Source organism: Buttiauxella sp. 3AFRM03, assembly GCF_003675305.1.
In the GTDB taxonomy this organism is placed as follows: Bacteria; Pseudomonadota; Gammaproteobacteria; order Enterobacterales; family Enterobacteriaceae; genus Buttiauxella; species Buttiauxella ferragutiae.
Map to the genome: position 1 here is coordinate 3049921 of NZ_CP033076.1, position 461373 is coordinate 3511293.

Annotated in this window: 422 protein-coding genes, 4 tRNA genes, 4 rRNA genes and 3 pseudogenes (2 of these 433 cut by a window edge); 266 read left to right on the top strand and 167 right to left on the bottom strand. The window is 50.7% G+C overall.

What is annotated here, in order from left to right:
• Window positions 1–1328, top strand: partial view of a putative transporter gene (locus D8682_RS15725; RefSeq protein WP_064542090.1) — the 3' portion only. Its footprint begins 328 nt before the window's first position; 1328 of the gene's 1656 nt are visible here — the last part of the coding sequence; its start codon lies beyond the left edge, outside the window; it ends in the stop codon at window positions 1326–1328.
• Window positions 1329–1335: 7 nt separating this feature from the next.
• Here the strand turns inward: D8682_RS15725 and D8682_RS15730 are convergent, their stop codons facing one another.
• Window positions 1336–2049 (bottom strand): GntR family transcriptional regulator, encoded by a 714-nt coding sequence (locus D8682_RS15730; protein WP_121814659.1) that lies wholly within the window; start codon window positions 2047–2049, stop codon window positions 1336–1338.
• A 295-nt stretch (window positions 2050–2344) separates the two neighbouring features.
• On the opposite strand from D8682_RS15730, the gene D8682_RS15735 reads away from it, so the two are divergent.
• Both D8682_RS15735 and D8682_RS15740 read left to right on the top strand, forming a co-directional pair.
• Window positions 2345–3967 carry an alpha-glucoside-specific PTS transporter subunit IIBC gene (locus D8682_RS15735; protein ID WP_121814660.1) on the top strand — a complete coding sequence of 541 codons (1623 nt, stop codon included), beginning with the start codon at window positions 2345–2347 and terminating at the stop codon, window positions 3965–3967.
• Window positions 3964–5286 carry a 6-phospho-alpha-glucosidase gene (locus D8682_RS15740; protein ID WP_121814661.1) on the top strand — a complete coding sequence of 441 codons (1323 nt, stop codon included), beginning with the start codon at window positions 3964–3966 and terminating at the stop codon, window positions 5284–5286. Before D8682_RS15735 ends, D8682_RS15740 begins: the two co-directional genes overlap by 4 nt.
• Before the next feature lie 132 nt (window positions 5287–5418).
• Here D8682_RS15740 and D8682_RS15745 read toward each other — a convergent pair whose 3' ends face one another.
• The 6 genes from D8682_RS15745 to dsdX form a co-directional block, all read right to left on the bottom strand.
• The gene (locus D8682_RS15745; RefSeq protein WP_121815715.1) at window positions 5419–6078 is read right to left on the bottom strand and encodes an alanyl-tRNA editing protein; all 660 of its coding nucleotides are present in this window, start codon (window positions 6076–6078) and stop codon (window positions 5419–5421) included.
• Between the two features lie 13 nt (window positions 6079–6091).
• The gene (locus D8682_RS15750) at window positions 6092–7027 is read right to left on the bottom strand and encodes a lysine exporter LysO family protein (protein WP_121814662.1); all 936 of its coding nucleotides are present in this window, start codon (window positions 7025–7027) and stop codon (window positions 6092–6094) included.
• Between the two features lie 3 nt (window positions 7028–7030).
• On the bottom strand, window positions 7031–8227 hold the full coding sequence (lysA, locus tag D8682_RS15755; protein ID WP_162303020.1) for a diaminopimelate decarboxylase: 1197 nt from the start codon (window positions 8225–8227) through the stop codon (window positions 7031–7033).
• The gene (locus tag D8682_RS15760; protein ID WP_121814664.1) at window positions 8214–9182 is read right to left on the bottom strand and encodes a PLP-dependent cysteine synthase family protein; all 969 of its coding nucleotides are present in this window, start codon (window positions 9180–9182) and stop codon (window positions 8214–8216) included. The genes lysA and D8682_RS15760 overlap by 14 nt, the downstream gene beginning before the upstream one ends.
• 382 nt (window positions 9183–9564) lie before the next feature.
• Window positions 9565–10908: a D-serine ammonia-lyase gene (gene dsdA / locus D8682_RS15765; protein WP_121814665.1), complete on the bottom strand. Its 1344-nt coding sequence runs from the start codon at window positions 10906–10908 to the stop codon at window positions 9565–9567.
• 18 nt (window positions 10909–10926) lie between these two features.
• Window positions 10927–12264, bottom strand: coding sequence for a D-serine transporter DsdX (gene dsdX / locus D8682_RS15770; protein WP_064542110.1), 1338 nt, complete (start codon window positions 12262–12264; stop codon window positions 10927–10929).
• A 226-nt stretch (window positions 12265–12490) separates the two neighbouring features.
• Between dsdX and dsdC the strand changes: the two genes are divergently transcribed.
• From dsdC to D8682_RS15790, 4 genes are all read left to right on the top strand, one after another.
• Window positions 12491–13408, top strand: coding sequence for a DNA-binding transcriptional regulator DsdC (dsdC, locus tag D8682_RS15775; protein ID WP_121814666.1), 918 nt, complete (start codon window positions 12491–12493; stop codon window positions 13406–13408).
• 120 nt (window positions 13409–13528) lie between these two features.
• Entirely contained in the window at window positions 13529–14266 is a 738-nt protein-coding gene (locus D8682_RS15780) for a basic amino acid ABC transporter substrate-binding protein (protein WP_370090875.1), read from the top strand.
• Window positions 14267–14309: 43 nt separating this feature from the next.
• The gene (locus tag D8682_RS15785) at window positions 14310–15074 is read left to right on the top strand and encodes an amino acid ABC transporter permease (RefSeq protein ID WP_064542117.1); all 765 of its coding nucleotides are present in this window, start codon (window positions 14310–14312) and stop codon (window positions 15072–15074) included.
• Entirely contained in the window at window positions 15061–15783 is a 723-nt protein-coding gene (locus tag D8682_RS15790) for an amino acid ABC transporter ATP-binding protein (protein WP_121814668.1), read from the top strand. Before D8682_RS15785 ends, D8682_RS15790 begins: the two co-directional genes overlap by 14 nt.
• A 249-nt stretch (window positions 15784–16032) precedes the next feature.
• Here the strand turns inward: D8682_RS15790 and emrD are convergent, their stop codons facing one another.
• Window positions 16033–17217 carry a multidrug efflux MFS transporter EmrD gene (gene emrD / locus D8682_RS15795; RefSeq protein ID WP_121814669.1) on the bottom strand — a complete coding sequence of 395 codons (1185 nt, stop codon included), beginning with the start codon at window positions 17215–17217 and terminating at the stop codon, window positions 16033–16035.
• Window positions 17218–17527: 310 nt separating this feature from the next.
• On the opposite strand from emrD, the pseudogene D8682_RS15800 reads away from it, so the two are divergent.
• Window positions 17528–17820 (top strand): annotated as a pseudogene (locus tag D8682_RS15800) (DUF6404 family protein).
• 60 nt (window positions 17821–17880) lie between these two features.
• Here the strand turns inward: D8682_RS15800 and D8682_RS26770 are convergent.
• Together D8682_RS26770 and D8682_RS15810 are read right to left on the bottom strand one after the other, a co-directional pair.
• Complete coding sequence (locus D8682_RS26770) at window positions 17881–17970, bottom strand: type I toxin-antitoxin system toxin TisB (protein ID WP_157092911.1); 90 nt, start codon at window positions 17968–17970, stop codon at window positions 17881–17883.
• 429 nt (window positions 17971–18399) lie between these two features.
• The gene (locus tag D8682_RS15810; RefSeq protein WP_238392772.1) at window positions 18400–18807 is read right to left on the bottom strand and encodes a hypothetical protein; all 408 of its coding nucleotides are present in this window, start codon (window positions 18805–18807) and stop codon (window positions 18400–18402) included.
• Window positions 18808–18900: 93 nt separating this feature from the next.
• Between D8682_RS15810 and D8682_RS15815 the strand changes: the two genes are divergently transcribed.
• A complete protein-coding gene (locus D8682_RS15815) occupies window positions 18901–19518 on the top strand; it encodes a DUF5666 domain-containing protein (protein WP_064542129.1) in 618 nt (205 codons plus the stop codon).
• 68 nt (window positions 19519–19586) lie between these two features.
• Here the strand turns inward: D8682_RS15815 and D8682_RS15820 are convergent, their stop codons facing one another.
• Window positions 19587–20249 carry an OmpA family lipoprotein gene (locus tag D8682_RS15820; RefSeq protein WP_064542132.1) on the bottom strand — a complete coding sequence of 221 codons (663 nt, stop codon included), beginning with the start codon at window positions 20247–20249 and terminating at the stop codon, window positions 19587–19589.
• A 166-nt stretch (window positions 20250–20415) separates the two neighbouring features.
• On the opposite strand from D8682_RS15820, the gene D8682_RS15825 reads away from it, so the two are divergent.
• Window positions 20416–22746 (top strand): molybdopterin guanine dinucleotide-containing S/N-oxide reductase, encoded by a 2331-nt coding sequence (locus D8682_RS15825; RefSeq protein ID WP_121814671.1) that lies wholly within the window; start codon window positions 20416–20418, stop codon window positions 22744–22746.
• Here the strand turns inward: D8682_RS15825 and D8682_RS15830 are convergent.
• Window positions 22715–23155: an N-acetyltransferase gene (locus D8682_RS15830; RefSeq protein ID WP_064542137.1), complete on the bottom strand. Its 441-nt coding sequence runs from the start codon at window positions 23153–23155 to the stop codon at window positions 22715–22717. The genes D8682_RS15825 and D8682_RS15830 overlap by 32 nt on opposite strands.
• The gene (tag, locus tag D8682_RS15835; protein WP_121814672.1) at window positions 23152–23715 is read right to left on the bottom strand and encodes a DNA-3-methyladenine glycosylase I; all 564 of its coding nucleotides are present in this window, start codon (window positions 23713–23715) and stop codon (window positions 23152–23154) included. Before tag ends, D8682_RS15830 begins: the two co-directional genes overlap by 4 nt.
• Before the next feature lie 264 nt (window positions 23716–23979).
• Between tag and D8682_RS15840 the strand changes: the two genes are divergently transcribed.
• From D8682_RS15840 to D8682_RS15855, 4 genes are all read left to right on the top strand, one after another.
• Window positions 23980–24693 carry an autotransporter domain-containing protein gene (locus D8682_RS15840; protein WP_121814673.1) on the top strand — a complete coding sequence of 238 codons (714 nt, stop codon included), beginning with the start codon at window positions 23980–23982 and terminating at the stop codon, window positions 24691–24693.
• A gap of 238 nt (window positions 24694–24931) precedes the next feature.
• Entirely contained in the window at window positions 24932–26134 is a 1203-nt protein-coding gene (locus D8682_RS15845; protein WP_064542146.1) for an MFS transporter, read from the top strand.
• A 336-nt stretch (window positions 26135–26470) separates the two neighbouring features.
• A complete protein-coding gene (gene eptB / locus D8682_RS15850) occupies window positions 26471–28153 on the top strand; it encodes a kdo(2)-lipid A phosphoethanolamine 7''-transferase (protein ID WP_121814674.1) in 1683 nt (560 codons plus the stop codon).
• Between the two features lie 100 nt (window positions 28154–28253).
• Window positions 28254–28330 (top strand) — tRNA-Pro (locus D8682_RS15855).
• A gap of 161 nt (window positions 28331–28491) precedes the next feature.
• Here the strand turns inward: D8682_RS15855 and D8682_RS15860 are convergent.
• Window positions 28492–29160: a DUF3829 domain-containing protein gene (locus D8682_RS15860; RefSeq protein ID WP_064542154.1), complete on the bottom strand. Its 669-nt coding sequence runs from the start codon at window positions 29158–29160 to the stop codon at window positions 28492–28494.
• A gap of 774 nt (window positions 29161–29934) precedes the next feature.
• Here D8682_RS15860 and dppA point away from each other — a divergent pair.
• The 5 genes from dppA (at window position 29935) to dppF (ending at window position 35818) form a co-directional block, all read left to right on the top strand.
• Window positions 29935–31542, top strand: a complete 1608-nt coding sequence (dppA, locus tag D8682_RS15865; protein ID WP_064542157.1) for a dipeptide ABC transporter periplasmic-binding protein DppA — start codon at window positions 29935–29937, stop codon at window positions 31540–31542.
• A gap of 333 nt (window positions 31543–31875) precedes the next feature.
• Complete coding sequence (gene dppB, locus D8682_RS15870; RefSeq protein ID WP_064542160.1) at window positions 31876–32895, top strand: dipeptide ABC transporter permease DppB; 1020 nt, start codon at window positions 31876–31878, stop codon at window positions 32893–32895.
• 9 nt (window positions 32896–32904) lie between these two features.
• Window positions 32905–33822, top strand: coding sequence for a dipeptide ABC transporter permease DppC (dppC, locus tag D8682_RS15875; protein ID WP_064542163.1), 918 nt, complete (start codon window positions 32905–32907; stop codon window positions 33820–33822).
• An 11-nt stretch (window positions 33823–33833) separates the two neighbouring features.
• Entirely contained in the window at window positions 33834–34817 is a 984-nt protein-coding gene (dppD, locus tag D8682_RS15880; protein WP_064514762.1) for a dipeptide ABC transporter ATP-binding protein, read from the top strand.
• A complete protein-coding gene (gene dppF, locus D8682_RS15885) occupies window positions 34814–35818 on the top strand; it encodes a dipeptide ABC transporter ATP-binding subunit DppF (RefSeq protein ID WP_121814675.1) in 1005 nt (334 codons plus the stop codon). Before dppD ends, dppF begins: the two co-directional genes overlap by 4 nt.
• A gap of 338 nt (window positions 35819–36156) precedes the next feature.
• Here the strand turns inward: dppF and D8682_RS15890 are convergent, their stop codons facing one another.
• Window positions 36157–36882 carry a DUF3142 domain-containing protein gene (locus D8682_RS15890; RefSeq protein WP_121814676.1) on the bottom strand — a complete coding sequence of 242 codons (726 nt, stop codon included), beginning with the start codon at window positions 36880–36882 and terminating at the stop codon, window positions 36157–36159.
• Window positions 36852–39008: a hypothetical protein gene (locus tag D8682_RS15895; RefSeq protein ID WP_121815717.1), complete on the bottom strand. Its 2157-nt coding sequence runs from the start codon at window positions 39006–39008 to the stop codon at window positions 36852–36854. The genes D8682_RS15890 and D8682_RS15895 overlap by 31 nt, the downstream gene beginning before the upstream one ends.
• Before the next feature lie 502 nt (window positions 39009–39510).
• Between D8682_RS15895 and bcsO the strand changes: the two genes are divergently transcribed.
• The 10 genes from bcsO (at window position 39511) to D8682_RS15945 (ending at window position 56744) form a co-directional block, all read left to right on the top strand.
• Window positions 39511–40113 (top strand): cellulose biosynthesis protein BcsO, encoded by a 603-nt coding sequence (bcsO, locus tag D8682_RS15900; RefSeq protein ID WP_162303021.1) that lies wholly within the window; start codon window positions 39511–39513, stop codon window positions 40111–40113.
• Window positions 40104–40907, top strand: a complete 804-nt coding sequence (gene bcsQ / locus D8682_RS15905) for a cellulose biosynthesis protein BcsQ (RefSeq protein WP_064542176.1) — start codon at window positions 40104–40106, stop codon at window positions 40905–40907. The genes bcsO and bcsQ overlap by 10 nt, the downstream gene beginning before the upstream one ends.
• 19 nt (window positions 40908–40926) lie before the next feature.
• The gene (gene bcsA / locus D8682_RS15910) at window positions 40927–43047 is read left to right on the top strand and encodes a UDP-forming cellulose synthase catalytic subunit (RefSeq protein ID WP_064542179.1); all 2121 of its coding nucleotides are present in this window, start codon (window positions 40927–40929) and stop codon (window positions 43045–43047) included.
• Complete coding sequence (gene bcsB / locus D8682_RS15915) at window positions 43044–45401, top strand: cellulose biosynthesis cyclic di-GMP-binding regulatory protein BcsB (RefSeq protein WP_121814678.1); 2358 nt, start codon at window positions 43044–43046, stop codon at window positions 45399–45401. Before bcsA ends, bcsB begins: the two co-directional genes overlap by 4 nt.
• Window positions 45402–45413: 12 nt before the next feature.
• Window positions 45414–49262, top strand: a complete 3849-nt coding sequence (locus D8682_RS15920) for a cellulose biosynthesis protein BcsC (protein WP_121814679.1) — start codon at window positions 45414–45416, stop codon at window positions 49260–49262.
• A 2-nt stretch (window positions 49263–49264) separates the two neighbouring features.
• Complete coding sequence (gene bcsD / locus D8682_RS15925; protein WP_064542188.1) at window positions 49265–49732, top strand: cellulose biosynthesis protein BcsD; 468 nt, start codon at window positions 49265–49267, stop codon at window positions 49730–49732.
• 9 nt (window positions 49733–49741) lie between these two features.
• Window positions 49742–50737, top strand: coding sequence for a glycosyl hydrolase family 8 (locus tag D8682_RS15930; RefSeq protein ID WP_064542192.1), 996 nt, complete (start codon window positions 49742–49744; stop codon window positions 50735–50737).
• Between the two features lie 839 nt (window positions 50738–51576).
• The gene (hmsP, locus tag D8682_RS15935) at window positions 51577–53571 is read left to right on the top strand and encodes a biofilm formation regulator HmsP (protein ID WP_064542208.1); all 1995 of its coding nucleotides are present in this window, start codon (window positions 51577–51579) and stop codon (window positions 53569–53571) included.
• A 181-nt stretch (window positions 53572–53752) separates the two neighbouring features.
• Window positions 53753–55039 carry a dicarboxylate/amino acid:cation symporter gene (locus tag D8682_RS15940; RefSeq protein ID WP_064542210.1) on the top strand — a complete coding sequence of 429 codons (1287 nt, stop codon included), beginning with the start codon at window positions 53753–53755 and terminating at the stop codon, window positions 55037–55039.
• A 217-nt stretch (window positions 55040–55256) separates the two neighbouring features.
• The gene (locus tag D8682_RS15945) at window positions 55257–56744 is read left to right on the top strand and encodes a pitrilysin family protein (protein ID WP_064542213.1); all 1488 of its coding nucleotides are present in this window, start codon (window positions 55257–55259) and stop codon (window positions 56742–56744) included.
• Window positions 56745–57444: 700 nt separating this feature from the next.
• Here D8682_RS15945 and D8682_RS15950 read toward each other — a convergent pair.
• A complete protein-coding gene (locus D8682_RS15950) occupies window positions 57445–58377 on the bottom strand; it encodes a sugar kinase (protein ID WP_064542216.1) in 933 nt (310 codons plus the stop codon).
• Window positions 58378–58609: 232 nt separating this feature from the next.
• Between D8682_RS15950 and pdeH the strand changes: the two genes are divergently transcribed.
• Complete coding sequence (gene pdeH / locus D8682_RS15955) at window positions 58610–59383, top strand: cyclic-guanylate-specific phosphodiesterase (protein ID WP_064542219.1); 774 nt, start codon at window positions 58610–58612, stop codon at window positions 59381–59383.
• Window positions 59384–59448: 65 nt separating this feature from the next.
• Window positions 59449–61515, top strand: a complete 2067-nt coding sequence (locus tag D8682_RS15960; RefSeq protein WP_064542221.1) for an AsmA family protein — start codon at window positions 59449–59451, stop codon at window positions 61513–61515.
• 740 nt (window positions 61516–62255) lie between these two features.
• Here the strand turns inward: D8682_RS15960 and D8682_RS15965 are convergent.
• The 4 genes from D8682_RS15965 to D8682_RS15980 all read right to left on the bottom strand — a co-directional run bounded on the left by D8682_RS15965 (window position 62256) and on the right by D8682_RS15980 (window position 66567).
• Window positions 62256–63581: an MFS transporter gene (locus tag D8682_RS15965; RefSeq protein WP_064542225.1), complete on the bottom strand. Its 1326-nt coding sequence runs from the start codon at window positions 63579–63581 to the stop codon at window positions 62256–62258.
• A gap of 283 nt (window positions 63582–63864) precedes the next feature.
• The gene (locus D8682_RS15970) at window positions 63865–64494 is read right to left on the bottom strand and encodes a DapH/DapD/GlmU-related protein (RefSeq protein ID WP_064542229.1); all 630 of its coding nucleotides are present in this window, start codon (window positions 64492–64494) and stop codon (window positions 63865–63867) included.
• 83 nt (window positions 64495–64577) lie between these two features.
• Window positions 64578–65588: an inner membrane protein YhjD gene (gene yhjD / locus D8682_RS15975; protein ID WP_064542232.1), complete on the bottom strand. Its 1011-nt coding sequence runs from the start codon at window positions 65586–65588 to the stop codon at window positions 64578–64580.
• A gap of 55 nt (window positions 65589–65643) precedes the next feature.
• The gene (locus tag D8682_RS15980; protein WP_121814680.1) at window positions 65644–66567 is read right to left on the bottom strand and encodes a LysR family transcriptional regulator; all 924 of its coding nucleotides are present in this window, start codon (window positions 66565–66567) and stop codon (window positions 65644–65646) included.
• A gap of 119 nt (window positions 66568–66686) precedes the next feature.
• Here D8682_RS15980 and D8682_RS15985 point away from each other — a divergent pair, with 119 nt between their 5' ends.
• Window positions 66687–67445: an SDR family NAD(P)-dependent oxidoreductase gene (locus tag D8682_RS15985; protein WP_121814681.1), complete on the top strand. Its 759-nt coding sequence runs from the start codon at window positions 66687–66689 to the stop codon at window positions 67443–67445.
• Between the two features lie 96 nt (window positions 67446–67541).
• On the opposite strand, the gene D8682_RS15990 is transcribed toward D8682_RS15985, so the two are convergent.
• Complete coding sequence (locus D8682_RS15990) at window positions 67542–68069, bottom strand: GNAT family N-acetyltransferase (protein ID WP_121815718.1); 528 nt, start codon at window positions 68067–68069, stop codon at window positions 67542–67544.
• A 207-nt stretch (window positions 68070–68276) separates the two neighbouring features.
• A complete protein-coding gene (locus tag D8682_RS15995) occupies window positions 68277–68450 on the bottom strand; it encodes a DUF1127 domain-containing protein (RefSeq protein WP_074388507.1) in 174 nt (57 codons plus the stop codon).
• Between the two features lie 176 nt (window positions 68451–68626).
• Between D8682_RS15995 and D8682_RS16000 the strand changes: the two genes are divergently transcribed.
• Entirely contained in the window at window positions 68627–70045 is a 1419-nt protein-coding gene (locus D8682_RS16000) for a PLP-dependent aminotransferase family protein (protein WP_064542240.1), read from the top strand.
• A gap of 102 nt (window positions 70046–70147) precedes the next feature.
• Window positions 70148–71764 carry an STY4199 family HEPN domain-containing protein gene (locus D8682_RS16005; protein ID WP_121814682.1) on the top strand — a complete coding sequence of 539 codons (1617 nt, stop codon included), beginning with the start codon at window positions 70148–70150 and terminating at the stop codon, window positions 71762–71764.
• Window positions 71765–71896: 132 nt separating this feature from the next.
• Here D8682_RS16005 and D8682_RS16010 read toward each other — a convergent pair whose 3' ends face one another.
• From D8682_RS16010 to D8682_RS16025, 4 genes are all read right to left on the bottom strand, one after another.
• Window positions 71897–72229 carry a hypothetical protein gene (locus D8682_RS16010; RefSeq protein ID WP_064542246.1) on the bottom strand — a complete coding sequence of 111 codons (333 nt, stop codon included), beginning with the start codon at window positions 72227–72229 and terminating at the stop codon, window positions 71897–71899.
• Window positions 72230–72309: 80 nt separating this feature from the next.
• Window positions 72310–72570 (bottom strand): hypothetical protein, encoded by a 261-nt coding sequence (locus tag D8682_RS16015; RefSeq protein WP_064542248.1) that lies wholly within the window; start codon window positions 72568–72570, stop codon window positions 72310–72312.
• 299 nt (window positions 72571–72869) lie between these two features.
• Window positions 72870–74222, bottom strand: coding sequence for a glutathione-disulfide reductase (gene gorA / locus D8682_RS16020; RefSeq protein ID WP_064542251.1), 1353 nt, complete (start codon window positions 74220–74222; stop codon window positions 72870–72872).
• A 92-nt stretch (window positions 74223–74314) separates the two neighbouring features.
• The gene (locus D8682_RS16025) at window positions 74315–75157 is read right to left on the bottom strand and encodes a 23S rRNA (adenine(2030)-N(6))-methyltransferase RlmJ (RefSeq protein ID WP_064542254.1); all 843 of its coding nucleotides are present in this window, start codon (window positions 75155–75157) and stop codon (window positions 74315–74317) included.
• A gap of 168 nt (window positions 75158–75325) precedes the next feature.
• Between D8682_RS16025 and prlC the strand changes: the two genes are divergently transcribed.
• Both prlC and rsmJ read left to right on the top strand, forming a co-directional pair.
• Complete coding sequence (gene prlC / locus D8682_RS16030) at window positions 75326–77368, top strand: oligopeptidase A (protein ID WP_064542256.1); 2043 nt, start codon at window positions 75326–75328, stop codon at window positions 77366–77368.
• 8 nt (window positions 77369–77376) lie between these two features.
• On the top strand, window positions 77377–78129 hold the full coding sequence (rsmJ, locus tag D8682_RS16035; protein ID WP_121814683.1) for a 16S rRNA (guanine(1516)-N(2))-methyltransferase RsmJ: 753 nt from the start codon (window positions 77377–77379) through the stop codon (window positions 78127–78129).
• A gap of 199 nt (window positions 78130–78328) precedes the next feature.
• Here rsmJ and uspA read toward each other — a convergent pair whose 3' ends face one another.
• Entirely contained in the window at window positions 78329–78766 is a 438-nt protein-coding gene (gene uspA / locus D8682_RS16040) for a universal stress protein UspA (protein ID WP_034460563.1), read from the bottom strand.
• A 365-nt stretch (window positions 78767–79131) separates the two neighbouring features.
• On the opposite strand from uspA, the gene uspB reads away from it, so the two are divergent.
• Entirely contained in the window at window positions 79132–79467 is a 336-nt protein-coding gene (gene uspB / locus D8682_RS16045; RefSeq protein WP_064542541.1) for a universal stress protein UspB, read from the top strand.
• Window positions 79468–79583: 116 nt separating this feature from the next.
• A pseudogene (locus D8682_RS16050) lies at window positions 79584–80820 on the top strand (IS3 family transposase).
• Window positions 80821–80851: 31 nt separating this feature from the next.
• Here D8682_RS16050 and pitA read toward each other — a convergent pair.
• Window positions 80852–82354 carry an inorganic phosphate transporter PitA gene (pitA, locus tag D8682_RS16055; RefSeq protein WP_064542262.1) on the bottom strand — a complete coding sequence of 501 codons (1503 nt, stop codon included), beginning with the start codon at window positions 82352–82354 and terminating at the stop codon, window positions 80852–80854.
• Window positions 82355–82583: 229 nt separating this feature from the next.
• Between pitA and D8682_RS16060 the strand changes: the two genes are divergently transcribed.
• From D8682_RS16060 to D8682_RS16070, 3 genes are all read left to right on the top strand, one after another.
• A complete protein-coding gene (locus D8682_RS16060) occupies window positions 82584–83777 on the top strand; it encodes an NAD(P)/FAD-dependent oxidoreductase (protein ID WP_121814684.1) in 1194 nt (397 codons plus the stop codon).
• A 134-nt stretch (window positions 83778–83911) separates the two neighbouring features.
• On the top strand, window positions 83912–84466 hold the full coding sequence (locus D8682_RS16065) for a hypothetical protein (RefSeq protein ID WP_064542544.1): 555 nt from the start codon (window positions 83912–83914) through the stop codon (window positions 84464–84466).
• 241 nt (window positions 84467–84707) lie between these two features.
• On the top strand, window positions 84708–85940 hold the full coding sequence (locus tag D8682_RS16070) for an MFS transporter (RefSeq protein ID WP_232886991.1): 1233 nt from the start codon (window positions 84708–84710) through the stop codon (window positions 85938–85940).
• A 6-nt stretch (window positions 85941–85946) separates the two neighbouring features.
• Here the strand turns inward: D8682_RS16070 and D8682_RS16075 are convergent, their stop codons facing one another.
• From D8682_RS16075 to D8682_RS16085, 3 genes are all read right to left on the bottom strand, one after another.
• On the bottom strand, window positions 85947–86651 hold the full coding sequence (locus D8682_RS16075; protein WP_064542271.1) for a LuxR C-terminal-related transcriptional regulator: 705 nt from the start codon (window positions 86649–86651) through the stop codon (window positions 85947–85949).
• A gap of 264 nt (window positions 86652–86915) precedes the next feature.
• Window positions 86916–87383 (bottom strand): hypothetical protein, encoded by a 468-nt coding sequence (locus tag D8682_RS16080; protein ID WP_064542274.1) that lies wholly within the window; start codon window positions 87381–87383, stop codon window positions 86916–86918.
• Window positions 87380–88240: a winged helix-turn-helix domain-containing protein gene (locus D8682_RS16085; protein ID WP_064542277.1), complete on the bottom strand. Its 861-nt coding sequence runs from the start codon at window positions 88238–88240 to the stop codon at window positions 87380–87382. The genes D8682_RS16080 and D8682_RS16085 overlap by 4 nt, the downstream gene beginning before the upstream one ends.
• A 667-nt stretch (window positions 88241–88907) precedes the next feature.
• Between D8682_RS16085 and D8682_RS16090 the strand changes: the two genes are divergently transcribed.
• A complete protein-coding gene (locus tag D8682_RS16090; protein ID WP_064542280.1) occupies window positions 88908–89603 on the top strand; it encodes a winged helix-turn-helix domain-containing protein in 696 nt (231 codons plus the stop codon).
• A 91-nt stretch (window positions 89604–89694) separates the two neighbouring features.
• Here the strand turns inward: D8682_RS16090 and D8682_RS16095 are convergent, their stop codons facing one another.
• A complete protein-coding gene (locus tag D8682_RS16095; protein WP_121814685.1) occupies window positions 89695–90243 on the bottom strand; it encodes an OmpH family outer membrane protein in 549 nt (182 codons plus the stop codon).
• A 678-nt stretch (window positions 90244–90921) separates the two neighbouring features.
• Here D8682_RS16095 and D8682_RS16100 point away from each other — a divergent pair.
• Window positions 90922–104418, top strand: a complete 13497-nt coding sequence (locus D8682_RS16100; protein WP_121814686.1) for an autotransporter outer membrane beta-barrel domain-containing protein — start codon at window positions 90922–90924, stop codon at window positions 104416–104418.
• Between the two features lie 57 nt (window positions 104419–104475).
• Here the strand turns inward: D8682_RS16100 and D8682_RS16105 are convergent, their stop codons facing one another.
• The 3 genes from D8682_RS16105 to D8682_RS16115 form a co-directional block, all read right to left on the bottom strand.
• Window positions 104476–105402, bottom strand: coding sequence for a LysR family transcriptional regulator (locus D8682_RS16105; protein WP_064542287.1), 927 nt, complete (start codon window positions 105400–105402; stop codon window positions 104476–104478).
• A 279-nt stretch (window positions 105403–105681) separates the two neighbouring features.
• Complete coding sequence (locus tag D8682_RS16110) at window positions 105682–107064, bottom strand: M24 family metallopeptidase (RefSeq protein WP_121814687.1); 1383 nt, start codon at window positions 107062–107064, stop codon at window positions 105682–105684.
• A gap of 65 nt (window positions 107065–107129) precedes the next feature.
• A complete protein-coding gene (locus D8682_RS16115) occupies window positions 107130–108179 on the bottom strand; it encodes an AI-2E family transporter (protein ID WP_064542292.1) in 1050 nt (349 codons plus the stop codon).
• A gap of 141 nt (window positions 108180–108320) precedes the next feature.
• On the opposite strand from D8682_RS16115, the gene D8682_RS16120 reads away from it, so the two are divergent.
• Window positions 108321–109544: an MFS transporter gene (locus D8682_RS16120; protein WP_064542547.1), complete on the top strand. Its 1224-nt coding sequence runs from the start codon at window positions 108321–108323 to the stop codon at window positions 109542–109544.
• A 10-nt stretch (window positions 109545–109554) separates the two neighbouring features.
• On the opposite strand, the gene D8682_RS16125 is transcribed toward D8682_RS16120, so the two are convergent.
• Window positions 109555–110112 (bottom strand): DcrB family lipoprotein, encoded by a 558-nt coding sequence (locus tag D8682_RS16125; RefSeq protein WP_064542296.1) that lies wholly within the window; start codon window positions 110110–110112, stop codon window positions 109555–109557.
• Window positions 110113–110184: 72 nt separating this feature from the next.
• Window positions 110185–110850, bottom strand: a complete 666-nt coding sequence (locus D8682_RS16130; RefSeq protein ID WP_064542299.1) for a 7-cyano-7-deazaguanine/7-aminomethyl-7-deazaguanine transporter — start codon at window positions 110848–110850, stop codon at window positions 110185–110187.
• A gap of 175 nt (window positions 110851–111025) precedes the next feature.
• Between D8682_RS16130 and tusA the strand changes: the two genes are divergently transcribed.
• From tusA to D8682_RS16150, 4 genes are all read left to right on the top strand, one after another.
• Entirely contained in the window at window positions 111026–111271 is a 246-nt protein-coding gene (gene tusA / locus D8682_RS16135; protein WP_064542301.1) for a sulfurtransferase TusA, read from the top strand.
• A gap of 198 nt (window positions 111272–111469) precedes the next feature.
• Window positions 111470–112453: a TRAP transporter substrate-binding protein gene (locus tag D8682_RS16140; RefSeq protein ID WP_064542303.1), complete on the top strand. Its 984-nt coding sequence runs from the start codon at window positions 111470–111472 to the stop codon at window positions 112451–112453.
• Window positions 112454–112487: 34 nt separating this feature from the next.
• The gene (locus tag D8682_RS16145; protein ID WP_064542306.1) at window positions 112488–112997 is read left to right on the top strand and encodes a TRAP transporter small permease; all 510 of its coding nucleotides are present in this window, start codon (window positions 112488–112490) and stop codon (window positions 112995–112997) included.
• A gap of 14 nt (window positions 112998–113011) precedes the next feature.
• The gene (locus D8682_RS16150; RefSeq protein ID WP_064542309.1) at window positions 113012–114298 is read left to right on the top strand and encodes a TRAP transporter large permease; all 1287 of its coding nucleotides are present in this window, start codon (window positions 113012–113014) and stop codon (window positions 114296–114298) included.
• Window positions 114299–114387: 89 nt separating this feature from the next.
• Here the strand turns inward: D8682_RS16150 and zntA are convergent, their stop codons facing one another.
• Window positions 114388–116595 (bottom strand): Zn(II)/Cd(II)/Pb(II) translocating P-type ATPase ZntA, encoded by a 2208-nt coding sequence (gene zntA, locus D8682_RS16155; protein WP_121814688.1) that lies wholly within the window; start codon window positions 116593–116595, stop codon window positions 114388–114390.
• A gap of 142 nt (window positions 116596–116737) precedes the next feature.
• Window positions 116738–117364 (bottom strand): lysoplasmalogenase, encoded by a 627-nt coding sequence (locus D8682_RS16160; protein ID WP_064542315.1) that lies wholly within the window; start codon window positions 117362–117364, stop codon window positions 116738–116740.
• 143 nt (window positions 117365–117507) lie between these two features.
• Here D8682_RS16160 and D8682_RS16165 point away from each other — a divergent pair, with 143 nt between their 5' ends.
• On the top strand, window positions 117508–117870 hold the full coding sequence (locus D8682_RS16165) for a DUF2500 domain-containing protein (protein ID WP_064542318.1): 363 nt from the start codon (window positions 117508–117510) through the stop codon (window positions 117868–117870).
• A 7-nt stretch (window positions 117871–117877) separates the two neighbouring features.
• On the opposite strand, the gene D8682_RS16170 is transcribed toward D8682_RS16165, so the two are convergent.
• The gene (locus D8682_RS16170; RefSeq protein WP_064542321.1) at window positions 117878–118147 is read right to left on the bottom strand and encodes a DUF1145 family protein; all 270 of its coding nucleotides are present in this window, start codon (window positions 118145–118147) and stop codon (window positions 117878–117880) included.
• An 11-nt stretch (window positions 118148–118158) separates the two neighbouring features.
• Window positions 118159–118734 (bottom strand): 16S rRNA (guanine(966)-N(2))-methyltransferase, encoded by a 576-nt coding sequence (gene rsmD, locus D8682_RS16175; protein WP_064542324.1) that lies wholly within the window; start codon window positions 118732–118734, stop codon window positions 118159–118161.
• A 160-nt stretch (window positions 118735–118894) separates the two neighbouring features.
• On the opposite strand from rsmD, the gene ftsY reads away from it, so the two are divergent.
• The 5 genes from ftsY (at window position 118895) to D8682_RS16200 (ending at window position 124701) form a co-directional block, all read left to right on the top strand.
• Entirely contained in the window at window positions 118895–120544 is a 1650-nt protein-coding gene (gene ftsY, locus D8682_RS16180) for a signal recognition particle-docking protein FtsY (protein ID WP_121814689.1), read from the top strand.
• 2 nt (window positions 120545–120546) lie between these two features.
• On the top strand, window positions 120547–121215 hold the full coding sequence (ftsE, locus tag D8682_RS16185) for a cell division ATP-binding protein FtsE (protein ID WP_064542330.1): 669 nt from the start codon (window positions 120547–120549) through the stop codon (window positions 121213–121215).
• Complete coding sequence (gene ftsX, locus D8682_RS16190) at window positions 121193–122263, top strand: permease-like cell division protein FtsX (protein WP_269811582.1); 1071 nt, start codon at window positions 121193–121195, stop codon at window positions 122261–122263. The genes ftsE and ftsX overlap by 23 nt, the downstream gene beginning before the upstream one ends.
• Window positions 122264–122521: 258 nt before the next feature.
• A complete protein-coding gene (gene rpoH / locus D8682_RS16195; RefSeq protein WP_034499532.1) occupies window positions 122522–123376 on the top strand; it encodes an RNA polymerase sigma factor RpoH in 855 nt (284 codons plus the stop codon).
• A 221-nt stretch (window positions 123377–123597) separates the two neighbouring features.
• Window positions 123598–124701, top strand: a complete 1104-nt coding sequence (locus D8682_RS16200) for a branched-chain amino acid ABC transporter substrate-binding protein (RefSeq protein ID WP_064542333.1) — start codon at window positions 123598–123600, stop codon at window positions 124699–124701.
• A 106-nt stretch (window positions 124702–124807) separates the two neighbouring features.
• Here the strand turns inward: D8682_RS16200 and D8682_RS16205 are convergent, their stop codons facing one another.
• Together D8682_RS16205 and panM are read right to left on the bottom strand one after the other, a co-directional pair.
• A complete protein-coding gene (locus tag D8682_RS16205; RefSeq protein ID WP_121813607.1) occupies window positions 124808–125794 on the bottom strand; it encodes an IS110 family transposase in 987 nt (328 codons plus the stop codon).
• A 245-nt stretch (window positions 125795–126039) separates the two neighbouring features.
• On the bottom strand, window positions 126040–126420 hold the full coding sequence (gene panM / locus D8682_RS16210) for an aspartate 1-decarboxylase autocleavage activator PanM (protein ID WP_121814690.1): 381 nt from the start codon (window positions 126418–126420) through the stop codon (window positions 126040–126042).
• A 419-nt stretch (window positions 126421–126839) separates the two neighbouring features.
• Between panM and livK the strand changes: the two genes are divergently transcribed.
• The 10 genes from livK (at window position 126840) to ugpQ (ending at window position 136892) form a co-directional block, all read left to right on the top strand.
• Entirely contained in the window at window positions 126840–127949 is a 1110-nt protein-coding gene (gene livK / locus D8682_RS16215) for a high-affinity branched-chain amino acid ABC transporter substrate-binding protein LivK (RefSeq protein WP_121814691.1), read from the top strand.
• A 72-nt stretch (window positions 127950–128021) separates the two neighbouring features.
• Window positions 128022–128948 (top strand): high-affinity branched-chain amino acid ABC transporter permease LivH, encoded by a 927-nt coding sequence (gene livH / locus D8682_RS16220; protein ID WP_121814692.1) that lies wholly within the window; start codon window positions 128022–128024, stop codon window positions 128946–128948.
• The gene (locus D8682_RS16225; RefSeq protein ID WP_064542345.1) at window positions 128945–130231 is read left to right on the top strand and encodes a high-affinity branched-chain amino acid ABC transporter permease LivM; all 1287 of its coding nucleotides are present in this window, start codon (window positions 128945–128947) and stop codon (window positions 130229–130231) included. The genes livH and D8682_RS16225 overlap by 4 nt, the downstream gene beginning before the upstream one ends.
• Window positions 130228–130995, top strand: coding sequence for a high-affinity branched-chain amino acid ABC transporter ATP-binding protein LivG (gene livG, locus D8682_RS16230; protein WP_121814693.1), 768 nt, complete (start codon window positions 130228–130230; stop codon window positions 130993–130995). Before D8682_RS16225 ends, livG begins: the two co-directional genes overlap by 4 nt.
• 17 nt (window positions 130996–131012) lie before the next feature.
• A complete protein-coding gene (livF, locus tag D8682_RS16235; protein WP_064542553.1) occupies window positions 131013–131726 on the top strand; it encodes a high-affinity branched-chain amino acid ABC transporter ATP-binding protein LivF in 714 nt (237 codons plus the stop codon).
• Between the two features lie 198 nt (window positions 131727–131924).
• Window positions 131925–133244 (top strand): sn-glycerol-3-phosphate ABC transporter substrate-binding protein UgpB, encoded by a 1320-nt coding sequence (ugpB, locus tag D8682_RS16240; protein WP_064542351.1) that lies wholly within the window; start codon window positions 131925–131927, stop codon window positions 133242–133244.
• Between the two features lie 107 nt (window positions 133245–133351).
• A complete protein-coding gene (ugpA, locus tag D8682_RS16245) occupies window positions 133352–134239 on the top strand; it encodes a sn-glycerol-3-phosphate ABC transporter permease UgpA (RefSeq protein ID WP_121814694.1) in 888 nt (295 codons plus the stop codon).
• Entirely contained in the window at window positions 134236–135081 is an 846-nt protein-coding gene (ugpE, locus tag D8682_RS16250) for a sn-glycerol-3-phosphate ABC transporter permease UgpE (RefSeq protein ID WP_064542356.1), read from the top strand. The genes ugpA and ugpE overlap by 4 nt, the downstream gene beginning before the upstream one ends.
• A 3-nt stretch (window positions 135082–135084) precedes the next feature.
• On the top strand, window positions 135085–136155 hold the full coding sequence (locus D8682_RS16255; protein WP_121814695.1) for a sn-glycerol-3-phosphate import ATP-binding protein UgpC: 1071 nt from the start codon (window positions 135085–135087) through the stop codon (window positions 136153–136155).
• On the top strand, window positions 136152–136892 hold the full coding sequence (gene ugpQ / locus D8682_RS16260; protein ID WP_064542362.1) for a glycerophosphodiester phosphodiesterase: 741 nt from the start codon (window positions 136152–136154) through the stop codon (window positions 136890–136892). Before D8682_RS16255 ends, ugpQ begins: the two co-directional genes overlap by 4 nt.
• A 94-nt stretch (window positions 136893–136986) precedes the next feature.
• On the opposite strand, the gene D8682_RS16265 is transcribed toward ugpQ, so the two are convergent.
• Window positions 136987–137391: a DUF2756 family protein gene (locus D8682_RS16265; RefSeq protein WP_064542365.1), complete on the bottom strand. Its 405-nt coding sequence runs from the start codon at window positions 137389–137391 to the stop codon at window positions 136987–136989.
• A gap of 141 nt (window positions 137392–137532) precedes the next feature.
• Here D8682_RS16265 and ggt point away from each other — a divergent pair, with 141 nt between their 5' ends.
• Window positions 137533–139299 carry a gamma-glutamyltransferase gene (ggt, locus tag D8682_RS16270; RefSeq protein WP_121814696.1) on the top strand — a complete coding sequence of 589 codons (1767 nt, stop codon included), beginning with the start codon at window positions 137533–137535 and terminating at the stop codon, window positions 139297–139299.
• Window positions 139300–139389: 90 nt separating this feature from the next.
• Here the strand turns inward: ggt and yhhY are convergent, their stop codons facing one another.
• Window positions 139390–139887, bottom strand: coding sequence for an N-acetyltransferase (gene yhhY / locus D8682_RS16275; RefSeq protein WP_064542371.1), 498 nt, complete (start codon window positions 139885–139887; stop codon window positions 139390–139392).
• Window positions 139888–140389: 502 nt separating this feature from the next.
• Between yhhY and D8682_RS16280 the strand changes: the two genes are divergently transcribed.
• From D8682_RS16280 to gntU, 5 genes are all read left to right on the top strand, one after another.
• Window positions 140390–141427: an oxidoreductase gene (locus D8682_RS16280; RefSeq protein ID WP_121814697.1), complete on the top strand. Its 1038-nt coding sequence runs from the start codon at window positions 140390–140392 to the stop codon at window positions 141425–141427.
• Window positions 141428–141550: 123 nt separating this feature from the next.
• Window positions 141551–142246 (top strand): pirin family protein, encoded by a 696-nt coding sequence (locus D8682_RS16285; protein WP_064542376.1) that lies wholly within the window; start codon window positions 141551–141553, stop codon window positions 142244–142246.
• A 105-nt stretch (window positions 142247–142351) separates the two neighbouring features.
• Window positions 142352–143347, top strand: coding sequence for a gluconate operon transcriptional repressor GntR (gene gntR / locus D8682_RS16290; RefSeq protein WP_064542379.1), 996 nt, complete (start codon window positions 142352–142354; stop codon window positions 143345–143347).
• 148 nt (window positions 143348–143495) lie between these two features.
• Window positions 143496–144029: a gluconokinase gene (gene gntK, locus D8682_RS16295; protein ID WP_064542383.1), complete on the top strand. Its 534-nt coding sequence runs from the start codon at window positions 143496–143498 to the stop codon at window positions 144027–144029.
• Window positions 144026–145366, top strand: coding sequence for a gluconate transporter (gntU, locus tag D8682_RS16300; protein ID WP_121814698.1), 1341 nt, complete (start codon window positions 144026–144028; stop codon window positions 145364–145366). Before gntK ends, gntU begins: the two co-directional genes overlap by 4 nt.
• 46 nt (window positions 145367–145412) lie before the next feature.
• Here the strand turns inward: gntU and xylB are convergent, their stop codons facing one another.
• Entirely contained in the window at window positions 145413–146867 is a 1455-nt protein-coding gene (xylB, locus tag D8682_RS16305) for a xylulokinase (RefSeq protein WP_121814699.1), read from the bottom strand.
• Between the two features lie 96 nt (window positions 146868–146963).
• Window positions 146964–148286 carry a xylose isomerase gene (xylA, locus tag D8682_RS16310; RefSeq protein WP_064542392.1) on the bottom strand — a complete coding sequence of 441 codons (1323 nt, stop codon included), beginning with the start codon at window positions 148284–148286 and terminating at the stop codon, window positions 146964–146966.
• A 503-nt stretch (window positions 148287–148789) separates the two neighbouring features.
• Between xylA and xylF the strand changes: the two genes are divergently transcribed.
• The 4 genes from xylF (at window position 148790) to xylR (ending at window position 153816) form a co-directional block, all read left to right on the top strand.
• Entirely contained in the window at window positions 148790–149782 is a 993-nt protein-coding gene (gene xylF / locus D8682_RS16315) for a D-xylose ABC transporter substrate-binding protein (RefSeq protein WP_121815719.1), read from the top strand.
• Window positions 149783–149840: 58 nt separating this feature from the next.
• Window positions 149841–151382: a xylose ABC transporter ATP-binding protein gene (locus D8682_RS16320; protein WP_064542395.1), complete on the top strand. Its 1542-nt coding sequence runs from the start codon at window positions 149841–149843 to the stop codon at window positions 151380–151382.
• The gene (gene xylH, locus D8682_RS16325) at window positions 151360–152541 is read left to right on the top strand and encodes a xylose ABC transporter permease XylH (RefSeq protein WP_064542398.1); all 1182 of its coding nucleotides are present in this window, start codon (window positions 151360–151362) and stop codon (window positions 152539–152541) included. The genes D8682_RS16320 and xylH overlap by 23 nt, the downstream gene beginning before the upstream one ends.
• A gap of 96 nt (window positions 152542–152637) precedes the next feature.
• The gene (gene xylR, locus D8682_RS16330; protein WP_064542401.1) at window positions 152638–153816 is read left to right on the top strand and encodes a D-xylose utilization transcriptional activator XylR; all 1179 of its coding nucleotides are present in this window, start codon (window positions 152638–152640) and stop codon (window positions 153814–153816) included.
• Between the two features lie 81 nt (window positions 153817–153897).
• Here the strand turns inward: xylR and D8682_RS16335 are convergent, their stop codons facing one another.
• Complete coding sequence (locus tag D8682_RS16335) at window positions 153898–154731, bottom strand: protein bax (protein WP_064542404.1); 834 nt, start codon at window positions 154729–154731, stop codon at window positions 153898–153900.
• Between the two features lie 314 nt (window positions 154732–155045).
• Between D8682_RS16335 and D8682_RS16340 the strand changes: the two genes are divergently transcribed.
• Complete coding sequence (locus tag D8682_RS16340; RefSeq protein ID WP_121814700.1) at window positions 155046–157064, top strand: alpha-amylase; 2019 nt, start codon at window positions 155046–155048, stop codon at window positions 157062–157064.
• Window positions 157065–157279: 215 nt separating this feature from the next.
• On the top strand, window positions 157280–158533 hold the full coding sequence (avtA, locus tag D8682_RS16345; RefSeq protein ID WP_064542409.1) for a valine--pyruvate transaminase: 1254 nt from the start codon (window positions 157280–157282) through the stop codon (window positions 158531–158533).
• A 92-nt stretch (window positions 158534–158625) separates the two neighbouring features.
• Here avtA and D8682_RS16350 read toward each other — a convergent pair whose 3' ends face one another.
• From D8682_RS16350 to hydN, 4 genes are all read right to left on the bottom strand, one after another.
• Window positions 158626–159648 (bottom strand): HoxN/HupN/NixA family nickel/cobalt transporter, encoded by a 1023-nt coding sequence (locus D8682_RS16350; RefSeq protein WP_064542559.1) that lies wholly within the window; start codon window positions 159646–159648, stop codon window positions 158626–158628.
• A gap of 4 nt (window positions 159649–159652) precedes the next feature.
• Window positions 159653–161872, bottom strand: a complete 2220-nt coding sequence (gene hypF, locus D8682_RS16355; protein ID WP_121815720.1) for a carbamoyltransferase HypF — start codon at window positions 161870–161872, stop codon at window positions 159653–159655.
• Between the two features lie 124 nt (window positions 161873–161996).
• Entirely contained in the window at window positions 161997–164147 is a 2151-nt protein-coding gene (gene fdhF, locus D8682_RS16360) for a formate dehydrogenase subunit alpha (protein ID WP_121814701.1), read from the bottom strand.
• A gap of 36 nt (window positions 164148–164183) precedes the next feature.
• Window positions 164184–164729, bottom strand: a complete 546-nt coding sequence (hydN, locus tag D8682_RS16365; protein WP_064542415.1) for an electron transport protein HydN — start codon at window positions 164727–164729, stop codon at window positions 164184–164186.
• Between the two features lie 614 nt (window positions 164730–165343).
• Between hydN and D8682_RS26775 the strand changes: the two genes are divergently transcribed.
• Window positions 165344–165892: a hypothetical protein gene (locus tag D8682_RS26775; RefSeq protein ID WP_162303022.1), complete on the top strand. Its 549-nt coding sequence runs from the start codon at window positions 165344–165346 to the stop codon at window positions 165890–165892.
• Between the two features lie 144 nt (window positions 165893–166036).
• On the opposite strand, the gene hycI is transcribed toward D8682_RS26775, so the two are convergent.
• The 9 genes from hycI to hycA all read right to left on the bottom strand — a co-directional run bounded on the left by hycI (window position 166037) and on the right by hycA (window position 173969).
• Window positions 166037–166513 carry a hydrogenase maturation peptidase HycI gene (gene hycI / locus D8682_RS16380; RefSeq protein WP_121814704.1) on the bottom strand — a complete coding sequence of 159 codons (477 nt, stop codon included), beginning with the start codon at window positions 166511–166513 and terminating at the stop codon, window positions 166037–166039.
• Window positions 166506–166916 (bottom strand): formate hydrogenlyase maturation HycH family protein, encoded by a 411-nt coding sequence (locus D8682_RS16385; protein ID WP_064542425.1) that lies wholly within the window; start codon window positions 166914–166916, stop codon window positions 166506–166508. The genes hycI and D8682_RS16385 overlap by 8 nt, the downstream gene beginning before the upstream one ends.
• Window positions 166916–167680 carry an NADH-quinone oxidoreductase subunit B family protein gene (locus D8682_RS16390; protein WP_121814705.1) on the bottom strand — a complete coding sequence of 255 codons (765 nt, stop codon included), beginning with the start codon at window positions 167678–167680 and terminating at the stop codon, window positions 166916–166918. Before D8682_RS16390 ends, D8682_RS16385 begins: the two co-directional genes overlap by 1 nt.
• Window positions 167680–168222 (bottom strand): formate hydrogenlyase complex iron-sulfur subunit, encoded by a 543-nt coding sequence (locus D8682_RS16395; protein ID WP_064542431.1) that lies wholly within the window; start codon window positions 168220–168222, stop codon window positions 167680–167682. The genes D8682_RS16390 and D8682_RS16395 overlap by 1 nt, the downstream gene beginning before the upstream one ends.
• Window positions 168223–168357: 135 nt before the next feature.
• The gene (locus D8682_RS16400; RefSeq protein WP_064542433.1) at window positions 168358–170067 is read right to left on the bottom strand and encodes an NADH-quinone oxidoreductase subunit C; all 1710 of its coding nucleotides are present in this window, start codon (window positions 170065–170067) and stop codon (window positions 168358–168360) included.
• A 17-nt stretch (window positions 170068–170084) separates the two neighbouring features.
• Complete coding sequence (locus D8682_RS16405) at window positions 170085–171011, bottom strand: respiratory chain complex I subunit 1 family protein (RefSeq protein ID WP_064542436.1); 927 nt, start codon at window positions 171009–171011, stop codon at window positions 170085–170087.
• 10 nt (window positions 171012–171021) lie between these two features.
• Window positions 171022–172830, bottom strand: a complete 1809-nt coding sequence (hycC, locus tag D8682_RS16410) for a formate hydrogenlyase subunit 3 (protein WP_064542439.1) — start codon at window positions 172828–172830, stop codon at window positions 171022–171024.
• On the bottom strand, window positions 172827–173432 hold the full coding sequence (locus D8682_RS16415; protein ID WP_064542565.1) for a 4Fe-4S dicluster domain-containing protein: 606 nt from the start codon (window positions 173430–173432) through the stop codon (window positions 172827–172829). Before D8682_RS16415 ends, hycC begins: the two co-directional genes overlap by 4 nt.
• Before the next feature lie 81 nt (window positions 173433–173513).
• The gene (gene hycA, locus D8682_RS16420) at window positions 173514–173969 is read right to left on the bottom strand and encodes a formate hydrogenlyase regulator HycA (RefSeq protein WP_064542442.1); all 456 of its coding nucleotides are present in this window, start codon (window positions 173967–173969) and stop codon (window positions 173514–173516) included.
• A gap of 669 nt (window positions 173970–174638) precedes the next feature.
• On the opposite strand from hycA, the gene hypA reads away from it, so the two are divergent.
• From hypA to yajD, 7 genes are all read left to right on the top strand, one after another.
• Window positions 174639–174998 carry a hydrogenase maturation nickel metallochaperone HypA gene (hypA, locus tag D8682_RS16425; protein WP_064542445.1) on the top strand — a complete coding sequence of 120 codons (360 nt, stop codon included), beginning with the start codon at window positions 174639–174641 and terminating at the stop codon, window positions 174996–174998.
• On the top strand, window positions 174991–175854 hold the full coding sequence (gene hypB / locus D8682_RS16430; protein ID WP_121814706.1) for a hydrogenase nickel incorporation protein HypB: 864 nt from the start codon (window positions 174991–174993) through the stop codon (window positions 175852–175854). The genes hypA and hypB overlap by 8 nt, the downstream gene beginning before the upstream one ends.
• Window positions 175845–176105 (top strand): HypC/HybG/HupF family hydrogenase formation chaperone, encoded by a 261-nt coding sequence (locus tag D8682_RS16435; RefSeq protein ID WP_034499454.1) that lies wholly within the window; start codon window positions 175845–175847, stop codon window positions 176103–176105. The genes hypB and D8682_RS16435 overlap by 10 nt, the downstream gene beginning before the upstream one ends.
• Window positions 176105–177226 carry a hydrogenase formation protein HypD gene (hypD, locus tag D8682_RS16440; protein WP_064542568.1) on the top strand — a complete coding sequence of 374 codons (1122 nt, stop codon included), beginning with the start codon at window positions 176105–176107 and terminating at the stop codon, window positions 177224–177226. Before D8682_RS16435 ends, hypD begins: the two co-directional genes overlap by 1 nt.
• 113 nt (window positions 177227–177339) lie before the next feature.
• Window positions 177340–178350, top strand: a complete 1011-nt coding sequence (hypE, locus tag D8682_RS16445) for a hydrogenase expression/formation protein HypE (protein ID WP_121814707.1) — start codon at window positions 177340–177342, stop codon at window positions 178348–178350.
• A gap of 137 nt (window positions 178351–178487) precedes the next feature.
• The gene (gene flhA / locus D8682_RS16450; protein WP_121814708.1) at window positions 178488–180572 is read left to right on the top strand and encodes a formate hydrogenlyase transcriptional activator FlhA; all 2085 of its coding nucleotides are present in this window, start codon (window positions 178488–178490) and stop codon (window positions 180570–180572) included.
• A gap of 41 nt (window positions 180573–180613) precedes the next feature.
• Window positions 180614–180961, top strand: a complete 348-nt coding sequence (gene yajD / locus D8682_RS16455) for an HNH nuclease YajD (RefSeq protein WP_064542459.1) — start codon at window positions 180614–180616, stop codon at window positions 180959–180961.
• Between the two features lie 177 nt (window positions 180962–181138).
• On the opposite strand, the gene D8682_RS16460 is transcribed toward yajD, so the two are convergent.
• Entirely contained in the window at window positions 181139–182755 is a 1617-nt protein-coding gene (locus tag D8682_RS16460; protein ID WP_238392774.1) for a methyl-accepting chemotaxis protein, read from the bottom strand.
• A 565-nt stretch (window positions 182756–183320) separates the two neighbouring features.
• On the bottom strand, window positions 183321–183755 hold the full coding sequence (locus tag D8682_RS16465) for a winged helix-turn-helix domain-containing protein (protein ID WP_332879862.1): 435 nt from the start codon (window positions 183753–183755) through the stop codon (window positions 183321–183323).
• Between the two features lie 617 nt (window positions 183756–184372).
• Between D8682_RS16465 and D8682_RS16470 the strand changes: the two genes are divergently transcribed.
• Together D8682_RS16470 and D8682_RS16475 are read left to right on the top strand one after the other, a co-directional pair.
• A complete protein-coding gene (locus D8682_RS16470; protein WP_121814709.1) occupies window positions 184373–185158 on the top strand; it encodes a winged helix-turn-helix domain-containing protein in 786 nt (261 codons plus the stop codon).
• Complete coding sequence (locus D8682_RS16475; RefSeq protein WP_121814710.1) at window positions 185148–185621, top strand: hypothetical protein; 474 nt, start codon at window positions 185148–185150, stop codon at window positions 185619–185621. The genes D8682_RS16470 and D8682_RS16475 overlap by 11 nt, the downstream gene beginning before the upstream one ends.
• Window positions 185622–185624: 3 nt before the next feature.
• Here D8682_RS16475 and D8682_RS16480 read toward each other — a convergent pair whose 3' ends face one another.
• On the bottom strand, window positions 185625–186449 hold the full coding sequence (locus D8682_RS16480; protein WP_121814711.1) for an AraC family transcriptional regulator: 825 nt from the start codon (window positions 186447–186449) through the stop codon (window positions 185625–185627).
• 238 nt (window positions 186450–186687) lie between these two features.
• Between D8682_RS16480 and D8682_RS16485 the strand changes: the two genes are divergently transcribed.
• Together D8682_RS16485 and D8682_RS16490 are read left to right on the top strand one after the other, a co-directional pair.
• Entirely contained in the window at window positions 186688–188073 is a 1386-nt protein-coding gene (locus D8682_RS16485; RefSeq protein ID WP_121814712.1) for an MFS transporter, read from the top strand.
• 9 nt (window positions 188074–188082) lie between these two features.
• Window positions 188083–190050 carry a glycoside hydrolase family 127 protein gene (locus D8682_RS16490; protein ID WP_121814713.1) on the top strand — a complete coding sequence of 656 codons (1968 nt, stop codon included), beginning with the start codon at window positions 188083–188085 and terminating at the stop codon, window positions 190048–190050.
• Between the two features lie 54 nt (window positions 190051–190104).
• Here D8682_RS16490 and D8682_RS16495 read toward each other — a convergent pair whose 3' ends face one another.
• A complete protein-coding gene (locus D8682_RS16495) occupies window positions 190105–190974 on the bottom strand; it encodes an ROK family protein (protein WP_121814714.1) in 870 nt (289 codons plus the stop codon).
• 179 nt (window positions 190975–191153) lie between these two features.
• Between D8682_RS16495 and D8682_RS16500 the strand changes: the two genes are divergently transcribed.
• Window positions 191154–192692, top strand: coding sequence for an aldehyde dehydrogenase family protein (locus D8682_RS16500; protein WP_121814715.1), 1539 nt, complete (start codon window positions 191154–191156; stop codon window positions 192690–192692).
• Between the two features lie 82 nt (window positions 192693–192774).
• Here D8682_RS16500 and D8682_RS16505 read toward each other — a convergent pair whose 3' ends face one another.
• From D8682_RS16505 to D8682_RS16520, 4 genes are all read right to left on the bottom strand, one after another.
• A complete protein-coding gene (locus D8682_RS16505) occupies window positions 192775–193854 on the bottom strand; it encodes a type I restriction endonuclease (RefSeq protein WP_121814716.1) in 1080 nt (359 codons plus the stop codon).
• A 248-nt stretch (window positions 193855–194102) separates the two neighbouring features.
• Entirely contained in the window at window positions 194103–195950 is a 1848-nt protein-coding gene (selB, locus tag D8682_RS16510; protein ID WP_121814717.1) for a selenocysteine-specific translation elongation factor, read from the bottom strand.
• The gene (gene selA, locus D8682_RS16515; RefSeq protein WP_064542574.1) at window positions 195947–197335 is read right to left on the bottom strand and encodes an L-seryl-tRNA(Sec) selenium transferase; all 1389 of its coding nucleotides are present in this window, start codon (window positions 197333–197335) and stop codon (window positions 195947–195949) included. Before selA ends, selB begins: the two co-directional genes overlap by 4 nt.
• A 70-nt stretch (window positions 197336–197405) precedes the next feature.
• Window positions 197406–198014, bottom strand: coding sequence for a glutathione S-transferase (locus D8682_RS16520; RefSeq protein ID WP_064542492.1), 609 nt, complete (start codon window positions 198012–198014; stop codon window positions 197406–197408).
• 484 nt (window positions 198015–198498) lie between these two features.
• Here D8682_RS16520 and D8682_RS16525 point away from each other — a divergent pair, with 484 nt between their 5' ends.
• The 4 genes and pseudogenes from D8682_RS16525 (at window position 198499) to D8682_RS16540 (ending at window position 202775) form a co-directional block, all read left to right on the top strand.
• Window positions 198499–200418: a PTS mannitol transporter subunit IICBA gene (locus D8682_RS16525; protein WP_121814718.1), complete on the top strand. Its 1920-nt coding sequence runs from the start codon at window positions 198499–198501 to the stop codon at window positions 200416–200418.
• A 176-nt stretch (window positions 200419–200594) separates the two neighbouring features.
• Window positions 200595–201740, top strand: a complete 1146-nt coding sequence (mtlD, locus tag D8682_RS16530) for a mannitol-1-phosphate 5-dehydrogenase (RefSeq protein ID WP_064542498.1) — start codon at window positions 200595–200597, stop codon at window positions 201738–201740.
• 55 nt (window positions 201741–201795) lie between these two features.
• Window positions 201796–202329: pseudogene (locus tag D8682_RS16535) on the top strand (MltR family transcriptional regulator); the annotation flags it as partial.
• 83 nt (window positions 202330–202412) lie between these two features.
• Window positions 202413–202775 carry a YibL family ribosome-associated protein gene (locus D8682_RS16540; protein ID WP_034499383.1) on the top strand — a complete coding sequence of 121 codons (363 nt, stop codon included), beginning with the start codon at window positions 202413–202415 and terminating at the stop codon, window positions 202773–202775.
• 99 nt (window positions 202776–202874) lie between these two features.
• On the opposite strand, the gene ghrB is transcribed toward D8682_RS16540, so the two are convergent.
• The 5 genes from ghrB to D8682_RS16565 all read right to left on the bottom strand — a co-directional run bounded on the left by ghrB (window position 202875) and on the right by D8682_RS16565 (window position 208167).
• Window positions 202875–203849 (bottom strand): glyoxylate/hydroxypyruvate reductase GhrB, encoded by a 975-nt coding sequence (gene ghrB, locus D8682_RS16545; RefSeq protein WP_064542504.1) that lies wholly within the window; start codon window positions 203847–203849, stop codon window positions 202875–202877.
• Between the two features lie 61 nt (window positions 203850–203910).
• Window positions 203911–205209: an MFS transporter gene (locus tag D8682_RS16550; protein ID WP_121814719.1), complete on the bottom strand. Its 1299-nt coding sequence runs from the start codon at window positions 205207–205209 to the stop codon at window positions 203911–203913.
• Window positions 205210–205353: 144 nt separating this feature from the next.
• On the bottom strand, window positions 205354–206292 hold the full coding sequence (locus tag D8682_RS16555) for a sugar kinase (RefSeq protein WP_121814720.1): 939 nt from the start codon (window positions 206290–206292) through the stop codon (window positions 205354–205356).
• 3 nt (window positions 206293–206295) lie between these two features.
• Window positions 206296–207045, bottom strand: coding sequence for a sugar phosphate isomerase/epimerase (locus tag D8682_RS16560; protein WP_064542513.1), 750 nt, complete (start codon window positions 207043–207045; stop codon window positions 206296–206298).
• Between the two features lie 102 nt (window positions 207046–207147).
• Window positions 207148–208167, bottom strand: coding sequence for a LacI family DNA-binding transcriptional regulator (locus tag D8682_RS16565; RefSeq protein WP_121814721.1), 1020 nt, complete (start codon window positions 208165–208167; stop codon window positions 207148–207150).
• 245 nt (window positions 208168–208412) lie between these two features.
• Between D8682_RS16565 and D8682_RS16575 the strand changes: the two genes are divergently transcribed.
• Both D8682_RS16575 and D8682_RS16580 read left to right on the top strand, forming a co-directional pair.
• Window positions 208413–208955, top strand: a complete 543-nt coding sequence (locus tag D8682_RS16575; RefSeq protein WP_121814722.1) for an isochorismatase family protein — start codon at window positions 208413–208415, stop codon at window positions 208953–208955.
• Entirely contained in the window at window positions 208952–209869 is a 918-nt protein-coding gene (locus D8682_RS16580; RefSeq protein WP_121814723.1) for a GlxA family transcriptional regulator, read from the top strand. The genes D8682_RS16575 and D8682_RS16580 overlap by 4 nt, the downstream gene beginning before the upstream one ends.
• Here the strand turns inward: D8682_RS16580 and D8682_RS16585 are convergent.
• Entirely contained in the window at window positions 209866–210861 is a 996-nt protein-coding gene (locus D8682_RS16585; RefSeq protein WP_064542528.1) for an acyltransferase, read from the bottom strand. The genes D8682_RS16580 and D8682_RS16585 overlap by 4 nt on opposite strands.
• A 142-nt stretch (window positions 210862–211003) precedes the next feature.
• On the opposite strand from D8682_RS16585, the gene D8682_RS16590 reads away from it, so the two are divergent.
• From D8682_RS16590 to D8682_RS26785, 10 genes are all read left to right on the top strand, one after another.
• The gene (locus tag D8682_RS16590) at window positions 211004–211315 is read left to right on the top strand and encodes a YsaB family lipoprotein (protein WP_074388509.1); all 312 of its coding nucleotides are present in this window, start codon (window positions 211004–211006) and stop codon (window positions 211313–211315) included.
• A 109-nt stretch (window positions 211316–211424) separates the two neighbouring features.
• Entirely contained in the window at window positions 211425–212336 is a 912-nt protein-coding gene (glyQ, locus tag D8682_RS16595; RefSeq protein ID WP_064542532.1) for a glycine--tRNA ligase subunit alpha, read from the top strand.
• A 9-nt stretch (window positions 212337–212345) separates the two neighbouring features.
• Window positions 212346–214415, top strand: a complete 2070-nt coding sequence (glyS, locus tag D8682_RS16600; RefSeq protein WP_121814724.1) for a glycine--tRNA ligase subunit beta — start codon at window positions 212346–212348, stop codon at window positions 214413–214415.
• A gap of 331 nt (window positions 214416–214746) precedes the next feature.
• Window positions 214747–216972: a type VI secretion system Vgr family protein gene (locus D8682_RS16605; protein ID WP_121814725.1), complete on the top strand. Its 2226-nt coding sequence runs from the start codon at window positions 214747–214749 to the stop codon at window positions 216970–216972.
• A 24-nt stretch (window positions 216973–216996) separates the two neighbouring features.
• Window positions 216997–218592 carry a hypothetical protein gene (locus D8682_RS16610; RefSeq protein ID WP_121814726.1) on the top strand — a complete coding sequence of 532 codons (1596 nt, stop codon included), beginning with the start codon at window positions 216997–216999 and terminating at the stop codon, window positions 218590–218592.
• A 27-nt stretch (window positions 218593–218619) separates the two neighbouring features.
• A protein-coding gene (locus D8682_RS16615) for an IS3 family transposase (RefSeq protein WP_121813401.1) occupies window positions 218620–219782 on the top strand; the annotation gives its coding sequence in 2 pieces (ribosomal slippage) (window positions 218620–218881 and window positions 218881–219782; 1164 coding nt in all).
• A 17-nt stretch (window positions 219783–219799) separates the two neighbouring features.
• The gene (locus D8682_RS27225) at window positions 219800–220444 is read left to right on the top strand and encodes a hypothetical protein (RefSeq protein WP_370090752.1); all 645 of its coding nucleotides are present in this window, start codon (window positions 219800–219802) and stop codon (window positions 220442–220444) included.
• On the top strand, window positions 220428–221225 hold the full coding sequence (locus D8682_RS16625) for a type IV pilus biogenesis/stability protein PilW (RefSeq protein WP_121814727.1): 798 nt from the start codon (window positions 220428–220430) through the stop codon (window positions 221223–221225). The genes D8682_RS27225 and D8682_RS16625 overlap by 17 nt, the downstream gene beginning before the upstream one ends.
• Window positions 221226–221349: 124 nt before the next feature.
• Window positions 221350–221613, top strand: coding sequence for an N-acetylmuramidase family protein (locus D8682_RS16630; protein WP_162303023.1), 264 nt, complete (start codon window positions 221350–221352; stop codon window positions 221611–221613).
• Between the two features lie 550 nt (window positions 221614–222163).
• Window positions 222164–222508, top strand: a complete 345-nt coding sequence (locus tag D8682_RS26785) for a hypothetical protein (protein ID WP_162303024.1) — start codon at window positions 222164–222166, stop codon at window positions 222506–222508.
• 277 nt (window positions 222509–222785) lie between these two features.
• On the opposite strand, the gene D8682_RS16640 is transcribed toward D8682_RS26785, so the two are convergent.
• From D8682_RS16640 to D8682_RS16655, 4 genes are all read right to left on the bottom strand, one after another.
• Window positions 222786–225908, bottom strand: coding sequence for an efflux RND transporter permease subunit (locus D8682_RS16640; RefSeq protein ID WP_121814730.1), 3123 nt, complete (start codon window positions 225906–225908; stop codon window positions 222786–222788).
• 10 nt (window positions 225909–225918) lie between these two features.
• Entirely contained in the window at window positions 225919–227040 is a 1122-nt protein-coding gene (locus tag D8682_RS16645) for an efflux RND transporter periplasmic adaptor subunit (RefSeq protein WP_064542604.1), read from the bottom strand.
• On the bottom strand, window positions 227037–228305 hold the full coding sequence (locus tag D8682_RS16650) for a TolC family protein (protein WP_064542606.1): 1269 nt from the start codon (window positions 228303–228305) through the stop codon (window positions 227037–227039). The genes D8682_RS16645 and D8682_RS16650 overlap by 4 nt, the downstream gene beginning before the upstream one ends.
• 63 nt (window positions 228306–228368) lie before the next feature.
• A complete protein-coding gene (locus D8682_RS16655) occupies window positions 228369–228641 on the bottom strand; it encodes a DUF1471 domain-containing protein (protein WP_064542609.1) in 273 nt (90 codons plus the stop codon).
• A gap of 411 nt (window positions 228642–229052) precedes the next feature.
• Between D8682_RS16655 and D8682_RS16660 the strand changes: the two genes are divergently transcribed.
• Both D8682_RS16660 and zntR (D8682_RS16665) read left to right on the top strand, forming a co-directional pair.
• Complete coding sequence (locus D8682_RS16660; RefSeq protein ID WP_064542612.1) at window positions 229053–229325, top strand: YdgH/BhsA/McbA-like domain containing protein; 273 nt, start codon at window positions 229053–229055, stop codon at window positions 229323–229325.
• Window positions 229326–229462: 137 nt separating this feature from the next.
• Window positions 229463–229882 carry a Zn(2+)-responsive transcriptional regulator gene (gene zntR, locus D8682_RS16665; RefSeq protein WP_064542615.1) on the top strand — a complete coding sequence of 140 codons (420 nt, stop codon included), beginning with the start codon at window positions 229463–229465 and terminating at the stop codon, window positions 229880–229882.
• A gap of 95 nt (window positions 229883–229977) precedes the next feature.
• Here the strand turns inward: zntR (D8682_RS16665) and uspF are convergent, their stop codons facing one another.
• The 3 genes from uspF to D8682_RS16680 form a co-directional block, all read right to left on the bottom strand.
• On the bottom strand, window positions 229978–230412 hold the full coding sequence (gene uspF, locus D8682_RS16670; protein WP_064542618.1) for a universal stress protein UspF: 435 nt from the start codon (window positions 230410–230412) through the stop codon (window positions 229978–229980).
• Window positions 230413–230601: 189 nt separating this feature from the next.
• Window positions 230602–230892: an HTH-type transcriptional regulator gene (locus D8682_RS16675; RefSeq protein ID WP_064542621.1), complete on the bottom strand. Its 291-nt coding sequence runs from the start codon at window positions 230890–230892 to the stop codon at window positions 230602–230604.
• 258 nt (window positions 230893–231150) lie between these two features.
• Window positions 231151–232533 carry an MFS transporter gene (locus tag D8682_RS16680; RefSeq protein WP_064542625.1) on the bottom strand — a complete coding sequence of 461 codons (1383 nt, stop codon included), beginning with the start codon at window positions 232531–232533 and terminating at the stop codon, window positions 231151–231153.
• 444 nt (window positions 232534–232977) lie between these two features.
• Here D8682_RS16680 and D8682_RS16685 point away from each other — a divergent pair, with 444 nt between their 5' ends.
• The 3 genes from D8682_RS16685 to cspA all read left to right on the top strand — a co-directional run bounded on the left by D8682_RS16685 (window position 232978) and on the right by cspA (window position 235321).
• Window positions 232978–233688, top strand: coding sequence for a DUF3053 domain-containing protein (locus D8682_RS16685; RefSeq protein WP_064542628.1), 711 nt, complete (start codon window positions 232978–232980; stop codon window positions 233686–233688).
• A gap of 818 nt (window positions 233689–234506) precedes the next feature.
• The gene (locus tag D8682_RS26790; RefSeq protein WP_162302963.1) at window positions 234507–234668 is read left to right on the top strand and encodes a hypothetical protein; all 162 of its coding nucleotides are present in this window, start codon (window positions 234507–234509) and stop codon (window positions 234666–234668) included.
• Window positions 234669–235108: 440 nt separating this feature from the next.
• On the top strand, window positions 235109–235321 hold the full coding sequence (cspA, locus tag D8682_RS16695; protein WP_034499351.1) for an RNA chaperone/antiterminator CspA: 213 nt from the start codon (window positions 235109–235111) through the stop codon (window positions 235319–235321).
• A gap of 65 nt (window positions 235322–235386) precedes the next feature.
• On the opposite strand, the gene yiiM is transcribed toward cspA, so the two are convergent.
• Window positions 235387–236061, bottom strand: coding sequence for a 6-hydroxyaminopurine reductase (gene yiiM / locus D8682_RS16700; protein WP_121814732.1), 675 nt, complete (start codon window positions 236059–236061; stop codon window positions 235387–235389).
• Between the two features lie 78 nt (window positions 236062–236139).
• Window positions 236140–236760, bottom strand: coding sequence for a superoxide dismutase [Mn] (gene sodA, locus D8682_RS16705; protein ID WP_034460735.1), 621 nt, complete (start codon window positions 236758–236760; stop codon window positions 236140–236142).
• Between the two features lie 273 nt (window positions 236761–237033).
• Between sodA and D8682_RS16710 the strand changes: the two genes are divergently transcribed.
• Both D8682_RS16710 and rhaT read left to right on the top strand, forming a co-directional pair.
• Entirely contained in the window at window positions 237034–238455 is a 1422-nt protein-coding gene (locus tag D8682_RS16710) for an L-fucose/L-arabinose isomerase family protein (RefSeq protein WP_121814733.1), read from the top strand.
• Between the two features lie 255 nt (window positions 238456–238710).
• Window positions 238711–239745 (top strand): L-rhamnose/proton symporter RhaT, encoded by a 1035-nt coding sequence (gene rhaT / locus D8682_RS16715; RefSeq protein WP_064542637.1) that lies wholly within the window; start codon window positions 238711–238713, stop codon window positions 239743–239745.
• On the opposite strand, the gene rhaR is transcribed toward rhaT, so the two are convergent.
• Together rhaR and rhaS (D8682_RS16725) are read right to left on the bottom strand one after the other, a co-directional pair.
• Window positions 239746–240594: an HTH-type transcriptional activator RhaR gene (rhaR, locus tag D8682_RS16720; protein ID WP_064542641.1), complete on the bottom strand. Its 849-nt coding sequence runs from the start codon at window positions 240592–240594 to the stop codon at window positions 239746–239748.
• A 158-nt stretch (window positions 240595–240752) separates the two neighbouring features.
• Window positions 240753–241589, bottom strand: a complete 837-nt coding sequence (rhaS, locus tag D8682_RS16725; RefSeq protein WP_064542800.1) for an HTH-type transcriptional activator RhaS — start codon at window positions 241587–241589, stop codon at window positions 240753–240755.
• Between the two features lie 300 nt (window positions 241590–241889).
• On the opposite strand from rhaS (D8682_RS16725), the gene rhaB reads away from it, so the two are divergent.
• The 9 genes from rhaB to rhaM all read left to right on the top strand — a co-directional run bounded on the left by rhaB (window position 241890) and on the right by rhaM (window position 251878).
• Window positions 241890–243362 (top strand): rhamnulokinase, encoded by a 1473-nt coding sequence (gene rhaB, locus D8682_RS16730; protein WP_121814734.1) that lies wholly within the window; start codon window positions 241890–241892, stop codon window positions 243360–243362.
• Entirely contained in the window at window positions 243359–244618 is a 1260-nt protein-coding gene (gene rhaA / locus D8682_RS16735) for an L-rhamnose isomerase (protein ID WP_064542646.1), read from the top strand. The genes rhaB and rhaA overlap by 4 nt, the downstream gene beginning before the upstream one ends.
• Before the next feature lie 123 nt (window positions 244619–244741).
• A complete protein-coding gene (gene rhaD, locus D8682_RS16740) occupies window positions 244742–245566 on the top strand; it encodes a rhamnulose-1-phosphate aldolase (RefSeq protein WP_064542649.1) in 825 nt (274 codons plus the stop codon).
• An 88-nt stretch (window positions 245567–245654) separates the two neighbouring features.
• Window positions 245655–246647, top strand: coding sequence for a rhamnose ABC transporter substrate-binding protein (rhaS, locus tag D8682_RS16745; protein WP_064542652.1), 993 nt, complete (start codon window positions 245655–245657; stop codon window positions 246645–246647).
• 165 nt (window positions 246648–246812) lie between these two features.
• The gene (locus D8682_RS16750; protein ID WP_064542655.1) at window positions 246813–248324 is read left to right on the top strand and encodes a sugar ABC transporter ATP-binding protein; all 1512 of its coding nucleotides are present in this window, start codon (window positions 246813–246815) and stop codon (window positions 248322–248324) included.
• Window positions 248324–249331 (top strand): ABC transporter permease, encoded by a 1008-nt coding sequence (locus D8682_RS16755; RefSeq protein WP_064542658.1) that lies wholly within the window; start codon window positions 248324–248326, stop codon window positions 249329–249331. Before D8682_RS16750 ends, D8682_RS16755 begins: the two co-directional genes overlap by 1 nt.
• A complete protein-coding gene (locus D8682_RS16760) occupies window positions 249324–250328 on the top strand; it encodes an ABC transporter permease (protein ID WP_064542661.1) in 1005 nt (334 codons plus the stop codon). Before D8682_RS16755 ends, D8682_RS16760 begins: the two co-directional genes overlap by 8 nt.
• 90 nt (window positions 250329–250418) lie before the next feature.
• The gene (fucO, locus tag D8682_RS16765) at window positions 250419–251567 is read left to right on the top strand and encodes a lactaldehyde reductase (RefSeq protein WP_121814735.1); all 1149 of its coding nucleotides are present in this window, start codon (window positions 250419–250421) and stop codon (window positions 251565–251567) included.
• Window positions 251564–251878, top strand: a complete 315-nt coding sequence (gene rhaM / locus D8682_RS16770) for an L-rhamnose mutarotase (RefSeq protein WP_064542667.1) — start codon at window positions 251564–251566, stop codon at window positions 251876–251878. The genes fucO and rhaM overlap by 4 nt, the downstream gene beginning before the upstream one ends.
• A 28-nt stretch (window positions 251879–251906) precedes the next feature.
• On the opposite strand, the gene D8682_RS16775 is transcribed toward rhaM, so the two are convergent.
• From D8682_RS16775 to D8682_RS27230, 3 genes are all read right to left on the bottom strand, one after another.
• Window positions 251907–252917, bottom strand: coding sequence for a virulence RhuM family protein (locus D8682_RS16775; protein ID WP_121814736.1), 1011 nt, complete (start codon window positions 252915–252917; stop codon window positions 251907–251909).
• A gap of 109 nt (window positions 252918–253026) precedes the next feature.
• Window positions 253027–253476, bottom strand: coding sequence for a hypothetical protein (locus tag D8682_RS16780; protein ID WP_238392776.1), 450 nt, complete (start codon window positions 253474–253476; stop codon window positions 253027–253029).
• A gap of 22 nt (window positions 253477–253498) precedes the next feature.
• On the bottom strand, window positions 253499–253663 hold the full coding sequence (locus D8682_RS27230; protein ID WP_232904837.1) for an ash family protein: 165 nt from the start codon (window positions 253661–253663) through the stop codon (window positions 253499–253501).
• Between the two features lie 440 nt (window positions 253664–254103).
• Between D8682_RS27230 and D8682_RS16785 the strand changes: the two genes are divergently transcribed.
• On the top strand, window positions 254104–254427 hold the full coding sequence (locus D8682_RS16785; RefSeq protein WP_121814737.1) for a DUF1493 family protein: 324 nt from the start codon (window positions 254104–254106) through the stop codon (window positions 254425–254427).
• 60 nt (window positions 254428–254487) lie between these two features.
• Here D8682_RS16785 and D8682_RS16790 read toward each other — a convergent pair whose 3' ends face one another.
• The 3 genes from D8682_RS16790 to fdhD form a co-directional block, all read right to left on the bottom strand.
• Window positions 254488–255453, bottom strand: a complete 966-nt coding sequence (locus tag D8682_RS16790) for a chemotaxis protein (protein WP_064542676.1) — start codon at window positions 255451–255453, stop codon at window positions 254488–254490.
• Between the two features lie 184 nt (window positions 255454–255637).
• The gene (gene asr, locus D8682_RS16795) at window positions 255638–255937 is read right to left on the bottom strand and encodes an acid resistance repetitive basic protein Asr (protein WP_064542679.1); all 300 of its coding nucleotides are present in this window, start codon (window positions 255935–255937) and stop codon (window positions 255638–255640) included.
• Between the two features lie 119 nt (window positions 255938–256056).
• Window positions 256057–256881 carry a formate dehydrogenase accessory sulfurtransferase FdhD gene (gene fdhD, locus D8682_RS16800; RefSeq protein ID WP_121814738.1) on the bottom strand — a complete coding sequence of 275 codons (825 nt, stop codon included), beginning with the start codon at window positions 256879–256881 and terminating at the stop codon, window positions 256057–256059.
• A 192-nt stretch (window positions 256882–257073) separates the two neighbouring features.
• Between fdhD and D8682_RS27460 the strand changes: the two genes are divergently transcribed.
• From D8682_RS27460 to fdhE, 5 genes are read left to right on the top strand one after another with little or no spacing between them, the layout of a single operon-like run.
• Complete coding sequence (locus D8682_RS27460) at window positions 257074–257157, top strand: zinc finger domain-containing protein (RefSeq protein WP_370090876.1); 84 nt, start codon at window positions 257074–257076, stop codon at window positions 257155–257157.
• A gap of 4 nt (window positions 257158–257161) precedes the next feature.
• Entirely contained in the window at window positions 257162–260092 is a 2931-nt protein-coding gene (fdnG, locus tag D8682_RS16810) for a formate dehydrogenase-N subunit alpha (protein ID WP_370090877.1), read from the top strand.
• A 12-nt stretch (window positions 260093–260104) separates the two neighbouring features.
• Window positions 260105–261010 carry a formate dehydrogenase subunit beta gene (fdxH, locus tag D8682_RS16815; RefSeq protein ID WP_064542691.1) on the top strand — a complete coding sequence of 302 codons (906 nt, stop codon included), beginning with the start codon at window positions 260105–260107 and terminating at the stop codon, window positions 261008–261010.
• A complete protein-coding gene (gene fdoI, locus D8682_RS16820; protein WP_064542693.1) occupies window positions 261007–261642 on the top strand; it encodes a formate dehydrogenase cytochrome b556 subunit in 636 nt (211 codons plus the stop codon). Before fdxH ends, fdoI begins: the two co-directional genes overlap by 4 nt.
• On the top strand, window positions 261639–262568 hold the full coding sequence (fdhE, locus tag D8682_RS16825) for a formate dehydrogenase accessory protein FdhE (protein ID WP_064542696.1): 930 nt from the start codon (window positions 261639–261641) through the stop codon (window positions 262566–262568). The genes fdoI and fdhE overlap by 4 nt, the downstream gene beginning before the upstream one ends.
• Before the next feature lie 33 nt (window positions 262569–262601).
• Here fdhE and D8682_RS16830 read toward each other — a convergent pair whose 3' ends face one another.
• Window positions 262602–262934 (bottom strand): type II toxin-antitoxin system PemK/MazF family toxin, encoded by a 333-nt coding sequence (locus D8682_RS16830; RefSeq protein ID WP_232887123.1) that lies wholly within the window; start codon window positions 262932–262934, stop codon window positions 262602–262604.
• The gene (locus D8682_RS16835; protein ID WP_083963253.1) at window positions 262935–263189 is read right to left on the bottom strand and encodes an AbrB/MazE/SpoVT family DNA-binding domain-containing protein; all 255 of its coding nucleotides are present in this window, start codon (window positions 263187–263189) and stop codon (window positions 262935–262937) included.
• Between the two features lie 282 nt (window positions 263190–263471).
• Between D8682_RS16835 and D8682_RS16845 the strand changes: the two genes are divergently transcribed.
• The gene (locus D8682_RS16845; protein WP_121814741.1) at window positions 263472–264386 is read left to right on the top strand and encodes an alpha/beta hydrolase; all 915 of its coding nucleotides are present in this window, start codon (window positions 263472–263474) and stop codon (window positions 264384–264386) included.
• Between the two features lie 46 nt (window positions 264387–264432).
• On the opposite strand, the gene D8682_RS16850 is transcribed toward D8682_RS16845, so the two are convergent.
• On the bottom strand, window positions 264433–264654 hold the full coding sequence (locus D8682_RS16850) for a YgdI/YgdR family lipoprotein (RefSeq protein ID WP_121814742.1): 222 nt from the start codon (window positions 264652–264654) through the stop codon (window positions 264433–264435).
• A gap of 541 nt (window positions 264655–265195) precedes the next feature.
• Between D8682_RS16850 and D8682_RS27465 the strand changes: the two genes are divergently transcribed.
• On the top strand, window positions 265196–265330 hold the full coding sequence (locus tag D8682_RS27465; RefSeq protein ID WP_370090878.1) for a Fic family protein: 135 nt from the start codon (window positions 265196–265198) through the stop codon (window positions 265328–265330).
• 44 nt (window positions 265331–265374) lie between these two features.
• The gene (locus D8682_RS16860) at window positions 265375–265653 is read left to right on the top strand and encodes a hypothetical protein (protein ID WP_121814743.1); all 279 of its coding nucleotides are present in this window, start codon (window positions 265375–265377) and stop codon (window positions 265651–265653) included.
• 69 nt (window positions 265654–265722) lie between these two features.
• On the opposite strand, the gene D8682_RS16865 is transcribed toward D8682_RS16860, so the two are convergent.
• Window positions 265723–266253, bottom strand: a complete 531-nt coding sequence (locus tag D8682_RS16865; protein ID WP_121814744.1) for a hypothetical protein — start codon at window positions 266251–266253, stop codon at window positions 265723–265725.
• Window positions 266254–266383: 130 nt separating this feature from the next.
• Here D8682_RS16865 and D8682_RS16870 point away from each other — a divergent pair, with 130 nt between their 5' ends.
• The 4 genes from D8682_RS16870 (at window position 266384) to D8682_RS16885 (ending at window position 270581) form a co-directional block, all read left to right on the top strand.
• A complete protein-coding gene (locus D8682_RS16870; protein ID WP_121814745.1) occupies window positions 266384–266575 on the top strand; it encodes a hypothetical protein in 192 nt (63 codons plus the stop codon).
• 62 nt (window positions 266576–266637) lie between these two features.
• Entirely contained in the window at window positions 266638–267870 is a 1233-nt protein-coding gene (locus D8682_RS16875; RefSeq protein ID WP_121814746.1) for a metallophosphoesterase, read from the top strand.
• Window position 267871: 1 nt separating this feature from the next.
• On the top strand, window positions 267872–269644 hold the full coding sequence (locus D8682_RS16880) for a hypothetical protein (RefSeq protein WP_121814747.1): 1773 nt from the start codon (window positions 267872–267874) through the stop codon (window positions 269642–269644).
• Entirely contained in the window at window positions 269631–270581 is a 951-nt protein-coding gene (locus D8682_RS16885) for a hypothetical protein (RefSeq protein WP_121814748.1), read from the top strand. Before D8682_RS16880 ends, D8682_RS16885 begins: the two co-directional genes overlap by 14 nt.
• A gap of 15 nt (window positions 270582–270596) precedes the next feature.
• Here the strand turns inward: D8682_RS16885 and D8682_RS16890 are convergent.
• Window positions 270597–270691, bottom strand: a tRNA-Sec gene (locus D8682_RS16890).
• 341 nt (window positions 270692–271032) lie between these two features.
• Here D8682_RS16890 and yicI point away from each other — a divergent pair.
• The gene (gene yicI, locus D8682_RS16895) at window positions 271033–273357 is read left to right on the top strand and encodes an alpha-xylosidase (RefSeq protein ID WP_121814749.1); all 2325 of its coding nucleotides are present in this window, start codon (window positions 271033–271035) and stop codon (window positions 273355–273357) included.
• 503 nt (window positions 273358–273860) lie between these two features.
• On the opposite strand, the gene D8682_RS16900 is transcribed toward yicI, so the two are convergent.
• Window positions 273861–274454, bottom strand: coding sequence for a YhgN family NAAT transporter (locus D8682_RS16900; protein WP_064542726.1), 594 nt, complete (start codon window positions 274452–274454; stop codon window positions 273861–273863).
• Between the two features lie 147 nt (window positions 274455–274601).
• Here D8682_RS16900 and asd point away from each other — a divergent pair, with 147 nt between their 5' ends.
• From asd to glgP, 6 genes are all read left to right on the top strand, one after another.
• A complete protein-coding gene (gene asd / locus D8682_RS16905) occupies window positions 274602–275708 on the top strand; it encodes an aspartate-semialdehyde dehydrogenase (protein WP_121814750.1) in 1107 nt (368 codons plus the stop codon).
• A gap of 261 nt (window positions 275709–275969) precedes the next feature.
• Complete coding sequence (gene glgB, locus D8682_RS16910; protein WP_064542731.1) at window positions 275970–278156, top strand: 1,4-alpha-glucan branching enzyme; 2187 nt, start codon at window positions 275970–275972, stop codon at window positions 278154–278156.
• Complete coding sequence (gene glgX, locus D8682_RS16915; protein WP_064542734.1) at window positions 278153–280135, top strand: glycogen debranching protein GlgX; 1983 nt, start codon at window positions 278153–278155, stop codon at window positions 280133–280135. The genes glgB and glgX overlap by 4 nt, the downstream gene beginning before the upstream one ends.
• Before the next feature lie 15 nt (window positions 280136–280150).
• Window positions 280151–281434 carry a glucose-1-phosphate adenylyltransferase gene (glgC, locus tag D8682_RS16920; protein ID WP_064542737.1) on the top strand — a complete coding sequence of 428 codons (1284 nt, stop codon included), beginning with the start codon at window positions 280151–280153 and terminating at the stop codon, window positions 281432–281434.
• A gap of 79 nt (window positions 281435–281513) precedes the next feature.
• Window positions 281514–282947: a glycogen synthase GlgA gene (gene glgA, locus D8682_RS16925; RefSeq protein WP_064542740.1), complete on the top strand. Its 1434-nt coding sequence runs from the start codon at window positions 281514–281516 to the stop codon at window positions 282945–282947.
• A 22-nt stretch (window positions 282948–282969) separates the two neighbouring features.
• The gene (glgP, locus tag D8682_RS16930; protein WP_064542743.1) at window positions 282970–285417 is read left to right on the top strand and encodes a glycogen phosphorylase; all 2448 of its coding nucleotides are present in this window, start codon (window positions 282970–282972) and stop codon (window positions 285415–285417) included.
• A gap of 188 nt (window positions 285418–285605) precedes the next feature.
• On the opposite strand, the gene D8682_RS16935 is transcribed toward glgP, so the two are convergent.
• Genes D8682_RS16935 through glpE form a run of 3 tightly spaced genes read right to left on the bottom strand, consistent with a single transcriptional unit; the run spans window position 285606 to window position 287601 of the window.
• Complete coding sequence (locus tag D8682_RS16935) at window positions 285606–286364, bottom strand: DeoR/GlpR family transcriptional regulator (protein ID WP_064542747.1); 759 nt, start codon at window positions 286362–286364, stop codon at window positions 285606–285608.
• Between the two features lie 22 nt (window positions 286365–286386).
• A complete protein-coding gene (gene glpG, locus D8682_RS16940) occupies window positions 286387–287217 on the bottom strand; it encodes a rhomboid family intramembrane serine protease GlpG (RefSeq protein ID WP_064542750.1) in 831 nt (276 codons plus the stop codon).
• 54 nt (window positions 287218–287271) lie between these two features.
• The gene (glpE, locus tag D8682_RS16945; protein WP_064542753.1) at window positions 287272–287601 is read right to left on the bottom strand and encodes a thiosulfate sulfurtransferase GlpE; all 330 of its coding nucleotides are present in this window, start codon (window positions 287599–287601) and stop codon (window positions 287272–287274) included.
• A 194-nt stretch (window positions 287602–287795) separates the two neighbouring features.
• Here glpE and glpD point away from each other — a divergent pair, with 194 nt between their 5' ends.
• A complete protein-coding gene (glpD, locus tag D8682_RS16950; RefSeq protein ID WP_064542756.1) occupies window positions 287796–289304 on the top strand; it encodes a glycerol-3-phosphate dehydrogenase in 1509 nt (502 codons plus the stop codon).
• A gap of 97 nt (window positions 289305–289401) precedes the next feature.
• On the opposite strand, the gene malT is transcribed toward glpD, so the two are convergent.
• On the bottom strand, window positions 289402–292110 hold the full coding sequence (malT, locus tag D8682_RS16955; protein ID WP_121814751.1) for an HTH-type transcriptional regulator MalT: 2709 nt from the start codon (window positions 292108–292110) through the stop codon (window positions 289402–289404).
• Window positions 292111–292487: 377 nt separating this feature from the next.
• Between malT and malP the strand changes: the two genes are divergently transcribed.
• Both malP and malQ read left to right on the top strand, forming a co-directional pair.
• The gene (malP, locus tag D8682_RS16960; RefSeq protein WP_121814752.1) at window positions 292488–294890 is read left to right on the top strand and encodes a maltodextrin phosphorylase; all 2403 of its coding nucleotides are present in this window, start codon (window positions 292488–292490) and stop codon (window positions 294888–294890) included.
• Between the two features lie 8 nt (window positions 294891–294898).
• Window positions 294899–296980: a 4-alpha-glucanotransferase gene (gene malQ / locus D8682_RS16965; protein WP_064542765.1), complete on the top strand. Its 2082-nt coding sequence runs from the start codon at window positions 294899–294901 to the stop codon at window positions 296978–296980.
• A gap of 830 nt (window positions 296981–297810) precedes the next feature.
• Here malQ and nfuA read toward each other — a convergent pair.
• On the bottom strand, window positions 297811–298386 hold the full coding sequence (gene nfuA, locus D8682_RS16970; protein ID WP_064542768.1) for a Fe-S biogenesis protein NfuA: 576 nt from the start codon (window positions 298384–298386) through the stop codon (window positions 297811–297813).
• Between the two features lie 58 nt (window positions 298387–298444).
• Window positions 298445–299128: a DNA utilization protein GntX gene (gene gntX, locus D8682_RS16975; protein ID WP_121814753.1), complete on the bottom strand. Its 684-nt coding sequence runs from the start codon at window positions 299126–299128 to the stop codon at window positions 298445–298447.
• Window positions 299129–299166: 38 nt separating this feature from the next.
• Between gntX and bioH the strand changes: the two genes are divergently transcribed.
• Complete coding sequence (bioH, locus tag D8682_RS16980; protein ID WP_064542774.1) at window positions 299167–299943, top strand: pimeloyl-ACP methyl ester esterase BioH; 777 nt, start codon at window positions 299167–299169, stop codon at window positions 299941–299943.
• A gap of 25 nt (window positions 299944–299968) precedes the next feature.
• On the opposite strand, the gene feoC is transcribed toward bioH, so the two are convergent.
• The 5 genes from feoC to greB all read right to left on the bottom strand — a co-directional run bounded on the left by feoC (window position 299969) and on the right by greB (window position 306600).
• On the bottom strand, window positions 299969–300208 hold the full coding sequence (feoC, locus tag D8682_RS16985; protein WP_064542777.1) for a [Fe-S]-dependent transcriptional repressor FeoC: 240 nt from the start codon (window positions 300206–300208) through the stop codon (window positions 299969–299971).
• A 9-nt stretch (window positions 300209–300217) separates the two neighbouring features.
• A complete protein-coding gene (gene feoB / locus D8682_RS16990; protein WP_121814754.1) occupies window positions 300218–302539 on the bottom strand; it encodes a Fe(2+) transporter permease subunit FeoB in 2322 nt (773 codons plus the stop codon).
• A 54-nt stretch (window positions 302540–302593) separates the two neighbouring features.
• Window positions 302594–302818 carry a ferrous iron transporter A gene (gene feoA / locus D8682_RS16995; RefSeq protein ID WP_064542784.1) on the bottom strand — a complete coding sequence of 75 codons (225 nt, stop codon included), beginning with the start codon at window positions 302816–302818 and terminating at the stop codon, window positions 302594–302596.
• An 858-nt stretch (window positions 302819–303676) separates the two neighbouring features.
• A complete protein-coding gene (locus D8682_RS17000) occupies window positions 303677–306007 on the bottom strand; it encodes a Tex family protein (RefSeq protein WP_064542787.1) in 2331 nt (776 codons plus the stop codon).
• Between the two features lie 119 nt (window positions 306008–306126).
• On the bottom strand, window positions 306127–306600 hold the full coding sequence (gene greB, locus D8682_RS17005) for a transcription elongation factor GreB (RefSeq protein ID WP_064542790.1): 474 nt from the start codon (window positions 306598–306600) through the stop codon (window positions 306127–306129).
• Between the two features lie 236 nt (window positions 306601–306836).
• Between greB and ompR the strand changes: the two genes are divergently transcribed.
• Window positions 306837–307556, top strand: a complete 720-nt coding sequence (ompR, locus tag D8682_RS17010; protein WP_100036865.1) for a two-component system response regulator OmpR — start codon at window positions 306837–306839, stop codon at window positions 307554–307556.
• Entirely contained in the window at window positions 307553–308911 is a 1359-nt protein-coding gene (envZ, locus tag D8682_RS17015) for a two-component system sensor histidine kinase EnvZ (RefSeq protein WP_064542794.1), read from the top strand. Before ompR ends, envZ begins: the two co-directional genes overlap by 4 nt.
• A 55-nt stretch (window positions 308912–308966) precedes the next feature.
• Here envZ and pckA read toward each other — a convergent pair whose 3' ends face one another.
• The 5 genes from pckA to D8682_RS17040 form a co-directional block, all read right to left on the bottom strand.
• Window positions 308967–310586: a phosphoenolpyruvate carboxykinase (ATP) gene (pckA, locus tag D8682_RS17020; RefSeq protein ID WP_064542797.1), complete on the bottom strand. Its 1620-nt coding sequence runs from the start codon at window positions 310584–310586 to the stop codon at window positions 308967–308969.
• A 987-nt stretch (window positions 310587–311573) separates the two neighbouring features.
• Window positions 311574–312452, bottom strand: a complete 879-nt coding sequence (gene hslO, locus D8682_RS17025; RefSeq protein ID WP_064542806.1) for an Hsp33 family molecular chaperone HslO — start codon at window positions 312450–312452, stop codon at window positions 311574–311576.
• A 28-nt stretch (window positions 312453–312480) separates the two neighbouring features.
• Complete coding sequence (gene hslR, locus D8682_RS17030) at window positions 312481–312882, bottom strand: ribosome-associated heat shock protein Hsp15 (protein WP_064542809.1); 402 nt, start codon at window positions 312880–312882, stop codon at window positions 312481–312483.
• On the bottom strand, window positions 312882–313562 hold the full coding sequence (yrfG, locus tag D8682_RS17035) for a GMP/IMP nucleotidase (protein ID WP_121814755.1): 681 nt from the start codon (window positions 313560–313562) through the stop codon (window positions 312882–312884). Before yrfG ends, hslR begins: the two co-directional genes overlap by 1 nt.
• 60 nt (window positions 313563–313622) lie before the next feature.
• Window positions 313623–315764 carry an intracellular growth attenuator family protein gene (locus D8682_RS17040; protein ID WP_121814756.1) on the bottom strand — a complete coding sequence of 714 codons (2142 nt, stop codon included), beginning with the start codon at window positions 315762–315764 and terminating at the stop codon, window positions 313623–313625.
• Between the two features lie 348 nt (window positions 315765–316112).
• Here D8682_RS17040 and nudE point away from each other — a divergent pair, with 348 nt between their 5' ends.
• Complete coding sequence (gene nudE, locus D8682_RS17045; protein ID WP_064542818.1) at window positions 316113–316673, top strand: ADP compounds hydrolase NudE; 561 nt, start codon at window positions 316113–316115, stop codon at window positions 316671–316673.
• A gap of 49 nt (window positions 316674–316722) precedes the next feature.
• On the opposite strand, the gene mrcA is transcribed toward nudE, so the two are convergent.
• Window positions 316723–319275, bottom strand: coding sequence for a peptidoglycan glycosyltransferase/peptidoglycan DD-transpeptidase MrcA (gene mrcA / locus D8682_RS17050; protein ID WP_064542821.1), 2553 nt, complete (start codon window positions 319273–319275; stop codon window positions 316723–316725).
• 119 nt (window positions 319276–319394) lie between these two features.
• On the opposite strand from mrcA, the gene D8682_RS17055 reads away from it, so the two are divergent.
• The 12 genes from D8682_RS17055 (at window position 319395) to trpS (ending at window position 329503) form a co-directional block, all read left to right on the top strand.
• Window positions 319395–320219: a hypothetical protein gene (locus tag D8682_RS17055; protein ID WP_064542824.1), complete on the top strand. Its 825-nt coding sequence runs from the start codon at window positions 319395–319397 to the stop codon at window positions 320217–320219.
• The gene (locus D8682_RS17060) at window positions 320216–320770 is read left to right on the top strand and encodes a PilN domain-containing protein (protein ID WP_064542827.1); all 555 of its coding nucleotides are present in this window, start codon (window positions 320216–320218) and stop codon (window positions 320768–320770) included. Before D8682_RS17055 ends, D8682_RS17060 begins: the two co-directional genes overlap by 4 nt.
• Window positions 320754–321221, top strand: a complete 468-nt coding sequence (locus D8682_RS17065) for a hypothetical protein (protein ID WP_121814757.1) — start codon at window positions 320754–320756, stop codon at window positions 321219–321221. Before D8682_RS17060 ends, D8682_RS17065 begins: the two co-directional genes overlap by 17 nt.
• Window positions 321211–321597 carry a HofP DNA utilization family protein gene (locus D8682_RS17070; protein WP_121814758.1) on the top strand — a complete coding sequence of 129 codons (387 nt, stop codon included), beginning with the start codon at window positions 321211–321213 and terminating at the stop codon, window positions 321595–321597. Before D8682_RS17065 ends, D8682_RS17070 begins: the two co-directional genes overlap by 11 nt.
• Window positions 321536–322783, top strand: coding sequence for a type IV pilus secretin PilQ (pilQ, locus tag D8682_RS17075; protein WP_074388510.1), 1248 nt, complete (start codon window positions 321536–321538; stop codon window positions 322781–322783). The genes D8682_RS17070 and pilQ overlap by 62 nt, the downstream gene beginning before the upstream one ends.
• A gap of 319 nt (window positions 322784–323102) precedes the next feature.
• The gene (gene aroK, locus D8682_RS17080; RefSeq protein WP_064542836.1) at window positions 323103–323624 is read left to right on the top strand and encodes a shikimate kinase AroK; all 522 of its coding nucleotides are present in this window, start codon (window positions 323103–323105) and stop codon (window positions 323622–323624) included.
• A gap of 60 nt (window positions 323625–323684) precedes the next feature.
• Entirely contained in the window at window positions 323685–324773 is a 1089-nt protein-coding gene (gene aroB / locus D8682_RS17085) for a 3-dehydroquinate synthase (RefSeq protein ID WP_064542839.1), read from the top strand.
• Between the two features lie 98 nt (window positions 324774–324871).
• On the top strand, window positions 324872–326194 hold the full coding sequence (damX, locus tag D8682_RS17090) for a cell division protein DamX (RefSeq protein ID WP_064542842.1): 1323 nt from the start codon (window positions 324872–324874) through the stop codon (window positions 326192–326194).
• A 64-nt stretch (window positions 326195–326258) separates the two neighbouring features.
• Complete coding sequence (gene dam / locus D8682_RS17095) at window positions 326259–327077, top strand: adenine-specific DNA-methyltransferase (RefSeq protein ID WP_064542845.1); 819 nt, start codon at window positions 326259–326261, stop codon at window positions 327075–327077.
• Between the two features lie 45 nt (window positions 327078–327122).
• Window positions 327123–327800 carry a ribulose-phosphate 3-epimerase gene (gene rpe, locus D8682_RS17100; RefSeq protein WP_064542848.1) on the top strand — a complete coding sequence of 226 codons (678 nt, stop codon included), beginning with the start codon at window positions 327123–327125 and terminating at the stop codon, window positions 327798–327800.
• On the top strand, window positions 327793–328506 hold the full coding sequence (locus tag D8682_RS17105) for a phosphoglycolate phosphatase (protein ID WP_064542851.1): 714 nt from the start codon (window positions 327793–327795) through the stop codon (window positions 328504–328506). The genes rpe and D8682_RS17105 overlap by 8 nt, the downstream gene beginning before the upstream one ends.
• Window positions 328499–329503 (top strand): tryptophan--tRNA ligase, encoded by a 1005-nt coding sequence (gene trpS, locus D8682_RS17110; RefSeq protein ID WP_064542856.1) that lies wholly within the window; start codon window positions 328499–328501, stop codon window positions 329501–329503. The genes D8682_RS17105 and trpS overlap by 8 nt, the downstream gene beginning before the upstream one ends.
• Here trpS and D8682_RS17115 read toward each other — a convergent pair.
• Complete coding sequence (locus D8682_RS17115) at window positions 329478–329777, bottom strand: hypothetical protein (protein ID WP_121814759.1); 300 nt, start codon at window positions 329775–329777, stop codon at window positions 329478–329480. The genes trpS and D8682_RS17115 overlap by 26 nt on opposite strands.
• Before the next feature lie 51 nt (window positions 329778–329828).
• Here D8682_RS17115 and yhfZ point away from each other — a divergent pair, with 51 nt between their 5' ends.
• The 8 genes from yhfZ to D8682_RS17155 all read left to right on the top strand — a co-directional run bounded on the left by yhfZ (window position 329829) and on the right by D8682_RS17155 (window position 337309).
• A complete protein-coding gene (gene yhfZ, locus D8682_RS17120) occupies window positions 329829–330731 on the top strand; it encodes a GntR family transcriptional regulator YhfZ (RefSeq protein ID WP_064542859.1) in 903 nt (300 codons plus the stop codon).
• A 24-nt stretch (window positions 330732–330755) separates the two neighbouring features.
• A complete protein-coding gene (locus tag D8682_RS17125) occupies window positions 330756–331112 on the top strand; it encodes a PRD domain-containing protein (protein WP_121814760.1) in 357 nt (118 codons plus the stop codon).
• 91 nt (window positions 331113–331203) lie between these two features.
• Window positions 331204–332379, top strand: a complete 1176-nt coding sequence (locus tag D8682_RS17130; RefSeq protein ID WP_121814761.1) for a YhfX family PLP-dependent enzyme — start codon at window positions 331204–331206, stop codon at window positions 332377–332379.
• Window positions 332372–333607, top strand: a complete 1236-nt coding sequence (locus D8682_RS17135; RefSeq protein ID WP_121814762.1) for a phosphopentomutase — start codon at window positions 332372–332374, stop codon at window positions 333605–333607. Before D8682_RS17130 ends, D8682_RS17135 begins: the two co-directional genes overlap by 8 nt.
• A complete protein-coding gene (locus tag D8682_RS17140) occupies window positions 333600–334490 on the top strand; it encodes a phosphotriesterase-related protein (RefSeq protein ID WP_121814763.1) in 891 nt (296 codons plus the stop codon). The genes D8682_RS17135 and D8682_RS17140 overlap by 8 nt, the downstream gene beginning before the upstream one ends.
• A gap of 9 nt (window positions 334491–334499) precedes the next feature.
• Window positions 334500–334853: a DUF2620 domain-containing protein gene (locus D8682_RS17145; RefSeq protein ID WP_034499110.1), complete on the top strand. Its 354-nt coding sequence runs from the start codon at window positions 334500–334502 to the stop codon at window positions 334851–334853.
• Window positions 334854–334863: 10 nt separating this feature from the next.
• Entirely contained in the window at window positions 334864–336168 is a 1305-nt protein-coding gene (locus D8682_RS17150) for a YhfT family protein (RefSeq protein WP_121814764.1), read from the top strand.
• 55 nt (window positions 336169–336223) lie between these two features.
• Entirely contained in the window at window positions 336224–337309 is a 1086-nt protein-coding gene (locus D8682_RS17155; protein WP_121815723.1) for an aminotransferase class V-fold PLP-dependent enzyme, read from the top strand.
• A gap of 48 nt (window positions 337310–337357) precedes the next feature.
• Here D8682_RS17155 and D8682_RS17160 read toward each other — a convergent pair whose 3' ends face one another.
• The 5 genes from D8682_RS17160 to nirB all read right to left on the bottom strand — a co-directional run bounded on the left by D8682_RS17160 (window position 337358) and on the right by nirB (window position 342999).
• Window positions 337358–337531, bottom strand: a complete 174-nt coding sequence (locus D8682_RS17160) for a DUF4223 family protein (protein WP_064542878.1) — start codon at window positions 337529–337531, stop codon at window positions 337358–337360.
• Window positions 337532–337744: 213 nt separating this feature from the next.
• Complete coding sequence (gene cysG / locus D8682_RS17165) at window positions 337745–339118, bottom strand: siroheme synthase CysG (protein WP_121814765.1); 1374 nt, start codon at window positions 339116–339118, stop codon at window positions 337745–337747.
• A gap of 18 nt (window positions 339119–339136) precedes the next feature.
• On the bottom strand, window positions 339137–339943 hold the full coding sequence (gene nirC / locus D8682_RS17170; RefSeq protein WP_121814766.1) for a nitrite transporter NirC: 807 nt from the start codon (window positions 339941–339943) through the stop codon (window positions 339137–339139).
• Between the two features lie 180 nt (window positions 339944–340123).
• On the bottom strand, window positions 340124–340450 hold the full coding sequence (nirD, locus tag D8682_RS17175; protein ID WP_064542888.1) for a nitrite reductase small subunit NirD: 327 nt from the start codon (window positions 340448–340450) through the stop codon (window positions 340124–340126).
• On the bottom strand, window positions 340447–342999 hold the full coding sequence (nirB, locus tag D8682_RS17180; protein ID WP_121814767.1) for a nitrite reductase large subunit NirB: 2553 nt from the start codon (window positions 342997–342999) through the stop codon (window positions 340447–340449). The genes nirD and nirB overlap by 4 nt, the downstream gene beginning before the upstream one ends.
• Before the next feature lie 227 nt (window positions 343000–343226).
• Between nirB and D8682_RS17190 the strand changes: the two genes are divergently transcribed.
• On the top strand, window positions 343227–344510 hold the full coding sequence (locus tag D8682_RS17190) for a cytosine deaminase (protein WP_064542894.1): 1284 nt from the start codon (window positions 343227–343229) through the stop codon (window positions 344508–344510).
• Between the two features lie 43 nt (window positions 344511–344553).
• Here the strand turns inward: D8682_RS17190 and tsgA are convergent, their stop codons facing one another.
• Complete coding sequence (gene tsgA / locus D8682_RS17195; RefSeq protein WP_064542897.1) at window positions 344554–345732, bottom strand: MFS transporter TsgA; 1179 nt, start codon at window positions 345730–345732, stop codon at window positions 344554–344556.
• A 280-nt stretch (window positions 345733–346012) separates the two neighbouring features.
• Here tsgA and ppiA point away from each other — a divergent pair, with 280 nt between their 5' ends.
• The 4 genes from ppiA to D8682_RS17215 all read left to right on the top strand — a co-directional run bounded on the left by ppiA (window position 346013) and on the right by D8682_RS17215 (window position 349212).
• Window positions 346013–346585: a peptidylprolyl isomerase A gene (gene ppiA, locus D8682_RS17200; protein WP_121814768.1), complete on the top strand. Its 573-nt coding sequence runs from the start codon at window positions 346013–346015 to the stop codon at window positions 346583–346585.
• 107 nt (window positions 346586–346692) lie between these two features.
• Window positions 346693–347295: a putative adenosine monophosphate-protein transferase Fic gene (locus tag D8682_RS17205; RefSeq protein WP_064542903.1), complete on the top strand. Its 603-nt coding sequence runs from the start codon at window positions 346693–346695 to the stop codon at window positions 347293–347295.
• Window positions 347296–347327: 32 nt separating this feature from the next.
• Window positions 347328–347891, top strand: coding sequence for an aminodeoxychorismate synthase component 2 (gene pabA, locus D8682_RS17210; protein WP_121814769.1), 564 nt, complete (start codon window positions 347328–347330; stop codon window positions 347889–347891).
• A gap of 100 nt (window positions 347892–347991) precedes the next feature.
• Window positions 347992–349212, top strand: coding sequence for an aspartate aminotransferase family protein (locus tag D8682_RS17215; protein ID WP_121814770.1), 1221 nt, complete (start codon window positions 347992–347994; stop codon window positions 349210–349212).
• Window positions 349213–349215: 3 nt separating this feature from the next.
• On the opposite strand, the gene D8682_RS17220 is transcribed toward D8682_RS17215, so the two are convergent.
• Together D8682_RS17220 and crp are read right to left on the bottom strand one after the other, a co-directional pair.
• Window positions 349216–351300 (bottom strand): YccS/YhfK family putative transporter, encoded by a 2085-nt coding sequence (locus D8682_RS17220; RefSeq protein ID WP_064542912.1) that lies wholly within the window; start codon window positions 351298–351300, stop codon window positions 349216–349218.
• Between the two features lie 91 nt (window positions 351301–351391).
• Entirely contained in the window at window positions 351392–352024 is a 633-nt protein-coding gene (gene crp, locus D8682_RS17225) for a cAMP-activated global transcriptional regulator CRP (RefSeq protein WP_003852956.1), read from the bottom strand.
• A 313-nt stretch (window positions 352025–352337) separates the two neighbouring features.
• On the opposite strand from crp, the gene D8682_RS17230 reads away from it, so the two are divergent.
• On the top strand, window positions 352338–352742 hold the full coding sequence (locus tag D8682_RS17230) for an OsmC family protein (protein WP_064542915.1): 405 nt from the start codon (window positions 352338–352340) through the stop codon (window positions 352740–352742).
• Between the two features lie 17 nt (window positions 352743–352759).
• Here the strand turns inward: D8682_RS17230 and D8682_RS17235 are convergent, their stop codons facing one another.
• From D8682_RS17235 to D8682_RS17245, 3 genes are all read right to left on the bottom strand, one after another.
• Window positions 352760–353644, bottom strand: coding sequence for a phosphoribulokinase (locus D8682_RS17235; RefSeq protein ID WP_064542918.1), 885 nt, complete (start codon window positions 353642–353644; stop codon window positions 352760–352762).
• A gap of 173 nt (window positions 353645–353817) precedes the next feature.
• Complete coding sequence (locus D8682_RS17240) at window positions 353818–354036, bottom strand: YheU family protein (RefSeq protein ID WP_064542920.1); 219 nt, start codon at window positions 354034–354036, stop codon at window positions 353818–353820.
• Window positions 354033–355055: a hydrolase gene (locus D8682_RS17245; protein WP_121814771.1), complete on the bottom strand. Its 1023-nt coding sequence runs from the start codon at window positions 355053–355055 to the stop codon at window positions 354033–354035. The genes D8682_RS17240 and D8682_RS17245 overlap by 4 nt, the downstream gene beginning before the upstream one ends.
• Window positions 355056–355116: 61 nt before the next feature.
• Here D8682_RS17245 and D8682_RS17250 point away from each other — a divergent pair, with 61 nt between their 5' ends.
• Entirely contained in the window at window positions 355117–355716 is a 600-nt protein-coding gene (locus tag D8682_RS17250) for a LysE family translocator (protein WP_064542926.1), read from the top strand.
• Window positions 355717–355721: 5 nt separating this feature from the next.
• On the opposite strand, the gene D8682_RS17255 is transcribed toward D8682_RS17250, so the two are convergent.
• Entirely contained in the window at window positions 355722–356450 is a 729-nt protein-coding gene (locus D8682_RS17255) for an NUDIX domain-containing protein (RefSeq protein ID WP_121815725.1), read from the bottom strand.
• Window positions 356451–356625: 175 nt separating this feature from the next.
• Between D8682_RS17255 and prs the strand changes: the two genes are divergently transcribed.
• Both prs and D8682_RS17265 read left to right on the top strand, forming a co-directional pair.
• Window positions 356626–357504 carry a ribose-phosphate diphosphokinase gene (gene prs / locus D8682_RS17260; protein WP_121814772.1) on the top strand — a complete coding sequence of 293 codons (879 nt, stop codon included), beginning with the start codon at window positions 356626–356628 and terminating at the stop codon, window positions 357502–357504.
• Window positions 357498–358982: a nicotinate phosphoribosyltransferase gene (locus D8682_RS17265; RefSeq protein ID WP_121814773.1), complete on the top strand. Its 1485-nt coding sequence runs from the start codon at window positions 357498–357500 to the stop codon at window positions 358980–358982. The genes prs and D8682_RS17265 overlap by 7 nt, the downstream gene beginning before the upstream one ends.
• 42 nt (window positions 358983–359024) lie before the next feature.
• Here the strand turns inward: D8682_RS17265 and D8682_RS17270 are convergent, their stop codons facing one another.
• Window positions 359025–360929, bottom strand: a complete 1905-nt coding sequence (locus tag D8682_RS17270; protein ID WP_121814774.1) for an ABC transporter ATP-binding protein — start codon at window positions 360927–360929, stop codon at window positions 359025–359027.
• Window positions 360930–361051: 122 nt separating this feature from the next.
• Here D8682_RS17270 and kefG point away from each other — a divergent pair, with 122 nt between their 5' ends.
• The 4 genes from kefG to slyD all read left to right on the top strand — a co-directional run bounded on the left by kefG (window position 361052) and on the right by slyD (window position 364312).
• Entirely contained in the window at window positions 361052–361606 is a 555-nt protein-coding gene (gene kefG / locus D8682_RS17275) for a glutathione-regulated potassium-efflux system ancillary protein KefG (protein ID WP_121814775.1), read from the top strand.
• Window positions 361606–363414, top strand: coding sequence for a glutathione-regulated potassium-efflux system protein KefB (gene kefB / locus D8682_RS17280; protein ID WP_064542942.1), 1809 nt, complete (start codon window positions 361606–361608; stop codon window positions 363412–363414). Before kefG ends, kefB begins: the two co-directional genes overlap by 1 nt.
• 13 nt (window positions 363415–363427) lie before the next feature.
• Window positions 363428–363628 (top strand): YheV family putative zinc ribbon protein, encoded by a 201-nt coding sequence (locus D8682_RS17285; RefSeq protein ID WP_064542946.1) that lies wholly within the window; start codon window positions 363428–363430, stop codon window positions 363626–363628.
• Between the two features lie 99 nt (window positions 363629–363727).
• Window positions 363728–364312, top strand: a complete 585-nt coding sequence (gene slyD, locus D8682_RS17290) for a peptidylprolyl isomerase (RefSeq protein ID WP_064542948.1) — start codon at window positions 363728–363730, stop codon at window positions 364310–364312.
• Between the two features lie 57 nt (window positions 364313–364369).
• Here the strand turns inward: slyD and D8682_RS17295 are convergent, their stop codons facing one another.
• Window positions 364370–364588, bottom strand: coding sequence for a protein SlyX (locus D8682_RS17295; RefSeq protein ID WP_034460204.1), 219 nt, complete (start codon window positions 364586–364588; stop codon window positions 364370–364372).
• A 227-nt stretch (window positions 364589–364815) separates the two neighbouring features.
• Here D8682_RS17295 and fkpA point away from each other — a divergent pair, with 227 nt between their 5' ends.
• The 11 genes from fkpA to bfr all read left to right on the top strand — a co-directional run bounded on the left by fkpA (window position 364816) and on the right by bfr (window position 373017).
• The gene (gene fkpA / locus D8682_RS17300) at window positions 364816–365655 is read left to right on the top strand and encodes an FKBP-type peptidyl-prolyl cis-trans isomerase (RefSeq protein ID WP_121814776.1); all 840 of its coding nucleotides are present in this window, start codon (window positions 364816–364818) and stop codon (window positions 365653–365655) included.
• A 178-nt stretch (window positions 365656–365833) separates the two neighbouring features.
• Window positions 365834–366556, top strand: coding sequence for a transcriptional regulator (locus D8682_RS17305; protein ID WP_034460202.1), 723 nt, complete (start codon window positions 365834–365836; stop codon window positions 366554–366556).
• Entirely contained in the window at window positions 366556–366942 is a 387-nt protein-coding gene (gene tusD / locus D8682_RS17310; protein WP_064542954.1) for a sulfurtransferase complex subunit TusD, read from the top strand. Before D8682_RS17305 ends, tusD begins: the two co-directional genes overlap by 1 nt.
• A complete protein-coding gene (tusC, locus tag D8682_RS17315) occupies window positions 366942–367301 on the top strand; it encodes a sulfurtransferase complex subunit TusC (RefSeq protein ID WP_064542957.1) in 360 nt (119 codons plus the stop codon). The genes tusD and tusC overlap by 1 nt, the downstream gene beginning before the upstream one ends.
• Window positions 367302–367307: 6 nt before the next feature.
• Entirely contained in the window at window positions 367308–367595 is a 288-nt protein-coding gene (gene tusB / locus D8682_RS17320) for a sulfurtransferase complex subunit TusB (RefSeq protein ID WP_064542960.1), read from the top strand.
• Window positions 367596–367721: 126 nt separating this feature from the next.
• The gene (rpsL, locus tag D8682_RS17325; RefSeq protein WP_003023654.1) at window positions 367722–368096 is read left to right on the top strand and encodes a 30S ribosomal protein S12; all 375 of its coding nucleotides are present in this window, start codon (window positions 367722–367724) and stop codon (window positions 368094–368096) included.
• Window positions 368097–368186: 90 nt separating this feature from the next.
• Window positions 368187–368657, top strand: coding sequence for a 30S ribosomal protein S7 (gene rpsG, locus D8682_RS17330; protein WP_034499040.1), 471 nt, complete (start codon window positions 368187–368189; stop codon window positions 368655–368657).
• Between the two features lie 93 nt (window positions 368658–368750).
• On the top strand, window positions 368751–370865 hold the full coding sequence (gene fusA, locus D8682_RS17335; protein ID WP_034499038.1) for an elongation factor G: 2115 nt from the start codon (window positions 368751–368753) through the stop codon (window positions 370863–370865).
• Between the two features lie 73 nt (window positions 370866–370938).
• Window positions 370939–372123, top strand: a complete 1185-nt coding sequence (gene tuf, locus D8682_RS17340) for an elongation factor Tu (protein ID WP_121814555.1) — start codon at window positions 370939–370941, stop codon at window positions 372121–372123.
• Window positions 372124–372273: 150 nt separating this feature from the next.
• Window positions 372274–372468, top strand: coding sequence for a bacterioferritin-associated ferredoxin (gene bfd / locus D8682_RS17350; RefSeq protein ID WP_034461786.1), 195 nt, complete (start codon window positions 372274–372276; stop codon window positions 372466–372468).
• A gap of 72 nt (window positions 372469–372540) precedes the next feature.
• A complete protein-coding gene (gene bfr / locus D8682_RS17355; RefSeq protein ID WP_064542973.1) occupies window positions 372541–373017 on the top strand; it encodes a bacterioferritin in 477 nt (158 codons plus the stop codon).
• On the opposite strand, the gene D8682_RS27470 is transcribed toward bfr, so the two are convergent.
• Complete coding sequence (locus tag D8682_RS27470; RefSeq protein WP_074388513.1) at window positions 373001–373513, bottom strand: A24 family peptidase; 513 nt, start codon at window positions 373511–373513, stop codon at window positions 373001–373003. The genes bfr and D8682_RS27470 overlap by 17 nt on opposite strands.
• Window positions 373514–373899: 386 nt before the next feature.
• Between D8682_RS27470 and rpsJ the strand changes: the two genes are divergently transcribed.
• The 31 genes from rpsJ to D8682_RS17515 all read left to right on the top strand — a co-directional run bounded on the left by rpsJ (window position 373900) and on the right by D8682_RS17515 (window position 388785).
• Window positions 373900–374211: a 30S ribosomal protein S10 gene (gene rpsJ, locus D8682_RS17365; protein ID WP_034461784.1), complete on the top strand. Its 312-nt coding sequence runs from the start codon at window positions 373900–373902 to the stop codon at window positions 374209–374211.
• 31 nt (window positions 374212–374242) lie between these two features.
• Window positions 374243–374872: a 50S ribosomal protein L3 gene (gene rplC / locus D8682_RS17370; RefSeq protein ID WP_034461783.1), complete on the top strand. Its 630-nt coding sequence runs from the start codon at window positions 374243–374245 to the stop codon at window positions 374870–374872.
• Between the two features lie 10 nt (window positions 374873–374882).
• Complete coding sequence (rplD, locus tag D8682_RS17375) at window positions 374883–375488, top strand: 50S ribosomal protein L4 (RefSeq protein ID WP_034461782.1); 606 nt, start codon at window positions 374883–374885, stop codon at window positions 375486–375488.
• Window positions 375485–375787, top strand: coding sequence for a 50S ribosomal protein L23 (gene rplW, locus D8682_RS17380; RefSeq protein ID WP_034499029.1), 303 nt, complete (start codon window positions 375485–375487; stop codon window positions 375785–375787). Before rplD ends, rplW begins: the two co-directional genes overlap by 4 nt.
• A 17-nt stretch (window positions 375788–375804) precedes the next feature.
• Complete coding sequence (gene rplB / locus D8682_RS17385; protein WP_034499027.1) at window positions 375805–376626, top strand: 50S ribosomal protein L2; 822 nt, start codon at window positions 375805–375807, stop codon at window positions 376624–376626.
• A gap of 16 nt (window positions 376627–376642) precedes the next feature.
• Window positions 376643–376921 (top strand): 30S ribosomal protein S19, encoded by a 279-nt coding sequence (gene rpsS, locus D8682_RS17390; protein WP_001138115.1) that lies wholly within the window; start codon window positions 376643–376645, stop codon window positions 376919–376921.
• 13 nt (window positions 376922–376934) lie between these two features.
• Window positions 376935–377267, top strand: coding sequence for a 50S ribosomal protein L22 (rplV, locus tag D8682_RS17395; RefSeq protein ID WP_034461779.1), 333 nt, complete (start codon window positions 376935–376937; stop codon window positions 377265–377267).
• A 17-nt stretch (window positions 377268–377284) separates the two neighbouring features.
• Window positions 377285–377986: a 30S ribosomal protein S3 gene (rpsC, locus tag D8682_RS17400; RefSeq protein ID WP_000529945.1), complete on the top strand. Its 702-nt coding sequence runs from the start codon at window positions 377285–377287 to the stop codon at window positions 377984–377986.
• Window positions 377987–377997: 11 nt separating this feature from the next.
• Complete coding sequence (gene rplP, locus D8682_RS17405) at window positions 377998–378408, top strand: 50S ribosomal protein L16 (RefSeq protein WP_008927134.1); 411 nt, start codon at window positions 377998–378000, stop codon at window positions 378406–378408.
• A complete protein-coding gene (rpmC, locus tag D8682_RS17410; RefSeq protein ID WP_008457158.1) occupies window positions 378408–378599 on the top strand; it encodes a 50S ribosomal protein L29 in 192 nt (63 codons plus the stop codon). The genes rplP and rpmC overlap by 1 nt, the downstream gene beginning before the upstream one ends.
• Window positions 378599–378853, top strand: coding sequence for a 30S ribosomal protein S17 (gene rpsQ / locus D8682_RS17415; RefSeq protein WP_121814777.1), 255 nt, complete (start codon window positions 378599–378601; stop codon window positions 378851–378853). Before rpmC ends, rpsQ begins: the two co-directional genes overlap by 1 nt.
• A gap of 166 nt (window positions 378854–379019) precedes the next feature.
• Window positions 379020–379391: a 50S ribosomal protein L14 gene (gene rplN / locus D8682_RS17420; protein WP_002438705.1), complete on the top strand. Its 372-nt coding sequence runs from the start codon at window positions 379020–379022 to the stop codon at window positions 379389–379391.
• Between the two features lie 10 nt (window positions 379392–379401).
• Window positions 379402–379716, top strand: a complete 315-nt coding sequence (rplX, locus tag D8682_RS17425; RefSeq protein ID WP_034461774.1) for a 50S ribosomal protein L24 — start codon at window positions 379402–379404, stop codon at window positions 379714–379716.
• Window positions 379717–379730: 14 nt separating this feature from the next.
• The gene (gene rplE / locus D8682_RS17430) at window positions 379731–380270 is read left to right on the top strand and encodes a 50S ribosomal protein L5 (RefSeq protein ID WP_034461772.1); all 540 of its coding nucleotides are present in this window, start codon (window positions 379731–379733) and stop codon (window positions 380268–380270) included.
• A 13-nt stretch (window positions 380271–380283) separates the two neighbouring features.
• A complete protein-coding gene (gene rpsN / locus D8682_RS17435; protein WP_034499021.1) occupies window positions 380284–380589 on the top strand; it encodes a 30S ribosomal protein S14 in 306 nt (101 codons plus the stop codon).
• Window positions 380590–380619: 30 nt separating this feature from the next.
• Window positions 380620–381012, top strand: coding sequence for a 30S ribosomal protein S8 (rpsH, locus tag D8682_RS17440; RefSeq protein WP_034461770.1), 393 nt, complete (start codon window positions 380620–380622; stop codon window positions 381010–381012).
• Window positions 381013–381025: 13 nt separating this feature from the next.
• Window positions 381026–381559 (top strand): 50S ribosomal protein L6, encoded by a 534-nt coding sequence (gene rplF / locus D8682_RS17445; protein ID WP_034461769.1) that lies wholly within the window; start codon window positions 381026–381028, stop codon window positions 381557–381559.
• A 9-nt stretch (window positions 381560–381568) separates the two neighbouring features.
• The gene (gene rplR / locus D8682_RS17450; RefSeq protein ID WP_034461768.1) at window positions 381569–381922 is read left to right on the top strand and encodes a 50S ribosomal protein L18; all 354 of its coding nucleotides are present in this window, start codon (window positions 381569–381571) and stop codon (window positions 381920–381922) included.
• Window positions 381923–381936: 14 nt separating this feature from the next.
• On the top strand, window positions 381937–382437 hold the full coding sequence (gene rpsE, locus D8682_RS17455) for a 30S ribosomal protein S5 (RefSeq protein ID WP_034461766.1): 501 nt from the start codon (window positions 381937–381939) through the stop codon (window positions 382435–382437).
• 6 nt (window positions 382438–382443) lie between these two features.
• Complete coding sequence (gene rpmD, locus D8682_RS17460; protein ID WP_004846568.1) at window positions 382444–382623, top strand: 50S ribosomal protein L30; 180 nt, start codon at window positions 382444–382446, stop codon at window positions 382621–382623.
• A gap of 3 nt (window positions 382624–382626) precedes the next feature.
• Window positions 382627–383061, top strand: a complete 435-nt coding sequence (rplO, locus tag D8682_RS17465; RefSeq protein ID WP_034461765.1) for a 50S ribosomal protein L15 — start codon at window positions 382627–382629, stop codon at window positions 383059–383061.
• A gap of 7 nt (window positions 383062–383068) precedes the next feature.
• The gene (secY, locus tag D8682_RS17470; RefSeq protein ID WP_034499015.1) at window positions 383069–384400 is read left to right on the top strand and encodes a preprotein translocase subunit SecY; all 1332 of its coding nucleotides are present in this window, start codon (window positions 383069–383071) and stop codon (window positions 384398–384400) included.
• 30 nt (window positions 384401–384430) lie between these two features.
• On the top strand, window positions 384431–384547 hold the full coding sequence (gene rpmJ, locus D8682_RS17475; protein ID WP_000868187.1) for a 50S ribosomal protein L36: 117 nt from the start codon (window positions 384431–384433) through the stop codon (window positions 384545–384547).
• A 146-nt stretch (window positions 384548–384693) separates the two neighbouring features.
• Window positions 384694–385050, top strand: coding sequence for a 30S ribosomal protein S13 (rpsM, locus tag D8682_RS17480; protein ID WP_034461763.1), 357 nt, complete (start codon window positions 384694–384696; stop codon window positions 385048–385050).
• Between the two features lie 16 nt (window positions 385051–385066).
• Window positions 385067–385456 (top strand): 30S ribosomal protein S11, encoded by a 390-nt coding sequence (rpsK, locus tag D8682_RS17485; protein ID WP_002438687.1) that lies wholly within the window; start codon window positions 385067–385069, stop codon window positions 385454–385456.
• Between the two features lie 31 nt (window positions 385457–385487).
• Entirely contained in the window at window positions 385488–386108 is a 621-nt protein-coding gene (gene rpsD, locus D8682_RS17490) for a 30S ribosomal protein S4 (protein ID WP_034461762.1), read from the top strand.
• 25 nt (window positions 386109–386133) lie between these two features.
• Window positions 386134–387123, top strand: a complete 990-nt coding sequence (gene rpoA / locus D8682_RS17495; protein ID WP_034461761.1) for a DNA-directed RNA polymerase subunit alpha — start codon at window positions 386134–386136, stop codon at window positions 387121–387123.
• A 40-nt stretch (window positions 387124–387163) separates the two neighbouring features.
• Window positions 387164–387550: a 50S ribosomal protein L17 gene (gene rplQ / locus D8682_RS17500; RefSeq protein ID WP_034461760.1), complete on the top strand. Its 387-nt coding sequence runs from the start codon at window positions 387164–387166 to the stop codon at window positions 387548–387550.
• Window positions 387551–387664: 114 nt separating this feature from the next.
• The gene (locus tag D8682_RS17505; protein ID WP_121814778.1) at window positions 387665–388033 is read left to right on the top strand and encodes a DUF1992 domain-containing protein; all 369 of its coding nucleotides are present in this window, start codon (window positions 387665–387667) and stop codon (window positions 388031–388033) included.
• Window positions 388034–388039: 6 nt separating this feature from the next.
• A complete protein-coding gene (gene zntR / locus D8682_RS17510) occupies window positions 388040–388459 on the top strand; it encodes a Zn(2+)-responsive transcriptional regulator (protein WP_064543007.1) in 420 nt (139 codons plus the stop codon).
• A 62-nt stretch (window positions 388460–388521) separates the two neighbouring features.
• Window positions 388522–388785 carry an alternative ribosome-rescue factor A gene (locus tag D8682_RS17515; protein WP_121814779.1) on the top strand — a complete coding sequence of 88 codons (264 nt, stop codon included), beginning with the start codon at window positions 388522–388524 and terminating at the stop codon, window positions 388783–388785.
• On the opposite strand, the gene mscL is transcribed toward D8682_RS17515, so the two are convergent.
• The 5 genes from mscL to def form a co-directional block, all read right to left on the bottom strand.
• Window positions 388739–389152 carry a large-conductance mechanosensitive channel protein MscL gene (gene mscL, locus D8682_RS17520; RefSeq protein WP_064542981.1) on the bottom strand — a complete coding sequence of 138 codons (414 nt, stop codon included), beginning with the start codon at window positions 389150–389152 and terminating at the stop codon, window positions 388739–388741. The genes D8682_RS17515 and mscL overlap by 47 nt on opposite strands.
• Before the next feature lie 160 nt (window positions 389153–389312).
• Window positions 389313–390689, bottom strand: a complete 1377-nt coding sequence (gene trkA / locus D8682_RS17525; RefSeq protein WP_064542983.1) for a Trk system potassium transporter TrkA — start codon at window positions 390687–390689, stop codon at window positions 389313–389315.
• Between the two features lie 48 nt (window positions 390690–390737).
• The gene (gene rsmB / locus D8682_RS17530; RefSeq protein ID WP_121814780.1) at window positions 390738–392027 is read right to left on the bottom strand and encodes a 16S rRNA (cytosine(967)-C(5))-methyltransferase RsmB; all 1290 of its coding nucleotides are present in this window, start codon (window positions 392025–392027) and stop codon (window positions 390738–390740) included.
• Window positions 392028–392103: 76 nt separating this feature from the next.
• Complete coding sequence (gene fmt / locus D8682_RS17535) at window positions 392104–393051, bottom strand: methionyl-tRNA formyltransferase (protein WP_121814781.1); 948 nt, start codon at window positions 393049–393051, stop codon at window positions 392104–392106.
• 21 nt (window positions 393052–393072) lie between these two features.
• Complete coding sequence (gene def, locus D8682_RS17540) at window positions 393073–393582, bottom strand: peptide deformylase (RefSeq protein WP_121814782.1); 510 nt, start codon at window positions 393580–393582, stop codon at window positions 393073–393075.
• Window positions 393583–393710: 128 nt separating this feature from the next.
• Between def and dprA the strand changes: the two genes are divergently transcribed.
• From dprA to D8682_RS17570, 6 genes are read left to right on the top strand one after another with little or no spacing between them, the layout of a single operon-like run.
• Window positions 393711–394835 (top strand): DNA-protecting protein DprA, encoded by a 1125-nt coding sequence (dprA, locus tag D8682_RS17545; protein ID WP_121814783.1) that lies wholly within the window; start codon window positions 393711–393713, stop codon window positions 394833–394835.
• Window positions 394807–395280 (top strand): DUF494 family protein Smg, encoded by a 474-nt coding sequence (gene smg, locus D8682_RS17550; protein ID WP_064542994.1) that lies wholly within the window; start codon window positions 394807–394809, stop codon window positions 395278–395280. The genes dprA and smg overlap by 29 nt, the downstream gene beginning before the upstream one ends.
• A gap of 24 nt (window positions 395281–395304) precedes the next feature.
• Window positions 395305–395847 carry a type I DNA topoisomerase gene (locus D8682_RS17555; protein WP_064542996.1) on the top strand — a complete coding sequence of 181 codons (543 nt, stop codon included), beginning with the start codon at window positions 395305–395307 and terminating at the stop codon, window positions 395845–395847.
• Window positions 395848–395853: 6 nt separating this feature from the next.
• Window positions 395854–396426, top strand: coding sequence for an L-threonylcarbamoyladenylate synthase type 1 TsaC (tsaC, locus tag D8682_RS17560; protein WP_064542999.1), 573 nt, complete (start codon window positions 395854–395856; stop codon window positions 396424–396426).
• Window positions 396427–396429: 3 nt separating this feature from the next.
• Window positions 396430–397248 carry a shikimate dehydrogenase gene (gene aroE, locus D8682_RS17565; protein WP_064543001.1) on the top strand — a complete coding sequence of 273 codons (819 nt, stop codon included), beginning with the start codon at window positions 396430–396432 and terminating at the stop codon, window positions 397246–397248.
• A complete protein-coding gene (locus D8682_RS17570; protein ID WP_121814784.1) occupies window positions 397245–397502 on the top strand; it encodes a DUF1488 domain-containing protein in 258 nt (85 codons plus the stop codon). Before aroE ends, D8682_RS17570 begins: the two co-directional genes overlap by 4 nt.
• On the opposite strand, the gene D8682_RS17575 is transcribed toward D8682_RS17570, so the two are convergent.
• Window positions 397478–398032, bottom strand: coding sequence for a gamma carbonic anhydrase family protein (locus tag D8682_RS17575; RefSeq protein WP_064543005.1), 555 nt, complete (start codon window positions 398030–398032; stop codon window positions 397478–397480). The genes D8682_RS17570 and D8682_RS17575 overlap by 25 nt on opposite strands.
• Before the next feature lie 526 nt (window positions 398033–398558).
• Here D8682_RS17575 and D8682_RS17580 point away from each other — a divergent pair.
• The 6 genes from D8682_RS17580 to rrf (D8682_RS17605) all read left to right on the top strand — a co-directional run bounded on the left by D8682_RS17580 (window position 398559) and on the right by rrf (D8682_RS17605) (window position 403865).
• Window positions 398559–400098, top strand: a 16S ribosomal RNA gene (locus D8682_RS17580).
• A gap of 90 nt (window positions 400099–400188) precedes the next feature.
• Window positions 400189–400264: transfer RNA gene (locus D8682_RS17585), tRNA-Glu, on the top strand.
• A gap of 219 nt (window positions 400265–400483) precedes the next feature.
• Window positions 400484–403392, top strand: a 23S ribosomal RNA gene (locus D8682_RS17590).
• Window positions 403393–403503: 111 nt separating this feature from the next.
• Window positions 403504–403619 (top strand): 5S ribosomal RNA (gene rrf, locus D8682_RS17595).
• Between the two features lie 15 nt (window positions 403620–403634).
• A tRNA-Thr gene (locus tag D8682_RS17600) sits at window positions 403635–403710 on the top strand.
• Window positions 403711–403749: 39 nt separating this feature from the next.
• Window positions 403750–403865 (top strand): 5S ribosomal RNA (gene rrf / locus D8682_RS17605).
• Together the 16S, 23S and 5S rRNA genes with 2 tRNA genes alongside form the textbook arrangement of a ribosomal RNA operon.
• 98 nt (window positions 403866–403963) lie before the next feature.
• Here the strand turns inward: rrf (D8682_RS17605) and D8682_RS17610 are convergent.
• The 6 genes from D8682_RS17610 to D8682_RS17635 all read right to left on the bottom strand — a co-directional run bounded on the left by D8682_RS17610 (window position 403964) and on the right by D8682_RS17635 (window position 410050).
• Complete coding sequence (locus D8682_RS17610) at window positions 403964–404722, bottom strand: amino acid ABC transporter ATP-binding protein (protein ID WP_064514184.1); 759 nt, start codon at window positions 404720–404722, stop codon at window positions 403964–403966.
• Window positions 404723–404732: 10 nt separating this feature from the next.
• A complete protein-coding gene (locus D8682_RS17615; protein ID WP_064543009.1) occupies window positions 404733–405833 on the bottom strand; it encodes an amino acid ABC transporter permease in 1101 nt (366 codons plus the stop codon).
• Between the two features lie 9 nt (window positions 405834–405842).
• Window positions 405843–407024 (bottom strand): amino acid ABC transporter permease, encoded by a 1182-nt coding sequence (locus D8682_RS17620; RefSeq protein ID WP_121814785.1) that lies wholly within the window; start codon window positions 407022–407024, stop codon window positions 405843–405845.
• A 70-nt stretch (window positions 407025–407094) separates the two neighbouring features.
• The gene (locus D8682_RS17625; protein ID WP_064543014.1) at window positions 407095–408120 is read right to left on the bottom strand and encodes an amino acid ABC transporter substrate-binding protein; all 1026 of its coding nucleotides are present in this window, start codon (window positions 408118–408120) and stop codon (window positions 407095–407097) included.
• Between the two features lie 504 nt (window positions 408121–408624).
• Window positions 408625–408846 carry a hypothetical protein gene (locus D8682_RS17630; protein ID WP_121814786.1) on the bottom strand — a complete coding sequence of 74 codons (222 nt, stop codon included), beginning with the start codon at window positions 408844–408846 and terminating at the stop codon, window positions 408625–408627.
• Window positions 408847–409165: 319 nt separating this feature from the next.
• Window positions 409166–410050, bottom strand: a complete 885-nt coding sequence (locus tag D8682_RS17635) for a LysR family transcriptional regulator (RefSeq protein WP_121814787.1) — start codon at window positions 410048–410050, stop codon at window positions 409166–409168.
• A gap of 140 nt (window positions 410051–410190) precedes the next feature.
• On the opposite strand from D8682_RS17635, the gene D8682_RS17640 reads away from it, so the two are divergent.
• From D8682_RS17640 to D8682_RS17655, 4 genes are all read left to right on the top strand, one after another.
• Window positions 410191–410457, top strand: a complete 267-nt coding sequence (locus tag D8682_RS17640) for a hypothetical protein (RefSeq protein ID WP_064543018.1) — start codon at window positions 410191–410193, stop codon at window positions 410455–410457.
• A 560-nt stretch (window positions 410458–411017) separates the two neighbouring features.
• Window positions 411018–412241, top strand: a complete 1224-nt coding sequence (locus D8682_RS17645; RefSeq protein WP_121814788.1) for a site-specific integrase — start codon at window positions 411018–411020, stop codon at window positions 412239–412241.
• Complete coding sequence (locus D8682_RS17650) at window positions 412238–413134, top strand: DUF6387 family protein (protein WP_121814789.1); 897 nt, start codon at window positions 412238–412240, stop codon at window positions 413132–413134. Before D8682_RS17645 ends, D8682_RS17650 begins: the two co-directional genes overlap by 4 nt.
• An 88-nt stretch (window positions 413135–413222) precedes the next feature.
• Window positions 413223–413441 (top strand): AlpA family transcriptional regulator, encoded by a 219-nt coding sequence (locus D8682_RS17655; protein ID WP_121814790.1) that lies wholly within the window; start codon window positions 413223–413225, stop codon window positions 413439–413441.
• A 64-nt stretch (window positions 413442–413505) separates the two neighbouring features.
• Here D8682_RS17655 and D8682_RS17660 read toward each other — a convergent pair whose 3' ends face one another.
• On the bottom strand, window positions 413506–413895 hold the full coding sequence (locus tag D8682_RS17660; RefSeq protein ID WP_202914344.1) for a YlcI/YnfO family protein: 390 nt from the start codon (window positions 413893–413895) through the stop codon (window positions 413506–413508).
• Window positions 413896–414195: 300 nt separating this feature from the next.
• Here D8682_RS17660 and D8682_RS17665 point away from each other — a divergent pair, with 300 nt between their 5' ends.
• The 5 genes from D8682_RS17665 to D8682_RS17685 all read left to right on the top strand — a co-directional run bounded on the left by D8682_RS17665 (window position 414196) and on the right by D8682_RS17685 (window position 417055).
• Window positions 414196–414417 carry a host cell division inhibitor Icd-like protein gene (locus D8682_RS17665; RefSeq protein ID WP_238392777.1) on the top strand — a complete coding sequence of 74 codons (222 nt, stop codon included), beginning with the start codon at window positions 414196–414198 and terminating at the stop codon, window positions 414415–414417.
• Window positions 414410–414592 (top strand): hypothetical protein, encoded by a 183-nt coding sequence (locus D8682_RS17670; protein ID WP_121814791.1) that lies wholly within the window; start codon window positions 414410–414412, stop codon window positions 414590–414592. Before D8682_RS17665 ends, D8682_RS17670 begins: the two co-directional genes overlap by 8 nt.
• A gap of 4 nt (window positions 414593–414596) precedes the next feature.
• Window positions 414597–414896, top strand: coding sequence for a DUF4222 domain-containing protein (locus tag D8682_RS17675; RefSeq protein ID WP_121814792.1), 300 nt, complete (start codon window positions 414597–414599; stop codon window positions 414894–414896).
• Entirely contained in the window at window positions 414893–416254 is a 1362-nt protein-coding gene (locus D8682_RS17680) for a helicase RepA family protein (RefSeq protein WP_121814793.1), read from the top strand. Before D8682_RS17675 ends, D8682_RS17680 begins: the two co-directional genes overlap by 4 nt.
• A 531-nt stretch (window positions 416255–416785) precedes the next feature.
• A complete protein-coding gene (locus tag D8682_RS17685) occupies window positions 416786–417055 on the top strand; it encodes a hypothetical protein (protein WP_121814794.1) in 270 nt (89 codons plus the stop codon).
• Window positions 417056–417313: 258 nt separating this feature from the next.
• Here D8682_RS17685 and D8682_RS17690 read toward each other — a convergent pair whose 3' ends face one another.
• From D8682_RS17690 to D8682_RS17710, 4 genes are all read right to left on the bottom strand, one after another.
• Window positions 417314–417742 carry a hypothetical protein gene (locus tag D8682_RS17690; RefSeq protein ID WP_121814795.1) on the bottom strand — a complete coding sequence of 143 codons (429 nt, stop codon included), beginning with the start codon at window positions 417740–417742 and terminating at the stop codon, window positions 417314–417316.
• Between the two features lie 290 nt (window positions 417743–418032).
• Window positions 418033–418419, bottom strand: a complete 387-nt coding sequence (locus D8682_RS17700) for a hypothetical protein (protein ID WP_202914345.1) — start codon at window positions 418417–418419, stop codon at window positions 418033–418035.
• A gap of 1 nt (window position 418420) precedes the next feature.
• Window positions 418421–419800 (bottom strand): PAAR domain-containing protein, encoded by a 1380-nt coding sequence (locus tag D8682_RS17705; RefSeq protein WP_121814796.1) that lies wholly within the window; start codon window positions 419798–419800, stop codon window positions 418421–418423.
• Complete coding sequence (locus tag D8682_RS17710; RefSeq protein ID WP_121814797.1) at window positions 419800–420273, bottom strand: PAAR domain-containing protein; 474 nt, start codon at window positions 420271–420273, stop codon at window positions 419800–419802. The genes D8682_RS17705 and D8682_RS17710 overlap by 1 nt, the downstream gene beginning before the upstream one ends.
• Before the next feature lie 552 nt (window positions 420274–420825).
• On the opposite strand from D8682_RS17710, the gene D8682_RS17715 reads away from it, so the two are divergent.
• On the top strand, window positions 420826–421257 hold the full coding sequence (locus D8682_RS17715; RefSeq protein ID WP_121814798.1) for a hypothetical protein: 432 nt from the start codon (window positions 420826–420828) through the stop codon (window positions 421255–421257).
• A gap of 696 nt (window positions 421258–421953) precedes the next feature.
• Here D8682_RS17715 and fis read toward each other — a convergent pair.
• The 11 genes from fis to msrP all read right to left on the bottom strand — a co-directional run bounded on the left by fis (window position 421954) and on the right by msrP (window position 431371).
• Window positions 421954–422250, bottom strand: coding sequence for a DNA-binding transcriptional regulator Fis (fis, locus tag D8682_RS17725; RefSeq protein WP_003855228.1), 297 nt, complete (start codon window positions 422248–422250; stop codon window positions 421954–421956).
• A 25-nt stretch (window positions 422251–422275) separates the two neighbouring features.
• On the bottom strand, window positions 422276–423241 hold the full coding sequence (dusB, locus tag D8682_RS17730) for a tRNA dihydrouridine synthase DusB (protein ID WP_034459869.1): 966 nt from the start codon (window positions 423239–423241) through the stop codon (window positions 422276–422278).
• A gap of 375 nt (window positions 423242–423616) precedes the next feature.
• Window positions 423617–424357 (bottom strand): carbonic anhydrase, encoded by a 741-nt coding sequence (locus tag D8682_RS17735; protein WP_121814800.1) that lies wholly within the window; start codon window positions 424355–424357, stop codon window positions 423617–423619.
• A 175-nt stretch (window positions 424358–424532) separates the two neighbouring features.
• The gene (gene prmA / locus D8682_RS17740) at window positions 424533–425414 is read right to left on the bottom strand and encodes a 50S ribosomal protein L11 methyltransferase (protein WP_121814801.1); all 882 of its coding nucleotides are present in this window, start codon (window positions 425412–425414) and stop codon (window positions 424533–424535) included.
• Window positions 425415–425425: 11 nt separating this feature from the next.
• A complete protein-coding gene (gene panF, locus D8682_RS17745; RefSeq protein ID WP_064543024.1) occupies window positions 425426–426880 on the bottom strand; it encodes a sodium/pantothenate symporter in 1455 nt (484 codons plus the stop codon).
• Complete coding sequence (locus D8682_RS17750) at window positions 426870–427112, bottom strand: YhdT family protein (RefSeq protein WP_064543027.1); 243 nt, start codon at window positions 427110–427112, stop codon at window positions 426870–426872. Before D8682_RS17750 ends, panF begins: the two co-directional genes overlap by 11 nt.
• A 116-nt stretch (window positions 427113–427228) precedes the next feature.
• A complete protein-coding gene (gene accC / locus D8682_RS17755; RefSeq protein ID WP_064543029.1) occupies window positions 427229–428575 on the bottom strand; it encodes an acetyl-CoA carboxylase biotin carboxylase subunit in 1347 nt (448 codons plus the stop codon).
• A 10-nt stretch (window positions 428576–428585) separates the two neighbouring features.
• Complete coding sequence (gene accB / locus D8682_RS17760) at window positions 428586–429059, bottom strand: acetyl-CoA carboxylase biotin carboxyl carrier protein (protein WP_064543031.1); 474 nt, start codon at window positions 429057–429059, stop codon at window positions 428586–428588.
• A 21-nt stretch (window positions 429060–429080) separates the two neighbouring features.
• The gene (gene aroQ / locus D8682_RS17765; protein ID WP_034459855.1) at window positions 429081–429533 is read right to left on the bottom strand and encodes a type II 3-dehydroquinate dehydratase; all 453 of its coding nucleotides are present in this window, start codon (window positions 429531–429533) and stop codon (window positions 429081–429083) included.
• 232 nt (window positions 429534–429765) lie between these two features.
• Entirely contained in the window at window positions 429766–430365 is a 600-nt protein-coding gene (gene msrQ, locus D8682_RS17770; protein WP_121814802.1) for a protein-methionine-sulfoxide reductase heme-binding subunit MsrQ, read from the bottom strand.
• A gap of 1 nt (window position 430366) precedes the next feature.
• Window positions 430367–431371 (bottom strand): protein-methionine-sulfoxide reductase catalytic subunit MsrP, encoded by a 1005-nt coding sequence (msrP, locus tag D8682_RS17775; RefSeq protein ID WP_064543035.1) that lies wholly within the window; start codon window positions 431369–431371, stop codon window positions 430367–430369.
• A 284-nt stretch (window positions 431372–431655) separates the two neighbouring features.
• Between msrP and csrD the strand changes: the two genes are divergently transcribed.
• The 8 genes from csrD to tldD all read left to right on the top strand — a co-directional run bounded on the left by csrD (window position 431656) and on the right by tldD (window position 443959).
• Window positions 431656–433596 carry an RNase E specificity factor CsrD gene (gene csrD, locus D8682_RS17780; RefSeq protein WP_121814803.1) on the top strand — a complete coding sequence of 647 codons (1941 nt, stop codon included), beginning with the start codon at window positions 431656–431658 and terminating at the stop codon, window positions 433594–433596.
• Window positions 433597–433904: 308 nt separating this feature from the next.
• A complete protein-coding gene (gene mreB / locus D8682_RS17785; RefSeq protein ID WP_034498906.1) occupies window positions 433905–434948 on the top strand; it encodes a rod shape-determining protein MreB in 1044 nt (347 codons plus the stop codon).
• Window positions 434949–435015: 67 nt separating this feature from the next.
• Complete coding sequence (gene mreC / locus D8682_RS17790; RefSeq protein WP_064543039.1) at window positions 435016–436020, top strand: rod shape-determining protein MreC; 1005 nt, start codon at window positions 435016–435018, stop codon at window positions 436018–436020.
• Window positions 436020–436508 carry a rod shape-determining protein MreD gene (mreD, locus tag D8682_RS17795; RefSeq protein ID WP_034459838.1) on the top strand — a complete coding sequence of 163 codons (489 nt, stop codon included), beginning with the start codon at window positions 436020–436022 and terminating at the stop codon, window positions 436506–436508. Before mreC ends, mreD begins: the two co-directional genes overlap by 1 nt.
• An 8-nt stretch (window positions 436509–436516) precedes the next feature.
• Window positions 436517–437110 carry a nucleoside triphosphate pyrophosphatase gene (locus D8682_RS17800; RefSeq protein WP_064543040.1) on the top strand — a complete coding sequence of 198 codons (594 nt, stop codon included), beginning with the start codon at window positions 436517–436519 and terminating at the stop codon, window positions 437108–437110.
• Window positions 437100–438569 (top strand): ribonuclease G, encoded by a 1470-nt coding sequence (gene rng / locus D8682_RS17805; RefSeq protein WP_064543042.1) that lies wholly within the window; start codon window positions 437100–437102, stop codon window positions 438567–438569. Before D8682_RS17800 ends, rng begins: the two co-directional genes overlap by 11 nt.
• Window positions 438570–438628: 59 nt before the next feature.
• Window positions 438629–442429 (top strand): AsmA2 domain-containing protein YhdP, encoded by a 3801-nt coding sequence (yhdP, locus tag D8682_RS17810; protein WP_121814804.1) that lies wholly within the window; start codon window positions 438629–438631, stop codon window positions 442427–442429.
• An 84-nt stretch (window positions 442430–442513) separates the two neighbouring features.
• Window positions 442514–443959 carry a metalloprotease TldD gene (gene tldD, locus D8682_RS17815; RefSeq protein WP_064543046.1) on the top strand — a complete coding sequence of 482 codons (1446 nt, stop codon included), beginning with the start codon at window positions 442514–442516 and terminating at the stop codon, window positions 443957–443959.
• A 17-nt stretch (window positions 443960–443976) separates the two neighbouring features.
• Here the strand turns inward: tldD and aaeR are convergent, their stop codons facing one another.
• On the bottom strand, window positions 443977–444924 hold the full coding sequence (aaeR, locus tag D8682_RS17820) for an HTH-type transcriptional activator AaeR (protein ID WP_064543048.1): 948 nt from the start codon (window positions 444922–444924) through the stop codon (window positions 443977–443979).
• A gap of 159 nt (window positions 444925–445083) precedes the next feature.
• Between aaeR and aaeX the strand changes: the two genes are divergently transcribed.
• From aaeX to D8682_RS17845, 5 genes are all read left to right on the top strand, one after another.
• Window positions 445084–445287, top strand: coding sequence for a p-hydroxybenzoic acid efflux pump operon protein AaeX (gene aaeX / locus D8682_RS17825; RefSeq protein WP_034498893.1), 204 nt, complete (start codon window positions 445084–445086; stop codon window positions 445285–445287).
• A gap of 7 nt (window positions 445288–445294) precedes the next feature.
• A complete protein-coding gene (gene aaeA, locus D8682_RS17830; protein WP_064543049.1) occupies window positions 445295–446227 on the top strand; it encodes a p-hydroxybenzoic acid efflux pump subunit AaeA in 933 nt (310 codons plus the stop codon).
• A gap of 12 nt (window positions 446228–446239) precedes the next feature.
• A complete protein-coding gene (aaeB, locus tag D8682_RS17835) occupies window positions 446240–448201 on the top strand; it encodes a p-hydroxybenzoic acid efflux pump subunit AaeB (RefSeq protein WP_121814805.1) in 1962 nt (653 codons plus the stop codon).
• A gap of 73 nt (window positions 448202–448274) precedes the next feature.
• Window positions 448275–449729, top strand: coding sequence for an NAD-dependent succinate-semialdehyde dehydrogenase (locus D8682_RS17840; RefSeq protein WP_064543053.1), 1455 nt, complete (start codon window positions 448275–448277; stop codon window positions 449727–449729).
• 41 nt (window positions 449730–449770) lie between these two features.
• The gene (locus D8682_RS17845; RefSeq protein WP_064543055.1) at window positions 449771–450043 is read left to right on the top strand and encodes a hypothetical protein; all 273 of its coding nucleotides are present in this window, start codon (window positions 449771–449773) and stop codon (window positions 450041–450043) included.
• A 68-nt stretch (window positions 450044–450111) separates the two neighbouring features.
• On the opposite strand, the gene yhcN (D8682_RS17850) is transcribed toward D8682_RS17845, so the two are convergent.
• From yhcN (D8682_RS17850) to argR, 3 genes are all read right to left on the bottom strand, one after another.
• Window positions 450112–450378 carry a peroxide/acid stress response protein YhcN gene (yhcN, locus tag D8682_RS17850; RefSeq protein ID WP_064543057.1) on the bottom strand — a complete coding sequence of 89 codons (267 nt, stop codon included), beginning with the start codon at window positions 450376–450378 and terminating at the stop codon, window positions 450112–450114.
• A 115-nt stretch (window positions 450379–450493) separates the two neighbouring features.
• Window positions 450494–450757: a peroxide/acid stress response protein YhcN gene (yhcN, locus tag D8682_RS17855; protein ID WP_064543059.1), complete on the bottom strand. Its 264-nt coding sequence runs from the start codon at window positions 450755–450757 to the stop codon at window positions 450494–450496.
• 383 nt (window positions 450758–451140) lie between these two features.
• Complete coding sequence (gene argR, locus D8682_RS17860) at window positions 451141–451611, bottom strand: transcriptional regulator ArgR (RefSeq protein ID WP_064543060.1); 471 nt, start codon at window positions 451609–451611, stop codon at window positions 451141–451143.
• A 433-nt stretch (window positions 451612–452044) separates the two neighbouring features.
• On the opposite strand from argR, the gene mdh reads away from it, so the two are divergent.
• Window positions 452045–452983: a malate dehydrogenase gene (gene mdh, locus D8682_RS17865; protein ID WP_064543062.1), complete on the top strand. Its 939-nt coding sequence runs from the start codon at window positions 452045–452047 to the stop codon at window positions 452981–452983.
• Between the two features lie 64 nt (window positions 452984–453047).
• On the opposite strand, the gene degS is transcribed toward mdh, so the two are convergent.
• The 3 genes from degS to zapG all read right to left on the bottom strand — a co-directional run bounded on the left by degS (window position 453048) and on the right by zapG (window position 456157).
• Window positions 453048–454115: an outer membrane-stress sensor serine endopeptidase DegS gene (gene degS / locus D8682_RS17870; protein WP_064543064.1), complete on the bottom strand. Its 1068-nt coding sequence runs from the start codon at window positions 454113–454115 to the stop codon at window positions 453048–453050.
• 86 nt (window positions 454116–454201) lie between these two features.
• Window positions 454202–455572 (bottom strand): serine endoprotease DegQ, encoded by a 1371-nt coding sequence (degQ, locus tag D8682_RS17875; RefSeq protein ID WP_064543066.1) that lies wholly within the window; start codon window positions 455570–455572, stop codon window positions 454202–454204.
• Between the two features lie 183 nt (window positions 455573–455755).
• Entirely contained in the window at window positions 455756–456157 is a 402-nt protein-coding gene (gene zapG, locus D8682_RS17880; RefSeq protein ID WP_064543068.1) for a Z-ring associated protein ZapG, read from the bottom strand.
• A 180-nt stretch (window positions 456158–456337) separates the two neighbouring features.
• Here zapG and zapE point away from each other — a divergent pair, with 180 nt between their 5' ends.
• The 7 genes from zapE to nanA all read left to right on the top strand — a co-directional run.
• Complete coding sequence (gene zapE / locus D8682_RS17885) at window positions 456338–457456, top strand: cell division protein ZapE (RefSeq protein WP_121814806.1); 1119 nt, start codon at window positions 456338–456340, stop codon at window positions 457454–457456.
• A 248-nt stretch (window positions 457457–457704) separates the two neighbouring features.
• Entirely contained in the window at window positions 457705–458133 is a 429-nt protein-coding gene (gene rplM / locus D8682_RS17890; RefSeq protein WP_034459800.1) for a 50S ribosomal protein L13, read from the top strand.
• A 14-nt stretch (window positions 458134–458147) separates the two neighbouring features.
• Window positions 458148–458540: a 30S ribosomal protein S9 gene (gene rpsI / locus D8682_RS17895; RefSeq protein ID WP_064543072.1), complete on the top strand. Its 393-nt coding sequence runs from the start codon at window positions 458148–458150 to the stop codon at window positions 458538–458540.
• Window positions 458541–458861: 321 nt separating this feature from the next.
• Complete coding sequence (gene sspA / locus D8682_RS17900) at window positions 458862–459503, top strand: stringent starvation protein SspA (protein ID WP_034498882.1); 642 nt, start codon at window positions 458862–458864, stop codon at window positions 459501–459503.
• Window positions 459504–459506: 3 nt separating this feature from the next.
• Entirely contained in the window at window positions 459507–460004 is a 498-nt protein-coding gene (sspB, locus tag D8682_RS17905) for a ClpXP protease specificity-enhancing factor (RefSeq protein WP_064543074.1), read from the top strand.
• Window positions 460005–460168: 164 nt separating this feature from the next.
• Window positions 460169–460951, top strand: a complete 783-nt coding sequence (locus D8682_RS17910) for a transcriptional regulator NanR (protein ID WP_064543077.1) — start codon at window positions 460169–460171, stop codon at window positions 460949–460951.
• 181 nt (window positions 460952–461132) lie between these two features.
• Window positions 461133–461373: the start of an N-acetylneuraminate lyase gene (gene nanA, locus D8682_RS17915; RefSeq protein ID WP_064543080.1), read on the top strand. 659 nt of this gene lie beyond the right edge of the window; 241 of the gene's 900 nt are visible here — the first part of the coding sequence; the start codon lies at window positions 461133–461135; its stop codon lies beyond the right edge, outside the window.

Consider the following 461373-nt stretch of genomic DNA (forward strand, 5'->3'; position numbering starts at 1 on the left):
TCATCTACAAAATCTTCGATGTTCCGCTGCCCGTGGTGTTAGGTATTTTCTCGGGTGCCGTGACCAATACCCCTGCACTGGGCGCGGGGCAGCAAATCCTGACCGACCTTGGTACCCCTGCGGAATTGGTTGATAAAATGGGGATGAGTTACGCGATGGCGTATCCGTTCGGCATTTGCGGCATCCTGATGACCATGTGGCTGATTCGAATGATATTTCGCGTCAATGTCGATCAAGAAGCGCAGCACTTTGAAACCAGTACCGGGCAAAGTCATGCTCAACTCCAGACCATGAATATCTGTGTCGCCAACCCCAATCTTAACGGCTTGCCTATTCAGGATGTGCCGGTCCTCAACAGCGACACCATTATTTGTTCGCGCCTGAAACGCGGTGAATTACTGATGGTGCCAGCGCCTGGTACAGTGATTCAAAGCGGAGATTTATTGCACCTGGTTGGGCAGGAAAAGGATCTGCACTCCGCACTGCTGGTTATCGGTACGCAAGTGGACACCTCGCTTTCTACGCACGGGACCGACCTGCGAGTGGAGCGCGTGGTGGTGACCAACGAGAAAGTCCTCGGCAAAAAAATCCGCGATCTGCACCTAAAGCAGAAGTACGACGTGGTGATTTCGCGCCTGAATCGCGCGGGTATCGAGCTGGTTGCTGGCAGCAATGTCAGCCTGCAATTTGGCGATATCCTCAATTTGGTTGGTCGTCCTGAATCAATAGAAGCGGTGGCTGCACAAGTGGGCAACGCGCAGCAAAAACTCCAGCAAGTACAAATGCTGCCGGTGTTTATTGGCATTGGGCTTGGCGTGCTGCTGGGTTCTATCCCGCTATTCATTCCTGGCTTCCCTGTCGCACTGCGCCTGGGTCTCGCGGGCGGGCCACTCATCATGGCGATTATTCTTGGGCGTATTGGCAGTATCGGCACGTTGTATTGGTTTATGCCACCGAGTGCCAACCTCGCGCTGCGCGAGCTGGGAATTGTGTTGTTCCTTGCGGTAGTCGGCTTGAAATCAGGGGGGGATTTCGTCACGACGTTGCTGCATGGCGACGGTGTCAGCTGGATTGGCTATGGCATTCTGATTACCGGCATTCCGTTGCTGGTGACGGCGCTCATCGCCAGATTGCTCGCCAAAATGAATTATCTTACGCTGTGCGGCATGTTGGCCGGTTCGATGACCGACCCGCCTGCGCTGGCTTTCGCTAACGGTTTACATGCCACCAGTGGCGCTGCAGCACTCTCTTACGCCACCGTTTATCCGTTGGTGATGTTCTTGCGCATTATCACACCGCAGCTTCTGGCGGTGCTGTTCTGGATGTGATGCACGATCAGGCGGGTAAATGCACCCGCCGTAAATGGTAATCCACCTGGTATTCGCTGGCGTTACGGAACATCACCGAGTAATTCACATACTCGCCGCTGTCGCTATATGACAGCGATGTGATGCGCAGAATTGGTGTTAGCTCGTCGATATTGAGCAATTTTGCCATCTTCCTGTCTGCCAGAACGGGCGTCAGGCTTTCGTAGTTACCGCATACAATGATGTGGCATTCATCCTCGATATAACTGAATTTTGAACCTTCCAGATGGGCGACGGACAAATTGCGGAACAGTTTCACCGGCATGTAGCTGTCTTCCACCATGAGCGACTTTCCGTCTACGTAGCGCACCCGGCGTGAGTAATAAATCTGTTCATCAATTTTAATACGCAGTTGGCTGGCAATCGCGGGTGGCGCGGGCATCACGTTAAACTCCAGCACTTCGCTGACCACCTCTCTGCCTTGCTCGCGCATGACCTCCACCAGCCCCGTCAGATTCATCGTTTCCTGATGCACATCTTTCTTAACGACATAGGTGCCGCTACCGTGCCGGCGCACTACCAGCCCCCAGTTCACCAACAAATCGATAGCTTTACGAATCGTCATGCGTGATACGCCAAATTCCTCCGCCAGACGAATTTCAGCAGGTAGCGGGCTACCAATGTTGTAATCAGCTGAATTTAGCTGGATGCGTAGCCGATCGGCGATAGATTTGTAGATCACCCATATACCTCTTTTTATTCAGTTGCACATCATAATGTTCAGTTATTTATTCATTCAATCTGCGCTATTTCAAAAGACTACGCAGGGTGTGATTTATTAATACATGAATGAATAATAACGACGTCTAACTTTAAGCCTGAAAGTAGATGACTTTAACCAAAATAAAACAATGAATGCGGTCACAGTTCACCCCGTAATATTATGTTTTTACCGTGATATGTCATTATTGTCTTCGCAGGCTGTAATTAAAGATAAATAAAAACTTACCCTACTGCTTGTTCTGCGAGGATGGAAAATGCTCAGTCAAATACAACGCTTTGGTGGTGCCATGTTTACGCCGGTTTTACTCTTTCCCTTTGCCGGTATTATTGTCGGGATTGCCATTATGCTGCGCAATCCGATGTTTGTGGGCGAAGCATTAACCGACCCCAATCATTTATTTGCACAAATTGTTCATGTTGTTGAGGAGGGGGGCTGGACCGTTTTCCGCAATATGCCGCTGATTTTTGCCGTAGGTTTACCTATTGGTCTGGCAAAGCAGGCTCCGGGGCGCGCCTGCCTTGCGGTGATGGTGAGCTTTCTGACATGGAACTATTTTATTAATGCGATGGGCATGACCTGGGGCAATTATTTTGGCGTCGATTTTTCAGTCGATCCTGTGGCAGGAAGTGGTTTGACATTGATGGCGGGAATAAAAACACTAGATACCAGTATTATTGGTGCTATTGCTATTTCTGGTATCGTGACTGCATTGCATAATCGATATTTTAATAAAACATTACCGGTATTTTTAGGCGTCTTTCAAGGAACGTCATTTGTGGTCATTATCGCTTTCCTGGTCATGATTCCCTGTGCGTGGCTAACATTACTTGGCTGGCCAAAAGTGCAGATGGGTATTGAATCATTACAGGCATTTTTGCGTAGTGCAGGTGCGCTGGGTGTCTGGGTCTATATTTTCCTTGAACGTATTCTTATCCCAACGGGTTTGCACCATTTTGTCTATGGCCCATTTATGTTTGGCCCGGCAGCTGTTGAAGGGGGCATTCAGATTTATTGGGCAAACCATCTGCTGGAATATAGCCAGACAACTGTCCCGCTAAAAACGCTGTTCCCTGAAGGGGGATTTGGGCTGTTTGGTAATTCAAAAATATTCGCCGCACCCGGAATTGCCCTTGCATTGTATTACACCGCCGCACCTGAAAACCGTAAAAAAGTCGCGGGGTTACTGGTCCCTGCGGTGCTCACAGCCATGCTGGTGGGGATAACCGAACCACTGGAATTCACCTTCTTATTCATCTCGCCAGTATTGTTCGTCATTCATGCGCTGCTCGCCGCAACAATGGCTACGGTGATGTACGCCTGCGGAGTGGTGGGGAACATGGGCGGCGGGTTAATTGACACGATGATCCCGCAGGTCTGGATCCCACTGTTCCATAACCACTATTGGATGATTCTGACGCAAATCGGCATTGGCCTTATTTTTACTGCTATCTACTTCTTCGTTTTCCGCACTCTGATTCTGCGCTTCAACTTTAAAACCCCAGGCCGCGAAGAGAGTGAAATCAAACTGTATTCCAAAGACGATTTTAAGGCAGCACGCAACGGCAAAGCGCCTGCACTAACGCCACAAACTGAAACAAGCCAGGCGGCGGGCTATTTGCAGGCACTCGGTGGGACGCAAAATATTGAGAGCGTGAATAACTGTGCCACGCGTCTACGAATTGCTCTTCACGATATGTCGCTCACCCAAAGCGACGACATTTTCAAAGCGTTGGGTGCCCACGGTGTGGTGCGGCGCGGCAACGGTATTCAGGTGATTGTGGGTCTGAATGTCCCGCAAGTCCGTGACCAGATTGAAAGCCTGATGAAAGACACTTCTTCGACCGACCTTAAATCCATGACGGAGGCAGTATCATGAAAAAATTCTCTGTAGTTGTAGCCGGTGGCGGCAGCACATTTACCCCTGGTATCGTCTTGATGCTACTGGCAAACCAGCACCGCTTCCCGCTGCGCGCCCTGAAATTCTATGACAATGACGGCGCACGCCAGGAGACTATCGCTGAAGCCTGCAAAGTCATCCTTAAAGAGCAAGCACCAGAGATTGAGTTCAGTTACACCACTGACCCGAAAGAAGCGTTCTCCGATGTAGACTTTGTGATGGCACACATCCGCGTCGGCAAATACCCGATGCGTGAAAAAGACGAAAAAATCCCACTACGCCACGGCGTGCTGGGCCAGGAAACCTGTGGACCCGGCGGGATTGCCTACGGTATGCGCTCCATCGGCGGTGTGCTGGGGCTGGTTGATTACATGGAAAAATATTCGCCAAACGCATGGATGCTGAACTATTCCAACCCGGCAGCGATTGTGGCCGAAGCCACGCGCCGTCTGCGTCCAAACGCGAAGATTCTCAACATTTGCGATATGCCAATCGGTATTGAAAGCCGCATGGCGCACATCGCTGGCCTGAAAGATCGCAAAGAGATGTGCACACGTTACTACGGGCTGAACCACTTCGGCTGGTGGACGTCGATTGAAGATAAACATGGCAACGATTTAATGCCTAAAATCCGTGAGCATGTCGCGAAATTTGGTTATGTCCCGCCAACAGATGAGCCTGGAACAGAAGCCAGCTGGAACGACACCTTTGTGAAAGCGAGAGATGTCTGCGCGCTGGACCCGGATACCTTGCCGAATACCTATTTGAAATATTATTTGTACCCGGATTACGTGGTTAAGCACTCCAATCCAGCACACACCCGCGCCAATGAAGTGATGGAACACCGTGAAAAACATGTGTTTGGTTCCTGTAATGCCATCATTCAGTCTGGGAAATCATCAGCAGGGGAACTGGAGATTGACGAACATGCCTCGTACATCGTCGATCTGGCGGCGGCCATAGCTTTTAACACCCAGGAACGCATGCTGCTGATTGTGCCAAACAATGGGGCAATCAATAACTTTGACTCGGAAGCGATGGTTGAAATCCCTTGCCTGGTCGGAAAAAGTGGGCCGGAACCGTTGGTAGTCGGCAATATTCCACAGTTCCAGAAAGGGTTGATGAGCCAGCAGGTTGCGGTTGAAAAACTGGTAGTAGAGGCGTGGGAAGAAGGCTCTTACGTGAAGTTGTGGCAGGCGATTACGCTGTCTAAAACGGTGCCAAGTGCTTCGGTGGCCAAAGCGATTTTGGATGATTTGATTGAGGCAAACAAAGAGTACTGGCCTGAGCTGAAATAGGTTTTCATGCACCATAAGCATTTGAGAGAAAGTTAATTTTTGCGCACATCACAATCGGCCTGTATTCCAGGCCGATTGCTTTCCATTTGCCACGAATCAGCATGTGCATTCTGGATAAGCGTATTCAGGATCTCATAGCAGATGTATCTCTATTCTGTTAATCCCCTTCCCCTTATTCTTACGAGAAAGCTTAATGGCGCCTATCTCACGAGTATTTGAGACATGTGTCCCACAGCAGAACATAGTTATGTCTTTGCATGCCCAAATCCTCATCCCCTTGGATACACCAAACGTGATGGTATGTTCTTCAGCCACAAAGTCATTAACCCTTTTTTCAAGCTCCTGTAATGCTTCCTGATCGAGCTTTTCAGAAAGCTGGTAATCCGTACGGTCCTTTTCATGACTCACGAAAGACCCTTCTACAGAAATAAATGTATTGAGTTGAGAGATGAAATATTCGACTAAGTGGCTTGCAGCATGAAGACGCATTGTTTTTAGCCTTCTGTCGAAATCTACCACGCATTCAACTTGTTGCCCCACTTGAAAACCTTCTACATCGATAAAATGTTTGATCAGGGTTTCAAGAGAAAACGGACTCTCATGGTCGCAGTCCATCGCCACATCATTTACAGGTTTATTGTTAATACTCCCCGAATCACACTCCTGATTTCCGGACGTGGGGTAAAATAAAGTTTGATCTAAAATGATGTAATCATCTCCAATCTTGGATACTTTTGCCGTAAACATACTCTCATAAGGATGTTCGTCAAATAGTCGAATTGTCGTATTCATTCTAACTCCTTAATTAAAGCGAGAAGAAAAATGGGATAAGAAAAGGAACAATAATGGTAATTATCCCTCCGGATAGCAGAGCAACAGGGACATAAGAAACGCCGCAATGCTTTTCAATAATCGGAAGCGTTACATCCATTGCTGTAGCACCAGCAACACCTATTGCTATATTTCCATTGCCCACTCTTGATAATGTAGGAATTAGTAGAAGGGCTATAACTTCGCGGGAAAGATCACAAATAAAAGCAACTGATCCCAGTAATGGATCACCCATTTTTGTGAAGAGTATTCCAGATAAAGTATACCAACCAAAGCCAGAACTCACTGCAAGACTTTGAGTGAGTGAAAGAGGTATAAAGAGTGAAATAACAGCTGCGCCAAAATAGGAAGCCAAAACAGTGCAGAGTGTCATGGCAATATTTCTCCTATTAAAGAAAATAGTTTTTAGCTCTAAACCAGAATGTGATAGCTTAATAGCAATTATAAATATTAAGAGATAAAGTAGAGTGGAAATAATAATGTCATAATTGAGGTAAGGCGTAACATTATAAACACTGACTGCAAACCCAATCAATACTAATGCGCCTAATTGCAAAGGGTCCTTTACATAATCTATCATATCAAAAGATGTCTTTTGAGCAGTGCTCCGATCTATTTCGTCTTCATAATTGCTTCGGGTTTTTATATGAAATACAGCTAAGACAATCGCGATGGACAATGATGAACCCACCGCAATGCTGATAGCATTCAAACCGACCAGACTCAGTTTTTGAAAAATTCCAGGTATCAGCCCTATAGTAACACCCATCAGTATCAATAAGCAGTAGAGGCAGACATTTGATGTCCGCTCTACGACATTCATATTCAAACCACGATAAAATCTTCTTAAATTGAAACCAAGAACAAATGCAATAAAAATAGGTAAAAGGTTAGCTAATGCAATATTCATTTATTAATCCAATTCGCATGTAGATAAAATGTCGTCAAAATTTTCAGCTCTGCGTATTATCTTTATGGCGCCATCTTCCTTGAGTAGGTATTCAGCAGGCTTGGTTCGAAGGTTAAAATTAGAGCTCATTGAGTATCCATAAGCCCCAACATCCTTAATACAAATAAAATCGCCCACTGTAGTTTTTGCTAAAGGTCGCTGCCGCGCGAATACGTCTCCTGATTGGCAAAGATAGCCAGTTATATCATATATCTCTGTTTCTTGATTCTGGCTAGAAAGGTTATAAATATCATGCCAGGCATTATAATAAAAACACCTGGGAAAGTGATTGTAGCCAGTATCTAAACCAACATATTTTTTGGAATAGATATTCTTTACTGAGCAAACCTGGGTAACTAGCGAACCTGCATTGGCAATAACATATCGGCCAGGTTCAATAATAAAATTAACATTCTCATTTATAGCATATTCATTACGCATTATATTTAATAATGAATGTATAGTTGCAAGGTCATATTCATTATCATTTATATAATCGTATCCGAAACCACCACCAAAGTTAATAAACCTTAAGTCATTAAATGAACTAGATAATTCTATTAGAACCATGGCGTTCTCAATATATTTATCTGTTAATAACTCCCCAGATCCGGTATGTGAATGAATTCCTTCTATAGTAATGTTTGCCGCGGAACATAATGAAATCACCATCTGAATATCGGATGCAGAAATTCCGAACTTAGATGATTCGCCATTAGTAATCACCTTGTCTGAATGGCCTGCACCAATACCTGAGTTAATACGCAAACTAATAGTGACACCAGGATGATGTATTACGAGGCAGTTGATAACATCTATTGAACCTACTGTAATATGCACATTATTTTCTATGGCGTAATTTAATTCTTTTTTTGTTAAGCAGTCTGAATTGTAAAATATTTTATTGCGATCCACTCCACAGGCCAATGCTAACCTGATTTCTTCAGTAGAGCATGCATCCACACCAAGCCCAAATTCTACGATAGTTTTTATCAAGGTGGGGTTAGCATTAGCTTTCATAGCGTACAAAATCTGATAGCTGTTTTCTTTAAAGCAATTAATTAGCTTTTCTACTCTTTCTTTTATTGTTTTTTCCGAATATATGTAGAAAGGAGTGTCACTATTCTCAACAAGATCTCTGATGTCTTCATATTCTAACATCGCTATCTCCATGGGATTGTAGTTTTGACATATATCTCTCTCCTGCATCGGGGGAAATGCACATTATTTTTTTAGCAGTTCCTGTCTCAGCTAATTTCATAGCTGCGGAAATAATTGCCCCGCTTGATAAGCCAAGATCAAGAGCTTCTGTTTCCCTAATCATCGTACATGCATTGAAAGCTTCATCATCACTGATAGAGAAAACACCATCTACGACACCTTGATTTATTATCCCTGGGATGAAGTTGGAACCAATACCTTCAATCTTCCAGGAAGAGGAAACGTGTTTCTGTTGGCAAAAATAGGATTTATAAATAGAACCAATGGGATCGGCAACAATGAATTTTGCTTTACTTCCTTTCTCCCGGAAGTATTTGCTTAATCCCATTAATGTTCCGCCAGAACCCACACCACAAATAATCGCATCAGCATCTCGACCTCCTTGTAACCAAAGCTCAGGAGCTGTGGCTTTGTAATGGGAAAGAGTATTTGACAAATTATTAAATTGGTCACAAAAATATCTATAACCTGAACTGCAGTAATCCTTGGCTAAATTTAGATAGTTACTTTCTGAATCGGCTGGTAAATCAGCTTGCGCAACAAATACAGTTGCACCATAAAATTTTAATAATGCAAGTTTCTCTTTACTGACTTTGTCATGTGTAAATATAGTAACTTTATATCCCTTTAGTCGTCCGACCCAAGCGATGCCGATCCCTGTGTTCCCTGAAGTTGCTTCCACCAACTCATATCCAGGCTCTATTAGCCCACTTTCTTCGGCATCTGTAATCATCTTCAATGCAACACGGTCTTTAATCGAACCACCTGGGTTGTAAGACTCAAGTTTTATCTTTATATCAGTATAGGGGAACAGCGAAGTCATTATATTGACAACGGGTGTATTTCCAATAAGGTTTAATAAGTTACATGTTTGGTTCCGCTCTGATGTGTGCATACCCAATCCCTTTGGTTTAAAAGTCTAAGTATATAAATACCTAGTTTGAGTAAGGTCAATTAACAATCTTTAAAATAAAAGTTTGTTTGTTATATTATTCTTTTAAAATAAATACTATTTATGTTTAGTTCTGAATGGTTACTAAAATTAAGATGAAGTGGCTGATTTTTGGTGTTTTATCGGGGTAATAAACTTTTTTATATTGAGGTTGGTGTTATTAGAGCATCTTATAATTGATTTAAATGATAAAGTTATTTATATGAATTATAAGTAATGTATATGCATAAAAAATATTTAATTCTCATTATTCGCTTTTATATTAAATATAAAGGGCTAGTTAGCCCTTTATATTTAATTCCTGAATAACCTTTGTGGATTATCTTTAATCTTTCCTGCAATGCTCCGCTTTCGCCAAATACTGCGCCATCTCAGCTTCTGGCACCATACCGCCGCCAGTCGCCCAAACGATATGCGTGGCGTTTTGCAGTTGTTCAGCGCTGAAGCCATGCATTTTATGGTAAGCCGCATTGGCGCTCACGTGCAGTGGGCCTGGCATACCTGCCAGCGCGGAAGGCTCGAGGCGAATGCTCTCTTCCTCTGCCAGCCAGCCGAGCAGCGTATACATGGTCTGGTCTTCAAGAGTATAGAAACCATCGAGCAGCCTTTGCATCGCGCGCCCAACAAACCCGGATGCCCGTCCAACCGCCAGGCCGTCGGCTGCGGTAACATTATCAATGCCCAAATCTTGCACTGAAATCTCATCATGCAGCCCGGTGTAAACACCCAGCAGCATGCAAGGTGAATGAGTTGGCTCAGCAAACAGACAGTGAACGTTGTCGCCAAACGCCATTTTCAGGCCAAATGCCACTCCACCAGGACCACCACCGACGCCACACGGTAGGTATACAAACAACGGATGTTGTTCATCAACAACACGCCCCTGCTGGGCAAACTGGTTTTTCAGACGCTGACCTGCAACCGAATAGCCAAGGAACAAGGTGCGGGAGTTTTCGTCGTCGATAAAGAAACAATTCGGGTCGGATTCGGCGGCTTTACGGCCCTGTTCAACGGCGACACCGTAATCTTGCTCATACTCAACGACTGTAACGCCATGGCTGCGCAGTTTGGCTTTTTTCCAGGCGCGGGCATCGGCAGACATATGCACCGTGACATTAAAACCAATGCGTGCGCTCATGATGCCGATGGATAAACCCAGGTTGCCGGTGGAACCTACAGCAATGCTGTACTGGCTAAAGAAGTCTTTAAATTCAGGTGTCAGCAGCTTGCGATAGTCATCTTCAGTGGTCAGTAAACCGGCTTCGATCGCCAGCTTTTCGGCATGGGTTAGTACTTCATAAATCCCGCCACGCGCTTTAATTGAGCCAGAAATCGGTAAGTGGCTGTCTTTCTTCAGCAGCAATTGGCCGCAGATTTCTTGCTTAAACTCTTTTTCCAGACGCTTTTGCATTGCTGGAATGGCCACCAGCTCTGACTCGATAATACCGTTAGTGGCGGCTGTTTCAGGAAACGCCTGTGCCAGATAAGGTGCGAAACGTGTCAGGCGAGCATGAGCATCTTGCACATCTTCGCTGGTCAAACCGACGTAAGGTAAGCCCTCAGCGAGCGTTGTGGTTTCCGGGTTAAACCAACAGGTTTCTTGCAAATCAATCAGATCGCGAACCAGCGGAAACTCTTGAATCAATGTGTTTATTTCAGCGTTTTTCATAAGACAATCTCTTTGCGCTTAGATGATAAAGGAAAGCAGGAACGTCGCGCCCAGTGCCAGCAGGGAGGCGATAAATGTCGCCGTTGTATAGTATTTAAATGTTTCGTTAAGCGTTGCGCCGCAATATTGCTTCACCAGCCAGAATAATGAGTCGGTGACGATGGTGCAGCCAATTGCGCCGGAACCAATAGCAATGGTAATAATTTCCGGGCTGACGTTGGGATAGAGCGGTAGCATCGGTGCCACAATCGCAGTAGCTCCCATCATCGCCACTGTTGCAGAGCCAACCGCGGCATGCAGAATCAGGGCGACCAGCCATGCCAGCAGAATCGGGTGCATATGCAGGTTGGAGAGCAACACCGCCAGCGAATCCGCCAGACCACTGGTTTTCAGAATGGCGTTAAACGCACCGCCTGCACCGATAATCAGCAAAATGTTGGCGATAGAACCAAAGCCATTTTCTGTATGAGTTAACAACTGGCTCATGCCGATATGCTGGCGTAATCCGAGAACGTAATAGGCCACAAACACCGCAATAAACATGGCTGTGATTGGGTTGCCGATAAACTCCAGCACGGTATACAGCGTCCCGCCTTTCGCCATGTTCAGCTCGGCGAGCGTTTTCACCAACATCAGGCCAATCGGCAGTAAAATTGTAAACAGTGTCGCGCCTAACGAAGGTAACGTTTCTTCTTTACGGACTTTCAGGTCGGAAAATTCGGCTGGCACGGTTTTAAACGGCAGGCGATTTCCCACTATTTTCAGGAACAGCGGCCCACCGACTAACGATGCGGTTAACCCCACCAGCAAACCATACACAATCACCGTACCGACATCAGCGCCTAATTTGTTGGTGACAAACATGGCTGCCGGATGTGGCGGAACCACGCAATGCACCGCCATTAACGCAGTACATAATGGGATGGCGAGTTTCAACAGCGAGGTGTTGGTTTTTTTGGCGATAGAAAACGCCAGTGGGATCAGCAGTACCACACCGACTTCTACGAACAGCGTGATGCCACAGATCAACCCAACCAAAACCATGATCACATCAGCAGACAACCAGCGACAACGCTGCAAAGCCAGGCCAATTCGTTCAGCTCCGCCGGACACTTCCATCATTTTGCCCAGAATCGTGCCAAGGCCGATGACGGCGGCAAGGAAGCCCAGGGTGCTGCCGATACCATTTTCAATGGCATTCACCATGTCCAGTGGGCTCATGCCCATCATGGTGCCGACAAAAAAACTAGCCAACAGCAAAGCAAGGAAAGGGTGAAACTTCAGTTTTACGATGGTAAAGACGATTAAAATTATGCTGCTAAGCAGCGTACCCACAACCCAAATCTGAGATTCCATACCTACCTCACTCTGCGATTTATCTGCGGCTATTGGATAAAAAATGCTCCTTGCTGACAAACGATATTAATGGCACTTCACATGAGCCAGATTGATGCAAAAGAGTGATTCAGGTTGAAAAGTGACGGGTAAATTTGATTTTGGTTCGGTTTTTTGCATCTTAGGACGACGTTTTCGGGGGCATATTTTACAATGCCGCCATGATCTTTTCTCTCTGGAGAGCACCATGGACCCGATTCGCGAAGTCAGAAACCGCTTACTGAATGGCTGGCAGCTATCAAAACTCTACACTTTTGAAGTTGCCGCCAGGCATCAATCCTTCGCGTTGGCGGCAGAAGAGCTTTCGCTAAGCTCAAGTGCTGTCAGTCACCGCATTAATCAGCTTGAGCAGGAGTTGGGGATTCAGCTGTTTGTGCGTTCACACCGTAAAGTAGAGTTAACACATGAAGGAAAAAGAGTTTTCTGGGCGCTGAAATCTTCGCTGGATACGCTCAACCAGGAGATCCTTGATATCAAAAACCAGGAGCTTTCTGGCCTGCTGACGATTTATTCGCGCCCTTCCGTTGCCCAGTGCTGGCTGGTTCCGCGGCTCGGGGATTTTACCCGCCGTTATCCGTCTATTTCCCTGACCATTCTCACCGGCAACGTGAATCTGCAACGCGCAGGAATTGATTTGGCACTCTATTTTGACGACACGCCTTCCTCGCAGTTGACCCATCATTTTCTGATGGATGAAGCTATCGTACCGGTATGTAGCCCGGAGTACGCGCAACGTTTTGAATTAAAAAATAAACCGGCTCACCTGCGCAATTGTACCTTGCTGCATGACCGGCAAGCATGGAGCAACGATTCGGGTACCGACGAATGGCACAGTTGGGCACAGCATTTTTCGGTCACGTTACCTTCTTCTTCTGGCATCGGTTTTGATCGTTCAGATTTAGCGGTAATTGCCGCCGTGAACCAGGTGGGAGTGGCGATGGGGCGCAAAAGACTGGTGCAAAAACGCCTCGATCGCGGTGAGCTCGTTGCCCCATTTGGCGATATGACGTTGAAGTGCCATCAGCATTACTACGCCACCACGCTGCCTGGGCGACAATGGCCGAAAATTGAAGCGTTTATTCAATGGCTTCAATCACAGGTGTAATTTTGTAGTTGCCGCCCTCCGTCAAATTATGTATTTTTATGCAAATTAAATGCATAAATAACTTATCGGGAGCGTCATATGTTAAGGAAGTTCGCAAAGTCAGTTCTTTTCGCCGGGTGCATGGTTTCTACCGTACTTTCTTCTGCTTATGCCGCACAGCAGACTTATGTCATCGGTTCTGGTGGTACTTACCGTCCGTTTGAATTTGAGAACAGCCAGAAGCAACTGGAAGGCTTCGACATCGACATCATTAAAGCCATCGCCAAAGCCGAAGGTTTTGATATCAAACTGGTTAACACGCCGTGGGAAGGCATCTTCGCCACCCTGAATTCTGGCGACCGCGACATCATCATTTCCGGTATCACCATTACCGATAAGCGCAAAGCGATGGTGAGTTTCTCAGCACCTTATTTCCCGGCAGAGCAGTCCATTGTGGTTCCGGGTGATTCCAAAGTGGATTCCGTTAACGCACTGAAAGGTTTGAAAGTGGGCGTGGTGAACTCCAGCGCAGGCGACACCGTGGTTTCTGACACCCTGGGCAAAAACAGCACTGACATCAAACGTTTTGATAACACGCCACTGTTGCTGCAAGAACTGGCTGAAAACGGTATCGACGCCGCTGTTGGCGATGTCGGCGTGGTGAAGTACTACATCAAATCCCATCCGGATAAAGCGCTGAAAGCGGTTAAAGACAACAAATTTGAACGCCAGTATTTCGGCATCGCGGTAGCGAAAGACAATCAGGAACTGCTGGGCAAAATCAACTCAGGCCTGAAGAAAATTGTTGCTGATGGGACTTACGCCAAGATTTACACCACGTGGTTTGATAGCAACGTTCCGACTCTCCCCGCTGAATAATTTCGCATGACTCGGGGCCGTTTCGGCCCCAACAAGGACAGGTATGACCGGATTTCGCTGGGAGATAATCTCAGAATACGCGCCCCTTTTTATGCAAGGCGCGATAATGACCATCAAGTGCACCATCATTTGCGTGATTTTAGGCACCACCTGGGGCTTGCTGCTCGGGCTGGGCCGTATGGCGCATGCCGAAGACGGCCCATGGAAACATGTGCTGCGCTATGCAGTGCAGTGGCCAGTGCGCGTTTATGTTAGTGCGTTTCGTGGCACGCCACTGTTCGTGCAAATCATGGTGGTTCACTTCGCGCTGGTGCCGCTGTTTATCAACCCACGTGACGGGATGCTGGTCACCAGCGGGCTGATGTCGGTAGATTTTGCCCGCGAACTGCGTTCTGAATACGGCGCGTTTCTGTCGTGTGTGGTGGCGATTACGCTAAACGCCGGGGCTTATGTCTCTGAAATTTTCCGTGCGGGTATTCAGTCAATCGACAAAGGCCAGATGGAAGCATCGCGTGCCTTGGGGATGGGCTGGGGCAAAACGATGCGCAAAGTGATTTTGCCGCAGGCGTTCCGCCGTATTCTGCCTCCGCTGGGTAATAATGCCATCGCGATTGTGAAAGATTCTTCGTTGGCTTCGGCGATTGGCCTGGCTGATTTGGCTTACGCCGCACGTACCGTTTCTGGCGCTTATGCGACTTATTGGGAGCCGTACCTGACGATCTCTCTGGTGTATTGGGTGCTGACGTTCATGCTCTCGCTGATGGTGCAACACATGGAAAAGAGGTTTGGCAAAAGTGATTCACGTTAAGGATTTACAGAAACAGTTTGGCAAAACTCATGTGCTGCGCGGCATCTCGTGTGACATTGCTCCGCAGGAAGTGGTGTGCGTGATTGGCCCGTCCGGTTCCGGTAAAAGTACCTTCTTACGCTGCCTGAATGCGCTGGAAAAGCCAGATGGCGGCGAGGTTGTGGTCAATGGTTTAGCGGTTCACGACCCGAAAACTAATCTCAACACCCTGCGTGCAGGCGTGGGCATGGTGTTCCAGCGTTTTAACCTGTTCCCGCATATGACAGTGCTGGAAAACCTGACGATGGCACCGATGTCGCTTAAAGGTTTGTCGAAAGCCGAAGCCGTGTCGCGTGCGGAAAAACTACTGCAAAAGGTTGGCCTGATCGACAAAATAGACGCCTGGCCATCGAGCCTTTCCGGTGGGCAACAGCAGCGTGTGGCGATTGCCCGTGCGCTGGCAATGGAACCGTCGATCATTCTGTTTGATGAGCCGACTTCCGCACTCGACCCGGAGTTAGTCGGTGAAGTGCTGGCGGTAATGAAACAGTTGGCGCTGGAAGGCATGACGATGGTGATTGTCACACACGAAATGGGCTTTGCCCGTGAAGTGGCCGACCGCGTGGTGTTTATCGATCAGGGTGTGATTCAGGAACAAGGGCCGCCGTCGCAGCTGTTTACTGCACCGCAAAACCCACGGACGAAAGAGTTTTTGAGTAAGATGCTTTAAGTTTTTCCCCTCTCCCCGACCCTCTCCCCGTAGGGGCGAGGGAGAAAACCGATCTGTTCCCTCTCACCCTTGGGAGAGAGTTAGGGCGAGGGAGAAAACCGGTCTGTTCCCTCTCACCCTTGGGACAGAGTTAGGGCGAGGGAGAAAACCGATTTGTTCCCTCTCACCCTTGGGAGAGAGTTAGGGCGAGGGAGAAAACCGATTTGTCCCCTCTCCCTCAGGGAGAGGGCCAGGGTGAGGGGGAAATCCCTACGCCGCTTCCTCATGCTGCTGGAATTTATGCGCCAGCGGCAGCCAGCAGAACAAAATCATCACGCCCATCGCCGTCATTAACATTCCGAGGCTAAACTGCCCGGTCTGTGGCAGCAAGGCGGAAAACCACGCCATTGCCCCAGAACCCATATTTTGCAGCCCACCAACCAATGCGCCAGCAGTCCCGGCGAGGTATGGGAATGGCTCCATTGCACCACTGGTAGCCAGCGGGAATAGCATTCCGGCGCCGAAGAAGAACAGCGCAGCAGGTACCAGTAGAGTCCAGATATTCATGAAACCGAGCCAGCCTGGGATCCACATTAAAATACCCGCAACCAGGCAGCTCAAAACCGCTTGCCACATCAACGATGAAAAACGTGCATTTTGACGGCCCGCGTACCACGAACCAAAAAATGCCGCCGGAATCGGCAGGATAAACAGAATACTCACCACCACGCCGTTAAGCCCCAGCACACCGCCCATCAATACGCCGGAACAGGCTTCAAAGACCGCTACACCCGCAAGACCACCTACCAGCATCAGCAAGTAGCAATTGAACGAGCCGCTACCCAGCAGCGTTTTGTAACTCGCCATCAGGCGTTGAGGAGTTGCCTGGACAGGGCGTGTTTCTGGCAGCCAGCGCAGCATGCAGAAACCGACAATGATGCACAGCACCAGCAGGAAGCCGTAACAAGCACGCCAGCCCCAAACGGAATCAAGCAAGCTGCCAATGATCGGTGCGATCAGCGGGCTGACCAGGATCCCCATGTTCAGCAAGCTATTGGCTGAACGAAGCGAGGCACCTTCGTAGAGATCTCGCGGCATGGTGCGCGCCATGACGCCAGCGACACCGGTTCCCATCCCTTGCAATGCACTGGCAATCACCAGGGCGGTTAAATTGGTGGTAAACAGTGCCCACACTGTTGCGAGGATGAAAATACTCATGCCCGCCAGAATGACCGGGCGGCGACCAATGCGGTCGGAAATTGGCCCGTAAACCAGTTGTGAAACGCCATAGGTCAGCAAATATGCCGCCATCACTTGCTGGATTGCACCGTTGCGCACACCGAAGTCGTGAGCCATATCGGGAATCGACGGGATATAAATGGTTTGCGTCATCTGCCCGACGGCAACCAAAAGAATTAACATCATCAGTAGGTGAATGTTGGCTAGCTTTTTCATTTTCTCAAGTGTGTTGTAGGGATTTAAATGCCAAAAGCCAGTTTATAAAACTGACTGCGTCAAAAAATCGAGAGGAATCTACCACACAAAGATAATGAAGCCCTATGGTGTCATGCTTTTTGATAGGGGATTTAATGGCAGCTTTTAAAGCCTGAACGGCAATTTTTGTTGCCAGAAATGAGTGATGTGCCGCAGTGCGATCTAAAGACGAGATATATCTTTGAAGTTAAAAATGATTATCAGGAGATACGCAGGGATGGATTTCGAAGCGAAGAAACAACGTGCGCTCAATTTACTTGCCAAAACAGGGATGTGGAAAAGCACTTATGCTCCACTCTATGTCAATTTGCTCTGGCGTTTTAATTTCAGGTGCCGGCCTCCTCATTTTGTTCCTTTTTACATGACTTTCCTGAACTTCAGCCTCTACTTTGGCGTGCTGTGGGGGGAATTATGTGGTTTCTGCAATGGCGTCATGATGGAGATAGTGCTGAAGGTATATTGTTGAAAATACTGTCAGCGGGAGTGACGTTCGGTTTAATAATGACCATGTATTACGCCTTAAGTCGGTGGTATTACAGATTACCCGCCTGGGAAGATGTATAGCTTTTTTATTAAAAGGAGGCGGTTTCCCGCCTCCTTTTGGTGCGGCTTGAAGGCCATGAATTACTTGAAGTATTTCATGGCAAGTTCAAGCAGTTGCAGCAAGGCAACCATGAGTTTCAGAAACGCAATTGCCAGTTCCATCAAGCCCATACGCTTTCTCCTGTGGCCAGGAGCACTTTCAGCCGACGAGCCTTTCCGCTGCCTGTTGCCTGCTGAATTTGTTGAGGTGATCCGATGTGCTCCTCTGAGGTTAAGGCACTGACGGCACCACCCGTTTCAGCCAGGACTTAAATTGCGCGGCGGTTTGCGGCCTCAGAGCACATCACATTCAACACACTCAGTATATCCATTGTACTGTATAAATAAACAGGTGAAAGATGAAAATGCGAACAGCTTCGCAAGCCACAGATTTATGCGTTGTTCACATTAGCAGCAAGTATTTGCACCTGGGTGGGTTTCGTCGTATATTTTGGAGGTTGATGTGATCTGGTGTGCGAAGCAGTAAAAGCACTAGCAGCAAAAACAAAAAACCTCGCCTCACCAGCGGGGTTTTTTGTTTTTGTAGGTTCTGAAATTGACTTAGTTGTAAAACCCCTGGGGAACGGATTGCCCGAAACCATCGCCGCTGTCGGTGCTGTTATCCTGCCGTCCTCGTGCTTCCAGCCTGTCTGCACGCATTTTCTCACTTATTTCTCTGCGCTGCTCAGTGGTTAAATTTTCACGGCCATAATACTGATCCGGATATTGCGAGCGCATCATTAATGCCTCGTTAGTCTCTGTCGGACTAATAGTTTTATGCCCGTCATAGCCTGAAGTATCAGTCGATGAGCAGCCAATAATGGTGAGCGGGATAAGCAATATCAAAGCGTATTTATAAGCCATATTGTTTCCTGAACCAGCACGGTGGTTATCGAATTCACGCAGCGTATCACGATAGTTTAGTCGCGACTGCCAGCCGTAACACGATTCGACGAAATCTTTAAACACACTCTTTCACGCCACTTTCCTCCCCGATTTTCATTCACGAATTACCCTTAATGAGCTTGCTAATTATTCATTCGCTGAAAACAGGAGAGAGACATGCTAAAGCATCGTTTGTCCGCTTTATTGCTCAGTGTTCTGATGCTGAGTACGGGAGTTGTGGCGGCTCAAGTTGATAATGTCATTAGGCCAATTCGCGGAACAATTGATTCGGTGAATGACCATTCAGTCATCATCACCACCCGACAGGGGGAAAAGCTCGATGTGGTTTTGACAGACAAAACCAAAGTGAACAGCATCAGCGAGGCCAAAATCAGTGATATCAAGCCTGATAGTTTTATTGGCACGGCTGCTGTCCAGCAGGCTGATGGTACGCTGAAGGCGCTGGAAGTCCATGTGTTTGCCCCAAGCTTGCGTGGCTCAGGCGAAGGCTTTAATCCCTTTGAATCTGCAGATGGTAACGTGAATACCATGACGAACGGGACGGTGGGTAAACTGGTGAATAGCCAGGGCCGCACCATGACAGTGAAGGTTAAAGACATGGAGAAAACGGTGATTGTGCCGGACGATGTACCCGTCGTCTTGATTACCCCAGGCTCACGAAACTTGCTGCAACCCGGTACCAAAGTGATGGTACATGCTGCGAAAGACGATAAAGGCCAGTTGGTGGCGCGTGGTATTTCTGCTGGCAAAAACGGGCTTACGCCACCGATGTGAATTTTTGGGTTTATACCAGGATGGAAAATCATCGCCCCGACATATGGCCGGGGCGAGAAAGCCAAAGATTAAGCTAATGGGCTCAATGTAATTTCTACGCGGCGATTCTGCGCTTTGCCTTCAGCAGTGCTGTTGCTGGCAATTGGGTTCGCCGGGCCTGCACCGGTGGTGCGTACACGGTTAGCTGCCACGCCCTGGGTGATAAGTGCGCTACCTACACCGTCGGCACGTTGCTGGGAGAGCTTCATATTCAGCTCGTTGCTGCCAGTGCTGTCGGTGTAACCCACGACGTTAACCGCAGTTTTCGGATATTCTTTCAGTACCATCGCCACGCCGGTCAGGGTGTTCGCCCCAGCAGGTTTAAGCGTTGCGCTGCTGCTGTCAAAAGTGACGTTGTTTGGCATATTAAGTACGATGTTGTCGCCATTACGCGTCACGCTTACGCCAGTTCCCTGCATTTTTTCACGCAGTTTAGCTTCTTGCACATCCATGTAATAACCAACGCCACCACCTAATGCAGCACCCGCTGCGGCACCAATCAGTGCGCCTTTGCCGCGATCTTTTTTCGATGAGGAAAGAGCGCCGATGCCAGCACCTACCAGTGAGCCAAGACCTGCTCCGACACCCGCTTTTCCAGCTTCACGCTCGCCGGTGTAAGGGTTGGTAGTACAGCCAGAAACTGCTAACGTGCCGCAAACTATGGCGGCAATCATCATGACGCGTTTTTTCATCTTATTTCCTTGGTGAATTAAATAAAGCAACCGCATGCTAAGCGGCGGTTGATTATGCCGTGTGAATATGTCGATGTTTCTATAGAGTCGTCTGAATTTGTAAACAAAATATCGAGTGGTCATTAGATCGCCACATGCCCATTACCTGCAAACACGGGAGCCCAAATTGGCTAGCGCATTCTCACCAAACAAGAAAATTCTCACGGCCGCACACTGGGGCCCGATGCTGGTTGAAACGGACGGCGAGCGTGTCCTCAGTTCCACTGGCGCACTGGAAACCGGGCATGAGAATTCATTGCAAAGTGCGGTTCCGGACCAGGTCCACAGTAAGGCTCGTGTGCAATTTCCGATGGCCCGAAAAGGTTTCCTGGCATCACCCGATGCACCACAGGGTGTGCGTGGTGAGGATGAATATGTGCGGATTAGCTGGGATGAAGCGCTGCAACTCATTCACCAGCAGCATCAACGCATTCGCCAGACTTATGGTGCAGCCGCTATTTTTGCCGGTTCCTACGGCTGGCGCTCCAATGGTGTGCTGCATAAAGCGGCGACGTTACTGCAACGCTATATGAGCCTGGCGGGCGGATATACCGGGCATCTGGGTGATTATTCGACCGGTGCGGCACAGGTCATCATGCCGTATGTGGTTGGCTCCAATGAAGTTTATCAACAGCAAACCAGCTGGCCGCTGGTGCTTGAGCATAGCGAAGTGGTGGTGTTGTGGAGTGCTAACCCACTAAATACGCTGAAGATCGCCTGGAACGCCAGCGATGAGCAGGGGGTGAAGTATTTCGAACAGCTGAAGGCTAGCGGTAAAACTGTAATCGCCATTGATCCGATGCGATCGGAGACGGTGGATTTCCTCGGTGAAAAAGTGCAGTGGATTGCGCCGAATATGGGAACCGATGTGGCGTTGATGCTGGGTATCGCCCACACGCTGGCAAAAAATGGCTGGCACGATGTGCCATTCCTGGCACGCTGCACTCACGGTTACGACAAATTTGCGGCTTATCTGTTGGGCGAATCTGACGGCCAGCCAAAAACGGCGCATTGGGCGGCAGAGATTTGCGGCGTACCGGCGCAAACCATCGAAGATCTGGCGCGTTTATTTAGTGAAAAACGCACCATGCTAATGTCGGGCTGGGGAATGCAGCGCCAGCAGTACGGCGAGCAAAAACACTGGATGCTGGTGACGCTGGCGGCGATGCTTGGGCAGATTGGAACGCCCGGCGGCGGTTTTGGGCTGTCTTATCACTTTGCGAATGGCGGTAATCCGACGCGTCGCGCGGCTGTGTTGGGGTCTCTGCAGGGGGCGCTGGCGAATGGAACTGATGCCGTGGAAAAAATCCCAGTGGCGCGCATTGTGGAAGCGCTGGAAAACCCTGGTGGCGAGTATCAGCATAATGGGCAGCAAAAAACCTTCCCGGACATCCGCATGTTGTGGTGGGCGGGCGGTGCCAATTTTACCCATCATCAGGACACTAACCGCCTGATTAAAGCCTGGCAGAAACCTGAGTTGGTGGTGATTTCCGAATGCTTCTGGACGGCTGCCGCAAAACACGCGGATATTGTGTTGCCGATCACCACATCTTTTGAGCGCAACGATTTGACGATGACTGGCGATTACAGCAACCAGCATCTGGTGCCAATGAAGCAGGTGGTTTCACCACAGGCGGAGGCACGTAATGATTTCGACGTTTTTGCACAGCTTAGTGCTCTCTGGGAAGAGGGGGGTGAAACGCGCTTCACGGAAGGCAAAACCGAGCTGCAATGGCTGGAAGAGTTTTACGAAATTGCGCGTAAGCGCGGAGCGGCTCAACAAGTAGAACTACCCGATTTCCAGCAGTTCTGGGAATCTAACCAGTTGATAGAAATGCCAGAAAGTGAGAAGAACGCCGCTTTCATCCGTTTTGCTGATTTCCGCACCGATCCACAGGCTAATCCGTTAAAAACTCCGAGCGGCAAAATCGAAATCTATTCAGAGCGCATCGCCAGTTTTGCTTATGCTGATTGCCCGGGGCACCCGACCTGGCTTGCGCCGAATGAATGGCAGGGCAATGCCGCAGCAGGCCAGCTTCAACTGCTTTCATCGCATCCGGCGCACCGCTTGCACAGCCAACTTAACTATGCGGCACTACGCGAGAAATACGCCATTGCCGGACGCGAGCCGTTAACGCTACATCCTAAAGATGCCGCTGAACGTGGTATTGCGGATGGCGATTTGGTGCGGGTGTGGAATGCCCGTGGGCAGGTGTTGGTCGGGGCTTTAGTGACGGATGGCATCAAGCCGGGCGTAGTCTGTATTCATCAGGGCGCATGGCCCGATCTGAATGACGATAAGCTGTGTAAAAACGGTGCGGTTAACGTGCTGACGCTGGATATACCGACTTCGCGGCTCGCCAATGGTTGCGCGGCGAACTCTTCACTGGTGTGGGCCGAAAAATATCTCGGCCCTGCTCCGGAGGTTACAGCGTTTCTCCCTCCGGCCAGCTCATAATCCACGTCGGGTGGTGCGTTTCATTTTGCCAGGCGCTTTCTTCAATGCGAAAGCCCTGGTGGTGGTAAAAATCCACTGCCCGATAATTCTTCTGGTAAACCTCAAGGCTCAGCGCGGGATACTGCTTTTTGACGTGTGCCATCAAAGCAGTGCCAATTCCCTTGCCGATAAACGGTTCACTCACAAACAGCGCACCAATAAACAGTGAATCCATCACGCTGATAAAGCCGGCTATTTTATCGTTTTGGAGATAAACCCAGGTCACCGATTGTGGAATATAAACGTTCCGCACGATGGATTCGCTTTCATGCCAATAGCTTTCGCTAATAAACGGATGAGCATCAATGGTGCTGGCAAGCCAAAGTGCTATCAGCTCATCCATTTCATGGGGTTGTAGACGGCGGATCATTTGAGATTATCAGGGTGGCAGAAGCAACTCGTCACGTGGTCGTTGACCAGACCACAGGCCTGCATGAATGAGTAGCAGATCGTGGAGCCGACAAATTTGAAGCCACGTTTTTTTAGTGCCTTGGATAGCGCATCTGAAGCGGGGGTGGTAGTCGGGATTTCAGCAAGCGTAGCGGCTTGTGTCACTTGCGCCTGGTTGTCGACAAACGACCAGACAAATTCAGGGAATTTTTCGCCGTTGGCTTCCATCGCGAGGTACGCTTTTGCGTTATTGATAATGGCTTCTAGTTTTCCACGATGGCGGATAATGCTGGCGTCCTGAACCAGCAAGTCGACATCTTCTGGTTGCAGTAACGCCACGGCTTGCGGGTCAAAATTTTTAAAGCAGCGACGATAGTTTTCACGTTTTTTCAGCACCGTAATCCAGGACAAACCGGCTTGTTGTCCTTCAAGGCAGATCATCTCGAAAAGGTGTTGCCCATCGGTCACCGGTACGCCCCATTCTTTATCGTGATATTCCATGTAAAGCGGATCCTGAGACACCCATCCACAACGAATCATACGTTTCTCCTTCGATGAAATTTCTCGTGCCAACTTGACGTGCCAGATAAAGAGACAATAGTTAAATCAGGGCTATCCCCGTCATACTTCAAGTTGCCTCATCGTTGGCTGCGTTTACTCACCCGAATCACTTACTCATGTAAGTTCATCGGGACTCGCTCTCTGGCCGCCTCGATGCACCTTGAATTATTTTGGGGCTATCCGCAAGCCCGCCAAAAAGACTAAAAATATCGCCGGATTTGGCTCTTTCCTGGAGTCGCTTGAATGATCATAAATATATGCAGTGGTCGCCGTGTCACTTTCACCACGGTGCTGGCTTTGTGTTGTCTGTCTTATGCTACGAATGTATTTGCCTGGCAACAAGAATATGTTGTTGAGGATGCTCCAGGCGAAATGCAGGATCATTACACTTGGGACAGTAGTCACCAACCAAGTTATAACGATATTCTTGCAGAACGGATTAATTCTTCGTTTACCTCCCAAAACCAGGAGGGGCTGCTGCTCGTTTCTGGCAACGATAGTGTGACAGCTGATAGCTCACTTTTGGGTATTGGCTGGAATATCGATTTGCCTGGAAATTTCACCACCGGGCCGACCGCAAAGTACAGTTGGGATAGCTCATCGACTGGGATATATAACGAGTACGGTGATTCGGCGGTTGGCTCACGATTTACCGATCAACTGTGGCATGCCAGCGTGTCCACTGTGGGCTGGCGGGTAGATTCATCACTCGGTTATCTGCGCCCGTGGGCACAGGTAAGCTATAACCATCAGTACGGCGAGAACTTGTGGAAAGCCCCGTCCGGGATGAGGGCGAATACTGCGTCGGGGCAGGATAGCAACTGGATGGATATTACCGTCGGTGCCGATATGCCAATTAGTAAAAATATGGCGGCATTTGCTTCGATGTCACAAGCAGAAGGTTTAACCACTGGCGAGGCCTATATTTATAACGTCGGCGTTAGTGCGAAATTCTGATCATTGATTTAACCTTGAACACTGATAATTAACATCTAATTATCAGTGTTTACGCAGCCTCCATTGATAGTAATTACTAACCGTTCAAAAAATTAAGACAACGTCCAGGTCATTCATTCCCTCTCAGAGGCATTTCATTCCGGCCTGAGTGCATCTCATGCCTTTTTCTCCTGGAATAAAATGCACTTCGTTACTCTTGGCAGCAGAAGATTTCTCTTAAATTTTGCGGACATCTGCCATGAATAATGCCAACTACAACCGTACACGCTGGTTAACTCTGATCGGCACCATCATTACTCAGTTTGCCCTCGGTTCCGTTTATACCTGGAGCCTGTTCAATAGCGCGCTGTCGCAAAAACTGGGTGAGCCAATCAGCCAGGTGGCGTTCTCCTTTGGTTTGTTAAGCCTTGGCCTTGCGATTTCTTCCTCCGTCGCAGGGAAATTGCAGGAACGTTTTGGTGTTCGTAACGTGACGATGGCTGCTGGTGTGCTGCTGGGTGTCGGCTTCTTCCTGACCGCTCACTCCGACAACTTGCTGATGTTATGGCTGAGCGCTGGTGTGCTGGTAGGCCTCGCTGATGGCGCAGGTTACCTGATAACACTCTCTAACTGCGTGAAGTGGTTCCCGGAGCGTAAAGGTCTGATTTCCGCCCTTGCCATTGGTTCATACGGCCTCGGCAGCTTAGGTTTTAAATATATCGACAGCCATTTGCTGGCAACCGTTGGCCTTGAAAGCACCTTTATGATTTGGGGTGGGCTGGCAATGGTGATGATTCTGTTCGGTTCAATGCTGATGAAAGATGCGCCATTGCAGGAAGTGAAAACAGTGAATGGTGTGACTGAAAAAGATTACACCCTTGCAGAATCTATGCGTCAACCACAGTACTGGATGCTGGCAATTATGTTCCTGACTGCCTGCATGAGTGGTTTGTATGTCATTGGTGTAGCGAAAGATATTGCCCAGGGCATGGTGCATTTGACTGCTGAATCTGCGGCTAACGCAGTCACTGTTATCGCCATTGCTAACCTGAGCGGCCGTTTAGTGCTTGGCATTCTGTCTGATAAAATCGCCCGCATCCGCGTTATCACTATCGGCCAGGTGATTTCTTTAGTCGGTATGGCGGCACTGCTGTTCGCCCCGCTCAACGAAGCGACTTTCTTCGCAGCGATAGCTTGTGTGGCCTTTAACTTCGGCGGCACCATCACCGTTTATCCATCACTGGTCAGTGAGTTCTTTGGGCTGAATAACCTGACTAAAAACTACGGTGTGATTTACTTAGGGTTTGGTATTGGCAGCATCTGCGGTTCGATTATCGCGTCGGTCTTTGGCGGCTTCTATGTCACCTTCTGCGTTATCTTCGCGCTGCTGATTTTGTCCCTGGCGATTTCCACGACTATCCGTACGCCGGCACGAGAAGTTCTGCAACAAGCTCACGCTTGATAACCCTATATTAATGCCGCAAACCATGCCGCCGTGATGTTATACGGCGGCATAATTCATTGTGAAATCCCCGAAGTCATCCTTCCTTGTGTCTGTTCATTGTTATGTCGTCTAAAACGGTAAATCAGAGCGGAGAAATGTAAACAGCATCCCGGTTTAGGATTTTTGCCGATACTTTTTGCCAGCCCTATGCTCTACTAATCCGTTCCAAAAACTGGTTAATAATCGTCCTGAACGGGACTTTATTTTTTCATCGCTCAGAATTTTCCAGTCTAAAGGGAGTCTGAGTGGTGTTTATGACATTTCTTTTTTTGCTTTATTTTTTCGGACAACTGCATGAATTACGTTAAATCGATGACCCAACAGAAGCTGTGCTTACTGTTAGCGGTGTACATCGGACTATTTTTAAACCTTTCGGTTTTTTACCATCGTTTCGAAGGATTCATTCGGGAATTTAGCGGATTAAAAGCTGTCGCTATGCTGGCTGAAATCGCGGCATGCGTGCTGGTCACCTTCTTTTTGCTTCGTTTGTTATCGTTGTTTGGCCGCGCAATTTGGCGAATTTTCGCCACCCTGGTTGTAGTGTTCTCTGTTGCCGCCAGCTACTACATGACGTTACTTAATGTCGTCATTGGCTACGGGATTATTGCCTCGGTCATGACCACCGATATCGACCTTTCGAAAGAAATTGTCGGTTATCAGTTCGTGATGTGGATGATTTTGGTCAGCGTTATCCCGCTGGCGCTCATTTGGGGTAGCAACACGCGTGACACGCTGCTTCATCAGTTAAAAACACCGGGCCAACGGATCAAAAATGTGGCCATTGTGCTGCTGGCCGGGCTGATGGTTTGGGCGCCGTTGCGTTGGTTGGATAAACAACAAAACCGCACTGAGAAACGCTCGACCGTTGATATGCCGAGCTATGGTGGCGTGGTCGCTAACTCATATCTGCCATCAAATTGGGTTTCCGCATTAGGTCTTTTTGCCTGGGCTCAGGCTGATGAATCAACAGATAACAACTCGCTGATGAATCCAGCAAAGAAGTTCACTTATGTCGCGCCCAAAGAGCTGGATGATACCTATGTGGTGTTTGTGATTGGCGAAACGACACGCTGGGATCACATGGGGATTTTGGGTTATGACCGTGATACCACACCAAAACTCGCCAAAGAGAAAAACCTCGTCGCTTTCCGTGGCGAATCCTGCGATACCGCCACCAAGCTTTCATTGCGCTGTATGTTTGTGCGTGAAGGTGGCGCGGAAGACAACCCGCAGCGGACGTTAAAAGAACAGAACGTGTTTGCTGTCCTTAAGCAACTTGGCTTTAGTTCTGAGCTGTTTGCGATGCAAAGTGAAGTGTGGTTCTACGGTAATACCATGGCAGACAACTTCTCTTACCGTGAGCAAATCGCTGCTGAACCGCGTAACAGCGGCAAACAAGTCGACGATATGTTGCTGGTTGAGGAGATGAAGCGTTCGGTTGATATGCATCCTGACGGCAAACATCTTATTATTCTGCACACTAAAGGTTCGCACTTCTCCTATGTGCAACGCTATCCGCGCAGCTTCGCTAAATGGGCTCCTGAGTGCGTCAGTATTGATTCAGAGTGCAGTAAAGAGCAGTTGATTAACGCATTCGATAACTCGGTGCTGTACACCGACACGGTGCTGGATAGCGTGATATCTGAGTTACGAGATAAACGGGCGATTATTTTCTACGCCTCGGATCATGGCGAATCGATTGATGAGAAGAAACATCTGCATGGTACGCCACGTAACATGGCGCCACCTGAGCAATTCCGTGTACCGTTGTTAGTCTGGGCTTCCGATAAATATCTGGAAAACCCGGAGCGGGCACGTGAGTTTGAGCACATGCAGGCACAAGCGAAAATGAAAGTGCCGCACCGCCATGTGGAGTTGTATGACACCATTTTGGGTTGCCTGGGATACACATCGCCGGACGGCGGTATTAACCAGAATAACAACTGGTGCCATGTGCCGAACAAGGCGAAACAGTAACTTTTTTGCCACATATGCTGGAATTTGAATCAAACGGACATAATTTTAAGTATCAGGGATTGACGGCTAAAACGGTGCGCAGTAAGATGCGCTCCGCATTCGGCGAGTAGCGCAGCTTGGTAGCGCAACTGGTTTGGGACCAGTGGGTCGGAGGTTCGAATCCTCTCTCGCCGACCAAATTCAAGAAAACCCAATCGAAAGATTGGGTTTTTTTACGTCTGTAGTTTATGGGTTTCGCGCAAATGGTGGATGACGCTAACGCTTATCCACCCTACCAAATCAAAATCGAACCGTAGGTCGGATAAGCGTTAGCGTCATCCGACAAAACACCCGCATTGCTAATGCAGCTCATTAAAACTGCTCACCACATTGTTATAGCTGCGGGTCACTCTTCCCACCGAGCCTTTCACCATCCATTCAGTGACACCGCCAATCTGGCCTTTCTCGCCTTCGGTATAAGGAACGCTATTCTGATGTCGCTGAATGCGTTCTGCTAATAACTTGTCGTATTGGTCAGCCGCATCGAGCAGGAAGCTATAACGAATCAGGCTGGAATTATTTGATGACGGCGCTGCTTTATAACATTCTTGCGCCGCGCTAATCAGCGAATTGAGCTGCACCAACTGTAATTGTGCTTCTTCCGGGATAAACGTATCTTTGCTCACTATTTGTGTTGCTTTACTGGCATGAATAATAAGGGCGAGTGAATAATAGATTAATGTTTTCCCCTGGTTTTTTTCTATATCGGAAAGTGTGTTCAGGTAATTTTTAATATCACTTTCAGCTAAATTATCGCTCCAGTATGGGAAATCGCCATTTTGAATAGTCCCCGGGATTTTCGGAAGGTCACTACACAGGGCATGCCGGGTGTCTGCCTGTTCGGCACTGGCGCTTTCAGAAGCTTTAGGCTGCTTATCATCACACCCAGAAATTAATAAGCCTGCAAAAATGGTACTAATTAGAATTTTAGATGTTTTCTTGTGAAAGCATTCCTTGCGTAAATACATATTAATTCCAGGCGGAAAGACTCAAACATATTAATAATGCTGTAGCACGGTCAAGAATTATTCCGTACTAAAATAGACTTGTTATTTATATTCCTTTAGTTTTTTTAATTTTTGGCATCAGTTATCCGCACCGGCATGACGACCTGTTTAACGACCAAAAGTGGGTTTCTGCCGCGGTTTGCGTTGTATCAACCTCGTGTGGACGATTTTGTGACATTTTCCATTGTATTTTGTTATGGAAAATCGTGGTTTATTACCTCGATGCTTATGTTTCATACCAGCATGATTCGCTGTAAGAGAAGTGGATCACAAAACATATCGTTCAGATAATCAGCATTCGGCAATAATTTTTACAGAAATGACACATCTGAATACGACTGTAGGTCGACTTTTAATCAGTGGAATATTCTATAAACATGGCAGTAGCATAAATTTCCCTGCTGGAAATAGAGCGACAGGCTTTTTTTTAACTTTGTTCGCCGATTCTCACCTCGGTTGTAAATCCCCCTTACCTATATTGACGTTTTACTCATCTATTGACAGATTGTAGGGCGTGAGGGGCAAATTATGGACAGTCCGCACTACCACACAGCTAGCCTGACGAAAGGAACCCCTGGTCTCACCATCGCCTCCGGGCACACCGAACGGACCGCACTCCAATAACAAAGGTCTAACGGATAAAAACAACACGACACATGTCCCGATAGATTTCTTATGTCAGCCAACAAAGCGGTAATAAGAATGAATAAGGGAACATCACAACGGAGCAGAAGAATGAGTCTTTCCTTGAAGAAGTCAGGGATGCTGAAATTTGGTCTGAGCCTGGTGGCCCTGACCGTAGCAGCTAGCGTTCAGGCAAAAACCCTGGTTTATTGCTCAGAAGGTTCCCCAGAAGGTTTTAACCCTCAGCTGTTCACCTCTGGTACCACTTACGATGCCAGCTCAGTGCCAATTTATAACCGTCTGGTTGAATTCAAAACCGGCACCACCGAAATCATCCCTGGTCTGGCTGAGAAATGGGAAGTTAGCGAAGACGGCAAAACCTATACCTTCCACCTTCGTTCAGGTGTGAAGTGGCAGGACAACAAAGATTTCAAACCAACACGCGATCTGAATGCTGATGACGTGGTGTTCTCGTTCGATCGTCAGAAGAATGCTAACAACCCGTACCACAAAGTTTCTGGCGGCAGCTACGAATACTTCGAAGGCATGGGCTTATCTGACCTGATCAGCGAAATTAAGAAAGTGGACGACAATACCGTTCAGTTCGTGCTGACGCGCCCAGAGTCGCCATTCCTGGCTGACCTTGCGATGGACTTCGCCTCTATTCTTTCCAAAGAATACGCTGACAACATGATGAAAGCCGGCACGCCGGAAAAAACTGACCTGAACCCAATCGGTACCGGTCCGTTCCAGCTGCTGCAATACCAGAAAGATTCTCGCATTCTGTACAAAGCGTTCCCGGGCTACTGGGGCACCAAGCCGCAGATCGACCGTCTGGTGTTCTCCATCACGCCTGATGCTTCTGTGCGTTACGCAAAACTGCAGAAAAACGAGTGCCAGGTTATGCCGTATCCAAACCCGGCTGACATCGCGCGCATGAAAGAAGACAAGAGCATCAACCTGATGGAACAGGCTGGCCTGAACGTGGGTTACCTGTCTTTCAACACCGAGAAGAAACCGTTTGATGACGTAAAAGTGCGTCAGGCGCTGACTTACGCGGTGAACAAAGAATCGATCATCAAAGCGGTTTACCAGGGCGCAGGCACTGCGGCTAAAAACCTGATCCCACCAACCATGTGGGGTTACAACGATGACGTGAAGGATTACACCTACGATCCTGAAAAAGCGAAAGCGCTGCTGAAAGAATCCGGCCACGCTGAAGGCTTCACCGTTGACCTGTGGGCCATGCCAGTACAACGTCCGTACAACCCGAACGCTCGCCGTATGGCTGAGATGATTCAGGCTGACTGGGCGAAAGTCGGTGTGACCGCCAAAATTGTAACCTACGAGTGGGGCGAGTATCTGAAACGCGCCAAAGCAGGTGAGCACCAGGCTGTCATGATGGGCTGGACTGGCGACAATGGGGATCCGGATAACTTCTTCGCCACCCTGTTCAGCTGTGCAGCGGCGAAAGACGGTTCTAACTACTCTCGCTGGTGCTACAAGCCGTTTGAAGAGCTGATTCAACCTGCGCGTGCTACTGACGATCACAACAAGCGTATCGAGCTGTACAAGCAAGCTCAGGTCGTGATGCATGATCAGGCTCCGGCGCTGATCGTTGCTCACTCCACGGTATACGAGCCAGTGCGCAAAGAAGTGAAAGGTTACGTGGTTGACCCATTGGGCAAACACCACTTTGAGAACGTGTCAGTAGAATAATACTGGTAGATATCCCCCTCACCCCGCCCCTCTCCCTTAGGGAGAGGGAGGAGATCGAGAGGGATTTTTTCCCTCTCCTGGGGGAGAGGGCTAGGGTGAGGGCGACAAGTCCAACAACCCGACGCCATCCTCCAGGTTTGTGGAAATTTTTGTGAGCAATACAATCCTGCCTCAATTTATGCTAACCGTCAGATTTCTGGTTGCAGGAAGGCGGCAAGCTCGGGAATCCTCAGGAGCTTACTTGAGTAAGTAACTGGGGTGACTGAGTGAAGCCAACGCACCTGTGGCCTGAAAGATGAGGGTTAGGGCGGGAGATTACAGAGAATCCGGGTTATGTTGCAGTTCATCCTCCGACGTCTGGGATTAGTTATCCCCACGTTTATCGGTATTACCCTTCTTACCTTCGCCTTCGTGCACATGATTCCCGGTGACCCGGTGATGATTATGGCCGGTGAGCGCGGTATCTCTCCTGAACGTCATGCTCAGTTGTTGGCCGAACTTGGCCTCGACAAGCCGATGTGGCAGCAATACATCCACTATATTTGGGGTGTGATGCACGGCGACCTGGGCATTTCGTTAAAAAGCCGTCTTCCAGTCTGGGACGAATTCGTTCCACGCTTTAAAGCGACCATGGAACTCGGTGTCTGCGCGATGATGTTTGCCGTTGCCGTGGGTATTCCGGTTGGCGTGCTGGCGGCGGTTAAACGTGGTTCCGTGTTTGACCACACTTCGGTGGGCCTTGCGCTGACAGGCTATTCAATGCCTATTTTCTGGTGGGGTATGATGTTAATCATGCTGGTTTCCGTCTACTGGAACCTCACCCCGGTATCAGGGCGCGTTAGCGATACGGTATTCCTCGACGACACCTTGCCGCTCACCGGTTTCATGCTGATAGACACCGCCATATGGGGCGAGCCAGGCGACTTCATCGACGCCGTGGCGCATATGATTTTACCCGCCATCGTGCTTGGTACGATTCCGTTAGCGGTTATCGTGCGTATGACTCGCTCGTCAATGCTGGAAGTGCTCGGCGAAGACTACATCCGTACCGCTCGCGCCAAGGGTTTGACCCGCATGCGCGTTATCGTGGTTCATGCGCTGCGCAACGCCATGTTGCCCGTCGTGACGGTTATCGGCTTGCAGGTTGGTACGTTGCTGGCGGGTGCCATCCTGACGGAAACCATCTTCTCCTGGCCGGGCCTTGGCCGCTGGCTGATTGATGCATTGCAACGTCGTGACTACCCGGTAGTACAGGGCGGCGTATTGTTGGTTGCGACGATGATTATCCTCGTGAACCTGATCGTCGACTTACTGTACGGCGTGGTGAACCCGCGTATACGCCATAAGAAATAAGGGGCCATCATGACGCAATCAACTGAAAAAACAGTCACTGAGAGTAAAGTAGCCGCAGCGCCAGTCCCAATGACGCCGTTCCAGGAATTCTGGCACTACTTTAAACGTAATAAAGGGGCGGTCATCGGCCTGGTGTATGTCACCGTGATGATCCTTATAGCAATCTTCGCCAACGTTCTCGCGCCGCACGGTCCTGCTGAACAGTTCCGTGACTCGTTGCTGCACCCGCCGGTCTGGCAAGAAGGTGGTAGCTGGCAGTTCCTGCTCGGGACTGACGACGTTGGCCGCGACATCATGGCGCGCCTGATGTACGGTGCGCGCCTGTCGCTGCTGGTCGGCTGCCTGGTGGTGGTGCTGTCGTTGGTTATGGGCGTGGTACTTGGCCTGATTGCGGGCTACTTCGGTGGCCTTATCGACAACATCATCATGCGCATTGTCGACATCATGCTGGCACTGCCAAGCCTGCTGTTGGCGCTGGTATTGGTGGCAATCTTCGGCCCGTCTATCGTCAACGCTTCGCTGGCACTGACCTTCGTTGCGCTCCCACACTATGTGCGACTGACGCGCGGTGCGGTGCTGGTGGAAGTCCACCGCGACTATGTCACCGCTTCTCGCGTGGCGGGTGCAAGCCCGATGCGCCAGATGTTCATCAACATTTTACCGAACTGCCTGGCACCGCTTATCGTGCAGGCCTCGCTTGGTTTCTCTAACGCCATTCTCGATATGGCCGCTCTCGGCTTCCTCGGCATGGGTGCGCAACCGCCAACACCGGAGTGGGGCACCATGCTCTCCGACGTGTTGCAGTTCGCACAAAGTGCCTGGTGGGTGGTCACCTTCCCTGGTGTCGCAATCCTGCTGACGGTGCTGGCATTTAACCTGATGGGTGACGGGCTGCGTGATGCGCTCGATCCTAAACTCAAGCAGTAAAGGGCTACGTAATGGCGTTATTGAATGTAAATAAATTATCGGTGCATTTCGGCGACGAAAAGACACCGTTCCGTGCCGTAGACCGCGTGAGTTACAGTGTAAATCAGGGCGAAGTTGTCGGTATTGTTGGGGAATCTGGTTCCGGTAAATCGGTCAGCTCGCTGGCGATTATGGGGCTGATTGATTACCCAGGCCGCGTAATGGCGGAAAAACTGGAATTTAACGGCCAGGATCTGCAAAAGATTTCTGAGAAAGAGCGTCGTAACCTGGTCGGTGCCGAAGTGGCGATGATCTTCCAGGACCCGATGACCAGCCTCAACCCTTGCTACACCGTCGGTTTCCAGATTATGGAAGCCATCAAGGTGCACCAGGGCGGCAACAAGAAAACCCGCGTTCAGCGAGCTATCGACCTGCTGAACCTGGTGGGCATTCCCGATGCGGCTTCGCGTCTGGACGTTTACCCGCACCAGCTTTCCGGCGGTATGAGCCAGCGCGTGATGATCGCGATGGCGATTGCCTGTCGTCCTAAGTTGTTGATTGCCGACGAACCAACCACCGCGCTGGACGTAACTATCCAGGCGCAAATTATCGAGCTGTTACTGGAACTGCAGCAGAAAGAGAACATGGCGCTGATTCTGATCACCCATGACCTCGCGCTGGTAGCGGAAGCGGCACACAAAATCATCGTGATGTACGCCGGGCAAGTGGTGGAAACGGGTGCATCGCAAGATATCTTCCGTGCGCCGCGCCATCCGTACACTCAGGCGCTGCTGCGTGCACTGCCTGAATTTGCGCAGGACAAAGCACGGCTGGCCTCGCTGCCGGGTGTGGTTCCGGGCAAATACGACCGCCCGAACGGCTGCCTGCTCAACCCGCGCTGCCCGTATGCGACCGACAAATGTCGCAGCATAGAACCAGAACTGAACATGGTGGATAACGGGCGTCAGTCCAAATGCCACTTCCCACTCGATGATGCCGGGAGGCCAACGCTATGAGTACCGATAAGGCCACTGCGCAACCTCTGTTGCAGGCCATCGACCTGAAAAAACACTACCCGGTGAAGAAAGGCATTTTCGGCCAGGAACGCCTGGTGAAAGCGCTCGACGGCGTATCATTTGAGCTGGAACGCGGCAAAACGCTGGCGGTGGTGGGTGAATCTGGCTGTGGTAAATCCACGCTGGGCCGCCTGCTGACGATGATTGAAAACCCGACCGGTGGCGAGCTTTACTACCAGGGACAAGATTTGCTCAAGCCTGACGAAACAGCCGAAAAGCTGCGTCGCCAGAAAATCCAGATCGTCTTCCAGAACCCGTACGGCTCGCTGAACCCGCGTAAAAAAGTGGGGCAAATTCTTGAAGAGCCGTTGCAAATCAACACCAGCCTGAGCAAAGCCGAACGCCGTGAAAAAGCGTTGGCGATGATGGCGAAAGTCGGCCTGAAAACCGAGCATTACGACCGCTACCCGCATATGTTTTCCGGCGGCCAGCGCCAGCGTATTGCTATCGCCCGCGGCCTGATGCTCGATCCAGACGTGGTGATTGCCGATGAACCAGTTTCGGCCCTCGACGTTTCCGTGCGAGCGCAGGTTCTGAACCTGATGATGGATTTGCAGCAGGAAATGGGGCTGTCGTATGTGTTCATCTCCCACGATTTGTCGGTGGTGGAACACATCGCTGACGAAGTGATGGTGATGTACTTAGGGCGCTGTGTGGAGAAGGGCACCAAAGACCAGATCTTCTCTAATCCGCGCCACCCGTACACCCAGGCGCTGTTATCAGCCACGCCGCGCCTGAACCCGGACGACCGCCGCGAACGCATCAAACTCACCGGTGAGCTGCCAAGCCCACTGAACCCACCGCCAGGCTGCGCGTTCAATGCCCGCTGCCGCCGTCGCTTCGGGCCGTGCACGCAGTTGCAACCGCAGCTCAAAGAGTACGGTGGCCAGCTGGTGGCTTGCTTTGCTGTTGATCAGGATGAGAACGGGGAAATTCGGTAGGACGAGTGGGAGTCTGTAGACTCCGTTGTTTTTCCGTTCACCTGTACATCTGGTTATCTCTGTAACCGTTGTTAACGGTGAACGTGCCAGGGGAGTTACGCCACTCCCCTGGCGACCCCGGCGCCCGGCAAATAAATCGCCGCTGCGCGGTAAACCCCGATTATTTCCCCAACATGCAGGGTCGTTCGCGACTCGCTCCAGGCGATCGCTCTCTTGCGCCGTTCCCGACGGCGCAACCCTGCCTGAAGGGTAAAAACCGGTGCGATTTAAGCCGGGAACAAGGGCGTCGCTGTAAGATTAGGGAAAACACGGGTTTTCGTAGGGCGGATAAGCTTGCGTCATCCGCCTGAATTAAGCAAAAACACCACTTCCCCCCGATAAAAAGAAGATGTTGCCAGCCGGGTCTGCCAGTTTTTATCCCATTCACCGTTTTGCACCAGGCCAATCTTAAATGGCACGCGCAACTTTAGCAGTGCGGGCAAATAGCGTTGATACTCCTTCACCGTGGTTTTACCCTGATAAGTCTGGATAACCAACTCATCAATAGGCAGAGCATTGAGCTGTTGAATACTGCCCGTTTTTGCCCAATCCAGTAAACCGGTGACGCCCAGCGCAAAACGTTTATCCAGTTTATGGCGAACCCGTAACAGAAATTTTTGGTAGTCCTGCAAGCGGTAGGTTCCAGCATCAAAATCGATTTGCAAACCCACAACATGGTTCCCGGCTGCCGCCCACTTACCGGGTAAATCCAGCACACTGTTCAGAATATCATCAGGTACATCAAGGGTGGTGGTGCGAACGGTTACCCACACGGATGGAAACGCGAGGGGAGAACGAGGTACCCCAAGCTTGATAAATTTGGCGCGGTTTTGACGAGAGACAATCTCACCCTGATGCAGGTACACCACTTGTGCATTCTGCAACGCGGGCTGTGAGCTGACCCCCGACCACAGCCAGTACGCCGTATATTCCTGATGTTTCGCTTCGCTGGGCATTGCTGGCGGCACAATAGTCGCCAGCAATAACAATAACGTTACCAGTAATAGCTGAGCAGTTTTTCCCACTGGTTACCTTTGTATTTGGTTTTCAATTCGGTAAACCAATGTTTACGTGTTTCTGGTTTCACCTCTTCACCGCCACAGTCGTTGTAACCAGACGGGGAATAGCACATCACCGCCCGGTAAAGCGCATAGGTCTTATCTTCGGGTTCCGCTTTCGGATCGTTAATTATCTGCTGATAATAGGCCTGGCGATCCGGAGAGTTGCTTAACGCAGGTTTTGCTATCGCATCGCCCAGTAAGTCATTGCCACCGCCTTCAGCTTCCGTATCAATGTGTGCCGCGGTGTTGCGGAAAAACTCACCCAGGCAATTAAGTGCATGCGCGTCGGTTTTTCTTGCGATGAGTGTTTTCACCGTGTCATCCAGCGAGGCACAGAAATAACCCTTCTCGGCCCGTTCCCCATTCCAGTTAAAGATATCGAGATTGACATCATTGAACGCTTCAAGGGTGACTGGCTTAGTGATATGGCGACGTAGCGACTTATCCGTGTCGTAGCCTTCATAGTCACCCACCATCAGGTCGCGCATCAGCAGCGTATGCAGCGCGATGGTTTTCTCTTCATCATTTACCCCGTGGGTCGCCTGTTGTTGCAGCAGCGCTTTTGGCGCGGCAGTTTTCAGCACCAGCGAGCGATAACGCAGGTTTGTCACTGGACTGTCAGCGGCAAAAATAGCTTCTGGCTGCTGGTTGTTCACCATCACCGCCGCCAGATTCAGTTGTATATATTGCTGTTGTTCTACTGATTGAGTCAGACCAAGCAGATGTTTCCAGTGCGCCAGTGCCTCAGGCCACTGTTTCTGTGCAGCTAACGCGTCACCGTGCAGAACTTGCTGACTAAAGGCGAGTAGATCGCTGGAGGCTAACAAGTTGATAGAGGGGGTGGCTTCAATCACGGCGGCATAATTACCTTCATGATAGTAAAGCCAGGCGTTTTCCAAAAAGCTCCAGTACGGTTGCAACTCTGCGCTGGCAAATATCGGTTTCAGGCTATCAAGATTTTCGCGTGTCACCTCATACGACTTGTTCTGGCCTTGGTTATTCCGGAGCCAGCGTAACGTTTGGGTGAAAGTCAGCATCGGTGCCTGGGCGTCACTGATAAACGGCTCATAGTTACCGAAACTATCCCTGCTTTGGAATTTGTCATCCAGCTCAGAAATGACTTTATGCAATGAGTCTACGTCTGGTGCCTGGGCCAGGGCTTTTTCATACAGCGGGGCCAGCTGTTGCCAGTCTTGTAAGTACCAGTTAATTCTGCGCAAAAGCCCGCGAGCGGAATCTGCATAACGCCCTTCAGGCCAGGTCGCTAAATAGGCATTGGCATAATCACGAGCTTCGCTTGCTGCGCCAGTATCGATTTTAGTGGCATCAAACATGCCGTATTCATCAGTCGCCTTGACGGTGCTTTTGTTGAGTGCAACGCGCATCAGCATATAGCTTGATGTTTCAGCGACCCACGGCTGGCTGCTTTTCTGCAAAGCGGTGAACAGGCTATTTGCTTCCACAAAATCGCCAAGGTAAAAGACATTCGCCCCACGGAGATAATCAGAGAAAGCTGCCGTATGGGAGCCAGGTTCGATATCGAAAGCTTCAACCGGGAGGCGGCTATCCGCTTTGTCATAAGAGTTCAGAAAAATATTACCTCGCCATACAGCCAGATGATGACGGTCTTCTGGTTTTATCGTTGGGTCATCAAGCAGTGCCGCGTAGAATTGCTCTACAGATTGCAGGTTATTGGAAATATGGCGGTTTTCTGCGTCTTGATCGTGTTCCCAGGAGGAGGTATCGACGCCTAATGTTTGCGACATTTTGCTGAATGAGGTTTCAGCGACAGGGGCGGGTGTGGTGTTCTCAGTAGAAGGGGTTGCTGTTGGATGAGGTAGATCGTTGTAGCCGATAAATCCAAAGTGATAGCTTCTGCTGCGGGTAAAATCAGGAGGCACGGGCAGGCGAGGTAACGCCAGATTTTTGCGTGCCCCTTCAAGTTGGATCAAATTCACACGCGTATCGTTATCAATATTCAGCCAGGGTACACCGTTAAGCGGGCAATCATCTTGCCATCCACAGCCAAAATCATCATAGGAAGCCTGCGCGTTAAACGTTGTAGCCGCCGTTAACCCGACCAGGGCCATCGCCATCTTATGATTAATTTTCATTGCCTCTGAACATCCTTTTACATGATGAAGGTGCTGACAACAGCATTCTGAAAAACCATACAGAGTATACAGGCTATTATTTAAATGCTTCACCCTCAAAAATAGGTGTAGTCGTGCGGCATTTTCCCCTGAAGATGGTTATATGTTTTGGAAAAAACATCCCAATCATTAAATACTCTTCATCTATGTGAAATCACAGAAGAAAGCTGCTACCTTTTAAGGGGTAGCATTAAATATTACGCAATCACAAATCAAGACTGTTTCATGCTTAGCCGGGTATTAATAAGAAAAAAAGATGGAGCTAAGACCGCAGGTGCCTATATATTGGCTCGAAATATCGTTGTTTTTCCAAAATTGAATAATAAAAAATGGGATTATAACGTTATGTAATTATTCATGGTTTATGAAGTCAATAAACCTTATTCATTGAGTTATTCACACATCAAATACAAATGTCTTATAAATCATGAGTATCGTAATGAAAAATTATGATGATTTGCAGCGTTTCAAAGATAAGACGCGTACAGGCTCTATCGACTTCAAAGATATGTCGGCGCAAAATCAGCAGTTATCGGACAGTAACTGGACGATAATCAAACAGTTAATGCAGACCGAAGGCGATGACTCCGTGCTTTCCCATGCCGAAAGTATTTCCGTGCCAGCACCGCAAGCGGTAAAGGCTGATGAGTTCGATGCCAGCCATTTCAAGCCGCTGGTGGCGCAACCCATCAGCCAGTCAGCTTCTCAGGGCTCAATTCTCGACAGCCTGAACAGCGCGCTGCCAGAAAACAAAACCGAGTTATTTCAACCTGAGCAAAGCAAACACACTACCGCGACGCTGTTTGAACAACTGGCACCCGTCACCGCGCAGCCAGAACCGGTCATTGAACCGTTAAAAGAACCAATAAAAGAAACCGTAAAACCTGCCGCTGTCGCTGCGCCGCAGGGCTACGCACCGGTAAAAACAGAACCCGTGCGTTTTGACAAATTGTTCGCAGCAAAAGGGAGTACGGCGCGGAACCATCCCGCTAAAGACTTACCGCTGCAACCGTTGCTGGAGATGATCGCTTCATGCCGCTAGTGTGTGTGTGCTCGCCAAAAGGCGGGGTAGGAAAAACCACAGTTACCGCCAATCTGGCGTATGCGTTGGCTCGCGCAGGTAGCAAGGTGTTAGCCATTGATTTTGATGTGCAAAACGCGCTGCGTTTGCATTTTGGCGTGCCTTTATCTGATGGCCGTGGCTATGTGGCTAAAGCTATCGAATCGGCAGACTGGAGCCAGTCGGTTTTGACTGCCGGCAGCAATATGTTCGTGCTGCCGTATGGTGATGTCAGCGAAGAACAGCGCCTTGAATTTGAGCAGCGCCTGAGCACCGACAGCCATTTCCTGATGCGTGGATTAAGCACTTTGCTTAACTACCCGGGCCTGGTCATTATTGCCGATTTCCCACCAGGCCCAAATCCGGCGTTAAAAGCGGTTTCGCGACTGGCTGACCTGCATCTGGTGACCATGCTGGCAGATACCGCTTCGCTATCATTGTTGCCGCATATTGAAAATCATCGTCTGATTGGCGAACCGCTAAACAATAAAGCCGGATACTATTTTATCCTCAACCAGAGTGACAACCGCCGCCATATAAGCCGCGATGTCACGGCATTTATGCAGCAGCGTCTGGGTGATCGTCTACTTGGCGTTATTAACCGCGATGAAAGTGTGGCGGAAGCCAATGCTTCTCAGCAATCAATATTCGATTTTAGTCCGGCTTCCGCTGCGGCTTTTGATATTGAACTTATCAGTAAGCGAGTCGCAGGTATTCTCGACATAAAAATTGGTGATGGCGCGGTACATACCGGCCTGAGAACGTCAAATTTCTGACAATCATCCAGGATGTCCTATGAAAAAGGTCCTGTTTTATTTACTGCTATTGGTGTTAGCGCCAATAGCAGTCCTGATCATCATTACGCCTATGGACAGCCAGAAGCAGTATATCTTTGGCTTTATCAGCCTGGCGATTCTGTTTTTATTAGGCTTCAGCAAAAAGCACAGCGTGTCGATAATCATGATGCTGGTTTCAGTCTTGATGTCGACGCGTTATATTTATTTTCGTGCTACCCAAACGCTGCACTTTAATTCCGAAATAGAGGCCATCCTCGGTATAGGGTTATTTTTAGCCGAGCTGTATATCTGGGTCATCTTATTGCTGAGCTATTTGCAAACCTCGTTCCCATTAAAACGGGGGATTGTGCCGCTACCGGACGACACCTCTAAATGGCCGACGGTCGATATTTATATTCCCAGCTATAACGAAAGCCTCGATGTGGTTCGCGATACGGTTCTGGCCGCGCAATGTATCGACTACCCGCGCGATAAAATCAAAATCTACCTGCTTGATGACGGTAAGCGGCGCGAGTTTGCGGTGTTTGCCGCCGATGTGGGCGTGGGCTATATCACGCGTAACGATAACTCACACGCCAAAGCCGGTAACCTCAACCACGCCATGAAACTCACTCACGGCGAGTTGATCACGGTCTTTGACTGTGACCACGTTGCGACGCGTATCTTCCTGCAAGCCACCGTCGGTGCATTCCTGAAAGACCCGAAACTGGCGCTGTTGCAGACACCACACTATTTCTATTCACCCGATCCGTTTGAACGTAACTTATCGGGCGGGCAAAACATCCCCAACGAAGGTTCACTGTTCTACGGCCCCATCCAGCAGGGGAACGATAACTGGAACGCCACTTTCTTCTGCGGTTCATGTGCCGTAATTCGCCGTAGTGCGCTGGAAGAAATCGGCGGATTTGCCGTGGAAACCGTGACCGAAGATGCGCATACCGCGCTGAAAATGCAGCGCCTGGGCTGGAAATCTGCCTTCCTGGATATTCCTCTAGCGGCGGGACTGGCGACTGAACGCCTGGTGCTGCACGTGATTCAGCGTACCCGCTGGGCGCGCGGCATGACGCAAATCTTCCGTATGGATAACCCGTTATTTGGCCGTGGCCTGACGTGGCAACAGCGTTGTTGTTACCTCAGTGCGATGCTCTATTTCCAGTTCGCTTTGCCGCGTGTGGCGTTCGTCACCGCACCGCTGGCGTACTTACTGTTTAACCTGAACATCATTCATTCCTCGGCAAGCCTGATCTTTGCTTACGCGTTGCCGCACCTGATCTTGAGCATTTATCTCAACTCGCGCATGAACGGGCGCTACCGCTACAGTTTCTGGGGCGAGATTTATGACATGGTGCTGGCGTTCCACCTGGTTCTGCCCACGGTTATCACCATGCTGTTCCCAAAACGCGGCAAGTTTAACGTCACGGATAAAGGTGCGCTGCTGAACGTGGGCTACTTCGATTTCAGCGTGGTGCGGCCTCATGTGATTATCGCGGTGTTGCTGGCGGTGGCGGTTGTCGCCGGGATTGTGCGTGCTTGTGCGCATGACTACTTTGGTGTTGACCCGAATGTTATCGCGCTGAACGTCGGCTGGGGGTTGTACAGCCTGGTGTTCCTGCTGGCGGCGATTGCCGTCGCCCGCGAAACGCGCCAGACGCGAAAAACCATCCGTATTGATGTTGAAGTCCCGGTGGTTATTCACTACGCCAGTGGAATATCTTCCCGTAGCAACACTATCGATTTGTCGATGGGCGGCTGCCAAATCGCAGTGCCGGATGACCGCCATCTCAATGATGAAATCGAAGAAATCGAGCTGCAACTGAAGTCCGGCTCTATCAGCATTCCGGTGAAAGTGATCGCTTGCGACGAGCAGGCCATTCGCCTGATGTTTGAAGAGATTCCACTGGACAGGCGTCGTGAACTGGTGCGCGTGGTTCTGGCGCGTGCCGATGCGTGGATTCGTCCGCCAAAACCGCAGGACAACCCGTTCCGTTCCCTGCTGATCATTATTCGTTGTGTGTTTGACCTGTTCTGGCTGACGTTCAAATCGCGCCGCGAAAACCGTCGCCTGCGCCAGGAAGAAGCCAAACGTATGGAAGAAGCCCGCGAGGACAACGTTGCATGAAAGGGATGAGTATAAAGCTTTGCCAGTTGTTGCTCGCGTTGACGGTTTTGGCCTCACCGGTTATGGCGGAAGACGCCACGACGGTGGAGTCACAAATTCCCCTGGATTTACCTGCACCCGACGCGGCCTTTGCGCCAGATGCTGCACCGGTATCGGAAACTGCACCAGCTCCGGCAGTGGATGCACCCACGCCATCGGTGTTTACGCCTGGCAACGTGAGCAGTATTACCGTGGCGCAAATGGGCCAACCACGTGGCGTTATGCTCAGCGGCGGGCAGTTGCAGGCGGGTATCGATTTCACGCTGCCGACCGATCAGGTCATCACCAACGCACAACTTTACCTGAACCTGAAAGTCTCTCCGGCGATGGCGGCGCGCAATACTACGCTGCAACTGATGATGAACGGTCAGCCTCTGGGAACGGTGCCGTTGGGTTCTGCCGATAGCGATGTGTCCAACTATCAGCTGGAAATCCCGGCGGCGATGGTGGTGTCGAGCAATAACATCAGCTTTAAAATCAACGATGGCGATGCCCTGCTGTGCCTGCGCGACCTGTCTGATAAATACCAGGTCACCATCATGCCGAACACGCGGTTGGATCTGGAAGGTCAGCAGCTCAATATCGGTGCCGATCTCAGCCATTTCCCGCGCCCGTTCTTTGACTCAATGCAGATGACTCCCGCTTCGGTGGAGTTTGCTTTCCCGGCAAAAACGCTGCCTGAACAAGTGAGCGCTGCGGCGTTGGTCGCCTCCTGGTTGGGCATTGAGGCGGATTATCGCGGTATTTCCTTTAACGCGTTATCCGACAAACTGCCTGAGAAAAACGGCATTCTGTTTGGCAAGCCCGGCGAGCAGATTGGCGGCCTGACCTTGCCTGAAACCCAAAAACCGATGCTGCAAATCATCGATAACCCAGGCAACCCGGTCTATAAACTGCTGTTGGTGGTGGGCAATTCCGACCAGCAATTGCGCGCTGCGGCGTGGCGTTTAACTCAGGGGAAATTCCCTGGGCAAACCGCAAGCACTGCGGTAGAAAACCAGACAATCCCAGTGAGCAAAGCCTATGACGCTCCGCGCTGGATCTCCACTGAACACCCGGTGCGTCTGTCCGAGTTGATGCGTAAAGACCAAAGCCTGACGGCGACCGGCATCTGGCACGAGCCATTAAGCGTGGCATTCCGCGCGGCTCCGGATCTGTTCTTGTGGGATGGCGACACCATCCCGGTGAAAATCGGCTATCGCTTCCCGACGGAAAACTGGATTGATGAAGAACGTTCTTACCTTTCCCTGACGCTCAACGGCACTTTCCTGCATAACTTGCCGGTGAATAAGCAAGGCGCGCTGGAAACGCTGTGGCGCAAAGTGGGCGGCGATGCGCGCCAGGAAGAGTACAACCTGGCGCTGGAGCCGTACCTGATTTACGGCGACAACCAGTTGTCGCTGTACTTCAACATCCAGACCAAAGAATCGGCACCGTGTAGCGTGCTGCTCAATAACAACATTAAGAGCCGTATTTCTGACGATTCATGGATTGATTTGAGCAAAACGCGTCACTTCTCGTTGCTGCCAAACCTTTCTTACTTTGTCGGCGCGTCGTTCCCGTTCTCCCGCTTTGCTGACTTTGCCCATACCGTGTTGATGCTGCCAGAAAACCCAGGCGAGGCTGAAATCAGCACGCTACTGAATATGGCTGCCCGTTCGGGTAATGCAACCGGCACCTCGTTAAACAACAACACGGTGATGTTTGGCGTGCCAACGGCGGGCGCAAACTTGCAACGCCTTGAACAGAGCCACGTGCTTTCCGTTTCGACCATCAATCAAAGCGCGTTTAACAAAACGCTGCTGGCACAGTCGCCGTTTAACAGCAACGAGCATTCGTTCGGCGTCCGTGAACGCTCAATCTGGCAAAAAATACAGCACTGGATTGAAGGTGACTGGGGTTCGAAAGGCATTGCGGCTGACCGCTATTTCTCATCTAACGAAGCGTGGCGTGGGTTTGTCAGCTTCCGCTCGCAGTGGAACCCTGACCGTGTGGTAGTGATGGCGATTGGCAGTACCGACGAACAGCTTTCGCGGCTGCAAACCGACTTAAGTTCTTCGCGCATCAACGCCGGTATTCGTGGCGACGCCTCCATCATCACCGATGAAAACGGGGTGCGTAGCTTCCGTGTTGGACAACAGTTCCCGAGCGGCCAAATGCCGTGGTACATGATGGTGGTCTGGTATGCCAACCAGCATTCAGCCCTGCTGGCCATTTTAGGTTTGTTGTTCGCCTCGGTTATCGGTTTGAGCTTGTACGCCCTGTTGAAAAAACGCGCGCATAAACGTCTTAATCCTCAGGATGATGGTAAGTAAAGGTGGTGCTCAATGAATCATAAAAACAAAAACGCCCGCCGCTTGTTAACTCTGTGCTTCTTTGGCGGCCTGGCGTTTAGCGCGACCGCTGCGGAAAACAACCCGGCGTTAAAAGCGTTGTTTGACCAGGCCAATTACTGGCATGAAAAGTCACATGACGAGCTGGCAAAAGACGCGTTGCAGAAAGTGTTGATGGTTGATGCCAATAACACCCAGGCGATGTACCTGATGGCGCTGTGGGCACAGCAAGCCGGGGATATTAAAGGTGCCGCCCAATGGCGCGAACGCCTGGCTTCTGTTTCGCCACAAGACGGTAATTTGCAGGCGCTGGATAACGCTAAACAGATTCAGCAAATCCCGCGTGGGCAGCTGGATTTAGCGCGTCAGCAGGCGCGCAGCGGCAATATTCCCGCCGCCCTCGCCACCTGGCGCAGTTTGTTTAATGGCGACCAGCCGCCGCCGAGCCTCGCGCCAGAATATTACCTGACGATGGCGGGCGACAAATCGCTGTATCCGCAAGCGGTGGCTGGTTTACGCCAGTTTGCCGCGCAAAATCCGCAGGACAACGGCGGGCGTATTGCGCTTGGTAAAGTGCTGACCTACCAGGATGCCACGCGTCGTGAAGGCATGGACATCCTGCAAAATATGGCGAGCGGTAGCCAGGATGCCGATAAAGCTTTGCGCCAGGCGCTGTTGTGGCTTGGCCCAACTGCCAGCGACGAGCAGTATTATCAAACCTTCCTGCAACGCCATCCGAAAGATACGGTGGTGCAAGAGCACTACCGTAAAAGTGTTAGCGGTGCCGCAAAAGGCGAAGGGTTTAACGCGCTCAATAGCGGCAACACCGAAGTGGCAAAAAACCAGTTTGAACAAGTGCTGCAAAACAACCCGCAAGACGCCGATGCACTGGCCGGGATGGGCTACATCGCGCAGCGTAAAGGCGATTACACCGCCGCCGCAGAATACCTGAATCGCGCCGCCAACCAGGGTGGCGATCAATCTGGCGAGCGCAAACAACAAGCCGATGACGCCGAGTTTTACGGGCAACTGGCGAGCGCTCAGGCTGCATTCAAACAGGGCAATATTAGCCAGGCCCTGGCGCTCAGCGCGCCTCTGGCACAGCAAAGCGGTGAACGTGGAAATGCTGCGAAGTTATTCCGTGCGGATGTCCAGCGCCATAACAAAGATTACGCCGAGGCAGAGCAGACTTTACGCAGTATTTTGAGCGAACAACCGAATAATGGTGCCGCGCGCGAAAACCTCTATTACGTGTTGCGTGAGCAGAATAAAACCGCCGAAGCGCAAGCGATGCTGCAAACCCTGCCTGCCAGTTTGCAGGCCAAATTGCAGCCGCGCGTTTCTGGCGGTAATCCGGCCGATCCGCTGCGCCGCCAGGCACAGCAGGCCGCGGCAAATGGCAACCCGCAACAAGCCATCGCTATTTTGCAGCAGGGCGTGGCGCGTTATCCGTCCGACCCGTGGCTGCGTCTTGATTTAGCGCGCCAGCTCCAGAAACAGGGGCGTCGTGACGAAGCCAGCAATGTGATGGCGGCTTCTTTCCGGCCAAACGCCTCCAATACAGAACTGTACGCGGGGGCATTGTTTGCCAGCGAAAACAATGCCTGGCAGCAGTCACAAACTTTATTGTCGCGTATTCCCGCGTCCAGCCAGACCAACGACATGCGCAGCCTTGCGGCACGTGTGAACTACAATCTGCAAATGTCGGTAGCGGAACGCTACCTCGCGCAGGGCGATACGGTGGCGGCGGCGAATACCTTAAAAGCGCTGGCGATGCGCCCGCCACAAAGCCCGGCAGATGCGGGAAAACTGGCAAAAATGCTGGCGCAAACCGGCGATGTCAGCACGGCGGTAACGATTGTGCGCGACAACATGCGCCGTGGCGTGCAGGGTAACGCCGGTGATTATGGCGACCAGATTGCAGTGCTAAACCAGGCCGGGCTGGGGCGTGAAGCGCAGGCGTTTCTGGCGAATCCAGAATTGCAGTCGCGCAGCACACCAACGCAGCTTGCCAGCGTTCGCAATGGCTACGTGATCAACGAAGCTGACCAACTACGTACCCAGGGCAATTATGCGGCGGCGTACGATAAACTGATCCGTGCGATGCAGAACGACCCGCAAAATACCGACCTGATGTTTGCGATGGCGCGTCTGTATCAGTCCGGCAAAATGAACAAAGAAGCGGGCGTGGTTTACGACTACCTGATGACGCGTGACACGCCGCAACAAGATGCGCGCGCGGGTGCCATCGACGTGGCGCTCGCCAGTAAAGACGTCGATAAAGCGAAACAGCTGGCCACTGGGTTGCGCAACGATGAAACGCCGGATCGCCTGCTGTTACTGGCGCGCGTGGCCGAAGCCGATGGCAACCACCAGCAGGCGATGGGCTACCTGCGCACCGCGCGTGGCAAACTGCTTGGCCTGCAAGGAGCCGAAAGCGGAACCGCGCCAACGCTCGGAGGCCTGGCATTAGCCGATAACCCGTTCACCCCGAAAACCTCCGTCGCCCCACAAGCCACCGCCGCTAACTCGCTGTATGGCGAAGCGATGCCGTGGCAAGTCGCACAGCTGGCGCGTAATCCACAAACCGCACCGCCGGGTACCACGCGTACCGATCTGCCGGTCGAGACGGCACAGGCAGGCACCTTGCGCCAGGTGGATAACATGATGGAACAGCTGACCGACAAAACCGCCACCTGGGCGCGTGGTGCGGTGGCTGTGCGTGGGCGTGATGGCGAAAGCGGCCTGAGTAAACTCACCGAAATCAAAGCGCCATTGCAGTGGTCGACGGTGCCGTTTGGCGATTCACGTTTAGATCTTAACGTCACGCCAATCAGCCTGAATGCGGGCAGCTCGTCTGACGAATCCAGCCGCCGCTTTGGTACCGGCGCGTTGATTCAGGGGCAGGTGGGCGAGGAGCTGTATAACGCCTCAACCACCACGCCGCCAGAACTGCCAAATATCGACAAGATAAAAGTGCCTTCACAAGGCTCGCAAAGTGCTGCGGGTGTGGAAGTTGGGATGGCGTTAACCGGCGAACAGTACAAACTCGACGTGGGCTCCACGCCATTAGGCCAGGATTTAAATACCGTGGTCGGTGGTGTGCAGTGGTCGCCACAATTAACCGATTACCTGAAATTGATTCTGACCGGCGAACGACGTGCCGTGGTCGACAGCCTGCTTTCTTATGTCGGTGTGGAAGACAAATACAGCGGCAAGAAATGGGGCCAGGTCACCAAGAACGGCGGTAGCGCGCAACTAAGCTACGACGATGGCGATGCGGGTTTCTACGCGGGTGTGGGTTTGTATAACTACATTGGCGAAAACGTGCCGAGCAACGGCAATGTTACCGGGAATGCTGGCGTTTATATTCGCCCGTTCCATGCTGATGACCGCGAACTGAAAACCGGTATCAGCATGACGTATATGGATTTCTCGAAAAACCTCAGCTATTTCAGCTACGGGCAAGGTGGTTACTTTAGCCCGCAAGACTATATCAGCGTCTCCTTCCCGGTGGATTACACCCAGAAGTTTAATAACTGGGATATGTCGGTGGGCGCATCGTTGGGTTATCAGTCCTATAGCCAGAATCAAAGCCCGTACTTCCCGACCGATTCGGCGATGCAGGCGCAACTGGAAAATTACGTCGCCAACGGCTTCGCGAAAGAAGCGTGGTACAGCGGCAGTAGCGAAAGCGGCATTGGCTATAACCTGCGTGCCGCAGCCGATTACAAAGTTAACAAAGACATGACGATTGGTGGTCAGGTGGGTTATGACACCTTTGGTGATTACAACGAAAGTACCGCACAGCTCTACTTCCGTTACCTGCTGGGGAATAATTAATCATGAATGACGCGCAGTTGTTGCAGTACTTTCAGAATCAGCAGACCCAACCGGGCTGGTTCTCTTTGCTCCACATCATGATTGATAGCATGGTGGCGAATGCGGGTGAAGAAGAAAGCCGCCCGTTTCTGATGCAAATGGGTGACACGCTGGCGGCACGCCACCCATTAGCATTAGCGCGAACTGTGGGCGAACTCGAATCACAGATAAATGTTCAGCTCGCCCGTTTCAACTGGGGCTATATTGATATCGAAGCCAGCGAAACGGCGATGCTCATTCGCCACATGGCTTTACCTGTTCCCGCAGACGAAGCGCAGCAAGTTTCCTGGAGTCACGCATTTAGCGCTGTTCTGGAAGGTGTCTACGCTCGTTGGTTACGCGATCAGGGCGGTAAACCGCATGTGTCGCTGTGGCGCGAGTCTTCACCGTCAGCAACAGTGGTACACTTTCGATATCAAAATAGTCGATGAGGTGCTTTGATGTTGCAGCGATGCAAAACGCTGATAGTGGCAGTTGTTGCCTTGTTCTTCTGCCAGCAAGCGCTGGCTGACACTGCCTGGGATAGCTATAAATCCCGCTTTCTAATGCCCGATGGCCGCATTGTCGACACCGGGAATAAAAACGTCAGCCACACCGAAGGCCAGGGTTTTGCCATGATGATGGCCGTGGCTAACGACGACCGTGCCAGTTTCGATAAAATGTGGAACTGGACGCGAAAAACCCTGAAAAACCCCGATAATGGTCTGTTCTACTGGCGATATAACCCCGTTGAAGCACAACCGATCACCGATAAAAACAACGCCGTCGATGGCGATACTTTTATCGCGTGGGCGCTGTTAAAAGCGGGCAACAAGTGGCAGAACCCCGATTATCTGAAAGAATCAGATGCCATCACTAAGGCGTTGGTTGCCCACAACGTTATCCGTTTTGCCGGTTACCAGGTGATGTTACCTGGCGCTAACGGTTTTAACCTCAACAGTTATGTGAATCTCAACCCCTCTTACTTTATCTTCCCGGCGTGGCAGGATTTCGCTAACCGCAGCCATTTAACGGTGTGGACGGATTTGATTAACGATGGGCAGAAACTGTTGGGGAAAATGCACTTTGGCGAGCCTCAGCTCCCGTCTGACTGGGTTTCGCTCTATTCCGATGGGCGTACTGTTCCGGCAAAACAATGGCCAGCGCGCTTTAGCTACGATGCGATTCGCGTTCCGCTGTATGTGTATTGGTTTAACCACAGCAGCCCAGAGTTACAGGCTTATAAAACCTGGTGGGGGCGTTATCCACGTGAGAAAACACCAGCCTGGGTGAACGTCACTACTGGCGATACCGCGCCGTATATGATGGATGGCGGGTTACTGGCGGTGCGTGATTTAGTGTTCCAGCCGGGGAGCGTTGCACAGCCGCAAATTACGGCGCAGGAGGATTATTATTCTGCGAGTTTGAAGATGCTGGTGGCGTTGTCGGTACGGTGATTTTTTTGCCATCACCCTGGCAATTTTGTCAGGGTGAGATCTGTAAGCCTCTCTGATTCTCCGTTCACCTGTGCGTTCAGTTATCTCTTTAATTACAGAAAACGGTGAACGTATTAAGGAGTTAACGCCAACTCCTTAATAATCCAGGCGCCCGGCAAATCAATCGCCGCTAAAGCGGTAAACACCGTTTTTCACCCAACATTCGGGGTCGTTCGCGACCCGTTCCCGACGATCGCTCTCTCACGTGGTTCCCGACCACGTGACCCCGACTGAAGGGTAAAAAACGGCGCGATTGAAGCCGGGGACAAGGTCAAAACCGTTCTGGCCTTTGACTTTGAATTTCGGGTCCGGCTTAAATCGCCTCCATTTTGACTCCAGGTGGCAGGGTCCAGCCGTCGGGAACGGCTGGAGGGCGCGATCGTCTGGAACGAATCGCAACCGACCCTGACACGGAGGCAAAATGGAGGTTTACCGCTTGCGGCGATTTATTTGCCGGGAGTCCGGGTTCTTAGGGTGGCGACGGTGGCCACCCTAAGACGTTCACCGGTTCCGTGGTGACATAAATACACTTTCGCCTGGTGAACGGAACCTTCTTCGAACCGGCAGGAAACACCTTTCAAAGATGTGACTAAGAGATAGTCCTCAGGGAGAAGACCTGGACGAGGGTTGTTTTCTCGAGGCGCTTTCCAAAATTCCCCCCGCAATCTGGCAGCACCGAAAAAAACCGCCAGCATCCATACCACGCTGCATGCAGATTCGGTTTCTCAAGCCTAAAACCCACCACAATGCAGTATACTCAGCCATGTCTATTTAGGGCTTAGTTTTTGCGGAGTGTCAGTTTGCGAGTCAGTCGTTCATTAACGATTAAACAGATGGCAATGGTGTCAGCCGTTGCTTTACTGTTTATTTTTATTTTTATCGTGGTGCAGCTTTTTCACTTTGTGCAGCAAAGCCGCTACGACACAGCAAGCCAGATGGAGAAAATCGCCCATTCGGTGCGTATTCCGCTGTCTGAAGCTATCCTGAAAGCGGATATTCCCCAGGCTGAGTACATCCTGAGTCAAATTCAACCTTCTGGCATTATCAGCCGGGCGGATGTAGTACTGCCGAATCAATTCCAGGCGTTGCGCCAAAGATTTACTCCGGAACGCCCGATTCCCGTCTGGATTGCGCGCCTGTTCGAACTCCCGGTTCAAATATCTCTACCGCTTTATTCACTGGAACGCCCGGCAAATCCGCAGCCGCTGGCTTATCTTGTGCTGCAAGCTGACTCCTGGCGGATGTACAAATTCATCATTAGTACGATTTCGACGTTGCTGACGACATATCTGCTGCTGGCGCTCATTTTGTCGGTTGCGATCAGTTGGTCGATAAACCGTTTGATTGTTCATCCACTGCGTAAAATTGCCCGTGAGCTCGATAGTTTAACCCCGCACGATGCGGCGAACCATCAACTCAATCTACCTCCTCTTCACCACGATGATGAGATAGGCATGCTGGTGCGCAGCTATAACCGTAATCAACAAATGTCGCAGCGCTTACATGAAGAAATGAGCGCGATGAGCACCCGAAACACAGTTACCGAGTTGCCAAATAAGGCGTTGTTACTGGCGTTGCTTGAACAACTAACGGCAAGCGATAACAAGAATGCGTTGATCGTGATTGCCAGCGAAACTTTGCAGGATACTGCCGGGGTGCTGAACGAGGAGCAGCGTGAAATGCTGCTGCTGACGCTGGTCGAGAAAATTAAAGGTGTTCTGCCACCGAATATGGTGCTGGCGCAGCTCAGCGGCAACGATTTTGGCATTATTGCCCATGGCGTTCAGGATGCCTGGCAGGCAATGGCACTGGCGAAGCAAATTCTCGCGGTGCTGAACGAAAAGTTACCGATTCACTCGATTTCCCTCAAACCGACGGCCAGCATCGGCATTGCGATGTATCACGGTGGTTTGACCGCAGAACAGCTGTATCGCCGCGCCGTTTCCGCCGCGTTTTCTGCCCGTCGCCATGGCAAAAATCAGATTCAATTCTTTGACCCTGAACAGATGGCCATTGCGCAACGCTATTTGACGCAAGAGCAGGATTTACTGACGGCATTAGAAAACCAGCAGTTTGCTATTTGGCTACAACCGCAGGTCAATTTGCGCACCCGTGAAGTCGTCAGCGCGGAAGTTTTACTGCGCATGCAGCAGCCTGATGGTAGCTGGGGTTTGCCGGAAGGCTTGATTGAGCGTATCGAAGATAGCGGTTTGATGTTCACAATTGGTAACTGGATCCTTGAAGAGTCTTGCCGTGTGCTGGCGGGCTGGCAAAGCCAGGGTGTCACCATGCCGCTGTGTGTGAATATCTCTGCGCATCAGTTACTGCACGAGGAAATGGGTTCGTCACTGCTGGAATTAATGGCGCGCTATCGTATCCAGCCAGGGATGTTAATTCTGGAAGTCACGGAAAGTCATAATATTGATGATCCGAAAAAAGCGGTCAGTATTTTGCGTCCGTTGCGCAAAGCAGGGGTGCGCATCGCACTGGATGATTTTGGCATGGGTTATGCCAGCCTGCGTCATTTACATCACCTGAAATCGTTGCCAGTGGATGTGCTGAAGCTCGACAAGAGTTTTGTGGATGGCTTGCCGGAAGATAACACCATGGCGGGGGTGATTATCGGTATGGCGAACACGCTGGGTCTGAAACTGGTGGCGGAAGGAATTGAAAACCAGGCGCAGTGCGACTGGTTGTTGAACGCCGGTGTGAGCATTGCTCAGGGTTATCTTTTCTCCAGGGCACTGACTCTTAAAGAGTTTGATGCCAGGTATTTATCCAGCGCTAATCAGTAAATTAGTTGTTGCAAATGTTATTGGGCTGGCGCGAGCCAGCTCAATTATTTAACAATTTTATTTACAAATAAGCGCTGTGTCACTTCTGAGCGTTTTTGAGAGTGGTATTTTTGCTTCCGCAGGCCGAGGTCATCTACCTAAATCCTGGTACTGCGGAATATCTACCTCTCAAGGACACGCTATGAAACTCTCTCTTTTTAAAAGCCTCTACTTCCAGGTCCTTACGGCGATAGCCATCGGTATCCTGCTGGGTCATTTTTACCCGGAATTAGGCGCGCAGATGAAACCGCTCGGCGATGCGTTCGTTAAACTGATTAAAATGATTATCGCGCCGGTTATCTTCTGTACGGTCGTCACCGGCATCGCAGGCATGGAAAGCATGAAAGCCGTGGGGCGCACGGGCGCTGTGGCACTGCTTTACTTCGAAGTGGTCAGCACCATCGCGCTGATCATCGGCCTAATCGTGGTTAACGTCGTCCAGCCAGGGGCTGGGATGAACATCGACCCGGCAACGCTTGATGCCAAAGCTGTCGCCATGTATGCCGAACAGGCACAACAACAAGGTGTGGTGGCCTTCTTGCTGGATGTGATTCCTGGTAGCGTGATTGGCGCATTTGCCAGTGGCAATATCCTGCAAGTGCTGCTGTTTGCGGTACTGTTTGGTTTTGCACTGCACCGTCTTGGTCAAAAAGGCCAGTTGATTTTCAACGTGATTGAAAGCTTCTCGCAGGTCATTTTCGGCATCATCAACATGATCATGCGCCTCGCGCCAATCGGTGCTTTCGGTGCTATGGCGTTCACGATTGGTAAATATGGCGTCGGCTCGTTGGTGCAGCTCGGCCAGTTGATTATCTGCTTCTACATCACCTGTATCCTGTTTGTGGTGCTGGTGTTGGGCAGCATCGCGCGGGTGACAGGTTTCAGCATCTTTAAATTTATCCGTTACATTAAAGAAGAGCTGCTTATCGTACTGGGTACTTCTTCGTCTGAATCCGCTTTGCCAAGAATGCTCGATAAAATGGAGAAACTCGGTTGCCGTAAGTCGGTAGTCGGGCTGGTGATTCCAACCGGATACTCGTTTAACCTCGATGGCACCTCAATTTATCTCACCATGGCAGCGGTGTTTATCGCGCAGGCCACCAACACCCATATGGATATTGTCCATCAAATCACACTATTGGTGGTGTTGCTGCTCTCCTCTAAAGGCGCTGCAGGTGTGACAGGGAGTGGTTTCATCGTGCTGGCGGCAACCATTTCAGCGGTGGGCCATTTGCCACTTGCGGGTCTGGCGTTGATTCTCGGTATCGACCGCTTTATGTCTGAAGCGCGTGCGCTGACAAACCTGGTCGGTAATGGCGTGGCAACGGTTGTCGTGGCGAAGTGGGTGAAACAGTTGGATGAGAAGCAACTGGTAGAAACGCTCAATAATCCAAACTCTGCGAAAAAAGTGAACGAAATCTCTTCTTAATCCCCTCAATTGCCCACGGCGACTTGCCCTCGCTGTGGGCTACTGCGCATAATTGACCCTTGAGCCAAAATTTTTGGCGTTTTTTTTCATTTTAAAAGTGACGTTTGCGCGAAGATGCGGTCAAACGGAGTGGTGAATTATCACCGTGGCGGCTTTTTTGCGTAATCTTTTGTCGCCATTACACTTTTTAATCAGGATTGTTTTTCCAGGGGTTAACATGCAGGGCACCAAAATTCGACTCTTAGCTGGCGGATTGCTGTTGGTCGCCGCCGCCAGTAATGTGCAGGCAGAAGCACTACAGCCCGATCCAGCCTGGCAGCAAGGTACGCTGGCCAATGGTTTTCAATGGCAAGTCCTGGCCACACCTCAACGCCCAAGCGATCGTATTGAAATTCGTCTGTTGGTGAATACCGGCTCATTGAATGAGACCACCCAGCAGAGCGGCTTTAGCCATTTCTTACCGCGCATGGCACTGACACAAAACGGTAGCTTGCAGCCATTGCAGGTACGCTCACTATGGCAGCAAAGTGTGGACCCGCAGCGTCCGCTGCCTCCAGCCGTTGTTTCGTATGACTTCACGTTGTTTAATCTTAGCCTGCCTAATAACCGCAATGATTTACTCAAAGAAGCGATAGCTTATCTGGCGGAAACCACCGGTAAAACGTCGATCACCCCGGAAACGGTGAACGTTGCGCTGCAAACTCAGGATATGGTGACAACCTGGCCGATGGACACCAAAGACAACTGGTGGCGCTATCGCTTGCAAGGTTCCTCGCTGTTGGGCCATGACCCAGCAGAAGATCTCAAGCAGCCGGTTGATAACGAACAACTCAACGAATTCTACAAGAAGTGGTACACCCCGGATGCGATGACCTTGATTGTGGTGGGTAACGTCGATAGCCGTAGCGTTGCCGATCAAATCAACAAAACGTTTGGCACCCTGACGGGCAAACGTGAAACGCCCGCTCCGGTTGCGACTCTTTCTCCGCTCAAGCGTGTTCCTGTGAGTTTAATGACTGACAGTGTGAGCCAGGACAGGCTCTCACTGATGTGGGACAACGCCTGGCAGCCTATTCGTGAATCGTCTGCGATGCTGCGTTACTGGCGTGCCGATCTCGCCCGTGAGGCGCTGTTCTGGCATGTGCAGCAGAACCTTAGCAAGCAGAACATCAAGGATCTTAACCTGAGCTTCGAGTGTCGCGTGTTGTATCAGCGTGCGCAGTGCGGCATCAACCTTGCGTCACCTAACGATAGACTGAATGCGAATTTGGCGAGCGTCAGCAAAGAGTTGGTTAACGTGCGTGATAAAGGGCTGTCGCAGCAAGAGTTTGATGGGTTAATTGCGCAGAAAAAAGCGGAACTTGCCAAGCTGTTTGCTACTTACGCGCGTACCGACACCGATGTGTTGATCAGCCAGCGTATGCGTTCGCTGCAAAACCAGGTGGTCGATATCGCTCCGGAACAGTATCAGAAACTGCGTGGGGATTTCCTGAACAGCCTGACATTAAGCTCGCTGAACCAGGATTTACGCCAGCAACTGTCGCAAGAAATGGCTTTAGTGCTGTTGCAGCCAAAAGGCGAACCTGAGTTCAACATGAAGGATCTGCAAGCGACGTGGGATAAGGTGATGGTGCCGGCTAAAGCACTGCCGCTGACTGATGAACCTAAGCAGGAAGTTTCTTCGGATACGCCGCAGGCGCAGTAAGGCCTCACCCCGGCCCCTCTCCCTGAGGACTGTCTCTTATACACAACTCACCCTGGCAATCTTGTCAGGGTGAGATCTGTAAGCCTCGCTGATTTTCCGTTCACCTGTGCGTTCAGTTATCTCTTTAATTCCAGAAAACGGTGAACGTATCAAGGGGTTATCGCCAACCCCTTGATAATCCAGGCGCCCGGCAAATCAATCGCCGCTAAAGCGGTAAACACCGCTTTTCACCCAACATTCGGGGTCGTTCGCGATTCGTTCCCGACGATCGCTCTCTCACGTGGCTCCCGGCCACGTGACCCCGACTGAAGGGTAAAAAACGGCGCGATTGAAGCCGGGGACAAGGTCAAAATCGCTCTGGCTTATGACTTTGACTTTGACTTTCGGGTCCGGCTTAAATCGCCTCCATTTTGACTCCAGGTGGCAGGGTCCAGCCGTCGGGAACGGCTGGAGGGCGCGATCGTCTGGAACGAATCGCAACCGACCCTGACACGGAGGCAAAATGGAGGTTTACCGCTTGCGGCGATTTATTTGCCGGGAGTCCGGGTTCTTAGGGTGGCGACGGTGGCCACCCTAAGACGTTCACCGGTTCCGTGGCGACATAAATACACTTTCGCCTGGTGAACGGAACCTTCTCCGAATTGGCAGGAACTGTCCTTCAAAGATGTGTACAAAAGACAGCCTTAGGGTGAGGGTTACCTTAAGAAGGCATCGCCTCTTTCGGGATAATCGCCCCGCGATACTGAATCACGGTACTTGCCGTCAAATGCCCGCGTTTTGCCGCTTCTTCAGCACTACCACCAGTCAAACGTACCGCCAGATAACCCGCGCTGAAAGAGTCGCCAGCCGCTGTGGTGTCGATAACTTTTTCTTTCGGTAATTTTACCGCTGGCACTTCTAACATCGGCTCGCCCTGAATCGCCACCAGGCAAGACTCTGCGCCGCGCTTGATGACCACTTCACGCACGCCAGCTGCCTGAGTACGGTGAATCACTTCTTCAACCGGCTTCGCGCCCCACAGCAAATCTTCGTCATCCAAAGTCAGGAACGCGATGTCAGTGCAGGTCAGCATTTGCTGGTAAACCTGTTGCGTCTCTTCACGGCTGGCCCACAGGCGCGGACGGTAGTTGTTATCGAAGATAACCTTGCAACCGTTAGCGCGGCACTGAGTCAGCAACGCCATCAGCTTTTCACGGCTCGCCGCGTTGAGGATTGCCAGGCTAATCCCGCTCAAATACAGGTAATCGAACTGAGCCAGTTCTGCGCAAATTGCCTGAGCTTGCTCGCTCTCCAGCCAGAAACGGGCTGCGGCTTCGTTACGCCAGTAATAGAAAGTACGCTCGCCGGTTGAATCAGTTTCGATGTAATACAAGCCTGGTAAACGGTGCTCCAGGCGCTGTGTCAGCTCGGTGTGAACGTTTTCTTGCTGCCATGCGTCGAGCATTTGTTGGCTGAAGTTATCTTCACCCAAAGCCGTGACGTAATGGACTTCTAGCTCGTTTGCATCGACCTGGCGGGCGATATAAACGGAAGTATTTAGGGTGTCGCCACCAAAGCCGCGGCTAACTTCCGCACCTTTTTGCGACAGTTCAATCATACATTCACCGATAACGGCGATTTTGCGCGTTGGCATAGCAGTAAACCTGAATTGATGAAATTACCGCTAGTTTGCTGGTCGGCTAAAAACGAGTCAAACAATTTAAAACGATGTTTCGGAAAACTTTGAGCTAAGGCAGTTTATTGCCAATGTGAACCAACTCTCTTTCATTAAGGTTGTACTCAAAGCGAACATAAAGTTCTCATGCGCTACGCCGATAACTTGACGATGGGCCATCCGAGTTATCAAGGTAAACAGGACGTACATGATGAAGTTTAATCAGATCACTCACCGGCTGAATACGCTTGAGGCGAGTGTCGAAAGTTTGCAGGAGCGGCGGTTCTGGTTGCAGTGCCAGCGGCAGTACACCTTCCAGCCGATCTACAAAATCGATGGTCGATTAATGGCGATAGAACTGCTGACGGTGGTCACGCACGCGGATGAGCCGGAGGTGCGTATTGCGCCGGATCGCTACTTTTCATCTGTCTCCAGTCGCACGCGCTTGATGGTCATCGAAGAGCAACTCAATTTGCTGCGCAGTTGGGAATCCATCTTCCTTGGCTATGGCATTTTAGCGTCGGTGAATGTCGATGGCCCGACTCTTGTGGCAATGAAGCATCATCAGTCGATTCTAAGGCTTATCAACAAAATGCCGTGGGTGCGCTTTGAACTGGTGGAGCACATCACCCAACCGCAAGCCGTGACACTGGCAGGAATGCACGAATTCGGCCCGCTGTGGCTGGACGATTTCGGCACCGGTGTTGCCAACTTTTCTGCTTTAAGCGAGATGCACTACGACTACATCAAAGTCGCGCGTGACTTGTTCATCATGCTGCGCACCAGCGACGAAGGCCGGAATTTATTCAACATGTTGCTGCAATTGATGAATCGCTATTGTAAAGGCGTCATCGTCGAAGGTGTCGAAACTGAAGCGGAATGGCGCGCTGTGCAAAACTCCCCCGCGTTTGCGGCACAAGGCTATTTCCTCTCCCGTCCCGTTCCATTTGAACAGTTAGAGAGCGTACTAACTCGCCTGTCCTGATGCCGTTTTGGTCACGCTCAACTATCTTTAGTTAAAGCGAGCCACATCAGGAGAAGGTAAAAGGCATGACTAAAACTGGAAAGGTCGCCAGCGGTGTCGTCGGGGGTTTATTGTTGTTGGTTGTGGTGGCAATCATTGTGATTGCGACGTTTGACTGGAATCGGCTCAAACCGACTATCAACCAAAAAGTCTCGACAGAGCTGAATCGGCCCTTCGCCATTCGTGGCGATTTAGGCGTGGTATGGGAGCGTAACAAAGAAGAAACCGGCTGGCGCAGTTGGGTGCCGTGGCCGCATGTTCACGCCGAAGATATTATTCTGGGCAACCCGCCGGATATTCCTGAAATCACTATGGTGCATCTGCCGCGCGTAGATGCCACGCTTGCACCTCTCACGCTGCTCACTAAAACCGTTTATATCCCGTGGATCAAGCTGGTTCAGCCGGATGTGCGAATCATTCGGCTGTCGGAAAAAAACAATAACTGGACGTTCAACCTCGCCAGTAGCGCAGCGCAAGATCCCAATCAACCGCCGTCAGCGTGGTCGTTCAAAATGGACAATATTCTGTTCGATAAAGGCCGCATCGCTATTAACGACAAACTCACTAAAGCAGAGATGGAAATCCTCGTTGATCCACTTGGCAAACCGTTACCGTTTAGTGAAATACAGGGGCATAAACCCAAAGGCAAAGATGCCGCAAAAGCCGGAGATTATGTCTTTGGCCTGAAAGTTCGCGGGCGCTACAACGGCGAGCCGATAGAAGGCTCCGGTAAAATTGGCGGTATGTTAGCGCTGCGCAGCGAAGGCGAAACCGCCTTTCCGGTGCAGGCCGACGTGCATTCCGGTAACTCACGCGTGGCGTTTATCGGCACCATCAACGACCCGATGAAAATGGGTGGTGTCGACCTGCAACTGAAGTTCTCCGGTGATTCGCTGGGCAACCTCTACGATCTGACCGGTGTGTTATTGCCGGATACGCCACCGTTTGAAACTGACGGGCATTTACTGGCAAAAATCGATGCAGAAAAAGGCTCGGTGTTCCGCTATCAGAACTTTAACGGGCGCATTGGCGACAGCGACATTCATGGCTCGCTGACCTATTCCCAGGGCAAACCGCGCCCGAAACTGGAAGGCGACCTTGAATCTAAACAGCTTCGGCTGGCCGATTTAGGCCCGTTGATTGGCGTGGATTCCGGCAAGGGCGCGCAACAAAGCAAAAAGGCGGAACAAGCCAAAGGCGAGAAAACCGTGCAGCCGGGCGACAAAGTTCTGCCGTATGACCGTTTCGAAACCGCCAAGTGGGACGTAATGGATGCTGACGTGCGCTTTAAAGGCGGGCGCATCGAACACAGCGGCACGCTGCCGCTCAGCAATCTCACCACGCATGTGATCCTTAAAAATGCCGACTTACGCCTGCAACCGCTAAAATTCGGCATGGCGAACGGCACCATCAGCGCCAACATTCACCTTGATGGCAACAAGAAGCCGATGCGCGGAGAAGCGGATATTCAGGCGCGTCGCTTGCAGCTCAAACAGCTGATGCCAAAAGTGGAATCGATGCAGAAAACCCTCGGGGAACTGAATGGTGATGCGGATTTGCGGGGCCGTGGTAACTCTATTGCGGAGCTGTTGGGCAGCAGCGATGGCAACCTGAAATTGCTGATGAACGACGGGTTAATCAGCCGCAACCTGATGGAAATTGTCGGCCTGAACGTCGGGAATTACGTCGTCGGGCAAATCTTTGGTGATGATGAAGTGCGGATTAACTGTGCGGCGGCGAACCTTGATTTACGCGGCGGCGTGGCGACGCCACGTATTTTTGCCTTTGATACCGAAAACGCGCTGATCAACGTCACTGGCACCACCAACTTTGCCAGCGAGCGGCTCGATTTAACCATTGATCCTGAAAGCAAAGGGGTGCGCATTCTGACATTGCGCTCGCCACTTTATGTGCGCGGCACGTTTAAGAACCCGGATGCCGGGGTGAAACCCGGCCCATTGATTGCCCGTGGCGCGGTGGCTGCGGCACTGGCAACGCTGGTGACGCCAGCCGCCGCACTGCTGGCGATGATCTCGCCTTCCGAAGATGGCGGCAATCAGTGCAGCCGTATTTTGGGGCAGATGAGGAAGTGACATTTCCCCTCACCCAGGCTGTCTCTTATACACATCTTTGAGGGACGGTTCCTGCGGAGCCGGAGAAGGTTCCGTTCACCAGGCGACAGCGTGTTTATGTCGCGACTGAACTGGTGAACGTCTTAGGGTGACCACCGTCGTCACCCTAAGAACCCGGACTCCCGGCAAATAAATCGCCGCAAGCGGTAAACCTCCATTTTGCCTCCGTGTCAGGGTCGGTTGCGATTCGTTCCCGACGATCGCGCCCTCCAGCCGTTCCCGACGGCTGGCCCCTGCCACCAGGAGTCAAAATGGAGGCGATTTAAGCCGGACCCGAAATTCAAGGTCAAAGTCAAAAGCCAGAGCGGTTTTGACCTTGTCCCCGGTTTCAATCGCGCCGTTTTTTTACCCTTCAGTCGGGGTCACGTGGTCGGGAACCACGTGAGAGAGCGATCGCCGGACTAAAAATGTCAGGAACATTTTTGAACAACGCTTGCGTTGGCCACGAAGTGGTTCGGCACAGGGATGTGCCGAATAAACGAATCGCGAACGACCCCGAATGTTGGGTGAAAAACGGTGTTTACCGCTTTAGCGGCGATTGATTTGCCGGGCGCCTGGATTATCAAGGGGTTGGCGTTAACCCCTTGATACGTTCACCGTTTTCTGGAATTAAAGAGATAACTGAACGCACGGGTGAACGGAAAATAAGCGAGGCTTACAGATCTCACCCTGACAAGATTGCCAGGGTGAGGGTGAAAAAACTAAAGCGACAAATGACGGGTCTCTTTCGACACCAGCAACGCAACCAGCGTAATCGCTGACATCGCCGCCAGATACAAACCGACGTAGAACAAACCGTAATTCGCCTGCAGCCAGGTGGCAATATACGGCGCTACCGATGCCCCCAGAATCGACGCCACGTTATACGAGAACGATGCTCCGGTATAACGTACTTCGGTTGGGAATAACTCTGGCAGCAGCGCACCCATTGGGCCGAATGTCAGCCCCATCAGGCTCAGGCCAATCAGCAAGAACGCCATCACCAGCGTCGGGTTACCGGAACCCAACAGCGGCTGGAACACGGCTAACGCAAACACAATCATCAGGCTGGTGATGACAATCATGCATTTACGGCGACCAAACTTATCCGCCAGATAACCGGCAATCGGCACCATTACGCCAAAACCAATTACCGCCATCATCAGCATCCACAACACATCGTTGCGTGAGAAGCCGAGGCCCTTCGGCACCGCAGCGGTGCTGAAGGTCATCGAATAAACCGTCATGATGTAGAACAGCGTGTAAGTCGCCAGCATGATAAACGTGCCAATAATCGTCGCTTTCAGGTGCTTGCTCAGCAGTGTACCGAGCGGGATTTTCACCTGTTTGCCTGCTTTGGCAATTTTGGCGAACACCGGCGTTTCATGCAGCGAAACACGTACATACAGGCCGATAATCACCAGCACCGCAGACAGGATAAACGGCACGCGCCAGCCCCATGACATGAACTGTTCGTCAGTCAGCAACCAGGAGAGCAGCAAGAAGGTGCCGTTGGCAAAGAAGAAGCCGATTGGCGCACCTAACTGTGGGAATGAACCGTATAGCGCACGTTTGCGCGGCGGAGCGTTCTCAGTAGCCAGCAATGCAGCACCACCCCACTCACCACCCAGACCTAAACCTTGCCCGAAGCGTGCAAGTGCCAACAGCATTGGCGCTAATACACCGATGGTTTCGTAGCCCGGCAACAGGCCAATCAAGACGGTTGAAACACCCATCGTTAAAAGTGATGCCACCAGGGTCACTTTGCGACCAACTCGGTCACCAAAATGGCCGAACAGCGCGGAGCCAATCGGACGTGCCACAAAGGCGATGGCGAACGTAGCTAGCGACTGGAGTGTCGCCGCGGTTGGATCACCTTGCGGGAAGAAGATATGCGGGAAAACAATCACCGCCGCAGTGGCGTAAATATAGAAATCGAAAAACTCGATGGCGGTGCCGACAAGCGAGGCAACGACAACTTTTCCGCGTGAGTTGACCGGCGTGGAGTCAGTTTCGGTATTGATTGAATTAGCGATGGTGGCCTGCATATTATTTTCTTATTTATATCGAACGAAAGGCCATATTACGCACAGCAAAAGGCGTATTTCAACGCGCGCTTGCGCAACGTTCTGTGCGATTAATAAGCAATAAGAGGATAATTTTTAGTCCAGAAAATAAATGTCCATGTCATGCTTCTCATATTTAAAAAATCAGTTAATAAAACTGCTTTTAGGTTAAATAAAAGTTACAGGTTGGATTTATGTGCTGATGTGGGCTTTCGTAGGGCGGATAAGCGCTAGCGTCATCCGCCACATTCACGGAGATAGCGGATTACGCTTCATGCTCCCAGCGTGCGCAAAAGCGCTCAATATCGCCCGCCTGGAAGTCGCTAAGATGCGCCATCAGTTTTTCCAGTGGCCAATCCCACCAGGCAATACGCTGCAGGCTGGTGGCTATCTCTACCGGGAAGCGCGAACGGATCATTTTGGCAGGCACGCCGCCAACAATGGTGTAGGGCGCGACATCTTTGCTCACTACCGCACCGGCGGCTAACACTGCGCCATCACCGATTGTCACGCCAGGCAGCACAATCACACCGTGGCCAATCCAGACATCATTGCCAATTAGCACCTTCGCATCGTGACGATCGGCAAAAAACTGCCGATCGCGGCGGGCATTAGCGTCGTAATACTCCGGGCAATAGGTAAAACGGTGTTGTGAGGCTCTGTCCATTGGGTGATTAGGTGCACCAATGCGTACCTGATTGGCGATGGCGGTGAATTTGCCGATCACGCTATCTGCAACACAACAATGCTCGCCTATGTAGGAAAAGTCCCCGAGCGTGCTGTATTCCATCACGCTGTGCGCGAGGACTTCACATTGTTCACCAATCTGGGTTTCACGCAGGCGGACGCTGGGGGCGATATACGTTTGCTGAAGTTTGGCTGTGGCGGCGGTCATGCTTTTCTTTCCTGGTCAGGTATCGGGATTAGGGATTGCCCACGTTGGGCAAACCCTAATCATGACAGGAAAGAATGACAGAATTATTTATGCGTTTTGCCCGGCATACGCGGGTCATCTTTGTATTCGGCGGTGGCAATCCACGCGGCGCAGAACAGCGTCAATCTGGCGAAGAAATAGAAAAATGCCATTAAACCTAAGACCGAACCAAACGCCGCGCCAGAAGGGGATTTAATCAGCGCAGGCAGGCTGTAAGTCATGATGATTTTGATCACTTCAAAGCCAATGGCTGCAATCAATGTGCCGCGCATCAGCGCTTTTTTACGCGGGCGGTGGCGTGGCAGTCGCCAGAAAATCCAGAAGAACAGCAGGTAGTTAGCAGAAATAGAAATAACCAGCCCGACCAGATGCCAGACCGGTTTTAACCACTCGATGCCGTCGAGATGCAGCAGGCCAATCAGCATGGTTTGCGCGGAACCGGCAACGGAAGTGATGGATAACGTCACGACCAGCGCAACCAGCAAACCTATTAATGACACCAAATCACGCAGATATTTGGTCCAGAATTTTTCCTGGTCTTGCGCTGTCCGCTCCCACTTATCCCGCGATTGCGCGCGCACTGCTTCACGCAAATTGCCCATCCAGTTAATACCGGAATAGAGCGCAATCAGCAGGCCGACCAGGCCGACGGTGGTGCGCTGTTGCACCGCCGTATTGATGGTGTTTTGCAACGTCGCGGCAAGTGTTGGCTCGCTAACGTTGGCGAGGATTTTTTCGAAAATCTCCTCCAGCAGCGTGGGGTGCGAGGCGAGGATATAACCGGCGGCAGCAAACGCCACCATCAGAATTGGGATGAGCGACAGGAACGAAAAATAGGTAATTGCCGCGCCAAACTGGTTCCCCATGCGGTCATTAAACCGTTCGGCTGCCCTTATCAGGTGCGCAACAACAGGGTTACGCTCGACACGCCCGACAGTGTTATTCACGCTGTCGATGGTTTTGTTGACCTTCTCATTACTGGTTTTGATTTTGACTATCGGCTCATAGTCGAGTGTTTCCGTTGGGCGTTTTTCGGTGTTATCCGGCACTGTCATCAGGTGATTTTTCCTTTTGTTTTAGCGGGATCTTAAAGAAAGTATAGCGGGGATGCTAATCAACATACCCTTTCACCAGCCCGGTCAGCCACTCCATAAACAAATGAACACGGCGAGAGAGGTTGCGGCGATGGGGATAAAGCAGCGAAACAGGCATCGGTTCGGCGCGGTATTGCGGCAGGATTTCCACCAGTTTTTTACTCTTGAGCTGGTCTTTAACGCCGATGCGCGGTGCCTGAATAATCCCAAGCCCGGCAAGGCACGCCGCTTGATAGGTTTCGGTGCTATTCACGGTGATGACGCCACCGGTTTTTATCCAGCGGGTAGTTTTATCGAGAAAAACTTCAAAGCCTTGCGGACGGCTACCGAGGTTTGGCGCGTAATGCACCACCGCGTGAGACGCGAGATCGTCAAGGTTTTCCGGATAACCAAAACGCTCCAGATAATCGGGGCTGGCGCAGTTAATTAAAGAGAGTTTCCCCAATGGCCGTGCAACCAGGCCTGAATCTTTAAGCTGCCCCACGCGCACCACGCAATCGAACCCTTCGCGCACCACGCAATCGAACCCTTCGCGCACCACATCCACTATGCGATCGCTGCTGCTCAACTCAAGTTCAATACCAGGATACTGCTGTAAGAAGGCGGGAAGTTTGGGGATCACTAAATTTTTTGCCACCCCAACGGGCATATCCACACGCAAGCGCCCGCTAACACTGCTGGGGTCATGCAGGAATAGCCCGTCGAGTTCGTCAAGATTGGCTAATAGATCACGGCAACGCTCGTAATAAACCATGCCGTCTTGCGTCAATTGCACACGCCGCGTGGTGCGATGCAATAACCTTGTTCCCAGCATGCCTTCTAGCGCCTGAATTTGCCGCGATACGCTACCTTTAGGAAGGCCCAGAGTGTCTGCTGCGCGAGAAAAACTCTCCAGTTCAGCCACTCTAATGAATAACTGCATTGCTTGTATTTTATCCACTTTTTTCTCGCATTGTTGTTGTCAGTGAAACAGTGATGCGCAATTTGCACTCTTTATTGATTTTGTAGCAGCTAATAAGCTGTATCTCAATCACCGAACAGTCATCGAAGGGGTAAATCATGAGTCAAACAATCGCATTAGTGACCGGCGGCAGCCGTGGATTAGGTAAAAACGCAGCTTTGAAGCTGGCGGCGCGCGGCGTGAATATTATTCTGACTTACAACAGCCAGCAGCAAGAAGCGCTCAATGTGGTGCGTGAAATTGAGCTAACTGGCGTGAAAGCGGTGGCAATTCAATTGAATGTCGCCGAAATTGCTGGCTTTGGCGCTTTTGCAACTGAAGTGAAGCAACAGTTGCATGATGTCTGGCAGCGCGACTCGTTTGATTATTTATTAAACAATGCTGGAACGGGTATCGATACGCTGTTCGAAAAAACAACAGAGCAACAATTTGATGATTTAATGAACATCCATTTGAAGGGGCCATTCTTCCTGACTCAGCAGTTGCTGCCACTGATTAAAAACGGCGGGCGTATCCTGAATGTGTCGACGGGTTTAACGCGTTTTACACTGCCGGGAAAAGCGGCTTACGCCGCAATGAAAGGGGCGATGGAAGTGCTGACGAAGTACCAGGCTAAAGAGCTGGGTGCGCGCGGAATTGCGGTCAATATCATTGCTCCTGGCGCGATTGCCACCGACTTTGGCGGCGGTGTGGTGCGTGACAATGAACAAGTGGCCAATGCTATCGCTTCACAAACCGCGCTGGGCCGCGTTGGGCAACCGGATGATATTGGTGATGCGATTGCGGTGCTGCTGAGTGATGAAAGCCGCTGGATGAATGCGCAGCGCATTGAGGTTTCTGGCGGGATGTTCTTGTAAGCCTGGGCCGCGGTTATGTCGGATGACGCTAACGCTTATCCGACCTACAAAACCGCTTTCGTAGGGTGGATTAGCGCAAGCGATATCCACCGTGTTTTATTGGAACTCGCTGCGTAACAAGCCAAATATCCAGTCATCCTGCCAGATCCCGCCAAGAAAGTAATTTTCGCGCAGTATCCCTTCTGGCTGAAAACCTGCTTTTTCCAGCACCTTCTTTGAACCTATATTGCCTACCGTTACTGTCGCGGTCAGTTTGCGCATCGCGCATTTTTCAAAGGCAAACCGGCACACGGTATGCAGCGATTCATAACCGTAACCTTGCCCGTGAAAGAGCGGGTCGAGGATAAAGCCCACCTCCGCCATGTCGTCGTCACCGCGGACAAAACCGGTGAAGCCAATCAGCGTCCCGTCATGTTTATCGCGCATCGCAAGACACAACCAATGGCGGCTGTGTAATTCCCAGCGCACCAGGCGTGAATTAAATATCTGGCGGATTTCCGCCTCTTTGCGGTTATCAGAGACATAACGCATCACGACGGGGTCTTGTTGTAGCCGTAAAAAGCTCGACCAGTCCTGCTCGCTGATTTGCGTTAAGTTCAGTCGTGGTGTGGAGAGTGAAAGCATGTTGATCGCTCTGCTATGTGGGTACACATAAACATTACATATACCCATCATACTTCAAGTTGCATTTTTGTTGGCTACGCTTACTCACCGCATCACTTACTTGTGTAAGCTCATCGGGACTCGCTCGTTTGCCGTCGCGATGCATCTTGAATTATTTTGGGCATAGCAAAAAATAACGGCGCCAATATTTAGCACCGTTATTAAGTGTTATTGCCAGCGTGATAAATCATCCGTTGTCAGTCCAATATCGCGTAATTGTTCCTTATTCAGCCCTTTTAGTACGCGCGCCGTCTGGCGTTGTAACCAGCGTTGCCGGAAATAATGATAAATCATCACAAAACCATAAAACGGTTTGCGCGGACGGTTTTCTTCAAAGCCCATGATGTTGCTCCTCTTGTCAGTTCGAGGTTCATCATGCGCCGCCATACAGATAGCCGACAGATTCAAATATTACTTTTATTTAACATACAGAAGCGCTAAAACATGAACTGAATGGCAATTTTATCGTCATTCTGTACTGGTTTTACTGTCTGTATGGTTGATTAAGAGGATACAGCATGACGCGCTACCAACATCTGGCCACTTTACTGGCCGAACGTATTGAACAAGGGCTGTATCGCAGTGGCGAGCGCTTACCGTCGGTGCGCAGCCTGAGCAGTGAACATGGCGTCAGTATTAGCACCGTACAGCAGGCTTATCATCTTCTTGAAGACAAACAGCTGATTTCACCGCAGCCACGTTCCGGTTATTTCGTCACACAACGCAAAGCACAACCGCCCGTTCCACAACTGACTCGTCCGGTACAGAGGCCGGTTGAGATCACGCAGTGGGACGCTGTGCTTGAGCAACTTGTTGCCCGTGAGGCAGGCGATATTGTCGCTTTTGGTAGCGGTGCGCCGGATGTGACACAACCGACCATCAAACCGTTATGGCGTGAACTCAGCCGCATTGCGCAATATCAGCAACCCGAATTGCTCGGCTATGACAGCATTCATGGTATGCGCACGCTGCGCGAGCAAATTTCCCGCCTGATGCTGGATAGCGGTTGTGTGGCATCGGCTGACGATATTCTGATTACCACCGGTTGTCATGAAGCCTTGTCGATTGCCATCCGCGCGGTCTGCGAGGCGGGCGACATCGTGGCGGTGGAGTCTCCATCATTTCATGGCACCATGCAGATGCTGCGGGCATTTGGTATTAAAGTTGTTGAAATACCAACGGATTCTGTGACAGGGATCAGCGTGGAAGCACTAGAGTTAGCGCTGGAACAGTGGCCGATTAAAGCGGTAATACTGGTGCCAAACTGCAATAACCCACTCGGGTTTATCATGCCGGATGCTCGTAAAAAAGCGGTGCTGAATCTCGCGCAACGTTTTGATATTGCCATCATTGAGGATGATGTTTACGGCGAGCTGGCCTATGAATATCCCCGCCCGATGACCATCAAGTCGATGGATGTCGATGGCCGAGTGCTGTTGTGTAGCTCTTTTTCTAAAACGCTGGCGCCAGGTTTGCGCGTCGGCTGGATTGTACCGGGCCGCTATCTTGACCGTGCTTTGCACATGAAATACATCGTCACTGGCAGCACTTCGACCTTTGCACAACTCGCGGTGGCGGAGTTTATTCGTAACGGCAACTACCATCGCCACCTGCGGCGGATGCGCCAACTTTATCAACGTAATCTCGAGGATTTTACCTGCCATGTGCGGCACTATTTCCCGTGCGGTATCTGCGTCAGTCGCCCACAGGGCGGCTTTATGATGTGGGTTGAGCTACCGGAAAATATCGATATTGTGCCGATTTGCTGTGCACTGCGCGAAGAGCATATTCATATTGCGGTGGGGTCTTTGCTTTCAGCATCCGGGAAGTATCGTAATTGTTTGCGCCTCAATTACGCCATGCCGTGTGATGCAGCCACCGAAGCGGCGCTGCGTAAAACCGGTGAAGCGTTAAATCAGGTAGTCGAAAACGCGTAGTTTTCCCTCTCTTTTATGGCCATTGTGCAGGTAACTGTTGCGTTAGTCTGTTGCGTAATAGCGCCTTTCTAGTCAGGCGCTCGTACCCAATAAAGGATAACCATGACCAGCACTGCACAGTTGCTGATGCGGGATAAATTTGAGACTTGCCTGAGCGTTTGCCGCCAGGCGTCATTGCAAATCCTGCCACTGCTTTCTATCAAAGCCTCTGAAGGCAAAGATCCGCAATGGTTTTTTCAACAGCTTGAGCAGGCTCGCCTGGCGCTGGGTAGTTGGATGGAGGTAGCAAAGCGGTTAAACCTTAACGATGCGGAGCTTTCGCAGTTCACTCTACTGTTGCGCCATTTCCAGCAGTTGGTGCCGCAATATGAAAGCGGCCAGGAAATCAGCCATAACCAACTTATTTCCGCACTGCGTTTCGTCAGTTATCTCGAGCTGGTACGCCTGAGGCAGCCACTACTGGGTTATTCAACCGATCTCGACACCCATAGTGAAGCGCAGCAACAAAAAGCGTTACGCCAGATGCGCGCGCTGGAATTAATGCTGCGAGGGATGATTAATAAATGTTATCCCAGCCAATCGCAGCTGGTGAATAAACTGAAGAAGCAGTTTGGTGCTGACTGTGTGCGCCGTTGGTTAAAACATGGCGAGCAGGGTGATGTGTTAAGTGGGATGCGATTTAGCGAACTGGCGTTATTGGTGGTAGATAAAAAGGAGTTTGCCAACCACTATGCCGAAATACTTCACAGCTCACCGCAGCTGAATCTATTTATTGATCAACGTAAAACACTACAAACCTTCCTCGATGACGTGCGTGAAATTCGCAATAACCTCATTCAACAACCGCCACTCACTTCTGTGCAACTCGTTTTACTGGATAGCTATTACCACGAATGTAGTGCGGCGGTTCAGCGTGCCTTTGATGAAGGGCGGACAACAGTAAACCCATCCGCACTGATGGCTGCTGATGACGCTCAGGTACAAGCATTTATTGAGCTGGCGCAGAAAAAATATCGCGAAGCGGGGCGTGATACGGAAGAAGTGCGTGACACCATTGATCACCCCGACTTGCGGCATAGCAAAAAAAAGCAGGATACCGGTGAAACGCTACGCATGATGATGTGGTGCGTGCCAGGTATCGCGGTGATTAGCATCGCTATTTTCGGCATGTACTTTCTGAGTGATCTTACAAATGAACCCGCGCTGGCACAACGTGAGGCGGCGAAAGTGACCGCAATTGATTCACTGCCGCTAAGCGAGAGTGCGCGTGAAAAGCTGGCGAATATTGGCATCACATGGGAAGAGGGTAATTTGCGATCGGCCATTGAGCGTGGTGATTCTACTGTGGTGCGTTTGTTCATGCAAAGCGGCATGAACTGGAAAGTCTATTACACCGAATCCGCGCTGGCCGCAGATTACCGCGATGCACTCTACGCTTTGCTGCAATACCGTTCGCAAATGGATGAAGAACGCCCGTGCCGGCGCATGGTAAGGACTATCAGCCAGGCGATGAACGACGGGCAAAGTCTCACTTCGCTACGTAAACAATTTCTGCAAACGTTTTGCCGTAACCCTGAGGTTATCGAGTGGCAGAAAGAAGATTTAGAACGAGCAAAACAACGGTTAAGTGCGCAACAACAACGCAATTCTGAGCCAGCCACAAGCGACGCAAAACGTGCTGTGGAGATTCAGAAAGCGATTTACGATGCGATACGTTGAAAACAACGGACCGATTTTGTAGGTCGGATAAGCGATAGCGTCATCCGACACTTTTATCTGTAACAACGGGCACAAAGGGTGGATGACGCTATCAATTATCCACCCTTTAACACCCGATCTCAGGCTTCAGGATCAGTGAGACGCTTCGCCGATCAGCGCACCGCCGCCTGCACCTACTGCCGCACCTTTCAACACGCTATTGCCGGTTGCGGCCGCCGCAACGCCACCCACAGCAGCACCAATTGCGCCGCCTTTGCGAGCTGCTTTACCGGTGTCTCCGCTCTTGAACATAGCACCTGTACCACCGCCGACAACCGCGCCACCCACGGTGCTTTTCACGCTTTTACCAGTCGCGGCACCAATTGCAGCACCGGCGAGTGCGCCACCCGATGTTTTATCAAGAGCCAATACGTTGCCTGAAAAAGCGAAAGATAAAATCAATAAACCTGGAATATATTTTTTCACTAACTTGTCCTCCTGGACATAAATATGCGCATTCACTCGCGCTTCGATTTTATTCTGCTCAGCCTTGGAAATTGCCAGTTTTAATATTTAATATCGCGTGCTTCCTGGCGGCCATCTTGTTTGCTTTGGCGTTTATCCTGGCGACAATCATGATTGCTTTTATCATTACTGACCACACAAGAACGTTTATCCTGCCGTGCATCTTGACGCGTGTCCTGACGAGTATCCCGAGCTTCGCGGCGTTGCTGGCCTTGGGTTGTTGCATTTGCAGCACTAATAGATAGTGTTGACACAAGCACTATGCCGGTCAGTATACCAACGAGGGTATATGTCTTGTTCATTAGATAATTCCTGGAATATAAGTGATACGATCCGAATAAATCAAAATTGAAGCAAAAAAAACCTAAGCAGTATAAGTTCGCCAGTTATGTCTAAATGTAACCAAATAGTTTGAAATATATATTATTTTGCACTTATACGGGTTTTATTGCATTTCCAAATAAGAATTAATGAGTTAGCGTTTTGATTATTTGAGCTGGTTTTTTGCGAGGTGGGCTGATGCAGGCATTAAAAAGGCCGTGGATATTAAGATCCACAGCCTGTTGATTTATTTCTCGTCTTAGCAAGACGAAAGCGTAATTTAGCGCATAGTCACGAATTCTTCCGAACCAGTCGGGTGAATTGCCACTGTGTTATCAAAATCTTTCTTAGTCGCACCCATTTTCAGTGCCACCGCGAAGCCTTGCAGCATTTCATCCATACCGTAACCGATGCCGTGAATACCGACGATTTTCTCGTCCGGGCCTGCACATACCAGCTTCATGCGGCATGGCTGGCGGTGCGAAGTCACAGCGGTATACATCGCGGTGAACGATGATTTATAGACTTTCACGTTGTCGTCGCCGTATTGCTCACGTGCCTGTGGTTCGGTTAAGCCGACCGTGCCGATTGGCGGGTGGCTGAACACTACTGTTGGCACGTTGCTGTAATCCAGATGCTCATCCGGCTTGTTGTTAAACAAACGCTCAGACAGACGACGGCCTGCCGCTACGGCAACTGGCGTCAGTTCCACCGCACCGGTGTTATCGCCCACGGCATAAATGCCCGGCACGCTGGTGTTCTGGAATTTATCGACTTCGATATAACCTTTGGCGTTGGTTTTCACACCGGTCGCCGCCAGGTTGAAGTTGTCCGTTTCTGGTTCGCGGCCAATCGCCCAAATCAGGCAATCTACCGTTTCGGAACGGCCATCTTCCAGATGCAGAGTCAGGCTGCCATCGGCATTCTTCTCAATGGCTTTTGGCACCGCCTGGGTGTGCAGCGTCGGGCCTTCGGTGTTAATCACTTCCAGCAGCGTTTCGACAATCAGCGGATCAAAAGTACGCAGCGGCGCGTGTTGGCGCACAAACAGGTGAGTTTCGGAACCCAGCGCGTTCACCACACCAGCGATTTCAACCGCGATGTAGCCTGCGCCCACTACAGCAATGCGTTTTGGCAGCGCGGGTAGTGCGAAGAAACCATCGGAATCAATACCGAATTCTGCACCTGGAATGGACGGGCGGCTTGGACGGCCACCGGTGGCAATCAGGATGTGGTCTGCGGTAATGGTTTCGCCGTTGACCTCCACGGTGTGCGCGTCGACAAATTTGGCAAAGCCACGAATCACGTCAACGTTGTTTTTACCCAGCACGTTGTCGTAAGAGGTGTGGATGCGGTCGATATACGCGGTACGGCTGGCGATCAGTTTGTCCCAGTCGAACTTATTCACCGTGGTGTCAAAACCATAATCCGGACCGTAGTTGTGGATAGCTTCGGCGATTTGCGCCGCATGCCACATGACTTTTTTCGGCACGCAACCCACGTTGACGCAGGTGCCGCCCAGCTCTTTCGCCTCAATCAGTGCGCATTTCTTTCCATACATTGCCGCACGGTTAATGGAGGCAATACCGCCGCTGCCGCCGCCAATGGCGAGGTAGTCATAATGTTTGGTCATGATGTTTCCCTTTTGAGTCGAAAAATATGCGCGATTGTAGCGCGCCGAGAAATTTTAGAGCGAAGGTTCCACCGATAGCTGTAATAGCCGGTTTACTCAGGCACAACCCAGCTCAGAGTGGTAGACCCGGTGCCAGCCGGAACCAGGGTTTTATGCAGCCACGGCAGTACATTAGCCATTTGCTGCTCGAGTTTCCACGGTGGGTTGATAACAATCATGCCTGAAGCTGTCATGCCGCGGCGGTCGCTGTCAGGCAGAACGGCCAGCTCGATTTGCAGAATACGGCGAATACCGGTTTCTTGCAGTTCGCGCAGCATACGTTTGATTTGCTGGCGCATAACCACCGGATACCACAGCGCATAAGTTCCTGTAGCAAAACGCTTATAGCCTTCGTTAATGCCTGTCACAACGGCCTGGTAGTCGGTTTTAATCTCGTACGGCGGGTCGATAAGAATCAGACCACGGCGTGAAACTGGCGGCAGTTTTGACTTCAACTGAGTGTAACCGTCCGCACGTTCAACGCGAGCGCGGTTGTCTTTCTGGAATTCAGAACGCAGCAGCGGGAAATCTGATGGGTGCAGTTCGGTCAGTTGCAGGCTGTCTTGCTCGCGCAAAAGCTGGCGCGCAATCAGCGGGGAGCCTGGGTAGTAACGCAGTTGGCCGCTGTGGTTATAAGCTTTAACCGCACCGATGTATGCTTCAAGTTCAGCTGGCAAATCATCGTGTTGCCAGATGCGGCCGATACCTTCCAGGTACTCACCGGTACGCTCGGCGTGCTCGCTGCTCAGTTTGTATCGGCCAGCGCCTGCGTGAGTATCCAGATACAGAAAAGGCTTATCCTTCTCTTTTAAGGATTCAATAATCAGACTTTGAACGGTGTGTTTCAGTACGTCGGCGTGGTTGCCGGCGTGAAAGCTGTGGCGATAACTGAGCATGGCTTGAAGGGTTTCCAAAGACAAAAGAAGAACAACTATTCTGCACAGTATACAGCCTTATGCTCACCGCCTGGCATTGAAATTAACTACACTAAGCCTCATGTTAAAAGGTATTGCTTTTTAGCGCGCCTGGCGCGCTTCACTTATCAGACATCAGGAACCGCGCTTATGACCAATCCATTGTTGACGCCTTTCGACCTGCCGCCATTTTCCGCTTTGAAACCTGAACATATTGTCCCTGCCGTGCAGCAAGCGCTGGATGATTGCCGTGCGAAAGTCGAAAGTGTGGTGGCGCAGGGCGCACCTTATAACTGGGATAATCTTTGCCAGCCGCTGGCTGAAGTGGACGACCGTCTGGGGCGTATTTTCTCGCCGGTCAGCCATTTGAATTCAGTACAAAACAGTCCAGAACTGCGTGAAGCCTACGAGCAGACGCTGCCGTTGCTGTCCGAATACAGCACCTGGGTGGGTCAACACGAAGGACTTTATCAGGCATACCGCAACCTGCGTGATGGCGCGTATTACGCGGATCTTAGCGTTGCAGAGAAGAAGGCCGTGGATAACGCACTGCGTGACTTCGAGCTGTCTGGCATTGGTTTGCCAGAAGAAAAACAGAAGCGTTATGGCGAAATCGCGGCGCGCTTGTCTGAACTGGGTTCGACCTACAGCAACAACGTGCTGGATGCGACTCAGGGCTGGACCAGGCTGATTACCGATGATGCCGAGCTTTCTGGTATGCCGGAGAGCGCCATGGCGGCTGCTCGTGCGCAGGCCGAAGCCAAAGAACAAGACGGCTGGTTGCTGACGCTGGATATCCCAAGCTATTTGCCGGTGCTGACTTACTGCGACAACCGCGAACTGCGTGAAGAAATGTACCGCGCCTATGCGACTCGCGCCTCCGATCAAGGCCCGAATGCCGGTAAGTGGGACAACACGCCGGTAATGGAAGAGATTCTGGCGCTGCGCCACGAACTGGCGGAACTGCTGGGTTTTGGTAACTACGCTGAAAAATCCCTCGCCACCAAAATGGCTGAAAACCCGCAGCAGGTGCTGGAGTTCTTAACCGATCTCGCGAAACGTGCGCGTCCACAGGGCGAAGCGGAACTGGCGCAACTGCGTGCGTTCACCCAAAAAGAATTTAACGTCACCGAGCTGGAACCGTGGGACATCACCTATTACAGCGAAAAACAGAAACAGCATTTGTATAGCATCAGCGACGAGCAACTGCGCCCGTACTTCCCGGAAGACCGCGCGGTAAACGGTTTGTTCGAAGTGGTGAAACGCATTTACGGCATCACCGCCAAAGAGCGTAAAGATATCGACGTCTGGCATTCTGATGTGCGTTTCTTCGAGCTGTACGACGAGAAAAATGAGTTGCGCGGTAGCTTCTACCTCGACTTGTATGCCCGTGAAAACAAGCGCGGCGGGGCGTGGATGGATGATTGCGTCGGCCAGATGCGCAAAGCTGATGGCTCGCTGCAAAAACCTGTCGCTTACCTGACCTGTAACTTTAATCGCCCGGTCAATGGCAAACCGGCGCTGTTCACTCACGATGAAGTGATCACCCTGTTCCATGAGTTCGGCCACGGTCTGCACCATATGCTGACTAAAGTCGAAACCGCGGGCGTTTCTGGCATTAACGGTGTGCCGTGGGATGCGGTCGAGTTGCCGAGCCAGTTTATGGAAAACTGGTGCTGGGAGCCGGAAGCGCTGGCGTTTATCTCCGGCCATTACGAAACCGGCGAGCCACTGCCAAAAGAGCTGCTGGATAAAATGCTGGCAGCGAAGAACTACCAGGCCGCGCTGTTTATTCTGCGTCAGCTTGAGTTCGGCTTGTTCGACTTCCGGCTGCATGCGGAATTTAACCCAGAGCAGGGCGCGAAAGTGCTGGAAACGCTGTACGAAATCAAGAAGCTGGTTGCGGTTGTGCCGTCACCGAAGTGGGGCCGTTTCCCACATGCGTTCAGCCATATCTTTGCTGGCGGTTATGCAGCGGGTTACTACAGCTATCTGTGGGCCGATGTGCTGGCGGCGGATGCGTTCTCACGTTTTGAAGACGAAGGTATTTTCAACCGCGAAACTGGGCAGTCTTTCCTCGATAACATCCTGACCCGTGGCGGTTCTGAGGAACCAATGGAGCTGTTCAAACGCTTCCGTGGCCGCGAACCGCAGCTGGATGCGATGCTGGCTCATTACGGCATCAAGGGCTGATTTATTCTGTGAAAATCTGCCTGATAACTGAAACAGGCGCCGACTCCGGCGCCTTATCTATTTTGAGTGAACGCTGGGGGCTCGAGCATGATGAAGAGTCCCTGATGGCGTTGGTCTTAACGGCTGAACACCTTGAGCTGCGTAAACGCGATGAGCCAAAACTCGGCGGTATTTTTGTCGATTTTGTCTCGGGAGCGATGGCACATCGTCGTAAGTTTGGCGGTGGGCGCGGCGAAGCGGTAGCGAAAGCGGTGGGAATTAAGAGCGGTTATCTGCCCAATGTGGTGGATGCTACGGCGGGGTTGGGGCGCGATGCGTTTGTGCTGGCGTCCGTTGGCTGCCGCGTGCGGATGCTGGAGCGCAATCCGGTGGTTGCCGCGTTGCTGGATGATGGTTTGCGCCGTGGTTACCAGGATGCCGAAATCGGCGGCTGGTTGCAGGAACGTTTGCAGCTTATCCATGCTTCGAGCCTGACGGCATTAAGTGATATTACTCCGCGTCCGGAAGTGGTCTATCTCGACCCGATGTTCCCGCATAAGCAGAAAAGTGCGCTGGTGAAGAAAGAGATGCGCGTGTTCCAGTCGCTGGTGGGGCCGGACGAAGATGCTGATGGTTTGCTGGAACCTGCAAGGAGGCTTGCAACAAAACGCGTGGTCGTGAAACGCCCGGATTACGCGCCGCCGCTGGCGGGTGTGGAAACGCATAACGCGGTGGTCACCAAAGGCCATCGCTTTGATATTTATTCGGGTACGGCTGTTTAAACAACCCTCACCCCGACCCTCTCCCTGAGGGCGAGGGGGAAACCATACTATTCCCTCTCTCCCCAGAAGGGGAAACCATACTATTCCCTCTCCCCCAGGAAGGGGAAACCATACTATTCCCTCTCCCCCAGAAGGGGGAAACCATACTATTCCCTCTCCTGCGGGAGAGGGTTAGGGTGAGGGCTAAAAAGTTTTAAGCTTAATCTTCGTCTTCGTCACGCAATGGAACAATCAACATATCAACGTGAACGGTGTTGATCAGCTGACGAGCGGAAGACATCAGTTTGCTCCAGAAATCCTGGTGGTGTCCGCAGACCACTAAATCCATATCGTATTTCTTAATCGCATCCACCAGAACCTGGCCAAGATCGCCGCTGCCGCTCAGGGTTTCAGTGATTGGGTAACCCGCACCGGTAGACAGCTCGCTCAGTGCGTGGTGAGTTTCTTCAGAAATGCGTTTCTGCATATCACCCAGATTTACATCGATCAATCCGGTATAGAGATCGGAGTAATTTACATCGACATGAATCAGGGAAACCTTAGCGTTGTATGGACGAGCCATAGAAACTGCTTTTTCCACCAGTACTTTGCTCTCCGGGGAGAGGTCTACCGCGATCAGAATGTGTTTGTAAGCCATAATTTTACTCCTTCCATAAGTTGTCGATGACCAGCCTGGCCGGGTAACACGATGCCGCTAAATAACGTTACCCGCGTGTAAAGACCTAAATTGTAGATGATATTTCTACCCTATAGCGAACGATAGATATCGTAAATGTGTCATCGCCGTATACATTTAAGCTTTATATGGCCTTTATCGCTTTGATAAAGGTTAACGATGTGGCAAAAAAATTAACGGATCTCCTACACTATTAAATAAGCCGTTCCGAAATAGTAATGTGAACTGGATCGGTTTTTTGGGCTCGCTGAACGGTCTTTCTGGTTTTCGGGGTGAGAGGTTGCCCTGGAGTGATGTACTGGGGCTTCACCGGGAGGGGAATTATGATGATCAGCACCGTCGCGCTTTTTTGGGCGCTTTGTGTAGTTTGTGTGGTGAATATGGCGCGTTATTACTCATCTTTGCGCGCATTGCTGGTGGTACTGCGCGGATGCGATCCGCTGTTGTATCAATATGTCGATGGAGGCGGTTTTTTTACCTCTCACGGGCAGCCTAGCAAACAGATTCGCTTAGTGAGTTATATCTACGCCCAGCGTTATCTCGATCATCACGACGACGAGTTTATCCGCCGCTGTGAACGCCTGCGCCGCCAGTTTATTTTGACCAGCGCGTTGTGTGGGCTTGTGATGATTAGCCTGATCGGTTTGATGATTTGGCATTAGGGGTTTGAAAATAGCGCATAAAAAAGCGGGCCAGTATTCTGACCCGCTTTTTGTTGTTTCTATGACCCGTCCTAAATAGCGTTGACACATTTAACTCGCAGGCAGAGGAAAATGTGATGAACCAATATGTTAAACGCACACAACGCGATTACCCTCTATCCTTTAAACTGGCCGTTGTCGAACAGGTCGAAAAAGGGGAAATGACTTACCGTCAGGCGCAAGACCGCTACGGTATTCAGGGTAGCCACACTGTCATGACGTGGTTGCGCAGATACGGTCAACTCGACTGGCACTCCCCCTCTCTCGCAAGAAAGTGCGGAGCTACTATGCCCAAAATACCTCTTACTCCCGAACAACGGATCAAAGAACTCGAGCAGCAACTGGCTGAATCAGAAATAAAAGCCCAGTTTTTTGAAGCTGTCGTGAAGGTAATGAATACCGAGTTCGGAGCCACACTGACAAAAAAGCAGTTGGCCACCTTATCACGCAAGCACAAACGCCGGGACTCACAGTAATGCGTGCTTGCCGGTTCATGGGGATCAGCCGACAGGCGTGGTATCAATCCCTGCAACGTGAGCGCGGAAGAGAAAGACAGGCGCAGCATATCGTTGAACAGGTGACGACCATCCGGCTACACCAGCCCCGGCTGGGGACACGTAAACTGCATTATTTATTGCGACAGCAACCAGAGCCGGCACTCCATGTCGGTCGGGATCGTTTGTTCCAGATACTGCGTGGCGCACGATTACTGGTAATACCGAAACGGGCGTATCACAAAACGACTCAAAGCCATCATCGCTTTTATCGTCATCCTAACTTATTGAAGGCGGGAGAAAATCAGGTTGTTGCCAGCCGCCCGGAGCAGGTGTGGGTCGCGGATATCACGTACATTCCCCTGCGTAAGGGAACGGCGTACCTCAGTCTGATAACAGACGTCTGGTCGAGAAAAATCGTGGGATATCATGTGCATGAAAGTCTGCATACCCATCATGTGGCTAAGGCGTTCAGAATGGCGCTGGTCAGCAGGCGTACAGCACATCCACTGGTGCATCACTCAGATCGGGGTGTGCAGTACTGTTCAACAGAATATCAGGCACTACACCAACGCCATGGGGTCATCTGCTCGATGACAGACGGGTATGACTGTTATCAGAATGCGCTGGCGGAACGGGTAAACGGGATATTAAAAATGGAATATCTGCTCGGGAAGCCAGAAGATATCGGACAGGCAAGAAAGATGGTCAGGGAGTCGGTGGAAATCTACAACACGCGGCGGCCACATCTGTCGCTAAAATACAAAACGCCCGATGAAGTTCATCGGGCGTTGTAAGGCCGAAAAGTGTCAACCTATAGCAGGACTAGTCACTATCTCACTGCTTCACGGTTAAATGAAGTGCAGTGAAATCCAGTAAAGAGTACCGGAAAGCACAATCGACACCGGCAAAGTGAACACCCAGGCCATCAGGATGTTGGTTACCGTTTTACGCTGCAAACCACCACCATCAACCACCATCGTCCCCGCTACGGAAGAAGAAAGTACGTGAGTGGTAGAAACCGGCATACCGGTGTAGCTCGCAATACCAATGGAGACGGCGGCGGTCACCTGCGCGGACATACCCTGCGCATAGGTCATGCCTTTCTTACCAATCTTCTCACCGATAGTTGTTGCCACACGACGCCAGCCGATCATGGTACCGATGCCGAGCGCCAGAGCGACCGCCATGATAATCCAGATTGGTGCGTACTCGATGGTATACAGCAAGTCAGTTTTCAGCTTTTTCAGGAAGCGCTTATCGTCCGGTTTGGTTTCCGGCAGCTTAGCGACTTTTTCTGAAGTGTCAGAGATACAAAGCAACAGACGGCGCATCTGGCTGCGCTGTTCAATATTCAGCTTATCGTAGCTGTCGATATTGCCCAGCAACTCTTTGGCACGCTGTACTGCAATCATGGCGCGGCTGGCATCGCAATGGAACTCAGCCGGTTTACCCTGGTCCTGCGTTTCTTCAGGAGTAGGAATGGCCGGGTTGAGATCAATCACGTGCTTAATCGCATCGCTGTGCAGCGCGTAGTATTGCTCCAGGTGGGTGATGGCATCACGAGTACGAGCGATGTCGTAACCGGAAGCATTCATATTCACCACAAAGCCCGCAGGCGCCACACCAATCAGCACTAGCATTATCAAACCAATGCCTTTCTGACCATCGTTAGCGCCATGAGAGAAGCTCACGCCAATAGCGGAGATAATCAGGGCGATACGGGTCCAGAATGGTGGTTTTTTCTTGCCGTCTTGTTTTTCACGTTCAGCAGGTGTCAGGTGAATACGGCGGCGCTTCTTGGTGCCGCTCCAGTAGCGACGTAGCAAAAAGATTAACCCGCCCGCAACCACCAGACCCACAATTGGCGACAGGATCAACGACATGAAAATTCCAATTACTTTCGGAATATTCAGCGCATCAACCACCGAAGTACCGGTCATCAACGCGTTCGTCAAACCAATACCAATGATGGCACCGATAAGCGTATGGGAGCTGGATGCCGGCAGACCAAAATACCAGGTGCCGAGGTTCCAGATGATAGCGGCCAACAACATAGAGAACACCATGGCGAGGCCATGAGCGGACCCTACGTTCAACAGCAGATCGGTTGGCAACATATGCACAATCGCATACGCCACGCTCAATCCGCCGAGCAGAACGCCGAGGAAGTTAAATAACGCAGCCATTGCCACCGCCAGTTGCGATCGCATTGCACGCGTATAGATAACAGTTGCCACTGCATTCGCAGTGTCATGGAAGCCATTGATCGCTTCGTAGAAGAGAACAAATGCCAGGGCAAGTAATAACAAGAGCCCGGTATGTAGATCCAGGCCGGTAAACAGAAATTCCATAGACGTTACGCCATTGTGAGGACATGAACGCGGCGCATTATGTAAGACAACTCCGTAATGCGCCAACAGAAATATGGCCTTTTCTTGATGTTTGTTAGTTGAACGTCAAACATTGAAAAGATTTACATATTTATTTTCAATCACCTGCAATTGTTAAGACGCATTTAGCTGGTGCGACCTGCCCGCTATCTTTACAATTCCTTTCATTAAGCATAGTCGGGAGTAGGTCGTGGGAAAGTTTGATGCCGTTATTATTGGTGCAGGTGCCGCAGGAATGTTCTGTGCAGCGATGGCAGGACAGGCAGGAAGCCGTGTTTTGCTTATCGATAACGGTAAAAAGCCGGGCCGTAAAATCCTGATGTCCGGAGGCGGGCGTTGCAACTTTACTAATCTTTATATCGAGCCTGCGGCATATCTCAGCCAAAACCCTCATTTTTGCAAATCTGCCCTTGCGCGTTATACCCAATGGGATTTTATCGACATGGTCGGTAAGCACGGTATCGCCTGGCATGAGAAAACGCTCGGCCAACTTTTTTGCGATGATTCCGCGCAGCAAATTGTCGATATGCTGGTGGCCGAATGTGAGAAAGGGCAAGTCATCACGCGCCTGCGCAGCGAGGTGTTAGGCATCGAACGTGACGAAAACGGCTATGCCATCCAATTAAATGGCGATACCGTTCAAGCGGCAAAATTAGTTATTGCGACCGGTGGGCTGTCAATGCCTGGCCTTGGAGCCACACCGTTCGGCTATAAAATTGCCGAGCAGTTTGGGCTGAAAGTGTTACCGACTCGCGCCGGTCTGGTACCATTTACCCTTCACAAACCTCTGCTCGAACAATTACAGGTACTGTCTGGCGTTTCTGTACCGTCAGTGATCACGGCAGAAAACGGGGTCAGCTTCCGTGAAAGCTTGCTGTTTACCCATCGCGGCCTCTCTGGTCCTGCGGTATTGCAGCTTTCCAGTTACTGGCAACCTGGCGAGTTTGTGAGCGTTAACTTACTTCCTGATACCGATCTCGACGAGCTTCTCAACGAGCAGCGCAACGCGCACCCGAATCAAAGCCTGAAAAACACCTTAGGTATGGTGCTACCAAAACGTCTGGTGGAATGTTTGCAACAGCTCGGGCAAATTCCGGACGTTACGCTAAAACAACTCAACACCCGTCAACAAAGCGAACTGACCGACACCCTGCAAAACTGGCGTGTACAACCGAACGGCACCGAAGGTTATCGCACTGCGGAAGTGACGCTGGGCGGAGTGGACACTAAAGAACTCAGTTCGCGCACCATGGAAGCGCGTAATGTGCCTGGTCTCTATTTCATTGGTGAAGTGATGGACGTTAGCGGCTGGTTAGGTGGCTATAACTTCCAGTGGGCGTGGAGTTCCGCCTGGGCTTGTGCTCAGGATTTGGCTGGTGAGTGAACCATTCAATGTGGCGTAGTGAGGATTTTTAGTATGAAGATACAAGAAGAAGACCTGGTAAAATGGGAAACACAGAACATAAATGATAAATTCCTCACCTTATGTCCTCCCTGTATTTATTGAGAGTGTTCGTAATGAAAGAAAATCCGAACGAGTTTATCCGGCGCTGTGCATTCCATCAGAACATTAGTAGCCAACAAACCGGGTTCATATTTCTGCTGATACTTCCTCTTATGGGATTCAGTGGAATTATGCAGATCCCGCCTTCACCAAGTAACTCTTTGGAAGAAAATATCATCAGCATACTGCTAATATTATTAGTTCTGCTAACTTTGGCCGGAATAATATATGCATATATACAAGCAGGCAAAGCGGCCAAACTTGAGCGCATGAAAATAGCTGAAGCTGGTCAGGATGGTTTTTACATTGACATCTATAAAGAAGGGCTCACTTTCAATCTCTACGATGCTCAATACCGACTCTTTGACCTTAAACAAACATTTGTTGCATGGGAAGATTTTTCCCGTATAGGTCATCATAAAGGGAAGGGTATTGGAAATCGCTTCTTAGCGATCAATTTTTCAAACACCACGGTCATAATTTTAGAACAAAATATGCATGTAGATGATTTTAATATGATCAAAAACCTCAGTCTTATTCATGTGCCAGATGAAAGCTTAGCAATATAGGGCGCTGATTCTTAACAGGTAATATGCTGTTTTTTTATGATGTAGGATATTTTCCTTCTGCAAGCGGGCCCAGATATGGAATGGTCGGCAGGATTTGGGACAAACAGTTATGCACGTTGTAAAATCCAGGTTGACCTTTACCTGTATCCCAAGATTAAGTATGCAACTTTAATGTTATTTTCAATTTTAAGTATACAACTTTATTGTCACTCTACATTGGCGGGCAATTAAGGTGGATAAAGTGTCGGCAGCGATACATTCCAGGCGGGCATTTCACTACGCTGCGTTTCGCCATTTGTTTTTTGCTCGTCTATTGACCGTTCTGGGCAATGGAATTGCACCGATTGCTCTGGCTTTCGCGGTGCTGGATATGGGCGGAACGGCGGCCGATTTGGGGATTGTTATTGCCGCACGTTCAATCTTTAACGTCGCTTTCTTGCTGATTGGCGGGGTGCTTGCCGATCGCTATTCCAGAAGCAAAGTTCTGCTCTATTCATCGGTTATCGCCGCAATATCTCAGGCGATCGCTGCCTGTTTGGTGCTGGATGGCTCAGCAACAATCATGTTGCTGGCGGTGCTGGGCGCAATAAATGGTGCGGCGGCAGGGACCTCATTGCCCGCTTCACAATCCATGGTTCCACAAACTGTGCCGGTGCACAGTCTGCGTGAAGCCAATGCTTTTATTCAGTTGGGTATCTACGGAGGGACGGTGATTGGGGCGTCGTTAGGTGGCGTTCTCACCAGTCTGACAGGTCCTGGATGGGGCCTGATGGTGGATGCCGTAGGATTTGCCGCATCGGCACCTCTTTACCTGATGATTCGCACCAGCTTCGCCCAGCCACAAGGTTCGCAATCTAATATTCTTCAGGATTTAAAAGATGGCTGGACCGAGTTCATTTCACGCACCTGGGTCTGGGCCATCGTGGTGCAATTTACCATTGTTAATGCGGCATTTAGCGGTGTGATGATGGTGCTTGGCCCGGTCGTGGCGGATTCCACATTTGGCCGGGCAGGCTGGGGAATGGCGATTGCTGCGCAGAGCGTTGGCTTGATCGTCGGTTCCTTTATTGCTCTGCGCTGGCGGCCACGGCGCGATTTATTGATCGGCACCATGCTGGTGATATTTTGCGCCGGGCCGATTGTTATTCTGGCGCTACTCCCATCGACGGCACTACTGATGGCGGCGTTCTTTGTTGCCGGAGTCGGTTTTGGGTTGTTCGGCGTGGTCTGGGCGCAATCTTTGCAAACCCATATCCCACCGGAGAAACTGGCACGTGTGTATGCTTATGACGCGCTAGGTTCCTTCGTGGCGATTCCGATTGGCGAGCTTGCAGCGGGCCCGCTGGCGATGCACTACGGAAACTCCAGAGTCTTACTGGTTTCAGCCCTGGCAGTGGTGATTGCAACCGTTGCCGCAAGTTTCACGCCTGCTATCAGGCGGCTCGACAATTCGGTGCAAATCAGGGAGCACTAGCTAAAGTTATCCCTTTGCTGAGCAACAGGCTTTTTGCCCTGGTTGAAGAGCGGAGTTGAGTGGTATCACTTTCTTATCACTTACCACCGGTACTATCCGCCGGCAATAATAGGTTTCATCATTACGTGACGGCTCAATTTTGGTCTGAAGCTCCATAATGCTGGCGATAGTCCTGACTTCTGATAACGCAAAGAACAGTCTTCCAATACTGTGGGCGTTGGCTTTGAGCATAAATGACCGGCGATGAGCATAGACTGATTTGCAGTCAATCTTCAGTATGTCCTTAATCTCTTTGGTGCTTAATCCCGTTTCAACATACTCAATGATTTGCAATTCACGAGAAGTGGCTTTGTTGCGGTGACTCATTGATACACCCGTCATAAAACACTCTTTTCTCATGATTGCCGTCAGCGTCCTGAGCAGGCGTTCTTTTATATGTCTGTACGGCGCTTTACGATTAATGATCGTGTAATCATGAGAGGGCGACTGAAGGGATGGAATAATGCCATGAACCTTGTCATTTTTTACCACATAGATGAAATGACAATAGTTATTTTTTGCTAAGTGATCCAGAGCGCCTGGGTGCGACACATCGACGATACACATCCTGCCGTTGCACGGCATGTTCTGCATAATTCTCGCAGGAATATCGTCCAGCAATGCTCTGAAACCATTAATGAAATAATGGTCTGTTGATATAAGTTGAATCATAAATTAAAAGCCTAATACAGCAGTCAATATTTAGTTATAGGCTCGGCAGTATGTAAATTCAACAGCGTTAAATCGATATCACCTTACGTGATGGAATATAAGATGGTTAACTTAAGGTTATTAATTGACGTAATTTCGTGATTTTAATGTTTGCAGTTAAATATTTAAAAATGATTCAAAAGATGCTTTTAAAATATATCTAAGGCCATGATCCGCGAGGAAAGTAGTGATGTTACTCGCGGAGCATGGCCTAAAATTTAGCAGTTAAAACTTACAATAAGCATAAGGCAGGTTTTCTTTTGTCAGCAGGTAAGCTGATTTGTTCAGTCTCTTGATTTCGACGTTGCCTATCCTCGATGGCTCAAGAAAAACCAGAGGAACGAGCCCACGCAGTTGCTCTATCGGGGCCGTATCTGCGACGGCCAGCGAGATCTCTTTCGACATCCAGACTGGGGCATTACCTTGCAGACTGGCCTGGAAGATAATACTACGATTGACCATGTATTCTTTCTTATCTGGCGCAGTAAAATAACCATTAATATTTACCAGACCGCTAGTCGGAGAGACGTTAAAATCAATAAGACCAGAAAAAACACGATCCTTGTTTGTCAATACAATATCAGTCGCACAGGTGAAGTTGGATGTCTTTTGGTTTTTGTTGTAAATCATAACAAGTAACGTTGAAGCAATTATGATGTAAGCAAATGACATTGCGGCGATGATTTTTTTCATTTTCGCACCTGTGGGTAAATTGGATAATAGTACGACACACAACTGGCTTCAGAGAAATAACTGAATTTTTTGTTGCAAACTAAAGCAGATACCCGGCTTATGTTTGTTGGCGCAGTGAGATAAATAATACTCTTACTCTTACATATCGCATTTTCAGATTTGAGGATGCTATCAATTCTGTCTTTATCGAAGGTATCTGGGTCGATGTAGATGCTGCATTTGTTATCTATCAACGTATATTCGGTATAATCGCTGAAATAATCATCATTCAATAAAGAGTACAGGTAGGCTAATGAGCTTACAAAGAATATGGCTAAGACAGCACAGATAATTTTATTTTTTTTGTCGGTGTTGTGGACTGCCGCGATTGTTTTCTTATTCTTTCCTTCTACCAGGATTTCACACAACTCGTCGTCATGCTCCTCATCAGACTCATTGCTTTGCTCCTCGTCATGAAGAGCCGTAGCGACGACGGGTGTTGAATCGTAGAGGCTGCGTTCTGTCTTTTGCACATCAGTTTCTGATGCAATGCACAGCCCTTTTTTAGGTACTGTGATAATAAATTTATTGCTATAGCCAATGTGTACAAAGGCTTTTCTTAAGTTAAGGATACACTGGTAAAAAGTATTGTATGAGATGTTTTTATGGTTTTCAGGCCAGATAACAGACAGCAAATCATCATAGCTAACGATGTTTCCACGTTGCTCCAGTAAATGGACAAGGCAGCGAGTACATGTTGCATGCAGGGTATTGCTGGTATTTGTCTGCTGGTTGAATAAGCTCCGGGCATGAGGATCAAATATCACTATATTGTCTATGGTGAATATTTTATCTTTTGGCGGGTTCAAATCTGACATAAAACATTCCTGTTAATAAATCTAAAAACAATTCATATTAAATATTAATCCCGTACAAGCTTTACTCTACGCTAAATGGTCTGTTTTTAACATAAAGTGCAGAAAGGTTAATAGGATTTAGTTTTTCTGCCGTCAGAGTAAGGTGTGAAATAAATGTCTTTTAGATCATTGTCTTACGCTGTATTTTGGTAAGTGTTTCTGTTTGTGTAGTTCTTATGTATCTTATTTTATTGTGAATTGTGATGAATACTCCATTTTTCCAGCACTGCTTTCCCCGGGATTTGTCCCTTATTGAAATCACTTATTTATATCAGATCGCGCAAGACTACTTTCTATCGCTGTTGGCTGGAGTTCCTTCGTGGTTTAGAAAATTTATAATGCTTTGATGATATTAATTATCATCTTATGGAGCATTTTTTTTGGAATCCTCTTATCACAATAACTCATAAGTAGTATATCAACGAATAGCATAATAAGTGTTTGTATAAATTGTGATTCATTTGTTATGATGGCTAGTGCATTGATATAAAAAGTAAAAATCCTTACATGATAAATTTAATCCTCGTTGGTTAAATGAAATTTAATGGCTTTATAAGCAAAAGTTAATTTGCTTTGGTTAATCTTTATACGAGTTGGCAGGTGCCAATTGACAGTACGAGGTTAAAGGATGTCCAATCCTGGCGATAAGTATATTATAGATGGTATGGTGGTTTTTGACCCGGAAGATAAAAGTATCTATAACCTTCTTACACATAAGAAGAAAAAGATGCATGCTACCTGTACGCGCTGTTTGATTCTTATGTTGGAAAATCCATCCAGAGTCATTAGCCAGAGTGAATTCCTTTTATTTGCATGGCCAGATACGCATAACGATGTTTCTTATAACACTTTTTATCAGTGCATTCTGAACCTGCGCCGTTCCTTTTCTGAAATTAAGTACGAGCCAAAACTCATAATAACCGTACCTCGTAAAGGGTTATGTTTGTCGTCGAGTATTGATATTGTGAAAACAGATACTCAGACGCAAGCGACAGACAGTAGCACGCAGCCGAAAAATCAAATTCAGGTCGAGCAGAATAAAGAACTGTTAAACACGATTTCAACAATGGATATTGATGCGGAGGATATCCAGACCATAAAGAAGAAGTATAAAGTGCTCATGACTTATGTACTGCCTGCGGCCATGACACTGATATTGGTATTGTGCATTCTGCTAAGAAGAGAGCTGGTGCATGAGAGCGAACTCTATATTTCTTCATTCAATAGCGATAAGACCAATGTCAATTCGAAACCCCAATCGGATTGTACTATGGAGCCAGTGACATCTAATAAAGATGCGGTGACTTTTAATAAAAGTGACTGAAAACTAATGTTGTGATTTTCTATCTATTAATTATGAATAATTAAACAGCCGCCAGTGTTATTCGATTCACTGGCGGCTGTATGTTATGGGCTTATTTTGGCTCCATACTTTTTGGTTCAATCTCAGTTTTGCCCATCTGTTTATTGACGACAACTTCCGGCAATTTGCCGTAATCTACCCTGGTGTTGGCAAGTTGGGTAATGATCTGCTGACTGATGTCGTTAGCCGGATTAGAGGCCACAACCTGGCTACTGTCGAGAACCAGGTCGATTTTGTTACCAGTACGGTAGGTTTCAACTACTGCGACAATGGCTTTCACGCTTTTAACCCGCGCACTGCTGCGCTCGATATCCCACTGGCGGTTTAAGGTCATAGCATCAGCTTCGCGGGCTTTCTGTTGTTGATCCGCAGGAATGTTCGCGTAGGTTGCCTGGGCATCTGTACTGGCTTTAACCAGTACATCTTTAACTTTCTCGCCCCATTCTTGTTCTTGCTTACCTATTGGAGACGTTTCCAGAATTTTAGCCATATTCACATAGGCAATTTTTTGTTGGCTCAAACCCATTTGATCGCAGCCAGCAATACTCAACAACGCAATACAAAGAGGTAACTTAACCAGCAAACTTTTATTCCATTTCATCTCTATCTTCTCTTTCAGATACTTGTCTGCCACTCTGTAATACTCCCGGAGGCGTGAGTGTTCAATGAGTTAATTCACAAGATTGGATTTTTTAGAGTCTAAGGCAACAGTAACGTTATCGCAATACATCACGGCGTTGAAATAAAATTGCCGACAAATGATTCTATCATATCTTCTTACGTAGGCATTTTAGTAGGATTTATCTGACTTGGATAATAAGATAAGAAAAAAGTTAAACTCATAGCATGGTTTGTTGCAGATTCTATGTTTGTGAATTATATCAACGGGTTGTGTGTTTTGTTCATACAATAAAATCTTACCTTCGCGTGGTGTTAATTTATTATCTTATTATGTATTTAGTGCCATTTTGTATGGCGAAATAATAGTTTGCGTTAAGTTCAGTACTTTTGGCGATGTAGCTAGTTTGGCAAAAAATATTACTCACCTCGTTTGCATTTGCGTAATGCGAAAGCTATTTTTTTTGTTATTACCGTTTGGTAAAATAAAAACATCAAATTGGTATATAAAATAGAAGTTATAAGCGGTGTCAGCATTGTGTGCACGCGCGATCAAAAAACCAAGCTAACACTCCCATCCCTCGGCTTCTTCTGACGAATATCTTTAATTTCAGTACGCGACCTGCGGACAAATATAAATACTCGAAAAGTGAATTAAATCATGAACACTGTTTATCGCATTATATGGAGCGTGGCAAAGCAATGCTGGATGGCCGTCTCTGAGTTGACCAAAGGCCGCAGCAAAAGCTCTCGCAGTAAAACGGGCCCAGGTGTTGTAGTGCTGGCGATATTTGCATTGTCCGGAACGGTGCATGCTTCAACGGTGACATGGTCCCCAACCGGGCAAGGCTCCGGGGGAAGCGGAACCTGGAATGTGATCGATAGCGAATGGTTCAACGGCACGGTGATGCTGCCATGGAACAACCTGGCCGGGGACAGCGCCTTGTTTGGCGGCACGGCGGGCACCATCACTGTGACTAACCCGATAACCGTTCAGGATCTGTTATTCAACGTCAATGGTTACATTATTAATGGTGGGACGCTGAATACGGCTTCAGGCACCATGGGGATTAATGTCGGCAGCGGCAACACCGCCACGGTGAATTCTATTATCGCGGGTACTGGCCGTGTGGATATTAATGGCGGCGGTATTCTGGTGCTCGGCGGCACTAACACTTATAGCGGCGGCACCACCATTACCAATAACAGTACTCTGCGAGTCTCCTCGGATAGTAGTTTGGGGGCGGCGGCGGGTTTACTGACTCTGGGTAATTTGTCATCTCTTGGCACGCTGGCTATCACCGGCGGGCCTTTCATTAGTACCCGTAATGTCGCGCTTGCTCAGGGCGGCGGTATTATCAATGTGGCATCGGGTGCAACGGCGACCGTTGGCGGCGTGATGAGCGGTACTGGTGCACTCACCTTAAATGGCGCTGGCACGTTGATCCTCACCGGCGCGAACACTAACACCGGCACAACAACCGTTTCGTCTGGCACCCTGCAAATTGGCAACGGTGGCACGACGGGCGTGCTGGGCAGCAGTGTGGTCACCAATAATGGCACTCTGACTTTCAACCGCAGCAATAGCTACACCTATGCGGGGGCGATTAGCGGTACCGGGCAACTGGTGCAGAGCGGCAGCGGCACCACCATACTCACGGGCGCAAATACCTATAGTGGTGGCACCACCATTAATGCAGGTACGCTGCAAATTGGTGGCGGCGGTGCAACGGGTTCAATTACCGGCAATATCACCAACAACGGTTTACTTAGCTTTAGCCATAACAATACTTACACCCAGGCGGGGGTGATCTCCGGCAGCGGTGCGGTGCAGCAAAATGGTGGTACCACCATACTTTCGGGCATCAATACTTATACCGGTGAAACACAGATAAAAAGTGGCACGCTGCAAGTTGATAGCGATAACAATCTTGGCGCATCGTCAAGCCAGATCCATTTCACCGGAGGTGGCAACTTTCTTGCTAACTCTTCGTTCACTACCGCGCGTAATGTCGTTATCGACAGCGGGTTTAACAGTTATCTCGGTAGTGCGAATGCCAATGCACCGTTGACTCTGAACGGTGTCGTGTCGGGTGCTGGCGCGCTTGGCGTTTATGCCGGTAACGTGATTCTGACCGGGGCTAACACTTATACCGGCGGCACTAATATCTGGGGTGGTTACCTGTCGGTGTCAAATGATGCCAACCTCGGTGCGGCTACCGGTAGTGTGAATTTCATCAATGGCGGCACGTTGCGTTTGCTCAGCGACTTCACCACATCGCGCAATGTGGTGTTAAGCAATAATGGTACCTTCGAAACCTTCAACGGAACGTCGCTGACGCTAAACGGGACAATTTCTGGCGGTGGCTGGCTTCTGCTCACCAGTGCGGGTAGCCCTGGCGGCACGGTCTACCTCAATGGTACCAACACTTACACCAACACCACTTATCTGCAAGGCGGCGTTAAAGCGATAGTATCCAATGCTGCAGCTTTGGGTAGCGGAAAAGATGTCAATATCGGCAACGGTACGCTGGTGGTGACAGGCAGTTATGCGATTAACAGGATTGGGCTCAACACTGGTGGTGTGACTGTCGATGTCGCACCTAATATGACATTGACCGTTAATAACGACATTTATGGCAGCAACTCCGCTTTACGCAAAACTAATACCGGGACATTGGTGCTGGCGGGGACCAGCTCCTCGACTTCTGGTTTTAACATTGCCGAGGGGACATTGCAGGTCGGCAATGGTGGGGCATCAGGCTCGTTGGGGACGGGGAACGTCGTCAACAGCAGTTCGCTGGTGTTTAACCGGTCAGATGCTTACAGCTACGCGGGGGCGATTTCGGGGACCGGTACGCTCACTCAAAATGGCAGCGGCAGCACTACGCTTTCCGGTAACAGCACCTACACCGGCACGACACGCGTTGCGGCGGGTTCGTTATATATCAACGGTAACCAGACCAATGCTACCGGGGCGACCACCGTCGAATCCGGAGCGACCCTGGGCGGCGCAGGCACCATTGGCGGCGATGTGACGATTGCCAACGGCGGCATTCTGGCACCGGGAGCCTCAGATAGCGCGGCGGGTACGCTGACGATTCGCCGTAACTTGCTGCTTTCTGGCGGTTCGATTCTGAACTATAACCTCGGGCAGTCTGATGTCGTCGGCGGGCAATATAACGACCAGACCGTGGTCGGTGGCAACTTGACGCTGGACGGCACGCTGAACGTCAACACTACCGCCGGTGGGACTTTTGGGGCCGGTGTTTACCGCATCATCAGTTATACCGGGACACTGACCGACAACGGCCTGGCAATTGGGTCAATGCCTGCGGGCTCGAATTCTGAGTTGCAGACCTCGGTTAACGGCCAGGTTAACCTGGTCAACTCGTTGGGTAATATGCGTTACTGGGATGTCGCCCAGAACAATGGTGCCGTGAATGGCGGCACCGGGATCTGGAACAGCGGAGCGGGGGCCAACAGTAACTGGTCTAATGCTGCGGGGACGACGAATGGGGTTTACAGCCAGGGTTACGCCGCATTCATGGGCACACCTAGTACCGTCACGGTGGATGACAGTCTTGGCGCGGTGACCTCCGAAGGGATGCAGTTTGCCACCAACGGTTATACCGTCGCTGGCGATGCCATCAACCTGTCCGAAACTACGCCAGGTTCAGGGCAAACCACCATCCGTGTGGGTGATGGGACCACCGCAGGAAGTAACTATGTTGCTACCGTCGGTTCAGTGCTACAGGGCAGTACGGCAGTAACCAAAACCGACCGCGGTACGCTGATCCTCACCGGTGCCAATACCTACACTGGCGGCACAACCGTTAGCGCAGGCACCTTGCAGCTCGGTAATGGCGGCACTTCTGGATCGATTATTGGCGATGTGCTCAACAACAGCGCGCTGGTGTTTAATCGCAGCGATACCGCCACATTCGGCGGCGTGATTTCCAGTACCGGTATCGTCAATCAAATTGGTTCAGGCACCACAATTCTGACCGGTGCCAATAGTTACAGTGGCACCACCACAATTTCATCCGGCACCTTGCAGGTTGGTAATGGCGGCACCACCGGTACGCTGGGTACCGGTGCGGTGACAGTCACCACCCCTGGCGGATTGGTATTCAAACGTAGTGACGCCGTGACCTATGGTGGGGTTATCTCTGGCACCGGTTCTGTGGCACAAAGCGGCACCGGCACCACCATCCTGACGAATAACAATACCTACAGCGGCGGCACGACGATCAACGCCGGCACATTGCAGTTAGGTAATAACGGCGCTGCGGGCTCGGCCACTGGCAATATCGTCAACAATAGCAAACTGCTTTTTAGTCGTAATGCGACATATACCTATGCCGGCGTGATTTCTGGCAGCGGTTCGGTGGAACAGCGCATCGGCTCACTCACCTTGAGCGGAACGAATACTTATGCCGGTGACACGCTGATGTCCGGTAATAACCGTTTATATGTGAGCAGTGACGCCAACCTCGGTGCTACATCAAGCCGTCTACGTTTTACCGGAAATACCGCCACTGCATGGCTTATCGCCAATGGGGCGACCACGCTAGCACGCGACGTGATTATCGACGCTGGTTCTCAGGGGAGTTTTGGGAGTGCCAGCTCGGCAAATCCATTAACGCTGGCTGGAAACATTTCCGGTGGCGGTTTGTTGGGGGTCAGGCAAGGTCGCGTTCTTATGACGGGGAACAGTACTTATACCGGTGGTACCTACATCAATGGCGCGATACTCGGTGTGACGAGTGATGCCAGCATGGGGGCTGTGTCTGGTGGTCTGCAAATGGATAACGGCGCTGTCCTGCAAGCGCTGAACAGCCTAAGTATCGCGCGAAGCATCAGCACAACCAACACCGGGGGAACCATCCAGACCATCAATGGTGCGACGCTGACGTTGAGCGGGTCAATCTCGGGTGGCGGTGCTCTCACATATAACAATTCAGGTTCGGGAAGCGGCACCATTATCATTGCTGGTAATGCCAACCCTAACGGTACTTATGTGAATGGGGTGACGCTGCAAATCGGTAACGGTGGCACCACCGGCGCAGTGGGCGGAAATATCAGCAACAGTGGTACCGTAGTCTTTAATCGCAGCGATATCGCTAACTATGGCGGGGCTATTTTCGGTAGCGGTGGAGTGATACAAAACGGCACGGGTACCACATCCCTGACCGGCGCCAATACTTACACTGGCGGCACCACTATCACGGCGGGTACCTTGCAGCTCGGTAATGGCGGGGCGAGCGGGTCGATTACCGGCAATATCCTCAATAACAGCAACTTAACGTTCAAGCGTAGCGACGTATACACCTACGCGGGCGCGATAACCGGCAGTGGCACGATTCACCAGAGCGGCACCGGTACCACGATACTGACCGGCACGAATACCAATGCGGGTGATACCACGATTGATTCCGGTACCTTGCAGCTCGGCAATGGCGGCACAACGGGTTCCATTACCGACAATGTCATCAACAACGGCACGCTGGCCTTTAACCGCAGCGACAACGTGACCTTTGCTAATACCATTTCTGGTACTGGCGGCCTGCAGCAAAACGGCTCGGGTTACACCATCCTGACCGGCAACAACAGCTACAAAGGGGCCACCACGGTATCGACGGGTGGGCTGATTGTGAATGGCGATCAAACGGCTGCCACCGGCGCGACCACCGTCGCCGCCAATGCGGTATTGGGCGGCACCGGCACTATTGGCGGTAATGTCACCATCGCTAATGACGGTATTCTGACACCGGGCAGCACCAGTGGCACTGGCGGCACTTTAACCGTGAAGGGCAATCTTGCCCTCAATGGCACGTCAATCTTGCGCTATACCTTCGGTTCGGTGAACGGTGTGGCGCAAAACAGCCTGACCAACGTGGGCGGCAATCTGACGCTCGACGGTCGTCTGGACGTGACTATCCCAACCGGCGGTACCTTCGATCCGGGTATCTACCGTATCTTCAACTATGACGGCACGCTGACCAACAACGGTCTGGCGCTGGGCAACATGCCACCGTCAACGACTGTTGCACTGCAAACCGGAGTGCAGGGGCAAATCAACCTGATCAATACCACCGGGAACCTCACCGCAGTGTGGGACGGCAGCAACCCGACCAACTACAACAATGGCGCGGCGGATGGCGGTGGTGGGGTATGGAACCGCAATCTGGCGAACCAGTCCTGGGGTAACGCCAGCAGTTCAATCAACTCAACTTATACTCCAACGTCGTTCGTTATTTTCCAGGGCACGCCAGCGACCGTGACGGTGGACAACACTTACGGCTCGATTTCCACCACCGGCTTACAGTTCGCGGTTAGTGGGTACTCACTGGTGGGCGGGGCGATAGACCTGCTTCAGACGGCATCCGGGACCAACAGCACCACGATAAGCGTCGGTGACCATAGCGATCTCGGTGCCAACTACACCGCGACGATTGGCTCGGTTCTGCAAGGCAGCACCCGACTCACTAAAACCGATAAAGGTAAGCTGATACTCACCGGCAGCAACACCTACAGCGGTGGCACGACGATGAACAACGGCACGCTGAATGTCTCCAGTGACAGCAACCTGGGGGCAGCTGCGGGCGCACTGGCGTTCAATGGCGGTACGCTGGAAAGCAGCGACACCTTCACCACCGCACGCACCATCACGCTGGATACTAAGGGCGGCACACTCGATGTCGATACCGGGGAGACGCTGACTCTGAGCGGTGTGATTAGCGGTGTGGGCAAACTGACCAAAACCGATGCCGGTAAACTGGTGCTCAGTGGCGCAAATACTTATAGCGGTGGGACCGAGATCAGCGCAGGTACGGTGAGTGTGGCCAGTGATAGTGCGCTTGGTGCGGCTGATGGGGTGCTCACCATCGATAATGCTACCCTGGAAACTAGCGCATCGATGACCTCGACACGTACCACTATGCTCAATGCTGCGGGTGCAACGCTGAATGTTGATGACGGCACTACATTGACGCTGAACGGTATTATTGAAGGCACTGGCGCACTTAACAAAGCCGGTACCGGGACATTAGCTCTGGCCGGAACAAGTACCTACAGCGGCGGCACCGTGTTCAACGCCGGCAAAATCCAGGTATCCAGCGATGCCAGCCTTGGCGCGGCCTCTGGCGCATTAACCTTCAATGGCGGCTCGCTGGAAACCACCACCACAATGACATCTGACCGTACTGCGACGATCGACGCCGGTTCGGCGACGTTCGATGTTGACACTGGCACCACGCTGACCATGAATGGCGTGATTTCGGGTGCCGGTGCGCTGCACAAAGCGGATGCCGGTACCTTGCTGCTGACCACGGCCAATACTCACAGCGGTGGCACCACTATTGCGGGCGGTCTGCTGAAGCTGACTGACGCTGATGCGGCAGGCACCGGCACTGTCAACATCAATGCGGCTTCGGGCCTTGAGCTGGCGTTTGCCTCAGCCAGTACCTTTGATAACCAACTGGCGGGAGCCGGAACCACTACGGTCAACGGGGCGCAAACCACGGTCACTGCGGATAATTCTGCGTACACCGGCAACTGGAATGTCACCAGCAGCAGCACCCTGGCGGTTGCTAATACGGCGACCAGCAGCACCACTAATCTGGGAACGGGCGCGGTAGACATTGCCACAGACGGTATTGTTAATACGCAAACCACGGGCGCGTTTAGCTTTAACAACGCGCTGACCGGCAGCGGCACGCTGGATGCCTCGAACAACGGGCAGGCGCTCAGCTTTGGCAGCGGAGTGGGTGCTAACTTTGCCGGTACGGTCAATCTGGCGGACAACAGCTTTGCGCTGTCCGGTGACAACACCACCGCACTGACCCGCGCCACGCTGAACATGAATGCGGGCAACGTTACCACCGTCGGCGCAGGTAGCCAGGCTATCGGCAACCTGACGTTCAATGGCGGCACAATGTTATTCTCGAATCTGCCATCTGGCACCGTGGCAACCAACGCCCTGGCACTGACCACCGGCAATGTTCAGCTGGATACGCAAGATGCAGGTACTTCCGGCAACCTGCTGGTGCAGGACGAAGGCACCACCCGGCAGCTGATTTCTGCCACTTCGGTGACAGGCTCTGAAGGCAATCTGGTGCTGAAAGATTTGGCCGGCAATGTACTGACCACCGGCACATCTAACATCGTTCAGGGCGGTAACACCGTGGCGGTGGGCAGCTATTCTTACGGGCTGGCAACCCGCGCCGCAGGCAGCAGCACCGTGGACGGATTATACGCCGCCTATCGTCTGAGCCAGCTGGCATTGCAGGCAGGCCAGACGCTGACGCTGGCGCAAAGTAACGGCGCAAATGGCACGTCTGCTGATATGTCCGCCAAACTCACCGGCAGCGGTAGCCTTCAGATCGATGCCGGTAACGGTGTGGTGTCGCTGTCGAATGCCACCAACGACTACAGCGGCGAAACCAGCGTCACTACCGGCACGTTGCAGGCAGGCAGTGATAACGCGCTCGGTCACACCAGCAAACTAAACCTCGCAGATACCACGACATTCGATCTGAATGCTAAAACGCAGACCCTTGGTGCGTTGAATGGCCTTGCGGGTTCAACGCTGAATATCAACAACGGTACACTGAACCTCAGTAATGGCGGCACGTCAGCCGGTTCGTTGACCGGTGCAGGTCAACTGAATGTTAACGGCGGCACGCTTGATGTGCAGGGTGCGAACACCGGCCTGACGGCGGCCACGGCGATTGCCAGTGGTGCTACCGTTAAGATCAATCATGTCGACAGCCTGGGCAGCAGTGTGATCACCGCCGCCGGTACGCTGGTGGTGGATGCGGCTATCGGTTCGCTGGATAACGCCATCAACGGCGCGGGCGCGGTGCAGCTGAGTAATGCCGCCGATGTGACACTGGCGGGCATTAACGCGCTGTCGGGGAGCTGGAATACCGACGCAGGTACGCGTCTGACCGCCACGCAAGCGGCGAATCTGGGGACGGCGGCGATTAACAATGCCGGCACCTTTAACGTCGACACCACCACTGACTGGACGCTCAATAACGCGATCAATGGTACTGGTGCCGTGACCAAAAAAGGTAGCGGTACGCTGACCATCGCCCACGCCAATACGTACAGCGGCAACACCACGATTTCAGGTGGAGTGCTGAAACTGACCCACACCGACGGTGCAGGAACGGGCGTGGTGAATATCGATACCGCAGCGGGGCTTGAGCTGGCGCTTGCCACGGCCAGTGTCTTCGATAACCAGCTTGCCGGTGCCGGAACCACCACGGTCAGCGGCGCGCAGGCGACCATCACGGCGAATAACTCCGCCTACACTGGTAACTGGAATGTCACAAGCAGCGGCACACTGGCCGTGCCTGATTCCGCGACCAGCAGCACGCCTAATCTGGGCAGCGGTGCGGTGGACATTGCGGCGGGCGGCATTGTGAATGCACAGACTACGGGCGCGTTCAGCTTCGACAACGCACTGACCGGAGCCGGTACACTGAATGCCTCAAACAACGGAAATACGTTCAGCTTCGGCAGCGGCGTGGGCGCGAACTTTGCCGGTACCGCGAATCTGACCCATAACACCTTTGATTTGACAGGTGACAACACCAGCGCGCTGACCCGCGCCACGCTGGAAGTTGGTACTGGCAACGTGACCACGGTCGGCGATGGCAACCAGCAGATCGGCGGGCTGACCATTAATGGCGGCAGAATGCAGTTCAACGCCACGGCCCCTGAGCAGATTTTGGCAACCAGCCATATCACGGCGGGCACGCTGGAAATCAACCATACCGGCACGGTGCGCCTGAACCTGCCAACACCGTTCACCCCGGCACCGCCGGATACACCGAACACCACCAACCTGCTGAAGCAGGATGAAGAGAACGTCAGTGTACAACTGGTCATCGCCAGTTCCGTCACGGGCAGCGGTGGCGCTATCGAACTGACCGACCAGAATGGCGATGCCATTACGGCGGCACGCCAGATCGACATCAGCCAGAACGGCAATACTGTGGCGCAGGCGACCTATGACTACCGTCTGACCTCCAGTTCGCAGAACGATGGCCTGTATGTGAACTACGGTCTCAAACAACTGGATCTCCAGGCAAACCAGACGCTGACACTGGCGCAGGATACCGGAGCCAGCGGCGTGGCGGCGGATATGTCGGCCAAAATCACCGGCAGCGGTAACCTGGCGATTAATGCCCGTAGTGATGTGCTGTCGCTGTCCAACGCCCTCAACGACTATAGCGGTGAAACCAGTGTGAGCAGCGGGACGTTGCAGTCGGGCAGCGATAACGCACTGGGTAATACCAGCAAGTTAAACCTCGCGGATACCACCACCTTTGACCTCAACGCTAAAACGCAGACGATCGGTGCACTGAATGGCCTTGCGGGTTCAACGCTGAATATCAACAACGGTTCGCTGAACCTCAGTAATGGCGGCACGTCAGCCGGGTCGCTGACCGGTACCGGGCAACTGAACGTTAACGGCGGCACGCTTGATGTGCAGGGTGAAAACACCGGTTTGACGGCGACCACGGCGATTGCCAGTGGTGCTACCGTTAAGATCAATCATGTCGACAGTCTGGGCAGCAGCGAGATTACCACCGCTGGTACGCTGGCGGTGGATGCAGTCACCGGCGTGCTGGACAACGTCATCAACGGCGCGGGTGCGGTGCAACTGAGCAACGCCGCCGATGTAACACTGGCGGGTATTAACACCCTGTCAGGAAGCTGGAACACCGATGCCGCTACCCGTCTGACCGCCACGCAAGCGGCGAATCTGGGTACGGCGGCTATCAACAATGCCGGTACTTTTAATGTCGACACTGCGACGGACTGGACGCTGGATAACGCGATTAGCGGTAGCGGTGACGTCACTAAAAACGGCAGTGGCATGCTGACCATCGCTCACGCCAACACTTACAGTGGCGGTACGACGATTTCTGCTGGAATGCTGAAACTGACCGACGCCGATGGTGCAGGAACGGGCGTGGTGAATGTTGACGCGGCAGCTGGGCTTGAGCTGGCACTCGCTACAGCCAGTGTCTTTGATAATCAGCTGGCGGGTGCCGGAGCCACCACCGTGAGCGGTGCGCAGGCGACCGTCACGGCGGATAACTCCGCGTACACCGGCAACTGGAATGTGACCGACAGCGGCACGCTGGCGGTGGACAGTGCCACAACCAGCAGCACCACCAATCTGGGCAGTGGCAGCGTGGACATTGCCGTCAGCGGCATCGTTAATGCACAGACCACCGGCGCGTTCAGCTTCGACAACGTGCTGACCGGAACGGGCACCCTGAATGCCTCAAACAACGGGAATGCGTTCAGCTTCGGCAGCGGCGTGGGGGCGAATTTTGCCGGTACTGCCAATCTGACGGACAACACCTTTGATCTGACAGGCGACAACACCACAGCATTAACTCGTGCGACATTACAGGTCGGTACTGGCAACGTGACCACGGTGGGTGACGGCGATCAGCAGATTGGCGGGTTAACGCTGAATGGCGGCACCCTGAGGTTCAACGCCACGGCACCGGATCAGCGTGTGGCAACCAGCCTGATCACCGCGGGTGTGCTGGATATCAACCGCACCGGCACCGTGATGGTGAAACTGCCGGAGCCGCTGACCGCCAGCGCGCCGGACACGCCGAATGCCACTAATCTGTTGATGCAGGATGAGGGCGAAACGGGCGTGCAACTGGTCAGATCCGGCGCGGTCACCGGTAGCGGCGGCGCCCTGGATCTGGTGGATCAGAACGGTGTGAAAATCACGGCGGCACGTGAGATTGACGTCAGCCAGAACGGCAATACCGTCGCGAAAGGGACCTATGACTACCGTCTGACGTCCGGCGCGCAGAGCGATGGTCTGTATGTGAACTACGGCCTGACGAAGCTGGATTTGCAGGCTGACCAGACGCTGACGCTGGCGCAGGATACGGCGGCGAACGGCGCTTCAGCGGATATGTCGGCGAAAATCACCGGCAGCGGTAATCTGGCTATCGACGCCCGTGGCGGCCTGCTGTCGCTGACTAACATCACCAACGATTACCGCGGTGAAACCAGCGTTAATTCGGGAACGTTGCAGGCGGGCAGTGATAACGCGCTGGGCCAGACCAGCAAGTTAAACCTGGCGAGCGTAAGTGCGTTCGATCTGAACGGCAAAACCCAGACACTCGGCGCGCTGAACGGTGAAACGGGTTCAACACTGAATCTCAATGGCGGCATGCTGGACCTCAGCAATGGTGGCACCTCAGCAGGCGCACTGGCGGGTGGCGGCAAACTCAACGTCAATGGCGGCACGCTTGATGTGCAGGGCGCGAATAGCGGGCTGACGGCGGCAACGACTATCGCCACAGGCGCGACAGTCAGCCTTAATCATGTTGACGGTCTGGGCAGCAGCGAGATTACCAGCGCCGGTAAACTGGTGCTGGATGGCGCAACCGGCACGATGGATAACACCATCAAAGGCACGGGCGAAGTCGTTAAACGCGGTGCCGGTGAAGTGGTGATGACCGGTAAAACCGACTGGACGGGCAACACCCTGATTGATGAGGGCGAGCTGACGCTCGACGGCTCACAGGGCGGTGCGCAACTGGTCAGTAACATCATTGCCAAAGACAACACCGCGTTGTCGCTGCGCAACGGTGCCAGCCTGACCGGCTGGATTGATCCGACGGATGTGAACATCGATAGCGCCAGTACCTGGAACATGACGGCGGATTCGCTGGTTGATGACGTTAACCTTGCGGGGACGCTGAATTATGTGGCACCGGGCAGCACGCCAATGGCCGCAGGCCGCACGCTGACGGCGAACAACTGGAACGGCCAGGGCGGCACTCTGGTGCTGAACACCGTGCTGGGGGGTGACAACTCCGTCACCGATAAACTGCTGGTGAATGGCAATACCAGCGGCAACACCTTTATGAAGGTCAACAATGCGGGTGGCAGCGGCGCGCAGACGGTGGAAGGGATCCGCGTGGTGGAAGTGAAAGGTCAGTCTGACGGGACGTTCACCAAATCCGGGCGTATTGTCGCCGGGGCGTATGATTATAGCCTGGTGAAAAAAGGCGCTGACTGGTTCCTCACCAGCCTGGATACCACGGCGAAACCGCCAGAGCCTGCGAAGCCAGGCGAACCATCACCAGAGCCTGAGAAAAAAGGCCAGCCGACGGTGCGTCCGGAAGCGGCGGCTTACACCGCTAATCTGGCGGCAGCCAACACCATGTTTATCACCAGCCTGCATGACCGCCTGGGTGAAACGCAGTACACCGATGCGCTGACGGGCGAGCAGAAAGTAACGAGCATGTGGTTGCGCCAGCTTGGCGGGCAAAACCGCTGGAAAGACAGCAGCGGGCAAATCGAAACCCAGAGCAACCGTTACGTCACGCAACTGGGTGGTGATATCGCCCAGTGGAGCCCGGATGGCCTGCAACGCCTGCACCTCGGGGTGATGGCGGGTTACGGAACCAGCAGCAGTAAAAGCCGCTCGAATGTGACCGGATACCGTGCCGAAGGGTCGGTGGATGGTTACAGTGCCGGGCTGTATGCCACCTGGTATCAGAATGATGAAACCCGTCAGGGCGCGTATGTGGACAGCTGGGCGCAGTACGGCTGGTTCAACAACGATGTGAATGGCCAGGACATTAAGGGTGAGTCCTACAAATCCAGCGGTATCACGGCGTCGCTGGAGATGGGTTATACGCATAAACTGGGTGAATTTGCTGGCAGCCAGGGTTCGCTGAATGAATGGTTTATCCAGCCGCAGGCGCAGGCCATCTGGATGGGTGTTGAAGCTGATGACCACCGTGAAAGCAACGGCACACGCGTCAGTGGTGAAGGCGACGGCAACGTTCAGACCCGTCTGGGTGTGCGCACTTACCTGAAAGGGCACAATAAAATCGATGACGGCAAGGGCCGTACCTTCCAGCCGTTTGTCGAAGTGAACTGGATACATAACACCCAGAGCTTCGGTACGCGTATGGATGGCGTGAGCCTGACGCAAAGCGGTGCCAGAAATATCGGGGAAATTAAAACCGGTGTGGAAGGGCAGCTTAACTCACGGCTCAATCTGTGGGGCAATGTGGGCGTCCAGGTGGGGGATAAAGGTTACAGCGATGCCTCGGCCATGGTGGGGGTGAAATACAGCTTCTGATAGAACGTGGATGTCGCAGCGTTAATCCGCCTGCGACATCCACCCTTTTATTTCCCGTTATAATAAGCCTTTGATCGATTTGATAATCGATGAGAAGGCTTTATTTTTCAGCGACTTTTTCTTGTATGTCATATACAGCGTGATATCGGGAATAATAAACTCATCTTTAAACGCCACCGCTGAAAGATTATAAGTCGATTTGAATTTTTCATAAGCTTTAAAGGGTACTAAAGCCAGTAAAGAGGAATTTTCTGCCACGGAAAATAATGTCGTTAATGACGGTGTGGAAAATTGATAGGAAAATTTCCCGTGCTGCATTTCGATGGTGTTTTTAATTTTTCTGGCTGCCAGTGAATTGCTTGATATTGATATGTATTTTTCTTTTTGTAGTGAGTCAGAGTCCACTGGTCCGTTGGCAAGATGATGATTTTTACTGCAAATAAAAATCAATGAGTCGTGATAAACCACCTCGCTGGCATAGGCTGGATTATGGTTTTCATTGATATCCAGCACAATGTCAGCATATTGTTTGGATAAAATATCGTCATCTGTGACTTCTACTCCATATTGGTTGACGTGTTGAATACTGTAGTTTTCATTATTTTCATAGATGTTATTGACCAATAATGGGAAGACGTTCCATGAGTAATAATTAGAGCAATAAATAACATAATGGGTTTTGGTATCAGAAGTGACAACATGCCCCACGTAATCAATAAAAGGTTCGAGTTTTTTCTCTATCTGATGATGGAGTTCGTTGGCAAGCAATGTGGCTCTGAGAAGATTATTTTCTCTGATAAACAATGAATCATCAAAGTAAGTTCTCAGCTTCTGTAAGGATTGGCTGATAGCCGATGGCGTAACCTGCATTTTGGTTGCAGCCTTGGTCATGCTTTTGTGTAAATACACCATCTCGAACACGATTAATAAGTTCAAATCGAAATTCTTTATTGCATCAAACTTTCTTGATGAGTCGCTACGCATAACGTCACCTTGCAGAAAATAGCGTTTAAATTTATATGTTTTTTATGGTTAAATGTATATAACTAACTGATTTTAAAATATTTTAATGCATGATGTTTGATCTAAAATGCTGATGGTTACTTCTAAAGCATAGAACGTTTTATCTGCTTTATTCTAAAAATAAGCATATTTAAATGTCTTCAATTGTCAGGGCTATAATATTATTTTTTAATTCATCTTATTCTGATGGATAAAGAGTGAACTCGTCATCCATCAGGTTTTTATTGTCAGGCGAAAGTGTTATTGGCAAATTAACGCCATTTCTTTATTTAACAAGTAAGGTCGTAAATAACCCACTGTGTTGGATAACGGCAACACATCGTCGTGAAGTTTGATATTTAATACATCGCGAATGTAGGTGCGACGCTGTTGAATACGCTGCCAAACTTCTGGATACAGTGCGGCTAATTGCAAGCGCAAAGGTTCATCGGCAAGAGCAATAGTGTCTTCAATACTGGCTCCGGCGTAACCCTGGCGCGATGGGATAATGTCGATTTGCAGCAACATTCCGCTGGATAAAGCAATATCCGATGCCGGGTAAATCGGTGAACAGAGCCATTCTTCATCGGCAACTAAATGGCCAGGGTTCAGGTGCCAGTGGTATTCATTTTTCGGCAAAACACCTTCAATCAGTTCATAGACTTCGTGGCCTTTCACACCGACGCGCATATGTTCCAGCCAGGTGACCACCGCGTGGTAATAAGGGATGGCGACCACATCGAGATAATCACGGACTTCTTCAGCAAGTTCGCTGGCGTTGTTCACTACATATGCCGCGCGGCTGGTTAAACCGCCTTTGTAGCTGACGGTGAGCGAGAATTTGTCGCCAGCCTGAATCTGTTTATCGGCAGGATATAAATTGGCGTTGGCAAAACGCTCGCCAGTTGCGGCAATAGTCACAACGTTATTAGCTTGTCCGTCGGCGGCCAACAATGCCGCAATCGACTTTTCAGTTTTACCCAATTCAACCGCATTCAGTGCCGTTAGCGCGGCACTCGACGCCAGGTTTGCGCCGTATTCGTAGTGGGCGATTTCGTTGGCGTTATTGATGATACGAGCGCCATCACGCGGTGAAATAAACAGCCCGGTGGCATTGAGCAGCTCACATTCGGAAGTGAGTGCGGCCTGAAGTGCCTGGAAAATAAATGTCGGAATATCAAACAGTGACGGGTTGTTATCGTGGGTTCCGGTGAACAGTTTCCATCCAGCGATGCCAACGCGATGTTGCTCGCGAAGCCCGGCCTGTTGCAGTACTTCGCTCAGTGAAAGCGTGGTGTCCATCGGTTGGTTGGGCAATGAAAACCACGGAGCGTGAACCACACGGGCTGGAACTCTGGAGTGCCTGGCGAGCTTAAGGTTTTCATTACCGAGTACCAGCACCGCTTCACCGCTTTTATGCAGCACCAACAAACCTTCTTCAAAGCGCGGGATGAAACCGGTCAGATACTCAAAGTTCCCGCCATGTTCTTTGTCGGCATAGATGACCAGCGCATCCAGGTTCTGTCGCGCCATTGCCTGCAAAATTTTGCTGCGGCGTTGTTGAAGGGTCTGGTCATTTAACACAACGCTCGGCACGTTGAGGTAAATCTCGGGTTGTTTGATGGTGGCAAGCGTAATTGGCATGGGTCTGTCACTCCTTTTTCTTTACCCTGAATAAACGTTAACTTACCACCTGGCTAATTTTGAGCCTATCCCGGTAACCGAGTTTTGGGACGGCCAGGACCCAGTAACAAGGCCAGCTTGTTGCCGCCCTGAGTGGTTTCCATCAAAATTTTACATACGCTGGTGAGCGGCACTGAAAGCAGCATGCCCACCGGGCCGAGCAGCCATCCCCAGAACAGTAACGAAAGGAAGACCACGAAGGTCGACATCCCGAGGCCACGGCCCATCATGCGCGGCTCGACAATATTCCCCAACACCATATGCACCGCAAGGAACAGTGAGCCGACCATAACCATTTCGTAGGTGCCGTTAAACAAAAACGCCTGAATCATTGGCGGGATAGCGGAAATAACCGAACCAATATTAGGGATGTAATTCAGCAAAAAGCCCAATACGCCCCACATCAGCGCAAATTGCACACCCATCAACTCCAGCCCGAGCCAGATAATCAACCCAGTCCATAGGCTAATCAGCGTTTTGAGTGCCAGATAATGCGTCACACCTTTGAGTGCGCGATGCAGGCTGGCGATATGAATTTTCGGGTTGGCCAGAGAGAAGCGCAGTTTATACGGAACGTGGCGCACCTCGAACAGCATAAAGACCACGGTCATCACCAGCAGTAAAATGCTGGCCATCGCGCCGGAAAGCCCGGTCATCAGCGTTGTGGCGTACGACATCACTTTCTCGGAATCCATGCGCTGCAACATGCGCTCGGGCGATAATCGCAGGTGCATAAACGGCAACATCTTTTCGAGCTCAAACACCTTTTGCGTCAGCATCTTGTTGTATTTCGGCAGCATATCGATGAATTCACTCATTGACGCGGCCAGCACCCCGACCAGCATGGTGAGTACAATCAACATCACGAAGACCACTATCGAAATAGCCAGGGGTCGGTTTACGCCACGGCGAATAAACCAGGTGACCAGCGGGTTTAGGACGATGGCGAAGAACAGTGCCAGCAAGAGCTGGACAATGATGTCTGCCGCTGCATGAATCCCGGCGAGAATAACCACCAGTGCGGCAAGTTTTAGCAGAATATGTAGCCCGGTTTTATCGGGTTCAGGAGCGACCATCGGGAGATCCTATGCGCGGAGAATCTTCTTAGTGTAGCGCTTCGTTTTTTTCTCACGGCAGGGCAACTCTGAAATACTGGTGCTGAAATGTGAAACCTGAAGTGTATATACTGAGGAACGCTGTTTTAAAAGTGAATGACCATGCCTGATCTCACACCCACCCCCGCATTAAGCAGTTACCGTCTTAACCTACAGATTGTCTCTGTAGTGATGTTCAACTTTGCCAGCTATATGACGATTGGCCTGCCGCTCGCGGTATTGCCGGGTTACGTTCATGACGTGATGGGCTACAGCGCGTTTTGGGCGGGGCTGGTGATTAGCCTCCAGTATTTCGCCACCCTGCTGAGCCGCCCGCACGCCGGGCGTTATGCCGATATTCTGGGCCCAAAAAAAATCGTTATCTTCGGTTTGTGCGGCTGTTTCCTCAGTGGCGCGAGCTACATGCTGGCGGCGTTTGGTAGCGCATGGCCGTTGGTTAGCCTGCTGTTACTCTGCCTTGGGCGCGTCATTTTAGGGATTGGGCAGAGTTTTGCGGGTACCGGTTCAACGCTTTGGGGCGTGGGTGTCGTCGGGTCGTTGCATATTGGACGGGTGATTTCCTGGAACGGTATTGTGACTTATGGCGCGATGGCGATGGGCGCACCGCTTGGCGTGCTGTTCTATCACCTTGGTGGCCTCAAACTGTTAGCGGGAATCATTATGGCAGTGGCGCTGATAGCCGTGCTGCTGGCGCTTCCGCGCCCGGCGGTGAAAGCCAGTAAAGGCAAACCACTGCCATTTCGTGCAGTGCTTGGGCGTGTGTGGCCATACGGAATGGCGCTCGCGCTGGCATCGGCAGGTTTTGGGGTGATCGCCACGTTTATCACCCTGTTTTACGATGCCAAAGGCTGGGACGGCGCAGCCTTCGCGCTCACGCTGTTTAGCTGTGCTTTCGTCGGCACGCGTTTACTTTTCCCGAATGGGATTAACCGCATGGGCGGTTTGAACGTGGCGATGATTTGTTTCTCGGTCGAGATTATTGGCTTGCTGCTGGTAGGGTTGGCGGTTGAACCGTGGATGGCAAAAGCCGGTACATTCCTGACAGGGGCGGGTTTCTCGCTGGTGTTCCCGGCGCTTGGCGTGGTGGCGGTGAAGATGGTACCGCAACAAAATCAGGGCAGCGCGCTGGCAACTTACACCGTGTTTATGGATTTATCGCTGGGGATTACCGGGCCGTTGGCGGGGTTCGTGATGGCGTATGCGGGTGTTTCGGTGATTTACCTGGCCGCGGCGGCTTTGGTTTGTATCGCATTACTGATGGCGTGGCAGTTAAAAAAACGGCCCCCGATTGAGCAACCGGAGGCCGTGTCATCATCACAGCAGTAACAGAAAATAATTACTTAATGGTGATGGTGTTAATGATGTTTTCAGCAGCCGTTTGCGCCAGTTGCTGGTTATCAGCAGGCAGTGTGATTTGCATAGTTAACAGCTGGTTATCAATTTTACCCAGGATAACCGACGAGTAAGCTGTCTGGCCTTTTGCTGAGATAATAGTGTCTAACTGCTGCAGCGTGTGGCCTTTGATCTCGATAGATTTATTGGTCACAACTTGCAACTGTGGGTCACGGGCACGCTGTTGATCTTCAAGACGTTTCGCCAGAGCTGACAGCTCTTCAGAAGTATCATCGCCAACAATCACAATCACCGCTTTCTGACCAGATGCATCAGAGTAGACGTGCATGTTGTTTGACTGAGTGCCCAGCTTACCGCTCTGGTCAGTCATCTCCGCAGGCAGTGCAAAGCTGATTTTCCCATCCAGCAAACTGACGGGCTGACCGGTTGCGCTGCTTTGTGCCGCTTCATTCGCAGTGGCTGTTTTGCTGTCATTGTTATCGCAAGCGGCCAGGCCTAATACCAGCAGGCCAATACCGACATATTTTACCAGATTACCCATGACTTCTTCCTTTACGTTAGCAAGCCTTCGCGGCTGATTTCAGCATCTTATCACAAGATAATTCAACCACCGTCAACCCGGCTGCAACGCCGAACTTTCAGACTTATCTGCCAAACGTTTCAACAACATATTCAGTAGCACGCCGTACATCGGCAGGAAGAATACAATGCTGATTAGCACTTTAAAGCAGTAATCGACGATGGCGATTTCTACCCAATGTTGCGCCATAAAGGCATCCGGGCTGCGCCAGAAAGCAATAAAGAAGAATGACAGTGTGTCGCTGATATTTCCGAAGAGCGTGGATGCCGTTGGCGCAAGCCACCAGTAGCGGCTCTGGCGCAGGCGGTTAAACACGTGCACATCCAGAATCTGCCCCAATGCGTAAGCCATAAAGCTGGCAACAGCGATACGGGCGACGAACAAATTGAAATGCAAAAGTGCGTCGAACCCTTGCCAGGTGCCCATATAAAACAGCGCGGAAATACCGTAGGAAATCACCAGCGCGGGCAGCATCACGGCAAAAATAATGCGTCGAGCCAGCGGTGCACCAAAAATGCGTACCGTCAGGTCGGTTGCGAGGAAGATAAACGGAAAGCTAAACGCGCCCCAGGTGGTATGGAAACCAAAAACCGCGACCGGTAATTGCACCAAATAGTTACTGGAAGTAATCACCAGCAAATGGAATAGCGATAGCCAGAACAGCGCTTTAGTGCGCTGAGTAGAATTGAACTGCGTCATTTTGTAGCCTTTTTAGTGAAAGGGGTGAGGGAACCCTGGTCTTTTTTAAAGCGGGGGCGATGATACTGCTTTAACCCCGCATTGCAATGGTTAATTTTAGCGCAATCGTTCACGTGACTTGCGCGATAATCTGCCGGGGGTAAACTAGCGCGGTTTGTTAAATACGAGACCGCTGATGACCGATCTTTTTGCCAATCCTGACCACACTCTTGATGCTTTGGGCCTGCGCTGCCCCGAACCTGTAATGATGGTGCGTAAAACCGTGCGCAATATGCAGGCCGGTGAAACGTTACTTATCATTGCTGATGACCCCGCGACCACGCGTGACATCCCCGGGTTTTGTGTTTTTATGGAACACGAGCTTATTGCTAAACAAGTGGAATCATTGCCTTATCGCTACTTGCTGCGTAAAGGGCAATAAAACCGCTTCAGCCCCTGGCGTCTTGCTTCGGGCTTCTGAACCCGCTTTACATCTGCTTTGAACCCCAATTTCATTTTTTGTCACTTTTTGTGAAGTGCTTCACCCTCGCTTTTCTCCACGTAGTCTAGTTTTTAATCTACAAATTAAAACATTGTTTTACTTCTTATCTCAAATTTCTACCTCTGCTGGAGCGACCCAATGAAGAAGACCTTTCTGCCTGCTTTTGCTGGTTTATGTCTGTCTACCGCGTCCGTTCTGTTTGCTCAAACGGCTTGCGCCCAGGTGATTAAAGCTGCCGACGTTCATCCGGAAGGTTATCCGAATGTGGTCGCGGTGCAGCATATGGGTGAAAAACTCAAACAAGAAACCAACGGTGATTTAGAGATCAAAGTGTTCCCGAGCGGTGTGCTGGGCGATGAAAAACAGATGATTGAACAGGCGCAGATGGGGGCGATCGACATGATCCGTGTGTCGATGGCACCGGTTGCGGCGATCCTGCCGGATGTTGAAGTCTTTACTTTGCCGTATGTGTTCCGCGATGAAGATCATATGCACAAAGTGATTGACGGCGATTTAGGTAAAGAGATTGGCGCTAAGCTGACGAATAACCCGAAATCCCGCCTGGTGTTCCTCGGCTGGATGGACTCCGGCACGCGTAACCTGATTACCAAAAATCCGGTGGTGAAACCTGAAGATCTTAAAGGGATGAAAATCCGCGTTCAGGGTAGCCCGGTGGCACTGGCAACGCTAAAAGACATGGGCGCAAACTCGGTCGCGATGGGCGTGAGCGAAGTGTATAGCGGGATGCAAACCGGCGTTATCGACGGCGCGGAAAACAACCCACCGACGTTTATTGCCCACAACTACATGCCGGTCGCCAAAAACTACACGTTGAGCGGCCACTTCATTACCCCAGAAATGCTGCTTTATTCCAAAGTGAAGTGGGACAAACTGACGCCTGACCAGCAGCAAAAAATCCTTACCCTGGCGCGTGCTACGCAAATGGAACAGCGTGAACTGTGGAATGCTTACAACAAACAAGCGCTGGAAAAAATGAAAGCCGGTGGCGTTCAGTTCCACGAAATCGACAAAGCCTGGTTTGTGAAAGCCACTGAGCCGGTGCGCAAAGAGTATGGCGATAAGCATCAGGACCTGATGAAAGCTATTGCTGAAGTTCAGTAGTTATTATCGCTAACCCTTGCGTGGAGGGGATCTTATGTCCCAACGCTACTCAGATTTGATGGATAAGGTTTATTTGCTGGCGATGATTATTGCGGGGTTTTCACTGTTAGTGATGACGGTGATTATTCCGATTGGCATTTTCTCGCGCTATGCCCTGAACCGTGGGGAGTCCTGGCCGGAACCGGTAGCGATTATCTGCATGGTGACCTTCACGTTCATCGGCGCGGCGGTGAGTTACCGCGCCGGTTCGCACATCGCAGTGAATATGCTGACAGACCGTCTGCCACTGGCGTTGCAGACGTTTTGCGCACGCATTGTTGATCTGCTGATGCTGCTTATCTCGCTGGTGATGTTCTATTACAGCTTCTACCTGTGCGCCGATTTATGGGAACAGCCAGTTGCTGAATTCCCGCTCCTCACTTCCGGCCAAACCTACCTCCCGCTGCCTGTGGGCGCGATCTTACTCATTCTGTTTGTTGTCGAGCGCTTGCTGTTTGGCTCTCAAGAGAACCGCCCAATCGTGTTGCTGGGTAATCACGGTTAAGACCAGGGGATAACATGGACGCATTTATTTTATTAGCGACACTTGCGGTGCTGCTTGCAGTGGGAATGCCCGTGGCCTTTGCCGTTGGGCTAAGCGCCATTGTCGGGGCGTTATGGATAGATTTGCCGCTGGAAGCGATCATGATTCAAATCACCAGTGGGGTGAATAAATTTACCCTGCTGGCGATACCGTTCTTCATTCTGGCCGGGGCGATTATGGCGGAAGGCGGTATTGCCCGCCGCCTGGTGAACTTTGCTTATATCTTCGTTGGGTTTATTCGTGGTGGTTTGTCACTGGTGAATATCGTCGCTTCTACGTTCTTCGGAGCAATTTCCGGATCGTCCGTGGCGGATACCGCATCCATCGGTAGCGTGATGATCCCGGAAATGGAGAAAAAGGGTTATCCGCGCGAATATGCAGCAGCGGTCACGGCGAGCGGATCGGTGCAGGCGATTTTGATCCCGCCGAGCCATAACTCGGTGATTTACTCCCTGGCGGCAGGCGGTACGGTCTCTATAGCCACACTGTTTATCGCGGGTATTTTACCAGGATTGTTGCTGGGTTTCTGCCTGATGGTGATGTGCCTCGGCTTTGCCCATAAACGCGGTTACCCAAAAGGTGAACGCATTCCCTTCAAACAAGCGGTGAAAATTTTCTTCGATGCGCTGTGGGGTTTGATGACGGTGGTCATTATTCTCGGCGGGATTCTGACGGGGGTATTTACGGCGACAGAATCGGCGGCGGTGGCTTGCGTCTGGGCATTCTTCGTCACCATGTTTATCTACCGCGATTACAAATGGAATGAGTTACCAAAGCTGATGTTCCGCACGGTAAAAACGGTCTCTATCGTAATGATTTTGATTGGTTTTGCGTCGGCGTTTGGCGCGGTGATGACTTTCATGCAGTTGCCGTCACGTATCACGGAATTTTTCACTTCGCTGTCTGACAACAAATACGTGATCCTGATGTATCTCAACGTCATGCTGTTGCTGATTGGCACCTTGATGGACATGGCGCCGATCATCCTGATCCTCACGCCAGTTTTGCTGCCGGTGACCAATTCGCTGGGCATCGATCCGGTGCATTTCGGTATGATCATGATGGTGAACCTCGGCATTGGTTTGATTACTCCGCCAGTCGGTTCGGTGCTGTTTGTTGCCAGTGCGGTGAGTAAACAGAAAATCGAAGTGGTGGTGCGCGCCATGTTGCCGTTTTACGCCGTGTTGCTGGTGGTGCTGGCGATGGTGACTTACATTCCGGCGGTTTCGTTATGGTTACCGCATATGCTGGGCATGAATTAAGGCAAAACGGTGGATGACGCTTGCGCTTATCCACCCTACAAAACCAGATGTTCCGTAGGTCGGGTAAGCGCAAGCGTCACCCGACTTTTTTATTTTTTGCGCAGCAACCGCAACGCATTCGCTGTAACCAGTGCCGTCGCGCCGGAATCGGCTAACACCGCAAGCCACAGGCCGGTGAGTCCCAGCAGCGTGGTCACCAGGAAAATCCCCTTCAGTCCCAATGCTATAGTAATGTTCTGGCGAATATTGTTATGCGTTGCGCGGGCGAGGCCAATCATGCTGGCAAGCTCGGTCAGGCGGTTGTGCGTAAGTGCCGCATCTGCGGTTTCGAGCGCTACATCCGTGCCGCTACCCATCGCGATGCCGATGGTTGCCGCTTTCATGGCTGGCGCATCGTTGATGCCATCACCCACCATCGCCAGAGATGAACGGGAGTTGAGTTCATTCACCACGCTGACTTTATCGGCAGGTAGCAGGCTGGCGCGGTAATCCATGCCTAATTCCCCAGCGATGGCTGCTGCCGCTCGCGGGTTATCGCCAGTTAACATCACGCTCTGCACCCCGATTTTTCTCAGGTCAGCAACAGCCTGTTTAGCATCGCTACGCAAGGTATCTCGTAGTGCAATCGCGCCGAGTAAGCGATTTTGCTGCACCACCGCAATCACCGTTTGGCCTTCAGCTTCAAGCTGGGTAATTCGCTGCTGCCAGCTGGTGTCGAGAATGTTTTCTGCGAGTTTACCCGGTGCGCTCAGGAGCACGGTTTCGCCGTTAATAGTGGCTTCCACCCCAATACCTGCCAGCGCGCGGTTGGCGCTGGGCACCGGTAATGCCAGCCCACGGTTTTGTGCCTCACGAACAATGGCTTGTGCTAACGGGTGTGACGAACCAAGTTCTACCGCCGCCGCCAGTGCCAGCAGCTCGTTTTCATTAATCTCACCATTCATTTCAATGGCGGTGACCTGCGGTTTACCCGCGGTCAAGGTACCGGTTTTATCGAAAGCGATATGCTGAATTTTACCGAGGCGTTCAAGTGCGGCTCCGCCTTTGATTAATGCACCGCGTCGAGCGGCGGCGGCAAGCCCGGAGGTAATTGCCGCAGGGGTAGAAATCACCAGCGCGCATGGGCAACCAATCAGTAACAGCGCCAGCCCTTTGTAAATCCACTCATCCCAGCTTTGCCCGAAAAACAGTGGCGGGACGACGGCTGCCAGTAACGCAATCGCCATGATAATCGGCGTGTAAATCCGGCTGAAACGGTCGATAAAGCGCTCTATCGGTGCACGGCGTTCGTCTGCTTCTTCAATTAAACGCAAGATGCGGTCGATGGCGCTGTCGCCGGGTTCTGAAATCACTTCGAGCTGCACTAACCTGTCGACACTGGTACTGCCCGCAGGCACTTTCTCGTCTTGCTGGCGTTCGACCGGAATAGATTCGCCTGTTAGCGCGCTTTCATCAAAACTGGCGAATGGCGTTAGCAGTCGGCCATCAGCAGGTAAACGCCCGCCAGCAGCCACTTCAATGACATCGCCCGGGCGTAACTCAGCCAGTGCGATAGCTTCGCGCTCGCCGTTTCGAATGCGGGTAGCGACTTCCGGTTTCAGCGCCATTAGCGCACTGACACCACGGCGTGCGCGGCTGGCAGCGTAAGATTCCAGACGTTCGCCAATTAAGAACAGCAGCAATACCATCGCGGCTTCGGCGGTCGCGCCGATAAACAGCGCGCCAATGGCTGCGACGCTCATCAAGGTTTCAATGGCGAACCAATTACCGCTGCGTATTAGGCGCACCGCCTGGCGGGCTATCGGCCACAGGCCAACCAGCGTGGTGGCGATAAACGCGAACTTGCCGAATGGATGGTTAAATTGTTCAAGAGTCCAGCTCAGCGCCATCATCACGATCAGCAACATGAGTGGTAAGTTTTCGCGCCAGCTGGATGTTTTCTCCGCCGGGGCGGCGCTATTTCGCAGGTTGTATCCGGCGGCTTTTACCGCTTTCTCAACTTGCGGGCGAATATCGCTACTCGCAGTCACCAGCAGTTTTTGGGTGGCGAATAGCACCTGCACGCGCTGGACATCCGCCAGTTGCTTCACCGCATTTTCAACTTTGCGAGCACAGGCGGCGCAGTCCATGCCATCAACCAGCCAGCTATAACGCTCACCGGTGTCAGGAATGGTTTCAGTTTCTACAGGGGGCACGGCTTCGCTACAGCAGTCGTTACCGTGACAGGCGTCGGTTTTTATCGGCAATGGACTGAGCTTTGCTTTAGCAAATTGCGGTGGTTTTTGGGAGTTGAGCATGTGCCCTCCTGGGTAATGATAATGTTCTCATTACCCATGTTACTCTCTGGAGTTGACTCCAGAGTCAAGAGGGAAATTTTCCAGATTAAGTTCGCGGCATTTGTAGGTCGGATAAGCTTGCGCCATCCGACACTGTTTAGCCTCAAATGTACAACGCGCGGACAATCATAAAGTGCCCGGCAAAATAGCATGCCGCGGCGATAGCGCTGTCGCCCGTAAAGCGGCGGCGATAGTGGCTACCCAACCAAACAATATTGCCTAAAAGCAGTAGCGCTGCACCCACAAAGGCCGAGAAACTTGGGCGCGTTGGCAGGTAGAAATACAGCTCACCGGCCAGCCAAACCATCACCAGCGTCATGCCAATAAACGTCAGAATCGGCCAGCGGAACGTTTCGAGTCGCGTCCAAATCACTGCCACTAATAACGCCCCCACCACTAACAAAATCAGCGGTAAAGGCCAGAACAAACTAAAGGTCATCTGGCTGGCAAAATAGAGGGTATACAGCAGGTGAGAGAGGAAAAATGCCCCGATGGCGTACAGCATGCGCTGAGTGGGCAGCAGGGTGAGAGCGTCACCGAGCAGCGTTGCCGCAAGCCCCGCGAGGATCAAATAGCCTGTTGCGTTGAACATTGGCGCTTGCCAGGCCAGCAGTAATAAAAGTAAAAGGGTGACAGGTTTGAAGACCCAGCGTTGCCAGGTTGGCCCGCGATAGGAGGCATCAACGTAGAGCCAGCCGGAGAGGAATACAGCGATAAATGACCAAAGCATGGCTTGTCCTTAGGGTATTAAATTAAAATGTACCGTACTAAAAGCAAGATTCTACCTGTCAGTCTAGTGACCAATAGCGCCAGATGACAATATTCTGAGCGGCAGGGTATTCTTAAAAGTGCCTGACAATACGAGATAAATCTATGAGTAAAATGCCACTTTTCTTCATTGCTGTTGTGGCGGTAATCATCGTGGCGGCATCGTTTCGCTTTGTGCAGCAGCGTCGTCAGAATGCGGAAAATGATGCAGCACCAGTGCTGCAAAGTCATGTGCAGGTGGCGACGAAACGCGAAACGCCAGGTAATGAACGTCGCTCACGGCAACGTGAAGTCACGCCGGTTGAAGACTCGATGCGTTATGAGGTTTGGTTTCGCCCACTCAGCGGCGGGTTGGATCTGAAAATGCGTGTGGCGGCGGTGCAGTATCATGCGATGAGTGTCGGAGATACGGGGACGTTGCAGTATAAGGGGACGCGGTTTGTTGGCTTCATCCCCGACCCCCAATAGGATGACTTTACTTGCCCTGGCGGAGTTTCTTCTGCCAGACCAGCAACTCAAACACCCCAAAGATGAAAATCTTAATTTGCTGAGCACGGCTCAACGGCGGGCTATCTTTCGGTTGGGTTGATTTCAGCAGCGCCAGCTGCATACCGTGCATCAACACGGTGAAGATCAGCGCGACGTTAACAAAGATATTCAGCGGCCGTGGGAACGGCTGGAAAATATTTAATAACAAAAATCCCCAAACGCCCAGCATCAACAAGCGGCCTATATTAATCAGCATGATGTCGTTCCTTAAATTTCACGACTAAATAAACGGTAAGCGACCTGGCCTGCGACTTTTTCACGATGCAGCGACCAGCTTGCTGGCACTGCGGGCATGCCATTTTCAACTTCGCTTTCAACGTAAATCAGTGCTTCGTCTGCCAGCCAGCCATTGCTTTCTAACAGCGCTAATGTCTCGTCCAACAACCCTTTGCGGAAAGGCGGATCAACAAACACGATAGTGTGCGGCTCGCCAGGCTGTGCCAGGAAATTGAGCGTATTGGTGTTCACTACTTTTCCATTAGCCGCTTTTAAGGTGGCGAGATTCTTTTGCAGCTGTTGCGAAACATGGCGGTCCATCTCCAGCAAGGTGGCGCTGGTGGCGTAACGCGATAAGGCTTCCAGCCCCAGCGCACCGCTTCCGGCAAAGCAGTCCAGCACAGTAGCCTCGACCATTGACGGTGCCAGCCAGTTAAACAGGGTTTCACGTACTCTATCCGTTGTTGGACGCAGGCCAGGGCTGTCTGGGACGGGCAGTTTACGGCCGCGCCATTGGCCGCCAATAATACGGATCTGGCCGGTGCCAGTAGATTGCGGTTTTTTCATGAGACTCACTGCGATGCAATTTCTTGCCGTCTAGTGTAACGGTGTGTGTAAAGCGGGGAAAGTGATAGACTAACGTATTCATTCGATAATTATTTTCAGTGCCCGTGGCAAGCTCAATCGGGCCTGTGCCATGAATTAACAGCGAGGGGTGTGTTCGCAAATGGCGAAAGAGAAAAAACGTGGCTTTTTTTCATGGCTAGGCTTTGGCCAGAAAGAGCAGGCTTCTGAAGCAGAATCAGAACAAAAAGTAACAGAAGAACAAGCGGTTGCCGAAGAAGTTGTTGAGCAGGTTATTGAGCCTGAACAGCCACAAGCGGCGGAAGAAACTGTACAGCCTGACGACGCTAAGCCAGAAATCCAGACAGAGGTTCAATCTGAAATTCAGCCAGTAACTCTGCCTGAAGCCGAACCTGTGGTGCTTGATAAGCACGAAGAGCCCGAAGCCTTCGCAGAAGAGATCGTCGAAGTCACCGAAAAGCTCGCAGAGAGCGAAGTGGTGGTGGTTGAGCCTGAAATCACTCCAGAACCTGAAGTAACGGCACTAGTTGCTGTTGAACACGAAGAGTTGCCGGTTCCAGAAGAGATCGCTCCAGAAATTGAGCCAGTACCGGAGCCAGAAGAGTGGCAGCCGGAGCAAGAGCCAGTTGTTGTTGAAGATATTGTTGAAGATGTTGTTGAGCCTGAGGCGCTTGCTGAACCTGAAGAAGTGACCATTCTTCCGGTAGAAAATGTGGTTGTTGAGGAAGCGCTGATTGAAGCTATTCCTGTTGCTGCCATCGTTGTTGAAGAAGTGCAGGCCGAGCTGGAACCTGAAGAAGCCGAAGAATCTCCGGCTGAAGAAGAACCTCAGCAAGAACAAGAGCCTCAGCAAGAACAAGAAAAACCAACCAAAGAAGGTTTCTTTGCGCGTCTCAAACGCAGCTTAATTAAGACTAAACAGAACCTCGGTTCCGGATTTATCAGTCTATTCCGCGGCAAGAAAATCGACGATGATCTGTTTGAAGAACTCGAAGAGCAGCTGCTGATCGCCGATGTTGGCGTCGAAACCACACGCAAAATCATCACCAATCTGACAGAAGGTGCGAGCCGCAAAGAGTTGCGTGACGCCGAAGCGTTATACGGCCTGCTGAAAGAAGAGATGGGCGAAATCCTCGCGAAAGTCGATGAGCCACTGAAAGTTGAAGGCAAAACACCATTTGTTATCCTGATGGTCGGTGTTAACGGAGTGGGTAAAACCACCACCATCGGCAAACTGGCGCGTCAGTTCCAGCAAGAAGGTAAATCTGTAATGCTGGCAGCGGGTGATACATTCCGTGCCGCAGCGGTAGAACAATTGCAGGTATGGGGCGATCGCAACAATATTCCGGTTATTGCCCAGCATACTGGTGCTGATTCTGCGTCAGTGATTTTCGATGCCATTCAGGCTGCGAAAGCGCGTAACGTCGATGTACTTCTGGCGGATACTGCAGGGCGTTTGCAGAACAAAGCGCACCTGATGGAAGAGCTGAAGAAAATCGTCCGCGTAATGAAAAAACTGGACGAAGATGCACCGCATGAGGTTATGCTCACCCTCGATGCCAGCACGGGTCAGAACGCGATTAGCCAGGCTAAATTGTTCCATGAAGCCGTTGGATTGACAGGCATTACGCTAACCAAACTGGATGGTACAGCCAAAGGCGGCGTGATTTTCTCCGTTGCCGATCAGTTTGGTATTCCGATTCGCTATATTGGCGTCGGCGAGCGTATTGAGGACTTGCGTCCGTTTAATGCGGGCGATTTTATTGAGGCACTTTTTGCCCGAGAGGATTAACCATGATTCGCTTTGAACACGTTAGTAAGGCCTATCTCGGCGGGAGACAAGCGTTGCAGGGAGTGACCTTCCATATGCAACCTGGTGAGATGGCTTTTCTGACCGGTCACTCTGGAGCAGGGAAAAGTACTCTGCTCAAGCTTATCTGCGGTATTGAGCGGCCAAGTGCGGGGAAAATTGCTTTTGGCGGCCATGATATTAGCCGCCTCAAGAGCCGCGAAGTGCCGTTCCTGCGTCGTCAGATTGGCATGATCTTCCAGGATCACCATTTGTTGATGGACAGAACCGTGTACGACAACGTGGCTATCCCGCTGATTATCGCGGGTGCCAGCGGTGAAGACATTCGCCGCCGTGTTTCGGCGGCACTCGATAAAGTCGGCCTGCTCGATAAAGCGAAAAGTTTCCCGATCCAACTCTCTGGTGGTGAACAACAGCGTGTGGGGATTGCCCGCGCGGTTGTGAATAAGCCCGCTGTGTTGCTGGCAGATGAACCAACCGGTAACCTTGATGATGCACTCTCGGAAGGGATTTTACGTCTGTTCGAGGAATTTAACCGCGTCGGCGTAACGGTTCTGATGGCGACGCACGATATGGGGCTGATTTCCCGCCGTAACTATCGCATGTTGACGTTAAGTGACGGCCATTTGCATGGAGGCCTGGCAGGTGAATAAACGCAGCGCGCTCAATCATATAAAGCGCTTCAGCAACAGGCTGGATAAAATCAACTCGCTGAGTAAGTTAGGGGATTTAGGCCGCTCGGTGAAAAAACGCGGCAAAGGGCCTCAGTCGAAAAGTAAATCGCTCAAAGGCGGCGTAAACGAACAATTCCGTTACGCCTGGCAGGGTGCTTTACAAGACCTGCGCAGCAAGCCTTTAGCCACCTTCCTGACGGTGATGGTGATTGCCATTTCCCTGACGTTGCCAAGCGTGTGCTACATGGTTTACAAGAACGTCAATCAGGCCGCTACGCAATATTATCCTTCCCCGCAAATCACCGTTTATCTCGACAAAGCGCTCGATGATAACGCCGCGCAGCAAGTCGTCGGCGCGATTCAGGCGGAAGAGGGCGTCGATAAAGTTAACTATCTTTCGCGTGACGAAGCGCTGGGTGAGTTCCGCAACTGGTCGGGCTTTGGTGGCGCGCTGGATATGCTGGAAGAAAACCCGCTGCCTGCGGTTGCGGTGGTGAATCCCAAACTCGACTTCCAGACTACCGACCATCTGAATACCTTGCGTGACCGCGTGGCACGGATTAACGGTGTCGATGAAGTCCGTATGGATGACAGTTGGTTTGCTCGTCTTGCCTCGCTGACCGGTCTTGTGGGGCGTGTCGCAGCAATGATTGGCGTGTTGATGGTTGCAGCGGTGTTCCTGGTGATTGGTAACAGCGTACGTCTGAGCATCTTTGCCCGTCGCGACACCATCAACGTGCAAAAACTGATTGGTGCTACCGATGGATTTATCCTGCGCCCGTTCCTGTACGGTGGTGCACTGTTAGGTTTCAGCGGCGCATTTTTGTCGCTGATTCTGACTGAAATTCTGGTGTGGCGCTTGTCCTCTGCGGTCACGCAAGTCGCACAAGTATTTGGCACTAAGTTTGACCTCACGGGCTTAGGTTTCGACGAATGCTTGCTGTTGCTGCTGGTGGCGTCGATGAGCGGTTGGCTGGCGGCGTGGATCGCGACCGTGCAACATTTACGTCGTTTTACCCCAGAGTAAAAATTTTTTGATATACTTGTCCCCTGCTACGAAGTACCCGTCAGCAGGGGACACGCTCCCACCTCGGTTAGTGTTTCTCCTGCCCAGTTTCATAGCTCTGTCACATTTTGTGTGTAATACAAGCACAGCTTTACAGTGAACTTGTGGATAACCTCACTGTCTGAGGTTACTGTGAATGGTACGGTTTGGCGCCTGGCGAATAGCCTGGTGCAGCAAGATTGTAGCAACCTGTACTTTAGTTTCTAAGAGAGGGTTTGAATGACCAAAGAAATGCAAAATTTAGCTTTAGCCCCTGTTGGTAACCTGGAATCTTATATCCGGGCCGCTAATTCCTGGCCGATGTTAACGGCTGAGGAAGAGAAGGAGCTGGCTGAAAAGCTGCATTACCAGGGCGATCTGGAAGCAGCGAAAAGGCTGATCCTGTCTCACCTGCGCTTTGTTGTTCATATCGCTCGTAATTACTCGGGCTATGGCTTGCCGCAGGCTGACTTGATTCAGGAAGGCAACATCGGCCTGATGAAGGCTGTGCGCCGCTTTAACCCGGAAGTGGGTGTCCGTCTGGTGTCGTTTGCTGTGCACTGGATCAAAGCTGAAATTCACGAATACGTGCTGCGTAACTGGCGTATTGTGAAAGTGGCAACCACTAAAGCACAACGTAAGTTGTTCTTTAACCTGCGTAAAACCAAGCAACGTCTGGGTTGGTTCAACCAGGACGAAGTGGAAATGGTCGCCAACGAGCTGGGGGTTTCCAGCAAAGATGTCCGTGAAATGGAATCGCGCATGGCGGCGCAGGACATGACGTTCGACATGGGCAACGACGACGATTCAGACAGCGCGCCAATGGCTCCTGTGCTGTTCTTGCAGGATAAGTCTTCTAACTTTGCCGATGGCATTGAAGACGACAACTGGGAATCGCACGCGGCTGATAAACTCAGCGATGCCATGCTAGGTCTGGATGAACGCAGCCAGGATATTATCCGTGCCCGTTGGCTTGATGAAGACAACAAAAGCACGCTGCAAGAACTAGCCGACCGTTACGGCGTTTCCGCTGAGCGTGTACGCCAGCTTGAAAAGAACGCGATGAAAAAACTGCGCATGGCCATCGAAGCGTAAGTTATTTCGTCAGATAAAAAACCGCCTTCCGGGGCGGTTTTTTTATGCCTGTCACTTTCCCATTCAGCTTGTGAAAAAATTGTTATTCCAAAAGCCGTAAATTCGGGTATGTTTTTAACTCTGAGTGCGGCGAAGGCACACGCGGTATTCGTCAATCAAAAATAAAACCGTGCCAAAACAACACAACAAATACCAATCACAACAAAAATGGGGATCTCAGGATGAAAATGAAGGGCAAAGCGTTATTGGCTGGTTGTATTGCACTTGCGATGAGCAACGCGGCATTTGCGAAGGATATCAAAGTAGCGGTAGTTGGGGCGATGTCTGGCCCGGTTGCACAATATGGCGACCAGGAATTTACCGGTGCAGAACAAGCGGTTGCAGATATTAATGCCAAAGGCGGCATCAAAGGCGACAAACTGGTTATCACCAAATACGACGACGCTTGTGACCCGAAACAAGCGGTAGCGGTCGCCAACAAAGTGGTTAACGATGGCATCAAATACGTTATCGGCCACCTGTGTTCTTCTTCCACTCAGCCTGCGTCTGACATCTACGAGGACGAAGGCATTCTGATGATTACCCCGGCGGCAACAGCACCTGAGCTGACTGCGCGTGGTTACAAACTGACAATGCGTACTACCGGCCTGGATTCTGATCAGGGCCCAACGGCGGCAAAATACATTCTTGATCACGTAAAACCGAAAAACATCGCGATCATTCATGACAAACAACAGTACGGCGAAGGCCTGGCTCGCTCTGTTCAGGACAACCTGAAAAAAGGCGGCGCAAACGTAGTGTTCTTTGACGGTATCACTGCCGGCGAGAAAGACTTCTCCACGCTGGTAGCGCGTCTGAAGAAAGAAAGCATCGACTTCGTGTATTACGGTGGTTACCACCCAGAAATGGGCCAGATCCTGCGTCAGTCTCGCGCAGCAGGCCTGAAAACTCAGTTCATGGGTCCAGAAGGTGTGGCAAACGTTTCTCTGTCTAACATCGCCGGCGAATCTGCTGAAGGCTTGTTAGTCACCAAACCTAAGAACTACGACCAGGTTCCTGCGAACAAACCAGTTGTGGATGCCATCAAAGCGAAGAAACAAGACCCAAGTGGCGCATTCGTCTGGACAACCTACGCAGCGCTGCAATCTCTGGCTGCGGGCCTGAACAAGTCAGAAGATCCGGCTGAAATCGCTACTTATCTGAAAGGTGCGTCTGTGGAAACCGTAATGGGTCCATTGAGCTGGGATGCGAAAGGGGATTTGAAAGGTTTTGAGTTTGGCGTGTTTACCTGGCATGCCAACGGGACTGCGACTGACGCTAAGTAAGTTTTACAATACCCGCTCTTGTAGAGCGGGTATTTTGGTGGATGACGCTGGCGCTGGCGCTTATCCACCCTACAGGGCACGGTTTTCGTAGCTACCGTCTTGGACGTCAAGCGGTAGCTGCATAATTTTCATCCCATGGTAATCGGGTTTTCAGTACGCCGAAGCACATATGTACCAGCTTACGCATCACTGCACCCAGCGCCGCTTTTTTCGCCTTACCTTTCGCTACCAGCCTTTCATATATCGCCTTCGCGGGTTTATTCCACCGGATTGCACTCAGGGCTGCTACATACAGTTTGGCTCTGACTATTGAGGGGCCTGTTTTTGACATATGTGCCCGCCCGCGTACCGAACTGCCGGACACTCTCTCCACCGGTGTTATTCCCAGATACGCTGCCACCTGCGAGGCACTTTTGAACGTCCCGTCTTTCAGTAGTGCCAGCATCTCCCGTCCCACCTGCTCCTTCACACATTTTATCGATTTCAGCAGCTCCAGATCGGCCTTCAGTCCCGGGTCGTTATCTGTGTGGTCAGTAATGAGCTTTTCTATCCGTTCCAGTTCATCACTCAGCCAGCCGTGTGTCCGCTCCAGTGAGCCTATGACCTCCCGTGGTGTCGAGGTTGAATGCGCTTTTTCAAGCCGGTTGGCCGTCCTCTGCACATCCTCTTTCAGCGCGTCGCGCTGACGCAACAACGCCCTGAGTTTACGGACTTCAACTGACGGTGGGACCCAGGCATCGGGATGCTTCAGCTCGCCATAACAGGCCAGCACAAATGCGTCCACTGTGTCATTTTTCGTGAGGATATCCATTCCGCAGGCAAACTCACGGACACGGTATGGATTGGCCATGCAGACAGAAATCCCCGCATCATGAAGCCCATACGCCAGATTCTCATGGTAGATACCCGTGGCTTCCATCACGACTGTCATATTATCAGAGGCGCATTTTTGGGCCTCCAGCCAGTCGATGATTTTGCGGGCCACACAGGGTTCATTGGTGAAGACTTTCTGCTTTTTCTTACCCTTAATACCGGCAACAAGCAGACAGACATCTATTTTATTTTTGCTGATATCAGCACCGAGAAAAGCCATATTTCATCTCCTTCCACGTGAACCAACACGCCATTCCAGCCTTGTACATGCGAAGTCAGAGCTTCTGGTTACCGTTCGGATTTTGAGTGGCGTGAAAGGTGAAACGGAGGGCTTAAGCTACGTCGGAAGATCGAGGTCTTCAGGTCGGATACAAGCTTCCTCCGTTTCATGTAACCGGTAGCTAACCAGCTACCGGTTCAAGATACAAGGTCGGATAAGCGCCAGCGTCATCCGACGCATTCATCTCATTTCCCCCAACCACCACTTTGCTCCGCAAACCCTACCGCCCGCATAAACGCCGTCATAACATCACGCTCTTCCACACCAACGTCACTCATCCACCATCTGGTGATGTCTGGGTTATCGCGAATCACCTCTTCGACTAAATACTGCCCAACGCCACGACGACGGGTAATTTCACGTACCCGCAGCGAATCTAAAGCGCCTTCGGCACCCGCAAGTGTGACGCGTACCGCGCCTAATAGCCGATCGTTAAATTTTGCCGCGTAAATACGGTGGGCGTCACTAAGAGCCAGTGAGGCGCTGGAATATTCCGGCCAGATCTTTGCAAGATCAATCTTATCCTGAGCACTACACTCAAACAGACGAATGATGGTGAGTTTCATAAGCGAGCTAACCAAAAAGCGGGAAAACCCCGAGTGTAACCAATTTATTTGCGTCAGACGCTTTATCTTTTATCTGCCATATACCAGACGATTAATTTTTGCCTCAAACGTATGCCAGTTTGATAAGTGGTGGATTGAAAAATGGCCAGTATAAAACCCTAAAACCTAGTGTTTTATTCCGCTCTTTGTATCGCTATTTTATGCTGAAAAAGGTGCTTTTTTTTGTTTAACTATCATCAAATACAGAATAATATCTTTGCTTAATAGCCTGAAAAATAGAGAGTTTAGCCTTAAATATTGTAAATATTAACGCTAAGCCCTTAACGACACTCATAAAAATGGCTAAAGGTTGAAAAGTGAACAGCATGCTTTTTGACCATAATAAAACCACAAAATCACGATAAATGGGGATTCAAAGAATGAAAGTAAACGCGAAGACATTACTCGCCGGGTTTGTTGCTTTGGCGGTGTCTCACGCGGCAGCGGCAGCAGACATTAAGGTTGCGGTTGTTGGTGCTATGTCAGGGCCGGTTGCGCAGTGGGGCGACATGGAATTCAACGGTGCTCGCCAGGCAATCAAAGACATCAACGCTAAAGGCGGCATCAAAGGCGACAAACTTGTTGCGGTTGAATACGATGATGCTTGTGACCCGAAACAAGCCGTTGCGGTTGCCAACAAAATCGTCAACGACGGTGTGCGTTACGTTATCGGCCACCTCTGCTCCTCTTCTACTCAGCCAGCGTCTGATATCTACGAAGACGAAGGCATTCTGATGATTACCCCTGGTGCGACTAACCCAGAGCTGACAAGCCGCGGCTACAAAATGATTATGCGTACCGCTGGCCTGGATTCTTCTCAGGGCCCAACCGCCTCTAAATACATTCTTGAAACCGTGAAGCCAAAGCGCATCGCCATCATTCATGACAAACAGCAGTACGGCGAAGGCCTGGCGCGCTCTGTACAAGATGGCCTGAAAAAAGGCGGCGCGGACATCGTCTTCTTCGACGGGATCACCGCGGGCGACAAAGATTTCTCCACGCTGGTTGCGCGTCTGCAAAAAGAAAACATCGACTTCGTTTACTACGGCGGTTACTACCCGGAAATGGGGCAGATCCTGCGTCAGGCGCGTGCTGTTGGCCTGAAAACCCAGTTTATGGGACCAGAAGGTGTGGGTAACGCATCGCTGTCCAACATCGCGGGTGCGGCGGGTGAAGGGATGTTAGTCACCATGCCAAAACGCTATGACCAGGACCCGGCGAACAAAGTTATCGTTGATGAACTGAAAGCTGAGAAGAAAGATCCAAGCGGCCCGTATGTGTGGATCACCTACGCTGCGGTGCAATCTCTGGCGACCTCGCTTGAGCGTACTGGTAGTGAAGAACCTGCTGATTTAATTAAAGACTTAAAAGAAAACGGTGCGAAAACCGTGATTGGGCCGCTGAACTGGGATGAGAAAGGCGATCTGAAGGGATTTGAATTTGGTGTCTTCCAGTGGCATGCCGACGGTTCGTCCTCTGTGGCGAAGTAACGGCTGATAATTCTGGGTCATCCCTCCTCTCCGGCGGCTATGCGCTGGAGGGGAAATAAATAAGGTTATTGTATGTCCGAGCAGTTCCTCTACTTCCTGCAGCAGATGTTTAACGGCGTCACGCTGGGCAGCACTTATGCGTTGATTGCCATCGGTTACACCATGGTTTACGGCATTATCGGCATGATCAACTTCGCCCACGGCGAGGTGTATATGATTGGCAGCTATGTCTCGTTCATGATCATCGCAGCGCTGATGATGCTGGGCATTGATGTGGGCTGGATGCTGGTCGGCGCCGGTTTCATTGGCGCGATTGTTATTGCCAGTGCTTACGGCTGGAGCATCGAACGTGTCGCGTATAAACCGGTGCGTAACTCTAAGCGACTGATTGCACTGATCTCTGCTATCGGGATGTCGATCTTCCTGCAAAACTACGTCAGCCTCACTGAAGGTTCACGCGATATCGCACTGCCAAGCCTGTTTAACGGCCAGTGGGTGGTGGGTGCCAGCGAAAACTTCACTGCAACCATTACCACCATGCAGCTGGTTATTTGGGTCGTGACGTTCATCGCGATGCTGGCACTGACGCTGTTTATTCGCTATTCCCGCATGGGCCGTGCCTGCCGTGCGTGTGCAGAAGATTTGAAAATGGCGAGCCTGCTCGGTATCAACACCGACCGCGTTATCTCCCTGACCTTCGTGATTGGCGCTGCTATGGCGGCGGTAGCGGGCGTTCTGCTCGGCCAATTCTACGGCGTTATCAACCCATACATCGGCTTTATGGCCGGGATGAAAGCCTTCACCGCAGCGGTTCTTGGTGGTATCGGCAGTATTCCTGGCGCGATGATTGGTGGCCTGATTTTAGGTGTTGCAGAAGCGCTGACCTCGGCGTATCTGAGCACCGAATATAAAGATGTTGTCTCCTTTGCACTGCTCATCGTGGTTCTGTTGGTGATGCCAACCGGTATCCTGGGCCGTCCGGAGGTAGAAAAAGTATGAAACCGATGCATGTTGTTCTTGCGCTGCTTTCGGCGGCGATATTTTTCGTGCTGGCGGGCGTCTTTATGGGCGTTCAGCTGAGTCTCGATGGGACTAAACTTGTCGTTCACAGTGCGGAAACGGTGCGCTGGGAGTGGGTTCTGATTGGTACGGCGATTGTCTTCGTCTTCCAGTTGCTGCGCCCTGCATTCCAGAAAGGCATGAAAAAAGTCTCCGGACCGAAGTTTGTGCTGCCTGCGTTAGACGGTTCTACGCCGAAGCAAAAACTGTTCCTGTTGGCGCTGCTGGTGCTCGCGGTTGCGTGGCCGTTTGTGGTTTCACGCGGCACGGTCGACATCGCCACGCTGACCATGATTTATATCATTCTCGGCCTGGGCCTGAACGTGGTGGTGGGGTTGTCCGGCTTGCTGGTTCTGGGCTATGGCGGTTTTTATGCCATCGGCGCTTATACCTTCGCGTTGCTCAACCATTATTACGGCTTAGGGTTCTGGACGTGCTTGCCAATCGCGGGCCTGGTGTCTGCGGCGGCGGGTTTCCTGCTCGGCTTCCCGGTGCTGCGTTTACGCGGTGACTACCTGGCGATTGTGACGCTCGGCTTTGGTGAAATCGTCCGTATTTTACTGCTTAACAACACCGAAATTACTGGTGGGCCGAACGGTATCAGCCAGATCCCAAAACCAACGTTGTTTGGTCTGGAATTCAGCCGTAGCGCGCGTGAAGGGGGTTGGGATACCTTTAGCAACTTCTTCAACGTTGCGTATAACCCCGGTGACCGCATTATCTTCCTGTACCTCGTTGCGTTGCTATTAGTGGTGTTGTCGCTGTTTGTGATTAACCGCTTGCTGCGTATGCCGCTCGGCCGCGCATGGGAAGCGTTGCGTGAAGATGAAATCGCTTGCCGTTCGCTGGGTCTGAACCCGACGCGCATCAAGCTGACCGCCTTTACCATCAGCGCCGCGTTCGCAGGCTTTGCCGGTACGCTGTTTGCGGCCCGTCAGGGCTTTGTGAGCCCGGAATCCTTCACCTTTGCCGAATCTGCATTCGTGCTGGCGATCGTCGTGCTAGGCGGTATGGGCTCGCAATTTGCCGTTATCCTCGCCGCAGTCCTGTTGGTGGTGTCACGCGAACTGATGCGTGATCTCAACGAATACAGCATGCTGGTGCTCGGTGGCCTGATGGTGCTGATGATGATCTGGCGTCCACAAGGCTTGCTGCCAATGTCACGCCCTCAGTTGAAGCTTAAAAAAGAGCAAGTGGAACAAGTGAAAGGAGAGCAGGCATGAGTCAGCCATTGTTATCCGTAAACGGCTTGATGATGCGTTTTGGCGGCCTGCTCGCCGTAAACAATGTTTCTCTGGAACTGCATCCACAAGAAATTGTTTCGTTAATCGGCCCGAACGGTGCCGGTAAAACCACGGTATTTAACTGCCTGACCGGTTTTTACAAGCCATCAGGCGGTACGATTCTGTTGCGCGACCAGCACCTTGAAGGTCTGCCTGGCCAACAAATCGCGCGGATGGGTGTGGTGCGTACTTTCCAACACGTGCGTCTGTTCCGTGAAATGACCGTGATTGAAAACTTGCTGGTGGCTCAACATCAGCAACTGAAAACCGGCGTGTTTGCTGGTTTACTGAAAACACCTGCTTTCCGCCGCTCACAAAGCGAAGCGCTGGATCGTGCAGCCATCTGGCTTGACCGTATCGGTCTGCTTGAGCAGGCCAACCGCCAGGCAAGCAACCTTGCGTATGGCGATCAGCGTCGCCTGGAGATTGCGCGTTGTATGGTGACGCAACCAGAAATCCTGATGCTCGATGAACCCGCCGCAGGCCTTAACCCGAAAGAAACCCACGAACTCGACGAGTTAATCATGGAGTTACGTAACCACCACAACACCACCGTGCTGTTAATCGAGCACGACATGAAACTGGTGATGGGCATTTCTGACAGGATTTACGTGGTAAACCAGGGGACGCCGCTTGCGAACGGCACACCGGAACAAATCCGGAATAACCCTGACGTAATCCGCGCGTATCTGGGTGAAGCATAAGAATGGGTGAGGCAAAGATGGAAAATATCATGTTGTCATTTAACCAGGTGAGCGCCCATTACGGAAAAATCCAGGCGCTTCACGGGGTCAGTCTGCATATTAAACAGGGCGAAATCGTCACTCTGATTGGTGCGAACGGTGCGGGCAAAACCACGCTGTTGGGTACACTGTGCGGTGACCCGCGCGCATCCAGCGGCAAGATTACCTTTGATGGCAAAGACATCACCGACTGGCACACCGCTCGCATCATGCGTGAAGCGGTGGCGATTGTGCCGGAAGGCCGCCGTGTGTTTTCACGTATGACGGTGGAAGAAAACCTGGCGATGGGCGGCTTCTTCGCGGAACGCGACCAGTATCATGAACGCATCCAACGCGTATACGAACTGTTCCCGCGCCTGCTGGAACGCCGTATTCAACGTGCGGGAACCATGTCCGGCGGTGAACAGCAAATGCTGGCGATTGGCCGTGCGCTGATGAGCCAACCGCGCTTACTGCTGCTGGACGAGCCGTCGCTTGGCCTCGCGCCAATCATCATTCAGCAGATTTTCGATACCATCGAGCAGCTGCGCAGCGAAGGCATGACCATCTTCCTCGTCGAGCAGAACGCCAACCAGGCGCTGAAACTCGCTGACCGTGGCTACGTGCTGGAAAACGGCCACGTGGTACTGGAAGACACCGGCGACGCGCTGCTGGCTAACGAAGCGGTGCGTAGCGCCTACCTCGGCGGCTAAATTATCGCTTAATCAACAAGGAGCCGTTTGGCTCCTTTTTTATGACAATACTCCGATCACCACTTTCCTTTCACCTCACTGTAACAATTCTGTCACCCCACGGTTATTTTTCTGTCATTCGCGCATGTCATGTTTTGATGCGAACAAAAACGCGTATTTTCGCGCAGTGACCTAATGACAACCTCCAGGGATATACACATGACTGCATCGTTACGACTCACAACACTTTGCCTTGCGCTTGGATGCGTACTTAGCAGCAGCGCTATCGCCGCCACCTCCATTCCGTTCTGGCATTCAATGGAAGGTGAACTGGGCAAAGAAGTCGATTCACTGGCTCAACGCTTCAACCAGACGCACCCTGATTACAAAATTGTCCCGGTGTATAAAGGTAATTACGAACAAAACCTGGCGGCAGGGATTGCGGCTTTCCGTTCGGGCAATGCGCCAGCCATTTTGCAGGTTTATGAAGTGGGTACGGCGACCATGATGGCCTCGAAAGCCATCAAGCCGGTATATGAAGTTTTTAGCGATGCAGGCATTAAGTTCGACGAATCTCAGTTTGTGCCAACGGTTTCCGGTTACTACACCGATTCAAAAACCGGGCGTCTGCTCTCCCAACCATTTAACAGCTCCACGCCAGTTCTGTATTACAACAAAGACGCCTTTAAGAAAGCTGGCCTGAACCCGGATCAGCCGCCAAAAACCTGGCAAGACCTGGCCGAGTACACCGCCAAACTTAAAGCGGCAGGCATGAAATGCGGTTATGCCAGTGGCTGGCAAGGCTGGATTCAAATCGAAAACTTCAGCGCCTGGAACGGCCTGCCGGTTGCCACCAAAAACAACGGTTTTGATGGCACCGATGCGGTTCTGGAATTCAACAAACCCGAGCAAGTGAAACACATTGCGATGCTGGAAGAGCTGAACAAGAAGGGCGATTTCAGCTACTTTGGCCGCAAAGATGAATCTACCGAAAAGTTCTACAGCGGGGATTGCGCCATCACCACCGCGTCTTCTGGCTCGCTGGCTGATATCCGTCAATACGCCAAATTCAACTACGGCGTGGGCATGATGCCTTATGACTCTACTATTCCGAACGCGCCGCAAAACGCCATTATCGGCGGGGCAAGTTTGTGGGTGATGCAGGGTAAAGACCCCGCGACTTACAAAGGTGTTGCCGAGTTTATGCAGTTCCTCACTCAACCAGAAATTGCGGCTGAATGGCACCAGAAAACCGGTTACTTACCTATCACTAAAGCTGCTTACGACCTGACGCGTGAACAAGGCTTTTACGAGAAAAACCCAGGTGCTGATATCGCCACGCGCCAGATGCTGAACAAGCCGCCATTGCCGTTCACTAAAGGCTTGCGTCTGGGCAACATGCCGCAGATTCGTGCCGTTGTGGATGAAGAGCTGGAATCGGTATGGACCGGCAAGAAAACCCCTCAGCAAGCATTAGATAGCGCGGTTGAGCGTGGTAATCAGTTGCTGCGCCGTTTCGAGCAATCGACTAAGTCTTAAGTTTTTCAGTGTCGGATGACGCTTCGCTTATCCGACCTACGAATGGCTGTTTGTAGGTCGGGTAAGGCAAAGCCGTCACCCGACATTGTTCAGGAAAAGAATTACTTATGTCATCTTCTCGTCCGGTGTTCCGTTCCGGCTGGTTGCCGTATGCGCTAGTGCTGCCGCAACTGCTTATCACCATTATCTTTTTTATTTGGCCTGCGGGCGAAGCGTTGTGGTATTCACTGCAAAATGTCGATCCGTTTGGACTTTCAAGCACGTTTGTTGGCCTGGAAAATTTCAAACAACTCTTCCATGACAGCTACTATCTCGACTCTTTCTATACCACCTTAATTTTCAGTGGATTAGTCGCTGGTAGCGGTTTGCTGGTGTCGCTGTTTTTCGCCGCGCTCACGGATTACGTCATTCGTGGCAGCCGAATTTACCAAACGTTAATGCTGCTGCCGTATGCGGTGGCTCCGGCGATTGCTGCCGTACTGTGGATTTTCCTGTTTAACCCCGGGCGCGGCCTGCTAACTCACGTGCTTGAGCAGTTTGGTTACCACTGGAACCACGCACAAAACAGCGGCCAGGCGATGTTCCTTGTGGTGTTTGCCTCGGTGTGGAAGCAAATCAGCTACAACTTCCTGTTCTTCTTTGCGGCGTTACAGTCGATTCCGCGTTCGTTGATTGAAGCTGCTTCTATTGACGGGGCAGGCCCGGTACGGCGCTTCTTCAAGCTGTCGTTACCGCTGATTGCGCCGGTGAGTTTCTTCCTGCTGGTGGTTAATCTGGTGTACGCCTTTTTCGATACCTTTCCGGTTATCGACGCCGCGACCGGCGGTGGACCAGTACAAGCGACGACCACGCTTATCTACAAAATTTATCGCGAAGGTTTTGCCGGACTCGATCTTTCCGCGTCGGCGGCGCAATCCGTGGTGTTGATGTTCTTAGTCATCATCCTGACCGTGATTCAGTTCCGCTTCGTGGAACGTAAGGTGCGCTACCAATGATTGAGAACCGCCGCGGGCTGACGATTTTCAGCCACACGATGCTGATTCTGGGCATTATCGTGATTTTGTTCCCACTGTATGTCGCGTTTGTCGCGGCGACACTGGATAACGAAGCCGTCTTCCAGACGCCGATGACGCTGATTCCAGGCACGCATCTGCTGGAAAACATGTCTTATATCTGGACGCACGGCGTCGGTGCCAACAGTGCGCCGTTCGGCCTGATGCTGCTAAACAGTTTTGTCATGGCGATGGTCATCACCATTGGCAAAATCACTGTCTCAATGCTTTCAGCCTTTGCGATTGTCTGGTTCCGCTTCCCGTTCCGTAACCTGTTCTTCTGGATGATTTTTATCACCCTGATGCTGCCGGTTGAAGTGCGTATTTTCCCGACGGTAGAAGTTATCGCAAACCTCAAAATGCTCGACAGCTACACCGGCCTGACGCTGCCGTTAATGGCTTCGGCAACCGCTACTTTTTTGTTCCGCCAGTTCTTTATGACGCTTCCCGACGAGTTAATGGAAGCGGCACGTATCGACGGCGCATCGCCGATGCGCTTCTTCCGTGACATCGTTTTGCCGCTCTCAAAAACTAATCTCGCAGCACTCTTTGTCATCACCTTTATCTACGGCTGGAACCAGTATCTCTGGCCGCTGCTGATTATTAGCGACGTCAACCTTGGCACCGCCGTGGCGGGTATTAAAGGCATGATGTCTTCCGGTGAAGGCTCCACCCAGTGGAACCAGGTGATGGCGGCGATGCTGCTGACGCTGATTCCGCCGGTAATTATCGTTTTAGCCATGCAACGAGCGTTCGTGCGTGGCCTTGTTGATAGTGAGAAGTAACCCATGGCAGGACTAAAACTACAGGCAGTGAGCAAAAGTTGGGACAACAAAACTCAGGTCATTGAGCCGCTGACGCTGGATGTCGCAGACGGTGAATTTATCGTGATGGTGGGGCCGTCGGGCTGCGGTAAATCGACGCTGCTGCGCATGGTTGCCGGGCTTGAGCGCGTCACCAGCGGCGATATTTGGATTGACCGCCAGCGCGTCACCGAAATGGAACCGAAAGAGCGTGGCATCGCGATGGTGTTCCAGAACTACGCGCTTTATCCGCATATGAGTGTGGAAGAAAACATGGCGTGGGGGCTGAAAATCCGCGGTATGGGCAAAGCGCATATTCAGCAGAAAGTGGTGGAAGCGGCGCGTATTCTTGAACTCGATGGCTTGTTGAAACGCCGCCCACGCGAACTTTCCGGCGGCCAACGCCAGCGTGTGGCAATGGGGCGCGCCATTGTGCGCGACCCGGCGGTTTTCCTCTTCGATGAACCGTTATCCAACCTGGATGCCAAACTGCGCGTACAAATGCGCCTCGAACTACAACAGCTGCACCGCCGCCTGAAAACTACCAGTTTGTACGTGACGCACGACCAGGTCGAAGCGATGACGCTGGCGCAGCGCGTGATGGTGATGAACAAAGGCGTCGCCGAACAAATCGGCACGCCTGTTGAAGTCTACGAACGCCCGGCCAGCCGCTTTGTGGCGAGTTTTATCGGCTCGCCCGCCATGAACCTGCTGGAAGGTAAAATCAGTGCTGACGGCACGCGTTTTGAGCTGGCAAGCGGCATGGCGTTGCCATTAGGCAATGCGCCGAATGGGCTTCAGGGGCTTGCGGTGACGCTGGGTATCCGCCCGGAACATATTGCGCTAAGCTCACAATCCGCAGGCGGCGTGCCCTTTTTGGTGGATACGCTGGAGATGCTCGGCGCTGATAATTTGGTGCACGGGCGCTGGGGCGAGCAAAAAATGGTGGTGCGCCTGACGCATCAGGAACGCCCACAACCCGGTAGTACGCTGTGGCTACATCTGCCTGAAAATCATCTACATTTCTTTGCTAAAGATAATGGACAACGTTTATGAGCAACTGGCCATACCCGAAAGTCGCGGCCCATCGTGGCGGTGGCAAACTGGCACCGGAAAATACGCTGGCAGCGATTGATGTCGGTGCGCGTTACGGGCACACCATGATTGAGTTCGACGCCAAGCTTTCACAGGATGGGCACATTTTCCTGCTGCATGACGACACTCTGGAACGCACCAGTAACGGCTGGGGCATCGCGGGCGATTTACCCTGGGATAAACTGCTGAATGTCGATGCCGGAAGTTGGTATAGCGGTGAGTTTAAAGGCGAACCATTGCCGCTGCTTTCTCAAGTTGCCGCGCGGTGTAAGCAACATGGCATGATGGCGAATATTGAAATCAAACCGACCACCGGTACTGATGCGCTAACCGGAAAAACGATCGCGCTGGCAGCACTTGAATTATGGCAAGGGCAAACCGCGCCATTGCTGTCTTCGTTTTCTATCGAAGCGCTGGAAGCCGCACAATTTGCCGTGCCTGAATTACCGCGTGGGTTGTTACTCGACGAATGGCGCGATGACTGGCGTGAACTGACCGCCCGTCTGGGTTGTGTTGCCATTCACTTGAATCATAAATTGCTCGATGAAGCGCGTGTGCAGGAGCTGAAAGCGGCGGGATTACATATTCTGGTTTATACGGTGAATAATCCCCAACGAGCAGCTACGCTGCTGCGCTGGGGTGTGGATATCATCTGTACCGACTGTATCGACCAAATTGGTGCAGATTTTACGTACTAAATGCCAGGTCCATGTCGGATGACGCAAGCTTATCCGACCTACGGTAAGGGGGGGTAAGCGTGAGCGTCATCCACCATTTTCCTTACGTCGGGGCTTAATGAGTCCCAGGATTCAACATGCTGCCATTGGTCGTCGGTTGCAGCATATGCTGTTGCCCGCTGCTGGTCGCGCTACTGTTTAACATGCCACCATTGGTATTTGGCAACACTTGTTGTGTCCCGACATCCAGCTCATTCGCAGGCGTTGTTGTCGATTTAAAGACGCCCTGCGAATTGTTATTTATCTGCGATTCCAGATGCTGTTGCTGCACGCGGGTTTGCGTTTGTAACTGCTGATTTAACATCCCTTTTTGTTGTATCTGCTGGGTTTGCATTTGTTGCTGCATCCGTTGCTGACTCGGGATCTGATAACCCTGTTGATTGGGATTATTCAGGGTATTAATCGGCTGTGCCAAACAGGTCAATGGCAGCAAAGCTGCCAGCATAAGTATTTTTTTCATCGTCACTTCCTCCATTTGGGGGATCTACTAAGTTTAATCGTTTTCTGACACTACGATGATTATTTAGGATTTTTAGCCAGGCGGGTTTCCAATTTTGGGCCAGGCTTATCGTGGGATTCCCCAAACATGGAGAACATAACGATGAAGCAGTGGAAAAATATTCGTCTGGAAATTCTGCGTTGGATGACCATTCCTGCGCTAATGATAGGACTGTGCCTTTCTGTTAGTGCCGCACCGCCTCCGGTTGCGGCTCCTGTATCTTACGGCGTCGAAGCCGATGTCTTCCATCCAGTACGTGCTGAAAATGGCATGGTTGCCTCGCAGGATTCGCTGGCCACACAAGTCGGTGTCGAGATTCTCAAGCAGGGCGGGAATGCGGTCGATGCCGCTGTTGCAGTCGGTTTTGCGCTGGCGGTAACCCACCCGCAGGCGGGGAACATCGGCGGCGGTGGCTTTATGATGCTGCGCACCAAAGATGGTAAAACCACCGCCATTGATTTCCGTGAAATGGCACCAGAAAAAGCATCGCGTGACATGTTCCTCGATGCGCAAGGCAATGCAGACAGCAAAAAATCTCTTACCTCACATCTTGCATCAGGCACGCCTGGCACCGTGGCGGGCTTCGCTCTGGCGCTGGAAAAATACGGCACACTGCCGCTGAACAAAGTTATCCAGCCTGCAATCAAACTGGCACAGGACGGTTTCACGGTGAACGATGCACTGGCTGAAGACCTGAAAGTTTATGGTGCAGAAGTTCTCCCGAATCATCCAAACAGCAAAGCTATTTTCTGGAAGGCTGACGGCGAACCGCTGCAAAAGGGCGATAAACTGGTGCAAACCAACCTCGCCAAAAGCCTGGAAATGATTGCTGAAAATGGCCCGGAGGCGTTCTATAAAGGCGCAATTGCTGACCAGATTGCCGAAGAAATGGCAAAGAATGGTGGGTTGATTAGCAAGGTTGATCTGGCGAATTACAAAGCCGTAGAACGTGCGCCGATTAGCGGTGATTACCGTGGCTACCAGATTTTCTCCATGCCACCACCGTCTTCAGGCGGCATCCACATTGTGGAAATCCTCAATATTCTGGAAAACTTCGATCTCGCCAAATACGGTTTTGGTAGCGCTGATGCGATGCAATTAACGGCTGAAGCGGAAAAATATGCCTATGCCGATCGTTCGGAATATCTCGGCGACCCTGACTTTGTGAAAGTACCGTGGCAGGCGCTGACCAACAAAGCCTACGCCAAATCGCTGGCTGAGCAGATAGACATCAACAAAGCACGTCCATCGAGCGAAATTAAACCCGGCAAACTCGCGCCATATGAAAGCAACCAGACCACGCATTTCTCGGTGGTGGATAAAGACGGCAACGCTGTAGCGGTGACTTATACGCTCAATACCGTGTTCGGTACGGGCATTGTGGCAGGTAACACCGGCATCCTGATGAACAACCAAATGGATGATTTCTCTGCAAAACCTGGTGTGCCGAATGTCTACGGGCTGGTGGGTGGCGATGCCAACGCCGTTGGGCCACATAAACGCCCGCTGTCGTCGATGTCGCCGACAATCGTGGTGAAAGATGGCAAAACCTGGCTGGTAACCGGCAGCCCTGGCGGTAGCCGTATCATCACCACTGTGCTGCAAATGGTGATGAACACCATCGATTACGGAATGAACGTTGCCGAAGCCACCAACGCGCCGCGCTTCCATCACCAGTGGCTGCCTGATGAGCTACGAGTCGAAAAAGGTTTTAGCCCGGATACAGTCAAATTGCTGAAAGATAAAGGGCAGAACGTGAAGGTGAAAGAAGCGATGGGCAGTACGCAGAGCATTATGGTAGGGCCAGATGGTGCGTTATACGGTGCTTCTGACCCGCGTTCGGTGGATGATTTGACTGCCGGATATTAAGTTTGCCCCTCACCCCGGCCCTCTCCCAAAGGAGAGGGAGAAAGCCGTCGAGTCCCCTCTCCTGAGGGAGAGGGTTAGGGTGAGGGCGATTTATTCAGGCTTACATCGCGCCATAAAATACGCATCCACATACTGCCCGTCACGCAGCGCGAAATTTTTGCCTGTGCCTTCTATCTCAAAGCCGAATTTACGATAGACCGCCAGGGCAGGTGCGTTATCAACAAACACCGTCAACTCGATACGCTCGACGCGCAGCCAGTTATCACACAGGTCTGTCATTGCTGCCATCAACGCGCTGGCGACGCCTCTGCCATGAAAATTGCTGTCCACGCCTATGCCAAAGTTTGCGACGTGGCTGCGGCGCGGTGAGGGTTCTATCGCAAGCGTCAGTTGACCAACCACTTTTCTATCAATACATGCGACCAGATTACGGCTGCCAGGTTTTGGTTCCTTCAACCGTTCCAGCCACTGCGCTTGCGGAGAATGAGGAATATGTAGCGTGTCGCGTTGCGGCGCCGGTTGAGAGTAAAGTTGATGCAGAGCTTCCGCATCACCGATTTCAGCGTGGCGTATCACGATCTCACTCATTCCTTTTCTCCTCAAATAGTTAAGTAACCTCTTAAACATCAGTGACTTTTTAGTTTTCGTCAACTGCTAAGTTTTTCTAAAAATTAGTAGACAAGTGCGAATGATAATGATTATTATTGCCATGCGTTCAGGGGAGACCCCTACGGAGATAACCTGAAAGCACGACATTGCTCACATTGCTTCCAGTATTACTTTAGCCAGCCTTGAGCTGGCTTTTTTTTATTCTTTTTTCAGCCTGGCTTACTTGCCATTTTGTCCCCGAGCTGTGCTCGAAATCCTCACGTACTTTAAGTACGCTCCGGTTTCTGCGCGCAGGTCGTGAACAAACTGGCTGCGCCGCCGACGGCTGATCCATGAACAGTTCCAACTAATTTGGGCAAAGCTGTCACTTTGTCTTTTCGTAGGGCGGATAAGCGCAGCGTCATCCGCCAAAAAACACGGTGCCAAAAAACCAAAGAATGAAGTAGGGTAATTGCAATTTAAAGTCAAAAAGGACGAAGCAATGACCCTACACTGCGCTTTTATAGGTTTTGGCAAAAGCACTACCCGCTACCACCTGCCTTACGTTCTGGTTCGCAAAGATAAACTTCACGTCGCGCATATTTTCCGTCGCCATGAAAAACCAGAAATTGAGCAGCAACCGCAATACAGCCACATCCATTTCACCAGCCAGCTTGATGACATTCTCAACGACCCGCAGGTCAAACTGGTGGTGGTATGTACTCATCAGGACAGCCATTTCGAATACGCAAAACGCGCGCTGGAAGCGGGCAAAAATGTGCTGGTGGAAAAGCCTTTCACCCCGACACTGGCTGAAGCTAAACAACTGTTTGAACTGGCTAAAGCGAAAGGACTGACCGTCACGCCTTATCAGAATCGCCGTTTTGATTCCTGTTTCCTGACGATGAAAAAAGCCATCGAAAGTGGCAAGTTGGGCAAAATTGTTGAAATAGAAAGCCACTTTGATATGTATCGCCCGGAAGCGGCAACCGCACCAGGCACCTTTGCAGATGGTGCTTTCTACGGCCTTGGCGTGCACACCATGGACCAGATCATCTCAATTTTTGGCCGCCCGGAACGCGTCGCTTACGATATTCGTAGCGTGCGCAATAAGGCTAATCCAGACGATACCTTTGAAGCACAGCTGTTTTACGGTGACCTGAAAGCTATTGTTAAAACCAGCCACCTGGTGAAAATCGACTATCCGAAATTCCAGGTTCACGGCACCAAAGGCTCGTACCTTAAATACGGTATCGACCAGCAAGAAACCAGCCTCAAGGCTTACATCATGCCCGGTGAGCCGGGCTTTGCAGCAGACAGCAGCGTCGGCGTGCTTGAATACGTCAACGACGCGGGTGAAACCGTGCGCGAAGAGATTAAACCGGAGCAGGGCGACTATGGCCGCGTGTACGACGCGCTGTATGAAACCATCGTTAACGGCAAACCTAATTACGTCAGAGAAATTGAAGCACTGACCAACCTCGAGATCCTTGAGCGCGGTTTCGAACAGCCTTCTCCTTCTGTCGTGCCCCTCGCTTAGCTCCGCTCTGACGCCTCTGACTCGTTCACTTTTTTTGAACAGAGGCGTCAATTTTCACCCTCTATGATCATTTCCGATTCGGGTCCACACTTAGCCCATCAAACGAATTGAGGAGAAACAAAGATGATCTTTTTAAGAAAAGCTGAAGAACGTGGTCACGCCAATCATGGTTGGTTGGATAGCTGGCACACCTTCTCATTCGCTAACTATTACGATGCCAATTTCATGGGTTTCTCGGCATTACGTGTGATTAACGAAGACGTCGTGGAAGCCGGTGAAGGCTTTGGGACTCACCCACACAAAGACATGGAAATCCTGACCTATGTACTGGAAGGTGCGGTTGCGCATCGCGACAGCATGGGTAACGAAGAACAGGTTCCAGCGGGGGAATTCCAGATTATGAGTGCCGGTACCGGGATTACTCACTCGGAGTACAACCCAAGCAAAACCGAGCGCCTGCGTCTGTACCAAATCTGGATCATCCCGGATAAAACAGGCATCACGCCGCGTTACGATCAGCGTCGTTTTGATGCACCACAGGGCCGCCAACTGGTGCTGTCTCCAGATGCTCGTGACGGTTCCCTGAAGGTGAATCAAGATATGGAATTGTCGCGTTGGGCATTGGCTAAAGACGAACAATCTGTCTACCAGATTCCGGCAGATCGCCGCATTTGGCTGCAGGTTGTCAAAGGTGATGTGTCTATCAACGGGACTCAGGCAAAAACCAGTGATGCTATTGCTGTGTGGGATGAACAAGCGATTTCGATTCATGCCAATGAAGCAAGTGAAGTCCTGCTGTTTGATTTACCACCAGTCTAATAAATACTGATAGTTACCGGTCACAACCTTCCTCAAAACAGGGGGAAGGTTGTGCTTTGTCCGTGCTAAACTTCGTTGTCGATAGTCAACCAGTACAGCAGGATAATGAAAAAGAAAAGACCGGTATTACAGGACGTTGCAGACCGCGTAGGGGTGACCAAAATGACGGTCAGCCGATTTTTACGTAACCCTGACCAGGTTTCCGCGACGTTACAGGTAAAAATTGCTGCCGTACTTGATGAACTTGGCTACATTCCCAACCGCGCACCAGACATCCTTTCTAATTCCACAAGCCGCGCTATCGGCGTGTTATTACCCTCGCTGACCAACCAGGTTTTTGCAGAAGTGCTGCGTGGCATTGAAAACGTGGTTGATGCTTACGGCTACCAGACTATGCTCGCTCACTACGGCTATAAGCCTGAGCTGGAAGAAGAGCGTCTGGAATCAATGCTTTCCTGGAATATCGACGGCTTGATCCTCACCGAACGCACCCATACCCCGCGCACCCTAAAAATGATTGAAGTGGCAGGTATTCCGGTAGTGGAACTGATGGACAGCATTTCACCGTGTCTCGACATCGCCGTGGGGTTTGATAACTTCGAAGCCGCACGCCAAATGACTGCCGCGATAATTGCCCGTGGTCACCGTCACGTTGCGTATCTTGGCGCACGCCTTGATGAACGTACCGTGATCAAGAAAAAAGGCTACGAGCAAGCGATGCTGGACGCCGGTCTGGTGCCGTACAGCGTGATGGTTGAACAATCCTCTTCTTACTCCACTGGTATCGAATTGTTCCGCCAGGCGCGTCGTGAATATCCGCAGCTCGACAGTATCTTCTGTACTAACGATGACTTAGCTATTGGCGCGGCATTTGAATGCCAACGCCAGGGGCTGAGCATTCCAAAAGATATGGCGATTGCCGGTTTCCACGGCCACGATATTGGTCAGGTTATGGAACCCCGTCTTGCCAGTGTGTTAACGCCGCGCGAACGTATGGGGCGCATTGGTGCTGAGCGTTTACTGGCGAGAATTCGCGGTGAAGCGGTGACGCCACAAATGCTCGATTTGGGCTTTACGCTTTCCCCTGGTGGTTCAATTTAGCGCCATAATTTTTGATATAGTTCACACTTATTCACTTTTTAAGCGAATGGTTATTGCTTATTGCGAACGCTCTACTGACAATGTTACCGATAACAGTTACCCGTAACAATTTCTTATGACAAATTGTTGCGCCAGTCGGAGCTACGCGATGAGCACTACCAACCACGACCACCATATCTACGTCCTGATGGGCGTTTCTGGCAGCGGTAAATCTGCTGTTGCAAGCGAAGTTGCACACCAACTCAAAGCGGCGTTCCTGGACGGCGACTTCCTGCATCCACGCTGCAATATCACGAAAATGGCTTCCGGTGAGCCGCTTAACGATGAAGATCGCAAGCCGTGGCTACAAGCATTAAACGATGCAGCTTTCGCTATGCAGCGCACCAACAAAGTCTCCTTGATCGTTTGCTCTGCGTTGAAAAAAGTCTATCGCGACCAATTACGTGAAGGTAACCCGAATCTCTCTTTCATCTACATGAAAGGTGATTTTGAAGTGATTGAAAACCGCCTGAAAGCACGCAAAGGCCACTTCTTCAAAACGCAGATGCTGGTGACTCAGTTTGAAACGCTGCAAGAGCCGAAGGCGGATGAGCCGGATGTTCTGGTGGTAAATATCGACCAGTCACTGGAAAACGTGGTGGCGAGCACCATTGAGGTCATTAATAAAGGCAGTGCGCAGTGAGTACATTAACGCTTGTTTTAACAGCAGTTGGCTCGGTTTTGCTGCTGCTGTTTTTAGTGATGAAGGCGCGAATGCACGCCTTCGTTGCTTTGATGGTGGTTTCAATTGGGGCAGGGATATTTTCCGGGATGCCGCTCGATAAAATCGCGGCAACCATGGAAAAAGGGATGGGCGGAACGCTTGGCTTTCTGGCTATCGTCGTCGCGCTCGGCGCGATGTTTGGCAAGATTCTTCATGAAACCGGCGCGGTAGACCAGATTGCGGTCAAAATGCTGAAGTCTTTTGGTCACAGTCGCGCGCACTATGCGATTGGCCTGGCTGGCCTGATTTGTGCGCTGCCGCTATTCTTCGAAGTCGCTATTGTATTGCTGATAAGCGTAGCCTTTTCCATGGCGCGCCACACCGGCACTAACCTTGTTAAACTGGTTATTCCTTTGTTTGCGGGCGTTGCAGCCGCTGCGGCATTTCTGCTGCCTGGGCCTGCGCCAATGCTGCTCGCCTCCCAAATGCACGCCGATTTTGGCTGGATGATTCTGCTGGGTCTGTGCGCGGCGATTCCAAGTATGATTATTGCCGGGCCGCTGTTTGGTAACTTCATCAGCAAATACGTCGAACTGCATATTCCTGACGACATCACTGAACCGCACCTGGGCGAAGGCAAACTGCCATCGTTCGGTTTCAGTCTTTCGCTGATCCTGCTGCCGCTGGTGTTAGTTGGCATGAAAACTATCGCTGCGCGTTTCGTCGAGCAGGGTTCCAGCTTGTACCAGTGGCTGGAATTTATCGGCCATCCGTTCACGGCGATTCTGGTTGCTTGCCTGGTGGCGATTTACGGTCTGGCGTACCGCCAGGGTATGGCGAAAGAGAAGGTCATGGAAATCTGTGGTCACGCGCTGCAACCTGCGGGAATCATCCTGCTGGTTATCGGTGCGGGCGGCGTGTTCAAACAAGTGCTGGTGGATTCAGGTGTTGGCCCGGCATTGGGCGAAGCGTTGACTGGCCTGGGCTTGCCAATTGCATTGACCTGCTTCGTGCTGGCGGCAGCGGTGCGTATCATCCAGGGTTCGGCAACCGTAGCTTGTCTGACTGCAGTTGGCCTGGTGATGCCGGTTATCGAACAGCTCAACTACAGCGGCGCACAAATGGCAGCATTGTCGATTTGTATTGCTGGGGGTTCTATCGTCGTCAGCCACGTTAACGATGCCGGTTTCTGGCTTTTCGGTAAATTTACCGGCGCGACAGAAGGGCAAACCCTGAAAACCTGGACCATGATGGAAACCATTCTTGGTACCACTGGTGCAGTTGTCGGGATGATTGCGTTTACGCTGTTGTCTTAAGTATGTGATTTAACGCTCTGGTAAATCCAGAGCGTTATGTTTTGTGTCACGACATCAGCGGTAACAACTGCTGATAAATCTGGTTAAACACTTTTCTACGTGCCTGATATTGCTCATGTCGGGCCATGTCTGGTTTGTGCTGTTGCTCAAGCGGTAACTGCGGAAGCAGCGCTTGCAGCGGTTTATCTGGCGACATGGCGATTTGCGCCAGCCGTGCTGCACCCAGCGCTGGGCCGACATCTCCACCGGTGCGATAATCCAGCGTTTGCCCACTGATATCTGCCAGCATTTGCCGCCAGTACGGGCTGCGCGCCCCACCGCCAATCAGTGTGACACTTTGCGGTGTGACTCCGCAGGAATGCACCACGTCCATACCATCCGCCAGCGCATAACCCACGCCTTCTAACACGGCGCGGGCCAGTTCGGCTGGCCCATGCTGATGGGTCAGGCCAAAGAAAACGCCTTTTGCCTGTGGATTATTGTGCGGCGTACGCTCGCCAGACAGATACGGTAAAAACCAGATCTCACCAGCGTCTTCATCGGCTTTTTCGGCGGCTTCCAGCAGTGCCGGAACGCTCTCGATACCGGTTAATTTTGCCGCCCAATCGAGACACGATGCGGCGCTGAGCATCACTGACATGAGGTGCCAGCGATGGGGTAGAGCATGGCAGAAGCTGTGGACGGCACTTTCCGGTTTACTGAGGAATCCTTCACTTACCGCAAAGTAAACGCCAGACGTTCCCAACGATAACATAGCCTGGCCCGCATCCATCATGCCGACACCGACTGCGCCCGCGGCGTTATCGCCACCGCCTGCAACCACCGGTACGGCAGGCATATTCCACGCACGTGCGACGTCTGCTTTCAATGTGCCAGTAATCTCGCTGCCTTCGAATAAATCTGGCATTTGCTGGCGACTCAACTGGCACGCGTCGAGCATTTTATCGCTCCAGTCGCGCTTCGTGACATCCAGCCACATGGTACCTGCGGCGTCAGACATATCGCTGGCAAACACGCCGCTCATACGCAGACGCAGGTAATCTTTCGGCAGCAGGACTTTATCTATTTTCGCGAAGACTTCAGGTTCATGGCGTTTCACCCACAGCAGTTTTGGTGCGGTAAAACCTGGCATCATCAGGTTGCCGGTAATTTGGCGGGAATCGGGTACGCTTGCTTCAAGCAAGGCGCACTCTTCTGCGCTGCGACCGTCATTCCATAAAATTGCCGGGCGCAACACGTTCTGCTGGCTATCGAGCAGTGTTGCACCGTGCATCTGCCCAGCAATCCCCAACGCTTTCACATCTTTAAGAGAGTGCTGCTCGCCGAGCGCTTTCATTGCGCGGTCTGTTGCTTGCCACCAGTGCTCTGGATCTTGCTCCGACCATAACGGATGTGGACGTGACACGGTCAGCGTTTCAGTCCTTGAAGCCAGCACTTCGCCTTGCTCATCCAGCAAAATCGCTTTCACACCCGAGGTGCCGAGATCGATTCCGATGTACATATCGACTCCTTACAAACGCGCCACGTAAAACGTGGCGCGGGAATTCGTAGGGTGGATAAGCAAAGCGTCACCCACCATTTCAACTACGGTTTAAACTTATCTGTCGAACAGGTAATGATTGACCAGGTTTTCCAGTAATTCCTGATGCCCACTTTGATGCTGTGGATTCAGGTCATGCTGTTCAGCGTACTGTGCAATTTGTGAAAGCGACATTTGCCCTTTCAGAATTTGCTGACCAAGTTCACCATTCCAACCGGCATAACGTTTCGCAACGCGTTTATCCAGTTCGCCATCTTCAATCATGCGTGCGGCAATTTTCAGTGACAGCGCCATCACATCCATCGCACCAATGTGACCATAGAACAAGTCGTACTTATCGGTACTCTGACGGCGCACTTTGGCGTCAAAGTTCAGGCCGCCAGTGGTGAAACCACCTGCTTTGAGAATTTCGTACATCACCAGTGAGTTTTCTTCCACGCTGTTCGGGAACTGGTCGGTATCCCAGCCCAGTTGCGGGTCGCCACGGTTGGCATCGACGGAACCGAAGATACCCAACGCAATGGCGCTGGCAATTTCGTGATGGAATGAGTGACCGGCAAGTGTCGCGTGGTTCGCTTCAATGTTTACTTTGATCTCTTTTTCCAGACCGAACTGCTTCAGGAAACCGTAGACCGTCGCGACATCGTAATCGTATTGGTGCTTGGTTGGCTCCTGCGGTTTCGGTTCGATAAGCAACGTGCCGCGGAAACCAATTTTATGTTTGTGCTCAACCACCATCTGCAAGAAGCGGCCAATTTGCTCACGTTCCTGGCGCAAATCGGTATTGAGCAGGGATTCGTAACCTTCACGGCCACCCCAAAGCACATAGTTTTCGCCGCCCAACTGGTGAGTGGCATTCATTGCGGTGACGACTTGCGTTGCCGCCCAGGAGAATACTTCTGGATCTGGGCTGGTCGCAGCACCTGCGCCATAACGAGGATTGGTAAAGCAGTTGGCCGTACCCCACAGCAATTTCACGCCGCTTTCTTGCTGCTTTTTCGCCAGCACTTCGGTCATTTTCGCGAAGTTATTCAGGTACTCTTTCAGCGATGCGCCTTCTGGCGAAACGTCCACATCATGGAAGCAGTAATACGGGACATTCAGCTTGTGGAAGAACTCGAACGCCACATCAGCTTTTAATTTTGCCAGGCCTAATGCGTCGCCAGCTTGCTGCCACGGACGTTCAAAAGAACCGGCACCAAACATGTCGGCACCATTCCAGCAGAAGTTATGCCAGTAACAAGCGGCAAAGCGCAGGTGTTCTTCCATACGTTTACCCAGCACGATTTCATCTGGATTGTAGTGACGAAATGCCAGTGGGTTAGCGGTTTTAGGGCCTTCAAAACGTACACGTTCAAGTTGGTCGAAATAGGCTTGCATAATTGACTCCGTAATCAGGGGGAATATACCCGTCGTCCTTCAAGATGCAGGGGTGTTGGCTGCTCTCACTCACCCGAATCACTTACCTGAGTAAGCTCATCGGGATTCATTCGATTGCCGCCTTCCTGCAACTCGAATTATTTTGGGTATAGCAAGTAAGCGATTCTGTAACCATCCTGTATTTTCCCTGGAGTTTGCTCAATTACGTTATTTCACACTGTGATTAAGAGAATGCTCAAATGTGCGCTGCCTCGCAAAAAATGTTGAAAATAATGAATGAAGTATCTCTATGGTTATTCCAATAAATAAAGCAACGAATGCATTTGTTAAATTAAAAGCAGATCGCCATCATAAATTAGAAATTAAACCAAAAAACGTAATGGGAAGATGAAAATCTGTAATTGCTGGATTTGTATTCACAGTCAACAATTCGAACCGGTCAACAGATGTTAATAATTTTTAATCCGATTTATCCCACCCTACACAGGTATAAAAAAATGCGAATGAAGATTAAGAACCTCTTACTAACGTTGTGTGCCTCGCTTGTTCTAACCAGTGCCTGCAGTATCGCCAAAGAAGTTAAAATCGGCATGGCAATTGATGATTTACGCCTGGAACGCTGGCAAAAAGACCGCGATATTTTTGTTAAGAAAGCCGAATCTTTGGGAGCGAAAGTCTTTGTACAGTCCGCTAATGGCAACGAAGAAACGCAAATGTCGCAAATAGAAAACATGATCAACCGTGGCGTGGATGTGCTGGTCATTATTCCTTATAACGGCCAGGTATTGAGCAACGTGATTGCCGAAGCCAAAAGAGAGGGCATAAAAGTATTAGCTTATGATCGCATGATTAATAATGCCGACATTGATTATTATATTTCATTTGATAATGAAAAAGTCGGTGAGCTTCAGGCACAAAGCATTGTTAATAAAGTACCTTCTGGTAATTATTTCCTGATGGGCGGTTCGCCAGTTGATAATAATGCGAAGTTATTCCGTCAAGGGCAGATGAAAGTATTAAAACCATATATTGATAGCGGGAAAATAAAAGTCGTCGGCGATCAATGGGCTGATGGTTGGTTGCCTGAAAACGCATTGAAAATCATGGAAAATGCGCTAACGGCTAATAACAATAAAATTGATGCGGTTGTGGCATCAAATGATGCGACAGCTGGTGGGGCAATCCAGGCGTTAAGTGCGCAAGGGTTGGCGGGCAAAGTGGCCATTTCTGGGCAAGACGCCGATTTAGCCGGTGTAAAACGTATTATCGCCGGTACGCAGACCATGACGGTTTATAAGCCAATCACCCAACTCGCAAATACAGCAGCGGAAATTGCCGTTGAACTGGGCGAGGGCAAACAACCGGCATCGGATGCCAAGCTGAATAATGGCGTTAAAGATGTCCCTTCACGCCTTCTTACTCCAATCGAAGTCGACAAAGCTAATATCGACAGCACCGTTGTGGCTGACGGTTTCCACAAAAAGAGCGAGCTATAACCTGCTGCGCCCGTGTTTTCCCACGGGCGCTATCCTGTAACCAGGTAAAGGAGGGGCTATGCCTTGTTTACTGGAAATGAAAAATATCACCAAGACCTTCGGCGTCGTGAAGGCGGTTGATAGTGTCAGCCTGTCAGTAGATTCCGGTGAGGTGATGTCACTTTGTGGTGAAAATGGCTCCGGCAAATCCACGCTGATGAAAGTACTTTGCGGTATTTACCCTTACGGCAGTTACGAGGGTGAAATCTGGTTTGCCGGGGAAAAACTGCAGGCGAGCCATATCCGCGACACCGAACGCAAAGGGATTGCGATCATTCACCAGGAGTTGGCGCTGGTTAAGCATTTGACGGTGCTGGAAAATATTTTCCTTGGGGCAGAAATTTCACGGCATGGTGTGCTGGACTACGACAGCATGACCCTTCGTTGCCAAAAGTTGCTCGCGCAGGTGAGCTTAAATATCTCTCCGGATACCCGCGTAGGGTCGCTTGGGCTGGGGCAGCAGCAACTGGTCGAAATTGCCAAAGCGCTGAATAAACAAGTGCGATTGCTGATTCTCGACGAGCCAACGGCCTCGTTAACAGAGCAAGAAACGGCGGTGCTGCTGGGAATTATTCGTGACCTGCAAGCGCACGGCATCGCCTGTGTGTATATCTCCCACAAGCTCAATGAAGTTAAAGCGATTTCCGATACCATTTGCGTTATCCGCGACGGAAAACCGATTGGTACACGCGATGCAGCACTCATGCAGGAAGAAGACATCATTACCATGATGGTTGGGCGTGAGTTAACCGCGCTCTACCCAAATGAACCGCATCAGACCGGTGATGAAATTCTTCGCGTTGAGCATCTCACTGCCTGGCATCCCGTCAACCGGCATATCAAACGCGTCAACGATATTTCATTTTCACTGCACAAAGGCGAAATCCTTGGAATAGCGGGGCTGGTTGGCGCAGGGCGAACCGAAGCGGTTCAGTGCCTGTTCGGCGTTTGGCCCGGGAAATCTGAAGGTCGTATTTTCATTGATAACGAACCTGTCGCTATCAGCAATTGCCAGCAAGCTATTGCCCACGGTATTGCCATGGTGCCTGAAGATCGAAAAAGAGACGGCATCGTGCCGATTATGGCGGTAGGGCAAAACATCACCCTTGCCGCCTTGAATCAGTTTTCTGGGGCTCTCACTCACCTTGATGACGCCGCAGAACTTAACTGCATCCTGCAATCAATTGAGCGGTTAAAAGTGAAAACTTCGTCGCCTGATTTGGCTATTGGCCGCCTGAGTGGTGGTAATCAGCAAAAAGCAATTCTGGCGCGCTGTCTGCTGCTCAATCCTCGCATCCTGATTCTGGATGAACCCACGCGCGGCATTGATATCGGTGCGAAATATGAAATCTACAAACTGATCAACCAACTGGTGCAGCAAGGCATTGCGGTGATTGTTATCTCATCTGAATTGCCGGAAGTGCTCGGTCTGAGTGACAGAGTGCTGGTGATGCACGAGGGGCGAATCAAAGCCGACCTGATTAATAACAATTTGACCCAGGAACAGGTTATGGAAGCTGCACTGAGGAGCGAAAAGCATGTCGAAAAGCAATCCGTCTGAACTGAAACTCACGGCACCAGCAGCTTCACCTTTTGCGGGGTTGCGGGCGCTAAATCTACAGGTTTTTGTCATGATTGCCGCGATTGTGGTGATCATGTTGTTCTTTACCTGGACCACTGAAGGCGCCTATCTCAGCGCCAGAAACGTTTCCAACTTACTGCGCCAGACAGCCATTACCGGAATCCTGGCGGTCGGCATGGTATTCGTCATTATCTCTGCGGAAATTGACCTTTCTGTCGGCTCGATGATGGGCTTGCTGGGTGGTGTGGCGGCGATTTTTGATGTCTGGTTAGGCTGGCCGTTACCACTGACTATCGTCGTGACACTGGCGCTTGGTCTGGTGTTGGGGGCGTGGAACGGTTGGTGGGTGGCTTATCGCAAAGTCCCTTCGTTCATCGTCACGCTCGCCGGCATGTTGGCATTTCGTGGCGTTTTGATTGGCATTACCAACGGCACCACTGTTTCTCCAACCAGTGTCGATATGTCGCAAATCGGGCAAAGTTATCTGCCGGACGGCATTGGCTTTGGTATCGGCACCTTAGGGCTGGTCGCTTTTGTTGCCTGGCAATGGCGGATGCGTATTCGCCGTCAGGCTTTGGGGCTGGCAACACCAGCATCGACAGGTGTTGTCGGGCGGCAGGCTATCACCGCGGTCATCGTACTTGGCGCAATCTGGCTGCTCAATGATTACCGCGGTGTGCCAACACCGGTGTTGATCCTCACGCTCTTACTGCTGGCTGGCATGTTTATGGCGACCCGCACTGCATTTGGGCGGCGCATTTATGCGATTGGCGGCAATATCGAAGCGGCACGACTTTCTGGTATTAATGTTGAGCGCACCAAGTTGGCCGTTTTCGCTATCAACGGGTTAATGGTAGCAATTGCCGGGTTGATTCTAAGTTCACGTCTGGGGGCCGGTTCACCGTCTGCCGGGAACATTGCTGAGCTTGATGCCATCGCCGCATGTGTGATTGGTGGCACCAGCCTCGCGGGAGGCGTGGGCAGCGTTGCCGGAGCGGTGATGGGCGCCTTTATCATGGCTTCTCTGGATAACGGAATGAGCATGATGGATGTGCCCACGTTCTGGCAATACATCGTCAAAGGGGCGATTTTGCTGCTGGCGGTATGGATGGATTCGGCGACCAAGCGCCGCGCATAAGAGTGTGCAAAGGATCACAATGCCGGGGCCAGGTTCCCCGGCATTGTTACAGTTATGGTATTGCACATACGGTTTTGTCATCAGGAATGAAAAAGTATGTTTGAGAAACGTCATCGCATTACGTTGTTATTCAATGCCAATAAAGCCTACGACCGCCAGGTGGTGGAAGGGGTTGGCGAATATTTGCAGGCGTCTCAATCTGAGTGGGACATTTTTATTGAAGAGGATTTCCGCGCTCGTATCGATAACATCAAAGAGTGGTTGGGCGATGGGGTGATTGCCGATTTCGATGATGCGCAAATCCAGCGTTTGCTCGACGGTGCTGACGTTCCAATTGTGGGTGTCGGTGGGTCATATCATTTACCCGAACATTATCCACCAGTGCATTACATCGCCACTGATAACCACGCATTAGTAGAAAGTGCATTTCTGCATCTTAAGGAGAAGGGCGTTCAGCGTTTTGCATTCTATGGTCTGCCGAACTCCAGCGGTAAACGCTGGGCAATGGAGCGCGAATATGCCTTTAACCAACTGGTGGCGAAAGAAAAATACCGCGGTGTGGTTTATCAGGGAATAGAAACGGCGCCGGAAAACTGGCAACACGCGCAAAATCGTTTGGCTGATTGGGTGCAAACGCTGCCTCCACAGACTGGGATTATCGCGGTGACAGATGCTCGTGCGCGGCATCTGCTGCAAGTCTGTGAACATCTGCATATTCCAGTGCCAGAAAAGCTGTGTGTGATTGGCATTGATAACGAAGAGCTGACGCGTTACTTATCACGCGTAGCACTTTCATCGGTCGCACAAGGGACAAGGCAAATGGGGTATCAGGCGGCCAAATTACTGCATCGCTTGATGGACAACGAACCGCTCGCCTTACAAAGAGTTCTGGTGCCACCGGTACGCGTGGTCGAACGGCGCTCAACGGATTACCGTTCTTTGCACGACCCTGCCGTGATTCAGGCCATGCACTACATCCGTAATCACGCCTGCAAAGGGATAAAAGTGGAACAGGTGTTGGATGCGGTGGGGATCTCGCGTTCAAACCTGGAGAAGCGTTTCAAAGAGGAAGTTGGCGAGACGATTCATGCAATGATTCACGCCGAAAAACTGGAAAAAGCGCGCAGCTTGTTGGTCTCTACATCCTTGTCGATCAACGAAATATCGCAGATGTGTGGTTATCCCTCACTGCAGTATTTCTATTCAGTGTTTAAGAAAGAATATGACGCGACGCCGAAGGAACACCGCGAAAGGTATAGCGAAATATTAGTCTGATGAATGCTTTAGGGCAAAAAAAACGCCTTCAATATGAAGGCGTGAATTTATTACTTATTATTAACAATCTATTTTAATTATTTAGTTCGGTGCCATAAAACGCTGATTGGTTTGGTACATCGCAAATAGATAGTTGTTATAGCTACTACCCTTCGTGGAATACCCTTTCAGCTTATGAATCATATTGCTGGCTGTAACTTCTTGATCCGCTTTGCGCAATTGTGCGCGTGATTTACGGAAAGACTTATAGGCCGGATGCGTATTCAGATTTGTTACGTAAGAGTTAACGCCTTCTTTAACTGAATCGTAATGCAAATAGCCTTTTACTTTGCCTGGTTCGCTGTTGCAATGGCGCTTGCTGCACTTCATGCCAAACAAGTTGTTATTGCTACGCGCGAGTTTAGACGTACCCCAGCCACTCTCGGCTGCGGCCATCGTTGCTACCATATTGGTAGGAATGATGTCGACTTTTTCCATCAGTGTGTTCCACGGCACGCGCTTAGTATTACCGTTCCACGCAATTTTATAGCGCTTAGTAATATCTTTCAGACGCGTACGCTCTGATGGTGACCAACGCTGCTCATACTGTTTAGAAACCAACCAGTTACGGTCAGCAGTGATGGCGGCATTTTGGCTCTTAATATATGGCATGACCGTCCGGAGAAACGCTTTTTTTCTAGGTGTTCCGGAAGGGTATTTTCGCAAATCAGGGAGCGATGCAATTTCACTATTGCGAGAATACTCTTTCTTACTACTTGCCAATTTCTTACTTTGTGTATTCGTGCTTTTTGTCTGAACTAAAGGGGCTTTATGCGATTTTGGCTCATGTTTACTTGCTAATACCCCAGCTGAAAAACTGAAGGTCAGTAACATAAGTATCGCAGCCCCAAATCGTCGGATTGGGGTTGATATCATTAGATCTCCTGGTCGGATCGTTACGTTGCCAGTGCCTTAATTGTCGAAGGTTTCGAAAAAAGGAAAGGCAGATACTAACAAAAATAGACCTCTTGAGCACCAAAAGAAATAATCCGATTCTTAAATGATGTCACGTACGAACTTCTTATGACGGCAAAAAGTGTCATATTTTGCGATGGTTATCCCATATTTTATTGAATTGATACCGCCATCACTCACCCTATTATCTCCTCCCCAGCTATCCATTTTGGGGATGAACTCTGCGACTAAAAATAGTGCCACACTGGATAAAAGATAATCGCGGGCTTAACCCTATGAAAAAATTACCTCTGTTGTTTCTTTTGTTTCCAGGCCTTGCGCAATCCGCGTGGACAGCCCCTGGAATCCCTGCGTTCAAAGAGCAAACTGCAGGCGTCTTTGTCAGTGAGGCAAAGCTGTCAAAAGGCACACTCCCGCTGAGCCTGAAACTCAACCAGACCTGCTGGCAGCCCGCAGAATCCATTAAACTGAATCAGGCACTTTCGTTAAAACCTTGCGAGGGCGAGGCACCCGTCTGGCGGCTATTCCGGGACGGCGAATACCAGATTCAAATTGACACCCGCAGCGGTACTCCCACGCTTAGCCTGGGTATTAATAGCGAAGCGCAAGCTGTGCCAGTTGATGTGACTCGCCAGTGCCCTAAATGGGACGGCCAACCGCTCACTGTTGATGTCAGCAAAACTTTTGCTGAGGGCAGCGAAGTGCGTGATTTCTACAGCGGTGCGACGGCAACGGTCAAACAAGGCCAGATTACCCTGATGCCTGCCGCAAACAGCAATGGCCTGTTGCTGCTGGAATCCGCGAGCACCAAACAGGCGGCACCGTTTAGCTGGCACAATGCCACCGTTTACTTTGTGCTGACCGACCGTTTTGAAAATGGTAATCCAAAAAACGACAACAGCTATGGCCGCCACAAAGATGGAATGCAAGAAATCGGCACGTTCCACGGCGGTGACCTCGCGGGATTAACTCAAAAGCTCGATTACCTGGAGAAACTGGGCGTGAACGCGTTGTGGATTAGCTCGCCGCTGGAACAAATCCACGGCTGGGTGGGCGGCGGTACCAAAGGGGATTTCCCGCACTACGCCTACCACGGCTACTACACAATGGACTGGACCAAACTCGATGGCAATATGGGCACCGAGGATGAATTACGCACGTTAGTGGATGAAGCCCATAAGCGCGGGATGCGTATCCTGTTCGACATTGTGATGAACCACACCGGCTACGCAACGCTTGCCGATATGCAGGAGTATCAGTTTGGCGCGCTCTACCTTCAGGGGGATGAGCTGACGAAAACCCTCGGTCAACACTGGACGAACTGGAAGCCAGGTCCGGGACAAAGCTGGCACTCATTTAATGATTACATCAATTTTGGCGATAAAGCAGCCTGGCAAAACTGGTGGGGTAAAAACTGGATCCGTACCGATATTGGCGATTACGACAGCCCAGGTTTTGATGACTTAACTATGTCGCTGGCGTTCCTGCCGGATTTGAAAACGGAATCCACGCAAGCGGCGGGTTTGCCGATTTTTTACCGTCATAAACCTGATACTCACGCTAAAGAAATCGCTGGCGATACGGTGCGAGATTATCTGACTCATTGGCTGAGCCAGTGGGTGCGTGATTACGGCATTGATGGTTTCCGGGTCGATACCGCGAAACATGTCGAAAAAGCAGCCTGGCAGCAACTTAAGGAGCAGTCGGTTAGCGCACTGGCTGAATGGAAAAAAGCCAACCCAGAGAAGACGCTGGATGACGCACCATTCTGGATGACCGGTGAATCCTGGGGGCATGGTGTGATGAAAAGCGATTACTACAACAGCGGCTTTGACGCGATGATCAACTTTGATTACCAGGAACAAGCGGCAAAAGCAGTGGATTGTTTATCGAATATCGATCTCACCTGGCAGCAAATGGCGACTAAGTTGCAGGATTTTAATGTTCTTAGCTACCTTTCGTCGCACGATACCCGCCTGTTCCGCGAGGGTGGCCAGCGTGCTGCAGAGTTACTGCTTTTAGCTCCGGGGGCAGTACAGATTTTCTATGGTGATGAAACAGAACGCCCGTTTGGCCCAACAGGTTCTGACCCGCTGCAAGGTACGCGTTCAGATATGAACTGGGGGGAAAATCTGGCAACGCTCGCGCACTGGCAGAAAATCAGCCAGTTCCGCGAACGTCATCCGGCAGTGGGGGCGGGCAAGCAGAATACGGTGAGTATGAAGCAAGGCTATGGCTTCAGCCGTCAGGCGGGCGATGACAAAGTGATGGTGGTTTGGGCGGGGAACCAGTAAATGATGGCGGATGACGCTGCGCTTATCCGCCCTACAAATTCCCCGTAGGCCGGATAAGCGCAGCGTCATCCGGCGGAAAAATATCAGCACTTAATGCTTTTAATATGAATTAAAGCAGCATATTGACCACGAGACGCTAATCTTAATGCGTTTGCACCGCGTCTTTTACGGCGTTATGGTTAGCCTCTTTTGATGGTCAAAGACAGATCTACGTTATGACGTTTTCACTTTTCGGCGACAAATTTACCCGCCATGCAGGCATTACCCGCCTGATGGAGGATCTGAACGATGGTCTGCGCACGCCTGGAGCGATCATGCTCGGCGGTGGTAATCCTGCGCAAATTCCTGCAATGAATGACTACTTCCAGGATCTGCTGGCAGACATGCTGGCAAACGGGAAAATGACCGACGCTCTCTGTAATTACGATGGTCCGCAGGGGAAAAGTGAGTTACTTGACGCGCTTGCGGATATGCTGCGCAAAGAATTAGGTTGGGATATTACTCCGCAGAATATTGCACTGACAAATGGTAGTCAGAGCGCGTTTTTCTACTTGTTTAACTTGTTTGCTGGCCGTTATGCCGATGGCAGTACCAAAAAGGTGTTGTTCCCATTGGCACCGGAATACATCGGTTATGCTGATTCCGGCCTTGAAGAAGACCTGTTTGTTTCGACGCGTCCTAATATTGAACTGTTGCCCGAAGGCCAGTTTAAATATCACGTAGATTTTGAACATCTGCATATCGGCCCTGATACCGGGATGATTTGCGTCTCACGCCCGACCAACCCAACGGGCAACGTGATTACCGATGAAGAGCTGATCAAACTCGATGCGCTGGCCAATCAACACGGTATTCCGCTGGTTATTGATAACGCGTATGGCGTTCCATTCCCGGGGATTATTTTTAGTGAAGCCCGCCCGCTGTGGAACCCAAACATCATCTTGTGCATGAGCCTGTCCAAACTGGGCTTGCCGGGTAGCCGTTGTGGCATCATCATCGCCAATGACAAAATCATCTCAGCTATCAGTAACATGAATGGGATTATCAGTCTGGCGCCGGGTGGTGTTGGCCCGGCAATGGCGTGTGAGATGATCAAGCGTAACGATTTGCTGCGCTTGTCCGAAACCGTTATCAAACCGTTCTATTATCAGCGCGTTCAGGACACGATCGCGATTATTCGTCGCTATTTGTCACCAGAACGCTGCTTAATTCACAAACCAGAAGGGGCGATCTTCCTGTGGTTGTGGTTTAAAGACCTGCCGATCTCCACGGAATTGCTTTATCAGCGCCTGAAAAAACGCGGTGTGTTGATGGTGCCGGGGGATTATTTCTTCCCAGGGCTCGATAAACCGTGGCCGCACACGCATCAGTGCATGCGCATGAACTACGTGCCGGAGCCTGAGAAAATCGAAGCCGGTGTGAAGATTCTTGCCGAAGAGATTGAGCGGGCGTGGGCTGAAGCGAAGTAATTTGTGAAATGGCGGATGGCGCTAGCGCTTATCCGCCCTACAACGATTACCGTAGGTCATACAGCAGCGTCATCCGACAATCCATAACCGAATTAACGCACCACCAAAGAATCGTACCCCTTCCAGCGGTAGTTCAGCATCGACACAATCCAGCAGCCAATAAACAGCCCAACCACGATAAAGCCCGCATTGCCGAGGTTTTCATTCAACGCATCAACCCATTTCCATACACCACTGTGCAGGTCGAATTTATCCGCCAACAACCCTAATGCTTCCATGCCGCCGATAAACAGCGCCACCACAACCGAGGTGCCGGTAATCGTCATATTGTAATAAAGTTTGCGCTGCGGTTTGTTAAACGCCCAGCCGTAAGCGCCAACCATAATCATATTGTCGAGCGTATCAATCAGCGCCATCGCGCTGGCAAACAGCGCCGGAAACACCAGAATCGACCATATCGACATCCCGCTAGACGCGCTGGCGGCAGAAATGCCCAGCACGCCAATTTCTGTTGCCGTATCAAACCCTAAACCAAACAAAAAACCGACCAAATACATATGCCAGCTTTTATTGATCAGCTTGAATGTGGAGCGGAACAGCCAGCTCATCATGCCGCCACCAGTGAAATCAGTCGCCTCGGCAGACAACGGTTCACCACGCTTGAGCTGGTGAAAATTGCGCCATACGCCACGTAAGATCACCAGATTAACCAGTGCCATTGCCAGTAAAAAACACGCCGATACGGCCGTGCCAATCACGCCACCAACCTCATGGAACCAGTCCATATCATTCTTAAATGCCGCAGCGGTTGCGGCAATCGCGATTGAAGCCAGCACCACAATGCTGGAATGACCGAGCGAGAACCAGGCACCAATACCAAACGGGCGTTTCCCTTGCTGCATCATCTTGCGCGTCACGTTATCAATTGCTGCGATGTGGTCGGCGTCGACCGCATGGCGCAGGCCGTAGCACCAGGCCAGTAAACTTGCGGCCATCAATGCCGTGCTGTGGTGAAACGAAACCAGCGCCCAGGCCCAGGCGGCAAGGTTTGCGGCAACTAAAACAGCCAGCAAAACAGCGGCGCGCGGGTTGTCACGAAGAATACGCAAGAACATCATTTTATCCTTGTGAAGGAAGGTGGAAGCGGGCGGCGGCAACCAGCGCCTGGCCCAATGCAAGGGCACCGTCACCGGCTGGCAACTGTGTCGGGAAGAGCAGATTGAAATCCGCGAGGTGATACGAAAATCTTTCACGCATCAGCTGGTTATGCAGCACGCCACCGCTGAATACGATAGTTTTAATCGCCAGCTTGTCTGCGTGGCTGCGGGCTAAATCAGCCAACCCTTTTGCCAGCGCATCATGAAAAGCCCAGGCGCGAGCGGGTGCACAGTCGTGCCAGTTCAGCCATTGCTGCCAGAACACCGCCATATCGAGTTGGCCTTTGATAAGCGGCAGGGTAACAGGATGCAGACACGCACCACTTTGTGACGCCAGCGCTTCAAAGCGACAGGCGGCTTCCCCTTCGTAGCTTTGCTGTAGCGGAGCGCAGTTCAGCGCCGCCGCAGCTGCATCAAACAGGCGGCCCGTGGAGGAGGCTCGTGGGCTGTTAATCCCACGCGCAATCGCCGTTGCCAGCAGCGGCCAGTTTTGTTCGCGTACCACGGCGGTTTCAGGGCATTGTTGCCAGTCCGGCACAAAAGCCAGGCATTGGGCGAACAGGTTGCGCCACGGCTGGCGAGCGGCGAGATCGCCACCCGGCAGCGCTACAGCGGGCAAGCCACCGAGATGTTCACAATCGCGATAGTTCACCCGCAGGCACTCGCCGCCCCACAACTGGTCGTTCTCGCCGTAGCCAATGCCATCAAGGGTTAGCGCGATCGCATCACCGCCGTCCAGCGGCCAACTGTGTTCAGCCATACATGCCACTGCATGAGCATGGTGATGCAAAACTTTGCTCACAGGCATGCCCATTTCCTGGCCGATGCGGACGCTGTGGTAGCCTGGGTGGGCGTCTATCACGATCTGTTCTGGCGTAAAATCATAGGCTTCGCAGATCAGTGTGCGTGCTTTTTGCCACTGCTCTTCAACGCCTTCTTCTGCGAGATCGCCAAGATGCTGGCTGAGCACTGCCTGGTTGCCACGCAGCAAGCAGAAGGTATTTTTCAGGTCGGAACCTAACGCCAGAATCGGCGGCAGGCCTGAAAAACCTGGCGGCAACGGCAGAGCATCTGGCACAAACCCTCTGGCGCGGCGCAGCATCTCACCATTTGCCCGCACCACGGAATCATCCATTCGCTGCACGATGTCGCGGTTGTGCAACAACCAGCCGTCGGCAATATCGGCCAGTTCTTCAAGCGCTTGCTGATTGGTGATGGCTGGCGGTTTGCCATTTAAATTGCCGGATGTCATTACCAGCGGGCCGCCAAAACCCTGAAGCAAAAGGTGTTGTAGCGGGTTGGCGGGTAGCATCACGCCGACTTCGCGAAGGCCAGGGGCGATAAACGCACTTAGCCCAGGCAGCGCAGACTTTGCCATTAACACAATCGGTGCCGCAGGCGTCGTCAGTTGGGCGAGTACATTTTCTGGTAAGCCGTCTGAATCTGGCAGCATCACCGCCAGCGGTTTGGACGGGCGCTGTTTACGCTCGCGCAGCCGTGAAACCGCTGCATCGTTACGCGCATCCACCGCCAGATGAAAGCCGCCCAGCCCTTTTATCGCCACGATTTTCCCGGCTTTTAACGCTGTAATGGCTGCCTGCAAAGCGCCTTCGCGCTCAAGGTGTTGCTCATCACATTGCCAGCTGATTTGCGGCCCACATTCCGGGCAAGCGACAGGCTGCGCATGAAAGCGCCTGTCCATCGGTTCGCGGTACTCTTTTTCACACGCTGGGCAAAGTGGAAAAGCCGCCATCACCGTGTTTGGCCGGTCATACGGCATGGTATTAATAATGGTGAAGCGCGGGCCGCAGTGGGTGCAATTGATAAACGGATAGCGATAACGGCGATTGTTTGGATCATTGAGTTCGCGCAGGCAATCCGGGCAGGTGGCGGCGTCGGGGACGATTTGTGTCTCCATCGAGCTGCTGTGACTGTGGCGAATGGTGAAATCCTGGGGTAGCGTTTCCCACTGCATTGGCGATTGTTCAAGGCTATCGATACGCGCCAGTGGCGGGCAATGGGCGTGAAGCCTGGTGATAAACGCATCGGCGGTGGATGTCAGGCGCACTAACACACCCGCGCCGTCATTGCAGACATCGCCGGTGAGGCTGAGTTGTTGCGCCAGTTGCCAGACGAATGGCCGGAAGCCAACGCCCTGCACTTTGCCGCGAATGCGTAGCATCACGCCGTTAAAATTCACAATTGTTCCTTAAAACTTTCGTCCTCACCCCAACCCTCTCCCACAGGAGAGGGGGAATACTCCTTCTCCCTCAGGGAGAAGGTTGGGATGAGGGTTGTTTTTACACTTAAACTTCTACAGCCTGACGCAAACGCGCTTTCATATCGCTATAGGTCGTCTGAGCGTAGTTTTCTGCCCATTGCTGGTCGGCAATCTGGCTAACGTTGACCGCGCAATACTTGGTTTCCGGTGTTTTGGAAATCGGGTCCAGGTTGTCCTGCGTTAGCTCATTACACGCACCAATCCACCATTGGTAGGTCATGTAAACGGAGCCTACGTTAATGCGCTCGTTCACTTCTGCACGGCTGATAACTTTGCCGCGACGTGAACTGACCCACACCAGTTGCTTGTCTTTAATGCCGAGCAGGTTGGCGTCTGTCGGGTTCATTTGCACAAATCCAGGTTCATCGGCCAGGGTTTGCAGCGCCGCACAGTTGCCGGTCATCGAGCGGCAAGAGTAGTGGCCAACTTCACGCACGGTACACAGCACCAGCGGATATTCGGCATCTGGCACTTCGGCAGGCGCACGCCACTGCGCGGCAAAAAGCTGGCCTTTACCGTTTGGAGTATCGAACTTGCTGTCTTTGTAGAGATACGGCGTGCCAGGGTGGTCAAGCGTCGGGCACGGCCACTGAACATGGCCCATTTCACCCATTTTTTCCCAGGTCACACCAAAGAACAGCGGGCAGAGTTCGCGCAGTTCGTCCCAGATTTGCTGGTTGTTGTCGTAGTGCATCGGGTAGCCCATCTCGGTTGCGAGCAGGCTGATAATTTCCCAGTCACGTTTGACGTTGTATTTCGCATCAATGGCTTTTTCAAAACGCTGGAAGCCGCGGTCCGCACAGGTGAATACGCCACCGTGTTCGCCCCAGGAAGTCGCTGGCAAAATCACATCCGCCACTTCGGCGGTTTTGGTCATAAAGATGTCCTGCACTACCACAAAATCGAGCGCTTCAAACCCTTTGCGCACCAGGCCAAGATCGGCTTCGGTCTGCAACGGGTCTTCGCCCATGATGTAATAGGCTTTCATTTCGCCTTCGATGGCCATATGCGGCACTTCGGTGATACGCACGCCGACTTTGTCGTCCATATCATCAACGTTGATGCCCCATGCTTTGGCAAATTTGGCACGAACGTCCGGGTCAACCACATCCTGATAGCCAGGGAACTGGTTCGGCAGCACGCCCATATCACACGCACCCTGCACGTTGTTTTGCCCACGTACCGGGCCAACGCCAACGTTTTCACGCCCCAGGTTACCGGTCAGCAGTGCCAGGCTTGATAAGCCTTTTACCACGTCGACTGCCTGACCAAACTGCGTCACGCCCATGCCCCACATGATGGTGGCTGAAGGAGCTGCGGCGAACGTCCGCATCGCCTGACGAACCTGATGCGCCGGTACGCCAGTCAAATGCTCAACGTCTTCTGGCGCGTAGCCTTTTACCACTTCACGGTAAGCATCCAGACCGTCAGTAAATTTCGCCACGTACTCTTTATCGTAGAGGTTCTCTTCGAGCAGCACGTAGCCAAAGGCATTCACCAGCGCCATATTACAGCCGTTTTTCAGCTGCAAATGTTGGTCTGCAATACGCGCGGTTTCGATGCGGCGCGGGTCACAAACAATAATTTTCGCGCCATTTTCTTTCGCTTTAATCACCCGACGCGCCACGATCGGGTGCGAATCGGCGCAGTTATAACCAAATACCAACAGGCATTTTGAATGTTCGATGTCGCCGATGGAGTTACTCATCGCGCCATTTCCCAGCGTCACCTGCAAACCCGCCACCGACGGCCCGTGGCAAACACGCGCACAGCAATCGACGTTGTTGGTATGCAGCACACCGCGGGCAAACTTCTGCATCACATAGTTAGTTTCGTTACCCGTTCCGCGTGACGAACCGGTCGTCATAATGGAACGCGGGCCATATTGCTCTTTAATCGCTTTCAGGCGTTTCGCGGTATAGCTAATGGCTTCATCCCAGCTAACAGGCTGGAGCTTGCCGCCTTTTTCATAACGAATCATCGGCTGCGTCAGACGCGGTGTGAGCAGTTTTGTGTCGTTGAGAAAATCCCAGCCGTAATAGCCTTTCAGGCAGAGTTCATTTTGGTTCGTCACGCCATCAGCCGCTTCGGCACGGATAATTTTATTCTTCTCAACAACCAGTTTGAGTTTGCAGCCTGCGCCACAGTAAGGGCAGACGCTGGTAATTTTTTTCATCAGTAACAGACCTGTTAAAAGTGAAGTTAAAGGGGTTTAGAAATAAATAGATGAAGTCGCATCAAACGCAGCACGGCGGCGTTTTTCGATATTCATTTGTTCAAGTTTGTTGCGATCAACGCAGATAATGGCGTTGGTTGGGCAGGCTTCCATACAGGCCGGGCCTTCTGCACGGGTGTGGCAAAGGTCGCACTTATTCGCTTCGGCTTTTTCAGCCATCACGTTAAGACCCGCGCCGCTGTTACGCACAACCGGGCGAACAACCACTTCCATCGCGCCATATGGGCAGGCAACCACGCAGGTTTTGCAGCCGATGCAGCGTTCCTGCATCACATTCACAAAGCCATGTTCGCGGCTGATAGCCCCGTTAGGGCAGACGTTGGCGCAAGGTGCGTCTTCGCACTGGCGGCACATCGTTGCGGTAGAAACATTCACGCCTTTAACCACGTGAATACGAGGCAGGAAAGTTTGCGGTGTTAATGCCGCGCAATCCTGTGCTTCCTGGTGGGACACGACACAGGCCACTTCGCAAGTGCGACAGCCAATACATTTGCTCGAATCAGCAATGATGAAGCGGTTCATCAGAGACTCCTGGATAGAGTGTTTTTTATAAGACTGCTTTAGGCATACATAAAGTGTGCCAACTTTGAAACTAGCGTGATTCAAGGCTTTGCGCATTGATCCGGGGTGGGATGACAGTGACATCGACACATTTGACGATGTCATTTGGGCAGATGACAGAGAGTGGATTGAGTTGCCCTCACCAGGAGATAAACGGCTTTTCCTGGCCGTTCAAACTCAGGTAATCGATAACAATGAAGTAGTGTCAATATCAAATATATTAATAATATATTTTCTTTTTTAATTAAATGGTTTTATTTGTGAGGTTTATCATTGGTTTTAATAATGACTATATAATACTTAATAACTATTTAAGTATAAAGGTAATAATATTTGTGATAGCGTGCCACCCCAAATTATTACATAAATCTCAGCCATTGAGATAACGCTGTGATCTGTTATGTATTGTTTAATTTATGCGTATGAGTCTATATAAGGGATTGGATGCCAAACATAGTAAATGCATTAATGACTTATGTCAGAAATACTAAGGGTAAATACAATTATTTTAGCCAGAGTGCTTACATGAGGAAGTACGGTTGGTCAGGTACCGATCGAACAAAGTTGGGTGGTGTGTGGACTGGAGCAACAGGGAAAAAGGATATTCAGGGCAAGGAAATATATGGATTGGGGGGGCTTGTTATGGATTTAGCGCAGCTTACCTTATTTCACCTCCGCATTCGTGCAATGTTGAGAATTATTTTCATTTGCCAAAAACTCAGAGCATTATTCGTGGGGTTATGAATCTCCAATATCAACATTATCATGTTGCTTTGGCGTATACCTCACTTCCCAGAGAAGAAATATTTAATGAGATTGTAAGAATAGAAGGTCATATTCGTTATAGAGGTATGGTCAGACTAAGTAGAGTATCGGCATCAGCTTTGATGAATGAATTGGTAATGAATGGTAAGCATGAAATAAATATGGTTAACGCAAGCGTTGGGCATTCCGTTGCTCTGAAGATAGCCGCTCGCGATATTTGTTTCTTTGATTCTAATTTGGGTGAAATTATTTATCCAAATGATTTTGTCGGTCGTAAAAAAATGGAAGGTGCGCTACATATGGTGTTTCATTCTCAATATAGAACATACACAACCATGTCAGTCAGTAATTTTATATAAATTAATTTGATCAATGATATTTGACGTTGCATTTCTATTGGTTGGAGGACGGTTCGTCGATGTAACGTCTATTATTTAGCTCGCATCCTTCCCTGGTAAAGAGATAAAAACAGGATGTGAATGGGCATCCATGCCCAGCCGTCATTACATCTCAAAATCAGGTGTTTCTAAATCCGTGAAGCCGCCTTTACCTTCCCAGCCTGCCAGGCTCTGATACACCGTTTCCACCGCCGCTTTTATCGCGTCGGTCATTGGGTAGTAAAAACCAACAATATCAGGCTGAATGCCGAGGAAAATCACCTCGGCAACATCTTCTTTAATCTGATCGATCAAATAATTAAGTGGCATGTTGTGGGTGGTCATCATAAACATTTCGGCGATGTCATCCGGGTCGATGATACGGATTTCACCTGGGTTCAGGCCCATATCCGTGGCATCAACCAGCAGCAATCTTTGCGGGCGTAATTCACGAATCGCCACCACATCGTTTTCCGGTGCGGTGCCGCCGTCGATAACAATCCAGTCGCCTTGTGGGGCGGCCTGGCACTTTTCTGCCAGCAACGGGCCAGCACCGTCGTCACCCATCATGCTGTTGCCGACACAAAGTAAAACGTTAGTCATAGCGTCTCCGTACCATCAAATAAATGGCGGGTTCTTGTTGAATGGCTTGCAGCATATCGAGCAACGCCTGGCTCCATTCTTGCTGCTGTTCAGTTTGATTCGGTTTTGCGGCATCAAATGCTTTTGCCAACAAAACCACATGGCTCTGATCGATAACGATTTCACCGTAACGCGGCACACCTTCCATTTTGCGCCGCGCTTCGCTGCCCTCTTCAAGCGTGGCAATCCACGCTTTGTAAGGCTCGAACGAGCAAACCAGGTTCTCTTTCAGGCAGTCGATAACGCCGAGATGGTGGCCGATTGCCAGGCTGTAATAAACCACCTGTTGCGCATCACTCGGGGTGTTGTCGTTTTCATCGACAAACTTACGGCTAAGCTGGCAAAACACCACCGACTCGCTCATTACACGCGCTCCTGCTTAACCAGTTCTTCCAGATGCGTGACGATCTCAGTCAGACGCGGATCGTTCTCATGTGCCAGCCACTGCTGAACACTGCCGCCACCGGCGGTGAGATTTTCCATATAGCTGTCAGCAATCTGGCGGCCATAGCGATAACCCGCAAGGCTGCGCGCTGCGCGGTCGATTCGCACACGCAATGGCTGAACCATATCCGGGTGCAGGATTTGCGCCGGTTGTGCATCCATTTCACTGGCTTCGCGCGCGTGGATTTTTTGCTCCAGCAAGCCTAGCGCCATAGCAAAACCATACAGCGTTGCCGCAGGTGTTGGCGGGCAACCTGGAATATACACGTCGACCGGGACGATTTTGTCGGTGCCGCCCCAGACGCAATACAGGTCATGGAAGATGCCGCCGCTATTACCGCACGCGCCGTAAGAGATGCAAATTTTAGGGTCCGGCGCTGATTCCCACGCGCGCAGCGCGGGGGAACGCATGGCGCGAGTCACAGCGCCGGTAAACAGTAAAATATCCGCATGACGTGGTGACGGAACAACTTTAATCCCGAAGCGTTCTGCATCGAAAAGGGGCGAAAGGGTAGCGAAAATTTCGATTTCGCAACCGTTACAGCCACCGCAGTCAACACGATAAACATAGGCGGAACGTTTAATCTTTTTCAGCAACGATGTTTTCATCGCGGCGATGGATTCATCCACCGTCATTGGCACTGGCATGCCGTTGTCGTCGCGTGGGCCGAGTAACATACTCATTAGCTGGCCTCTCTAATTTGGCGGCTAAGGTCGATTTGGTCGGAAGAGACCAGGCTTTGCTGGCGTTTACATTCCGGGCAGGTTTCAAACGCAGCGCGATGCGCTTCGGCAAGTTTGTCGCCGTTGTGCTCAAGCAGGGCAATGGCGTAATCAATCTCTTTTTGCACCGCGAAAGGCTTGCTGCACTGGCGGCAGTTGCACAGGTCAAAACGCGCCTGTTGCAAGAAATCTGCTTTGTTCCAGACTGCCAGTTCATATTCCTGAGAAAGCTTGATGGCAGCAGTTGGGCAGACTTCTTCACAGCGTGCGCAGAAAATGCAGCGCCCAAGGTTGAAAGTCCACGCCAGTTGCCCCGCCACCAGATCGGTTTCCACCGTTAATGCGTTGGATGGGCAGGCGTTAACGCATGCCGCACAGCCAATGCATTGCTGCGGATTATGTTCCGGCTTGCCCCGGAAGTTTGGGTCCACGGCGATCGGCTGTAGCGGGTACGACTCAGTGGCCACGCCGCCTTTAATGGCTTTTTTGATGAAGTTAAACATGGTGACTCCGGTGTTTTGCTTTGGCTGTATTTGCCCTCACCCCGGCCCTCTCCCCCTGGAGAGGGGGAAAAGAAGGTTCCCTCTCCCTCAGGGAGAGGGTTAGGGTGAGGGTGGTATTAGCCAAAGGCATCTCAATCATTTCAGCGGCGAATTGGTGCGTTCAATGCTGTAGCGCTCAAGCTCTTTGTACGGCACCACTTTGGTCTTGCGCTTACGCACATCAACCACCGTCATGCGGTCGGTACAGGAGTAGCAAGGGTCAAGGCTACCGATGATAAGCGGCGCATCAGAAACAGTGTTGCCGCGCAGCATGTAGCGCAGCGTCGGCCAGTTGGCGTAAGTCGCCGCACGACAGCGCCAGCGGTACAACTTCTGGTTATCGCCGGTCATCGACCAGTGAATGTCATCGCCACGCGGCGCTTCAGAGAAGCCCAGTGCAAAACGGTTTGGAATATAGGTGAAACCGTCTACCGCCAGCGGGCCGCCAGGCAAGTTATCCAGGCCGAAATCAATCATGTTCAACGCGGTATACACTTCGTTGATGCGCACTTTCAGGCGCGACAGCACGTCGCAGCCGGTTTCGCTGTGGACTTCCATCGGCAGCAAACCGTAACCGACAAACGGGTGATCGGCGCGAGTGTCACGGGCATGACCGCTGGCGCGAACCATCGGGCCGACGTTACTGAAATCACGAGCGATTTGCGGGTCAAGACGGCCAATACCAACGGTACGCTGTTCGATGTTTGGCGTGCTCATCAGAATATCGACCAGGTCTTTCACTTCGCGGCGCATTTGCTGTGCGAGCTGGCGTGTCTGGATCATGTCGTCTTTGAGCAGATCGCGACGAATCCCGCCGATCAGGTTCAGGCCGTAAGTCTTACGTGCGCCGGTGAGGATTTCTGCCATTTTCATCGACATCTCACGCACGCGGAAGAACTGCATAAAGCCGGAGTCGAAGCCGACAAAGTGGCAAGCCAGGCCGAGGTTCAGCAGGTGGCTGTGCAGGCGTTCAACTTCCAGCAAAATCGCGCGGATCATCTGGGCGCGTTCTGGCACCACGATACCCATCGCATTCTCGACAGACGTGGTGTACGCGGTGCTGTGGGCGAAGCCACAGATGCCACAAACGCGGTCAGACAAGAAGGTGACTTCGTTGTAGCCCATGCGGGTTTCAGCCAGTTTTTCCATGCCACGGTGAACATAGAACAGGCGGTAATCGGCATCAATGATGTTTTCGCCATCAACGAACAGGCGGAAGTGGCCCGGTTCATCGCTGGTAACGTGCAGAGGGCCAATTGGCACCACGTTGTTTTTCTTGCTGCCCAGCTCATTGATGAACTGATAGGTTTCCTGATCGCTGGTTGGGGCAGGGCGCTGACGGTAATCCATGCTGTCTTTGCGCAGCGGATACAAATCGTCTGGCCAATCATCGGGCAGCACTAAACGGCGCTCATCTGGCAGGCCAACAGGTTGCAGGCCGTACATATCACGCACTTCACGCTCGCCCCACACCGCCGCTGGCACACGCGGCGTGACGGACGGGAATTCAGGCTTGTCGGCATCGACTTCTACACGCACGGTAATCCAGCATTTCACGCCAGTTTCCATCGAAAGCACGTAATAAACCGCATAGTTGCCACACAACTGGCGCTCATCGTTACCGAACAATACGGATAACCAGCCGCCCTGTTGGTAGTAAAGCCATTCCACCACTTCTGGCAGCATGTTGAGCTTCACGTTGACGGTGATTTGGTCTTTGGTCTGCCACGCTTCGTCGATCACCGCATGAGGAAATTGCTTATGCAAAGCGGCGAGATAGTGTTGGCCAATCTTTTCTTCAGACATAGATAAATTCTCTTAAATCACGCCGCCAGCAAGGAGACGAAGGCTAAAAAGGCAAAGCCAAAACCGGCCCAGGTAATGCGCGAAGTTTCCAGCATGCGTAAACGCGCCATGCTGTTTTCGAACAGCGCGATAATCAGCACGCCAAGCACCAGCTTAACTGCCGCCAGAACCAGCGCGATGACGAGACCGCCCCAGCTAAATTCGCTCATCTGGCCCCACGGCAGGAACACGCCAACGAACATTTGCAGCACCACCAATTGCTTGAGGGAGATACCCCATTTCAGCACCGCAAAACCCGCACCGCTGTATTCGGTCAATGGGCCTTCCTGCAACTCTTGCTCGGCTTCTGCGAGGTCAAATGGCAGTTTGCCCATTTCGATAAACGTGGCGAAGGCACAAGCGGCGAATGCCAGAATCAGCGTTAAACTCTGCGCAGTTGGCCAGTGGTAAATGGTGGAAGCGATATTGCTGATGTGGGTGCTGCCAGCGACTTGTGCGGCAACCCACAATCCCAGAATCAGGATTGGCTCAACCAAGACGCCGAGCATCGCTTCACGGCTGGCACCGATACCGGTAAACGGGCTACCGGTATCCAGACCTGCAATCGCGAAGAAGAAACGGGCGATGGCGAACAGGTAGATAAGGGTGATCAAATCGCCCAACGACGGCAGCGGTGAATAGAGGGTGACGACCGGCAGCGCGGTGGCAATCGTCAGCATGACGCCAACCATCACAAACGGCATCAGGCGGAACACCCAACCGGACGCGGCCGGGGCCACGCTCTGGCGGCTGAATAACTTGAACAGGTCACGATATTCCTGCATCACGCCAGGCCCGCGGCGGTTGTGCATGCGGGCGCGGGTTACGCGGGTAATACCAGACAACAGCGGCGCGATAGCAAACAACACCAGCGCCTGAATCATGGGTAATAAAATGAACTTCATCTCAGGCTCCTTAAGCGCAAACCGCAACCAGCAACACCGCCAGCTCAATCATCGCCAGGCGACGGAACGTACCGGCTAAGCAATCGCACTGCCAGCCAGGCACCCATTTCACCGGGTTCAGGGTTTTGCGAAGTTTCAGCAGTGGCGCGAATGCCGCTTTCACTGGCTGAGCAAAACCTCCCGCGGTAATCACCATCGCTTGTTCGTGGTCGTAACCGCAGACCCAGGCCGTGCCGCGTGAGCGGTTTGGCAGGCGGTCGCCACGGAAAATCACCATCAAAATCAATGGCAGTAGTGGGCTGGCAATCAGCAACAGGGTGATCATCGGTTGTGAAACGGTGGTGTTAGCCGTTTGCAGCGGCAGTGGAATGGCGTTCTGCAACAGCGGAATCAGCCATGGCGCAGCAACACCGGCAATCACACAACAGGCGGCCAGTGCAGCCACACTCAGGTTCATCAAGAACGGTGCAGATGTGGCGTTTTCAGCTTCCGGTGTGCGCGGTGCGCCCAGGAAGGTAACGCCATACACTTTCGCCATACACATCACCGCCAGCGCGCCAGTAATCGCCAGGCCTACAGCCAGCAACGGGCCTAAGAAGCGAGCGATAAACAGCGGCAAGGTGCCGAGGTGGAAGAACGACTGATAAATCACCCATTCGCCAGCAAAACCGTTCAGCGGAGGCAGAGCAGCCATCGCCATCAGGCCAATCAGCATGGCGATGGAAATCAGCGGCATACGCTTGCCAATCCCGCCCAGTTTTTCGATGTCGCGATGGCCGGTGCGGAACCAGACAGCGCCTGCGCCGAGGAACAAGGTAGTTTTGAATACGCTATGGTTGAACAGGTGATACAAGCCACCAATCATGCCCAGCGCAACCAGCGTGGATTCGTTCAGCGCCAGACCCATCAGGCCAACGCCGAGGCCGAGCAGAATAATGCCGATGTTTTCCAGCGAGTGGTAAGCCAGCAGGCGGTTGATATTGTGTTCCATCAGCGCGTACAGGCCGCCGATAAACGCTGTAATCATCCCCAGAATCACCACCAGAATGCCCCACCACAGCGGAATCACGTTGCTGATCAGTGAGAAACTCATAATGCCGAACAAACCAATTTTCAGCACCACTGCAGAAAACAGCGCCGCAGCAGGAGCAGACGCATTGGCGTGTGCCTGAGGCACCCAGCCGTGCAGCGGGATAATGCCTGCCAGTAGGCCAAAACCAACCAGACCCAGCAACCAGACGACGGAGCTGATTGGCGCGCCATTGGTCAACAAATGCAGTTCGGCGTAGCTCAGCGTGCCGTACTGTTTCCACAGCATCCAACAAGCGATGGCCAGTAGCACGGTGCCGAGGCGGCCCAGCGCAAACCACAGCTGCCCGGATTTCTGGCAGCCCGTCAGGAAGTAGCCGCTGAGTGCGACGATTTCTGCCAGCACCACTAACATGCCGAGGTTATCAGCCACCAGTGCCGCAACCGCCGCCGCCATCACCAGGTTCACCAGCAAGCCATTGGCTTTGACTGCCTGATGGCGATGCCAGTCGATATTAAACAGCGAGATAAACAGACCTGGCAGACCCAACGTCACCAGCCAGATGCCGTTAAAGGCGTTGAGCTGTAAATGCAGTTGCCAGACTTGTGCCATACCGCTAAAGCCGGTTAAGGCATCGAAACCGGCAATCAGCACCAGCACCGAACTGATAGCTCCGCCAATCCCGGCGATAAAACCGCTCAGCGGTTTATTAAATGCCGTGATTCCTGCCAGCACTGCGCTTAGCACAAATCCCATTAGTGCCCAATGAATCAGGATAAATGCACTCATTTTTTTACCTCAGGCTGGGTAAACAGGGTGAGATCGCCAAGCGTGGTGCTCAGGGTCAATTCACGTTTGCGTTTGCTTGATTTGGCAATGTCGTTGTTATCAACCACGCGCAGCGCTTTAGTTGGGCAGGTCCGTACGCACGCCGGGCCGTCTTCGTCGAAACTGCACAAGTCGCATTTCACGGCGATAGCGCGGATGCCCGGCACCCAGTCGATAAGCGTGCTGACACGCGCAGGGGCTGGCGGTGCAGGAGGCGCTTTCGGGCTGTTGGCATTAGCCGGGATATGAATGGGGCGGCTGCCGGAGAATTCGATAGAACCGAATGGGCAGGCGATAGCGCACAGTTTGCAACTGACGCACAGGCTTTCATTAAGCTGTACTGCGCCATCAACGCGTTTAATGGCATTTACCGGACAGACGCCAGCACAAGGCGCATCTTCACAGTGATGGCACATTTGCGGCGCGGAATCATTCGCGTCACGCATCACTTTCAGGCGTGGCATGGATTGCAGGCCGTGCAGGCGGTGCGTTTCAGAGCAAGCCGCCTCGCAGGTATGGCAACCCATGCAGAGTTTGGAGTCGGCGATTATAAAGCGATTCATCATTTTCATCATTTTCATCATTTTTGACGAAATAGTGCCGACGGCTGCCGTTTCGACAGTTTTCGACACCCCGCATGACTATCAAGCCTGAGAGCTTTGTTGCAGTTGGCCCATCGACACAGGCGTGTCGCTGTGAACTGCGCTGTACAGGCTTTCGTATACCGGATGGATTTTTTCGAGGTAATGCTCGAGCACATCGTCGCGACTACGGTTGCTGATGGTGCTATCGATACGGCCTTCGTCATCAAGAATTGCTTTAGCAATCAACACTCTGTCTTCGCCGTTACGCTTCTCGACGTAGTACTCGATGGTGTGGCTGTTGAAGCCTTCTGCCAGGCGGACGTGAATGACGAAATGGTCAAATAAGAAGAAGCGCAGTGAATCATCAGGGTTGCATCCCACGGCGTGATGCAGTTTGGCCTTAGAAAGGGTGATGCCCTGAATCAAGCTATTGCAGTAATGTTGCCACTGCGTGAGCAAGCGTTGGTGCTTGTCGGCAATGTATTCGGCTTTTTCGCTCAGTTCCCAAATGTTCATTATTAAATCACTCTGTTTTTGCTGTTGCGTCTACAGAGCACGTTTCGTGCCAACATTGTATCTTTTTGAAATTATTGATTTTTGTATTAATTGCGAGTGAGTAACCACACGATTGACATGTCATTTCGACATGTTTGACGGGGGAATGTCAGCATTGTTTATGCTGAGTAAGGTGGTGTTCCGTTCACCCGGGAGATCTCAGGTCCTTCATATATCTGTGAACGGTGAACGTGCCAGGTGGCTCACGCCAGCCCCCTGGCGACCCCGGCGCCCGGTGATTAAATTGCCGCTGCGCGGTAAACCCCAGCTTATCCCCAACGTTCAGGGTCGTTCGCGACTCGCTCCCGGCGATCGCTCTCTTTCGCTGCTCCCGGCAGCTCAGCCCTGACTTATGGGTAACGCTGGGGCAATTTATACCGGGACTCAAGGTCAAAACCGGTTCGGCTTTTGACCTTAGCTTTTGACGTTGACCTTTGAGTCCGGCATAAATCGCCGGGAGCCGGGATTATCAAGGGTGCTGCGGTAGCACCCTTGATACGTTCACCGTTTCGGTAAGTTCAGGGATCGGTAAACTTTCAGTGAACGGAATAAATTCGGTCTGTCAGAGAAATGGATATAAACCCTGGCACCATCCTTGCATTACCTCCCCCCAGATACCCCGGAGGCAACATGCACGAAATCACTCTCTGCCAACGCGCACTGGAACTCATCGAAGCTCAAGCCCGACAACACGGCGCGACACGTGTCACCGCCGTCTGGCTGGAAGTGGGTGCCTTCTCCTGCGTTGAACAAAGCGCGCTGGAGTTCTGTTTCGAACTGGTGTGCCGCGACACCCTCGCTGAAGGTTGCCAGCTTCATATCCATCAGCAAGAAGCGGAATGCTGGTGCTATGACTGCCAGCAGCACATCACCTTGTTAACCCAGCTAGTCCGGCGTTGTCCGTTGTGCGAGGGCAGCAATTTACGCATCGTTGCCGATGATGGCGTGCAGATTAAGCGTCTGGAAGTAGAGGAGACGAATCATGTGTAGTACTTGTGGTTGCGCTGAAGGCAACCTGTATATAGAAGGCGACGAGCGCAACCCGCATTCTGGATTCCGTAGCGCACCTTTCGCGCCAGCCGCACGGGCTTTAACGCCAATCACTGGAGTTAAATTTGCCCCCACCGCCGATGAACAAGGCGACCTGCATTATGGCCATGGTGCCGCAGGCACTCACGCGCCAGGTATGACTCAACGCCGGATGCTGGAAATCGAACTCAACGTGCTGGATAAAAATAACCAGCTCGCCATCTATAACCGCGAACAGTTCGCGAAACAGCAGCAACTGGTGCTGAACCTGGTTTCCAGCCCCGGCTCCGGTAAAACAACACTGTTGACGGAAAGTCTGAAACGCCTGATTGGCCGTGTACCTTGCGCGGTGATTGAAGGCGACCAGCAAACCGTAAACGATGCCGAACGCATTCGCGCCACCGGCACGCCAGCGATTCAGGTGAACACCGGTAAAGGCTGCCACCTTGATGCGCAGATGATCCGCGACGCCATGCAACGCCTGCCGCTTGAGCGCAACGGCATTCTGTTTATCGAAAATGTCGGCAACCTGGTGTGTCCGGCGAGTTTTGATTTGGGCGAACGCCATAAAGTGGCGGTGCTTTCGGTGACCGAAGGCGAAGACAAACCGCTGAAATACCCGCATATGTTTGCCGCCTCTTCATTAATGCTACTCAACAAAATCGACCTGTTGCCATATTTGCAGTTCGATGTTGAGAAGTGCCTCGACTACGCTCGCCAGGTGAACCCGAATATTGAAATCCTGCTGGTTTCTGCAACGAGCGGTGAAGGTATGGACGAATGGCTGAACTGGCTGGAGACGCAGCGATGTGCATAGGCATTCCGGGTCAAATCGTCGAACGCTTGCCGGATGGCAGCGCCAAAGTCGACGTCTGCGGCATCAAGCGTGATGTCAACCTGATGCTGGTGGGCGACGCCCAAATCGGCCAGTGGGTGCTGGTGCATGTCGGTTTTGCGATGGCGATTATTGATGAAGCCGAAGCTCGTGACACGCTCGATGCGCTGCAAAACATGTTTGAAGTGGAACCCGATGTCGGCGGCCTGTTGTTTGGGGAAGAACGCGGATGATGCATTTTGTTGATGAATACCGCGCGCCAGAAAAAGTCATGCAGTTGATAGACGTACTGCGTGAGCGTGCGCCTAAGCTGGCCTACACAGCACAACGCCCGCTGCGCATTATGGAAGTGTGCGGCGGGCATACTCACGCCATCTTTAAGTTTGGCCTCGATCAACTGCTGCCGGAAAACATTGAGTTTATCCACGGGCCGGGTTGCCCGGTTTGCGTGTTACCGATGGGCCGTATTGACGCATGTATCGAAATCGCCAGCCATCCCGAAGTGATTTTTTGTACCTTTGGCGACGCTATGCGCGTGCCGGGCAAAAATGGCTCACTGATGCAGGCCAAAGCTCGTGGTGCAGATGTGCGCGTGGTGTATTCGCCAATGGACGCCCTGGCGATGGCGAGCCAGAACCCGGAGCGCAAAGTGGTGTTCTTCGGCCTCGGTTTTGAAACCACCATGCCGACCACGGCTATCACCCTGCAACAAGCCAAAACGCAGGGCATCAACAATTTTTACTTTTTCTGCCAGCATATAACGCTGATTCCTACACTGCGCAGTCTGCTGGAGCAGCCCGACAACGGCATTGATGCTTTCCTGGCACCAGGCCATGTCAGCATGGTCATAGGCACAGAAGCCTATGACTTTATTGCCACTCAACATCATCGCCCGCTGGTGGTTGCCGGTTTTGAACCGCTCGACTTGCTGCAAGGCGTGGTGATGCTGGTGGAGCAGAAAATCCATCAGCACAGCAAAGTGGAAAACCAATACAAACGTGTGGTGCCGGATGCGGGTAATAACCTTGCGCAGCAGGCGATTGCCGAAGTATTTACTGTGCGCGGTGATGCCGAATGGCGCGGGCTTGGCACTATCAGTGATTCTGGTGTTCAACTGACAGAAGGTTATCGCCAGTTTGATGCCGAAGACCATTTCAAACCCGCACCGCAGCAGGTTTACGACGACCCGCTCGCCCGTTGTGGTGATGTGCTCACCGGGCGTTGCAAACCGCACCAGTGCCCAATGTTTGGCAAAACCTGCAACCCGCAAAATGCCTTTGGCGCGTTGATGGTGTCATCCGAAGGCGCATGTGCCGCGTGGTATCAGTATCGCGGTCAGGAGTGCGAAGCATAAAATCTTTTCGTTGGATGACGCTAACGCTTATCCAACCTACAAAAACGAGTCCAATGTAGGTCGGATAAGCGTTAGCGTCATCCGACATAGCCGTCCGACACAGGTAAAAAATGATGAAAACAATCGAATTAGCCCACGGCAGTGGCGGACAGGCAATGCAAAAGTTGATCGCCGACTTGTTTATGCAGGCGTTTGATAACCCATGGCTGGCAGAACAAGAAGACCAGGCGCGATTACCGCTCGCTGAGTTAACCGCCAGCGGCGACCGCTTAGCCTTTTCGACCGACAGCTACGTTATCGACCCATTGTTTTTCCCCGGCGGTGATATCGGCAAGTTAGCCATTTGCGGAACCGCGAATGACGTTGCCGTCAGCGGCGCGACCCCGCGCTGGTTATCGTGCGGGTTTATCCTTGAAGAAGGTTTGCCGATTGAAACCCTGGAACGCGTGGTCACCAGTATGGCGGCAACCGCCAAAGCGGCGGGTATCGCAGTGGTAACTGGTGACACCAAAGTCGTGCAGCGCGGCGCGGCAGACAAGCTGTTTATTAACACTGCGGGCATCGGTGCCATTCCTGCCGGGCTGAGCTGGGGTGCACAACACATTAGCGCAGGCGATGTGTTAATCGTTAGCGGAACATTGGGCGACCACGGAGCGACTATCCTTAACTTGCGGGAATCGTTGGGTTTAGAAGGTGCGTTGATGAGTGACTGCGCGGTGTTGACTCCGTTAATCGCGCCCTTGTTGAATATTGCGGGTGTGAAAGCGCTGCGTGATGCGACGCGCGGTGGCGTAAACGCTGTGCTGCATGAGTTTGCTGCCTCAAGCGGGTGCGGCATGGAAATCACCGAAAGCCAGTTACCTCTGAACCCTGCGGTACGTGGTGTGTGTGAATTACTTGGCCTTGATGCGTTGAATTTTGCTAATGAAGGCAAACTGGTGATTGCGGTTGCGAGGGACGCCGCAGAAAGTGTTCTCGCGGCTTTACAAGCACATCCATTGGGGCAAGATGCCGTTATTATTGGTGAGGTGGTCGAGCGCAAAGGCGTGCGAGTCGCCGGTCTTTATGGCGTAAAACGGACACTCGATTTGCCACATTCAGAGCCGCTACCACGGATTTGTTGACCTAAGCCAGGAACGCCGAGTGCCGTCCTGGCTACACTTGAGCGGTTTCATAATACAAATCGCCGGCGTTTGATTTCGTAGGGTGGATAAGCGCCAGCGTCATCCACCGCCTCCGCACTACCAATTGGATAAGCAAAATGCCATACACACCGATGAGCGATCTCGGGCAACAGGGTTTATTTGATATAACGCGCACCCTGTTGCAGCAACCTGATCTCCCGGCGCTTGCCCACTGCCTGACACAAATGGCAAAGCAGGGCGCACTGGCGGACAGAGTGAATATTCTGCTTTACCATCCGTTGCATCAGCGTGTGGCCTTTTATGGCCTGGATATACACGGCAAAGAACTGCATTACGAAGATGAAATGGTGCTGGCTAATGGGCCCGTGCGGCGTGTACTGTCGCGCCCGGAAGCGCTGATTTGTACCGAAGAAGAATTTAACGACACCTGGCCGCAGGTGATGAACCTTGAGCTGTATGCGCCATTTAGTCGCTATTGCCTGCTGCCTCTGGCGGCTGAAGGTAAAATCTTTGGCGGCTGCGAGTTTATTCGTAATAACGACGCTCCTTGGACCGACAAAGAACTTAATCGCCTGCATACGCTGGCGCAAGTGGTTGGGCTGGTGGCAGAACAAATCCAGTCGCGGCTCGATTCCAGCCACGATTATGAGCAACTGTGCCGCGAACGTGACGATTTCCGTATCCTGGTGGCCGTGACTAATTCCGTGCTCTCCAGGCTCGATCTCGATGAACTGATCAGCGAAATCGCCAACGAAATTCATCACTATTTCTCGATAGATTCCATCAGCATCGTTTTGCGCGGCAACCGCAAAGACCGCCTGACCGTCTACTCCACGCATTTCGTGAAAGAGCAGTCGTCTATCCACGACCAGAGCGATGTGGCACTGGCGGGTACGCTTTCCGAACGCGTATTCAAAAGCGGTGAAATGCTGCTTTTGAATCTGCATCACGGTGACCAACTCGCGCCGTATGAGCGCATGCTGTTTGAAATGTGGGGCAACCAAATCCAGACTTTGTGCCTGCTGCCGCTGACCTTTGGCAACAACATGCTGGGTGTGCTGAAGCTGGCGCAATGCGAGGCAGGGGTCTTTACCCCGCAAAACCTTAAACTGCTGCGCCAGATTGCTGAGCGAATTGCCATTGCGGTGGACAACGCGCTGGCGTACCAGGAAATCAATCGCTTAAAAGAAAATCTCGTCGACGAAAACCTCTACCTCACCGAGCAAATCAATAATGTCGCCAGTGATTTTGGCGAGATTATTGGCCGCAGCGACGTGATGTCCAACGTGCTCAAACAAGTTGAAATGGTGGCGAAAAGCGACAGTACGGTGCTAATCCTCGGTGAAACTGGCACCGGTAAAGAGCTGATTGCCCGGGCGATTCACAACCTCAGCGAGCGTAACAGCCGCCGCATGGTGAAAATTAACTGTGCGGCGATGCCTGCTGGATTACTGGAAAGCGACCTGTTCGGCCATGAACGTGGTGCGTTTACTGGTGCGAACACTCAGCGTATCGGGCGTTTTGAACTGGCCGACAAAAGCTCGATGTTCCTTGATGAAGTCGGTGATATGCCGCTAGAACTGCAGCCTAAACTGTTGCGTGTGCTGCAAGAGCAGGAATTTGAGCGGCTGGGTAGCAACAAAGTTCAGCAGGTGGACGTACGCTTAATTGCCGCGACCAACCGCAACCTCAAAGAGATGGTGGTCGAGCGCGAATTTCGTAGTGACCTTTATTATCGCCTGAACGTGTTCCCCATTACGCTGCCGCCGCTGCGTGAGCGCCCGGAAGACATTCCGCTATTGGTGAAATCTTTCACCTTTAAAATCGCTCATCGTATGAACCGTAATATCGACAGTATTCCGGCTGAAACTTTACGTACGTTAAGCCGTATGGACTGGCCGGGCAACGTTCGTGAACTGGAAAATGTCATTGAACGTGCGGTGCTGCTGACTCGCGGCAATGTGCTGCACCTTTCTTTGCCGGAAATGGATTACATCCAGCCGGAAGAAAAACCGGCGCGTCTGGTGGCGAGCGAAGAAATTCGTGAAGGGGAAGATGAGGCGCAGAGAATTTTGCGTGTGCTAAAAGAGACCAACGGTGTAGTTGCTGGCCCGCGTGGTGCGGCACAACGGCTGGGGCTAAAACGCACCACCTTGCTTTCGCGCATGAAACGCTTGGGGATTGATAAAGAGGGAATATAAACTAGTTATAACCCTACATTATTTACCAGGTAACCTTAACCATGGCACTGATCCCAAAAAACTACACGCGGCTGGAAAGTGGCTACCGTGAGAAAGCGTTAAAAATTTACCCGTGGGTATGCGGGCGTTGCTCGCGTGAGTTTGTCTATTCAAACCTGCGCGAACTGACGGTTCACCATATCGACCATGACCACACTAATAACCCGGAAGATGGCAGTAACTGGGAGCTATTGTGCCTGTATTGTCACGACCACGAGCACTCGAAATACACCGAAGCCGACCAATACGGCACCACGGTAGTTGCCGGTGAAGACGCGCAAAAAGACGTTGGCGAAGCGACGTACAACCCGTTCGCTGATTTGAAGTCGCTGTTGAATAAGAAGAAATAATTGGCGGATGAACCGGTTTTTTCGGATGACGCTGCTGTATGAGCTACGGTTCGATTATGACTTTGTAGGGTGGACAAGCGTTAGCGTCATCCACCATATACGCCAGTTGTGTCATTAGTCAGAAAGGGCGGTTTCCCGCCCTTTATTTCTCTGGTGTTGGCACAATAAAAACAAACTTTAAAATTCTATCCAGCTATCTCTATTGTTGAGCGCAGCTGTTCTGGTTGGCATTGCAGTGACTAAGTTGTGAGTAGATGGACGAGCGGTTGTTGTCTCACCCTGGTTTTTTGAAACCCTAAATATCGACACCACTTTTTCAAGTTGTACTGCTTGTTCTTCAAGTGAGCTGGCGGCAGCCGAAGATTCTTCAACCAGCGCCGCATTTTGCTGCGTGGTGGTATCCATTTCCGCCATTGCCTGCGCAATCTGCGAAATCCCCCGGCTCTGCTCATCAGTGGCTGCGGCAATTTCGCTCATGATGTCTCTCACCTGGATAACTGACGTTTCGATGTTGTCCATCGCCACCCCAGCACCTTCCACCAGGCGGAAACCTGAATCGACATAAGAAACGGATTCGTGAATTAACGATTCAATCTCTTTTGCCGACTGCGCACTTCGTTGTGCCAGGTTGCGTACTTCACCAGCGACCACGGCAAAACCTTTCCCCTGATCCCCAGCTCGCGCCGCTTCAACCGCCGCATTCAGCGCCAGAATATTAGTCTGGAAGGCGATGCTATTAATCACGGTCGTGATTTCAGAAATACGGTGCGAGCTGCTTTGCACGTTTTTCATGGTGTCGATAACCATCTTTGAAATCTGGCTTCCCTCATTGGCTTTTTGCGAGGCGGATTCCGCTAACTGGCGGGCATGCTTAGCATTTTCAGCGTTCAGGGCGACGGTAGAAGTCAGTTCTTCCATACTGGCGGCGGTTTCCACCACCGCTGCGGATTGCTGCTCAGTGCGCGAAGATAAATCCATATTTCCTGCGGCAATTTCCGAAGACGAACGAGCGACGCTATCGACGCCATCGCGTACGTTATGCAGGATATCCTTCAGATTATTATTCATCGTCGACACCGCCTGCATCAGCAAACCAAGTTCATCACCGCGCTGGCTTTCCAGTGTGCCGGTGAGGTCACCTTTGGCGATTTGCTCGGCGACTAACAGAGTTTGGTTAAGCGGGCGGGTGATCGAACGGGTGATCGCCAGCGCTATCAATACACCTGCCAATACCCCAATCAGAGCAACGAGTGACATTTCCCACTCAGATGTCGCAACCACTTTTTCAGCTTTCAACTGCTGGAGATCGAACAGCACATTAATCGCGCGGGTAAGCTCCACCGCCCGGTCAGTGAGCTGTGCGGAAAGTGTATTTTGTTGTGTCCACGCTGCAAGATACGCAGGCAGCTCAGTGACATAGCCCTGTGCTTCAGCGATACCCGCCTGTACCCATGTTTGCTCAGATGCGGGTAGCAAAGGAAGCAATTGCTCGGCATGGGCAATGCCTGCGGTTAAGCGTGTTTGTAAAATCTCTCGCGATTTCTCAGTGGGTAGGGTTTTGTAATCATTTAACATCGAGTCGATGTCATTAAATATAAAGCCCAGTTGAGCTACTTGAGTGCGTTGTTCTGCTGGCAGCGTTTGGCTGCGGCTGAGTTTGTCTGCCATAACAGACTTTTTATACAGATCTTTTGAATCCAGACGTTCTTCATCACGCTTCGTTTGGTTCAGCGCATTAATAAATGGAGGGGTGCTGACCAGGTAACTTTTCACCGCACTTTCTGTTTTCAGCACGGCATCCATACTGTCTGGTGCCCAACTCAATTTTTTCAGTTGGGTAACCGTTTCTGCCAGTTGATTTAATGCTTTGCTGTTTTGATCAAGGTAATGAACACCATGGGTATATTGGTAATTGGTTCGGCTTAACCGTGCCGCAGTCAGGTTCTTATTTAACTCAACAGTTAAGGCACTTTTGCTTATTTTATCCTAGACGTTTCGCAGACCCAGCATCCCAGTCATCACGATAATAATTGTGATCACAAAAACAACAGCAAACCCTAAGCTGAGTTTTCTGCTGACTTTTAAATTTGAAAATGTATTCGTTATACTCATGTTTTATCCAGTAATGGCCCCAGAGCCTTTGGTGAGCGTTGTTATATAAAGATTGCTATCATTCTAAAAATACAAGTGGTAATACCTTTTATAAATACCCTCACCGGCAACTGAATTTCGAACGGAGAGGTTGCAAAACCAGTTACCAGTGAAGATATTTATAAAAAAAAGGGCCCTGAGTATTTCCATAGTCAGGGCAAAAGCATCCTACGTTGGTCGCACTTACTCAAGGTACGACCTTATGGTATTAATCCTTTTCTTTCCCAGAGGTAAGGGTGAGATCACTTAATTTGTAATAAATGGGTATGACATCAATGTGATTTATTATATAGCCACTCCCTTTCATATTTTGAATGAAATCACCGGGTAACCCCAGCAGATGTAGCTTTTTATTAAGATTGTTTAATACCTGCCATAAACGTTGCGTTGATGGAATAAGGTTATTTTCTTCCCAGACATTCTTGAGTAATTCATCTTTGGTCACTTTCTTATGGCGCGCATGAAGCAACAGATAAATAAATAGCTGTAGCATGGTTTCATTAAAGAAAATCGAGCCAAAAATAAAATTACGTTCTGTACTGCTAGAAGGAAGGCGATACAACCTTCCATTATCAATATCGAAATGGATTTCTTTGCCGATCATAAATCCATGCAATTGATAGTCCATATTTTTCATGCTCATATAAAATAAATCCGACTGTGGCACCCTTGCTCGTGTTCATTTCCTATAAGCCCTACTGTTTATAAGGATGGATTATATGACTCCGGTGAATACTTACAACTCATGGGTAAGCAGAGTAGTCCATCGTCACATTCTGGCTTTTTATGGAATTTAGCTTCGTTGTAATTTGAATTACAGGAATAAAATATCGCAAATGGAATGAATGTCGTTTTTTAAATCTAAAATATCATCATTATCTTATGGCTCAAGTTATAATATCGAATTCATTGATATATATAGAATATTGTTCTGCTTAAAAAGTTAATGGATTGTTTTAGAAATCTATTTCAGCGCATCACTCGCTATGTGGCGTGGTGAAATTATTCCTTAACCCTGAAGGGGTAATTTCTGAACCGCTCGTTTTTGAGATGGCATCAGCATAGCGATTTCCTCCGCAAGGAGGAGTGATGTTATATGATTTATACTTAGTCAGAAGTCTGCTCGCACAGAGAGTGGCTACGGATGCTGCTCTTGTAATGGATTGATTTTAAGAGGAAAAAATCTGAATAAGATTTTTTCTCAGGGAAACTCATGCAAAAGGCTTTATTGACCGAATAGGTTGTGGCGAGGATGACAACATGAACACCGTCTTTTTAATCAATGAAACCGTGCTGTTTGACCCGGACGAACACAGCCTGCGGCCGATGGATGGGCAGCCTGGCAGCAAAGTGGTTATCCACACGCCAGCAAGTGAATGCTTATTGCTTTTGCTTCGCCACAACCAACAGGTATTAACGCAGAGATTTCTCTTTGAGCAAGTGTGGGAAAAGCACGGTGCGGTGGTCACCACTAATGCGCTCTATCAAAGTATCGCATCGCTAAGAAAAGGGCTTCAGTCAGCGGGGCTTGCGGAAAACATCATTAAAACCGTACCAAAAATGGGGTTTAAATCAATTGCCACGCTACGTGAGGGAACAATAACTGACTTTATTACGCCTGTGGAGGCTACCGTTTTATCGCCCGCGCCTAAAGTTGAACAGCCAGGCGTTCAGCCTCACAACCTTGCTGCGTGCCACTATTCACGCTGGGCGTATCTGGCTGCTGGAGTGGCATTTATTATTTCCTGCGGTGTGCTTTATCACCAACAGTCTGGCGGTGAATCCCACTATTCCGATTACAGCTATATAGGGCAGGTCAACGGTTGTGCTCTTTATTCTTCCTGGTCTGGCGAGGAGAAAAGTCTGCATACTTTTAAGTTGTTGGATAAACGTTATCCCCTTGCCTGTGAGTCTGGCGGTGTCGCTTATTTGACCCTTAACCGTTCTCTGCAGGGTTTGTCGGTACTGCTGTGTAACCGAAAAATTGAATACAGTAATGCAGAATGCCAATCCTACATATTCAGGAAAGATCGCTATGAAGCTTAAAAAAAGGGGGATGTGTTGGGTGTTGATTATTGTATTGATTGCGTTGCCATTACTTTTTGCCTGGTACCAGTCTTACAAACGCGATCACTTTTCCTGTGATGCGACTGCGACCATTATTGGCGAAAATATCGTCTATGAAATGCTGACCCATTTTACCTTTGAAAACGGAAAGGGAGTTTACACGTCGCTTGGGCAACTTCATGAAAAAGGTAAGCCTGAGTTGAATACCAATAACCACTTCACTTTTAAATACTGGCATCAGGATGACAATATCATCATGATTTCGACAGAAAGCAGCGGCGTTGAGAATTTATTTGGCCAGTATTTCCCGCAAACACCGGACTTCTTCCTGTACCGTGAACGCGGTATTAGCCTGCAAGTTGAGCGTGAAAATGCTTCGAGTTATTTGTTCAGCTACGATGGCACACCGCTGTTTTATTGTATGCAGGCAAAGCAGAAATAAGCCTCAGTCCGAATTTATATGCACCTTACAATAACGCCGCTTCCAGGCGGCGGGTGTTAATCCCATTTTTTTACGAAACACCTTCCTGAAATAACTCACATCCTGAAATCCGCAACGTTCGGCGACTTCGCTCAATGAGCAGGAGTCGGTAATCAGCATTTTTTCAGCGCACAACACGCGCTGGCGGTGAATGGCATCGGTAATGGTTAGCTGAAAAGTCTGGCGATAAACGCGGCCAAGATAATCCGCATTACAATGTAGCTGGCTGGCTAGTGTTGAGGTGGAAACTGGCAAATGAAATTGGGTGCGAATTAACTGCTGTGCTTTGTAGGCAAGGGCCGCGCCACTGTTATCGGCCTGTATACTGTCGTGCGCCGCCACGGAAAGTTGCTGCATGATCAGCAATAAAATTAATTCCAGTGCGCTGCTGCGCGTCATGGATTCTTGTTCGCTTAAAAACTGACGGAATAACGAAATAACGTATTGGGGATTAAGAACTTGCCCGTGTTGGGGTAACGAGATTAACGATGCCGGAAAATCTGTTTTTTTGTCACACTGCGGAGTGAGTTCAAAATGAAGCCAGTAGAATTTTAAGTCTGCCGGGAAGGTTCCTGTGCCGACGTGTTTTCGATGTGGCCAAAGTAATAAACTCTCACCTTCTCTGACGCTAAATAGTGTGTCGTCCTCACGGATCGTAAGTGTCCCTTTTTCAACGAAAATTAATTCCCATGAGTCCAGTTCACGTTGCGGATGGCTGCCGATGCCACGCGAAATAAACAAGCCGCCATTTTGCACTGAAATGGGTAAAGATATTTTTAAATCAAACAATTATATTCTCCTTTAATCCATTCACACTGCGGCAGTGTAGATAAAATAAACTGCCCGATGGGATTGTTAACGGCGTTTGGCGATCTCCTTCACAGTTTTATCTTCAGGTCGGAATTGTCATCTTTTTATACTTTGTTATCGCCTTGTTGGTATTGAGATTGAATGCAAAATTATTCGGGTACTTTGCAAATACAAAAAATAATAACTCCAGACTTCTTACCCGATGCGAGGCTTTATCATGACCTCTACCGCTATAGATAATATTGCTACTTCGGCGTTAAACGGCAGGCTCTCCATACGCGAGAAAATAGGTTACGGATTAGGTGATGCGGGTGGCACCGTTATTACCTGTCTTATCATGAATTTCCTGACCTTTTTCTACACCGATGTTCCCGCTATTGTCGGCACGCTGTTTATCGCACTGCGTGTTTTTGACGCTATTTCCGATCCGTTAATGGGCATTCTGGCTGACCGAACACAAAGTCGCTTTGGCCGCTTCCGTCCGTGGCAGTTATGGGTTGCGGTGCCAATTGGCGTGATCGGTGTGTTGACGTTCACCGTGCCGGATCTCAGTTACAACATGAAAATCCTCTGGGCTTTCGGAACATATCTTTTACTTTCCGTCAGTTACACCGCCATCAACGTACCGTATTGCGCACTGATCAACACCATGACGACGCGCCACGACGAGGTGATTTCCTGCCAGTCCTGGCGTTTTGTATTGTGCGGCGTGGCGGGTTTTTTGGTGTCGGTTGGCTTGCCGTGGCTGGTGGAAATCATCGGCCAGGGTAATGCCGCCAAAGGTTACCAGATGGGTGTCGGCATTTTGTGCGCAGTGGCGGTGGTGATGTTCCTGTGCTGCTTCTTCTGGGTGCGCGAACGGGTGCCGTTGGCGTTAATGGGCAAGTTCACGCTGCGCGAACACCTGGCGGGCTTGCGCAAAAACGACCAGTTATTGTTGAGTCTGGTGATGTCATTCTTGCTGATCAACGTCTTTAACCTGCGCGGCGGCGGCTACATGTATTTCATCACTTACGTGCTGCAAGGCAGCGCCGGTTTTGCCTCGTTGTTCTTCACCATGGTGACCTTCGCCTCGATTCTCGGTGCGGTGATCGTCAACCCGCTGGCGAAGCGGTTCGATACCGTCAAACTCTATTACTACACCAACCTGGTGCTGGCGCTACTTGCCGTTGGCATGTGGCTGTTGCCCACTGGCGCGGCGTTCCAGACGTTATGGCTGGTGGTAATACTGGCCAACGGCGTGATCCTCGGCTTTACGCTGCCACTGCACTTTTCCATCATGGCGTTTGCCGATGACTACGGCGAATGGAAAACCGGCGTGCGCTCATCGGGTATGAACTTCGCCTTCAATCTGTTCTTCATCAAATTAGCCTGGGCCGCCAGTGCTGGAATCATCAGCCTGGTGTTTATTTTCGTGGCGTATCAGCCTGGCCCTGAGCACCAAACGGCGGCGTCGCTCTCCGGCATTACGGCGCTGGAAACCCTGCTGCCAGCCGTATTCCATTTGTTACTGGCTCTGGCGATTCGCCGTTGCCGCCTGAATAACCCGATGATGGCGCAGATTTCCACTGACTTACGTCAGCGCCATGTCCAGACAGCCTGAGGAGTTGTTATGAATCAGCCCGATGTATTACAGGAAGTTGACCTGCACAAACTGAAAGTGACCGATGCGTTTTTGGGCCAGTACCAACGGCTGGTGCGCGATGTGGTGATTCCCTATCAGTGGGATGCATTGAACGACCGCATTACCGAAGCTGACCCAAGCCACGCCATCGAAAACTTTGAGATAGCCGCAGGGCGCAAAGACGGCGAGTTTTACGGCATGGTTTTCCAGGACAGCGACGTGGCGAAATGGCTGGAAGCGGTGGCGTGGTCGCTGTGCCAGAAGCCAAATGCTGAGCTTGAAAAAACCGCCGATGAAGTGATCGAACTGATCGAGGCAGCGCAGTGCGAAGACGGTTATCTGAATACTTATTTCACGGTGAAAGAACCGACGCTGCGCTGGACGAATCTCGCCGAATGCCATGAGCTTTACTGCGCCGGGCACATGATTGAAGCGGGTGTCGCGTTCTTCCAGGCAACCGGTAAGCGCCGTTTACTGGAGGTGGTTTGCCGCCTGGCTGACCATATCGACTGCGTGTTTGGCCCCGGCGTTAACCAGCTACACGGTTACCCCGGTCACCCGGAAATCGAACTGGCGCTGATGCGTTTGTATGAAGTGACCGACAATCCGCGCTATTTAAATCTGGTGAATTACTTTGTTGAAGAACGTGGCGCACAGCCGCATTTCTACGACATCGAATATGAAAAACGTGGGCGTACTTCGCACTGGAATATTCACGGCCCGGCGTGGATGGTGAAAGACAAAGCCTACAGCCAGGCACATGAACCGCTGGCCTTGCAGCAAACGGCGATTGGCCACGCGGTGCGGTTTGTCTACCTGATGGCGGGAGTAGCGCACCTGGCGCGGCTGCATAAAGACGAAGAAAAACGCCAGACCTGCCTGCGCTTGTGGGACAACATGGTGCAGCGCCAGATGTACATTACCGGCGGCATTGGCTCACAAAGCAGCGGCGAAGCGTTCAGCTCGGATTACGATTTACCAAACGACACGGTGTACGCCGAAAGCTGCGCGTCCATCGGCCTGATGATGTACGCCCGCCGCATGTTGCAGATGGAAGCTGACAGCCGCTTTGCCGACGTGATGGAACGCGCGCTGTATAACACGGTGCTGGGTGGAATGGCGCTGGATGGCAAACACTTCTTCTATGTGAATCCGCTGGAAGTGCACCCGAAAACCCTGGCGTTCAACCATATTTACGACCACGTAAAACCGGTTCGCCAGCGCTGGTTTGGTTGCGCCTGTTGCCCGCCGAACATCGCCCGCGTGCTGACTTCGCTCGGCCATTACATTTACACCCCGCAACCGGAGGCGCTCTACGTTCATTTATACGTCGGCAATGAGATGGACGTTCCAGTGGGTAACAAATCTCTGGGGCTGAAAATCAGTGGGGATTATCCATGGCATGAGCAGGTGGAAATAGCGGTGACTTCACCTCAACCCGTGCAACACACCATTGCACTGCGTATGCCGGACTGGTGCTCACAGCCGTCTGTGATGCTTAACGGTGAAACGTGTCAGGGTGAAATGCGTAAGGGTTACTTGCACATCACGCGTACCTGGCAAGAGGGCGATCGCATCGCCATGACGTTACCGATGCCAGTGCGCCGGGTGTATGGCAACCCGCTGTTGCGCCATGTCGCCGGGAAAGTCGCGGTGCAACGTGGTCCACTGGTCTACTGCCTTGAAGAGGCCGATAACGGTGCAGAGCTGCATAACTTATGGTTGCCGAAAGACAGCACATTTAACCTGATTGAGGGCAAAGGCATTTTCGCCCACAAAGTGCTGATTCAGGCCGATGGCCTGTGCATGGCAAGCAAACAGGCTGAACAGCAGGCGCTGTATCACTACGACAAATCTCCAGTGACCGCGGAGCCAAAAAAACTGACCTTTATTCCGTGGTTTAGTTGGGCAAACCGCGGGGAAGGGGAAATGCGTATTTGGGTTAATGGCGAGTGATGAGACTTTTGTAAGGTGGATTAGCGTAAGCGACATCCACCAAAATCTTGTTATCTACTTCTGCTTTGCCAACCATACCGCTCCGAGCATTCCTGCTTTATTACCGAGTTTGCAGGGGCGAATCGGGACTTTCAGTACATCCCAAAATTTAAAGCCTTCGAGGTGGCGCTCCAGCATCGGATACAGCATTGGCTGGGTGCTGACGCCGCCACCAAGCAAAATGGCTTGTGGATCAAACAGCGATACCACGCTGTAAATGCCGCGCGCCAGGTATTTCACCCAGTTGTCGATAACGCCCTGAATATGCAGATCTGTTTCGGCACGGGCAAAAATATCTCGGCCGTTGATTTTCTCTTCGGCGGGGATGTTCATCTCACGCCGACACGCTTCCATCAGCCCTTTCGCCGAGGCAAGCTGGTGCATATCTTCACCGTATTTGCCCACTGGCAGTACGCCAAATTCGCCCGCCCTGAAATGGGAGCCACGCATTAATTCGCGGTTGACGATAATGCCGCCGCCGATACCAGTACCAATCGTGATGCAGACCAGCGAGTCATATTCATTGCCCGCGCCCAGCCACATCTCACCGAGAGCTGCACAGTTGGCGTCATTTTCAACGGTGATCGGAAGGTCGGTCAGCGCACCGAAAATCTCCAGTAGGTTGCTGCCATCAAGAAACTCTAGCGCGCCCGCCTTAGGGACATTCCCGGTGTGTGGGTTGATGTATCCGGGGAAGCTGATAGCAATCCCGGCAATTTCATTATGCTGCCGATAACCTGCCACCACACTTTGCCAGGCATCCAGAAACAGCTGCTTGTCGTAGTGGGTGTCATATTCTTCGGCAATCAGCACCTCGCCATCTTCAGTGAACAAACCGTGCTTAACATGAGTACCGCCTACGTCGAAGCCTATAAAGAGGCGCATGAGCAATCCTTGTTGGAAAGGCAAAATTTAAGTATGTATCAAAACCAATAGCCTGCAGGTTGAATACTCCTAATCATTCGATGACTAATCCGTGACCTGTGTCGTAAAGCCTCTAAACACTGGCGAAGAAATCACCACTGCCGACTACGCTTGAGAGTGCAAACGACAAGGAGATACCGATGACAAATAATCCTCCCGATAGCCGAATTATCCCCGGCGAGTATGGTTTCCCACTCAAACTTAAACCGCGTTATGACAACTTTATTGGTGGCCAATGGGTGCCGCCAGTCGACGGCAAATACTACGAAAACCTGACCCCAGTGACCGGCCAGCCGCTGTGCGAGATAGCCAGTTCCAGTAAAGGCGATATCGATTTAGCGCTGGATGCCGCACATGACGCAAAAGCCGGTTGGGGCAGTATGTCTGTTCAGGACCGCGCCAATATCCTGTTCAAAATTGCTGACCGTATGGAACAGAACATTGAACTGCTCGCGGCGGCAGAAACCTGGGATAACGGCAAACCGATCCGTGAAACCAGTGGCGCTGACGTGCCTTTGGCGATCGACCATTTCCGCTATTTTGCTTCCTGCATCCGCGCACAAGAAGGCGGGATCAGTGAAGTTGACGGCGATACTGTGGCGTATCATTTCCACGAACCGCTTGGTGTGGTCGCGCAGATTATTCCGTGGAACTTCCCGTTGCTGATGGCGAGCTGGAAAATGGCTCCGGCACTGGCGGCAGGTAACTGCGTCGTGTTGAAGCCAGCGCGTCTGACGCCGCTGTCAGTTTTGTTGCTGATGGAGCTGGTGGGCGATTTACTGCCGCCGGGTGTTATCAACGTGGTGAATGGCGCCGGTGGTGAAATCGGTGAATATTTGGCGACCTCAAAACGTATCGCCAAAGTGGCATTTACCGGCTCGACGGAAGTCGGACAGCAGATCATGCAGTATGCGACGCAGAATATTATTCCGGTAACGCTGGAGCTGGGCGGCAAATCCCCAAACATCTTCTTTGCTGATGTGATGGACGAAGAGGATGCGTTTTTCGACAAGGCGCTGGAAGGCTTCGCGCTGTTTGCCTTTAACCAGGGCGAAGTGTGTACCTGCCCGAGCCGCGCGCTGGTGCAGGAATCCATCTACGAACGCTTTATGGAACGCGCCATTCGCCGCGTTGAGTCTATCCGTAGCGGCAACCCGCTGGACTCGCGGACACAAATGGGGGCGCAGGTTTCACAAGGGCAGATGGAAACCATCCTCAACTACATTGATATCGGTAAGAAAGAGGGCGCGGATGTGCTCACTGGCGGGCGTCGTAAAGCACTGGAAGGCGACCTGAAAGCCGGTTATTACCTCGAGCCGACGATTTTGTTTGGTAAAAACAACATGCGTGTTTTCCAGGAAGAGATCTTCGGCCCGGTACTCGCTGTGACAACCTTCAAAACCATGGAAGAGGCGCTGGAACTGGCGAACGACACTGAATACGGCCTCGGCGCAGGTGTCTGGATCCGTAACGGCAATCTGGCTTACAAAATGGGCCGTGGCATTCAGGCTGGGCGCGTGTGGACGAACTGTTATCATGCTTATCCGGCACATGCCGCGTTTGGGGGTTATAAGCAATCTGGCATCGGGCGCGAAACCCATAAAATGATGCTGGAGCATTATCAGCAGACTAAATGTTTGCTGGTGAGTTATTCCGATAAGCCGTTAGGGTTGTTCTGATAGGCGGGAAATAGGGTAGGGCGAAGGGGATTGGTTTTGCTCCTTCACCCTACAAACTGCTCTTACGATAATCTGTGCAAAATTAATCGTATAAACAGGCTGTATTTTTTAAAACATCGGCATGGTTATAGATTTCATCCAGCGAAGAAATTGGATGGCGTGTTTCAATTTTATCCGCGTCAAATATACCAAGATATTTTTGGCTACGATTAAAGTGCAAGCGACATATTGGCTTGCGATTATTATCATCAAGCAATATTCCAAAATAGCTTTTTGTGTCTCGCTGGCTTATTCGACCTGCATCTACCACCGTACGCACAATGGCTTTTACAATGTGGTAGCCCTCGAGTTCATCCAGGGTGGTCTGGATTTCATTTTCGTCGGTCGCTTCTGTCTCTCCCGTTTCTGAGCCTTGCGTGCTTTCTGAAGCAATAACAGGGATCTGTACACCGCTCATAGCCGATTTTAATCTTTCGTTTATTTGATCATTCAGAAATTGGCTGGCTGCTTTTCTGGTTAATTCTGTAAATGACTCTCGAACCTTTTGAGTAATGATTCCGTCATAGACTCTCGATGCAAAGAATTTTACAAAATCTTCATCGGGGGATGAAAACTGCAAACTAATCAGTTTCTTAATTTGGCTAACGTACTTCAGTTCACCTGCGGCATTAATAATCGACTCAACGTCAAATGCTGATTTTGTCAGTTTCCGTAATTCCGGAAGCACGTACTCATCAATATCGAGCAAATCAAATTCCAGGAAGGGTTTTTCATCCATCTTATTAGGAGAGTCAAGGTCGGTGAAGAATTTATAAACCTGTCCATTTGTCAGAATTGAAATGCGTGCATTTGTAACATGAAAATATCGGAATAGCTGAGAGGCATGGTTTAGATTTAGTGCATCACCAATTTTCTTACATTCAATCAGGATTTGTACTTCACCATTTTTAAAAATGGCATAATCGATTTTTTCGCCCTTTTTGGTTCCAACATCACAGATGAATTCTGGAACAACCTCTGTTGGATCAAAGACATCGTAACCTAATACGTTATGGATAAATGGCATGACAAACGCGGTTTTCGTTGCTTCTTCAGTTTGAATTGCAGTTGCTTGCTGTTTTATTTTTGCCGAAAGTGTGTTTAATTTTTCCATAAAATCCATGGCATAAACCTCGTCGGTGGGAATATCCCAATACTCCTTTAAGTTGAGAGAAAAAAACTTGAAGTGCGTCAGAAAGAACAATGTGGTTAGGTAGTTAGGTGGGATTTTGCTGGATTTATCTCAGGTTTTACAACATGGCAGCATGCTTATGATTTCTTTTTCCGTCTCAAGATTTTCCAGGAGATTATTTAACGCATCACTAATCGCTGCTTTATTCACATTAGTGATGCGTTAACCGGGTTATGTCGTTATTTCTCAACCATAAACAACGCTTTATCGCGCAGTAAATGGTCGTTTCCACGGCGGCGGGTAAAACCAATGCGGTCGAAATATTCGAGAATTTGCACCGCAAGTTTACGCCCCACGCCCAGGCTGTCGCGGAAATCTGCCGCGCTGGTGGCACCTTGCGTTTGATCCAGTTCACGGATCAAATTGGCGAAAACCTGAATCCGATCGTTACGATAATAACGATCTTTTATGATCGCCGTGACCAGCCCAAGTTGGGCGGCAAAGCGCAATAGCTGGCGCATTGCTTGTTCGTCTTGCTGAGTTTCCCGCGCTAAATCGCGTACCCACCATGGCTCATCACCAAATAACGCATCAACTTTTTGCCACACTGCCAGTTGTTCTGCAGAAAAACCCGGTTTGTGATCGGGCAGGTGCAGCCAGCCCTGGCGGCTAGCCAACAATCCTTCCTGACGCATTTTTTCTATCAGCGCCAGAACCAATGGTTCATCTTCACTCGGTAGTGCCATGCGGCGCAGGCGCTCGCGCCCAGGGCCGGGTTGGTCATCATGCTGTTGATGATAACGTTCGAGAGTGTCGAGCAGTTTTTGTTTCCAGCGGGCGGCCATTTCATCGCTGAGCAGGCTGTTACCCGCGCGCAAAAAATCGGGATGGGTCAGTAATTCCTGCAATCCCTGGGTCGTCAGTTGCCGTGCCCAGGCGAAGTCAGTTAGCGTGACGGCGCTGCGCTGCAAATGAATGTCGAGCGTCTGGCGGTCAGTTTCCGCATGTTTAAGTTGCTGTAACCACGCCAAAAATGCGGGCTGACGTTTACCACGGCGTGGTGCATGCAGCAGTATTGCGCGCGCACCTGCAAGCGTAACCCGAGCACTAATATCACGCAGTACCAGACGGTCGTTTTCGGCAAGCCACAGCGGGACATCTAAAACCAGTTCGGCAAGGTCATCTTCCAGTAGCGATATACGCCCGGTGACGTGGCTGGCAGCGTGGTGAATATGCAGCGGTTGCCATTGTTGTAGTGGGGCGTGGCTTTGCAACTGAACAATCACCCGCTCTACCGGTTGCAGGGGTTTTTCAGCCAGTAACCAGTCGCCGCGTTTGATATCGAGCTTTTCCGCATCGCCGCTGATATTGAGCGCGATACGCTGCCCGGCACAGGCGGTGTCAGTTTTGCTGTTTTGCGCATGCAGCCCGCGCACGCGCATCGGTTTATCGGCACCAGTTAGCCACAATGAATCGCCCACCTTCACTTCGCCACTTAACGCCGTGCCGGTCGCCACCAGGCCAGAACCTTTTACGGTAAAAGCGCGGTCAATGGCGAGGCGGAAGCGGTGCTGACGCGGATGTGCACGTTCGGGCAATGAAAGGAGGTGCGCACGTAGTTCGTCAATTCCGCTACCACTGGTGGCTGCGGTGACAAATAAAGTGGCATCTTGCCAGCCAAATTCACTGAGTGTTGCTAGTACGGCTTCGCGCACTTCATCAATACGCGATTCACTCACGCGGTCGGCTTTGGTTAAGGCGACAGTGAGCGACGGTTTCCCGGTTAATTGCAGGATGGCCAGATGTTCGCGTGTTTGCGCCATCACTCCATCATCGCATGCCACCACTAACAGCGCGTGATCGATTCCACCCACGCCCGCCAGCATATTGGCGAGGAATTTTTCATGTCCTGGCACATCAATAAAACCAGGAATGCGGCCATCGGGTTGCGGCCAGTAGGCGTAACCGAGGTCGATGGTCATGCCGCGTTTTTTTTCCTCTGGCAGACGGTCAGCATTCACGCCAGTTATGGCTTGCAGCAGGGTGGTTTTGCCGTGGTCAACGTGACCGGCGGTGGCAATAATCATCGGTTCAGGCTCTCCATGAAACCAGCTTCATCTTCCAGACAGCGTAAATCCAGCCATAAACGCCCATCGTTGATGCGGCCAATAATCGGTGTGGATGAATCGCGCAGGTTCTCTACCAGCGTGTTTAGCGTGGTGCCGCGGCCATCTTTTGGTGTGAAAGTCAGCGCTGAGCTGGGTAAGCGGTCAACCGGTAGCGATCCGCTGCCAATTTGCGATAAGCAAGGCTCGACGCAAACAGTAAACTGCTCGCCATATTTACCCTCAAAAGCAGGCAACAGACGCTGTGCAAGGTCTGTGATTTCACTGGCATCACGCGTTAACAGGCGTAATGTCGGCAATCTTTCAACCAGCGTTTCTGGATGTTGATACAGACGTAATGTGGCTTCCAGTGCCGCAAGTGTCATTTTATCGGCGCGCAACGCGCGTTTGAGAGGATGTTGCTGAATGCGGGCAATCAGCTCTTTTTTGCCAACGATAATGCCCGCTTGAGGACCACCAAGCAGTTTGTCGCCGGAGAAACTCACCAGGCTTACGCCTGCGGCAATTAGCTGTTGCGGCATCGGTTCTTCCGGCAAGCCCCACTGGCTGAGATCAACCAGTGAACCGCTACCGAGGTCAGTCACAACAGGAATGTTCAGCTCGTTGCCTAGCTCGACAAGCTCGGCTTCGTCGACTGCTTTAGTAAAGCCCGCAATTTGGTAGTTACTGGTGTGGACTTTCATCAGTAACGCGGTGTTTTCACCGGCGGCCTGACGGTAGTCTTTCAAATGTGTGCGGTTGGTGGTGCCGACTTCGACCAGCTGGCAGCCTGCCTGGCGCATCACATCCGGGATACGGAATGCTCCACCGATTTCCACCAGTTCACCACGAGATACCACGACTTCTTCGCCACTGGCGCAGGCCGCCAGCATCAACAGCACCGCCGCCGCGTTGTTATTGACGATGCAGGCATCTTCCGCACCGGTCAGCTCGCAAAGCAGGGATGCCAGCGCTTTATCGCGATGCCCACGTTCCGCGCCGTCTAAGTCATATTCCAGCGTGACGGGAGTGCGCATCACTTGTGTCACAGCTTCAATTGCCGCTTCAGACTGCAATGCACGGCCAAGATTGGTATGCAGTACCGTGCCCGTCAGGTTAAACACCGGCTGCAACGCGCTGCGCAGGCCCGATTCAAGACGTGCCTGCACTTGTGCTGCCCAATCGTCATTCCAGTCAGGCAGTTGTTCCTGAGTGCGGATATGCTCGCGCGCGGTTTCCAGCATCGTGCGTAAGGTATTAACCACCTGAGAGTGGCCAAAATTGCGCAGCACCTCGCAAAATGAGGTATCACGTAACAGTTTGTCGATGGCAGGAAGTTGGCTGTACAAGGTGCGATGGGTAGTCATAACAAGCCGCAGAGTGGTGAAATTTCGCATTAGTTTACAGGGGGAGTTGGCCCCCTGTCATGGCGGGAGATCATGCTGTTGGCGGTTCTGTCCTGGCAAAACTTTCCCGTTCGAAAAGTTTCTCGACCAGTTTCACCAGATGTGGCCGCTCTACACACCAGCCTGGGGAAACGCGGCGGAAATTGAGATATCCCACTGCACATGCCACCGCAATGGTTGCCACACACAGGTTTTCGGCATTCAGTTTTTTATCCGCGGCGTATTGTTCGAGCAGCGTCAGGCCACGGCTAATTTTTTCCCGTTGGCGAAGCAGTTCGACTTCAGATTGCTGTTCGATTGGGCGCTGGCGTTCGCGTACTGAAACCAGAGCGGCATCCATGATGCCATCGGCAAGGGCCTCCATTTGGCGCATTTGTAATGCGGCTTGAGGCTCACGCGGGATAAGAGTTGGGGCAATATTCAACAGCTCGAGGTATTCCGCAATCACCGGGGAGTCGAACCAGTATTCGCCCTCGTCGGTGACCAGCGCAGGTACTTTGCCCAGCGGATTGTAATGGGGCGTGGTGCTTTCGGATGTCCACGGGTTGTCGTTTACGAATTCAAAAGTGATGCCTTTTTCCAGCAGTATCACCGATATTTTGCGCACATACGGGCTGGTGTAATTACCGATAAGTTTCATTACATCGTCCATTTTTAATCGACAAACGGTAAGTATGGATCAGGATGCATGAAAAAGTAGTGAAGAGTCGCCTGCCGCTGCGCTGTAATTTTATAACAAAATGAAATGAACGCTTTCGCGATGACTGCCCTGGAGAGCAGTAGGAAAATTTCGATGAAGATATTTTGTGATTAATGTCACATATAAATAACAAAGTGATAATCGAGAAATGTGATTTTAATCACACGTGTGAGTCAATTCAGCGCAAAAAATAGCTGCTGTGTTTTTTTTACACATCAATTATGTGATCAAGATCTCCTGAACATGCTTCGTTACACCCAGTGATGAGTGATCTATATCACATAAAATCCCGTGTACTGGACAGCTTAACGATTCAGTGCCAGATTCGCCTCACTTAGAGCATCTGGCAGCACTGCTTGCCACCACATTAACAATAAACCTCGGGCTGCTTTTTCAGCACGTGAACACAATAAGGGGTGTGCGTATGTCATCCGATATCAAGATCAGAGTGCAAAGCTTTGGTCGTTTCCTGAGTAACATGGTAATGCCAAACATCGGCGCATTTATCGCCTGGGGTATTATCACGGCGTTATTTATTCCAACTGGTTGGTTGCCAAGCGAGACACTGGCGAAACTGGTTGGCCCGATGATTACTTACCTGCTGCCGTTGCTCATCGGTTTTACCGGTGGTCGCTTAATCGGTGGCGACCGTGGTGGTGTGGTCGGTGCGATCACCACTATGGGTGTTATCGTCGGTGCGGATATGCCGATGTTCCTCGGTGCGATGATTGCCGGTCCTCTGGGTGGTTGGGCAATTAAACATTTTGACGCATGGGTTGATGGCAAGATCAAATCCGGCTTTGAAATGCTGGTGAACAACTTCTCCGCTGGCATCATCGGTATGATTCTGGCGATTCTGGCGTTCATGGGTATCGGCCCTGCGGTTGAAGTCCTGTCCAAAATTCTGGCGGCGGGCGTTAACTTCATGGTTGTCCATGACATGCTGCCGCTGGCGTCTATCTTCGTAGAACCTGCGAAAATCCTGTTCCTGAACAACGCAATCAACCACGGTATCTTCTCGCCGCTGGGTATTCAGCAGTCCCACGAGCTGGGCAAATCAATCTTCTTCCTGATTGAAGCAAACCCAGGCCCTGGTATGGGCGTGCTGATGGCGTACATGTTCTTCGGTCGCGGTAATGCTAAGCAGTCTGCGGGCGGCGCGGCAATCATCCACTTCCTGGGCGGTATCCACGAAATTTACTTCCCATATGTGCTGATGAACCCACGTCTGATCCTCGCCGTTATTCTCGGCGGTATGACTGGCGTGTTTACGCTGACTATTCTGAACGGCGGCCTGGTTTCTCCGGCATCTCCGGGTTCAATACTCGCGATTCTGGCGATGACGCCAAAAGGTGCTTACTTCGCTAACATCGCGGCAATCGTTGCAGCAACAGCCGTGTCCTTCGTGGTTTCTGCCATCTTGCTGAAAACAAGCAAGGTTAAAGAAGAAGACGATATCGAAGCAGCGGCTCGCCGTATGGAAGAGATGAAAGCTGAATCCAAAGGCGGCGCTACGCCACTGGCGGTCGGTGCTGGTCTGTCTAACGACCTCAGCCACGTACGTAAAATCATCGTAGCGTGCGATGCAGGCATGGGTTCAAGTGCGATGGGTGCGGGTGTGCTGCGTAAGAAAGTCAGCGATGCGGGTCTGAAAAATATCTCCGTTACTAACTGTGCAATCAACAGTTTGCCGGATGACGTTGACCTGGTGATTACGCACCGTGACCTGACCGAACGTGCGATGCGCCAGGTTCCACAGGCACAGCATATTTCCCTGACTAACTTCCTCGACAGCAGCCTGTACTCCAACCTGACCGAGCGTCTGGTGGCCTCTCATAACCTGAGCGAGAAAGAAGTTAAGGTGATGAGCAGCCTGGAAGACAGCTTTGTGCCAAGCGAAGAAGGGTTGTTCCGCCTTGGTGCCGGTAACGTGTTCCTTGGCCTGACTGCGACAACCAAAGAAGAAGCGATTCGCTTTGCCGGTGAGCAACTGGTGAACGGCGGTTACGTACAGCCTGAATATGTTGATGCGATGTTTGAACGTGAAAAACTGACCCCAACTTATCTGGGCGAAGGCATTGCCGTTCCGCACGGTACGGTTGAAGCGAAAGACCGCGTCCTGAAAACTGGCGTTGTGTTCTGCCAGTATCCGCATGGTGTTCACTTCGGTGAAGAACCTGATGATATTGCCCGCCTGGTTATCGGTATTGCCGCTCGCAATAACGAACACATCCAGGTTATCACCAGCCTGACCAACGCGCTGGATGATGAGTCAGTGATTGAGCGCCTGGCTAACACCACCAGTGTTCAGGAAGTGCTCGACCTGCTGGCAGGTAAGAAGTAGCAGTGGTGGTGTGGGTGGCTCCGGTCGCCCTCACCCCGGCCCTCTCCCCCAGGAGAGGGTGAATACCGATCTAGTCCCCTCTCCCTCAGGGAGAGGGTTAGGGTGAGGGTGGTCAGCACCGCATACCTCCTCACCCGAACCCTCTCGGGTGATTCAAATTTAAGAAGGTGAACGACATGAAAGCATTACATTTTGGCGCAGGTAATATCGGACGTGGCTTTATCGGCAAACTGCTGGCAGATGCCGGTATCCAACTGACCTTTGCGGACGTCAACCAAACCGTTCTTGATGCGCTGAACGCGCGCCATAGCTACCAGGTTCACGTGGTGGGCGAGCAAAAGCAAATCGATACCGTTTCTAATGTGAATGCCGTCAGCAGCATCGGTGACGAGGTCGTCACGCTGATTGCAGAAGTTGACCTGGTCACCACGGCTGTTGGACCAGTCGTGCTGGAACGTATCGCGCCAGCAGTGGCAAAAGGGCTGGTTCTGCGTCGCACCAATGGTAATGAAAAACCACTGAACATTATCGCTTGCGAGAATATGGTGCGTGGCACCAGCCAGCTTAAAGCGCATGTGATGAAGGCGCTTTCTGAGGATGATCAAGCCTGGGTTGAGCAGCATGTTGGCTTCGTGGATTCCGCGGTTGACCGCATCGTGCCTCCTTCTGAATCTGCCACTAACGATCCGCTTGAAGTCACAGTTGAAACATTCAGCGAATGGATTGTTGATAAAACTCAGTTCAAAGGTGACCTGCCAAACATTCCTGGCATGGAACTTACTGATAATCTGATGGCGTTTGTTGAGCGTAAACTCTTCACGCTGAATACCGGCCATGCTATAACCGCGTACCTTGGTCAGCTTGCGGGTCTCCAGACCATTCGCGATGCGATTCTCGATGAGAAAATCCGTGCGGTGGTGAAAGGCGCAATGGATGAAAGTGGTGCGGTGCTGATCAAGCGTTATGGCTTTGATGCAGACAAGCATGCGGCCTATATCCAGAAAATCCTCGGTCGTTTCGAAAACCCGTATCTGAAAGATGATGTGGAACGCGTTGGCCGCCAGCCACTGCGTAAATTAAGCGCGGGCGACCGACTGATTAAACCGTTATTGGGCACTATCGAATACGGTTTACCGCACCAATTCCTGGTTAAAGGTATTGCCGCGGCGATGCATTATCGCAGCGAGCAAGATCCACAAGCGCAGGAACTGGAACAGTTACTGGCAGAAAAAGGCCCACAAGCAGCGCTGGCTGAAATCTCTGGCCTTGATGCTAACAGCGATGTTGTTGCTGAAGCGGTGAATGCTTATAACGGCAAATAGTGATGCAAAGCGGGTGCAGTAGACGCTGCACCCAATAATACTTTTAGTGATGTAGGCAAAGATGGAAGAAACCCAGGCCTTTGAAAACCGTGTGCTTGAGCGTCTTAATGCCGGCAAAACCGTACGCAGCCTGCTGATTGCTGCTGTCGAGCTTCTCACCGAAGCGGTTAATATCCTGGTGATTCAGGTCTTCCGTAAAGACGACTATGCGGTGAAATATGCCGTTGAACCGTTGCTGGAAGGGGATGGCCCGTTAGGGGAGCTTTCTGTACGCCTCAAACTCATCTACGGCCTTGGCGTGCTTAATCGCGCGGAGTACGAAGATTGCGAGCTGCTGATGGCGCTGCGTGAAGAACTTAATCACGACGGTAACGACTACAAATTTACCGACGATGAAATGCTTGGCCCGTTTGGTGAATTGCATTGTGTTTCCGCTCTGCCTCCGACGCCAAAGTTTGTGGATGGCAGCGATCCTGAGCTGATTGCCATGCAGAAACAGCGTTATCAGCAAATTGTTCGTTCCACGATGGTGCTCTCTTTAACCGAGCTGATCTCACGGATCAGCTTAAAAAAAGCCTTCCAGAAGTAATTCTGACCGAACTCCCTTTTCGCCCTCTTAAGCCGAATGGTGTATCCTTGCCAGCAATGAAAGTTATTCACGGTTAATTAAAAATGAAAGAAATCGAAAAAGCAGAAATCAAACGTCTTAGCGATCGCCTCGATCTTATCCGTCACGAGATGCCTGAACTGCATCTGATCAATGACGCTGAAAAGTACGCTGAGATGGAAAAAGAGAAAGCGAAGCTGGAAATTGAGATCGTGCGCCTGCAAGCGGTGCGCAACCAGAAGCTGAGCAAAGAAGCGCAAAAGCTGATGGCGCTGCCGTACAAGCGTCCAATTACCAAGAAAGAACAAGCCAACATGGGTGCCCTGAAAAAAGCAGTGCGCGGCCTGGTTATCGTGCATCCAATGACGGCGTTAGGCCGTGAGATGGGCCTCGAAGAAATGACTGGTTTTTCTAAGACTGATTTCTAATCTGGCTTTAGTCAATATGTCGGGGGCGCTGCGCTTGCCCGACCTACTGGTTATCGTTCGTAGGGCGGATAAGCGCAAGCGTCATCCGCCAACAATCAATTACTTCAATACCTGCGGGTTCACGCAGTTCTCTTTCACCTTGCCACTCAACGCTGCAATTAAGTTATCCACCGCGCAGGCGGCCATGTTGTAGCGGGTTTCGTGGGTCGCGGAACCGATATGCGGCAGCGCCACGACGTTCGGCAGGCTCAGCAGCGGGGAATCAACCGGCAGCGGTTCTTGTTCAAAAACATCCAGCCCAGCGGCGTGAATTTTGCCGTCTACCAGCGCTTGAATCAGTGCCTTTTCGTCAACTACCGGGCCACGTCCGGCGTTAATCAAAATCGCTGAGGATTTCATTTTAGCCAATTGCTCAGCACCAATCAGATGATAAGTTTCGTCCGTCAGCGGCAGAGAAATACAGACGAAATCGGATTCGGCTAACAAGGTATCCAGGTCGCAATAACGTGCGTTAAAACGCTCTTCGGCTTCCTGGTGATGGCGGCGAGCGTTATACAAAATCGGCATGCTAAAGCCGAAGTGCGCACGTTGTGCCAGTGCCAGGCCAATGCGGCCCATGCCCAGAATCCCTAACGTTTTATGGTGCACGTCGATGCCAAACCAATCCGCTCCAATGCTGCCTTGCCATTCGCCCTTTTTCACTCGTTCAGCCACTTCCAGCGCGCGACGTGCGGTCGCCAGTACTAACGTCATCATGGTGTCGGCGACGGTTTCTGTCAGAACTGTTGGCGTGTGCATCAGCGCGATACCGCGCGCGCTCAGTGCATCAACATCAAAATTGTCGTAGCCGACGGAAATGGTCGACGCTGCGCGCAGATTCGGAGTGTGCTCCAGAAACGCTTTATCCACTGTTTCGCTGGAACCCAGAATCCCTTGCGCATCGGCAAAGGCTTGCGCGTTTTGCTTGATGGTTTCCTGGCTTAGGTTATTCAGTTGAGTGACGCTAAAGTGACTTTCAAGACGGGCAAGCAGGTCGTCAGGTAACTTTTTGTAGAGGATGACGGGCGGCTTCATGGCGTTCTCCGTTAAATAGTTATAGACAGGCCTGGCGGTTTAACGGCCGCCGGGCCTGAGATTAGGCGTGGTGTGCTGCCACTGGGACGTGTTGGTTTTTCGCCGGTTTCACAATCAGAGTTAGCCACACTGAGGCGAGCAATGCCACCCCCATAAAGACATAGGAAGCCGACGGGCTGCCCGTTGCACCGTTAAGGTAGCCAACAAACCAGGAGCCAACAAACGAACCGAGCGCCCCCATACTGTTGATTAATGCCATCGCGCCACCCGCGACATTGCGCGGCAACATTTCCGGAATAATCGCAAAGAATGGACCGTATGGCGCATACATTGCTGCACCGGCAATCACCAGCAGGGTGTAGGAAACCCAGAAGTGATCGGCACCAACCAGCCACGAACCGAGGAAGGCCAGCGCGCCAATCAGCAGCAGCGGCCAGACAAACAGCTTACGGTTCTGCATCTTGTCCGAAGCCCAGGAAACCACAATCATCGCGATGGTCGCCGCCAGATACGGAACAGACGACAGCCAGCCCACTTCGACCATGCCCATTCCCGCGGTGCCTGCGCCACGGATGATAGAAGGCAGCCACAGCACGAAGCCATACACGCCGATGCTCCAGCAAAAATACTGCATACACAGCAGCACTACATTGCGCGAACGGAACGCTTCGCTGTAGTTACGCACCGCTTTAATCCCTTGCTGCTCCTCTTCGAGTTGCGCCTGCAACGCGGATTTTTCAGCATCAGATAACCAACCCACTTGCACCGGTTTATCTTTGACCAGTACCCACCATGCGAAGGCCCAGATAACCGCTGGAATGCCTTCAAAAATAAACATTTCACGCCAGCCGAACGCCTGAATCAGGTAGCCAGAAACCACCGACATCCACAACACCGTGACTGGATTACCGAGAATTAAGAAAGTGTTAGCCCGTGAGCGTTCGGATTTAGTAAACCAGTTACTGATGTAAATCAGCATCGCTGGCATTACCGCGGCTTCCACGATGCCGAGGATAAAACGAATCGCCGCCAGCGCCGGAATGTTGCTGACCATGCCGGTTAATGACGCACAACCGCCCCACAAAATCAGGCAGACGAAGATAAGCTTGCGCACGCTGCGGCGTTCGGCGTACATCGCACCCGGTATCTGGAAGAAGAAATAACCGAGGAAAAACAGTGCGCCAAGCAAAGACGAAATCCCTTTGGTGATACCGAGATCGTCGTTAATACCGGCGGCAGAAGCAAAACTAAAGTTGGCACGGTCGAGGTACGCCAGGCTGTACGTGATAAACACGATTGGCATGATGTACCACCAACGTTTTGGCGCGATTACCTTTGATGAAAGGGACTGGGTTTTCATGGGCTTGCCTCTATGTTGAGGAGAGTCGCATCATGCCGAGTGTAGGGCACAGCTGATGCAGTCTTCGTTTATTCGCCAAGCGCGCTACGGGTCGGTAACCCTTCGTTTATTCGCCAAGCGCGCTACGGGTCGGTAACCCTTCGTTTATTCGCCAAGCGCGCTACGGGTCGGTAACCCTTCGCTATCGCCGATGACCTGTATCGCCAGTGAGCCGATTTTATTACCGCGGCTGACGGCATGTTCTAAGGTTTTCCCTTCAAGCAGGGCGCTTATCACACCCACGGCAAAACCGTCGCCTGCGCCGACGGTATCGACGACGTTCTCGACTTTTACCGCGCTTACGGCCCCTTTTTCACCGGAGGCCGTTTTGAACCATGCGCCGTCAGCGCCCGTTTTCAGCACTACGGTCTTAACGCCGTGGTCGAGATAGAAATCGGCAATTGCTTCTGGTGTTTTGTGGCCGGTCAGAATCGCGCCTTCGCTTAACCCTGGCAGCACCCAGTCTGCCTGGAAGGCGAGCTGATTCAATTGTTTAACCATTTCGGCTTCACTTTTCCACAGCACCGGGCGCAGATTCGGGTCAAAAGAAATCGTTTTGCCCTTTTGCTTCATCACGCGGGCGGCATGATTGAGCAACTCAAGTGAGGTATCAGAAAGCGCTGCCGCCACGCCGCTCACATGCAGATGGCGTGCGGAACAAAAGTACTCTTTGTTAAAATCAGCCACTGAAAGATGGCTGGCGGCAGAACCTTTACGGAAGTATTCCACAATGGGATCGGTTCCATTTTCGGCTTTGGATTTAAGCTGGAAGCCGGTTGCGAATCGCTCGTCAGTTGTCACGCCACGGCTGTCGATCTGCTCTTTTGCCAGTTGTTGCCGCACATAATGGCCAAAAGAATCATTACCCACGCGGCTGACCCAACCCACTTTCAGGCCAAGGCGCGCAAGGCCGGTAGCAACGTTCAGTTCAGCGCCCGCCACACGTTTGACGAACTGCTCAGCGGCGGCAAGATCGCCGGTTTGGCTGGCGACAAACATCGCCATCGCTTCACCAATAGTGATGACATCAAGTTGTCTCGACATTGCTTACTCCTCGCGTAATAAGTTGACGTAATGGCGGGTGACAGCAGTCAGGTCGCGGCCTTCGAGCGGGAATTCAATTCCGCGTGGTGCGTCTGCTGGCAGGCTTTTCAGGATTTCCAGCCAGCGAGGTTCGGCATCATCCAGCGCGATGGCGCGATAGTGATAATGGTGCGCCACGGCGGCTTTGACATGGATGTAACTGACCGATGGTGCCAGTACACGTGCGGCGGCTTCCGGCGATTCATCAACCCACAGCCAATTCGCCATATCAAAAGTGAGTGTCACCGGAAGATTCAGCACGTTACAGGCGGCCTGGAAGCGCTGCATCGGCGCAAGCTTGCCGCAGGCTGTTTGATCGTTTTCCACCACCAGTGGCACATCGCTTTGAGCAAGCCACTGCTGCAAAAGCGCAAATTGCTGGCTGCTACGGTAGTTGCCGAGTGAAAGTTTTAACCAGCTGGCGTTGAGCTGGTGGGCTTCAAGCAGCAAAGTAGGGATGAGCGGATTCAGTTTACCGTCTTCAACAAACAGTGGCTCCGGTGCGGAATAACAGGCCTGAAGTTTGTGTTCAGCGATTTGCTGCGCCAGTTCTGGCAGGGCATCAAGCTGGGTGCGGCTAAATAGTTCGCGGCGAATTTCTACACCGTCAGCACCGGCATTGGCGATGACGGGCAGTAGCGCGTGTTGGCCACCCAAAGCGGCGATGCGGTCATGCCCGTAAGCGGCAGTGACAATAATAATTTTTCTCGGCATTAACTTCGTCCGGTGTCGTAATGATGTTTATTACGCTAAATGGAACCGGTTCCAAAGAAAAGCCAGCGATGCTTAATTTATGATCGCTATCACGAACATTGATTAGCGTACTGTGGAGCCGCGAACGATTAACTCGCCGGAAAAGACCTGTTCATAAACGCTGTCGCTGCCGCCTTCAATGCGCTTCACAACTTGCTGGAGTGCGGCGTAACCAATCTGCCAGGTCGGTTGCTTAAGCGTGGTGATGCCGACACCGGCAAGCTCTGCCCATTCGAGTTCATCGAAGCCTAACAGGCCGATGTCGCTGCCCCAGTGCAGGCCGATGCGCCGCAGTGAACGTGCAACTTGTAGTGTGAGTGCGCCGTTGGCGGAAATCACCGCTTTGCGCATACCGCGATGGCCGGAATGGAACTGGCGCAGCGTGTTGTCCATCAACTCGCCTTCGTGCAAAGGCACTTCCGCGTTTTCGGCAACAATCCCAGGGTAGCGTTTAAGCGTGGCGTGGAAAGCATTCAGACGCTCGCGGCGGGTGTTCACTGTGCCGAGCGGTTCGCTGAGGAAAAGAATGGCTTCAAACCCTTGTTCGACAAGGTGTTCGGTGGCGGTTGTGGCGGCTTGTGTGTTATCCAAACCGACCACATCACAAGCAAAATCTGGAATTTTTCGGTCAATCAGCACCATCGGTAGCGCGGATTGTTGCAGGCGGTTTAACCCTTCTTCGCGCATGCCGACAGCATTCACCACAATCCCTTCCACCTGATAACTGCGCAGCAAATCCAGGTAATGCAGCTCCTGATCCACTTCGTTATTGGTGTTACAGACCAGCGGCGTAAAGCCTTTTTCCCGACACGCCGCTTCAATACCGCTCAGCACATCGACAGAGTAAGGGTTGGTGATATCGGCGATGATCAGGCCAATTAAACGGGTGCGCCCACGTTTCAGGCCGCGCGCCATTTGGCTTGGGCGGTAATCGAGTTCGGCAATCGCTGTTTCAATGCGCAGACGAAGGTCATCGGACAACACGCTTTGCTCGCCGTTAAGATAGCGGGAAACACTGGTTTTTCCGGTCTTTGCCGCTTTCGCGACATCGCTTATCGTGGGGCGCGCAGCCTTGCTGTTCATGATTTTCTCCGAGGGTAACTTTCTGGAGAGTAACATAAATTATGCAGGCTGGTGGATGACGCTGGTGCTTATCCACCTGACCAAGGCCTGGTGTTTCGAAGGTCGGATTAGCGTGAGCGTCATCCGACACCATCTCAAAGATCTCATCTGGTCCCAAATCATCCTCACTCTGTCCGTTTTTGGTATTAGCAATACGGCCAACCCTTGTCACAATGGATTCATACCCACTGATGAGGAGTCCGAAAATGTCCCGTTCCGTTCTGATTAATATCGACACACAACAATCTTTCTTCCATCGCGATTTCTGGCAAGAAGACGATTTTCCGGCATTCCAGCAGGCCATTTCACAGCTGATTTCCGGCTGCCAGGATTTGAATATACCGGTGGTGGATATTTTCCACGTGAGTGATGAAGGCCCGTTCTCGCTGGCTTCCGGCTATGTTAAAGCCATGCCTTTCTTGCAACATCAGGCTGATGTGGCTTTCCAGAAACACGTTCACAACGCATTTACCGATACCGGCCTCGATCATTGGCTGCGTAGCCGTGATATTAACCATCTGATTATCTGTGGGATTCGTACCGAGCAATGTTGCGAAACGACCACGCGGGTGGCGTCTGATTTGGGTTATCGCGTTTCATTTGTTAGCGAAGCGATGCTCACCTTCCCGATGAGCTGGAAAGGGGTTACGCTGGATGCCGCAACTCTGCGCCACCGTACTGAAACCGTGCTGACGGGGCGTTTTGCGCAAATCCAAACCGTTGCCGAGTGCCTGGAGTCTTTATCGTGAGTATTGGGGTCTGGTTCGTTGTTTTGCCTGGTGTTTTATCCCTCGACTTGACTGGCCCAGCCGAAACGCTGGCGCTGGCAGGCGACGCTTTTCACCTGCATTTCATCGGCCCGGACCCACAAGTCACCACTTCAATTGGGCTGAATTTTTCGGGTATCGAAGCGCTACCGGACAGCTTCACGCCAGGTAGCCTGCTGGTTTTGCCCGGCGTGTGCGATTCAAATCGCTACTTTGAGACGCCACAAGCCGAACAGGTGCGCCGTTGGCTGACGCGCCTGCAACCGCAAATTCATAGCCAGCAACTCAACTTGATGTGTGTCTGTTCCGGTTCGTTGCTGGCGGCGAAAGCGGGGCTGATGAACGGCGTGCAATGCACCACGCATCACGATGTATTGGTCAGATTACGTGCCGCCGCACCCACCGCGCAGGTGAAAGATAACCGTATTTTCGTTGAAGATCGGGGTATCTGGACCAGCGCGGGGATTACTTCCGGGATTGATCTCTCGCTGCATCTGATTAACCGCTATTGCGGCCCCAAAGCGGCGCTGGATGTAGCGCGTGAAATGGTGGTGTGGTTCCGCCGTTCGGGCGACGACCCGCAATTATCGCCGTGGCTGCGTTACCGCAACCACATTCACCCGGCGGTGCATCGTGCTCAGGATTTGCTTTCTGCGACACCCGAATCGGCGTGGGATGTGCAGGAAATTGCCGACAAAGTGCATGTCAGTTCACGCCATTTGTCGCGGCTTTTTCAGCAGCATTTGGGGATATCGGTGCGGGATTATCTGGAGCAATTGCGCCTGGCGGTTGCCGAACAGCGCTTGTTGCAGGGGCAACGCATGGAGCAGGCGGCAGTTGCGGCGGGCTTTTCGTCGCCACGCCAGTTACATCGCGCCCGCGCCCGCAACGCTTAACTCACCATTTTACGGGTATCAATGCGCTGCAATGCCATGGAAAGCAGCAAACTTCCGGCAAGCGTCGCGCCGAAAATCCACAGAATATCCAGCACCGGCGAATTTGTTATTTGATAACCATGAGTGCGTAAGAAGTGGATGATCAGCGCGTGGAAGCCGTAAATGCCCAGCGAATGTCGCGAGATTAACGTCAGCCCAGGCAACGGGCGGCCATTCAGGCAATTCTTCACCAGCACCAACAAGCTAATGGCGGCGATAAACACCAGCGGCCCACAATATACGTAGAAGGTGTCGGCAAAATTACCGTTCACTTCCAGTTGATGACGTGTGCCCGTCGAAATCGAAAAAATGCACAGTGCAAACAAGCCCGCAGCCAGCCCGCTAATCCAGCGTTTATCCGTTTCCAGCATGCCAATCGCACGCCCAAGCAATCCATACAACACGTAATAAAACGTGTCGCCGCGGATGTATAAATTAATCGGTAGCCATTTCACGCCCGCCAGCGTTTGCGGAACGGTATTCGGGTTGGCAATCACGCCAAGTAACACCATCAGGCCCAGAATTGTCACCGCGTTAACTTTCTTCACCTGAATCAACGGTGAAAGCAGGTAAATCACCATGATCGCAAAGAAAAACCACAGGTGATAAAACACCGGTTTTTGCAGGATGTAGCGCAGTGAAAGGCCGGCGTTGATTGGGGTAAACAGCTTGATGTAGATGAGCGCAATCACGCTGTAAAACAACAAGCAGGTGGCGATCCGCAAAAAGTGGCGCTGCTGCGCACTGCGTTCACCAAAAAAAAGATAACCCGAAATCATGAAGAAGAGGGGAACGCTAACGCGAGAAGCTGAGTTCAGCACGTTCGATAAATCCCAACTAAATGGCGTGACAATCTTCGCATTGGTGATGTACCAGGTGGTGGTGTGAATCATCACTACCATCAGGCATGCAATCCCGCGCAAGTTATCAATCCAGTTAATTTTCTGCTGCATTCGTTCCTCTGAGTACTGAACAGGTATAAATCTGAGTTTGCATTTTCCCTCTTGTATGGCGCCATGTGGGTTTGCAGAATATGAAATACCTGTTAATTATTGATTAACAGAAAAGATTTTAACGTACAGTTAACGAATGATGATGCCAAAAATAAAAAATAGCCGATGGGCGCTAGCTTTAGCAGCCTTGTTCTTGAGTGCTTGTAGTTCGCCGGAGCAGCAAACACAGTATGCGCAAGTCGCGCAACACCCCACAATTCAGGGGGTAGTGATGATCGAAACCTGCAAGCAGGAAGCTGCACATCGTTACAACACGCAGGCCCAGCGCATCAGCGTGGTGGATTTTAAGCAGTACCAGGGAAGCTATGAAATTCTTGGCAGTACCACGCGCCGGGAGGGTTTTACCTGCTCTTTTGACGAAAGTGGTCAGTTTTTGCACCTTTCATCTACATAAAGCCGCAACACAACGTCATCAGCCTGAGAATGCAGGCTGATTATCTTCCCATCAACAGGTATACTGGTCGCTTCCCTTTTTAACCCTCTCGAACGCGTGCGAAATCAACATGCAAAAGTTTGATACCAAGACCTTTCAAGGCCTGATCCTGACTTTACAGGACTACTGGGCTCGCCAGGGCTGCACCATTGTTCAACCTTTGGACATGGAAGTCGGCGCCGGCACCTCTCACCCAATGACCTGCCTACGGGCTTTAGGGCCAGAGCCGATGGCGACTGCATATGTGCAGCCATCTCGCCGCCCTACCGATGGCCGCTATGGTGAAAACCCGAACCGCTTACAGCATTACTATCAGTTCCAGGTGGTCATCAAGCCTTCTCCAGAAAACATTCAGGAGTTGTACCTTGGGTCGCTTAAAGAGCTGGGTATGGACCCAACTATTCATGATATTCGCTTCGTAGAAGACAACTGGGAAAACCCAACGCTGGGTGCCTGGGGTCTGGGCTGGGAAGTGTGGCTCAACGGTATGGAAGTGACGCAGTTCACTTACTTCCAGCAAGTGGGCGGCCTGGAATGTAAACCTGTTACTGGTGAAATCACCTACGGTTTAGAGCGCCTGGCGATGTACATCCAGGGCGTAGATAGCGTTTACGATCTGGTGTGGAGCGATGGCCCGCTGGGTAAAACCACCTACGGCGACGTGTTCCACCAGAACGAAGTTGAGCAATCAACTTACAACTTCGAACACGCCGATGTGGACTTCCTGTTCTCCTGCTTCGAGCAGTATGAGAAAGAAGCGCAGCACCTGCTGGCGCTGGAAAACCCACTGCCGCTGCCTGCTTACGAACGCATTCTGAAAGCCGCGCACAGCTTTAACCTGCTTGATGCCCGTAAGGCCATCTCGGTTACCGAACGTCAGCGCTACATTCTGCGTATTCGTACTCTGACCAAAGCTGTGGCCGAAGCCTATTACGCTTCTCGTGAAGCGCTTGGCTTCCCGATGTGCAATAAGAACAAATAAGAGGCTGCCATGTCTGAAAAAACTTTTCTGGTGGAGATCGGCACTGAAGAGCTGCCACCAAAAGCCCTGCGCAGCCTGGCGGAATCCTTTGCGGCGCAAGTAACAGCGGAGCTGGATGCGGCGAACCTCGCCCACGGCGAAGTGAAATGGTTTGCAGCACCGCGCCGTCTGGCGCTGAAGATTGCTAATCTGGCTGAGTCTCAACCAGACCGTGAAGTTGAAAAACGCGGCCCGGCAATTTCTGCTGCTTTTGATGCAGAAGGTAAGCCAAGCAAAGCCGCTGAAGGTTGGGCGCGTGGTTGTGGCATTACGGTTGAACAGGCAGAGCGTCTGGCGACGGATAAAGGCGAGTGGTTGATGTACCGCGCCCATGTTAAAGGCGAAAGTGCGCAAGCCCTGCTGCCTGCGATGATTGCCACCGCGCTGACCAAACTGCCGATTCCAAAACTGATGCGCTGGGGTGCAAACGATACCCACTTTGTGCGTCCGGTGCACACTGTGACCCTGCTGTTGGGCGCGGAAGTCATTCCCGCTACCATCCTTGGGATTGCATCCGATCGCGTGATTCGCGGCCACCGCTTTATGGGCGAGCCGGAATTCACCATCGACAACGCCGATCAGTACCCTGAAATTCTGCTGGAACGCGGCAAAGTCATTGCCGACTACGAGCAGCGTAAAGCGGTAATCAAAGAAGGCGCTGAAGAAGCGGCTCGCAAAATTGGCGGAAATGCCGATCTGAGCGAAAGCCTGCTGGAAGAAGTGACTTCGCTGGTGGAATGGCCGGTTGTTCTGACCGCGAAATTTGAAGAGAAATTCCTCAAAGTGCCTGCGGAAGCGCTGGTTCACACCATGAAAGGTGACCAGAAGTACTTCCCGGTTTACGCAAGCGACGGCAAATTGATGCCAAACTTCATCTTCGTTGCCAACATCGAGTCGAAAGACCCGATTCAGATTATCTCTGGTAACGAGAAAGTTGTGCGTCCACGCCTGGCCGATGCCGAGTTCTTCTTCAATAGCGACCGTAAAAAGCGCCTGGAAGACAACTTGCCGCGTCTGGAAACCGTTCTGTTCCAGCAACAGCTCGGTACACTGCGTGACAAAACCAACCGCATCGAAGCCCTTTCAGGCTGGATTGCTGGCCAGATTGGCGCAGACGTAAACCACGCAACTCGCGCCGGTTTGCTGTCCAAATGCGACCTGATGACCAACATGGTGTTCGAGTTTACCGACACCCAGGGCGTGATGGGCATGCACTATGCGCGTCACGACGGCGAAGCTGAAGACGTTGCTGTTGCGCTCAACGAGCAATATCAGCCACGTTTTGCAGGTGATGCACTGCCGTCTAACCTGGTGGCCTGTGCTGTGGCAATCGCCGATAAAATGGATACCCTTGCGGGCATCTTCGGTATTGGCCAGCACCCGAAAGGTGACAAAGACCCGTTTGCTCTGCGTCGTGCCGCTCTTGGCGTTCTGCGTATCATCGTTGAGAAAAACCTGCCGCTTGATCTGCAAACTCTTACCGAAGAGGCCGTACGTCTTTACGGTGATAAGCTGACCAACCAGAAGGTTACCGACGAAGTCATCGACTTTATGCTGGGCCGTTTCCGTGCCTGGTATCAGGAAGAAGGCCACAGCGTAGATACCATCCAGGCTGTTCTGGCTCGTCGTCCAACTAAACCAGCAGATTTTGATGCGCGCATGAAAGCGGTGTCGCACTTCCGTACTCTGGAAGCGGCAGCAGCACTGGCGGCAGCCAACAAGCGTGTTTCCAACATTCTGGCGAAGTCAGACGAAGAGCTACAAGATCACGTACGTGCTTCGGTTCTGAAAGAGCCAGAAGAGATGGATCTTGCTCGTCAGTTGGTTATCCTGCGCGACAAACTGGAACCGTTCTTCGCCGAAGGCCGTTACCAGGAAGCGTTAGTGGAACTGGCTGCGTTGCGTGAACCCGTGGATATGTTCTTCGACAAAGTGATGGTGAACGCAGAAGATAAAGAACTGCGTATCAACCGTCTGACGCTGCTTGCCAAACTGCGCGAGCTGTTCTTGCAGGTTGCGGATATTTCTCTGCTGCAATAAGCGTTGTTTTGACATTTGAAACGCCTCCGACCTTGATGGCCGGGGGCGTTTTTTTTGGTTTGAGCTGATGTGGCTGAGGGCGTGCAGCGGATTACAGGACTGCATGTAACCTTCAATATCTCGTTTAATTCACAACGCGAATTTCATTATCTGATTCATACAAATAACCAATTAAACTATTGATATTTAATTATTTTATTTAGGGTTTATTTGATTTTCAGCCTGAAGAATTGATGGCTATCACATTATAAAAAACCAGACCTATTATTCTCCTTCACCTGTTAACGATGTTTATCATTTGTCCGGCATTCTGTCGGCCCAGGGAAGGATCATGTCATTAAAAGGACTGCGTTTCACACTGGAGGTGGAAGGGCTGGAGCCGGACACCTTTGCGGTGGTGAGTTTTCGCCTGCTGCAGCACAACTCCGCTGCATTTGTCCTCGATGCTGACGTCGCCAGCCAGTCTTTCCGCCAGACGGCTGACCCGTTGCTGGAGAAAAACGTCACCCTGACGCTCTGGCAGGGGCAGAAAGTCCTGCGCCATGTCAGCGGCATTATTGCCACCTTCGGCATGAGCGAGCACAACGGCTGGCAGATGCAGTACACCCTGCGCATTCATCCTCCCCTGTGGCGCTGCGGTCTGCGCCAGAACTTCCGTATTTTCCAGCAGCAGGATATTCAGACCATCACCGCCACGCTGCTGGCAGAAAACGGCGTCACCAACTGGACGTCGGTGTTTTATGAATCCCATCCGGCCCGCGAGTTCTGCGCCCAGTACGGGGAAAGTGACTTCGCTTTTTTATCCAGACTGTGGGCCGAAGAAGGCATTTTCTTCTTTGACGACGTCTCCCCGGAAGGGGGGCAGCGGCTGATGCTGACTGATGATGTGACCGGCCTGCGCAGGATGCAGGATGCCTTTCCCTTTAATCCGAATGTATCGACTGGAACCACCACGGAGCACATCAGTGTGTTTCGTCACGAAGCGGGTATCGCTCCCTCCACTGTCACCAGCCTGGATTACACCTTTAAGATGCCGGACTGGCCGGGGGGCTATCGCCATAAAGCACAGAGCCTGAATGGCCAGCGCTCGCAGTATGAAGTTCTGGATTATCCGGGGCGTTTTAAGGATGAACAGCACGGCGAAGATTTCACCCGCTATAAACTGGACGCCTGGCGTAACCAGGCCGAAACCGCCACCGGCACCAGCAACTCTCCGGCGCTGTCGCCGGGCGTGCGCTTCCCCCTTTCCGGCCACCCGATAAAAAGCCACAACCGGCAATGGCAGGTCATCAGCAGTGCGATGACCAGTGAGCAGCCACAGGCGCTGCACGGCAGTCGCGGCGAGGGCACCACCCTCACCAACCGGTTTGTGGCCATACCGGGAGACCGCACCTGGCGCCCGAATCGCCCGCAGAAACCAAAGGTCGACGGCCCGCAGAGCGCGGTGGTCACCGGTCCGCCGGGGGAGGAAATTTTCTGCGACGAACACGGGCGGGTGCGGGTGAAATTCCGCTGGGACCGTTATCACGGCGAAACAGAAGACAGCTCGTGCTGGATACGGGTGTCGCAGGCGTGGGCCGGTGCCGGCTTCGGTCACCTGGCGATACCGCGTGTCGGCCAGGAAGTGATAGTCGATTTCCTCAACGGCGACCCGGACCAGCCCATCGTGATGGGGCGTACGTATCATGAAGATAACCGCTCACCAGGTAGCCTGCCGGGGACGAAAACCCAGATGACCCTGCGCTCGAAAACCTACCAGGGCAGCGGGTTTAACGAACTGAAATTCGACGATGCGACAGCTAATGAGCAGGTGTATCTCCATGCGCAGAAAAACATGGATACCGAGGTGCTCAATAACCGCACCACTGATGTGAAAGTCGACCACACCGAGACTATTGGTAATAACCAGAGCATCACCGTCGGTCTGGGGCAGACGGTGAAGGTCGGCAAAGAGAATGCCGGCGGGCATGACCAGAACATCACCGTGGCGCACGACCGCAGTATCACGGTACGCAATGACCAGACCCTGAAAGTCACCCGTGACCACACCGTGAATACCGGCCGTGATGACGCGCTGTATGTGGCAAATGACCGCAAAGTAACAGTCGACGGCAGCCAGGCGCATAAAACCACGAAAGACCACCTCAGCCTGGTGGAAGGTAACCACAGCCTGGAGGTCAAAGGCGACCTGGCCCAGAAAGTGGCGGGTGCGCTGGGCACGGATGCACAGGGCGATATCGTGCTGCAGAGCAATACGAAAATCACGCTGCGGGTGGGAAGTTCGTTTGTGGTGATACACCCCGGCGGCGTGGATATCAGCGGGCTGAAAATCAACCTTAACAGCGGCGGCAGACCGGGGGATCCGGTGCACACGCAACTGCCGGCGGTGTTGAGTGCGCTGGCAGATGAGGGAGATGCACCCGTTGAGCCGCCGCAGGATGGTGAAAGGAGCAGCGGTTACGGAAGTGGTGGAGGCGGCTCGGGAAATGGAGAGGGGCCAGAGGAACCGGACGAGCCGGAAAGTGAAGAGTCCGGCGTTTGGTTTTTCTTTTCATAATCGCATAAGAGCAGGGAGAGTAAGATGAAAATGGTATTACCTGTTGACGGATATCGTTCGGCCAGGGAGTTAATGGAGGCCATGCAAGGTACGCAAGGTGATACGTACTGGCTGCTGAAACCCGGTGAATACTGGCATGGAGGTATTCACTTTTATGATGGTTTTGCGGATAACGCTGTCTACAATCCGGAAAGTCATGGGCTGAAATGCATGACTGATGGACAGGTAGTGGCCTGGCGTCTGAATGATGCTTACCAGACTGCTAAGTACGGTACGGAATCACTGAAATTTAGCTCGACGTTTGTGCTCGTTAAATCCACCTGCATTCCGGACAACAATAAACCCGAGAACGCTCTGGAGTTTTACACCCTGTGGATGCAGATCGCACCGCTTTCTGAATACGGTGCAGAATCCCCCACTGCCACAGTTACTGCCAGTTCGCTTAAAGTTCGCGAGGATAATCCGGCTGAAGGCTGGGTGCGTGCCGGTCTACCGGACGGAAATGTTGCTGATGCTGGTCGCAACTATGAGGCTCCCCTGGACACCGAAACCACTTTGCCACGCGGAAGTGTCGTGGAGATTGAGGAGGAAGCGACGTTCCTGCTTAATAATCAACCGGCCCCCTTCATGTTTGTTCGGGTTAAATCTGTGCCGGACGGGAAAGAATCCGGTCTGGCAGCAGGTGGATCAGGATGGGTCTCCGGTCTGGATAAATACGTCAGGCGCGGTGCCAGCAGCCTGCCTGCGTGGATGCAAAGGGCCCGTGAGCATGGTGTATTTAACCAGGCCGTATCTGGCGAAAGCATCGAAGTAAAAGCCGGTGAAGTGATAGGCCATCTGAGTTATCACGAGCGTCCTGAGGCGGGTTCGCAGTATTTCTGTCATCTGGAGGTCTTCAGCCAGGATTCACGTATGGGGGATTTTCTGGCGAATAAAGCAGGCGTGACGAGTGGTGCAGCAGAATTGCATACGCTGGCGGGTAAGAAGCTGTGGAAGTACAACGAAGAGAGTGCGGCATTTGAGGTGGCGGGTGTTGGCGGGGCGACCCTTTTTTCGAAAGCAGAACGGCTCACAACTGAAAGCGAGTGCCAGAGTAAAGAATCAAACGGAAAAACCTGGTACGAGATTCCCGCAGAGTCGGCATGGATGTCAGCAGATGATGTGGAGAAGGTGAGTCAGTTTGACCTTGAGAAACGAGGTTTTATCCGGCTGGAGCAGAATGAGGAACCTCAGAGTCTCTTCCAGACCCCGGAAGAAGGATGGCTGCGTCAGACGTTTGGTCGGCTGGAAGAGCTGACCCGAAGTGATGCCGATGACACCTATTCGTCGGGAGATGCTGAAAGCTATAAGAAGTTACTTCAGCAGATGGATATGAATCAGGATGGTTTGATAGATACCAACGAGTTATGGCGGTACCTGCATAATAATCAGGCAGATATACAATATCAGGTACAACGTCTGGTGGTGAAGCATCACAGTGAATGGCTGAAGGATGGTATGTCGGCGTTGTGGCAGGCGGCTCTGGATGAACAGGAAAAAAGCTACCCTGAACTGGCATTGTATAATAAGGAGTACGTTAACATGATCCTACCCGCGAATAGTGGACACGAGACTAAGTGAGTAAACTCTCAACCAGAGGTGACTCACATGACAAAAACAGTATCAACCAGCAAAAAGCCCCGTAAACAGCATTCCCCTGAATTTCGCAGTGAAGCCCTGAAACTCGCTGAACGCATCGGTGTTGCTGCCGCTGCCCGTGAACTCAGCCTGTATGAATCGCAACTTTATAACTGGCGCAGTAAACAGCAGCAACAGCTCTCATCCTCTGAGCGTGAAAATGAACTCGCTGCTGAAAATGCTCGTCTCAAACGCCAGCTGGCGGAACGGGACGAGGAGCTGGCCATTCTCCAAAAGGCCGCGACATACTTCGCGAAGCGCCTGAAATGAAGTATGTCTTTATTGAAAAACATCAGGCTGAGTTCAGCATCAAAGCCATGTGTCGCGTCCTCCGGGTGGCCCGCAGCGGCTGGTATGCGTGGGCTCAGCGGCGTGCGAGGCTAAACTCACGCCAGCAGTTCCGTCTGAGTTGTGACAGCGCCGTGCACGAGGCTTTTCACCGGGCAAAACAGCGCTACGGCGCACCGCGCCTGACCGATGAACTGCATGCTCAGGGTTACCGCTTCAGCGTGAAAACCGTGGCAGCCAGCCTGCGTCGTCAGGGGCTTCGGGCGAAAGCGTCACGGAAGTTCAGCCCGGTCAGTTACCGCGAGCATGACCTGCCGGTGTCGGAGAACCTGCTGAAGCAGGATTTTTACGCCAGCGGTCCAAACCAGAAATGGTCGGGTGACATCACCTACTTACGTACTGATGAAGGCTGGCTATATCTGGCTGTCGTCATCGATCTGTGGTCACGTGCTGTTATCGGCTGGTCAATGTCATCGCGGATGACGGCACAGCTGGCCTGCGATGCGCTACAGATGGCGTTGTGGCGACGTAAGCACCCGGAAAATGTCATCGTTCACACCGACCGTGGTGGGCAGTACTGCTCAGCGGATTATCAGGCGCTACTGAAGCGGCATAACCTGCGCGGTAGCATGAGTGCAAAGGGTTGTTGTTACGATAATGCCTGTGCAGAAAGCTTCTTCCACTCACTGAAAGTCGAATGTATCCACGGTGAACGCTTTATCAGCCGGGAAATGATGCGGACGACGGTGTTTAATTATATCGAGTGTGATTACAATCGGTGGCGTCGCCACAGTGCCTGTGGCGGACTCAGCCCGGAACAATTTGAAAATCTGAATCTCGCTTAGGGCCGTGTCTGCATTACGTGGGTAGGATCAGTCGGGGGCCTTTAACTGTATCTGGCGGACATGGGGATGCCGGTGGTGTTTCCTACGGCTCTTACCAAATGACAAGCCAAGTAAAAATTACAGTTCGTGGTATAGAGAGAATAATAATTGGTGGCACGGTTAAAAAATTTGTCAATGATGATTCTTTTATATGGAGGAATGAATTTACCGATTTAACTCCAGGTTCTGCAGATTTTACATCAAAATGGCGAACGGTTGTAACTAGAGAGGGTGATGCATTCAAAGTAATTGAGCATGAATTTATCAGGAAAACTCACTTTGATAAATTAGTAGATTATACTCTTGAAGAAACCGAAGTGGATGTTAGATATCATTCGCACACTCTCAATGATGTCGTGTGGTCTACATCAGTGCAGCATGGGCCAGAAAATAATGTCATTATCAATGTTATTAAGTCACTGGGTGGAACAGCTTCAGAAACAAGAGATTATGATAGAAATCTTATTATTGCCATTTATACCGAAAGAGGGAAGAAAAAAGCGGATGGAAATCTTGTGTACTTTTCTCGAAATTTACCAGAGGTACAGGCCGGTGTAAGTGCTAGGTTTGTAAGTGAAAAATCTGAAGCTTTAGGGAGGTTAGATAATGAAGTGGGTTATTAGTGTTTTTTTATTTTTGATTTTTTCTTATGCAAATTCTAGTGTTGTTATATATAAAAGCACTACAACTCTTCTTGGCTTGGAAAAATCTGGTCAAAGAGATTTAATATCATCGACTTTGCTTGGTGGAAGTATTGAGTCTGGGAGTTCATCTCCTGCAGATTGTGTAGTAAAATTTAAACTAAAGAAAATTCCTGAAGGGTTTTCTGCTTCTTTACTACCATTTTATTCTGATACTATGGGGTATTCTGAAAAAGAACAGGACAGTGTATTATTCGAAATTAATAGAAGTGACAGAAGTCACATTATGCTAATTTCGGAGGGATTAGATGTTTGTCCAATAGGCAGTAATTTTTCCGGAGACTATGAGGTAATATATAAAAATGTTTTTGGTTACAATGATTATTTCGATGAATTAATTAAGGTTAATTATTTCAATGCATTGAGGTTTTTCAAGGTGCATAATGTGTCCTCTGCAGTCAACTCGCTTGAGCCATACATGGTTGAGTCCTTGGTTAATAATTATTATAATGTTGATATTTATAACGACTATGGTTTTTTTTTACAGCAAAATAATATGCCAGACGAAGCTGTGAAGTATTTAACTGTTGTAATTAATAGAAGCCCAGGCAGAATTCCCGCCTATTTGAACCTGGCTGATTCATATTGGGATGCTGGAAATAGAGCAGAAGCGAAAGTGAAATATAAAAAATATGTTGAACTAATGCAGGGGCTTGGGCAAAGCAAAAAGATACCTCAAAGGGCAATTGACAGGACGCTGTGATTTCTTGAAGTGTATTCGAATCTGGCAAAGTATAATATGGTGTATATTAACAAGCTGGTGTGGTTGAAGGATGTGCCGAAGATCCGCAGCAGTGAAGCCTCGGCATATGCATCCGGTGGTATTTTTGGATGCTTTGAGCAATATTTCTCTTCCAGTTACACCCATTAATGGAAAATTGGAGTCTCTGGAATTTATAACTTTCTATGAAGGGGACACGATAGATGACTCTGATTATCAGTCAGCGGTTATGAGCTTATCTTGTGAAGTTGCTGCTATAAAAGCAGTTGCTCAAAGTGAGACTGATAATTCCGGGAATTACTTCAAATTTCAAAATGATGATGATTATGTCTCAGCTATTCTCTTAGAAAGGCATCGCTTCAGTAAATAAGTGGGCATATAATTCCCAATCAGATATTTCTAATCCTGGCACAAATGAGTATTTTTCTTGCAATACTATCAAAGGGGCTGCAACCTTGAGCATGGCAAATAATCGGTTAATTTATAGGATGGCAGGGGATAAAGTCAGGTTTGAATTTAGCTCAAACTCACCTGCATACAATAAATTTCGCTATAATCATTGCTCTTGCTTCCAAACTGATTATTTGGAGATAAGTTTTATTAATGGTGAATATAAATGTTTCATATTTAGTAAATACGAAGATAACAAAAAAGAACAGGGGGTGGCTGTATTCAATGTGAAATTAAATAAGGAGTACAGATACAATTGTATCAAAACAAAGACTGATAACTTGAGTGATTTAGCCAGTAAATTACAGAGTGATAAAGAAAATTCCCTTGGCTGTCAGTGAAATGCATGATTATGAGTTTATTTGCTACAGAAAATATTCAAAATACTGTTAGTATTATAGAGTGTAGGGCATACAACAGATTCAAATTTTGCAAATAAAGTGATTAGTATGATGAGAGGGCGGGTGACGATGAAGACTCTATTGCTTTTATTTCTTTTAGTATGTTCATTTTCTTCGTGGGGAGAGTGTCATGATATTAATTCTCGTGCAGAAATATACCAAAACGTCATCTCTACATCTGAGTCAGGTTATGTTGTGAGTGATAATGCTCGAGTTTATTTCTATAGTGCTCCTGATGAGAGATGTAAGATAAAAGACCTTTTTATAATTCACGGGGATTTAGTTGATGTGTATTCAGAATACAAAGGGTTTTTATCTGTTATATTTTTCAAAAAAAATGGAGAGACTGTAGATGGATGGGTTCATTCGAATTCAATAAAACCTACTGGAACAGGAATTGGCCCAAGGGAATAATTCTGAATCATCAAACATGCTAAGGAAATAACGCCAGTAGTGTATATTCTTCGGGTGATACTGAAAGCTATAAGAAGTTACTCCAACAGATGTCACTCTGTCCTAAAATCAGTTCAGTACAAAACCAGCGATTTTCGTCTTGCTGATTCATAGCTAGCTGAGAATGGCGAGCTGTTCTTGCAGGTTGCGGATATTTCTCTGCTGCAATAAGTGTTTAGCGGTTATAAAAATTAACGGGGAATATCGTAAGATATTCCCCGTTGTTATTTGTTGCTAGTTATTGAGCATCCAGTTCCTTTTGGGCAGCAGCATTGCGCTTCATATGCCAGTTCTCCGTCATTTCATACAGCAGCGGCAGCAAGAATAATGTCAGAGCTGTGGACGTTAATAACCCTCCGACCACCACCGTCGCTAATGGACGCTGTACTTCGGCACCGACGCCGCTGGAAAGCAGCATTGGGATCAGCCCCAGTATCGCGACCGTCGCAGTAATCAATACTGGACGCAGACGCTGAACCGCACCCAGTCGGACAGCATCGCGGATACTGGCTCCTTGTTGTCTCAGTTCGTTAAAGAATGACACCATCACAATCCCGTTGAGCATTGAGACACCAAAGACGGCAATAAATCCGACCGAGGAAGGAACCGACATATATTGTCCACTCAGGAACAGGGAAAGAATTCCTCCCGTCATGGCAAACGGAACGTTCGCGATGATGAGTGTGGCATGTCGCAGAGTTCCGAATGCGGTGTAGAGCAGAATAAAGATCAGCCCAATGGTCAGCGGCAGAATCACAGACAGTTTGCCCATCGCGCGTTGCTGATTTTCAAAGGCTCCACCCCAGGTGCTCCAGTATCCCTCCGGTAGCGGGTTGTTTTTCTCAATGGCCTGGCTGGCTTCCTTCACAAAGCCGTCAATATCACGCCCTTCAACTTCCATCTGTAGCACGACGTAACGTTGTAGCCCTTCCCGGCGCAGGAAGGCGTACCCTTCAGCCAGCTCAATATCCGCAACCTGCGACAGCGAAATCAGTTGGCCTGACGCCCCACGTAGCGGGATAGCGCTGATAGCTGAAACAGACTCCCGGTAAGGCGCGCTAAATCGGGTCACCAGATCAAAACGAGCGGTTCCTTCGATGATGCTTGAGATGCTCGCACCGCCAATACCGGACTCCACCACATCCATGATGTCGCTGGTATTGATGCCATAACCCGCCGCTTTTTCACGATCGACGCGGATAATCACCTGGGGTTTACCCTTGCTGGACTCCGTTGAAAGTTCTTCTACGCCCGGGATTTTATTCAGTGTGGCCTGGATTTGCTGGCTCAGGGAATCTAGTGTGGCGCTGTCCGGTCCATAAATTTTCAGGGCCAGAGTGGCGCGGATCCCCGAAATCAGTTCATCGACACGCATCTGAATCGGCTGTGTTGCACTGAACAATGCCCCTGGATGTTTTTCTTCAAGAACCGCCTGGATGTTACGGGCCAGTTGGTCATAAGAAATGTCTTCAGGCCAGTTTTCCCGCGGGTTCATCGTCAACAAAACCTCCATTGAATTGACGTCTGCGGTTTCGCCTTTTTCGGCACGTCCAATGGTGGCGACCACATCTTTCACTTCAGGGAACTGGCCACGAATATCATCAGAAACTTTGCGCGAGAGTGCCAGCGTACTGTCCAGTGATGTGGATGGAATGGAAGTGATCCTGAACATCAGACTGCCTTCCTGTAATTGGGGCATAAAGCTTTTCCCCAAAAATGGAAACAGTGCCAGGGAAAACAAAAACGCGGTCAGCGCGATGCTTATTGTCGCTTTCCTGCGTGATAACACTTTGTTCAGTAACGGTTGGTAGCCTGCAGTAATCCATCTGACTATGCGGGTTTCATTTTCATGTGCGGGCTTGAGCAACAGCGACGACAGCACAGGCACGATGGTCAGCGAGAGAATTAACGACCCCAGCATCGCGAAAATAATCGTCAGCGCCATCGGGCGGAACAGCTTGCCTTCAAGCCCATCGAGCGTCAGCAGCGGAGTAAAGACCACGACGATAATTAAAATCGCAAAGGCCACCGGTATCGCCACTTCCCTGGCGGCTTCCTGGATTTGCAGCGCGAAGCTGTTTTTCGCGCCACTGGCATGATTGAGCGCCAGCCTTCGATGGATATTCTCCACCATGACCACTGCACCATCCACCATCATGCCGGTACCGATAGCCAGACCTGCCAGCGACATCAGGTTTGCTGACAAGCCGAATTGTTGCATCAGAATAAAGGCTATCAGCATGGAGCCGGGCAGGGTGATAATCACAATCAGCGCTGAACGGAGTTCCCCGAGGAACAAAAACAGGACAATGGCAACCAGCAAAGCCCCTTCCAGCAGCGCGCTTTGTGCCGTTTTCAGCGCCAGATCAACCAGGTTTGTTCGATCATAAACTGTTTTCAGCGTGACACCTTCAGGCAGCAGTGAATTCACCACTGTTGAGATTTTGTCCTTTACACCATTAACGACATCACTGGCATTTTCGTTAATGCGCGACAGAACCATCCCCATGACGACTTCCTGCCCATTTTGGGTGACCGCACCTGCACGAACGGCTGGTGTGAACTCCACTTTGGCGATATCCCGAATATAGACCGGGTGGTTACCGGCACTTGTGATGCGCAGACCAGCAATATCGGAAAGACTTTCCAGCTGGCCATAACCACGAACCAGATACTGTTCCTCACCGATGTTGACGCTTTGTCCACCGGCCTGGCGGTTATTCCCTGCAAGCACCGGGAGCACGTCAGCCAGCGTGATGCTGTACAGCGCCATTTTTTCCGGATCGAGGGTGACCTGATACTGTTTTTCATTTCCGCCCCATGAAACCACATCATCCACACCTGGCACCGTTTTCAGGATCATCCTGATGGTCCATTCCTGGAGTGAACGTAATTCCATGGTGCTGAGGCCGGAATTACCCGCATCCAGGGTATACCAGAAAACTTGCCCCAGTCCGGAGGAGTTGGCTCCCAGCACTGGTGGGCTGTACCCCGCCGGGAGCGAGTCCCCGATCTCCTGAAGTTTTTCACTGACCCACTGGCGAGCAAGATAAATATCCGTGTTGTCTTTAAAATTGATACTGATGTAGGAAAGGCCCGCCAATGACATTGAACGGATTTGTTCCACATTGGGTAACCCGGCCATATTGCTTTCTACCGGAACGGTGAACAGCTTTTCAATATCTTCGGCGGCCAGGCCAGAAGCTTCTGTATAGACATTCACCTGCACCGGCGTTACATCGGGGAAGGCGTCCACGGGGACGCTTCGGAATGCCATGACGCCATAGCCGACAACGGCCATAAACAACACAATGATCAGCAGCTTGTATTTCAGAGATAGGTTTATCAACGAACCGAGCATGTGTGTCTCCTTAGTGCCCGCCAGCCGTTTCTGCGATAAGCAGTCGGGATTTCAGATCGTAAGTCTGGTTAACAACCACACGGTCCCCGGGCTTCAGCCCACTGGTAATTTCTGTCCTGTCCAGACCCTTTTTCCCGGTCGTAACCTGGACGGGTTGATATTTATTTTCACCATTTGCGACAAATACCGACGACTTGCCATCCATCAGTGTTAATGCAGAGTCCGGTACGCTGATGACTGGCTTAGGGGGGTTATAACGGACATAAGCGGTGACCTGCATTTCCGGTTTCAGACGTCCATCCTCGTTATTGACGGCAATATAGGTCGCAAGGGTGCGGGATGAGGAATCAAGGGTGCCGGCAGTACTCACAATCTGACCGGAAAATGTTTCGTCGGGCCAGGCACTGGCCTGAATACGCACCGTGGCTCCAGGCTCGAGGAAACGAACCTGAGATTCCGGCACATTGGCAGTAATCAGTACGGTGCTCAGATCACTGAGGGTAAACAGAACGTCTGCGGGGGTGACGGCTTGCTCCTGGCGGGCCGTTGTGGTCAGAACGGTGCCGCTGAAGGGGGCGGTAATTGTCGACAGCGAAGCTGATTTACCGTTGGAGCCGAATAATGTTTGTCGGGCCTGTGCCGCATCAAATTCGGCTTTTGCTTGCTGGTAAGCAAGCGTCGCAGCAGTCAGATCGTTGCGAGGGATTATCTCTTCTGCCATCATTTTTTGTTTACGCTTGAGCAGTTCAGAGGCGGCATTGAGTGCTGCCCTGGCCTGCTTAACGACATTGTTTTCATCACGAAGCTGTATGCTGTCCAGGGTCGCGAGAGTGTCTCCTTTACTCACTTTTTTACCCGGAAGAGCATTAACAGAAGTGATCCAGCCGTTTATCCGCGAAGAAATGGTGGCTGAACGTTGGGGATCTAACTGGATGGTGGCCAGCGCTCGAAACTCGTTGGTCATCGGGGCAGGGCCGATAGTTTCGAGCAGGACTTCCTTCGGAGTAGACACAGTCTCCGCTTCTTCTGAATCGTCGGGTGATGCACTGACTGCTGGGGAAAAGAAACCTACAAAAACAATAAAATACAGTGCGGATGGCAAACGGCGGTACTGCGCATTATTCTGAGTCATGGGAGCTCCTGTCCACTCCAGTTAGCGATATTTTCTAGTTTCAGACGCGTTGTCTGGTACTCGAGAAGTGTGTCTAGCCTGGTGCGTTGGGCATTCAGGATCTGTTGGCTGGTCAGCAAAACATCTGGCAGGCTGCTTTGCCCATTTTCCTGTGCCAGCAGGGTGAGCTGTTTGTTCATGTCTGTAGCTGGCAGGACCTGTTGATTGAGGATCCGTACCCTGTCTTTCAGGTTGTTCAGCTTGTCCCATTGATTTTTAAGAGTTTGCTGTTGTTCATTCTTAGCGGTGTTGATGGCCAGACGTGAACGCGTCACCGCGGTGGTCGCCTGCCCGATACCCGCCTCGTTTCGCTGAAATAGTGGAAGCGGTACGGAAATCGATAAGGTGGTCAGATCTTCACGGCTGTCATCCGGCCCATCCTGCGAATAGCTGACGCCAAGGGTGACATCCGGGATCCGAGCTGCTTTCTGGAGTTCCAGCTCAGCAATGGCACTTTTCTCCTGCCATTCCAGCGCCGCGAGTTTAGGGCTCTTTTCTAGCCGCGACCCCAGAGAAGCGTAGGTATAGGGGAGGGGTTTGGCGGTTGTGTCGAAATCCCCTTTCATTTCAGGTATCGCGTCTTCAGAGGTCAGCAAAAAACGCGCAAGTTCGTTGCGGGTGTCCTTTAAGTCTTGTTGGGCGGTTAGTAACTGGTTATTGGCAAGCTGGCGCTCAATGGTGGCAACGTTGTTATCCAGGCGGGTGGCACTACCTGACTGCCGTTGCCGGGACACCACAAGTTCTGCTCGAGAAAACAACTCAACGGCCTCTCTTTCCAGACGGACTTTTTCCTGCAAAGTCACAATCTGGTAGAACAGCGTTGATGTGGTCAGCAATACCTGATTTCGCGTATCCAGCGACTCCTCCCGGAAGGCACTCATGGCGAATTGAGCTGATTCCTGTCGGTATCCTTGTTGCCCCGCAATTTCAAATGTCTGGGAAACACCCGCGCCCCATTCAGTTTGTTGAATATTGTCAGGGTTACCCGCCACAGAACGTCTTTTTCCGCTATTCCCATCGATGACCGGATTGTTAAATAACAGCGCGTCAGCGGATTCTGAGCCTCCTATTAGTGAGCTCAATTGCGCTTGCTGATCGGGTGAGCTGATATTATTTTTGAGTGCATATTGTTGAAGTTCAGAAAGGGTAGGAGGAACCGTTGTTGCTGCCAGAGCAATGCTTCCCGGAGCAATAAAAATAAACAGTGTCAGCGTCCAGATTCGCATATCTCTCTCCTGGTAAGAACAGACATCCCATATCGGTGATGCCGGTGATTAAATAAAATAGAGTTACTGGGATTTATAAAGCACCGCATTTGCACTCCATTTACTGCTATCACCAGGGGTGGTTAGTCTTACAATCGAAAAGTAATCTGCTCCAGATTCTTCAGCTCGTGTTTTTATCGCGGCAACCGCTTCTTCTGAAGACGGTTTACCAGAAACTGAAATGTGACCTATTTCCTGATAAGCCTTTGCTTCATTGTTTTTAATTTCTGTCGCCGAAGAAGCGGAGAAGGAAATAGAAAATAACAACATGGTTAACGCAGCAGTTTTACGAATCATAATGCATCCTTTTCAGGTCATGATGGAGGTAAGCATAATGATAGCCATCTGAACCAACTCCAGATTCAATATAAAAGTCGTGTATTTACCTGGCTTTACATTTTCTGAATGTAGAAAGTGTGTTTATTGTTGAGTAAGCAAGTATGAGAATTAAGTAAACCAAAGGTTTTCACAGGGTTTATGAAGGGTGTTGTTGTTTAAAGTGTTTAAAAATAATGTGTTAGAGTTATTTATGATTGTTGTGTAGTCATATTTATAATGAAGATTCTCCATAATTGTCATGATTGTGAAAATTAAGTTAAATATAAATAATATGCTATTGAAACTAAAGTTAACTCCAATGTTATGGTGAAAAAACAGCGAACTGCTGCACATTTAAAAATAAATAATCATATCGTAAGGAAAGAGAATATGTTCAAGAAAATAATGCTAACCACTGCCGTCATCACTTCCGTGATATCACTCCCTTCATTTGCTGCTACAGAAATCTCATGGGATGAAACCAGCAAGTACGTTCATGTTGGTGATATTTCTGTCGGGGGTAAATATTTTTCACCCGATGATGCTAAATCTAATATTAATATGAAGGCGGCTGAAGCCGGGGCTGATTATTATTATGTTAGCCGATTCACGCGTGGTAATACGGGGTTTGGGGCTAATGCAGTGTTATATAAAGAAAAATAACAGTTAAAGTAAACGGGGGCCGTTAATACCTGGTCCCCTTTTACTCTTCATTTTTTACTATCAAATTAAACCCCCACTTTCTTTATAGAAAGTGTGCGGATAACTGCTGGCATCAGATATATAAGGAAAATAATGATATGTACCGCATCGGGGAATTAGCAAAGTTGACGGGTGTAACACCTGATACGATTAGGTATTACGAAAAGCAACATTTAATGAACCATAATATCCGTACCGAAGGTGGTTTTCGTCTGTATGTGGAAAATGACCTACAACGACTACGGTTTATTCGTTATGCCCGCAACCTGGGATTTACCCTGGATTCGATTCGGCATCTACTTGCTATTCGAATCGAACCCAATGATGACGGTTGCCATAATTCCAAAAATATTGTCCAGGCACGGTTGAATGAAGTTGAGGCGCGTCTTGAAGAGCTCCAGGCTATGCAGCGTTCATTGCGAGATTTAAATGATATTTGCTGCGATAGCGATCACTGCATCACTTATTGCACGATTCTTGAAGCCCTTGAACAAGGTGCTGAAGGCGGTAAGTCTTGAGTGTTGTAGGGTGGATGAGCGATAGCGTCATCCACCCTTTGCGCCAGTTTTGTCGCTTATCCGGCCGACGAAGAGGTTTGAGGCTGCTGCTCCGTTCAGCGAACAACCAGTACCGAGCACTCGGCGTGACGCACCACTGCCGCAGAGTTTGAACCAAGAAGATAAGTGGACATACTCGGTCGGTGGGACGCCAGAATAATCACATCCGCGTCAATATCTTCGGCCAACTGCAGGATATGATCTTTCGGTGTGCCGCTCAGCACGTGCTTTTTCACTCTGTCGCCAGGTAAGCTGAACTGCGCGACAATCTCGCTCAGCGTTTTCATGGCGGCCACTTCCCGTTCTCTGGCATCGGGCGCAATCGACGTGTAACCCAGGCCGTAAGAGGCAAAATAGGTATAGTCAGGGATGACTGCCAGGAAGTGGATCGTGGCGTCGTCTTGTCTGGCATAAGCTTCCACATGCGGAATGACTTGTTGCGTCAGCTCCATTTCAGAAATATCGATAGGAACCAGGATTTTCTTAGACATACAACCTCCTTTTGTTTTCTCGTAAATAACCCTCTTTAAGTTATGGATTAGATTTGTTATTTGAGGAGTGATACAGGTCCGGTTTTTTGAGATTGCCGCTTCGTTTCATACTATTTTAGTAGCTTCCAGAAACAACAAACCCCGCGTTAACGGGGTTTTGATTAAGGCATTAGGGTACAAAGTACTTAATCATTCCATCAATTGCTTACTGATAGTGGGATTCGCCTGCATTAAGCGCATCAACTTCAGTTCGGTCGTGGAGGGTCTGAGTCGTTTTGATTCCCACTCCTGCACCATGGCAACACTCACACCCATCGCACGGGCAAAATCATCAATCTTAAGCCCGGTACTTTTTCTTAACTGCTCAAACTCAGAAAATGCATTGGGCTTATCATTAAGAGCCATCGTTTGTTGTTTATCTTTAAAAACAATCTGCTCAAGGTTACTTAGTAGCTCATACATTGGATCTTTATATTCCATCGAGTACTCCTCATAAATCACACAATGGATAGTGAACACGTAAGAAGCTCATTAAGAATAGTTCGAAAAAAAGTGTGACGATGCTTTCGAGGCTAACTATTTTTAAACATAAAGGGGCTTATGCGTTTCAGCAAAAAACCTAAGCGGCATAACGAATTGAAAACGCTGCGTACCTGGGGAATGAGTATAAATTTGTAAATGGTTAGATATTTTATGCAAAAGGGCGGGACTAGCCCGCCGCAGTTGAAAGATTTTCCATCATGCTTTTTGCGTAACTTTATCTAGCTCATGGTTTTCTGCACGGTTTTCACCAGGAGTACGCTGGCCTGCCCAGGATTTCACCAGCAGCGCGGTGGCTGAAAGTATTGCCGGAATCGCCAGCAGCATGAAGATGGTTTTGAACGACAGTTCAGCCTGCATCAGGAATGCGCCACTAAACGCTCCAAGGATCCCGCCGAAACGCCCGAGCCCTAACATCCACGCAACGCCGGTTGCACGCCCCTGGGTTGGATAGAAACCTGCCGCCAGTGCTGGCATTGAAGATTGCGCGCCGTTCATAATCGTCCCGGCGATAAACACCATCACGCCCATCAGCACCAGGCTTGAAGTGGAGAAGCCCACCAGGCAGACGAACAGCCCGGTCAGCAAATAACCGACTGCGACGACTTTGTTCGGGTTCAACTTATCCATCAACGCGCCAATAATTAGCACGCCAATACCGCCCCCGAGTGGGAACAGCGCCGTGATAATCGACGCCTGGCTAAGTGTTGCGCCTGTTTCACGAATCAGCAGCGGCAGCCAGCTGGTCAGGAGATAGAAAATCAGCAAGCCCATGAAATAAGTCAGGCACAGCATTAATGTCCCTACCAGATAACGTGGCGAGAAAATTACGCCCAGCGCGGTTTTATCTTTGATGTGTCCACCGACTTCGTTGAGCACAAAGCGCAGGTTTTCACCTGATGGAAGTGGCGCGATGCGTCGCAAAATAGTGGCGATATCTTTCTGTGGTTTGTTTTTTACCACCAGGTATCGTGCTGATTCCGGCAGCCAAATCATCAGTACCACCGAAAGAATCAGTGGCATTACACCGCCCAGAACCAGCACGCTTTGCCATCCGTAATGTGGGATCATCCAGGCGGAGACAAAGCCGCCCATTGACGAGCCAATCGGGAAGCCAACAAACATCAGGTTCACCAATAAAGCGCGTTTACGTTCCGGAGCGTATTCCGACATTAATGTTGCTGCGTTTGGCATTGCCGCGCCCAGGCCCAGACCTGTGAGGAAGCGCAGTAAGGCGAGGGATGTCAGACTGGTGGCAAAGGCTGTCAGAAGGCTGAAACCGCCAAACACCAGAATCGAAAGTACCAGCACTTTTTTACGCCCAATGCGGTCAGCCATCGGCCCTGCGGTTAATGCACCGACCGCCAACCCAACCAGTGCGGCACTCATTACCGGGCCGAGGTCAGATTTCTGCACGCCCCATTCCTGTACCAGGTCGGAGGCGATAAAACCAATAATCGCGGTATCGAACCCGTCCAGCGCGACTGTGATGAAACACAGCACGAGAATCATCCACTGGAATTTGGAAAACCGATTGTTGTTTATAAATGCCTGAATATCAGTTGTTGTTGTCTTTGTCATAAGGCAAGTCCTGAAGGATGCTGAGGTGTTCGATTATCGAACAAAGATTCGTTAATCGTTCGTTAAATCAAACCACTCAACAGGCAGTTGGGCAATCATCCCACGGGTGTTTGTGTGCGATTATCGTACTGATTCGGCGGGCGGCGTCGGGCGTTGAAAAATAAACGCTTTAGTATTAATAGCTTGAAAGTGGTTCAACGCAGGTGTCATGTCATCGGATTTGTGAGGAGTGTAACAATTAAGCAACATTAGTTCGCGAAGAGGTGGAACAACCATCAAAGATTAAGTGCTAACTCCGCGTCAAAAGCCGCTATTAATCGTACAAATTTGCCTTAAGAGATTAGCTGCAAAGGGTATCTTGCAAAGGCAGGTTGGACTATCCTTAGCAGCATTATTGGGTACGCATTTGCGCTTTGGCACTGAATGATGAAAGGAGTAGAAAAGATGGCGACAGGTAAGTCCTGGTCACGCTGGTTTGCGCCGCTTGCGGCAATTTTAATGGTGGTGAGCCTGAGTGGTTGCTTTGATAAAGAAGGCGATCAGCGCAAGGCGTTTATCGATTTCTTGCAAAATACGGCGATGCGCAGCGGTGAACGTTTACCGACGCTGACTACCGATCAGAAAAAGCAATTTGGCCCGCTGGTTTCTGATTACGCGATTCTGTATGGCTTCTCCCAACAGATGAACCAGGTTATGGACGATGGCATGAAGCCGGTCGCCGATAGCGTAAACAGTATTCGTGTGCCGCAAGATTATATGACTCAGAGCGGTCCACTGCGTCAGGCAAATGGCTCACTTAACGTATTAGGTCAGCAAGTACAGAATGCCAAAATGCAGGCAGACAGCGCTCGCTCCACCCTGAAGCAAGCCGACGAACTGAAACCCGTTTACGATCAGGTATATCAGAAAGTGGTTACGGGTCCGGCAGCGGCTATGGCTCCACTGATTCCTGCGGCACAAACCTTTACCGCTCAACTGGTGCAAGTGGGTGATTTCATCCAGCAGCAGGGAACTCAGGTTGGTTTTACCGCAGGCGGTATTCAGTTCCCAACCTCACAGCAGGCAAGCCAGTACAACTCGCTGATTGCTCCGCTGGCATCACAGCATCAGGCATTTATGCAGGCGTACTCGGCTGCACAAAGCTCTATGCAGTAATGGTGATTTCCCTCGCTTAATGGCTGTCTCTTATACACAACTCGCCCTGGCAATCTTGTCGGGGCGAGATCTGTAAGCCCCGCAGGTTTTCCGTTCACCCGTGCGTTCAGTTATCTCTTTAATTCCCGAAAACGGTGAACGTATTAAGGAGTTAACGCCAACTCCTTAATAATCCAGGCGCCCGGCAAATCAATCGCCGCTAAAGCGGTAAACACCGTTTTTCACCCAACATTCGGGGGCGTTCGCGATTCGTTCCCGACGATCGCTCTCTCACGTGGCTCCCGGCCACGTGACCCCGACTGAAGGGTAAAAAACGGCGCGATTGAAGCCGGGGACAAGGTCAAAACCGGTCTGGTTTTTGACTTTGTCCTTGAATTTTGGGTCCGGCTTAAATCGCCTCCATTTTGACTCCAGGTGGCAGGGTCCAGCCGTCGGGAACGGCTGGAGGGCGCGATCGTCTGGAACGAATCGCAACCGACCCTGACACGGAGGCAAAATGGAGGTTTACCGCTTGCGGCGATTTATTTGCCGGGAGTCCGGGTTCTTAGGGTGGCGACGGTGGCCACCCTAAGACGTTCACCGGTTCTGTGGCGACATAAGTACTCAATCGCCTGGTGAACGGAACCTTCTTCGGCTCGACAGGAACCGGCCCTCAAAGTTGTGACTAAGAGACTGCGCTTAATGACGGGGGATGCTTCCCTCTTTTAGTCGTCCCATTCCTTCTAATTTCACGTCGCGTGTACAAATTTGTCATAAATATGACACCGCCTGACGCTGTTCATAAACTCATCATTAACTGTCAGTAATGAGAAATACTCATGCCAAATACAATGTCCCAAAAGACCGCCCGTGAAGGGTTAAGCAACCTTGAGCTGTTTGAAGGCGGAGTATTCGTTACCAGGAATGGTGTTGCTGAACTCTTCGTCCAGACCGCAGCAGAACGCCAGCTCGAAGAGGCCGACCCAACCGATATCGGATAAACGCTACGCTGGCAGACAAAGGTGTCAGAATTCGTGAATGGCTGGGTGTGGAAAATGAGTATCGTTGTTTTTATGACCATAACAATCATGACGAAATGAGTATTTTACTCTACGCAAGCATGAAGGAAGATTTTGAATCGGCTTTGTATCGCCATTCAGTTATTTACTAAATAGAGCGATGCTTCAGGCGCTCAGCCCAGAGGCGGCCTGAGCTCCAGCCCTGTGGACGGCTAAAATAAACCTTGTCATTCACCGTGGTTATATGAGTTAATGCATTCATCGGTTTGAAGCACAGAACCTTTAAGCAGTTTAGTAGCGCAGTCCTCAAAGAGTTATCATAGATACCCTTCGACGTGATCTACCTTCCTTTATCGCTTTAAAAAATCTGTAAAACATTCCAATTGCGCCGGAAGGCAAATTTAATTTAAAAGGTAATATCTATGTCTAACAAAATGACTGGTCTCGTAAAATGGTTCAACTCTGACAAAGGCTTCGGCTTCATCACTCCTGACGATGGCTCAAAAGACGTGTTCGTACACTTCTCTGCTATCCAGAACGATGGCTACAAGTCTCTGGACGAAGGCCAGAAAGTGTCTTTCACCATCGAAAGTGGTGCTAAAGGCCCAGCTGCTGGTAACGTAACTAGCCTGTAAGGTTAGCGTTAGCAAAGCTAAGAATTAAAAAAAACCGCCTCTGGCGGGTTTTTTGTTTCTGGAATTTACTTCCCAAACAACCGTCGTGAATTATCTTCAACCTTTCCCAAAAGACGTCGTTTCTGCATGGTACGCGTCCAGCTTGTCGATAGTCCGGCGGCGGACAGCAAGCGATGGAATTGTTCGTCATCAAATGGCATATGCCAGGCGATGGCGATAGCTTCAGCCACCGAAACATCACTTACTCGGGAAACCAGTTCCAGTGGATTTTCTGTCGATACATTGCCTGCCAGCACGACTTTATACAGCCAGCCGCAATAACCCGTTTCCTGCATCAGCGAAGACATATTGTTAATGCCAAAATGGTAATTCAGCTTGTAGCACGGTGAGCGCGGTTGTGTGACCTGAATCAGTGCATCGCCCCAACGGAAAATATCGCCAATATAGACATCTTTTTCTGTCAGCCCCTCGGTCGATAAATTTTCGCCATAGGCTGGGGCGGTAAACAGTTCAGCCTGTTCGGGGAATTCACGCGCCCACCAGGTGTAATGCTCGCGCGGATAATGGCACAACGCGCGATCTGGCCCACCATGAACAATTTTTTCAGCCTGTTGATCGCCTTCCAGACCCAACTCAGTGAGTTTCAGCTCACCATCGACCTGATATTTGGCGATCGCACTTGGCCTGCTGCCTGCATACTCACGAACTTTGCCAATATATACGTTTAGCGGATAGTGCATCGGATCCTCCCTGTGGCCAGACGACAGATATAAAAAAAGCGAGCCATCAGGCTCGCTTTTCATCAGTTGCTTTGCAACTTATTTTTTAGCGGCAAAACGTGCTGCTGCTTCGTCCCAGTTCACCACATCCCAGAATGCTTTGATGTAGTCAGGGCGACGGTTTTGGAACTTCAGATAGTAAGCATGCTCCCACACATCCAGACCCACGATTGGGAAGCCGGATACGCCAGAAACCGCTTCGCCCATCAGCGGGCTGTCCTGGTTTGCGGTGGAAACCACAGCCAGTTTGTCACCTTTCAGAACCAGCCACGCCCAGCCGGAGCCGAAACGAGTTGCCGCAGCTTTCTCAAATTCTGCTTTGAAATTATCAACGCTACCGAAGTCACGCTCGATGGCGGCTTTCAGGTCACCTTGCAGGGTGGTGCCAGTTTTCAGGCCTTTCCAGAAGAAGCTGTGGTTAGCGTGGCCACCTGCGTTGTTACGCAGAACGGTTTTCTTGTCAGCTGGCAGTTGATCCAGTTTAGCGATCAGCTCTTCAACTGGCAGGCTTGCGAACTCTGGCAGAGATTCCAGCGCTGCATTAGCGTTATTTACGTACGCCTGGTGGTGTTTGCTGTGATGGATTTCCATCGTTTGCTTGTCGAAATGCGGTTCCAGAGCGTCGTATGCGTAAGGCAGGGATGGCAGTGTATAACTCATGTTCATCATCTCCATTTATTATCGAACGGCGCACAAGCTGTTAACGCCGCGTAATCAGTTGGTTCATTATAGTTAATTAAATGATATTGAAAATGATTATCAATGCCGTACTTTTAGCAAGGTTATAACTTTTCGTCATGATGGAGAAAATGTGAGCACTGTCAGGCAGATAAATCGTTTTTTGCCATCAGCCACAGAAACTGGCATTGCCGCAAAGGTAGCGTTGGGCAAATAGGGTGATAGTCGGCGTTTCTTCCTGTCTGGAGCACTACTATGTCGCTTAACGTCGCCCTTTTCGGTATCGGCCTTGATACCTACTGGCCGCAATTTTCTGGCCTGGAACAGCGCCTTACGGGCTATCTGCAACAAATTGACCATCGTCTCGCCGGGCTTAACGCGACGGTGATTAATGGTGGCCTGATTGATAGCGTCGCCAAAGCTGACCGCTTTGCTACACAACTTCAAAGTCAACCGGTCGATGCCATCGTGCTGTATATCAGCACCTACGCGCTGAGTTCCACGGTGCTGCCGCTGGTGCAAAAGATCAATAAGCCGGTGATTATCCTCGCCCTGCAACCAGAACTGGGTTTGCCGTACGGGAAAATCCGCGAGATGGCCGATCGTGGCGAACGTACCGGCGAATGGCTGGCACACTGCCAGGCGTGCAGCGCACCGGAACTGGCAAACGTGTTTAATCGCGCGGGGATTCGTTACCAGCTGATCGTCGGGGCATTGCAGGGTGATGAATATGCCTGGCAGCAAACGGAACAATGGCTGCAAGCCCTCGAAGTACACAAACAGCTGGCGGCTTGCCAGGTGGGCGTGTTGGGGCATTATTACGACGGCATGGTCGACGTTTACAGCAACATGACCAACCTGAGCGCCAAACTCGGCGTGCGCTTCAAGCCGCTGGAAATGTGCGAGCTGGCCGAATACCGCGAGCTGGTCATGCAAACCGCCAGCAGGCAAAAATGGCAAGAAGTGGAAGCCTCGCTGCAAATCGATCCCGCCTGTGAAAAAAACGAATTAGAACGTGCCGTCCAGACCGCTTGCGCCATGGATCAACTGATAGAAAACAACCACCTTGGTGCGCTGGCGTATTACTACGAAGGGCGCAATGGCAACGCTTACGAGAACATCATTACCTCGATTATTCTCGGTAACACGTTACTGACTCAGCGTGGCATTCCCGTTGCCGGTGAGTATGAAATCAAAAATGTGCTGGCGATGAAAATCCAGCAATTGCTGGGCGCGGGTGGCTCGTTCTCTGAGCCGTATGGCATTGAATTCGCGGATGATGTGGTGCTGTGGGGGCACGATGGCCCGGCACATCCACTGATGGCCGAAGGCAATGTGCGGCTGGTGCCGCTGCCGGTTTATCACGGCAAGCCGGGTAAAGGCGTCTCTATTCAAATGACCGTTAAACCCGGCCCTGTTACGTTCCTGTCGATTGTTGAGGATGCACACAACGGCGTGCGTTTGCAGTATGCCGAAGGGGAGGCGGTGGCTGGCGAAGTGCTGGATATTGGCAATACCAACAGTCGCTATCGCTTCGCGCTTTCGGCGCGCGATTTCACCACGCAATGGTGTCTCGGTGGGCCAGCGCACCATTGTGCGATTGGTCTGGGGCATCAGGGGGCGGTTCTGGAAAAACTTGCCTGGTTGCTCGGCGTGCAAACCACAAAAATCTGTTAGTCCAAAAACGGTGGATGGCGCTTGCGCTTATCCATCGCTCACTTTCATTCGCAGCTAATCGACCCACAACTTGAAATATCATGGTTATAAAGAACTGTGACCCCCGTCAATCGCACCCCCTGAATTTTGCCATTTTTCTCTCCGCCACGGCAGCACATAGAAGGTTAGCAAGTTGCTCAATCCTTAGACTCAGTGGCAATGGGGTAGTCAGCTGTCACCCCTGAGTTTTTTAGTTAAAACAGAGGGATATGGATAATGAGTAATGCAATAACGATGGGGATAATCTGGCATCTTGTGGGCGCCGCGAGTGCTGCCTGTTTTTACGCCCCTTTTAAAAAAGTGCAGCGTTGGTCATGGGAAACTATGTGGGCGGTTGGCGGCTTCGTTTCCTGGATTATTTTGCCATGGACGGTGAGTTACGTTTTACTTCCTGATTTTTGGGCTTACTTCGGCTCGTTTAACGCTTCAACTTTGTTGCCAGTCTTCTTGTTTGGCGCAATGTGGGGCATTGGTAACATTAACTATGGCCTGACCATGCGCTACCTGGGCATGTCGATGGGCATCGGTATTGCGATTGGCATCACGCTGATTGTCGGCACCTTAATGACGCCAATAATTGCCGGAAAATTTGATGTGCTGATTGGCACACCAGGTGGACGCATGACGTTGCTAGGTGTTCTGGTTGCGCTGATCGGCGTGGCCATTGTCACCCGCGCAGGCCAACTCAAAGAACGCAAAATGGGCATCAAGGCTGAAGAGTTCAACCTGAAAAAAGGGCTGGTTCTGGCGGTGATGTGCGGCATTTTCTCAGCAGGTATGTCCTTTGCGATGGACGCCGCAAAACCGATGCACGAAGCGGCAGCAGCACTGGGCGTTGACCCGCTGTATGTGGCCTTGCCAAGTTACGTGGTGATTATGGGCGGCGGCGCACTTGTCAACCTTGGCTTCTGCTTCATTCGTCTGGCAAAAATGCAGAACTTGTCGATAAAAGCAGACTTCTCACTGGCAAAACCATTAATCATCAGCAACGTGTTATTCGCGGCACTTGCCGGTTTGATGTGGTATCTGCAGTTCTTCTTCTACGCCTGGGGCCACGCTAAAATTCCTGCGCAGTACGACTACATGAGCTGGATGTTGCACATGAGCTTCTACGTGCTGTGCGGCGGGTTGGTTGGCTTGATTATGAAAGAGTGGAAATCGGCAGGAACTCGTCCTGTTGGGGTACTGAGCGTCGGTTGTGTGGTGATTATTATTGCTGCCAACATCGTCGGCCTCGGCATGGCAAATTAATTATGTTTCAATAGCATATCGTTGACGCCACAGCCGTGGCGTCAACCCCGTTTCCTTGGTAAAGACCACCGAAAAATAGTTACTGTCCTCAAAGCCGCAGCGTGTGGCGATATCACCAATCAACAACTCACTATGACGCAATAAATCCTGTGCCTGGCAGATGCGTAACTGGCGTAAATATTGGCTGATGCTCATGCCGGTTTGCTGGCGGAAAATCTGCCGTAAATGGCGCTCTGCCACCTGATGTTGCTGGCAAAAATGCGCAAGTTCAAAGGACGAATCGAGGCTTTTCCCCAACGCTGCCAGCAATAAATCGAAAGTTTCGCTACTGTCTGGCCCAGTTGCATCCTGAGATTGATAGCGGTGGCGGCGCAACAAAATGCACAGTTGCAGGAACAGGCTCTCGGTCAGACACACCGACAGTGCGTCCATTTTCACGCTTTCGTGTTCCAGTTGGCCGATTAACTGCCGCGCTTGTGCCATGCCGTGGCTACTCAGCCGCCAGCGTGGATCTTTCCCGGCAGCCCGTGTGCTGTGCAACAAATCATTCCAGTCGACGTTGAGTTTGAGCCTTTCAGGGCAGTAGATGATGTTATGCAGCACTAAACCGTTAACCGATTCGTAGCTGTGGCGGTCTTCCGCGCGGATATAAAACAGGTCGCCGCAGGTGATGCGATACGGCCGGTCATTGAGGGTGTGCAAGCCGTTACCGCGCCAAACCAGCACCAGCTCGCAGAAATCGTGGGTATGTTCGGCAAAGACATTTTGCGGATAGCGATCCGCCACCGCCACGGGCTGCGTGGCAGAAACGAAGAAATCCGCTTTTTTGAGAACTAAATGATTTGCCACCGTAATGCCTCAAAAACCAAAATCTAAATGGTGGATGACGTTTCGCTTATCCACCCGACAAAACAAGCACCGTGGGTCGGATAAGCGCAGCGCCATCCGACAAACTAACAGGCAAGTATTGGCTTTTTTGGCTAAAAAAACGGTGATTGCCCTCGCGATTACTGAAGTTGCGTATCTCGGCCCTGGCGAATCTCACGCGGTGACCAGGAAAACTCACGCTTAAACAGCGTCGAAAAGTGGTTACTGTCGCCAAAACCGCATTGAAAAGCGATGTCTGTGACGCTTTCGTCGCCATGGCGCAACAAGTGACGCGCTTTCATCAAACGTAAACGGTTGAGATAGCGTTGGGGCGTCATACCCGTTCGCTGTTTTAGCTGGCGATGCAGAGTACGCAGGGAAAGCGTGAATTGTGAAGCCAGCGCTTCCCAGCAAATATCCTCAGCGAAGTGATCTTCAAGCCATGCCATCAGCAGATTTAACCGGCCTTCTGAACTTGCAGCACCTTCCACCATGCTGCCTTTGCGCAGCAATACCAGCAACTGCATAAACAGAATTTCACGGTTGGCGACAGAATGGGTATCCGACGCTTCACCAATTTGCTCAAACTGTTCAATCAGCCCGCGTACTTGCTGCAAAACGGGTTGATTCACGCGCCAGTGCGACGGGTAATGGCCGTCCTGCTCTTGCGGCAGCAACTTATCCAGCCCGGACAAAAAGCAAAATGCGTCTGGCGCACGGTACAGAATATTGGTCAGGCACAGATTTTCGGTGTGCTCGTACAAATGGCGATCGTGATCGCGCACGAAACAGACGGAACCGCCGCTTAATGTGTACGGCTGGCCGTTAAAAACGTGGGTTCCAGTGCCGTGCTCAACAATGACGATTTCGCAAAAGTCATGATGGTGTTCCGGAAAGGCGGCCTGGGGTAAACGCGGCTCAATCGCCACAGACGAATGCCCAGATGGGAAAAAGTCAAAACCATGTAATACCGTCATCATTAACCCCAAACCGTTTTGCGATGAGCAGATAGTAGATAACGCTTCTCATCTGCACCTTAAGTTTTCGACGCGAAATCCGTTAAATCCTGCTCGTTTTTTAAGAAAGGTCGGGAATTATCAGGAAATGCGGAGAGTGTCACAGCCCGGTTTTATGGGTGATAAACACGAATCTGTGACATGACTCACGTTCATCTTTGCTTCTTTGCCAGCGGCGGATTAGCGCTGTCAGTAACGAGAAGGTGGTCAACAGCGTTACTTTTTAGAGTGGGGTCAATTAATTTAGCAAGGACCCCCAAAATGACTCTACGCCATAGCGTTGCGGTAGACCTGGGCGCATCAAGCGGCCGTGTCATGCTGGCGCGCTTTGAACGTGATACCCGCAGCATTTGTCTGCGAGAAATTCATCGTTTCACCAACTGTTTAAAACAGGTCGACGGTTCCACTGTGTGGGATGTGGACGCGCTGGAAATGGAAATCCGCACTGGCCTGCAAAAAGCCTGCGATGAAGGTATCGCCATTGACAGTATCGGCATTGACACCTGGGGTGTTGATTACGTGCTGATTGACCGCGACGGTAATCGAGTTGGGCAGCCTGTTTCTTATCGCGACAGCCGCACTGACGGCGTGATGGACGAAGCTTTCAACCAGTTAGGTCGCGAAGAAATCTATCGTCGTACCGGTATTCAGTTCCTGCCTTTCAACACGCTTTACCAGTTCCGAGCTTTAGCGCAGCAACAGCCAGAACTGTTCGATAAAGTCGAACACGCACTGCTGATCCCGGACTATTTCTGCTACCGCCTGACGGGCGCGTTGAACTGGGAATACACCAACGCCACAACCACGCAGCTGGTCAATATCAATAGCGATAACTGGGATGAAACCCTGCTCGAGTGGGCGGGCGTACCAGGCAAATGGTTCGGCACGCCGACCCATCCGGGCAACGTTATCGGCCAGTGGATTTGCCGCGAAGGGAACAAAATCCCGGTAGTTTCAGTCGCGACGCACGACACCGCCAGCGCGGTCATCGGCGCACCGCTGAAAGATAAAAACGCCGCCTACCTTTCTTCTGGCACCTGGTCGTTGATGGGCTTTGAGAGCAAAACGCCGTATGCCAATAGCGCAGCATTAGCCGCCAACATCACCAACGAAGGTGGTGCGGAAGGGCGTTATCGGGTGCTGAAAAACATTATGGGCCTATGGTTGTTACAGCGCGTCACGAGAGAGTTGGAGATCACGGATCTGGGCGATCTTATCGATCGCACCCGTAAAACTCCGGCCTGCCGCTTTGTGATCAACCCGAACGACGATCGTTTTATTAACCCTGAAAGCATGAGCCGTGAAATTCAGGCGGCATGTCGCGAAAGCAACCAGCCGGTTCCATTCACAGACAACGAGCTTGCACGCTGCATTTTCGACAGCCTGGCGCTGTTGTACGCCAAAACTTTGGCAGAACTGGCCAGCGTTCGTGGCCATGAGTTTAGCTGCCTGAATATTGTCGGCGGCGGTAGCCAGAACGAATTACTGAACCAGCTATGCGCTGACGCCTGCGGGATTCCGGTATTCGCCGGCCCGATTGAAGCCTCAACGCTCGGCAATATCGGCTGCCAGTTAATGGCGCTGGATGAAATCACTGACGTTGACGACTTCCGCAAAATCGTCGCCGCCAGCTATGAATTGAAATCTTTTACCCCACAAACAGATAGCGAAATTGCCCGGTATATCGCGCAGTTCCCGCTGAGCAATCAAAAACAAAAGGAGTTTTGCGCATGACCACACCTCTTGATCAAGCCTGGGAACTGGCGAAACAGCGTTTTGCTGCTGTCGGTGTTGATGTTGAATCTGCTCTGCAACAGCTCGACCGCTTGCCGGTTTCTATGCACTGCTGGCAGGGCGATGACGTTGCCGGGTTTGAAAACCCAGAAGGCGCGCTGAGCGGCGGGATTCAAGCCACCGGTAACTATCCGGGTAAAGCGCGCAACGCGACTGAATTACGCTCCGATCTGGATCGTGCATTAAGCCTGATCCCTGGCCCAAAACGCCTGAACCTGCACGCTATTTATCTGGAATCTGAGCAGCCAGTTTCACGCGACAAAATCAAACCAGAACACTTCAAAAACTGGGTTGAGTGGGCGAAAACCAACAAGTTAGGGCTGGATTTCAACCCGTCTTGTTTCTCGCACCCGTTAAGCGCCGATGGTTTTACGTTGTCCCACGCTAACGATGAAATTCGTCAGTTCTGGATTGACCACGTTAAAGCCAGCCGCAAAGTTTCTGCTTACTTCGGCGAGCAGTTAGGTACGCCGTCAGTAATGAACATCTGGATCCCGGATGGCATGAAAGACATCACTGTTGATCGCCTGGCTCCGCGCCAGCGTCTGGTCGCGGCACTGGATGAAGCGATGAGCGAAAAACTCAACCCGCAACATCACATCGATGCGGTAGAAAGCAAGCTGTTCGGTATTGGTGCCGAAAGTTACACCGTGGGTTCCAACGAGTTCTACTTCGGTTATGCCACCAGCCGCCAGACCGCGCTGTGCCTGGATGCCGGTCACTTCCATCCGACTGAAGTTATCTCCGACAAAATCTCCAGCGCCATGCTGTATGTACCGCGCCTGCTGCTACACGTAAGCCGTCCAGTGCGTTGGGACAGCGACCACGTGGTACTGCTGGATGACGAAACTCAAGCTATCGCCAGCGAAATTATCCGCCACGACCTGTTTGACCGCGTACACATCGGGCTGGATTTCTTCGATGCCTCCATTAACCGCATTGCGGCGTGGGTTATCGGTACTCGCAACATGAAAAAAGCACTGCTGCGTGCATTGCTGGAGCCAACTGAAACTCTGCGCCAGCTTGAGCGTGATGGTGATTACACCGCGCGTCTGGCCTTGCTGGAAGAGCAAAAATCACTGCCATGGGCAGCGGTTTGGGAAATGTATTGCCAGCGTAATGACACGCCGGTTGATGCCCAGTGGCTGAAAACTGTGCGTACTTACGAGCAGGACGTGTTGAGCAAACGCGGTTAACCACCCTCATCCCGACCTTCTCCCTGAGGGAGAAGGAGAAAACATGATTAATTCCCTCTCCCTTGGGAGAGGGCCAGGTTGAGGGGAAAAAGCCCTCACCAATACCAAAGGAACCACAAGACTATGCAGAACATCCTCAAAGCCTGGTTTGTAGAAGGCATGATCAAAGCAACAAGTGATGCCTGGCTGAAAGGCTGGGATGAGCGCAATGGCGGCAACATCACCATGCGTCTGGATGAAGCGGACATCACGCCATTCCAGGCTGATTTCCACGCCGCACCTCGTTACATCGCATTAAGCCAGCCGATGCCTGAACTGGCGAATACGCCGTTTATCGTCACTGGCTCTGGCAAATTCTTCCGCAACGTACAACTGGATCCAGCGGCAAATATTGGCGTGGTGAAAGTGGACAACCGCGGAACTGGCTACCACATTTTGTGGGGGCTGGAAAACGAAGCGGTGCCAACGTCTGAACTGGCGGCACACTTCCAGTCACACAGCGTACGCATCAAAACCACCGGCGGTAAAGATCGCGTGATCATGCACTGTCATGCCACCAACCTGATTGCCCTGACCTACGTGCTGGAAAACACCACCGAAGTCATCACTCGCAAATTGTGGGAAGGCAGCACCGAATGTCTGGTGGTGTTCCCGGACGGCGTTGGCATTCTGCCGTGGATGGTGCCAGGCACCGATGAAATTGGAAATGCGACAGCTGACGAGATGGCAAAACACTCGCTGGTTCTGTGGCCGTTCCACGGGGTATTCGGTAGCGGCCCAACGCTTGATGAAGCGTTTGGTCTTATTGATACCGCTGAGAAGTCTGCTGAAGTGTTGGTAAAAGTTATTTCGATGGGTGGCATGAAACAAACCATCTCTCGCGATGAACTTATCGCGCTCGGTAAGCGTTTTGGCGTCACCCCATTAGCAAGTGCTTTAGAGTTGTAAACAGCAATACTGGGGCGGGTGAGCTGATGCCATCCGCCTTAAAAAAATAAAAATACCTGCAAACCCTACAAACATCGGAGTACAAGCAATGAAAACTAAAGCAATATTAGGTTGTACGCTTACCGTTGTCGCATTAGCACTCTCTGGTTCTGCCCTTGCTGAAGTGAAAATCGCGCTGGTGGCGAAATCGCTTGGTAATGGTTTCTTTGAAGCAGCAAACGTCGGGGCGCAGGAAGCCGCCAAAGAGTTGGGGGACGTTAAAGTTATTTATACCGGCCCAACCACCACCACAGCTGAAGCACAAATTGAAGTTCTCAACGGCTTGATCGCTCAAGGTGTTGATGCCATTGCTATTTCTGCTAATGACCCAGACGCGCTGGTTCCGGTGCTGAAAAAGGCCATGCAGCGTGGCATTAAAGTCGTTTCATGGGATTCCGGTGTGGCAAAAGATGGCCGCCAGATTCACCTGAACCCTTCTAATAACGCATTGATTGGCGAAACCAACGTCAAACTGGCCGCAGATGCGTTAAAAGCGATGAACGTCGAAAAAGGTGATGTCGCGATACTGAGCGCCACGCCGACCTCAACTAACCAGAATATCTGGATTGAAGAGATGAAAAAGGTACTGCCGAAGTACCCGTCTATCAATCTGGTCACCGTGGCCTATGGCGACGATCTTTCCGATAAAAGCTACCGTGAAACTGTCGGCCTGCTGAAATCTTATCCTGATTTAAAAGTGATCGTTTCGCCGTCTTCCGTCGGAATTGTTGCCGCAGCACAAGCGGTGAAAGACCAGGGCAAAATCGGCAAAGTCTACGTGACCGGCCTTGGCTTGCCGTCTGAAATGGCGGGAGCCGTGAAATCAGGTGCCTCGAAAAGTTTTGCCATCTGGAACCCAATCGATCTCGGCTACGCCGCCACTTACCTGGCAGACGATTTAGTCAAAGGTACGGCGACGAAAGAGGAAGCTAGCATGGGTAAATTGGGCAAAGTGAAGCTGGATGCGGATGGCAACGGCGCGATGGCTGAGCCGTTTGTTTACGATGCCAGCAACATCGATAAATTCTCCAAAATCTTCTGATTTAGGTTTTAGAAGCCACCTTCACCCTAACCCTCTCCCTGAGGGCGAGGGGACCGACCAAGGTTTTCTCCCTCTTCCTGAGGGAGAGGGGACAGATCGGTGTTCTCCCTCTCCAGGGGGAGAGGGCCGGGGTGAGGGCAACCAGAATCAACGGAGAACTTAACCATGGCACTCACGACACCACTGCTATCCCTCAAGGGGATCACCAAAGTCTTCCCCGGCGTTCGCGCGCTCGAAAATGTCCACCTCGATTTGTGGCCGGGAAAGGTTACGGCGCTCATCGGGGAAAACGGTGCCGGTAAATCCACCCTGGTGAAAGTCATGACCGGGATTTACCAGCCAGAAGAAGGCGAACTGTTATATAAAGCGATCCCGATTACGCTGCCAAACCCAGAAGCGGCGCATAAAGTCGGTATCACAGCAATTCACCAGGAAACGGTGCTGTTTGATGAACTGACCGTCACTGAAAACATTTTTGTCGGCCACTATATTTATCGCGGTTTCTTCAAAAAACTCGACTGGCCCGCGATGCACCAACAGGCTGAAGAAATCCTTACCCGTCTTGAAGTCCAGATTAACCCTCGCGCTACTCTCAAAACTCTCAGTATTGCTCAACGTCATATGGTGGCGATTGCGCGCGCATTGTCGTTTGAGGCACAGGTCGTCATTCTCGACGAACCGACCGCCGCGCTGTCGCAGCATGAAATTGTCGAGTTTTATCAAATCGTTGAGCGCCTGAAACGCGAAGGCAAAGCGATTCTGTTTATCTCGCACAAATTCGACGAGATTTTTGCCATTGCCGATCACTACACCATTCTGCGCGACGGGGTGTATATCAGTTCCGGGCAAATCAATGAGATAACCGAAGAGCGCATGGTCACCATGATGGTTGGGCGTGAAATCACTCACGCCTTCCCGAAAGTGCACTGCGAACTTGGCGATGTGGTGCTGGAGGTCAACGATCTCTGCCATCCAACTGAATTTGCCCATATCAATTTCCAGTTACGCAAAGGGGAAATCCTCGGTTTCTACGGCTTAGTCGGGGCCGGGCGGACCGAACTGATGCAGGCATTATCAGGCGTGTCGCGGCCATCGCATGGTGAAATCTTGCTGAACGGTCAGCCGATGCAATTCCGCCAGCCTGCGGATGCCATCAAAGCCGGGATTGTCTGTGTGCCGGAAGAGCGCCAGAAGCAGGGCGCCATCATTGAACTGCCTATCTACCAAAACATCAGCTTGCCACAACTGAGCCGCCTCAACCCGCGTGGTGTACTCAACGATGCGCGAGAATGGGCGCTGGCCGATGAATACGCCAAACGCTTGCAGGTCAAAGCTTTTAGCTGGAAACAACCGGTTGAAACGCTATCCGGCGGTAATCAGCAAAAAGTGGTAATCGGTAAATGGCTGGCGACTCAGCCAGAGGTGATCATTCTCGATGAGCCGACTAAAGGCATCGATATCGGCTCCAAAGCTGCAGTGCATCAGTTTATGTCTGAGCTGGTGGGTCACGGCCTGGCGGTGATTATGGTGTCGTCCGAATTGCCGGAAGTGATGGGCATGGCCGACCGCATTATCGTGATGCATGAAGGGCTGATGGTTGCCGAATATCGCGCAGGTGAAGCCAGTGCGGAAATGATCGTCAGCGCCGCCAGCGGCTCGCATGAGGAGGCAGCATAATGTGGCAAACCCTGCTCAAACATCGTGAATTTCTCCTCGCGGGCGTCATCCTGTTGATGGTACTGAGTATTGGTAGCCGTGCGCCGTCGTTCCTCGCACCTGGCAACCTGGTGGAGATGTTCAACGACACCTCGATTCTTATCATTCTCGCCCTTGGCCAGATGATGGTGTTGCTCACTAAAGGCATTGATTTGTCGATGGCGGCAAACCTGGCGCTTACCGGCATGATTGTCGCGTTACTCAACTTCCACTATCCGCAAATTCCCGTCTGGGCGCTGCTTTCGCTGGCAACCGTTCTGGGCTTGCTGATGGGCGTAATCAACGGTTTGTTGGTCTGGAAGCTCGGTATTCCGGCGATTGTCGTCACGCTTGGCACCATGAGTATTTATCGCGGCATTATTTTTCTGCTTTCGAATGGTGGCTGGATTAACGCCCATCAGATGAGTAGCGATTTCCTCGGGTTGCCGCGTGCGGTGATTTTGGGAATGCCGTTGCTGAGTTGGTGTGCGGTCGCAGCATTGTTGTTGGTCGGCTATTTCTTGCGTTACAGCCGCACTGGCCGGGCGATGTATACCGCAGGCGGCAACGCTACCGCCGCGTATTACACCGGAATCAACGCCGGAAAAATGCAGTTCATCAGTTTCAGCCTTTCGGGCGCGCTGGCAGGTTTCTGCGGCTATTTGTGGATTTCTCGTTTTGCTGTGGCGTATGTCGACGTGGCGAACGGTTTTGAACTGCAAATCGTAGCGGCCTGTGTGATTGGCGGGATCAGCACCATGGGCGGCATCGGGCGCGTGCTTGGTTGCTTACTGGGCGCTCTGTTCCTTGGTGTTATCAACAACGCGCTGCCGGTGATTGGCGTCTCACCGTTCTGGCAAATGGCGATTTCAGGCGCGGTGATTGTGATTGCGGTGTTGCTCAACGAACGCGGCAATAAACGCAAAGGGCGGCTGATTTTGCGCGACGCAGTGCTTGCGCGGCAAGCTCCGGGAGTGAGTCATGAATAAAACGCTGATCTCTGAATCTGTGCCATCGCAGGCGGTGTCCGCATCACTATTGCGCCGCTTGCTGTGCTGGGAGACATTTTTGCTGACGGTGACGCTGGCTGTATTTATCGCCAACGCGCTGGCTTCGCCATATTTCCTCAACATCTGGAACCTGTCGGACGCCACTTTCAACTTCACGGAAAAGGCGATCATCGTGCTGCCGATGGCGATGCTGATTATTGCCCGTGAAATTGACCTGTCGGTAGCGTCGACTATTGCGCTTAGCTCGACGGCAATGGGCTTCTGTGCGCAGGCGGGAGTCGATACCACAGGGCTGGTGTGTATCGGGCTGGGCGTCGGTTTGCTGTGCGGTTTGTTCAACGGCCTGCTGGTTACGCGGTTCAACCTTTCGTCGATTGTTATCACCATCGGCACCATGAGTTTGTACCGCGGCATCACCTACATATTGCTGGGTGATCAGGCGCTAAATAAGTACCCGGAAAGTTTTGCATGGTTTGGTCAGGGCTACGTCTGGGGTGCACTGTCGTTTGAATTTGCCTTGTTCATAGTGCTGGCGGCGGTGTTCGCTTTCTTGCTGCACAAAACCAACTTTGGCCGCCGGACTTACGCCATCGGCAATAACCCGACGGGTGCGTGGTATTCCGGTATCAACGTGAAACGCCACAACCTGATGCTGTTCGTGCTGGTTGGTGTGATGGCGGGGCTGGCGTCAGTGTTGTTAACCTCACGCCTCGGGAGCACGCGCCCGACCATCGCAATAGGTTGGGAGTTAAGCGTAGTCACCATGGCGGTGCTCGGCGGCGTCAATATTCTGGGCGGTTCGGGGAGCATGGCGGGGGTGATTATCGCCGCATTCCTGATGGGGCTGGTGACGTTCGGCCTGAGCCTGCTCAATGTGCCAGGTATCGTGATGTCGATTATTGTCGGCTCGATGCTGATAGTGGTGATTTCACTGCCCATTATTACCCGGCGTTTTTTAGGGCGTCGGCGAGTTTGATTTTTTCCCGCTCTGGTTTCCCCCCTCGCTTGGGGAGAGGCCGGGGTGAGGATATGGATTTTTAAAACATCAATATTATGGAGAATAGCTATGAGCTTTATGTTGGCCTTACCAAAAATCAGCCTTCACGGCGCGGGCGCTATCGGCGATATGGTGAAATTAATTGCCGCTAAACCCTGGGGCAAAGCGTTAATCATCACCGACGGGCAACTGGTGAAAATGGGCTTGCTCGAAAGCCTGTTTAGCGCGCTCGACGAACATCAACTTTCTTACGAACTGTTCGACGAAGTTTTCCCGAACCCGACCGAAGAACTGGTGCAAAAAGGCTTTGCGGCGTATCAGGCCGCAGGTTGCGATTACCTGATTGCCTTCGGTGGCGGCAGCCCGATTGATACCGCCAAAGCGGTGAAAATCCTGACCGCAAACCCAGGCCCATCAACCGCGTATTCCGGCGTGGGCAAAGTGACTAATCCTGGCGTGCCGCTAGTGGCGATTAACACCACTGCGGGAACTGCGGCAGAGATGACCAGCAATGCGGTAATTATCGATTCCGTGCGCCATGTAAAAGAAGTCATTATCGACACTAACCTGATTCCGGACATCGCCGTCGATGACGCCAGCGTCATGCTCGATATCCCGGCGAGCGTCACTGCCGCAACGGGTATGGATGCGTTGACTCACGCCATCGAAGCTTACGTTTCTGTCGCCGCTCATCCGCTCACCGACGCCAATGCGCTGGAGGCTATCCGCCTGATTAGCCAGTGGTTGCCGAAAGCGGTAGATGACGGCAAAAACCTTGAAGCGCGTGAAATGATGGCTTACGGCCAATATCTGGCGGGTATGGCGTTTAACAGTGCCGGTCTTGGCCTGGTGCATGCGCTAGCACACCAGCCGGGTGCCACTCACAACCTGCCGCACGGCGTGTGTAATGCCATCTTGTTGCCGGTAATCGAAGCCTTTAACCGCCCGAAAGCCGTTGCACGTTTTGCGAAAGTCGCCGCAGCAATGGGCGTGAATACTCAGGATATGGAAGAAGAAGAAGCCAGCTTTGAGGCTATTCTGGCGATTCGTGCGCTTTCCACACGTGTCGGCATCCCATCTGGCTTTAGCCAGCTTGGTATTCAAACCGCAGACATCGAAGGCTGGCTGGACAACGCTCTTGCTGATCCATGCGCGCCATGCAATCCACGCGTTGCCACGCGTGAGGAAGTCCGCGAGCTGTACCTGGAGGCATTATGATCCGCAAAGCTTTTGTTATGCAGGTGAATCCCGATGCCCATGAAGAATATCAGCGTCGCCATACGCCGATTTGGCCTGAGCTGGAAGCGGTACTTAAACAGCACGGTGCTCATCACTACGCTATCTATCTTGATGCTGAACGCCATCTACTTTTTGCCACGGTAGAAATTGAGTCTGAAGCCCGCTGGAACGCGGTTGCCCAAACGGAAGTTTGCCAACGCTGGTGGAAGCATATGAGCGAGATTATGCCGAGCAACCCGGATAACAGCCCGGTCAGTGCGGAGCTGAAAGAGGTGTTTTATCTGGAGTAGGGTTTTTCATCGTAAAACGAGGGCCATGTTAGTGGCCCTTTTTTAGGTTCAGGCGTTTTTCGAGCTGTTCTAACTGTTCCAACTCAATGCGGTCGGCTTCACGCGCATCAGCTATTTTTCTGGATTTATCGAATGATTCATAATGCTCATTTACCACGGATTTCATCTGCTCGCGGCTAACAGAACCACGGTGATTCAAAAGTGGTTGTTCATTAAAAGCCATAAAGTTGTCGATAAATTTACGCCAGTCTGCGAGCTTCAGGTGTTGTTTTTGTTTGGCGCGGAACTCTGCGAATTCTAAAAACATCGAGGCCAGACGATTCAGGCTATCGAGTTCGTCTTCATTAAGGTAATTTTTGGCGATCACCACATCCGCTTTGCGCACACGTGAGCCTTTAAAACTCAGCAAATTCATATTGGATTTTGTTGCATCTGCACGCTGTACCACGAGTTCGGCTGCGGTATAACCTGTGACCGCGAAGAACAATTTGTTTTGTACTTCGGCAAACAGCTGGACTGTGTCTTTTTCGTTGGCGCGATAGTCTTCGGAAAGGGTAAATAGATCGCGAATTTTTTGATAAAAGCGCAGCTCTGAAGAGCGTATTTCGCGGATGCGCTCCAGCAATTCGTCAAAGTAGTCCCACTTAGGATCTTTAAGGCGTTCGTCATCCATAGCGAAGCCTTTAAGCATATATTCGTGGAGGATACGTGTCGCCCACTGCCGGAATTGCGTTGCCCGAGGGGATTTCACGCGATAACCGATGGCAATAATCATCGGTAACGAGTAATGAGCAAGCTGGCGTTGGATATTCCGCTCGCCCTCACTTTGAACTGTCAAGTAATCCTTGACGGTTGCCTCACGGCTCAACTCTCCTTCGGCAAAAATGTTCTTCACATGCAGGCTGATGTTCTGCTTAGTTGTTTGATAAAGCTCAGCAATTTCTAGTTGCGTAAGCCATACCTGGCCCCCCAACTCACGCAAAATAAACTGGGATTCGCCGTCTTCGGAGGTGTAGAGGATCGGATCGTTATCAGACATTATTTCCATCCTTGAGTTATGGCGTGACGTGTCGATGATACAGGACGAACTGAGTCACGCTGAACCAAAAGAAGAAGAACCCAGCCCTTTCTGAACCGGGTTCGCAGATTTACATCGTTATTGCCGTGCGGACAAAGCGTGGCGTTCTTAACTCATCGGCAAAATAACCCGTGAGTTCAAACAGCAGCCCGGTCAGCGCTTTTTCTTCACTGGCGGAAAAATTGTGACTATTGAGGATTTGCGCCAGCGTCAGGCAATAGCGGCAAAGATCTTCTGGTTCAGGTTCAAAAGTGGATACTGCCGCCGGAATATGATCCACGGTGAGGCTTTCAACCAGATGTTCTGGAATGGGTTCATTCAGCGTCGAGTAAAGCAGCTCCAGGCATTCCGCGAGGCGGTAGCAAAGGACGCGTCTTTCCCCCGGTTTTGCGCTTGCAATCAGCGAGTCGGCGAAGCGTTCGCAATAGTCGGCAAGCACAGTGAAATCGGTATTAATATCAAAAGAAAGCGTAAGCGGTGAGTTTTCTGAAGTTTGAGTTTGGGTTGGGGTAGTAGCCATAGTGGCAGCCTCCTGTAACGGGTTATATTCCCACCACCTGAGAGGCTAATCTCTGGGTGGTGAGCTGAACGAGGTTAGCCTTACCGGTGTTACAGGAAACCGGCGCATCTTTCGACGCCCCCATCCAGCCCACCATAATTAGGGTGTAGCCGAACGCACGGTATAAAAAAAGACGCTGGCGCGTCATATACCGCCTGTAACTATAATCGAGAGGCTAATCCCGGCACCTGATTTTGCAGGTACGGCGCAACGATACTGCGATTGATTATTGCCAGCAAGCGGTTTGCGTGCGGAAAGTTATGCTCTGCGGCATGGCTCGCAAAGGTGAATGCAATGACATGAAAATATTTAAGCCTGATTTAATTAATATTTAACTTAATTAAAAATAAGGAATTTTGTTACATCTGTTCAATTGATCGATATTTCCGAGTGAGTAAGCTTCTTCAAGGATTTCATAAAAACTATAAGGAAAAGTGAAAATGGCATACGAGAAAATCACGCAAAAGCATTGTGACGGAAATATCATATATACCTTAAGTAAGTGACAGGGGTAAGTGAGTGCAGTCAACACCCCTGCAGCTTGAAGTATAAAGGGTATAAAGACCGAATACAGTGGACATACTTCTGATGAGAGACTACGAAACAGAAGTTATTAAGTACATTATGGAAAATTACCCCATCAGGAAGCGCTGGTTCAAACCTGAAATCAAGCAGGTAACCAAGGAATGGACGCTAGACGATGATTTTCAGTTTTTACCTGAAGACGCACATGATTTTTTGGCTGATGTATTTGAGCACTTCGATATTGAACATTCAAACTTTGATGGTGAGAACTACTTTGAATATGAGTATCCATTCTGGCAAAAGAAACCGCCAAAAAGAGTATTAAGACCTTTGACGGTAGAAATGATTATTGAATCAGCAAAGGCCGGAAGATGGCTTTATGATTGAAAGGATAAGTGCTTGTAGAGTGGGAATGCGATACGTCTCCCACTCTTTTGCAAAAGGCTACTAAACCACCGCACCTTCCAGCGCTTTATTAATCACCTGTGAAAGCTCTTTCACATCGAACTTCGCCACATAACCGTTGGCACCCACTTTGCGCACGTGATCTTCGTTGGCGCTGCCGGATAAAGACGAGTGAATCACCACCGGAATGTGCTTTAACGTGATATCTGTTTTGATGTTGCGCGTCAGGGTAAAGCCATCCATTTCCGGCATTTCAATATCGGTTAATACCATACCAATGCGGTCGGTGATCGGCTGGCCTGCGGCTTTAGCTTCTGCGGCGATAACCTTGATTTTCTCCCACGCTTCAAGCCCTGTGGAATGCATCATTGCCGGAATGCCCATGCCTTTCAGCCCTTGCTCAAGCATCAGGCGGGCGACTTTGGAATCTTCGGCAACAATCGCCACGGCACCGGGTTTTAACGGATTGGTATTGCCTTCGATTGCCGCCATATCGACTTTGCGCCCGGAAGGGATGATGTCGTAGAGGATCTGTTCAACATCGAGCACCAGCGCCAGTTCGCCTTTGTGCTCGTCACTATCCAGTGAGGCAATGCTGGTGATGTTACGGCTGCTCACGCCTGATTCGGCAGCGTGAACCTGGCTCCAGTCGAGGCGGATAATATTTTCCACCGACTCTACTGCAAACGCCTGCGTGCTGCGGGCATATTCGGTTATCAGTAACAGATTCAGCCCGGTTTTTGGTGTGCAGCCTGTAACGGCTGGCAGGTCGATAACCGGGATAAACTGGTCGCGAATATTTGCCATGCCCAACAGCGGCGACATCATTCCCGCTGCGCGGTTAATTTTTGGCATCGGTACAATTTCACGCAGCTTAAAAACATTAATGCCATACAACTCAGATTTCCCACCGTGCTGGCCATCGCCTAAGCGGAAAAGTAACAGCTCAAATTTATTGGATAACGCCAGGTTAGCCCTTTCATCGATATCTTTTTGAAAACTATCCATTTAAACCTCTGTTCGATAACCTGGCGGAAAATCGCCCTGGCGCCTGTAGAAGTTATCGGCAGATTGCGGAAAAAATGGAGTGCGATTACGAGTGAATGATGGACGGCGTAATCGCTTCCCACAACAAAGAAAAAAACACCCGGCAAGCCGAGTGTTTTTAGAGAAGAGGGATTGTGTGGCTGACTTATGCAGCAGGTTTAACCGCTGGTTTTGCCGCTGGCGCTACTGTGGTAGCCGCTTTTTTGTGGTGCTTTTTGGCAGCCTGAGCTTTCTGTGGAGCGGCTGGTGTTGCTGTGTGAGTGGCTTTTTTGTGGTGTTTTTTAGCTGCTTGCGCTTTCTGCGCTACCGGTGCTGCTTTGTGGTGTTTTTTGTGGTGCACAGTAGTGTGTTTTGCCGGAGCAGGTGCTGCGGTGGTATCAGCCGCGAAAGCAACAGAAGACAGACCCATTACAGCGACAGCAATCAGAGTTAATACTTTTTTCATTTTGATAGTCTCGTATTTGTTTATGTGCGGCCGGTTGGCCCGTTGAAATAACTCTATTCCAATAAACAAATACCTTCCGTGAGTGATTGGTGTCGGTAAGTAACGGAATGTACAACTCCTTAACGCAGCCGCTGCGGATGGGTATAAACCGTGGCGCGGCCTGGTTTACTAAAGCCGACCAGCGTCAAATTGCAATGATGGGCAACTTCCACCGCAAGCGTGGTGGCGGCAGAAACAGCAAACAAAATCTCGACGCCGCACTGGGCCGATTTTTGCACCATTTCATAGCTGGCACGGCTGGAGACTAACACTGCGCCAGTGTTCCAGCTTTCGCGGGCTCGCACCCCAAGCAGTTTATCCAGCGCCACATGGCGGCCAATATCTTCTTTGCCATCCAGAATCGTGCCGTTCTCATTAAGCCAAAGTGCGGCATGCGTACAACCGGTGAGTTGCCCGACGGGTTGGTAGTCGCGCATCTGGTTTAACGCCGCGTCCAGTTTATTCAAATCAAAAGTTTGTGTGAAGGGCAGTGGCGTAATCGGGCGGCCAATATCATTGAGCTGTTCAACGCCGCAGACGCCGCAACCGGTGCGCCCGGCAAGAGAGCGACGGCGTTCTTTTAACCCCATGAAACGGCGGCTGGAAAGCTCTATTTGTACCTCCAGACCATTGCACACCGCGATAACATCCATTCCGTAAATATCGGCAGGGGATTCTATAATTCCTTCTGATAAGGAAAAACCTAATGCAAAGAGTTCCAAATCTTTGGGGGATGCCATCATTACGACATGCGAAATACCGTTGTAGACCAGTGCTACCGGGATTTCTTCAGCCAGCCAGTCGCCTTTGGCTTGCTGTAAATCGTGGCGTTGCCACAAATCTATCGTCCGTGCGCCAGTGATGGCGTTCACAATTTTGCTTTGTTTCGGGTTGGGATTGTTCACTTTGTCTTAACCTGATTGGAACAGCCTTAAAACTAATGTGGTATTCTTGAAACACTATCCCTTCCGGATGAAGGGCTATTGCCAGTTTGAACCTTTGCGGCTTAAACCGCAAAAATTACACTTATAAGTCATGTGAAAAATGTCGAAAAAAGGAGCATCCATGCAGGTCAGCAGACGACAGTTCTTTAAGATCTGTGCTGGCGGTATGGCAGGGACTACGGCAGCGGCACTGGGCTTTGCCCCAGGTGTTGCACTTGCGGAAACACGGCAATATAAACTGCTGCGTACACGTGAAACCCGTAACACCTGCACATATTGTTCCGTCGGTTGTGGGCTATTGATGTACAGCCTCGGTGACGGCGCGAAAAATGCCAAAGCATCCATCTTCCATATTGAAGGCGACCCGGACCATCCGGTAAACCGCGGTGCACTCTGCCCGAAAGGTGCAGGTCTGGTGGATTTCATCCACAGTGAAAGCCGTCTAAAATTCCCTTCTTACCGCGCACCAGGCTCGGATAAGTGGGAACAAATCAGCTGGGAAACGGCATTTGACCGTATCGCCAAACTGATGAAAGCAGACCGCGACGCCAACTTTATTGCGCAGAACGCCCAGGGAACCACGGTCAACCGTTGGCTCTCCACCGGCATGTTGTGCGCATCAGCGTCCAGTAACGAAACCGGTTATTTAACCCAGAAATTTTCCCGCGCCCTCGGCATGTTAGCCGTGGATAACCAGGCGCGTGTCTGACACGGACCAACGGTAGCAAGTCTTGCTCCAACATTTGGTCGCGGTGCGATGACCAACCACTGGGTTGATATTAAGAACGCCGATCTCGTTATTGTGATGGGTGGAAACGCGGCAGAAGCGCATCCAGTTGGGTTCCGCTGGGCGATGGAAGCCAAAATCCACAACGGCGCGAAGCTGATCGTTATCGATCCGCGCTTTACGCGTACCGCTTCGGTGGCGGATTTCTACACCCCGATTCGCTCCGGCTCAGACATCGCTTTCTTGTCTGGCGTACTGCTGTACCTGATCAACAACAATAAATTTAACCGCGAGTACGTCGAGGCTTACACCAACGCCAATCTGATTGTGCGTGAGGATTACAGCTTCGAAGACGGCCTGTTCTCAGGCTACGACGCGGCAAACCGTAAATACGACAAAACCACCTGGAACTATGAGCTGGACGAAAAAGGCTTCGCTAAACGCGACCTGACGCTGACTCATCCGCGCTGCGTGTGGAACCTGCTCAAAGAGCACGTTTCCCGCTACACGCCAGATGTGGTTTCCAATATTTGCGGTACCCCGAAAGATGATTTCCTGAAAGTATGTGAATACATCGCAGAAACCAGCGCCAGGAATAAAACGGCGTCGTTCTTGTATGCACTGGGCTGGACGCAACACTCCGTGGGCGCGCAGAACATTCGTACTATGGCGATGATTCAGTTGCTGCTTGGCAACATGGGGATGGCGGGCGGCGGCGTGAACGCACTGCGCGGGCACTCCAACATTCAGGGTCTGACGGATCTCGGCCTGTTGTCACAAAGCCTGCCAGGCTACATGACGCTGCCGAATGAGAAACAGCCTGACATCCAGACTTATCTTGCCGCCAACACGCCGAAACCGCTGCTGGAAGGCCAGGTCAACTACTGGGGCAACTACCCGAAATTCTTCGTTTCGATGATGAAAGCCTTCTTTGGTGACAAAGCCACAGCAGAAAACAGCTGGGGTTATGACTGGTTGCCGAAATGGGACAAGGGCTACGACGTCCTGCAATATTTCGAGATGATGAACCAGGGCAAGGTGAACGGTTACCTGTGCCAGGGCTTTAACCCTGTTGCTTCGTTCCCGAACAAAAACAAAGTCATTGCGTCACTGTCGAAGCTGAAATTCCTCGTGACCATCGACCCGCTGAACACCGAAACCTCGAACTTCTGGCAGAACCACGGCGAGATGAACGACGTTGATCCGTCGAAAATCCAGACCGAAGTGTTCCGCTTGCCATCCACCTGCTTTGCCGAAGAAAACGGTTCTATCGTTAACTCCGGACGCTGGTTGCAGTGGCACTGGAAAGGTGCGGACGCCCCAGGGGAAGCGCTGAACGACGGCGAAATCCTCGCGGGTATCTTTAGCCGTTTGCGCCATATGTACCAGGCCGAAGGCGGTGCGCTGCCTGAGCAAGTGCTGAACATGAGCTGGAACTACCAGACTCCTGACAACCCGGCTCCAGAAGAAGTGGCGATGGAAAGCAACGGTAAAGCGTTGCAGGACGTGGTCGACCCGGCAACTGGTGCGGTTCTGGTGAAAAAAGGCCAGCAACTCAGCTCGTTTGCACAACTGCGCGATGACGGCACCACTTCCAGTGGCTGTTGGATCTTCGCCGGTAGCTGGACGCCAGACGGCAACCAGATGGCACGCCGCGATAACGCGGACCCATCAGGTTTGGGTAACACGCTAGGCTGGGCCTGGGCGTGGCCGCTTAACCGTCGCATTCTGTATAACCGTGCTTCCGCCGATCCAGCGGGTAAACCGTGGGACGAAAAACGCCGCCTGATTTCCTGGGATGGCGCGAAGTGGAGCGGCGCAGATATTGCCGACTACAGCACTGCCGCACCGGGTACTGACGTTGGGCCGTTCATCATGCAGCCGGAAGGTTTAGGGCGCTTGTTTGCTATCGACAAGATGGCAGAAGGGCCGTTCCCGGAACACTACGAGCCGTTTGAAACGCCACTTGGCACCAACCCGCTGCACCCGAACGTGGTTTCTAACCCGGCGGCGCGCGTGTTCAAAGGTGACCTGGAAGCGATGGGCAAGCATGACAAGTTCCCGTATGTCGGCACCACGTATCGTCTGACTGAGCATTTCCACTACTGGACCAAACACGCGGTACTGAACGCCATCGCGCAGCCAGAGCAGTTTATCGAGATTGGCGAGAAGCTCGCGAATTCACTCGGTATCGCGCACGGCGACACGGTGAAAGTCTCCTCCAACCGTGGCTTTATCAAAGCCAAAGCGGTGGTGACCAAGCGTATTCGCCAGCTAGATGTGAATGGCCAGAAAGTGGACACCATCGGTATTCCGATTCACTGGGGTTATGAAGGTGTGGCGAAGAAAGGCTTTATCGCTAACACCCTGACGCCATTTGTCGGTGATGCCAACACGCAAACGCCTGAATTTAAAGCGTTCCTGGTCAATGTGGAAAAGGTGTAACGGAGACGAATTATGGCTTATCAATCTCAGGACATCATCCGTCGTTCCGCCACCAATGGCCTCACACCCGCGCCACAAGCGCGGGATCACCAGCAAGAGGTTGCGAAACTTATCGACGTGACCACCTGCATCGGCTGCAAAGCCTGCCAGGTGGCCTGTTCGGAGTGGAACGATCTGCGCGATGAGATCGGCAGCAACGTCGGCGTTTACGATAACCCGGCAGATTTGACCGCCAAATCATGGACGGTCATGCGCTTCTCGGAAGTGGAACAAAACGACAAACTGGAATGGTTAATCCGCAAAGATGGCTGTATGCACTGCGCGGATCCAGGCTGCCTGAAAGCGTGTCCGGCTGAAGGCGCAATCATTCAGTATGCCAACGGTATTGTCGATTTCCAGTCTGAGCAGTGCATCGGCTGCGGTTACTGCATCGCCGGTTGCCCGTTCGACGTGCCGCGCCTGAACCCGGAGGACAACCGTGTCTACAAATGCACCCTGTGCGTAGACCGTGTGACCGTCGGCCAGGAGCCTGCCTGCGTGAAAACTTGCCCAACTGGTGCAATTCATTTCGGCTCGAAAGAGGATATGAAAAACCTGGCGGGCGAGCGTGTGAGCGAACTGAAAACGCGCGGTTACGACAACGCCGGATTGTACGACCCGGAAGGCGTTGGCGGCACACATGTTATGTATGTGCTGCACCATGCGGACAAGCCGACGTTGTATCACGGCCTGCCAGAGAACCCGTCCATCAGCCCAACCGTGAAATTCTGGAAAGGTGTCTGGAAGCCGCTCGCCGCTATTGGCTTTGCTGCAACCTTCGCCGCCAGCGTGTTCCACTATGTGGGGGTCGGCCCGAACCGTGCCGAAGAAGAGGACGATAACCTGCACCATGACGACGACGAGGTGCGCAAACCATGAAAAAACAAGTGACTATTCAGCGTTACAGCGCGCCTGAACGTATCAACCACTGGGTAACCGCCTTCTGCTTTATGCTGGCGGCCATCAGCGGGCTGGGGTTTTTCTTCCCCTCCTTTAACTGGTTAATGAACGTTCTGGGCACACCGCAACTGGCGCGCATTCTCCACCCGTTCGTCGGTGTAGTGATGTTTGCCTCGTTTATCATCATGTTTTTCCGTTACTGGCACCATAACCTCATCAATCGTGACGATATTTTCTGGGCGAAGAATATTCGCAAGATCGTCGTTAACGAAGAAGTGGGGGACACCGGGCGGTATAACTTCGGCCAGAAATGCGTGTTCTGGGCGGCGATTATCTTCCTGGTACTGTTGCTGGTGAGCGGCGTGATTATCTGGCGCCCGTACTTCGCGCCTGCATTCTCAATCCCGTTGATTCGCGTTGCCCTGTTGGTGCATTCATTTGCAGCAGTGGCACTGATTGTGGTTATTATGGTCCACATCTATGCCGCCCTTTGGGTGAAAGGCACGATTACCGCGATGGTGGAAGGCTGGGTCACCACGACCTGGGCCAAAAAACACCATCCGAAATGGTATCGTGAAGTTCGCCAAAAACAGGAAAAACGATCGGAATGAGTATTCGCATAATCCCGCAAGACCAGCTGGAGAAGAGCGATAAACGCACGGCGGAGATGATCCCGCCGTTGCTGTTCCCCAGGCTGAAAAATCTCTATAACCGCCGCGCTGAACGCCTGCTTGAGTTGGCGACCGATAATCCGCTGGGTGATTTCCTGCGCTTTGCTGCACTGATCGCCCACGCCCAGGAAGTGGTGCTGTACGACCACCCGCTGGAAATGGATTTAACGGCGCTGATTCAGAAGTCATCGGAAACCGGCAAGCCGCCGCTGGATATTCACGTTTTACCACGTGATCCCCACTGGCAGCGCCTGCTGAATTCGTTGATTGCCGAGCTGAAACCAGAGATGAGCGGCCAGGCACTGGCAGTTATCGAAAATCTGGAAAAGGCGTCGACGCAAGAACTCGAAGAGATGGCGACCGCGCTGTTTAACGCTGATTTTGCGCTGGTAAGCAGTGATAAAGCCCCGTTCATTTGGGCGGCGTTATCGCTCTACTGGGCGCAAATGGCGAGCCTTATCCCAGGCCGTGCGAAAGCAGAATACGGTGAACAACGCCAGTTCTGCCCGGTTTGCGGCTCGATTCCGGTTTCCAGCGTGGTGCAGATTGGTGGCACCAGCGGCCTGCGTTACCTGCATTGCAACTTATGCGAAACCGAATGGCATGTGGTGCGTATTAAATGCAGCAACTGCGAGCAAACCCGCGATTTGAACTACTGGTCGCTGGAAAGCGAGCAGTCAGCGATTAAAGCGGAAAGCTGCGGCGACTGCGGCACTTACCTGAAGATCCTCTATCAGGAAAAAGATGCCAAAGTTGAAGCCGTGGCCGACGATTTAGCCTCGTTAGTGCTGGACGCGCGCATGGAGCAAGAAGGCTTTGCCCGCAGCAGCATCAATCCTTTCCTGTTCCCAGGGGAAGGGGAGTAGGTGATGCAGTGGGATGCTTTGCATCCCACTGTGTTATTCGAAAAATACCTTCACTCTGGACAGCGCCTCTTCTGTGACTTCTTCAGGTGCTTTTTCAATGAAACGCATCTGTCTGGCCCGGAAATCGATTGATTTAACATGATGGCAAATGACAACTCCCCGGGTGTGAGTTTCTGTCAGATGTACTTCAAACGCATTGCCACGAACACGAGATGTTATTGGTGCCACAATCGCCATGCCAGCCTTGCGGCTAAATTCGACTGGTGACAATACTAGCGCAGGCCGAGTTTTGGCTTGTTCGTGACCAGCGGCAGGATCAAAATCGAGCCACACTAAATCGCCTCTATCAGGCATATAAAGACTCACCTAATCGATCTCCTTGCCAACAGGCGGAGAATTCAGCCACTCACGGTCTTCATCATCAAGCTCGAAACTTCCTTCGGGTGATTGGGCCAGTAACTCACTTAGCGTGTATATCGGCTTTGCGACTCGCAACATAATTCCACCCTCAACGGCTTCAATATCCACTTTGTCACCTATTCTCATCCCAGCTTTCTCCAGAACAGCTGCAGGAATAATGGCCCCTGCGGAATTACCCCATTTACGAATCAGCGTTTTCACAATGATTACCAAATTAAACAATGTTTAAACTCATTTTAACACGATGGGTAAATCGCACAATGTTTAACCATTTACATTATTTACGGCATCTAATGTTGTTTTGTGAATGAGCTTGCTGGGTACTATAAACCTCAAAAAGTGTACGGTTATCTGCTTTTTCCTGGAAGTTTTCATTTGTTCGAGGCGCTTTCCAGAATGCTGAAATAGTGAAAAAACTCGGTTCACGCGATCCCATAAATGCGATATAACTGTTCATCTATACAGCATGAAAGGAATTCCGCTATGTCCCTCGAACCCGCAATCGCCGGGCTGGTTGATGAATTCATCGACTCTGGCCGACCGTCTTCACGCCAACAAACTTTTGCTGAACGCCGTGCCGGGTATATCGCCAGCACGGTTTTAGCGGGCGAAACGGAAACCCGGGTCGACGTGAAAGACATCTGTCTTGATGGCTGCACGTTACGCATGTTTTCCCCGCTCAATGCCACCGGATCGCTTCCTGCCGTGATCTACTACCACGGTGGTTGCTTTGTTAGCGGTGGGTTTGAAACCCATGACAATCAGTTACGCCAGCTTTGCTATCACAGTGGTTGCCGGGTGATTGCCGTTCAGTATCGCGTGGCACCAGAGCACACTTATCCGGCAGCACATGATGATGCTGAACGTGCAGCGGACGCTATCTGGCAAGCGGCTGATCAGATGGAAGTGGATCGTGAACGAATCACGCTCGCGGGCGACAGCGCCGGTGGGCATATTGCTCTGGTCACCGCTCTGCGCCTGAAAAGTGCGGGAAACTGGTTGCCTGCGCGCCTCATGCTGATTTACCCGATGCTGGACGCGACGGCGGAATCTGTCAGCTATCAGGAAAATGGCTACGACTACATCATTACCCGCGATACGCTGCTTTCAGGTTACGAAGCCTATATGGCCGATCTTGACCCAATGGATGATGAAGCCAGCCCGTTATTTCGTGAAGATTTTGCAGGCCTGCCACCGGTGCATATCATCACCGCTGAATACGACCCACTTCGCAATGAAGGTGAGGTCTTGCATGAGTGCCTGATGGATCAAGGCGTTGAGTCCACCTGCCAACGCTATCTTGGCGTGATCCACGGCTTCTTCCAGCTTGGTGGTATCAGCCAGGCAGCGCGCGACGCCATGCGTGATGTTGCGTGGCGGGTAGGTCAAACACGCTAAGACGAGATACCAGTCAGCATGGGCTGGCTGGTATCTGCACAGCAAATCAGTCCTTCTTAATCATCTGCACGATTTGCTCGTCATTAATCTGGCGTTCGTTACCTTGCGCATCGGTGTAACTAATCAGGCCGGTATCTTTATCCACCTGCGGTTTCCCTTGCGTCACAATCATGTCACCGGTTTTAGTCGACATCACATAGTCACTTGAACAAGCAGTAGCAGACAACGCAACGCCGCTTAACAACAAAATTTTCATCAACTTATTCATGCAGAAATATCCCTTTAATAGTGAACCAGAATAGTACCTGTTGAGAGTAAGACAGAATGTTAAGGTGTATTACGAAGGGTTTATTTCTGGACTGATTGCGAGGCATTTGTTGGGTGGATAAGCGCAGCGTCATCCACCGTTTTTTGGCGGGCGGCGCTGTGCTTAACCGCCCTGGGAAAACTAGTGAATTCCTGGAACCGCTTCGCCGCTAGTCATTGCCAGTCCACCATCGGTACGAACAAAACGCGGTGTTTTCAAATCCTCGACCAGAACGTTTTCACCAAATCTGGAATGGAGCCTCCTTCTCCGGAGGATGTCTTTGCTAATGCGTTAAGTGCCGCGCACAACTTAACGCATAGCGGCTCTGACTTAACGCATAGTGACTTCGACTTAACGCATAGCGAGCTCAACTTAACGGATAGTCATCAGGGAAGAGATGGGAATGGCCGCTTTATCCAGAGCACATCGACGAATGGATACGGAAGTTATGAAAGATCTTCTTACTGGGTTATGTAATGGGCATTACTTATCAGTGTCAGTAATGGAAATATTACTGGGACGTAAGGCGCAAAGTATTCGTCAGAATTACTTGAAACCAATGGTAGATGCAAAACAGCTGAAGCTAGCCTTCCCTAATAAGCCTAATTCCCCCAAACAGGGCTATACGCTAAGTTAATTTGTATTCAAGAAGAGCCACACAACAGTGGGCATGTGATATTGATGTACCTTAAATGGATGTTTAGAGCGGGTTTGTTTTTATTTGTTGGCTGGTTGCTGGTGATCGGCGGTGTGTTTCGTTCACTTTCTTATGCCCTGGCTTGGCCATATACCAATCTGCTTACGTCCCTGGGAATGGGGCGATTACCGGATTATAGCCAACGGCTGGAAACAAACGGTATAGCCATATATTTCACTCTTTCAGCGGTACTCGCTGTTTTGCTGGTAGCGCTGCTCGAATGGCTGGTCTTGTACGTCATTAAAGACATTCGTTCGGGGTAGCGCCAGCGACAACCATCAGTGATCTTTGAACATGGCGGATGTCGCTAACGCTAATCCGCCCTACAAAACCTAGTGAATTCCGGGTACTGCCTCGCCACTGATCATTGCCAGCCCGCCATCGGTGCGAACAAAACGCGGTGTTTTTAAATCCTCGACCAGAAGGTTAATCAACTCGAACAATAAACCGGTGATCTGTTCTTCCTGCTCAGGCGACTGCTGGCGTTGCAGCAGCAAGATGGTGAGTGCGGAACAGTACTCGCGCAGGCTTTCGGAATCAGTAGAAAACGGGCCGCGATAATTATCGGGTTCTGCCACATCCACCGTCAGGCGCTCGATTAAATGCGCGGGCAGCGGCGTTTTTAGCGCAACTTTCAATACTTCAAGCGCGGCAAGTAAGCGCCCACACAATGCCATACGTTCGATGTTGTCATCGTTTTCAATAAGCGCATCAACATAATGCTGGCAGGCGTCGAGCACCTGGAAGAGATCGTGTGTGGCACCGAGCGGGGTTTTTAATAGCGTTGTGATTGCGGATTCAATTACTGGTTGAGTGCACAGGATTTCAGGGCGAGCGGTTGTGGTAGTATTGGTGTTAGCCATTGCGTTATGTCCTTAACGTTAGTGGTTAAACGCCTCGGTAGTGTTAGCGCACTCCGGGGCGTTGCTCTTTTAGGAGTTCACATGATAGTGTGGCCTCCTATATAGCTAAGATGAACCAATAGGTGGCCTCATGTCAATCGTGTCGCGTGAAAAAAAACCAAAAGGCGGTGGGAAGTCACCTCAGTTTAAAATGCGTATTGATCCGGCTTTGAAGGAACAACTTGATGCAGTAGCAGCTGACGAAAGTGTAAGTCTTGCGAGTTGGATCAAAAATCTTGCAAGAAAAGAACTAATTGATCGAGGGATAACACCAAAAGGTTAGTTATTTAGGAGTATTATGTGACAAGTATTTAATAGTATAAGCTGATAATGAAAGAATAAATTATGAAAGTACTGGTGATTAGTGACTTACATGTTGGTACAACAGCAAGAGCAAAGGATTTCTGTACAGAAATAATTGGCTCATCGGCTATCACAGAGAGTTTTATCGATGATTTTAGAGAATTAATTTCATCTGAAAAAATATCTGCCACGCATCTGTTAATTGCTGGAGATATTACAAATCGAGCTGAATCTTACGAGTTTGAAATAGCTGCAAATAGAATAAATGATATTGTAGGAATTTTAAATATAGATCCAAAAAATATATTTTTTGTGCCCGGGAACCACGATAGTAATTGGAAGCATGAAAAAGAAGCAAAAGAAAGATCTGGCAGTAAAGATAAAATTATTTTTGAAAAATATAATAACATTAGGAATAATGATTTTTTCTCGGGAATATTAAATCAAACTAAATTCTCTTCATATTATGAAGATCCATATTCAGCCATTTGGGAACATGATGATTTAATTGTTGTTGGTATTAACTCTTCTGCTCTAGATTGTTTTGATAAAGATGTCAAATTTGGTGAGGTTGACCTGAAATGCCTTGCATCTTTACAGGTGAAACTAAAAGAATTAGACAACCCCACTAAACGTAAATTTAGAATATTATTAACACATCATCATCCTAAAAATTACACAGATAGAACTTTTTCAGATCCAGATCTCAGTCAGATGAAGAACGCTGAAGATTTTATGCATTTTGCCAGTGAAAACCAATTTGATTTTATTGTTCATGGACATAAACATATTCCAAGATTTAATTTTCAATTGGATGCAGATGGTTTTTCAGTAAACATCCTTAGTGCAGGTAGTTTTGCTGCACAATTGAAGGATTGGCATAATGGCGTAGCCAATTTTTTTCATTTAATTGAACATCATGATTTCTGCCCTGAAAATAATTTTTCACGAGGTAAGGTGATTTCTTGGTCATATTTTACTAGTCATAAATGGACTCGCTCATTGTATGATAGAGATTTTATCAGTCATGAAGAACACTATGGCTATATGGTATCTAGAAATAAGCTAAAGAATAAATTAAGACAAATATTAAGTAAGTCTAGGGAATGTAGTCAGTTTGTTAGATGGGAGGATTTGATTAATTTAGAACCAGATCTGCGCTATTGTAACAGAAATTTATTGTCGCTTGTTGTTGATGATCTCTCAAGTGAACTAAAATATGTAGTGATGCCGAGCAAAAATGATGGCTTTGTTTTGTTATGGGTGGGGGAGTAAAATGAATTTTAGTGAACTTAGCTCGCTATTTGAAAGCTCAAATGCAAGGGGGCTGAATTCTAACCAACTTGCAAATGAATTTATTTGGACGGAGTCGTTTGAATCCCTTTTCTCTAGTCAAAATCAGGTTATTTTGGGTTCTAGAGGATCGGGTAAAACGGCTTTAGTTAAAATGTTAGCCCATGAGAACCTTAGTAAGTTAGCTAGTTTTTATCCTAAGGCAAAGCAGCATATAGAATCCAAGGATTTTATAGCTACTTATGTGCCATTAAAAGTAGAGTGGGTTAATTCATTAAATAATTATGAAGAAAAAAAGGACGAATATTTTGTTTGGAGTTTAAATCTATCTTTATGTGCTAAATTACTTGATACGATTAGGAGTTGTATTGATGTATATATCGAGGATGACATCGAGCAATTGATCGCAGAAAGAGATATTTCCATTGAAATATCTCAGCTTTGGTTCTCAACAGATAACTTAAAACTTAGTAACCTTACTCTTATTCAAAATGAACTTGAAAAAATAGAGTTTAGAAAAAATCTAGTCTTTAATAAAGAAGCAATGGGGGTGGAACTTTCTGAGGATGAAAAAAGGATTGGTGAAGCATTTCATACAACACTCTTTAAACCATTTGAATTTGTCACAAGAATTACTAAGAGAATACTTGGTTTGCCTAGGCACAATAGATGGATTGTATGTATTGATGAAGCTGAGTTTCTAACTAAATCTCACCACCAGACGTTAAATACATTTATGCGTTCTGCTAGTGATTTAGTGTTTAAGATTACTACAATGCCTTATCGTCATCATACATTAGATACAGATGTTGAAGCTAATATAAATGTTGGCCATGACCTTGAATATGTATATATTGATAAGCTTGGGACAGCACATTTTAATCAACAAAATGCTGATAAGGTAATACAAGAATTTGCAGAGAAACTTTTTGTCAATCGTTTGAAATATCATGATATAGAAATTTTTTCCTTGGAGGAATTAGTCGGAAAATCAATTTTGACACAATCAACACCAGATATAGCTGAGATGACTTATGTTATCGATTTAATTAATAGACATTGTAACGATGAGACAATTAATCGAGCTAATGAGCTATATAAAATTGATGTGGATAAATTTGATGATTCTATTATCAGAAAGCTTCGAGGGTTACTTCTATTAAGGGAAGAATACAATAATAAATCGGGAAACTCTTCTTCCACTTTATATTCCGGAGTGGCAATAATTTCTCGCTGCTCTGATGGTAACCCAAGAAGACTCTTCAGATTATTCAACCATTTGTTAAGTAATATTAAGAATCAAGCGAAGAAAATACCTGACTCAACTCAGAGTGAAAGACTTAAAAGCTACTCTTATAGAGAGTTGGAAGTAATTAAATTTGAAAAAGATGGATTAAAGTCATTCAATTTCATTAATAGTATAGGTAATTATTTTAAAGATAAAGGATTGGTAGAGAAAATAGGTACAGATACACCTCAATCATTTGTAATTGATGATTCAATTACAGAGGGGCAGTGGAGCTGTATTAAAACGGCAGTAGACCTAGGGTTATTATACCCTTATGTGAAAAAGGATAGAAATGCGAAATCTTTATTTCCATCAAAAGAGGGGCGGTTTGTATTAGCAAATTGTTTGGCTCCTAATTTTAATCTTTTTCCTAGAATTGGAAGAGCCGTTAGATTGCATAGTATATTTAATTCTAGCGTTCCATTAACTGAAGAAGATCAACTGGAGTTATTTAATGATGAAGATTAAATTAGAAGATATTTCTAGGGCGGAATTATTAAGCTCAAACTATGATATAGCCTTTGTTGGATTAGGCTATGAACCTCGTTGCACTTATGTTTCTAAACTCTTAGATCAAGAAAAAATCTCAGAAGTTGTGATTCTTTCCTTCATTGAGAGCTCGCAGAATAAAAGCAGATTAAATAGCTTGGATTTGTTAGTTAAAAAATGGAATCATAAATATCGTCTTGTTGAGTTAGAACATTCAAATACACAGGATATATATAAAACTTTAAATCAAATGGTCTCTGCAATTGATAAAGAGGAATTACATCTTCTTATTGATTATAGCTCTATGTCAAGAAATTGGTATGCTGCTATCCTTAACTATTTTTTGAAATTTTCTCAAAAGAAAATTAAAATTGATTTAGTGTACTCTTTAGCAGTATATCCTAAGAATGAAGATTTTTTGAATTTTGAATTAGGCGATATAAAAATTCTTCCTGGCTGTGAAGGTTCTTCAATAACAAAGAAAAGAAAATGTGCCATTTTTATGTTGGGTTTCGATAATATTGGGCCTCAAAGTTTCTTTAATTTACTTGAGCCTGAGCTAAGCTTTGGAATTATAGCTTCTCCTGGGGCTTTGCCTGATTATGAAGATTTATCTCTATTAATTAATAATGATTTTATTGAGCATCAGTTAATGGGGGGGAGGAATTTATTAAAACTTCCTATTTCAAGTTTGTCAGTTACTTTTGAGAATTTATGTCAATTAATTCAACCACTGAGACATCAATATAATATATCTATTATTCAATTTGGACCTAAGCCACATATAGTTGCATCAACATTAGCCGGTTTGTTTTTTGAAAATGTTAGTTGTATTTATAGTGAATATAGCCGCTCGAAGCCATTTGATGTACAACCAAGTGGAGAGTTAGTTATGACAAGAATCTTATCAAAGTAGATTTTCTTTGATGAGTGGCGGAAGATCACAGGAGTTGAACCTGCCCGGCACCGCTGGCGGCACCAACTGGATTTGAAGTCCAGCCGCCTCACCGGAGACGACGATCTTCCTTGCCTCGATTGCTACATGGAGGCGGTGCGCAGTATACCCAGTTTTTCCCCCTTACCAAACAATGCTTTCCCCTTTACCCCATGATTCTTCTGAAACTATTAGCCAGATCAATCAAACCGCGCGAAAAACATCCATTCCTTAAATCTTAGTCTGCTAAGAGAGCGACTCCGCTCACACTTATCAAGAAACATAATCTGATAACCAGAAATTAGAATTCATCGTCCGTCCCCGATGCTTTACAACCTTTGATATCGAATTTTTCACATTCATTTTTGAAGGTGCGCACCAGACCCACGGGCACACCGTTTCCAAAAAATTCAGCATTGAAAAGGACGGCATAATGAAAATTAGTGACGGTAACTGGCTTATCCAGCCCGGTTTAGCGCTTATCCACCCGGTGCAAGTGTTTGATGTGGAACAGCAGGGTAATGAGATGGTGGTGTATGCGGGCATGAAGGATGTGCGCGAGCGGGGGAATCAGCTTGATACTCCACTGTTCACGCTACGCTTTTTCTCCCCGCAGGAAGGGATTGTCGGTGTGCGCATCGAGCATTTCCAGGGCGCGGTGGATAACGGCCCGCATTATCCGCTGAACGTGTTGCACGACGTGAAAGTGTCGATGCAAAACACCGCTGAGTTTGCCGAGCTGAAAAGCGGCAATCTGGCGGTGCGTGTCACCAAAGGCGTTGAATGGGCGCTGGATTTCCTGCGCGATGGCGTGCGCATCACCGGCAGTGCGGTGAAAAATAACGGTTATGTGCAGGATGCTAACAGCGGCAACACGCACATGTTCGAGCGCCTGGATTTGAGCGTTGGCGAAACGGTTTATGGTCTGGGCGAACGTTTTACCGCGCTGGTGAAAAACGGCCAGACGGTGGAAACCTGGAACCGCGATGGCGGCACCAGCACCGAGCAATCTTACAAAAACATTCCGTTCTACCTCACCAACCGTGGCTACGGCGTGCTGGTGAATCATCCGGAATGTGTCTCCTTTGAAGTTGGTTCCGAAAAAGTCTCCAAAGTGCAGTTCAGCGTGGCAGGTGAATATCTCGAATATTTCGTGATTGACGGCCCAACACCGAAAGCGGTTCTCGACCGTTATACCCGCTTCACTGGCCGCCCGGCGCTGCCGCCAGCGTGGTCGTTTGGCCTGTGGCTCACCACTTCCTTTACCACCAACTACGACGAAGCGACGGTGAATAGTTTTATCGACGGCATGGCCGAACGTAACCTGCCGCTGCATGTGTTCCACTTCGACTGCTTCTGGATGAAAGCCTTCCAGTGGTGCGATTTCGAGTGGGACCCGGTGACCTTCCCCGATCCTGAAGGCATGTTGAAACGCCTGAAAGCGCGTGGTCTGAAAATCTGCGTGTGGATTAACCCGTACATTGGTCAGAAATCTCCGCTGTTCCGCGAAGGGATGGAAAAAGGCTATCTGCTGAAACGCCCGAACGGCGCGGTGTGGCAGTGGGATAAATGGCAGCCAGGCCAGGCGATTGTTGATTTCACCAATCCGGCGGCTTGCGACTGGTACGCAGGCCATCTGAAACGCCTGGTGCGCATGGGTGTGGATTGCTTCAAAACTGACTTCGGCGAGCGCATCCCAACCGATGTGGTGTGGCACGATGGCTCCGACCCGCAGAAAATGCATAACCATTACGCGTTCATTTATAACGAGCTGGTGTGGAACGTGCTCAAGCAGGAACTGGGCGACGAAGAAGCCGTACTGTTTGCCCGTTCGGCCTCCGTTGGCGCACAACAATTCCCGGTTCACTGGGGCGGCGACTGCTATGCCAACTATGAGTCAATGGCAGAAAGCCTGCGCGGTGGTTTGTCGCTCGGCATGTCTGGTTTTGGTTTCTGGAGCCACGATATTGGCGGCTTCGAAAACACCGCTCCGGCGCATGTTTATAAACGCTGGTGCGCGTTCGGGCTGCTTTCCAGCCACAGCCGCCTGCATGGCAGCAAATCCTACCGTGTGCCATGGGCGTATGACGACGAAGCTTGCGATGTGGTGCGCCACTTCACGCAGCTGAAATCGCGCATGATGCCGTATCTGTACCGCCAGGCGGCGCAGGCTGCGGAATGCGGTACGCCGATGATGCGCGCCATGATGCTGGAGTTCCCGGACGATCCGGGCTGCGATTATCTCGACCGCCAGTACATGCTGGGTGATTCAGTGATGGTTGCGCCGGTGTTCTCTGAGGCGGGCGACGTGCAGTTCTATCTGCCAGAAGGGCGCTGGACGCATCTGCTCAACAACCAGCAAGCGCAAGGTAGCCGCTGGCATAAAGAGCAGCATGATTTCCAGAGCCTGCCGGTTTATGTGCGTGACAACACGCTACTGGCGCTGGGTAATAATGACCAGAAACCAGATTACGCGTGGCACGAAGGCACCGCTTTCCAGCTGTTTAACCTGGACGATGGCCGCGAGGCGATTTGTGAAGTCCCGGCGGCAGACGGTTCGGTTGTCTTCACGCTGAAGGTGCGTCGCGAAGGCAATACGCTGGGGGTACAAAGCGCAGGCCAGGCGAAAGACTGGACGCTGTGTCTGCGTAATATCAGCAGTGTGAAAGGCGTGAAGCAAGGCAAGAGTGCAGCGGGTGAACACGGTGTGGTGATTACACCGGATTCGTACGAGGCGGGAATGGTTATCGAGCTTTAATGTTTGTGGCGGGGGCGCTTGCGCTTGCCCGCCCTACAATTAACTCTCTCCCTGAGGGCTGTCAGCCCCGCAGGTTTTCCGTTCACCCGTGCGTTCAGTTATCTCTGTAATTCCCGCAAACGGTGCGATCGAAGCCGGGAACAAGGTCAAAACCGCTCTGGCTTATGACTTTGACCTTGAATTTCGGGTCCGGCTTAAATCGCCTCCATTTTGACTCCAGGTGGCAGGGTCCAGCCGTCGGGAACGGCTGGAGGGCGCGATCGTCGGGAACGAATCGCAACTGACCCTGACACGGAGGCTAAATGGAGGTTTACCGCTTGCGGCGATTTATTTGCCGGGAGTCCGGGTCCTTAGGGTGGCGACGGTGGCCACCCTAAGACGTTCACCGGTTTCGTGGCGACATAAACATTCAATCGCCTGGTGAACGGAACCTTCTCCGAATTGGCAGGAACTGTTCTTCAAAGATGTGTACAAGAGACAGTTGGGGGAGAGGGGACGCAAGTTTATCCCTTCATCCACACCCGCAGACCATCGAGGAACATCTGCGTTGCCAGCATCACCAGCACCAGGCCCATCAGGCGTTCCAGCGCATTCACACCTTTCTCGCCCAGCAGGCGCAAGAACAGCGAAGATTGCAGCAAAATCGCCACGGTACCGCCCCAGGCCAGCAGTAACGCGATCACTAAATGCCCCATCTGATTCGGATACTGGTGCGATAACAACATTAATGTCGCCAGCAGCGTCGGTCCGGCAACCAGCGGGATTGCCAGCGGCACGATAAACGGTTCTTCACCCGCAGGCAGGCCAGAGGCATTGCCTTCATGGCTTGGGAAAATCATTTTAATCGCAATCAGGAACAGAATAATCCCGCCGGATATAGAAACGCTTTCGGCGCGTAAGTTAAGGAATGCGAGAATTTTTTCTCCGGCGAATAAGAAAATCAGCATGATGATCAGCGCAATCAGCAGCTCGCGGATCATGATGGCGCGGCGGCGTTTTGGCTCGGTATGTTTGAGCACTGACATAAAGATCGGCAGGTTGCCCAGCGGGTCCATAATCAGGATTAACAGCACTGCCGCAGAAATGATTTCGGTCATGAATAATTGTCTCTAATAAGTTGTATTTCTAATCGCTTGCATATCATTGATTAATTTCACTTGCGACTTTGGCAGCATTTTGTAATGTGAAGGCTGTTTCCAATTAATGCACACAACGCACACATCTTCTTCGCAGGATTAGTCTCTATGAAAAATGTTGGTTTTATCGGTTGGCGCGGTATGGTCGGTTCCGTTCTCATGCAGCGCATGGTTGAGGAACGTGACTTTGACGCCATTCGTCCGGTTTTCTTCTCCACTTCTCAGCTCGGCCTCGCGGCTCCGTCTTTTGCAGGCCAGAATAATGGCACCCTGCAAGATGCTTATGACCTGGAAGCGTTGAAAGCGCTGGATATTATCATTACCTGCCAGGGCGGCGATTATACCAACGAAATCTATCCAAAGCTTCGTGAAAGCGGTTGGCAGGGTTACTGGATTGATGCCGCCTCTTCACTGCGCATGAAAGATGACGCCATCATCATTCTTGACCCAATTAACCAGCACGTCATTCAGGAAGGGCTGAACAACGGCGTCAAAACCTTTGTTGGCGGTAACTGTACCGTCAGCCTGATGCTGATGTCCCTCGGCGGCTTGTTTGCGAATGACCTGGTTGACTGGGTGTCTGTGGCGACTTATCAGGCAGCGTCCGGCGGCGGTGCGCGTCATATGCGTGAACTGCTGAGCCAGATGGGCCAACTGCATAATCACGTTGCGGCTGAACTGGCTGATCCTGCGTCTGCCATTCTGGACATCGAGCGCAAAGTGACTGACTTGACCCGTAGCGGCGGCCTGCCAACGGATAACTTTGGCGTGCCACTAGCAGGAAGCCTGATCCCGTGGATCGACAAGCAGCTGGATAACGGCCAGACCCGCGAAGAGTGGAAAGGCCAGGCTGAGACTAACAAAATCCTCAACACCGGCACGATTATTCCAGTTGATGGCTTGTGTGTTCGCGTGGGCGCATTGCGCTGCCACAGCCAGGCATTCACCATCAAACTGAAGAAAGATGTCTCTCTGCCAACCATTGAAGCGATGCTTTCCGGGCATAACGAGTGGGCGAAAGTGGTGCCAAACGATCGCGAGATCACCATGCGCGAACTGACTCCTGCTGCCGTCACCGGCACGCTGATCACGCCAGTTGGACGCCTGCGTAAACTCAATATGGGCCCTGAATTCCTTTCAGCGTTCACCGTGGGTGACCAGCTTCTGTGGGGTGCTGCAGAACCGTTACGTAGAATGTTGCGTCTGCTCGCATAAGTACACTTGTTTACATAAGGGGCATTGCAGCCCCTTTTTTTTCGCGTCATACATGGAGCGTATGATCGTTATTAATTATTTTTCAGGAGTAAAACAGCGCGTTGGCTATGCTTTATTCAGGGCGGAAAAAACCGTCTTGATAGGTTGTTGGGCGGAGCAGCTTACAGGAGTTCATTTACGCTGCCCGTTGGGTCAATGATAACGTTATCCTGAGCGCGTAAGCGTAGCGTCAGGATAAGACAAAAAAACAGGACAAAATCCATGTCTGTTCATCCAGAAAAAGACGTGATAAATGCGCTAATTGCGGGTCACTTTGCTGATCCTTTTTCCTTGCTGGGAATGCATAAAACGGATGCCGGGCTGGAAGTGCGTGCCCTGTTACCTGACGCCACCGAAGTGTGGGTTATCGAACCAAAAACTGGGGGTAAGGTCGGTAAATTAGACTGCCTTGATTCGCGCGGTTTCTTTTGCGGGGTTATTCCCCGGCGTAAAAATCCATTCCGTTATCAACTGGCCGTCATGTGGCATGGCCATGAAAATCTCATTGATGATCCTTATCGTTTTGGGCCGCTAATCCAGGAAGTGGATAGCTGGCTGTTGTCCGAAGGCACGCATTTGCGTCCTTATGAAACTCTCGGTGCGCACGCCGACACGATGGATGGCGTCACCGGCACGCGTTTCTCCGTTTGGGCACCTAACGCCCGCCGTGTTTCCGTCGTTGGCCAGTTTAACTATTGGGACGGCCGTCGCCATCCGATGCGTTTACGCCGCGAAAGCGGGATCTGGGAACTCTTTATCCCTGGCGCTCACCCTGGGCAGTTATACAAATTCGAACTGATTGATACCGACGGGCATCTGCGCCTGAAGGCCGACCCGTATGCGTTTGAGTCGCAAATGCGCCCGGAAACGGCATCGCTGATTTGCGGGTTACCAGAAAAAACTACCCTTAGCCCAGCGCGCCAGCGCGCCAATGGCTTCGATCAGCCAATTTCAATTTACGAAGTGCATCTCGGGTCGTGGCGCCGCCACACTGACAATAATTTCTGGCTCAGTTACCGCGAACTGGCGGACCAACTGGTGCCGTACGTGAAAGAGATGGGCTTTACCCACCTCGAGCTGTTGCCGATTAACGAACACCCGTTCGATGGCAGTTGGGGTTACCAGCCACAAGGGCTGTATGCGCCGACGCGCCGTTTCGGCACGCGAGAAGACTTCCGTTACTTTATCAATGCCGCACATGCTGCGGGCTTAAACGTGTTGCTCGACTGGGTGCCAGGGCATTTCCCGACGGATGACGCCGGGCTTGCGAAATTCGATGGTACGTCGCTGTACGAACATGGCGACCCGCGCGAAGGCTATCACCAGGACTGGAACACCCTGATTTACAACTATGGGCGGCGTGAAGTCAGCAACTATCTGGTCGGCAATGGTCTGTACTGGATTGAGCGTTTCGGCATTGACGGTTTGCGCGTTGATGCGGTGGCGTCGATGATTTACCGCGATTACAGCCGCCAGCCAGGCGAGTGGATCCCCAACGATAAAGGCGGCCGTGAAAACCTCGAGGCGATCGAATTTTTGCGTAGCACCAACCGCATCATTGGCGAGCAAACGCCTGGTGCCGTGACCATGGCGGAAGAGTCGACCGACTTTGCGGGCGTGTCGCGTCCAGCGTCGATGGGCGGACTGGGTTTCTGGTTTAAATGGAACCTCGGCTGGATGCACGACACTCTCGACTACATGAAGCTTGACCCGGTGCATCGCCAGTATCACCACGACAAAATGACCTTCGGCATGTTGTACAACAGCACCGAAAACTTTGTCCTGCCGTTGTCGCACGATGAAGTGGTACACGGTAAAAAATCGATTCTCGACCGCATGCCTGGCGATGCCTGGCAAAAGTTTGCCAACTTGCGTGCTTATTACGGTTGGATGTGGGCCTTCCCCGGCAAGAAGTTGCTGTTTATGGGCAATGAGTTTGCTCAAGGGCGCGAGTGGAACCATGACAGCAGCCTCGACTGGCACTTGCTGGAAGGCGGCGACAACTGGCACCACGGCGTGAAACGTCTGGTGCGTGATTTGAACCGCACTTATCGCCAACATGCCGCGATGCACGAGCTGGATTTTGACAGTTACGGTTTCGAATGGCTGGTGGTGGAAGACAACGTTAACTCGGTATTTATCTTTGTGCGCCGCGACTCACAAGGTAATGAAATCATTGTCGCCAGCAACTTTACGCCGGTGCCGCGTTACCACTATCGCTTCGGCATTAACCAGCCAGGACGCTGGCGTGAAGAACTGAATACTGACTCAATGCATTATCACGGCAGCAATGCCGGGAACAGCGGGGCGGTACACAGCGATGCCATTCCAAGCCACGGGCGCGATCACTCTTTAAGTTTGACGCTGCCACCGCTCTCGACCATTTGGCTGGTACGGGAGGCTGAATGACACAACTCAGCGCCGGGAATTCCGCGCCATACGGTTCATACTTCGATGGGAAAGGGGTGAACTTCACCCTGTTTTCCGCCAATGCCCATAAAGTCGAACTGTGTGTGTTCGACGAGCATGGTCACGAGCAACGTTACGATTTACCGGTGCGAACCGGTGACATCTGGCACGGCTATTTGCCCAACGCTAAACCTGGTCTGAAATACGGCTATCGTGTGCATGGGCCGTGGGAACCGCAAAACGGCCATCGTTTTAATCCGGCAAAATTGCTGCTCGACCCTTGTGCTCGCGTGGTAGTTGGCGGTGCAGCCGACCATCCGCATCTGCATGGCGGTTATGATGAACCCAACCTGGAAGATAGCGCTCCGCACATGGCGAAATGTGTGGTGGTGCAGGATAAATTCGACTGGGAAGACGATGTGCACCCACGAATCCCGTGGGGCGACACGGTAATTTACGAAGCCAATGTGCGTGGCCTGACACTGCTTCATCCTGGCATCCCGGAAGAGTTGCGGGGCACTTATGCCGCACTTGGTCATCCGGTGATGATTAACTATTTCAAACGCCTGGGGATTACGGCGCTTGAATTGTTGCCGGTGGCGCATTTTGTCACCGAGCCACGCATCGCCCATTTAGGGCTCAGTAATTATTGGGGCTATAACCCCCGTGCGCTGTACGCCGCCGAAGGTTATTACGCGGTAAATCAAGATCCACTGGTGGCCGCCAATGAGCTACGGGGGGCTGTAAAAGCACTGCACGAAGCGGGCATTGAGGTCATTCTCGATATTGTTCTGAACCACAGTGCTGAGCTGGACCGCGATGGCCCAACCCTCTCACTGAGCGGAATCGACAACCGTAGCTATTATTGGTTAATGGAAAACGGTGATTACCAGAACTGGACAGGTTGCGGTAACACGTTGAATTTGAGCACGCCGGGCGTGGTCGCTCAGATGGTGGATTGTCTCCGTTATTGGGTCGATAGCTGCCATATCGATGGTTTTCGCTTTGATTTAGCCTCGGTCATGGGGCGTACGCCGGAGTTCCGTCAGGATGCTCCGTTGTTCGAAGCGATAAAAAACGATCCTGTTTTGTCGCAAATAAAACTGATTGCTGAACCGTGGGATATTGGCGCGGGAGGTTATCAGGTGGGGAACTATCCGCCGCTATTTGCGGAATGGAATGACCATTTTCGTGACGGCATGCGGCGTTTCTGGCTGCGACAAGATCTATCGTTGGGGGGATTCGCTTGCCGCTTTGCTGGTTCAAGCGATGTCTACCGTCGTGGAGAGCGCAAGCCTTCAACCAGTGTCAATTTAATCACTGCCCACGACGGCTTCACGCTGCGTGATTGTGTCAGCTTCAATCAAAAACATAACGAAGCGAACGGCGAAGACAACCGTGATGGCACTAATAATAACTACAGCAATAACTATGGTTTCGAAGGACTGGAAGCTTCACTGAATATCAAAGAGCGGCGGCGCGACAGCGTGCACGCCTTGCTCACATTGTTACTGCTTTCTCAGGGAACGCCGATGCTGTTGGCTGGTGATGAACATGGCCACAGCCAGCACGGCAACAATAATGCTTATTGTCAGGACAACCAACTGACCTGGCTTGATTGGGAACACTGTAACGATGGCTTAACCACATTTACCGCGGCATTGATTCATCTACGCAAGACGATTCCGGCACTAACCCGAAATCTCTGGTGGGAGGAAGGTGATGACAATGTTCGCTGGTGGAATAAAGAGGCTCAGCCTCTGAGTGCTGACGAGTGGGAAAACGGGGTTCATCGCCTGCAAATCCAACTTTCTGAACGTTGGCTCATTACGATTAACGCGACCGAAGAGTTGGCTGACATCGTACTACCCGAAGGGGAATGGCGAGCCATTCCTCCGTTTGCCGGTGAAGACAACCCGGTGGTGATGGCTGTATGGCATGGTCCTGCGCACGGAGTCTGCGTATTCCAGAAGTCATAAAAAAAGGAGTCAGTCATGGTTAAGCTTGATAAGAACGATCCTCTGATGTTGGCACGTCAACTGCCAAATAAATCCGTGGCCCTGATTCTGGCTGGTGGGCGCGGTACCCGATTGAAAGATTTGACCTCAACGCGCGCTAAGCCTGCCGTTCACTTTGGTGGCAAGTTCCGAATTATCGATTTTGCGTTGTCGAACTGCATTAACTCGGGTATTCGCCGCATCGGCGTGATTACCCAATATCAGTCACATACCTTGATTCAACATATCCAACGTGGCTGGTCGTTTTTCAGTGAAGAGATGAACGAGTTTGTGGATTTGCTCCCGGCACAGCAGCGTGTACACGGTGAAAACTGGTATCGCGGCACCGCCGATGCGGTGACACAAAACCTCGATATTATCCGCCGTTACAAAGCGGAATACGTGGTGATCCTCGCGGGTGACCATATCTACAAGCAAGATTACTCGCGCATGTTGATTGACCACGTAGAAAAAGGCGCACGCTGCACGGTGGCATGTATGCCAGTGCCGCTACATGAAGCCTCGGCGTTTGGCGTTATGGCGGTAGATAACGAAGAGAAAATCATTGAATTCGTTGAGAAACCGGCTAATCCGCCGTCGATGCCAGGTGATGACAGCAAAGCGCTCGCCAGTATGGGGATCTACGTTTTCGATGCAGATTACCTTTACGAACTGTTAGAGGCTGACGACAAAGACGACTCCTCAAGCCATGACTTCGGGAAAGATATTATCCCGAACGTGATGAAATCCGGGGTTGCTTTTGCCCATCCCTTCCCGCTTTCTTGCGTGCAGTCTGACCCGAATGCCGAGCCGTACTGGCGCGATGTCGGCACGCTGGAAGCTTACTGGAAAGCGAACCTCGATCTCGCCTCGGTGACACCAGAACTGGATATGTACGACCGGGATTGGCCGATCCGTACCCATATGGAGCCGCTGCCGCCCGCGAAATTTGTGCAAGACCGCTCCGGTAGCCATGGCATGACGCTGAACTCGCTGGTTTCCGGCGGCTGCATTATTTCTGGCTCAGTGGTGGTTCAGTCGGTGCTGTTCCCGCGCGTGCGTGTTAATTCGTTTTGTAACATTGACTCGTCAGTATTGTTGCCTGATGTCATCGTCGGGCGCTCCTGCCGTTTACGCCGTTGCATTATTGACCGCGCTTGTGTCATCCCGGAAGGCATGGTGGTTGGCGAAAATGCCGAAGAAGATGCTCGCCGTTTCTACCGCTCAGAAGAAGGTATTGTGCTGGTGACGCGCGAGATGCTTGCCAAATTGCATGGTTAATAAGTGAAGGAATGACCCACGCGCGGCGCGCCTGCTGTGACATTAAGAGCGCGCCACGACTTTCCATACGGGAGCGATAATGCAGGTCTTACATGTATGTTCTGAAATTTTTCCACTGCTGAAAACGGGTGGCCTGGCGGATGTGATTGGTGCGCTACCTGCGGCACAAATCGCAGGCGGCGTTGAGACGCGAGTCTTGCTGCCTGCTTTCCCTGACATTCGTCGTGGCATCGTTGACGCGCAAGTGGTCGCCCATCGCGACACCTTCGCGGGTCATATGACTTTGTTATATGGCCACTTCAACGGCGTGGGGATTTACCTCATTGACGCTCCACATTTATACGACCGACCGGGTAGCCCGTATCACGATACTAACCAGTTCGCGTACACCGACAACGTGCATCGTTTTGCGCTGTTGGGTTGGGTGGGGGCGGAAATGGCCTGTGGCCTGGATCCCTTCTGGCATCCGGATATTGTGCATGCGCATGACTGGCATGCGGGCCTGGTGCCAGCGTATCTGGAAGCGCGAGGGCGTCCGGCAAAGTCAGTCTTTACCGTGCACAACCTGGCTTATCAGGGGCTGTTTTTCGCTCATCATATGAATGAAATTGACCTGCCATGGTCGTTCTACGACATGAACGGCCTGGAGTTTAATGGTCAAATTTCGTACTTGAAAGCGGGCCTTTATTATGCTGATCATATTACGGCGGTCAGCCCGACCTATGCTCGCGAAATAACCGAGCCGCAATTTGCTTACGGTATGGAAGGGCTGCTGCGTCAGCGTCACCGTGAGGGGCGGTTGTCCGGCATCCTCAATGGCGTGGACGAAAAAATTTGGGACCCGGCCCATGACTTGCTTCTGGCTTCACGCTATACCCGCGATACGCTGGAAGAAAAGGCGGAAAACAAACGCCAGTTGCAGGTGGCGATGGGGCTGAAAGTGAACGAGAAAGCGCCGCTGTTTGCGGTGGTGAGCCGTTTAACCAGCCAGAAAGGGTTGGATTTGGTGCTGGAGGCGTTGCCGGGTTTACTTGAGCAAGGCGGGCAACTGGCGTTGCTGGGAGCCGGTGACACCGTGATGCAGGAAGGTTTCCTGGCGGCTGCCGCGGAGCATCCTGGACAAGTGGGCGTTCAGATCGGTTATCACGAAGCTTTCTCGCACCGGATTATGGGCGGAGCTGACGTGATACTGGTGCCAAGCCGTTTTGAACCTTGTGGTTTAACACAATTGTATGGTCTGAAGTATGGCACTTTGCCGCTGGTGCGGCGCACAGGTGGGCTTGCCGATACGGTTTCTGATAGCTCACTGGAAAACCTGGCTGACGGAATCGCCAGTGGATTCGTGTTTGAGGACAGTAATGCCTGGTCGTTGTTAAGAGCAATCAGGCGTGCCTTCGTGTTGTGGTCCCGCCCGTCGTTGTGGAGATTTGTCCAACGTCAGGCGATGGGCATGGATTTTAGCTGGCAGGTGGCGGCGCATTCCTACCGCGATCTGTACCAACGTTTGCTGTAGCCATCCACCAGGAATCACTGATATGAACGCACCATTTTCCTATTCGTCACCGACGCTGAGCATTGAGGCTTTAAAGCACTCAATCGCCTACAAACTGATGTTTACCGTTGGGAAAGACCCGGTTATTGCCAATAAGCATGAGTGGCTGAACGCCACGCTATTTGCGGTTCGTGACCGGTTGGTCGAACGCTGGCTGCGTTCCAACCGCGCTCAGCTTTCCCAGGAAGTTCGCCAGGTTTATTACCTGTCGATGGAATTTTTGATAGGCCGCACCCTCTCTAATGCGCTGCTTTCGTTAGGCATTTATGAAGATGTCAAAAATGCGCTGGAAGAGATGGGGCTGGATCTTGAAGAGTTGATAGACGAGGAGAACGACCCCGGCCTCGGTAATGGCGGGCTCGGTCGTCTTGCCGCCTGTTTTCTCGATTCATTAGCGACACTCGGTTTGCCTGGCCGTGGTTATGGCATTCGCTACGATTACGGCATGTTTAAACAGAACATTGTTGATGGTCGCCAGAAAGAATCACCGGACTACTGGCTCGAATACGGTAACCCGTGGGAATTCAAGCGCCACAACACACGCTACAAAGTTCGCTTTGGCGGGCGCGTGCAAATGGAAGCTAAAAAATTCCGCTGGGTAGAAACCGAGGAGATTCTGGCGGTAGCCTATGACCAGATAATCCCGGGCTACGATACTGATGCCACCAATACGCTGCGCCTGTGGAATGCGCAGGCGAGTAGCGAAATTAACCTCGGTAAGTTTAACCAGGGCGATTATTTCGCGGCGGTGGAAGACAAGAACCATTCAGAAAACGTTTCGCGAGTCCTTTATCCAGATGACTCGACCTATTCAGGCCGTGAGCTGCGTTTGCGTCAGGAATATTTCCTGGTGTCCTCTACCGTGCAGGACATTCTCAGCCGCCATTACCAGCTACATAAAACTTATGACAATCTGGCGGATAAAATCGCCATCCACCTCAATGACACGCACCCGGTATTAGCGATCCCTGAGCTGATGCGCTTGTTAATTGATGAGCATAAATTCAGTTGGGAAGATGCGTTTGAGGTTTGCTGCCAGGCATTCTCATACACCAACCACACGCTGATGAGTGAAGCACTGGAAACCTGGCCGGTGGACATGTTAGGCAAAATTTTGCCGCGCCACTTACAGATAATTTTCGAGATTAACGACTACTTCCTGAAAACCTTGCAGGAGCAACATCCGAACGATACCGAGCTGCTGGGGCGTACTTCGATTATTGATGAGTCGAACGGCCGTAAAGTCCGTATGGCGTGGCTTGCGGTTGTCGTCAGCCACAAAGTCAACGGTGTTTCGGAGCTGCACTCCAACTTAATGGTGCAGTCGCTGTTTGCCGATTTCGCCGCTATCTTCCCGATGCGCTTCTGCAATAAAACCAACGGTGTGACACCTCGTCGCTGGCTGGCTTTGGCGAACCCACCACTTTCAGAAGTGTTAGATAAAAATATTGGCCGCACCTGGCGTACTGATCTGAGCCAGCTAAACGAGATGAAGCAGCATATTGATTACCCAACTGTGCATCAGGATGTGCGTAAGGCGAAGCTGGCTAACAAGAAACGGCTGGCAAGTTACATCGGCCAGCATCTCAATGTGGTGGTGAATCCAAATGCGTTGTTTGATGTGCAAATCAAACGTATTCATGAGTACAAACGCCAGTTGATGAATGTGCTGCATGTGATTACGCGCTACAACCGCATTAAGGCAGACCCAACAGCCGATTGGGTACCGCGTGTGAACATCTTCGCCGGTAAAGCGGCGTCGGCGTACTACATGGCAAAACACATCATTCATCTCATCAACGATGTAGCGGCGGTGATCAACAACGATCCGGTGGTAAAGGATCGCCTGAAAGTGGTGTTTATCCCGAACTACAGCGTCAGTCTTGCGCAGATCATTATCCCAGCGGCGGATCTCTCGGAGCAGATTTCTCTGGCGGGAACGGAAGCTTCCGGCACCAGTAATATGAAGTTTGGTCTGAACGGCGCGCTGACGATTGGCACGCTGGATGGTGCAAACGTCGAAATGCTGGAGCACGTGGGTGCGGATAACATCTTTATCTTTGGTAATACGGCCGAAGAGGTCGAAACGCTACGGCGTGAAGGCTATAAGCCACGCGAGTATTATGAAAAGGATGAAGAACTGCATCAGGTGCTGACGCAAATTGGTACCGGGACTTTCAGCCCTGACGAACCTACACGTTACCGTGACCTGCTGGATTCACTGATTAACTTTGGTGACCACTATCAGGTATTGGCAGATTACCGCAGTTATGTGGATTGCCAGGATAGGGTAGATGAAGTGTATCGCCAGCAAGTAGAGTGGACGTTCCGTGTCATCCATAATATTGCCAACATGGGGTATTTCTCGTCTGACAGGACGATTCAGGAATACGCCGATGAGATTTGGCATATTAAGCCGGTGAGATTGTAATTATTCCCCTCACCCTAACCCTCTCCCCAAAGGGGCGAGGGGACTAGCCCGGTATTCCTCCTCTCCCCAAAGGGGCGAGGGGACTAGCCCGGTATTCCTCCTCTCCCCAAAGGGGCGAGGGGACTAGCTCGGTATTCCCCCTCTCCCTCAGGGAGAGGGACGGGGTGAGGGTTGTTCTCACGCAAATATCAACATAACTCCAGTTGCACATTGTTCTCAGCAATTACCTGCATCACGCCTGACGGTGGCATTACATCGGTATAAACCTGATCAACAAGGCTAATACTGCCGAGATTAACCATCGCATTGCGGCCAAATTTAGAATGGTCGACAACCAGCATCACGCAGCGTGAGTTTTCAATAATTGCGCGTTTGGTGCGTACTTCGTGGTAATCAAACTCCAGTAATGAGCCGTCGCCATCGATGCCGCTAATCCCCAGAATGCCGAAATCCAGCCTGAACTGAGAGATAAAATCGAGTGTTGCTTCGCCGATAATCCCGCCGTCTCGGCTGCGTAATTCACCGCCCGCCAGAATAATACGGAAATCCTCTTTCACCTTAAGCGTGTTTGCCACGTTCAGGTTATTGGTGACGATCCGTAAATTGCTGTGGTTGAGTAGCGCATGTGCCACCGCTTCCGGTGTGGTGCCGATATCAATAAACAGCGTGGCACCGTTGGGGATCTGGCTGGCAACTTTCTGGGCGATACGCTCTTTTTCTGCTGTCTGCGTCGCCTTACGATCATGCCACGGTGTATTCACGGAACTCGACGGTAACGCGGCGCCACCGTGATGGCGCATGATCAGGTTCTGGTCGGCCAGATCGTTCAGATCGCGACGAATGGTTTGTGGGCTAACCGCAAACTCTTCGACTAACTCTTCAGTGCTGACATAGCCCTGTTTTTTAACCAGTTCGACAATGGCATCATGACGTTGTGTTTGCTTCACGCTGTTTTATTCTCCTGAAATGCTATGTTCGTTTTCGCGCGTGTAGGGTATCAACCAGCGCCATCGCAAGCCCGACAACCAGGCCGGTAATATGCGCGGCGTTGGCGATCGACATTCCTAAAACATCGAAAAATCCTATTACAATCCACAGAACAGCAAAGGCTAACAGGCCGCGCTGCATATAGATGCCGCTGTCCGGGTCGCGTTCGCCGCGCAGCCAGACATAGCCCATTAGCGCATAAACCACACCCGACAAACCACCAAACAGTGGGCCGCCAAATTTCGCCTGTACAAAGCCGCTCAACAGCGCAGAAACCAGCGTTAGGGTAATGAGTTTGCCGCTACCGAGACGCTTTTCGAGCGGGCCACCGAGATACCACCACCACAACAAGTTAAACGCAATATGCATGATAGAGAAGTGCATCAACGCATGGCTGAAATAGCGCCACAGTTCATAGTCCAAACTCTCTTTATACGGCCACGCCAGCCACACCATCACCGCTCGGTCGCCCATCACCTGCATCATTAGGTAAACCAGCACACAGGCGGCCATGATAACCATGGTGAACGGGCCAGCTTTTTGCGTAATAGTCGCGAGGAAAGGATAGCGCTGGTACTGCAAACCGCTACCGGTATGACCGGTATTCCAGCTTGCTGCGAGGTAACGCGAATCACCCGGGTTTGCGAGGAATTGTTCAAGCTCAGCACGAACGTGGGATTCCTGGCTGTCGTTTGCCAGCCAGATATCCGTTTGTTCGTGTTGTTGAATAGTGAGGATAATCCCCTGCGTCGCCATATAGTCGACAAATGCCTGCGCGACTCGCGGGTTGGCAAACGAGGTAATCATGATCATAAGGTTTCAGCCAAATCCATACAAAAGGAAGCAGTATACCTCTAACGCAGCGATTTAAGACGCGCCGTGCGCGACTTCAGCCGGGAAATGGCGATGCCAGGCGTCAAAACCCCCGTCGACGCTATACACCTGGTCGTAACCTTGCTGCAGCAGATATTGCGCTGCCCCTTTGCTGCTATTGCCGTGATAGCACATCACCAGCACCGGCGTTTCAAAATCGGTTTGTTGCATAAAAGCCACCAGACGATCGTTAGTCAGATGAAACGCGCCCGGCGTATGGCCCATCGCAAAGCTTTGTGGATCGCGGATATCAACTAACACAGCGTGTTTTTGCTGCAACTTCTGGTGCGCTTCTTCCACACCAATACACTCAAAAGTTTCCATGGTTATGCTCGTCATAATATTGAATCGGCTTGCGCCATATTAAGGGAATCTGCCCTCTGGCCGCTGATATTAACGCCATTATGTTATCCATATCACGCAGTAATGTTTTTTTTTCGTTACAAAGCGCGCACGGACTTGCTAGTATGAGCGATAACGAACATATTTGAACTTTAACGAAAGTGCGTGAGGGTGACATGGAAACTAAAGATCTGATTGTGATTGGCGGAGGAATTAACGGGGCAGGTATCGCCGCTGACGCCGCAGGCCGTGGTTTATCCGTGTTGATGCTTGAAGCGCAAGATCTGGCGAGTGCCACCTCTTCAAACAGCTCGAAATTGATTCACGGTGGCTTGCGTTACCTTGAGCATTACGAGTTTCGTCTGGTGAGTGAAGCCTTAGCCGAGCGCGAAGTGCTGCTGAACATGGCTCCTCATATCGCTTTCCCGATGCGTTTTCGTCTGCCACACCGCCCGCATCTGCGCCCGGCATGGATGATTCGTATTGGTCTGTTTATGTACGACCATCTCGGTAAACGTACTAGTTTGCCTGCGTCCACCGGTTTGCGTTTTGGTGCAGATTCAGTTCTAAAATCGAATATTGTGCGCGGTTTCGAATATTCCGACTGTTGGGTTGATGATGCGCGCCTGGTTTTAGCCAACGCGCAGATGGTGACGCGTGAAGGCGGTGAGGTGAAAACCCGTACCCGCGCAACCCGCGCTCGCCGTGAAAACGGCCACTGGGTTGTTGAAGCACAAGATATTGATACCGGTGAAACGTTCACCTGGCGTGCTCGCGGTCTGGTGAACGCCACTGGCCCATGGGTGAAAAACTTCTTTGACGACGGCCTGCAACTGCCTTCGCCATACGGCATCCGCCTGATCAAAGGCAGCCATATTGTGGTGCCACGTGTGCATAACCAGAAGCAGGCTTACATTCTGCAAAACGAAGATAAGCGCATCGTGTTTGTCATTCCGTGGATGGATGAGTTCTCCATTATTGGCACCACTGATGTGGAATATAAGGGTGACCCGAAAGACGTCCACATTGATGACAATGAAATTAACTACTTGTTAGATGCCTACAACGCGCACTTTAAAAAGACGCTAAGCCGCGACGACATCGTCTGGACTTACTCCGGCGTGCGTCCGCTGTGTGATGATGAGTCAGATTCACCGCAAGCTATCACCCGTGATTACACCCTCGATATTCATGATGAGCAGGGCAAAGCGCCACTGTTGTCAGTGTTTGGCGGCAAACTCACCACTTACCGTAAGCTCGCAGAACACGCACTGGATAAACTGAAAGGCTACTACCCAAAAATGGGGCCAGCATGGACTAAAGGCAGTACCTTGCCGGGTGGCGATATTAACGGTGACCGTGATGATTACGCCGCTCAACTGCGCCGCCGTTACCCGTTCCTGACAGAAAACCTGGCGCGTCGTTTCTCACGTACTTATGGCAGTAACAGCGACTTGATTCTGGGCCGTGCAACCAGCGTCACTGAGTTGGGTGAAGATTTCGGTCATGAGTTTTATGAAGCGGAATTACGTTACCTGGTGGAGCATGAGTGGGTGCGTGGCGTTGATGATGCTATTTGGCGTCGTACCAAATTAGGGATGTGGTTGAGCGAAGAACAGCAGGCGCGGGTGGCGCAGTGGCTGGTAAAGCGGGGCGGTAGGGCGAAGTTGTCTTTGGCATCGTGATGTTAATGGTGGATGACGCTCGCGCTTATCCACCCTACAACACCTTTCCCGTAGGGCGGATAAGCGTAGGCGTCATCCGCCAGTTTTATTTCAGAAGCTAAACCCCATACCCCATCATCTTCAGTAATTTCTGCGCATGTAACACCGCATCCTGGCGATGTGCGACACCGAGCTTCTGATACAAATTTCGAATGTGCGTTTTAATCGTCGTGGCTGCTACATCCAGCTCACCGGCGATTTGCTCATTGCTGTAGCCTGAATAAATCAGCCCCAACACTTGCCATTCGCGTTGTGTCAGTGGACTGGTGCGAATAAGCTCCGGCACTTCAGGGTGCGTCAATAAACGGCTAACAAAGTTCTCATCGAAATGGGCGAACTTATGGCGATGATGCTGGTTAATCTCACGCAAAATTCGCTGCGCACGATGTTGATCAAGTTCAGGTAGCGTATTGAGTTGAATCAACTGGCGTAATTGTTGCGCCATCGCTTCGCCCTCAATCACAAAGTGGCTGATAAAACCGGTGCGGTTAGCCAACGCTAGCGCTTCCAGTAACACGCGCTGAGCATCACTTTTACGCCCGGCCTGCCAGTAAAGCTGGTTTAACAGCAGCAGGTTACGGTTAAGATCGCTCATCAAACGCAGGCCGCGAGCATTTTCGTTTAACTCTTCCAGCACCATTTCGGCGGGCTCGAAATCACTCAGTAAAATCTGCGCTCGTGCAATATTGCGCCACTGGCTTTGCAGGAAATGGTTATTGGCAAACTCGGGTTTCGGCGTCAGGCGTAACCAGTTGGCGGCAGATTGTTTATCACCGGTCATTTGCCAGTAAATCACCCGCACTTTGTCAGCGTTGGATACCCAATCGCTGTGGAATGAGCCATTGCCCAATAAGTTTTCCAGGCGGTTCAGGTGATTACGGGCGTTATCCAGATCCCCTCGCGCCAGCGAGCATTGCACTAACAACGCCATGCATTGTAATTGCTGCTGCGGCTGGTAACCGGAAAGTACTTCCAGTCCCATGCGTGTTGATGCTTCGGCTTCGTCGAGCCGCGACCACGCCCACAGCAATTGTGCGCGAATGCGTAGCAGAAATTCGTGGAGCGGGAGTTGCTCAAGGTGCTGCTCTTCAATCAATGTGAAGGCTTTCTCTTGTGCTTCCCAGGCTGACTGCAGGAAACCTTGCGCCAGTAGAATCTCGCTTTGCTGGCATAAACCCCATAACGCGTAATGCCACATATCGTGGCGACGTGCCATTTGTTCGGTTTGCTGCATCACAGAAAGCGATTTAGTCAGCTCACCTTTGCAATGCAACACTTCGCCGTGGACCGACGTCGCGACAATACGGCTGTAGAAACTGGCCAGCGGTAGTGTGTCCAGGGCGATCATTGCCAGCCGTTCGGCTTCTTCCGGATTGCCGTCGTTAATCGCCACCTGGGCACGTAACGCATTGAATTCACCGTGCATGGTTTCATCCATTACGACATTCATTTCCTGCTCGGCACGCGCCAACAACATGTTCACTTCGCTATAGCGATGCTGGCTTTGCATCAGCCACGCTTGCAGCAAAACAAGTTTTGGGTTTTCCAGCAGGCTTTCCCACGGTAACGCTTTTAAAGATTCTTCCAGCAACGCTAGTTCGCTGTGGTTAAACAGCGCCCAGGCGTGAGTGAGCAAAATATCGCGCAGTAGGCTGGCGTCGCCTGCGGCCAGAGCATGGTGAATGGCTTCGCTTGGGAAACCCTGCGCCATCCAGCTTTCTGCTGCGGCACGATGGATTTCCGGGAGCTCAGTCGCCAGTTCCCACTGGCAACGCTGGCGTAAGAAATTGCCAAACAGCGGATGGAAACGGAACCACTCGCCGCTGTCATCCATGCGTTGAATGAATAACCCCTGACGTTCGGTTTCTTCGAGGCGCATCTGGCCGTTTTCTTCACCCGTGACACGCACAATCAACGCGTCATTCATCGAACGCAGAATCGAGCTGCGCAGCAGGAAGTTACGGGTTTGGGGATCGACATTATCCAGCACTTCATCGGCCAGATAATCAGACAAATGGCTGGCGTTAATCCCCGAAAGCCGACGTGCAGAATGCTGTGCTGAGGAGTTACTGCTTTGCCGTGCGGAAAGCGCAATAAGTTGCAGCGCGGTCGCCCAACCGGCGACGTCATCACACAGGCTATTGCTCTCGGTATGTTCGAGTGGTGAATTGAGCCGATGGTCGAAAAACTGTTTCGCTTCATTATGGGTAAAAGCGAGTTGTTGGCTGCCGATTTCCAGCAGTTGATCGCGCACACGCAAATTGGCGATGCCGAGCTGTGGCAAATTACGCGACAGTACCAGCAGCGTCAGGTTTTCTGGCTGGTGGCGGATGAAAAAGCGCATCGCTTCGTGAATAACCGGGTTGGTAATCAGATGGTAATCATCAATCACCAGGAACAGCGGGCGATGCCACTCCACCATTTCAATGAATAGTTGTGCGAACAGAGCCGTTAAGCTCGAGTACTGGCGTTTTTGCACCATCACTTCGCTGGTCACACAATGACCGGACGTTGCTTGCTGAATGGCCGCTATCAAATAGCTGGCAAAACGTTCTTGCTGGTTATCACTCTCATCCAGAGAGTACCAACCGAGCTCTTTCTTCCCTGCTGCCCATTGAGAAACAAGGGTCGTTTTCCCATAACCCGCCGGGCTGGTTATCAGTGCCACACGATAATTATTGGCTGTTGATAATTTCATCAATAGCCGGTCGCGGACCACTGTATTTTCCAGACGTACTGGACGACTTAATTTGGAGGGGATCAGCATGGGTCTACCACTTCACTGTGTAAGAAATATGTACGAATGTGATTTTTTTTACGCTTCGTAATTAATACTTACTACAAAGTCGACCAGTTTGCGGGTTATTGCAAGATTGTTGAGGGTTTGAGGCGTTGTAAGTTGCTCCTGGTCACAAATCTATTGATTAGATGAATTCAATTGTGAAATGTCGGTGTCTGAAGTGAAAACCCAGAGCTGGTGGGCGTTTCAGCTAACAGCGGCTCACTTTTAGTGGCAGCGATCACATTTTTAGCTACTCCCCGCGACTCCTCCCTCCGTAATGCCCCTCAGGAGGAGGAATTAGCCCAGGCCACCCGTCACACTAGCGGGTAATGAAATTAGAACATCACAGGACCCGAGCCCCTATGTCACAGACGACCTTCAATAAAGCACAATTTCAGGCTGCACTGACACGTCAGTGGCAGCGATATGGGCTGCATTCAGCCGCCGAAATGACCCTGCAACAATGGTGGCATGCTGTCAGCGGTGCGCTGGCAGAATTACTGGCCGCGCACCCGGTGGCGAAACCTGAAAAAAATCAGCGCCACGTTAACTACATCTCGATGGAGTTTTTGATTGGTCGCCTGACAGGTAACAACCTGCTGAACCTGGGCTGGTATCAGGAAGTAGCGGATGAACTGAAAGCGTTTGATATCAACCTGAGCGATTTGCTGGAAGCAGAAACCGATCCGGCATTAGGTAACGGTGGCTTAGGGCGCCTGGCAGCGTGTTTCCTGGATTCCATGGCCACCGTCGGCCAGTCGGCGATTGGTTACGGCCTGAATTACCAGTACGGTCTGTTCCGTCAATCCTTCAAAGATGGGCAGCAGATGGAAGCGCCGGACGACTGGCATCGCGGCAGCTATCCCTGGTTCCAGCACAACTCCGCACTCGACGTGCAAGTGGGTGTTGGCGGTAAAGTGGTTAAAGACGGCAAAACCGTGCGCTGGGAACCGGCGTTTATCTTCCACGGTGAAGCCTGGGATTTGCCGGTGGTTGGCTACCGTAATGGCGTAGCGCAACCGCTGCGTTTGTGGCAGGCGAAACACGCCCATCCATTTGATTTAACTAAATTCAACGACGGCGATTTCCTGAAAGCAGAACAACAGGGTATCGACGCTGAAAAACTGACCAAAGTGCTGTACCCGAACGACAACCACCTGAACGGCAAGAAATTGCGCCTGATGCAGCAGTATTTCCAGTGCGCATGTTCGGTGGGCGATATTTTACGCCGTCACCATTTGGCTGGCCGCAAGCTTGCAGAACTGGCTGATTATGAAGTGATTCAGCTTAACGATACCCACCCGACTATCGCCATTCCAGAACTGCTGCGTGTGCTTATCGACGAGCACCAGATGAGCTGGGACGACGCATGGGCCATCACCAGCAAAACCTTTGCTTACACCAACCACACGTTGATGCCTGAAGCGCTGGAATGTTGGGACGAGAAACTGGTGAAAGCGCTGCTACCGCGCCATATGCAGATCATCAACGAAATCAACACCCGCTTTAAGAAACTGGTGGATAAAACCTGGCCGGGCGATGAAGCGGTGTGGGCGAAACTGGCGGTGGTGCATGGCAAACAAGTTCGCATGGCGAACATGTGCGTGGTCAGTGGCTTTGCAGTGAATGGTGTTGCCGCGTTGCACTCTGATTTGGTGGTTAAAGACCTGTTCCCGGAATATCACCAACTGTGGCCGAACAAATTCCATAACGTCACCAACGGCATTACACCACGCCGCTGGATTAAACAGTGCAACCCGGCACTGGCGGCATTGCTCGATAAAAAGCTCAAGAAAGAGTGGGCTAACAATCTCGACGTGCTGGAAGGGCTGGAAAAATACGCCGACGACGCGAAATTCCGCAAAGAATACCGCGATATCAAATACCAGAACAAAGTGAAGCTGGCGGCGTTTGTGAAAGCGCGTACCGGCATCGTGATAAGCCCGGATGCGTTGTTCGACGTGCAAATCAAACGCCTGCACGAATACAAACGCCAGCACCTGAATTTGCTGCATATTCTGGCGCAGTACAAAGAAATCCGCGAGAACCCAACAGCCGCCCGCGTACCACGTGTGTATCTGTTCGGCGCGAAAGCAGCACCGGGTTACTACCTGGCGAAAAACATTATCTTTGCCATTAACAAAGTGGCACAGGCTATCAATAACGATCCGATCGTTGGCGATCGGTTGAAAGTGGTATTCCTGCCGGATTACTGCGTTTCTGCGGCGGAAGTGATGATCCCGGCGGCGGATATTTCTGAGCAAATCTCAACTGCGGGTAAAGAAGCTTCTGGTACCGGCAACATGAAACTGGCGCTCAATGGCGCGTTGACAGTCGGTACGCTGGACGGTGCAAACGTCGAAATCGCCGAGAAAGTCGGTGAGGAAAACATCTTTATCTTCGGCCATACCGTGGAAGAAGTGAAAGCGCTGAAAGCCAAAGGCTACGACCCGGTGAAATGGCGTAAGAAAGACAAAGTATTGGATGCGGTGCTCAAAGAGCTGGAGAAGGGCATTTACAGCGACGGCGACAAACATGCCTTTGACCAGATGCTGCACAGCATCGGCAAACAAGGCGGCGACCCGTATTTAGTGATGGCTGATTTCACGACGTATGCGGAAGCGCAAAAACTCGCGGATGCACTGTATCTCGACCAGGATGCCTGGACACGCGCCGCCATTCTTAACACGGCACGTTGCGGGATGTTCAGCTCCGACCGCTCGATCCGTGATTATCAGCAACGTATCTGGCAGGCAAAACGCTAAGGGAACGCATGGACAGCAAACGTCTTGATAACGCCGCTCTTGAGGCGGGAATTAGCCCAAACTACATTAACGCCCACGGCAAACCACAGGCTATTCCTGCGGATACCAAGCTGCGTTTGCTGGAAGCCATGAGCCGTCCCACCACCTTGAAAAAGGTGGCGGTGACGCCAGTGCCAAATGTGCTGGTGTTTACCTCCGGCTCGCGTTTGGCAACACTGCTGGAAGGCAACGGCGATTACACCTGGCAACTGACCGCCGAAGATGGCAAGCAGCATAAAGGGCATGCTCTGGCTGGCAAAAAGCTGGTGCTACCTGCTGCACTGCCGGAAGGCTATCACGACCTGACAGTCAGCCAGAATGAGCATCACTGGCAATGCCGGGTGATTGTTGCGCCAAAGCGTTGTTATGAACCTGCCGCACTGATGCAGGATGAAAAGCTGTGGGGCGCGTGTGTGCAACTCTACACCTTACGTTCCGCGCATAACTGGGGCATTGGTGATTTCGGCGATTTGCAGCGCATGCTGGTGGATGTCGCGAAGCGGGGCGGGGCGTTTATCGGCCTGAATCCTATTCACGCGCTGTATCCTGCGAATCCAGAAAGTGCCAGCCCGTATAGCCCGTCATCGCGCCGTTGGTTGAACGTGATTTATATCGACGTGAACGCGGTGGATGATTTCTTGCTGAGTGATGAAGCGCAAGACTGGTGGAAAATGCCGGTCACGCAGCAAATGCTTAGTGAAGCCCGTGACGCGCAGTGGGTAGATTATTCAACCGTCACCGTACTGAAAATGGCCGCGCTGCGGATGGCGTGGAAGCAGTTTTCACGGCGCGGTGCGCGTGACGAACACGTTGTTTCATTCCAGAAGTTTGTGCAGGAAGGCGGCGATAGCCTGTATTACCAGGCAGCATTCGATGCGCTACATGCATATCAGGTCAAAGAAGATGAAATGCGTTGGGGCTGGCCGGTCTGGCCGGAAGGTTTCCGCGACGCGCATAACCCAGAAGTTAAAGCTTTCTGCACCGAACACAGTGACGAAGTGAATTTCTATCTGTGGCTGCAATTCCTGGCTTACACCCAGTTTGAAGCGTGCTGGCAAACCAGCCAGGGTTTCAAGATGCCGATTGGTTTGTATCGTGACCTGGCGGTTGGTGTGGCAGAAGGCGGCTCGGAAACTTGGTGTGACCGTGAACTCTATTGCCTGAAAGCCTCGGTGGGTGCGCCACCAGATATTCTTGGCCCGCTCGGCCAGAACTGGGGTTTACCACCGATGGACCCGCATGTGATTGCGGCGCGTGCCTATCAGCCGTTTATCGAACTGCTGCGTTCGAACATGACTAGCTGCGGTGCACTGCGTATCGACCATGTTATGTCGATGCTGCGTTTGTGGTGGATCCCGTATGGCGAAACCGCGGATAAAGGCGCTTACGTGCATTATCCGGTGGACGATTTGCTGTCGATCCTCGCGCTGGAAAGTAAGCGTCATAACTGCATGGTGATCGGTGAAGATCTGGGAACCGTGCCGGTGGAGATCGTCGGCAAGCTGCGCGACAGCGGAGTTTATTCGTACAAAGTGCTCTATTTCGAGCATGACAACGAAAAGCAGTTCCGCGCGCCAAAAGCGTGGCCGAAGCAGTCAATGGCGGTTGCTACGACTCACGATTTACCGACACTGCGCGGTTACTGGGAAAGCGGTGATTTGACGCTGGGTAAAACGCTTGGCCTGTATCCTGATGAAGAGATGTTGACTGAGCTGTATCAGGATCGCGAACGTGCCAAACAAGGTTTGCTGGAGGGCCTGCATAAGTACGGTTGTCTACCTAAACGCGCAGGGCATAAAGCCTCGTTGATGGCGATGACGGCAACGCTTAATCGCGGGATGCAGCGTTATATTGCCGACAGCAACAGCGCGTTGTTGGGGCTACAACCGGAAGACTGGATTGGCGTGGCCGAACCGGTGAATATTCCGGGCACCAGTTATCAGTACAAAAACTGGCGGCGCAAGTTATCGACCTCGCTTGAGGCGATGTTCGCAGACGAAGAAGTGAATAAGTTGCTGAAGGATTTGGATAAGCGGCGTAAGAAACGGTGAAGGTGTAATACGCCCTCACTCTAGCTCTCTCCCCTGGAGCTTTCTCTTATACACATCTTTGAAGGGCGGTTCCTGCCAATTCGGAGAAGGTTCCGTTCACCAGGCGATTGAATGTTTATGTCGCCACAGAACCGGTGAACGTCTTAGGGTGGCCACCGTCGCCACCCTAAGAACCCGGACTCCCGGCAAATCAATCGCCGCAAGCGGTAAACCTCCATTTAGCCTCCGTGTCAGGGTCGGTTGCGATTCGTTCCCGACGATCGCGCCCTCCAGCCGTTCCCGACGGCTGGACCCTGCCACCTGGAGTCAAAATGGAGGCGATTTAAGCCGGACCCGAAATTCAAGGTCAAAGTCAAAAGCCAGAGCGGTTTTGACCTTGTCCCCGGCTTCAATCGCGCCGTTTTTTACCCTTCAGTTGGGGTCACGTGGCCGGGAGCCACGTGAGAGAGCGATCGTCGGACTAAAAATGTCAGGAACATTTTTGAACAACGCTTGCGTTGGCCACGAAGTGGTTCGGCACAGGGATGTGCCGAATAAACGAATCGCGAACGACCCCGAATGTTGGGTGAAAAACGGTGTTTACCGCTTTAGCGGCGATTGATTTGCCGGGCGCCTGGATTATCAAGGGGTTGGCGTTAACCCCTTGATACGTTCACCGTTTTCTGGAATTAAAGAGATAACTGAACGCACGGGTGAACGGAAAATCAGCGAGGCTTACAGATTTCACCCTGACAAGATTGCCAGGGTGAGATCTGTATAAGAGACAGCCCAGAAGAGGGAACTTTCTTTGCTCCCTCTCCTGGGGGAGAGGGCCGGGGTGAGGGTGAAAATCAGTAGTACGAATGCTCGCCGCGCTGGTGTTCGGTCAAATCACGAACGCCTTTCAGTTCAGGGAACTCGGCCAGCAGTTGTTTTTCGATGCCTTCTTTCAGGGTCACGTCGACCATTGAACAGCCGTTACAGCCGCCGCCGAATTGCAGAATCGCAAAACCTTCATCAGTAATTTCCATCAGCGTGACACGGCCGCCGTGGCCTGCCAGCTGCGGGTTAACCGTGGCTTGCAGCATGTATTCAACGCGTTCCATTAATGGCGCATCATCTGAAACCTTACGCATTTTGGCGTTTGGCGCTTTCAGCGTCAGCTGTGAACCGAGCTGGTCGGTCACGAAATCAATTTCAGCATCTTCAAGATAAGGTTTGCTCAGTTCATCGACATATGCGGTCAACTGCTCGAATTTGAGGGCAGTATCTGATGCTTCTACCGCATCCGGCGGACAGTAAGAAACCCCGCACTCCGCATTTGGAGTACCAGGATTAATGACGAATACGCGGATTTGCGTCCCTTCTTCCTGACCTGCCAGCAGTTTGGCAAAGTGGGATTGTGCTGTATCGGAAATACGGATCATAACGATTGCTCAATAGTTGACTATTTTAGTCGGTTATAATACGCCCATCATCGAGGGTCTACAAGGTTCGACAAAGGCACCACACCTGGATAGTCGCCGCGCCCTGCTTTTTCAGCAGCCGCGCAATTTCCGCCACCGTACTGCCCGTCGTGACGACATCATCCACAATAATTATATGGCGGCCTGCCACCGGAAAATCAACCCTGAAAGCGCCTTTTAGATTGTTGCGCCGCATTCTGGCATTGAGCTGATGTTGTGATTGCCCGGCACGAATCCGCCTGATTCCTTTAGGGAAATAGTCGCACTGCAACCAGCGCGCAAGACAGTTCGCCAGCAGGTCACTTTGGTTAAAACCACGACGCCAGGCACGACGCGAATGCAATGGAACACTGACCATGCAGTCGGGCTTTTGCCACAACGGCTGGCGTTTTGCATCCAGCACGCGCAATAGCATTAACCGCGCCAAAGCCGGAGCCAGTGCTACGGTGGCGTTAAATTTAAATCGCTGGACGAGCCGGTTGAGCGGTAGGCAGTAATCCGTGACGAACAGCATTGAATCCCATGCGGGCGGTTCTTGCAGGCAACGTCCGCAAGGCGAATGTCTGTACGCGCAGGGCAATCCACAACGCGGGCAGCAAGGCGGTGGCGCAGGTAAGGCGTAGCTACAACGTGAGCAAATCCCCCAATGTGCACAAGCGAGGGGCATCTGGCATAGCCAACATAGCCCTGGGATTGTTAGCATATTCGCTTCCTTGCAGATAAAGATGAGAACAGTAACTGATGAGTAAGCTTTGGTGGCAGACAAAAGGTGAAGGAAAAGATGATCTTGTGCTGCTGCACGGATGGGGGCTGAATGCCCAAGTGTGGCATTGCATTTGCGAGGAACTCAGCTCGCATTTTCGCCTTCATCTGGTCGACTTACCCGGTTATGGTCGTAGCCAGGATTTTGGCGCGTTGACGCTTGAGGAAATGGCAGAAGTGGTGCTGGCCCAAGCGCCGGAACAGGCTATTTGGCTGGGCTGGAGTTTGGGCGGGCTGGTGGCAAGCCAGATTGCGTTAAGCCATCCGTCGCGCGTGAAAAGGTTAGTGACTATTGCTTCCTCGCCTTGTTTCACCGCGCAAGGTGACTGGCCGGGTATCAAGCCTGAAGTGCTGGCAGGTTTCCAGCAGCAATTGAGTGATGATTTTCAACGTACCGTGGAGCGTTTTCTGGCGTTGCAAACATTGGGGACAGAAAGCGCACGCCAGGATGCTCGCCGCCTCAAGTCAGTGGTGCTTGAGCAACCGATGCCGAGCGTTGAAGTGTTAAACGGTGGGCTGGAGATCCTGAAAACGGCGGACTTACGCCAGCCGCTGAGCCAGTTGAAAGTGCCGTTCTTGCGATTGTACGGGTATCTGGATGGGCTGGTGCCGCGCAAAATCGCTGGTTTGCTGGATGCGCAGTGGCCACAAAGTGAAGCGGTGATTTTCCCGAAAGCCGCCCATGCGCCGTTTATTTCGCACCCGCAGGATGTTTGCCGGGTGCTTGAGGAATTTTGTAAGGTGGATAAGCCGTAGGCGTCATCCACCCGTTACACAAAGTTTAAGCCCGCAGCGCCCACACTTCGCGAATACACTTCTTACTTTCCGGGCAGCTTTTACAGCCGCTGCTCAGGCAATCGCTCGAATCTTCGGTCACGCGCATGGCTTTGCCCATCGCTTCAAGACGGCTCAGCATCGCATTTACCAACGGCAACGGGGTGGCGAGCTGTTGGCTAATTTGCGTCGCATCCAGTCGCCCTTGCAGCGCTAATGCATCACGAATCTCAATTAAACTCGCCATACCTTCTCCTTAGTGGCAATCGCCAGCGGCGCTTTTGCAACATGCTGCTTCGACTGTTTTACGGGTCGTCATCAGGCTGACATCTACACGGCTGCGAGCTTTACGCAAACCACCAATCAGCAGCACATTGAATAACACCACTGAAAGGATGCAGACCAGGCTGTATTGCGGATGCGCATTAAACGTCACGGTCTGGTAGTAGAGCGTGGAAAGCGAGTAAGCAATGTTCAGCCCCCACAACACCGAGAACATCATCCAGCCACGGCTTGATTCACGCGCCACAGCACCCATCACAGAAATACAAGGAATGTAGAGCAGCACGAAAATAAGATAGCTGTACGCTGCTGCCGCGCTGCCAAACTTGCTGCTCATCACGCCCATCGCACCGCTTGCCATTTCACCATCGCCTTTGCTGGCTTCGATTGGGTTTAGCAGTACGCTCAGGCTGAAGGTGTCTTTCAGGCTTTGCCAGGTTTCGCCAGCGGCTCCGCCTAATTCATCGAACAAGTTGAAGCTTGCAGCATCAAACGGCTCTTCGTGCATATCTTCTGCGGTGTAGAGCGTGTTGAGCGTCCCCACCACCACTTCTTTCGCCATTGCTCCAGTGAACAGGCCGACCGTTGCTTGCCAGTTATCTTCATGCACACCAATCGGTTTTAGCAGCGGAGTGAGCACACGGCTGACGGAGGCCAGCGCGGAGTCATTGATGCTGTCGACTTCTTTGCCGCTGAACGAGAAGCTATTCAGCGCACCAATGAAAATACTGACGATAACGATCACTTTACCGGCGCGCATCACGAAGCCTTTCAGGCGTTGCCAGGTTTGCAGCAACAGGCTTTTCAGGTGTGGAACGTGATAGACCGGCAGCTCCATCACAAACGGCGAGGCTTCACCGCGCATGATGGTGTGTTTGAGCATCAGTCCGGTCAGAATCGCCATCACAATGCCAAGAATGTAGAGCGAGAAGACGACCAATGCACCTTGCTGGCCAAAGAACGCTGCGGCAAATACCGCAAAAATAGCCAGACGCGCACCGCACGACATAAACGGTGCCATCATGATGGTCATCAGGCGTTCACGCGGTGCATCCAGGGTACGCGCACCCATCACCGAAGGCACGTTACAGCCGAAGCCAACAATCAACGGCACGAAGGATTTACCCGGCAAGCCGAGCGACTGCATCAGGCGGTCCATAACGAATGCCGCACGCGCCATGTAACCGGAGTCTTCAAGGAACGACAGGAACAGGTACATCATGCCGATTTGTGGCACTAGTGGCAGCACGGTGTTGATACCGCCGCCAATCCCTTGCGCTAAGAAAATTGTCAGCCAGCTTGGGAAGTGTAATGTGGCACCAATCCATTGAATACCATGGATAAAGATAGCCGCTGAGCCACCGTCGAAAATAGGCTGCAACGCGCCGCCGATGTTAATCGCCAGCAAGAACATCAGGTACATCACCAGCAAGAAAATAGGCAAGCCGAGGAAACGGTTGAGGATGATTTTATCCATCATTGCCGTTAAGCGGTGCGGTTCGGCGGTGAGACTGTTACTGATGGAATCGCAGATGGCGGCAATCGTTTGGTAACGGGCATCGGCAATTAGCAGCGCTGGGTCTTCGTGTTCTTCCGCCAGTTGGGTACGAATTACATCGAGTTTATCGGCGGCGTGACCGGCATATTCGCGGCTGTAAATATCGCCTTCCAGCATTTGCAGTGCCAGCCAACGGCGCTGTTGCGCAGGCATATCATGCGGCATTTCAGCGGCCAGGTTGTCGGCTTCTTCCAGTAGTTTTGGCGGGTACAACACTAAATCGCTATGCGTGTTCGGCTGGCGGCGGTCGATAGCCAGTTTCAGGCCTTCCATACCCCGGCCACGCGTGGATACCAGTGGCACAACCGGGCAGCCCAGACGGGCGGCAAGGGCGTCAATATCGATACGAATATCTTGCTTCTCGGCGATGTCGAGCATGTTAAGCGCGACCACACACGGAATGCCTAATTCAAGCAGTTGCAGCGTCAGATACAGATTACGTTCCAGGTTTGACGCATCAACAACGTTGATAAGCAGATCAGCATCACCGCTCAGGATGTAGTGGCAGGCGATTTGCTCGTCGAGAGAGGTTTGCGATGAAATGGTGGTCAGGGAATAGGTGCCGGGTAAATCGACCAGCGTGACCTGGTGCGCAAGCGTTGAAAACTGACCTTCTTTACGTTCTACGGTGACGCCCGCCCAGTTGCCAACCCGTTGGCGAGAGCCGGTGAGTTGGTTGAATAAGGTGGTTTTCCCGGAGTTGGGGTTACCGATTAAGCCGATAGTTAATTTTTTCATTTTTTTCGCGAACTTAAAGAGAATTGCAACGAGCGCAAGCGCTCACCCCGCCAGTCAGGCAATGGCTTCAACGTGCAGTAATTCGAGATCTTTTTTTCGTAATACCAAACTGACGCGACGCGTTTCGATATGAATCGGATCGCCTAAAGGTGCGACACGCACAACGCTGAATGAAGAACCGGGCAACATACCGAGTGACAGTAATTTTTGGCGATATGACGGGCTAATTTCACTGGCAAAGCCGGTAATTTTCCACGTACTTTTTGGTAAGAATCGCATAGGACGGACCCACTTAGAGTTGTGCTCTGGTATTTACGCTAACGAGAGATTTCGTTGGATAAAGGAGAAATAACGAACAAACCAATGATAATGAGAATGGTTTCTGTCTTCAATGATTATTTTTGTGATGAATAATACGTTTTGGTTTATTTAAATCAGGCCGGTTGATTGTTTTACCAGTGCGGGTTTTATGAGGGTGTTTATTATTATTTTATAAATAACAGTATGTTATGAATTTTTAAAAATGAAGAGTTTATTATTTTATCGTTGTGAATGTTGTCTGAATATTTCATCTGTTACAGCTGTGATAAATATTGGTGTTGTTTTTACCGTTTTTTAGGAAATTGATCTATCGCAAACTCATTCTATTTTTTTGACAAAATTCAGATAATGCTAATGAAATGTTGTTAATAAGCAGTTGGGGATTAAACAGGCAAATTGTGCTGAATTGGGCGAGAGGGGAAATAATAACCCGATGTTTCCGCCGCTCCCCTGACGAGCCGGCTGTCTCTTAGTCACATCTTTGAGGGCCGGTTCCTGCCGAGCCGGAGAAAGTTCCGTTCACCAGGCGATAGCGTGTTTATGTCGCGACTGAACTGGTGAACGTCTTAGGGTGACCACCGTCGTCACCCTAAGAACCCGGACTCCCGGCAAATCAATCACCGGGCGACGGGGTCGCCAGGGGGATGTCGTTATCCCACTGGCACGTTCACCGTTTTCGGGAATTAAAGAGATAACTGAACACACGGGTGAACGGAAAATCAGCAAGACTTACAGATCTCGCCCTGACAAGATTGCCAGGGCGAGTTGTGGATAAGAGACAGGACGAGCCGGAGAGGGCGGAAAAATGGCTAACGATTAACGCTTTTTACCTAATGCGGCGGCCAGCGCATCACTCATCGCACTGTTGCCCGCACTGCTGCTGGCGTTATCACGCCCGCGAGGTTTCTGCTGTTGTGCCGGACGGCGTTCGTTTTGCTCGCGTGGTGCACTGCCACGGCGGTTGGATTCGCCAGGCTGTTCATCAAGACGCATCGTCAGCGCGATACGTTTGCGTGACATATCCACTTCCATCACTTTCACTTTGACGATATCACCGGCTTTCACCACTTTATGCGGGTCGTCGATGAACTTGTCGGAGAGCGAGGAGATGTGAACTAAACCGTCCTGATGGACACCGATATCAACAAACGCACCAAAGTTAGTCACGTTGGTGACGGCACCTTCCAGCACCATGCCAGGCTGAAGGTCGTTCATGGTTTCGACGCCATCGGCAAATTTCGCGGTTTTGAATTCTGGACGCGGGTCACGGCCTGGTTTTTCCAGCTCTTTGATGATGTCGGTCACCGTTGGCACACCGAAACGCTCGTCGGTAAATTCACGGGCGCTAAGGCCGCGTAACGCTTCACCGTTACCCATTAAATCCTGTAGCGCCTGTTCGGTCGCCGCCAGAATACGCTCCACAATCGGGTAGGCTTCCGGGTGAACGGTTGAGGCATCCAGCGGGTTGTCACCGTGGTTAATGCGCAGGAAGCCCGCGCACTGTTCAAACGCTTTCGGCCCTAAACGGCTGACTTTCAGCAACTGCTGACGGTTCTGGAAGCGGCCATTTTCGTCGCGCCAGTTAACGATGTTCTGCGCCATCATGCGCGTTAAGCCGGCCACGCGAGTTAATAGCGGCACCGAGGCAGTGTTCAGATCCACACCGACGGCGTTCACGCAGTCTTCGACTACCGCATCCAGCTTCTTCGCCAGCTGCGACTGGCTGACATCGTGCTGATACTGGCCGACGCCGATAGATTTCGGGTCGATTTTCACTAGCTCCGCAAGCGGGTCTTGCAGGCGACGGGCAATGGATACTGCGCCACGAATCGAAACGTCAAGATCCGGGAATTCCAGTGCTGCCAGCTCAGAAGCTGAGTACACCGAAGCGCCAGCTTCACTGACAATCACTTTCTGCGCGGTGACTTTCGGGAATTGCTCTTGTACGTCGAGGAAGAAACGCTCGGTTTCACGCGATGCGGTACCGTTGCCGATAGCCACCAGTTCAACGTTGTGTTTTTCGCACAAAGCCGCAACGGCAACCGCGGCTTTCGCCGTTTGCCCGGTATGGGGATAGATGGTATCGAAGGCGACTAGCTTGCCGGTGGAATCAACCACCGCGACTTTCACACCGGTACGCAAGCCCGGATCCAGACCCATGGTGGCGCGTAAGCCAGCTGGAGCCGCCATCAACAAGTCGTGGAGGTTACGGGCAAAAACGTTAATCGCTTCATCTTCGGCGCGTTCGCGCACGGTGCCCATCAGCTCGGTTTCAAGGTGCATCAGTACTTTGATACGCCAGGTCCAGCTCACCACGGCACGGCGCCAGGCGTCTGCCGGAGCATTGTTCAGGCGCAGGCCGAGATGGTCGATAATCAGCTGTTCGCAGTAGCTTTCACGCGGTGGCTCGTCGTGCTGTGGATCGGCATTCAGTGCCAGCTGCAAAATGCCTTCATTGCGGCCACGGAACATAGCGAGTGCACGGTGGGATGGGGCGGTGGCAATCGGTTCGTGATGGTCGAAATAATCACGGAATTTTGCACCTTCCTCTTCTTTGCCTGCCACCACGGTGGCAACAAGATGGGCGTTCTTCCACAGGTAGTTACGCACTTTTGCCAGCAGCGCGGCATCTTCGGCAAAACGCTCCATCAAGATATAGCGTGCGCCATCCAGTGCGGCTTTGGTATCAGCGACACCTTTATCGGCATCAATGTAACTTGCTGCGGCTTCTTCAGGTGTGTGTGACGGGTCATTCCAAAGCAGCTCGGCCAGTGGCTCAAGCCCTGCTTCGATAGCAATTTGCCCGCGCGTGCGGCGTTTTTGCTTATACGGCAAATAGAGATCTTCAAGCTCGGTTTTGCTCAGCGTGCCGTTAATGGCCGCGGCGAGTTCGTCACTCAATTTGCCTTGTTCGGTAATGGATTTGAGGATCGCCTGGCGGCGGTCTTCTAATTCGCGCAGATAACTCAGACGGGTTTCTAACTGACGCAGTTGCGTGTCATCCAGACCGCCGGTAACTTCCTTACGATAACGTGCAATAAACGGCACGGTATTCCCTTCGTCCAGCAGGCGAACGGCAGCATCAACCTGTTCATTTCTGGCCTTTAGCTCGCTGGCAATAATGCGGCAGAGTGAATCATTCATCATGGTTTTTCATCTGTGTTAGTCGAAATTTCAGGGGATAGTTATACGGATTGGAGGGTAAAAATGCCAGCCACAGCGCCCGAGAGGTGATGAATCAGACTGTTCTGTTGCTGGCCTGTGGCCTATTTCACATACTCGATATCATTGATGTACCACTGGGCTTCACCTGCCGGAGTTTGTACCACCGCCAGATCGCCCACTTCTTTTTTCAGTAGCGCACGTGCCATCGGGGAATCAATCGAGATGTAATCTCTGCGACCAAAAATTTCGTCGTAGCCCACAATGCGAAAACGCAGCTGGTTGCCGTCATCGTTTTCAACCTCTACCCACGCGCCAAAGAACACTTTGCCTTCTTGTTGCGGCGAATAGTCGACAATTTTCAGCTGTTCGAGGCATTTCGTGAGATATCGCACTCTACGATCTATTTCTCGCAGCCTTTTTTTGTTGTACTGGTAGTCGGCATTTTCACTGCGATCGCCCAGACTTGCCGCCCAGGTAACCTTTTTTGTCACCTCAGGACGCTCCTCACGCCACAAAGTGTCCTTTTCTTGTTTGAGCTTTTCGTAGCCTTCACGGGTAATCAGTGGCGTTTTCATTATCAAGCCTTGAATGGGTAGCACAATAAAGGTGATTTAAACCGAATTATCAGGGTGATGGCAATCCCGGAGATCTGCGAACTACGTCATTATTTTTGCTGAAAAAGTGCCTATAACCATCTGTTTAATATGCTTTGTAACAATTTCGACTAGAATATATACCAGAATTGACTGGTCGTAACGCCGCAGTTTTTTAAGAATACGCACTCACTGTTCGAGCCTTTGGGAGTATAAGAATGCAAGAGAATTATAAGATTCTGGTCGTGGATGACGACATGCGCCTGCGTGCGCTGCTGGAACGTTACCTCACCGAACAAGGCTTCCAGGTCCGTAGCGTTGCTAACGCAGAACAGATGGATCGCCTGCTAACCCGTGAATCCTTCCATTTGATGGTCCTTGATCTGATGTTGCCAGGCGAAGATGGTTTGTCTATCTGCCGCCGTCTGCGCAGCCAAAGCAACCCAATGCCAATCATCATGGTAACCGCGAAAGGCGAAGAAGTTGACCGCATCGTGGGCCTGGAAATTGGCGCTGATGACTACATTCCAAAACCGTTTAACCCGCGTGAACTGTTAGCACGTATCCGTGCTGTTCTGCGCCGTCAGGCTAATGAACTGCCTGGTGCACCTTCTCAGGAAGAAGCGGTTATCGCCTTTGGTAAGTTTAAACTGAACCTCGGCACCCGTGAGATGTTCCGTGAAGACGAACCTATGCCATTAACCAGCGGCGAGTTCGCGGTTCTGAAAGCGTTGGTCAGCCATCCGCGCGAACCGTTATCACGCGATAAACTGATGAACCTGGCCCGTGGCCGTGAATACAGTGCGATGGAACGCTCAATTGATGTGCAGATTTCTCGTCTGCGTCGCATGGTCGAAGAAGATCCTGTGCATCCACGCTATATCCAGACCGTTTGGGGCCTGGGCTACGTATTTGTGCCGGACGGTTCCAAGGCATGAGGCGAGTCCGCTTCTCCCCCAGAAGCTCGTTTGCCCGCACGTTATTACTGATTGTCACCTTGCTGTTCGTCAGCCTGGTGACGACCTACCTTGTGGTGTTGAACTTTGCCATTCTGCCGAGCTTGCAACAGTTTAATAAGGTACTGGCTTACGAAGTTCGTATGCTGATGACCGATAAACTGCAACTCGAAGATGGTACGCAACTGGTGGTTCCGCCTGCTTTTCGGCGTGAAATCTATCGTGAGTTGGGAATCTCTCTCTATTCCAATGAAGCGGCGGAAGACGCGGGTTTGCGCTGGGCGCAGCATTACGAATTCCTCAGTCATCAAATGGCACAGCAATTGGGTGGCCCAACCGAAGTGCGCGTTGAGGTTAACAAGAGCTCGCCGGTTGTCTGGCTGAAGACGTGGCTGTCGCCGAATATCTGGGTCCGTGTACCACTGACTGAAATCCATCAGGGCGACTTCTCACCGTTGTTCCGCTATACGCTGGCGATAATGCTGTTGGCGATTGGTGGTGCATGGTTGTTTATTCGTATCCAGAACCGACCCTTGGTTGACCTGGAACACGCCGCTTTGCAGGTCGGTAAAGGTATTATTCCGCCGCCGTTGCGTGAATATGGCGCGTCAGAGGTGCGCTCAGTTACCCGGGCGTTTAACCATATGGCCGCCGGTGTGAAGCAGCTCGCCGATGACCGCACGCTGTTAATGGCGGGCGTCAGCCACGATTTACGTACGCCGCTCACTCGTATTCGTCTGGCAACAGAAATGATGAGTGAGGAAGATGGCTATCTCTCCGAGTCGATTAACAAAGATATCGAAGAGTGTAATGCGATAATCGAGCAGTTCATCGATTACCTGCGTACCGGGCAAGAGATGCCGCTGGAGACTGCCGATCTCAACAGTGTGTTGGGTGAAGTGGTGGCCGCGGAAAGTGGTTACGAGCGGGAAATCGACACCGATCTGCAAGCAGGCGAATTGCTGGTGAATATCCATCCGTTATCCATTAAACGTGCTGCCGCCAATATGGTGGTTAATGCCGCGCGTTACGGTAATGGCTGGATTAAAGTCAGCAGTGGCGGTGAGTTAAACCGTGCCTGGTTCCAGGTAGAGGACGACGGCCCAGGGATTAAACCTGATCAGCTCAAGCATCTGTTCCAGCCATTTGTGCGCGGCGACAGTGCTCGCAGCACCAGCGGTACCGGTTTAGGGTTGGCGATTGTGCAACGTATTATCGACAACCATAACGGCTTGCTGGACATCGGCGTTAGCGAACGCGGTGGTTTGCGGATAAAGGCTTATTTGCCGTTGCCGATGAATAAATCTCCTCAGCCTCTCAATAACGAGCGGGAATAAAAAAAGCCCTCTCAGAGAGATTGAGAGGGCTTTTTACTATCAATTACAGTGCGAATTACAGCTTCGGCCCTGCACTCACCAGTGCTGCACCTGCTGGAGTGTCAGTGTATTTATCAAAGTTCTCGATAAACAACTTAGCCAGTTGCTCAGATTTTTCCTGCCACAATTCTGGGGATGCGTAGGTTTTACGTGGGTCCAGAATGTGGGTATCAACACCTGGCAGCGCAGTTGGAACCGCAAGGCCAAAGATTGGCAGCGTGAAGGTTTCAGTGTCGTCCAGAGAACCATCCAGAATCGCATCAATAATCGCGCGCGTGTCTTTGATGGAGATACGTTTGCCTGTGCCGTTCCAGCCGGTATTAACCAGATAAGCCTGAGCGCCTGCGGCCTGCATGCGTTTGACCAGCACTTCTGCGTATTGAGTCGGGTGCAAAGACAAGAATGCAGCACCGAAACAAGCGGAGAACGTTGGTGTAGGCTCTGTGACACCGCGCTCTGTACCGGCCAGTTTGGCAGTAAAGCCAGACAGGAAGTGGTACTGAGTTTGATTTGCCGTCAGGCGTGAAACCGGAGGCAGAACGCCAAAGGCATCAGCGGTCAGGAAGATAACTTTGTTGGCGTGGCCCGCTTTAGAAACCGGTTTAACGATGTTATCGATATGGTAAATCGGGTAGGAAACACGGGTGTTTTCGGTTTTAGAACCGTCATCAAAGTCGATAGAACCATCGTCACGCACGGTGACGTTTTCCAGCAGCGCATCACGGCGAATCGCATTAAAGATTTCCGGTTCTGCTTCTTTGGATAAACGAATGGTTTTTGCGTAGCAGCCGCCTTCGAAATTGAACACGCCGTCATCGTCCCAGCCATGTTCATCATCGCCAATCAGGCGACGTTTTGGATCGGTAGAAAGCGTAGTTTTACCGGTGCCAGACAGACCAAAGAACACAGCTACATCGCCTTCTTCGCCGACGTTTGCTGAGCAGTGCATTGAGGCTATGCCTTTCAACGGCAGCAGGTAGTTCATGATCGAGAACATACCTTTCTTCATTTCGCCGCCGTACCAGGTCCCGCCAATCAGTTGCACGCGTTCGGTAAGGTTAAAAGCGATGAAGTTTTCAGAGTTCAGACCCTGTTCTTGCCATTGTGGGTTAGTGCATTTTGCACCGTTCATCACCACAAAATCAGCTTCAAAGGTGGCTAATTCTTCGTCTGTAGGACGGATGAACATGTTTTTAACGAAATGAGCCTGCCAGGCCACTTCGGTAATAAAACGCACTGAAAGACGGGTATCTGCGTTTGCACCGCAGAAAGCATCAATAATAAACAGGCGTTTTCCAGACAGTTGGTTGGTGACCAGGTCTTTCAGATGGTGCCAGGTTTCTTCGCTGAGCGGTTTATTATCGTTTTTACCCTTACCATTATCCGCCCACCACAGGGTATCGCGCGTCGTGTCATCACGGACAATGTATTTATCTTTCGGGGAACGACCGGTAAAAATGCCGGTATCAACAGCAATTGCACCGAGATTTGTTTCTATGCCGCGCTCAAAACCTTCCAGGTTGGGATTTAGTTCTTCGTGGTACAAGGTGTCGTAATCAGGGTTATAAATCACTTCACTTGCGTCATGAATTCCATAAGCCTTGAGATCTTGCGGGGTTATGCCTTTAACTCGCATTTCACTGCTCCTTAGCCAATTTGTACTGCTTGAGATTGTAGGGTTGTTTATTGGTTGTTAACCGCGACACCTATCATAGATTTGAGCATCCACTCGAATCCATATAGCGGAAAACGCTGTGAAGCGAGTCACAACGGGGTGAGAGTATGGCAGGAAATATAAATGCATCGGGGAAAATATTCTGAATATGTTAAAAAATAGTGCGATTAACGGACGAGGTGTGACTGAGAGCGCACTTGTGTGCAAACTTTGAAATTGATTTAGGCCTGGATGCCCTCTCCCTGGCTCTCTCCCTGATGGAGCTGTCTCTTATACACAACTCGCCCTGGCAATTTTGTCAGGGTAAGATCTGTTAGCCTCGCAGGTTTTCCGTTCACCCGTGCGTTCAGTTATCTCTTTAATTCCAGTAAACGGTGAACGTATTAAGGAGTTAACGCCAACTCCTTAATAATCCAGGCGCCCGGCAAATCAATCGCCGCTAAAGCGGTAAACACCGTTTTTCACCCAACATTCGGGGTCGTTCGCGATTCGTTCCCGACGATCGCTCTCTCACGTGGCTCCCGGCCACGTGACCCCAACTGAAGGGTAAAAAACGGCGCGATTGAAGCCGGGGACAAGGTCAAAACCGTTCTGGCCTTTGACTTTGAATTTCGGGTCCGGCTTAAATCGCCTCCATTTTGACTCCAGGTGGCAGGGTCCAGCCGTCGGGAACGGCTGGAGGGCGCGATCGTCGGGAACGAATCGCAACCGACCCTGACACGGAGGCAAAATGGAGGTTTACCGCTTGCGGCGATTTATTTGCCGGGAGTCCGGGTTCTTAGGGGGGCGACGGTGGCCCCCTAAGACGTTCACCGGTTCGGTAGCGACATAAACACGCTGTCGCCTGGTGAACGGAACCGTCTCCGAATCGGCAGGAACCGTCTCTTAAAGATGTGTACAAGAGACAGCCCACAGGAGAGGGAGAACGCCAAAATGGGCAAAAAACAATCAATGAACCTGCGGATCTGCCGGGGAGGCGTTGTTGCGGATCTCAGCAATGTCCATCGAGTTGAACACGTAGTGGTTGCCGCAATAATCGCAGTTCATGTCGATTTCACCTTCGTCTGCGATGATGCTGTTCACTTCTTCATCAGGCAGAGTTCTCAGCGCATCGGCACAGCGCTCACGTGAACAAGTACATTTAAATTCGACGTTTTGTGGGTCGTAAAGTGTTACTTCTTCTTCGTGATACAAACGCCACAGCACATCATTGGCTGGCAATGTCAGTAACTCTTCAGCCTTAATTGTCTCAGTCAGTGCAGCCAGGTGGTTGAAGTCGTCTGCTTGCGCGTCTTGAGCTGGCAGCACTTGCAGCAGCATACCGCCAGCCACAGGTTTGCCTTCAACATCGCCGGTGCGGATAAACAGGCGCGTTGGGAGCTGTTCGGAACGCAAGAAGTAATCTTCCAGGCATGCCGCCAAAGTATCGCCTTCCAGCCCAACCACACCTTGATAGCGCTCGCCTTCAGCCGGAGTGATGGTGATCACCAGGTAGCCATTGCCCACCAGGGTTTTCAAATCTGCATCGGCAGGGATTTCACCTTTATAACGCGCAACACCACGCATTTGCTGGTTATTGTTGCCGTTGATGACGGCAAGGTTCATTGGGCCATCACCCTGCAATTGTACGGTAATGTCGCCATCAAATTTGAGGGTCGCCGTCAGCAGGCTGGTCGCGACCAGCAATTCACCAAGAATAGTTTTCACCGGGGCCGGGTAATCATGGTGTTCCATGATTTGCTGCCAGGTATCGGAAACCGTTACCAGTTCACCGCGCACGGCGAAGTTTTCAAACAAGTAACGATGTAGTTGGTCGTGTTGAGCCATAATTTTCTCTCATGCATCAAGATGGCAGCTATTCGTTGCCACCGTGTTTAAATTTCATCAAATCGCGACGCTCTTTTTTATCGGGGCGTCGGTCGGGGTGTGGCATCGTCAGCGCATTCATCTTGCGTGCCAGCGCCACTTTTTCCCGTTTAGTGATACTTTCTGCTGTCTCTTCATAAAGCTGTGAGGCATCAGTGGCCGGACGACGTTGCTCAGTAATGGCCAGCACTTTGACGGTTTTCTCGTCATTACCCTGGCGGAGTGTCAGCATGGCATTCAGCTCAACGATTTTACTCGGCTTGCTGCGTTGGCCGTTGTAATGCACTTTCCCGCCTTCCACCATTTCCCGGGCAATGGCACGGGTTTTATAAAAACGCGCTGCCCACAGCCATTTGTCGAGACGCACACCTTCAGACGCTTTTTCTTTCATCACGACTCCTTAAACATCAACTTCGGGAGTAGTTGGCGATAATCGTTCAATGCCGGATGGCGTTGCCAGGTTTTGTCGGGCTGGCCTGAATCGGGATTGGTCACACCCAGGCAATAGCGAATGCCAAACTTCGCAGCGGAATCCAGAATCGGTTCGCTATCATCTATAAATAGCGTTTTCTCAGGTTCCAGCCCGGTGTGTTCAGTAACGGCTTGCCACAACCGCTGATCTTCTTTCGGATAACCAAATGTGTGGGTAGAAAGTAATAAATCAAGGTGCTGAGCTAAACCGGTATGTTCAAGTTTGACGGCCAGATTATGCGGATGCGCATTGGTCAGCAAAATGCGGCGCTTTCCGCAGGATTTAAGGGCGTCAAGGAACGGGACGGTATCTTCACGTAACACCGCATTTGGCCCTTGTGCGGTGGTCATCGCACAAATATCCAAACCCAGACGCTCACTCCAGTAATCCAGACAGTACCAGTTTAGCGTATGTTGCACCGCGTGATATTCCTGACGAATCAGCTGATGGGCTTCATCCAAAGGAATCGATCTGTGTTCACTGAGTGTTTCTGGAACCAGTTTCTGCCAGAAGTGATTGTCGAAAGCGAGATCCAACAACGTGCCGTCCATATCCAGCAAGACGGTATCGACCTCTTGCCAGGCAATATCAATATGCATAGGTTCGGACCTGATTAAGAAAAACTGCGTGACAGGTTAGCACAACCTGTCACGCGAAGTTTAGAACAGCGGGCGTACAGCGGAGATTGTGGTAAGAGACGGATTGATGCAGTTGTCATAGTACTGCTGGATTTGCGCCAGACGGTTGCGATTACGGCGATAACGGCGAATAGCCAGTACACCGTTAACCAGCAGACAAATAACCATGCTGATAAGCAACAGCGTGGTACTGATGTAACTCCATAGTCCGCTGCTATCCGGGACTCGGTGCAGAGTAATATGCTTAGTGCCGTTCGCATCCTGGCTAATGCCGGTAATAATGCCTTCGGCTTTAAATGGCGTTTTGAGCAGCATTTCAGCTAGCCGCTGGAACTCAGACCACTGCTCTTGCGCTGGAATATCGTATAGCGGAACGGGCGGCAACGGTTGCTCAACAAGGTCGCTACCTTCGTCACTAATAATCACGTATCCGCCTGGTGCTGGACTATTCAGAGCCTGCGCCGCGCGTGATGTTTCACGGATAAAGAACGGTGCCGTAGAGGTGGTCACCAGGTTATCCAACGACTCGGCACTGACTGGGCGCAGCAGTACATTCACGCCAGCGAGTCTTCCAGAATCCGCTTTTTTGGTCAGCGTATCCCAATCTTTGGTATTGCCGAGGTTTACCAACGCATTTTTCAGTCGTACACATTCGTCGTCACTGGTACAAAGCGCCTGAGTTTTCAGCACAATACCGGCGAAATCGTCCAGCAACACCATGCCTGATTTCTGAATCGCACTGCGTAACTGCGGGTTAACTTTTGAATCATCGCTGGCCTGCGGATGGATTTGCCCACTCACTGCCTGCGTTAACGCCGTGGCTTTATCCATAATATCTGATTCCGGCACCGGCAGAGATTGGGCGGTATTCCAGATAATTTGTGAACAGTCGAACGGCGTAAACGGATAAGTTTGTCGCGTGGTGTAGTTTCCTGGCGTATGGACGTTACACATCCCCGTACCGTTTACTTTCAGCGTGTCGCCAACCCGGAGCGTTGTTTTATCGAGATCAGCCACCGTTTTGGCTTCGATAGTTTTCGCGCCTTCCAGCCAGGAGATACTTAGCTTGAGCGGCATTTCTAAAGGTACCCAGATTGTCAGCATCGTCAGCACTAACAGGCTACCGATGGCAATCACCAGGTTGCGGACCCAGTGTTGGATAGGGAAGTTGCGGACTTCGTCATGCAATGACAGAAAACGCCCCTGGCGAATGACATGGCGGTCGAGATAAATATCAATATCCGTTTTTTGCCCGAGATCCTGAGCAACATACGGTTGCCAGTGAGCTGGATAGATCAGGTCGATTATCCCTAACGAGATATTATTAATCTGTTCCTGATTTGACTCGCCAAATAGCCCCCAGCGTTTAGGCGTGCCGCGTAAGCAGTGAACTTCACGCAGCGCATTTTTTGCCGGCGGAGCAAATAAACCCCACAGGCTCGCGGCCAACAGCATAAAGGCGCCACCCACTAACCACGGTAAAACGACCGACGGGGTCACCAGACACAAAAACAGCATAATGAAAGCCACACAGATGAGTAAGGCCTCGCGTAATCCGTCGGGACGACTCAGCGCGTACTCTTCAGGCGTTTCCTGGCGGATATTCAGCAGTTCTATTTGTTCGCTTTCTTCCCCACGAATCGACGCCTGGCTGTGAGGGTTCTTTTCCAGAGCGAAACCAAAATTTTCGCTGCTGTAATCGATAAGTGTGTGTCCGTTAAGGGAAATCACCAGCGGCATGGTTTCAGTACGAATCAGCTCAACGTAGTTATCGTTGGTAATGTACTGTTCCCAGAATGGCGGAAGATGTACCTCTACAGAATCGAGGTAGTAACGCCACTTATTCGGATCGTCGGTGGATAAGCCATAGCGGGTGATAGCGCGAGTGAGCGAAAGCGCGGTGTTACTCAACGCATTGAGCACCAGTTTGGGCGGCGCGGCGCTGGCACCAGAAGGCCCGACGATATCCTGCGTGCGGGCTAAAGATTCGATGTAATTTTCAACAGCGGCGCGTTCATCAGCAGTTAGCTTGCGCGAGGTCGCGCCACTAAATGATTGTGCTTGTGAGACACGAGCGCGTAAGCGCAGGTTGCGCCAAATCAGCCACCCCGCAATTAAGATGCAGGCCAGCATAGCAGCTAAAAGAAGTAATAAGGTGCTCATGCTTTCCCCATCAAACACTCGTTTTTTTATTAAAACGCAGCAAGTTGCACCCCTTACAGCATTCGGGCGTCTGCCCAACAGACTTTAAGCTACATCTTTATCGGCAGCTATGACGTCTTTCTTGAGACATTTTTGGTGCATAGCGTGCTGTAACATAATGTTAGCAAAGCGACTTTGCGAGAAATATCAGCAAATTCCTATTTCATTTGCAGCCCGTTGACATGTAGCAGAGACTGAGAAAAATCACTGTAAAGTTACAGGAATGTAAATAATTTCGAATGTTCGTTGCGTGAGATATGTGGCATACCGCACAATGAAGTACCTGCATTTACTGTTAGCCCAGCCACAATGAGTAAACCATTACAAAAACCGACCATTTTACATGTTGAAACCGTGGCCCGTTCACGGCTGTTTAATGTCGAAACGGTGGACCTGGAATTTAGCAACGGTGTGCGCCGCGTCTATGAGCGGATGCGCCCGTCTGCGCGCGAAGCTGTAATGATAGTGCCTATCATCGACAATCATTTGATTTTGATCCGTGAATACGCAGTTGGAACTGAATCCTATGAGCTTGGTTTCTCTAAAGGGTTAATCGACCCTGGCGAAACCGTCTTTGAAGCGGCAAATCGCGAACTCAAAGAAGAGGTTGGATTTGGCGCTAATCAGCTGACGTTTTTGAAAAAGCTGACAATGGCACCGTCCTATTTTTCCAGCAAAATGAATATCGTGATTGCTGAGGATCTTTATCCCGAATCGCTGGAAGGTGACGAGCCTGAAGAGTTGCCACAAGTCCGTTGGCCGCTGGCGTCGCTGCTTGATTTGCTTAATGAAGAAGATTTTAGCGAGGCGCGAAATGTCAGTGCGCTTTTCCTGGTGCGTGAATGGTTGAAAGAGCAGGGGCGTTTGTAGTTCTGCTCAATGCAGCCCGCATCAAAGTGAGGCGGGCTGCATCAACGTCTTAGAACAACTCGTGGCTCTCGCCGTTATCAATTATCGTGGTACCCACTTCATGCACAGCCTGCTGCGTCGGTTGAGTGCCTTCGATAAAGAATTCCGGACGGCTACTTCCACCATTCGCCAATTGCCCGGTGTAACGGTCAATATTCACGGTGACGATGCCCGGTGGTGGGGTTAACGGTTCTTCCGGTACGCCTTCCAGTGCGGCTTTCATAAAATCATCCCATGCTGGTTGAGCACTCTTCGCCCCACCTTCATAACCTGAGATTTGATCTTTAATAGCGCCTGATGCGGAGGTTCGTCCAAGGTCACGGCGATGATCGTCAAAACCAATCCATACGGATGTCACCACACCAGGTCCGTAGCCTGAGAACCACGCGTCTTTCGAGCTGTTCGTGGTGCCGGTTTTGCCGCCAATATCGTTACGCTTTAGATCACGACCCGCACGCCAGCCGGTACCTTGCCAACCTGGTTCGCCATAAATATTGGAGTTCAGCGCACTTTTGATCAGGAATGCCAATGGAGTGTTAATCACATGCGGTGCGTACTCCGGCGGGCTGCTCTGTGCAACCAACTCGCTGTTCGCTTGTTCCAGTTTCGGCATTGGCACGCTGGCGTTCTGCTGTTCCTGAGATTGTGCGACATCTTCCACATCCTGATTTTCCAGCACATTAGACTTTTGCGTTTCACCGTAAATCACTGGAATATCACAATCAGCACAAGCCACTTTCGGTTTGGCTTCAAAAAGAGTGCCGCCAACTTCAGTCTCAATTTTTGAGATGTAGTACGGGTCGACCAGGAAGCCACCGTTGGCCATCACAGAATAACCGCGAGCGACCTGCATCGGCGTGAACGAGGCTGAACCTAAGGCCAGAGATTCGGTGTGCACAATATTCTGCGCAGGGAAGCCGAAACGTTGCAGGTATTCAGCTGCATAATCGACACCCATGGCTCGCATCGCACGCACCATCACCACGTTTTTCGATTGGCCAAGCCCCTGACGCAACCTGATTGGTCCTGCATATTCTGGCGGAGAGTTTTTCGGGCGCCAGTCGGAACCGGCACCGGCATCCCAGCGTGAGATCGGCACATCGTTCAGCACGCTCGCCAGGGTCAGACCTTTATCCATTGCTGCTGTATAAAGGAACGGTTTGATGTTGGAGCCAACCTGGCGTAATGCCTGCGTGGCGCGGTTAAACTTGCTCTGATTGAAGTCAAAACCACCCACTAATGCGACAACTGCACCGTCATGTGGATTGATAGAAACCAGTGCGGAATTGACGTCCGGGACTTGCCCAAGCCACCAACTCTCTTCAACCTTACGCACCCAGATTTGTTGCCCAGCTTGCACGACATCCGTCACTTTGCGTGGCGTTGGGCCTTGTGCGGTATCTGAACGATAAGGACGCGCCCAGCGCATGCCCTCCATACTGATGGAAACGGCGCTGCCGTCAGCCATCATCGCTGTCGCTTCTGTCGGGGTTGCCTGGGTAATAACGGCAGGGAACATTGGGCCGTAGACCGGTAGATTCTTTAACGAATCAACAATCCTGGTTTGATCCCACGGTGTTTCGCCCACTTTCCACAGCACATTGGATGGGCCGCGGTAACCATGGCGCATATCGTAAGCAATTACGTTATTGCGTACGGCTTGCTGCGCGGCTTGCTGATTTTTGCGCGCGATGGTGGTGTAAACCTTAAAACCATCTTCGTAGGCTTTTTCACCATAACGCGCCACCATATCCTGGCGCACCAACTCTGAAAGATACGGCGCAGAGAAAGCGATTTCTGGCGCGTGATAATTAGCATCAATAGGCTGATTACGCGCTTCATCATACTGCGCCTGCGTAATATAGTTTTCGCTTAACATACGCGATAACACGACATTACGACGGGAAGTGGCACGATCCATTGAGTAAAGCGGGTTAAAGGTTGACGGTGCTTTTGGCAAGCCGGCAATCACCGCCATTTCACTCAGTGTGAGTTGATCAATCGGCTTACCGAAATAGACTTGTGCTGCCGCACCGACACCATAGGCACGGTAACCGAGATAAATCTTGTTAAGGTATAACTCGAGGATTTCATCTTTAGTCAGCAACTGCTCGATACGAATCGCCAGGAACACTTCTTTTATCTTACGCATCAGCGTGCGTTCAGGGCTCAAGAAGAAGTTACGTGCCAACTGCTGCGTGATGGTACTCGCACCTTGAGAGGCGTGACCCGAAAACAGCGCCACACTGGCAGCACGGAAGATCCCGACAGGGTCAACACCGTGGTGCTCGTAGAAACGGCTGTCCTCAGTTGCAATAAACGCTTTCACCATCACTGGCGGAATTTGCTGGAGCGTAACCGGGATACGGCGTTTTTCCCCGTATTGTGCGATTAGCTCACCATCGGCGCTATAAACCTGCATTGGGATCTGGAGTCGCACGTCTTTAAGCGTGGCGACATCAGGCAACTGCGGCTCAATAAATTTGTAGAGCCCGAAGATCGAGCCTGCTCCCAGCAGAATGCAACACACTGCAAGGATTAATAAATACTTTACGAACTTCACCTTAGATTTCCCATTACGTTTCCATTGGGCAGTTTATAAACAACCGCGCGGTAGTATAAAGGCAAGCCAGTGGCATTGGTATGGCATTTTCCTCGCACGGCGATAAGGAGATCGTAATCATGATGTTCTCGACCTGGCAAATAGGCCTGGATATTCAACATGAAAGCATTCGTGCTGTGGCTGTCCAGCGCCAGCGGCAAGGGTGGCAGCTTCGGCATTGGTGGCAACTTCCATTGCCCGAAGGCACCTTTCGTGATGGTTTATTAACTAATTCTGAAGCTTTCACTAAAGCTTTGCTGGACTGGCGAAAAGAATTGCCGGTTCGCCATCAATTACGCGTTTCTTTCCCAACCCAACGGACATTGCAACGCCCCATTCCTGCGCCTGATAAACGTCTGGCGGAACCTGCAAGTGAAGCGTATATCGCATCAGCTACTGCCCGGCAGTTGCAGATGACACCGGCTCAATTGTGCTGGGATTATTTAGCGTCACAAGATGTTACTGACCCGTATCTGATCATAGCTGCGCGCCAGACAGATGTCGCAGCGTTGATAAAAAGTCTGGCAGCGATAAGGCTCTATCCGGCAACGCTAACTCCCGGTGCGAGTGCATTGCCAGCGCTCATTGCACCGTGTCATTTGGAGAAGTGCCAGTATTTAGTACATCACGAAGGGGATCACTGGTTGTGGGCCTCTGCTGAAGCCATGCCACGTTGGGGATGGGTTGATACCCATGTTGTCCCAACGATTGCCGAGCTATGCCAGCAATTAAAAACTGCGCCAGACAGAGTGGCACTGAGTTTCGCGCAGCCACAGTCACTGCCAACTGGGGTATTACTTTTGGACGCCTGGGAGGCACTTTCACGTTTGCAGCCGCCATTGCCACGTCATGGCGGGATATTTACGGTGGCAATAGCGCTGGCAATCGGTCAGGTTTCCCGATGAAAGGGCTAATAAATTTATTGCCCTGGAGGAAGACACTGCGCCAACAGAGGATATGCCGTTGGAGTGTATTGCTGGCTGCGGTTTTCATTCTCGCTCCTTTATTTGCCGCTGGCGCCCGGCAGTTATCGGCATGGAAATTAAGCCAGCAGCAGATTCAAAATGCATATCTGACAAGTACGCTTCCCGCCTTGCAAGCCCTGTATCAGCAACAATTGGGTTTGCAGGAACAGAACAGAAAATTACTGCAGTTGCAGCAAATTCGCGATGCACAGCAACAGGCCGTGCAGGTATGGGAACGGCGATTACTTCGTCTGGCGAGCGGCTTGCCTGCCGGAGCCTGGCTGTCCTCTCTCACCCTACAAAAGGGGCGATTTGAGATTAAGGGACACGCAATGGAACTGGAAGATATACGGACGCTGGAAAAGGACCTTGCTCAGCTTGGCGATGTGGCGACAGTTCAGACGGATGCGGTTCAGCATGAAACACCCGGTGGGTTTGGCTTCGGTTTCACACTCACGCTGTCTGAGGTAGCCAATGCCCTGGCTGATTGAACGCTGGTTTAGTGGTGCGCACTGGGTACGCGTCGTTACCTTTACCACCTTAAGTAGCATGGTCATTCTTGCCGTATGGCTGTTGCTGGTAGTGCCGCAGCATTCTCAGATTCAACAGTTGCAAGCGAACAGCATGAAAGCGAGTCAACAACTGGCACTGTTAAGACACAAAATCCGGCAGTTGGCTGCACATGAACAACCTGTTATGTCGTCAAATTCGCCAGTGTTTTCCGTGGTGGAGTTTGTCAGACAAGCGGACGGGCAATTAGTGAAGTGGCAGCCGGAAGAGAGAAGCGCTGTTCTGACTATGTTGGTTCCGTGGGAAAAATTGCCAGGATTATTCATATGGCTCGCTGAATACCGTGTTGTGGCAGACCACTCGTTCACCATCACGGCCCAAGGGGAGTTACTCAATCTGGTTCTGGGCATGGAGTTTGCCGATGATCCGTAGCATTAGCGGGTTGGTCTTCCTGGTTATCTCCCCGGCGTGGGCGATACCTCCAAATCCCTTTCAGCCACACATTTCGCTCTGTGAAAGTCTGGCCACTCAACTTGAGAGTTGGTCGTTAAATGGCGTTATCACTTCAACCAACACCAGCACGGCTTTGATGCTCGGCCCACAAGGTGCATGGCGGCGAATCAAGCAAGATAGCGAGCTCTTTGAAGGTGCTCAGATTGAAAGCGTGGGTGAGGGATATGTGGTCGCCAAACTTGGTCCAGGTTGCCCAATCTCTTCTTACCGTTGGGATATAAAAGGAAAAACACATGCAATGGATGCGGGTATTACTTCTGACGCTGGTGCTGCCATTCACCAGCCAGGCCGATAAAGGTATTTCGCTGGTACTTGATGATGCGCCGATAAGCCAGGTGTTGCAGGCGCTGGCTGAAACCCAACGAGTTAACCTGTTGATTGCACCTGGTGTTGAAGGTGTGCTGTCGCTTAATTTAATCAATGTGCCGTGGAAACAAGCGTTTCAACTGGTGCTCAATAGCGCTGAGCTGACTCAGCAACGGGACGGCAATGTCATACAAATTCTTTCTAAGGCTCGCCAGCGCGAACAGCAAGCGTTAGCAATGGAACAGCGTAAACAGCTCACTCTCAACCAACCGATGTTGCAGCAGGTTTTTGCCCCCCATCATGCTGATGTTGAAGAGCTAGCCAGTGCATTGAAATCGGCTGGCGCGAAATTAATGAGCGCCATGGGCTATGTCACGGTAGATAAGCGAACTAATCGGCTGATTGTGCATGACAATAAGGATGTATTGAAACAGATTACCGCCTGGATAGCTGAAATGGATTTACCCATTGGGCAAGTGGAAATCGAAGCCCATATTGTCACTATCAATCAGGACAAGCTGCGCGAGCTGGGTGTGAAATGGTCTGCTGCGGAGCAAACTGGAGAAAGTAAAATTTACCAGCCTACGGGAATCTCGGCCGATCTCTCGGTCGCAAACGCCACGACTAAAGTCGGTTTCAATATTGCTCGCATCGATGGCCGGCTGCTGGAACTGGAGCTATCTGCTCTGGAGCAGCAGCAACAATTAGAGATTATTGCCAGCCCGCGCTTGATGGCAGCTCACCAGCAACCTGCCAGCATTAAACAAGGGACTGAAATTCCCTATCAGGTTTCTAGCGGTGAGAGTGGAGCAACCGCAATTGAATTTAAGGAAGCGGTTCTGGGGATGGAAGTGACTCCAACCATTCAGCCTCATGGCAATATTCGTTTGAAGCTACGTATCAGCCAAAATATGCCGGGCCGAAGTATTCAGCAGGCTGATGGCGAAGTGCTGGCGATAGACAAGCAAGAGATAGAAACTGTGGTGGCGGTGAAAGATGGCGAAACCCTCGCGTTGGGTGGGATTTTCCAGCAGCAAAACAAAGACAGCAATGATAGTGTACCCATTCTCGGCTCGCTCCCACTCGTCGGGAGCCTGTTTCGCCACGATGCTAAAAACCATCAGCGCCGCGAATTAGTGGTATTTATTACTCCGCGACTTATCCCTGTTCTATAGTGTTTTCTTTCGCCATAGTGGAGTTTTTCTTTGAAACGGTGCCCAGGTGTTTGACGGCAGAGAGGAATTAGCTTACAAGGTGTACCGTTTCGAGAGGCTGGATGCTCAAGACTTGTGACAGATAACCCTGATTTATGCATTTTCTTCTTCATAAGAACGCTGGGGAATATAATCGGTTGCCAAACCACCTTGAGTATTGAGATAATTTTCAGTCTGACTCTCGCACTATCGCTTATGAGGTTTCAGTTCATGTCCCGCTGCACCTGGTTTTAACAGGGCGGGTTTATCATCAACGAATTGTCTTAGTAGTACCGAAAAAATGGCAGAGAAACGCAATATCTTTCTGGTTGGGCCTATGGGTGCCGGCAAAAGCACTATTGGGCGTCAGTTAGCTCAGCAACTCAATATGGAATTTTTCGATTCTGATCAAGAGATTGAGAAACGTACTGGAGCTGATGTGGGCTGGGTATTCGACGTTGAAGGCGAAGACGGCTTCCGCGATCGCGAAGAAAAAATCATCAACGAACTCACTGAAAAGCAGGGCATTGTGCTGGCAACTGGCGGCGGCTCTGTGAAGTCTCGTGAGACCCGTAACCGTCTCTCCGCCCGTGGAGTTGTGGTGTATCTTGAAACCACAATCGAAAAACAGCTTGCTCGTACACAGCGCGATAAAAAGCGCCCACTGCTGCAAGTTGAGACTCCACCGCGTGAAGTTCTTGAAGCATTAGCTCAAGAGCGCAATCCTCTTTACGAAGAGATTGCTGATGTGACGATTCGCACTGACGACCAAAGCGCCAAAGTGGTTGCCAACCAGATTATTCATATGTTGGAAAGCAACTGATTCTGGCTTAATCGAAAAAAACGCCTGCGGGCTAAGCAACATCAAGGTGGACTTCGCGTTATGGAGAGGTTAACAGTCACTCTCGGGGAACGTAGTTACCCTATCACCATTGCTGCTGGGTTATTTAGTGACTCGGCATCTTTTGGGCCGCTGAAAGCTGGCGACCAAACGATGCTGGTGACCAATGAAACCCTGGCGCCGCTCTACCTGGATAAGGTGCGTGGCGTGCTTGAGCAAGCGGGCGTTAAAGTCGATTCCGTCATCCTTCCGGATGGCGAACAATTTAAAAGCCTCGCAGTATTAGATACTGTCTTTACCGCGTTGCTTGAAAAGCCACACGGTCGTGATACGACACTCATCGCCCTTGGTGGCGGTGTCGTCGGTGACCTGACTGGCTTTGCTGCGGCGAGCTATCAACGTGGCGTGCGTTTTATTCAAGTCCCAACCACCTTGCTTTCGCAAGTGGACTCTTCAGTTGGCGGAAAAACAGCCGTTAACCACCCCCTCGGTAAAAATATGATTGGTGCGTTCTACCAGCCAGCTTCGGTTGTGGTGGATCTCGACTGTCTGAAAACTTTACCTCCGCGGGAGTTAGCCTCTGGCCTGGCTGAAGTGATTAAATACGGCATTATTCTCGACGGTGAATTCTTCGATTGGCTTGAAGAAAACCTGGACGCATTGCTGGCGCTTGATGGCAAAGCGATGTCCTGGTGTATTCGTCGTTGTTGTGAGCTGAAAGCCGAAGTTGTTGCCGCTGACGAGCGCGAAAGCGGCTTACGTGCTTTACTGAATCTGGGCCACACCTTTGGTCACGCTATAGAAGCTGAAATGGGCTATGGCAACTGGCTGCACGGTGAAGCTGTTGCTGCAGGTATGGTGATGGCGGCTCGTACAGCACAGCGTCTTGGGAATTTCAGTGAGGCCGATGTGCGCAGAATCATCAAACTGCTACAACGTGCCGGGCTGCCAGTGACCGGGCCGAAAGAAATGCTTGCCGCCGCGTATATGCCCCACATGATGCGTGACAAGAAAGTTTTAGCTGGTGAGCTGCGCTTGGTGCTGCCACTGGCAATCGGGAAGAGTGAAATGCGTGGCGGAGTGCCACACGATGTCGTTTTGTCCGCCATTGCTGATTGTCAGCAGGCTTAATTATTAGAAATTTCGGTCGCTTGTAGTCAGGCGATTTTTAACTTCGGGTGATGTGCTGAGTTCGAATTGCTGGCATAAGCCTTTGAGTGGGGTGTTAAATGGATGAGTTTAAACCGGAAGACGAACTGAAACCTGATCCCAGCGATCGCCGTTCAGGCCGTAACCGTAAAGCTGATGAGCGCGACAGTGAGCCACATTTCAATGTCGATGATGTTGAGTTAGACGCCGACGAGCCTCGTCCTGCGCGTTCCCGCCGTACTCGTGATGAAGAAGAGTATGAAAACGATGACGAGATGCAAGTTGATGCAGAAGAACGTCGTCCGGCACGTGCCCGCAAAAAATCCGCTAAACCGAAAGTTCCGGTATCCCGTCAGCACCTGATGATGGGCATTGGTATTCTCGTTCTGTTGCTGCTCATCATTGGGATTGGTTCGGCGCTGAAAGCCCCATCTTCTGATACGGAAACCGTGAATAAGAATCCGTCTGCCGAGAAAAACATTGATCTGTCTGGTTCTACTAGCGATCAGGCTAATGGTACTCAACCTCAGCCAGGTTCGACATCTGCGGCTAACCAGACAGAAAATGCAGGAAACCCACAAGAAGTGACTCTTCCTGCCATTTCGTCAACCCCGACTGACGCACAAACTCAGCCTGCACCTCAGGGCCAGCAGCGTGTTGAAGTTCCGGGTGATCTGAATAACGCCCTGACTCAACAATCCGGCCAGATTGATAATGTGGTGAGCAATTCAACGTTGCCAACCGCACCGGCTACAGTTGCCGCAGTTGCAGGTAGTAATGGCGCAACGACAGCACCACGCCCGGTCGCGAAATCAGAGCCTGCGAAGCCAGCAGCACCACGCCAGGAACGTAAAACTGCAGTGATTGAGCCGCACAAAACTCAGCCTGCTAAGCAACAGACTGTGGCGAAAACGCCAGTAGCGGAACCAAAACCGGTAACGACTGCGAAACGTAGCGAGCCAGCTCCAGTTCCCGCACCAACTGCGACTACATCTGTGAAAGTCCCTGTGACCGAAGTTGCACCGAAAGCGACGACTACGACCACTGCTACCGCAGCCACTCCAGCTCCGAAAGCAACAGCCGCTGCGCCAGTGACAGCAGCAACAGGTGCTGTAGCGGGTGATGCGGGCGCAATCAAAGGCGCTCCTGGTAGCAATTACACCTTACAACTCAGCTCCTCTTCTAACTCAGATAACTTGAATGCCTGGGCGAAGAAAGAGAAACTGCAACACTATATGGTCTACCAGACAGTACGAAATGGTCAGCCATGGTATGTGTTGGTTAGCGGTATTTACGCCAGCAAAGATGAGGCAAAACGTGCCGTAGCTACATTGCCAGCTGATGTACAGGCTAAGAACCCGTGGGCAAAACCTATCCATCAGGTTCAGTCTGATCTGAAGTGATGAACAAGCGCAGCCGCTGTTGGAACCTTTCCACAGCAGGAAAAGGTGTAAATAGTTAGGCAGCATGAAAAAAAATCGCGCTTTTCTGAAATGGGCGGGGGGGAAATACCCCCTGCTCGAAGACATTAAAAAGTATCTGCCGAAAGGTGATTGTCTGATTGAGCCGTTTGTTGGTGCTGGCTCAGTCTTTCTGAATACTGATTACTCCCGTTATATCCTCGCAGATATTAATAGCGATCTGATTAACCTATATAACATCGTCAAAACACGTACGGATGAGTACGTTGAAGAGTCCAGAAAACTCTTCACTGCGGCACAAAACGACGAGCAAGCGTTCTATCTCAATCGAACTGAATTTAATCTGTGCAAAGATGAGTTCCGTCGTGCACTTCTGTTTTTATATCTGAACCGCCATTGTTACAACGGCCTTTGTCGTTATAACCTACGTGGTGAATTCAACGTCCCGTTCGGCCGCTACATCAAACCCTACTTCCCGGAAGAAGAGTTGTATCATTTTGCCGAGCGAGCACAAAACGCCACGTTCCTGTGCCAGTCGTATGATGTCAGCATGGCGAATGTCGCTGCGGGTTCTGTAGTCTATTGCGACCCGCCTTACGCGCCATTGTCTGCCACGGCTAATTTTACGGCGTATCACACTGATAGCTTTAATATGGTGCAGCAACAACATCTGGCGCAGTTAGCTGAAAACTTGCAAGAAGGTGGCATCCCGGTGCTGATTTCAAACCATGACACTGAGTTGACTCGGTTATGGTACAAGCAGGCGAAAATGCATAAGTTGCAGGTTCGGCGCAGCATCAGTCGGGATGGTGGAAAACGTAACAAGGTGGACGAACTGCTGGCGCTTTACAAAGTCGGTGCCTAAGCTGTTTCGCCCGCGGTCGTTTTTGATTTGCTATTGGAGAAGCGGATGAAACAGTTTTTGATTGCCCCATCAATCCTCTCAGCCGATTTTGCCCGCCTGGGTGAAGACACGGCTGCGGTATTGGCTGCTGGTGCGGATGTCGTCCATTTTGATGTTATGGATAACCATTACGTCCCAAATCTCACCATCGGCCCGATGGTACTAAAAGCCCTGCGTGATTACGGTATTACCGCTCCTGTTGATGTGCATCTGATGGTGAAACCCGTTGACCGTATTATTCCGGACTTCGCCGCTGCCGGTGCCAATATCATCACCTTCCACCCGGAAGCGTCAGAGCATGTTGACCGTTCCCTGCAACTGATTAAAGAGCATGGCTGTAAAGCAGGCCTGGTGTTTAACCCGGCGACATCGCTCAGTTGGCTTGATCACGTTATGGATAAGCTGGATGTGATTTTGCTGATGTCCGTTAACCCCGGTTTCGGTGGGCAATCTTTCATTCCTCATACGCTGGAAAAATTACGTCAGGTGCGTGAACGCATTGATGCTTCCGGTTATGACATCCGCCTGGAAGTCGACGGTGGTGTAAAAGCGGACAACATCGCAGAAATTGCCGCAGCAGGTGCAGATATGTTTGTCGCCGGTTCTGCGATTTTCAACCAGCCGGATTACAAAGCGGTTATTGACCGTATGCGTAGTGAGTTGGCAAAGGTAACTCATGGATAAGTTAAATAAAATTCGCGGTATCGCCTTTGATTTAGACGGTACGCTGGTTGACACCGCATTGGGTTTGACGCAGGCAATGGACCAGGCGCTGTATGCGCTGGAGTTGCCAACAGCAGGTGAAGACAAAGTTGAAAAGTGGATCGGCAATGGTGCCGATGTGCTGGTTAAGCGTGCGCTGACCTGGGCGTTAAAAGGCGAAGAGCCACAAGACGACCAGTGCCGTATCGCGCGTAAACTGTTTGATGCTTTCTATGCACAAACTGCGGAAGAGGGCAGTTTCCTGTTCCCTGAAGTGGCTAACACTCTGGCGGCATTGGCCGAGAAAGGCCTGCCGATGGGCCTGGTCACTAACAAGCCGACTCCATTTGTGCTGCCGATGCTGGAAAGATTAGGCATCGCGCATTACTTCAAAATCATTATTGGTGGCGACGATGTGGAAAATAAAAAACCTCATCCCGAAGCGCTGCACAAAGTGATGGAGAAGTTGAACCTCAGTGCTGAAGAGCTGCTGTTTGTTGGTGATTCACGCAACGATATTCTCGCTGCACAGGCGGCTGGGTGCTGTTCCATTGGCCTGACTTATGGTTATAACTACGGTGAAGCCATCGAGTTGAGCAAACCCGATTTCGTGTACGACCATTTCAACGATTTATTGCCCGCATTAGGGCTCTCTAACAAAGAACATCAGGAATCAGAACATGAGTAAGCCCATCGTCTTTAGTGGCGCACAGCCATCAGGTGAATTGACCATTGGTAACTACATGGGTGCGCTGCGTCAGTGGGTCCATATGCAGGATGATTACCACTGCATTTACTGCATCGTTGACCAGCACGCGATTACCGCGCGTCAGGATGCGACACAACTACGCAGCCGTACTCTCGATACGTTGGCGTTGTACCTGGCTTGCGGTATTGACCCGGCGAAAAGTACAATTTTTGTACAGTCCCACGTGCCTGAACATGCACAACTGGGCTGGGTACTGAACTGCTACACCTATTTTGGTGAGCTAAGCCGCATGACTCAGTTCAAAGATAAATCTTCCCGCTATGCTGAAAACATTAACGCTGGCCTGTTTGATTATCCGGTGCTGATGGCCGCTGACATTCTGCTGTACCAGACTAACCTGGTGCCCGTCGGTGAAGACCAGAAACAGCACCTGGAACTGAGCCGCGATATCGCTGCACGTTTCAATGCGTTGTACGGTGATGTGTTCAAAGTACCAGAGCCGTTCATCCCGAAATCTGGCGCGCGCGTAATGTCTCTGCTTGAGCCGACCAAGAAAATGTCTAAATCAGACGATAACCGCAACAACGTTATTGGCCTGCTGGAAGACCCGAAATCTGTCGTGAAGAAAATCAAACGCGCGGTAACTGACTCTGACGAGCCACCTGTCGTGCGTTACGATACTGCCAACAAAGCGGGCGTATCCAACATGCTGGATATCCTGGCGGGTGTGACGGGTAAATCTATCCCTGAGCTTGAGCAGCAGTTTGAAGGCAAAATGTATGGGCACCTGAAAGGCGACGTGGCTGAGGCTGTTTCAGACATGTTGACCGAGTTGCAGGAGCGTTTTCATCGTTTCCGTAACGATGAAGCATTCTTGCAGCAAGTGATGAAAGACGGTGCCGAGAAAGCACGTGCGCACGCCAGTGCCACGCTGAAAAAGGTCTATGAAGTTATTGGGTTTGTCGCACACCCATAATTTTTAACACAACCCTCATCCTAACCTTCTCCCTGAGGGAGAAGGGATTGATCGGTTTTCCCCTGTCCTGAGGGAGAAGGGATTGATCGGTTTTCTCCTGCCCTGCAGGAGAAGGGATTGATCGGTTTTCCCCTTTCCTGCGGGAGAAGGGATTGATCGGTTTTCTCCCTCTCCTGCGGGAGAGGGCCGGGGTGAGGGCGTCCCTCCCCATAAATTCCCCAGCTAAATATCTTTTGTGATCCCATTCTCTTTTTGCATCTTTCCCGTTTGCCATTTATATTCAATTTAATGAAGATATAACCATTCAATAAATTGAAGATTAAATATGAGCCGTAGCTTTATCAAAAAAGAAGGGGTTGCCCAGGCCAGTCTGGCGCGTTATTTGCTGGGCGAGAAAAGCGGTAACCGACTGAAAACCATTGATGAACTGGCGAGCGAATGTCGCTTTTCCGTCGGGCTGATTCAGGCGGCGTTAAAAACCCTTGAGAATGCCGGAGCGGTAAAAGTTGAGAGACGCGGGCGCAACGGCAGCTATCTGGTCAGCATGGATAACAAAGCCTTATTGGCTTTTGCTGATATCGGCAATGTCGTGTGTGCGATGCCGCTGCCTTACACCCGGCTTTATGAAGGTTTAGCCAGTGGCCTGAAAGCGCAGTTTGATGGCATCCCATTTTACTACGCGCATATGCGTGGCTCAGATGTTCGGGTGGAATGCTTGTTGAATGGCGTCTATGACCTTGCGGTTGTCTCAAGGCTTGCCGCGCAGAGCTATCTCGATAACAGCGATGTCTTTATGGCGCTGGAACTTGGGCCACACACTTACGTTGGCGAACACAAATTGATTTGCCGTACCGGTAATCAGCAAATTAGACGTGTCGGCCTCGACCCGCGTTCCGCCGATCAGCGCATTATGACGGACATTTATTTCGCGGGTCAGCCGGTTGAGATCCTCGATGTGCCTTACCACGAGAGCCTTAATCGTATCGCCAAAGGCGAAATTGATGCGGTTATCTGGAACGTGGGTAGTGAGGCGGATCTTGAGTTACTCGGCCTGCAAGCGCAGCCCCTTAAAGGCGACTCGCGTTTTTTGCAGGCTTCCGAGGCCGTGGTGCTGACTCGCGCCGATGATGCGCCAATTAATCAATTGCTGCGCACAGTGGTGAACAAAAATGAGCTGCTTGCTCACCAACAAAGAGTGCTGCTGGGTGAGCAGGAGCCAAGCTATTAGAACTTCATCAAAGGGTAAATCAGGATGGAAGAACGGCTAAACCTGCTGTGTGATGCGGGCGTTATCGACAGAGATATTTGCGACGGCATGATTGCTGTCGTTGAGAAAATGGAAACGGTGTGGGCCATTCCCGTGCGTAATGAACAAGGGGAAATGGCGATCACCCATATGGCAAACGCGCTGATGCGCAGCCGTCGGGGTGAAGAAATCGGCCCACTTGATGAAGACCTGCTGGAAGAAATTGTCACTTCTCAGGCTTATGCCGAACTGCTGCCGATTCACCAGGCGATGCTGGCTCCCTTTGATGTGAATATTCACCCGAATGAAGAAGGCTATCTGCTCGCGAACCTGTTTAGTTTGTGGATGGTTAGCAAAGGCTAAGAATTTTTTTGTCAGCCGTCTGCTTTAACTTAAATATTCAAAAAAATGATTATTTAAGTTTTTTTGCAGCATGGAGTCGAGAGGCAAGGGCATGTTTATTGAAGCACTCAAGGCACAAAACCCAGCACTGATTGGGGCCGCACTGAAGTTATGGCAGCAGGGAGAGATATTGCCAGATACCTGCGTCATTGATGTTGATAAGGTTTTGGAAAATGGACGCCGCCTGCTTGAAACAGCAGAGCGTCATGGCATCACGCTGTATCTGATGACCAAGCAACTGGGGCGTAATCCGTGGCTGGCGAAGCGTCTGATTGAGCTGGGTTTTCACGGTACCGTTGCGGTGGATTTCAAAGAAGCCCGCACGCTGCGCAATGCAGAAGTACCGGTTTCCCATGTCGGACATTTAGTTCAGCTACCAAAAAGTCTGGTAACGGAAAACGTCACCGTTTCACCTGAAATGATCACCGTTTTCTCGCTGGATAAAGCCGAGGAAATCTCTGTTGCAGCGCAACGTCTTGGGCATATCCAGCCCATCATGTTGAAAGTGTTCGATGAACAAGACCACCTGTATTCAGGCCAGGAAGCCGGGTTCCCGTTGTCAGCACTGGATAACGTGGTTGCCGCTCTCAAGAACATGCCGGGCGTGAAAATCGCCGGGCTGACCCACTTCCCCTGCCTGCTCTGGGATGAAGAATTACAGCAAACGCTGCCCACGCCCAATCTGCATACGCTATTGCAGGCGCGCGATATGCTTCGTGCGCAGGGCATAGACGTGGCACAGCTCAACGCGCCATCGGCTTCAAGTTGCAGTACTTTACCGTTGCTGGCTGAATATGGCGTGACCCATGCCGAACCGGGTCATGCTCTAACCGGAACGATTCCCGCTAACCAGCATGGCGACCAGCCAGAACACATCGCCATGCTCTATCTCACCGAAATCTCACACCAGTTTCAGGGCAACAGCTATTGCTTCGGCGGCGGTTATTACCGCCGTGGTCATGCGCAAAACGCGCTGGTTTTCCCTGTTCTGGACGGTGAAGCATTATCAGCAAAATTGCTACCGATGGACGACAGCAGCATTGATTACCACATCGGGCTGGCGGGCGAGTTCCCGGTCAGCACGCCAGTGGTGATGTGTTTCCGTACTCAGGTTTTTGTCACGCGCAGCGATGTGGCACTGGTGTCCGGAATCAGCCGCGGAGAACCTGTACTCGAAGCTTTGTATGACAGCCTTGGTAACCCCATTTGCGGAGGTTCGCGTGAGTAAGTTTGTGGTGGTGGTGATAGACAGCTTTGGCGTCGGCGCGATGGACGATGTGCCGCAAGTCAGGCCGGAGGATATCGGTGCAAATACCTGCGGGCATATTTTGCAGCATTTCCCACAATTACGTTTACCGGTGCTGGAACAGCTTGGCTTGATCAACGCGCTGGGTTTTACCACCGGAGCCATGCGCCCTTCAGCGAATGCAGTTTACGGAACAGCCGCGCTGCAACACGAAGGTGGTGATACTTTTATGGGGCACCAGGAAATTCTCGGTACCCGCCCACAAGCGCCGTTGCGTATGCCTTTCTCTGAAGTGATTGATGAAGTAGAGCGTGCACTGATTGCCGATTGTTGGCAGGTCGAGCGGGTGGGCAGTGGGCTGCAATATTTGTGGGTCAATCAGGCGGTGGCGATTGGCGACAACCTTGAAGCTGACCTCGGCCAGGTGTTTAACATCAGTGCCAATCTGAATGCGATCTCTTTCGAGGAAGTGCGCAAAATCGGCAAAATTGTCCGCCGTTGCGTGCAGGTTGGGCGCGTGATTGCGTTTGGCGGCCTGCTGGAAAGCAGTTCGCAACTCCAGAACGCCGCCGAGGAAAAACAGGGCAAATACATTGGCATTAACGCGCCGCGATCCGGGGTGTATCAGCACGGTTTTCAGGTCGTTCATATGGGGTTCGGGGTGAATGCCAGCGTACAGGTGCCACAAAAACTGCATGAGTCCGCTATCAAAACAGTACTGGTAGGGAAAGTGGCCGACATCGCCATCAATCCGCACGGTGTCAGCTACCAGAACCTCGTTGATACCCAGCAAATCATGGACATCACGCTTGCTGAAGTCCAAAAGCCCGGTGACGTTTTTATCTGCACTAACATTCAGGAAACCGACCTCGCCGGGCACGCTCAGGATGTCGCACGTTACGCCGAGCGTTTGCAGGTGGTGGATAAAAATCTCGGCAAGTTAATGGACGTGATGCAGCCCAGTGATTACCTGGTGGTCATGGCCGATCACGGCAACGACCCGACCATCGGCCACAGCAAACACACCCGTGAAAATGTGCCGCTACTTGTCTGGCAGCGGGGGATCACCGGCGCAAATCTTGGCCGCAGAACAACACTGTCTGATGTGGGTGCTACCGTTTGCGATTTCTTCAACGCGAATGCGCCACAAAACGGCACTTCATTCTTGTCACAACTGCACACCACGAACACCGGAGGCAACCATGGCTGAACAGCAACGAATTGATGCGTCGGGCTACACCTATGCGCATGAACATCTGCATATCGACTTGTCGTCATTCAAAAACAACATCGATTGCCGCCTGGATCAATACGACCTGATTTGTGCGGAAATGAAAACGCTGTACGCGCTGGGCGTGCGCAACATCATCGAAATGACCAACCGCTACATGGGGCGTAACCCTCAGTTTATGTTGGATATCATGCGTGATAGCGGAATGAACGTCGTCGCGTGTACCGGTTATTACCAGCATGACTTTTTCCCGGCTCACGTCGCCACAACTCCCGTTGAAAAACTGGCGCAGGAGATGATCGACGAAATTGAACAAGGTATTGATGGCACTGAATTAAAGGCCGGGATCATTGCTGAAATTGGTTCGAGCGTGGATGTGATAACCCCTGATGAAGTCAAAGTTTTTGCTGCTGCGGCTTTAGCGCACCGTGAAACTGGGTGTGCGATTTCAACTCACACCTCTTTTAGCACTATGGGGCTGGAACAACTGACGCTGCTGAAAAGCCACGGTGTGGATTTATCTCGCGTTGTTGTGGGCCACTGCGACCTGAAAGATAACCTCGACAACATTCTGCGCATGATTGAGCAGGGCGCGTATGTGCAGTTCGATACCATCGGGAAAAACAACTATTACCCGGATGAGAAACGCGTGGCGATGCTGCAAGAAATTGCCAGCCGCGGGCTGCTCGACCACGTCATGCTTTCCATGGATATTACCCGTCGTTCACATTTGAAGGCGAACGGTGGGCTTGGTTTTGATTATTTGCTGACAACGTTCGTGCCTCTTTTGCTCGAGGCAGGCTTCTCTCAGGCCGACGTTGATTTGATGTTACGTGACAACCCCTCTGTCTTCTTTAAATAAGGATTTCCCATGAAAAAGATCGGTGTTGCTGGCTTACAGCGTGAACTTATTAAAAAAACCATCGAAACGTCTGCACCTGACTGCTTTGAAGTGTTTATTTACAACGATATGGAAGCTGCCATGAAAGTGAAATCCGGGCAGCTTGATTACTACATTGGTGCCTGTAATACCGGCGCTGGGGCAGCACTTTCCATTGCCATCGCGGTGATTGGTTACAACAAAAGCTGCACCATCGCCAAGCCTGGCATTAAGGCAAAAGAAGAGCAGGTGGCCAAAATGGTGGCGGATGGGAAAGTTGCTTTTGGTCTGTCGGTTGAGCATATCGAGCATGCCATTCCGATGCTTATCGCCCATTTAAAATAAAGGCCGCGCTATGGATTTCTACATTCAAATAATCGTGGTGGCCTGCCTGACTGGGATGACGGCCTTGCTGGCGCATAAGTCAGCAGCCGTGTTCCACGACGGCATTCGCCCCATTTTGCCGCAGCTTATCGAAGGTAATATGAATCGCCGCGAGGCGGGCAGTATCGCTTTCGGTCTGAGCATTGGTTTCGTGGCGTCGGTGGGTATTTCGTTTACGCTGAAAACTGGGTTGCTTAATGCATGGTTGTTATTCCTGCCGACAGATATCCTCGGAGTCTTAGCGGCAAATAGTTTGTTGGCGTTTGGGTTGGGCGCAGTCTGGGGAATTTTGATCCTGACTTGCTTGATCCCGGTAAACCATTTGCTGACGGCACTGCCAGTGGATGTGTTGGGTTCGTTGGGTGAGTTGAGCTCGCCAGTGGTTTCTGCATTTGCGCTGTTCCCTCTGGTGGCAATTTTCTATCAATTTGGCTGGAAGAGCAGTCTGCTCGCAGCCTTTGTGGTGTTAATGACGCGCGTTTTGATCGTGCGTTTCTTCCCACACCTCAATCCCGAATCTATCGAAATCTTCGTCGGCATGGTGATGCTGCTGGGGATTGCGATTACTCAGGATCACCGTACCCGTGATGAGCGAGAACATGATACCGAGGGGGTATCGGTCTTTGAGGAGCGAACATCGCGCATTATCAAGCACCTACCATATATCGCGGTTGTTGGTGGGTTGATTGCGGTCGTCGCCAGCATGAAGATTTTTGCCGGTTCTGAAGTGTCGATCTTTACGCTGGAGAAGGCTTATTCCGCAGGCATCACGCCTGAGCAGTCACAAACCCTGGTGCATCAGGCCGCACTTGCGGAGTTAATGCGTGGGCTGGGATTTGTTCCACTGATTGCCACCACGGCGCTGGCGACGGGTGTGTACGCCGTTGCTGGTTTCACCTTTGTTTACGCCGCCGGATACTTGATTTCTAACCCGCTGTTAGCGTTTGCGGTGGGTGCGGTGGTGATTTCCGTTGAAGTATTACTGCTACGTTCCATCGGCAAATGGCTCGGGCGTTATCCATCGGTGCGTAACGCATCGGATAACATCCGTAACTCGATGAATATGTTGATGGAAATGGCGCTGCTGGTTGGCTCTATCTTTGCGGCTATCAAAATGGCGGGCTATACCGGTTTTTCTATTGCGGCGGCGATTTACTTCCTCAACGAATCGCTGGGTCGCCCGGTTCAGAAAATGGCCTCTCCGGTTGTCGCGGTGTTGATAACCGGCATCATTCTGAACATTCTTTACTACTGTGGCCTGTTCGTTCCGGCCTGATCCCTTCTCAATGCCTGCCGTAATGGTCTGCGGCAGGCTTCACGGAGTGAATAAAGTGAAAACCTGGCCGTTACAGAGCCTGACGATGGAGCAGGCGCAGAGTAAGCAATTTCAACTGGTGGATATTATTTGCCGTCATTTTCCCGGCGCTGATTTCCTCAATGCCGGGGATTTCGGCTTAGTCCCCGGTCTGAATCAGCCACAAATGACGCGGCGTGTGGAGTCAGTTCTGGCGGATTTCTTTGGCGCACCGGCTGCGGCACTGGTGCAAGGTGCGGGAACCGGGGCAATTCGTAGCGGGTTAGCGGCACTTCTTAACGCGGGGGATAGCTTGCTTGTTCACGATGCCCCTCTTTACCCCACCACAGCAGTCATCGCTGAACAGATGGGGTTAACGCTAATTCGTGCCGATTTTAATCAACTTGATGACGTTAAAAGGACAATTGAGTTGTACCAACCGAAGGCTGCACTTATTCAGCATACCCGGCAGAAAATGGATGATTCATATCTGTTGGGTGAGGTGATTGATTGTTTTAATCAGCATGGTTTACCGTCGTTGACTGATGACAACTACGCGGTGATGAAAGTCGAAAAGATTGGTTGCGAATGTGGGTCCACACTTTCAACATTCTCGTGTTTTAAACTCTTCGGCCCACCGGGAATTGGCGTGGTGGTGGGTGAAGAAAAGACAGTAAATGCAGTGCGAAAAAGTATGTATTCCGGTGGCAGCCAGGTGCAGGGTTTCCAGGCGATGGAAGCGTTGCGCGGATTAGTGTTTGCGCCAGTGATGCACGCGGTGCAGGCGCAGGTAAACGATAAACTGGTTGAAGCGCTCAATGCCGAAGCGGTGCCGCAAGTGAAGCATGCATTTATCGCAAATGCGCAATCCAAAGTGCTGTTGGTGGAGTTTCATCAGCCGATTGCCGAGCAAGTATTGGCGGCGGCACAGAAGCTGGGCGCGTTGCCTTATCCTGTGGGGGCAGAGTCGAAATATGAAATCCCGCCGCTTTTTTATCGGCTGTCCGGGACTTTCCGCCAGTCTGACCCAACGCTTGAGCAACGTATGATCCGTATAAATCCTAATCGTAGTGGGGCGCAGACGGTATTGCGAATATTAAAAGAAAGTTGTGAAGGGTTATAAATTAAAATGCCCTCACTGGGAGGGCGTATTAAAAATTTGTGGCTATTATTATTTCTGTGGAGTTGCTGGGCCACAACCACCAATAATTTTAGAAATAGAAATGGCTGGGTGCAGTAAATAATCATAACCGCAAGATTTGTCTTTGTTCTCAATATGACCAGTACAGCCAGACAACAGAGCCAGGACAGCCAGTGCAGATGCAGCTTTTACGAACTTGTTCATTGATATTCCCTATCATTTACTTGGATGTAATGAGGCACTTCAAAAAGGCAATTAAGTATAGGGGCTGCTTGCTATATCACTAAGTCTGAAACCAGACGCATGGTTACATGAAATAAATATTGCCTATAATGATTGGCAAAATAATTAATAACTTATAAATAAAAAGGCTTGCCGGAATAATCTGACAAGCCTTTTTTTTATCTTAAAGTAGAATTAGTGGTTCGAGAACCAATTCAACCTATCGCGCAATGCCACCACGCGACCGACAATAATCAGCGCCGGGCTTGCAACCTGTGTCGATAATTCACCGAGTTCGCGTAATACGCCACTGACTACACGTTGGTTAACCGCTGTGCCGTTTTCAACCAGCGCGACCGGCATCTCCGCAGTCATGCCGTGTTCAATCAGCTTTTCCTGAATCGCAGGAGCCTGGTTTAAACCCATGTAAAAGACCAGCGTCTGTTTTTCTGCCGCCAGGTTTTCCCAGTCTAATTCACCGCCGGTTTTCAGGTGGCCGGTCACCAGGCGCACACTTTGCGCGTAATCGCGGTGGGTTAATGGAATGCCTGAATAAGCTGAACAGCCGGATGCCGCAGTAATGCCCGGCACCACGGAGAACGGGATACCGCCGTCGCACAAGGTTTCTAGCTCTTCACCGCCGCGACCAAAGATAAACGGATCGCCACCTTTCAGACGGACAACGCGTTTGCCACTTTGCGCTTCACGCAGCAGGATTTGGTTAATCTCTTCTTGCGGGACGCAGTGATAACCCGCGCGTTTACCCACGAAAACGCGGTCGGCATCACGGCGCACCAGATTCATGATGTCATCAGAAACCAGGCGGTCATAAACCACCACATCGGCTTGTTGAATTTGTTGCAACCCTTTGAGCGTCAGTAATCCGGCATCGCCTGGACCTGCACCCACCAACACGACTTCACCACGGTGATCGAGCGGTGTAGCAAACATAGACTCGGTTTCTTTATCGATGGCTTGCTGGTCTTCGTTCGCCAGATATTGCGCCAGACGGTCATTAGTGAAGAACTTTTCCCAGAAGCGACGGCGTTCTGCCATGGCCTTGAAATTTGTTTTTACTCGCCCGCGCAACGTACCGGCATAAGAGGCAATTTTCCCCAAATGCAGTGGCAGAATGGCTTCGAGTTTTTCACGTAACAGGCGGGCAAGAACGGGAGAGGTACCACCGGAAGAGACAGCCACCATCAGCGGCGAACGGTCGATAATCGAAGGCATGATGAAACTGGCTTGTTTAGGGGCATCGACCACGTTGCAGAAAATGCGGCGTGATTCGCATGCTTCGCTGACTTGTTGATTCACTGTTTCGTTGTCAGTTGCGGCAATGGCCAGCCAGCAAACATCAAGCAGCTCGGGGGCGAATTCACCCTCAACAAGGGTGATCATGCCCTGTTCCGCCCACACATGAAATTGTGGGGAGAATTCCAGGGCATTCACAGTGACCTGCGCACCTGCCTCCATCAACAAACGTGCTTTACGTTCTGCGACATCGCCACCGCCGACCAACAGGCAGGCACGACCTCGTAATTGACAAAATATAGGCAGGTGATCCACGGTCAATCCTCAAATAAATTAGTTGCGTGCAGTCTCCGGCGCGGCGACTTGCGCAGGCTGTGGGCGCTCGGCTTTCGGCGTAGCATACCAATAACCCAGACCCATGAATACTACACCGGAAAGGGTATTCCCAAGCGTTACCCACAACAGGTTGTGACCGATACCCGCTATGGTGTAGGCGTCGCTATGATGACCAAACCAGGAGAGTGCAAACAGCGTCATGTTGGCAATGGAGTGTTCGTAACCGGAAGCGATAAACGCCAGCAGACACCACCAGATAGCGATGAACTTCGCAGCACCTTCAGTACGCACGGCCATCCAAATTGCCAGACAAACCAGCCAGTTACACAAAGCACCTTTGAAGAACAGTACCATCGCCGGAGCAGTGGTTTTTGCCAGCGCCGCGGTGTGAACCAGGCTGGTGTCCAACGGCAGCAGGCTACCGCCGCCCCATTTGTAGAGCAGGGCAACAAACACGGAACCCACCAGGTTACCCAGCCAGGTTTGCGGCAAAATACCCCACATTTGACCGTGAGTGATGGTGCCTGCTTTGACGCCGAACGTCAGGAACATGGTGTGTCCGGTGAATAGTTCAGAGCCTGCGATGATAACCAGCGTCAGGGCGATCCCGAAGGTGGCACCCATTACCAGTGGACGCAGCGCGGGATCAACCAGATTACCGAGGGTGAAGATCAGGATGATGCCGAGGCCGACATAAGCGCCTGCCATGGCAGAGCTTATCCAGAATCCGAGTGGATTGTTTTGCGACAATCGGGCAATGCGCGCGGCATTCGCCGCACATTTGTTAATGGTATCGGTGAACATTTTTGTTATCCCAATAAATTGAAAGAAAAAATAAATAATTGAAATTTTCCCCTCACCCCGGCCCTCTCCCCAAGGAGAGGGAGAACACCGATTTAATGTCCTCTCCCCAAGGAGAGGGAGAACACCGATTTAATTCCCTCTCCCTCAGGGAGAGGGCTAGGGTGAGGGTTGTTTTAAGACTTAAGCTTTAATCTGAACCTGGCCGTCTTGTACGCGCGCTTTGTAATGCGCAATTGAACGGCTCTCGTCTTCCATGCACAACCCGTCACGCAGTCTGAAACGCTGCTTTTTCAACGGGCTGGCAACCCACAATTCATTCTGATGTTCAGCAATCAAGCCGCGAGACAACACGCTGGCCTCAAAGAATGGGTCGATATTGCTGATGGCGAAAACCTGGTCATCATTACGTGGGCGGAAAATAGCAATCTGCTGATTACCCACCAATGCGCAAACACCGGTAGCAGGCAGAATGTCGTTTAACTGGCAAACGGTAGTCCACTGGCTCATACATTTTCCTCCACTTCTTCTACCAGGGTGACCGGGATACGTTCGTAAGGCGTAGCCGGGCGGTGTTGCTCGCGCTCAGGCACAATTTGTACATGCGGGTCGCGGTGTGGGCTGTTGATAAAGTGTTTGAAGCGAACCTGGGCTTCCGGTGTATTCACCGTTTCAGTCCACTCGCAGATCACTTTCTCGCGCAGGCGCGCCAGCTCAGCTTCCAGTTGATCATTCAGACCCAGTTTGTCGTCGATAATGACTTGTTTCAGGTACTCAATGCCGCCTTCCAGGCTGTCGAGCCACGGTGCGGTACGGGTCAGTTTGTCGGCGGTGCGGATGTAGAACATCATGAAGCGGTCGAGGTATTTGATCAGCGTTTCACTGTCTAAATCTGCTGCCAGTAAATCGGCGTGACGTGGTTTCATACCGCCGTTACCGCAGACGTACAGGTTCCAGCCTTTTTCAGTGGCGATAATCCCGACGTCTTTACCCTGTGCTTCCGCACATTCACGGGTACAGCCGGACACACCAAACTTCATTTTGTGTGGAGTACGAATGCCTTTGTAGCGGTTTTCCAGCTCAACGCCGAAGCCAACGCTATCGCCAACGCCGTAACGGCACCAGGTGCTACCAACACAAGTTTTTGCCATACGCAGTGCCTTCGCGTAGGCGTGGCCTGTCTCAAAACCAGCTTCAATCAGCTGACGCCAGATTTCTGGCAAATCATCTTTCTGTGCACCAAACAGGCCGATACGCTGGGAACCGGTGATTTTGGTGTAGAGGTTAAATTCGCGAGCGATACGGCCCACTTCCATCAAACCTTCTGGGGTAATCTCCCCACCAGCAGAACGCGGGATCACCGAGTAAGTGCCGTCTTTCTGGATGTTGCCGAGGAAGTTGTCGTTGGTGTCCTGAAGCGGCGTGTGCTTTGGTGACAGCACATAGTCGTTCCAGCAAGAAGCCAGCAGCGAACCGACGGTCGGTTTACAGACTTCACAGCCGTAACCTTTGCCGTATTTTTGCAGCAGCTCGTCGAAGGATTTAATGCCTTCAACGCGGATCAGGTGATACAGCTCCTGGCGTGAAAACGCGAAGTGTTCACACAAGTTGTGGTTGACTTCGATGCCTTGCTTGCTCAGTTCGGCATTCAATACTTGCGTAATCAATGGAATACAGCCGCCACAGCCGGTACCGGCTTTGGTTTCTGCTTTCAGCGCGGCAACGGTATGGCAGCCGTTGTTGATGGCTTTAACCAGATGCCCTTTGGTGACATCGAAGCAGGAACAGATTTGCGCGCTGTCCGGCAGTTTGTCGACGCCAATCGCTGGCTTACCGGAACTGGCATGCGCAGGCAGAATCAGCGCGTCCGGGTTTTCTGGCAGTTCGATGTTATTGAGTACCAGTTGCAGCAGGTTGCCGTAGTCGCTGGTGTCGCCTACCAGAACCGCACCGAGCAGGGTTTTGTTGTCAGCGCTAACAATCAGGCGCTTATAAACTTCTTTGCTTTCATCCAGATAAACATAGCTGCGGCAGTTTGGCGTGCGACCATGTGCATCACCAATCCCACCGACATCCACACCCAGCAGTTTTAGCTTGGCGCTCATGTCTGCGCCTTCAAAAGCGTTTTCGCTACCGATCAGGTGGTCAGCGGTGACTTGCGCCATTTTGTAGCCAGGGGCGACCAGGCCGAAGGTGCGGTTATTCCAGCTGGCGCATTCGCCGATGGCGTAGATGTCCGGGTCAGAAGTCTGGCAGGTGTCGTTAACCGCAATACCGCCGCGTTGACCTGTTGCCAGGCCGCATTGGGTCGCGAGTTTATCGCGTGGGCGGATACCGGTGGAGAAGACGATGAAATCTACTTCCAGGTCGGTGCCGTCGGCAAAGCGCATAGTCTTACGTGCCTGGTTGCCTTGTTGTACGATTTCCAGGGTGTTCTTGCTGGTATGAACGCGCACGCCCATGCTTTCGATTTTATTGCGTAGCTGCTCGCCACCCATGTGGTCGAGTTGCTCGGCCATCAGCATCGGGGCGAATTCAATCACGTGTGTTTCGACGCCGAGGTTTTTCAGCGCGCCTGCGGCTTCAAGGCCCAGCAAACCACCACCGACCACGGCACCGCGTTTACTACGGCGCGCACAGGCTTCGATGGCGTTCAAATCTTCAATGGTACGGTAGACGAAACAGTCTTGTGTTTCAGAGCCTTTAATCGGTGGGATCCACGGGTAAGAACCGGTGGCCATCACCAGTTTGTCGTAATACACGGTACGACCGGTATTCGAGTGGATGACTTTTTCCTGGCGGTTAATGGTGATGGCGCGTTCGCCAACCAGCACTTTTACGCCGTGTTTCTCGTAAAAGCCTTCACGGACCAGCGATAACTCTTCAGCGGTATGATGCGAAAAATAGGAAGACAGATGCACGCGGTCGTAGGCTTTACGCGGCTCTTCACAGAACACAGTAATGTCGAATTGGCCTGGCTGGGCTTTATCAAGTAAGTCTTCGATAAAGCGATGGCCGACCATGCCATTACCGATGATTGCGATTTTGACTTTGCTCATAATTGCCTCAATTTCTTTTCTATTACCGCCTACCTTAACGATTCAGCATTGGTGGTTATTGATACAAATCAAATACACCTTTATATACCTCTTAAGAGGTATATGTTTGATTTTAGTGGGTTTTTATAAGTCGTGGAAATGTTTAGTTATTCGCGGACCGACAATAAATGTCCTCGTTTTGCGGTGTGTGCTATGAAATAGAGGCGGCTAATCAAGAAGGGGTGGGTATGAGCAACAAGACGTTGGAGTTAATTCAAAATGTGCGCCTGGTGGGGCGTGAAGGTTTGTGGCAATTAGCCTTCGAAAATGGGCGCATCAAGGCCATTAAGCCGATGTGCGAAACGCAGCCAGAGAGCCAGCAGATTCTTGACGGGCGCGGCGGTCTGGCAATCCCGCCATTTATTGAGCCGCACATCCACCTTGATACCACGCAGACTGCCGGGCAACCGAGCTGGAATCAATCAGGCACCTTGTTTGAAGGCATTGAACGCTGGGCTGAACGCAAGGCGTTGCTGACCCACGAGGACGTGAAGCAGCGCGCCTGGCAAACGCTGAAGTGGCAGATTGCCAACGGTATTCAGTACGTGCGCACGCACGTTGATGTTTCAGACCCGACGCTGACCGCGCTAAAAGCGATGCTTGAAGTGAAAAAAGAGGCCGCGCCGTGGATTGAGGTGCAAATCGTGGCATTTCCGCAGGAGGGGATTCTTTCGTATCCCAACGGTGAAGCCTTGCTGGAGGAGGCCTTACGGCTGGGTGCTGACGTGGTGGGCGCTATCCCGCATTTTGAATTCACCCGCGAATATGGCGTTGAGTCGCTGCATAAAGCTTTCGCGCTGGCGCGCAAATATGACCGTCCATTAGATATTCACTGTGATGAAATTGACGATGAACAATCGCGCTTTGTGGAAACCGTAGCCGCGCTGGCGCTACGGGATGGCATTGGCGCACGCGTTACCGCCAGCCATACCACGGCAATGCACTCTTACAATGGCGCTTACACCTCGCGGCTGTTCCGTTTGCTGAAGCTTTCGGGGATTAACTTTGTCGCCAATCCGCTGGTGAATATTCATCTGCAAGGGCGCTTTGATGATTATCCGAAACGCCGTGGTATCACGCGGGTTAAAGAGTTGCTCGAAGCAGGAATTAACGTCTGTTTTGGTCATGATGATGTATTCGACCCGTGGTATCCGCTGGGCACCGCCAATATGTTGCAGGTGCTGCATATGGGGCTGCATGTTTGCCAGATGATGGGCTATCAGCAAATTGATGAAGGCTTAAAACTGATTACCGATAACAGTGCGCGCACCTTCGGCGTGCAGGATTACGGCATTGCCGAGGGAAATGCAGCGAACCTGATTATTCTTCCGGCTGAAAATGGCTTTGATGCGGTGCGCAGGCAGGTGCCAGTGCGTTGGTCAGTGCGGGCAGGGAAGGTGATTGCGACCACGCAGTTGTCGCAAACCTGGGTGATGCTGGATGAAGCCGAAGAGATAACATTTGGTGGATGAAAAGTGGCGGATGGCGCTTGCGCTTATCCGCCCTATAAAACGATTAATGTATTGTCGCGTTATGCTGACGGTGTTTCGTCACCAGACCCAAAATCAGGCACATAACAAACACCACGGCATACAAGCCGTTTGCGGTTTGCAGCGCCGCATGCGGGCCGCTGTGAGCCACGATCGGGCCGGTAACCACAAAGGTCAGCATGGTGCCGATAGTGCCGCAAGTCAGGACGAAGTTAACCAGTTTTGGTGAGGCAACTTTGGTCTGCAATGAACCAAGGGTGATAACCGAGGTGTAAATCGCGCTAGAGAAGAAGCCCAGAGCCAGAATAAACCATGCCAGATGAGTGGGTTCGCTGGTGTTGAACAGGTACATCAGAACGGTAGCTGCACCCGCAAGAACAGTCAGAATGCGTTGCAGATCGAAGAAACGCAAAATGAAACTGAACGCCCACATACCGAACATGTAAGACATCCAGAAATCACTGACTAACTGACCGGCATCATTCAGGTTCATGCCGAGGCTTTTGGCGTATTCCGGAACCCAGGAGATAAAGCCCAGTTGGCCTAAGATGTAGCACAGCGCGGCAATCGACAGGAACAGCACGCCAACCCCCCATTTTTCTTTCTCGGCCACTTTCTCGGTTGGTGCGGCGTGTTTGCCTAATGCCGGGAAGTCGCAACCGAAAGTCAGGATGAAGATAGCGACGTACACCAGACCGATGCAGACGTAAACCCAGTACCAGTCGATGCTGCGAGCCAGCAGAATCGCGGCAACCATTGGGAAAATCATCCCCGCCATGCTGAAGAAGGAATCGGTAAACAACAGGCGTGAACCGCGTTCACGGCCTTCATACATGTGGGTTATCAGGAATGTACCAATTGACATCGTGATACCGCTGACCAGCCCAAGCACAAACATTGCCGCCGAGAAAATGGTTAGGTTATCGCCAAAGACAAGCCCGGCAACCGCCAGAACCATCAGTATAAAACCAAAGCGCAACTGAGTTTTCAGTGGCACGATTTCCATTAACCAGGCATTCAGGAAAATAGAAATCAAAATACCCGCGTTCAGGAAGGTAAAGGTATTACTCATGCTGGAGACGGGTACGTGGAAGTATTCGGCAATATTGCCCATCACCATCCCGGTGACGATCACCAACGCGCCGGTCAGTGCGTAGGAGAAAAAGCTGATCCATGTGAGCTTAATGCGGTTGCTGTTAGTCATGACAAGCCTGTGAATAGAAATGTAAAGTGCTTTGACAGCACTCGAGAAGAATGGATTTTAGTCAAAAACGTGATTCATTCATACATTTTATGAATCATTTGGGGTTTGTTACTGCGCTTTAAGTGATATGAATCACAATTGAGCATGTATTCTCATTAGTCATTCATTTAACTTATTGATTTGTGTGAAAGTAAAAAACAGTAAATGGCTGGCGCATAGAGGAGTGCCTCTTTACAATCTAGCAACTTGCTTCATTCACTGCCTTCGTAAGGAATTTTTCATGCTCAAATCGACACTGGCGGCCGTAGCAACCGTGTTTGCTCTTACCGCGCTATCTCCTGCGGCACTTGCTGCTAAAGGGGATCCACACGTCCTGTTGACCACGTCAGCGGGTGAAATTGAGCTTGAGTTAAACAGCCAAAAAGCCCCTGTCTCTGTGAAAAACTTTGTGGATTATGTGAACAGTGGCTTCTACAACAACACCATTTTCCACCGTGTAATCCCAGGCTTTATGCTTCAGGGAGGCGGCTTCACTGAAGATATGAACCAGAAGCAGCCAAATCCACCGATCAAAAACGAAGCTGATAACGGTCTGCGCAATACTCGTGGCACTATTTCTATGGCACGTACCGCAGATAAAGACAGCGCAACCAGCCAGTTCTTCCTCAACGTTGCAGACAATGCTTTCCTCGATCACGGCCAACGCGACTTCGGTTACGCGGTATTTGGTAAAGTTGTGAAAGGGATGGAAGTTGCCGATAAGATCTCTCAGGTACAGACGCATGATGTCGGTCCATATCAAAATGTTCCGTCAAAACCTGTAGTTATTCTCTCCGCAAAAGTCCTGCCGTAAAAAATTCCCGCGCGGGTATTCTCTACTCGCGCAATCTCCTCCTTCCAGCACTTCCACCGATTGCTGCTTATACTTGTGGCAAGAAAGGGTCATGTTAGGGAGGCACCATGGCAAAGAAACTTACCGACAAACAAAAGTCCCGCCTTTGGCAGCAACAGCGAAGCCGTTCATTTCAGGCCAGTTCCCGGCTGGATATTCTTGAGCCTCATGCGCAAGATGAGACTATCGCACAGCGCGTAGAAACGATTGAACTTGGCCCGCTGCATCGCGGATTACCCTGGTTGTGTGCCATCCATCAGCAGCTGTTTCAGGATGTTTTCGACTGGGCAGGCGAGATACGGGATGTTGATATTTCCAAAGGGGAGACACAGTTCTGTCATTTCGAGTACATCGAAAATGAAGGTAACGATCTGATGCAGGAAATGGAGGACGAACATTACCTGGTCGGGCTTTCCAGAACTGAGTTCGTTCAACGCCTGGCACATTTCTATTGTGAGATTAACGTACTTCACCCGTTTTTTGTTGGCAGTGGCCGTGCGCAGCGCGTTTTCTTCGAGCAGTTAGCGATTCATGCCGGTTATGTTCTGGACTGGAAGGACGTTGCTCCGCAAGCCTGGCAAGAAGCCAATCAGGCTGGTGCGCTGGGTGAGCTGGCAGCGCTGACGGAGATTTTCACTAAAGTGGTGAGTGAAGCGTGCGAAAGCGAATAGAATAGCGCGGTTCTTTTTACTCCGGAGCCGCGATGCTACTGCTTATCGACAATTACGACTCATTCACCTGGAACCTTTATCAGTACTTTTGCGAATTAGGCGCGGAAGTAGTGGTGAAACGTAACGATGAGCTGACCCTTTCTGAAATCAGCGCGTTGGTACCTGAAAAACTGGTTATCTCTCCCGGACCTTGCACGCCAACTGAAGCGGGCATATCCCTTGCGGCGATTACTCACTTCGCCGGAAAGCTACCGATCCTCGGCGTTTGCCTTGGACACCAGGCGATTGCACAAGCATTTGGTGCAACCATTGTCCGTGCCGAAAAAGTGATGCACGGTAAAACCTCGGCTATCACCCATAACAATACTGGTGTTTTCAGCGGCCTGAACAACCCTCTGACCGTGACGCGTTATCACTCTTTGGTTATCGACCCGCCATCGTTACCTGAGTGTTTTGAAGTGACAGCGTGGACGGATAAACAAGAAATTATGGGTATTCGTCATCGCGAACTGGCGCTGGAGGGTGTGCAGTTTCACCCGGAAAGTATTCTCAGCGAGCAGGGGCATCAACTGTTAGCCAATTTCCTGAAGTATTGATTTTTTATTGCCAATAAATGATTTTTTATGCATATTTCATGATTATATTTTCACGTGTCTCTCATGAAGTTTTTATGCGTAAAAAGGGGATAGGCAATAAATGGCAACTGAACAATCCGCAATTACCCGCGCAACTTTCGATGAAGTGATTCTGCCGATTTATGCACCGGCTGAATTTATCCCGGTAAAAGGTCAGGGAAGCCGCGTTTGGGATCAACAAGGGAAAGAGTATGTTGATTTCGCGGGCGGCATCGCAGTCACGGCGCTGGGCCACTGCCATCCCACGCTTGTGGAAGCGTTAAAAAGCCAGGGCGAAAAGCTATGGCATACCAGCAATGTTTTCACCAACGAACCTGCGTTGCGCCTCGGGCGTAAGCTGATTGATGCCACTTTTGCTGAGCGCGTGCTGTTTATGAACTCCGGCACTGAAGCGAATGAAACCGCCTTTAAACTGGCGCGTTATTACGCTTCTACACGCCATAGCCCTTACAAAACCAAAATTATCGCCTTCCATAACGCCTTCCACGGTCGCTCGCTGTTTACCGTTTCTGTTGGTGGCCAGCCAAAATATTCCGACGGATTTGGCCCGAAACCCGCCGATATTATCCATGTCCCGTTTAACGATTTACATGCAGTAAAAGCGGTGATGGACGATCACACCTGCGCGGTGGTGGTGGAGCCAATTCAGGGCGAGGGCGGCGTAACGGCGGCGACACCAGAATTCCTGCAAGGCTTGCGTGCCTTGTGCGATGAGCACAAAGCGTTGTTGGTATTCGATGAAGTTCAGTGCGGCATGGGGCGTATCGGCGAGTTGTTCGCGTATATGCATTACGGCGTGACGCCAGATATTTTGACCAGCGCTAAAGCGCTCGGCGGCGGTTTCCCGGTAAGCGTTATGCTGACGACGCAGGAAATCGCTTCTGCATTCCATGTCGGCACCCACGGTTCCACTTACGGCGGAAACCCGCTGGCGTGTGCGGTGGCAGGGGCAGCATTTGATGTTATCAACACGCCGGAAGTGTTGAATGGCGTTACGGAAAAACGCCAGCTGTTCGTCAAGCATTTGCAGCACATTGACGAGCAGTTTGATGTGTTCAGCGATATTCGCGGTATGGGTTTGCTGATTGGCGCTGAGCTGAAACCGCAATACCAAGGCCGTGCACGTGAATTCCTGCATGCCGCTGCTCAGGAAGGGGTGATGGTGTTGAATGCCGGTCCTGATGTTATGCGCTTCGCGCCAGCCTTGATTGTTGAAAATGCCGATATTGATGAAGGTATGGCGCGCTTTGCAAAAGCAGTGGCGAAGATCGTTAACGGATAGTCGTTAATCCGACCGCCGCAAGCGGTTCAGCCAGATACCATGATGTGGCCGCTGACGCCATGCAACCGAAGAAATAGTGTGCATGGTGCTGAGGTGGCCCAAAATCCGCTGTAAATGTTGTTCCATCGTGCTCAATGGCCCACTCGGAAGCCCTTCCAGTGGGTCAAGAATATTCGCATCCTGGGTTTCGCCAGGCCCATCATATTGCAGCCGCTGCTGGCATCGTTGCAGCGCAATTTCACACGACTGCAAATAGCGCTGGGCTAAATCCGGTGTCAGCATGTTGTGCTCGCGCGCAAGCGTAGTCATGGCGTTGATGTGCTCGACAATAAACTGGCTGTGCGTCACCCACAATTTCATATCTGCCAGGTAATGCGAGTTAAAACCGGGTTCCTGCATCGCCTGATTCAGTGAGTTAAACAGCGCATTATGGGCTTGATTGACCTTCATTCGTTGCCAGGCTAGCGGCGTGGGTTCGGGATCGTTGCTCAGAATCAGGCGAATCGCGTCCTGGTCTTTTTCAAGCGCGTCGTGGGCGTTCTGGCGCAACAAACCGCTTTGCCACTGCGGCCACAGCCAAACCATGCCACCGAAGGCAATCAAACAGCCGAGCAGAGTATCAATCAAGCGCGGGACGATAAATTGCTCGGCGCTGAGTGTGAGCAGTTGCAGGGTATATACCGCCGTCACGGTAAAACCAATCGTCGCCCAGCCATAGCTCTGGCGAATAAACAAATAGCTGACCAGCGTAATGACCAGCATCGCGGCCAGGGCAATGCTTTGTGGGAAGTGAAAGTGCAGGGCGATACCCGCAATAGCCAGGCCAGCAATGGTCCCTGCCGAACGGTGAAGAATGCGCACCCGCGTGGCACCGTAGCCGTTTTGCGTAACGAACATCACCGTCATTAAAATCCAGTAGGGTTTCGGCAGATGTAAAAATGCCCCGAAAAGACTGGCGATGGTTAGCATTACGCCTAGTCGGGCGGCGTTGCGCAGGGCGGCAGATTTCAACGACAAATAGCTTTTCAGTGCTGCCCACAGCGGTAAACGGCGCTGCCGGTCTTCCATTAAATCACGGGCGTACAGAGGGCGTTGGATGCGCAGCACGCGGGCGATACGGCTGAAGTGATAATGACAAAACTGCCCAACCGGGTTGTCCGGATTCTGGCGAGCAATTTTCTCGAGGGCTTCAATTTGTTTCTCCATCGTAAAACGCTGTGGGTAACGATGGTAGAGAATGTCATCGGCCAATACGCGCAAGCGTGCCGCAATGGTCTGCGCATTCCAGCGAATAACCGCTTCTGCATGGCTTTTCGCGACAAGTTTTTGCACCTCGGCAGGCTGGTGCAAACTGACGGAGATGTGCTCCTGCAAATCTAACGCTATCTGAAAAGAGCGTAACAAATGTTTGTAACCGTTCTGCTGATTCGCCGACAGCATATGCAGCTGTTGGTAGCAGATGGTGATCAGGTCTACGGCTTTTTGCTGGCGAGCCAGCAGTGGAGGCAGCGCTGTTTCGGGATCAGCATGTTGTGTCAGCATGCCGTATTTGGCTTCACAGTACTCCGCCAATTGGCGATAGAGCAGGCTTAACGTTTCGCGCAGCGGCTGCTCACGCCACATCCAGAACCAAAACCAGTTAAAGACTCCGTACCAAATCGTGCCGGAGACATATAACACCATCGGCTTCCAGATAGGCATATTGCCGGCCATGCTTAGCGTAAAGATGGCCGCAATCAGCGATGCCGGAAGCAAACGTGCGTGCAGGGCGCTGATTTCAGCGGTGACGCCTAACAAGAGCGCCATCACCATAAGAATGATGGGCAATGGGACCGCGGTGTAGAGCAGCAAAAGCTGCATGATTAAACTGCTGGTCGCAAAAAGAGTGCCGCCAACAATCAGGCGTTTAAAAAAACGCTTATGGGGTGTATCCAGACCAGCAATGTTGCAACAAGCGGGCACTAACGAGAAAAGCAGACCTAACTGCAAATTCCCCAGTAGTAAACCGATCCCCACAGGAAGGCACAGCACCAGCGTTTGCCGCAGTGCATAGTTAACTTCAGGGTGATAGATTAATCTTCTCCACATATGCTTGTCATACTTTGTGTTGCAGGTGTTTGGATTTTAAAGACAAAAAAAGGCGTGTCCATAAAGCAACACGCCTTTTTTGAAACGGAAATTAACGAGTGCCGTAAACGACGATCGTTTTGCCGTGAGCGGAGATCAGGTTCTGATCTTCCAGCATTTTCAAGATACGACCGACAGTTTCACGAGAACAACCGACGATCTGACCAATTTCCTGACGGGTAATTTTAATCTGCATACCGTCTGGGTGAGTCATTGCATCAGGCTGTTTTGCCAGGTTCAACAGTGTCTGCGCGATACGACCAGTCACATCGAGGAATGCCAGGTTACCGACTTTCTCAGAAGTGACTTGCAGACGACGAGCCATCTGGGAAGAAAGACGCATCAGAATGTCTGGGTTTACCTGGATCAGCTGGCGGAATTTTTTATAGGAAATTTCAGCCACTTCACAGGCAGATTTAGCACGGACCCAGGCACTACGTTCCTGGCCTTCTTCGAACAGCCCTAACTCACCAATAAAGTCGCCCTGATTCAGATAGGAGAGGATCATTTCCTTGCCCTCTTCATCTTTGATCAGAACAGCTACAGAGCCCTTGACGATGTAATACAGCGTCTCTGCTTTTTCACCCTGGTGGATCAGTGTGCTCTTCGATGGATACTTATGAATGTGGCAATGGGACAAGAACCATTCGAGAGTCGGGTCTGTTTGCGGTTTGCCAAGCACCATGCGCGGTTATCCTCTGTTTATAACTGGCTACCAACGACAGGACGCTAAACATCCTGTCTGGCGTTGCAAGTATTAGAATATTCCCCACTTTGGGGAGATGGCATGCAAGTCATTCTTGCTGCCTGTAATTAGTGACGTCCTTTGCATCTATGCATTACGTCAATGTATCAATGTAGCATCCGGATTGTTTTAGCATAGCTTTTGGCAGGTGTCTCCTATTGTCTCGTTTCAGCATGACGTAGGTCGCCTTCCGTTGCCAGTTTTGCTGCATCCGCGTACTCTGGAAGGTAATTTTTTCAATGGGAGAAGCAACATGCAGGCACGTGTGAAATGGGTTGAAGGGTTAACTTTCCTTGGTGAATCCGCTTCAGGACACCAGATTCTGATGGACGGTAATTCTGGCGATAAAGCACCGAGCCCGATGGAAATGGTACTGATGGCTGCCGGGGGTTGCAGTGCAATCGACGTGGTTTCTATTTTGCAAAAAGGCCGCTACGACGTCACCGACTGCGAAGTGAAATTGACCTCTGAGCGTCGCGAAGAAGCTCCTCGTCTTTTTACTCACATCAACCTGCATTTCATCGTGACAGGCAAAGAGCTAAAAGATAACGCGGTTTCCCGCGCGGTTGATTTATCTGCTGAGAAGTATTGCTCTGTTGCACTGATGCTGGAAAAAGCCGTAAATATCACGCACAGCTACGAAGTCATTGAAGGCTAGTGTGCAAAACAGGGCGGTTACTCGCCGCCCTGATTATTGATATTTCGTCCTTCCGCCAGACGCTTCACTAACGGCGTCATGATCAATTCCATCGCCAGCCCCATTTTGCCGCCCGGTACCACTATTGTATTGATGTGGGAAATGAATGAGCCTTGCAACATGGCGAGCAAGTAGGGGAAATCGATGTCATCCAACCCGCGAAAATGAATCACCACAAAACTTTCATCCAGCGATGGAATTCCGCGTGCAGCAAACGGGTTAGAGGTATCGACAGTCGGGACACGCTGGAAGTTAATGTGCGTGCGTGAAAATTGTGGCGTGATGTAATTGATGTAGTCGTCCATTGAGCGCACCACTGAATCCATCACCGCTTCCCGGGAATGCCCACGTTCGCTGGTATCACGCACCAGTTTTTGAATCCATTCCAGGTTGACAATCGGCACTACGCCAACCAGCAAGTCGACGGCATTCGCCACATCGTGCTGTGGGGTGACGACTCCACCGTGCAATCCTTCATAGAACAACACATCGGTCGGTTCAGGCAGCGATTGCCACGGTGTAAACGTCCCAGGAATTTGGTTCCAGGGGACGGCTTCGTCATAGGTATGAAGATACTTACGCGATTTACCTTGCCCGGTTTTTCCGTACTCGATAAACGTTTGTTCCAGCAGGCCGAAGTCATTCGCTTCCGGACCGAAGTAACTGATATGGCGGCCTAAGTCGCGTGCTTTACGAATAGCCATATCCATTTCAGGACGCGTGAAACGATGGAAGCTGTCACCTTCAACTTCGGCAGCGCGCAGGTTGAGTTGCTGGAATATTTTGCGGAAGGCAAGGCTGGTGGTGGTCGTTCCCGCGCCGCTGGAACCTGTTACGGCAATAACCGGATGTTTGGCTGACATAAGGCAACAACTCCATGGGTAATCACAAGTGTGTGTTCGTAAGGGCTGGCCCTCACCCTAACCCTCTCCCCCTGGAGAGGAGACTGTCCGGATTTCGCTTTGGTTCTTCCCCTTCTCCCTCAGGGATAGGGCCAGGGTGAGGGTGGTTTTACTATGCAGTATAGAATAAACGCTTAGCCGCGAAGCTGCCCGCGAGCCATGATATTCACCGTTTCGTGAAGCTCCGACCATACCAGCACAGCCTCGCCACTTTGTAGCTGGCGCTTAACATCGGCCACTTTTTGCTCCAGCGAACGCTCTTGTTCACCATAATCGGTACCTTCACGTAATACAAAGGATTCAATCAGATTATCAAGCGTTTCGGGGGGGAGATCTTGCCAGGGAATCATCATAATGACGGGTCCAAAAATTTAGACAACCACTGCGGGATGCGTTGCTCGAGCCACATTTCCGGACGCCGTAGCGTGCCACCAACAAATCCAACATGCCCACCATAGCGCGTCAGTTGATACTCAATATTGGCAGGCAGTATCGCTGTGTCGGGGATCACATGGTGATCCATAAACGGGTCATCTTTAGCGTGAATGATTAACGTCGGCGTTTTGATTTGCGGCAGCAACGGCATGGCGCTGCATTGACGATAGTAGTCGATAGCATCTGCAAAGCCATGAATCTTCGAGGTGATCAAATCGTCAAACTCACGCAGACGACGCACTCCTTTAAGCTGGCGCATATCTACCGGGAGTGTACCCGGATAGCTTCTGAGTTTACGTGCCGCATTTTTCTTCAGCAGATTCAACAGATAATGTTGGTAAACGCGCGAGAAACCTTTCTCGATATGCTTGCTACAATGCTCCAGCATTAGCGGGGCAGAAACCACCACACCGGCCTGTAGCGTACAATCTGCGCCTTGTTTTGCCATTAAACAGGCGAGCATGTTACCGCCGAGAGAAAACCCGACCGCCGCCGTGGGGGCTTTACCGTAACGTGTAGAGAGCCAGTTGAGGAAATAGCTGCCATCTTCGGTTTCGCCGGAGTGATAGATGCGTTTCATGCGATTCGGCACGCCGCTACAGCCACGGAAGTGCATCACCACACCCAACCAGCCTTGCTTACGCGCGGCATCAATTAACCCATGTGCATACGGGCTGTGCAGGCTTCCTTCAAGACCATGAAAAACGACTAACCGTGGTTTATGCGTTGCCTGGCGTGGGTCTTCACTCCATGCAAGATCAACAAAATCCCCATCCGGCATATCCAGACGCTGCCAGTGAGGTTTGAAATTGAGGCGGCGGCGAATTAAGCGTGGGAGCATGGTTTGCAGGTGCGGATTACTGACACCCTTTAACGGACGAAATTGTTCATCGTCTACGTGATTAAAATTCAATGCTGCGGGACTTGTCGTGGCCATATCACACTGTTAGTTTCATTTAGTTTGCTAATTAACTTACCGGGTGCGGATCACCCATTTCATGGAAACGCTTTTCTTCTCAATGCTTGGTTTTTTGTGGGTCGCGGCGATTACACCCGGCCCAAACAATATGTTGCTGACTTCTTCCGGCGCCAACTACGGCTTTATGCGAACCCTCCCTTTGATGATAGGTATCATGTTGGGGATGCAGTGCATTTTGTTGCTGGTGGCTTTTGGCGTCGGTAGCTTAATCCTATTGTATCCTGCTTTGCACCTCATCCTGAAGATTGCCGGGAGTGCTTACCTGTTATGGCTGGCATGGAAAATCGGCACCGCGACTTATGAAACGCTGGAAACCGATGCGCCGCCGCCGTCACCTATCCCATTCTGGCAGGGTGGTTTATTACAGGTTATCAACCCGAAAGCGTGGTTGATGGCGCTAGGTGCAGTCGCAAGTTTTAGCCTTGCGGGTGCTCAGTACCTGCACTCTGTGGTGTTAATCAGCATCGGTATCGCGCTGGTCAACATCGTTGCTGGCATCATCTGGATTGCGTTTGGCAGCATGATTGGCAAGCTACTTCGTAGCCGCCGTGCCTGGACAATCTTTAATGTCTTTATGGGATTGCTGACTGCGGCATGTGTGTTGCTGATTTGGCATTGATGCCGCTACCCGGCAGTATCATTGAGCAAGTTACGTGAGAAAAGATGGATATCCACTCCTTCTTTTCTCCGATAAAGCCGCGCTTTACGCGCCCCAGTCGCCTTACTTTTCCCTGTATCTTCAAACATGCCTGACGCCTCAAAGCGGCGAATCAGGCTTTTGCGCTGTATCGCCTGCCCGAGAATAATTTCTGTCGCTTCCTGCAATTGCGTGAGCGTGAACTCTTCTGCCAGGCAATAGACCGGCAATAGTGAATAGCGCGTTTTTTGCCGTAGCCGGTTTAACGCATGGGTAATAATCTCACCGTGATCAAAGGCCAGAGTCTGCTGCGTCAGTTGGTGAGTCGGTAACCATTTCGCATCGCTGACGCTTTCAATATGTGGCTGGCAATCGGTTCTGGCGATCAGGGCGAACCAGGCCGTCGTCAGGCTCCAGCCGCGTGGATCACGATACTTGCCAGAGAAGGTTTCCAGTTGTTCGAGCCACGGGGGAATGACGCCCGTTTTTTCAACCAGTTTGCGTAAGGCGGTATCACGCGTGGACTCATCCAGGGTCATATCAATAAACCCACCGGGCAGCCCCCAGGTCCCCTGATAAGGGTGATTAGCTCGTTTAACCAATAATACGCTTAGTTCATTGTTATCCAGCGAAAACAATACGTTATCGACAGTGACAATCGGAGAGGCGAAGCGCGAGGCATCATAATCTTTCAGGTATCTTTCTTCAGAACGCATAACGATATGTACGCTTAAAACTGTCGTTAGGACAAATTTACGGATGTCCATCGCCACTGACAACCTTTATCAACCAGGATCGGCAAAAAATAGTGCTTGCTTAATATTGTCTTATGGACAATATTAAATGTGTCACAAGGACAATAATCGAAATAAAGAGGAAGGACACGACATTATGGCGATAAAACTTGAGGTTTCTCTGGATGGCATCACCCCGGAAATTAACAGCGGTGTGTTTCCTGATGGTGCGGTCTGGTTGAAGGTGCAGGGTACGTTACCTAAACGTGTAGAGTTGATGCGGATTCGCGCCTGCGCAATGAAAAACATGGATGATTTTATGCTGTTGGCGCAGTTGGTGGAGGCGATTCGCCATGCTTGCGATGTGCGTTTCAGCCACCTTGAACTTCCCTGGCTGCCTTATGCCCGACAGGATCGGCATATGCAAGCCGGAGATAGTTTTGCGCTTAAAGTGTTTGCCACGCAGCTCAATACCCTCGGTTTCGACAAAGTGTTTGTCCTTGACCCTCACAGCGAAGCTGCCGCTGCTGCCATTAATAATCTGGTGGCTATCCCGCAGGAAGTCTGTCTACAGGGGAGCGACACTCTGGTTAGCGCATTACGCGAAGGGCGGTTAATGCTGATTGCCCCGGACGCGGGCGCATTGAAAAAAATCCATCTGGTGGCTCAGGCTACCGGGGCGAGCACCTTCGGTATCATGACCAAGCAGCGCGATGTGGAAAGCGGCGTGCTGACCGGTTTTGCATTAGTTGCAGGCGATGTGGCAGGGAAAGACGTGCTGATTGCCGACGATCTTTGCGACGCAGGAGGAACATTTATAGGTTCAGCCGAAGTGCTGCGCAAGGCTGGCGCACGGAGTGTCAGTTTGTATGTGACGCACGGTCTTTTTTCAAAAGGAGTGGCACATCTTCTGAATCAGGGGATCGACAAAATCTACACGACGACATCCATTGCGCCCGCAGAGGCTGCGCAACAAGGCGTTGAACTTATTGATATTGCGCCACTCTTCCAGGCACAGGAGATGAAATCATGTTAATGAACCCTATTCTGGCGATTGATGGCTACAAGGTTTCGCATCGTGAACAATATCCGCTGGGGACAACAAAGGTTTATTCAAACTTTACCCCGCGCAGCGACCACTATTTTCATTCTCCGGTAGACGACGGCAAGCTGGTGTTTTTCGGGCTTCAGGGCTTTTTGCAGTGGTTTATGGTGGATCTGTTTAATGAAAAGTTTTTCGCCGCGCCTGAGGAGCAGGTGGTTGCTGAATACAAGCAGCTCATGGACAGCTATATCGGTAAAGACACTGTGGCGATTGAACCGATCCGCGCATTGCATCGCCTGGGATACCTGCCTTTGCATATCAAGGGATTAGATGAAGGCAGCAAAGTCGGCATGAAAATTCCGGTCCTGACTATCACCAATACCCGAGACGAATTTTTCTGGCTGGTGAATTATCTTGAAACCGTGCTCTCTGCTGAACTGTGGAAATCCTCCACCTGCGCCACTATCGCCCATCATTACCGCAAAATTTGCCAGCGTTGGGCGGAACGGACCTGTAGCGATCTTAGCCATCTTGATTTCCAGTGCCATGATTTTGCGTTTCGCGGCATGTCGGGTTTACATGATGCGGCGCAATCCGGCTGTGGCCATCTTTTGAGTTTCAAAGGCACGGACAGCATTCCTGCCATTCTCTATGCCCGGCAGCACTACACCGACAGCCAGGACTATTTTATCGCGGCAAGTATTCCGGCAACGGAACACAGCGTGATGTGCATGGGCGAGAAAAATCATGAAATCGAAACTTTTCGCCGCCTGATTGCTGACTTATATCCACAGGGATTTGTGTCGATAGTTTCTGATACCTGGGATTACTGGCAGGTGTTGACGGAATACACCAGGGAGCTTAAGCCGTTAATTATGTCGCGTCAGGGGCGCGTGGTGTTTCGCCCGGACAGCGGCGACCCGGTGGATATACTCTGCGGTACGGGGGCAGATAATTCCCCTGAACGCACCGCGCAGGAAAAAGGGTCGGTAGAAGTGTTGTGGGAGATTTTTGGCGGCACCATCAACGAGAAAGGCTACAAGGTGTTAGATCCGCATGTCGGGCTGATCTATGGTGATTCCATTACGCTTGAGCGAGCAGAAGAAATTCTGCGCCGCCTGGAAGCGAAAGGTTTTGCCAGCTCGAATGTGGTGTTTGGCGTCGGGTCTTTTACCTACCAATACCACACGCGTGACACTTTCGGGTTTGCGATGAAGGCCACTTATGGCGAGGTGAACGGAGTCGGAAGGGTTATCTTCAAAGAGCCGAAAACCGATAACGGCCTTAAGCGTTCGGCCAGAGGGTTGTTGCAAGTGGTGCGCGATGAGGCGGGAGATTTCCAGCTTCACGATGAGCAAACCTGGCAGCAGGAGCAGGAAGGAGAGCTAAAAACCCGCTTCCTTGATGGCAAACTTTATAATACCGACCACCTGGAAACCATTCGTCAACGGCTGGTGGCGGCTTTGTGAGGGTATAATTCACTAATGGGGGAATTTCTTCCCCCATTGATTTTATTCAGCCTGCATCATCTGTTCTAACTGGTCATGCGCATCCAGCCATTCCATCTCACACTCTTCTAGCGCCGCTTTCACCTTCACCTGAGTTTGCAGGCATTCGGTCATTTCCGCTTTACGACTTTGGTCGTAAATGGCGCTATCAGCCAGCTTCTCTTCTACTGCTGCAAGCTGCGCATTTAACTTTTCCATTTGCTTTTCAAGCGTGGTGATTTGCTTGCGCAGTGGTTGAGTCAGGGTACGTAACTCGGCATCACGGCGCTTTTGGTCTTTACGCACCTGCGCACTGTTGACGTTATCTTTTGCCGAATCCAACGGCTGGTTTTCCTGCTTTTGCAGGTCAATAAGCCACTGTTGGTAGTCTTCCAGATCGCCATCAAACGCTTCGACTTTACCGTCGTGAACCAGATACAAATCGTCAGTGGTCGAGCGCAGTAAGTGGCGGTCGTGCGACACAACGACCAGCGCGCCTTCGAAGTCAATCAATGCTTCGGTTAGCGCCTGACGCATGTCGAGATCAAGGTGGTTGGTCGGTTCATCAAGCAGCAGCAGGTTAGGGCGCTGCCAGACGACGAGCGCCAGAACCAGACGTGCTTTTTCACCGCCTGAGAAACGTGCCGTATGTTCGGTGACCTTATCGCCACGGAAGCCAAAACCGCCGAGGTAGTCCCGCAACCCTTGCTCCAGCTCTTTCGGTGCAATACGCGCCAGGTGCTGCAATGGTGACTCGTCAGCGCGTAAGTATTCGAGCTGATGCTGCGCGAAGTAACCCAGCTTGATGCCTTTAGCCAGACCAATATCACCCTGCAATGGTTGAATTTCTTCCGCCAGTAGTTTGATAAGCGTCGATTTACCTGCGCCGTTACGGCCAAGCAGACCGATGCGCGAGCCTGGAACCAGGTTCAGCTTGATGGAATCAAGGATCACGCGGTCGCCATAACCGGCGCTGACTTTTTCCATGCGCAGCAGTGGGTTTGGCAAGCTTTCAGGAGCACGGAAACTGAAATGGAATGGGTTGTCGACGTGCGCTGGCGCAATCAATTCCATGCGCTCAAGCATCTTCACGCGGCTTTGGGCCTGCTTTGCTTTACTAGCTTTGGCTTTAAAGCGGTCGATAAAGCTTTGCAAATGCGCGACGCGCTCCTGCTGGCTTTCATACATCGACTGTTGCTGAGCAAGGCGTGTCGCACGCTGGCCTTCAAACGACGAGTAGTTACCGGTGTATTCAAACATCGATTCCTGCTCGATATGAATGATTTTACTGACCACCGGATCAAGGAAGTCGCGGTCGTGGGAAATCAGAATCAAGGTGCCCTGATAGCTTTTCAACCAGCGCTCGAGCCAGATAACGGCGTCTAAGTCCAGGTGGTTGGTTGGTTCATCGAGCAGCAGCAAATCAGAACGGCAAATCAGCGCCTGTGCCAGGTTGAGGCGCATACGCCAGCCACCGGAAAAGTCGCTAACCGGGCGTTCGAGTTGTTCATTGCTGAAGCCTAAACCATGCAGCAGGCTGGAAGCACGAGAGCGAATCGTCCAGGCGTCAACTGAATCCAGTTTACCGTGAACCAGCGCGATAGCATGACCGTCATTGCGCTCATTGGCTTTTGCCAGTTCGGCTTCAAGCTGGCGGAATTCACGGTCGCCATCAATAACATATTCAATGGCGGGCATGGCCAGCGCCGGGGTTTCCTGGTTTACCCAGGCTAATGCCCAGTTGCCTGGAAAGGTCATACTTCCGCCATCGGCGCTGATCTCGTTCTTCAGCAGCGCCAGCAGCGTGGATTTGCCGCAGCCGTTTTTACCCACCAGACCCACTTTTTGGCCCGGATTGATGGTAGCGGTGGCGTTATCCAGCAGAACGCGGGTACCGCGACGAATTTGTAACGAGGAGAAAACAATCATAAAGCGCCGTATGTTCAGAGTATGTTAAATTGTCATTATATTTAGGTAACGTGAAGCTTCAGCCTTCGCGTCGGGCTGCATGGTAGCCCAAAATAAAGACTATGACGACGCCCTGGAGGGTAATGATGTTGCAGCCGCCGAAAGTTTTGCTGCTATATGCTCATCCGGAGTCACAAGACTCGGTCGCAAACCGCGTCCTACTCCAGTCGGCGCAGAAGCTCGCTAATGTCACAGTGCATGACCTTTATGCGCACTATCCTGATTTTTTTATCGATATCTATCGCGAGCAAGCATTGCTGCAAGAGCATGATGTCATCGTCTTCCAGCATCCCCTTTATACCTATAGCTGCCCGGCGTTACTCAAAGAGTGGCTGGACCGTGTGTTGAGCCGTGGTTTTGCCAGCGGTGTCGGAGGGAATGCTCTGGAGGGAAAGTATTGGCGTAGTGTGATTACCACCGGAGAGCCGGAAGGTGCCTATCGGCATGACGGTTTTAATCGCTTTCCGCTGACCGATATTTTGCGTCCTTTTGAACTTACTGCCGCGATGTGCCGTATGCACTGGATGAATCCCATCATTGTGTACTGGGCGCGCCGTCAGTCTCCCCAGGAGCTTGCCAGCCATGCGAAGGCTTATGGCGAGTGGTTGGCTGCACCGTTATTGCCGGGAGGTCGCTAATGGAAGGTTCTGACGTATTGATGGCGGGAGTGTTGTTTTTATTTGCCGCGGTGGTGGCGGTGCCCATTGCTGCCCGTTTAGGCATTGGCGCGGTGCTTGGCTATTTGTTGGCGGGTATCGCGATTGGGCCGTGGGGCTTAGGTTTTATCAGTGACGTGGATGAAATTCTTCACTTCTCTGAATTGGGCGTGGTGTTCCTGATGTTTATCATCGGGCTGGAGTTGAATCCGGCTAAATTGTGGCAACTCCGGCGCTCTATTTTTGGCGTGGGGGCGGCACAAGTGTTGCTCAGTGCGGTGGTGTTGGCAGGTTTGCTGATGCTGACGCAGTTTTCCTGGCAGGCGGCAGTGATTGGCGGTATTGGACTGGCGATGTCATCAACTGCGATGGCGTTGCAGTTGATGCGCGACAAAGGCATGAATCGCAATGAGTCCGGGCAGCTCGGTTTTTCTGTACTGCTGTTTCAGGATTTAGCGGTGATCCCGGCGATAGCGCTGGTACCGCTGTTGGCGGGTAATGACGGTGGTCATACGGACTGGATAAAAATCGGCCTCAAAGTGCTGGCTTTCGCTGGCATGTTGATTGGCGGACGTTACCTGCTGAAACCTGTCTTCCGGTTTATTGCTGGTTCCGGCGTGCGTGAAGTGTTTACTGCCGCGGCATTGCTGCTGGTATTGGGGTCGGCGTTATTTATGGATGCGCTGGGCTTCTCAATGGCGCTTGGGACGTTCATCGCCGGCGTGTTATTGGCGGAAAGTGAATACCGGCACGAACTGGAAATCGCCATTGATCCTTTTAAAGGATTATTGCTGGGATTGTTCTTTATCTCCGTTGGCATGGCTTTAAATCTTGGCGTGCTCTACACCCATATCTTCTGGGTCGTTTTAGGTGTGTTGGTGCTGGTGGCGGTCAAAGCCGGGGTGTTGTATGGCCTTTCGTGGTTTTTTGGCTTGCGGAGTTCCGAGCGCTTACAGTTTTCAGGCGTGCTAAGTCAGGGCGGGGAGTTTGCATTCGTACTTTTCTCTACGGCTTCATCACAAAAGCTGTTCAGCGGTGACCAAATGCCACTGTTGCTGGTGACCGTCACACTTTCGATGATGACCACGCCGCTACTGATGAAAGGCGTGGATGCTATTCTTGCTCGACGTTTTAATGTTGTTGATGATGAAAATGAAGAGAAACCGTACGTAGAAGACGATCAACCACAAGTCATTATTGTGGGCTTCGGGCGTTTCGGGCAGGTGATTGGACGTTTGCTGATGGCGAACAAAATGCGCATCACGGTACTCGAGAGAGACATCAGTTCTGTCAGTCTGATGCGCAAATATGGCTATAAGGTTTACTACGGCGATGCCACCGAACTTGAATTGCTACGTTCCGCGGGTGCCGAGACAGCAAAATCTATCGTGATTACCTGTAATGAGCCGGAAGACACAATGAAAGTGGTGCATTTGTGTCAACAACACTTTCCACATCTGGCGATACTGGCGCGCGCCAGGGGCCGTGTAGAAGCACATGAATTGTTGCAAGCTGGAGTCAGCCAATTTTCACGCGAGACATTTTCCAGTGCGCTAGAGTTGGGGCGTAAGGCGCTGATGACGCTGGGAATGCATCCTCATCAGGCGCATCGTGCGCAGCTTCATTTCCGGCGTCTGGATATGAGCATGCTGCGTGAATTAATGCCGATTCATACCGATAACGCACAAATTTCCAGGGTGCGTGAAGCACGTCGTGAATTAGAAGAGATCTTCGAACGAGAGATGCAGCAAGAACGTCGCCAGTTCGATGGTTGGGATGATTTTGAATAAAAAGGTGAAGCTAATGCCGGTGCGTAAACGATTTATTGCCGGGGCTGTTTGCCCTGAGTGCCAGACGCGGGATTCCCTCGCGATGTGGCGTGAGAATAATGTCGATATTGTTGAGTGTGTTAAGTGCGGTCACCAAATGCGTGAGGCGGATAAGCAAGCACGCGAGCATGTTCGCGAACAAGAGCAAGTCATCGGGATTTTTCATCCGGACTAGCGAGATGCGCCAGCTTTTTTTAAGCTTAGGGGTACACCGGCGCTAAATTCCGCTACAATCGGCGCCAGTTTTTTTCCCCATGCTCGCTCAGGAGATATCATGAAAGTAGCAAAAGACCTGGTGGTCAGCCTGGCCTATCAGGTACGTACAGAAGATGGTGTGTTGGTCGATGAGTCTCCGGTGAGTGCGCCGCTGGACTATCTGCATGGTCACGGTTCCCTGATTTCAGGCCTGGAAACTGCGCTGGAAGGCCACGTAGTGGGTGATCGTTTCGATGTGAACGTTGGCGCAAATGACGCTTACGGTCAGTACGACGAAAATCTGGTTCAACGCGTTCCTAAAGATGTGTTCATGGGTGTTGATGAGCTGGAAGTAGGTATGCGCTTTATGGCTGATACCGACCAGGGTCCAGTACCTGTTGAAATCACTGCGGTTGAAGATGAGCACGTTGTTGTCGATGGCAACCACATGCTGGCAGGCCAGAACCTGAGCTTCAACGTAGAAGTTATCGCTATTCGTGAAGCTACCGCTGAAGAACTGGCTCATGGTCACGTTCACGGCGAGCACGATCATCACCACGACCATGACCACGAAGGTGGTTGCTGTGGTGGTCAAGGCCACGACCATGATCACGAACATGGCAAAGGCGGTTGTGGCGGTAACGGCGGCTGCGGTTGCCACTAATCCGTTAGAGATAAAAAAGGCGTGTCATTGACACGCCTTTTCTTTTTGTGCTGATAGCTAGTAATGCGGAGGTGGAGTTTCTTCGGCTTCTGAAGCCACCATTGACGGTTGGCTAGCTTTTAACTTTTCAACCAGCAATCGGAAATGCTCGCGCAGTTTGACCATTTCTAATTCGTGCGCCGTTACCGTCTGATTTAACTCTTCTATCGTAATCTCCTGAAAAGCGAGACGACTCTCAAGTTCTTCCAGCCGTTGTTCGGTCGATTTTTGCTGCATGGTTAATCTCTCCTTGCTTGCGGATGGACAATTTCCGGCGATTCTACTGAAAAATTCGGCATGTTACAGCGCAGTTTTGCTCTGGACGAAACTTCTTTAAACAAAAAGAGTCTGAAATTGTCTCGATAAGACGCGGAGAGATTGTGTAGATTTCTTCCACGACGTTATAGTACATCTCTTAGTTGATAATAACCTTGGGGTTTGAGGCCCCGGCCCTGGAGAAATGGATGAAATCACTGTTTAAAGTAACGCTACTGGCGACCACGATGGCCGTTGCCCTGAGCGCTCCGGCGTTCGCTGCTCCAACCGAAGCAGCACCTGCAACCGCTGCTCCGGCTGCCACTGCACCTGCTGCCAGCAACGCGGCATTCAAGAATGACGACCAGAAATCTGCGTACGCATTAGGTGCTTCGCTGGGCCGTTACATGGAAAACTCTCTGAAAGAACAAGAAAAACTAGGGATTACACTGGATAAAAACCAGTTGATCGCTGGTGTTCAGGACGCATTTGCTGACAAGAGCAAATTGTCTGACCAGGAAATTGAGCAGACGCTGCAAGCTTTCGAAGCTCGCGTGAAATCTTCCGCTCAAGCAAAAATGGAAAAAGACGCTAAAGAAAATGCGGATAAAGGCAAAGTCTTCCGTGATACTTTCGCAAAAGAGAAAGGTGTTAAAACTTCTTCTACTGGCCTGATGTATAAAATCGACAAAGCCGGTACCGGTGAAGCACCAAAAGATAGCGACACTGTCGTGGTGAACTACAAAGGTACGCTGATCGACGGTAAAGAGTTTGATAACTCTTACACCCGTGGTGAGCCACTCTCTTTCCGTCTTGACGGTGTTATCCCTGGTTGGACTGAAGGCCTGAAAAACCTGAAGAAAGGCGGGAAAATCAAACTGGTTATTCCACCAGAATTGGCTTACGGTAAAACTGGCGTTCCAGGAATTCCTGCAAACTCCACACTGGTATTTGACGTTGAATTGCTGGATATCAAACCAGCCGCTAAAGCAGACGCTAAACCAGATGCCGCTCCTGCTCCAGAAGCTGAAGCAGCTAAGAGCAAGTAAGGTATGATTAACCGCCGCCCTCAGGGGCGGCGGTTTTTTATTTGAGGCAAGATATAATAAAAGCTGGAAAGCGTATCTGACGCTGTATTACCTTAGCAGACGGCGTTTCAACTGAGTATGAGTCTGCCCTGACACCATTTAAGCGCGACAGGCTCTCTGTAGAGGGTGGTATCTTTAAATGTCCAATTCGCTTTTAACCAATGAAACCAGTGAGCTTGACTTACTGGACCAGCGTCCTTTTGAACAAACCGACTTTGAAATATTAAAATCCTACGAAGCGGTTGTGGACGGGTTAGCGATGCTGATTGGTTCTCATTGTGAAATTGTATTGCACTCGCTGCAAGATTTGAAATGTTCTGCCATTCGTATTGCGAATGGTGAACATACCGGGCGTAAAATTGGTTCGCCAATTACCGATCTCGCATTGCGTATGCTGCATGATATGACCGGTGCGGATAGTAGCGTTTCTAAATGCTATTTTACGCGTGCCAAAAGTGGCGTTCTGATGAAATCAGAAACTATCGCCATCCGTAATCGTGATGAACGTGTCATCGGCCTGTTGTGTATCAACATCAACCTGGATGTGCCGTTCTCGCAAATTATGTCGACGTTTATTCCGCCGGAAACGCCGGAAGTTGCTTCATCCGTTAACTTTGCTTCTTCTGTGGAAGATCTGGTTATGCAGGCTCTGGAATTCACGATTGAAGAAGTGAATGCCGATCGCAATGTGTCCAACAATGCTAAGAACCGACAGATTGTGTTGAACCTCTACGAGAAAGGTATCTTTGATATTAAAGATGCGATCAACCAGGTTGCTGACCGTTTGAATATTTCTAAGCACACGGTTTATCTCTACATCCGTCAATTCAAGAACGGTGATTTCCAGGGGCAAGATAAGTAATGCGTTTTGCTATTCTGGTGACAGGCCCGGCGTACGGTACTCAGCAGTCGAGCAGTGCGTTGCAATTTTCTCAGGCTGTCATCGCGCAAGGCCATACGTTAGAAAGCGTGTTTTTCTATCGTGAAGGTGTCCTCAACGCAAACCTTCTGACATCGCCTGCGAGCGACGAATTCAATGTCGTGCATGCGTGGCAGCAATTGCATCAGCAACATGGCGTTGAACTGCATATCTGTGTCGCCGCGGCACTGCGTCGTGGCGTGACGGACGAAGAGCAAGCCACTCAACTCGGTTTACCGAACCATAACTTGCAGCCAGGTTTTACGCTCAGTGGTCTTGGGGCGCTGGCACAAGCAACGCTGACATGCGATCGCACGGTGCAATTCTGATGAAGCGTGTGGCATTTGTATTTAAATCAGCCCCCCATGGCAGCTCTGCTGGCCGGGAAGGGTTAGATGCCTTGCTGGCAACATCGGCACTAACAGAAGATATCGGGGTGTTTTTCATTGGTGACGGAATATTGCAGTTGATTCCGGGGCAACAGCCTGGTCTTATTCTTGCCAGGGATTACATCGCGACATTTCGTGTACTGCCGTTATATGACATTGAACAGTGTTATCTCTGTGCTGCCTCTATCCGTGAGCGGGGATTATCACCAGACAATGCGTGGGTTCTGGATGCAAAACCGCTAGAACCGGATTCGCTGGGTGAAATGCTTCATCAGTTTGATGTCGTGCTAACCTTCTGAGGCTACATGCTGCATATTTTACAACATTCACCTTTTCATACGGATCTAGAATCGATGCTGCGCTGCGTTAAGCAAGGCGATGAGTTGTTATTGATTCAGGATGCGGTTATTGTCGCACTCTCAGGAACGAAGGCCCTTGATTTGTTGCTCGCTGCCCCCATTTCTATCTACGCTCTGCAGGAAGATATTGAGGCCCGCGGCTTAACTGCTCAAATTTCAACCAGCATAGGCAAGGTCAGCTATACTGACTTCGTCAGATTGACAGTTAAACACGAACAGCAGATTACCTGGTAAAATCCAGGATTGTTGTATATTTCTTGACACCTTTTCGGCTCAGCCCTAAAATTCTGCGTCCTCATATTATATGAGGCCGTTTTATTACGTGTTTACGAAGCAAAAGCTAAAACCAGGAGCTATTTAATGGCAACAGTTAATCAGCTGGTTCGCAAACCACGCGCTCGCAAAGTTGCAAAAAGCAACGTGCCTGCGCTGGAAGCCTGCCCGCAGAAACGTGGCGTATGTACTCGTGTATATACTACCACTCCTAAGAAACCAAACTCCGCACTGCGTAAAGTATGCCGTGTGCGTTTGACTAACGGTTTTGAAGTTACCTCCTACATCGGCGGTGAAGGTCACAACCTGCAGGAACACTCCGTGATCCTGATCCGTGGTGGTCGTGTAAAAGACTTGCCAGGTGTTCGTTACCACACCGTTCGTGGTGCACTTGACTGCTCCGGCGTTAAAGACCGTAAGCAATCTCGTTCCAAGTATGGCGTGAAACGTCCTAAGGCTTAATGGTTTCCGTTAAGTAAGGCCAAACGTTTTAAATAAATGTCAAACTCAATAGAGTTTTGGACAACCCTGAATTAACAACGGAGTATTCCCATGCCACGTCGTCGCGTCATTGGTCAACGTAAAATTCTTCCAGATCCTAAGTTCGGATCAGAGTTGCTGGCCAAATTTGTAAACATTCTGATGGTAGATGGTAAGAAATCTACTGCTGAATCTATCGTGTATACCGCGCTGGAGACCCTGGCTCAGCGTTCTGGTAAACAAGCACTGGAAGCTTTCGAAGTCGCTCTGGACAACGTTCGTCCGACTGTCGAAGTTAAGTCCCGCCGTGTTGGTGGTTCTACTTATCAGGTTCCAGTAGAAGTACGTCCGGTTCGTCGTAATGCTCTGGCAATGCGTTGGATCGTAGAAGCTGCTCGTAAACGCGGTGATAAATCCATGGCTCTTCGCCTGGCGAACGAACTTTCTGATGCTGCAGAGAACAAAGGTACTGCAGTTAAGAAACGTGAAGACGTTCACCGTATGGCTGAAGCCAACAAGGCGTTCGCACACTACCGTTGGTAATCCCTTCGGAGTGTTAGTCACCAAGCGGGCGCTTCACATAAGCTGCCCGCTTTGGGTTACTTAAATGAACGTCCCAGGATATAGAGGAATCAAATGGCTCGTAAAACACCCATTGAGCGCTACCGCAACATTGGTATCAGTGCTCACATCGACGCCGGTAAGACAACTACTACCGAACGTGTTCTGTTCTACACCGGTGTAAACCACAAAATCGGTGAAGTTCATGATGGCGCAGCCACCATGGACTGGATGGAGCAGGAGCAGGAACGTGGTATTACCATCACGTCCGCTGCGACCACCTGTTTCTGGTCAGGTATGGCTAAACAGTTCGAACCACACCACATCAACATCATTGATACCCCAGGGCACGTTGACTTCACCATCGAAGTTGAACGTTCCATGCGTGTTCTTGATGGTGCGGTAATGGTTTACTGTGCTGTTGGTGGTGTTCAGCCACAGTCTGAGACCGTATGGCGTCAGGCAAACAAATATAAAGTTCCACGTATCGCGTTCGTTAACAAAATGGACCGTATGGGTGCTAACTTCCTGAAAGTTGTTGATCAGATTGAAAAACGTCTGGGCGCAACTCCGGTGCCTCTGCAACTGGCAATCGGCGCGGAAGAGAAATTCACCGGTGTTGTTGACCTGGTGAAAATGAAAGCCATCAACTGGAACGAAGCCGATCAGGGCGTGACCTTCGAATACGAAGAGATCCCAGCTGATATGCAGGAACTGGCCGAAGAATGGCGCCAGAAACTGGTTGAAGCCGCTGCTGAAGGTTCTGACGAACTGATGGAGAAATTCTTTGGTGGCGAAGAGCTGACTGAAGAAGAGATCAAAACTTCTCTGCGTAAGCGCGTACTGAACAACGAAATTATCTTGGTTACCTGTGGTTCTGCATTTAAGAACAAAGGTGTTCAGGCGATGCTGGATGCGGTTGTTGAATACCTGCCAGCTCCAACTGACGTTACTGCGATTAACGGTATGCTGGACGACGGTAAAGACACTCCGGCTGTTCGTCACTCTGACGACAACGAGCCGTTTGCTGCTCTGGCGTTCAAAATCGCAACTGACCCGTTTGTTGGTAACCTGACCTTCTTCCGCGTTTACTCTGGTGTGGTTAACTCTGGCGACACCGTGTTCAACCCGGTGAAATCAGCACGTGAGCGTCTGGGCCGTATCGTACAGATGCACGCTAACAAACGTGAAGAGATCAAAGAAGTTCGCGCTGGTGACATCGCTGCAGCTATTGGTCTGAAAGAAGTGACTACCGGTGATACCCTGTGTGATCAGGACAATGTGATCATTCTGGAGCGTATGGAATTCCCTGAACCGGTAATTTCTATCGCTGTTGAACCGAAAACCAAAGCTGACCAAGAAAAAATGGGTCTGGCTCTGGGTCGTCTGGCTAAAGAAGATCCATCATTCCGCGTATGGACTGATGAAGAAACTAACCAGACCATTATCGCTGGTATGGGTGAACTTCACCTCGACATCATCGTTGACCGTATGAAACGTGAATTCAACGTTGAAGCTAACGTTGGTAAACCTCAGGTTGCTTACCGTGAAGCGATTCGCGCGAAAGTTACCGATGTTGAAGGTAAACACGCTAAGCAGTCTGGTGGTCGTGGTCAGTACGGTCATGTTGTTATCGACATGTACCCACTGGAGCCGGGTTCGAATCCGAAAGGTTACGAGTTCGTCAACGACATCAAAGGTGGTGTGATCCCAACGGAATACATCCCTGCTGTTGATAAAGGCATCCAGGAACAGCTGAAGTCTGGTCCTCTGGCGGGTTACCCAGTAGTAGATCTCGGCGTGCGTCTGCACTTCGGTTCTTACCACGACGTTGACTCCTCTGAACTGGCGTTTAAACTGGCCGCTTCTATTGCCTTCAAAGATGGCTTTAAGAAAGCGAAACCAGTTCTGCTTGAGCCTATCATGAAGGTTGAAGTTGAAACTCCAGAAGAGAACACTGGTGACGTTATCGGTGACCTTAGCCGTCGTCGTGGCCAGCTGAAAGGTCAAGAATCTAACGCTACTGGCGTTCAGATTCACGCTGAAGTTCCGTTGTCTGAAATGTTCGGTTACGCAACTCAACTGCGTTCACTGACCAAAGGTCGTGCATCTTACTCCATGGAATTCCTGAAGTATGATGACGCGCCAAACAACGTTGCTCAGGCCGTAATCGAAGCTCGCGGTAAATAAACCCCGGGTTTTAAAAAACATTGATCCCGTGCTCTCTCCTTGAGGGGAGAGCGCAACAGTAAGGAATATAGCCGTGTCTAAAGAAAAATTTGAACGTACAAAACCGCACGTCAACGTCGGTACTATCGGCCACGTTGACCATGGTAAAACCACTCTGACTGCAGCAATCACTACCGTTCTGGCTAAAACCTACGGTGGTTCTGCTCGTGCTTTCGACCAGATCGATAACGCACCAGAAGAAAAAGCTCGTGGTATCACCATCAACACTTCCCACGTTGAATATGACACCCCGACTCGCCACTATGCGCACGTTGACTGCCCAGGGCACGCCGACTACGTTAAAAACATGATCACCGGTGCTGCTCAGATGGACGGCGCTATCCTGGTTGTTGCTGCGACTGATGGCCCAATGCCACAGACTCGTGAGCACATCCTGCTGGGTCGTCAGGTTGGCGTTCCTTACATCATCGTGTTCCTGAACAAATGCGACATGGTTGATGATGAAGAGCTGCTGGAACTGGTAGAAATGGAAGTTCGTGAACTTCTGTCTATGTACGACTTCCCAGGCGACGATACTCCAATCGTACGTGGTTCAGCGCTGAAAGCACTGGAAGGCGACGCGGATTACGAAGCTAAAATCATCGAACTGGCTGGCTTCCTGGATACTTATATCCCAGAACCAGAACGTGCTATCGACAAGCCGTTCCTGCTGCCAATCGAAGACGTATTCTCCATCTCCGGCCGTGGTACAGTTGTTACCGGTCGTGTAGAGCGCGGTATCGTTAAAGTTGGTGAAGAAGTTGAAATCGTTGGTATCAAAGATACCGTGAAATCAACCTGTACTGGCGTTGAAATGTTCCGCAAACTGCTGGACGAAGGCCGTGCTGGTGAGAACGTTGGTGTTCTGCTGCGTGGTATTAAACGTGAAGATATCGAACGTGGTCAGGTACTGGCTAAGCCAGGCTCAATCAAGCCGCACACCCAGTTCGAATCTGAAGTTTATATTCTGTCCAAAGATGAAGGCGGCCGTCATACTCCGTTCTTCAAAGGCTACCGTCCACAGTTCTACTTCCGTACAACTGACGTGACTGGTACCATCGAACTGCCAGAAGGCGTTGAGATGGTAATGCCGGGCGACAACATCAAAATGGTTGTTACCCTGATCCACCCAATCGCAATGGACGACGGTCTGCGTTTCGCAATCCGTGAAGGCGGCCGTACTGTAGGCGCTGGTGTTGTTGCTAAAGTTATCGCTTAATCGCTGATATCTTTGTATGAAAAAAGAGCGCTCAGGCGCTCTTTTTTTTTGCATTTTTTGCCGCTTATCACGTGCATCAAACAAGCGTGTGCTATTGTAATCATAACTATTCTCATTTACAATTTGCGCGTAATTTGAACGGGAGTACTTATGTACGTTTGTTTGTGTAATGGTGTTAGTGATAAAAAAATTCGGCAGGCTGTACGCCAGTTTCATCCACAATCTTTCCAGCAGCTTCGCAAGTTTGTGCCAGTGGGTAACCAGTGTGGCAAGTGCATTCGCGCAGCACGAGAAATCATGCAAGAAGAGCTATTGCAGATCCCAGAATTTAAAGAGATTGCCTAAGCCAGTCACTTTTTTTTGACTTACTCCGTGCTACATCTACGCTTCATGTAGTGGAAGCGGAGGGAGTAAAAAATGAAAGGTGATATTAAGATAATAAATTATCTCAATAAATTATTGGGAAACGAGCTTGTCGCGATCAATCAGTATTTTCTCCATGCGAGAATGTTCAAAAACTGGGGTTTAATGCGCCTCAACGAAGTTGAATATCACGAATCCATTGATGAAATGAAACACGCCGATAAATATATCGAGCGTATTTTGTTCCTCGAAGGCATTCCTAACCTGCAAGACTTAGGCAAACTTCATATCGGTGAAGATGTTGAAGAAATGCTTCAGTCTGATCTCAAACTAGAACTGGATGGTGCCAAAGATTTACGTGAGGCTATTGCTTACGCAGATACCATTCATGATTATGTCAGTCGCGATATGCTCATCCAAATTCTTACTGAAGAAGAGCATCATATTGACTGGCTGGAAACTGAATTGGACCTCATCTCTAAAATTGGTTTGCAGAATTATCTTCAGTCGCAAATCAAAGAAGGAAACTGAGTTCTTTAAACTGTGGGAAGGAAGTGCATATCCACCCTATAGAACCACCCGCTATCGCAAGGTTTGGTCCGAAAGGTAGCGGAGTGGTAGTCAGTAACACGTAATTCTTCCGATAAACTCGTGTTATTAATGCCCATATTAGACCAGTCATCGCTGCAGCAAATATAATCCAACCCAGACTTTGCCATCCATGCCATGCCCCTAGTGCAGCCAAAAGCTTCATATCACCGTGGCCAATGCCCTCGACCTTGCGCCAAAGAAAGTAAATCCAGTAAAGCATCCATAAAATCATATACCCAGCAATTGCACCTATTACACATTCCGACAAATGGTCAGTGGAAAAACAGACTTGATAAAGTAAACCAGACCAAAGCAGAGGGTACGTCAATCTATCTGGTAGAAGTAGGCAATGATAATCGACCCATGCTAAACGCAATAGACAGCCAATGTGCAGGCCAATAAAAAGGAATGCCGGAAGAGAAGGGACTATAAGCATCGTGGTTGACCAGTATCAGGCAAAATGAGTTTTAAAGCTAAATCAATGAACTTTGTAAAGCAAAATGGAGTTTGAAGAGTTACGTGTAATGTTCCGCAGAGAATATGCTAATCAGATCGTGTTACAAATTTTGTGGGAGGTGAAGTGCAACCAGATGCAAAAGATTGTTTAATTCGTATCCATGACTTGCTTAAGAAGCAGATTTACGTATAATGCGCGGGCCTGTCTTAATCGACGGCTGGCTCGATATGAGCCTGACAGCGAAGCTGCTGTCGACAATGTTCCCAATTGGGGAACTATGTATGAACGATTACACTCCCCCATCAATCGTAATGGGTGTGAGTAGTGATTTTTTTCGTCTATAAAATAATTGGAGCTATGGTCTCATGCAGAGCCAAAGAATCCGTATCCGCCTTAAAGCGTTTGATCATCGTCTGATCGATCAATCAACTGCGGAAATCGTCGAGACTGCTAAGCGCACTGGTGCGCAAGTACGTGGTCCGATCCCGCTGCCGACCCGCAAAGAGCGCTTTACCGTTCTGATCTCTCCGCACGTCAACAAAGACGCGCGTGATCAGTACGAAATTCGCACTCACAAGCGTCTGGTTGACATCGTTGAGCCAACTGAGAAAACCGTTGATGCTCTGATGCGTCTGGATCTGGCTGCTGGTGTTGACGTGCAGATCAGCCTGGGTTAATCAGGTCATTGACGATTGAGAGGTTGAAACAATGATTGGTTTAGTCGGTAAAAAAGTGGGTATGACCCGTATCTTCACAGAAGACGGCGTTTCTATCCCAGTAACCGTGATCGAAGTAGAAGCAAACCGTGTTACTCAGGTTAAAGACCTGGCTAACGACGGCTACCGTGCTGTTCAAGTTACCACTGGCGCTAAAAAAGCTAGCCGTGTAACTAAGCCGGAAGCTGGTCACTTCGCTAAAGCTGGCGTAGAAGCTGGCCGTGGCCTTTGGGAATTCCGTCTTGCAGAAGGCGAAGAGTTCACTGTAGGTCAAGACATTAGCGTTGAGCTGTTTGCTGAAGTTAAAAAAGTTGACGTAACTGGCACCTCTAAAGGTAAAGGTTTCGCAGGTACCGTTAAGCGCTGGAACTTCCGTACCCAGGACGCTACACACGGTAACTCCTTGTCTCACCGCGTTCCGGGTTCTATCGGTCAGAACCAGACTCCGGGCAAAGTGTTCAAAGGCAAGAAAATGGCAGGCCAACTGGGCAACGAACGTGTAACTGTTCAGAGCCTGGATGTAGTACGCGTTGACGCTGAGCGCAACCTGCTGCTGGTTAAGGGTGCAGTTCCGGGTGCAACCGGTAGCGACCTTATTGTTAAACCAGCTGTGAAGGCGTGAGGAGATAGCAATGGAATTAGTATTGAAAGACGCGCAAAGCGCGCTGACTGTTTCCGAAACTACCTTCGGTCGTGATTTCAACGAAGCGCTGGTACACCAGGTTGTAGTTGCTTATGCAGCTGGTGCCCGTCAAGGTACTCGTGCTCAGAAGACCCGTGCTGAAGTAACTGGTTCCGGTAAAAAGCCGTGGCGCCAGAAAGGTACCGGCCGTGCGCGTTCAGGTTCTATCAAGAGCCCGATCTGGCGTTCCGGTGGCGTAACCTTCGCTGCTCGCCCGCAGGACCACAGTCAAAAAGTTAACAAAAAGATGTACCGCGGAGCGCTGAAAAGCATTCTGTCCGAACTGGTACGTCAGGATCGTCTGATCGTTGTCGAACAGTTCTCTGTTGAAGCGCCTAAAACTAAGCTGCTTGCTCAGAAACTGAAAGACATGGCCCTGGAAGATGTGCTGATCGTAACTGGCGAACTGGATGAGAATCTGTTCCTGGCTGCGCGTAACCTGCATAAGGTTGACGTGCGCGACGCAGCAACAATCGATCCAGTTAGCCTGATCGCCTTCGACAAAGTCGTTATGACTGCTGATGCAGTTAAGCAAGTTGAGGAGATGCTGGCATGATCCGTGAAGAACGTCTGCTGAAAGTACTGCGCGCGCCGCACGTATCTGAAAAAGCATCTATGGCGATGGAAAAAACAAATACCATCGTTCTCAAAGTTGCAAAAGACGCGACCAAAGCAGAGATCGTTGCTGCTGTTGAGAAACTGTTCGAAGTTGAAGTTAAAGGCGTTAATACCTTGGTTGTTAAAGGTAAAACTAAGCGTCATGGACAGCGTATCGGTCGTCGTAGCGACTGGAAAAAAGCTTACGTCACCCTGAAGGAAGGCCAGAATCTGGACTTCGTCGGCGGCGCTGAGTAAGTCGGAGGAGAAAAACAATGGCAGTTGTTAAATGTAAACCGACATCTCCGGGTCGTCGCCACGTAGTTAAAGTGGTCAACCCTGAGCTGCATAAGGGCAAACCATTTGCTCCGCTGGTTGAAAAAAACAGCAAATCCGGTGGCCGTAACAACAATGGTCGTATCACTACTCGTCACATCGGTGGTGGTCACAAGCAGGCTTATCGTATTGTTGACTTTAAACGCAACAAAGACGGTATCCCGGCAATTGTTGAACGTCTTGAGTACGATCCGAACCGTTCTGCGAACATCGCACTGGTTCTGTACAAAGATGGCGAACGCCGTTACATCCTGGCCCCTAAAGGCCTGAAAGCTGGCGACCAGATTCAATCTGGCGTTGATGCTGCAATCAAAGCAGGTAACACCCTGCCGATGCGCAATATCCCGGTTGGTTCTACCGTTCATAACGTAGAAATGAAACCAGGTAAAGGCGGTCAGCTTGCACGTTCTGCTGGTACCTATGTGCAGATCGTTGCACGTGATGGTGCTTACGTTACCCTGCGTCTGCGTTCTGGTGAAATGCGTAAAGTCGAAGCTGACTGCCGTGCAACCATGGGCGAAGTCGGCAACTCTGAGCATATGCTCCGCGTTCTGGGTAAAGCAGGTGCTGCACGCTGGCGTGGTGTTCGTCCTACCGTTCGCGGTACTGCGATGAACCCAGTCGATCACCCACATGGTGGTGGTGAAGGTCGTAACTTTGGTAAGCACCCGGTAACTCCGTGGGGCGTTCAGACCAAAGGTAAGAAGACCCGCAGCAACAAGCGTACTGATAAATTCATCGTACGTCGCCGTAGCAAATAATTTTAGAGGATAAGCCATGCCACGTTCTCTCAAGAAAGGTCCTTTTATTGACCTGCACTTGCTGAAGAAGGTAGAGAAAGCGGTGGAAAGCGGTGACAAGAAGCCCCTGCGCACTTGGTCCCGTCGTTCAACGATCTTTCCTAACATGATCGGTTTGACCATCGCTGTCCATAATGGTCGTCAGCATGTTCCGGTATTTGTTTCCGACGAAATGGTCGGTCACAAACTGGGTGAATTTGCACCGACACGTACTTATCGCGGCCACGCTGCTGATAAAAAAGCCAAGAAGAAATAAGTAGGAGGAAGAGATGGAAACTTTAGCTCAACATCGCCACGCTCGTTCTTCTGCTCAAAAGGTTCGCCTTGTTGCAGACCTTATTCGCGGTAAGAAAGTGTCGCAGGCACTGGAAATTTTGACCTTCACCAACAAGAAAGCGGCTGTATTGGTCAAGAAAGTTCTGGAATCTGCCATTGCTAACGCTGAACACAACGATGGCGCTGACATTGACGATCTGAAAGTCGCGAAAATCTTCGTAGACGCAGGCCCAAGCATGAAGCGCATTATGCCGCGTGCAAAAGGTCGTGCAGATCGCATCCTGAAGCGCACCAGCCACATTACTGTGGTTGTGTCCGATCGCTGAGACTCTGGAGACTAGCAATGGGTCAGAAAGTACATCCTAATGGTATTCGCCTGGGTATTGTAAAACCTTGGAACTCTACTTGGTTTGCGAACACCAAAGAATTCGCTGACAACCTGGACAGCGATTTTAAAGTTCGTCAGTACCTGACTAAGGAACTGGCGAAGGCGTCTGTATCTCGTATCGTTATCGAGCGTCCAGCTAAGAGCATCCGTGTGACTATTCACACTGCTCGCCCTGGCATCGTAATCGGTAAGAAAGGCGAAGACGTAGAAAAACTGCGCAAGGTCGTAGCGGATATCGCTGGCGTTCCTGCACAGATCAATATCGCCGAAGTTCGTAAGCCTGAACTGGACGCAAAATTGGTTGCTGATAGCATCACTTCACAGCTGGAACGTCGTGTTATGTTCCGTCGTGCTATGAAGCGTGCTGTACAGAATGCCATGCGTCTGGGCGCTAAAGGTATCAAAGTTGAAGTTAGCGGCCGTCTGGGTGGCGCTGAGATCGCACGTACCGAATGGTATCGTGAAGGTCGCGTGCCATTGCACACACTGCGTGCTGACATTGACTACAACACCTCTGAAGCGCACACCACTTATGGTGTAATCGGCGTTAAAGTGTGGATCTTCAAAGGTGAGATCCTGGGTGGGATGGCTGCTGTTGAACAACCGGAAAAACCGGCTGCTCAACCTAAAAAGCAGCAGCGTAAAGGCCGTAAGTAAGGAGAGTCGCTGTGTTACAACCAAAGCGTACAAAATTCCGTAAAGTGCACAAAGGCCGCAACCGTGGTCTGGCTGCTGGTACGGATGTTAGCTTCGGCACTTTCGGTCTGAAAGCTGTTGGCCGTGGTCGTCTGACTGCACGTCAGATCGAAGCAGCACGTCGTGCAATGACCCGTGCAGTTAAGCGTCAGGGTAAGATCTGGATCCGTGTATTCCCGGACAAACCGATCACCGAAAAGCCGCTTGAAGTGCGTATGGGTAAAGGTAAAGGCAACGTAGAGTATTGGGTTGCCTTGATTCAGCCTGGCAAAGTCCTGTATGAAATGGACGGCGTACCAGAAGAGCTGGCCCGTGAAGCATTCAAGCTGGCAGCAGCGAAACTGCCGATTAAAACCACCTTTGTAACTAAGACGGTGATGTAATGAAAGCAAAAGAGCTGCGTGAAAAGAGTGTTGAAGAGCTGAACACCGAGCTGCTGAATTTGCTGCGTGAGCAGTTCAATCTGCGTATGCAAGCAGCAAGTGGCCAGCTGCAACAGACTCACCTGCTGAAGCAAGTGCGTCGTGATGTTGCACGTGTTAAGACTTTATTGACTCAGAAGGCGGGTGCGTAATGACCGATAAAATCCGTGCTCTGCAAGGTCGCGTGATTAGCAACAAAATGGAGAAATCCATCGTTGTTGCTATCGAACGTGTGGTGAAACACCCGATTTACGGCAAATTCATCAAACGTACGACCAAACTGCACGTACATGACGAGAGCAATGAATGTGGTATCGGTGACGTGGTTGAAATCCGCGAATGCCGTCCACTGTCCAAGACTAAGTCCTGGACGCTTGTTCGCGTTGTAGATAAAGCTGTTCTGTAATACAGTGAGCTTTGTCTAACGAATAAACGGCTCAGTAAATGAGCCGTTTATTTTTTCTACCCATATTCAGGAACCGGTGTTATAATGCCGCGCCCTCGTTTATGGGGCTTTTTAACGACCTAATTATGGGTCCCGAAGTAGTAGTTGACATTAGCGGAGCACTGAAATGATCCAAGAACAGACTATGCTGACCGTAGCCGACAACTCCGGCGCGCGTCGCGTAATGTGTATCAAGGTTCTGGGTGGCTCGCACCGTCGCTACGCAGGCGTCGGCGACATCATCAAAATTACCATCAAGGAAGCAATTCCTCGTGGTAAGGTGAAGAAAGGCGATGTCCTGAAAGCGGTAGTGGTGCGCACCAGGAAGGGTGTTCGTCGCCCGGACGGTTCTGTCATTCGCTTCGATGGTAATGCATGCGTTATTTTAAACAATAACAGCGAGCAACCAATCGGCACGCGTATTTTTGGGCCGGTAACTCGTGAACTGCGTAATGAAAAGTTCATGAAAATTATCTCTCTGGCACCAGAAGTACTCTAAGGAGCGAATCATGGCAGCTAAAATCCGTCGTGATGACGAAGTTATCGTGTTAACCGGTAAAGATAAAGGTAAGCGCGGTAAAGTTAAGAATGTCTTGTCTTCCGGCAAGCTTATTGTTGAAGGTATTAACCTGGTTAAGAAACATCAGAAGCCGGTTCCGGCCCTGAACCAACCAGGTGGCATCGTTGAAAAAGAAGCTGCTATTCAAGTTTCTAACGTTGCACTCTTCAATGCGGCAACCGGCAAGGCTGACCGTGTAGGCTTTAGATTCGAAGAGGGCAAAAAAGTCCGTTTCTTCAAATCTAACAGCGAAACTATCAAGTAATTTGGAGTAGTACGATGGCGAAACTGCATGATTACTACAAAGACGAAGTAGTTACAAAACTCATGACTGAGTTTAACTACAATTCTGTCATGCAAGTCCCTCGGGTCGAGAAGATCACCCTGAACATGGGTGTGGGTGAAGCGATCGCTGACAAGAAACTGCTGGATAACGCAGCAGCTGACTTGACAGCAATCTCCGGTCAAAAGCCGTTGATCACCAAAGCACGCAAATCAGTTGCAGGCTTCAAAATCCGTCAGGGCTATCCGATCGGCTGTAAAGTAACTCTGCGTGGCGAACGCATGTGGGAGTTTCTTGAGCGCCTGATCACCATTGCTGTACCGCGTATCCGTGACTTCCGTGGCTTGTCCGCTAAGTCATTCGATGGCCGTGGTAACTACAGCATGGGTGTCCGTGAGCAGATCATCTTCCCAGAAATCGACTATGACAAAGTCGATCGCGTTCGTGGTTTGGATATTACCATTACCACTACTGCGAAATCTGATGATGAAGGCCGTGCTCTGCTGGCAGCCTTTAACTTCCCATTCCGTAAGTAAGGTAGGGTTACTAATGGCTAAGCAATCGATGAAAGCACGCGAAGTCGTTCGCGTGAAACTGGCCGACAAATACCGCGCTAAACGCGAGGAATTGAAAGCTATCATCTCTGGTGTGAACTCATCCGACGAAGATCGTTGGGATGCTGTTCTTAAGCTGCAGTCTCTGCCGCGTGATTCCAGCCCGTCCCGTCAGCGTAACCGCTGCCGCCAAACTGGTCGTCCGCATGGTTATGTGGGCAAATTCGGGTTGAGCCGTATCAAGCTTCGTGAAGCCGCTATGCGCGGTGAAGTACCTGGCTTGAAGAAGGCTAGCTGGTAATATCCAATTGAATCACGGGAGTAAAGACAGATGAGCATGCAAGATCCGATCGCGGATATGCTGACCCGTATCCGTAACGGTCAAGCCGCGAATAAAGTTGCGGTCACCATGCCTTCCTCCAAGCTGAAATTGGCAATTGCCAACGTGCTGAAAGAAGAAGGCTATATTGAAGATTTTAAAATCGAAGGCGACATCAAGCCTGAACTGGAACTGACTCTTAAGTATTTCCAGGGCAAGGCTGTGGTAGAGAGCATTCAGCGAGTCAGCCGCCCAGGTCTGCGCATCTATAAGAAAAAAGATGAGCTGCCTAAAGTTATGGCCGGTATGGGTATTGCTGTCGTTTCTACCTCTAAAGGTGTTATGACTGATCGTGCAGCGCGCCAAGCTGGTCTTGGTGGCGAAATTATCTGCTACGTAGCCTAATTGGAGGAATAAAATGTCTCGTGTTGCTAAAGCACCGGTCGTTATTCCTGCTGGCGTAGAGGTAAAACTCAACGGTCAGGTTATTTCGATCAAAGGTAAGAACGGCGAGCTGACTCGTACAATCAACGATGCTGTTGAAGTTAAACACGCTGATAATGCACTGACTTTCGCTCCGCGCGAAGGTTTTGCTAACGCGTGGGCCCAAGCGGGTACCACTCGTGCGCTGTTAAATGCAATGGTTATCGGTGTTACCGAAGGCTTCACTAAGAAGCTGCAGCTGGTTGGTGTAGGTTATCGCGCAGCAGTTAAAGGCAATGCGGTGAGTTTGGCCCTGGGCTTCTCTCATCCTGTTGAACATGCTCTGCCAGCGGGAATCACTGCTGAATGTCCAACTCAAACTGAAATCGTGCTGAAAGGCGCTGATAAGCAGATGATTGGACAAGTGGCTGCTGATCTGCGCGCCTACCGTCGTCCTGAGCCTTATAAAGGCAAGGGTGTTCGTTACGCCGACGAAGTCGTGCGTACCAAAGAGGCTAAGAAGAAGTAAGGTAACACTATGGATAAGAAATCTGCTCGTATCCGTCGTGCGACCCGCGCACGTCACAAGCTCAAAGAACTGGGTGCGACTCGTCTGGTGATTCACCGTACGCCTCGTCATATTTATGCACAGGTTATCGCACCAAACGGTTCAGAAGTCCTGGTAGCTGCATCTACTGTAGAGAAAGCTATCGCTGAGCAACTGAAGTACACTGGAAATAAAGACGCCGCTACAGCTGTGGGTAAAGCTGTTGCAGAGCGCGCACTGGAAAAAGGCATTACGAAAGTATCCTTTGACCGTGCTGGTTTCCAATATCATGGTCGTGTCCAGGCACTGGCAGATGCTGCCCGTGATGCTGGCCTTCAGTTCTAAGGTAGAGGTGTAAGATGGCTCACATCGAAAAACAAGCTGGCGAACTGCAGGAAAAGCTGATCGCGGTAAATCGCGTATCTAAAACCGTTAAAGGTGGTCGTATTTTCTCCTTCACTGCTCTGACAGTGGTTGGCGATGGTAACGGTCGCATTGGTTTTGGTTACGGAAAAGCGCGTGAAGTTCCAGCAGCTATCCAGAAAGCGATGGAAAAAGCCCGTCGCAACATGATTAACGTCGCGCTGAACCACGGCACCCTGCAGCACCCTGTTAAAGGTGTGCACACAGGTTCTCGTGTGTTCATGCAGCCGGCTTCCCAGGGTACCGGTATTATTGCCGGTGGTGCAATGCGCGCCGTTCTGGAAGTCGCTGGAGTTCATAACGTTTTGGCTAAAGCATATGGTTCCACCAACCCGATTAACGTGGTTCGTGCAACTATTGATGGCCTGGCGAATATGAAGTCTCCGGAAATGGTCGCTGCCAAGCGTGGTAAATCCGTTGAAGAAATTCTGGGGTAATTGACCATGGCAAAGACTATTAAAATTACACAAACCCGCAGTGCAATCGGTCGTCTGCCGAAACACAAGGCAACGCTGCTTGGCCTGGGTCTGCGTCGTATTGGCCACACCGTAGAGCGCGAGGATACTCCTGCTGTACGTGGTATGGTCAACGCGGTTTCCTACATGGTTAAAGTTGAGGAGTAAGAGATGCGTTTAAATACTCTGTCTCCGGCCGAAGGGTCTAAGCACGCTTCCAAGCGTCTGGGTCGTGGTATCGGTTCTGGCCTCGGTAAAACCGGCGGTCGTGGTCACAAAGGTCAGAACTCTCGTTCTGGCGGTGGCGTACGTCGTGGTTTTGAAGGTGGTCAGATGCCGTTGTACCGTCGTCTGCCGAAGTTTGGTTTCACCTCTCGCAAAGCAATGATCACCGGTGAGATTCGTCTCTCTGATCTGGCGAAAGTTGAAGGCGACGTAGTTGACCTGAACACGCTGAAAGCAGCAAACATTATCGGTATTCAGATTGAATTCGCGAAAGTGATTCTGTCTGGCGAGGTTTCTCGTCCGGTAACTGTTCGCGGCCTGCGTGTCACTAAAGGCGCTCGTGCTGCTATCGAAGCTGCTGGCGGTAAAATCGAGGAATAAGTAGCAGATGGCAAAGCAACCGGGATTAGATTTTCAAAGTGCTAAAGGCGGGCTTGGTGAGCTGAAACGCAGACTGATGTTTGTTATCGGTGCGCTGATTGTTTTCCGCATTGGCTCTTTTATTCCGATCCCTGGTATTGATGCCGCTGTACTTGCCAAACTGCTTGAGCAACAGCGAGGCACTATCATTGAAATGTTTAACATGTTCTCTGGTGGTGCTCTCAGCCGTGCTTCTATCTTTGCATTGGGTATCATGCCGTATATTTCGGCATCGATTATTATCCAGCTGTTAACGGTGGTTCACCCAGCGTTAGCAGAGTTGAAGAAGGAAGGGGAATCTGGCCGTCGTAAGATTAGTCAGTACACCCGTTACGGAACTCTGGTGCTGGCAATATTCCAGTCAATCGGTATTGCTACCGGTTTACCGAATATGCCTGGTATGCAGGGCCTGGTGTTAAACCCAGGCTTTGCATTCTACTTCACCGCTGTTGTGAGTCTTGTCACGGGAACGATGTTCCTTATGTGGCTGGGCGAACAGATTACTGAGCGTGGTATCGGCAACGGTATCTCAATCATAATCTTCGCTGGTATTGTTGCGGGTTTGCCGCCGGCCGTTGGCCATACTATCGAGCAAGCAAGGCAAGGCGACCTGCACTTCCTTCTGTTGCTGTTGGTTGCAGTACTAGTATTCGCAGTGACCTTCTTCGTTGTTTTTGTTGAACGTGGTCAACGCCGCATTGTGGTAAACTACGCAAAACGTCAACAAGGTCGTCGTGTCTATGCTGCGCAGAGCACGCATTTACCGCTGAAAGTGAATATGGCTGGTGTTATTCCAGCAATCTTTGCTTCCAGTATTATTCTGTTCCCTGCAACGATTGCATCGTGGTTTGGGGGCGGAACCGGTTGGAACTGGCTGACTACAATTTCGCTGTATTTGCAGCCTGGGCAACCGCTTTATGTGTTACTCTATGCGTCTGCAATCATCTTCTTCTGTTTCTTCTATACGGCGTTGGTTTTCAACCCTCGTGAAACAGCAGATAACCTGAAGAAGTCCGGTGCATTTGTACCAGGAATTCGTCCGGGAGAACAAACGGCGAAGTATATTGATAAAGTAATGACCCGCCTGACCTTGGTTGGTGCGTTGTACATTACCTTTATCTGCCTAATCCCGGAGTTCATGCGTGACGCAATGAAAGTGCCTTTCTACTTCGGTGGAACCTCGCTGCTCATTGTTGTCGTGGTTATCATGGACTTTATGGCTCAAGTGCAAACTCTGATGATGTCTAGTCAGTACGAGTCTGCATTGAAGAAAGCGAATCTGAAAGGCTACGGCCGTTAATAGTCGCTTGAGAAGTTACGGAGAGTAAAAATGAAAGTTCGTGCTTCCGTCAAGAAATTATGTCGTAACTGCAAAATCGTTAAGCGTGACGGTGTTATTCGCGTGATTTGCAGCGCCGAACCGAAGCATAAACAGCGTCAAGGCTGATTATCTCGCATATTTTTCTTGCAAAGTTGGGTTGAGCTGGCTAGATTAGCCAGCCAATCTTTTGTATGTCTATGCGTTTCCATTTGAGTATCCTGAAAACGGGCTTTTCGGTATGGGACGCATAATCTAAATAGTAGGAGTGCATAGTGGCCCGTATAGCAGGCATTAACATTCCTGATCAAAAACATACCGTAATCGCGTTAACTTCGATTTACGGTGTCGGCAAGACTCGCTCAAAGGCAATTTGTGCCGCGGCGGGTATCGCTGAAGATGTTAAGATCAGAGAGCTGTCTGAAGAACAAATCGACACGCTGCGTGACGAAGTTGCCAAATTTGTCGTTGAAGGTGATCTGCGCCGTGAAGTGAGTATGAGCATCAAGCGTCTGATGGACCTTGGTTGCTATCGCGGTTTGCGTCATCGTCGTGGTCTGCCAGTGCGCGGTCAGCGTACGAAGACCAACGCACGTACCCGTAAGGGTCCGCGCAAACCGATCAAGAAATAATCGGGGTGATTGAATAATGGCAAAGGCACCAATTCGTGCACGTAAGCGTGTAAGAAAACAAGTCTCTGACGGCGTGGCTCATGTCCATGCTTCTTTCAACAACACTATCGTTACTATTACTGATCGTCAGGGTAACGCATTGGGTTGGGCAACTGCCGGTGGTTCCGGTTTCCGTGGTTCTCGCAAATCGACTCCGTTCGCAGCTCAGGTTGCAGCAGAGCGTTGCGCAGAAGCCGTGAAAGAATACGGTATCAAGAACCTGGAAGTTATGGTTAAGGGACCGGGTCCAGGCCGCGAATCTACCATTCGTGCTCTGAACGCCGCTGGTTTCCGCATCACTAATATTACTGATGTGACTCCGATCCCTCACAACGGTTGTCGTCCGCCGAAAAAACGTCGCGTATAACGCTCGTTTTTAGGAATGTTGGAGAAAGAAAATGGCAAGATATTTGGGTCCTAAGCTCAAGCTGAGCCGTCGCGAGGGCACAGACCTGTTCCTGAAGTCTGGTGTTCGCGCGATCGATACCAAGTGTAAAATTGAACAAGCTCCTGGCCAGCACGGTGCGCGTAAACCGCGTCTGTCTGACTATGGTGTGCAGTTGCGTGAAAAGCAAAAAGTTCGCCGCATGTTCGGTGTTCTGGAGCGTCAGTTCCGTAACTACTATAAAGAAGCAGCTCGTCTGAAAGGCAACACCGGTGAAAACCTGTTGGCTCTGCTGGAAGGTCGTCTTGACAACGTTGTTTACCGTATGGGCTTCGGTGCTACTCGTGCAGAATCACGTCAGCTCGTTAGCCACAAAGCAGTAATGGTAAATGGTCGCGTTGTTAACATCGCTTCTTATCAGGTAACTCCGAATGACGTAGTTAGCATCCGTGAGAAAGCCAAAAAGCAATCTCGCGTGAAGGCCGCTCTGGAGCTGGCTGAACAGCGTGAAAAGCCAACCTGGCTGGAAGTTGATGCTGCTAAGATGGAAGGTGTGTTCAAGCGTAAGCCTGAGCGTACTGATCTGTCTGCGGACATTAACGAACACCTGATCGTCGAGCTTTACTCCAAGTAAAGCTTAGTACCAAAGAGAGGACACAATGCAGGGTTCTGTGACAGAGTTTCTAAAACCGCGCCTGGTAGATATCGAGCAAGTGAGTTCGACGCACGCCAAGGTGACCCTTGAGCCTTTAGAGCGTGGCTTTGGCCATACTCTTGGTAATGCACTGCGCCGTATTCTGCTCTCATCGATGCCGGGTTGCGCGGTGACAGAGGTTGAGATTGATGGTGTACTACACGAGTACAGCACCAAAGAAGGCGTTCAGGAGGATATCCTGGAAATCCTGCTCAACCTGAAAGGGCTGGCGGTGAGAGTTCAAGGTAAAGATGATGTTATTCTTACTCTGAATAAGTCTGGCATTGGCCCTGTGACTGCAGCCGATATCACCCATGATGGTGATGTCGAAATCGTCAAGCCGCAGCATGTGATCTGCCACCTGACCGATGAGAACGCATCTATTAGTATGCGTATCAAAGTTCAGCGCGGTCGCGGTTACGTGCCGGCCTCTGCCCGAATTCATTCGGAAGAAGATGAGCGCCCAATCGGCCGTCTGCTGGTCGACGCCTGCTACAGCCCTGTAGAGCGAATTGCCTACAATGTTGAAGCTGCGCGTGTAGAACAGCGCACCGACCTGGATAAGCTGGTCATCGAAATGGAAACCAACGGCACAATCGATCCTGAAGAGGCGATTCGTCGTGCGGCAACCATTCTGGCTGAACAACTTGAAGCTTTCGTTGATTTACGTGATGTACGTCAGCCAGAAGTTAAAGAAGAGAAACCAGAATTCGATCCGATCCTGCTGCGCCCTGTTGACGATCTGGAATTGACTGTCCGCTCTGCTAACTGCCTTAAGGCAGAAGCTATCCACTATATCGGTGATCTGGTACAGCGTACCGAAGTTGAGCTGCTCAAAACGCCTAACTTGGGTAAAAAATCTCTTACTGAGATTAAAGATGTGCTGGCTTCCCGTGGTTTGTCTCTGGGCATGCGCCTGGAAAACTGGCCACCGGCAAGCATCGCTGACGAGTAACCGGATCACAGGTTAAGGTTTTACTGAGAAGGATAAGGTCATGCGCCATCGTAAGAGTGGTCGTCAACTGAACCGCAACAGCAGCCATCGCCAGGCTATGTTCCGCAATATGGCAGGTTCACTGGTTCGTCATGAGATCATCAAGACGACTCTGCCTAAAGCGAAAGAGCTGCGTCGCGTAGTTGAGCCGCTGATTACTCTTGCCAAGACTGATAGCGTTGCTAATCGTCGTCTGGCATTCGCCCGTACTCGTGATAACGAGATCGTGGCAAAACTGTTTAATGAACTGGGTCCGCGTTTTGCAGCCCGTACTGGTGGTTACACTCGTATTCTTAAGTGTGGCTTCCGTGCAGGTGACAATGCTCCGATGGCTTACATCGAGCTGGTTGATCGCGCCGAGTCTCAAACAGAAGCTGCTGCAGAGTAATCTGTAGTAACATGGAAAAACCGGGCTTGCCCGGTTTTTTTATATCTGTAGTTTCCCTTCATGCATCAATTCATCGTATCTTTATTTCATCTCTAACAAACGCCGACATAAGTTATGTGGTTAATCGACCAGTGGTCAGAACGTCATATTCTTGATGCGCAACGCAATGGGGAGTTTGACTCTCTACGGGGCTCGGGTTCTCCTCTTAAACTCGACGATGATTCATTTATTCCACCAGAGCTTCGAGTAGCCTGGCGTATTTTGAAAAACTCGGGTTGTTTACCTCCGGCACTCCAGCAACGAAAAGATGCCATTGAGCTAAATGAGCTTCTTCATTCAATTGACAGAGAAAATTCAGAGTACCTGGGTATAAGTAAGAAACTGGCATTACTTGAGTTAAAACTGCAACAGGCAGGTATGAGCACCGATTTTCTTCGCGGTGAATATGCCGACAAATTACTTCATAAAATTGATGAGGAATGAATGATCATGTTTCGCATTGGAGAGTTGGCCAGACTGGCGGATGTAACTCCTGACACCATACGTTACTATGAAAAACAGCAAATGATGGATCATGAAGTCAGAACTGAAGGTGGTTTTCGGCTTTATAGTGAAAGTGATTTGCAGCGTCTGAAGTTCATTCGTTACGCCAAGCAATTAGGTTTTACACTGGAAACTATCCGCGAGTTGTTGTCGATCCGAATTGATCCTGAACATCACACGTGTCAGGAGTCAAAGAGCATCGTGCAGTCGAGGCTTGTAGAAGTGGAGTCTAAAATAAAAGAACTTCAGCATATGCGACGATCGTTGCAGAGACTCAATGATGCTTGTTGTGGAAGTGCTCACAGCACTGCATATTGTTCAATTCTTGAGGCCCTTGAACAAGGTGCAAGTCGGAGAAAAGAATAAATTGCGATTCAGCAAATACGGGCATACACTTGCGCCGTTATTTTAAACAATCTGGAGTTTGTATGTGTAAATACCAGCATAAGAAAGGGGTCATCAAAGATAATGCCATTGAGGCTTTGTTACATGACCCGCTGTTTCGTCAGCGAGTTGAGCAGAATAAGAAAGGGAAGGGAAGCTATCAGCGTACTGTTAAGCGTGGTAAAAAAGGTAACTGGGAGGCCAGTGGCAAACAAGCAAATTGCTTTTTTACCACTGGCCTTCCTCGTTTAATTAGCGCAATTAAACTCGCTCGTTCTGTTGTTTTAGCAGGTCGCGGATTTCGCTAAGTAATACTTCTTCTTTAGTTGGTGCCGCTGGCGCTGCAGGTTCTTCTATTTTTTTGCGGTTCAATTGATTCATTCCTTTGATTGCCAGGAAAATTGCGAAAGCAACAATCACGAAATCAAAGATATTTTGAATAAAGATACCGTAATGCATAACCACTGCTGGAATATCACCAGCCGCAGGTCGTAGAATTAAGGCGAATTGCTTAAAATCAACGCCCCCAATCAGCAATCCAAGTGGCGGCATAATAATATCCGCAACCAATGATGAAACAATTTTCCCGAATGCTGCCCCAATAATCACACCCACTGCCAAATCTACAACGTTCCCACGCATAGCAAATTCGCGGAATTCTTTTAACATGCTCATTTTTCTCTCCTTGTACTGGCTGACGTTAATAAGTTTAACAAATGATAACCCGATTGCCATTACATTATGGTAATAAGATTTTGATGTTAATTCCTTAATAACATGGTGGTTTTTAGAGTTGTTGGAATAGCTTGGCGGAGAAATTCCCCGCCAAATAGTATTACAAGAAGAATGGGCTTGGTTGGAACAATCTTTCTACATCGCTGACAAATTTCTTATCTGTCAGGAACATAATTACATGGTCGCCTTGTTCAATACGCAAATTGTCATTAGCGATCATGACGTCATTACCACGTACAACTGCGCCAATAATTGTTCCTGGTGGAAGTTTTATTTCATCAATTGAACGACCGACAACTCGTGAAGTACTTTCATCACCATGAGCAACGGCTTCAATCGCTTCAGCTACACCTCGACGCAGAGAGGAAACACCGACGATATCGGCTTTACGCACGTGCCCGAGCAAAGCCGAAATGGTGGCTTGTTGTGGTGAAATAGCAATATCAATCACGCTACCTTGAACCAGGTCAACGTAGGCTTTGCGCTGGATAAGCACCATAACTTTCTTGGCACCCATACGCTTCGCTAGCATCGCGGACATAATATTTGCTTCATCGTCGTTAGTGACGGCAATAAACAAATCGACTTGTTCAATATGTTCTTCGGCTAATAATTCCTGATCTGAGGCATCACCATAGAAAACAATAGTGTTTTGCAACATTTCAGCCAGTTCGGCCGCGCGTTGCGAATCACGCTCAATGAGTTTAACGCTGTAGTCTTTTTCAAGACGTTGCGCGAGACCCGCCCCAATATTCCCTCCACCGACCAGCATGATACGCTTATAGGGTTTCTCGAGCCGTTGTAATTCACTCATTACCGCTCGAATATGCTGAGAAGCGGCAATGAAAAATACTTCGTCCCCGGCTTCAACAATAGTTGAACCTTGCGGACGAATTGGCCTGTCGTGTCGGAAAATAGCAGCAACGCGAGTTTCAATATGCGGCATATGCTCACGCATAGTAGAAAGTGCATTGCCCACTAACGGGCCGCCATAATAGGCTTTCACCACTGCAAGGCTAACTTTTCCCTCGGCAAAATTAACAACCTGTAGCGCACCTGGATACTCAATAAGGCGATAGATATTGTCGATAACTAGCTGTTCAGGTGCGATTAGGTGGTCAATTGGCACCGCTTCGGCGTTAAATAAGCGCTCGGCATCCCTCACATAATCTGGAGCACGGATACGCGCAATACGATTTGGAGTATTAAAAAGCGAATACGCTACCTGGCAGGCAATCATATTCGTTTCGTCCGAACTGGTTACTGCGACCAGCATATCGGCATCATCTGCGCCGGCTTCACGCAAAACGCGCGGATGCGAGCCATGCCCCTGCACAACGCGTAAATCAAACTTATCTTGCAAGCTGCGCAGACGATCTTGATTGGTATCAACAACAGTAATGTCGTTGTTTTCACCTACCAGGTTTTCTGCCAGTGTGCCGCCGACCTGGCCCGCACCGAGAATGATTATTTTCATTTTTTATAGCTTCATTGGTGATGAAACCTAAGACTCAGCAAACCTGAATCAGCTTTTAATTAGCTTAGCGTAAAAGAAGCCATCACCATCTTCCGGGGAAGGGAGATTCTGGATCCCTGGTTTTTCAGGCGTACCGGTTTCAACCAGTTGTGCTTCCGGATGCTGTGCCAGGAAAGCCGCTACCTGTTGCCAGTTTTCTTCTGGCAGGATAGAGCAGGTAGCATAAACCAGTGTGCCACCCGATTTTAGTCTTGGCCAAATAGCCTCAAGAATCTCTTTCTGCAACTCAGCTAATTCAGCAATGTCCCTGTCACGGCGCAACCACTTGATATCTGGATGGCGGCGAATAACACCGGTAGCTGAGCAAGGAGCATCAAGCAGAATACGGTCAAATTGTTGGTTGCCGCACCATTGTTCAGGAAATCGTCCATCACCAGATTTCACATCTGCTGTCATACCCAGGCGCTGTAGGTTTTCGTGTACACGTTTCAGACGTTGTTCATCAATGTCGACCGCCATCACATGCGCTTTAGGGGCTGCTTCCAAAATATGAGTCGTCTTGCCGCCAGGTGCTGCACATAAATCAAGGATCATCTCACCATTTTGCGGATCAAGTAGATCTACCGAACCTTGTGCTGAAGCATCCTGAACGGTAACCCACCCTTGTTCAAAACCAGGTAAGGTATGAACAGGTGCTGGCGTTTCCAGGCGTACCGCATCGCGATACTGAGGATGAATATGACCTTCCAGTTCGCTTTCAGCCAGTAACGCCATCCATTCTTCACGAGTATGGTGTTGGCGATTAACACGCAGCCACATTGGTGGGCGCTGATTATTCGCATCAACTATGGATTGCCATTGATTTGGATAGGCTTTTTTCAAACGTTGCAGTAGCCATGTTGGATGCAGGAAACGGCTCTCGTGTTTAGAGGCTTCTACCATCAGTTCTTCTTGCTGACGCTGGAACTGGCGCAGAACGCCATTAATTAAACCTTTGAGCGATTGGCGTTTAATTGCAACCGCACCTTCAACGGTTTCTGCAAGAGCGGCATGGGCAGGAATTCTGGTATAAAGCAGCTGATAAAAACCCACCATAATTAAATAGTGAATGGTGCGTTGCTTACCGGTCATTGGGCGGGACATCAACTTGCTGACCAGCCATTCGAGTTGCGGCAAAGTGCGCAATACACCAAAACAGAGCTCTTGAAGCAATGCTTTATCTTTATCAGAAACTTTGTGTTGCGCCGCAGGCAGCACATTGCTGAGTGATTGACCTTTTTCCACAACTTGTTCAATCGTCTGTGCGGCCATACTGCGAAGATTTAGTGTTTTTTTCATAACCACGCTCTGGTTTTCCGGCGCTTAAAAACAAAAATGCCCAGGTGTTTGGCCTGGGCGCAAAGAATTTCTTTTATCAGGCGAGAAGTGCACCTGGCTTAAACCATTCGCTGCGAGAGTTCAGGAGATCCTGAGCAGTCATTGCTTTCTTTCCTGCTGGTTGAAGGGATTCCAGATTTAAAATCCCTTCGCCGGTTGCCACCTGAATACCCTGTTTATTGGTTTCAATGATGGTTCCAGGCGCTGCGTCAGTGAGTTGATTGATTACTGATGCTTGCCAGATTTTGACTGGTTGGCCGTCAATTTCCAGCCAACTCATTGGCCATGGGTTAAAGGCGCGGATGCAACGCTCAAGTTGTGCAGCAGATAGCGACCAGTCGATACGAGCCTCTTCCTTGCTGAGTTTCTCAGCGTACGTGACCAATTCCTCGCTCTGAACTTCTGGTGTTGCAAGCCCTGTAGCCAGTTGGTTTAACGTTTCCAGTAACCCTTGTGGCCCAAGATTTGCCAGCTTATCGTAGAGTGTTGCGCTGGTATCAGTGGCTTCAATTGGGCAGGAGAATTTCACCAGCATATCGCCAGTATCCAGACCCACGTCCATTTGCATAATGGTCACGCCAGTTTCGGCATCACCAGCCCATAACGACCGCTGGATAGGTGCCGCACCACGCCAGCGTGGCAGCAGCGAGCCATGAACATTAATACAGCCCAGGCGTGGCATATCCAGAACTGCTTTTGGCAGAATCAGGCCGTAAGCTACAACCACCATGACATCGGCGTTCAAGCTGGAAACCAGTTCCTGATTTTCGGCCGGACGTAAAGAGGCGGGTTGAAAAACGGGGATATTCTTTTCAGTCGCCAGTACTTTTACAGGGCTCGGCATCAGCTTTTTGCCACGCCCAGCGGGCCTGTCGGGTTGTGTAAATACGCCAACAACCTGGTGCTGAGAAGACAACAGGGCGTCAAGATGACGCGCTGCAAAGTCAGGGGTACCGGCGAAAATAATACGCAGTGAATCAGACACATTATTCCCTTTTGTGATGGATTAGGCGCTCTTATTCAGACGAGCCATTTTTTCCAGTTTCTGACGAATACGCTGACGTTTCAACGGTGAAAGGTAATCGACAAACAGTTTGCCAACCAGATGGTCCATTTCGTGCTGAATACAAATAGCAAGCAGGCCATCGGCTTCTAGTTCATACGGCTGACCTTCACGGTCCAGTGCACGGATTTTGACTCGTTCGGCACGAGGCACTAACGCACGTTGTTCTGGAATAGATAGGCAACCCTCTTCGATGCCGGTTTCACCGCTTTTTTCCAGCAGCTCTGGATTGATTAAAACCAGGCGCTCGTCGCGGTTTTCAGAAACATCAATCACAATAATTCGTTGGTGGATATCCACCTGTGTTGCTGCAAGGCCAATACCTTCTTCAGCGTACATTGTCTCGAACATGCCATCGACAATCTGCTGAATCTCCGCATTCACCTCTTTGACCGGAGTCGCCACAGTGCGAAGGCGCTCGTCCGGGAAATGTAATACCTGCAAAACTGACATAAATATCCAGAGCTGTGTTCAATTGATAGAAAGATTATTACCTCTATTCTAGACATTTCCCGGCCTGATTGACAGCATCAGTGACCAATCGCAAGGATTGCTTTTATAGCTTATGGCAGGAGGATGAGATGCCACCAAAAGAGATCTGGTTACGTCTAATGGCGGTTCAAAGCCTGAGTGGCGATAAGCTATTAAAAATTGCCCATTTCTTGTTGAAGGAGCCTGAGTGTTCGGTTGTTTCTCTGACGAGAGCAGGCTTATCTACCCAGCAGATTTCTCATTTTCTGGAATTTAGTGGCAAAGAACTGGAAGAGTCATTGGACTGGCTTGAAGTACCTGATCATCATCTTCTCACGGCCGACTGTGAGCATTATCCAGCTCAGTTGCGTGCAATAGATTGCTACCCGGCAGCTTTATTTGTCAGGGGGGATATTGAGCTTCTTTCCAGTAACCAACTCGCCGTAGTGGGTAATCGCAATATTTCCCAATATGGTGAGTGGTGGTGCCGGATGTTTTGCGAACCATTAGCTACTGCCGGATTAACGATAACCAGTGGTTTGGCTCTGGGTATTGACGCGGTGGCGCACCGCGCGGCAATAAACGTTCACGGGAAAACCATCGCGGTGTTGGGGAATGGGCTGGCTGGAATTTACCCCAGGCGCCATAAGCAATTGGCCGAACAGATAATTGCGGAAGGAGGGGCGATTATCTCTGAATTTCCTCTAACGACCTCTCCCTATCCAGGCAATTTTCCGCGCAGAAATCGCATCATCAGTGGGCTGAGTCGTGCGGTATTTGTTGTCGAAGCCAGTGAGCGCAGTGGATCGCTGGTCACGGCCCGTTATGCACTCGAGCAAGGCAGGGAACTGTTTGCGTTACCAGGCGCAGTGGGTAGTCCCGGCAGTGAAGGGCCACACTGGTTGATTAAGCAAGGCGCTACACTGGTAAGCCATCCTTCGGACATACTCGAGCACCTGGAAAACGAACTGCAATGGCTTCCTTCACCTCACAAAGCATTAATATATTCACACAATGAGGGGGATCGCACATTGCCATTTCCTGAGCTGTTGGCTAACGTAGGAGATGAGGTTACACCTGTTGACGTCGTCGCTGAACGTGCCGGCCAACCTGTGCCAGAGACGGTAGCCCAGCTACTCGAACTGGAGTTAGCAGGATGGATCGCAGCTGTACCCGGCGGCTATGTCCGATTGAGGAGGGCATGCCATGTTCGACGTACTAATGTACTTATTTGAAACCTACATCCACAACGAAGTGGAAATGCGAGTTGATCAAGATAAATTGACACGTGATCTCGCCGACGCCGGTTTTGATCATGAAGACATTTATAACGCTCTTGTATGGCTTGAAAAACTGGCGGACTATCAGGAAGGTCTGACTGAACCCATGCAACTGGCCGCTGACCCACTTTCAATGCGTATGTATACCGCAGATGAATGCCAGCGACTTGATGCAACTTGTCGGGGGTTTTTACTGTTCCTTGAACAGATTCAGGTGCTGAACCTCGAAACCCGTGAAATGGTCATTGAGCGAGTATTAGCATTAGACACCGCCGAGTTCGAGCTGGAAGATTTAAAGTGGGTGGTGCTGATGGTGCTGTTCAATATTCCGGGTTGCGAAAACGCTTACCAACAAATGGAAGAATTACTCTTCGAAGTAAATGAAGGTATGCTGCACTAAATTAAAGTCGCAGCATGAGATGTTATGACCAAATCAGCACTGTTCACTGTGCCTAAAAATGAACCCTGCCCTCAATGTGGGGCAGGGTTAGTCATTCGTTCCGGTAAACACGGCCCTTTTCTTGGCTGCTCCCATTATCCGGAATGCGATTATGTACGCCCGCTAAAAAGCCAGGCTGATGGCCACGTAGTTAAAGTGCTTGAAGGTCAGCTTTGCCCTGTATGCCAGAAAAACCTTGTGTTGCGGCAGGGGCGTTTTGGCATGTTTATCGGTTGTAGTGATTATCCAACGTGTGAACACTCGGAAGTCATCGACAAGCCTGATGAAACAGCAATCAGCTGCCCTCAATGCCAGCAAGGGAAATTAGTCCAGCGACGCTCTCGATTCGGCAAAACCTTTTGGTCGTGCGACTGCTATCCAACATGCCAGTTTGTTATAAATAGCAAACCGGTGGCTGGTGAATGCACTGCATGTCACTATCCTTTACTTATCGAAAAGAAAACGGCGCAGGGGCTAAAGCAATTCTGTGCCAGTAAACAATGTGGAAAGCCGGTAACGGCGGAATAAAAGCTTGTGAAGACAAACCTGCAATCAGAGCAACTCGTAGAGATCGTTGCCGCCCTAAAACAACAACAAGTCATCGCTTATCCAACCGAAGCTGTCTTTGGTGTCGGTTGTGATCCCGACAGCGAAGTGGCCGTCATGCGTTTGCTTGAACTAAAACATCGCCCCGTCGACAAAGGTCTGATTCTGATCGCTGCGAATTTCGAGCAGCTTCTTCCTTATATAGATAGTGCAACCCTGACTCAAATGCAGCGAGATGCAGTATTTTCCTGCTGGCCGGGGCCTGTGACCTTTGTCTTTCCTGCACTGCCATCCACACCGCGCTGGCTAACAGGCCGATTTGAGTCTTTAGCGGTGAGGGTGACTGACCACCCATTGGTTCGTGAGCTGTGTTTGGCTTATGGCAAACCTTTGGTGTCTACCAGTGCCAATCTGTCCGGGCTGCCGCCTTGCCGTACTGCCGATGAAGTCTTGCTGCAATTTGGCGATGATTTCCCGGTGCTACGTGGCGATACCGGTGGCAGACAGAATCCTTCTGAAATCCGTGACGCTTTGACCGGCGAACTTTTCCGCCAGGGGTAAATAATGGAAACCTTCGCCGTTTTTGGTAATCCCATTCAGCACAGCAAATCTCCGCAAATTCATCAGATGTTTGCTGAGCAATTACAAATTGAGCATCCCTATGGCCGCGTGCTTGCGCCTGTTGATGCTTTTATTGAAACACTTGAGCACTTTTTCCTGGCGGGCGGTAAAGGAATCAACATTACGGTCCCTTTCAAAGAACAGGCATTCGCTCGTGCGGATGAGCTAACAGAACGCGCTGCGTTAGCTGGTGCGGTAAATACCCTCAAGCGCCTGGAAGATGGTCGTCTGTTAGGCGATAACACCGATGGGATTGGGTTATTAACCGATCTCGAACGCTTATCGCTTATAGAACCGGGCCGACGTGTTTTGTTGCTTGGCGCTGGTGGCGCGGCAAGAGGCGTACTATTGCCGCTGCTCTCGCTTGATTGCGCAGTGACGATCACCAATCGCACCTTTTCACGGGCCCAGGAACTCGCACAATTGTTTAACCATATGGGCAGCATCCAGTCTTTAGAACAATCTGAACTGGAGGGGCATCAATTTGATCTCATCATTAATGCGACTTCCAGTGGTATTGCCGGTGACATTCCTGCTATTCCAGCATCGTTGCTTTCGCACAATGTTCATTGCTACGACATGTTCTACCAAAAGGGCGAAACCCCCTTCTTGCATTGGTGTAAACAGCACGGCGTTCAACATTATGCAGATGGTTTGGGGATGCTGGTGGGGCAGGCTGCGCATGCCTTTTTCTTGTGGCACGGTGTGTTACCTGAAATCGCCCCAGTTATAGAGAAGCTAAAGCAGGAAATGGCGCAGTGAACCAGGCGATCCAATTTCCCGACCGTGAACAATGGGACGATCAACTTCAGGCGATCTGTTTCCCTGCATTAGTAAATGGTTTTCAGGTGATGTGTGCGATTACCGGGGAAATTATCGCCAGCCGTTATGGTGGCGATAATAAAGAATCATGGCTCGAGCTTTTTCGGCAAAACCGCTGGGATCTGGAAGATGAAGCTGAGGAGCTAATTGCCGCAGGTGAAGAGGACAATCAAGGATGCGTCTGGCTTTCCTGAGCGAGATACTCATCTTTCCAGCGAACGTAGTTATTGGCTGAGTATTTTAAGCCTTCGAGTTCTTCAGATTTTAAAGGACGGATCTGTTTTACCGGGCTGCCCAAGTAGAGGTAACCACTTTCAAGACGCTTATTCTGCGGTACCAAACTTCCCGCACCGATCATGACATCATCTTCTATTACTACACCATCAAGCAAAATCGATCCCATCCCCACAAGCACGCGGTTTCCGATCGTGCAGCCGTGCAGCATAACCTTATGCCCAACAGTCACATCTTCCCCAACAACAAGCGGATTACCTTCCGGGTTATAAGAAGACTTATGCGTGACATGTAACACACTACCGTCTTGAATATTGCTACGTGCGCCAATAGCCACATAGTTTACGTCGCCGCGAATAGCGACTAATGGCCAAATGCTCACATCATCGGCAAGGCGCACATCACCAATGACAACACTTGAGCTATCAAGCATCACGCGCTGGCCTATTTCAGGATAAGTTTTTTGGAAAGGTCGTAATACTGCGGACATAAATACCTCTGACAGTTCTCTTTATAGATAGACTGTGGCTGCTTTCTTAGCCTATGGCAAGGAGGTAAAGCATCAAAAACAGGGCAGATCGAACACGATCACAGCGAAAAGGGCGAAAACTAATCAGTCGGAAGAAAAGATCGAAAAAAGAGTTGTGCAATAAAAAGAGATCCCTATAATGCGCCTCCATCGACACGGAACATGTGAACAACATCACAGAGTAACGGCGGCGATGAGAGTCAAATATCCTGAAATTAAGGGTTGACTCTGAAAGAGGAAAGCGTAATATACGCCACCTCGAGTTAGCAAGCGAAAGCGCGTAACTCACTGCTCTTTAACAATTTATCAGACAATCTGTGTGGGCACTCGCAGGATTGATATCTCAGATACCTTCGGGTATCAAAAAAATATCAAGTCTTGAAGAGTGACCAAGCAGTAATTCATTTAGTTGACTTGTTTAACTAAAGAAGTACTACGAAAGTTAATTTTTGAGCACCGCTTCACGAGTTGAAGCAAATCAAGCTTTTAATTGAAGAGTTTGATCATGGCTCAGATTGAACGCTGGCGGCAGGCCTAACACATGCAAGTCGAGCGGTAGCACAGGGAGCTTGCTCCTGGGTGACGAGCGGCGGACGGGTGAGTAATGTCTGGGAAACTGCCTGATGGAGGGGGATAACTACTGGAAACGGTAGCTAATACCGCATAACGTCTTCGGACCAAAGAGGGGGACCTTCGGGCCTCTTGCCATCAGATGTGCCCAGATGGGATTAGCTAGTAGGTGAGGTAATGGCTCACCTAGGCGACGATCCCTAGCTGGTCTGAGAGGATGACCAGCCACACTGGAACTGAGACACGGTCCAGACTCCTACGGGAGGCAGCAGTGGGGAATATTGCACAATGGGCGCAAGCCTGATGCAGCCATGCCGCGTGTATGAAGAAGGCCTTCGGGTTGTAAAGTACTTTCAGCGAGGAGGAAGGCGTTAAGGTTAATAACCTTGGCGATTGACGTTACTCGCAGAAGAAGCACCGGCTAACTCCGTGCCAGCAGCCGCGGTAATACGGAGGGTGCAAGCGTTAATCGGAATTACTGGGCGTAAAGCGCACGCAGGCGGTCTGTCAAGTCGGATGTGAAATCCCCGGGCTCAACCTGGGAACTGCATTCGAAACTGGCAGGCTAGAGTCTTGTAGAGGGGGGTAGAATTCCAGGTGTAGCGGTGAAATGCGTAGAGATCTGGAGGAATACCGGTGGCGAAGGCGGCCCCCTGGACAAAGACTGACGCTCAGGTGCGAAAGCGTGGGGAGCAAACAGGATTAGATACCCTGGTAGTCCACGCCGTAAACGATGTCGACTTGGAGGTTGTTCCCTTGAGGAGTGGCTTCCGGAGCTAACGCGTTAAGTCGACCGCCTGGGGAGTACGGCCGCAAGGTTAAAACTCAAATGAATTGACGGGGGCCCGCACAAGCGGTGGAGCATGTGGTTTAATTCGATGCAACGCGAAGAACCTTACCTACTCTTGACATCCAGAGAATTCGCTAGAGATAGCTTAGTGCCTTCGGGAACTCTGAGACAGGTGCTGCATGGCTGTCGTCAGCTCGTGTTGTGAAATGTTGGGTTAAGTCCCGCAACGAGCGCAACCCTTATCCTTTGTTGCCAGCGGTTCGGCCGGGAACTCAAAGGAGACTGCCAGTGATAAACTGGAGGAAGGTGGGGATGACGTCAAGTCATCATGGCCCTTACGAGTAGGGCTACACACGTGCTACAATGGCGCATACAAAGAGAAGCGACCTCGCGAGAGCAAGCGGACCTCATAAAGTGCGTCGTAGTCCGGATCGGAGTCTGCAACTCGACTCCGTGAAGTCGGAATCGCTAGTAATCGTAGATCAGAATGCTACGGTGAATACGTTCCCGGGCCTTGTACACACCGCCCGTCACACCATGGGAGTGGGTTGCAAAAGAAGTAGGTAGCTTAACCTTCGGGAGGGCGCTTACCACTTTGTGATTCATGACTGGGGTGAAGTCGTAACAAGGTAACCGTAGGGGAACCTGCGGTTGGATCACCTCCTTACCTAATAGATACGAACTTGCGTAGTGCTCACACAGATTGTCTGATGAAAGTAAATGAGCAAAAAGCGATATCCTGCAAAGGATTATTCGTGTCCCCATCGTCTAGAGGCCCAGGACACTGCCCTTTCACGGCTGTAACAGGGGTTCGAATCCCCTTGGGGACGCCATCTCCGATAATGTGTGAAAGACATTATCACCGAATATCTCAAAACTAACTCAGTGAGTTATGTTTGAGATATTGCTCTTTAAAAATCCGGAACAAGCTGAAAATTGAAACGACATGTCGTCTCATTCCTCCGTAATAAGGAATGGGAATACGATATGTTCGAGTCTCTCAAATTTTCACAACATACGATTGTGTCTTACGAGACATCTTCGGGTTGTGAGGTTAAGCGACTAAGCGTACACGGTGGATGCCCTGGCAGTCAGAGGCGATGAAGGACGTGCTAATCTGCGATAAGCGTCGGTAAGGTGATATGAACCGTTATAACCGACGATTTCCGAATGGGGAAACCCAGTGCAATTCGTTGCACTATCGTTAAGTGAATACATAGCTTAACGAAGCGAACCGGGGGAACTGAAACATCTAAGTACCCGAGGAAAAGAAATCAACCGAGATTCCCCCAGTAGCGGCGAGCGAACGGGGAGCAGCCCAGAGTCTGAATCAGTTTGTGTATTAGTGGAAGCGTCTGGAAAGTCGCAGGGTACAGGGTGATACTCCCGTACACAAAAATGCACATACTGTGAACTCGAAGAGTAGGGCGGGACACGTGGTATCCTGTCTGAATATGGGGGGACCATCCTCCAAGGCTAAATACTCCTGACTGACCGATAGTGAACCAGTACCGTGAGGGAAAGGCGAAAAGAACCCCGGCGAGGGGAGTGAAACAGAACCTGAAACCGTGTACGTACAAGCAGTGGGAGCCTCTTTTATGGGGTGACTGCGTACCTTTTGTATAATGGGTCAGCGACTTATATTCTGTAGCAAGGTTAACCGTATAGGGGAGCCGCAGGGAAACCGAGTCTTAACTGGGCGTTAAGTTGCAGGGTATAGACCCGAAACCCGGTGATCTAGCCATGGGCAGGTTGAAGGTTGGGTAACACTAACTGGAGGACCGAACCGACTAATGTTGAAAAATTAGCGGATGACTTGTGGCTGGGGGTGAAAGGCCAATCAAACCGGGAGATAGCTGGTTCTCCCCGAAAGCTATTTAGGTAGCGCCTCGTGAACTCATCTTCGGGGGTAGAGCACTGTTTCGGCTAGGGGGCCATCCCGGCTTACCAACCCGATGCAAACTCCGAATACCGAAGAATGTTATCACGGGAGACACACGGCGGGTGCTAACGTCCGTCGTGAAGAGGGAAACAACCCAGACCGCCAGCTAAGGTCCCAAAGTCATGGTTAAGTGGGAAACGATGTGGGAAGGCACAGACAGCCAGGATGTTGGCTTAGAAGCAGCCATCATTTAAAGAAAGCGTAATAGCTCACTGGTCGAGTCGGCCTGCGCGGAAGATGTAACGGGGCTAAACCATGCACCGAAGCTGCGGCAGCGACGCTTATGCGTTGTTGGGTAGGGGAGCGTTCTGTAAGCCGTTGAAGCTGGACTGTGAGGTCTGGTGGAGGTATCAGAAGTGCGAATGCTGACATAAGTAACGATAAAGCGGGTGAAAAACCCGCTCGCCGGAAGACCAAGGGTTCCTGTCCAACGTTAATCGGGGCAGGGTGAGTCGACCCCTAAGGCGAGGCCGAAAGGCGTAGTCGATGGGAAACAGGTTAATATTCCTGTACTCGGTGTTACTGCGAAGGGGGGGACGGAGAGGGCTATGTTAGCCGGGCGACGGTTGTCCCGGTTTAAGCATGTAGGCGGAGAGTTTAGGTAAATCCGGACTCTTATCTAACGCTGAGGTGTGATGACGAGGTACTACGGTGCTGAAGTAACAAATGCCGCACTTCCAGGAAAAGCCTCTAAGCATCAGGTAACATCAAATCGTACCCCAAACCGACACAGGTGGTCAGGTAGAGAATACCAAGGCGCTTGAGAGAACTCGGGTGAAGGAACTAGGCAAAATGGTGCCGTAACTTCGGGAGAAGGCACGCTGTCGGTAGGTGAAGTCCCTTGCGGATGGAGCTGAAGGCAGTCGAAGATACCAGCTGGCTGCAACTGTTTATTAAAAACACAGCACTGTGCAAACACGAAAGTGGACGTATACGGTGTGACGCCTGCCCGGTGCCGGAAGGTTAATTGATGGGGTTAAGCGCAAGCTGAAGCTCTTGATCGAAGCCCCGGTAAACGGCGGCCGTAACTATAACGGTCCTAAGGTAGCGAAATTCCTTGTCGGGTAAGTTCCGACCTGCACGAATGGCGTAATGATGGCCAGGCTGTCTCCACCCGAGACTCAGTGAAATTGAAATCGCTGTGAAGATGCAGTGTACCCGCGGCAAGACGGAAAGACCCCGTGAACCTTTACTATAGCTTGACACTGAACACTGGTCCTTGATGTGTAGGATAGGTGGGAGGCTTTGAAGCGAGGACGCCAGTTCTTGTGGAGCCAACCTTGAAATACCACCCTTTAATGGCTGGTGTTCTAACGTAGACCCGTAATCCGGGTTGCGGACAGTGTCTGGTGGGTAGTTTGACTGGGGCGGTCTCCTCCTAAAGCGTAACGGAGGAGCACGAAGGTTAGCTAATCACGGTCGGACATCGTGAGGTTAGTGCAAAGGCATAAGCTAGCTTGACTGCGAGAGTGACGGCTCGAGCAGGTGCGAAAGCAGGTCTTAGTGATCCGGTGGTTCTGAATGGAAGGGCCATCGCTCAACGGATAAAAGGTACTCCGGGGATAACAGGCTGATACCGCCCAAGAGTTCATATCGACGGCGGTGTTTGGCACCTCGATGTCGGCTCATCACATCCTGGGGCTGAAGTAGGTCCCAAGGGTATGGCTGTTCGCCATTTAAAGTGGTACGCGAGCTGGGTTTAGAACGTCGTGAGACAGTTCGGTCCCTATCTGCCGTGGGCGCTGGAGAATTGAGGGGGGCTGCTCCTAGTACGAGAGGACCGGAGTGGACGCATCACTGGTGTTCGGGTTGTCATGCCAATGGCATTGCCCGGTAGCTAAATGCGGAAAAGATAAGCGCTGAAAGCATCTAAGCGCGAAACTTGCCCCGAGATGAGTTCTCCCTGACCCTTTAAGGGTCCTGAAGGAACGTTGAAGACTACGACGTTGATAGGCTGGGTGTGTAAGCGTAGCGATACGTTGAGCTAACCAGTACTAATGATCCGTGAGGCTTAACCTTACAACACCGAAGGTGTTTTGGTTGAGAGACTAAGCATTTTGATTTTCAGCTTGAACCGAGATTAAGTTGATGGTTGTGTGAATAACGCAACGGTTAACAAAACAGAATTTGCCTGGCGGCACTAGCGCGGTGGTCCCACCTGACCCCATGCCGAACTCAGAAGTGAAACGCCGTAGCGCCGATGGTAGTGTGGGGTCTCCCCATGCGAGAGTAGGGAACTGCCAGGCTCCAAATTAAAGCGTGCTGATATGGCTCAGTTGGTAGAGCGCACCCTTGGTAAGGGTGAGGTCCCCAGTTCGACTCTGGGTATCAGCACCAGTTTTTAGGTTAAAGTTCGGCGGCTTGATAAAGAATTTGCCTGGCGGCAGTAGCGCGGTGGTCCCACCTGACCCCATGCCGAACTCAGAAGTGAAACGCCGTAGCGCCGATGGTAGTGTGGGGTCTCCCCATGCGAGAGTAGGGAACTGCCAGGCTCCAAATAAACAAAAAGGCCATCCGCAAGGATGGCCTTTTTGTTTTGGATCGTTGTAAAAAAGATAAAAGCCACGAAAGTGACCTTTATCTATAAATATCAATGAATAACCTGAGACAAAAATGCTCGCGTGCGTTCTGATTTTGGATGGGCAAAGAACTCATTTGGAGGAGCCTGTTCAACAATTTCCCCCCGGTCCATGAAGATCACTCTATCAGCAACCGTCCGTGCAAAACCCATTTCATGCGTTACACACAACATTGTCATGCCTGATTCTGCCAGGCCAATCATGGTATCCAACACCTCTTTAACCATCTCTGGGTCCAGTGCAGAAGTAGGCTCATCAAATAGCATAATTTTCGGTTTCATACAGAGTGATCGAGCAATCGCTACGCGTTGCTGTTGCCCACCGGAGATTTGCCCCGGGAATTTATGCGCATGTTCAGCAATTCGTACCTTTTCCAGATAATGCATGCCGAGTGCTTCAGCTTCTTTCTTGGGCATTTTACGCACCCAAATCGGCGCAAGTGTGCAGTTTTGCAACACTGTAAGGTGTGGGAAAAGGTTAAAGTGTTGGAAAACCATCCCGACTTCAGTCCTGACTTTCTCAATATTACGCAAATCATCGTTGAGCTCGGTGCCATCAACGACAATACGTCCTTGTTGATGCTCTTCCAGATGGTTAATGCAGCGTATCGTTGTGGATTTACCTGAACCTGAAGGCCCGCACAGTACGATGCGCTCGCCTTGTTGTACCTTCAAATTGATATCTTTCAGTACGTGAAACTGTCCGTACCATTTATTCACATTCTCCAGCATGATCATCGCATCAGCGGGTTGCATAGTAATTTGACTCATTTATTCATCCTCAGTGCGGTGTTCGTCCGGTGTTAAAACGTTTTTCAAGATGCTGGCTGTAACGCGACATGCTGAAACAGAAAATCCAGTAGATGAGGGCTGCGAAGACGTAGCCTTCGGTCGACATCCCCAGCCATGCAGGATCAACAGTGGCTTGCTGTACGCTGCTAAACAGATCAAACAAACCAATAATGATCACCAGACTGGTGTCTTTAAATAGTGCAATGATGGTGTTAACCAGGCCTGGAATGACCATCTTTAATGCCTGCGGCAGGATCACTAATCCCTGGGTTTTCCAGTATCCCAGTGCCAGAGACTCTGCGGCTTCGTACTGCCCTTTTGGTAGCGCCTGCAAACCGCCACGTACAACTTCTGCGACATAAGCGGACTGGAAAAGGATCACGCCAACCAATGCACGGATAAGTTTGTCGATGCTTGTCCCTTCAGAAAGAAACAGTGGCAGCATGACGGATGACATAAACAAGACGGTGATTAACGGTACGCCACGCCAGAACTCGATAAAGACCACCGACAAAATTCTAACCACGGGCATTGTCGAACGGCGGCCTAAGGCCAGTAAGATCCCCAACGGTAACGCACCGGCAATCCCCACTGACGCGATGATAAGCGTTAAAGTTAACCCTCCCCACTGGCGAGTTTCGACACGATCCAGACCTAAAAAGCCGCCGTATAGCAAACCCCAAACAACCAGAGGATAGATGACTGCCCATGCGGCGATGTAACGGCCACGGCGAGGCATCGCATTCCAGAACATTGGGATGATAGAAGCCAGGCCAATGAGCAGAGCAAGGTTAATTCGCCAGCGTTGATCATGCGGGTATAACCCATACATAAACTGCCCGAAACGTGCGTGGATAAACACCCAGCAAGCCCCCTCTTTTGTGCAGTCAGCACGGCTATCACCAATCCAATTAGCCTGGAAAATCGTCCAATTCAACAATGGCGGAATCAGTTCCCACATCATCCACAAGCAGAAAATAGTCAGTAAGCTATTAGACCAGCTGGAAAAAAGATTCTTACGAGCCCACTGTACGGCACCTGAGCGAACAGCCTTTGGGCGCGCGTGATGTGACACTAATGCTTTTGTCATCGTAATTCCTTAGCGCTCAACCAGGGCAATTCGCCGGTTATAGATATTCATTAGTAACGAAATAGTCAGGCTAATAATTAGGTAAACCGACATCGTTATGGCAATGGTTTCAATGGCTTGACCGGTCTGGTTGAGTACTGTTCCTGCGAACAACGAAACCATATCCGGATAGCCAATAGCGGCCGCCAGAGAGGAGTTTTTCACGATATTGAGGTACTGACTGGTGAGCGGTGGAATGATCACGCGCATGGCTTGAGGAATGATGACCTGGCGCAATGTGACCGGGTTGGGTATCCCTAATGAGCGCGCCGCTTCGTGCTGACCATAAGGGACAGACTGGATTCCGGCACGAATAATTTCGGCAATAAAAGCGGAGGTATAAACCGATAAAGCGAGAGTTAATGCCGCAAGCTCAGGAATAAGTACCATGCCGCCACGGAAGTTAAAACCGCGCAAAGCTGGGACATCCCAGTGCAGTGCTGCGCCGAAAATCCATTGAGCAACAATCGGCAGCAATATCAATAAACCCAAAGCGAAAGGCCATGTACGGCGCAATTGCCCAGTTTTTATCTGGTGCATTTTGTTATATCGATACAGTCCTGCAGAAAGGACCAATGCAGCCGCAATAGCAGCAATAAAGGCCAGTGCTCCTTCACCAATTTGCGGAGAAGGAATATAAAGCCCACGGTTGCTCAGAAAGAGAAGATCAAAGGCATTAACCGCCTGACGGGGGCTAGGTAAGTTGCGCAGTACCGCAAAATACCAAAAGAAAATCTGCAATAAAGGAGGGATATTGCGGAATGTCTCGATATAAAAAGTAGAAAGTTTGCGTAGAAGCCAGTTATCGGAAAGCCGGGCTAAACCGAGAAAGAAGCCGATAAAAGAAGCGAATACGATGCATAACGCAGAAACCAACAGGGTATTTAGCAGGCCGACCACAAATACCCGGCCATAAGTATCACCCTGTTCATAATCAATGAGATGCTGAACGATACCGAAGCCTGCGCTGCGATCCAAAAATGCAAAACCGGAGGTAATGCCACGATTGCTAAGGTTGGTGACGGTGTTGTGTATCAGGTACATGGCGATGCCAGCGACGATGACGACCGCAATAATCTGATACAGCCACGCACGAACCGCAGGATTTGAAAAGGAGATATCCCCTTTTACGAGTGGACGGCGATGGGGCATAAGCGAACCTCAGTTACATAAACTCAAACTTTGGGCACTACAACAGTAGTGCCCATTTCTGACGTCTCGCTTAGCGAACCGGTGGTGCGTACTGAATACCGCCTTTGTTCCACAGGTTGTTCTGTCCACGTTTGATCTTCAGGGGGCTTTCAGAGCCTACGTTATGCTCGAAAATTTCAGCGTAGTTACCCACTTGTTTGACGATGTTGTACGCCCATTTATTGTCGAGTTTCAGGTCTTTACCAAAGTCACCTTCTTTACCTAACAGGTGTGCCATATCTGGTGTTGTTGGATTAGCGGCCATCTGGTCAACGTTTTTAGAATCAATACCCATTTCTTCGGCGTTCAGCATGGCGAACAAAGTCCAGCGTACAATGGAGAACCAGTCTTCATCACCACGGCGGACTACTGGGCCTAAAGGTTCTTTTGAAATCACTTCAGGAAGAACTACCCATTCGCCTGGAGTGCTGAGTTTGATACGAAGCGCATAGAGTTGTGACTGGTCGGAAGCCAGAGTATCGCAGCGGCCTGATTCCAGCGCCTTCGCTGATTCATCGGAGCGGTCGAACGTCACTGGGGTGTACTTCATATTGTTTGCTTTGAAGTAATCGGCCACGTTCAATTCAGTATCAGTACCAGCCTGAATACATACAGTCGCACCATCCAGCTCTTTAGCGCTCTTCAGATCTGCTTTGTTGTGCGTCAGGAAGCCGATGCCATCGTAATAAGTCACGCCAGTAAACATCATGCCCATCCCGGCATCGCGTGAGGAAGTCCAGGTGGTATTACGTGACAGAATGTCCACTTCACCCGATTGCAACGCGGTAAAACGCTCTTTCGCCGTCAGTGGGGTGTATTTCACTTTCGATGCATCACCAAATACCGCAGCCGCAACGCCGCGACAAACGTCTACATCAATGCCGGTAAACTTACCATTGGCATCAGCATAGGAAAAACCTGGCAGACCATCGCTAATCCCACATTGCACAAAACCTTTCTTTTTTACCGCTTCAAACGTGGTCCCAGCGTGAGCCTGGCCGACGATTGCGAATAATGCACCGGCTGCGACCAGAGTGGAGAGTATTGTCTTTTTCATAATGCATCCTGTGTGGCGAAATTATCGTTATAAGTATTGACGCTAGCGTGGCGTCGTTTTTCCTGTCTGTGGCATCTGCCAGTCTGGTTAAAGCAAAGGGAGTGCCAAGATTGCGAGTCGCGGTATGCGTGTACCACGCGTTGCAGTTAGCTGAGTGTAGACAGGAAAAATCGCACACAGCGCCCTGAAACGGTGCAAAAATGAAACCTACGCCACATTTCAGCACAAAAAGTTTCAGTTTTTGATCATATGAAAAGAAGTAGTTTCTGACGTTAATATTAGCTGGGGTGCTATTAATGCAGGGGTGTGAGAGGCATCACGGCTGTTGATGCAACAAAACAAAAAAGTACGAAACTGAGTGATTTGTTTCACGCTAAAAAAGCAGAGCTGATGACTAAAAAAGGAAGGGCCTATTTTTGCTTGCACTTAAACGATGCAGACGGATTTTCCCAATAAAAAAGTGCGCCCTGGTCAGGCGCGCTGTTGCTGATTCGAACGGAATACTTATTTAGTTAACGCAACGATACCCAGCGTTAAACCTGCAATCGCAGCGGCACCACCGGCGATTGCGCCTGCGGTTTCCCAGTTATCCTGAGTCGTACCTTTCATACAGGTATTGGTATGCACTAAACGCCCCTGGTCGTCATAGACCGGTACGCAAGGCGAGTCAGTCGCACAACCCGCCAGAAGTGTAGAAAGCAACGCAGCGGCAATGAGCTTTTTCATATGGAACCTCGTTAACCCAAACCCCGTCCAGGGACGACTTGTGCACCAGGGCTACAGAGTTATCTAAAAACCTGTTGGGGTGAATGAGGCAACTTTATCACTACGCTAAGTCTGGTGAAGAGCGGGGAATAATTGCAATTCATGTGCAGTGTAAACAAAGTGGAGAAAAACGAACTCAGGCAGGTAAATATGGAGAGAAAATGAAGGATGATAATTTTCAGACAATAAAAATCTTATGTCGCGACAATCAGTTATGTCGGGTAAGGAACTATCATATTTTGGAAAAAATATTAATCAATCAATATGTTATGATTATTTATCAGTTCTTCAACAATTCTATGATTCGATTAAGTCGTTCATCATTTTTAGCCTTACTATGAATGTAGGCGTAGATATCCAGAGTGTCTTTCTCCATCCATGGGATAGTGACACAATGAAGATTAAAGTACTCAGGAATGTGTTTTAGTAAAAATTCAGGGAAGAACATGACAAAGTCACTCTTTTCAATACAATGCAGCATGTTGAGTAGAGAGTTTGATCGATAACGGATAATCCTCTGGTGAGAGTTTGCATACAGTTTTTCGGGTAGGTACGCATTGGTTTCAGCTGAACTTAGGACGGCATGTTCTTCGTTCATCCATTGTTCAAGGCTTAAGTTATCTTTAATTCTCGGATGCCCCATACGACACAAACCAATAATTTTAGATTGGGCAATCCTTGTAGAAATGAAAGAGTGGTTATATTTAATTGCAGAACCAATATCAATATCCACTTCTCTTGAAACCAAAGCGGTAATCCGCTGATCTTCGAGCATGATACGGTTATTAAATGTGAATGATACCTGATCGGATATTTTATTGTTTTTTAGCAATTTATTCATTAAATAATATTCAATCATAGTATTGGTTCGAATGAATATGTTAGATACTTCTGTTTGGTTGCTACCACTAATCATAATTGAATGTGATATTTCTTCGTCAATTTTCTTAAAGGATGGATAGAGCTGGCTGGCAACTGGAGTTGCTTTTAGCCCTCTGGCTGATTTGATAAAAAGGACGTCATGATAATAATCACGTAGTTTATTTAATGAGTATGTTAGTGTCGGCGACGATATCCCAAGTGCCTGAGCTGATTTAGTCATACTTTTTGTTTCAAAAATCATCACCAGCGTTTTGATTAGGTTGTAGTCGAATTTATTGCTCACAAGTTAACTTCCTATAAAATCATATATTTACTATGTGTTATAAAGTTTTTTAAAGCGCGACTTCTAAAAACTTCTATTGTGTATTGGTCCAGAAGACGGCCTAATAATGGCCTTCAACGCGCAAATTAAAAGAAGGTTTAATGAAACTCCTGACCGATAAGTCCAAGTTTGAAAAATGGTTTATACAAGATTATCTGCGTATTAACAGCTGCCCTCTGAACCCCTCAATATTCACTGACGAAGAACTGGAGTCTATCCTGCAAGAATCGTTACCAGAATCATTTCCTTGTCTGGTTTTTTTCGATTCGCATGATGCCCGTCCTTTCGGAGAACAATTAAGATATGTATATAAGAAGGAGTTAAGGCTAATGCAAAAGTTACTGGAAGGAAATGAATTTACTCATTGAAAAATGAAGTAAGTTGTTTCAATTAATAACTTGATTCACGTGGTGAATATTATGTTTTGTATTCATTTGTTTTGTGAGTTTTAAATCAACAATAATGTCATTTCGTCTAAAGGATTGTTGAGTACCATTTTTCATAATTAAGATTTAAGCATATAAATGCAGTTGATGTCATAATTCCCCGGATTTCTTAGCATGGAACGCTATTTCCCTGATAAATAACTTTCTTCCATGACCACCAACAACCCATAGTTCCTTTATCTACTCCACTTCCCGGAAGAACCAGGCTTATTTTGATACTCTCAGAGATTAAAAAAGGCGCTTCCCCATGCCGAGTAGCGCCTTTTTAAACAACAACTTAACTGATTAATATCAGTTCATGCCGTATTATCACAAGTGCTGTTTTTTAACGTTCTAGCTTGTTCCGCAATGTTCTTCATCTTTTTGATATAAAACGGAAATATTTATTTTCTTGTTCCAGCTTGTTCATACTCGTTTAGCTTCATACACTCAACGGTGTATCACGTGGTGTATCACGTGGAAAATATGAACTGAGGTTTTTCATGGCTGGAAGCACCAACAAGCTGAGCGATAAAAAATTAAAGAACCTTCTAAATAGTGATCGAGAAAAAGAAGAAAATTTTGCCGATGGTGACGGCCTCAGTGTGAGGGTGTCACGTTCTGGTGTTGTTAGCTGGGTGTTTTCTTATCGCATTGGTGGCCGTGCTTCCAGGCTGGAGCGGTTGAAGCTCGGAAACTACCCTGATATGAGTCTGAAACTGGCGCGTGAGCGGCGGGAGCAATGTCGGGCATGGCTGGCTGAAGGGAAAGCACCAAAGCACCAGCTCAATGCAACGGTGCAGGAAACGCTTAAGCCCGTCACCGTGAGTGATGCGCTCAAGTACTGGATAAAAGAGTATGCAACAGAACACCGCGCCAACGTGGTACGCCATCAGGCGCAATTAGAAAAGCATATCTACCCCTATATCGGCTCTCTGCCGCTATCCATGTGTGAAACACACCACTGGTTAGAATGTTTCGACCGAACCAAACAGGATTCACCCGTCGCAGCCGGCTACATACTCCAGATGTGTAAGCAGGCGCTCAAGTTTTGCCGCGTTCGCCGCTATGCCACCAGCAACGCCCTGGACGATCTGACTATTCAGAGTGTCGGGAAAAAGCAGGAGGTAGGCGACAGGGAGCACGACGACGACGAGATCGGCGATATCTGGCGCTCATGTACTGAGAAGAAATTTAAACCCTACAGCGCGGCGTTGCTACGGTTGCTGGTGGTGTTTGGCTGCCGTTCGCAGGAGGCGCGTTTATCTCGTTGGGATGAATGGGATTTAAAGAAATGGATCTGGACGGTACCCAAAGAGCACAGCAAAGGTGGCGTGAAGATTCTCAGGCCGGTACCGGAGGCTTTGCGGTCGTTTATCGAGACACTACACCAACAGCACAAAGACAGCGGCTTGTTACTGGGTGAGATAAAGGAGTCATCCAACGTTAGCCAGTGGGGAAGAGGCATCTATAAACGCCTTGGTCATAAAACTCCGTGGTCACTCCACGACTTGCGCCGCACGTTCTCCACCACGCTAAATAATTTAGGCATAGCGCCACACGTGGTGGAGCAGCTCCTTGGCCACACCATGCCAGGCGTTATGGCCGTGTACAACAAAAGCCAATATTTGCCCGAAAAACTGGATGCCCTGAATATCTGGATGGAGCGCCTCGATGTACTAGCAGGCAATCATGAGAATATTATTTTATTGCAGGTTAAAAAATGAAGATAAAAACAAAAAATGATTTTTTAAGTATTCCGTTTATAAAGAAATGTGCATTTTCTATAGTGAATTATGAATGTCTTAATAATTTAGATGATATGGAGTTACTGGCTCAATTGAGCTTCAGGTATATGCTTATGGAGTCTATTGAGTCAGTAAGTGAAACCGATGATAGTGAAATTCAGTTATTGTATAATGACCTTGAAAAGTTAATGAAATACGTAATCCTTGCTGATGACTTTGAATATGCAAAAAATGATTGTGATGTTATTTCCGACGAGTATATACATCTTGCAGGGGGGATGTTTGTTGAACCACTGTCTAGGCTTGATTTGCGTCTATTGACTGAAAAAATTGCTTTGCAAGGCGCTGGTGCTGGTTACGCACTTCTTCCTACTGATGAAGATTATGAATTCTCTCAACAAAATAGTGATTGTAATGATACTGCCATAAACAGCGAAGCTGACAGCTTCAGGTTTAATATGGAAAGTATTGATAAAGTAACTGACTGTGATGATTCTATAAATATTTCCTTGGACTTAACGCGCACTGATAGTGAATTAATTAAAGAAATATCAAAGCTCCTTCCATTATGGAGGTCTGAACTCGGTATTGAAGTAAATAAACTAATTGAGTACAAAGGGTGGGTGCATTTAAGGAAACGGGTTATTGAATATAAGGTAATTCCAATTCTTGATGTGTTAAATTATTTGTCTTTGTCAAAATTAAAAATAAATACAACCGCTTTGTTACTAATCGTGTTCCCTGATGGGGAAAAAGATGTTTTTTCCTATAATAAAACAATCATGCCTTTTATTGCAAAATTGAAAAGCGAAAATTACAGGCATAAGGCATTTGTGGAAATTCTAAGTAATAGAATTGGTGATGATAGTTGAATAAAAAAATAATTTATCTTTTATAGTTTTTTTAACTTCGAACGTTGGAAGAATGCCCCTGAACGAAAATAAACACTCAGGGGCATTAATGAACAAGCAAGATTTAACACCAGATCGCATTGTGCGTGAGCGGGAATGTAAGCAACTTACAGGACTGGCACGCACAACCCGCTACGTGATGGAGAAAGCCGGTAATTTCCCTACCCGCCGCCAGCTCGGTGGCCGTTCTATGGGCTGGATGCTTTCCGAGGTTACGGAATGGCTCGCCAGTCGTACTAAAATCACTTCTGATAACCAGGCGGCGTAATCATGAAGCGCCAACCCTGCCGGATGCCTATCAGCCGATCTTCTTGCGGCTGTTTACCTGCTAATCAAAATTTGCTGCGTCTGATCCGGTGCCCTAGTGATTCTTCTACCAGAGGAGCTGTTGGTTCTGGCTCTTCTTCCTTTGCGGGTTCCAGTTGGCTGAGCTGTTTGCGCTGGCTTAAACCATCCTCAGCTGCGCTAATCAGTGCGTTAATTTCTTCCCCGGCTTTACTGCCAATCTCTTTTACTCGTGCCAGTGCATTGAGGGCTGATATCAGAGCATCTTCACTCGTTTCGCCGAGTTTTCGGCGGGCTATCTCATTACGGAAGGCAGCGATAACGAATGATGGCATTGACTCACCGTTGTGCCTAACAGCTTCAATACCCTCAACGAGCTCATGCGGTACACGTGTGGATATCATTTGTGACTTTGCGTTTTTCATGCCTGTAGCCATCTGTCTTACTCCTCTATGAAAAGTGTAGGCATAGTACATGAAAAGTGTAGTCAAAAAAAGGTTGACGTGTAGTCAAAGTAGTATAGGATTTGACTACACCAAATTAATAAGTGTAGTCATTATGATTTGGAGGCTCAAATTGAGTGACCAAAAGACAACGCCCCACCAGTGCAGCAACACGGGCAGGGCGTCTTATCACAACGTAACATCGGGAAACATTATGACTAATAGCAAGTGTATCACACCGGAGCTGCGCCAGAAATTCACCTGGTTATTTCTGGGCACACCAAAGGGCGAAGAATGGACGGGATTACCCCCGTAACCCTGCGCACCGTAGCTGATAGTGAGGAAGAGGCTTGCGCTAAGTTCTCTTCATGGGATTTAACGTTCGCCGCCAAAATTCGCACTGAAAGTACGATTAACACCGGATGGGCTGACCCTGAGAGCTTCACGCTATGGACGATGATCGGTACCGATATCAGGCAATCCGTTCAGGAAATGGCGGGGGTGCTTCATGGTTAATTCACCTCTTCCAGCCGATCATGTCATCCGTGTACTGGTGACCATCAGGAACGGTGCAGTTATCAGCGAGACAGTATTACCTCAACGGGTGCTTGTCGCTTCTGTCGATGAATTTATCGAACTGACAGCACAGGCCGGACAACTTCACGATTTAGCGAACGCCGCTAAGGAATAAAACCATGAAAAAGAAACTTAATCAGGCCCAGCCTGAGGGCGTCGCTCAATCTGAAATCCGTCCAGGCGACAAATGGAAAGACAGCCATGGGACAAAAATCACCATCACGCACTGCACACCAAACCGCGTGGCGTACATCCGGGAAGGTTACACACATCCGTGTTTTTGCTCACCAGACAGACTACGCCGGGAGTTTACCTGTGCGAAGCCAAACACCCTGACCGAATGGGCGACCACCACCAGCCCGCGGGAAATGGCGAAAAATTTACGCACACTGATTAACGCATTGAGGGCGAGCAAATGAGCATGGCTAAAAAAATACCTGACGCCGTTTTTTCGTGCCTGTACCGCTTCATGCAGCACGGTGGAGAACTTGACCGCCTGACGCTGGCCGCCGCCATTAAGCAGACCGCGGAGGATGCACCGGAAGGGGCGATCATTCGCCAGCTCGAGCAGTTGCGCATTGAGGGCTATAACGCCATACAGGAGCGCGGCCTGTTGCCGGGTAACAATCCAGAGAAGGCCCGCATCAATCGCTTTACGCTGGTGGAGGAGGTGCTGGGCGTTGAGGTGGCTAAGGGAATTTTGACGGACAGCAGGATAAGCGCGTTATTTCCGGTTGTGCCACCTGAGGTAAGAAAAACTACACTTCCCCTTAGCGTGGGTTCTGCCGGTTACGATCGCCAGCTCGACTTCACGTTAAAAGGTTACCTGCCCGCCAATAGTCTTTGCAGTATTTACGGGCCGAGCGGCTCTTATAAATCGTTTCTGGCGGTGTCATGGGCTTGTCATATTGCAGCGGGGAAAAAATGGGCGGGCAGACGTGTAGCCGGTGGTTCAGTGCTCTATGTGGTGGGGGAGGGCGGGATAGGTGTGCCACGCCGTGTGAAAGCATGGGAGAACGCCTATAACGCCGGTGAATCACTGACAGCGCTATATCTGGTTAACCGTCCGGTGTTTCCGGTTCGCAGTGAAGAAGTTACCCAGGTCATCCTTGCCGCCCGGCAGGTGGAAGCCACAACCGGTGAGCCGGTGCGCTTTATTGTGATTGATACCCTGGCGCGTTGCTTTGGTGGGAATGACGAGAATGACGCTCGTGATATGGGGGCGTTTATCGAAGGCTGTGACCATATCAAGCGTGAAACGGGCGCTACACTGCTGGTGGTTCACCATTCAGGTAAAGACGATACCAAAGGGGCAAGAGGCTCGAGCGCTTTCCGTGCGGCGCTGGATGTTGAGTTTAACGTAAGGCGCGAAGATGACGGCGGTGCGTTGATACTGACGTGTACCAAAATGAAAGATTCCGAGGAGCCTGCCACCAGCGCTTACGACCTGAGAACGGCAGAGCTGTTCACCGATGAAGATGGAGAGCAAATTTATTCGCTGGTGGTGATGGATATTCCACGTGAGCCACGAAGCCTTGATCCGGAGCTGGAAGGGGTTAACAACCTGACCGGTAACCACGCGGCCCTCTGGCAATGTATACGCAGCAGGATAGCCAAAGGTGAGCCATGTACCCGCGCCATACTGCGTGACGATATGGAAGCCATGATGGGAGATAAGGGCAGGAAATCCTTTCACCGGTGGTTAGAAAAGCTGGAGCGTGACGAGCTGATCACCATTGATTCTGCTGGCGTGGTAACCCCACTCGGAAGGGGGTAAAACGCGGCAATAGTGCGGCAGGTGCGGCAAATAACCCTGTTGCCGCACTTTGCTTGTATATATACAGAAGAAGTGCGGCAAACGTCAAAAAAACCAGACACCACGCGGCTTAGAGCTTGCCGCACTGCTCATGCAGGTGCGGCAATATTTTTCTTGCTCAATATGCGGCATGAAGTGCGGCAGGTGCGGCAAATAACTGATTGTAACCAGATGCATTGAGGGCTTTTTATGAACGATTACGAAATTTTGAGTCTTACGCCAGTGATACCAGGCTGGTGGGCGATGTTTTCGGAAGGTGATGGAAAGAAATGGTTTTCCCCCGTTGCGGCGTGGGCAGTATGCTAGGCAGAAACACAGGGGTGGGCTAGTCGTCTTATTCTCCCCTGCCTTACGGGTGAGTGCGGAATAACGCCAACAGACCAGAACTGCGAGCTGCTTTATCTTCCAAAGGGTAAATTCAGGCTATCTGATAATGCTGGTTGCTTTGCCTGGTACCTTGAGCACAACACACAGGAACGTCTGGGTAACGTCATGCCATTACCGGATTATATCAGCGTGAGAGACCCGGAATTGTCTGACGTTAAAAACCTGACGGATAACCACATCACACTCTGGCAACGTATCAAAGAGCGAATGGCTAACGGTGAGCCGTGTAACAAGTCTGTTTTACGTGATGACATCAAAGGCATGCTGGGCGACAGGGGCTACAAATCGTTTGGCAAATGGCTGGACAAGCTGGTGCGTTCTGGGGTGATTGGTGTCAGGCGGTCGGGCGTTATCTTCATCCCGGTTCAGCAGTAAGTCATGGCCTGCCATCGGCACGGGCTTTTGTTATTATCGCCCTGGGTAATTAACGCGGGGTACTCATGAAATATTTTGATTTGGTCTAGGTGGCACTGATTACCGTCAGTGTGCTGGCAAAGCGCGAAGGAACGCCACGCAATAAACATTATGTCTTGGTTGTTTTTCACCCGATTTGTGAGCAATAGCACAGGGTGTTGTGGTGAGTCTGATAGTAATAGCCAGGTGACAACCTTGCCTGGCTATTTTCCTGTTATTTTATTTCACGAGTAGAGGAGGTAAATAGTAGGTCGCAAGCATCAAAAGTAAGAGTACGGCACCAACAATTGAAATGCGCACTTTCACTCGTAGCCAGTCGGTATATTCTCTTGGAAGATTTTTAATAAAGCGGATCTGTTCATTGTCCATATCTCTCGTATGGAATGCATTTTCCTTGAAATAAAGAGCTTTGATATAAAAAGCATCTCTCATAAACGAAAAAAATACTCCACTATCTTGATAAATGAGCACTTCCGCAGGACGCGCATTAAATTTATCAACAAATAAGGTACACAGATCGATGAATTTTTGTTTTGTCTTCACGTAGTGGATGGCATAGACAATGTATGCGATTATGCCGAGAATCATTAAAATTCCACTAATTGCATTTCGGTACGTAACGATAAAATCAATCACCGAAAGTCTCATATAACTGCTCCCCACCCAATTCACCTAATGCACCACCTGCGCTCCCACCAAGAAAGCCTAAACCTGCTCCAGCAATAACAACACAGGCAACTCCTCCAACGCCAGCGGTGCCAATACCTATAGCAACACAAAGTGGGACAGCAAAACCACCAGCAAATACACTGCCTACATTACTCGCAGCAAAACTACCGATCTCAGTATATTTTTTCCTGGTACATTCATCTTCCCGCCTTCCTGAATCCGTAGGGCTGCCCGCCGCCACGCTGACAAAGTATTAGAATAACTACATGCTATGCTTTAATGAATATATAATAGAGAACAGATTCTGCCAGAAGAAAAACAACACTAACCAGCAGGAGTGAGAATTTTATTTTAATCCATCGGGTCATTTCTTTAGGTAGTGAATTAATAAAATCATAGTGTTCAGATTTTACATCTCTAACAATGAAATTGTTTTTACTGAAAATAAGAATACACAAAAAATAAATATCTTTCTGGAAGGTTAAAAATATGCCACCAGCTTGAGCTAGTGTTATTCCTCCTGGTATGAATCCAAATTTTTCATGGAAAGCATTGCATAATGTTTTGTGCTGTCTGTTTTTAAACGTCGAGTACCCAAATGCTAAAATAGTAGAAGCAATAAATAATAAAAAAAGCAATGTAAGTATAGCTTTCATTTTATTTACCTACCGTGCCATAGATAAATTCACCAATCGTTTCGCCAGCGGGTGATGCTAGTTCCCCTCCCACATAACCGCCGGAAGCGCCGAGTATTATTCCACAGGCTAATGCACCAGAACCGCCAGCTGCCATTGTTGCAGCACCTAAAACTAGTGAACATACGCCCATGCCAATAGCGCCACCTACTAGACCGCCAGCGACCCCTCCAGAAAAACTCCCTACTTCCGTATATTTTTTCTTGCTACATTCGTCTTCACGGCCTACTGAACATGCCGCGTTTATTTCATTCATTGAATGCAAAGCGCTAAATCCTATACCAATATAGCCAGCATATTGCATCGCTTTTGTATATTTTGCAGCTCGCTCTATATGTGTGGCATAACCGTCAATGTCCCTGACTCCTGTTTCATTCCACTGATGTGTGATAGAGCTGGTGGACAGGCCAAGGGCATGTTTTATTTTCGTGTATTCACCCAATTTCATCGCTTTATTCAGGAAGCCGACTTTAAGCACGGTATCAAGTTCTTTGAATAACTGGCTGCGTCTTACATGGAACTGCTCACCTATCAACGCACCGCGTGTTAAATAGGTGTTCTTGTAGGTCTCCTGAATCTCATTGAGTATTTTTTCGATGTTCTCGAAGTATTTTTTGACCGGTTCAGCCGCAAGTCCAATCCCTTTTTCTGCAATGCTGGTGAAATTGGCTATCGTGGCGTAATGCTGATGCAGGAAGTTCGCTTCCTGGTGTGTCAGTGGCGCTAACGCGGTGTCAATACGTTCTTTTGCCGCCTGCATATGGGCGATTTGCTCACTGTCCTGCTTATCAGGATCAACCAGCAGCATAATAGAGCCGGCTTTGTATTCATTACCTGCGATATTCAGCACAGCAAACAACTCTTTGGCTCCTGCTGGAGGTTGTCCGGAGAATAACAGACGTTGCCAGCCTTCTGTTGTGCCTCCATAGGGGATAACGGCAAAACCCGCGTCGACGCCTTTGGGTTCTGGCTCTTTTTTTGCGGACTGTGCGTGTTGAATGGGTTCCGGTAGCTCAGGGATATCGACAAGGTGAGATAAATCGGAGTGTGTTCCTGTCGCTACGCCGTCCAGCTCATAGTAATCGGTGAAAACTGATGGAATAAAACGAGCCTGGCAGGGGCAGGTGCTCACGCTGTGTAACGTACCTGCAATTCTATTACCATGAACCCTGTCGCGGATACCTCCGGCGATCATGTATTTGCCAGGGTGTTTGCCGCATGTCACTTCATCCCTTTCACAGGCTATGTCTTTACCGAAATGTTGATGATTACTACAACCCCCGGCAATGACACCGCCGCACTCTGTTTTGTCCCTTCTGAACAGGTAATATCCTTTTGCCATTAGTGCTTACTCCCGGACATGGTTAATAATCCTTCCGGGAGGTTGTCACCTTCACGAAATACCAGGATATTGCTGGATTGCGGAGTCGAGATTATTTCATCGCCGTTATCAAGCATACTGCCAACAAGTGCAGCAGATGCCCCTTGCATAACACGCGCTTCACCTGAACCAGAAACAATAGTGGCTTCACTGCCGTCGGCGTACATCACTTTATCCCCAACTCGTGCCACCTGATACCCGCCTGCCGTGCTGCCTCCGGATGCATGGCGAATTTCTCCACCGTTACGACTGAGACTTCCTGCCGTAGCGAATCGAAAAATGTAAGCTAACGGGCGACTGACTTGTTGCTTGTTGATTTCTTCAAGCTCTTTTCGTGTTTCGCTGTCACAGCTTGCTAACAGGTCTTCGCCGTAGGGTGGATGTGAAAACGATTCACGGATTTCGGGCGTGATTTCGTTGGTGTATTGCTGCATAACTCCCTCTGCTTATTATGGAAATATTTTCACCTGCATAGTACGAAACACAACCATAAGAGCAATAACTATCAGACTTAAGCAAAACCACGTTTTGTAACAAGTGGTAATTACGCGTCGTGGTCATGGCCTGACGATGCCATGGGGAGAGGCTGGACATAACTCACTGACATTCTTAGATTCATCCGTTATGGATAAACGCAGGAATGGGGATGAGCAGTATTCGGGTTCGGCAGTATCAGCCAAAGTGCAAAAAAGCACTTAGGAATAAATACAGCTACTTAACAACACATCATCATCCAAGGCAGGTATAACGATTTCCGTTACTCTTCACTGACGTAATCCGACTTACACTAATGCTGGTAGTTACCTACCGCAGGGAGCCTCCAGCATTCAACCGTTGTGAAAATCACCATGGTTGATGGTGAAAGGTACTTTCCAGAATATGAACGTCCCGAGGGGCTTTAGACGCGCAAAACCGCGCTATTTACGAGCTCTCCAGAAAAAAACACTCCACCACCACTTGATTAAAATATAAACAAAGGGGGTTTTATGAATTCAACATTTTTAGTTTCACAACAAGAGCTTGCAGATAATTTTGGTGTAGACCGAACAACTATCCGCGCCTGGACTAAGCAGGGCTTGCCATGCATTGAGGGGGATCGTGGCAAATCACACCAGTACCACCCTGGCATTACAATGTGGTGGCGCGTCGGTGCACAGTATGCTGAAAAAATGAAGCTGAGAAATTTAACTGGAGTTCAGTGTATTGCCCTCGGTCGTGAGTATGCTGACATCGATGCAACCGAGCACAATATTGATGATTTCGTAACATACATAGCAGGTATCGGTATCGGTGAGGTTGAGGCGTATGCTGGCTTCTACTTTGCCAGAGGCATTGCTGCTGGTCGTGGTTCATCCGTCGCCAGTGTGCAAAAATATCGGCAGGAATTTACCAAAAACCTGGCTCACGCGAAGGTGTAATACACCATATGAATAAATGAATACCAGCCAAATTCCTCTGGGGTTGGCTGTGACATCCACCGGGGTAGTTATACCAATGGATAAGGCCATGTCTTCACCTTGCTCGTCAGCAGCATTTGCCGGTTCATTTGCCGGTTTGTTCAAGGGTTTTCGGAGCTGGATTTTCTGTCTAAAACATCGATGTAAAACAGATGCCATGCGTCCACATCATATCCCGCAGCCCGCGTGGTTTGGGAGAACCAGCTAATTTTGGAAGGTTTTGCAACGCACTCTCTGAAACATAAATATGGCGCGCCACCTCCTCTTGTGTTGCCATCAAATTACCCCCAAAGAAACCGGCAAATACATTCCTTGAAAATTTTCATAAATAGCACACTTTTGCGCGTCTAAAGCCCCTCGGCGTTCAGATCTCTCCGGAAGTACCTTTTGTTTGGTTGTCGCATTACACACTATTCAAGCCATTTTCAATTGCCAGAAAACTTGGTGTAGTTCACCAGACCTGAGTATCGGACTCTATACATCCACTATCGGCACATGTTCATTTCTGCTGGAAATTAATTAATACGTTCCGTTTTGTTCACTGTTGTTTACGGTCATACATCGCACCGTGTATCACGTGGTGTATCACGAGCATCAAAAAAGGCGCTCCCCCATGCCGAGTAGCGCCTTTTTAAACAACAACTTAACTGATTAATATCAGTTCATGCCGTATTTTTTCAATTTTTTACGCAGCGTGCCACGGTTGATGCCCATCATCAGGGCAGCGCGGGTTTGGTTGCCACGGGTGTATTGCATCACCATGTCCAACAATGGCTGCTCTACTTCAGCCAATACCAGCTCATACAGATCACTAACATCTTGACCATTCAGTTGAGCAAAATAGTTCTTCAGTGCTTGTTTCACGGAGTCACGAAGAGGTTTTTGGGTAACCTGATCCTGTGAGTTAACGGTGGAAACGGTTAGTACGTCAGAATTTACGCGTTGTTCGAACATAGTTCTGTCAGCTCTTTATTTCTAATTACGCAAGATTTTCGAAGTATGCCTCCAACGCCTCAAGCTGTTCGCTTGCATCTTCAATGGCGTTGAATGTGCGCCGAAACTGGTCATTTGGAGCGTGTTCCTGTAGGTACCAGGAAACGTGTTTGCGAGCAATTCGGTATCCCTTAGCATGACCATAAAAGTCATGTAGTTCCCCAATATGCCCACAAAGTAAGCGCTTCACCTCTGCCAGAGGCAGGGGAGGAAGCAGCTCTCCAGTGTCCAGATAATACTGGATTTCCCGAAAGATCCAGGGTCTTCCCTGAGCCGCGCGTCCTATCATAAGAGCATCAGCCCCTGTGTAGTCGAGCACAGCTCTGGCTTTAAGCGGGTCAGTAATGTCACCATTCGCGATTACCGGAATGGAAACTTTCTGCTTAACTGCCCGAATGCTGTCGTATTCAGCGTCGCCCTGAAATAAACAGGCGCGTGTGCGTCCATGAATCGTCAAAGCTTGAATGCCACAGTCTTCAGCCAGTTGGGCAATCTCTTCACAGTTACGGTGCGCCGTATCCCAGCCAGTGCGAATCTTCAACGTTACAGGCACGTCCACTGCGTTAATTACCGTTGTCAGGATAGATTTCACCAGACTTGGGTATTGCAGAAGTGCTGAACCCGCGAGCTTACGATTCACTTTCTTTGCCGGGCATCCCATATTGATATCAATAATCTGGGCGCCATTAGCCACGTTAATACGTGCGGCCTCTGCCATCTCATCAGGGTCACTACCGGCAATTTGCACGGTGCGAATACCTGGTTCATTCACGTGCACCATCCGTAAACGTGATTTATCACTCGCCCAAACTTCAGGGTTAGAGGACATCATCTCGGAAACAGTCAGTCCGGCCCCCATCTCGTAACACAGCGTCCTGAATGGCCTGTCAGTGATGCCAGCCATAGGTGCTGCAATCAGTCGATTTCTGAGCTGGTGTTGTCCAATGCGCATGAGTTAAGAAATGACCATACTTGCCTGCAAGGCGGCGTATATTACGCATTTTTGACCTGAGATGAAAGGCCAAACTTTGAACAATCAGCTGTCGTAGATCAATGAATCCGCATCCTGTGCGATAGCATAAATAAATTAATGATTAATTTCATTGTGTTAGCTTGAGGTGGTTGTTTTGTGCTCTTTTCATTTTTAGTGAAATTGGAAAGCAATTAACATTATTTTAGGCGCAAAGCGCCAGATAAACTGCTGCTTTGTTCAGCAGTTTTGGCATTTTTCTGCGAGGAATGTCTCATTTTGGTGCCGGGATTCGTCTATTCAGACCTTGGGGCAATAAACGAGAAAGCGGGAGTTTACTCCCCCGCAATAAGTGGTTTACTCAACAATTTCACTGCCATGCAAGGGTTGTGTTGGGCGGTTATTTCCATGATGCATTGCTGTGGTGAATTGTTTCAATTGCTGCACCGAGAGTGTCACAGGATGCTTCATCACTAGCCAGCGTACACCTTCAGAGCAGGGTGGAGTGGTTAGCGAACCGCTGAAACGATAATGGGACAGATCCTCTGGTAGTAATTTGTTCACATCGATTTTTTGTTTTAATTCTGCTTTTTCATCGGCTTTGGCTGGCATCGTCTGCCAGAGTTTAGCGAGTTCACTGTTGGCAGTCCCGGTTTCAAACATCACTGCGACGACGGCAATCTCTCCCTCAGCATTTTTATGCACCAGGTGCATTTCCATGGCGAAATGTTTGCCATTGAGAGTGTTTTCGCTTGGCGCATGGAAATGGAGTTGCTGAAGCTGGAAAGGAACGCCATCAATTGTCACCACATCTTTCACACTGGCTGCGAAACCCGCCTGGATAGTATGGCCGTTATTTATGATGTTGATAGGGGAGTCTACATAACTAGATTTTAGCGGGTTGATATGCGCTTTTAGCGTATTTTTGATGTCAATTGGCGACTGATTCATCCCCACTTTACAAGTTTGGTTTTCTGGGCTGACTTCGGCCCAATGTTCTGGCGAGCCTTCACCTTCGTAACTCCAGTGAGAGGCCATGGCTAAAGCGGGCAGCATTCCCATAGTGAGAATTGCCAGCGTGCGTAAAGTGGTTTTCATTGATTCATTCCCTGATAAATTTTATTAAATAGCGTCGTTTAACTGACATGTTTGAAGCGGCGCATTGTAAAACTCGGTTTTCAGGAAAGAGTGGGCAAAAATGGCGGGGCAATAAAATCAGGTATTAACTTTTACTTAAAGTGGCCAGTTGGCCACTTTAAGGGGGAAGGGGGACTTAGCGTTTGATACCAGTAATGCGGCACCATTCTTCTTTTTCGGCGACAGGATCAAGGGTGAATTTGTCCTGATACGCTTCGCAAACACTTTCGGCCTGGCTTGCCAGCACGCCAGAAAGCCCAAGGAAACCGCCCTGAACAGGCAGCACGCTGATTAAAGGAGCTAACTCACGTAAAGGCCCTGCAAGGATGTTTGCGACCACGACATCGGCGCTCATGGCTTCTGGCTGGTCTTGTGGCAGATACAGCTCCAGGCGTTCAGAAACACCGTTGCGTTCTGCGTTATCACGGCTGGCCTGAATGGCTTGTGGGTCGATATCAATACCAATCGCTTTAGCAGCACCCAGTTTCAGCGCCGCAATCGCAAGAATGCCGGAACCACAGCCGAAATCGATAACGGTTTTGCCTGCCAGATCCAGTCCATCAAGCCACTCAAGGCACAAAGACGTAGTTGGGTGAGTGCCAGTTCCGAACGCAAGACCTGGGTCGAGCATCACGTTTACCGCATTCACGTCTGGCACATCACGCCAGCTCGGGCAAATCCACAGGCGCTGGCCAAAACGCATCGGGTGGAAGTTATCCATCCATTCACGTTCCCAGTCTTTATCTTCGAGTTGCTCGATTTTGTGACGGAAACCCACGCTCAGCAGTGGGCAGTTTTCGAGAATCGCGACGACTTCTTTCATGTCCGTTTCAGCGTCGTACAAACCGATTACATCGGTATCGCCCCATAAACGGGTTTCGCCAGGTAATGGCTCGAATACCGGTGTGTCATGGGTATCCTGAAAGGTCACGGATACAGCACCGCTTTCGATCAGTGCATCGCCGAGTTCTTCAGCGGTTGCGCCGGTAGTATTAATTTTCAGTTGAATCCATGGCATAGCGAAACTCTTTATTTATCAGTAGTTGGAACGAGTGCTGGTGCAGGCAGCGGCTGACCGAAACGGTTGCCTACCAGGAACGCCAGCAAACTTAGTAATAAGGATGGCACAATGGGGTGGAAGCCAAATAACTGGATTTTGAAACTCGCCAGCACCGCATACAACCCGCCACCGACAATCATTGCACTTAGCGCGCCCGCAGCATTGGCTCGCTCCCAATAAAGGCCGAGCACTAAAGGCCACAGGAATACCGCTTCAAGCCCACCAAACGCCAGCAAATTCAGCCAGATGATCATTTCTGGTGGGCGCCATGCCGCGAGTAGTAGCAACGCACCCAGAATCAACGTGATCACCGATGACATTCTTTTCAGACGCCTTTCGTTAGTGATCTGATCCGGTCGCATATTCAGATAAAGATCTTTGACGATCGTAGCGGATGATTGCAGCAATTGGGCGTTAATTGTCGACATAATTGCCGCCATGGGTGCCGCAAGAAATATTCCCGCCGCTATTGGTGGCAACACCGTGACCATCAACGTTGGGATAACCAAATCAGGGACTTTCAAATCCGGTATCACTGCACGGCCTAACGCGCCCGCCAGATGCATACCAAACATCAAAATCGCGACCACAATTGTGCCGAGGATAATGCCCCGGTGCACGGCTTTGCTGTCTTTATAAGAGATGCAGCGTACCGCCGTGTGCGGCAAACCAATCACGCCGAAGCAGACCAGCACCCAGAATGAGGTCATGAACGTCGGGGAAAGGATGTCATCGGCACCCTGCGGTGAAACGAGTTTAGGGTCGATATGCTGCAGCGTATCTACTGCGTTGTGCAAACCACCGGCTGCGTGAACGATGCCCACCAACAGCAAAATCGTGCCGACCAGCATCACCATGCCTTGCATTGCGTCGTTGAGAACGCTGGCACGGAAGCCACCAAACGCGGTATACAGCGCAATGCTGATACCAAAAATCAGCAATCCCGTTTCGTAAGGAATACCGGCTGCCGTCTCCAGTAAGCGTGCGCCACCGATGAACTGCACGGTCATCGCGCCAACAAAAGCCACTAACAGGCTAAGACTCGCCAGCCAAACCAGCAGACGGCTTTGATAACGGGCGAACAACATGTCATTCAGGGTAACGGCGTTATAGCGACGTGCCAGAATGGCAAACTTTTTACCCAGAATACCCAGAGATAACCATACCGCCGGTAATTGAATCATTGCCAGCAAAACCCAGCCCAGCCCATATTTATAAGCAGCTCCAGGCCCGCCAATAAATGAACTGGCACTGATATAAGTGGCGGTTAGCGTCATCGCTAATACAAACCCGCCCATCGAGCGGCTACCCAGGAAATATTCGTTGAGGAAATTACCTGTGGTGCGGCGTTTCATGGCGTACATGGAAATGCCAAAAACCACTAATAGATAGGCTACCAGCGGTAATACGACTTCAAGCTGCATGATCATCCTCCAGAGGAATATCACGGAAGATAAACTTCACCATTGCCCAGCACAGTAAAATGAACAGCAAAGGTACCAGCAGGCACGCCATTTCAAACCAGTGCGGTAGGCCAGTTGGGCCGATTTCATTACCAGGTAAGTAAGCAGCCACTAACCATGCGGCAAGATAGAGAAGGGTTAGCCAAAGCGCCCAGCGGGCTTCTTTATGGGCCTGAACAAAACGCGCGTCCATTATTGTCCCTTGAGTTGGCGGAAAGCGGCGATTGTAACGCATAGCGAGAAGATGGGGATCAAAAAAGAAAAAGGCCGGAGAACCGGCCTTATCACGATGTTACTTCTTGAGAAAACTTAGTCCTGAAGACCCAGTTTTTTCTCCAGATAGTGGATGTTAGTTCCACCGTGCTGGAAGTTTTCATCGTTCATGATGCGAGTCTGCAAATCAACGTTGGTTTTGATGCCATCGATGATCAGTTCAGCCAAAGCATTTTTCATGCGAGAAATCGCGACTTCACGCGTTTCACCGAAGCAGATCAGTTTGCCAATCATGGAATCATAATACGGCGGTACGGTGTAACCGGCGTAAATGTGTGATTCCCAACGCACACCAAAACCACCTGGCGCATGGAAGCGAGTGATTTTGCCTGGGCTTGGCAGGAAGGTATTCGGGTCTTCGGCGTTGATACGGCATTCTACCGCATGGCCTTTAACATGAACGTCTTCTTGCTTGATAGACAGCGGCTGGCCTGCAGCAATGCGCAGCTGTTCTTTAATCAGGTCAACGCCGGTGATCATTTCTGTTACCGGGTGCTCAACCTGAATACGGGTGTTCATTTCAATGAAGTAGAACTCACCGTTTTCGAACAGGAACTCGAAAGTACCTGCACCGCGATAGTTGATATCAACACAGGCTTTAGCACAGCGTTCGCCGATGAATTTACGCAGTTCCGGCGTGATGCCCGGTGCTGGCGCTTCTTCAACCACTTTCTGGTGACGACGCTGCATAGAGCAGTCGCGTTCTGCCAGGTAAACCGCTTTGCCCTGGCCGTCAGCCAATACCTGAATCTCGATATGGCGTGGGTTTTCCAGGTATTTTTCCATATAGACCATGTCGTTGTTGAAAGCAGCTTTCGCTTCCGCACGGGTCATATTAATGGATTGTTCCAGATCGGCATCGCTACGTACGACACGCATACCACGACCGCCGCCACCGCCAGACGCTTTGATAATAACCGGGTAGCCAATGCGTTTAGCATGAGCACGGTTTTTATCCATATCGCCGTCAAGAGGGCCGTCAGAGCCTGGTACGCAAGGTACGCCAGCTTTCTTCATTGCGTTGATTGCAGACACTTTATCGCCCATCAGACGAATAGTTTCAGCACGCGGGCCAATGAAGATGAAGCCTGAACGTTCAACTTGCTCGGCAAAGTTGGCGTTTTCAGACAAGAAGCCATAACCTGGGTGAATCGCAACTGCACCAGTAATTTCTGCTGCAGAGATGATTGCCGGGATATTCAGATAGCTTTTTACCGACGGAGCGGGACCGATACAAACAGTTTCATCCGCCAGTAATACGTGTTTTAAATCGCGATCCGCAGTGGAGTGCACAGCGACAGTCTTGATACCCAGTTCTTTACAGGCACGAAGAATACGCAGAGCAATCTCGCCACGGTTAGCGATGACAATTTTATCCAGCATAATCGCCTCGTTACTCGATGACGACCAGCGGCTCGTCAAATTCAACCGGTTGGCCATTCTCAACCAGGATGGCTTTCACCACACCGGCTTTGTCAGCTTCGATCTGGTTCATCATTTTCATTGCTTCAACGATACACAGAGTGTCGCCAACGTTAACCTTCTGGCCAACTTCAACAAATGACTTAGCATCCGGGCTTGGGGTGCGGTAGAAAGTACCGACCATTGGGGAACGCACGATGTGACCACTGATTTCAGCAGCCGCTGGTGCTTCTGCCGGAGCGGCAGGTGCAACAACGTTAGACAGGCCAGGTTGCGGCTGTGGCTGGTACATTGGAGCAGCATAAGCCTGTTGCATCATTGGGTAACCGGTGTTTGCCGGTGCACGACTGATGCGTACAGATTCTTCGCCCTCAGAAATTTCCAGTTCAGAAATGCCTGATTCTTCAACCAGCTCGATCAGTTTTTTAATCTTACGAATATCCATGAGTGGGTTCCGTACTCTTGTTTAGATGGATTTTGACAAGCGTTTTACCGCCGTCTGTAGTGCATATGAATAGCCGTCAGCGCCTAATCCGCAGATGACACCAACCGCTTTATCAGAAAGATATGAATGATGGCGGAACGGTTCGCGCGCATGCACATTGCTCAGATGGATCTCAATAAACGGAATATCTACCGCTAATAAGGCATCACGCAGTGCAACGCTCGTATGAGTAAACGCGGCCGGATTAATCAGAATAAAATCGACAGTGTCTTTAGCCTGATGAATTCGGTCGATCAATTCATATTCCGCGTTGGATTGCAGGTGGCTGAACGAGACATTTAGCGTTTTTGCTTCTTCTTCGAGCGAGTTAACAATTTGGGCTAAAGTCAGCGTGCCGTACTTCTCAGGCTCACGTGTTCCCAGCATGTTAAGATTCGGGCCGTTCAAAAGCAAAATGTGAAAATTAGCCGACATCGTGCTGCCATCTCCTGCAATTTGTAGGTATTTTACAAAATACACCTAAGTTGCTCGGTTGTCACCTTCAGAGCCAGAAAATGGCCTGTCAGAAAAACCAAAGTCGCACATTATAACGATTTCGTAGCAATTGGCAGCTAAATACTGGTCTTATCAGGGAAGATGATCAACTCATATCCCTAAACGGGGCCAGGTTGATCACTTTTCTGCGGGGAACAACACATATCTTTCGTTAACGCCGCCACTGACGGAATTTCTTGTAGCGTAAGGCCAGAAGGATGATTGCGCCCAGAGCATACAGCAATGGTTGCGGTGAGATAACCTTTACTGACCACAGATAATGAATCGGGGCAAGGATAGCGACCAGATAGACGAAGTTATGCAGCTTTTGCCAGCGTGGCCCCAATTTTCGTTGTAACGACTGCGTAGATGTTGTTGCCAATGATAGCAGTACCAACCAGCTGATTATTCCTAAAGTTAAATACGGGCGCGTGACCAGTTCCCGGCCAAGTAGCGCCAGATTGTTGATGCCCAATTCCAACATGGCGTAGCTGACTAAATGAAGTGTGGCCCACGCAAAACACCATAATCCTAACAACCGACGGGTTCGAATCAGCAGCGGCTGCTTCCCGTATCGCGCCAACGGTGTGACTAGCAGCGTCGCCAGCAACAGTTTAAGCGCCATTCTGCCGGTAAAATGCTGGATATCCTTTGCCGGGTCGGCACTTAAAAGCCCCTGGTTTGCAGCATAAAACAACCAGACAAAAGGTAAGAAGGCCGCGAGATGCAGTACGACTTTAAGACAGGTTATCTGTTTTGCGGTTAATCGCACTTTAGAAATTCTCCTTCAGATTCAAGCCGCGGTATAGCGATCCGACCTGGTCGGCATAACCATTAAACAGCAGCGTCGGCTGGCGTTTTACATCCAGTACTCCACCTGATCCGATAAATCGCTCACTGGCTTGCGACCAGCGTGGGTGGTCAACATTTGGGTTTACGTTGGCATAAAATCCGTATTCATTAGGTGCTGCCATATTCCAGGTGGTAGGTGGTAACTCGCTAACCAGTTTGATACTGACAATCGACTTTATTCCTTTAAAGCCGTATTTCCATGGCACGGTGAGTCGTATCGGTGCACCGTTTTGCGGTGGCAACGCTTTCCCGTAAACGCCGACCGTAAGTAGAGTCAGAGGGTGCATTGCTTCATCAAGACGCAATCCTTCGACGTAGGGATATTTCAACCCGCCACCGATAAAACGGTCCTTCTGCCCGGGCATTTGTTCCGGGTCGTAAAGCGTTTCGAAGGCGACATATTTTGCTTTGCTGGTGGGCTCGACTAGCGCGAGCAGTTTACTGAGTGGGAAACCTATCCACGGCACCACCATCGACCAGGCTTCGACACAACGCATCCGATAAATACGCTGTTCCAGTGGGAATTTCTTATAAAGATCGTCAAGGTCAAGTGTTTGTGGTTTTGCCACCTCACCGCTAATTGTGATTTTCCACGGATCGGTCTTTAAGCTTCCGGCATTGGCTGCTGGGTCGGCCTTATCAAGGCCAAATTCGTAGAAATTGTTGTAACCCGTCACTTTGTCTTCTGGGGTCATGGCGAGTTTTGCCTGCCATTGTTCAGGCTGGCTAAATTGCAGGGGTTTTCCCGATGGCGCGGGTGGCCTGTCGTTCCCTTTAAACCAGGAGAGAATATCAGCATGGGCAGTTTGAGGAAGCGAGAGAGCCGCGGCACTGATGCCCAGCGCTTTCAGCACCTGGCGGCGTTTCAGCATAAAAACCGATTCGGGTGTGACATCTGCTTCCGTAAAGCGGGTTACTTTTTTCATCTTGTTCTCCGGCATGGCTTTATAGGCTAAGCATGACGGAGAACGCTGAACCCTGCGAATATGTCACAAAAAATTGAAACTTAAAGAAGGGATAGGTTTCGTTGCGGTTGCGTTAATGGGATACCTGCCGATGAAGGCTATACTTGAATTTCGGTGTATTTACGTATCCTTTGCAACAAAGGATAAGAATCTGTTCACCGTGTTTGCCTGAATTGCTCTTTTACTATGTAATGCCGCATCAAGTCAGGCTGGTCTTATCTTCACCAAACGGAGTTAACTCAAGGATGCGATTAACGACGAAACTTTCTGCTTTTATGACGTTGCTGACTGGCCTCGCTATTTTTGTGACGCTCGTGGGTTGTTCATTAAGCTTCTTTAATGCGATGCATTTTAAAGTTCATCAGCGTGTGGTGGCGGTTGCCACAATCATTGATAACGATTTGGTTTCAAGCTCTCCAGAAGAACTGATCAATCGCCTCAACGAAGTGATGGTGCCCATTGATATCACCGAGGTGAAATTCAAAATAGGCGGCAACACGGTTTACCAACATCAGTTGAGCCAATCCTACCGTTTACTGGGCAATAGCTACAGTTTTCGTACCGTGACTGTTGAGTTAATGAAGCATCCGGGGATGTTCCTCTCTCTCACCTATCGGGATCCTGTCGCGAATTACTACAACTCACTTTTCACTACCGTTCCACTTTCTATCACGGTTGGCTTCATGCTTATCGTGCTGTTTTTTGCTATCCGCTGGATGAAAAAGCAGCTCGCCGGGCAAGAGTTACTGGAGAACCGAGCGCGACGGATTCTGAACGGTGAAAGAGGCGTTGAGGTGCGCGGATCGGTACTGGAATGGCCTCCGAAAGCCAGTAGCGCTTTGGACTTGTTGCTTTCCGATCTGCAAAACGCGAACGATCAACGCAGCAGAATGGACACCTTGATTCGTGCTTTTGCGGCGCAGGATGCGAAAACAGGCCTGAATAATCGTCTGTTTTTTGATAATCAACTGGCGACGTTGCTGGATGAACAAGAGCAAGTGGGCGCGCATGGTGTAGTGATGATCATCCGTCTGCCCGATTTTGACACCCTGCATGAAACATGGGGGCGCGCGGCGGTAGAGGAGTACTTATTTACCCTCATCAATCTGTTGTCGACATTTGTGATGCGTTATCCCGGCGCATTACTGGCACGTTATTTCCGCAGCGATTTTGCCGTTTTGTTACCTCATCGCACATTAAAAGAAGCCGATAGTATTGCCAGCCAGTTGCTGAAAGCCGTTGATACCTTGCCGCCAACCCGAATGCTCGACCGCAATGACATGATGCATATCGGTATTTGTGCATGGCGTAGCGGGCAAACCAAAGAGCAGGTGATGGAGAACGCGGAAGTCGCGACGCGTAATGCTTCGTTGCAAGGGGCGAACAGTTGGTCGGTCTATGACGATAGTTTGCCGGAAAAAGGGCGCGGCAATGTGAAATGGCGTACGCTCATTGAGCAAGTGTTACAGCGCGGTGGCCCACGCTTCTATCAAAAACCGGCGGTAATGCGTAATGGCTACGTACATCATCGTGAAATCATGTGTCGGATTTTTGACGGCGAACAAGAAGTGCTGGCGGCAGAATATTTGCCGATGGTGAAGCAGTTTGGTTTAGCGGAACAATATGACCGGCAAACCATCGCCCGATTGTTACCTTTAGCCGGTTTCTGGCCCGAAGAAACACTGGCTATTCAGGTGTCTGTAGAATCACTGATTCGCGCTCCGTTCCAGCGTTGGTTGCGTGATGCGTTGATGCAGTCAGAAAAATCGCTTCGACGACGTATTCTTTTTGAACTTGCAGAGGCAGATGTCTGTCAACACATCAGCCGTTTGCAGCCTGTGATTCGCTTGATTAAAGCTTTGGGTGCTCGTATTGCTGTCTCCCAGGCGGGTTTGACCGTAGTGAGCGCTTCTTATATTAAGGAGTTGGATGTGGAGTTGATAAAGCTGCATCCGGGGCTCGTGCGAAACATTGAGAAACGAACTGAAAATCAGTTGTTTGTACAGAGCCTGGTTGAGGCCTGTAATGGGACTCAGACGCAAGTTTTTGCGGTCGGAGTCAGAACGCGAAGTGAATGGCAGACACTGGTGGAGAAAGGCGTGGCGGGTGCTCAAGGTGATTTTTTTGCGGCATCTCAACCACTAGACAGCAACGTGAAAAAATATTCGCAAAGATACTCGGTTTAACCTGCCGTTTATGAATATTTCACGTAGAATAACGCGCGCTGCATCTCAAGGGGGCTAATACGCCTGCTGACCAGATTGTTGAAGCATGAAATGAACCCGGTTTGCTTCCTTGCACTGTTCGTTTAACCTACAGCGTTTGTTTGTTTCCTCGGCAGTTCGAGGATAAACGTGTCGAAAGTGTATTAGTCGTAGTAAACTGCACAATTTTTCACCATTGCAGAACATTTTTGCGCCTTGTCGCTGCAATGAGTGGTTGGTAAAGTAAGCGGATTTTGTTTCCGCCCCAGCTTTCAGGATTATCCCTTAGTATGTTGAAAAAATTTCGTGGCATGTTTTCCAATGACCTGTCCATTGACCTGGGTACCGCGAATACCCTGATTTATGTGAAAGGACAAGGCATCGTACTGAATGAGCCATCTGTCGTGGCTATTCGCCAGGATCGTGCCGGTTCACCTAAAAGTGTTGCGGCTGTCGGCCATGATGCTAAACAGATGCTGGGTCGTACCCCCGGCAACATCGCAGCTATCCGTCCGATGAAAGATGGCGTTATTGCCGATTTCTTCGTGACCGAAAAAATGCTGCAACACTTCATCAAACAAGTGCATAGCAACAGCTTTATGCGCCCAAGCCCACGCGTACTGGTTTGTGTGCCAGTTGGCGCAACTCAAGTTGAACGTCGCGCGATTCGTGAATCTGCGCAAGGTGCAGGTGCTCGTGAAGTCTTCTTAATTGAAGAACCAATGGCTGCGGCTATCGGTGCTGGCCTGCCAGTTTCTGAAGCAACCGGTTCAATGGTTGTGGATATCGGTGGTGGTACAACTGAAGTTGCCGTTATTTCTCTGAACGGCGTGGTTTACTCCTCTTCCGTACGTATCGGTGGTGACCGCTTCGACGAAGCCATCATTAATTATGTGCGTCGTAACTACGGTTCACTGATTGGTGAAGCCACTGCTGAACGTATCAAACACGAAATCGGTTCTGCTTACCCAGGCGATGAAGTGCTTGAAATCGAAGTGCGTGGCCGTAACCTGGCTGAGGGTGTTCCACGCGGCTTTACCCTGAATTCCAATGAAATCCTCGAAGCCCTGCAAGAGCCATTGACGGGGATCGTGAGTGCGGTGATGGTTGCACTGGAGCAGTGCCCACCAGAGCTGGCGTCCGATATCTCTGAGCGCGGTATGGTTCTGACTGGTGGTGGCGCATTGCTGCGTAACCTTGACCGTCTGCTGATGGAAGAAACAGGCATTCCGGTAGTAGTTGCAGAAGATCCATTGACTTGCGTAGCCCGTGGCGGTGGCAAGGCACTGGAGATGATCGACATGCACGGCGGCGACTTGTTCAGCGAAGAGTAATCAGCCGCACGTAAGGGGCAGTCATCAAGACTGCCCTTTCTTGCTGGCCCTGGAATACGCATAGCCTATGAAGCCAATTTTTAGCCGTGGCCCTTCGTTACAGTTTCGCCTGATTTTGGCGGTGCTGGTGGCGATTGGTGTAATGATTGCCGATAGTCGCCTGGGTACGTTCAGTCAGATTCGAACGTATATGGATACTGCCGTCAGCCCTTTCTATTTTGTCTCAAATGGTCCCCGTGAATTGCTCGACAGCGTCTCGCAAACACTGGCATCACGCGACCAGCTAGAACTCGAAAATCGTGCACTGCGTCAGGAATTGATCCTGAAAAACAGCGAATTACTGATGATGGGTCAATATCGTCAGGAAAACGCACGCCTGCGCGAACTGCTTGGCTCACCGTTGCGTCAGGACGAGCAAAAAATGGTGACTCAGGTTATCTCTACCGTTAACGATCCTTACAGTGACCAGGTGGTTATTGATAAAGGCAGCGTGAACGGCGTCTATGAAGGTCAACCCGTCATCAGTGATAAAGGTGTCGTAGGTCAGGTTGTCGCGGTGGCGAAACTCACTAGCCGTGTTTTACTGATTTGTGATGCTACCCATGCGCTGCCTATTCAGGTACTGCGTAATGACATCCGCATTATCGCGGCGGGTAACGGCTGTACTGACGATCTGCAACTGGAACATTTACCGGCTAATACTGATATTCGCGTAGGCGATGTATTGGTGACATCTGGTTTGGGTGGCCGCTTCCCGGAAGGCTATCCTGTGGGCGTCGTTTCTTCAGTGAAGCTTGATACTCAGCGCGCATACACGGTTATTCAGGCTCGTCCGACTGCTGGCTTACAACGTCTGCGTTATTTGCTGCTGTTGTGGGGCGCGGATCGCGAAGGGAAAACCCCGATGCCGCCTGATGAAGTTCATCGCGTGGCGAATGAGCGCCTGATGCAAATGATGCCGCAGGTTTTACCAGCGGCTGATTCTGTCGGGCCACCAGCTCCGGTTCCTCCTCCGGCAACGGGCATTACGACTCCAGCCCCTGCTGCACCTGCAAGCCTGGGAGGGCAGTAGTGGGTAGTTACCGTAGCCAGGGCCGTTGGGTCATCTGGCTTTCTTTCCTCGTCGCCTTGTTGTTACAAGTCATGCCCTGGCCTGACGATTTAAAAATCTATCGTCCTGACTGGGTATTACTGATCCTGCTGTACTGGATCCTGGCTCTGCCACACCGCGTAAATGTAGGCACAGGTTTTGTGGTGGGTGCCATACTGGATTTAATCAGCGGCTCTACCCTTGGCGTGCGCGCATTATCTCTGAGCATCGTTGCTTATCTGGTGGCGTTAAAGTACCAGCTATTCCGCAATCTCGCGCTTTGGCAACAGGCTTTGGTGGTTATGCTGTTGTCATTGATGACAGATGTCATTGTTTTCTGGTCTGAATTTTTAGTTATCAATGTCTCTTTCCGCCCAGAAATTTTCTGGAGCAGCGTGGTCAATGGTGTACTGTGGCCATGGATATTCTTGTTGATGCGTAAAATTCGCCAACAATTTGCAGTGCAATAGGATTGAACATGACATCTTTGTATCTGGCATCCGGCTCCCCGCGTCGTCAGGAATTACTGACTCAGTTGGGTGTGTCGTTTGAGCGCATCATTACTGATGTAGAAGAACAGCGTCTTAGCCATGAAAGCGCACAGCAGTATGTCGTGCGCCTGGCGCGTGATAAAGCGCGGGCAGGCGTTGCGCTCGCGCAACATGACTTACCTGTTCTGGGTGCCGATACGATTGTTATCTACAATGGCAAGGTGTTGGAAAAACCTAAAGATGAACAACACGCTGCTGAGATGTTGCGTATGTTATCCGGGAATCAGCACCAGGTAATGACGGCTGTTGCGCTGGCAGACCGTGAATCTTTGCTGGATTGTCTGGTAACGACTGAAGTGACTTTTCGTGCATTATCAGAACAGGATATCGCGGGTTATGTGGCCTGCGGTGAACCGATGGATAAAGCAGGTGCATACGGTATTCAAGGGCTTGGTGGCTGTTTTGTCAGGAAGATTAATGGCAGCTATCATGCAGTAGTCGGTTTACCGCTTGTTGAAACTTATGAATTGCTGAGTAATTTTCACGCATTGCGTGATGGACGAGGAAAACATGACGGCTGAATTATTAGTCAACGTGACGCCATCGGAAACTCGGGTGGCTTACATTGATGGTGGAATACTGCAAGAGATTCACATTGAACGCGAAGCACGCCGCGGGATCGTAGGGAATATCTACAAAGGTCGTGTAAGCCGGGTGCTTCCCGGGATGCAGGCGGCATTTGTAGATATTGGCCTTGATAAGGCAGCGTTTCTTCACGCTTCTGACATCATGCCGCATACCGAATGTGTGGCGGGAGAAGAGCAGAAAAATTTCACCGTACGCGATATCTCCGAGTTGGTGCGTCAGGGCCAGGACTTAATGGTTCAAGTGGTGAAAGACCCGCTGGGTACCAAAGGTGCTCGTTTGACTACCGATATCACGCTGCCATCTCGTTATTTGGTCTTTATGCCAGGAGCTTCCCACGTTGGCGTATCCCAGCGCATTGAAAGTGAAGCCGAGCGTGAACGTCTTAAACGTGTAGTGAATGCGTATTGCGATGAGCAAGGCGGATTCATTATTCGCACCGCAGCTGAAGGCGTATGCGAAGACGATTTAGCTTCAGATGCGGCTTACCTCAAGCGTGTCTGGACCAAAGTCAGCGAGCGCAAAAAACGTAACAAAACCCGCTGCCAACTTTACGGTGAATTAGCACTGGCGCAGCGCGTACTGCGTGATTTTGCCGATGCCGCACTTGACCGAATTCGTGTCGACTCCCGTCTGACTTACGACATGCTGCTGGAGTTTACCGCAGAATACATGCCGGAAATGCACAACAAAATCGAACACTACAGTGGTCGCCAGCCTATTTTTGATTTGTTCGACGTTGAGAACGAAATCCAACGTGCGCTGGAGCGAAAAGTTGAGCTGAAATCAGGTGGTTACCTGGTTATCGACCAGACTGAAGCGATGACGACTGTGGATATCAACACCGGGGCTTTCGTTGGCCACCGCAATCTTGATGACACCATTTTCAATACCAATATTGAAGCGACACAGGCGATAGCTCGCCAGTTACGTTTGCGTAATCTCGGCGGCATAATCATTATTGATTTCATCGATATGAGTAATGAAGACCATCGCCGACGCGTGCTGCACTCCCTCGAGCAGGCATTGAGTAAAGATCGCGTGAAAACCAGTATTAATGGTTTCTCACAGCTTGGGCTGGTTGAGATGACACGCAAACGCACGCGTGAAAGTGTTGAACATGTGCTTTGCAACGATTGTCCAACTTGCCATGGTCGCGGTACGGTGAAAACGGTTGAAACGGTGTGTTATGAAATTATGCGTGAAATTGTGCGCGTGCATCATGCTTATGATTCCGACCGTTTCCTGGTTTACGCATCACCTGCTGTGGGGGAAGCGCTGAAAAGCGAAGAGTCCCATTCATTGGCAGAAGTGGAAATTTTTGTCGGCAAGCAAGTCAAAGTTCAGATCGAGCCGCTCTATAATCAAGAGCAATTCGACGTCGTTATGATGTAACTCGCTGCACGGATAGTGCAGATTTGAGTTCCGCTCCGGCGGCAAACAAGGAGATTTTCGTGAGGCGACTGCCCGGCATTCTGCTGATCACTGGCGCAACGTTGATCGTTATCGTCGCACTGCTGGTGAGTGGTTTGCGGCTGGTTTTGCCGCACCTCGATGCCTGGCGTCCAGCGCTGCTCGAAAAAATTGAAGCCATGACGGGTACCCCCGTCGATGCCAGCCAGATCCAGGCCAACTGGGAAAACTATGGCCCAACGCTTGATGTCCGCGATATCAAAGCGGGCTTGAAAGATGGTGGTGAGATGAGCGTGAAACGTGTCACGTTGGCGCTCGATCTCTGGCAAAGTATTTTGCACGCCCGCTGGCAGTTCCGTGACCTCACTTTTTACCAATTGCAGGTGCGCACCAATACCCCGTTAAGTCGAAATAAAGGGGATAGCAAACTCGAGCCGGGTAAAATCAGCGATCTCTTTTTACGCCAGTTCGATCACTTTGATCTTCGCGACAGTTCCCTTAGTTTCCTGACGATTTCCGGCCAGCGCGCCGAACTCGCCATTCCACAACTCACCTGGCTTAACTCCAAAAACCGTCACCGCGCCGAAGGGCTGGTCAGCTTATCGAGCTTTAACGGCCAACACGGCGTGGCGAAAGTACGCATGGATCTGCGTGACGAAAATGGCTTATTGAACATCGGTAAAGTCTGGCTACAGGCTGAAAATGTTGATATGAAACCGTGGCTTGGTCGTTGGATGGAAGACAATATCGACTTGCAGACCGCTGAGTTTACCCTCGAAGCCTGGATGGATATCAAAGCGGGTGATATTTCAGGTGGCAACGTCTGGTTGAAGCAAGGTGGTGCCAGTTGGGCTGGGAAAAACACCGGGCATCAGATGTCGGTTGATAATTTGATGGCACGTGTCAATCGTTCTGCTGCGGGCTGGGATATTGCCATTCCATCGACCAATATCACCCTTGATGGTAAAACCTGGCCCAAAGGTTCTTTATCACTGGCGTGGGTTGCTCCGCAAAATGTTGGTGGAAAAGAGAGTACGCGCAGCGATGAGTTACGTGTACGTGCCACTAATATGGAGCTGGAAAGCTTCACCGGTTTGTTACCGATTGCAGAGAAGATTTCACCGGATTTCGGTGAAATCTGGAACACGCTGCAACCACGCGGGCACATTGATGTGCTGGCCGTGGATATTCCTCTTCAGCAGACCGAAAACACTCGTATGCAAGGGCGCTGGAAGGACGTTAGCTGGAAGCAATGGAAAATGTTACCCGGCGTCGAACACTTCTCGGGGTCGGTCACCGGTGGTGTCGGGCACGGGCAGCTTAATGCGCAGGTTATTGACGCCAAAATGCCATACGTGGGCGTATTCCGTGCCCCGCTGGAAGTTGAACGAGCCGTTGCTACGCTCGAATGGCAGAAGAATGCCGCGGGTTTCCAGCTTGATGGCAAAAACCTGGATGTGAAAGCCCGTTCGGTCTGGGCTGCGGGTGACTTCCGCTACTATCAGCCGACAGGCGATGAACCCTGGCTGGGGATTTTGGCCGGAATTAGTACGCATAATGGCGGTGATGCCTGGCGTTACTTCCCTGAAAACCTGATGGGAAAACAGCTGGTTGATTACCTCAGCGGTGCGATACAAGGAGGCGAGTCCGATAACGCGACGCTAGTATATGGCGGCAATCCGCGTCTTTTCCCTTATGTGCATAACGAAGGTCAGTTCCAGGTCTACGTCCCGCTGTATAACGCTAAATTTGCCTTCCAGCCTGACTGGCCAGCATTAGACAACTTGAATATTAGTCTGGATTTCATCAATAACGGTTTGTGGATGAAATCGGATGAAGTGAAACTGGGTGGTGTGACCGGGCGTAATCTGACGGCAAATATCCCGGATTACAAAAAGCAAAAGCTGTTAGTCGATTCTGACATCAGTGGCCCGGGCAGTGCGGTTGGGCCGTATTTCAAAGAAACTCCGCTCAAAGATTCGCTGTCTGCTGCACTGGATGAACTCCAGATTGGCGGCGATGTGAATGCTCGCTTACATCTGGATATCCCGCTGAACGGCAAAATGACTACCGCTTCGGGCGATGTTCAGCTCAAGAACAATACCTTGTTGATTAAACCGCTCTCCAGCACGTTGAGTAACTTGAGCGGTAAGTTCAGCTTTGTGAATGGTGATTTGCAAAGTGAACCGTTAAAAGCCACCTGGTTTAACCAACCGATTGGCATTGATTTCAATACTAAAACGGGCGTGAAAGACTACCAGATTGGCGTCAATTTGCTGGGCGACTGGCAGCCGACAAAAATGGGTATTATCCCTGAACCCATCAGCAAAGAATTGAGTGGCAATGTCCCGTGGAAAGGCGATGTGGCGATTACGCTTCCTTATCGCGGAGAACCGAATTACCAGATCAATGTCGCCGCAGACTTGAAAAATGTGAGCAGTCACTTACCTGCTCCTGTCGATAAATCAGCGGGGCAAGCGCTACCGTTGAATGTCGCGGTGAAAGGAAATCTCGATAGTTTCGATCTGACGGGTAACTCCGGTGCGAAAAATCATTTCTCCAGCCGTTGGCTACTGAATAAAAAACTCACTCTTGACCGGGCAATTTGGGCAACCAATAGCCAAACCGTTCCTCCATTACCTGATAACTCCGGCTTAGAACTGGATCTTCCGGCGATGGATGGTGCGCAATGGCTGGCGTTGTTTAGCCATGGAGCGGTGGAAAGCGTGGGGAACTCGGCATCATTCCCAACTAACGTCACACTGCGCACGCCTTCGCTGACGTTTGCTGGCCAGCAATGGAACAACCTGAGTCTGGTTTCCCAGGCCATTACGAATGGCACGCGCGTCGAAGCGCAGGGGCGTGAAGTGAATGGCTCGTTGACGATACAAAACAATGCACCGTGGCGTGCAGCAATCAAGTATCTCTATTTCAACCCTGACTGGGGTAATAGCAAAGCCAAATCGACCAGTGCTTCACCGTTGGAAGGCAATGAAGCGATTGATTTCCGTGAATGGCCTGATTTACAACTTCGCTGTGGCGAGTGTTGGCTTTGGGGGCAAAAATATGGCCGTATTGACGGTGATTTCGCCGTCAAAGGAAACACGCTACAACTGGAAAACGGGTTAATCGATGCCGGATTTGCAAAGCTTACCGCCAGCGGTGTGTGGGTGAATAACCCGGCAGAAGAACGCACGTCTTTAAAAGGCAAACTACACGGCAAAAAACTTGATGCTGCGACCAACTTCTTTGGCGTCAAAACACCGATTCAAGGCTCATCGTTTGATGCAGACTATGATTTACACTGGCGTGATAAACCGTGGCAGCCGCAGCTTGCCTCATTAAACGGTATTCTTCATATCAAATTAGGCAAAGGGCAAATTGCTGATCTGGGTACTGGCCACGCCGGACAATTGCTGCGTTTAGTCAGTGTCGATGCGTTGATGCGTAAACTGCGTTTCGACTTCAGCGACACCTTTGGTGAAGGTTTCTACTTTGATTCCATCCGTAGTACCGCCTGGATTAAAGACGGGGTTCTGAACAGCGATGATACGCTGGTGGACGGACTGGAAGCCGATATTGGCATGAAAGGCTCGGTCGATTTAGTTCAGCGTCGACTTGACGTTGAAGCTGTTATTGCACCAGAAATTTCTGCCACCGTCGGCGTGGCAACGGCATTCGTGGTGAACCCAATCATCGGTGCTGCGGTATTCGCCGCCAGCAAAGTGTTAGGGCCGCTATGGAGCAAAATATCTGTACTGCGCTACCACATCACAGGATCGGTCGATAAACCGCAAATCAATGAAGTGCTCCGCCAGCCAAGGCTGAAAGAGGCTAAGTGATTTGACGTGCGCGGTTAATTGCCGCAAGCTCAATAGATATGCCTTTAGGGCACCCAACTTGTTTGTAAAAAGAGTAGCGAAACGATGAGTCTGAACCTGGTAAGTGAGCAGTTGCTGTCTGCGAATGGCTTAACCCATCAAGATCTGTTTTCCATTTTGGGACAATTGTCCGAGCGCCGACTCGACTACGGAGATCTCTATTTCCAGTCCAGTTATCACGAATCCTGGGTGCTGGAAGATCGCATCATTAAAGATGGTTCTTACAACATCGATCAGGGTGTTGGCGTGCGCGCCGTGAGCGGCGAGAAAACCGGTTTTGCCTATGCCGACCAGGTCAGCTTGTTGGCGCTGGAACAAAGTGCTCATGCCGCACGAAGCATCGTGCAGGAAAAAGGGAATGGCCGGGTTCAAACATTAGGTGCCGTGCAGCATAGCGCGCTCTATACCAGTGCCGACCCTCTGCAAAGCATGACGCGTGAAGAGAAACTCGACATCCTGAAACGCGTTGATAGCGTTGCCCGTGCGGCAGACGCCCGCGTCCAGGAAGTGACTGCCAGCCTGACGGGCGTTTATGAATTGATTCTGGTCGCGGCAACTGACGGGACTCTGGCGGCTGACGTTCGCCCGCTAGTGCGCTTGTCTGTCAGCGTTCAGGTTGAAGATAACGGCAAACGCGAGCGCGGCTCAAGTGGCGGCGGCGGTCGTTTCGGTTATGAATATTTCCTCGAAACCGTTGATGGTGAAGTTCGTGCAGATGCCTGGGCGAAAGAAGCAGTGCGTATGGCTTTAGTGACCCTTTCTGCGGTGGCAGCACCAGCAGGCATGTTCCCGGTAGTGCTTGGCGCGGGCTGGCCAGGTGTTTTGCTGCATGAAGCGGTGGGGCACGGTCTTGAAGGTGATTTTAACCGTCGTGGTACTTCCGTGTTCAGTGGCCAGATAGGCCAATTGGTTGCTTCAGAATTGTGTACTGTTGTCGATGACGGCACCATGGCGAACCGCCGTGGCTCTGTTGCAATTGACGATGAAGGTGTTCCTGGCCAATACAACGTATTGATCGAAAACGGTGTGCTGAAAGGCTACATGCAGGACAAACTCAATGCTCGTCTGATGGGCGTTGCGCCAACCGGTAATGGCCGTCGTGAATCTTACGCGCACCTGCCGATGCCACGCATGACCAATACCTACATGCTGGCGGGAAAATCGACTCCACAAGAGATTATCGAATCGGTTGAATACGGGATCTACGCTCCGAACTTTGGCGGCGGGCAAGTGGATATCACCTCCGGCAAGTTTGTGTTCTCAACTTCTGAAGCGTATCTCATCGAAAATGGCAAAGTGACCAAACCAGTGAAAGGCGCAACGCTGATTGGTTCCGGTATTGAAACTATGCAGCAGATTTCTATGGTCGGTAACGATCTGGCGCTGGATAACGGTGTCGGTGTCTGCGGCAAAGAGGGGCAGAGCCTGCCTGTCGGTGTCGGCCAGCCAACGCTCAAAGTCGATAACCTGACGGTTGGCGGCACAGCGTAAAACAATGACAGCCGGGTTTACTCCCGGCTGTTTTCTATCGCACGTCCTTTCTTATCTCGTACCCCTTGATAGAGGTGCGAAACCTTCACGAAATATTCAGTCAGGTAGTTAATGCAGACCTGTACTTTCAACGGCAACTTATCTTTTTCCGTATACAACGCGTATACCGGGCGCGGGTCGGATTGATAACTCGGCAGTAAGATCTCAAGCGTTCCGTCATTGATCTCATCGATCACCCACATCAACGGGACATAAGCGATACCAGCCCCCACTTTTAGCCAGCGACTTAATGTCATGGGATCATTGGTCACGAAGCGCCCTTGCGGGATCATCCGCGTCGTCAGCCCTTCAGGTGCTATCAACTCGAATTCATTATGTGGACGAATGCTGTATTCCAGCCACGAGTGACTGGCAAGATCGGCCGGCTTTTCCGGCGTGCCATTTTGCTGGAGATAACTTTTGGCGGCGCAAATCACCATAGGCATCGATCCGAGCCGCGTCGAGAACAGACTGGAATCCTGTAAAGCACCTACACGAATCACTACGTCCAGACCATCAGCGATCAGGTCGGGCGCGGGAATGCCTGTCACCAGATTAACCGTTAACTCGGGGTACTCTTTGAGCATCTCGGCGGTCATGGAGGCAAGGACATTTTGTGCCATAGTTGAAGAACTGCCGATACGCAGCGTACCAATTGGCGTGTTGTTAAAAGCGTAGAGTTGCTCATGCACCTCTTGCGCTTCGTGCAGCATCTTGCGGCAGCCGAGGTAGTAGATTTTACCGGCCTCAGTCAGCCCGATGCTACGCGTGCTGCGGTTTAACAGCTTTACCTGTAACTCATCTTCAAGTTTGGAAACGGTTTGGCTGATGGACGATACGCTCATTTCCAGCTGCCTGGCCGTTGCGGTAAAAGAGCCAAGCTCGACCACTTTGGCAAACACCGACATGCGTTTAAGTCTTTCCATTGTTCACTCTGGCTTAAAAGTGATTTAGATCACACATTATAGATAACCCGCTAACAATTACGTTAATATATTATTACTAACACCACCCGTATCAGTCGTTAGCGCAACATTTCTGGCAGCTCCTGGGTTGGTGTCTTCCGAATTTTCTGCAAGGTTAACATGAGTCTATTTCCCGTTATCGTGATATTCGGTCTTTCTTTTCCGCCGATATTCTTCGAGCTAATTCTTTCGCTGGCGCTGTTCTGGTTGGTTCGCCGTCTGCTGACTCCGACGGGAATTTATGATTTTGTCTGGCACCCGGCATTATTTAATACAGCGCTTTATTGCTGCCTGTTTTATCTAATCTCGCGCCTGTTTGTTTGAGGTTGATGTGAAAGCACTTACAAGAAAAATGACCCGCACGGCCATCACACTGATTTTGGTGCTGCTGGCTTTCATCGCTATCTTCCGTGCCTGGGTGTTTTATACCGAATCCCCGTGGACGCGTGATGCCCGCTTCACCGCAGATGTTGTCGCGATTGCTCCGGACGTATCGGGTTTAATCACTGACGTTAAAGTCCATGACAACCAACTGGTAAAGAAAGATCAGATTCTCTTCACCATCGATCAGCCACGTTATCAGAAAGCCCTGGAGCAAGCCCAGGCCGATGTCGCTTATTACCAAGTTTTGGCCGGGGAGAAACGCCGTGAAGCTGGGCGTCGTAATTCACTGGGCACCCAGGCGATGTCACGGGAAGAAATTGACCAATCTAACAACGTGCTACAAACCGTTCTGCATCAATTAGCAAAATCCGAAGCAACCCGTGATTTGGCTGCATTGGATTTGCAACGCACGATTATCCGCGCGCCTGCTGATGGTTGGATAACCAACCTGAATGTCTACTCTGGCGAGTTTATTACCCGTGGTTCCACGGCGGTAGCGTTGGTAAAACAGGGTAGTTTCTACATTCTGGCCTACATGGAAGAGACCAAGCTTGACGGTATTCGCCCAGGTTTCCGGGTACAAATCACGCCACTGGGCAGTAATCGCGTATTACGCGGCACGGTTGATAGCATTTCTGCCGGGGTGACTAACGCCAGCAGTACCAAAGATGCAAAAGGGATGGCGACGGTTGATTCAAACCTGGAATGGGTGCGTCTGGCACAGCGTGTGCCCGTGAGAATTCGTCTTGATGATCAGCAAGCTAACCTTTTCCCGGCGGGAACCACGGCCACGGTTGTTGTGACTGGCGATAAAGACAGAGATATCAACCACGATTCGGTATTCATTAAATTCATGCATCGTTTGCGTGAGTTCGGCTAAGCATAGGCTGACATGTATTTCATCTCGCACTTACATTTACGCTTTGCCTTCAAGTTGGCTTTTGCCATCGTGTTGGCGGTGTTTGTTGGTTTCCATTTTCAACTGGAAACTCCGCGCTGGGCGGTGCTAACTGCGGCGATTGTAGCGGCTGGCCCGGCGTTTGCGGCTGGCGGTGAACCCTATTCAGGGGCGATTCGCTATCGCGGAATGCTGCGTATCATCGGTACTTTTATTGGCTGTATTGCCGCGCTGTTAATCATCACTTCAATGATTCGTGCACCTGTTGTGATGCTGTTGGTATGCTGTATTTGGGCTGGTTTTTGTACCTGGATTTCCTCGCTGGTTAAAGTTGAAAATTCCTACGCCTGGGGGCTTTCTGGCTACACGGCGTTAATCATTGTTATCACCATTCAAGCCAACCCGCTTGTCACCCCACAATTTGCGGTCGAGCGGTGTAGTGAGATTGTGATTGGTATTGTTTGCGCGATTCTTGCCGATTTAATTTTTTCCCCGCGTTCCATTAAGCAAGAAATTGATCGTGAGCTGGATAACCTGCTGGTGGACCACTATCGCCTGATGCAGTTGTGTATTGCTCATGGTGACAAAGAGGAAGTTGATAAGGCCTGGAGTGGCCTGGTGCGCCGCACTACCGCTCTGGAAGGGATGCGCGGGAATCTCAATATTGAATCCTCACGCTGGAATCGTGCTAATCGCCGCCTGAAAGCGATCAACTCGCTCTCGCTAACGCTTATCACCCAGGCTTGCGAAACATTTCTGATTCAAAACACGCGTCCGGAATATATGACTCCTGAATTCCGTATGTTGTTTGAGTTACCTGTAGAAACCGCTGCTGATGTTCATAAGCAGGTGAAAGTTATCCGCAGAGCCATTTCATACACTGGCGATAAAAATACACCCGCCACAATAAGCAGTTGGGTAGGCGCGTTCAGCCGCTATCTGTTGCTAAAACGTGGCGTTATCAGCAACACCCGTATTAGCGCGGTGGAAGAAGAGGTTTTGACCCAGGAAGTGGTCATCAAAGTGCAGTCTGCAGAAGGGCATCACGCGATGATAAACTTCTGGCGTACCACGATTTCCTGCATTCTTGGCTGCTTATTTTGGTTATGGACGGGCTGGACATCGGGCAGCGGTGCGATGGTTATGATTGCCGTTGTGACTTCGCTGGCGATGCGTTTACCCAATCCGCGCATGGTGGCTATTGATTTTCTGTACGGTACCATTGCCGCTTTGCCGCTCGGTGCGTTCTATTTTTTAGTGGTGATTCCGTCGACTCAGCAAAGTATGTTGCTGCTGTGCATCAGCCTTGCATTGCTGGGTTTCTTTATGGGCATTGAAGTACAAAAGCGCCGCTTAGGGTCGATGGGGGCATTGGCAAGTACCATCAATATTATCGTTTTAGATAACCCAATGACGTTTCATTTCAGCTCGTTTTTGGACAGCGCATTGGGGCAAATAGTGGGTTGTTTCCTGGCGATGATGGTTATCTTGCTTATCCGCGATAATTCAAAAGAGCGCACGGGCCGCACGCTGCTTAATCAATTTGTTTCTGCGGCAGTTTCTGCGCTGACCACCAACAAAGCGCGCCGTAAAGAAAACCATCTGCCAGCGCTCTATCAGCAGCTTTTCTTACTGCTCAATATGTTCCCGGGTGATATCGATCGTTACCGCCTGGCGCTGACATTGATTATCGCGCACCAGCGATTACGTGATGCACCGATCCCGGTGAATGATGATCTCTCAGCATTCCATCGCCAGTTGCGAAACACGGCTGATAAGCTTACTTCGGCATCAAGTGATGATAAAAAACAGCGCTACTTCAAACAATTATTGGAGGAGCTGGATATTTACCAGGAGAAATTGCGTGTTTGGGAGGCGCCGCTACAAGTCACCGAACCGGTGAAACGGCTGGCGCATGTGTTGCATAAATACCAGCACGCCCTGATAAATGCCTAACCCGAGCCGACGCCTGCGTCGGCTTTTTTGTATCTATACTTATTGGATGCGCAATTCATAACGGGAGAAAATTATGACAAATCAGGCACTCCAGGATAGTGAATTATTTAACACGGGTTATCTGGTCAATGGTGAATGGCACAAGCTGAACGAAACCTTCGACGTTCTCAATCCTGCCACCGGTGAAGTTGTCGCTAAAGTCGCAAAAGCAGGCAAAAAGGAAGCTGAAGATGCGATTGCCGCAGCCGCTAAAGCTTTTCCTGCATGGCGTGCAAAAACCGCCAAAGAACGTTCAACCATCCTCTACCGTTGGTTCCAGTTAATTATTGAGAACAAAGCCTGGCTCGGGCGCTTAATGACCACCGAACAAGGCAAGCCGCTGAAAGAGGCGGAAGGTGAGGTTGAGTACGCCGCAAGTTTTATCCAGTGGTTCGCTGAGCAGGCCAAACGGGCAAATGGTGAAATCATCCCTCCAGCCAAACCTGGATCACGCATTCTGGCAACCCGCGAGCCAATTGGTGTTGTCGCGGCAATTACTCCGTGGAATTTCCCCATGGCGATGCTGACACGCAAACTCGGCCCGGCGCTTGCTGCGGGTTGTACTGGCGTGATTAAACCAGCTAACAACACACCACTATCAGCCTTTGCCTTACTGGCGCTGGCAAAAAAAGCCGGGGTACCTGATGGGGTATTAAATGCCGTCGCAGGGAACACGCAAGAAATTAGCGACGCGATAATGGCGAGCCACGCGGTTCGTAAAATTTCGTTTACCGGTTCTACGGCAGTTGGCAAAACATTAGTGCGCAACGCCGCGGAAACCATGAAGAAAGTGTCGATGGAATTAGGCGGTAATGCGCCTTATATCGTCTTTGATGACGCGGATATCGACGACGCAGTGAAAGGGGCCATTGCTAACAAATTCCGTAATGCAGGCCAGGTCTGCGTTAGCGTGAATCGTTTCTTTATTCAGGACGGTGTTTATGACCAGTTCGTGAATAAACTGGCCGATGCGGTTAAGGCACTGAAAGTCGGTAACGGCCTGGAAGAGGGCGTGGTTGTCGGGCCATTAATTGAAAAATCCGCAGTCGATAAAGTGCGTGAGCATATCGAAGATGCTATCGCGCAAGGTGGCAAAGTGCTGGTGGGAGGTAAGAGCCATGCGTTGGGGGGCAACTTCTGGCAGCCCACGGTGATTGTCGATGCCAGCGATGAAATGAAACTGGCACATGAAGAAACCTTCGGGCCACTCGCTGCTTGCTTCCGTTTTAAAACGGAAGGGGAAGTTATTGAGCGGGCGAATAATACGCCATTTGGTTTGGCGGCATACTTCTATACTCAAAATCTATCGCGTGTATTCCGCGTTTCGCAAGCACTTGAAAGTGGGATGATTGGTATTAACGAATGTGCGGTGTCGACTGAGTTGGGGCCGTTTGGCGGAGTGAAAGAGTCTGGACTAGGGCGAGAAGGCTCGGTACTGGGCCTGGATGAGTTTCTGGAAGTCAAAACCTTGCATATTGGCGGGCTGTAGAAGCTCAAAAGATAAGAGCGCTCTGGTTAAGGTGGCAAGTAATGAAAAAATACACCTTTGATTTTAGTCAGATAGAAGATCAGCCGGGATTCTATCGTCACTTTATCCAGGTATTTCAACTTGAGAAAAAACAGGTTCACGATCTCGATAGTTTATGGGATGTCGTCGTTGGAGGCATCTTACCTCTCCCGGTGGAAATAGAATTTGTTCACCTGCCGGAGATGCAAAGGCGGCGCTACGGGGCGTTGATTTTGCTTTTCGACGAAGCAGAAGAGGAACTGGAAGGGCAATTGCGTTTTAACGTGCGTGGTTAATCACGATTTTAGGGCATAAAAAAGCCCCCGCGAGCGGGGGCAAAGCCGTCAGTTTTGACGACGAGGGTTTATTTATACAGTTCAGCGGTGGCATGCCATGCATCGCCACTACGTGCTTCGGTAATGCGATATGCCGATGCACCTTCTTTAGTCGCTTTCTGTGATAATTCCTGACGCATATCCATTGGTGCACTGCCAACCTGGCTGACAGAAATGCTACCCATAGATTGCATGTTTTGTGCTTGTTCGCTGTTTACCTGATGTGCGGCTGCGTTAGCGCCAAAAGAGATAACAGAGAAAAGGCTCAGTGCTGCGATAGTTAATTTGGTTTTCATAATCTTTACTCCTGAATGGTTTTCTCAACGACCGGAAGGGCTAAACTGCTTTATTGTTCTTGGGGCCGTTGTCTGGATTATCGTTGTATTGCTTTTGCTTATTGCTACCGGGCTGTTACTTGTACAGCTCTGCTGTTGCATGCCATTGGTCGCCAGTACGGGCTTCAATGATGCGGTAAGAAGAAGCGCCTTGCTCTTCAGCTTTCTTATTCAGCAACTGGTGCATGTCCATCGGAGCACTACCGACCTGGCTGACAGACACTGAACCCATCGCCTGGCGGTTTTGTGCCTGTTCGGTATTAATAGATGTCGCTGCAAAAGCGCCGAATGACAGCATCGAGAGCAGGCTTGCGGTAACTAAAGTTGATTTCATGTTCATAATTTTCGCCTCGTCGTATTCTTTTATTGGGGCCTTTATTTCGTGACCCTCATCACAAAATCAAGTATACACTAATAACCCACAAAATTAATACCACGCTAATTATTCTCTATGAAACTTTACAATAATAGAGGCTTTTTATATTACGTAAAGTTATTAAAATGAGTCTTTTATTGCTGATTTTTTGTTAAATATAAGTAAAAACAATGAGATGGCATGAATTGGCTTTTTGTGCGATTCATCACATAACCGGCTGATGAGAGAGATGTTTAGATTTGGGGAAAGCCTAAATAAGGGGATTTACGTATAAACGATGACAGCCAGGGGATTGTTATGAAGGTGTTATTCCCGCCGTACTGACAGCGGGAATACGGAAGTAATGCTTACAGCTCTTGTTCGAACAACACCAAAATTGCTTCATACAATTCTTTTACAGTGAAGTCCCTTGCCGGGGTGGTAAAGATGGTGTCATCACCAGCAATCGTGCCCAAAATACCTTCAGCTTTACCTAACGAATCCAGCAAACGTGCAATTAACTGTGCCGCCCCTGGGCTTGTGTGGATAACAACAACGGCATCGTTGTAATCAATATCCAGTACCAGGTTTTTCAGCGGGCTGGACGTTGTTGGCACGCCAAGCTCGGCTGGTAAGCAGTACACCATTTCCATTTTGGCGTTGCGGGTACGCACCGCACCAAACTTGGTCAGCATACGAGAGACTTTGGATTGGTTGATGTTTTCGAAACCATCATTTTGCAAAGCATGAACGATTTCACCTTGAGAACTGAATTTCTCTTCTTTTAATAATGCTTTGAACGCTTTGACTAATTCTTCTTGTTTTGAGGAAATACGCATATATCACCCATGTTCAGGTCAACGAAGATAACATTATTATGCATTTAAATGAATTATTATGCAAATTATTGGCTGGGTGAAGGCCTGAAATAATGTTATGAAAGAGGCGGATATTATCAAATTTTGTTATCGAGAAACATGCCTTCGTCACGACTCTAAAATAAGATGCCAAGTAAACTAAATGTTATCAAAATGATGTTGTTTTGCTGCGGATGGAGGGGTAATGTAACCGCCGTTGATGTGACAACATCAGGTTGTGACCGGGCGCTAAGGCGTCGTTTCCACCCGGCGAGTAAATGCAGCAGTAACGTTTCAGGAATGCTCAACCTCGCAATCCTAAAGCGGGAAGATTGTAATTACCCCTTCCCTGGATTATGGTCGCCACCGCATGGAGTTACGGCACCTATTTGCTAACCATAATAAGGAGTTTAGGATGAAAGTTGCAGTCCTCGGCGCAGCAGGCGGTATTGGCCAGGCGCTTGCCCTTCTACTCAAGACCCAACTGCCTTCAGGTTCAGAACTCTCCCTGTATGATATTGCACCGGTAACCCCTGGTGTTGCAGTCGATCTGAGTCATATCCCTACTGATGTGAAAATCAAAGGTTTCTGCGGTGAAGACGCAACACCTGCACTGGTTGGTGCAGATGTCGTGCTGATCTCTGCGGGTGTGGCACGTAAACCAGGTATGGATCGTTCAGACCTGTTTAACGTCAACGCGGGAATCGTGAAAAATCTGGTTCAACAGATTGCTAAAACTTGCCCGAAAGCCTGTATCGGTATTATCACAAACCCAGTGAATACCACCGTTGCGATTGCTGCGGAAGTGCTGAAAAAAGCAGGTGTTTACGACAAAAACAAACTGTTTGGCGTGACCACGCTTGACATCATCCGCTCCAACACCTTTGTTGCGGAACTGAAAGGCAAACAGCCGACTGATATCGAAGTTCCTGTCATTGGCGGCCACTCCGGTGTGACCATTCTGCCACTGCTGTCGCAGATTCCTGGTGTTAGCTTCACCGAGCAAGAAGTTGCTGACCTGACTAAGCGTATCCAGAATGCTGGGACCGAAGTTGTAGAAGCTAAAGCGGGTGGCGGATCTGCAACCCTGTCAATGGGCCAGGCAGCTGCGCGCTTTGGTCTGTCACTGGTTCGCGCGCTGCAAGGCGAAAGCAATGTGGTTGAATGTGCGTACGTTGAAGGGAATGGCGAACACGCTCGTTTCTTCTCTCAGCCATTGCTGCTGGGTAAAAACGGTATCGCAGAGCATAAATCTTACGGCAAACTGAGCGCTTTCGAGCACCAGGCGTTGGAAGGGATGCTTGATACTCTGAAGAAAGATATTACCCTTGGCGAAGAGTTTGTTAACAAATAAACCCTGAGCTTTAGAGATAAAAAAACCGGAATGTAGATTCCGGTTTTTTTTCGCCTGCGACTTATTAGTTTGTCGCGGGGTATTCCTGAATCGTGACTTGTAGCGTCAGCTTCTTATCTTCACGCATCACTTCAACTGGAATGACAGAGCCTGGACGAATCTCCGCCACCTGATCCATGGTGCCCAAAGCCGAAATTGCGGGTTTGTGGTTCACAGAGATAATCACGTCGTTAACCAGCAGACCTGCTTTAGCCGCCGGGCCGTCAGGTGTCACTTCGTTAACGATAATTCCCTGAATCTGATCAATGCCGGTTGCGGGGCCATGTAATGGCGTTATCTCGCGCCCGCCAATCCCAATGTAGCCACGAATCACGCGGCCATCGCGAATCAGCTTATCCATGATTTTGGTGGAGAGCTGTGTTGGTATGGCGAAGCCAATACCTTCAGGGGTTTCACCATCGTTACTTTTATCAAACGACAGGGTGTTGATACCCATCAGTTCGCCCAGCGAGTTAACCAATGCGCCGCCTGAGTTACCGTGGTTGATTGAAGCGTCAGTTTGCAGGAACGACTGGCGGCCGGACGGGCTCAGGCCGATACGACCGGTAGCACTGATGATCCCCTGTGTAATGGTCTGCCCGAGGTTATACGGGTTACCAATCGCCATGACGACATCACCAATATGCGGTACGCGCTTATTGTTGATTGGAATCACCGGGAGGCTGGTGGCATTAATTTTCAGCACGGCCAAATCGGTCAGGCTATCAGAACCCACAAGTAACGCTTCAAAAACGCGACCATCTTGCAGAGCAACGATAATTTGCTCAGCATCATTAATGACGTGTTTGTTGGTAATGATGTAGCCGCGCTCATCCATGATGACACCAGAGCCGAGAGTGCGAATTTGTAACTGGTTACTGGCATTGCTGCCGACACTGCGGTTGTAAACGTTGACCACAGCAGGCGCAGCACGACGCACCGCTGAGTTGTAGCTCAGCGGCGTTTCGTCGGCACTGTCAAAGTTCGAGGGCGCTAAGGGAATGATTTTCTGGCGAAGCGTTGGCATCGTTACCAACAACAATCCCGCCACAATCAGGCCAATCACCACCGAGCGTAATATCTTCAGAAACATGTATTTGAGTTAGTCAATGATAAACCGGAAGCAGAATAGCATGAGTTAATCGGACATCGTACCGCGATGTCCGATTACTGAGCAGATTAGCGCACTAACAGATAGAGACTCTCTTCACCGCGTGCGATATGCAGCGCAATAACGTCTGGTTTGCTTTCCAGCACCTTACGCATCTCGGCAATGCTTGTGACCTTCTCGCGATTAACGCCAATGATAAAATCATCTTTGTGCAAGCCGGCTTGCGCAGCTGGTGTGCCTTTTTCAACGCTATCCAGTTTGATGCCTTTAGTGCCATCTTTTAACTGACCGTCGCTCAACGTTGCACCTTGCAACGCAGGCATGACCAGTTCCGCGTTGGCAGAGGATGCGGTACTTTTATCAAGTGTCACGCTCACTTCCAGTGGTTTTCCGTCACGCAGCAAGCCAAGTTTCACCACCGTTCCAGGCTCCGTTGTGGCGATTTTGGCACGTAGCTCGGCAAAACTACTGATATTTTTGCCATTCAGACTGGTAATTACATCACCGGCTTTTACGCCTGCTTTATCTGAACCCGATTGAGGCAATACTTCGCTGACGAACGCGCCGCGCTGGGTGGTCAGATTAAATGCTTTGGCAATATCAGCACTCATTTCTGTGCCTTTAATGCCCAACATGCCGCGCTTAATTTCGCCAAACTCCATCAATTGTTTCGCCAGGGTTTGCGCCATATTACTCGGAATAGCAAAGCCGATACCGACGCTACCGCCACTTGGCGCAAGGATTGCCGTGTTAATACCAATGAGCTCGCCATTCAGATTCAGCAGTGCACCGCCGGAGTTACCTCGGTTGATTGAGGCGTCTGTCTGGATAAAGTTTTCCAGTCCTTCGAGGTTTAGACCGCTGCGCCCCAGTGCTGAAACAATCCCGGAAGTTGCTGTTTGCCCCAGACCGAATGGGTTACCCACGGCAACTGCAAAATCACCCACTCGCAGTTTGTCTGAGTCCGCTACCGCGATTTGCGTCAGGCCGGTCGCCTTCTGGATTTGAATCAGCGCAATATCACTTTGATCATCGCCGCCAATCAATTTGGCATCAAACTCACGTCCATCATTCAGCTGCACGCTGATTTTTTCGGCGTGATTAATGACGTGGTTATTGGTCAGCACATAGCCTTTCTCAGCATTTATGATGACGCCGGAACCCAGCCCTTCAAATGGTTGAGCTTCAGAAGGGGGCATATCCTCGCCAAAAAACTTTTTAAATTCTTCAGGGACTTTCTGAGTCGGGGCAGCGGCCGTTCCTTCAACCTGAACACTAACCACTGCGGGTAATACTTTTTCCAGCATCGGCGCAAGACTCGGCAACGCTGGCTGACCCGGAATCTGCGCAGGCAACGACGCATTCACTTGCGATGCAACACCGAACGTCAGTCCGACACTTAACGCTAAGGCACTCAACAACAGTGTTTGTTTCTTCATTGATGGCTTGCTCTCGTGACCTGAACCTGGAAAAGGATAACCCGATAACACGCCGATATTATTGAAATATCAGCCGGGTAACAATGTTGTTATAGAGTGAATAGATACTAGTAAATGATAGCTGCGCTGAGGAGAGATTGGGGTGCGAAAGCTGCACCCCAAGGATAAATTTTACATTTGTGATTAATCGCGTTTTGCGCGCTCGGTACGCAGCAAACCGGACGCACCTTCAGAATAGTCACGCGGCATCTGCACCGGAGCTTGATCATTACTGGCTTCTGACTCAGCGAGGCGGTTACGGAACGGGTTCGCTTCGGCTGACATTTCAGGCAACAGGCTGCTGGAGCTTTTCGCCATATGTTGATAAAGCTGGCGATAATCATGAGCCATGTTATCCAGCAACTCTGCGCTACGGGCAAAATGACTGACTAACTCTTCACGATACTCTTCAAGTTCTGCTTTGTTTTTCTCGATTTCGTACTGCATGGCCTGCTGCTGACGCAGCTTGCGGTTGCCAAAACGCATAGCAACTGCACCAACGATGATGCCAACAACTAACCCAATTAGCGCATATTCCCAGGTCATGAACTTCTCCCGTTGTCTTGTGTTTCCGTAGGGTAATGTAGCCACTATAACCGTTAACCTAAGAGAAGTGGAATCCTGACGCAGCATCGCTTAGGGTAGAACGGCCTTTTTTTCGACAACCGTCCTTTTTTGAGTACTAAGTAAACGGCAATCCGATTTTTAAGGAAATACCATAATACCATGCAAAATCTCTCTCCCGCATCGCGCTACCAACAAGCTCTGACTGAGGGCAGCTATCAACCCGATGATGTTCAGCATGAAGCCGTAACCCGGCTGGATGCAATCTGGCAGGCGTTAAGCAGCCAAACACCGACGCTCCCTGCAAGCAGTAGCTTCCTTGGCAAACTGTTTGGTAAACGTAGTGCTTCAGTGGCTCAGGAGCCGGTTCGCGGGCTGTATATGTGGGGCGGCGTAGGGCGCGGGAAAACATGGCTAATGGACATGTTTTTTCAGAGTCTACCTGGCGAGCGTAAGCTTCGGCTGCACTTCCATCGCTTCATGTTGCGGGTTCACGAAGAGTTGGGTGAGCTTCAAGGGCAAACCGATCCTCTGGAATTGATAGCCGATAAGTTTAAGTCTGAGACAGATATTCTCTGTTTTGATGAGTTTTTTGTTTCAGATATCACCGATGCAATGTTGCTTGGTTCACTGATGCAGGCATTGTTTGCCAGGGGGATTACCCTTGTGGCGACTTCAAATATTCCCCCTGATGATCTGTATCGTAATGGCTTGCAGCGTGCGCGTTTTCTGCCTGCGATTGAGGCAATAAAACGCCATTGCGAAGTGATGAACGTGGATGCTGGCATTGATTACCGCCTGAGAACGCTGACCCAGGCTCACCTGTGGCTTTCTCCGCTGAATGACCAAACCGCGCAGCAGATGGATAAACTCTACACTGCACTGGCTGGCGCGATACGCGAAGGGGAACCGGTGCTGGAAATAAACCATCGTCCTTTAGCGACCCTCGGAATCGCCAATCAAACACTGGCGGTAGATTTTAATACCTTGTGCGTCGATGCCCGCAGCCAACTCGATTACATTGCGCTGTCGCGTCTTTTTCATACCGTGATGCTATTTAACGTGCCGGTGATGGGGATTCGAAACGAAAACGAAGCGCGGCGATTCATTGCGCTGGTTGATGAATTTTACGAGCGCCACGTCAAGCTGGTGGTTTCAGCGCACGTCCCGCTGTTTGAGATTTATCAGGGTGAAAGATTACGCTTTGAGTTTCAGCGCTGCCTGTCTCGCCTGCAGGAAATGCAAAGTGAAGAGTATTTGCGATTGCCGCATATGCCGTGAACCACAATTCGCATGCAAGCTGACCACAAACTGCGACAAAAACTACAAAAAGGTTCGACCTTTGGGGGCGACTTCCCTATAATCTTGCGACCCCACGTTACAACCAAAGTTTTTTTCCCAAAACTTGGTCGTGCTGGCATTGGCTATTCGAAGGGGTAGGTTTGCCGGACTTTGTCGTGTGAACCTTGAACTGATTTTAAACGTTTGGGTGAACACCTACGTGTAACTATTTATTGGGTAAGCTTTTAATGAAAACTTTTACAGCTAAACCAGAAACCGTACAGCGCGACTGGTTCGTTGTTGATGCTGACGGTAAGACCTTAGGTCGCCTGGCTACTGAATTGGCTCGCCGCCTGCGCGGTAAGCACAAAGCGGAATACACTCCGCACGTTGATACTGGTGATTACATCATCGTTCTGAACGCAGAAAAAGTTGCTGTAACCGGCAACAAGCGTACTGACAAAGTGTATTACCATCACACCGGTCACATCGGTGGTATCAAACAAGCGACCTTTGAAGAGATGATTGCCCGCCGTCCTGAGCGTGTGATTGAAATCGCGGTTAAAGGCATGCTGCCAAAGGGCCCGCTGGGCCGTGCTATGTTCCGTAAACTGAAAGTTTACGCGGGCACCGAGCACAACCACGCGGCACAGCAACCGCAAGTTCTGGACATTTAATCGGGATTATGGCAATGGCTGAAAATCAATACTACGGCACTGGTCGCCGCAAAAGTTCCGCAGCTCGCGTTTTTATCAAACCGGGCAGTGGCAAAATCGTTATCAACCAACGTTCTCTGGAACAGTACTTCGGTCGTGAAACTGCCCGCATGGTAGTTCGTCAGCCGCTGGAACTGGTTGATATGGTTGAGAAATTCGATCTGTACATCACTGTTAAAGGTGGTGGTACTTCTGGTCAGGCTGGTGCGATCCGTCACGGTATCACCCGCGCTCTGATGGAGTACGACGAGTCCCTGCGTGGCGAACTGCGTAAAGCTGGCTTCGTTACTCGTGATGCTCGTGAAGTTGAACGTAAGAAAGTCGGTCTGCGTAAAGCACGTCGTCGTCCTCAGTTCTCCAAGCGTTAATTGTCGTCTGCTTTTTGCAGAGTACAATTTGCGAAAAAGCCCGGTCTTGTACCGGGTTTTTTTATGCCTGAAAATTATATTTAGTGTATCTAACATTATGATATAAAACACTTTTTAGGCAAATTCCAGATCCGCTCCCCACAAAACCCGTAAAATCTGGTAAACTATCAACCAATTTTCTGCCCTGTGGTCGGCATCAGATTATTTTCGCCTCGTTTTCAGGCAACTGGTGGTCTTCCAGCGTAATGGGTATCAAACGGTCAGGTTAGTTGCCGCTTGCGGCTATTAGCAGTAATTTTCTGAATAAACTTGGAGGTTTTCATGGCTGTCGCTGCCAACAAACGTTCGGTGATGACGCTGTTTTCCGGTCCTACTGACATCTATAGCCATCAGGTACGTATCGTACTGGCGGAAAAAGGTGTTAGCGTTGAAATTGAGCATGTGGAAACGGATAACCTGCCTCAGGATCTGATTGACCTCAACCCAAATCACAGCGTACCGACCCTGGTTGACCGCGAACTTACTCTGTGGGAATCCCGTATCATCATGGAATATCTTGATGAGCGTTTCCCGCATCCACCATTAATGCCGGTTTACCCGGTTGCACGTGGTGAAAGTCGCCTGTACATGCATCGTATCCAGAAAGACTGGTATTCGCTGATGCATATCGTGATGAACGGTTCGGCTCAAGAAGCTGATGCTGCTCGCAAGCAATTACGTGAAGAATTGCTGGCTATCGCACCTGTATTTACTCAGAAACCTTTCTTCCTGAGTGATGAGTTCAGTCTGGTAGATTGCTACCTGGCACCACTGCTGTGGCGTTTGCCGCAGATGGGTATCGAGCTGACAGGCGCTGGTTCTAAAGAGATGAAAGGCTACATGACTCGCGTATTTGAACGTGATTCATTCCTCGCTTCTCTGACCGAACCTGAGCGTGAAATGCGTCTGCAGACCCGGGGCTAATTGATGGATATGTCACAATTGTCACCACGTCGTCCGTATCTACTTCGTGCTTTTTACGAGTGGCTATTGGATAACCAGCTCACTCCGCATCTGGTGGTGGATGTGACATTGCCTGGCGTACATGTCCCGATGGAATATGCACGTGACGGGCAAATTGTCCTGAATATTGCACCACGTGCCGTAGGTAATCTGGAGTTGTCCAACAGCGACGTGCGTTTTAACGCGCGCTTCGGTGGCGTTCCACGCCAGGTATTTGTTCCTATGGCCGCGGTTCTGGCTATCTACGCTCGGGAAAATGGTGCTGGCACTATGTTCGAGCCAGAAGCCAGTTATGACGAAGATGGTGAAAGTCATAATGATATTGAGCAGTTGCCGTCTGATTCAGAAATGGTCATGCAAGTGATCGACGGCTCACGCCCCGATCATGATGAAGATGACAACGGTCCGGATGACGAGCCACCTCCACGTGGTGGACGTCCAGCTCTGCGCGTAGTGAAGTAATTCGCAAGCGTTAATCGGAAATCGAAAGCCAGTCTGATGACTGGCTTTTTCTTGCCTAAAATAAACATGCGAACGGCATCTTTACGTAAGCCACGAATTGCTGTGTTATGATTCGACAATATTATTTGCGATCTTCCTTCCATTAAACGGCCAATTCTGACGCGATGAGCACATTTGACGAGCAGCCACCTGAGACGACTGAAACCATCGGCCATACGATGCGCCGTCGCCCGCTTGCGCGTAAAAAACTCTCAGAAATGGTGGAAGAAGAGCTCGAGCAGATGATTCGCCGACGTGAGTTTGCCGAAGGCGAGCAGTTGCCTTCTGAACGTGAACTGATGGCTTTTTTCAATGTTGGCCGCCCTTCGGTGCGTGAAGCACTGGCGGCGCTCAAACGCAAAGGGTTGGTGCAAATCAGCAATGGCGAACGCGCCCGCGTTTCGCGCCCTTCCGCAGATACCATTATTGGTGAGTTATCTGGCGTCGCGAAAGATTTCCTCGCACGGCCTGGCGGCATTGCGCACTTCGAGCAACTGCGCATGTTCTTTGAATCAAGCCTGGTCCGCTACGCTGCGGAATTTGCCACAGATGAGCAAATCGCCCGTCTTGGAAAAGCGCTGGAGATGAACAATCAGGCGCTGGATGACAACGATCTGTTTATTCGATCCGATATTGAATTCCACCGCGAGCTGGCCGAGATCCCCAATAACCCGATCTTCATGGCGGTGCATGTCGCCTTGCTCGATTGGCTGATTGCCGCGCGTCCCGCGGTTTCGCAGGATGTTCTTCTCGCCCACAATACGGTTAGCTACCAACAGCATATCGACATCTATAACGCGATCCAGGCTCGCGATCCTGATGCGGCTGACGCCGCCCTGAAAGCGCACCTGAAAAGTGTATTTGCCTCTTACTATCCCGCACCACGCAAACGCACAGCGAAAAAATAACCTGCATTAATCTGCGATCCCGCGCACGTCTTTGCTGGTAACGTCTGCATACCCATCATAATTTCGTATGAACAGGATCGCATTCTTAGCTCTCCGCGCTGTGGTGTTTAGTTTTTGATCTGGTATAACAGGTATAAAGGTATGTCGTTAACATCAGAAACCAGACAACACAGAGGCATTTATGAAACAGAATCTTCGCGGTGTGATGCCCGCACTGCTTACTCCATTTAATCAGCAACAGCAGATAGACACCGAAAGCTTACGGCGCCTGGTTCGTTTCAATATTGAGCAGGGGGTTGATGGCCTTTACGTCGGCGGCTCAACCGGGGAAGCCTTCCTGCAAAGTTCACAGGAACGTGAACAGGTACTGGAAATCGTCGCGGAAGAGGCTAAAGGTAAAGTGACCTTAATTGCCCATGTCG

Excerpts from the sequence above, each read along its gene's own strand:
- D8682_RS26790 (WP_162302963.1), top strand. The coding sequence starts at position 234,507 with ATGCCAAATACAATGTCCCAAAAGACCGCCCGTGAAGGGTTAAGCAAC.
- D8682_RS17750 (WP_064543027.1), bottom strand. The coding sequence starts at position 427,112 with ATGGACGCGCGTTTTGTTCAGGCCCATAAAGAAGCCCGCTGGGCGCTT.
- D8682_RS16340 (WP_121814700.1), top strand. The coding sequence starts at position 155,046 with ATGAAAAAATTACCTCTGTTGTTTCTTTTGTTTCCAGGCCTTGCGCAA.
- sspB (WP_064543074.1), top strand. The coding sequence starts at position 459,507 with ATGGATATGTCACAATTGTCACCACGTCGTCCGTATCTACTTCGTGCT.
- D8682_RS17115 (WP_121814759.1), bottom strand. The coding sequence starts at position 329,777 with ATGGCAAACGGGAAAGATGCAAAAAGAGAATGGGATCACAAAAGATAT.
- D8682_RS16750 (WP_064542655.1), top strand. The coding sequence starts at position 246,813 with ATGGCACTCACGACACCACTGCTATCCCTCAAGGGGATCACCAAAGTC.
- D8682_RS17625 (WP_064543014.1), bottom strand. The coding sequence starts at position 408,120 with ATGAAAAAGACAATACTCTCCACTCTGGTCGCAGCCGGTGCATTATTC.
- xylR (WP_064542401.1), top strand. The coding sequence starts at position 152,638 with ATGTTTGAGAAACGTCATCGCATTACGTTGTTATTCAATGCCAATAAA.
- dppD (WP_064514762.1), top strand. The coding sequence starts at position 33,834 with ATGGCGTTATTGAATGTAAATAAATTATCGGTGCATTTCGGCGACGAA.
- hycA (WP_064542442.1), bottom strand. The coding sequence starts at position 173,969 with ATGAACATTTGGGAACTGAGCGAAAAAGCCGAATACATTGCCGACAAG.
- D8682_RS16755 (WP_064542658.1), top strand. The coding sequence starts at position 248,324 with ATGTGGCAAACCCTGCTCAAACATCGTGAATTTCTCCTCGCGGGCGTC.
- D8682_RS16140 (WP_064542303.1), top strand. The coding sequence starts at position 111,470 with ATGAAGAAGACCTTTCTGCCTGCTTTTGCTGGTTTATGTCTGTCTACC.
- D8682_RS16335 (WP_064542404.1), bottom strand. The coding sequence starts at position 154,731 with ATGATATCAACCCCAATCCGACGATTTGGGGCTGCGATACTTATGTTA.
- D8682_RS17150 (WP_121814764.1), top strand. The coding sequence starts at position 334,864 with ATGGATTTCTACATTCAAATAATCGTGGTGGCCTGCCTGACTGGGATG.
- pabA (WP_121814769.1), top strand. The coding sequence starts at position 347,328 with ATGCTACTGCTTATCGACAATTACGACTCATTCACCTGGAACCTTTAT.
- D8682_RS15760 (WP_121814664.1), bottom strand. The coding sequence starts at position 9,182 with ATGCACACATCAGAGCGGAACCAAACATGTAACTTATTAAACCTTATT.
- gorA (WP_064542251.1), bottom strand. The coding sequence starts at position 74,222 with ATGACCAAACATTATGACTACCTCGCCATTGGCGGCGGCAGCGGCGGT.
- yhfZ (WP_064542859.1), top strand. The coding sequence starts at position 329,829 with ATGAGCCGTAGCTTTATCAAAAAAGAAGGGGTTGCCCAGGCCAGTCTG.
- D8682_RS16875 (WP_121814746.1), top strand. The coding sequence starts at position 266,638 with ATGAAAGTACTGGTGATTAGTGACTTACATGTTGGTACAACAGCAAGA.
- zapE (WP_121814806.1), top strand. The coding sequence starts at position 456,338 with ATGCAAAATCTCTCTCCCGCATCGCGCTACCAACAAGCTCTGACTGAG.
- prmA (WP_121814801.1), bottom strand. The coding sequence starts at position 425,414 with ATGCCATGGATTCAACTGAAAATTAATACTACCGGCGCAACCGCTGAA.
- D8682_RS16080 (WP_064542274.1), bottom strand. The coding sequence starts at position 87,383 with ATGAAAAAAATCATCGCCGCAATGTCATTTGCTTACATCATAATTGCT.
- hypE (WP_121814707.1), top strand. The coding sequence starts at position 177,340 with ATGAAAACAATCGAATTAGCCCACGGCAGTGGCGGACAGGCAATGCAA.
- rpsG (WP_034499040.1), top strand. The coding sequence starts at position 368,187 with ATGCCACGTCGTCGCGTCATTGGTCAACGTAAAATTCTTCCAGATCCT.
- D8682_RS17265 (WP_121814773.1), top strand. The coding sequence starts at position 357,498 with ATGTTAATGAACCCTATTCTGGCGATTGATGGCTACAAGGTTTCGCAT.
- glpG (WP_064542750.1), bottom strand. The coding sequence starts at position 287,217 with ATGATCATGATTACCTCGTTTGCCAACCCGCGAGTCGCGCAGGCATTT.
- D8682_RS17130 (WP_121814761.1), top strand. The coding sequence starts at position 331,204 with ATGTTTATTGAAGCACTCAAGGCACAAAACCCAGCACTGATTGGGGCC.
- bcsD (WP_064542188.1), top strand. The coding sequence starts at position 49,265 with ATGAATGACGCGCAGTTGTTGCAGTACTTTCAGAATCAGCAGACCCAA.
- D8682_RS16400 (WP_064542433.1), bottom strand. The coding sequence starts at position 170,067 with ATGTCTGAAGAAAAGATTGGCCAACACTATCTCGCCGCTTTGCATAAG.
- dsdX (WP_064542110.1), bottom strand. The coding sequence starts at position 12,264 with ATGGAATCTCAGATTTGGGTTGTGGGTACGCTGCTTAGCAGCATAATT.
- D8682_RS17295 (WP_034460204.1), bottom strand. The coding sequence starts at position 364,588 with ATGCAGCAAAAATCGACCGAACAACGGCTGGAAGAACTTGAGAGTCGT.
- rhaD (WP_064542649.1), top strand. The coding sequence starts at position 244,742 with ATGCAGAACATCCTCAAAGCCTGGTTTGTAGAAGGCATGATCAAAGCA.
- glpE (WP_064542753.1), bottom strand. The coding sequence starts at position 287,601 with ATGGAAACTTTTGAGTGTATTGGTGTGGAAGAAGCGCACCAGAAGTTG.
- rsmB (WP_121814780.1), bottom strand. The coding sequence starts at position 392,027 with ATGAAAAAAACACTAAATCTTCGCAGTATGGCCGCACAGACGATTGAA.
- D8682_RS16650 (WP_064542606.1), bottom strand. The coding sequence starts at position 228,305 with ATGCGAATCTGGACGCTGACACTGTTTATTTTTATTGCTCCGGGAAGC.
- D8682_RS15990 (WP_121815718.1), bottom strand. The coding sequence starts at position 68,069 with ATGCTTTCACTCTCCACACCACGACTGAACTTAACGCAAATCAGCGAG.
- ghrB (WP_064542504.1), bottom strand. The coding sequence starts at position 203,849 with ATGAAGCCGCCCGTCATCCTCTACAAAAAGTTACCTGACGACCTGCTT.
- asr (WP_064542679.1), bottom strand. The coding sequence starts at position 255,937 with ATGAAAAAAGTATTAACTCTGATTGCTGTCGCTGTAATGGGTCTGTCT.
- D8682_RS17910 (WP_064543077.1), top strand. The coding sequence starts at position 460,169 with ATGAGCACATTTGACGAGCAGCCACCTGAGACGACTGAAACCATCGGC.
- dppF (WP_121814675.1), top strand. The coding sequence starts at position 34,814 with ATGAGTACCGATAAGGCCACTGCGCAACCTCTGTTGCAGGCCATCGAC.
- rplM (WP_034459800.1), top strand. The coding sequence starts at position 457,705 with ATGAAAACTTTTACAGCTAAACCAGAAACCGTACAGCGCGACTGGTTC.
- xylB (WP_121814699.1), bottom strand. The coding sequence starts at position 146,867 with ATGTACATCGGAATCGATCTCGGCACCTCGGGTGTGAAAGCGATTTTG.
- D8682_RS15950 (WP_064542216.1), bottom strand. The coding sequence starts at position 58,377 with ATGCCAACGCGCAAAATCGCCGTTATCGGTGAATGTATGATTGAACTG.
- D8682_RS16110 (WP_121814687.1), bottom strand. The coding sequence starts at position 107,064 with ATGCCAATTACGCTTGCCACCATCAAACAACCCGAGATTTACCTCAAC.
- emrD (WP_121814669.1), bottom strand. The coding sequence starts at position 17,217 with ATGAAAAAGCTAGCCAACATTCACCTACTGATGATGTTAATTCTTTTG.
- rplC (WP_034461783.1), top strand. The coding sequence starts at position 374,243 with ATGATTGGTTTAGTCGGTAAAAAAGTGGGTATGACCCGTATCTTCACA.
- D8682_RS16475 (WP_121814710.1), top strand. The coding sequence starts at position 185,148 with ATGAAGCTTAAAAAAAGGGGGATGTGTTGGGTGTTGATTATTGTATTG.
- degQ (WP_064543066.1), bottom strand. The coding sequence starts at position 455,572 with ATGAAGAAACAAACACTGTTGTTGAGTGCCTTAGCGTTAAGTGTCGGA.
- flhA (WP_121814708.1), top strand. The coding sequence starts at position 178,488 with ATGCCATACACACCGATGAGCGATCTCGGGCAACAGGGTTTATTTGAT.
- D8682_RS17250 (WP_064542926.1), top strand. The coding sequence starts at position 355,117 with ATGGAAACGCTTTTCTTCTCAATGCTTGGTTTTTTGTGGGTCGCGGCG.
- dppC (WP_064542163.1), top strand. The coding sequence starts at position 32,905 with ATGACGCAATCAACTGAAAAAACAGTCACTGAGAGTAAAGTAGCCGCA.
- D8682_RS27230 (WP_232904837.1), bottom strand. The coding sequence starts at position 253,663 with ATGACGCGCCAGCGTCTTTTTTTATACCGTGCGTTCGGCTACACCCTA.
- yhhY (WP_064542371.1), bottom strand. The coding sequence starts at position 139,887 with ATGAGTGAGATCGTGATACGCCACGCTGAAATCGGTGATGCGGAAGCT.
- D8682_RS15860 (WP_064542154.1), bottom strand. The coding sequence starts at position 29,160 with ATGTATTTACGCAAGGAATGCTTTCACAAGAAAACATCTAAAATTCTA.
- D8682_RS17555 (WP_064542996.1), top strand. The coding sequence starts at position 395,305 with ATGACCAAATCAGCACTGTTCACTGTGCCTAAAAATGAACCCTGCCCT.
- ugpE (WP_064542356.1), top strand. The coding sequence starts at position 134,236 with ATGATTGAGAACCGCCGCGGGCTGACGATTTTCAGCCACACGATGCTG.
- csrD (WP_121814803.1), top strand. The coding sequence starts at position 431,656 with ATGCGATTAACGACGAAACTTTCTGCTTTTATGACGTTGCTGACTGGC.
- zapG (WP_064543068.1), bottom strand. The coding sequence starts at position 456,157 with ATGACCTGGGAATATGCGCTAATTGGGTTAGTTGTTGGCATCATCGTT.
- yicI (WP_121814749.1), top strand. The coding sequence starts at position 271,033 with ATGAAAATTAGTGACGGTAACTGGCTTATCCAGCCCGGTTTAGCGCTT.
- dsdC (WP_121814666.1), top strand. The coding sequence starts at position 12,491 with ATGGACCCGATTCGCGAAGTCAGAAACCGCTTACTGAATGGCTGGCAG.
- malP (WP_121814752.1), top strand. The coding sequence starts at position 292,488 with ATGTCACAGACGACCTTCAATAAAGCACAATTTCAGGCTGCACTGACA.
- feoA (WP_064542784.1), bottom strand. The coding sequence starts at position 302,818 with ATGCGATTCTTACCAAAAAGTACGTGGAAAATTACCGGCTTTGCCAGT.
- rplE (WP_034461772.1), top strand. The coding sequence starts at position 379,731 with ATGGCGAAACTGCATGATTACTACAAAGACGAAGTAGTTACAAAACTC.
- damX (WP_064542842.1), top strand. The coding sequence starts at position 324,872 with ATGGATGAGTTTAAACCGGAAGACGAACTGAAACCTGATCCCAGCGAT.
- rpsS (WP_001138115.1), top strand. The coding sequence starts at position 376,643 with ATGCCACGTTCTCTCAAGAAAGGTCCTTTTATTGACCTGCACTTGCTG.
- tsgA (WP_064542897.1), bottom strand. The coding sequence starts at position 345,732 with ATGACTAACAGCAACCGCATTAAGCTCACATGGATCAGCTTTTTCTCC.
- tusC (WP_064542957.1), top strand. The coding sequence starts at position 366,942 with ATGAAGCGTGTGGCATTTGTATTTAAATCAGCCCCCCATGGCAGCTCT.
- D8682_RS17205 (WP_064542903.1), top strand. The coding sequence starts at position 346,693 with ATGGCAAAGAAACTTACCGACAAACAAAAGTCCCGCCTTTGGCAGCAA.
- D8682_RS15840 (WP_121814673.1), top strand. The coding sequence starts at position 23,980 with ATGATCATAAATATATGCAGTGGTCGCCGTGTCACTTTCACCACGGTG.
- D8682_RS16845 (WP_121814741.1), top strand. The coding sequence starts at position 263,472 with ATGTCCCTCGAACCCGCAATCGCCGGGCTGGTTGATGAATTCATCGAC.
- avtA (WP_064542409.1), top strand. The coding sequence starts at position 157,280 with ATGACGTTTTCACTTTTCGGCGACAAATTTACCCGCCATGCAGGCATT.
- mtlD (WP_064542498.1), top strand. The coding sequence starts at position 200,595 with ATGAAAGCATTACATTTTGGCGCAGGTAATATCGGACGTGGCTTTATC.
- D8682_RS17715 (WP_121814798.1), top strand. The coding sequence starts at position 420,826 with ATGAATTCAACATTTTTAGTTTCACAACAAGAGCTTGCAGATAATTTT.
- yajD (WP_064542459.1), top strand. The coding sequence starts at position 180,614 with ATGGCACTGATCCCAAAAAACTACACGCGGCTGGAAAGTGGCTACCGT.
- hypF (WP_121815720.1), bottom strand. The coding sequence starts at position 161,872 with ATGCTACGCATTCGCGGCAAAGTGCAGGGCGTTGGCTTCCGGCCATTC.
- D8682_RS17615 (WP_064543009.1), bottom strand. The coding sequence starts at position 405,833 with ATGACAAAAGCATTAGTGTCACATCACGCGCGCCCAAAGGCTGTTCGC.
- D8682_RS17610 (WP_064514184.1), bottom strand. The coding sequence starts at position 404,722 with ATGAGTCAAATTACTATGCAACCCGCTGATGCGATGATCATGCTGGAG.
- D8682_RS16500 (WP_121814715.1), top strand. The coding sequence starts at position 191,154 with ATGACAAATAATCCTCCCGATAGCCGAATTATCCCCGGCGAGTATGGT.
- D8682_RS17000 (WP_064542787.1), bottom strand. The coding sequence starts at position 306,007 with ATGATGAATGATTCACTCTGCCGCATTATTGCCAGCGAGCTAAAGGCC.
- D8682_RS26770 (WP_157092911.1), bottom strand. The coding sequence starts at position 17,970 with ATGGGCTTGATGGAACTGGCAATTGCGTTTCTGAAACTCATGGTTGCC.
- D8682_RS16320 (WP_064542395.1), top strand. The coding sequence starts at position 149,841 with ATGCCTTGTTTACTGGAAATGAAAAATATCACCAAGACCTTCGGCGTC.
- D8682_RS16065 (WP_064542544.1), top strand. The coding sequence starts at position 83,912 with ATGAAAGAAAATCCGAACGAGTTTATCCGGCGCTGTGCATTCCATCAG.
- aroB (WP_064542839.1), top strand. The coding sequence starts at position 323,685 with ATGGAGAGGTTAACAGTCACTCTCGGGGAACGTAGTTACCCTATCACC.
- hypD (WP_064542568.1), top strand. The coding sequence starts at position 176,105 with ATGCATTTTGTTGATGAATACCGCGCGCCAGAAAAAGTCATGCAGTTG.
- secY (WP_034499015.1), top strand. The coding sequence starts at position 383,069 with ATGGCAAAGCAACCGGGATTAGATTTTCAAAGTGCTAAAGGCGGGCTT.
- nirD (WP_064542888.1), bottom strand. The coding sequence starts at position 340,450 with ATGAGCCAGTGGACTACCGTTTGCCAGTTAAACGACATTCTGCCTGCT.
- glyS (WP_121814724.1), top strand. The coding sequence starts at position 212,346 with ATGTCTGAAAAAACTTTTCTGGTGGAGATCGGCACTGAAGAGCTGCCA.
- rplO (WP_034461765.1), top strand. The coding sequence starts at position 382,627 with ATGCGTTTAAATACTCTGTCTCCGGCCGAAGGGTCTAAGCACGCTTCC.
- D8682_RS16575 (WP_121814722.1), top strand. The coding sequence starts at position 208,413 with ATGTCCCGTTCCGTTCTGATTAATATCGACACACAACAATCTTTCTTC.
- pdeH (WP_064542219.1), top strand. The coding sequence starts at position 58,610 with ATGAAGTTTAATCAGATCACTCACCGGCTGAATACGCTTGAGGCGAGT.
- D8682_RS17305 (WP_034460202.1), top strand. The coding sequence starts at position 365,834 with ATGTCCAATTCGCTTTTAACCAATGAAACCAGTGAGCTTGACTTACTG.
- D8682_RS15735 (WP_121814660.1), top strand. The coding sequence starts at position 2,345 with ATGCTCAGTCAAATACAACGCTTTGGTGGTGCCATGTTTACGCCGGTT.
- D8682_RS15965 (WP_064542225.1), bottom strand. The coding sequence starts at position 63,581 with ATGCAGGCCACCATCGCTAATTCAATCAATACCGAAACTGACTCCACG.
- selB (WP_121814717.1), bottom strand. The coding sequence starts at position 195,950 with ATGATTATTGCCACCGCCGGTCACGTTGACCACGGCAAAACCACCCTG.
- rpsL (WP_003023654.1), top strand. The coding sequence starts at position 367,722 with ATGGCAACAGTTAATCAGCTGGTTCGCAAACCACGCGCTCGCAAAGTT.
- D8682_RS16120 (WP_064542547.1), top strand. The coding sequence starts at position 108,321 with ATGCCTGATCTCACACCCACCCCCGCATTAAGCAGTTACCGTCTTAAC.
- mscL (WP_064542981.1), bottom strand. The coding sequence starts at position 389,152 with ATGAGCATGTTAAAAGAATTCCGCGAATTTGCTATGCGTGGGAACGTT.
- rpmD (WP_004846568.1), top strand. The coding sequence starts at position 382,444 with ATGGCAAAGACTATTAAAATTACACAAACCCGCAGTGCAATCGGTCGT.
- D8682_RS15815 (WP_064542129.1), top strand. The coding sequence starts at position 18,901 with ATGCTAAAGCATCGTTTGTCCGCTTTATTGCTCAGTGTTCTGATGCTG.
- tusB (WP_064542960.1), top strand. The coding sequence starts at position 367,308 with ATGCTGCATATTTTACAACATTCACCTTTTCATACGGATCTAGAATCG.
- fdhF (WP_121814701.1), bottom strand. The coding sequence starts at position 164,147 with ATGAAAAAAATTACCAGCGTCTGCCCTTACTGTGGCGCAGGCTGCAAA.
- rpe (WP_064542848.1), top strand. The coding sequence starts at position 327,123 with ATGAAACAGTTTTTGATTGCCCCATCAATCCTCTCAGCCGATTTTGCC.
- D8682_RS16685 (WP_064542628.1), top strand. The coding sequence starts at position 232,978 with ATGGCGACAGGTAAGTCCTGGTCACGCTGGTTTGCGCCGCTTGCGGCA.
- dppA (WP_064542157.1), top strand. The coding sequence starts at position 29,935 with ATGAGTCTTTCCTTGAAGAAGTCAGGGATGCTGAAATTTGGTCTGAGC.
- D8682_RS15995 (WP_074388507.1), bottom strand. The coding sequence starts at position 68,450 with ATGGGCTTTGAAGAAAACCGTCCGCGCAAACCGTTTTATGGTTTTGTG.
- rhaM (WP_064542667.1), top strand. The coding sequence starts at position 251,564 with ATGATCCGCAAAGCTTTTGTTATGCAGGTGAATCCCGATGCCCATGAA.
- rplD (WP_034461782.1), top strand. The coding sequence starts at position 374,883 with ATGGAATTAGTATTGAAAGACGCGCAAAGCGCGCTGACTGTTTCCGAA.
- D8682_RS15785 (WP_064542117.1), top strand. The coding sequence starts at position 14,310 with ATGACCGGATTTCGCTGGGAGATAATCTCAGAATACGCGCCCCTTTTT.
- D8682_RS17630 (WP_121814786.1), bottom strand. The coding sequence starts at position 408,846 with ATGAAAAAGCTCATTGCCGCTGCGTTGCTTTCTACACTTCTGGCGGGT.
- D8682_RS17670 (WP_121814791.1), top strand. The coding sequence starts at position 414,410 with ATGGTTAATTCACCTCTTCCAGCCGATCATGTCATCCGTGTACTGGTG.
- trkA (WP_064542983.1), bottom strand. The coding sequence starts at position 390,689 with ATGAAAATAATCATTCTCGGTGCGGGCCAGGTCGGCGGCACACTGGCA.
- D8682_RS15820 (WP_064542132.1), bottom strand. The coding sequence starts at position 20,249 with ATGAAAAAACGCGTCATGATGATTGCCGCCATAGTTTGCGGCACGTTA.
- aaeX (WP_034498893.1), top strand. The coding sequence starts at position 445,084 with ATGAGTCTATTTCCCGTTATCGTGATATTCGGTCTTTCTTTTCCGCCG.
- bcsA (WP_064542179.1), top strand. The coding sequence starts at position 40,927 with ATGAAAAAGGTCCTGTTTTATTTACTGCTATTGGTGTTAGCGCCAATA.
- D8682_RS16540 (WP_034499383.1), top strand. The coding sequence starts at position 202,413 with ATGAAAGAAATCGAAAAAGCAGAAATCAAACGTCTTAGCGATCGCCTC.
- D8682_RS16265 (WP_064542365.1), bottom strand. The coding sequence starts at position 137,391 with ATGAAAAAAATACTTATGCTGGCAGCTTTGCTGCCATTGACCTGTTTG.
- D8682_RS16900 (WP_064542726.1), bottom strand. The coding sequence starts at position 274,454 with ATGACCGAAATCATTTCTGCGGCAGTGCTGTTAATCCTGATTATGGAC.
- hypA (WP_064542445.1), top strand. The coding sequence starts at position 174,639 with ATGCACGAAATCACTCTCTGCCAACGCGCACTGGAACTCATCGAAGCT.
- D8682_RS17040 (WP_121814756.1), bottom strand. The coding sequence starts at position 315,764 with ATGAGCACCTTATTACTTCTTTTAGCTGCTATGCTGGCCTGCATCTTA.
- uspA (WP_034460563.1), bottom strand. The coding sequence starts at position 78,766 with ATGGCTTACAAACACATTCTGATCGCGGTAGACCTCTCCCCGGAGAGC.
- D8682_RS17640 (WP_064543018.1), top strand. The coding sequence starts at position 410,191 with ATGAAACTCCTGACCGATAAGTCCAAGTTTGAAAAATGGTTTATACAA.
- D8682_RS17680 (WP_121814793.1), top strand. The coding sequence starts at position 414,893 with ATGAGCATGGCTAAAAAAATACCTGACGCCGTTTTTTCGTGCCTGTAC.
- fucO (WP_121814735.1), top strand. The coding sequence starts at position 250,419 with ATGAGCTTTATGTTGGCCTTACCAAAAATCAGCCTTCACGGCGCGGGC.
- tusD (WP_064542954.1), top strand. The coding sequence starts at position 366,556 with ATGCGTTTTGCTATTCTGGTGACAGGCCCGGCGTACGGTACTCAGCAG.
- bioH (WP_064542774.1), top strand. The coding sequence starts at position 299,167 with ATGAGTAAGCTTTGGTGGCAGACAAAAGGTGAAGGAAAAGATGATCTT.
- D8682_RS26785 (WP_162303024.1), top strand. The coding sequence starts at position 222,164 with ATGAAGACTCTATTGCTTTTATTTCTTTTAGTATGTTCATTTTCTTCG.
- D8682_RS17665 (WP_238392777.1), top strand. The coding sequence starts at position 414,196 with ATGGACGGGATTACCCCCGTAACCCTGCGCACCGTAGCTGATAGTGAG.
- hycI (WP_121814704.1), bottom strand. The coding sequence starts at position 166,513 with ATGACTAACGTTTTACTTTGTGTCGGCAACAGCATGATGGGTGACGAC.
- D8682_RS27470 (WP_074388513.1), bottom strand. The coding sequence starts at position 373,513 with ATGCTTATAGTCCCTTCTCTTCCGGCATTCCTTTTTATTGGCCTGCAC.
- yhcN (WP_064543059.1), bottom strand. The coding sequence starts at position 450,757 with ATGAACATGAAATCAACTTTAGTTACCGCAAGCCTGCTCTCGATGCTG.
- degS (WP_064543064.1), bottom strand. The coding sequence starts at position 454,115 with ATGTTTCTGAAGATATTACGCTCGGTGGTGATTGGCCTGATTGTGGCG.
- D8682_RS16590 (WP_074388509.1), top strand. The coding sequence starts at position 211,004 with ATGCCAAAAATAAAAAATAGCCGATGGGCGCTAGCTTTAGCAGCCTTG.
- bcsQ (WP_064542176.1), top strand. The coding sequence starts at position 40,104 with ATGCCGCTAGTGTGTGTGTGCTCGCCAAAAGGCGGGGTAGGAAAAACC.
- crp (WP_003852956.1), bottom strand. The coding sequence starts at position 352,024 with ATGGTGCTTGGCAAACCGCAAACAGACCCGACTCTCGAATGGTTCTTG.
- D8682_RS17515 (WP_121814779.1), top strand. The coding sequence starts at position 388,522 with ATGTGTAAATACCAGCATAAGAAAGGGGTCATCAAAGATAATGCCATT.
- rplV (WP_034461779.1), top strand. The coding sequence starts at position 376,935 with ATGGAAACTTTAGCTCAACATCGCCACGCTCGTTCTTCTGCTCAAAAG.
- ggt (WP_121814696.1), top strand. The coding sequence starts at position 137,533 with ATGAAGCAGTGGAAAAATATTCGTCTGGAAATTCTGCGTTGGATGACC.
- dppB (WP_064542160.1), top strand. The coding sequence starts at position 31,876 with ATGTTGCAGTTCATCCTCCGACGTCTGGGATTAGTTATCCCCACGTTT.
- D8682_RS16785 (WP_121814737.1), top strand. The coding sequence starts at position 254,104 with ATGAGAGACTACGAAACAGAAGTTATTAAGTACATTATGGAAAATTAC.
- D8682_RS15970 (WP_064542229.1), bottom strand. The coding sequence starts at position 64,494 with ATGACCGCCGCCACAGCCAAACTTCAGCAAACGTATATCGCCCCCAGC.
- asd (WP_121814750.1), top strand. The coding sequence starts at position 274,602 with ATGAAAAATGTTGGTTTTATCGGTTGGCGCGGTATGGTCGGTTCCGTT.
- D8682_RS16555 (WP_121814720.1), bottom strand. The coding sequence starts at position 206,292 with ATGTCGAGACAACTTGATGTCATCACTATTGGTGAAGCGATGGCGATG.
- D8682_RS16000 (WP_064542240.1), top strand. The coding sequence starts at position 68,627 with ATGACGCGCTACCAACATCTGGCCACTTTACTGGCCGAACGTATTGAA.
- D8682_RS16790 (WP_064542676.1), bottom strand. The coding sequence starts at position 255,453 with ATGGATAGTTTTCAAAAAGATATCGATGAAAGGGCTAACCTGGCGTTA.
- D8682_RS16150 (WP_064542309.1), top strand. The coding sequence starts at position 113,012 with ATGGACGCATTTATTTTATTAGCGACACTTGCGGTGCTGCTTGCAGTG.
- D8682_RS16130 (WP_064542299.1), bottom strand. The coding sequence starts at position 110,850 with ATGACGCAGTTCAATTCTACTCAGCGCACTAAAGCGCTGTTCTGGCTA.
- selA (WP_064542574.1), bottom strand. The coding sequence starts at position 197,335 with ATGACTACCCATCGCACCTTGTACAGCCAACTTCCTGCCATCGACAAA.
- pckA (WP_064542797.1), bottom strand. The coding sequence starts at position 310,586 with ATGCGAGTTAAAGGCATAACCCCGCAAGATCTCAAGGCTTATGGAATT.
- D8682_RS17655 (WP_121814790.1), top strand. The coding sequence starts at position 413,223 with ATGAACAAGCAAGATTTAACACCAGATCGCATTGTGCGTGAGCGGGAA.
- aaeR (WP_064543048.1), bottom strand. The coding sequence starts at position 444,924 with ATGGAAAGACTTAAACGCATGTCGGTGTTTGCCAAAGTGGTCGAGCTT.
- rhaT (WP_064542637.1), top strand. The coding sequence starts at position 238,711 with ATGAGTAATGCAATAACGATGGGGATAATCTGGCATCTTGTGGGCGCC.
- glgB (WP_064542731.1), top strand. The coding sequence starts at position 275,970 with ATGTCTGTTCATCCAGAAAAAGACGTGATAAATGCGCTAATTGCGGGT.
- argR (WP_064543060.1), bottom strand. The coding sequence starts at position 451,611 with ATGCGTATTTCCTCAAAACAAGAAGAATTAGTCAAAGCGTTCAAAGCA.
- D8682_RS17270 (WP_121814774.1), bottom strand. The coding sequence starts at position 360,929 with ATGATTGTTTTCTCCTCGTTACAAATTCGTCGCGGTACCCGCGTTCTG.
- D8682_RS17800 (WP_064543040.1), top strand. The coding sequence starts at position 436,517 with ATGACATCTTTGTATCTGGCATCCGGCTCCCCGCGTCGTCAGGAATTA.
- livF (WP_064542553.1), top strand. The coding sequence starts at position 131,013 with ATGGAAAATATCATGTTGTCATTTAACCAGGTGAGCGCCCATTACGGA.
- D8682_RS16350 (WP_064542559.1), bottom strand. The coding sequence starts at position 159,648 with ATGTTCTTGCGTATTCTTCGTGACAACCCGCGCGCCGCTGTTTTGCTG.
- dam (WP_064542845.1), top strand. The coding sequence starts at position 326,259 with ATGAAAAAAAATCGCGCTTTTCTGAAATGGGCGGGGGGGAAATACCCC.
- D8682_RS17505 (WP_121814778.1), top strand. The coding sequence starts at position 387,665 with ATGTGGTTAATCGACCAGTGGTCAGAACGTCATATTCTTGATGCGCAA.
- D8682_RS16495 (WP_121814714.1), bottom strand. The coding sequence starts at position 190,974 with ATGCGCCTCTTTATAGGCTTCGACGTAGGCGGTACTCATGTTAAGCAC.
- rpsJ (WP_034461784.1), top strand. The coding sequence starts at position 373,900 with ATGCAGAGCCAAAGAATCCGTATCCGCCTTAAAGCGTTTGATCATCGT.
- D8682_RS17145 (WP_034499110.1), top strand. The coding sequence starts at position 334,500 with ATGAAAAAGATCGGTGTTGCTGGCTTACAGCGTGAACTTATTAAAAAA.
- D8682_RS16885 (WP_121814748.1), top strand. The coding sequence starts at position 269,631 with ATGATGAAGATTAAATTAGAAGATATTTCTAGGGCGGAATTATTAAGC.
- nudE (WP_064542818.1), top strand. The coding sequence starts at position 316,113 with ATGAGTAAACCATTACAAAAACCGACCATTTTACATGTTGAAACCGTG.
- D8682_RS16680 (WP_064542625.1), bottom strand. The coding sequence starts at position 232,533 with ATGACAAAGACAACAACAACTGATATTCAGGCATTTATAAACAACAAT.
- D8682_RS16075 (WP_064542271.1), bottom strand. The coding sequence starts at position 86,651 with ATGATTCAACTTATATCAACAGACCATTATTTCATTAATGGTTTCAGA.
- bfr (WP_064542973.1), top strand. The coding sequence starts at position 372,541 with ATGAAAGGTGATATTAAGATAATAAATTATCTCAATAAATTATTGGGA.
- D8682_RS17690 (WP_121814795.1), bottom strand. The coding sequence starts at position 417,742 with ATGAGACTTTCGGTGATTGATTTTATCGTTACGTACCGAAATGCAATT.
- gntR (WP_064542379.1), top strand. The coding sequence starts at position 142,352 with ATGAAAAAGAAAAGACCGGTATTACAGGACGTTGCAGACCGCGTAGGG.
- sspA (WP_034498882.1), top strand. The coding sequence starts at position 458,862 with ATGGCTGTCGCTGCCAACAAACGTTCGGTGATGACGCTGTTTTCCGGT.
- D8682_RS17285 (WP_064542946.1), top strand. The coding sequence starts at position 363,428 with ATGCCGGTGCGTAAACGATTTATTGCCGGGGCTGTTTGCCCTGAGTGC.
- D8682_RS16465 (WP_332879862.1), bottom strand. The coding sequence starts at position 183,755 with ATGAGCATGAAAAATATGGACTATCAATTGCATGGATTTATGATCGGC.
- trpS (WP_064542856.1), top strand. The coding sequence starts at position 328,499 with ATGAGTAAGCCCATCGTCTTTAGTGGCGCACAGCCATCAGGTGAATTG.
- ftsY (WP_121814689.1), top strand. The coding sequence starts at position 118,895 with ATGGCGAAAGAGAAAAAACGTGGCTTTTTTTCATGGCTAGGCTTTGGC.
- D8682_RS17160 (WP_064542878.1), bottom strand. The coding sequence starts at position 337,531 with ATGAACAAGTTCGTAAAAGCTGCATCTGCACTGGCTGTCCTGGCTCTG.
- D8682_RS17220 (WP_064542912.1), bottom strand. The coding sequence starts at position 351,300 with ATGTGGAGAAGATTAATCTATCACCCTGAAGTTAACTATGCACTGCGG.
- D8682_RS15745 (WP_121815715.1), bottom strand. The coding sequence starts at position 6,078 with ATGAATACGACAATTCGACTATTTGACGAACATCCTTATGAGAGTATG.
- D8682_RS17245 (WP_121814771.1), bottom strand. The coding sequence starts at position 355,055 with ATGGCCACGACAAGTCCCGCAGCATTGAATTTTAATCACGTAGACGAT.
- mdh (WP_064543062.1), top strand. The coding sequence starts at position 452,045 with ATGAAAGTTGCAGTCCTCGGCGCAGCAGGCGGTATTGGCCAGGCGCTT.
- D8682_RS16085 (WP_064542277.1), bottom strand. The coding sequence starts at position 88,240 with ATGTCAGATTTGAACCCGCCAAAAGATAAAATATTCACCATAGACAAT.
- D8682_RS17215 (WP_121814770.1), top strand. The coding sequence starts at position 347,992 with ATGGCAACTGAACAATCCGCAATTACCCGCGCAACTTTCGATGAAGTG.
- yrfG (WP_121814755.1), bottom strand. The coding sequence starts at position 313,562 with ATGCATATTGATATTGCCTGGCAAGAGGTCGATACCGTCTTGCTGGAT.
- D8682_RS17065 (WP_121814757.1), top strand. The coding sequence starts at position 320,754 with ATGCCCTGGCTGATTGAACGCTGGTTTAGTGGTGCGCACTGGGTACGC.
- aroE (WP_064543001.1), top strand. The coding sequence starts at position 396,430 with ATGGAAACCTTCGCCGTTTTTGGTAATCCCATTCAGCACAGCAAATCT.
- D8682_RS16565 (WP_121814721.1), bottom strand. The coding sequence starts at position 208,167 with ATGAACAGCAAGGCTGCGCGCCCCACGATAAGCGATGTCGCGAAAGCG.
- D8682_RS16090 (WP_064542280.1), top strand. The coding sequence starts at position 88,908 with ATGTCCAATCCTGGCGATAAGTATATTATAGATGGTATGGTGGTTTTT.
- panM (WP_121814690.1), bottom strand. The coding sequence starts at position 126,420 with ATGAAACTCACCATCATTCGTCTGTTTGAGTGTAGTGCTCAGGATAAG.
- rplW (WP_034499029.1), top strand. The coding sequence starts at position 375,485 with ATGATCCGTGAAGAACGTCTGCTGAAAGTACTGCGCGCGCCGCACGTA.
- hslR (WP_064542809.1), bottom strand. The coding sequence starts at position 312,882 with ATGAAAGAAAAAGCGTCTGAAGGTGTGCGTCTCGACAAATGGCTGTGG.
- livG (WP_121814693.1), top strand. The coding sequence starts at position 130,228 with ATGAGTCAGCCATTGTTATCCGTAAACGGCTTGATGATGCGTTTTGGC.
- rpsI (WP_064543072.1), top strand. The coding sequence starts at position 458,148 with ATGGCTGAAAATCAATACTACGGCACTGGTCGCCGCAAAAGTTCCGCA.
- D8682_RS17620 (WP_121814785.1), bottom strand. The coding sequence starts at position 407,024 with ATGCCCCATCGCCGTCCACTCGTAAAAGGGGATATCTCCTTTTCAAAT.
- D8682_RS16870 (WP_121814745.1), top strand. The coding sequence starts at position 266,384 with ATGTCAATCGTGTCGCGTGAAAAAAAACCAAAAGGCGGTGGGAAGTCA.
- D8682_RS16550 (WP_121814719.1), bottom strand. The coding sequence starts at position 205,209 with ATGAAAACCCAGTCCCTTTCATCAAAGGTAATCGCGCCAAAACGTTGG.
- D8682_RS16610 (WP_121814726.1), top strand. The coding sequence starts at position 216,997 with ATGAAAATGGTATTACCTGTTGACGGATATCGTTCGGCCAGGGAGTTA.
- D8682_RS17685 (WP_121814794.1), top strand. The coding sequence starts at position 416,786 with ATGCCATTACCGGATTATATCAGCGTGAGAGACCCGGAATTGTCTGAC.
- prs (WP_121814772.1), top strand. The coding sequence starts at position 356,626 with ATGGCGATAAAACTTGAGGTTTCTCTGGATGGCATCACCCCGGAAATT.
- D8682_RS17235 (WP_064542918.1), bottom strand. The coding sequence starts at position 353,644 with ATGTCAGCCAAACATCCGGTTATTGCCGTAACAGGTTCCAGCGGCGCG.
- D8682_RS17660 (WP_202914344.1), bottom strand. The coding sequence starts at position 413,895 with ATGGCTACAGGCATGAAAAACGCAAAGTCACAAATGATATCCACACGT.
- slyD (WP_064542948.1), top strand. The coding sequence starts at position 363,728 with ATGAAAGTAGCAAAAGACCTGGTGGTCAGCCTGGCCTATCAGGTACGT.
- D8682_RS17105 (WP_064542851.1), top strand. The coding sequence starts at position 327,793 with ATGGATAAGTTAAATAAAATTCGCGGTATCGCCTTTGATTTAGACGGT.
- xylF (WP_121815719.1), top strand. The coding sequence starts at position 148,790 with ATGAAGATTAAGAACCTCTTACTAACGTTGTGTGCCTCGCTTGTTCTA.
- aaeB (WP_121814805.1), top strand. The coding sequence starts at position 446,240 with ATGTATTTCATCTCGCACTTACATTTACGCTTTGCCTTCAAGTTGGCT.
- lysA (WP_162303020.1), bottom strand. The coding sequence starts at position 8,227 with ATGTTAGAATATGAAGACATCAGAGATCTTGTTGAGAATAGTGACACT.
- tusA (WP_064542301.1), top strand. The coding sequence starts at position 111,026 with ATGACCGATCTTTTTGCCAATCCTGACCACACTCTTGATGCTTTGGGC.
- bfd (WP_034461786.1), top strand. The coding sequence starts at position 372,274 with ATGTACGTTTGTTTGTGTAATGGTGTTAGTGATAAAAAAATTCGGCAG.
- D8682_RS16405 (WP_064542436.1), bottom strand. The coding sequence starts at position 171,011 with ATGAAGTTCATTTTATTACCCATGATTCAGGCGCTGGTGTTGTTTGCT.
- D8682_RS16125 (WP_064542296.1), bottom strand. The coding sequence starts at position 110,112 with ATGGGTAATCTGGTAAAATATGTCGGTATTGGCCTGCTGGTATTAGGC.
- prlC (WP_064542256.1), top strand. The coding sequence starts at position 75,326 with ATGACCAATCCATTGTTGACGCCTTTCGACCTGCCGCCATTTTCCGCT.
- D8682_RS27465 (WP_370090878.1), top strand. The coding sequence starts at position 265,196 with ATGGAAATATTACTGGGACGTAAGGCGCAAAGTATTCGTCAGAATTAC.
- rpmC (WP_008457158.1), top strand. The coding sequence starts at position 378,408 with ATGAAAGCAAAAGAGCTGCGTGAAAAGAGTGTTGAAGAGCTGAACACC.
- glgX (WP_064542734.1), top strand. The coding sequence starts at position 278,153 with ATGACACAACTCAGCGCCGGGAATTCCGCGCCATACGGTTCATACTTC.
- greB (WP_064542790.1), bottom strand. The coding sequence starts at position 306,600 with ATGAAAACGCCACTGATTACCCGTGAAGGCTACGAAAAGCTCAAACAA.
- D8682_RS16165 (WP_064542318.1), top strand. The coding sequence starts at position 117,508 with ATGAGTAAAATGCCACTTTTCTTCATTGCTGTTGTGGCGGTAATCATC.
- rplN (WP_002438705.1), top strand. The coding sequence starts at position 379,020 with ATGATCCAAGAACAGACTATGCTGACCGTAGCCGACAACTCCGGCGCG.
- D8682_RS16485 (WP_121814712.1), top strand. The coding sequence starts at position 186,688 with ATGACCTCTACCGCTATAGATAATATTGCTACTTCGGCGTTAAACGGC.
- rpoH (WP_034499532.1), top strand. The coding sequence starts at position 122,522 with ATGACCAAAGAAATGCAAAATTTAGCTTTAGCCCCTGTTGGTAACCTG.
- D8682_RS17055 (WP_064542824.1), top strand. The coding sequence starts at position 319,395 with ATGATGTTCTCGACCTGGCAAATAGGCCTGGATATTCAACATGAAAGC.
- D8682_RS16645 (WP_064542604.1), bottom strand. The coding sequence starts at position 227,040 with ATGACTCAGAATAATGCGCAGTACCGCCGTTTGCCATCCGCACTGTAT.
- D8682_RS16005 (WP_121814682.1), top strand. The coding sequence starts at position 70,148 with ATGACCAGCACTGCACAGTTGCTGATGCGGGATAAATTTGAGACTTGC.
- zntR (WP_064543007.1), top strand. The coding sequence starts at position 388,040 with ATGTTTCGCATTGGAGAGTTGGCCAGACTGGCGGATGTAACTCCTGAC.
- D8682_RS16505 (WP_121814716.1), bottom strand. The coding sequence starts at position 193,854 with ATGGATTTTATGGAAAAATTAAACACACTTTCGGCAAAAATAAAACAG.
- cspA (WP_034499351.1), top strand. The coding sequence starts at position 235,109 with ATGTCTAACAAAATGACTGGTCTCGTAAAATGGTTCAACTCTGACAAA.
- rpsE (WP_034461766.1), top strand. The coding sequence starts at position 381,937 with ATGGCTCACATCGAAAAACAAGCTGGCGAACTGCAGGAAAAGCTGATC.
- malQ (WP_064542765.1), top strand. The coding sequence starts at position 294,899 with ATGGACAGCAAACGTCTTGATAACGCCGCTCTTGAGGCGGGAATTAGC.
- D8682_RS15960 (WP_064542221.1), top strand. The coding sequence starts at position 59,449 with ATGACTAAAACTGGAAAGGTCGCCAGCGGTGTCGTCGGGGGTTTATTG.
- tag (WP_121814672.1), bottom strand. The coding sequence starts at position 23,715 with ATGATTCGTTGTGGATGGGTGTCTCAGGATCCGCTTTACATGGAATAT.
- D8682_RS16520 (WP_064542492.1), bottom strand. The coding sequence starts at position 198,014 with ATGAAACTTATCGGTAATTACACCAGCCCGTATGTGCGCAAAATATCG.
- rpsH (WP_034461770.1), top strand. The coding sequence starts at position 380,620 with ATGAGCATGCAAGATCCGATCGCGGATATGCTGACCCGTATCCGTAAC.
- D8682_RS16880 (WP_121814747.1), top strand. The coding sequence starts at position 267,872 with ATGAATTTTAGTGAACTTAGCTCGCTATTTGAAAGCTCAAATGCAAGG.
- rhaB (WP_121814734.1), top strand. The coding sequence starts at position 241,890 with ATGACTCTACGCCATAGCGTTGCGGTAGACCTGGGCGCATCAAGCGGC.
- nfuA (WP_064542768.1), bottom strand. The coding sequence starts at position 298,386 with ATGATCCGTATTTCCGATACAGCACAATCCCACTTTGCCAAACTGCTG.
- D8682_RS16760 (WP_064542661.1), top strand. The coding sequence starts at position 249,324 with ATGAATAAAACGCTGATCTCTGAATCTGTGCCATCGCAGGCGGTGTCC.
- mreB (WP_034498906.1), top strand. The coding sequence starts at position 433,905 with ATGTTGAAAAAATTTCGTGGCATGTTTTCCAATGACCTGTCCATTGAC.
- pilQ (WP_074388510.1), top strand. The coding sequence starts at position 321,536 with ATGCAATGGATGCGGGTATTACTTCTGACGCTGGTGCTGCCATTCACC.
- glgP (WP_064542743.1), top strand. The coding sequence starts at position 282,970 with ATGAACGCACCATTTTCCTATTCGTCACCGACGCTGAGCATTGAGGCT.
- ugpA (WP_121814694.1), top strand. The coding sequence starts at position 133,352 with ATGTCATCTTCTCGTCCGGTGTTCCGTTCCGGCTGGTTGCCGTATGCG.
- fdxH (WP_064542691.1), top strand. The coding sequence starts at position 260,105 with ATGGCTTATCAATCTCAGGACATCATCCGTCGTTCCGCCACCAATGGC.
- D8682_RS16780 (WP_238392776.1), bottom strand. The coding sequence starts at position 253,476 with ATGGCTACTACCCCAACCCAAACTCAAACTTCAGAAAACTCACCGCTT.
- gntK (WP_064542383.1), top strand. The coding sequence starts at position 143,496 with ATGAGCACTACCAACCACGACCACCATATCTACGTCCTGATGGGCGTT.
- fdhE (WP_064542696.1), top strand. The coding sequence starts at position 261,639 with ATGAGTATTCGCATAATCCCGCAAGACCAGCTGGAGAAGAGCGATAAA.
- D8682_RS16395 (WP_064542431.1), bottom strand. The coding sequence starts at position 168,222 with ATGTTTAACTTCATCAAAAAAGCCATTAAAGGCGGCGTGGCCACTGAG.
- feoB (WP_121814754.1), bottom strand. The coding sequence starts at position 302,539 with ATGAAAAAATTAACTATCGGCTTAATCGGTAACCCCAACTCCGGGAAA.
- D8682_RS16470 (WP_121814709.1), top strand. The coding sequence starts at position 184,373 with ATGAACACCGTCTTTTTAATCAATGAAACCGTGCTGTTTGACCCGGAC.
- D8682_RS17190 (WP_064542894.1), top strand. The coding sequence starts at position 343,227 with ATGAGCAACAAGACGTTGGAGTTAATTCAAAATGTGCGCCTGGTGGGG.
- rng (WP_064543042.1), top strand. The coding sequence starts at position 437,100 with ATGACGGCTGAATTATTAGTCAACGTGACGCCATCGGAAACTCGGGTG.
- D8682_RS15920 (WP_121814679.1), top strand. The coding sequence starts at position 45,414 with ATGAATCATAAAAACAAAAACGCCCGCCGCTTGTTAACTCTGTGCTTC.
- ompR (WP_100036865.1), top strand. The coding sequence starts at position 306,837 with ATGCAAGAGAATTATAAGATTCTGGTCGTGGATGACGACATGCGCCTG.
- D8682_RS17070 (WP_121814758.1), top strand. The coding sequence starts at position 321,211 with ATGATCCGTAGCATTAGCGGGTTGGTCTTCCTGGTTATCTCCCCGGCG.
- bcsB (WP_121814678.1), top strand. The coding sequence starts at position 43,044 with ATGAAAGGGATGAGTATAAAGCTTTGCCAGTTGTTGCTCGCGTTGACG.
- dusB (WP_034459869.1), bottom strand. The coding sequence starts at position 423,241 with ATGCGCATTGGACAACACCAGCTCAGAAATCGACTGATTGCAGCACCT.
- glyQ (WP_064542532.1), top strand. The coding sequence starts at position 211,425 with ATGCAAAAGTTTGATACCAAGACCTTTCAAGGCCTGATCCTGACTTTA.
- envZ (WP_064542794.1), top strand. The coding sequence starts at position 307,553 with ATGAGGCGAGTCCGCTTCTCCCCCAGAAGCTCGTTTGCCCGCACGTTA.
- D8682_RS15845 (WP_064542146.1), top strand. The coding sequence starts at position 24,932 with ATGAATAATGCCAACTACAACCGTACACGCTGGTTAACTCTGATCGGC.
- D8682_RS16390 (WP_121814705.1), bottom strand. The coding sequence starts at position 167,680 with ATGAGTATGTTACTCGGCCCACGCGACGACAACGGCATGCCAGTGCCA.
- rplF (WP_034461769.1), top strand. The coding sequence starts at position 381,026 with ATGTCTCGTGTTGCTAAAGCACCGGTCGTTATTCCTGCTGGCGTAGAG.
- D8682_RS16490 (WP_121814713.1), top strand. The coding sequence starts at position 188,083 with ATGAATCAGCCCGATGTATTACAGGAAGTTGACCTGCACAAACTGAAA.
- msrP (WP_064543035.1), bottom strand. The coding sequence starts at position 431,371 with ATGAAAAAAGTAACCCGCTTTACGGAAGCAGATGTCACACCCGAATCG.
- D8682_RS15750 (WP_121814662.1), bottom strand. The coding sequence starts at position 7,027 with ATGAATATTGCATTAGCTAACCTTTTACCTATTTTTATTGCATTTGTT.
- D8682_RS17255 (WP_121815725.1), bottom strand. The coding sequence starts at position 356,450 with ATGCGTTCTGAAGAAAGATACCTGAAAGATTATGATGCCTCGCGCTTC.
- rplX (WP_034461774.1), top strand. The coding sequence starts at position 379,402 with ATGGCAGCTAAAATCCGTCGTGATGACGAAGTTATCGTGTTAACCGGT.
- zntA (WP_121814688.1), bottom strand. The coding sequence starts at position 116,595 with ATGCTCAACTCCCAAAAACCACCGCAATTTGCTAAAGCAAAGCTCAGT.
- sodA (WP_034460735.1), bottom strand. The coding sequence starts at position 236,760 with ATGAGTTATACACTGCCATCCCTGCCTTACGCATACGACGCTCTGGAA.
- yiiM (WP_121814732.1), bottom strand. The coding sequence starts at position 236,061 with ATGCACTATCCGCTAAACGTATATATTGGCAAAGTTCGTGAGTATGCA.
- rpsQ (WP_121814777.1), top strand. The coding sequence starts at position 378,599 with ATGACCGATAAAATCCGTGCTCTGCAAGGTCGCGTGATTAGCAACAAA.
- rplQ (WP_034461760.1), top strand. The coding sequence starts at position 387,164 with ATGCGCCATCGTAAGAGTGGTCGTCAACTGAACCGCAACAGCAGCCAT.
- D8682_RS17700 (WP_202914345.1), bottom strand. The coding sequence starts at position 418,419 with ATGAAAGCTATACTTACATTGCTTTTTTTATTATTTATTGCTTCTACT.
- rplR (WP_034461768.1), top strand. The coding sequence starts at position 381,569 with ATGGATAAGAAATCTGCTCGTATCCGTCGTGCGACCCGCGCACGTCAC.
- ppiA (WP_121814768.1), top strand. The coding sequence starts at position 346,013 with ATGCTCAAATCGACACTGGCGGCCGTAGCAACCGTGTTTGCTCTTACC.
- ugpQ (WP_064542362.1), top strand. The coding sequence starts at position 136,152 with ATGAGCAACTGGCCATACCCGAAAGTCGCGGCCCATCGTGGCGGTGGC.
- hycC (WP_064542439.1), bottom strand. The coding sequence starts at position 172,830 with ATGAGTGCATTTATCCTGATTCATTGGGCACTAATGGGATTTGTGCTA.
- D8682_RS16385 (WP_064542425.1), bottom strand. The coding sequence starts at position 166,916 with ATGAGCGAGTCGGTGGTGTTTTGCCAGCTTAGCCGTAAGTTTGTCGAT.
- xylA (WP_064542392.1), bottom strand. The coding sequence starts at position 148,286 with ATGCAAGCCTATTTCGACCAACTTGAACGTGTACGTTTTGAAGGCCCT.
- D8682_RS16145 (WP_064542306.1), top strand. The coding sequence starts at position 112,488 with ATGTCCCAACGCTACTCAGATTTGATGGATAAGGTTTATTTGCTGGCG.
- D8682_RS17240 (WP_064542920.1), bottom strand. The coding sequence starts at position 354,036 with ATGATGATTCCCTGGCAAGATCTCCCCCCCGAAACGCTTGATAATCTG.
- def (WP_121814782.1), bottom strand. The coding sequence starts at position 393,582 with ATGTCAGTTTTGCAGGTATTACATTTCCCGGACGAGCGCCTTCGCACT.
- bcsO (WP_162303021.1), top strand. The coding sequence starts at position 39,511 with ATGAAAAATTATGATGATTTGCAGCGTTTCAAAGATAAGACGCGTACA.
- D8682_RS17645 (WP_121814788.1), top strand. The coding sequence starts at position 411,018 with ATGGCTGGAAGCACCAACAAGCTGAGCGATAAAAAATTAAAGAACCTT.
- D8682_RS16160 (WP_064542315.1), bottom strand. The coding sequence starts at position 117,364 with ATGCTTTGGTCATTTATCGCTGTATTCCTCTCCGGCTGGCTCTACGTT.
- fis (WP_003855228.1), bottom strand. The coding sequence starts at position 422,250 with ATGTTCGAACAACGCGTAAATTCTGACGTACTAACCGTTTCCACCGTT.
- D8682_RS15740 (WP_121814661.1), top strand. The coding sequence starts at position 3,964 with ATGAAAAAATTCTCTGTAGTTGTAGCCGGTGGCGGCAGCACATTTACC.
- D8682_RS16015 (WP_064542248.1), bottom strand. The coding sequence starts at position 72,570 with ATGAACAAGACATATACCCTCGTTGGTATACTGACCGGCATAGTGCTT.
- D8682_RS15830 (WP_064542137.1), bottom strand. The coding sequence starts at position 23,155 with ATGATCCGCCGTCTACAACCCCATGAAATGGATGAGCTGATAGCACTT.
- ftsE (WP_064542330.1), top strand. The coding sequence starts at position 120,547 with ATGATTCGCTTTGAACACGTTAGTAAGGCCTATCTCGGCGGGAGACAA.
- gntX (WP_121814753.1), bottom strand. The coding sequence starts at position 299,128 with ATGCTAACAATCCCAGGGCTATGTTGGCTATGCCAGATGCCCCTCGCT.
- panF (WP_064543024.1), bottom strand. The coding sequence starts at position 426,880 with ATGCAGCTTGAAGTCGTATTACCGCTGGTAGCCTATCTATTAGTGGTT.
- dprA (WP_121814783.1), top strand. The coding sequence starts at position 393,711 with ATGCCACCAAAAGAGATCTGGTTACGTCTAATGGCGGTTCAAAGCCTG.
- D8682_RS16605 (WP_121814725.1), top strand. The coding sequence starts at position 214,747 with ATGTCATTAAAAGGACTGCGTTTCACACTGGAGGTGGAAGGGCTGGAG.
- xylH (WP_064542398.1), top strand. The coding sequence starts at position 151,360 with ATGTCGAAAAGCAATCCGTCTGAACTGAAACTCACGGCACCAGCAGCT.
- D8682_RS16170 (WP_064542321.1), bottom strand. The coding sequence starts at position 118,147 with ATGCTGATTAATATAGGCCGCTTGTTGATGCTGGGCGTTTGGGGATTT.
- eptB (WP_121814674.1), top strand. The coding sequence starts at position 26,471 with ATGAATTACGTTAAATCGATGACCCAACAGAAGCTGTGCTTACTGTTA.
- rpmJ (WP_000868187.1), top strand. The coding sequence starts at position 384,431 with ATGAAAGTTCGTGCTTCCGTCAAGAAATTATGTCGTAACTGCAAAATC.
- D8682_RS16205 (WP_121813607.1), bottom strand. The coding sequence starts at position 125,794 with ATGGCTTTTCTCGGTGCTGATATCAGCAAAAATAAAATAGATGTCTGT.
- glpD (WP_064542756.1), top strand. The coding sequence starts at position 287,796 with ATGGAAACTAAAGATCTGATTGTGATTGGCGGAGGAATTAACGGGGCA.
- glgA (WP_064542740.1), top strand. The coding sequence starts at position 281,514 with ATGCAGGTCTTACATGTATGTTCTGAAATTTTTCCACTGCTGAAAACG.
- D8682_RS17650 (WP_121814789.1), top strand. The coding sequence starts at position 412,238 with ATGAAGATAAAAACAAAAAATGATTTTTTAAGTATTCCGTTTATAAAG.
- hydN (WP_064542415.1), bottom strand. The coding sequence starts at position 164,729 with ATGAACCGCTTCATCATTGCTGATTCGAGCAAATGTATTGGCTGTCGC.
- D8682_RS16850 (WP_121814742.1), bottom strand. The coding sequence starts at position 264,654 with ATGAATAAGTTGATGAAAATTTTGTTGTTAAGCGGCGTTGCGTTGTCT.
- D8682_RS16225 (WP_064542345.1), top strand. The coding sequence starts at position 128,945 with ATGAAACCGATGCATGTTGTTCTTGCGCTGCTTTCGGCGGCGATATTT.
- rpsN (WP_034499021.1), top strand. The coding sequence starts at position 380,284 with ATGGCTAAGCAATCGATGAAAGCACGCGAAGTCGTTCGCGTGAAACTG.
- tldD (WP_064543046.1), top strand. The coding sequence starts at position 442,514 with ATGAGTCTGAACCTGGTAAGTGAGCAGTTGCTGTCTGCGAATGGCTTA.
- fusA (WP_034499038.1), top strand. The coding sequence starts at position 368,751 with ATGGCTCGTAAAACACCCATTGAGCGCTACCGCAACATTGGTATCAGT.
- kefG (WP_121814775.1), top strand. The coding sequence starts at position 361,052 with ATGATGTTGCAGCCGCCGAAAGTTTTGCTGCTATATGCTCATCCGGAG.
- ftsX (WP_269811582.1), top strand. The coding sequence starts at position 121,193 with ATGGAGGCCTGGCAGGTGAATAAACGCAGCGCGCTCAATCATATAAAG.
- D8682_RS16625 (WP_121814727.1), top strand. The coding sequence starts at position 220,428 with ATGAAGTGGGTTATTAGTGTTTTTTTATTTTTGATTTTTTCTTATGCA.
- rpsC (WP_000529945.1), top strand. The coding sequence starts at position 377,285 with ATGGGTCAGAAAGTACATCCTAATGGTATTCGCCTGGGTATTGTAAAA.
- D8682_RS17125 (WP_121814760.1), top strand. The coding sequence starts at position 330,756 with ATGGAAGAACGGCTAAACCTGCTGTGTGATGCGGGCGTTATCGACAGA.
- D8682_RS15930 (WP_064542192.1), top strand. The coding sequence starts at position 49,742 with ATGTTGCAGCGATGCAAAACGCTGATAGTGGCAGTTGTTGCCTTGTTC.
- D8682_RS16435 (WP_034499454.1), top strand. The coding sequence starts at position 175,845 with ATGTGCATAGGCATTCCGGGTCAAATCGTCGAACGCTTGCCGGATGGC.
- rhaA (WP_064542646.1), top strand. The coding sequence starts at position 243,359 with ATGACCACACCTCTTGATCAAGCCTGGGAACTGGCGAAACAGCGTTTT.
- D8682_RS17735 (WP_121814800.1), bottom strand. The coding sequence starts at position 424,357 with ATGAAAACCACTTTACGCACGCTGGCAATTCTCACTATGGGAATGCTG.
- livH (WP_121814692.1), top strand. The coding sequence starts at position 128,022 with ATGTCCGAGCAGTTCCTCTACTTCCTGCAGCAGATGTTTAACGGCGTC.
- fdoI (WP_064542693.1), top strand. The coding sequence starts at position 261,007 with ATGAAAAAACAAGTGACTATTCAGCGTTACAGCGCGCCTGAACGTATC.
- ugpB (WP_064542351.1), top strand. The coding sequence starts at position 131,925 with ATGACTGCATCGTTACGACTCACAACACTTTGCCTTGCGCTTGGATGC.
- malT (WP_121814751.1), bottom strand. The coding sequence starts at position 292,110 with ATGCTGATCCCCTCCAAATTAAGTCGTCCAGTACGTCTGGAAAATACA.
- D8682_RS16865 (WP_121814744.1), bottom strand. The coding sequence starts at position 266,253 with ATGGCTAACACCAATACTACCACAACCGCTCGCCCTGAAATCCTGTGC.
- dsdA (WP_121814665.1), bottom strand. The coding sequence starts at position 10,908 with ATGAAAAACGCTGAAATAAACACATTGATTCAAGAGTTTCCGCTGGTT.
- D8682_RS16105 (WP_064542287.1), bottom strand. The coding sequence starts at position 105,402 with ATGCGTAGCGACTCATCAAGAAAGTTTGATGCAATAAAGAATTTCGAT.
- D8682_RS17840 (WP_064543053.1), top strand. The coding sequence starts at position 448,275 with ATGACAAATCAGGCACTCCAGGATAGTGAATTATTTAACACGGGTTAT.
- D8682_RS17675 (WP_121814792.1), top strand. The coding sequence starts at position 414,597 with ATGAAAAAGAAACTTAATCAGGCCCAGCCTGAGGGCGTCGCTCAATCT.
- D8682_RS16415 (WP_064542565.1), bottom strand. The coding sequence starts at position 173,432 with ATGAATCGCTTTATAATCGCCGACTCCAAACTCTGCATGGGTTGCCAT.
- rpsD (WP_034461762.1), top strand. The coding sequence starts at position 385,488 with ATGGCAAGATATTTGGGTCCTAAGCTCAAGCTGAGCCGTCGCGAGGGC.
- rhaS (WP_064542800.1), bottom strand. The coding sequence starts at position 241,589 with ATGACGGTATTACATGGTTTTGACTTTTTCCCATCTGGGCATTCGTCT.
- D8682_RS15945 (WP_064542213.1), top strand. The coding sequence starts at position 55,257 with ATGCAGGGCACCAAAATTCGACTCTTAGCTGGCGGATTGCTGTTGGTC.
- rplB (WP_034499027.1), top strand. The coding sequence starts at position 375,805 with ATGGCAGTTGTTAAATGTAAACCGACATCTCCGGGTCGTCGCCACGTA.
- D8682_RS16585 (WP_064542528.1), bottom strand. The coding sequence starts at position 210,861 with ATGCAGCAGAAAATTAACTGGATTGATAACTTGCGCGGGATTGCATGC.
- rhaS (WP_064542652.1), top strand. The coding sequence starts at position 245,655 with ATGAAAACTAAAGCAATATTAGGTTGTACGCTTACCGTTGTCGCATTA.
- D8682_RS16640 (WP_121814730.1), bottom strand. The coding sequence starts at position 225,908 with ATGCTCGGTTCGTTGATAAACCTATCTCTGAAATACAAGCTGCTGATC.
- accC (WP_064543029.1), bottom strand. The coding sequence starts at position 428,575 with ATGCTGGATAAAATTGTCATCGCTAACCGTGGCGAGATTGCTCTGCGT.
- D8682_RS17705 (WP_121814796.1), bottom strand. The coding sequence starts at position 419,800 with ATGGCAAAAGGATATTACCTGTTCAGAAGGGACAAAACAGAGTGCGGC.
- D8682_RS16860 (WP_121814743.1), top strand. The coding sequence starts at position 265,375 with ATGTACCTTAAATGGATGTTTAGAGCGGGTTTGTTTTTATTTGTTGGC.
- D8682_RS16775 (WP_121814736.1), bottom strand. The coding sequence starts at position 252,917 with ATGTCTGATAACGATCCGATCCTCTACACCTCCGAAGACGGCGAATCC.
- D8682_RS16025 (WP_064542254.1), bottom strand. The coding sequence starts at position 75,157 with ATGCTCAGTTATCGCCACAGCTTTCACGCCGGCAACCACGCCGACGTA.
- livK (WP_121814691.1), top strand. The coding sequence starts at position 126,840 with ATGAAAGTAAACGCGAAGACATTACTCGCCGGGTTTGTTGCTTTGGCG.
- accB (WP_064543031.1), bottom strand. The coding sequence starts at position 429,059 with ATGGATATTCGTAAGATTAAAAAACTGATCGAGCTGGTTGAAGAATCA.
- yhcN (WP_064543057.1), bottom strand. The coding sequence starts at position 450,378 with ATGAAAACCAAATTAACTATCGCAGCACTGAGCCTTTTCTCTGTTATC.
- rpsK (WP_002438687.1), top strand. The coding sequence starts at position 385,067 with ATGGCAAAGGCACCAATTCGTGCACGTAAGCGTGTAAGAAAACAAGTC.
- zntR (WP_064542615.1), top strand. The coding sequence starts at position 229,463 with ATGTACCGCATCGGGGAATTAGCAAAGTTGACGGGTGTAACACCTGAT.
- nirC (WP_121814766.1), bottom strand. The coding sequence starts at position 339,943 with ATGTTCACCGATACCATTAACAAATGTGCGGCGAATGCCGCGCGCATT.
- D8682_RS16660 (WP_064542612.1), top strand. The coding sequence starts at position 229,053 with ATGTTCAAGAAAATAATGCTAACCACTGCCGTCATCACTTCCGTGATA.
- hypB (WP_121814706.1), top strand. The coding sequence starts at position 174,991 with ATGTGTAGTACTTGTGGTTGCGCTGAAGGCAACCTGTATATAGAAGGC.
- D8682_RS17575 (WP_064543005.1), bottom strand. The coding sequence starts at position 398,032 with ATGTCCGCAGTATTACGACCTTTCCAAAAAACTTATCCTGAAATAGGC.
- D8682_RS15940 (WP_064542210.1), top strand. The coding sequence starts at position 53,753 with ATGAAACTCTCTCTTTTTAAAAGCCTCTACTTCCAGGTCCTTACGGCG.
- D8682_RS16095 (WP_121814685.1), bottom strand. The coding sequence starts at position 90,243 with ATGAAATGGAATAAAAGTTTGCTGGTTAAGTTACCTCTTTGTATTGCG.
- rsmD (WP_064542324.1), bottom strand. The coding sequence starts at position 118,734 with ATGAAAAAACCGCAATCTACTGGCACCGGCCAGATCCGTATTATTGGC.
- D8682_RS16710 (WP_121814733.1), top strand. The coding sequence starts at position 237,034 with ATGTCGCTTAACGTCGCCCTTTTCGGTATCGGCCTTGATACCTACTGG.
- aroQ (WP_034459855.1), bottom strand. The coding sequence starts at position 429,533 with ATGTCGGCTAATTTTCACATTTTGCTTTTGAACGGCCCGAATCTTAAC.
- D8682_RS16100 (WP_121814686.1), top strand. The coding sequence starts at position 90,922 with ATGAACACTGTTTATCGCATTATATGGAGCGTGGCAAAGCAATGCTGG.
- D8682_RS16115 (WP_064542292.1), bottom strand. The coding sequence starts at position 108,179 with ATGGTCGCTCCTGAACCCGATAAAACCGGGCTACATATTCTGCTAAAA.
- pitA (WP_064542262.1), bottom strand. The coding sequence starts at position 82,354 with ATGGAATTTCTGTTTACCGGCCTGGATCTACATACCGGGCTCTTGTTA.
- D8682_RS15780 (WP_370090875.1), top strand. The coding sequence starts at position 13,529 with ATGGTTTCTACCGTACTTTCTTCTGCTTATGCCGCACAGCAGACTTAT.
- D8682_RS15985 (WP_121814681.1), top strand. The coding sequence starts at position 66,687 with ATGAGTCAAACAATCGCATTAGTGACCGGCGGCAGCCGTGGATTAGGT.
- uspB (WP_064542541.1), top strand. The coding sequence starts at position 79,132 with ATGATCAGCACCGTCGCGCTTTTTTGGGCGCTTTGTGTAGTTTGTGTG.
- nirB (WP_121814767.1), bottom strand. The coding sequence starts at position 342,999 with ATGAGCAAAGTCAAAATCGCAATCATCGGTAATGGCATGGTCGGCCAT.
- D8682_RS16525 (WP_121814718.1), top strand. The coding sequence starts at position 198,499 with ATGTCATCCGATATCAAGATCAGAGTGCAAAGCTTTGGTCGTTTCCTG.
- D8682_RS17710 (WP_121814797.1), bottom strand. The coding sequence starts at position 420,273 with ATGCAGCAATACACCAACGAAATCACGCCCGAAATCCGTGAATCGTTT.
- D8682_RS17060 (WP_064542827.1), top strand. The coding sequence starts at position 320,216 with ATGAAAGGGCTAATAAATTTATTGCCCTGGAGGAAGACACTGCGCCAA.
- yhjD (WP_064542232.1), bottom strand. The coding sequence starts at position 65,588 with ATGACAGTGCCGGATAACACCGAAAAACGCCCAACGGAAACACTCGAC.
- D8682_RS16255 (WP_121814695.1), top strand. The coding sequence starts at position 135,085 with ATGGCAGGACTAAAACTACAGGCAGTGAGCAAAAGTTGGGACAACAAA.
- fkpA (WP_121814776.1), top strand. The coding sequence starts at position 364,816 with ATGAAATCACTGTTTAAAGTAACGCTACTGGCGACCACGATGGCCGTT.
- hslO (WP_064542806.1), bottom strand. The coding sequence starts at position 312,452 with ATGGCTCAACACGACCAACTACATCGTTACTTGTTTGAAAACTTCGCC.
- D8682_RS16655 (WP_064542609.1), bottom strand. The coding sequence starts at position 228,641 with ATGATTCGTAAAACTGCTGCGTTAACCATGTTGTTATTTTCTATTTCC.
- D8682_RS16280 (WP_121814697.1), top strand. The coding sequence starts at position 140,390 with ATGACCCTACACTGCGCTTTTATAGGTTTTGGCAAAAGCACTACCCGC.
- glgC (WP_064542737.1), top strand. The coding sequence starts at position 280,151 with ATGGTTAAGCTTGATAAGAACGATCCTCTGATGTTGGCACGTCAACTG.
- mreC (WP_064543039.1), top strand. The coding sequence starts at position 435,016 with ATGAAGCCAATTTTTAGCCGTGGCCCTTCGTTACAGTTTCGCCTGATT.
- D8682_RS16675 (WP_064542621.1), bottom strand. The coding sequence starts at position 230,892 with ATGGAATATAAAGATCCAATGTATGAGCTACTAAGTAACCTTGAGCAG.
- kefB (WP_064542942.1), top strand. The coding sequence starts at position 361,606 with ATGGAAGGTTCTGACGTATTGATGGCGGGAGTGTTGTTTTTATTTGCC.
- D8682_RS16285 (WP_064542376.1), top strand. The coding sequence starts at position 141,551 with ATGATCTTTTTAAGAAAAGCTGAAGAACGTGGTCACGCCAATCATGGT.
- D8682_RS16560 (WP_064542513.1), bottom strand. The coding sequence starts at position 207,045 with ATGCCGAGAAAAATTATTATTGTCACTGCCGCTTACGGGCATGACCGC.
- aroK (WP_064542836.1), top strand. The coding sequence starts at position 323,103 with ATGGCAGAGAAACGCAATATCTTTCTGGTTGGGCCTATGGGTGCCGGC.
- D8682_RS17845 (WP_064543055.1), top strand. The coding sequence starts at position 449,771 with ATGAAAAAATACACCTTTGATTTTAGTCAGATAGAAGATCAGCCGGGA.
- smg (WP_064542994.1), top strand. The coding sequence starts at position 394,807 with ATGTTCGACGTACTAATGTACTTATTTGAAACCTACATCCACAACGAA.
- rpoA (WP_034461761.1), top strand. The coding sequence starts at position 386,134 with ATGCAGGGTTCTGTGACAGAGTTTCTAAAACCGCGCCTGGTAGATATC.
- D8682_RS17140 (WP_121814763.1), top strand. The coding sequence starts at position 333,600 with ATGGCTGAACAGCAACGAATTGATGCGTCGGGCTACACCTATGCGCAT.
- D8682_RS15895 (WP_121815717.1), bottom strand. The coding sequence starts at position 39,008 with ATGGCCCTGGTCGGGTTAACGGCGGCTACAACGTTTAACGCGCAGGCT.
- uspF (WP_064542618.1), bottom strand. The coding sequence starts at position 230,412 with ATGTCTAAGAAAATCCTGGTTCCTATCGATATTTCTGAAATGGAGCTG.
- D8682_RS17230 (WP_064542915.1), top strand. The coding sequence starts at position 352,338 with ATGCAGGCACGTGTGAAATGGGTTGAAGGGTTAACTTTCCTTGGTGAA.
- D8682_RS16200 (WP_064542333.1), top strand. The coding sequence starts at position 123,598 with ATGAAAATGAAGGGCAAAGCGTTATTGGCTGGTTGTATTGCACTTGCG.
- feoC (WP_064542777.1), bottom strand. The coding sequence starts at position 300,208 with ATGGCGAGTTTAATTGAGATTCGTGATGCATTAGCGCTGCAAGGGCGA.